Origin of the sequence: Lysinibacter sp. HNR (assembly GCF_029760935.1) — a bacterium.
In the GTDB taxonomy this organism is placed as follows: domain Bacteria; phylum Actinomycetota; class Actinomycetes; order Actinomycetales; family Microbacteriaceae; genus HNR.
The window spans coordinates 1,728,351-2,189,723 of the sequence record NZ_CP121684.1; the positions used below are offsets into that span (position 1 = coordinate 1,728,351).

The 461,373-nt window shown below is 56.2% G+C and carries 420 protein-coding genes, 3 tRNA genes, 3 rRNA genes, 1 other RNA gene, 1 pseudogene and 2 riboswitches (2 of these 430 running past the window's edge); of the genes and pseudogenes, 132 read left to right on the forward strand and 296 right to left on the reverse strand.

The window, feature by feature from the left end; all coding sequences use genetic code 11:
- A protein-coding gene (locus FrondiHNR_RS07800; protein ID WP_279352220.1) for an ATP-dependent DNA helicase crosses the window boundary here: on the reverse strand, window positions 1-2,054 show its 5' portion. 1,258 nt of this gene lie to the left of the window's left edge; only the first 2,054 of its 3,312 coding nucleotides appear in the window; its start codon is at window positions 2,052-2,054; its stop codon lies off the left edge, out of view.
- Complete coding sequence (locus FrondiHNR_RS07805) at window positions 2,051-5,506, reverse strand: UrvD/REP family ATP-dependent DNA helicase (protein ID WP_279352221.1); 3,456 nt, start codon at window positions 5,504-5,506, stop codon at window positions 2,051-2,053. The genes FrondiHNR_RS07800 and FrondiHNR_RS07805 overlap by 4 nt, the downstream gene beginning before the upstream one ends.
- A 54-nt stretch (window positions 5,507-5,560) precedes the next feature.
- On the opposite strand from FrondiHNR_RS07805, the gene FrondiHNR_RS07810 reads away from it, so the two are divergent.
- A complete protein-coding gene (locus FrondiHNR_RS07810; protein ID WP_279352222.1) occupies window positions 5,561-5,785 on the forward strand; it encodes a DUF3107 domain-containing protein in 225 nt (74 codons plus the stop codon).
- Between the two features lie 3 nt (window positions 5,786-5,788).
- The gene (locus FrondiHNR_RS07815) at window positions 5,789-6,079 is read left to right on the forward strand and encodes a hypothetical protein (RefSeq protein WP_279352223.1); all 291 of its coding nucleotides are present in this window, start codon (window positions 5,789-5,791) and stop codon (window positions 6,077-6,079) included.
- Window positions 6,080-6,114: 35 nt separating this feature from the next.
- On the opposite strand, the gene FrondiHNR_RS07820 is transcribed toward FrondiHNR_RS07815, so the two are convergent.
- Window positions 6,115-6,834, reverse strand: a complete 720-nt coding sequence (locus tag FrondiHNR_RS07820; RefSeq protein ID WP_279352224.1) for a ferritin-like fold-containing protein — start codon at window positions 6,832-6,834, stop codon at window positions 6,115-6,117.
- A 132-nt stretch (window positions 6,835-6,966) separates the two neighbouring features.
- Here FrondiHNR_RS07820 and FrondiHNR_RS07825 point away from each other — a divergent pair, with 132 nt between their 5' ends.
- Both FrondiHNR_RS07825 and FrondiHNR_RS07830 read left to right on the forward strand, forming a co-directional pair.
- Window positions 6,967-8,427, forward strand: coding sequence for a DEAD/DEAH box helicase (locus FrondiHNR_RS07825; RefSeq protein ID WP_279352225.1), 1,461 nt, complete (start codon window positions 6,967-6,969; stop codon window positions 8,425-8,427).
- 146 nt (window positions 8,428-8,573) lie between these two features.
- Complete coding sequence (locus FrondiHNR_RS07830) at window positions 8,574-9,449, forward strand: DUF6882 domain-containing protein (RefSeq protein WP_279352226.1); 876 nt, start codon at window positions 8,574-8,576, stop codon at window positions 9,447-9,449.
- Between the two features lie 2 nt (window positions 9,450-9,451).
- Here FrondiHNR_RS07830 and FrondiHNR_RS07835 read toward each other — a convergent pair whose 3' ends face one another.
- From FrondiHNR_RS07835 to FrondiHNR_RS07865, 7 genes are all read right to left on the reverse strand, one after another.
- The gene (locus tag FrondiHNR_RS07835) at window positions 9,452-10,339 is read right to left on the reverse strand and encodes a PHP domain-containing protein (protein ID WP_279352227.1); all 888 of its coding nucleotides are present in this window, start codon (window positions 10,337-10,339) and stop codon (window positions 9,452-9,454) included.
- A 39-nt stretch (window positions 10,340-10,378) separates the two neighbouring features.
- On the reverse strand, window positions 10,379-12,145 hold the full coding sequence (leuA, locus tag FrondiHNR_RS07840) for a 2-isopropylmalate synthase (RefSeq protein ID WP_279352228.1): 1,767 nt from the start codon (window positions 12,143-12,145) through the stop codon (window positions 10,379-10,381).
- 174 nt (window positions 12,146-12,319) lie between these two features.
- Window positions 12,320-13,231 carry a GTPase Era gene (gene era, locus FrondiHNR_RS07845; RefSeq protein WP_279354503.1) on the reverse strand — a complete coding sequence of 304 codons (912 nt, stop codon included), beginning with the start codon at window positions 13,229-13,231 and terminating at the stop codon, window positions 12,320-12,322.
- 86 nt (window positions 13,232-13,317) lie between these two features.
- Window positions 13,318-14,661 carry a hemolysin family protein gene (locus FrondiHNR_RS07850; RefSeq protein ID WP_279352229.1) on the reverse strand — a complete coding sequence of 448 codons (1,344 nt, stop codon included), beginning with the start codon at window positions 14,659-14,661 and terminating at the stop codon, window positions 13,318-13,320.
- On the reverse strand, window positions 14,662-15,120 hold the full coding sequence (gene ybeY / locus FrondiHNR_RS07855; protein WP_279352230.1) for an rRNA maturation RNase YbeY: 459 nt from the start codon (window positions 15,118-15,120) through the stop codon (window positions 14,662-14,664).
- Complete coding sequence (locus FrondiHNR_RS07860) at window positions 15,117-16,154, reverse strand: PhoH family protein (RefSeq protein ID WP_279352231.1); 1,038 nt, start codon at window positions 16,152-16,154, stop codon at window positions 15,117-15,119. Before FrondiHNR_RS07860 ends, ybeY begins: the two co-directional genes overlap by 4 nt.
- Window positions 16,147-16,497: an HIT domain-containing protein gene (locus tag FrondiHNR_RS07865; protein WP_279352232.1), complete on the reverse strand. Its 351-nt coding sequence runs from the start codon at window positions 16,495-16,497 to the stop codon at window positions 16,147-16,149. The genes FrondiHNR_RS07860 and FrondiHNR_RS07865 overlap by 8 nt, the downstream gene beginning before the upstream one ends.
- A gap of 146 nt (window positions 16,498-16,643) precedes the next feature.
- On the opposite strand from FrondiHNR_RS07865, the gene FrondiHNR_RS07870 reads away from it, so the two are divergent.
- Complete coding sequence (locus tag FrondiHNR_RS07870; RefSeq protein ID WP_279352233.1) at window positions 16,644-18,146, forward strand: UDP-N-acetylmuramoyl-L-alanyl-D-glutamate--2,6-diaminopimelate ligase; 1,503 nt, start codon at window positions 16,644-16,646, stop codon at window positions 18,144-18,146.
- Here FrondiHNR_RS07870 and FrondiHNR_RS07875 read toward each other — a convergent pair whose 3' ends face one another.
- The 7 genes from FrondiHNR_RS07875 to FrondiHNR_RS07905 all read right to left on the reverse strand — a co-directional run bounded on the left by FrondiHNR_RS07875 (window position 18,147) and on the right by FrondiHNR_RS07905 (window position 25,576).
- On the reverse strand, window positions 18,147-18,902 hold the full coding sequence (locus FrondiHNR_RS07875; protein WP_279352234.1) for a 16S rRNA (uracil(1498)-N(3))-methyltransferase: 756 nt from the start codon (window positions 18,900-18,902) through the stop codon (window positions 18,147-18,149).
- Window positions 18,903-18,913: 11 nt separating this feature from the next.
- Window positions 18,914-20,011, reverse strand: coding sequence for a molecular chaperone DnaJ (gene dnaJ / locus FrondiHNR_RS07880; RefSeq protein ID WP_279352235.1), 1,098 nt, complete (start codon window positions 20,009-20,011; stop codon window positions 18,914-18,916).
- A 54-nt stretch (window positions 20,012-20,065) separates the two neighbouring features.
- Window positions 20,066-21,136 carry a heat-inducible transcriptional repressor HrcA gene (hrcA, locus tag FrondiHNR_RS07885; RefSeq protein WP_279352236.1) on the reverse strand — a complete coding sequence of 357 codons (1,071 nt, stop codon included), beginning with the start codon at window positions 21,134-21,136 and terminating at the stop codon, window positions 20,066-20,068.
- Between the two features lie 187 nt (window positions 21,137-21,323).
- A complete protein-coding gene (gene hemW, locus FrondiHNR_RS07890; protein WP_279352237.1) occupies window positions 21,324-22,556 on the reverse strand; it encodes a radical SAM family heme chaperone HemW in 1,233 nt (410 codons plus the stop codon).
- Window positions 22,557-22,561: 5 nt separating this feature from the next.
- Window positions 22,562-23,224, reverse strand: coding sequence for a DUF1990 family protein (locus FrondiHNR_RS07895; protein ID WP_279352238.1), 663 nt, complete (start codon window positions 23,222-23,224; stop codon window positions 22,562-22,564).
- A complete protein-coding gene (gene lepA / locus FrondiHNR_RS07900; protein ID WP_279352239.1) occupies window positions 23,221-25,071 on the reverse strand; it encodes a translation elongation factor 4 in 1,851 nt (616 codons plus the stop codon). The genes FrondiHNR_RS07895 and lepA overlap by 4 nt, the downstream gene beginning before the upstream one ends.
- 34 nt (window positions 25,072-25,105) lie before the next feature.
- Window positions 25,106-25,576, reverse strand: coding sequence for a YchJ family metal-binding protein (locus tag FrondiHNR_RS07905; RefSeq protein ID WP_347567092.1), 471 nt, complete (start codon window positions 25,574-25,576; stop codon window positions 25,106-25,108).
- Here FrondiHNR_RS07905 and FrondiHNR_RS07910 point away from each other — a divergent pair.
- Window positions 25,552-26,223: a phosphatase PAP2 family protein gene (locus FrondiHNR_RS07910; RefSeq protein ID WP_279352240.1), complete on the forward strand. Its 672-nt coding sequence runs from the start codon at window positions 25,552-25,554 to the stop codon at window positions 26,221-26,223. The genes FrondiHNR_RS07905 and FrondiHNR_RS07910 overlap by 25 nt on opposite strands.
- Before the next feature lie 116 nt (window positions 26,224-26,339).
- A complete protein-coding gene (gene rpsT, locus FrondiHNR_RS07915) occupies window positions 26,340-26,600 on the forward strand; it encodes a 30S ribosomal protein S20 (protein WP_279352241.1) in 261 nt (86 codons plus the stop codon).
- Window positions 26,601-26,721: 121 nt separating this feature from the next.
- Here rpsT and holA read toward each other — a convergent pair whose 3' ends face one another.
- Together holA and FrondiHNR_RS07925 are read right to left on the reverse strand one after the other, a co-directional pair.
- Complete coding sequence (gene holA, locus FrondiHNR_RS07920) at window positions 26,722-27,765, reverse strand: DNA polymerase III subunit delta (RefSeq protein ID WP_279352242.1); 1,044 nt, start codon at window positions 27,763-27,765, stop codon at window positions 26,722-26,724.
- Window positions 27,766-27,847: 82 nt separating this feature from the next.
- Entirely contained in the window at window positions 27,848-28,444 is a 597-nt protein-coding gene (locus FrondiHNR_RS07925; RefSeq protein WP_279352243.1) for a hypothetical protein, read from the reverse strand.
- A gap of 482 nt (window positions 28,445-28,926) precedes the next feature.
- On the opposite strand from FrondiHNR_RS07925, the gene idi reads away from it, so the two are divergent.
- From idi to FrondiHNR_RS07955, 6 genes are read left to right on the forward strand one after another with little or no spacing between them, the layout of a single operon-like run.
- Entirely contained in the window at window positions 28,927-29,466 is a 540-nt protein-coding gene (idi, locus tag FrondiHNR_RS07930; protein WP_279352244.1) for an isopentenyl-diphosphate Delta-isomerase, read from the forward strand.
- A complete protein-coding gene (locus FrondiHNR_RS07935; RefSeq protein WP_279352245.1) occupies window positions 29,463-30,590 on the forward strand; it encodes a polyprenyl synthetase family protein in 1,128 nt (375 codons plus the stop codon). The genes idi and FrondiHNR_RS07935 overlap by 4 nt, the downstream gene beginning before the upstream one ends.
- Window positions 30,587-31,480: a squalene/phytoene synthase family protein gene (locus FrondiHNR_RS07940; protein ID WP_279352246.1), complete on the forward strand. Its 894-nt coding sequence runs from the start codon at window positions 30,587-30,589 to the stop codon at window positions 31,478-31,480. Before FrondiHNR_RS07935 ends, FrondiHNR_RS07940 begins: the two co-directional genes overlap by 4 nt.
- Window positions 31,477-33,087 (forward strand): phytoene desaturase family protein, encoded by a 1,611-nt coding sequence (gene crtI, locus FrondiHNR_RS07945; RefSeq protein ID WP_279352247.1) that lies wholly within the window; start codon window positions 31,477-31,479, stop codon window positions 33,085-33,087. The genes FrondiHNR_RS07940 and crtI overlap by 4 nt, the downstream gene beginning before the upstream one ends.
- On the forward strand, window positions 33,087-33,416 hold the full coding sequence (locus FrondiHNR_RS07950; protein ID WP_279352248.1) for a lycopene cyclase domain-containing protein: 330 nt from the start codon (window positions 33,087-33,089) through the stop codon (window positions 33,414-33,416). Before crtI ends, FrondiHNR_RS07950 begins: the two co-directional genes overlap by 1 nt.
- Window positions 33,413-34,618: a prenyltransferase gene (locus FrondiHNR_RS07955; protein ID WP_279352249.1), complete on the forward strand. Its 1,206-nt coding sequence runs from the start codon at window positions 33,413-33,415 to the stop codon at window positions 34,616-34,618. Before FrondiHNR_RS07950 ends, FrondiHNR_RS07955 begins: the two co-directional genes overlap by 4 nt.
- 429 nt (window positions 34,619-35,047) lie before the next feature.
- On the opposite strand, the gene FrondiHNR_RS07960 is transcribed toward FrondiHNR_RS07955, so the two are convergent.
- The 3 genes from FrondiHNR_RS07960 to leuS all read right to left on the reverse strand — a co-directional run bounded on the left by FrondiHNR_RS07960 (window position 35,048) and on the right by leuS (window position 41,214).
- Window positions 35,048-37,666: a ComEC/Rec2 family competence protein gene (locus FrondiHNR_RS07960; protein ID WP_279352250.1), complete on the reverse strand. Its 2,619-nt coding sequence runs from the start codon at window positions 37,664-37,666 to the stop codon at window positions 35,048-35,050.
- Window positions 37,650-38,540, reverse strand: coding sequence for a helix-hairpin-helix domain-containing protein (locus FrondiHNR_RS07965; RefSeq protein WP_279352251.1), 891 nt, complete (start codon window positions 38,538-38,540; stop codon window positions 37,650-37,652). The genes FrondiHNR_RS07960 and FrondiHNR_RS07965 overlap by 17 nt, the downstream gene beginning before the upstream one ends.
- 100 nt (window positions 38,541-38,640) lie before the next feature.
- Window positions 38,641-41,214, reverse strand: a complete 2,574-nt coding sequence (gene leuS, locus FrondiHNR_RS07970) for a leucine--tRNA ligase (protein WP_279352252.1) — start codon at window positions 41,212-41,214, stop codon at window positions 38,641-38,643.
- A gap of 238 nt (window positions 41,215-41,452) precedes the next feature.
- On the opposite strand from leuS, the gene FrondiHNR_RS07975 reads away from it, so the two are divergent.
- Entirely contained in the window at window positions 41,453-42,337 is an 885-nt protein-coding gene (locus FrondiHNR_RS07975) for an aminotransferase class IV (RefSeq protein ID WP_279352254.1), read from the forward strand.
- Window positions 42,338-42,372: 35 nt separating this feature from the next.
- Here FrondiHNR_RS07975 and cydC read toward each other — a convergent pair whose 3' ends face one another.
- The 4 genes from cydC to FrondiHNR_RS07995 form a co-directional block, all read right to left on the reverse strand.
- Window positions 42,373-44,064: a thiol reductant ABC exporter subunit CydC gene (cydC, locus tag FrondiHNR_RS07980; RefSeq protein ID WP_279352255.1), complete on the reverse strand. Its 1,692-nt coding sequence runs from the start codon at window positions 44,062-44,064 to the stop codon at window positions 42,373-42,375.
- Window positions 44,051-45,769 carry a thiol reductant ABC exporter subunit CydD gene (gene cydD / locus FrondiHNR_RS07985; protein ID WP_279352256.1) on the reverse strand — a complete coding sequence of 573 codons (1,719 nt, stop codon included), beginning with the start codon at window positions 45,767-45,769 and terminating at the stop codon, window positions 44,051-44,053. The genes cydC and cydD overlap by 14 nt, the downstream gene beginning before the upstream one ends.
- A 217-nt stretch (window positions 45,770-45,986) precedes the next feature.
- Window positions 45,987-47,018, reverse strand: coding sequence for a cytochrome d ubiquinol oxidase subunit II (gene cydB, locus FrondiHNR_RS07990; RefSeq protein WP_279352257.1), 1,032 nt, complete (start codon window positions 47,016-47,018; stop codon window positions 45,987-45,989).
- 15 nt (window positions 47,019-47,033) lie between these two features.
- The gene (locus tag FrondiHNR_RS07995) at window positions 47,034-48,482 is read right to left on the reverse strand and encodes a cytochrome ubiquinol oxidase subunit I (RefSeq protein WP_279352258.1); all 1,449 of its coding nucleotides are present in this window, start codon (window positions 48,480-48,482) and stop codon (window positions 47,034-47,036) included.
- 268 nt (window positions 48,483-48,750) lie between these two features.
- Between FrondiHNR_RS07995 and FrondiHNR_RS08000 the strand changes: the two genes are divergently transcribed.
- Together FrondiHNR_RS08000 and FrondiHNR_RS08005 are read left to right on the forward strand one after the other, a co-directional pair.
- Complete coding sequence (locus FrondiHNR_RS08000; RefSeq protein ID WP_347567093.1) at window positions 48,751-49,824, forward strand: phosphatase domain-containing protein; 1,074 nt, start codon at window positions 48,751-48,753, stop codon at window positions 49,822-49,824.
- 62 nt (window positions 49,825-49,886) lie between these two features.
- A complete protein-coding gene (locus FrondiHNR_RS08005) occupies window positions 49,887-50,969 on the forward strand; it encodes an FUSC family protein (RefSeq protein WP_279352259.1) in 1,083 nt (360 codons plus the stop codon).
- Between the two features lie 154 nt (window positions 50,970-51,123).
- Here FrondiHNR_RS08005 and FrondiHNR_RS08010 read toward each other — a convergent pair whose 3' ends face one another.
- The 5 genes from FrondiHNR_RS08010 to FrondiHNR_RS08030 form a co-directional block, all read right to left on the reverse strand.
- Window positions 51,124-51,684: a YceI family protein gene (locus FrondiHNR_RS08010; protein WP_279352260.1), complete on the reverse strand. Its 561-nt coding sequence runs from the start codon at window positions 51,682-51,684 to the stop codon at window positions 51,124-51,126.
- A 115-nt stretch (window positions 51,685-51,799) separates the two neighbouring features.
- On the reverse strand, window positions 51,800-52,861 hold the full coding sequence (locus FrondiHNR_RS08015; protein ID WP_279352261.1) for a DNA glycosylase: 1,062 nt from the start codon (window positions 52,859-52,861) through the stop codon (window positions 51,800-51,802).
- Window positions 52,862-52,963: 102 nt separating this feature from the next.
- Window positions 52,964-53,461: a ribose-5-phosphate isomerase gene (locus tag FrondiHNR_RS08020; protein ID WP_279352262.1), complete on the reverse strand. Its 498-nt coding sequence runs from the start codon at window positions 53,459-53,461 to the stop codon at window positions 52,964-52,966.
- Between the two features lie 83 nt (window positions 53,462-53,544).
- Window positions 53,545-54,144, reverse strand: coding sequence for a DsbA family protein (locus FrondiHNR_RS08025; RefSeq protein ID WP_279352263.1), 600 nt, complete (start codon window positions 54,142-54,144; stop codon window positions 53,545-53,547).
- Between the two features lie 81 nt (window positions 54,145-54,225).
- Window positions 54,226-55,191, reverse strand: a complete 966-nt coding sequence (locus FrondiHNR_RS08030) for an aldo/keto reductase (protein ID WP_279352264.1) — start codon at window positions 55,189-55,191, stop codon at window positions 54,226-54,228.
- Window positions 55,192-55,337: 146 nt separating this feature from the next.
- Between FrondiHNR_RS08030 and pepN the strand changes: the two genes are divergently transcribed.
- The 9 genes from pepN (at window position 55,338) to FrondiHNR_RS08075 (ending at window position 65,406) form a co-directional block, all read left to right on the forward strand.
- Window positions 55,338-57,881 carry an aminopeptidase N gene (gene pepN, locus FrondiHNR_RS08035; RefSeq protein ID WP_279352265.1) on the forward strand — a complete coding sequence of 848 codons (2,544 nt, stop codon included), beginning with the start codon at window positions 55,338-55,340 and terminating at the stop codon, window positions 57,879-57,881.
- Window positions 57,882-57,883: 2 nt separating this feature from the next.
- On the forward strand, window positions 57,884-58,873 hold the full coding sequence (locus FrondiHNR_RS08040; RefSeq protein WP_279352266.1) for a mechanosensitive ion channel family protein: 990 nt from the start codon (window positions 57,884-57,886) through the stop codon (window positions 58,871-58,873).
- A complete protein-coding gene (locus FrondiHNR_RS08045; protein WP_279352267.1) occupies window positions 58,870-59,328 on the forward strand; it encodes a globin in 459 nt (152 codons plus the stop codon). Before FrondiHNR_RS08040 ends, FrondiHNR_RS08045 begins: the two co-directional genes overlap by 4 nt.
- An 88-nt stretch (window positions 59,329-59,416) precedes the next feature.
- On the forward strand, window positions 59,417-59,710 hold the full coding sequence (locus FrondiHNR_RS08050) for a WXG100 family type VII secretion target (protein ID WP_279352268.1): 294 nt from the start codon (window positions 59,417-59,419) through the stop codon (window positions 59,708-59,710).
- Window positions 59,711-59,723: 13 nt separating this feature from the next.
- Window positions 59,724-61,319 (forward strand): hypothetical protein, encoded by a 1,596-nt coding sequence (locus FrondiHNR_RS08055; RefSeq protein ID WP_279352269.1) that lies wholly within the window; start codon window positions 59,724-59,726, stop codon window positions 61,317-61,319.
- A complete protein-coding gene (locus tag FrondiHNR_RS08060; protein WP_279352270.1) occupies window positions 61,316-61,867 on the forward strand; it encodes a hypothetical protein in 552 nt (183 codons plus the stop codon). Before FrondiHNR_RS08055 ends, FrondiHNR_RS08060 begins: the two co-directional genes overlap by 4 nt.
- Before the next feature lie 193 nt (window positions 61,868-62,060).
- Window positions 62,061-62,582, forward strand: coding sequence for a hypothetical protein (locus FrondiHNR_RS08065; protein WP_279352271.1), 522 nt, complete (start codon window positions 62,061-62,063; stop codon window positions 62,580-62,582).
- 156 nt (window positions 62,583-62,738) lie between these two features.
- A complete protein-coding gene (locus FrondiHNR_RS08070) occupies window positions 62,739-64,106 on the forward strand; it encodes a CoA transferase (protein ID WP_279352272.1) in 1,368 nt (455 codons plus the stop codon).
- A gap of 238 nt (window positions 64,107-64,344) precedes the next feature.
- Entirely contained in the window at window positions 64,345-65,406 is a 1,062-nt protein-coding gene (locus tag FrondiHNR_RS08075; protein WP_279352273.1) for a hypothetical protein, read from the forward strand.
- An 84-nt stretch (window positions 65,407-65,490) separates the two neighbouring features.
- Here the strand turns inward: FrondiHNR_RS08075 and FrondiHNR_RS08080 are convergent, their stop codons facing one another.
- On the reverse strand, window positions 65,491-66,204 hold the full coding sequence (locus FrondiHNR_RS08080) for a hypothetical protein (protein ID WP_279352274.1): 714 nt from the start codon (window positions 66,202-66,204) through the stop codon (window positions 65,491-65,493).
- A gap of 41 nt (window positions 66,205-66,245) precedes the next feature.
- Between FrondiHNR_RS08080 and FrondiHNR_RS08085 the strand changes: the two genes are divergently transcribed.
- A complete protein-coding gene (locus tag FrondiHNR_RS08085) occupies window positions 66,246-67,892 on the forward strand; it encodes an FAD-binding dehydrogenase (RefSeq protein ID WP_279352275.1) in 1,647 nt (548 codons plus the stop codon).
- Between the two features lie 52 nt (window positions 67,893-67,944).
- On the forward strand, window positions 67,945-68,829 hold the full coding sequence (locus FrondiHNR_RS08090; RefSeq protein ID WP_279352276.1) for an acyl-CoA thioesterase II: 885 nt from the start codon (window positions 67,945-67,947) through the stop codon (window positions 68,827-68,829).
- Window positions 68,830-68,889: 60 nt separating this feature from the next.
- On the opposite strand, the gene FrondiHNR_RS08095 is transcribed toward FrondiHNR_RS08090, so the two are convergent.
- The 5 genes from FrondiHNR_RS08095 to msrA all read right to left on the reverse strand — a co-directional run bounded on the left by FrondiHNR_RS08095 (window position 68,890) and on the right by msrA (window position 73,048).
- Complete coding sequence (locus FrondiHNR_RS08095; protein WP_279352277.1) at window positions 68,890-69,363, reverse strand: thioesterase family protein; 474 nt, start codon at window positions 69,361-69,363, stop codon at window positions 68,890-68,892.
- A 2-nt stretch (window positions 69,364-69,365) separates the two neighbouring features.
- Window positions 69,366-71,048 (reverse strand): energy-dependent translational throttle protein EttA, encoded by a 1,683-nt coding sequence (gene ettA / locus FrondiHNR_RS08100; protein WP_279352278.1) that lies wholly within the window; start codon window positions 71,046-71,048, stop codon window positions 69,366-69,368.
- A gap of 4 nt (window positions 71,049-71,052) precedes the next feature.
- A complete protein-coding gene (locus FrondiHNR_RS08105; protein WP_279352279.1) occupies window positions 71,053-71,535 on the reverse strand; it encodes a hypothetical protein in 483 nt (160 codons plus the stop codon).
- Window positions 71,536-71,757: 222 nt separating this feature from the next.
- Window positions 71,758-72,312: a single-stranded DNA-binding protein gene (locus FrondiHNR_RS08110; RefSeq protein ID WP_279352280.1), complete on the reverse strand. Its 555-nt coding sequence runs from the start codon at window positions 72,310-72,312 to the stop codon at window positions 71,758-71,760.
- Window positions 72,313-72,526: 214 nt separating this feature from the next.
- Window positions 72,527-73,048, reverse strand: coding sequence for a peptide-methionine (S)-S-oxide reductase MsrA (gene msrA / locus FrondiHNR_RS08115; protein ID WP_279352281.1), 522 nt, complete (start codon window positions 73,046-73,048; stop codon window positions 72,527-72,529).
- A gap of 98 nt (window positions 73,049-73,146) precedes the next feature.
- Here msrA and FrondiHNR_RS08120 point away from each other — a divergent pair, with 98 nt between their 5' ends.
- Window positions 73,147-73,497: a hypothetical protein gene (locus FrondiHNR_RS08120; protein ID WP_279352282.1), complete on the forward strand. Its 351-nt coding sequence runs from the start codon at window positions 73,147-73,149 to the stop codon at window positions 73,495-73,497.
- A 10-nt stretch (window positions 73,498-73,507) separates the two neighbouring features.
- Here FrondiHNR_RS08120 and nadE read toward each other — a convergent pair whose 3' ends face one another.
- The 3 genes from nadE to thiE form a co-directional block, all read right to left on the reverse strand.
- The gene (gene nadE, locus FrondiHNR_RS08125) at window positions 73,508-74,335 is read right to left on the reverse strand and encodes an ammonia-dependent NAD(+) synthetase (protein ID WP_279352283.1); all 828 of its coding nucleotides are present in this window, start codon (window positions 74,333-74,335) and stop codon (window positions 73,508-73,510) included.
- 119 nt (window positions 74,336-74,454) lie between these two features.
- Window positions 74,455-75,444, reverse strand: a complete 990-nt coding sequence (locus FrondiHNR_RS08130; protein WP_279352284.1) for an alpha/beta hydrolase — start codon at window positions 75,442-75,444, stop codon at window positions 74,455-74,457.
- Window positions 75,434-76,168, reverse strand: a complete 735-nt coding sequence (thiE, locus tag FrondiHNR_RS08135) for a thiamine phosphate synthase (protein WP_279352285.1) — start codon at window positions 76,166-76,168, stop codon at window positions 75,434-75,436. The genes FrondiHNR_RS08130 and thiE overlap by 11 nt, the downstream gene beginning before the upstream one ends.
- A 753-nt stretch (window positions 76,169-76,921) precedes the next feature.
- On the opposite strand from thiE, the gene FrondiHNR_RS08140 reads away from it, so the two are divergent.
- The 4 genes from FrondiHNR_RS08140 (at window position 76,922) to FrondiHNR_RS08155 (ending at window position 84,935) form a co-directional block, all read left to right on the forward strand.
- Window positions 76,922-79,333 (forward strand): LuxR C-terminal-related transcriptional regulator, encoded by a 2,412-nt coding sequence (locus tag FrondiHNR_RS08140; protein ID WP_279352286.1) that lies wholly within the window; start codon window positions 76,922-76,924, stop codon window positions 79,331-79,333.
- A 991-nt stretch (window positions 79,334-80,324) separates the two neighbouring features.
- Window positions 80,325-82,529, forward strand: coding sequence for an invasin domain 3-containing protein (locus FrondiHNR_RS08145; RefSeq protein WP_279352287.1), 2,205 nt, complete (start codon window positions 80,325-80,327; stop codon window positions 82,527-82,529).
- Between the two features lie 157 nt (window positions 82,530-82,686).
- Window positions 82,687-82,778: riboswitch (TPP riboswitch) on the forward strand.
- Between the two features lie 52 nt (window positions 82,779-82,830).
- Entirely contained in the window at window positions 82,831-83,670 is an 840-nt protein-coding gene (gene thiD, locus FrondiHNR_RS08150) for a bifunctional hydroxymethylpyrimidine kinase/phosphomethylpyrimidine kinase (RefSeq protein ID WP_347567095.1), read from the forward strand.
- On the forward strand, window positions 83,670-84,935 hold the full coding sequence (locus tag FrondiHNR_RS08155) for a ThiF family adenylyltransferase (protein WP_279352288.1): 1,266 nt from the start codon (window positions 83,670-83,672) through the stop codon (window positions 84,933-84,935). Before thiD ends, FrondiHNR_RS08155 begins: the two co-directional genes overlap by 1 nt.
- A gap of 76 nt (window positions 84,936-85,011) precedes the next feature.
- Here FrondiHNR_RS08155 and FrondiHNR_RS08160 read toward each other — a convergent pair whose 3' ends face one another.
- From FrondiHNR_RS08160 to FrondiHNR_RS08170, 3 genes are read right to left on the reverse strand one after another with little or no spacing between them, the layout of a single operon-like run.
- Window positions 85,012-85,839 carry a thiazole synthase gene (locus tag FrondiHNR_RS08160; protein WP_279354506.1) on the reverse strand — a complete coding sequence of 276 codons (828 nt, stop codon included), beginning with the start codon at window positions 85,837-85,839 and terminating at the stop codon, window positions 85,012-85,014.
- Window positions 85,840-85,879: 40 nt separating this feature from the next.
- The gene (gene thiS, locus FrondiHNR_RS08165; protein ID WP_279352289.1) at window positions 85,880-86,116 is read right to left on the reverse strand and encodes a sulfur carrier protein ThiS; all 237 of its coding nucleotides are present in this window, start codon (window positions 86,114-86,116) and stop codon (window positions 85,880-85,882) included.
- A 19-nt stretch (window positions 86,117-86,135) separates the two neighbouring features.
- Window positions 86,136-87,392: an FAD-dependent oxidoreductase gene (locus tag FrondiHNR_RS08170; protein ID WP_279352290.1), complete on the reverse strand. Its 1,257-nt coding sequence runs from the start codon at window positions 87,390-87,392 to the stop codon at window positions 86,136-86,138.
- A 124-nt stretch (window positions 87,393-87,516) separates the two neighbouring features.
- A riboswitch (TPP riboswitch) is annotated at window positions 87,517-87,618 on the forward strand.
- On the opposite strand from FrondiHNR_RS08170, the gene FrondiHNR_RS08175 reads away from it, so the two are divergent.
- From FrondiHNR_RS08175 to FrondiHNR_RS08195, 5 genes are all read left to right on the forward strand, one after another.
- Complete coding sequence (locus FrondiHNR_RS08175; RefSeq protein ID WP_279352291.1) at window positions 87,612-88,382, forward strand: TenA family protein; 771 nt, start codon at window positions 87,612-87,614, stop codon at window positions 88,380-88,382. It overlaps the preceding riboswitch by 7 nt.
- Window positions 88,379-89,413 (forward strand): ABC transporter substrate-binding protein, encoded by a 1,035-nt coding sequence (locus FrondiHNR_RS08180; RefSeq protein ID WP_279352292.1) that lies wholly within the window; start codon window positions 88,379-88,381, stop codon window positions 89,411-89,413. Before FrondiHNR_RS08175 ends, FrondiHNR_RS08180 begins: the two co-directional genes overlap by 4 nt.
- On the forward strand, window positions 89,410-90,192 hold the full coding sequence (locus FrondiHNR_RS08185; RefSeq protein WP_279352293.1) for an ABC transporter permease: 783 nt from the start codon (window positions 89,410-89,412) through the stop codon (window positions 90,190-90,192). The genes FrondiHNR_RS08180 and FrondiHNR_RS08185 overlap by 4 nt, the downstream gene beginning before the upstream one ends.
- A complete protein-coding gene (locus FrondiHNR_RS08190) occupies window positions 90,189-90,995 on the forward strand; it encodes an ABC transporter ATP-binding protein (protein WP_279352294.1) in 807 nt (268 codons plus the stop codon). The genes FrondiHNR_RS08185 and FrondiHNR_RS08190 overlap by 4 nt, the downstream gene beginning before the upstream one ends.
- A 191-nt stretch (window positions 90,996-91,186) precedes the next feature.
- Entirely contained in the window at window positions 91,187-91,576 is a 390-nt protein-coding gene (locus FrondiHNR_RS08195) for a VOC family protein (RefSeq protein WP_279352295.1), read from the forward strand.
- A gap of 151 nt (window positions 91,577-91,727) precedes the next feature.
- On the opposite strand, the gene FrondiHNR_RS08200 is transcribed toward FrondiHNR_RS08195, so the two are convergent.
- From FrondiHNR_RS08200 to FrondiHNR_RS08300, 21 genes are all read right to left on the reverse strand, one after another.
- Window positions 91,728-92,408, reverse strand: a complete 681-nt coding sequence (locus FrondiHNR_RS08200) for an AraC family transcriptional regulator (RefSeq protein ID WP_279352296.1) — start codon at window positions 92,406-92,408, stop codon at window positions 91,728-91,730.
- A 167-nt stretch (window positions 92,409-92,575) separates the two neighbouring features.
- Window positions 92,576-96,088, reverse strand: a complete 3,513-nt coding sequence (gene dnaE, locus FrondiHNR_RS08205; RefSeq protein ID WP_279352297.1) for a DNA polymerase III subunit alpha — start codon at window positions 96,086-96,088, stop codon at window positions 92,576-92,578.
- A gap of 66 nt (window positions 96,089-96,154) precedes the next feature.
- Complete coding sequence (locus FrondiHNR_RS08210; RefSeq protein ID WP_279352298.1) at window positions 96,155-97,075, reverse strand: RluA family pseudouridine synthase; 921 nt, start codon at window positions 97,073-97,075, stop codon at window positions 96,155-96,157.
- Window positions 97,065-97,613 carry a signal peptidase II gene (lspA, locus tag FrondiHNR_RS08215; RefSeq protein ID WP_279352299.1) on the reverse strand — a complete coding sequence of 183 codons (549 nt, stop codon included), beginning with the start codon at window positions 97,611-97,613 and terminating at the stop codon, window positions 97,065-97,067. The genes FrondiHNR_RS08210 and lspA overlap by 11 nt, the downstream gene beginning before the upstream one ends.
- A gap of 99 nt (window positions 97,614-97,712) precedes the next feature.
- Window positions 97,713-98,381, reverse strand: coding sequence for a DivIVA domain-containing protein (locus FrondiHNR_RS08220; protein ID WP_279352300.1), 669 nt, complete (start codon window positions 98,379-98,381; stop codon window positions 97,713-97,715).
- 114 nt (window positions 98,382-98,495) lie between these two features.
- Entirely contained in the window at window positions 98,496-98,810 is a 315-nt protein-coding gene (locus tag FrondiHNR_RS08225; protein ID WP_347567097.1) for a YggT family protein, read from the reverse strand.
- Window positions 98,811-98,827: 17 nt separating this feature from the next.
- Window positions 98,828-99,313 (reverse strand): cell division protein SepF, encoded by a 486-nt coding sequence (gene sepF, locus FrondiHNR_RS08230; RefSeq protein ID WP_279352302.1) that lies wholly within the window; start codon window positions 99,311-99,313, stop codon window positions 98,828-98,830.
- A 34-nt stretch (window positions 99,314-99,347) separates the two neighbouring features.
- On the reverse strand, window positions 99,348-100,031 hold the full coding sequence (locus tag FrondiHNR_RS08235; RefSeq protein ID WP_279352303.1) for a YggS family pyridoxal phosphate-dependent enzyme: 684 nt from the start codon (window positions 100,029-100,031) through the stop codon (window positions 99,348-99,350).
- A gap of 3 nt (window positions 100,032-100,034) precedes the next feature.
- Complete coding sequence (gene ftsZ, locus FrondiHNR_RS08240; protein WP_279352304.1) at window positions 100,035-101,183, reverse strand: cell division protein FtsZ; 1,149 nt, start codon at window positions 101,181-101,183, stop codon at window positions 100,035-100,037.
- Between the two features lie 268 nt (window positions 101,184-101,451).
- Window positions 101,452-102,594 carry an FtsQ-type POTRA domain-containing protein gene (locus FrondiHNR_RS08245; RefSeq protein ID WP_279352305.1) on the reverse strand — a complete coding sequence of 381 codons (1,143 nt, stop codon included), beginning with the start codon at window positions 102,592-102,594 and terminating at the stop codon, window positions 101,452-101,454.
- A gap of 13 nt (window positions 102,595-102,607) precedes the next feature.
- The gene (gene murC, locus FrondiHNR_RS08250) at window positions 102,608-104,008 is read right to left on the reverse strand and encodes a UDP-N-acetylmuramate--L-alanine ligase (RefSeq protein WP_279352306.1); all 1,401 of its coding nucleotides are present in this window, start codon (window positions 104,006-104,008) and stop codon (window positions 102,608-102,610) included.
- 197 nt (window positions 104,009-104,205) lie between these two features.
- Complete coding sequence (locus FrondiHNR_RS08255) at window positions 104,206-105,282, reverse strand: UDP-N-acetylglucosamine--N-acetylmuramyl-(pentapeptide) pyrophosphoryl-undecaprenol N-acetylglucosamine transferase (protein ID WP_279352307.1); 1,077 nt, start codon at window positions 105,280-105,282, stop codon at window positions 104,206-104,208.
- 13 nt (window positions 105,283-105,295) lie between these two features.
- On the reverse strand, window positions 105,296-106,576 hold the full coding sequence (gene ftsW / locus FrondiHNR_RS08260; RefSeq protein WP_279352308.1) for a putative lipid II flippase FtsW: 1,281 nt from the start codon (window positions 106,574-106,576) through the stop codon (window positions 105,296-105,298).
- Window positions 106,554-108,056: a UDP-N-acetylmuramoyl-L-alanine--D-glutamate ligase gene (murD, locus tag FrondiHNR_RS08265; protein ID WP_279352309.1), complete on the reverse strand. Its 1,503-nt coding sequence runs from the start codon at window positions 108,054-108,056 to the stop codon at window positions 106,554-106,556. Before murD ends, ftsW begins: the two co-directional genes overlap by 23 nt.
- On the reverse strand, window positions 108,049-109,134 hold the full coding sequence (mraY, locus tag FrondiHNR_RS08270) for a phospho-N-acetylmuramoyl-pentapeptide-transferase (protein ID WP_279352310.1): 1,086 nt from the start codon (window positions 109,132-109,134) through the stop codon (window positions 108,049-108,051). The genes murD and mraY overlap by 8 nt, the downstream gene beginning before the upstream one ends.
- Window positions 109,131-110,543 carry a UDP-N-acetylmuramoyl-tripeptide--D-alanyl-D-alanine ligase gene (murF, locus tag FrondiHNR_RS08275; RefSeq protein ID WP_279352311.1) on the reverse strand — a complete coding sequence of 471 codons (1,413 nt, stop codon included), beginning with the start codon at window positions 110,541-110,543 and terminating at the stop codon, window positions 109,131-109,133. Before murF ends, mraY begins: the two co-directional genes overlap by 4 nt.
- Before the next feature lie 99 nt (window positions 110,544-110,642).
- Window positions 110,643-112,436 (reverse strand): penicillin-binding protein 2, encoded by a 1,794-nt coding sequence (locus FrondiHNR_RS08280; RefSeq protein ID WP_279352312.1) that lies wholly within the window; start codon window positions 112,434-112,436, stop codon window positions 110,643-110,645.
- A gap of 82 nt (window positions 112,437-112,518) precedes the next feature.
- Window positions 112,519-113,301: a hypothetical protein gene (locus FrondiHNR_RS08285; RefSeq protein WP_279352313.1), complete on the reverse strand. Its 783-nt coding sequence runs from the start codon at window positions 113,299-113,301 to the stop codon at window positions 112,519-112,521.
- Window positions 113,298-114,371: a 16S rRNA (cytosine(1402)-N(4))-methyltransferase RsmH gene (gene rsmH, locus FrondiHNR_RS08290; protein ID WP_279352314.1), complete on the reverse strand. Its 1,074-nt coding sequence runs from the start codon at window positions 114,369-114,371 to the stop codon at window positions 113,298-113,300. The genes FrondiHNR_RS08285 and rsmH overlap by 4 nt, the downstream gene beginning before the upstream one ends.
- 81 nt (window positions 114,372-114,452) lie before the next feature.
- On the reverse strand, window positions 114,453-114,884 hold the full coding sequence (gene mraZ / locus FrondiHNR_RS08295) for a division/cell wall cluster transcriptional repressor MraZ (RefSeq protein WP_279352315.1): 432 nt from the start codon (window positions 114,882-114,884) through the stop codon (window positions 114,453-114,455).
- 270 nt (window positions 114,885-115,154) lie between these two features.
- On the reverse strand, window positions 115,155-115,553 hold the full coding sequence (locus FrondiHNR_RS08300) for a DUF3040 domain-containing protein (protein ID WP_279352316.1): 399 nt from the start codon (window positions 115,551-115,553) through the stop codon (window positions 115,155-115,157).
- A gap of 70 nt (window positions 115,554-115,623) precedes the next feature.
- Between FrondiHNR_RS08300 and FrondiHNR_RS08305 the strand changes: the two genes are divergently transcribed.
- The gene (locus FrondiHNR_RS08305; protein WP_279352317.1) at window positions 115,624-116,790 is read left to right on the forward strand and encodes a polyprenyl synthetase family protein; all 1,167 of its coding nucleotides are present in this window, start codon (window positions 115,624-115,626) and stop codon (window positions 116,788-116,790) included.
- Window positions 116,791-116,856: 66 nt separating this feature from the next.
- Here the strand turns inward: FrondiHNR_RS08305 and FrondiHNR_RS08310 are convergent, their stop codons facing one another.
- Window positions 116,857-117,201 carry an Rv2175c family DNA-binding protein gene (locus tag FrondiHNR_RS08310; protein WP_279352318.1) on the reverse strand — a complete coding sequence of 115 codons (345 nt, stop codon included), beginning with the start codon at window positions 117,199-117,201 and terminating at the stop codon, window positions 116,857-116,859.
- A gap of 163 nt (window positions 117,202-117,364) precedes the next feature.
- On the opposite strand from FrondiHNR_RS08310, the gene pknB reads away from it, so the two are divergent.
- Window positions 117,365-119,344, forward strand: coding sequence for a Stk1 family PASTA domain-containing Ser/Thr kinase (gene pknB / locus FrondiHNR_RS08315; protein WP_279352319.1), 1,980 nt, complete (start codon window positions 117,365-117,367; stop codon window positions 119,342-119,344).
- Between the two features lie 107 nt (window positions 119,345-119,451).
- Here the strand turns inward: pknB and FrondiHNR_RS08320 are convergent, their stop codons facing one another.
- The gene (locus FrondiHNR_RS08320; RefSeq protein WP_279354507.1) at window positions 119,452-120,786 is read right to left on the reverse strand and encodes a 3-deoxy-7-phosphoheptulonate synthase class II; all 1,335 of its coding nucleotides are present in this window, start codon (window positions 120,784-120,786) and stop codon (window positions 119,452-119,454) included.
- A gap of 115 nt (window positions 120,787-120,901) precedes the next feature.
- Window positions 120,902-121,585, reverse strand: coding sequence for a lysophospholipid acyltransferase family protein (locus FrondiHNR_RS08325; RefSeq protein ID WP_279352320.1), 684 nt, complete (start codon window positions 121,583-121,585; stop codon window positions 120,902-120,904).
- Window positions 121,586-121,890: 305 nt separating this feature from the next.
- On the opposite strand from FrondiHNR_RS08325, the gene FrondiHNR_RS08330 reads away from it, so the two are divergent.
- Window positions 121,891-123,720 (forward strand): long-chain fatty acid--CoA ligase, encoded by a 1,830-nt coding sequence (locus FrondiHNR_RS08330; RefSeq protein WP_279352321.1) that lies wholly within the window; start codon window positions 121,891-121,893, stop codon window positions 123,718-123,720.
- Window positions 123,721-123,731: 11 nt separating this feature from the next.
- On the opposite strand, the gene FrondiHNR_RS08335 is transcribed toward FrondiHNR_RS08330, so the two are convergent.
- Window positions 123,732-124,223 (reverse strand): peptide deformylase, encoded by a 492-nt coding sequence (locus tag FrondiHNR_RS08335; RefSeq protein WP_279352322.1) that lies wholly within the window; start codon window positions 124,221-124,223, stop codon window positions 123,732-123,734.
- Window positions 124,224-124,270: 47 nt separating this feature from the next.
- Window positions 124,271-127,669, reverse strand: a complete 3,399-nt coding sequence (locus tag FrondiHNR_RS08340) for a pyruvate carboxylase (RefSeq protein WP_279354508.1) — start codon at window positions 127,667-127,669, stop codon at window positions 124,271-124,273.
- 187 nt (window positions 127,670-127,856) lie between these two features.
- Here FrondiHNR_RS08340 and FrondiHNR_RS08345 point away from each other — a divergent pair, with 187 nt between their 5' ends.
- Window positions 127,857-128,756 carry a ParA family protein gene (locus FrondiHNR_RS08345; protein WP_279352323.1) on the forward strand — a complete coding sequence of 300 codons (900 nt, stop codon included), beginning with the start codon at window positions 127,857-127,859 and terminating at the stop codon, window positions 128,754-128,756.
- 84 nt (window positions 128,757-128,840) lie between these two features.
- Here the strand turns inward: FrondiHNR_RS08345 and FrondiHNR_RS08350 are convergent, their stop codons facing one another.
- From FrondiHNR_RS08350 to FrondiHNR_RS08360, 3 genes are all read right to left on the reverse strand, one after another.
- Window positions 128,841-129,389 (reverse strand): MerR family transcriptional regulator, encoded by a 549-nt coding sequence (locus FrondiHNR_RS08350; RefSeq protein WP_279352324.1) that lies wholly within the window; start codon window positions 129,387-129,389, stop codon window positions 128,841-128,843.
- Between the two features lie 145 nt (window positions 129,390-129,534).
- Entirely contained in the window at window positions 129,535-130,248 is a 714-nt protein-coding gene (locus FrondiHNR_RS08355) for a MerR family transcriptional regulator (RefSeq protein ID WP_279354509.1), read from the reverse strand.
- Window positions 130,249-130,253: 5 nt separating this feature from the next.
- Complete coding sequence (locus FrondiHNR_RS08360) at window positions 130,254-130,709, reverse strand: FHA domain-containing protein (protein WP_279352325.1); 456 nt, start codon at window positions 130,707-130,709, stop codon at window positions 130,254-130,256.
- A 223-nt stretch (window positions 130,710-130,932) separates the two neighbouring features.
- Here FrondiHNR_RS08360 and FrondiHNR_RS08365 point away from each other — a divergent pair, with 223 nt between their 5' ends.
- Both FrondiHNR_RS08365 and FrondiHNR_RS08370 read left to right on the forward strand, forming a co-directional pair.
- Entirely contained in the window at window positions 130,933-132,597 is a 1,665-nt protein-coding gene (locus tag FrondiHNR_RS08365) for a DUF885 domain-containing protein (protein ID WP_279352326.1), read from the forward strand.
- Window positions 132,594-133,889 (forward strand): MFS transporter, encoded by a 1,296-nt coding sequence (locus tag FrondiHNR_RS08370; RefSeq protein WP_279352327.1) that lies wholly within the window; start codon window positions 132,594-132,596, stop codon window positions 133,887-133,889. Before FrondiHNR_RS08365 ends, FrondiHNR_RS08370 begins: the two co-directional genes overlap by 4 nt.
- A gap of 47 nt (window positions 133,890-133,936) precedes the next feature.
- On the opposite strand, the gene FrondiHNR_RS08375 is transcribed toward FrondiHNR_RS08370, so the two are convergent.
- On the reverse strand, window positions 133,937-135,745 hold the full coding sequence (locus FrondiHNR_RS08375) for an SLC13 family permease (protein ID WP_279352328.1): 1,809 nt from the start codon (window positions 135,743-135,745) through the stop codon (window positions 133,937-133,939).
- Window positions 135,746-135,874: 129 nt separating this feature from the next.
- Between FrondiHNR_RS08375 and FrondiHNR_RS08380 the strand changes: the two genes are divergently transcribed.
- The 3 genes from FrondiHNR_RS08380 (at window position 135,875) to FrondiHNR_RS08390 (ending at window position 138,870) form a co-directional block, all read left to right on the forward strand.
- Window positions 135,875-137,254: a M20/M25/M40 family metallo-hydrolase gene (locus tag FrondiHNR_RS08380; RefSeq protein WP_279352329.1), complete on the forward strand. Its 1,380-nt coding sequence runs from the start codon at window positions 135,875-135,877 to the stop codon at window positions 137,252-137,254.
- 156 nt (window positions 137,255-137,410) lie between these two features.
- Entirely contained in the window at window positions 137,411-138,241 is an 831-nt protein-coding gene (locus FrondiHNR_RS08385; RefSeq protein WP_279352330.1) for a hypothetical protein, read from the forward strand.
- Window positions 138,238-138,870 carry a PadR family transcriptional regulator gene (locus tag FrondiHNR_RS08390; RefSeq protein ID WP_279352331.1) on the forward strand — a complete coding sequence of 211 codons (633 nt, stop codon included), beginning with the start codon at window positions 138,238-138,240 and terminating at the stop codon, window positions 138,868-138,870. The genes FrondiHNR_RS08385 and FrondiHNR_RS08390 overlap by 4 nt, the downstream gene beginning before the upstream one ends.
- Before the next feature lie 24 nt (window positions 138,871-138,894).
- On the opposite strand, the gene deoC is transcribed toward FrondiHNR_RS08390, so the two are convergent.
- The 5 genes from deoC to FrondiHNR_RS08415 all read right to left on the reverse strand — a co-directional run bounded on the left by deoC (window position 138,895) and on the right by FrondiHNR_RS08415 (window position 143,288).
- Window positions 138,895-139,617, reverse strand: coding sequence for a deoxyribose-phosphate aldolase (deoC, locus tag FrondiHNR_RS08395; protein WP_279352332.1), 723 nt, complete (start codon window positions 139,615-139,617; stop codon window positions 138,895-138,897).
- A gap of 93 nt (window positions 139,618-139,710) precedes the next feature.
- A complete protein-coding gene (locus tag FrondiHNR_RS08400) occupies window positions 139,711-141,180 on the reverse strand; it encodes a PTS ascorbate transporter subunit IIC (RefSeq protein WP_279352333.1) in 1,470 nt (489 codons plus the stop codon).
- A 59-nt stretch (window positions 141,181-141,239) separates the two neighbouring features.
- Window positions 141,240-141,515 carry a PTS sugar transporter subunit IIB gene (locus tag FrondiHNR_RS08405; RefSeq protein ID WP_279352334.1) on the reverse strand — a complete coding sequence of 92 codons (276 nt, stop codon included), beginning with the start codon at window positions 141,513-141,515 and terminating at the stop codon, window positions 141,240-141,242.
- A gap of 79 nt (window positions 141,516-141,594) precedes the next feature.
- On the reverse strand, window positions 141,595-142,062 hold the full coding sequence (locus FrondiHNR_RS08410; RefSeq protein WP_279352335.1) for a PTS sugar transporter subunit IIA: 468 nt from the start codon (window positions 142,060-142,062) through the stop codon (window positions 141,595-141,597).
- A 50-nt stretch (window positions 142,063-142,112) separates the two neighbouring features.
- On the reverse strand, window positions 142,113-143,288 hold the full coding sequence (locus FrondiHNR_RS08415; protein ID WP_279352336.1) for an ROK family protein: 1,176 nt from the start codon (window positions 143,286-143,288) through the stop codon (window positions 142,113-142,115).
- A gap of 93 nt (window positions 143,289-143,381) precedes the next feature.
- Here FrondiHNR_RS08415 and tkt point away from each other — a divergent pair, with 93 nt between their 5' ends.
- The 3 genes from tkt to FrondiHNR_RS08430 all read left to right on the forward strand — a co-directional run bounded on the left by tkt (window position 143,382) and on the right by FrondiHNR_RS08430 (window position 148,818).
- Window positions 143,382-145,469, forward strand: a complete 2,088-nt coding sequence (gene tkt, locus FrondiHNR_RS08420; RefSeq protein WP_279352337.1) for a transketolase — start codon at window positions 143,382-143,384, stop codon at window positions 145,467-145,469.
- Between the two features lie 95 nt (window positions 145,470-145,564).
- Window positions 145,565-146,332, forward strand: coding sequence for an HAD-IA family hydrolase (locus FrondiHNR_RS08425; RefSeq protein ID WP_279352338.1), 768 nt, complete (start codon window positions 145,565-145,567; stop codon window positions 146,330-146,332).
- Window positions 146,329-148,818: a glycosyl hydrolase family 65 protein gene (locus FrondiHNR_RS08430; RefSeq protein WP_279352339.1), complete on the forward strand. Its 2,490-nt coding sequence runs from the start codon at window positions 146,329-146,331 to the stop codon at window positions 148,816-148,818. Before FrondiHNR_RS08425 ends, FrondiHNR_RS08430 begins: the two co-directional genes overlap by 4 nt.
- Window positions 148,819-149,051: 233 nt before the next feature.
- On the opposite strand, the gene FrondiHNR_RS08435 is transcribed toward FrondiHNR_RS08430, so the two are convergent.
- Window positions 149,052-149,243 carry a hypothetical protein gene (locus FrondiHNR_RS08435; RefSeq protein WP_279352340.1) on the reverse strand — a complete coding sequence of 64 codons (192 nt, stop codon included), beginning with the start codon at window positions 149,241-149,243 and terminating at the stop codon, window positions 149,052-149,054.
- Between the two features lie 670 nt (window positions 149,244-149,913).
- On the opposite strand from FrondiHNR_RS08435, the gene FrondiHNR_RS08440 reads away from it, so the two are divergent.
- From FrondiHNR_RS08440 to FrondiHNR_RS08455, 4 genes are all read left to right on the forward strand, one after another.
- On the forward strand, window positions 149,914-150,117 hold the full coding sequence (locus FrondiHNR_RS08440) for a cold-shock protein (RefSeq protein WP_279352341.1): 204 nt from the start codon (window positions 149,914-149,916) through the stop codon (window positions 150,115-150,117).
- A gap of 238 nt (window positions 150,118-150,355) precedes the next feature.
- On the forward strand, window positions 150,356-151,918 hold the full coding sequence (locus tag FrondiHNR_RS08445; protein WP_279352342.1) for a multicopper oxidase domain-containing protein: 1,563 nt from the start codon (window positions 150,356-150,358) through the stop codon (window positions 151,916-151,918).
- 121 nt (window positions 151,919-152,039) lie between these two features.
- Complete coding sequence (locus FrondiHNR_RS08450) at window positions 152,040-152,564, forward strand: methylated-DNA--[protein]-cysteine S-methyltransferase (RefSeq protein ID WP_279352344.1); 525 nt, start codon at window positions 152,040-152,042, stop codon at window positions 152,562-152,564.
- A 335-nt stretch (window positions 152,565-152,899) separates the two neighbouring features.
- On the forward strand, window positions 152,900-153,496 hold the full coding sequence (locus tag FrondiHNR_RS08455) for a DNA-3-methyladenine glycosylase I (protein ID WP_279354510.1): 597 nt from the start codon (window positions 152,900-152,902) through the stop codon (window positions 153,494-153,496).
- Window positions 153,497-153,554: 58 nt separating this feature from the next.
- Here the strand turns inward: FrondiHNR_RS08455 and FrondiHNR_RS08460 are convergent, their stop codons facing one another.
- The 4 genes from FrondiHNR_RS08460 to FrondiHNR_RS08475 all read right to left on the reverse strand — a co-directional run bounded on the left by FrondiHNR_RS08460 (window position 153,555) and on the right by FrondiHNR_RS08475 (window position 158,770).
- Window positions 153,555-154,568, reverse strand: a complete 1,014-nt coding sequence (locus FrondiHNR_RS08460) for an Rv2578c family radical SAM protein (protein ID WP_279352345.1) — start codon at window positions 154,566-154,568, stop codon at window positions 153,555-153,557.
- A gap of 59 nt (window positions 154,569-154,627) precedes the next feature.
- A complete protein-coding gene (locus tag FrondiHNR_RS08465) occupies window positions 154,628-155,278 on the reverse strand; it encodes a DNA-3-methyladenine glycosylase (RefSeq protein WP_279352346.1) in 651 nt (216 codons plus the stop codon).
- Between the two features lie 100 nt (window positions 155,279-155,378).
- Window positions 155,379-156,182, reverse strand: coding sequence for an alpha/beta hydrolase (locus FrondiHNR_RS08470; RefSeq protein ID WP_279352347.1), 804 nt, complete (start codon window positions 156,180-156,182; stop codon window positions 155,379-155,381).
- Window positions 156,179-158,770: a DEAD/DEAH box helicase gene (locus FrondiHNR_RS08475; RefSeq protein ID WP_279352348.1), complete on the reverse strand. Its 2,592-nt coding sequence runs from the start codon at window positions 158,768-158,770 to the stop codon at window positions 156,179-156,181. Before FrondiHNR_RS08475 ends, FrondiHNR_RS08470 begins: the two co-directional genes overlap by 4 nt.
- A 146-nt stretch (window positions 158,771-158,916) precedes the next feature.
- Between FrondiHNR_RS08475 and FrondiHNR_RS08480 the strand changes: the two genes are divergently transcribed.
- The 3 genes from FrondiHNR_RS08480 to FrondiHNR_RS08490 all read left to right on the forward strand — a co-directional run bounded on the left by FrondiHNR_RS08480 (window position 158,917) and on the right by FrondiHNR_RS08490 (window position 166,308).
- Window positions 158,917-159,870 carry an aldo/keto reductase gene (locus FrondiHNR_RS08480; RefSeq protein ID WP_279352349.1) on the forward strand — a complete coding sequence of 318 codons (954 nt, stop codon included), beginning with the start codon at window positions 158,917-158,919 and terminating at the stop codon, window positions 159,868-159,870.
- Complete coding sequence (gene glsA, locus FrondiHNR_RS08485; protein WP_279352350.1) at window positions 159,863-160,906, forward strand: glutaminase A; 1,044 nt, start codon at window positions 159,863-159,865, stop codon at window positions 160,904-160,906. The genes FrondiHNR_RS08480 and glsA overlap by 8 nt, the downstream gene beginning before the upstream one ends.
- A gap of 248 nt (window positions 160,907-161,154) precedes the next feature.
- A complete protein-coding gene (locus FrondiHNR_RS08490; protein WP_279352351.1) occupies window positions 161,155-166,308 on the forward strand; it encodes an ExeM/NucH family extracellular endonuclease in 5,154 nt (1,717 codons plus the stop codon).
- Between the two features lie 51 nt (window positions 166,309-166,359).
- On the opposite strand, the gene FrondiHNR_RS08495 is transcribed toward FrondiHNR_RS08490, so the two are convergent.
- Window positions 166,360-167,124, reverse strand: coding sequence for an SGNH/GDSL hydrolase family protein (locus FrondiHNR_RS08495; protein WP_279354511.1), 765 nt, complete (start codon window positions 167,122-167,124; stop codon window positions 166,360-166,362).
- A gap of 119 nt (window positions 167,125-167,243) precedes the next feature.
- Here FrondiHNR_RS08495 and FrondiHNR_RS08500 point away from each other — a divergent pair, with 119 nt between their 5' ends.
- Entirely contained in the window at window positions 167,244-167,780 is a 537-nt protein-coding gene (locus FrondiHNR_RS08500) for a YbhB/YbcL family Raf kinase inhibitor-like protein (RefSeq protein ID WP_279352352.1), read from the forward strand.
- Between the two features lie 72 nt (window positions 167,781-167,852).
- Here FrondiHNR_RS08500 and FrondiHNR_RS08505 read toward each other — a convergent pair whose 3' ends face one another.
- The 6 genes from FrondiHNR_RS08505 to FrondiHNR_RS08530 all read right to left on the reverse strand — a co-directional run bounded on the left by FrondiHNR_RS08505 (window position 167,853) and on the right by FrondiHNR_RS08530 (window position 172,174).
- Window positions 167,853-167,993 (reverse strand): hypothetical protein, encoded by a 141-nt coding sequence (locus FrondiHNR_RS08505; protein ID WP_279352353.1) that lies wholly within the window; start codon window positions 167,991-167,993, stop codon window positions 167,853-167,855.
- A 164-nt stretch (window positions 167,994-168,157) separates the two neighbouring features.
- Window positions 168,158-168,355 carry a hypothetical protein gene (locus tag FrondiHNR_RS08510; RefSeq protein ID WP_279352354.1) on the reverse strand — a complete coding sequence of 66 codons (198 nt, stop codon included), beginning with the start codon at window positions 168,353-168,355 and terminating at the stop codon, window positions 168,158-168,160.
- 102 nt (window positions 168,356-168,457) lie between these two features.
- On the reverse strand, window positions 168,458-168,691 hold the full coding sequence (locus tag FrondiHNR_RS08515) for a hypothetical protein (RefSeq protein ID WP_279352355.1): 234 nt from the start codon (window positions 168,689-168,691) through the stop codon (window positions 168,458-168,460).
- Between the two features lie 142 nt (window positions 168,692-168,833).
- Window positions 168,834-169,955 (reverse strand): hypothetical protein, encoded by a 1,122-nt coding sequence (locus FrondiHNR_RS08520; RefSeq protein WP_279352356.1) that lies wholly within the window; start codon window positions 169,953-169,955, stop codon window positions 168,834-168,836.
- Between the two features lie 224 nt (window positions 169,956-170,179).
- Window positions 170,180-171,298 carry a DNA alkylation repair protein gene (locus FrondiHNR_RS08525; protein ID WP_279352357.1) on the reverse strand — a complete coding sequence of 373 codons (1,119 nt, stop codon included), beginning with the start codon at window positions 171,296-171,298 and terminating at the stop codon, window positions 170,180-170,182.
- 141 nt (window positions 171,299-171,439) lie between these two features.
- On the reverse strand, window positions 171,440-172,174 hold the full coding sequence (locus FrondiHNR_RS08530; RefSeq protein ID WP_279352358.1) for a Pr6Pr family membrane protein: 735 nt from the start codon (window positions 172,172-172,174) through the stop codon (window positions 171,440-171,442).
- A gap of 193 nt (window positions 172,175-172,367) precedes the next feature.
- Between FrondiHNR_RS08530 and FrondiHNR_RS08535 the strand changes: the two genes are divergently transcribed.
- From FrondiHNR_RS08535 to FrondiHNR_RS08545, 3 genes are all read left to right on the forward strand, one after another.
- A complete protein-coding gene (locus tag FrondiHNR_RS08535) occupies window positions 172,368-174,332 on the forward strand; it encodes a sugar phosphate isomerase/epimerase and 4-hydroxyphenylpyruvate domain-containing protein (protein ID WP_279352359.1) in 1,965 nt (654 codons plus the stop codon).
- A gap of 177 nt (window positions 174,333-174,509) precedes the next feature.
- Complete coding sequence (locus FrondiHNR_RS08540) at window positions 174,510-175,547, forward strand: ABC transporter ATP-binding protein (protein WP_279352360.1); 1,038 nt, start codon at window positions 174,510-174,512, stop codon at window positions 175,545-175,547.
- A complete protein-coding gene (locus FrondiHNR_RS08545) occupies window positions 175,544-176,350 on the forward strand; it encodes an ABC transporter permease subunit (RefSeq protein WP_279352361.1) in 807 nt (268 codons plus the stop codon). The genes FrondiHNR_RS08540 and FrondiHNR_RS08545 overlap by 4 nt, the downstream gene beginning before the upstream one ends.
- Before the next feature lie 52 nt (window positions 176,351-176,402).
- Here the strand turns inward: FrondiHNR_RS08545 and FrondiHNR_RS08550 are convergent, their stop codons facing one another.
- Window positions 176,403-177,023 (reverse strand): asparagine synthase, encoded by a 621-nt coding sequence (locus FrondiHNR_RS08550; RefSeq protein ID WP_279352362.1) that lies wholly within the window; start codon window positions 177,021-177,023, stop codon window positions 176,403-176,405.
- 210 nt (window positions 177,024-177,233) lie between these two features.
- On the opposite strand from FrondiHNR_RS08550, the gene FrondiHNR_RS08555 reads away from it, so the two are divergent.
- The 4 genes from FrondiHNR_RS08555 to FrondiHNR_RS08570 all read left to right on the forward strand — a co-directional run bounded on the left by FrondiHNR_RS08555 (window position 177,234) and on the right by FrondiHNR_RS08570 (window position 179,830).
- A tRNA-Pro gene (locus FrondiHNR_RS08555) sits at window positions 177,234-177,307 on the forward strand.
- Between the two features lie 209 nt (window positions 177,308-177,516).
- Window positions 177,517-178,269, forward strand: a complete 753-nt coding sequence (locus tag FrondiHNR_RS08560) for an arginine deiminase family protein (RefSeq protein WP_279352363.1) — start codon at window positions 177,517-177,519, stop codon at window positions 178,267-178,269.
- 290 nt (window positions 178,270-178,559) lie between these two features.
- The gene (locus FrondiHNR_RS08565; RefSeq protein WP_279352364.1) at window positions 178,560-179,501 is read left to right on the forward strand and encodes an MFS transporter; all 942 of its coding nucleotides are present in this window, start codon (window positions 178,560-178,562) and stop codon (window positions 179,499-179,501) included.
- On the forward strand, window positions 179,477-179,830 hold the full coding sequence (locus FrondiHNR_RS08570; RefSeq protein WP_279352365.1) for a hypothetical protein: 354 nt from the start codon (window positions 179,477-179,479) through the stop codon (window positions 179,828-179,830). The genes FrondiHNR_RS08565 and FrondiHNR_RS08570 overlap by 25 nt, the downstream gene beginning before the upstream one ends.
- 10 nt (window positions 179,831-179,840) lie before the next feature.
- On the opposite strand, the gene FrondiHNR_RS08575 is transcribed toward FrondiHNR_RS08570, so the two are convergent.
- From FrondiHNR_RS08575 to FrondiHNR_RS08605, 7 genes are all read right to left on the reverse strand, one after another.
- Complete coding sequence (locus FrondiHNR_RS08575; RefSeq protein WP_279354512.1) at window positions 179,841-181,379, reverse strand: MFS transporter; 1,539 nt, start codon at window positions 181,377-181,379, stop codon at window positions 179,841-179,843.
- A gap of 107 nt (window positions 181,380-181,486) precedes the next feature.
- Window positions 181,487-182,365: an AraC family transcriptional regulator gene (locus FrondiHNR_RS08580; RefSeq protein ID WP_279352366.1), complete on the reverse strand. Its 879-nt coding sequence runs from the start codon at window positions 182,363-182,365 to the stop codon at window positions 181,487-181,489.
- A gap of 98 nt (window positions 182,366-182,463) precedes the next feature.
- Window positions 182,464-182,907 carry an effector binding domain-containing protein gene (locus FrondiHNR_RS08585; protein ID WP_279352367.1) on the reverse strand — a complete coding sequence of 148 codons (444 nt, stop codon included), beginning with the start codon at window positions 182,905-182,907 and terminating at the stop codon, window positions 182,464-182,466.
- 83 nt (window positions 182,908-182,990) lie between these two features.
- Window positions 182,991-185,105, reverse strand: a complete 2,115-nt coding sequence (locus FrondiHNR_RS08590; RefSeq protein WP_279352368.1) for a hypothetical protein — start codon at window positions 185,103-185,105, stop codon at window positions 182,991-182,993.
- A 243-nt stretch (window positions 185,106-185,348) separates the two neighbouring features.
- Window positions 185,349-186,017: an SUMF1/EgtB/PvdO family nonheme iron enzyme gene (locus FrondiHNR_RS08595; protein ID WP_279352369.1), complete on the reverse strand. Its 669-nt coding sequence runs from the start codon at window positions 186,015-186,017 to the stop codon at window positions 185,349-185,351.
- A gap of 199 nt (window positions 186,018-186,216) precedes the next feature.
- The gene (gene arcA, locus FrondiHNR_RS08600) at window positions 186,217-187,473 is read right to left on the reverse strand and encodes an arginine deiminase (RefSeq protein ID WP_279352370.1); all 1,257 of its coding nucleotides are present in this window, start codon (window positions 187,471-187,473) and stop codon (window positions 186,217-186,219) included.
- 38 nt (window positions 187,474-187,511) lie between these two features.
- The gene (locus tag FrondiHNR_RS08605; RefSeq protein WP_279352371.1) at window positions 187,512-188,957 is read right to left on the reverse strand and encodes a basic amino acid/polyamine antiporter; all 1,446 of its coding nucleotides are present in this window, start codon (window positions 188,955-188,957) and stop codon (window positions 187,512-187,514) included.
- A 574-nt stretch (window positions 188,958-189,531) separates the two neighbouring features.
- Between FrondiHNR_RS08605 and FrondiHNR_RS08610 the strand changes: the two genes are divergently transcribed.
- Entirely contained in the window at window positions 189,532-190,155 is a 624-nt protein-coding gene (locus tag FrondiHNR_RS08610; protein ID WP_279352372.1) for an NUDIX hydrolase, read from the forward strand.
- Here the strand turns inward: FrondiHNR_RS08610 and FrondiHNR_RS08615 are convergent.
- The 7 genes from FrondiHNR_RS08615 to FrondiHNR_RS08645 form a co-directional block, all read right to left on the reverse strand.
- Window positions 190,058-191,341 (reverse strand): MFS transporter, encoded by a 1,284-nt coding sequence (locus tag FrondiHNR_RS08615; RefSeq protein WP_279352373.1) that lies wholly within the window; start codon window positions 191,339-191,341, stop codon window positions 190,058-190,060. The genes FrondiHNR_RS08610 and FrondiHNR_RS08615 overlap by 98 nt on opposite strands.
- 392 nt (window positions 191,342-191,733) lie before the next feature.
- The gene (locus tag FrondiHNR_RS08620; RefSeq protein ID WP_279352374.1) at window positions 191,734-192,165 is read right to left on the reverse strand and encodes a GNAT family N-acetyltransferase; all 432 of its coding nucleotides are present in this window, start codon (window positions 192,163-192,165) and stop codon (window positions 191,734-191,736) included.
- A 394-nt stretch (window positions 192,166-192,559) separates the two neighbouring features.
- Window positions 192,560-193,432 carry a crosslink repair DNA glycosylase YcaQ family protein gene (locus tag FrondiHNR_RS08625; RefSeq protein WP_279352375.1) on the reverse strand — a complete coding sequence of 291 codons (873 nt, stop codon included), beginning with the start codon at window positions 193,430-193,432 and terminating at the stop codon, window positions 192,560-192,562.
- Entirely contained in the window at window positions 193,354-193,704 is a 351-nt protein-coding gene (locus FrondiHNR_RS08630; RefSeq protein WP_279352376.1) for a hypothetical protein, read from the reverse strand. The genes FrondiHNR_RS08625 and FrondiHNR_RS08630 overlap by 79 nt, the downstream gene beginning before the upstream one ends.
- Before the next feature lie 31 nt (window positions 193,705-193,735).
- On the reverse strand, window positions 193,736-194,638 hold the full coding sequence (locus FrondiHNR_RS08635) for a VOC family protein (protein WP_279352377.1): 903 nt from the start codon (window positions 194,636-194,638) through the stop codon (window positions 193,736-193,738).
- Between the two features lie 213 nt (window positions 194,639-194,851).
- Window positions 194,852-195,121, reverse strand: a complete 270-nt coding sequence (locus tag FrondiHNR_RS08640; RefSeq protein WP_347567136.1) for a GNAT family N-acetyltransferase — start codon at window positions 195,119-195,121, stop codon at window positions 194,852-194,854.
- Complete coding sequence (locus FrondiHNR_RS08645) at window positions 195,122-195,286, reverse strand: hypothetical protein (protein WP_279352378.1); 165 nt, start codon at window positions 195,284-195,286, stop codon at window positions 195,122-195,124.
- A gap of 94 nt (window positions 195,287-195,380) precedes the next feature.
- Between FrondiHNR_RS08645 and FrondiHNR_RS08650 the strand changes: the two genes are divergently transcribed.
- Window positions 195,381-196,217: an AlkA N-terminal domain-containing protein gene (locus FrondiHNR_RS08650; RefSeq protein ID WP_279352379.1), complete on the forward strand. Its 837-nt coding sequence runs from the start codon at window positions 195,381-195,383 to the stop codon at window positions 196,215-196,217.
- Between the two features lie 22 nt (window positions 196,218-196,239).
- Here FrondiHNR_RS08650 and FrondiHNR_RS08655 read toward each other — a convergent pair whose 3' ends face one another.
- Entirely contained in the window at window positions 196,240-196,431 is a 192-nt protein-coding gene (locus tag FrondiHNR_RS08655; RefSeq protein WP_279354514.1) for a hypothetical protein, read from the reverse strand.
- Between the two features lie 132 nt (window positions 196,432-196,563).
- Complete coding sequence (locus FrondiHNR_RS08660; protein ID WP_279352380.1) at window positions 196,564-196,998, reverse strand: VOC family protein; 435 nt, start codon at window positions 196,996-196,998, stop codon at window positions 196,564-196,566.
- A gap of 409 nt (window positions 196,999-197,407) precedes the next feature.
- On the opposite strand from FrondiHNR_RS08660, the gene FrondiHNR_RS08665 reads away from it, so the two are divergent.
- The 3 genes from FrondiHNR_RS08665 to FrondiHNR_RS08675 all read left to right on the forward strand — a co-directional run bounded on the left by FrondiHNR_RS08665 (window position 197,408) and on the right by FrondiHNR_RS08675 (window position 201,051).
- On the forward strand, window positions 197,408-198,016 hold the full coding sequence (locus tag FrondiHNR_RS08665) for a hypothetical protein (protein WP_279352381.1): 609 nt from the start codon (window positions 197,408-197,410) through the stop codon (window positions 198,014-198,016).
- Window positions 198,017-198,081: 65 nt separating this feature from the next.
- Window positions 198,082-199,824, forward strand: coding sequence for an RCC1 domain-containing protein (locus FrondiHNR_RS08670; protein WP_279352382.1), 1,743 nt, complete (start codon window positions 198,082-198,084; stop codon window positions 199,822-199,824).
- Between the two features lie 177 nt (window positions 199,825-200,001).
- On the forward strand, window positions 200,002-201,051 hold the full coding sequence (locus tag FrondiHNR_RS08675; protein WP_279352383.1) for an IS30 family transposase: 1,050 nt from the start codon (window positions 200,002-200,004) through the stop codon (window positions 201,049-201,051).
- A gap of 461 nt (window positions 201,052-201,512) precedes the next feature.
- Here FrondiHNR_RS08675 and FrondiHNR_RS08680 read toward each other — a convergent pair whose 3' ends face one another.
- The 6 genes from FrondiHNR_RS08680 to FrondiHNR_RS08705 form a co-directional block, all read right to left on the reverse strand.
- On the reverse strand, window positions 201,513-202,946 hold the full coding sequence (locus FrondiHNR_RS08680) for an aspartate aminotransferase family protein (protein ID WP_279352384.1): 1,434 nt from the start codon (window positions 202,944-202,946) through the stop codon (window positions 201,513-201,515).
- A 144-nt stretch (window positions 202,947-203,090) separates the two neighbouring features.
- Window positions 203,091-204,581: an aldehyde dehydrogenase family protein gene (locus FrondiHNR_RS08685; protein WP_279352385.1), complete on the reverse strand. Its 1,491-nt coding sequence runs from the start codon at window positions 204,579-204,581 to the stop codon at window positions 203,091-203,093.
- Window positions 204,571-205,980, reverse strand: a complete 1,410-nt coding sequence (locus FrondiHNR_RS08690) for an MFS transporter (protein ID WP_279352386.1) — start codon at window positions 205,978-205,980, stop codon at window positions 204,571-204,573. The genes FrondiHNR_RS08685 and FrondiHNR_RS08690 overlap by 11 nt, the downstream gene beginning before the upstream one ends.
- 12 nt (window positions 205,981-205,992) lie before the next feature.
- Entirely contained in the window at window positions 205,993-207,150 is a 1,158-nt protein-coding gene (locus FrondiHNR_RS08695; protein ID WP_279354515.1) for a M20 family metallopeptidase, read from the reverse strand.
- Window positions 207,143-207,823, reverse strand: coding sequence for a DUF1028 domain-containing protein (locus tag FrondiHNR_RS08700; RefSeq protein WP_279352387.1), 681 nt, complete (start codon window positions 207,821-207,823; stop codon window positions 207,143-207,145). The genes FrondiHNR_RS08695 and FrondiHNR_RS08700 overlap by 8 nt, the downstream gene beginning before the upstream one ends.
- On the reverse strand, window positions 207,820-208,251 hold the full coding sequence (locus FrondiHNR_RS08705) for a RidA family protein (RefSeq protein WP_279354516.1): 432 nt from the start codon (window positions 208,249-208,251) through the stop codon (window positions 207,820-207,822). The genes FrondiHNR_RS08700 and FrondiHNR_RS08705 overlap by 4 nt, the downstream gene beginning before the upstream one ends.
- Before the next feature lie 172 nt (window positions 208,252-208,423).
- Here FrondiHNR_RS08705 and FrondiHNR_RS08710 point away from each other — a divergent pair, with 172 nt between their 5' ends.
- Entirely contained in the window at window positions 208,424-209,344 is a 921-nt protein-coding gene (locus FrondiHNR_RS08710) for a LysR family transcriptional regulator (RefSeq protein WP_279354517.1), read from the forward strand.
- Between the two features lie 270 nt (window positions 209,345-209,614).
- Window positions 209,615-210,961 carry an NAD(P)/FAD-dependent oxidoreductase gene (locus tag FrondiHNR_RS08715; RefSeq protein WP_279352388.1) on the forward strand — a complete coding sequence of 449 codons (1,347 nt, stop codon included), beginning with the start codon at window positions 209,615-209,617 and terminating at the stop codon, window positions 210,959-210,961.
- A gap of 114 nt (window positions 210,962-211,075) precedes the next feature.
- On the opposite strand, the gene FrondiHNR_RS08720 is transcribed toward FrondiHNR_RS08715, so the two are convergent.
- From FrondiHNR_RS08720 to FrondiHNR_RS08780, 13 genes are all read right to left on the reverse strand, one after another.
- Window positions 211,076-211,630, reverse strand: a complete 555-nt coding sequence (locus FrondiHNR_RS08720) for a GNAT family N-acetyltransferase (RefSeq protein ID WP_279352389.1) — start codon at window positions 211,628-211,630, stop codon at window positions 211,076-211,078.
- Between the two features lie 147 nt (window positions 211,631-211,777).
- Window positions 211,778-213,763, reverse strand: coding sequence for a hypothetical protein (locus FrondiHNR_RS08725; RefSeq protein WP_279352390.1), 1,986 nt, complete (start codon window positions 213,761-213,763; stop codon window positions 211,778-211,780).
- A gap of 246 nt (window positions 213,764-214,009) precedes the next feature.
- On the reverse strand, window positions 214,010-215,914 hold the full coding sequence (iolD, locus tag FrondiHNR_RS08730) for a 3D-(3,5/4)-trihydroxycyclohexane-1,2-dione acylhydrolase (decyclizing) (protein WP_279352391.1): 1,905 nt from the start codon (window positions 215,912-215,914) through the stop codon (window positions 214,010-214,012).
- A 25-nt stretch (window positions 215,915-215,939) separates the two neighbouring features.
- Window positions 215,940-216,968: a 5-deoxy-glucuronate isomerase gene (locus FrondiHNR_RS08735; protein ID WP_279352392.1), complete on the reverse strand. Its 1,029-nt coding sequence runs from the start codon at window positions 216,966-216,968 to the stop codon at window positions 215,940-215,942.
- A gap of 35 nt (window positions 216,969-217,003) precedes the next feature.
- Entirely contained in the window at window positions 217,004-217,927 is a 924-nt protein-coding gene (locus FrondiHNR_RS08740) for a deoxyribose-phosphate aldolase (RefSeq protein WP_279352393.1), read from the reverse strand.
- Window positions 217,924-218,889 carry a 5-dehydro-2-deoxygluconokinase gene (iolC, locus tag FrondiHNR_RS08745; protein WP_279352394.1) on the reverse strand — a complete coding sequence of 322 codons (966 nt, stop codon included), beginning with the start codon at window positions 218,887-218,889 and terminating at the stop codon, window positions 217,924-217,926. The genes FrondiHNR_RS08740 and iolC overlap by 4 nt, the downstream gene beginning before the upstream one ends.
- 915 nt (window positions 218,890-219,804) lie before the next feature.
- Complete coding sequence (locus FrondiHNR_RS08750; protein ID WP_279352395.1) at window positions 219,805-221,265, reverse strand: alanine/glycine:cation symporter family protein; 1,461 nt, start codon at window positions 221,263-221,265, stop codon at window positions 219,805-219,807.
- A gap of 715 nt (window positions 221,266-221,980) precedes the next feature.
- A tRNA-Asn gene (locus tag FrondiHNR_RS08755) sits at window positions 221,981-222,053 on the reverse strand.
- Window positions 222,054-222,132: 79 nt separating this feature from the next.
- Window positions 222,133-222,978, reverse strand: coding sequence for an ATP-binding cassette domain-containing protein (locus tag FrondiHNR_RS08760; protein ID WP_279352396.1), 846 nt, complete (start codon window positions 222,976-222,978; stop codon window positions 222,133-222,135).
- A 230-nt stretch (window positions 222,979-223,208) separates the two neighbouring features.
- Window positions 223,209-225,131 (reverse strand): DNA primase, encoded by a 1,923-nt coding sequence (gene dnaG / locus FrondiHNR_RS08765; protein ID WP_279352397.1) that lies wholly within the window; start codon window positions 225,129-225,131, stop codon window positions 223,209-223,211.
- A gap of 144 nt (window positions 225,132-225,275) precedes the next feature.
- Window positions 225,276-226,571 (reverse strand): deoxyguanosinetriphosphate triphosphohydrolase, encoded by a 1,296-nt coding sequence (locus FrondiHNR_RS08770; RefSeq protein WP_279352398.1) that lies wholly within the window; start codon window positions 226,569-226,571, stop codon window positions 225,276-225,278.
- Window positions 226,564-227,748, reverse strand: a complete 1,185-nt coding sequence (gene dusB / locus FrondiHNR_RS08775; RefSeq protein ID WP_279352399.1) for a tRNA dihydrouridine synthase DusB — start codon at window positions 227,746-227,748, stop codon at window positions 226,564-226,566. Before dusB ends, FrondiHNR_RS08770 begins: the two co-directional genes overlap by 8 nt.
- A gap of 4 nt (window positions 227,749-227,752) precedes the next feature.
- Window positions 227,753-228,532, reverse strand: a complete 780-nt coding sequence (locus FrondiHNR_RS08780; protein ID WP_279354518.1) for an isoprenyl transferase — start codon at window positions 228,530-228,532, stop codon at window positions 227,753-227,755.
- A 358-nt stretch (window positions 228,533-228,890) separates the two neighbouring features.
- Between FrondiHNR_RS08780 and FrondiHNR_RS08785 the strand changes: the two genes are divergently transcribed.
- Both FrondiHNR_RS08785 and fmdA read left to right on the forward strand, forming a co-directional pair.
- Window positions 228,891-229,196, forward strand: coding sequence for an FmdB family zinc ribbon protein (locus FrondiHNR_RS08785; RefSeq protein WP_279352401.1), 306 nt, complete (start codon window positions 228,891-228,893; stop codon window positions 229,194-229,196).
- Window positions 229,197-229,355: 159 nt separating this feature from the next.
- Window positions 229,356-230,618, forward strand: a complete 1,263-nt coding sequence (fmdA, locus tag FrondiHNR_RS08790) for a formamidase (RefSeq protein ID WP_279352402.1) — start codon at window positions 229,356-229,358, stop codon at window positions 230,616-230,618.
- 112 nt (window positions 230,619-230,730) lie between these two features.
- Here fmdA and FrondiHNR_RS08795 read toward each other — a convergent pair whose 3' ends face one another.
- The 4 genes from FrondiHNR_RS08795 to modA form a co-directional block, all read right to left on the reverse strand.
- A complete protein-coding gene (locus FrondiHNR_RS08795) occupies window positions 230,731-233,055 on the reverse strand; it encodes an FdhF/YdeP family oxidoreductase (RefSeq protein ID WP_279352403.1) in 2,325 nt (774 codons plus the stop codon).
- Entirely contained in the window at window positions 233,052-234,020 is a 969-nt protein-coding gene (fdhD, locus tag FrondiHNR_RS08800) for a formate dehydrogenase accessory sulfurtransferase FdhD (RefSeq protein WP_279352404.1), read from the reverse strand. Before fdhD ends, FrondiHNR_RS08795 begins: the two co-directional genes overlap by 4 nt.
- Window positions 234,021-234,290: 270 nt before the next feature.
- The gene (locus tag FrondiHNR_RS08805) at window positions 234,291-236,549 is read right to left on the reverse strand and encodes an ABC transporter permease (protein ID WP_347567098.1); all 2,259 of its coding nucleotides are present in this window, start codon (window positions 236,547-236,549) and stop codon (window positions 234,291-234,293) included.
- Window positions 236,546-237,382 carry a molybdate ABC transporter substrate-binding protein gene (modA, locus tag FrondiHNR_RS08815; protein ID WP_279352405.1) on the reverse strand — a complete coding sequence of 279 codons (837 nt, stop codon included), beginning with the start codon at window positions 237,380-237,382 and terminating at the stop codon, window positions 236,546-236,548. The genes FrondiHNR_RS08805 and modA overlap by 4 nt, the downstream gene beginning before the upstream one ends.
- 197 nt (window positions 237,383-237,579) lie before the next feature.
- Here modA and glp point away from each other — a divergent pair, with 197 nt between their 5' ends.
- From glp to FrondiHNR_RS08840, 5 genes are read left to right on the forward strand one after another with little or no spacing between them, the layout of a single operon-like run.
- The gene (gene glp, locus FrondiHNR_RS08820; RefSeq protein ID WP_279352406.1) at window positions 237,580-238,869 is read left to right on the forward strand and encodes a gephyrin-like molybdotransferase Glp; all 1,290 of its coding nucleotides are present in this window, start codon (window positions 237,580-237,582) and stop codon (window positions 238,867-238,869) included.
- A complete protein-coding gene (moaC, locus tag FrondiHNR_RS08825) occupies window positions 238,866-239,378 on the forward strand; it encodes a cyclic pyranopterin monophosphate synthase MoaC (protein ID WP_279352407.1) in 513 nt (170 codons plus the stop codon). The genes glp and moaC overlap by 4 nt, the downstream gene beginning before the upstream one ends.
- A gap of 12 nt (window positions 239,379-239,390) precedes the next feature.
- A complete protein-coding gene (locus FrondiHNR_RS08830) occupies window positions 239,391-240,212 on the forward strand; it encodes an NTP transferase domain-containing protein (protein ID WP_279352409.1) in 822 nt (273 codons plus the stop codon).
- Entirely contained in the window at window positions 240,205-240,531 is a 327-nt protein-coding gene (locus tag FrondiHNR_RS08835) for a DUF6457 domain-containing protein (RefSeq protein WP_279352410.1), read from the forward strand. The genes FrondiHNR_RS08830 and FrondiHNR_RS08835 overlap by 8 nt, the downstream gene beginning before the upstream one ends.
- Before the next feature lie 2 nt (window positions 240,532-240,533).
- Complete coding sequence (locus tag FrondiHNR_RS08840) at window positions 240,534-240,773, forward strand: MoaD/ThiS family protein (protein ID WP_279352411.1); 240 nt, start codon at window positions 240,534-240,536, stop codon at window positions 240,771-240,773.
- Between the two features lie 90 nt (window positions 240,774-240,863).
- Here FrondiHNR_RS08840 and moaA read toward each other — a convergent pair whose 3' ends face one another.
- The 3 genes from moaA to FrondiHNR_RS08855 are packed head-to-tail and all read right to left on the reverse strand — an operon-like array spanning window position 240,864 to window position 243,027.
- A complete protein-coding gene (gene moaA / locus FrondiHNR_RS08845; protein WP_279352412.1) occupies window positions 240,864-241,997 on the reverse strand; it encodes a GTP 3',8-cyclase MoaA in 1,134 nt (377 codons plus the stop codon).
- Window positions 241,994-242,407 (reverse strand): molybdenum cofactor biosynthesis protein MoaE, encoded by a 414-nt coding sequence (locus tag FrondiHNR_RS08850; RefSeq protein ID WP_279352413.1) that lies wholly within the window; start codon window positions 242,405-242,407, stop codon window positions 241,994-241,996. Before FrondiHNR_RS08850 ends, moaA begins: the two co-directional genes overlap by 4 nt.
- A 2-nt stretch (window positions 242,408-242,409) precedes the next feature.
- The gene (locus FrondiHNR_RS08855; protein ID WP_279352414.1) at window positions 242,410-243,027 is read right to left on the reverse strand and encodes a MogA/MoaB family molybdenum cofactor biosynthesis protein; all 618 of its coding nucleotides are present in this window, start codon (window positions 243,025-243,027) and stop codon (window positions 242,410-242,412) included.
- Between the two features lie 203 nt (window positions 243,028-243,230).
- Between FrondiHNR_RS08855 and fdhA the strand changes: the two genes are divergently transcribed.
- Window positions 243,231-244,451, forward strand: a complete 1,221-nt coding sequence (fdhA, locus tag FrondiHNR_RS08860) for a formaldehyde dehydrogenase, glutathione-independent (protein ID WP_279352415.1) — start codon at window positions 243,231-243,233, stop codon at window positions 244,449-244,451.
- 40 nt (window positions 244,452-244,491) lie between these two features.
- On the opposite strand, the gene recO is transcribed toward fdhA, so the two are convergent.
- Window positions 244,492-245,232: a DNA repair protein RecO gene (gene recO / locus FrondiHNR_RS08865; protein ID WP_279352416.1), complete on the reverse strand. Its 741-nt coding sequence runs from the start codon at window positions 245,230-245,232 to the stop codon at window positions 244,492-244,494.
- A gap of 37 nt (window positions 245,233-245,269) precedes the next feature.
- Here recO and FrondiHNR_RS08870 point away from each other — a divergent pair, with 37 nt between their 5' ends.
- The 4 genes from FrondiHNR_RS08870 to FrondiHNR_RS08885 all read left to right on the forward strand — a co-directional run bounded on the left by FrondiHNR_RS08870 (window position 245,270) and on the right by FrondiHNR_RS08885 (window position 248,234).
- A complete protein-coding gene (locus FrondiHNR_RS08870) occupies window positions 245,270-246,175 on the forward strand; it encodes a TRIC cation channel family protein (protein ID WP_279352417.1) in 906 nt (301 codons plus the stop codon).
- A 269-nt stretch (window positions 246,176-246,444) separates the two neighbouring features.
- Complete coding sequence (locus tag FrondiHNR_RS08875) at window positions 246,445-246,720, forward strand: hypothetical protein (RefSeq protein ID WP_279352418.1); 276 nt, start codon at window positions 246,445-246,447, stop codon at window positions 246,718-246,720.
- A 212-nt stretch (window positions 246,721-246,932) separates the two neighbouring features.
- Complete coding sequence (locus FrondiHNR_RS08880) at window positions 246,933-247,586, forward strand: DUF3105 domain-containing protein (RefSeq protein ID WP_279352419.1); 654 nt, start codon at window positions 246,933-246,935, stop codon at window positions 247,584-247,586.
- Window positions 247,587-247,589: 3 nt separating this feature from the next.
- Window positions 247,590-248,234, forward strand: a complete 645-nt coding sequence (locus tag FrondiHNR_RS08885) for a DUF305 domain-containing protein (protein WP_279352420.1) — start codon at window positions 247,590-247,592, stop codon at window positions 248,232-248,234.
- 12 nt (window positions 248,235-248,246) lie between these two features.
- Here the strand turns inward: FrondiHNR_RS08885 and FrondiHNR_RS08890 are convergent, their stop codons facing one another.
- Window positions 248,247-248,792 carry a gamma carbonic anhydrase family protein gene (locus FrondiHNR_RS08890; RefSeq protein WP_279352421.1) on the reverse strand — a complete coding sequence of 182 codons (546 nt, stop codon included), beginning with the start codon at window positions 248,790-248,792 and terminating at the stop codon, window positions 248,247-248,249.
- A gap of 159 nt (window positions 248,793-248,951) precedes the next feature.
- On the opposite strand from FrondiHNR_RS08890, the gene FrondiHNR_RS08895 reads away from it, so the two are divergent.
- Window positions 248,952-250,766 carry an MDR family MFS transporter gene (locus tag FrondiHNR_RS08895; RefSeq protein WP_279352422.1) on the forward strand — a complete coding sequence of 605 codons (1,815 nt, stop codon included), beginning with the start codon at window positions 248,952-248,954 and terminating at the stop codon, window positions 250,764-250,766.
- Between the two features lie 54 nt (window positions 250,767-250,820).
- On the opposite strand, the gene FrondiHNR_RS08900 is transcribed toward FrondiHNR_RS08895, so the two are convergent.
- The gene (locus FrondiHNR_RS08900; RefSeq protein WP_279352423.1) at window positions 250,821-252,542 is read right to left on the reverse strand and encodes an amidase; all 1,722 of its coding nucleotides are present in this window, start codon (window positions 252,540-252,542) and stop codon (window positions 250,821-250,823) included.
- A 277-nt stretch (window positions 252,543-252,819) separates the two neighbouring features.
- On the opposite strand from FrondiHNR_RS08900, the gene FrondiHNR_RS08905 reads away from it, so the two are divergent.
- Window positions 252,820-253,311 (forward strand): hypothetical protein, encoded by a 492-nt coding sequence (locus tag FrondiHNR_RS08905; protein ID WP_279352424.1) that lies wholly within the window; start codon window positions 252,820-252,822, stop codon window positions 253,309-253,311.
- A 63-nt stretch (window positions 253,312-253,374) separates the two neighbouring features.
- Here FrondiHNR_RS08905 and FrondiHNR_RS08910 read toward each other — a convergent pair whose 3' ends face one another.
- Window positions 253,375-253,623 (reverse strand): hypothetical protein, encoded by a 249-nt coding sequence (locus FrondiHNR_RS08910; RefSeq protein WP_279352425.1) that lies wholly within the window; start codon window positions 253,621-253,623, stop codon window positions 253,375-253,377.
- Between the two features lie 161 nt (window positions 253,624-253,784).
- Window positions 253,785-254,312 (reverse strand): phosphoribosyltransferase, encoded by a 528-nt coding sequence (locus FrondiHNR_RS08915; RefSeq protein ID WP_279352426.1) that lies wholly within the window; start codon window positions 254,310-254,312, stop codon window positions 253,785-253,787.
- Window positions 254,313-254,508: 196 nt separating this feature from the next.
- Between FrondiHNR_RS08915 and FrondiHNR_RS08920 the strand changes: the two genes are divergently transcribed.
- From FrondiHNR_RS08920 to FrondiHNR_RS08930, 3 genes are all read left to right on the forward strand, one after another.
- Entirely contained in the window at window positions 254,509-255,102 is a 594-nt protein-coding gene (locus FrondiHNR_RS08920; RefSeq protein ID WP_279352427.1) for a nitroreductase family protein, read from the forward strand.
- 214 nt (window positions 255,103-255,316) lie between these two features.
- Window positions 255,317-256,807 carry an MDR family MFS transporter gene (locus FrondiHNR_RS08925; protein WP_279352428.1) on the forward strand — a complete coding sequence of 497 codons (1,491 nt, stop codon included), beginning with the start codon at window positions 255,317-255,319 and terminating at the stop codon, window positions 256,805-256,807.
- A 127-nt stretch (window positions 256,808-256,934) separates the two neighbouring features.
- A complete protein-coding gene (locus FrondiHNR_RS08930) occupies window positions 256,935-257,387 on the forward strand; it encodes an Lrp/AsnC family transcriptional regulator (RefSeq protein ID WP_279352429.1) in 453 nt (150 codons plus the stop codon).
- Between the two features lie 438 nt (window positions 257,388-257,825).
- Here the strand turns inward: FrondiHNR_RS08930 and der are convergent, their stop codons facing one another.
- Genes der through FrondiHNR_RS08965 form a run of 7 tightly spaced genes read right to left on the reverse strand, consistent with a single transcriptional unit; the run spans window position 257,826 to window position 264,343 of the window.
- Window positions 257,826-259,361 (reverse strand): ribosome biogenesis GTPase Der, encoded by a 1,536-nt coding sequence (gene der / locus FrondiHNR_RS08935; protein ID WP_279352430.1) that lies wholly within the window; start codon window positions 259,359-259,361, stop codon window positions 257,826-257,828.
- Window positions 259,358-260,083 carry a (d)CMP kinase gene (cmk, locus tag FrondiHNR_RS08940; protein WP_279352431.1) on the reverse strand — a complete coding sequence of 242 codons (726 nt, stop codon included), beginning with the start codon at window positions 260,081-260,083 and terminating at the stop codon, window positions 259,358-259,360. Before cmk ends, der begins: the two co-directional genes overlap by 4 nt.
- Complete coding sequence (locus FrondiHNR_RS08945) at window positions 260,080-261,192, reverse strand: prephenate dehydrogenase (RefSeq protein ID WP_279352432.1); 1,113 nt, start codon at window positions 261,190-261,192, stop codon at window positions 260,080-260,082. The genes cmk and FrondiHNR_RS08945 overlap by 4 nt, the downstream gene beginning before the upstream one ends.
- A gap of 57 nt (window positions 261,193-261,249) precedes the next feature.
- Window positions 261,250-262,041 (reverse strand): pseudouridine synthase, encoded by a 792-nt coding sequence (locus FrondiHNR_RS08950; RefSeq protein ID WP_279354520.1) that lies wholly within the window; start codon window positions 262,039-262,041, stop codon window positions 261,250-261,252.
- A 19-nt stretch (window positions 262,042-262,060) separates the two neighbouring features.
- Window positions 262,061-262,621, reverse strand: a complete 561-nt coding sequence (gene scpB, locus FrondiHNR_RS08955) for an SMC-Scp complex subunit ScpB (RefSeq protein ID WP_279352433.1) — start codon at window positions 262,619-262,621, stop codon at window positions 262,061-262,063.
- Window positions 262,611-263,450, reverse strand: coding sequence for a ScpA family protein (locus tag FrondiHNR_RS08960; RefSeq protein WP_279352434.1), 840 nt, complete (start codon window positions 263,448-263,450; stop codon window positions 262,611-262,613). The genes scpB and FrondiHNR_RS08960 overlap by 11 nt, the downstream gene beginning before the upstream one ends.
- 23 nt (window positions 263,451-263,473) lie before the next feature.
- A complete protein-coding gene (locus FrondiHNR_RS08965) occupies window positions 263,474-264,343 on the reverse strand; it encodes an AAA family ATPase (protein WP_279352435.1) in 870 nt (289 codons plus the stop codon).
- A 162-nt stretch (window positions 264,344-264,505) separates the two neighbouring features.
- On the opposite strand from FrondiHNR_RS08965, the gene FrondiHNR_RS08970 reads away from it, so the two are divergent.
- Entirely contained in the window at window positions 264,506-265,453 is a 948-nt protein-coding gene (locus tag FrondiHNR_RS08970; RefSeq protein ID WP_279352436.1) for a cation transporter, read from the forward strand.
- Window positions 265,454-265,473: 20 nt separating this feature from the next.
- Here FrondiHNR_RS08970 and xerD read toward each other — a convergent pair whose 3' ends face one another.
- The 14 genes from xerD to FrondiHNR_RS09040 form a co-directional block, all read right to left on the reverse strand.
- Window positions 265,474-266,430 carry a site-specific tyrosine recombinase XerD gene (gene xerD, locus FrondiHNR_RS08975; protein ID WP_279354521.1) on the reverse strand — a complete coding sequence of 319 codons (957 nt, stop codon included), beginning with the start codon at window positions 266,428-266,430 and terminating at the stop codon, window positions 265,474-265,476.
- A 5-nt stretch (window positions 266,431-266,435) separates the two neighbouring features.
- A complete protein-coding gene (locus tag FrondiHNR_RS08980; RefSeq protein WP_279352437.1) occupies window positions 266,436-267,131 on the reverse strand; it encodes an NUDIX hydrolase in 696 nt (231 codons plus the stop codon).
- The gene (locus tag FrondiHNR_RS08985) at window positions 267,124-268,818 is read right to left on the reverse strand and encodes a CTP synthase (RefSeq protein WP_279352438.1); all 1,695 of its coding nucleotides are present in this window, start codon (window positions 268,816-268,818) and stop codon (window positions 267,124-267,126) included. The genes FrondiHNR_RS08980 and FrondiHNR_RS08985 overlap by 8 nt, the downstream gene beginning before the upstream one ends.
- Window positions 268,819-268,910: 92 nt before the next feature.
- Window positions 268,911-270,140: an AI-2E family transporter gene (locus FrondiHNR_RS08990; RefSeq protein WP_279352439.1), complete on the reverse strand. Its 1,230-nt coding sequence runs from the start codon at window positions 270,138-270,140 to the stop codon at window positions 268,911-268,913.
- Between the two features lie 87 nt (window positions 270,141-270,227).
- Complete coding sequence (recN, locus tag FrondiHNR_RS08995) at window positions 270,228-271,922, reverse strand: DNA repair protein RecN (RefSeq protein WP_279352440.1); 1,695 nt, start codon at window positions 271,920-271,922, stop codon at window positions 270,228-270,230.
- Window positions 271,915-272,811 carry an NAD kinase gene (locus FrondiHNR_RS09000; protein WP_279354522.1) on the reverse strand — a complete coding sequence of 299 codons (897 nt, stop codon included), beginning with the start codon at window positions 272,809-272,811 and terminating at the stop codon, window positions 271,915-271,917. Before FrondiHNR_RS09000 ends, recN begins: the two co-directional genes overlap by 8 nt.
- A gap of 49 nt (window positions 272,812-272,860) precedes the next feature.
- Window positions 272,861-273,676, reverse strand: coding sequence for a TlyA family RNA methyltransferase (locus FrondiHNR_RS09005; RefSeq protein WP_279352441.1), 816 nt, complete (start codon window positions 273,674-273,676; stop codon window positions 272,861-272,863).
- A 1-nt stretch (window position 273,677) separates the two neighbouring features.
- Window positions 273,678-273,860 (reverse strand): hypothetical protein, encoded by a 183-nt coding sequence (locus tag FrondiHNR_RS09010; RefSeq protein WP_279352442.1) that lies wholly within the window; start codon window positions 273,858-273,860, stop codon window positions 273,678-273,680.
- A 102-nt stretch (window positions 273,861-273,962) separates the two neighbouring features.
- Window positions 273,963-275,006 carry an HAD-IIA family hydrolase gene (locus tag FrondiHNR_RS09015; RefSeq protein WP_279352443.1) on the reverse strand — a complete coding sequence of 348 codons (1,044 nt, stop codon included), beginning with the start codon at window positions 275,004-275,006 and terminating at the stop codon, window positions 273,963-273,965.
- Complete coding sequence (locus tag FrondiHNR_RS09020; RefSeq protein ID WP_279352444.1) at window positions 274,975-275,943, reverse strand: hypothetical protein; 969 nt, start codon at window positions 275,941-275,943, stop codon at window positions 274,975-274,977. Before FrondiHNR_RS09020 ends, FrondiHNR_RS09015 begins: the two co-directional genes overlap by 32 nt.
- A gap of 35 nt (window positions 275,944-275,978) precedes the next feature.
- Window positions 275,979-276,740 carry a hypothetical protein gene (locus FrondiHNR_RS09025; protein ID WP_279352445.1) on the reverse strand — a complete coding sequence of 254 codons (762 nt, stop codon included), beginning with the start codon at window positions 276,738-276,740 and terminating at the stop codon, window positions 275,979-275,981.
- A 346-nt stretch (window positions 276,741-277,086) separates the two neighbouring features.
- Window positions 277,087-277,203, reverse strand: a 5S ribosomal RNA gene (gene rrf / locus FrondiHNR_RS09030).
- A gap of 216 nt (window positions 277,204-277,419) precedes the next feature.
- Window positions 277,420-280,560 (reverse strand): 23S ribosomal RNA (locus tag FrondiHNR_RS09035).
- Window positions 280,561-281,120: 560 nt separating this feature from the next.
- A 16S ribosomal RNA gene (locus FrondiHNR_RS09040) occupies window positions 281,121-282,643 on the reverse strand.
- Together the 16S, 23S and 5S rRNA genes form the textbook arrangement of a ribosomal RNA operon.
- 874 nt (window positions 282,644-283,517) lie before the next feature.
- Between FrondiHNR_RS09040 and FrondiHNR_RS09045 the strand changes: the two genes are divergently transcribed.
- Window positions 283,518-284,324: a carbonic anhydrase family protein gene (locus FrondiHNR_RS09045; protein WP_279352446.1), complete on the forward strand. Its 807-nt coding sequence runs from the start codon at window positions 283,518-283,520 to the stop codon at window positions 284,322-284,324.
- 107 nt (window positions 284,325-284,431) lie between these two features.
- On the opposite strand, the gene FrondiHNR_RS09050 is transcribed toward FrondiHNR_RS09045, so the two are convergent.
- The 15 genes from FrondiHNR_RS09050 to prmC form a co-directional block, all read right to left on the reverse strand.
- A complete protein-coding gene (locus FrondiHNR_RS09050; protein WP_279352447.1) occupies window positions 284,432-285,256 on the reverse strand; it encodes a protein phosphatase 2C domain-containing protein in 825 nt (274 codons plus the stop codon).
- Window positions 285,257-285,376: 120 nt separating this feature from the next.
- Complete coding sequence (locus FrondiHNR_RS09055) at window positions 285,377-285,889, reverse strand: DUF5684 domain-containing protein (RefSeq protein ID WP_279352448.1); 513 nt, start codon at window positions 285,887-285,889, stop codon at window positions 285,377-285,379.
- A 160-nt stretch (window positions 285,890-286,049) separates the two neighbouring features.
- Complete coding sequence (gene yaaA / locus FrondiHNR_RS09060) at window positions 286,050-286,808, reverse strand: peroxide stress protein YaaA (protein ID WP_279352449.1); 759 nt, start codon at window positions 286,806-286,808, stop codon at window positions 286,050-286,052.
- Between the two features lie 61 nt (window positions 286,809-286,869).
- Window positions 286,870-287,136 (reverse strand): F0F1 ATP synthase subunit epsilon, encoded by a 267-nt coding sequence (locus tag FrondiHNR_RS09065; RefSeq protein ID WP_279352450.1) that lies wholly within the window; start codon window positions 287,134-287,136, stop codon window positions 286,870-286,872.
- Window positions 287,137-287,138: 2 nt separating this feature from the next.
- Window positions 287,139-288,608: a F0F1 ATP synthase subunit beta gene (gene atpD, locus FrondiHNR_RS09070; RefSeq protein ID WP_279352451.1), complete on the reverse strand. Its 1,470-nt coding sequence runs from the start codon at window positions 288,606-288,608 to the stop codon at window positions 287,139-287,141.
- A gap of 28 nt (window positions 288,609-288,636) precedes the next feature.
- A complete protein-coding gene (locus tag FrondiHNR_RS09075) occupies window positions 288,637-289,527 on the reverse strand; it encodes a F0F1 ATP synthase subunit gamma (RefSeq protein WP_279352452.1) in 891 nt (296 codons plus the stop codon).
- A gap of 103 nt (window positions 289,528-289,630) precedes the next feature.
- Complete coding sequence (atpA, locus tag FrondiHNR_RS09080; RefSeq protein WP_279352453.1) at window positions 289,631-291,259, reverse strand: F0F1 ATP synthase subunit alpha; 1,629 nt, start codon at window positions 291,257-291,259, stop codon at window positions 289,631-289,633.
- An 87-nt stretch (window positions 291,260-291,346) separates the two neighbouring features.
- A complete protein-coding gene (locus tag FrondiHNR_RS09085) occupies window positions 291,347-292,144 on the reverse strand; it encodes a F0F1 ATP synthase subunit delta (protein ID WP_279352454.1) in 798 nt (265 codons plus the stop codon).
- Complete coding sequence (locus FrondiHNR_RS09090; RefSeq protein WP_279352455.1) at window positions 292,145-292,702, reverse strand: F0F1 ATP synthase subunit B; 558 nt, start codon at window positions 292,700-292,702, stop codon at window positions 292,145-292,147.
- A 30-nt stretch (window positions 292,703-292,732) separates the two neighbouring features.
- Complete coding sequence (atpE, locus tag FrondiHNR_RS09095; RefSeq protein ID WP_279352456.1) at window positions 292,733-292,960, reverse strand: ATP synthase F0 subunit C; 228 nt, start codon at window positions 292,958-292,960, stop codon at window positions 292,733-292,735.
- A 49-nt stretch (window positions 292,961-293,009) separates the two neighbouring features.
- Entirely contained in the window at window positions 293,010-293,831 is an 822-nt protein-coding gene (atpB, locus tag FrondiHNR_RS09100; protein WP_279354523.1) for a F0F1 ATP synthase subunit A, read from the reverse strand.
- Window positions 293,832-294,045: 214 nt separating this feature from the next.
- Window positions 294,046-294,579, reverse strand: a complete 534-nt coding sequence (locus FrondiHNR_RS09105; protein WP_279352457.1) for a hypothetical protein — start codon at window positions 294,577-294,579, stop codon at window positions 294,046-294,048.
- A 62-nt stretch (window positions 294,580-294,641) separates the two neighbouring features.
- Complete coding sequence (locus FrondiHNR_RS09110; RefSeq protein ID WP_279352458.1) at window positions 294,642-295,865, reverse strand: MraY family glycosyltransferase; 1,224 nt, start codon at window positions 295,863-295,865, stop codon at window positions 294,642-294,644.
- Window positions 295,865-296,527: an L-threonylcarbamoyladenylate synthase gene (locus FrondiHNR_RS09115; RefSeq protein ID WP_279352459.1), complete on the reverse strand. Its 663-nt coding sequence runs from the start codon at window positions 296,525-296,527 to the stop codon at window positions 295,865-295,867. The genes FrondiHNR_RS09110 and FrondiHNR_RS09115 overlap by 1 nt, the downstream gene beginning before the upstream one ends.
- 74 nt (window positions 296,528-296,601) lie before the next feature.
- Window positions 296,602-297,456 (reverse strand): peptide chain release factor N(5)-glutamine methyltransferase, encoded by an 855-nt coding sequence (gene prmC / locus FrondiHNR_RS09120; RefSeq protein WP_279354524.1) that lies wholly within the window; start codon window positions 297,454-297,456, stop codon window positions 296,602-296,604.
- Between the two features lie 192 nt (window positions 297,457-297,648).
- On the opposite strand from prmC, the gene cysK reads away from it, so the two are divergent.
- Both cysK and epsC read left to right on the forward strand, forming a co-directional pair.
- Complete coding sequence (cysK, locus tag FrondiHNR_RS09125) at window positions 297,649-298,587, forward strand: cysteine synthase A (protein WP_279352460.1); 939 nt, start codon at window positions 297,649-297,651, stop codon at window positions 298,585-298,587.
- On the forward strand, window positions 298,580-299,218 hold the full coding sequence (gene epsC / locus FrondiHNR_RS09130; RefSeq protein ID WP_279352461.1) for a serine O-acetyltransferase EpsC: 639 nt from the start codon (window positions 298,580-298,582) through the stop codon (window positions 299,216-299,218). The genes cysK and epsC overlap by 8 nt, the downstream gene beginning before the upstream one ends.
- 131 nt (window positions 299,219-299,349) lie before the next feature.
- Here epsC and FrondiHNR_RS09135 read toward each other — a convergent pair whose 3' ends face one another.
- From FrondiHNR_RS09135 to lysA, 7 genes are all read right to left on the reverse strand, one after another.
- A complete protein-coding gene (locus tag FrondiHNR_RS09135; protein WP_279352462.1) occupies window positions 299,350-299,913 on the reverse strand; it encodes a DUF4870 domain-containing protein in 564 nt (187 codons plus the stop codon).
- 192 nt (window positions 299,914-300,105) lie between these two features.
- Window positions 300,106-301,185: a peptide chain release factor 1 gene (gene prfA / locus FrondiHNR_RS09140; RefSeq protein ID WP_279352463.1), complete on the reverse strand. Its 1,080-nt coding sequence runs from the start codon at window positions 301,183-301,185 to the stop codon at window positions 300,106-300,108.
- A gap of 4 nt (window positions 301,186-301,189) precedes the next feature.
- Entirely contained in the window at window positions 301,190-303,469 is a 2,280-nt protein-coding gene (rho, locus tag FrondiHNR_RS09145; RefSeq protein ID WP_279352464.1) for a transcription termination factor Rho, read from the reverse strand.
- Window positions 303,470-303,739: 270 nt separating this feature from the next.
- On the reverse strand, window positions 303,740-304,660 hold the full coding sequence (gene thrB, locus FrondiHNR_RS09150; protein ID WP_279352466.1) for a homoserine kinase: 921 nt from the start codon (window positions 304,658-304,660) through the stop codon (window positions 303,740-303,742).
- Window positions 304,657-305,745, reverse strand: a complete 1,089-nt coding sequence (gene thrC, locus FrondiHNR_RS09155; protein WP_279352467.1) for a threonine synthase — start codon at window positions 305,743-305,745, stop codon at window positions 304,657-304,659. The genes thrB and thrC overlap by 4 nt, the downstream gene beginning before the upstream one ends.
- A complete protein-coding gene (locus FrondiHNR_RS09160; RefSeq protein ID WP_279352468.1) occupies window positions 305,742-307,061 on the reverse strand; it encodes a homoserine dehydrogenase in 1,320 nt (439 codons plus the stop codon). The genes thrC and FrondiHNR_RS09160 overlap by 4 nt, the downstream gene beginning before the upstream one ends.
- Before the next feature lie 60 nt (window positions 307,062-307,121).
- Entirely contained in the window at window positions 307,122-308,477 is a 1,356-nt protein-coding gene (gene lysA, locus FrondiHNR_RS09165) for a diaminopimelate decarboxylase (protein WP_279352469.1), read from the reverse strand.
- Between the two features lie 78 nt (window positions 308,478-308,555).
- On the opposite strand from lysA, the gene FrondiHNR_RS09170 reads away from it, so the two are divergent.
- The gene (locus FrondiHNR_RS09170; RefSeq protein WP_279352470.1) at window positions 308,556-309,110 is read left to right on the forward strand and encodes a hypothetical protein; all 555 of its coding nucleotides are present in this window, start codon (window positions 308,556-308,558) and stop codon (window positions 309,108-309,110) included.
- On the opposite strand, the gene FrondiHNR_RS09175 is transcribed toward FrondiHNR_RS09170, so the two are convergent.
- Together FrondiHNR_RS09175 and FrondiHNR_RS09180 are read right to left on the reverse strand one after the other, a co-directional pair.
- A complete protein-coding gene (locus FrondiHNR_RS09175) occupies window positions 309,105-309,944 on the reverse strand; it encodes an aldo/keto reductase (protein WP_279352471.1) in 840 nt (279 codons plus the stop codon). The genes FrondiHNR_RS09170 and FrondiHNR_RS09175 overlap by 6 nt on opposite strands.
- A gap of 4 nt (window positions 309,945-309,948) precedes the next feature.
- A complete protein-coding gene (locus FrondiHNR_RS09180) occupies window positions 309,949-310,428 on the reverse strand; it encodes an 8-oxo-dGTP diphosphatase (RefSeq protein ID WP_279352472.1) in 480 nt (159 codons plus the stop codon).
- Window positions 310,429-310,488: 60 nt separating this feature from the next.
- On the opposite strand from FrondiHNR_RS09180, the gene FrondiHNR_RS09185 reads away from it, so the two are divergent.
- Complete coding sequence (locus FrondiHNR_RS09185; RefSeq protein ID WP_279352473.1) at window positions 310,489-312,606, forward strand: S9 family peptidase; 2,118 nt, start codon at window positions 310,489-310,491, stop codon at window positions 312,604-312,606.
- A 56-nt stretch (window positions 312,607-312,662) separates the two neighbouring features.
- A complete protein-coding gene (locus FrondiHNR_RS09190; protein WP_279352474.1) occupies window positions 312,663-312,923 on the forward strand; it encodes a mycoredoxin in 261 nt (86 codons plus the stop codon).
- 25 nt (window positions 312,924-312,948) lie between these two features.
- Here the strand turns inward: FrondiHNR_RS09190 and FrondiHNR_RS09195 are convergent, their stop codons facing one another.
- Both FrondiHNR_RS09195 and FrondiHNR_RS09200 read right to left on the reverse strand, forming a co-directional pair.
- The gene (locus tag FrondiHNR_RS09195; protein ID WP_279352475.1) at window positions 312,949-313,977 is read right to left on the reverse strand and encodes a 6-phosphofructokinase; all 1,029 of its coding nucleotides are present in this window, start codon (window positions 313,975-313,977) and stop codon (window positions 312,949-312,951) included.
- Between the two features lie 93 nt (window positions 313,978-314,070).
- Window positions 314,071-316,230, reverse strand: coding sequence for a DEAD/DEAH box helicase (locus tag FrondiHNR_RS09200; RefSeq protein WP_279352476.1), 2,160 nt, complete (start codon window positions 316,228-316,230; stop codon window positions 314,071-314,073).
- Window positions 316,231-316,715: 485 nt separating this feature from the next.
- Here FrondiHNR_RS09200 and FrondiHNR_RS09205 point away from each other — a divergent pair, with 485 nt between their 5' ends.
- The gene (locus FrondiHNR_RS09205; RefSeq protein ID WP_279352477.1) at window positions 316,716-317,330 is read left to right on the forward strand and encodes a histidine phosphatase family protein; all 615 of its coding nucleotides are present in this window, start codon (window positions 316,716-316,718) and stop codon (window positions 317,328-317,330) included.
- A gap of 5 nt (window positions 317,331-317,335) precedes the next feature.
- On the opposite strand, the gene FrondiHNR_RS09210 is transcribed toward FrondiHNR_RS09205, so the two are convergent.
- The 12 genes from FrondiHNR_RS09210 to FrondiHNR_RS09265 all read right to left on the reverse strand — a co-directional run bounded on the left by FrondiHNR_RS09210 (window position 317,336) and on the right by FrondiHNR_RS09265 (window position 330,653).
- On the reverse strand, window positions 317,336-318,115 hold the full coding sequence (locus tag FrondiHNR_RS09210; RefSeq protein WP_279352478.1) for an amino acid ABC transporter ATP-binding protein: 780 nt from the start codon (window positions 318,113-318,115) through the stop codon (window positions 317,336-317,338).
- Window positions 318,112-318,903 carry an amino acid ABC transporter permease gene (locus FrondiHNR_RS09215; RefSeq protein WP_279352479.1) on the reverse strand — a complete coding sequence of 264 codons (792 nt, stop codon included), beginning with the start codon at window positions 318,901-318,903 and terminating at the stop codon, window positions 318,112-318,114. The genes FrondiHNR_RS09210 and FrondiHNR_RS09215 overlap by 4 nt, the downstream gene beginning before the upstream one ends.
- Before the next feature lie 35 nt (window positions 318,904-318,938).
- A complete protein-coding gene (locus FrondiHNR_RS09220; RefSeq protein ID WP_279352480.1) occupies window positions 318,939-319,718 on the reverse strand; it encodes a transporter substrate-binding domain-containing protein in 780 nt (259 codons plus the stop codon).
- Between the two features lie 119 nt (window positions 319,719-319,837).
- A complete protein-coding gene (locus tag FrondiHNR_RS09225; RefSeq protein ID WP_279352481.1) occupies window positions 319,838-322,108 on the reverse strand; it encodes a heavy metal translocating P-type ATPase in 2,271 nt (756 codons plus the stop codon).
- A gap of 245 nt (window positions 322,109-322,353) precedes the next feature.
- Window positions 322,354-323,229 (reverse strand): M48 family metallopeptidase, encoded by an 876-nt coding sequence (locus tag FrondiHNR_RS09230; protein WP_279352482.1) that lies wholly within the window; start codon window positions 323,227-323,229, stop codon window positions 322,354-322,356.
- A 4-nt stretch (window positions 323,230-323,233) separates the two neighbouring features.
- Window positions 323,234-323,803 (reverse strand): LemA family protein, encoded by a 570-nt coding sequence (locus FrondiHNR_RS09235; protein ID WP_279352483.1) that lies wholly within the window; start codon window positions 323,801-323,803, stop codon window positions 323,234-323,236.
- A 137-nt stretch (window positions 323,804-323,940) separates the two neighbouring features.
- Window positions 323,941-325,317, reverse strand: coding sequence for an NAD-dependent succinate-semialdehyde dehydrogenase (locus tag FrondiHNR_RS09240; protein WP_279352484.1), 1,377 nt, complete (start codon window positions 325,315-325,317; stop codon window positions 323,941-323,943).
- Between the two features lie 186 nt (window positions 325,318-325,503).
- Window positions 325,504-326,643: an NAD(P)/FAD-dependent oxidoreductase gene (locus FrondiHNR_RS09245; RefSeq protein ID WP_279352485.1), complete on the reverse strand. Its 1,140-nt coding sequence runs from the start codon at window positions 326,641-326,643 to the stop codon at window positions 325,504-325,506.
- A complete protein-coding gene (locus FrondiHNR_RS09250) occupies window positions 326,636-327,361 on the reverse strand; it encodes a methyltransferase domain-containing protein (protein WP_279352486.1) in 726 nt (241 codons plus the stop codon). Before FrondiHNR_RS09250 ends, FrondiHNR_RS09245 begins: the two co-directional genes overlap by 8 nt.
- Entirely contained in the window at window positions 327,358-328,494 is a 1,137-nt protein-coding gene (locus tag FrondiHNR_RS09255) for a type III polyketide synthase (protein ID WP_279352487.1), read from the reverse strand. The genes FrondiHNR_RS09250 and FrondiHNR_RS09255 overlap by 4 nt, the downstream gene beginning before the upstream one ends.
- A gap of 614 nt (window positions 328,495-329,108) precedes the next feature.
- Window positions 329,109-329,747: a hypothetical protein gene (locus FrondiHNR_RS09260; protein ID WP_279352488.1), complete on the reverse strand. Its 639-nt coding sequence runs from the start codon at window positions 329,745-329,747 to the stop codon at window positions 329,109-329,111.
- Between the two features lie 675 nt (window positions 329,748-330,422).
- Window positions 330,423-330,653, reverse strand: a complete 231-nt coding sequence (locus tag FrondiHNR_RS09265) for a helix-turn-helix transcriptional regulator (protein WP_279352489.1) — start codon at window positions 330,651-330,653, stop codon at window positions 330,423-330,425.
- A gap of 128 nt (window positions 330,654-330,781) precedes the next feature.
- On the opposite strand from FrondiHNR_RS09265, the gene FrondiHNR_RS09270 reads away from it, so the two are divergent.
- Both FrondiHNR_RS09270 and FrondiHNR_RS09275 read left to right on the forward strand, forming a co-directional pair.
- The gene (locus FrondiHNR_RS09270) at window positions 330,782-331,264 is read left to right on the forward strand and encodes a helix-turn-helix transcriptional regulator (protein WP_279352490.1); all 483 of its coding nucleotides are present in this window, start codon (window positions 330,782-330,784) and stop codon (window positions 331,262-331,264) included.
- Between the two features lie 19 nt (window positions 331,265-331,283).
- Window positions 331,284-331,724 (forward strand): ImmA/IrrE family metallo-endopeptidase, encoded by a 441-nt coding sequence (locus FrondiHNR_RS09275; RefSeq protein WP_279352491.1) that lies wholly within the window; start codon window positions 331,284-331,286, stop codon window positions 331,722-331,724.
- Between the two features lie 547 nt (window positions 331,725-332,271).
- Here the strand turns inward: FrondiHNR_RS09275 and FrondiHNR_RS09280 are convergent.
- The 4 genes and pseudogenes from FrondiHNR_RS09280 to FrondiHNR_RS09295 all read right to left on the reverse strand — a co-directional run bounded on the left by FrondiHNR_RS09280 (window position 332,272) and on the right by FrondiHNR_RS09295 (window position 333,961).
- The gene (locus FrondiHNR_RS09280; protein WP_279352492.1) at window positions 332,272-332,505 is read right to left on the reverse strand and encodes a transposase; all 234 of its coding nucleotides are present in this window, start codon (window positions 332,503-332,505) and stop codon (window positions 332,272-332,274) included.
- Window positions 332,496-332,840, reverse strand: a complete 345-nt coding sequence (locus FrondiHNR_RS09285; RefSeq protein ID WP_279352493.1) for a hypothetical protein — start codon at window positions 332,838-332,840, stop codon at window positions 332,496-332,498. Before FrondiHNR_RS09285 ends, FrondiHNR_RS09280 begins: the two co-directional genes overlap by 10 nt.
- Window positions 332,841-332,851: 11 nt before the next feature.
- The gene (locus tag FrondiHNR_RS09290) at window positions 332,852-333,064 is read right to left on the reverse strand and encodes a hypothetical protein (protein WP_279352494.1); all 213 of its coding nucleotides are present in this window, start codon (window positions 333,062-333,064) and stop codon (window positions 332,852-332,854) included.
- 38 nt (window positions 333,065-333,102) lie between these two features.
- Window positions 333,103-333,961 (reverse strand): annotated as a pseudogene (locus FrondiHNR_RS09295) (transposase).
- 492 nt (window positions 333,962-334,453) lie between these two features.
- Between FrondiHNR_RS09295 and FrondiHNR_RS09300 the strand changes: the two are divergent.
- Window positions 334,454-336,133 carry a leucine-rich repeat domain-containing protein gene (locus FrondiHNR_RS09300; RefSeq protein WP_279352496.1) on the forward strand — a complete coding sequence of 560 codons (1,680 nt, stop codon included), beginning with the start codon at window positions 334,454-334,456 and terminating at the stop codon, window positions 336,131-336,133.
- Window positions 336,134-336,467: 334 nt separating this feature from the next.
- Here the strand turns inward: FrondiHNR_RS09300 and FrondiHNR_RS09305 are convergent, their stop codons facing one another.
- The 5 genes from FrondiHNR_RS09305 to FrondiHNR_RS09325 all read right to left on the reverse strand — a co-directional run bounded on the left by FrondiHNR_RS09305 (window position 336,468) and on the right by FrondiHNR_RS09325 (window position 339,144).
- Window positions 336,468-336,629, reverse strand: coding sequence for a hypothetical protein (locus FrondiHNR_RS09305; RefSeq protein ID WP_279352497.1), 162 nt, complete (start codon window positions 336,627-336,629; stop codon window positions 336,468-336,470).
- Window positions 336,630-336,961: 332 nt separating this feature from the next.
- On the reverse strand, window positions 336,962-337,396 hold the full coding sequence (locus tag FrondiHNR_RS09310; protein WP_279352498.1) for a DDE-type integrase/transposase/recombinase: 435 nt from the start codon (window positions 337,394-337,396) through the stop codon (window positions 336,962-336,964).
- A gap of 412 nt (window positions 337,397-337,808) precedes the next feature.
- Window positions 337,809-337,985, reverse strand: a complete 177-nt coding sequence (locus FrondiHNR_RS09315; RefSeq protein ID WP_279352499.1) for a hypothetical protein — start codon at window positions 337,983-337,985, stop codon at window positions 337,809-337,811.
- Window positions 337,986-338,798: 813 nt separating this feature from the next.
- A tRNA-Lys gene (locus FrondiHNR_RS09320) sits at window positions 338,799-338,874 on the reverse strand.
- 111 nt (window positions 338,875-338,985) lie between these two features.
- Complete coding sequence (locus FrondiHNR_RS09325; RefSeq protein ID WP_279352500.1) at window positions 338,986-339,144, reverse strand: hypothetical protein; 159 nt, start codon at window positions 339,142-339,144, stop codon at window positions 338,986-338,988.
- A 90-nt stretch (window positions 339,145-339,234) separates the two neighbouring features.
- Here FrondiHNR_RS09325 and FrondiHNR_RS09330 point away from each other — a divergent pair, with 90 nt between their 5' ends.
- Window positions 339,235-340,056 (forward strand): inositol monophosphatase family protein, encoded by an 822-nt coding sequence (locus tag FrondiHNR_RS09330; protein ID WP_279352501.1) that lies wholly within the window; start codon window positions 339,235-339,237, stop codon window positions 340,054-340,056.
- Window positions 340,057-340,072: 16 nt separating this feature from the next.
- On the opposite strand, the gene FrondiHNR_RS09335 is transcribed toward FrondiHNR_RS09330, so the two are convergent.
- Complete coding sequence (locus FrondiHNR_RS09335; protein ID WP_279352502.1) at window positions 340,073-340,579, reverse strand: MarR family transcriptional regulator; 507 nt, start codon at window positions 340,577-340,579, stop codon at window positions 340,073-340,075.
- Window positions 340,580-340,710: 131 nt separating this feature from the next.
- On the opposite strand from FrondiHNR_RS09335, the gene FrondiHNR_RS09340 reads away from it, so the two are divergent.
- A complete protein-coding gene (locus FrondiHNR_RS09340; RefSeq protein ID WP_279352503.1) occupies window positions 340,711-341,565 on the forward strand; it encodes an SDR family oxidoreductase in 855 nt (284 codons plus the stop codon).
- On the opposite strand, the gene FrondiHNR_RS09345 is transcribed toward FrondiHNR_RS09340, so the two are convergent.
- Window positions 341,562-342,875 carry a D-arabinono-1,4-lactone oxidase gene (locus FrondiHNR_RS09345; RefSeq protein ID WP_279352504.1) on the reverse strand — a complete coding sequence of 438 codons (1,314 nt, stop codon included), beginning with the start codon at window positions 342,873-342,875 and terminating at the stop codon, window positions 341,562-341,564. The two genes, FrondiHNR_RS09340 and FrondiHNR_RS09345, sit on opposite strands and share 4 nt — an antisense overlap.
- On the reverse strand, window positions 342,872-344,131 hold the full coding sequence (locus tag FrondiHNR_RS09350; protein WP_279354525.1) for an amino acid deaminase/aldolase: 1,260 nt from the start codon (window positions 344,129-344,131) through the stop codon (window positions 342,872-342,874). Before FrondiHNR_RS09350 ends, FrondiHNR_RS09345 begins: the two co-directional genes overlap by 4 nt.
- A gap of 302 nt (window positions 344,132-344,433) precedes the next feature.
- On the opposite strand from FrondiHNR_RS09350, the gene ssrA reads away from it, so the two are divergent.
- Window positions 344,434-344,805: a transfer-messenger RNA gene (gene ssrA, locus FrondiHNR_RS09355) on the forward strand.
- Between the two features lie 80 nt (window positions 344,806-344,885).
- Here the strand turns inward: ssrA and FrondiHNR_RS09360 are convergent.
- Complete coding sequence (locus FrondiHNR_RS09360) at window positions 344,886-345,779, reverse strand: ankyrin repeat domain-containing protein (RefSeq protein WP_279352505.1); 894 nt, start codon at window positions 345,777-345,779, stop codon at window positions 344,886-344,888.
- A gap of 287 nt (window positions 345,780-346,066) precedes the next feature.
- On the opposite strand from FrondiHNR_RS09360, the gene FrondiHNR_RS09365 reads away from it, so the two are divergent.
- Both FrondiHNR_RS09365 and FrondiHNR_RS09370 read left to right on the forward strand, forming a co-directional pair.
- Entirely contained in the window at window positions 346,067-346,417 is a 351-nt protein-coding gene (locus FrondiHNR_RS09365; RefSeq protein ID WP_279352506.1) for a hypothetical protein, read from the forward strand.
- Between the two features lie 184 nt (window positions 346,418-346,601).
- Window positions 346,602-346,886 carry a DUF1049 domain-containing protein gene (locus FrondiHNR_RS09370; protein ID WP_279352507.1) on the forward strand — a complete coding sequence of 95 codons (285 nt, stop codon included), beginning with the start codon at window positions 346,602-346,604 and terminating at the stop codon, window positions 346,884-346,886.
- A gap of 38 nt (window positions 346,887-346,924) precedes the next feature.
- On the opposite strand, the gene smpB is transcribed toward FrondiHNR_RS09370, so the two are convergent.
- The 5 genes from smpB to FrondiHNR_RS09395 all read right to left on the reverse strand — a co-directional run bounded on the left by smpB (window position 346,925) and on the right by FrondiHNR_RS09395 (window position 352,146).
- Complete coding sequence (gene smpB / locus FrondiHNR_RS09375) at window positions 346,925-347,401, reverse strand: SsrA-binding protein SmpB (RefSeq protein WP_279352508.1); 477 nt, start codon at window positions 347,399-347,401, stop codon at window positions 346,925-346,927.
- A gap of 100 nt (window positions 347,402-347,501) precedes the next feature.
- Window positions 347,502-348,416: a permease-like cell division protein FtsX gene (gene ftsX, locus FrondiHNR_RS09380; protein WP_279352509.1), complete on the reverse strand. Its 915-nt coding sequence runs from the start codon at window positions 348,414-348,416 to the stop codon at window positions 347,502-347,504.
- On the reverse strand, window positions 348,413-349,384 hold the full coding sequence (gene ftsE, locus FrondiHNR_RS09385) for a cell division ATP-binding protein FtsE (RefSeq protein ID WP_279352510.1): 972 nt from the start codon (window positions 349,382-349,384) through the stop codon (window positions 348,413-348,415). Before ftsE ends, ftsX begins: the two co-directional genes overlap by 4 nt.
- A 76-nt stretch (window positions 349,385-349,460) precedes the next feature.
- Window positions 349,461-350,582, reverse strand: a complete 1,122-nt coding sequence (gene prfB, locus FrondiHNR_RS09390) for a peptide chain release factor 2 (protein ID WP_279352511.1) — start codon at window positions 350,580-350,582, stop codon at window positions 349,461-349,463.
- Between the two features lie 127 nt (window positions 350,583-350,709).
- Window positions 350,710-352,146, reverse strand: a complete 1,437-nt coding sequence (locus FrondiHNR_RS09395; protein ID WP_279352512.1) for a gamma-aminobutyraldehyde dehydrogenase — start codon at window positions 352,144-352,146, stop codon at window positions 350,710-350,712.
- A 120-nt stretch (window positions 352,147-352,266) separates the two neighbouring features.
- Between FrondiHNR_RS09395 and FrondiHNR_RS09400 the strand changes: the two genes are divergently transcribed.
- Window positions 352,267-352,734 carry an Lrp/AsnC family transcriptional regulator gene (locus FrondiHNR_RS09400; protein ID WP_279352513.1) on the forward strand — a complete coding sequence of 156 codons (468 nt, stop codon included), beginning with the start codon at window positions 352,267-352,269 and terminating at the stop codon, window positions 352,732-352,734.
- A gap of 2 nt (window positions 352,735-352,736) precedes the next feature.
- Window positions 352,737-354,125: an aspartate aminotransferase family protein gene (locus FrondiHNR_RS09405; RefSeq protein WP_279352514.1), complete on the forward strand. Its 1,389-nt coding sequence runs from the start codon at window positions 352,737-352,739 to the stop codon at window positions 354,123-354,125.
- Window positions 354,126-354,329: 204 nt separating this feature from the next.
- Here FrondiHNR_RS09405 and FrondiHNR_RS09410 read toward each other — a convergent pair whose 3' ends face one another.
- The 6 genes from FrondiHNR_RS09410 to FrondiHNR_RS09435 form a co-directional block, all read right to left on the reverse strand.
- Entirely contained in the window at window positions 354,330-355,379 is a 1,050-nt protein-coding gene (locus FrondiHNR_RS09410) for an agmatine deiminase family protein (RefSeq protein WP_279352515.1), read from the reverse strand.
- 172 nt (window positions 355,380-355,551) lie between these two features.
- Window positions 355,552-357,030, reverse strand: a complete 1,479-nt coding sequence (locus FrondiHNR_RS09415) for an NCS2 family permease (RefSeq protein ID WP_279352516.1) — start codon at window positions 357,028-357,030, stop codon at window positions 355,552-355,554.
- Between the two features lie 27 nt (window positions 357,031-357,057).
- Window positions 357,058-358,578, reverse strand: a complete 1,521-nt coding sequence (locus FrondiHNR_RS09420) for an IS1634 family transposase (protein ID WP_279352517.1) — start codon at window positions 358,576-358,578, stop codon at window positions 357,058-357,060.
- 374 nt (window positions 358,579-358,952) lie between these two features.
- Entirely contained in the window at window positions 358,953-359,222 is a 270-nt protein-coding gene (gene rpsO, locus FrondiHNR_RS09425; RefSeq protein ID WP_279352518.1) for a 30S ribosomal protein S15, read from the reverse strand.
- Between the two features lie 176 nt (window positions 359,223-359,398).
- Window positions 359,399-360,859: an FtsX-like permease family protein gene (locus tag FrondiHNR_RS09430; RefSeq protein ID WP_279352519.1), complete on the reverse strand. Its 1,461-nt coding sequence runs from the start codon at window positions 360,857-360,859 to the stop codon at window positions 359,399-359,401.
- A gap of 2 nt (window positions 360,860-360,861) precedes the next feature.
- Window positions 360,862-361,590, reverse strand: coding sequence for an ABC transporter ATP-binding protein (locus FrondiHNR_RS09435; protein ID WP_279352520.1), 729 nt, complete (start codon window positions 361,588-361,590; stop codon window positions 360,862-360,864).
- Between the two features lie 130 nt (window positions 361,591-361,720).
- Here FrondiHNR_RS09435 and FrondiHNR_RS09440 point away from each other — a divergent pair, with 130 nt between their 5' ends.
- Window positions 361,721-362,122 (forward strand): DUF1304 domain-containing protein, encoded by a 402-nt coding sequence (locus FrondiHNR_RS09440; protein WP_279352521.1) that lies wholly within the window; start codon window positions 361,721-361,723, stop codon window positions 362,120-362,122.
- 1 nt (window position 362,123) lies between these two features.
- The gene (locus tag FrondiHNR_RS09445) at window positions 362,124-363,014 is read left to right on the forward strand and encodes an inositol monophosphatase family protein (protein WP_279352522.1); all 891 of its coding nucleotides are present in this window, start codon (window positions 362,124-362,126) and stop codon (window positions 363,012-363,014) included.
- Here FrondiHNR_RS09445 and FrondiHNR_RS09450 read toward each other — a convergent pair.
- The 3 genes from FrondiHNR_RS09450 to gdhA all read right to left on the reverse strand — a co-directional run bounded on the left by FrondiHNR_RS09450 (window position 362,994) and on the right by gdhA (window position 365,905).
- Window positions 362,994-364,043, reverse strand: a complete 1,050-nt coding sequence (locus FrondiHNR_RS09450) for an LLM class flavin-dependent oxidoreductase (RefSeq protein ID WP_279352523.1) — start codon at window positions 364,041-364,043, stop codon at window positions 362,994-362,996. The two genes, FrondiHNR_RS09445 and FrondiHNR_RS09450, sit on opposite strands and share 21 nt — an antisense overlap.
- A 24-nt stretch (window positions 364,044-364,067) precedes the next feature.
- Window positions 364,068-364,442 (reverse strand): FKBP-type peptidyl-prolyl cis-trans isomerase, encoded by a 375-nt coding sequence (locus FrondiHNR_RS09455; protein ID WP_279352524.1) that lies wholly within the window; start codon window positions 364,440-364,442, stop codon window positions 364,068-364,070.
- A 101-nt stretch (window positions 364,443-364,543) separates the two neighbouring features.
- Complete coding sequence (gene gdhA / locus FrondiHNR_RS09460) at window positions 364,544-365,905, reverse strand: NADP-specific glutamate dehydrogenase (protein ID WP_279352525.1); 1,362 nt, start codon at window positions 365,903-365,905, stop codon at window positions 364,544-364,546.
- Between the two features lie 226 nt (window positions 365,906-366,131).
- On the opposite strand from gdhA, the gene FrondiHNR_RS09465 reads away from it, so the two are divergent.
- Window positions 366,132-367,022: a fumarylacetoacetate hydrolase family protein gene (locus FrondiHNR_RS09465; RefSeq protein WP_279352527.1), complete on the forward strand. Its 891-nt coding sequence runs from the start codon at window positions 366,132-366,134 to the stop codon at window positions 367,020-367,022.
- A gap of 101 nt (window positions 367,023-367,123) precedes the next feature.
- Here the strand turns inward: FrondiHNR_RS09465 and FrondiHNR_RS09470 are convergent, their stop codons facing one another.
- Window positions 367,124-368,569 (reverse strand): aspartate ammonia-lyase, encoded by a 1,446-nt coding sequence (locus tag FrondiHNR_RS09470; protein WP_279352528.1) that lies wholly within the window; start codon window positions 368,567-368,569, stop codon window positions 367,124-367,126.
- A 276-nt stretch (window positions 368,570-368,845) separates the two neighbouring features.
- Window positions 368,846-370,822, reverse strand: coding sequence for a glycoside hydrolase (locus tag FrondiHNR_RS09475; protein ID WP_279352529.1), 1,977 nt, complete (start codon window positions 370,820-370,822; stop codon window positions 368,846-368,848).
- A gap of 224 nt (window positions 370,823-371,046) precedes the next feature.
- Between FrondiHNR_RS09475 and FrondiHNR_RS09480 the strand changes: the two genes are divergently transcribed.
- The 5 genes from FrondiHNR_RS09480 to FrondiHNR_RS09500 all read left to right on the forward strand — a co-directional run bounded on the left by FrondiHNR_RS09480 (window position 371,047) and on the right by FrondiHNR_RS09500 (window position 374,854).
- Complete coding sequence (locus FrondiHNR_RS09480; RefSeq protein ID WP_279352530.1) at window positions 371,047-371,634, forward strand: GNAT family protein; 588 nt, start codon at window positions 371,047-371,049, stop codon at window positions 371,632-371,634.
- A gap of 23 nt (window positions 371,635-371,657) precedes the next feature.
- Window positions 371,658-372,623 (forward strand): ROK family protein, encoded by a 966-nt coding sequence (locus tag FrondiHNR_RS09485; RefSeq protein ID WP_279352531.1) that lies wholly within the window; start codon window positions 371,658-371,660, stop codon window positions 372,621-372,623.
- A gap of 217 nt (window positions 372,624-372,840) precedes the next feature.
- Window positions 372,841-373,197 (forward strand): GntR family transcriptional regulator, encoded by a 357-nt coding sequence (locus tag FrondiHNR_RS09490; protein WP_279352532.1) that lies wholly within the window; start codon window positions 372,841-372,843, stop codon window positions 373,195-373,197.
- Window positions 373,194-374,147, forward strand: coding sequence for an ABC transporter ATP-binding protein (locus FrondiHNR_RS09495; RefSeq protein WP_279352533.1), 954 nt, complete (start codon window positions 373,194-373,196; stop codon window positions 374,145-374,147). Before FrondiHNR_RS09490 ends, FrondiHNR_RS09495 begins: the two co-directional genes overlap by 4 nt.
- Window positions 374,144-374,854, forward strand: a complete 711-nt coding sequence (locus FrondiHNR_RS09500; RefSeq protein WP_279352534.1) for a hypothetical protein — start codon at window positions 374,144-374,146, stop codon at window positions 374,852-374,854. Before FrondiHNR_RS09495 ends, FrondiHNR_RS09500 begins: the two co-directional genes overlap by 4 nt.
- A gap of 42 nt (window positions 374,855-374,896) precedes the next feature.
- Here FrondiHNR_RS09500 and FrondiHNR_RS09505 read toward each other — a convergent pair whose 3' ends face one another.
- From FrondiHNR_RS09505 to FrondiHNR_RS09530, 6 genes are read right to left on the reverse strand one after another with little or no spacing between them, the layout of a single operon-like run.
- Window positions 374,897-376,171: an MFS transporter gene (locus FrondiHNR_RS09505; protein ID WP_279352535.1), complete on the reverse strand. Its 1,275-nt coding sequence runs from the start codon at window positions 376,169-376,171 to the stop codon at window positions 374,897-374,899.
- Between the two features lie 5 nt (window positions 376,172-376,176).
- On the reverse strand, window positions 376,177-377,172 hold the full coding sequence (locus FrondiHNR_RS09510) for a bifunctional riboflavin kinase/FAD synthetase (RefSeq protein ID WP_279352536.1): 996 nt from the start codon (window positions 377,170-377,172) through the stop codon (window positions 376,177-376,179).
- A gap of 4 nt (window positions 377,173-377,176) precedes the next feature.
- Window positions 377,177-377,599: a hypothetical protein gene (locus FrondiHNR_RS09515; protein ID WP_279352537.1), complete on the reverse strand. Its 423-nt coding sequence runs from the start codon at window positions 377,597-377,599 to the stop codon at window positions 377,177-377,179.
- Between the two features lie 48 nt (window positions 377,600-377,647).
- Window positions 377,648-378,016, reverse strand: a complete 369-nt coding sequence (locus tag FrondiHNR_RS09520) for a hypothetical protein (RefSeq protein ID WP_279352538.1) — start codon at window positions 378,014-378,016, stop codon at window positions 377,648-377,650.
- The gene (gene truB, locus FrondiHNR_RS09525; protein WP_279352539.1) at window positions 378,013-378,960 is read right to left on the reverse strand and encodes a tRNA pseudouridine(55) synthase TruB; all 948 of its coding nucleotides are present in this window, start codon (window positions 378,958-378,960) and stop codon (window positions 378,013-378,015) included. Before truB ends, FrondiHNR_RS09520 begins: the two co-directional genes overlap by 4 nt.
- Window positions 378,961-378,968: 8 nt before the next feature.
- Complete coding sequence (locus tag FrondiHNR_RS09530) at window positions 378,969-379,604, reverse strand: hypothetical protein (protein WP_279352540.1); 636 nt, start codon at window positions 379,602-379,604, stop codon at window positions 378,969-378,971.
- Between the two features lie 42 nt (window positions 379,605-379,646).
- Here FrondiHNR_RS09530 and FrondiHNR_RS09535 point away from each other — a divergent pair, with 42 nt between their 5' ends.
- A complete protein-coding gene (locus FrondiHNR_RS09535) occupies window positions 379,647-380,519 on the forward strand; it encodes an A/G-specific adenine glycosylase (protein WP_279352541.1) in 873 nt (290 codons plus the stop codon).
- Here FrondiHNR_RS09535 and guaB read toward each other — a convergent pair.
- The 3 genes from guaB to groES form a co-directional block, all read right to left on the reverse strand.
- Window positions 380,503-382,005, reverse strand: coding sequence for an IMP dehydrogenase (guaB, locus tag FrondiHNR_RS09540; RefSeq protein WP_279352542.1), 1,503 nt, complete (start codon window positions 382,003-382,005; stop codon window positions 380,503-380,505). The two genes, FrondiHNR_RS09535 and guaB, sit on opposite strands and share 17 nt — an antisense overlap.
- Before the next feature lie 141 nt (window positions 382,006-382,146).
- Window positions 382,147-383,031 carry an EamA family transporter RarD gene (gene rarD, locus FrondiHNR_RS09545; protein ID WP_279352543.1) on the reverse strand — a complete coding sequence of 295 codons (885 nt, stop codon included), beginning with the start codon at window positions 383,029-383,031 and terminating at the stop codon, window positions 382,147-382,149.
- A gap of 195 nt (window positions 383,032-383,226) precedes the next feature.
- Window positions 383,227-383,523 carry a co-chaperone GroES gene (gene groES, locus FrondiHNR_RS09550; protein WP_279352544.1) on the reverse strand — a complete coding sequence of 99 codons (297 nt, stop codon included), beginning with the start codon at window positions 383,521-383,523 and terminating at the stop codon, window positions 383,227-383,229.
- Window positions 383,524-383,672: 149 nt separating this feature from the next.
- Here groES and FrondiHNR_RS09555 point away from each other — a divergent pair, with 149 nt between their 5' ends.
- The gene (locus tag FrondiHNR_RS09555; RefSeq protein ID WP_279352545.1) at window positions 383,673-384,911 is read left to right on the forward strand and encodes a class I SAM-dependent methyltransferase; all 1,239 of its coding nucleotides are present in this window, start codon (window positions 383,673-383,675) and stop codon (window positions 384,909-384,911) included.
- 34 nt (window positions 384,912-384,945) lie between these two features.
- Here FrondiHNR_RS09555 and tsaD read toward each other — a convergent pair whose 3' ends face one another.
- The 7 genes from tsaD to glmS all read right to left on the reverse strand — a co-directional run bounded on the left by tsaD (window position 384,946) and on the right by glmS (window position 391,092).
- Window positions 384,946-386,010, reverse strand: coding sequence for a tRNA (adenosine(37)-N6)-threonylcarbamoyltransferase complex transferase subunit TsaD (gene tsaD, locus FrondiHNR_RS09560; protein ID WP_279352546.1), 1,065 nt, complete (start codon window positions 386,008-386,010; stop codon window positions 384,946-384,948).
- Window positions 386,007-386,510: a ribosomal protein S18-alanine N-acetyltransferase gene (rimI, locus tag FrondiHNR_RS09565; RefSeq protein ID WP_279354526.1), complete on the reverse strand. Its 504-nt coding sequence runs from the start codon at window positions 386,508-386,510 to the stop codon at window positions 386,007-386,009. Before rimI ends, tsaD begins: the two co-directional genes overlap by 4 nt.
- Before the next feature lie 2 nt (window positions 386,511-386,512).
- Window positions 386,513-387,142, reverse strand: a complete 630-nt coding sequence (gene tsaB, locus FrondiHNR_RS09570) for a tRNA (adenosine(37)-N6)-threonylcarbamoyltransferase complex dimerization subunit type 1 TsaB (protein WP_279352547.1) — start codon at window positions 387,140-387,142, stop codon at window positions 386,513-386,515.
- Between the two features lie 12 nt (window positions 387,143-387,154).
- Window positions 387,155-387,634, reverse strand: coding sequence for a tRNA (adenosine(37)-N6)-threonylcarbamoyltransferase complex ATPase subunit type 1 TsaE (gene tsaE, locus FrondiHNR_RS09575; protein ID WP_279352548.1), 480 nt, complete (start codon window positions 387,632-387,634; stop codon window positions 387,155-387,157).
- 3 nt (window positions 387,635-387,637) lie between these two features.
- A complete protein-coding gene (alr, locus tag FrondiHNR_RS09580; protein ID WP_279352549.1) occupies window positions 387,638-388,762 on the reverse strand; it encodes an alanine racemase in 1,125 nt (374 codons plus the stop codon).
- Window positions 388,759-389,118, reverse strand: coding sequence for a holo-ACP synthase (locus FrondiHNR_RS09585; protein WP_279352550.1), 360 nt, complete (start codon window positions 389,116-389,118; stop codon window positions 388,759-388,761). Before FrondiHNR_RS09585 ends, alr begins: the two co-directional genes overlap by 4 nt.
- A 123-nt stretch (window positions 389,119-389,241) precedes the next feature.
- Window positions 389,242-391,092, reverse strand: a complete 1,851-nt coding sequence (glmS, locus tag FrondiHNR_RS09590) for a glutamine--fructose-6-phosphate transaminase (isomerizing) (RefSeq protein ID WP_279352551.1) — start codon at window positions 391,090-391,092, stop codon at window positions 389,242-389,244.
- A 33-nt stretch (window positions 391,093-391,125) separates the two neighbouring features.
- On the opposite strand from glmS, the gene coaA reads away from it, so the two are divergent.
- Window positions 391,126-392,079 (forward strand): type I pantothenate kinase, encoded by a 954-nt coding sequence (gene coaA, locus FrondiHNR_RS09595; RefSeq protein WP_279352552.1) that lies wholly within the window; start codon window positions 391,126-391,128, stop codon window positions 392,077-392,079.
- A 185-nt stretch (window positions 392,080-392,264) separates the two neighbouring features.
- Complete coding sequence (locus FrondiHNR_RS09600) at window positions 392,265-392,840, forward strand: hypothetical protein (RefSeq protein WP_279352553.1); 576 nt, start codon at window positions 392,265-392,267, stop codon at window positions 392,838-392,840.
- A 22-nt stretch (window positions 392,841-392,862) separates the two neighbouring features.
- On the opposite strand, the gene glmM is transcribed toward FrondiHNR_RS09600, so the two are convergent.
- The 8 genes from glmM to FrondiHNR_RS09640 form a co-directional block, all read right to left on the reverse strand.
- Window positions 392,863-394,209 (reverse strand): phosphoglucosamine mutase, encoded by a 1,347-nt coding sequence (gene glmM, locus FrondiHNR_RS09605; protein ID WP_279352554.1) that lies wholly within the window; start codon window positions 394,207-394,209, stop codon window positions 392,863-392,865.
- Window positions 394,210-394,233: 24 nt separating this feature from the next.
- Complete coding sequence (rpsI, locus tag FrondiHNR_RS09610) at window positions 394,234-394,719, reverse strand: 30S ribosomal protein S9 (RefSeq protein WP_279352555.1); 486 nt, start codon at window positions 394,717-394,719, stop codon at window positions 394,234-394,236.
- Between the two features lie 46 nt (window positions 394,720-394,765).
- Window positions 394,766-395,212: a 50S ribosomal protein L13 gene (rplM, locus tag FrondiHNR_RS09615; protein WP_279352556.1), complete on the reverse strand. Its 447-nt coding sequence runs from the start codon at window positions 395,210-395,212 to the stop codon at window positions 394,766-394,768.
- 160 nt (window positions 395,213-395,372) lie between these two features.
- Window positions 395,373-396,131, reverse strand: a complete 759-nt coding sequence (locus FrondiHNR_RS09620) for an ATP-binding cassette domain-containing protein (protein WP_279352557.1) — start codon at window positions 396,129-396,131, stop codon at window positions 395,373-395,375.
- On the reverse strand, window positions 396,128-397,102 hold the full coding sequence (locus FrondiHNR_RS09625) for an iron chelate uptake ABC transporter family permease subunit (RefSeq protein ID WP_279352558.1): 975 nt from the start codon (window positions 397,100-397,102) through the stop codon (window positions 396,128-396,130). The genes FrondiHNR_RS09620 and FrondiHNR_RS09625 overlap by 4 nt, the downstream gene beginning before the upstream one ends.
- Window position 397,103: 1 nt before the next feature.
- Window positions 397,104-398,138 carry an iron chelate uptake ABC transporter family permease subunit gene (locus FrondiHNR_RS09630; RefSeq protein ID WP_279352559.1) on the reverse strand — a complete coding sequence of 345 codons (1,035 nt, stop codon included), beginning with the start codon at window positions 398,136-398,138 and terminating at the stop codon, window positions 397,104-397,106.
- Window positions 398,139-398,215: 77 nt separating this feature from the next.
- Window positions 398,216-399,184, reverse strand: a complete 969-nt coding sequence (locus FrondiHNR_RS09635) for an ABC transporter substrate-binding protein (protein ID WP_279352560.1) — start codon at window positions 399,182-399,184, stop codon at window positions 398,216-398,218.
- 126 nt (window positions 399,185-399,310) lie between these two features.
- Window positions 399,311-400,192 (reverse strand): tRNA pseudouridine synthase A, encoded by an 882-nt coding sequence (locus FrondiHNR_RS09640; protein ID WP_279352561.1) that lies wholly within the window; start codon window positions 400,190-400,192, stop codon window positions 399,311-399,313.
- A gap of 144 nt (window positions 400,193-400,336) precedes the next feature.
- Between FrondiHNR_RS09640 and FrondiHNR_RS09645 the strand changes: the two genes are divergently transcribed.
- Window positions 400,337-402,361, forward strand: a complete 2,025-nt coding sequence (locus FrondiHNR_RS09645) for an acyltransferase family protein (protein ID WP_279354527.1) — start codon at window positions 400,337-400,339, stop codon at window positions 402,359-402,361.
- A 148-nt stretch (window positions 402,362-402,509) separates the two neighbouring features.
- Here FrondiHNR_RS09645 and rplQ read toward each other — a convergent pair whose 3' ends face one another.
- From rplQ to FrondiHNR_RS09705, 12 genes are all read right to left on the reverse strand, one after another.
- Complete coding sequence (gene rplQ, locus FrondiHNR_RS09650) at window positions 402,510-403,049, reverse strand: 50S ribosomal protein L17 (protein ID WP_279352562.1); 540 nt, start codon at window positions 403,047-403,049, stop codon at window positions 402,510-402,512.
- A 42-nt stretch (window positions 403,050-403,091) separates the two neighbouring features.
- On the reverse strand, window positions 403,092-404,078 hold the full coding sequence (locus FrondiHNR_RS09655) for a DNA-directed RNA polymerase subunit alpha (protein WP_279352563.1): 987 nt from the start codon (window positions 404,076-404,078) through the stop codon (window positions 403,092-403,094).
- A 129-nt stretch (window positions 404,079-404,207) separates the two neighbouring features.
- A complete protein-coding gene (gene rpsK / locus FrondiHNR_RS09660) occupies window positions 404,208-404,606 on the reverse strand; it encodes a 30S ribosomal protein S11 (protein ID WP_279352564.1) in 399 nt (132 codons plus the stop codon).
- A gap of 41 nt (window positions 404,607-404,647) precedes the next feature.
- Window positions 404,648-405,016: a 30S ribosomal protein S13 gene (gene rpsM, locus FrondiHNR_RS09665; protein WP_279352565.1), complete on the reverse strand. Its 369-nt coding sequence runs from the start codon at window positions 405,014-405,016 to the stop codon at window positions 404,648-404,650.
- A 157-nt stretch (window positions 405,017-405,173) separates the two neighbouring features.
- Window positions 405,174-405,287, reverse strand: coding sequence for a 50S ribosomal protein L36 (gene rpmJ, locus FrondiHNR_RS09670; RefSeq protein WP_090712353.1), 114 nt, complete (start codon window positions 405,285-405,287; stop codon window positions 405,174-405,176).
- Between the two features lie 89 nt (window positions 405,288-405,376).
- Window positions 405,377-405,598 carry a translation initiation factor IF-1 gene (infA, locus tag FrondiHNR_RS09675; RefSeq protein ID WP_279352566.1) on the reverse strand — a complete coding sequence of 74 codons (222 nt, stop codon included), beginning with the start codon at window positions 405,596-405,598 and terminating at the stop codon, window positions 405,377-405,379.
- Between the two features lie 138 nt (window positions 405,599-405,736).
- Entirely contained in the window at window positions 405,737-406,900 is a 1,164-nt protein-coding gene (locus FrondiHNR_RS09680) for a mannitol-1-phosphate 5-dehydrogenase (RefSeq protein WP_279352567.1), read from the reverse strand.
- Complete coding sequence (locus FrondiHNR_RS09685) at window positions 406,897-407,334, reverse strand: PTS sugar transporter subunit IIA (protein WP_279352568.1); 438 nt, start codon at window positions 407,332-407,334, stop codon at window positions 406,897-406,899. The genes FrondiHNR_RS09680 and FrondiHNR_RS09685 overlap by 4 nt, the downstream gene beginning before the upstream one ends.
- 11 nt (window positions 407,335-407,345) lie before the next feature.
- Window positions 407,346-408,857: a PTS mannitol transporter subunit IICB gene (locus FrondiHNR_RS09690; RefSeq protein WP_279352569.1), complete on the reverse strand. Its 1,512-nt coding sequence runs from the start codon at window positions 408,855-408,857 to the stop codon at window positions 407,346-407,348.
- A complete protein-coding gene (gene ptsP / locus FrondiHNR_RS09695; RefSeq protein ID WP_279352570.1) occupies window positions 408,857-410,539 on the reverse strand; it encodes a phosphoenolpyruvate--protein phosphotransferase in 1,683 nt (560 codons plus the stop codon). The genes FrondiHNR_RS09690 and ptsP overlap by 1 nt, the downstream gene beginning before the upstream one ends.
- 2 nt (window positions 410,540-410,541) lie before the next feature.
- The gene (locus FrondiHNR_RS09700) at window positions 410,542-410,808 is read right to left on the reverse strand and encodes an HPr family phosphocarrier protein (protein WP_279352571.1); all 267 of its coding nucleotides are present in this window, start codon (window positions 410,806-410,808) and stop codon (window positions 410,542-410,544) included.
- Between the two features lie 46 nt (window positions 410,809-410,854).
- On the reverse strand, window positions 410,855-411,160 hold the full coding sequence (locus tag FrondiHNR_RS09705; RefSeq protein WP_279352572.1) for a hypothetical protein: 306 nt from the start codon (window positions 411,158-411,160) through the stop codon (window positions 410,855-410,857).
- A 161-nt stretch (window positions 411,161-411,321) separates the two neighbouring features.
- Here FrondiHNR_RS09705 and FrondiHNR_RS09710 point away from each other — a divergent pair, with 161 nt between their 5' ends.
- Window positions 411,322-413,409: a PTS sugar transporter subunit IIA gene (locus FrondiHNR_RS09710; protein WP_279352573.1), complete on the forward strand. Its 2,088-nt coding sequence runs from the start codon at window positions 411,322-411,324 to the stop codon at window positions 413,407-413,409.
- A 6-nt stretch (window positions 413,410-413,415) separates the two neighbouring features.
- Here the strand turns inward: FrondiHNR_RS09710 and FrondiHNR_RS09715 are convergent, their stop codons facing one another.
- The 24 genes from FrondiHNR_RS09715 to rpsJ all read right to left on the reverse strand — a co-directional run bounded on the left by FrondiHNR_RS09715 (window position 413,416) and on the right by rpsJ (window position 426,917).
- Window positions 413,416-414,102: a thioredoxin domain-containing protein gene (locus FrondiHNR_RS09715; protein WP_279352574.1), complete on the reverse strand. Its 687-nt coding sequence runs from the start codon at window positions 414,100-414,102 to the stop codon at window positions 413,416-413,418.
- A gap of 39 nt (window positions 414,103-414,141) precedes the next feature.
- Window positions 414,142-414,969 carry a type I methionyl aminopeptidase gene (gene map, locus FrondiHNR_RS09720; protein ID WP_279354528.1) on the reverse strand — a complete coding sequence of 276 codons (828 nt, stop codon included), beginning with the start codon at window positions 414,967-414,969 and terminating at the stop codon, window positions 414,142-414,144.
- Window positions 414,970-414,993: 24 nt separating this feature from the next.
- Window positions 414,994-415,578 (reverse strand): adenylate kinase, encoded by a 585-nt coding sequence (locus tag FrondiHNR_RS09725; protein ID WP_279352575.1) that lies wholly within the window; start codon window positions 415,576-415,578, stop codon window positions 414,994-414,996.
- Complete coding sequence (gene secY, locus FrondiHNR_RS09730; protein WP_279352576.1) at window positions 415,579-416,901, reverse strand: preprotein translocase subunit SecY; 1,323 nt, start codon at window positions 416,899-416,901, stop codon at window positions 415,579-415,581.
- 178 nt (window positions 416,902-417,079) lie between these two features.
- Complete coding sequence (rplO, locus tag FrondiHNR_RS09735; RefSeq protein WP_279354529.1) at window positions 417,080-417,712, reverse strand: 50S ribosomal protein L15; 633 nt, start codon at window positions 417,710-417,712, stop codon at window positions 417,080-417,082.
- Between the two features lie 77 nt (window positions 417,713-417,789).
- Entirely contained in the window at window positions 417,790-417,975 is a 186-nt protein-coding gene (gene rpmD / locus FrondiHNR_RS09740) for a 50S ribosomal protein L30 (RefSeq protein ID WP_279352577.1), read from the reverse strand.
- A gap of 2 nt (window positions 417,976-417,977) precedes the next feature.
- A complete protein-coding gene (rpsE, locus tag FrondiHNR_RS09745; protein WP_279352578.1) occupies window positions 417,978-418,730 on the reverse strand; it encodes a 30S ribosomal protein S5 in 753 nt (250 codons plus the stop codon).
- The gene (gene rplR / locus FrondiHNR_RS09750) at window positions 418,727-419,098 is read right to left on the reverse strand and encodes a 50S ribosomal protein L18 (protein ID WP_279352579.1); all 372 of its coding nucleotides are present in this window, start codon (window positions 419,096-419,098) and stop codon (window positions 418,727-418,729) included. Before rplR ends, rpsE begins: the two co-directional genes overlap by 4 nt.
- A 2-nt stretch (window positions 419,099-419,100) precedes the next feature.
- Window positions 419,101-419,637, reverse strand: coding sequence for a 50S ribosomal protein L6 (rplF, locus tag FrondiHNR_RS09755; protein ID WP_279352580.1), 537 nt, complete (start codon window positions 419,635-419,637; stop codon window positions 419,101-419,103).
- A gap of 6 nt (window positions 419,638-419,643) precedes the next feature.
- Window positions 419,644-420,042, reverse strand: a complete 399-nt coding sequence (rpsH, locus tag FrondiHNR_RS09760) for a 30S ribosomal protein S8 (RefSeq protein WP_279352581.1) — start codon at window positions 420,040-420,042, stop codon at window positions 419,644-419,646.
- A gap of 184 nt (window positions 420,043-420,226) precedes the next feature.
- Window positions 420,227-420,823, reverse strand: coding sequence for a 50S ribosomal protein L5 (rplE, locus tag FrondiHNR_RS09765; RefSeq protein ID WP_279352582.1), 597 nt, complete (start codon window positions 420,821-420,823; stop codon window positions 420,227-420,229).
- Entirely contained in the window at window positions 420,823-421,182 is a 360-nt protein-coding gene (rplX, locus tag FrondiHNR_RS09770; protein ID WP_279352583.1) for a 50S ribosomal protein L24, read from the reverse strand. The genes rplE and rplX overlap by 1 nt, the downstream gene beginning before the upstream one ends.
- A gap of 2 nt (window positions 421,183-421,184) precedes the next feature.
- Window positions 421,185-421,553, reverse strand: a complete 369-nt coding sequence (gene rplN / locus FrondiHNR_RS09775; RefSeq protein WP_279352584.1) for a 50S ribosomal protein L14 — start codon at window positions 421,551-421,553, stop codon at window positions 421,185-421,187.
- A gap of 31 nt (window positions 421,554-421,584) precedes the next feature.
- Complete coding sequence (gene rpsQ, locus FrondiHNR_RS09780; RefSeq protein WP_279352585.1) at window positions 421,585-421,902, reverse strand: 30S ribosomal protein S17; 318 nt, start codon at window positions 421,900-421,902, stop codon at window positions 421,585-421,587.
- Window positions 421,903-421,904: 2 nt separating this feature from the next.
- The gene (rpmC, locus tag FrondiHNR_RS09785) at window positions 421,905-422,225 is read right to left on the reverse strand and encodes a 50S ribosomal protein L29 (protein ID WP_279352586.1); all 321 of its coding nucleotides are present in this window, start codon (window positions 422,223-422,225) and stop codon (window positions 421,905-421,907) included.
- Window positions 422,225-422,644 carry a 50S ribosomal protein L16 gene (gene rplP / locus FrondiHNR_RS09790; RefSeq protein ID WP_279352587.1) on the reverse strand — a complete coding sequence of 140 codons (420 nt, stop codon included), beginning with the start codon at window positions 422,642-422,644 and terminating at the stop codon, window positions 422,225-422,227. The genes rpmC and rplP overlap by 1 nt, the downstream gene beginning before the upstream one ends.
- Before the next feature lie 3 nt (window positions 422,645-422,647).
- Window positions 422,648-423,412 (reverse strand): 30S ribosomal protein S3, encoded by a 765-nt coding sequence (gene rpsC, locus FrondiHNR_RS09795; protein ID WP_279352588.1) that lies wholly within the window; start codon window positions 423,410-423,412, stop codon window positions 422,648-422,650.
- 1 nt (window position 423,413) lies between these two features.
- On the reverse strand, window positions 423,414-423,797 hold the full coding sequence (gene rplV / locus FrondiHNR_RS09800) for a 50S ribosomal protein L22 (RefSeq protein WP_279352589.1): 384 nt from the start codon (window positions 423,795-423,797) through the stop codon (window positions 423,414-423,416).
- A gap of 25 nt (window positions 423,798-423,822) precedes the next feature.
- Window positions 423,823-424,104, reverse strand: coding sequence for a 30S ribosomal protein S19 (gene rpsS, locus FrondiHNR_RS09805; protein WP_279352590.1), 282 nt, complete (start codon window positions 424,102-424,104; stop codon window positions 423,823-423,825).
- Between the two features lie 15 nt (window positions 424,105-424,119).
- Entirely contained in the window at window positions 424,120-424,956 is an 837-nt protein-coding gene (gene rplB / locus FrondiHNR_RS09810; protein WP_279352591.1) for a 50S ribosomal protein L2, read from the reverse strand.
- A 26-nt stretch (window positions 424,957-424,982) separates the two neighbouring features.
- Complete coding sequence (rplW, locus tag FrondiHNR_RS09815; RefSeq protein WP_279352592.1) at window positions 424,983-425,282, reverse strand: 50S ribosomal protein L23; 300 nt, start codon at window positions 425,280-425,282, stop codon at window positions 424,983-424,985.
- Entirely contained in the window at window positions 425,279-425,941 is a 663-nt protein-coding gene (gene rplD, locus FrondiHNR_RS09820) for a 50S ribosomal protein L4 (RefSeq protein ID WP_279352593.1), read from the reverse strand. Before rplD ends, rplW begins: the two co-directional genes overlap by 4 nt.
- A 3-nt stretch (window positions 425,942-425,944) precedes the next feature.
- On the reverse strand, window positions 425,945-426,601 hold the full coding sequence (gene rplC, locus FrondiHNR_RS09825; protein ID WP_279352594.1) for a 50S ribosomal protein L3: 657 nt from the start codon (window positions 426,599-426,601) through the stop codon (window positions 425,945-425,947).
- A gap of 7 nt (window positions 426,602-426,608) precedes the next feature.
- Entirely contained in the window at window positions 426,609-426,917 is a 309-nt protein-coding gene (gene rpsJ / locus FrondiHNR_RS09830) for a 30S ribosomal protein S10 (RefSeq protein WP_141915681.1), read from the reverse strand.
- Window positions 426,918-427,462: 545 nt separating this feature from the next.
- Here rpsJ and FrondiHNR_RS09835 point away from each other — a divergent pair.
- The gene (locus tag FrondiHNR_RS09835; protein ID WP_279352595.1) at window positions 427,463-428,017 is read left to right on the forward strand and encodes a hypothetical protein; all 555 of its coding nucleotides are present in this window, start codon (window positions 427,463-427,465) and stop codon (window positions 428,015-428,017) included.
- A 5-nt stretch (window positions 428,018-428,022) separates the two neighbouring features.
- On the opposite strand, the gene FrondiHNR_RS09840 is transcribed toward FrondiHNR_RS09835, so the two are convergent.
- A complete protein-coding gene (locus FrondiHNR_RS09840; protein ID WP_279352596.1) occupies window positions 428,023-432,822 on the reverse strand; it encodes an FtsK/SpoIIIE domain-containing protein in 4,800 nt (1,599 codons plus the stop codon).
- A 188-nt stretch (window positions 432,823-433,010) separates the two neighbouring features.
- Here FrondiHNR_RS09840 and FrondiHNR_RS09845 point away from each other — a divergent pair, with 188 nt between their 5' ends.
- On the forward strand, window positions 433,011-433,811 hold the full coding sequence (locus FrondiHNR_RS09845; RefSeq protein WP_279352597.1) for a hydroxymethylpyrimidine/phosphomethylpyrimidine kinase: 801 nt from the start codon (window positions 433,011-433,013) through the stop codon (window positions 433,809-433,811).
- A gap of 34 nt (window positions 433,812-433,845) precedes the next feature.
- On the opposite strand, the gene FrondiHNR_RS09850 is transcribed toward FrondiHNR_RS09845, so the two are convergent.
- The 6 genes from FrondiHNR_RS09850 to FrondiHNR_RS09875 all read right to left on the reverse strand — a co-directional run bounded on the left by FrondiHNR_RS09850 (window position 433,846) and on the right by FrondiHNR_RS09875 (window position 441,218).
- Complete coding sequence (locus tag FrondiHNR_RS09850) at window positions 433,846-435,693, reverse strand: hypothetical protein (protein ID WP_279352598.1); 1,848 nt, start codon at window positions 435,691-435,693, stop codon at window positions 433,846-433,848.
- 129 nt (window positions 435,694-435,822) lie between these two features.
- The gene (tuf, locus tag FrondiHNR_RS09855) at window positions 435,823-437,016 is read right to left on the reverse strand and encodes an elongation factor Tu (RefSeq protein WP_279352599.1); all 1,194 of its coding nucleotides are present in this window, start codon (window positions 437,014-437,016) and stop codon (window positions 435,823-435,825) included.
- Window positions 437,017-437,141: 125 nt separating this feature from the next.
- Window positions 437,142-439,262: an elongation factor G gene (gene fusA, locus FrondiHNR_RS09860; RefSeq protein WP_279352600.1), complete on the reverse strand. Its 2,121-nt coding sequence runs from the start codon at window positions 439,260-439,262 to the stop codon at window positions 437,142-437,144.
- Window positions 439,263-439,385: 123 nt separating this feature from the next.
- Entirely contained in the window at window positions 439,386-439,856 is a 471-nt protein-coding gene (gene rpsG, locus FrondiHNR_RS09865) for a 30S ribosomal protein S7 (RefSeq protein WP_279352601.1), read from the reverse strand.
- A complete protein-coding gene (gene rpsL, locus FrondiHNR_RS09870) occupies window positions 439,856-440,230 on the reverse strand; it encodes a 30S ribosomal protein S12 (RefSeq protein ID WP_279352602.1) in 375 nt (124 codons plus the stop codon). The genes rpsG and rpsL overlap by 1 nt, the downstream gene beginning before the upstream one ends.
- Window positions 440,231-440,546: 316 nt before the next feature.
- Complete coding sequence (locus FrondiHNR_RS09875; RefSeq protein ID WP_279352603.1) at window positions 440,547-441,218, reverse strand: spermidine/putrescine ABC transporter substrate-binding protein; 672 nt, start codon at window positions 441,216-441,218, stop codon at window positions 440,547-440,549.
- Between the two features lie 167 nt (window positions 441,219-441,385).
- Here FrondiHNR_RS09875 and FrondiHNR_RS09880 point away from each other — a divergent pair, with 167 nt between their 5' ends.
- The 4 genes from FrondiHNR_RS09880 to FrondiHNR_RS09895 all read left to right on the forward strand — a co-directional run bounded on the left by FrondiHNR_RS09880 (window position 441,386) and on the right by FrondiHNR_RS09895 (window position 444,896).
- Window positions 441,386-442,357 carry a hypothetical protein gene (locus tag FrondiHNR_RS09880; RefSeq protein WP_279352604.1) on the forward strand — a complete coding sequence of 324 codons (972 nt, stop codon included), beginning with the start codon at window positions 441,386-441,388 and terminating at the stop codon, window positions 442,355-442,357.
- Window positions 442,358-442,366: 9 nt separating this feature from the next.
- On the forward strand, window positions 442,367-442,846 hold the full coding sequence (locus FrondiHNR_RS09885; RefSeq protein ID WP_279352606.1) for a hypothetical protein: 480 nt from the start codon (window positions 442,367-442,369) through the stop codon (window positions 442,844-442,846).
- 18 nt (window positions 442,847-442,864) lie between these two features.
- Entirely contained in the window at window positions 442,865-443,890 is a 1,026-nt protein-coding gene (locus FrondiHNR_RS09890) for an exopolyphosphatase (protein WP_279352608.1), read from the forward strand.
- A 163-nt stretch (window positions 443,891-444,053) separates the two neighbouring features.
- On the forward strand, window positions 444,054-444,896 hold the full coding sequence (locus FrondiHNR_RS09895; RefSeq protein ID WP_279352609.1) for a hypothetical protein: 843 nt from the start codon (window positions 444,054-444,056) through the stop codon (window positions 444,894-444,896).
- A 63-nt stretch (window positions 444,897-444,959) separates the two neighbouring features.
- On the opposite strand, the gene rpoC is transcribed toward FrondiHNR_RS09895, so the two are convergent.
- Both rpoC and rpoB read right to left on the reverse strand, forming a co-directional pair.
- Window positions 444,960-448,865: a DNA-directed RNA polymerase subunit beta' gene (gene rpoC / locus FrondiHNR_RS09900; protein ID WP_279352610.1), complete on the reverse strand. Its 3,906-nt coding sequence runs from the start codon at window positions 448,863-448,865 to the stop codon at window positions 444,960-444,962.
- A gap of 42 nt (window positions 448,866-448,907) precedes the next feature.
- On the reverse strand, window positions 448,908-452,399 hold the full coding sequence (gene rpoB, locus FrondiHNR_RS09905) for a DNA-directed RNA polymerase subunit beta (RefSeq protein ID WP_279352611.1): 3,492 nt from the start codon (window positions 452,397-452,399) through the stop codon (window positions 448,908-448,910).
- 291 nt (window positions 452,400-452,690) lie between these two features.
- On the opposite strand from rpoB, the gene FrondiHNR_RS09910 reads away from it, so the two are divergent.
- Window positions 452,691-453,542, forward strand: coding sequence for a fused MFS/spermidine synthase (locus FrondiHNR_RS09910; RefSeq protein ID WP_279352612.1), 852 nt, complete (start codon window positions 452,691-452,693; stop codon window positions 453,540-453,542).
- Window positions 453,543-453,598: 56 nt separating this feature from the next.
- On the opposite strand, the gene FrondiHNR_RS09915 is transcribed toward FrondiHNR_RS09910, so the two are convergent.
- A complete protein-coding gene (locus FrondiHNR_RS09915) occupies window positions 453,599-454,231 on the reverse strand; it encodes a TetR/AcrR family transcriptional regulator (protein WP_279352613.1) in 633 nt (210 codons plus the stop codon).
- Between the two features lie 256 nt (window positions 454,232-454,487).
- On the opposite strand from FrondiHNR_RS09915, the gene FrondiHNR_RS09920 reads away from it, so the two are divergent.
- From FrondiHNR_RS09920 to FrondiHNR_RS09940, 5 genes are all read left to right on the forward strand, one after another.
- The gene (locus FrondiHNR_RS09920; RefSeq protein WP_279352614.1) at window positions 454,488-455,882 is read left to right on the forward strand and encodes an MFS transporter; all 1,395 of its coding nucleotides are present in this window, start codon (window positions 454,488-454,490) and stop codon (window positions 455,880-455,882) included.
- A gap of 3 nt (window positions 455,883-455,885) precedes the next feature.
- Window positions 455,886-458,333 (forward strand): glycoside hydrolase family 3 C-terminal domain-containing protein, encoded by a 2,448-nt coding sequence (locus FrondiHNR_RS09925; protein ID WP_279352615.1) that lies wholly within the window; start codon window positions 455,886-455,888, stop codon window positions 458,331-458,333.
- A gap of 61 nt (window positions 458,334-458,394) precedes the next feature.
- Window positions 458,395-458,859 carry a SprT-like domain-containing protein gene (locus FrondiHNR_RS09930; RefSeq protein ID WP_279352616.1) on the forward strand — a complete coding sequence of 155 codons (465 nt, stop codon included), beginning with the start codon at window positions 458,395-458,397 and terminating at the stop codon, window positions 458,857-458,859.
- 238 nt (window positions 458,860-459,097) lie between these two features.
- A complete protein-coding gene (locus FrondiHNR_RS09935) occupies window positions 459,098-460,462 on the forward strand; it encodes a DEAD/DEAH box helicase (protein ID WP_279352617.1) in 1,365 nt (454 codons plus the stop codon).
- Window positions 460,463-460,503: 41 nt separating this feature from the next.
- Window positions 460,504-461,373: the 5' portion of an NADH:flavin oxidoreductase/NADH oxidase gene (locus tag FrondiHNR_RS09940; RefSeq protein WP_279352618.1), read on the forward strand. Its footprint extends 222 nt past the window's final position; only the first 870 of its 1,092 coding nucleotides appear in the window; its start codon is at window positions 460,504-460,506; its stop codon lies beyond the right edge, outside the window.

Here is a 461,373-nt window from a genome sequence, read left to right on the forward strand (position 1 = left end):
AGGCGCGGAACCGCCACAACATCCCACTCGAGCCCTTTTGCACCGTGAGCAGTGATCAGTTGCACCGCGTTGGGGTCGGGAGCTTCCGGTCTGGCCGCAAAGCTGTCCTGCCGTTCTGCGTGATCCAACCAAGACAAAAAACTCGGCAGGGTGCTGTCTTCATTAGTAGCCACAAAGTTGGCAATAACATCGTAGAGGGCATCCAGATTGCGACGCGCGTGCTTCTGCGCTTCCTTAACATCCACCCCCGTGGCCCCCACATGACCGGTTACCGCCATAACCTCGGTGTCCAAACGCAATTCAACTTCAACGATGCGCACCAGGTCTGCGATGCTGAGGGAGGTTCGTGACCGAATGGTGGCGATGACCTCTCCCGCCTCCCGTATCCGACGAAGCCCTTCCCGGCTAAAACCACGAAGCATCTCGTGCTTATCATCAGTTGCAGCAGCCACCGCATCAAGCGCATCAATAAGGGATGCGCTGTCTTCTGGTGCGAGTGACTCCCGCCTGATCCGCTGCTGCTCCGCGCTGAGCGGAGTAAGCTTCCAATCGTGCGCAACAAGCCACCGCGCGGCGGAGTGCAGAGCGGCCAGATCGCTCACACCAATTCTCCAGCGAGGACCGCTCAGGGTTCTGATCAGGGCGGAGTTTGCATCCGTAAACCACACAGTGCGAAGCATCGAAACGATATCTACCACCTCGGGGCTACTCAGAAGCCCCCCGAGCCCCAGGATACGATTGGGTACCCCTTCGCGCGTAAGTGCATCTGAAAACTGGGACATAATGGAGCGGTTGCGGCAGATAACCGCTCCAGACACCGGGGATTGCGGGGTGGCCCGGGCGATTTGATCCGCCATCCAGCGAGCCACTGCAGTGGCTTCATCCTCGATAGTTTCGGGATACACCGTCTGAACCAATCCGGCGGGGGCCTCCGGTCGCGCGGAGAGAGTTTCAACCGGGACACGAGACTTCTGTGTGAGCGGTGTAACCAGGTGATTTGCCACGTCAAGAACAGCGCGGGAGTTCCGCCAGCTAGTTGACAGGCTCAGAATCCGAGAGTTCCCGCGCGCAAACTGGGTACTAAAGGTGTTGAGGTTGTCTGAGCTTGCTCCTCTCCAACCGTAAATGGACTGGTGCGGGTCTCCCACCGCCATGACCCCGTGGTTTGCAAAGAGTTCTGCCAACAACCAGGTCTGAACCACCGAGGTATCCTGGTACTCATCAAGCAGAATCACCCGATGCCTGGCCCGGTAGTCGGAAACGGTTGCCTTCGAACGGCGGCACACCTCAAGCGCCAGCGCGACTTGATCGGAAAACTCCAAGAAACCGCGCCGTCGTTTCTCCTCCGTATAGCGTTCGGCAAGCGCCACCAGAGGGTGTAGAGCCGACACCTCACCAACGGCGGTTACCACCGAGGCGTAGGGGGTTTTCTTAGAACCGGTTTCACTGATGGGGAGGTCGAGCAACCGCTCAAATTCGGTTGCAATGTCAAGAATTTGCTCTGCAGTACACAGGTTCTCACGCATCGCTCTTTCCAGGTGAAGAACGGCGTCTGTAATACGTCCCACGCTCCGATCGAGCGATACCAAACGGGTATCCTCACTTGCGACAACAGTCTGGCGAGCAAGACGCCAGGCGGTAGACTCATCAATCACCGTGGAGTCTGGCTCACGCCCCACCAAAAGACTGCGCTCGCTCACAATGGAACTAGCAAAAGAGTTATAGGTGGAGACGGTGGGCTGATCGAGGAGGTCGTCGCCGCGCGCGGACGCCAGGCCGTGGGCAACAAGCTGATCAAGCCGCTTGGTGATGCGCTCGTCAAGCTCGCCTGCCGCCTTGCGAGTGAACGTGAGGCCCAGAACCTCTGACGGCTGCACCAGTTTATTCGCTACAAGCCACAAAACCCGATTGGCCATGGTTTCGGTTTTACCGCTTCCGGCACCGGCAATCACAAGCGTGGGCGTACGAGGATCGGACTCAATCACGCGCACCTGCTGAGGGGTGGGCCTGGGCAGGCCCAGAGCATCCGCAATCTCGTGGGCGTTCACCGTCATCGAAAGCTCACCGCCCTCACGGTGTGAAGGGTACAGAGACCGAAATTATGCGGATTGCTACAGTGGCGGGCGATATTGGCGTGAAAAGATGCTCCCGCCATGCGCTCGGCCGCGGATGCCAGCCGTCCGCGAAACGCACTGAGCTCTTGCGGGCTAAGCGGGGCCTGTTCAACGGACTTATACGTTGCCAAATCGGGCGACACCACGATGAGCTTTGCCCCACCAGAGGTTGCCTGTGCGGGGATTCCCTCCAGGGCTCCCGACTCCAGCGCCAACTGATACGCAGAGAGCTGCGCGTTCTCCCCCACCGTCTTGGCGGTGACCCCCGGATTTCCCGTTTTAAGGTCAACAATCACAACTCTTCCGGAGAACATATCTGATTCTTCCTGTGGGTCAGGGGGGTAGATTTCAATCCTGTCGATGGCACCGCTAAGCCGCACCCGCTCCGAGATAACACGAAAAGACTGTTCCGCGGTGAGGAGTCGCCCGTGTGCCCGCTCAAACGCTCCCAGGTATTCAACAAGACGAACCACCATCTGACGCGCCCGCTCGTGCATACGCCGTTCTTCCCACTCGGCATCAAACGAAAGAGCGTTCCAACCCGCATCGACCTGAACCATAAGCGCCGAAACATTGGGGGTCTGCTCATGCTCCAGTGCTCGATGTACAAGCGTGCCCAATCCGGCAACAGCACTGGTGTCACCTCCTCCAAGGAACCCGATAGCCCAGTCGAGCTCACAGTTTTCTAGGGTCTCCAAACGGGACGGGCTCACCGACACAACACTGCTCTCGTCGGTGAGGTCTACAAGCGGTGTGTTGCTGCTCGGAGGAAGAATTCCGTACCACTCTTCCGGGTGTGCACCCGCAATGCCGTGGCGGGAGAGCAGTGCGAGCGCGGCCGCGGAGACCTGAAAATCGCGAGACTCTGCCTCTCCTGAGACATCCTGGGACCCGGCCATTTCTGAGTCCTTACGGGAGTTCACTAGCTGAGCCTCAAGGTTGCTGCGCAGAGTGCCCACCATTCCCCGAAGGCTCAGGGTACCGCTGGGAAGCTGCTGTGGGCCTTCTCCGGGAACCAGATTGAAAAATCGCGAGGGAAAGGAGTCTTCGTTATCGACCGCAACGATGACCACTCGTGAGGTTGCGCGAGAAAGCGCCTGGTTAAACATCCTGAGCTCATCGTGCAGAACCGTTCGCCTGTTGTGAGTGTCGGTGCTCGTGGCGTCGACAACGGGAACGGATCCGTTGCCCGTCGGAGAGTGCCCCGTACCGGTGACCCCCCGCTCACACAGCTCAATGAGGGAGGTGACCGCCAGGAGAGATCCGCGCAGTCGCAGATTGGGCCACACCCCCTCCTGCACCCCCGACACGATAACCAGGTCAAAGCTACGACCGATCACACCGTTGGGCGTGGTGACCGTCACACAGTCCTGCCTGGCCCTCGGGGCGAGGGTGTCCTCGGGAAGATCGCTCGACATAAGGAGCGTAATAAACGCACGCGGATCACTCCCGGGAGAACGCTCCTCGTAGCGCTGAGCTGCAAAAAAGAGGGCCACAACAGCATCTAACGAACGATTTGCCTCGTCCGCAACAATTCCCGTGGAGCCCAGTGCCTGTTTCTCCCACACACGGGAAAGCTGAGAGGCATCCCAGGCCGCCCAGAGAATCTCTTCTATGCTGCCCTCGTGCGCAACTAAACGCGTTGCTCTCATAATCTTCTGTAGTTTTTCTGCGCGTCGGGCGGCTTCGGTATCGATGGTCAGAAAGCCCTGCGGGTCGAGAAATGCCTCCAACAGGAGCTCGTCGGCGGAGCGGATCTGCGCGGTAAAGACCCGCTCCCGCCGTGCGTCCTCTTCGCGTGAGGACACCGGCGATTCCGCGCCTTCTGCCGGCTCGACGGAGGGTGCGTCCTCTTCGTGTGGAGACACCTTTTGCTGCATGCGTTCTTCGTGCAGGAGCGCCGCTCGCAAACGACGCAGGGCAATGTGGTCAAGACCGCACAGGGGCCCGCGCAATAAACGCGCCAGTGACTCTGAGTCCAGCTTAGTTTCTCCCAGGGCAATGGAGGATACAAAGACCAGGTCGCGCACAATGGTGTGGTCTCGCAAAACTGTACCACCCGCCGTAACGGAGGTGGGAACATCAAGTGCCACGAGCGCTTCGGCCAACGCAGCGGCCTGACCTCGGCTTCGGCAGATTACCGCCATCTTTGACCACTCAAGAGGCTCTGGGTTCTCAGGGAGCGAACCCGCTCCCAGGTGCTGTTCTCTCAGTAATCGGGCTATGGCCGCGGCTTCCTGGGAACCTGAAGGCACGGTTCCCAGGAGCACACTGTTGTTTTCTTGGGACTCTTCACGAACCGCAGGAGCAGCTCGCTGAATGCCCCATCCGGCCGCGCCGATGGCTCCGCTTACCCGTTGAATAAGCTCCCGAATCGTGGAACCGTGCCGGTAGACACTCATCAGTTCAAACGTATGCACTCTCTGATCCGCAACAAAGTTTTTCATCTGTGCAAGGAATTCGGGCTCGGCTCCCTGGAAAGCCCCCGTGGTGATGTCGGGGTCTCCCGCCGCAACAATGCTAACGCCGCGTCTGGCAAAAGCCGCAAGAAGCTCAATGGATGATCGGGTGAGTTCGTGCGCATCATCAATAAATATGGTTTGCAGTCTGGCTGCCTCACCCAGGATGCTGGCACGATCCACGCCCGTCGTGACGGAATCAAGCAGGTCGGCGGCGGCTCGGTGAAACTGACTCAGGTCAAGCTCACCGGGGTGTCGTTCCGCCGCAGCCTCCCAGTAGAGAGGCATCAATTGTGCACACGCCACCCACTCGGGGCGGTTATGCGCGTTGCCGAGAGCTAAGAGTTCTTGCGTTGTAATGCGGTAGTCAACACACACACGAATCAACTCACGCAATTGGTTACGAAATCCGCGTAGCGCCCTCACATCGGGGGTAAGCTCTCCGGGCCAGGGAAGTGCCAGAACCTGCTCTGTTGCCAACAGGCTCTCGATGAGCTGATCTTGGCTGGCACCGGTGAGTAACCGAGGGGGTTTTTGCCCAGCAAGAGAGCGCGCGGTGGTGACCATTTGTACCGCAAGAGAGGTGGAAGTTCGTGCTCGGGCCCCAGTGCTCGGCTGCTTTAAACGTGCATCAAGAGTGGCACGGAGGTGTGTAGCGCTGAGCCGAGTGGGAGAGAGCACTGTGATCTGGTCGGGAGAGAGACCATCACGCAATACGCGGTCAGCGTAAAGCCTCAGCAGTATCTCGGTTTTGCCCGAGCCCGGAGCCCCGACTATCACCCCGTGCTGCCCATTTTGCAGGCCCAGAGCCGCCTGTTGGGAGACATCCCACTCAGACGGTTCTTCGCTTCTTTCGGCCATGCTCTCAATGCTACCCATCACAACCTCCGCAACGTATTTAGCTTGACGGTGATTGTCGCGTACCCTAGTCATAGGCACAGCGCTTCATCATCTGTGTCACTGCGTACACGCTACGAAAGGCATCCCGTGGAAATCCGTATTGGCATCATTAACACTCCTCGTGAAATCTCCTTCGAGACAGACGAGTCCGCCGAAAGTTTTGAGGCAACCATCAATACTGCCCTGGAGGCGGGCAAACCCGTAGTTCGACTCACAGATTCCAAGGGGCGTATCTACCTGGTTCACACCGGCTCAATCGCCTATGTCGAGATCGGTAATGATACCGCCCGCAGGGTCGGGTTTGTGGGGTAACCCGTGGAACTCATCTTTATCGTTGTCATCGGTCTTGTTATCGGGTTAGCGGCTCGTTACTTTATTCCCGGACGCCACACCTATGGGGTAGGGGCGCAACTGGGACTTGGTGCAGCCGTCGCATCAGCGGTCTGGGTTCTTCTCACCGTTGCAGGAATGCCCTGGGACGGGTTCTGGATCTGGGCCATCACCCCGGTGATCACGGCAGGAGCCTGCACCGCCTACGGAATTGTTGTTCCGCGGCTGCGCCTTGCCCACGACGAAACGCGCCACCTGGAACTCTCAAGGGCTTAATAGTAGTACTGTGACATTGGATGCCCGGGTAGCATCTACGCGGTGAGGCCCAGGGCATCCATTCTTTTAATGTGGGTTGAGATAAGTTCGGTAAATACCGGTTCGATCTTCTTCTCGTCGTCATCCGAATTGTCACTCAATACAAGCGTTGAACGGGCCACCAGGAGCGAGTCCCCCACGAGCCTCCGCCCCCACAGGGCTAAGCGATCACCATTCTTGGGGTTATCGCGAATTGCACGCTCCAGAAGCATCGCCACCTCAGACCTTCCGGAATCGGAACTAAGAATCTCCGCCGCGCTGTCACCGTATTTATCATCGAGTCCTCGCGCCAATTGCGAAAAGAAATCCTCAAAAAATCCACCGCACAGATAAACAAGCAGTAAAAGCTCATTCCAATTTGCAGGACTGACCCGATCAGTGTAGCGATTAATTGAGTGCGAGTACGGCTCCATAACCGTAGCCGGGTCTCTTTGCCGCCGACGAAGCTCCGCAGCAAACTCCTTGTATTTATTGAGCGAAAGGCCCGCAGCGTTGCTTAAAACCTCCTTGGCAACCAGATCGGGGGCATCAGCCACGGCACGCGACGCTGCCTCGTAGATCTCCAATTGCAGGTAGGAAACTAGCCCAAGGTACGGGATAATTCCTGGGGCTAATTCAGCGAGATCGACCTTCGCAGCAGCACTAATTTCGTCGCGAGACCGCAAGCGATGAGCTGCGGTGGGCGTCGAACGCCGCTTACGAAACCAAGAAAACACCTTCTCAGTTTACCGGCTCTCACAGGAAGGGAGAACTACACTGGAAAGGAATGTGTACCGCCGATGGAGCGACCACTCTACGCCCGAGACAAAAACGGCGTAGCCAAAAAATAATCGAATAGGCATTTTAGAGTGACTACTTTCTCAGAACTTGGCATTGAGCAGGACATTGTTGCTGCCCTCGCCAGCACAGGTATCGTTGATGCTTTCCCCATCCAAGAACAAACAATTCCGTTAGCCCTTGCTGGTCAAGACATTATTGGCGAGGCAAAAACCGGAACCGGTAAAACGTTTGCCTTTGGCCTCCCCCTGTTCCAGCGCATCGGTGCAACACCCGAACCCGGAGTGCGGGCCCTCGTGGTGGTTCCCACCCGCGAATTGGCCATGCAGGTGACAGAGGATCTAATTCTCGCCGCCTCCAACCGCCAGGTTGCCATTGCGTCAATTTATGGTGGAAAAGCCTACGAGGGCCAGGTTGAACAGCTCAAAGCCGGCGCACAGATTGTTGTGGGTACACCGGGTCGACTGCTTGACCTGGTGGGTCAGCGGCTACTTAACCTGAGCGGTGTGCGCGAAATGGTTCTCGACGAGGCCGATAAAATGCTTGATCTCGGCTTCCTTCCCGATATTGAAAAATTATTCTCCCAGGTCCCGGCGGATCGCCGCCACACAATGCTTTTCTCTGCCACCATGCCCGGACCGATCATCGCGCTGGCCCGTCGCTTCATGTCTAAACCGGTTCATATCCGGGCAACCAACCCCGAGGAGGGGCTCACCCAAGCCAATATTCAGCACCTTGTCTATCGCGCCCACCAGCTCGATAAGGACGAGGTCATTGCTCGCATCCTTATGGCTGAGGGACGGGGTAAAACAGTCGTCTTCACCCGCACCAAACGGGCGGCAGCCAAGCTTGTTGACGAGCTTAACGACCGAGGGTTTAACGCGGCAGCCGTGCACGGTGATCTCAATCAAGAACAGCGTGAGCGCGCAATGCAGGCGTTTAAATCGGGTAAGAAAGACGTTCTTATCGCCACCGACGTCGCCGCTCGCGGAATCGACGTAGACGACGTTACCCATGTGATCAATCACACTATTCCCGAGGATGAGAAAACCTATCTCCACCGGGTCGGACGCACCGGACGTGCTGGACGCACCGGAATCGCCGTAACCTTTGTGGATTGGGAAGATCTTCACAAGTGGGCGCTCATTAATAAGGCACTCGAGTTCAACCAGCCGGAGCCCGTTGAAACCTACTCTTCGTCGCCTCACCTCTACAGCGATCTCAATATTCCCGAAAGCGCTACCGGACGACTCAAGCCGCCCGCCTCGCAGGAACCTGCGCCGCGCGAAAACTCACGTCGCCGCAGCGGATTACAGCGCACGAATCCCAAACAAGGCGAATCGAGAGGCACCTCCAGAGACCCGAAAAACTCGGGAACCAACCGTTCACGCACACAGAAGAGCGAACCCTCGCAGGGGTCTAACTCAGCATCACAAGACGATCCAGCGACCACAGCTCAGCAACCTCGTGTACGCCGTCGCCGTCGCCGACACCACGGCACGGCAGAGGGCTCTGCATCCCCCGCCGAATAAGCTCCCCGTCGTGGGTGCGTTCCCCGAGGCCCAGGCGATACACAAGCAAATGTAATCTTCACTCCAGCGCCCCTCCCTGCTGCTAACCTGATCAAATATGTACCATCAGAGGTTCCCCTAAAACCTCTCCTCGTAAGGCGGTTTGCATGACCAATACACCCACATCACTGAACGATCTAGTTGATGACGCAATCTTTCTCTCAGCAGAAACCCAATTGCTCGTTCAGAATCGCTGGGGTGGATTAAGCTGGAGTGTAGACACGCACACGCCATCATTTGTCTTCGAGGGAACACCTCCCACGGTCTTCCGCCCACACATTCTGGGATTTTCAACCGTCACGCCTCAACGCTGGGCATGGGGCTGGGATAGCAGCGATTTCTCCGAGGATACAATCTCTCTCGTCAAAAGCCTCCGCGAAAAGATACTCTCGCTTGATATCCCCGAGTTATCCACACAAGACGAGTCTGAATGGGACAGTCTTCCCCTCCGAATTACAATCGCAATCAAGGCTCTCACCGGCCACGCTATACACGTTGCGGCCAAAATAGGCGACAACAATACTCACGTATGGATGCTCCTCGAAGATCCAAAATTCGCACTGCCCGATCCCACTGCAGCTACGATTGCCCAAGCCATTCGTGAGGGAAGCACAGGATCATACGTTACCGATATTCAACGCGCCCTCACCGCGTATGCCACACAGCGTAGGCTCCCTCTTCGCTGGGACACCCCGTCACCGCTCATCACGGTGGCTACTCTTACCATCTCCGAGAGCGCTGCTGTCCGTGTGGAGATCAACGAGCACGGCCGTGTTTCACGAGTCTCAGATCTGCCGACCACCCAGAACAGCGCTGCAAAGAGTGGGGAAGCTGCAGCCCCGCAACAGCTTAGCAACGCTCAACACACACCCGACCCGCAAGACGACACTCCGCAACAGCGAGCCGATGCCCCCCAGCGTACCCCCGATCCGCAGGACAGGCAGCAACGAGGGTTCTTTGGTCGTCTCTTTGGTGGGCGTTAAAACTAGCGTTTTTTCCCAGCATCCGTCGCCATTTTACGGACTATAGACGCATCGGTTGCGCAATCGCCCAGGCGATTTTCTTTGCCCGCACCGTGATAATCGCTCGATCCGGTCACCATCAAACCTAACCGCTCCGAGGCGCTCCTCAGTGGGGGAAGCCACTCGCGACGATTCTCCGGATGGTCAAGCTCAATGCCGTACAGACCGGCATCGACCAGAGCCTCAAGCGCGGGAATGGGGATGGGTGCCCTCTGCCGGCTGGCCGCAGGGTGAGCCAGCACGGGCAATCCACCAGCCAGCCGAACCAGACGCACCGCCTCGAGGGTTTCCACCGCATAGTTGGGCACGTAATACTTACTCCCGGGGTGCAATACGTCGTTAAAAGCGGCACCCCGATCAGGATAAAACCCAAGACTGACCAGGGCATCCGCGATGTGGGGCCGCCCTATTGTGGCCCCGTCCGATACCAGGCTTTCAACATCCGCCCAGCTGAGCGCAATATCCTGCGAAATAAGCGCCACCATATCGCGGGCTCGCCGATCCCGATCCCTGCGCACTCGCTCCATAACCTCGTACAGCGCGGCATCCTGCGGGTCAATAAAATACGCCAGGAGATGAACCACAAATCCGGTGTGTGTTTTTGTGGTGAGCTCCACCCCGGGCACAAAAGAAAGGCCGTGCTCCCTCGCTGCCTCCTCCGCCTCCGCCCACCCGGCCATCGTGTCGTGGTCGGTAAGAGCTATTCCGCCCAAGCCAAGGTCCGCTGCCTCACGCACAATCTGGGAGGGGGTCAGGGTGCCGTCCGACGCTATGGAGTGTGTGTGCAGATCGTATCGACCCTCGGTCCACGCAACCTGTGACCACTGTTTCAGCAATCCGCTGTGGTTCATCCCTCCATGCTATCCCGGAAAGCACCCCGTACCAGTCAGCTAGGCTCCCGCGTGCACCTGATCTTTCTGTTTTGCGCGGACAGCGCGGTTCACAGAGCTCACAATTGCCTTAAGCGTGGCCGTGGTGATGTCGGGGTCGATACCCACACCCCAGAGACGAGTCCCGTCAACAGCAAGATCAACATAAGCGGCTGCGACGGCATCGCCGCCCTCGCTCATCGCATGCTCAACATAGTCGTACAGGGTAATCTCATGGCCCTGTTGCTGCATGGCCGAGATAAAGGCGTCGACAGGCCCGTTACCCACCGACTCTACAGTGGTCTCCTCGCGATCCACCCGCAGCCCTACCATCAGGTCGGTGGTACCGTTGGGTTCGTTTGAACTTTGAGTGCGGATGATCTCGTAACGACCCCATTTGGCAAACGAATCTTCTATTGTGGATGGAAGATATTCATCCTGGAAGAGAGACCAAATTTGCTCGCTCGTGTATTCTCCGCCCTCGGCATCGGTCCTCTTTTGCACTACGGAGCTAAACTCCACCTGCAAGCGGCGTGGCAGGTCAAGGGAGTGATCGGTTTTGAGTAGGTAGGCAACTCCGCCCTTGCCCGATTGTGAGTTCACCCGGATAACCGCCTCATAGGTTCGACCCACGTCACGCGGGTCAATGGGCAGATACGGAACGGCCCAGGGAATATCGTCGGTGGTCACGCCTGCTTTGGACGCGTCTGCGGCCATGTGCTCAAAGCCTTTTTTGATGGCGTCCTGGTGGGAACCGCTAAAGGCCGTGTAGACCAGGTCTCCGGCCCACGGACTGCGTTCGTGAACCCGTAGCTGCGTGCAGTATTCGGCTGTGCGCCTTATCTCGTCCAGGTTGCTGAAGTTAATCTGCGGGTCAATCCCCTGCGTGAGGAGGTTGAGACCCAGCGCGACCAGATCAACGTTTCCGGTGCGCTCACCGTTGCCAAAGAGACAGCCCTCGATGCGGTCGGCACCGGCTAGGTATCCCAGTTCCGCCGCCGCAATACCCGTTCCACGATCATTGTGGGGATGGAGAGAGATAATGACATTCTCACGATGGTTAAGGTGACGACCCATCCATTCAATTGAGTCGGCATACACGTTGGGAGTAGTCATCTCAACGGTTGAGGGCAGGTTGAGAATCACCTTGCGATCCGGTGTGGGTTTAAACACCTCAAGCACCGCGTTACACACCTCAACAGCAACCTCTAGCTCGGTTCCGGTGTAGCTTTCGGGCGAATACTCGTAGTAGATATCCGTCCCGGCGGCGATGCTCTCCGAGGCGACACAGAGCCTGGCACCGTCGACCGCGATTTTTTTGACCCCGGCAACGTCGGTGCGGAAGACAACGTCTCGCTGAAGCACACTTGTGGAGTTATAGAGATGCACGATGGCTCGTTTTGCGCCCACAAGCGACTCATAGGTGCGCTTAATCAGGTGCTCTCGCGCCTGGGTAAGAACCTGAATGGTCACGTCATCGGGGATGGCGTTTTCCTCAATCAAGGAGCGCACAAAATCGAAGTCGGTCTGACTCGCGCTCGGAAAACCAACCTCGATCTCCTTATAGCCCATCTGCACAAGTAGATCAAACATGATGCGCTTGCGTTCCGGGGTCATTGGGTCTACAAGAGCCTGATTGCCGTCGCGAAGATCGACCGCACACCAGCGGGGAGCTTGGGTAATACGATTATCGGGCCAGGTGCGATCCGGCAGGCTTACCGTGATCTGTTTGTGAAAGGGAACGTATTTGTGAATCGGCATTCCCGAAGATTTTTGCGTGTTTTGCACTGCTCTGTAATTCCTTCTATGAGCTACTTACTGTACGGATGAGCCAACAACAAAACTCCGCAACGAGGAGGCCCGAAATCTAGGACTCGTCGCGGCAGCTAAGAAGGAGCGCAAGGTAAGACACACTCCAACGTTAGCACCAAGTGCCACAAACACAAACAGTAAAAACCGACATTAAAAGCCTAATCGTCTCAACATCTTGGGGTCGCGCTGCCACTCTTTTGCCACCTTGACCCGGAGCGAGAGATACACTTTTTTGCCCACGAGAGGTTCAATCTGTGCCCGAGCCACCCTGCCAACGTTGCGAAGCCTCGAGCCCTGATGACCGATGATGATGCCCTTCTGGCTATCCCGCTCAACATAAATATTGGCGTAGATCTCAAGGAGCGGTTTGTCTTCACGCTCAATGGTCTCCTCAATCGAAACCGCTATCGAGTGGGGCAACTCGTCGCGCACCCCCTCAAGGGCCGCCTCGCGAATAAACTCCGCGATGCGGTCATCCGTAAGCTCATCGGTGACGCTCTCGTCCGGATACAATTGCGGCGAAACGGGCATCAATTTTACCAACTCAGCGGCCAAAATATCTATCTGCTCACCCGTGACGGCAGAGAGCGGAATCACTGCATCCCACTCGCGCATCTCACCAACCGCAGCCAGCTGTGTAATGGCCTGCGTACGACTTGCTACATCCATCTTGGTCACGATGGCCACCTTCTTGGCCCGAGGGAAGAGACTCAGTTCATCGTTAATAAAACGATCTCCGGGGCCAAGCTTTTCATTGGCGGGCACACAGAAACCGATAACATCCACATCACCGAGAATCGATTTTACGAGGGCGTTTAAGCGCTCCCCCAGCAGGGTTCGAGGCCTGTGTATTCCCGGAGTATCCACCACGATAATCTGCCCGTCTTGACGATGGACAATACCCCGAATCGCGCGGCGGGTTGTCTGAGGTTTGTCGCTAGTGATCGCGATCTTCTCACCCACCAGCGCGTTGGTTAGAGTTGACTTTCCAACGTTTGGTCGCCCAATGAAGGACACAAATCCCGCCCGGTACTGTGGGTCGGCGACACCATCGTCCGACACCTGGAAACTCGACTCGGGTACTGGTCCACGAGAGTTTAACCCGGATTCTGAGTTCTGGGGGCCTGGCTCGGGCACTGAATTCTGAGTCACGCGTTCCCCTCCTCCCCGCTCTTTTTTCCTTGAGACGTGTCTGGCGGATAAACAGAATCCTGCACTATCGCAGGGGTATCGTCAGCATAAGCAATAACGGTGAGAAGCATTTTTGCTCGCCCACCAATACGCTCGGCAACAAGGACGAGGCCGTTCACCCGAACCTCGTCCCCCGCAACGGGAAGACGCCCGTGGATCTTGGAGAAGTACCCACCCACAGAATCCACCTCGTCGTCGTCCAGTTGAACACCAAAAAGTTGACCTAGATCCTCAAGCGGCACACGAGCACCCACCCGGTATTTTCCCTCATCCAGGTTTTCAATGGGAACGTCTTCTCGATCGTACTCGTCAAGAATCTCCCCCACCAATTCTTCTATGAGGTCTTCAAGCGTTACCAGACCCGCAATCCCGCCGTACTCGTCAACAACAAGCGCCAGGTGGCTTGATTCCACCTGCATCTGTTTGAGTAGGGTATCGGTTTTCTGAGCTTCCGGCACAAAAACAGCGGGTTTCATAATCTGGGTGACCGCGGTTGTTGCAAAATCTTCCGGGTGGCGAAAAAGCGCCTTAGTCACGTCACGCAGATAGAGAACCCCCTCGATATTGTCTACCTCGTCACGCTCAACGGGAACTCGAGAGTGCCCCGACTGCATCAGAATGTCCATAGCCTCGGGCAGGGTCGCGGTGGCGGGAACCGTTACCATGTGCGTCCGAGGAACCATAACCTCGCGCACATACGTCTCGTTGAACTCAAAAATAGAGTGGATGAGCTCACGGTCGTCGTCCTCAAGCAGATCGTGCTCCGCAGCCTGGTCAACCATGCTGAGTAGCTGCTGACCGTTATTCACGCTCACGGAGTGAGGCCTCCCGGGTGTGACCCTATCGCCCAGACGCACCAAAACGTTTGCAAGGGGCCCCAACACTACACGGACGCCTCGGACCAGAGGAGCCACAATGGCAAGCAGCACTACAGCGTGTCGGCGCCCCACGCTCCGGGGGCTTGACCCCACCAAAACAAAGGAAACCGCCGTCATCACAAGCGCCGAAATAACCAGCGTGAGCCACAGCTTATTCAACGTAAAAGCCAGGGTGAGGGTTACCAGAACCGCCGAAGTCGTCTCCGCAATAACACGAAAAAAGTTGATGGCGTTGGTGTGTGCGTCCGTGTCAAGGGCGATTGCACGCAGAGCCTTTTGTGATCGGGGGCTCCTATCTGCGACCTCCTCGATCTCTGCACGCGAGAGGGAGCTTATTGCAGAGTCTGACGCGGCCAAAAGACCCCCCAGAGCGACCAGGGCAACTGCACTCACAATAAGAATCGCAACTACAATGGGAGTCATTTAGCGCTGCTCACCTGCGGCAAAACTCACAAGAATGTCGCGCTGAAGACCGAACATTTCCTTTTCCTCGTGGGGCTCCGCATGGTCAAAGCCCAGGAGGTGCAGAATTCCGTGGGTGAGGAGCAGCCGAATCTCATCCATCACACTGTGGTCTGCAGACTCAGCCTGAACTTGGGCAACCTGCGGACAGATCACCACGTCACCCAGAAGACCGGGGGGCGTAATCGCGTCTGCGCTTCCGGGGCGAAGCTCATCCATGGGAAAGCTCAGCACATCGGTGGGGCCGGACTCGTCCATCCACTGAACGTGAAGCTGCTCCATCGCCCCCTCATCAACAAGGACAATGGCGAGGTCAGCATCGGGATGAACCTTCATGAAGTTGAGGGTAAAAGCCGCCAGCCTCTGAAGAGAGGCCTCATCAACCTCCTCTGAAGACTCATTGTTAATCTCGATGCTCATGCTTCATTCCTCAACTGTCTCGCTTTTTTCTCTTCGCTTCGGCGATGTTTTTCCGCCTGCTGGGCCTCGTCGTAGGCGGTATAGGCGTCGATAATACGCCCGACAAGGGTGTGTCGCACAACATCATCGCTTGTGAGCCGCGCAAAATAAATATCGTCGATGTTGTCCAGCACCGTGGTCACCAAACGAAGCCCGCTTGTTGCAAGGGGAAGATCCACCTGGGTGATGTCGCCCGTGACCACCATGCGGGAGCCAAACCCTAGACGGGTGAGGAACATCTTCATCTGCTCGGGGGTGGTGTTTTGTGCTTCATCAAGCACAACAAAAGAATCGTTGAGGGTACGGCCACGCATATAGGCAAGGGGGGCCACCTCGATGGTTCCGCTCTCGATCAGGCGAGGAACTGTATCCGCATCTATCATTTCGCTGAGGGCGTCGAAGAGCGGCCGCAAATAGGGATCAATTTTGTCTTCCAGCGTCCCCGGAAGATAACCAAGATTTTCCCCAGCCTCCACTGCCGGACGGGTAAGAATAATCTTGCTGACCTCCTGCCGTTGCAGGGCCTGCACCGCCTTTGCCATAGCCAGATAGGTTTTACCGGTACCCGCCGGGCCTATTCCAAAAACAATGGTATGGTCATCGATAGCGTCAACGTAATCGCGCTGCCCCTCAGTTTTTGGCCGGATTATCTTTCCACGCGCATTAAGAATGACCTCCCCCAACACCTCTGAGGCTCTCTTCTGCGAACCGGAATCCACCATCTTGCTGCTCTGCTGCACGTCAAGACGCGTCATTTGGGCTCCTCCCCGGGCAAGTGTCAAAAGCTCCCCCACCACCTCTGCACTTGCGGCCACCGCGTCCAGGGGCCCGCTTAGGGTGAGGACGTCACCCCGCACATGAACGGAAACGTTCGGATGACTCTTCTCTAACTCGTGAAGCAGACCATCACCCGGCCCCAGAAAAGAAACCAGATCAACCCCTGTGAGCTGAACCGTCTGGGTTATGGACGGCACCTGCGGTTGTTCTTTAGGCACCTAGGGTGTGCTCCTCTAGTCCGCCCGCTAAAAGGTGCGCATGCACGTGAAAAACGGTTTGGCCGGCGGCGGCTCCGTTATTAAACACAAGACGATAGTCACCGTCTGCTAGCCGTGTCGCCAAATCTTTAGCCACGGATACAATCTCTGCGAGTAACCCCGGGTCTCCGGCGGCAAGCTCGGTGACATCACGATAGGTTGTTTCCTTGGGAATAATCAGAATGTGTATGGGAGCCTGCGGTGCAATATCGGCAAAGGCAAGAACCCGTTCGGTTTCGGCAAGCACCTCAACGGGGATCTCACCGGATACGATCCGGCCAAAAACGGTGGGTTCATCAGACATAAAAAACATTCTACCGATCTGATCGGAACAAGACGAGCTTCGCTATTTTTCTTGCGGGCTACCCGCCCCAAAAAGCCACCACACCAACCCCGTTCGGGTACAAGATCTTCACAGTCAAATAGAATAAAACTCATGAGGTTTTTTGCATGAGATCAGCGCCCGAGTACCGCCTCCACCTCGAAACTTACGATTCACGCCATGCTGGCACTACACTGGCCGGACTGCGCCTCGTGCAAAACAGTCGTGATGTTCAGCCCGGCGATATCTTTGTGGCGGTGGGCAGCACGGGAGCCGACGGCAGCGCCTTCATCGGGCACGGTTTCGCCCAGGGAGCCTCGTACGCCCTCTATGACGCGTCGGTTGATATCTCCACGCTCAATCTCTCACCCAGCGCACACGCCACAGCTTTTCCCATCGCCCGACTCCACCAGCAATTAGGAACAATAGCGGATGACTTCTACGGGCATCCATCACGCGACCTCACCCTGGTGGGAGTTACCGGAACCAACGGTAAAACCTCTGTGGTTCAGCTCCTCAATCAGGCGTGGAACCTGCTCGGGATCCGCTCGGCGAGCATGGGAACCCTCGGCGCGGGAGTCTACGGGTCTCCCAATATCACCACCGGATTGACAACCCCACCGGTAACCCAGGTACACGAGTTCCTCGCGAACTTTCGAGAGGAGGGTGCCACTCGGGTTGCCCTCGAGGTAAGTTCCCACGCGCTCCAGCAGGGTCGGGTAGCGGGTGCTCGCTTTAGCACGGCAGCGTTCACCAATCTCACGCGGGATCACCTGGACTACCACCGCACCATGGAGCGTTACGCGGCAGAAAAAGCCAAGATCTTTTCGCTCCCGGAAGTTACCGGAGCCGTGATCAATCTGGACGATGTCCAGGGAGAAAGATTTTTTGAACACCAAGCCTCCCACCTCAGGCGCGTGGGCGTAAGTTCCCAGGGACACCCCGCGGCGCTGCTTGCAGCGCACAATGTTCAGCTCTCGCCCGACGGCATCCAGGCAACCCTACGCTACGGCAAAGAAGAGTATCCTTTTGCCACCACGCTGCTGGGGCGCTTCAACATAGACAATCTGCTTATTTGTGCGGGTGTACTGCTTCTTGAGGGAGTAGAGCCCGCGGTTGTGTTTAACATTCTCGGGCAGCTTCAACCCGTTTTTGGTCGCATGAATCGAATTCAGCCCGACCCCTCGCTACCGCTCGTCATTGTTGATTACGCCCACTCGCCCGATGCGCTCAGCCAATCCCTTGCGGCTCTTAAGGAGCACACTCGCGGGCGCATCGTCACCGTCTTCGGCTGTACCGGAGACCGCGACCGTGGTAAACGTCCCGAAATGGCTCGCATCGCCGAAGAAGCCTCAGACCTGGTTGTGGTCACAGACGACGACGTCCATTTTGAAGACGGCGATCAGATACTCGACGATATTCGGCGGGGTTTTAAGCACCCCGAGCGTGTTGTTGAACAGCGGGATCGCGGTCTTGCTATCGAACACGCCATTGACCACGCCGTAGCCGGAGACATCGTACTGATCGCGGGCAAGGGGCACGAGAGTGCCATGATTGTGGGTGACGAGCTCGTGCACTTTAGCGACACTGAACACACCCTGGCACTGCTTACCGCGCGCCTAGCCCGATAACTACCAGCGTCCCAGGGCCACGTTCACTAGTACGAGGGCTGCGGGACCCGCCGTTGAGGTACGCAAAACATTTTGTCCTAAGCGAACGGCTAGGGCACCGGAGGTTGTGAGAACCTCAAGCTCACGATCGGTGAGACCACCCTCTGGCCCCACGAGGACGAGGACGTCACCGCGCGGGTCTGCGGGAACAATATCGTGACAGCTCAATCCCGAGAGGGAGCGTTCGGCACGGGGGTCCAACACCAGGAGTCGGCTGAATTGCGTATGCCGCACCAACCCGGCCGTTGATTCGGGCTGACGTACCTGAGGAATCCAGGCCCTCAGAGACTGTTTAGAGGCCTCACGAACGACTTTGCTCCAGCGGGCAACACCCTTCTCAATTTTTTCTCCAGACCATCGAGAAACCGAACGTTCCGCCTGCCAGGGCACAATCGCGTCCGCCCCGACCTCCACCGCAGCCTGAACCGCGCGCTCGTCCCGATCACCCTTTGCGAGGGCCTGAGCAAGAACAATCCGATGCTCCTCCCGTGGCCGATGCTCCAGGCTACGCACCCGAAGCTCCACCTCACGCGGGGTGGCGCGAAGCACCTCACACTCGGCAAGTACCCCGGCTCCGTTTCCCAAAAGGATAGATTCACCCGCCCGGAGTCGACTCACGGTAGCTGCGTGTCGGGCCTCCTCCCCGGTGAGAAGCACCGAGGACCCCACCGCCATCTTCTCAGCGGTCAGCGACTCGTCAAGGTACAGATTGCTCACGCTAGGCTCCCCTACCCGCGAAAGAATCGATCACGAAGTTTACTAAACATGCCCTGTTGGAAGTGACTGAGCGTGGGTGCCGGGGGCTTTGAGGACTCCGCGAGCTTACGCACCAGCTCTTTTTCTTTGTGATTGAGCCGGGAGGGGGTGAGCACCTGCACCGCGATTTTCAGATCACCACGATTGTTTCCGCGCAATTTAGTGATGCCTCGATCTTTGATCGTAATGATGTCGGCACCCTGGGTTCCCGCCTTGATCTCAACCGGAACCTCACCGTCTAGGCTCTGAATAGTGGTTTCCGCCCCAAGAATGGCATCTGTCATTGACACCTCGAGGGTGCAGAGCAGGTCATCACCGTCACGGCTAAACACATCGTGATGCAGAACACGGAACTCGATAAAGAGATCGCCATTGGGGCCTCCCGCAGGGCCGGCCTCTCCCCCACCCCTCAATTGCATACGGGCACCAGAATCGATGCCGGAGGGAATATCGATAGTGATGTCACGCTTTGCCCGGATTCGACCGTTGCCGCTGCACTCGGTGCAGGGGCTCTCAATAACAGTTCCATACCCCTGACAGGCGTTACACGGCTGGTTGGTAACAACATTGCCAAAGAGGGAACGCACCTGGCGCTGAACCATTCCCTGTCCACCACACACCGTGCAGGTGGTAGGAGAGGTTCCGGGTTGGCAGCAGGAGCCGTGACAGGTGGTGCACGTGACGGCGGTATCGATTGTTATCTCGCGCGAGGTACCAAAAACGATGTCGTCGAGCGCCACATCGATGCGAATCAGCGCGTCCTGTCCCCGCTCGGCACGTTCGCGCGGGCCGGAGCCTCCCCCAAAGCCTCCCCCAAAGAAGGTCTCGAAGATATCCCCAAAGCCGCCAAATGCCTGGCCACCCTGGCCGCCCATATCGTATTGTTGGCGCTGTTGTGGGTCGCTTAACACGTCGTAGGCGTGAGTGACCGCTTTGAACTTCTCGGGAGCCTCGGGACTCGGGTTCACATCGGGATGAAGCTCACGCGCCAAACGACGATACGCTTTTTTAATTTCTTCCGAGGTTGCGTCACGTGAGACACCCAGCACCTCGTAGTGGTCAGCCGCCAAGGGCCACTCCTTACTCTCTTTATTTACTATGATTCGCAGCGTGAGGCCGCAGTTTTATTCCTCGCTAAACAGCCTGCTCAGGTAGCGAGCAACCGCCCGCACCGCCGCAATGTTTGCGGAGTAATCCATCCGTGTGGGTCCTAGAACCGCCAGGCGGGAAACCGAGTGCGCAGAAGATTCGTAGTCGGTTGAGAGAACCGAGGTTTCTTCCAACCCAAAAGCCTCGTTTTCACGTCCGATACTGATTGCCATGCCGGTTTGGTCAAGCCGCAACTCGGCAAATAGCTTGAGGAGGATGACCTGTTCTTCAATGGCGTCAAGAAGCGGCGGAAGGCTCTTATTAAAATCTATTTCGGTGCGCACCAGGTTGGCCGTTCCCGCCAGAACCATTCGATCACTGCGGTTTATCGTGATCTGTTCAATGATCACGTCGAGCACTGTAAGCTGTTGCGCTTCGATACCGGAGAGATTTTCTCTCGACTGTACCCGTCGCGCAATAGTATCCCGAATCTCCCGAGTTTTATGTGCGGCAGCGGCCATATCGAGATCGCGAACAGCAGCAAGAAGCTGATCCCGTAGCTCAGGGAGCCAGAGGCCGGTACCGTGAAGACCCACGGCATCGGTGTAGGGAGCTATATCGATATTTCGTTGCTCCACCACTCCGTTATCGGTGATAAGCACCGATACGATACGCAGGGGGCTGAGTTCGACAAGCTCTATGTGCCGTACGCAATTTTTTGCCAGGGAAGGATACTGTACAACAGCCACCTGGTTGGTGAGCTGAGAGAGCAGGCGTGCCGTGCGAACCAGGGCATCATCTAGATCGGCCGACTCAGAGAGAAACCGTTTGATGGCCACCTTCTGAGCCGCCCTCAGCGGGCGATGATCGGCTAGCTTGTCAACAAAAACCCGATACCCCTTATCCGTGGGAATTCTCCCCGATGAGGTGTGGGGAGCAACAATAAGCTCTTCTTCTTCGAGGTGGGCCATATCGTTACGGATAGTGGCGGCAGAGACCCCAAAAGAGTGCCTATCAACAATGGATTTTGACCCGACGGGTTCTCGTGTTTGCACATAGTCGGTGACAATCACACGCAGAACGTCAAGACCACGCTCAGAAACCACGCCGCACCTCCCATACTCAATTAATTGTTTTTACACGCCTCTGACATGCTCATGCCCTATCTCAAGATATTGGCACTCGTCCAGTCCAAGTGCCAATTCTACCCCGAGCTACTGATAACTTGCGCACAATCTATCACCCTTGCAAACGAGCGGTTCGCAACCCGATCATCACAAACTGGTTTTATCACTACGGGTCGGCGTCAAGCAGGCGATGCACAACGGCATCTGCCAGTAGTCGCCCACGCAGTGTCAGCACAATGCGACCGGAAAAAGCGGCGGCAGGCTCAACCAGCTCGTCTGCAAGGAGACCCGCGATCGCCCGCTTCCCAGGGTCCGTCAATTCGCTCACGGGCAGTCCCTCAGCAAGCCTCACCCGCAGCATAACGTTTTCGATTCGCCGAGTCTCTTCATCAAGGTTTTCGCGTCCTGCCGAGGGAGAAACCTCTCCCACAATACGATCCGCATAGGGTGAGGGATGTTTAACATTCCAAAAGCGCGTACCACCGATATGGCTGTGCGCCCCCGGACCCACACCCCACCAATCCTCTCCCTTCCAGTAGGAGCGATTGTGCGCGGACTCGTATTCGGGCTGTCGCGCCCAATTACTAATCTCGTACCAGGAGTAACCGGCCGCACTCAGCCGTTCATCCACCATCTCGTACATGTCGGCGTGGAGATCATCATCGGGCTGGGGATAAACACCTCGGCGAATCTGCCCGGCTAGTTTTGTCCCCTCCTCCACGATCAGAGCGTAGGCCGAGAGGTGATCCGGCGCACACTCAAGAGCCATCTCGACCGAGGCCCGCCAATCCTCCAGTGATTCTCCGGGTGTTCCATAGATAAGGTCAAGGCTCACCTGCAAACCGGCCGCACGGGCCCATTCAACAACACGAGGCACTCGCTCCGGGTCGTGGGTTCGATCCAGCGTTTTAAGCACGTGGGGAACCGCCGATTGCATACCAAAACTCACCCTGCTAAATCCACCGTCACGAAGGCGTTCCAGGTAGTCGCGATCAACCGAATCGGGGTTGGCCTCGGTTGTTATCTCGGCCCCGTCCCGGATTCCCCAGCGATCACGAATCGACTGAAGGATGCCGATAAGGTCGTTTGCGGGCAGCAGGGTTGGGGTTCCTCCTCCAAAAAATACGGTGCTCACCGAACGGTCACGCACACCGGAGGCCCGCAGCACGTCCCCCGCAAAATCTATTTCTGCCCGTGCGAGGGAGGCATAATCGCTCCGTTTTGCCCCGCGCAACTCCTCCGCGGTGTAGGTATTAAAGTCGCAGTAACCGCAGCGAACCAGGCAAAACGGAACGTGGACGTACACTCCGAAGTTACGGGTTTCATCACCTCGGGATGCCGCGGGAGGGAGCAAACCATCCGGCGGAGCAGGAAGGCCAAGAGGTAGCGGGGCGGGCATGTACGCTACTCAACTCGACGGGCTGCGGAAACTACCGTCTGCGTTGGCAAAAGCGCACGCAATTGCTCACGGGCACGATCCTGGACAGACCGAATCTCCGCCGCTCTGAGAGGTTTCTTCCAGCGCGACTGAACGACCTCGTGAAACCCACGGTACACGGCCCACACGGTATCGTTCTCTCGCTGCTCCACCATGTAAAATTCTTCCCCCACGGGACCTCGCGCATCAAGTGTTCCGTAGGCAAAGCCCACGCGATTTGTCTCGTTGACGACAAAAACAACACGCACCTCACGCGAGACAGACCCGCGAACAAGAGTCGCCGATATCCCGGGGGTGATAAATTCTTCGCCCTCTTCCGAAAAGAGCTGTTCATCCCCATGATAATCCGCAAAGGGAATGCCGTTCTCATCGAACTCAAGTCCCGTGTAGTGACTTCCTGTTCCCTCGTGGATACTGTGGACGTCAAACCCGGCACCGCGCTGCGCCCCCCACGTCATCAGCCGGGCGCTGGCCAGGCGGAAACGTTCGGTGCCGCTACCCAGTTTTACGGCAAATTCGCTCGGAGTGCTTCCCCTGGGAGGGAAACGCATGAGGTTGGGGTCACGCGACGCCCCAATTGCACCGTAGCTAATGGGTGGCTCGTCGGGTGTCGACTGCCTTTTGATCACTTCTTATCTTTCGTTTCTGTCTCACCGGAGAGCGCGGCGATGAAGGCTTCCTGTGGAACCTCTACTCGTCCCACCATCTTCATGCGCTTCTTACCTTCTTTCTGCTTCTCGAGCAGCTTGCGCTTACGTGATATATCACCACCGTAACACTTAGCGAGAACATCTTTGCGGATTGCCCGGATATTTTCGCGCGCGATAATACGCGCACCGATAGCGGCCTGGATGGGAACCTCAAATTGCTGACGCGGTATGAGACCCTTCAATCGTTCCGTCATCAGCACACCGTATGCGTACGCCTTGTCTCGGTGAACGATCGCACTAAACGCGTCAACCTGCTCACCCTGCAAGAGAATATCAACCTTTACCAGGTCGGAGGTTTGATCCCCGGCGGGCTCGTAGTCGAGGCTTGCATATCCCTGGGTACGACTCTTCAGGTGATCGAAGAAATCAAAAACGATCTCGCCCAGCGGTATGTTGTATCGAAGCTCCACACGCTCCTCACCAAAGTACTCCATGCCGAGAAGAGAACCCCGTCGACTCTGACACAGCTCCATAATCGCACCCACATAGTCTTTGGGTGCCAGGATAGCCGCCCGCACGATGGGTTCACTCACGCTGAGAATTTTTCCGCTGGGAAACTCGCTCGGATTGGTTACGATCGTGACCTCTTTGTCATCGGTTGTCACCTCGTAGGTCACAGAGGGGGCGGTGGCAATCAGGTCAAGATCAAACTCGCGTCGCAAACGCTCCGTCACAATTTCCAGGTGGAGCAGCCCCAGGAAGCCCACACGGAAACCAAAACCCAGGGCAACCGAGGTCTCTGGTTCGTAGTTGAGTGCGGCATCCGAAAGTTTGAGCTTATCGAGCGCGTCACGCAGGATCGGATAGTCGCTCCCGTCAATGGGATATAGCCCGGAAAACACCATAGGCTTGGGATCGGTATATCCGGGCAGCGCCTCGGTTGCAGGCTTTTGGTTTCCTGTTACCGTATCCCCAACCTTGGACTGGCGAACGTCTTTTACACCGGTGATGAGATATCCCACCTCACCCACGGAGAGACCTTGAGACGGCTTGGGTTCGGGAGAACTCACACCGATCTCGAGAAGTTCGTGAACCGCACGAGTAGACATCATCTCGATCTTTTCACGAGGCTTCAGGCGCCCGTCCACCATACGCACGTAGGTGACCACCCCGCGATACGGGTCGTACACGGAGTCAAAGATCATTGCCCGTGCGGGAGCGTCTTTATCACCGACGGGAGCGGGCACTCGGGTTGCTACTCGGTCGAGCAACTCCTCCACCCCCGCACCGGTCTTACCCGACACACGAAGAACATCCTCCGGTTTTCCTCCGATAAGGTTGGCAATTTCCTGAGCATATTTATCCGGATCAGCCGCGGGAAGATCAATCTTATTCAAAACGGGGATGATCTCAAGGTCGTTCTCTATTGCCAGGTAGAGGTTTGCAAGCGTCTGCGCCTCAATACCCTGCGCCGCATCAACAAGAAGTAGGGCTCCCTCGCAGGCGGCAAGCGATCGGGACACCTCATAGGTAAAGTCAACGTGCCCGGGGGTATCAATCATGTTCAGGGCGTAGTCGGTGCCACCCACGTTCCACGGCATACGAACAGCCTGGCTCTTAATGGTGATTCCGCGCTCGCGTTCGATGTCCATGCGATCAAGGTATTGGGCCCGCATGTCCCGTTCCTGCACGACACCGGTAATCTGTAGCATCCTGTCGGCCAGGGTTGATTTGCCGTGGTCAATGTGTGCAATAATACAAAAATTACGGATGATCGCTGGATCGGTCTCAGCGGGAACCGGTGCGTTTATAGATCGTGGAGACATCGCGGACAATTCTCCCACATTAGACGGTTAACCGCTAAAGCAAATCGGATATACCGTCCACATACAGCCAGCGGCCATCAACTCGGCTAAATCTGCTCACCTCGTGTATTTCTCCGCGCTGGCTCTGCTCACCCGATGCGGGGAGCGTGCGATAGTACGCTCGAAACTCCACGGTTCCCTCGGTATCAAACATCCTGCCGGCGTGTGTCGTCACGATATCGAGTCGCACCCAGCGGATAGTTTCATCCGGGTGAAGTTCATGCGGACGCGTATCGGGATGCCAAGAGTCTAAAAGGTATGCGCTATCACCACAGAAAAATGCGGAGTAACGGGATCTCATCAGCTGTTCTGCGGTTGTGGCTTTTCTGTGACCCTGGTGAATAGGCTCACAGCACGCACCGTATTGCTCCCCGCTGAGACAGGGGCAACGCTCCTCACTATTCAGCACTCTTACATGATACTGAATGAGAAAATAGAGGGATGACCACAGACGAAAACTCAGCACGCCGCTTGAGAAACTGGACCCTTTTTGCGGGGTGCATCGCCCTGTTACTGATGGCTCTACTCAGCGCGGTGGTTTATTTTTCTCCCGATAAACAACCGTTTCCATTTGATAGGTGGTGGATGAGTGCCGTGCTGGAGGGGCACACGGAAGTTTTCACCGCGATTAGCCACGTGCTTAACACGGTAGGAGGAGGGGTCATCGCAATCTTTATTATCCCCGTGGGGGTCACGGCCTTTCTTCTGCTTTGTAAGCGACCGTGGGGGGCATTTTATTTTTTGCTCACCTCCGCCGCAGTCGCCGCTATCGTGCAGGTTCTGAAGCGATTGATTGAGCGTTCTCGCCCAGAAGAAATTATGATTCACTCGGATTTTGGGTCGTTTCCCTCGGGACACAGCGCCAATGCTGCACTCATTGCGGTGGCACTGGGGCTTATTTTCCCGCGGGTGTGGGTGTGGGCCGTTGGGTCCGCCTACGTCATTCTTATGGTTTTTTCGCGAACCTACCTGGGGGCACACTGGGCAAGTGATACCTTTGCCGGTGTTCTTATCGGTGCGGGGTGTGCCCTCGTTATCTTTGCTCTCTTCTCCTCGCGTATTTCCGCGGAACCCCGACAAAATAGACGCGTTGCTACTGGAACATCCGCTTAAAAACTGGTAGTGTTGCTTGTTGGCTTGCGTGTGGATTTCCGCACGAACCCGATGGGCGCCTCTCACGCTCAGCGGACAATTCATTACTCATAAACATTAAACGAAAGAACATATACGTGGCAAACATCAAGTCGCAGATCAAGCGCATTCGCACCAACAAGAAGGCCCAGGAGCGCAACAAAGCCGTAAAGAGCGAGCTCAAGACGGCCGTTCGCGCAACCCGCGAGGCAATCACCGCCGGTGACAAAGACAAAGCCGTTTCGGCTCTGGCCCACGCTTCCAAAAAGCTGGACAAGGCAGTCAGCAAGGGAGTAATCCACAAGCACCAGAGCGCAAACCGCAAGTCGGCCCTCGCTAAAAAGGTTGCGGCTCTCTAGATTCACGAGTCAGACTCTACAAATTAGCCCCGCTTGTCGGGGCTTTTTTGTGTTCACGGCTCTTCTTTCGAACCATAGCTTCGCTGAACGAGGAGTGCCCTGCGCGGGAAGCCTCTAGCCTCTAGCTAAAGGATCGTCCTTTCCGGGAGACTAGGAGAATCATTTTTTCTAGCGCGTATACGGGATCTCTTCCGCCTCCCTTAAGCTGGGCGTCGGTATCTGCAATCGCACGAATACACTCCGCCAGACCGGCCTCTGTCCACCCATCGAGGTCTCGGCGAGCTCGATCAACCTGCCAGGGGGCCATCCCATGGGCACTGGCTAACTGTCCAGAGCTTCCACGAACCCCATAGATTCTTCCCATCGTCCTCAGCTTGTTTGCAAATGCTGCAAGTAGGGGAATAGGCTCGGCTCCGCTAATGAGAGAGTGGCGGAGAAGAACTAGCGCCTCCCCGGGGCGCCCCGCGATGGCCGCGTCTGCCACGCGAAAAGCGTTGGTTTCAACCCGCCCGCCGTAGTACTTGTTAACAGTATCCTCAGTAATCTCATCGGCACTATCCGACATTAATTGGGAGCAGGCCGAAGCTAACTCGCCAATATCATCGGCAAACGCGGTGACAAGCGTCCGGAGGGCTCCCGGGGTAATCTTCACCCGAGCTCGCTGAAACTCGGCCTGCGCAAACGCGTAACGTTCCGTATCCTTGGTGATTTCTGCACAGACAATCTCAATACCGTTTCCCTCGCCCCGACGAACCGCGTCGAGGAGGGCTTTGCCTCGCACGCCTCCACCGTGCCGAAGCACCAGATAGGTGTCCTCTGCTGGCTCTTTCAGATATTTTTGTGCGTCCAGGAGGAATGCGTCGGTGCATTTTTCCACCCCAAACACCCGAATTAACCGGGGCTCAGCAAACAGGGAGGGACTCGCTAGCGTGGCGAGTTCTCCCGCGGCGTAGGAATCAGCGTTAATATCGCTGATCTCGATATCGGGATCTTCCACCTTAAGCATGTCACGCAGGAGCCTCAGGGAACGATCAGCTAAAAAAGGCTGTGTTCCCGAGACAAGTACCACGGGTTCGGGACGGATGCCACTCCAGTCTAATTGGGGAATTGCCACAACCGTTTTACCGCGCGCTTTGGTCGTTCCCTTGGTCGCTTTTTTTGCCACTGCCACACCCTCTATTCTAGGGGCGTCTCCTCTGTCTATATCCCGTGAAGATAAGTGAGGAACTCATATTCCTCGGGTGTTGTTATCCATCTTTTTGTGAGCACTCGGGCAGGTAACGAAAAGCGTTAACGATGGCTTCCGGTGTTTTGCGAGGCGCATCCGCCACCTCGCTCAGTGCCCTGCTGCGCCCATCGGTGGTGACAACGACAAGAGGAATGCTTAACACATCACCGGGTGAGACCACCCGCACCGCAATTGACTGCCCCACGTTTAACTCGACGGCTGAATTGACGGTAGGAATCTCTGGCGTGTTAATACGCGACCAATAAAAGTCTCCCCCGCTAGCTCCGCTGTCAAAAACCTCAACGATTGTGATCGGTAAACGCCCTGTGTTTGTGATTACAGCGTCTTGAATCACAGAGGGGGCAATTCGAGCGCCGCCAAGTTCGATACAGGCCGTGGCACTGCTGCCGAACGTTGAGGTGAGTTCGTATCTCGAAGACGCGTCAAGGGCAACGTAGAGGCTCCAAGCCGCAATGGCGAGTGCAGTGATGGAGGCGGAAAGGGTTCCCCACCCCTGAACAAGGCGCTGCCTTCGTTCTCTTGTACTGTACCACCCCGTTCGGTTCTGTAGAGCAGGGCTGTTTTCTTCGGTGTTTTTATCAGTCGAGTTCTCCATCGTGGAGAATCCTTTCTTGCCTGTCAGCCGCGTAATATTCCCGCCCAACCTGACGGTGATCTAGCGCAGTCAACACCGTTTTGCGGTTGAGTCAGTGCATCGGGAAGATAGCTGTGAAGCCCGATTGCTCATGCCGATTTTACGACGTGGCTCGCATCTACACAGTAGTGTAAATGTTCCTCAAACACCTGAAGAAATCATCCCACCGTCGACCTCTCGAGAGTCATTTCACCCGGGGCATCGTGTGCAGCAATTGTATTAAGTCTAGGAATAGACCCCCTACCGTGCCACGCCCGGACGTTCGATAACTTCGATCTCGGATCACTACCGTCCGGTATAGAGAGGCTGGCTGAGGCAGAAACCTCAACGCTCTCGGGAGATTGACGCACTAAGGACTACCACAATAGAGATTTCGCGCTTCCTAGATTGATAACGAAGATAGTAATCTGGGTAAGCCCACATAAGCACTTAGGAGGTAGTCGGTGGAACGAGTTGTCCTGCTTGGTCACCACGGCGAGGTAGTCGGAACTGCAGATAAGTCCACAGTACATAGCAAAAACACACCCCTCCACCTTGCTTTCTCCTGCTATGTGCTCGATCGAGAGGGGCATTTGTTGGTGACACGTCGGGCGCTTGTGAAGCCCACCTGGCCAGGTGTGTGGACGAATAGTTTCTGCGGCCACCCCGCTCCAGGCGAATCATTCGAGTCCGCAATCTTTCGCAGAGCAGCCGATGAGCTCGGTGCAGAACTTGAAGGATTATCGGTTGAGCTACCAGAATTCCGTTATCGCGCCGTCGACGCGAATGGAATAGTCGAGAACGAACTCTGCCCTGTTTACACTGCCACCTTGAGGGGTCAGATCCGCCCCAATGCTACTGAAGTGGCCGAATGGGCATGGGTCTCGCCGCGATCTCTTACAGAGGCAGTCAGACTCGCACCATTCGCCTTTAGCCCTTGGCTTGTGATGCAACTCCCTCTGCTACTTGAAACGCTGGATTCATACAGAGGAGTAGCCACATGAAGGCTGCTGCCACCGATAATCTGGCCCGTGAGAAACTACGTGGAACGATTAAACATGAGCTCGCGGAAATCTTCGCCCGGCAGAGCGCTGCAGCACAGGCGTATGGGAGTGAATTCTCGAAGCTTTGGTCAATTGCCACACAACACGTACTGGGCGGAAAGCTAGTCCGCCCAGTACTGATGATGGAGACATATGACGCACTGGTGGAGGACAACCCTTCTCAGCAAGCTACCGATCGTTCGACAGTACTACGCATCGCTACCGCAATCGAAATACTGCACTACTCGTTTCTCCTGCATGATGATGTGATTGACGGGGATCTCTTCCGACGTGGTCGCCGCAACCTTATCGGAACGCTCCTAGACGACGGTGTTAACCGTCTCTATGGCGAGGTCTCTCAGAAAGGAAGAGAGGATACCGCGCTTCACTGGGCTCGTACCGGTGGAATCCTGATGGGTGATCTGCTATTAGCGGCCACTCACCAGTTGTTCGCCAGGGCGGAAGTGCCGCAAAAAATGCGTCTAAAACTGCTGGATCTGCTTGAACACAGCATTACTGAGTCGGTGGCGGGTGAGCAGTTAGATGTCGGGCTCAGCGACGGGCTAATCATGCCCGACCTCAGCACGGTGCTCGCAATGTCCACACATAAAACTGCAACCTACACGTTTGAGTTACCTCTGCGAACAGCCGCGATCATCGCCGGCACTACCCAAGAGCTTGAGAACAGCCTTGCGATGGCGGGTCGTTATCTCGGACTCGCCTTCCAGCTCCAAGATGACCTAATCTCCACGTTTGGCGACTCCGAGGTTCACGGGAAGGACGCATTCTCTGATCTTCGTGAGAGAAAACAGACAACCATCATCTCGTATGCCAGGACGACCAGCACATGGCCCTCAATCGAAGCCAATTTTGAGAATCCAAAGATCACCGTGGAAGTTGCCGAGCGAATACGAAGTCTACTCGACGAGTGCGGGGCAAAGAAATTTGTGCGGAGCCTAATCGAAGAACAGACCTCAGCCCTGTACGAAGTGTTGGTAAATGCGCATAGTGCGCACTCTATTCCTCCAGGAGCGCGACGCCTCCTCCTTTCATATGCCTCTGAGCTTAAGGGGCGTGCAGCATGACAAGCAACGATTCAGCGCTCCATCAATTCACACGAACAGCAGAGCTCGCAGCAGACGAGGTTATCACTGCATACTCCACCTCGTTCGGGTTGGCAACAAAACTCCTGGGTCGTCGCCACCGACAACACGTACGCAATATCTACGCGTTAGTGCGTATTGCAGATGAAATCGTCGATGGTGTTGCTTCAGAGGCGGGCCTGGGTGTACCCGAGCAGCAGCGTGTCCTCGACCGCTACGTCGAGGACACCTACTGCGCTATGCGAACAGGTTACTCGTGTGACCTAGTGATTCATGCATTCGCCTCTACCGCCCGCGCTGCTAGCATTGACGAGGCACTCGTGCGCCCCTTCTTCGAGTCCATGTACCAGGACCTCTCGGGAGACCTGCACGCGCCGCTGGTCTTTGACGAGCAGGCTCACTCGCGCTATATCTACGGCTCCGCCGAGGTTGTAGGACTTATGTGCCTACGCGTCTTCGTCCGAGACCGCAGGCTCGACGAGAGTCAGTGGCAGCAACTCGAATACGGTGCTCGCCAGCTCGGAGCGGCCTTCCAGAACATAAACTTTCTGCGCGACCTCGCCGACGATACAGATCGCCTTGGCCGCAGCTACCTGAGTAAAAACCCGCATCTCACAGATGAGGATCGTCTTCTATGGGTTCGCACCGTGCGATCCCAGTTAAAGAACGCGAGAGCCACTATAGCGCTGCTCCCCAAGGATTCTCGGGCGGCAGTGCGCAGTGCACTGGCGCTTTTTTCCGCTCTCACCGACCGTGTCGAGCGCACACCCGTGGAGGAACTCTACCGATCCCGGGTGCGCGTTCCCGACCTGCTGAAAGCTGCACTCGCAGCACGTGCGCTGCTCACTACCTGGCTGGAGCGGGACTCATGACTCGAACGATTGTCATCGGGGCCGGGGTTGCCGGACTAGCCACCGCTGCGCTTCTGGCGCAGGAAGGACACGAGGTGAAACTGCTCGAGAAGAACTGTCGCGTTGGAGGGCGGGCAGGAGTACTTGAGCGCGATGGATTCCGATTCGACACCGGACCATCCTGGTATCTGATGCCCAGGGTGTTCGATCGCTTCTTTGAGCTACTAGGTACGAACACGGCTGAACAGCTCGAACTTTCCTACCTCCAGCCCGGCTACCGTGTCTTCTCAGAACCCGGCGCTGACGGTCGACCTTCCGAGGCCGTCACGATCCCTTACGGAGCGAAGGCAGTGCTGGACGCCTTCGAGCGAATCGAGCCGGGAAGCGCTTGGAAGCTCAACGCCTACCTTAATTCAGCCCGCCACGCCACCAATATGGCCGAGAAATATTTCCTCTACAACCCCTTCACACGACCAAGCTCTCTCCTGCACGGCGAGGTTCTCAGGGCGACACCGAAGCTGATAGGTCTGCTCTCGAGATCTCTTGAGTCCTATGTAGCAAAAAGATTCAAGCACCCCGTGTTGCGCCAAGTACTGGGCTATCCTGCTGTTTTCCTGGGAACCACCCCGGCTGATGCTCCAGCGATGTATCACCTCATGAGCGCGCTCGACCTCGACGAGGGAGTCCAATATCCGATGGGTGGCTTCTGGCGTATCATCGAACGATTGGAAGCTCTCGCGCACGAAGCGGGGGTTCAGATAACAACTGGAGCAGAAGCAGTACGGATCACCACTCGCGAATCACAGAACAAAAGGACGCGCAAGCGACACCGCGAGGTCACCGGTGTTGTGTGGCGCGACCTTTCTGGTTCCGAACACTACGCGTCGGCTGACATCGTGGTGTCCGGGGCCGACCTGCACCACACTGAGACGAGCCTGCTCTCCGAATCCGATCGCAGCTACCCGGAGTCATGGTGGCAAAAACGTACCAGTGGTCCTGGCGCGGTCATCGTGATGCTCGGGGTCCGAGGCGAGTTGCCCGAGTTGCCCCACCACTCACTCTTTTTCGCTGAGGATTGGCAGGCGAACTTTGACGCAATCTTCGGCTCTTCACCCCGCATCCCTTCACCCGCGTCACTGTATGTTTGCAAGCCCAGCGCCACGGATCCGAACGCTGCGCCGGTAGGTCACGAGAACCTTTTCTTATTGATCCCTATTCCAGCAGATGCCAGTCTCGGAAGGGGGGGCAGCGACAGAATCGGAGACGATTTAATTGAGCGCACCGCCGACGCGGCGATCGATCAGGTCGCGTCCTGGGCCGGCATCGAGAACCTACCAGAGCGCATTGTCGTACGCGAAACCCTTGGACCGACGGACTTCTCCCGTGAGTACAATTCCTGGCGGGGTGGCATGCTCGGGCCGGCCCATACTCTCAGCCAAAGCGCGATGTTCCGCGCACAGAACGCTTCAAAAAAGGTGTCAGGTTTGTACTACGGCGGAGCGACAACAGCACCCGGAGTCGGCGTACCCATGTGCCTCATCAGCGCCGAACTCGTACTTAAGCGCATTCGCAATGATCACAGTCCAGGGCCACTCCTCAGGCCGATGCGAACGAAGGAGGCAGTCTGATGGGAGTGCTTTATCTCGCATCGCTGCTCACGGGGATTGGATGTATGCTCATCCTTGATCGCCGTTTCCGTCTGTTCTTCTGGCACGACCCGTTGGCTGCGATGATCATCACATCGTTGGGAACTGTTCTATTCCTGTTCTGGGACCTAGCAGGCATAGCCACGGGAATCTTCCTGCGAGGCGACAGCATAATTGCAACCGGCATAGTACTCGCACCAGAGATGCCGATCGAAGAGCCTGTGTTCTTGATTTTCCTGGTGCTGTGCATCATGGTCGTCTACACGAGTGCGGTGCGGCTTCTCGGCCTGCGTACGAGGGACCGCGCATGAGCTACCCTGCGCTCGCGCTCCTCGGCAGCGGACTCACACTGGTTTTGTCGCTGATAATCTTGGCTGTTGCAAAGCATCGCCGCAATCCGACGCTGACCAATCCGGGGAGCTTACGGCGTCACTGGAGCGCAATTGGCTTGACCGTGCTGGTGTTGTTCACACTCACCGCAATATTCGACAACCTCATGATTGGATCGGGCCTCTTTACCTACGCTCCCGAATACGTGGGGGGATTGATGATTGGTCTTGTCCCCATCGAGGATTTCGCCTACCCACTCGCTGGCACGTTACTCTTGCCCTCACTCTGGATACTGTTACAACACGGCGGCGTGGCGCGGCGGCGCGGCTTCGCTCAGCTGATTCTCTCCTCTCGACCGGTGAGCTGGGTGAACACAGCTTTTCCTTTCGGGGCCGCCTATCTACTTACAACCCATAATTTCGACTGGGTCTTCCTCGTGGGGAGTCTGTATTTCCTCATTCCCTACAATCTCGCTATGTACGGGATCAACGATGTTTTCGACTATGAGTCTGACCTCCGCAACCCTCGCAAGGGCGGCATAGAAGGAGCTCTGCTAGACCCACAGCTCCATCGCCCGATTCTCTGGACCGCCGCGATCATCAACCTACCCTTCCTAGCGCTGCTCGCTGCGGCCGGAGGCCCAAACACCTGGCTTGCACTCGGAGTGAGCGTCTTCGCGGTGATTGCATACTCTGTGAAGGGACTGCGCTTCAAAGAACGTCCGGTGCTCGACTCAATCACGTCCAGCACTCACTTTGTAAGCCCCGCACTGGTCGGGCTCACACTCGGAGGAGCAGATTTTAGCTCGCCTATCCTGCTCGTCCTAGGCGCTTTCTTCCTGTGGGGCATGGCTGCACACGCGTTCGGCGCGATCCAGGACATCGCCCCAGACCGCGATGCCGGCATTCACTCGATAGCCACCGTCTTCGGCGCGCGCAGGACCGCTCGCTTCGCATTCGTGCTCTGGGTACTAGCCGGAACAACGATGCTCCTGACACCGTGGCCAGGACCGCTCGCCGGACTCATCGCAGTCCCCTACCTGCTGAACTGCGCCCCCTGGTTGAACCTCAGCGACGCTGACGCGCACCGCACGCATGCGGCCTGGCGTCGCTTCATTTTCCTCAATTTCTTTTCCGGCTTTCTGGCGACACTCATCCTGATCATAGAGTGGAATATATCCTGACGATGAGACCCTGTTCCACAGCAGGTGCGCTCCTGGATCCAGACAATTACTAAGAACCTAATTCTGGACGCGTAGATGCTCATATAGCCTTACCACGAGGAGAACAAACAGGCCCCCTTGGCAGTAATCACTTCTTCCGCCCTCTAGAGATTTGTCCAGTAATAGCTGACTTCACAAGCATCAACCAGGAAGTTGTACGCTGGCTTGTGCGAGCGGCCCCACCGCGGAGGCGTTCGTGCGGATATCCAGCTACCCGGATCGTGATGAGCACAGCGCAAAATATGGGCCAGTACCTCAGCACGTCACGATAAGACCCAAATTACTCGCAGGAATTTTACGATTCTCCCGGCATGACCACCAGTCATAAAAGCTTCCAAGCGCCTGAAAAATAATCCCGTGTGTGCTCTCTGGCAGAAGGGTACAACGACTTTACTCGCTCGGAGGAACACCCCGCTGCCACACGTCCCACACTCCCCGTTGTCCCTGAGACATACCGGATGTGTCTGTAGATCTTTTGTTCGACGGTGGCGTGAGAGCAACCGTTCCCATAGTGTCACTACGAAAGACTCGAGTCCCGCTTTGCCGCAGAGTTTCGAGAATGCTTTTTGCCGGATGTCCATAACTATTTTCGGCTCCCACAGACACAAGCGCAAACCGCGCGGAAATCTTTTGATAGAGCGCATCATATTGGTCGCCCGAACCGTGGTGCGCCACCTTGACAACATCGATGGAAGACAACTCTCCCTCCACCCGAGCGAGAAGTTTTTGCTGCGCCCTCTCCCCCAGGTCACCTAAGAACACGGCCCGGCTTTGTTGCCTTCCCGGCGGCGACAGAGTGATCTCCAGGATCACGCTTCGATCATTTGTGTTGATGCCCCGTTCTTCTCGTGTGTCTGGCTCGTGTGGACCCAGAATGCTCCACTGCGCATTTCCAATGCTGCCGCTCATACCGGCAAGACCTCGAGTGGTTTTTATACCCGCAGACTCAAGCTTCGTAAAAATTGCTTGCTCCCGGGCTTCGCGCGGAGGAGAAACGATCGCGGTTTGCACCCTGCTCATGACACCGTTTAACCCTCCGACATGGTCAAGATCCGAGTGGGTGAGCACCAGGAGGTCTATCCGATCAACACCCAGAAGGTGCAGGCACTCCGTCGCAGCAGCGGGGTCGGGCCCCACATCAATCATGATGGTGTGTTCTTCGGATCGAACGAGAAACCCATCTCCCTGCCCAACGTCACACATTGCGTATGCCCACTCGGAGGGGCGAGTGGCCAGGTCAATCCAATCAGAAACGTTAACCGCACCGATTGAAAAACCGGATATCACACCGCTCAACACAAACATCACCGCGGCAACAGTTCGGTGGGAAAGCTCTTTTATCGCTCCACCGATCCGAGGTGCTTTCTTAGCTCTCTGTGCCGGATGGCGCGAAAGAATCAGGAGCCCGCAGAGCGCCCCGATGATCGCAAGCGCCGCTAGCGCGGCCCCCCACGCTCCATCAACCCAAGCTATTCTTGCTGCGGGCAGTTCGGAAGAGACTCGGGCAACATGCCCAATCCACGCGGATGGCCACCACGCCACCCAACCAATCATCTGTCCTAGCCACCCGACCACAGGAAGAAGAAGGCAGGCTACCAACCCGAGTACAGTGGCAGCCGGTGCTGCGGGAGCGGCAACAATATTCGCTACCACACCAATCAACGAAATTTCGGGCTGAAGCAAGATAAGAATCGGCTGGCACGCCAATTGGGCAGCAACCGGAACAGCAACAGCAAGTGCACACCAGCCGGGCACCGCCCGCGCCAATCGCTCAGCTAGAGCGGGCGCAAGCAAGAGAATACCCCCGGTCGCAAAAACCGAGAGTGCAAAGCCGTAGTTTCTACTCATCCACGGATCGGCCACGAGCAGAACAATCACTGCGCAGGAAAGCGCCGCAATTCCTCGTCCGGGTCGTCCCGAAAGCATGCTCGCCATTACCACAAGCGACATACACGCAGCACGCAGCACGCTGGGATCAGGAGTAACCAGCACAACAAAGAGGACAAGACCCCCGGTGGCAATAAGAGAGCGGCCTCGCCGGAGGAATCCCACACGAGAACTCAACGCCACCAGAATTCCGGTGACCACGGCACAGTTCGAACCCGACACGGCGGTCAGGTGGCTGAGCGATGATTCTTTCATCTGCCGATTCAGTTCTTCCGAGACAAGGCCGGTCTGACCGATTGCAAGACCGGGTAGCAATTCTCCTCCCACCCCGGGCAATGTCTCGGCAAAATCGCTCAATCCATCTCTGAGGGTATTCATTGTGCCCAGAAACGGAGAAGCTGGAAGGTGTCGCGGGGCCTGAGCACCAAGCGTTGCAATGAAGGCACGCTGTTCACCACTTTCGGTCGCACGAAGTGTGACCTGCGCAACCATTCGAGAACCGATGTGTGCTGGAGAGAGATCTTCCCTCTCCCCCAGGACAACAACCGGTGACCGCATCGAGATTACGGTTTTTGTGTCTAGCGTCTTGTCCCGCCCTGTTGTTCCTGGCGCTGAGGGAGCCAAAATCGCAGAGGTCATCACGGCAAAAACTCTCTGTTCCTCTCCAAAACCCGTTTGGGTCGTGGTGGGATCCGACGTAACCTCAAGCATGGCCAGCACGGTCTGCCGCGTCTGGGCCGCATCAAGAAGCGCCTCGGGAACACGTAAATCGGATTCTCCTCCGATCCGAAACGCAACCAGCGCCACCACGGTGAGGCTCAGCACCGCCTGTGGGACACCACTCAGGCGTCCGCGATATCCGGGCCATCCCCTCGACGACCTACTTACCACCGTGAAGAGAAGAATCAACAGAAAAGCACAGAGGAAGCACCCCACTGCCACAAACCCGGCGTATCTGGGTTGGGTGATCAGAATAAACCCAGCGACCCAGACACATGCCGCAGGAATAGCCAAGCGCAGATCCAGCTCACCGCGAGCACCCACCGCTCCGCGTGGATGCAGCTCACCCGTGTGCTTCACCTCGTTCTGAGGTTTTGATGCTTGTTTATCGAACAGAAACAAGATCGCGTAACCCTTCAAAGGTTTTCTCGCCTATGCCGCTAATGTTGAGCAAATCTTCTACCGCGGAGAAGGGACCCGAGTTCTGACGCCACTCCAGAATGCGCTGAGCCATTGTCGGCCCCACGCGTGGAAGCGTCTCTAGCTCGGCCTGAGTTGCCACGTTGAGGTTGACCAGGCCGGTAGTTGCCCCGGAAGATCCCCCACTCGGTGTCCCCTGTGGGACCACCTGCTGTACCTCACCCAGCGCCGGAACGTAGACCTGCTCACCGTCGGATATTACGCGTGCCAGGTTCACTGCCGCCGAGTCCGCCTCCGCGGTGAGGCCTCCGGCTACAGCAACCGCGTCTACCAGCCGCACCCCCTCCGTCATAACGTATAGCCCGGGGTTCACAACCTGACCAAGAACGTGAACATAGACCTGCTGCCCACTCCCTGCAGCACGAGGTTCGCTCGGAGTGGAACCCTGGGCGTTTGAAGCTGTCGAGGAGACAGAGTTCTCTAGTTCCTCTGGTGTAGAGTCTGACGCCGCCTCGTCGGATTGCAACCATTCACCCACAACACCCCAACCCACAACAGCGGCAAGCGCCAACACAAAAGCTAGACAGGCAGCAAGCAGAGTGACTCGGAGAGGGTTACGTGCGACGGGGGCCACCGTGGCCTCAGTGCCGGCCGTTAACCCTGCATCTGGCGTCGACACGAACCGGCCTGTCGCCCCCGCATCGGCCGCCAACCCCGGGTCAGCCCCCACCCCGGAATCGACCCCCGCCCCGGTGCCGGAAATCGGCCCTGAGGCAGCGCCCGGTGAGCCAGCCGTTTTAACGGGCCCACGTTCGGGGTCTGATCTGAGATTCCAATGAGACGGAGCAAGTACCATGCGTCCACGCTAGGCCAGGCAGTACCCTAGCGTGGACGGAATACTCAATCAGTGGATAACTTGTCAGTGGCAGATAGCTGTGGTGGGGAACGGCAAGAAGCTATTGCGCCCGGGTAGCGATATTTACAATCTTTGGCGCACGAACAATAACGTTCACGATTTCCCGACCTTCGAGAGAACGCGCCACCGCTTCGCTTCCACGAGCAAGAGCCTCCAGATCATCAGCGGAAATTTGAGGTGAGACCTCCACACGATCACGCAGCTTGCCATCAACCTGAATAACCGCCGTTACCTGATCCTCCACAAGAAGCTCAGGCAAAGCCTTACGCCACACGACGGTGGAAACACTCGCGGGGTATCCAAGTTTGTTCCACATATCCTCGGCAGTGTAGGGCGCAAAAAGATTGAGCGCAACCGTAATAACCTCTGCCGCCTCACGAACGGCGGGGTCCGCCGGACCCACCGCACCGTCGATAGCCTTGCGTGTGACGTTAGTGAGTTCCATCAGGCGAGCGATAACAACGTTAAACTTAAACGACTCGGCCAATCCTGGAACCTCCGCAAGAAAACGGTGGGTGTGCCTTCGCAGTTTTCGATCACCACCGCTCCAATCGACACCGGTTTCACTCGCAACATCCTGCGCCACACGCCACGCCCGGGCAAGGAACTTCGCGGATCCCTGTACCGAAACATCCGCCCAATCGATATCGTCCTCGGGAGGCCCGGCAAACGCAAGGGTGAGGCGCAGGGCATCCGCACCGTGAGCTTTAAGCTCGTCGTCAAACTCAACCAGATTTCCCTTGCTCTTGCTCATCTTGGAACCGTCAAGCAGAACCATCCCCTGGTTCAGGAGAGCGTGGAAGGGCTCTGTGAAGCTCACATACCCCATGTCGTGAAGAACCTTGGTGACAAACCGGGCGTAGAGCAGATGAAGAATCGCGTGCTCCACACCCCCCACGTACTGATCAACCGGAGCCCAGGCATCCGCCATTTCAGGATCAAACGCCCGCGTATCATCGTTGGGGCTCAAGAAACGCAGAAAATACCACGAACTATCCACAAACGTGTCCATGGTATCGGGGTCACGGCGCAGGGTGCGCCCAGTTTGAGGGTCAACAACGGTAGCCCACTCGTCTGCCGCCCCCAGGGGAGACGTTCCCTTGGGCTTGAGATCAAGGCCCTCGCTGGAGGGGAGCCTCACCGGTAGCTGATCCTGCTCGACGGGGATAAGTTCTCCGTCTTCGCCGTGCAAAATCGGGATGGGGGTTCCCCAGTACCGCTGCCTTGAAATCAGCCAGTCGCGCAGACGGTAGGTCTTTGCGGCGCGCCCCGCTCCCATCTCCTCAAGAAGCTCAACGGAACGATTGATAGCGTTGGTCTTGCTCAGACCGTTCAACGGGCCGGAGTTAATAAGACGACCATCGCCCGCCAGCGCCTCCCCTGTGACGGCAGGGTTAATCTGATCAAGCGTTGGGGGCGCAACCACAATATCGTCCTCGTCACGAGCCACAGCGGGCACCACACCCGTCACGGCCGCGGTTGTATCAATCACGACCCGAATCGGCAGCTCAAATTTGCGGGCAAAGTCTAGATCGCGCTGATCGTGGGCGGGCACAGCCATCACCGCGCCGTGCCCGTAGTCCGCCAGAACGTAATCTGCGGTCCAGATGGGGAGGCGCTCTCCGTTGACCGGGTTGGTGGCGTACTTCCCCAGGAAGATGCCCGTCTTCTCACGATCCGCATTCTGTCGATCAACATCGCTGCTCTTGTGAACTGCGGTGAGGTATTCATCAAACGCGACTTGAATCTCGGGAGTAGACTCGGCAGCCAACTCGGCCGCCAGATCGGAGTCCGGAGCAACAACCATAAAGGTCGCGCCAAAGAGCGTGTCGGGCCGAGTGGTGAAGACGGAGATTTTTTCTTCGCGCCCCTCCACCTCAAAGTCAACCTCAGCCCCCTTCGAGCGACCGATCCAGTTGCGCTGCATACTCAGAACCTTGGCGGGCCAGGTGCCCTCAAGCTGGTCGAGATCATCAAGGAGTCTGTCTGCATAGTCGGTGATCTTGAAGTACCACTGGGTCAGCTTTTTCTTAACCACGACGGCACCCGAGCGTTCGGAAGTTCCGTCTTCAAGCACCTGCTCGTTGGCAAGAACCGTCTGATCTACCGGATCCCAGTTAACCCAGCTAGCTTTACGATAGGCCAGGCCCCTTTCGTACATCTTGAGAAACAACCACTGATTCCACTTGTAGTATTCGGGATCGCTTGTGTGAACCACACGGTCCCAGTCAAACGAGGGAGCATAAACACGGAAACTCTTTTTTTGCTGATCAATATTGGCGTAGGTCCACTCCCGCGGATCAACACCCCGTTTGATGGCTGCGTTTTCAGCGGGCAAACCAAAAGAGTCCCATCCGATCGGGTGGAGCACGCTAAAACCCTGCCCGCGCCAGTAGCGCGCCACGGCATCGCCAAAGCAAAAGGCCTCGGCATGCCCCATGTGCAGATCGCCGGAGGGATAAGGAAACATATCAAGAACGTATTTGCGCGGGAGGGAATCAGGCTCCTGCCCGATCTGGAACGGTTTCAACTCCTCCCACACGGGAAGCCATCGATCCTGAATTGCCTGAAAGTCGTATACCTCGTGGGCGGAAGCGCCGTTTTTGTTGCTCAATCGATCCTCTATCGCACGTCTCAATCACTTAGGTCGCAGGGTTGTGACAGACCCACATATAAGAATAGCGCGAACCCGGCTGAGGTATGCGTGGGATTCACCTCGGGGTGGCGGAGCCCGATCAAAGCACCGTATGGTTACTCAAGAAGCCGAGTACACCCCTAACATAGGATTAATAGTTCTATCCCTCAGGGCCTTGCCCGCTTTGCAGCACCACACCCACCCCACAAGGAGCCGAGTGTCACACCACCCGATCGCCACCGAGCGTCTTTTCCTCTGGCGGAGCGAGGGAAAACTGCACGAAATTGCCCCCGACACGGAACGTTCCCTCTTGGCGGCTGACTCTCATCGAGTGTCACACGGACAGGTCGTGGCACTTCATCAGCATCACAAGCGTTTCCGCGATTTCTCTCGAGGCATCGATGCCTCTCTCACAGAGCAGTTGGATGCCTACTACAGGGCCGCGGGATCACTCCTCGGCGACGGGGAGGAATGGTTTCCGCGCTACGAAATACTTGCACCAAACGACACACTCTTCAGTAGTGTTGAGCCACAACAGAAAAAGGGCCCAATTCTCGCCCTCCTGATTCGCCCCGCACCACTCATCACACCGCTGGTTTCGGCGGTGAGTACACTGCGGGACCCCCGACACTCCCCCACCATCAAGGGTCCAGATATCCCGGCTCTTGCCTGCCTTAATAGCTCCACCCGCACAGAGGATATATACGCGCACAATAACTTGGAAGTTTGGCACGAGACCATCATGTGCACTCCCGGCGGAGGACCCGTCGAGGGGACAACGACAAGCCTTCTGTTCTGGCGAGGAGAAACACTTTTTCACATCGACGACACCGCTCAACGCATCTCCAGTATCACCGAAGGAATAGTACGCAGGGTGGCAAAGCAAGAGGGGTCCGCTATCCGCCCTGAAACGGCTCCTCTCGAACGCATCATCGAGGAGGCCTCCGCAGGAGAGTGTGAAGTGTGGGCGGTAAACGCACTCCACGGTATACGTGCGGTGATAGCTATCAATAACACTGTGCTGGCAGCGCCAAAAGCGGAGCGTTTAGAGCGGTTCTCACTGCAACGATCACACGCAAAAGAATCTCTCAGCGTGCAATAAATTCTCCAGAGAACAACACCGCGGCTTCGGGCCCCTCACTTCACCAGCACTCTCCCACCGCTGAGCCGCAGAGTTGCGGTAAGCCCCTCAGAGGGAACCGGGGTGTGCGAAATAATAATGACAGCCCGCCCGCTCTCCCGGGCAAGCCCGAGAATATCGGAGACTAGCCGATCCGCCCGATCGGGATCAACGTTTGCGGTGGGTTCGTCAAAAACGATCACGGGGAATCCCGCCAAAAGGGCGCGAGCAAGTGCTATTCTCTGCGCCTGGCCACCGGAGACAAGCGCACCGCTTTCCCCCACCCGAGCAGCCAGCCCACCTCGTTCCGCTGCCCACTCGGCCAGACCCACACGCTCAAGCACGTCAAGTAGCTCGTCTTCGGTGGCGTCGGGCTTGGCAAAGAGAAGGTTCTGACGAATGTCGTTGTCAAAAAGGTGTGGTTGCTGTTCACACAGGCCCACAACCCCGCGGACAGCCGACTGCGCTAGATGTTGAGCCTCCACCCCGCGTACCCGATACGAACCTTTATAATCCACAAAGCGAACCAGCACCTGAGCCAGGGTGCTCTTACCCGCCCCGCTCGCCCCTTCGATAAGGATACGATCACCCGCCATCACGGAGAAGGTCACGTCACGCAAAACCGGCGTGTCCTCGCCCGGGTGATGCGCGGACACCCCCTGTAGCTCCAGCAGGCTATCCGTGAGGGGAAGCTGAGGAAGCGTCTCGGTTGAGGTGTCCGCGGGAATGCCCTCCGGTATTCTCTCGGGCACGGCCGTAGCCAAGCGGTGAGCGCTAGCCTGAACCTCACGACGAGACGCCAGAGCCACGGGAACGGCACCAAAAACCTCAAACACCGCGGCGGGAACCAACACCGCGGCGGCAAAGAGCGGGGCGTTTAGCACACCCGCAGCCACGGAATCCGCGGTCACCAAAACCGCACCAACCGTGGCGAGCCCGGCAAGCAGGGACACTATGGCGGCGGCCACGCCCGCGCCAACCGCTCTACGCCGCTCGGCGGCTCGCAGCTCGGCATCGGCCTGAGAAACCAGCGCCAACCGCTCCTCCAGCGCCCCAAAAACGGTCAGCACGCTCAGAGCAGCCAGGGTGTCGAGAATAATGTCCGCCAGTCTTCCTCGCAGTCGTGAAATTTCTTTCTCGGCCCGGGCCGATACCGCCCGATTAGCTCCGAGGGCCAAAACGCTCGATACCGCTAAGCAGACCGCAAGCACCAGACCCGCGGGAAGGGAAATAAAGCACACAAGAACAACGCTCAGCGTCAGAACTGTTCCCGACATGATCAGCGGTTGCAGCACCCGCAGAGGATAGTTTTGCAGCTCATCCACATCGCGCACCACCCGACTCATGAGGTCTCCGCGACCGGTTTTTTGTAACCCCGCCGGTGCAATCGGTAAAAGCCGTTCGTAAAACGAAACTCGTAGCTTCGAGAGCTGTCGAAAGGCGGCGTCATGACTGGTAAGACGCTCTCCATAGCGGAATGCCGCACGGCCTATCGCAAAGGCACGCACCCCCACAACGGCAAAGGTGAGGTACAGGATTGGAGGTTGTTCCGACGAACGGACGATCAGCCACATGCTCACTCCGAGCAGCGCAACCGCTGAAAAGTCACCCAGTACCCCGAGCAACGCACTGAGGGAAAAGTTTTTCCGCGGTGGTACCGCGTTCGCGATAATCTCGCGCTCAAGACTTTCCGAGCTATGCTGCGACACGGTCTGTCATCCTTACGATCGTGTGGGCCCGATCGATCACGGAAGCTCGGTGACTCACAATAACAATGGCAATTCCCGTTGCCGCAAGCTTTTCAAGCGCGTCCATGATGGATGATTCGGTCACCGAGTCCACCGCCGAGGTTGGCTCATCCAAGAGTAAAACACGAGAGCCTCTGCTACGCAATCGATAAACGGCCCGGGCAATGGCAACTCTCTGGGCCTGTCCTCCCGACAGACCCTCACCCGCGGAACCGAGTCTCAGCCCTGGATCGATTTCCAACGCGGCGGCGGTCTCAAGCGCGGCGACAACGGCTGCACCGTCGGGAACACCCGAACCGAGGGCGATGTTCTCTGCCACTGTTCCCGCAACCAGACCGGGCTGCTGGCCGGCCCACGACAGCCAGGTGCGCACGCCCGCGGCCTGCGAGTCCACGGGACTACCCGATACCAGCACACTCCCCGCGTGGGGAACAAGCCCCGTGATACTCCCCAACACGCTGCTTTTTCCCACACCACTCGGCCCCACCAGCGCCACGATCTCCCCGCCTGAGGCCCGAAGATTTAGCTCACTCACCGCCGTGTGTTCTCCGTAACTCACAGAAACGTCTCTGAGCTCGAGCAGCGGGCTCTTCCCCGCGTACTTCACCACAGGAGTGTTCGCTTCGTTCCCATCACGACCCGTCACGTTCCCATCACGACCCGTCATGTTCCCATCACGACCCGTCTCGACCCGATCGGTAACGCGAGCAGCCTGCTCCCCCTCAAGAATCTCAAAAATATCCTCCACCGCGGTCAGCCCCTCTGCGGCAGCGTGAAAGCTTGCCCCCACCTGCCTGATCGGGAGAAAAACCTCGGGCACCAGTAAAAGAACAAACAGGCCAACCGAGAGCAGCATAGTGCCCTCAACCAGCCGAAGACCAATCGCCACGGCAACAAAAGCCACCGATAGCGTTCCGGCCAGGTCAAGAACAAAACCGCTCAGGAAGGTAATCCGCAAAACCTTCATGGTTCGCTTTCGATAATCTTCGGTAACGCTCTCAATACGCGCAGCCTGCCGCTCAGCCCTCCCAAAAATCTTGAGAGTAGATATCCCCTTCACCACGTCAAGAAAGCTGCTGGCCAGCGAACCGAGAGCCTCCCATTGTTTTTTCTGCACCGACTGGGTTGCCAACCCGATAAGAATCATAAAAATCGGGATGACGGGATATGCCACAAGAATCACCACGGCGCTTGTCCAATCTTGCACCCAAATAATGATCACAAGAATAGGGGTGGCCAAGGCCGTCATAATGAGCTGCGGGAGATACTTTGCAAAGTACTCATCCAGAGCATCTAACCCTTGAGTGAGAGAAGTTGTGACGGAGGCGGAGGAACGTCCGGCCAACCAAGAAGGCCCCAAACGGTGAACCGCCTCCAGGCTCGCACGACGCAATTCACTTTTTACCTCTGACGCACCGCGGGCAGAATTTGCCTCGCTCAACCACACAGTGAGCGCACGAATCGCCACCGCTCCCGCAAGGCCCGCCAGATTGAGCGCAAGGGAATCCCAGTCGGTGCCTGAGACAACCCCTACAACAACCTGGGCGGTAAACCAGGCAAAACCCACAAGAGAGGCAACCCGTAACAACCCGATCAGCACGCTACGAGCAAGAACCCAGCGAATTGATCGTGCGTAACTGAGGAGTCTCACGTCAAATGGCTTCACACTTCTTATTCTCCCAAATTCTGAACCACAACACCGTATCCCCGCCGTCCACGTGTCGAGCCGCGTAGGCGATCAGGCCTCATTAATTATTTAAGTAGTACCTAGCTTTTCGCTTAACCCATGTCATACAGCCTGATCCACAATCTCACAGCAGAAGGTGACTGGCAGCGGCACAGAGGGGGGGAGAAGTGCACCGCTGCCAGATCTATTCCTGCACCTAGTGTTTTGGTGCAGCCATGATGGTTTTGCGCGAGATCCGCTTGCGGAACACCCAGTAGGTCCACGCCTGATAGCCCAGCACAAGCGGGAGCGTTGCAATCGCAACCCACGTCATAAACTCAAGCGTCATCTGCGAGCTAGAAGCCCCCGTGATACTCATGGAATACGCGGGGTCTGTGCTCGAAATAATAACGTTGGGAAACAGCGCCATAAAGATGGTGAGCAGAGCAAAGGCCATTGTGAAAACATGGAAGGTGAAGGAAATTCCCTCGCGCCCCTTCAGGTTGGCAAACCAGGCACCGATGAGAGCCACAGCGGCGAGCACAGCAAAGGCTACAACAAAACCGATGGTTTCAGAGTCCAGGTGCTCAATAATAGTCCAGACCAAGAAAGCGGCTGCCAACACAATGGTGATAAGCCCCATCCGTACGGCAAGCGCGCGCGAGCGCTCGCGAACCTCTCCCTCGGTTTTCAAGGCGATAAAGGCCAACCCGTGAACGAAGCAGAGCATCATCACGGTTACTCCGCCCAACAGGCTATACGCGTTGAGGAGTGTGAAGAGGTTACCCGTAAAGATCCATCCGCCCGTCTCAAGCGGTTCAATTGGCACCCCATGAATGAGGTTAGCAAAGGCGGTTCCCCACAGGAGCGGAGGTAGCACCGAGCCGATGAAGATAAAAGAGTCAAACCACTTCTTCCATCTCTCGCTCTTCCCCTGGTGCCGGTATTCAAAAGAGACACCCCTGAGTATGAGCGCGGCAAGTATCAGAAGGAGCGCCAGGTAAAAGCCGCTGAACATGGTGGCATACCACTCGGGGAAGGCCGCAAAAAGACAGGCCCCGGCGACGATCAGCCAGGTTTCGTTCAGGTCCCAGACCGGACCGATGGTGTTGATCACAACACGGCGATCAACATCGTCACGGGAAACAAAGGGAAGGCTGATTCCGACACCAAAATCGAACCCGTCAAGTACCAGGTACCCCACGAGGAGTATCCCAACAATAAAGAACCAAATGTATTGAAGTTCCATCAGCTATTTCTTCTCCTAGTAGACCGCGGCGAAGGTCTTGTGGTCAACGTCTGAGCCGTCTTCGGGCTCTTCAATCTTGGGTGGACCCTCTTTCGCTGCCCTCAGGATAAGCGCAAGCTCAACAACGGCAAGCCCACCGTATATGAGGGTAAAGACGATAAGTGAGATCAGGACGGTTACCCCCGTGACCCCGGGAGAGACCCCGCTCTCGGTAGTCATGAGGCCAAACACTATCCAGGGCTGGCGGCCCATCTCCGTAAAGATCCATCCGACGAGTGAAGCCAGCAGAGGAAGCGGGGCACTCCAGATAGCGAGCCTCCATACCCAGGGCTTAACCTCGCGGTTCTTACGAGTGAACCAGAGAACAACCACGGAGATCAGAGCGGCAAGTGCCCCAAGACCAATCATCCAGCGGAAAGCCCAGTAGGTAACCCAAATGATGGGGGTGAAGTCTCCATTCGCGGGACAGGTCAGTGCTGAGTCTGCCCCACAGAACATCTCGGTGTATTGGGCTTGAAGGTCGTTGATACCCTCGACGGTGCCGTCAAAAGTGTGTGTGGAGAGGAATGACAGCAGGTAGGGAATACGAATTGAGAAGAGTTCCTGCACCCCGTCTGGTGTCCCAATAGTCAGTAGGGAGAAGGAGGCGTCCGCCCCGGTGGCAGTCTGATAGAGACCCTCCGCAGCCGCCATTTTCATGGGCTGTGCCTCGACCATGGCCAAGCCGAGTTGATCACCGCTCAAAAAGACCCCGACAAAGCCGACGATGTTGGTCCAGAGACCGAAGCGGAGGGCGGTGCGCATTGTTTCAACGTGCTGTTTACGTAAGAGGTGCCATGCGGCGACCGCAGCAATCACACACGCGGCGAACATAATCGAGGCAAAGATGGTGTGGGGGAACTGCGTAAGCGCTACCGGGTTAGTAAGTATGGCTCCCATATCGGTGAGCTCCGCGCGCTGAGTCTCCATGTTGAGCTCAAACCCTTGTGGATTTTGCATGAAGGCGTTTGCCGCCAGGATGAAATACGCAGACAGGATTGATGCGAGTGAAACCATCCAGATGGATGCAAGATGGAGGCCCTTGGGCAGCCTGTTCCAACCGAATATCCACAAGCCGATGAACGTGGCCTCCAGGAAGAAGGCGAGCAATCCTTCAATAGCGAGAGGAGCCCCAAAAACGTCACCAACAAACCGTGAGTAGTCGGACCAGTTCATTCCAAACTGGAACTCCTGCACAATTCCGGTGACTACCCCCATCGCAAAGTTAATCAGGAAGATCTTTCCAAACAGCCTGGTGAGCTGAAGGTATTTAACCTTTCCCGTACGAACCCAGGCAGTTTGCAAAATAGCGACCAGCAGGGCCATACCTATGGTAAGCGGCACAAATAAGAAGTGATACAGCGTGGTGAGCCCAAACTGCCATCGGGCAAGCAAGAGCGGGTCTAGTTCAAAGACTACGTTCAATTCGCACTCCAAAGAGTCGGATTCTTCCCGGCTTAAGGGAGAATTCCTGAGAAAGAATCTAAGGGGATGGTCATTCCCGTGATCCTGCTGGCGGTAGTGCTCAGCCACCTACTATTTTACGCTTGTCAGTACTTTCACAGCTCCATTTAGTTGCAATAGGGTTGCATATTTAGACGTCAAGATATATTAAAAGCGAAAGCCGTGCTCGTAGCGAACTAAAGTCGCCACCTGTTTCTCCATCACACCCGCTACCTTCTAGACTAGATTGGTGGACTCACCCTCTAGCGCAATCACCCCCACTCCCGATGAGCCCATCCGACCCGTTCTCCTGGCCCGGCTAGAGGACTGGATACACATTGGTCGTTCCCGTCGAGCCGTCAAACGCGGAAAAGTTCCCACTGTTATTCCCTACATTGGTTATGGCCGCCCTCACTGGATCCGTGTGCTGGGCAGAGTGCTCTACCTCAACCCAAAACAAAACCACGTCACGGGTGTTCGTATTGATGAGCAGCAGGCTTCTCGCGTGCGCGGATGGCGCAGCTTTACGAGCGTCCACGTACCCTTCACTCCCGTCACGGTTGAAGTTGATGGCGTTATTCACGGCGAGGTGATGTCTGATCGTGGCGGAGTTATCGACAGTATCGTGCCGGTTTCCCTCACTCCCGGCTGGCACAGCATAAAACTCAGTGTGGATGGGCAGGGCGGAAGCGAGTCTCCCGTTTACGTGGTTGATCCCAACACCCACTTTGGAGTCATCTCGGATGTTGACGATACCGTAATGATCACGAAGCTTCCCAAACCTTTTGTCGCGGCCTGGAACTCGTTTGTTCGCCACGAGCAGGCGCGGGTACCCACCCCCGGAATGTCGGTTTTTATCGACCGGCAGGTATCGAATCATCCCGGTACCCCCGTCATCTACCTTTCCACGGGCGCATGGAACGTCGCCCCGACCCTCACCCGGTTTCTCTCGCGTAATCTCTACCCGATGGGTCCGCTCCTCCTTACCGATTGGGGTCCGACACCCGACCGATGGTTCCGTAGCGGCAGGGAGCATAAGGAACGAGAACTGCGCCGTATCGCACTTGAGTTCCCCGAGATTAAGTGGCTTCTGATCGGCGACGACGGCCAACACGATGAGGCTCTGTACCACGAGTTTTCGCTGCAGCACCCCGACAATGTTTCCACCGTTGCAATTCGTCAACTCACAACGGGTGAAGCGGTCCTTGCGGGCGGGCGAAGCAAGGCAACGCTGCACACCCAAGTGAGTGGGGTGCCTTGGATTTACGGCCCCGATGGCGCCACCCTCTCCAGCGAAATGGAGAAGATCCAGCGGGAGCCATAATGCCCTCAGGTCTCGGTTCGTGAGAGCATTTCCACATCCACACACGGCAGTAATCTAGAGGTATGGCAACCGTAAGTTTCCGAGCATCTCGGCGAGAACCGGCCGTGCAGGCCGCTAAGACCATGATTGCAATGCTCACAGCCTGGTTTGTCTGTGGGGCCATAATCCCCGATCAGGCACCCATATTTGGGGCTATTGCGGCCCTGCTCTGCGTGCAACCCAACGTGGCCCAGTCCCTCACCAAGGGGGTGGAGCGTGTGAGCGGTGTTGTGCTCGGCGTTGCTGTAGCCTATGTGGTTGTCTTGCTCTTTGGAACCCCCGACTGGCTCTTTATCCTCGCTATTGTTCTCTCGGTTACTGCGGGGTGGGCTCTGCGGATGAGCACGACCTCCGCCAACCAGGTTGCCATCACCGCGATACTCGTTCTTGCGTTGGGCGGACAGAACGCCGACTATGCGCTGGGACGAATTTTTGAGACCCTTCTGGGTGCCGCCATCGGAATCACGATCAATGCGCTCATCGCTGCTCCGATCAAAATCACCCCCGCACACATTGGAATTCGCACTCTCGGCTACGACGCCTCGCTGTGCCTAGATCGCCTCTCAGAAGCACTGTCTGAGCCGCGAGATGATGAGTGGCTGAGCACCATGCTTGAGGAAACCCGCAAAATAGTTGATCGCCGTGAGAAGGTTCGCGATCTGGTTGGTTCTGCACGCGAGAGTCTCGCCCTTAATCCAAGAAGCAGTCGGCACCGCAATCAGCTCGAAGAGGACGCCGAGCTGATGCGGCGGCTCAGCCCCATCATCACCCAGGTTTCAGGGATGACACGGGCTCTTCACGATAACTACTCACCCGCGCTCATTGACGATCCCACCGTACACGGACTCGCCGAAGAGTGTCGGCGCGCCGCCCACGATCTACGGCGGATATCGCAGATCAGAGAGGATCTTCACACAGAAGACACCCCGATCACCTCACAGCTTCCCGCGCTAACCTCGCCACTATCCGTGGTACGCCCCAACCCGCACCACTGGATCCTTATCGGCTCTCTTCTGGAAGATTTGCGCCGAGTACGCGAGGGAATAGTAGAGGTGAGCGAACAGCTCAAAGAAGCTGAACCTCAGAGAAAGCAAAAGCCTGAGTGACCCTCCCCCCGGTGGATCACTCAGGCTTTAACTAGACTAATGTATCTCGCGACCATGTTCCAGTTGCCCATATGTTTCCTCAGAAACATTCAGGCTTTACACAGCAAAATCTGCGTAAAAACCAGAGCTTCCCAACCGTAGAGAACGCGTCTATTTAGGCGTTAAGCGCAGCCTGAATATCCAGCGTAATAGTAACGTCTGCACCCAGCAAAAAGCCACCGGCCTCAAGCGGCGCGTTCCAGGTAAGACCGAAACTTTCGCGCTTAACCACGGTCGTGGCAGTGAATCCTGCCTTGTAATTACCGTAGGGGTCGGTTCCAAAACCACCAAAGTCGAAGTCGAAAGTTACCGGGAGGGTAGTTCCCTTGATGGTGAGTTCACCATCAACCTTGAACTCTCCACCTTCGTGACGTGCTCCGGTGGACGTAAAAGTGATGTGCGGGAACTGTTCAGCGTCGAAGAAATCTCCTGTGCGCAGGTGCCCATCACGATTGGACTCGTTGGTGTTAATGGATACTACCTCGGCAGAGGCGGTCACGGTGGATTCCAAGGGGTTTTCGGCAGTCACGAAAGTAGCGTCAAAGTTTTCAAACTTTCCCTTTACCTTGCTGATGGCGAGGTGGCGGATGCTGAAGCTAATTTCGCTGTGGGTGGGGTCGATACTCCACGTTCCAGCCTTGTAGCCGGGAATAGAAGATGCAAGGGCGGCACTCATAAAAGTCTCCTAGATAAAAAAGTTGAACCTTGTACTAAAGAGAGTCTAGCAACTACTTGTAATTTCAAGTCAAATTTATTTCAATATTTAACAAAATCTTTTAACCGGGCCGCAATTATTTCTGACACTCTACGCACCAGTACAACTTTCGAGTCGCCATCTCTTCAAGGACAATGTTGGTCCCACACCTGCGACAGGGCAGCCCCTCACGCTTATACACCCAGTGCCTATCGTCACGGTTAGCCATGGCAAGCGTATAGCTCTCCGGATCAAGATCGTCCATAGTCATCATCTGCCCCAAGCGCACTCCCACCGATAACAGATGCACCCAGTCAACCCACAGGTCATGAAGCTGCTCATGAGTCAGATTTTTTGCGGGCGTGTGCGGGTTAATACCGGCCCGAAACAAGATTTCAGCGCGATATACGTTACCAATACCGCTCACTACCGCCTGATCCATCAAAACAGCCCCGATAGGCCGTGAGGTCTTAGACACCCTCTCAATAAAGGTACGCTCCGCACCCTGCGAGCTATCGTTCTCCGGGTCTGGTCCCAGCCGATCGATAACGGCCTGGATCTCTGCGGGCGTTGCCAATTCACACACCGTTGGCCCCCGGAGATCAGCCACAGTCTTCTCCGTAAGTATCCGAACCCGTACCGCACCCACCGGTGGTGGCGGAAAGGCCACCTCTGATTGCGAAACGGTATCGTATTCGGCCATGCGCATCCGGGCGATAGTGACCGAGGCACCGCTCACACGCGAGCGACGCGGAGCACCAATACTCGATACGGAATCTTCGGCCGCACTATCGGCGGCATCTCCTCCCGCCGGGGTGAGAGGTACCCCACCCCGATCGGCGGCAGCGCCCGCAACAGTACCAGCCTGGTTAGTCTGACCCATTCGACCCGCAGCGCTGGCAATAGTGTCATCCACCAGAATCTCGCCCGCAAAATCCCACGCACCGTAAATGCCCAGGTGAACTCGCAGCCACCGATCACTCTCGAATTCAAGAAACATCTGCTTACCCACGGCTTTTGCCTCCACCATGCGCAACCCATCAAGCTGAGCCGCACCCTGTGCAAAACGTCCCTGCGGGGAGGATACCCGACAGATCTGACCCACAAAGTTACGCCGAAACTGACGCGCAATACGGTGTACGGAATGGCCCTCTGGCATGTGAACTAGCCCTCAATTATTAAAAATACTGCCGCAGTTACTGATTTATCGACCACTACGGCTGGCCGAACGCCAACCGTTAGTGAATGCTCAACCGGGAGGTTACTCATCACCGGAGTCAATGTATTTACCGGAGATAGCACCGGTTGTTTCATACTCTGCCAACTGTGCGATTCGTCGCACGTGACGCTCATCATGTGAAAACGGCTCCGCAATAAAGGCATCAATAAAGGAAACAGCCTCCTCCACCGTGTGCTGCCTGGCACCGATCGAAATAACGTTTGCATCGTTGTGCTCCCGGGCAAGACGCGCCGTACTCAGATTCCACACAAGGGCGGCGCGGGCACCACGAACCTTGTTTGCCGCAATCTGTTCGCCATTACCCGAACCGCCAAAGACAACACCCAGAGCCTCTACTCCCCGTGTCTGATCTGCCACGGTAGCCCTGGCCGCGTTGATGCAAAACGACGGATAGTCGTCAAGCGGATCGTATGCGGTCGGCCCGTGGTCGATAACCTCGTGGCCTGCATCCGCGAGATGTCGCTGCAAAAACTCGCTGAACTCAAGGCCCGCGTGATCGGTGGCAATATGAATACGCATCAAGTAATCCTTCTACTTCGTGAAAATATGCGGTACTGACGAGGTTCTGTAATAATCGTGAGGCACGGCTATCAGGACTTCATTTAAAAGATCGGGTCTGCCGTGCGGGTCCGCTTAATCTCAAAGAAACCCTCATAGTCGGCCACGGCAACAACACCGTCCCAAAGCTTGAGAGCCTCTTCACCCGTGGGGGCGGGAGAGATAACCGGACCAAAAAAGGCGGTGCCGTTCACCGAGATAACCGGGGTTCCTACGTCTTCGCCCACACGATTGATGCCGTCAAAGTGGCTTTCTCGTAATTGGAAATCGTAGTCCTCGGTATCAGCTAACCGCGCAGCCTCCTCCTGCAGTCCGGCCTCCACTACCGATTCGACAATAATCGCGTTCCAATCCTTGCGCGATTGGGGGTGGATACGCGTGCCCAGCGCATCGTAGAGTGGCTTCACGTAGGCGCTGCCATACTCCTCTTTGACCCCCGCGACAAGGCGAGTAAGGCGCATTGCTCGGGGGAAGAAAGCACGATACTCCGGCGATACCTCTTTATCCTCGTTCAGAATAGCCAGGCTCATTATCTTCCAGCTAACGTCAAGATCACGCTGAGCTGCCACGGTATCGACCCAACGGCTTGCCATCCAAGCCCAGGGACAGGAAGGATCAAACCAAAATTCAACGCGGGTTGTCATGCACTCAAGCTTAGACGAAAAATACCGTGAATCGGCCTCCGGCGGATAATCGCGTGCTGCCGGGTGGCCCCGTCTCAACGTCTAGCTCTGCGACGGGGGAAAGAGGGCATCAATCTGCGCCACTTGGGTGGCATCCGGTCGCCAGGAGTTACCCACAACAGCATTCTCTTGAACCTGTTCGGGAGTTGTCGCCCCGGCAATCACGCTGCTGAGCACACCGCGAGAAAGCAACCAGCCAAACGTGGCGGCCAACATCGTTACCCCCCACTCGTCACAGAGTCGCTGATAATCCTCGATCGCATCCCACGGGGCATTTTTAAGAAGGTGAGGCCGCTGAATCATAATACGACTCTCGGCGGGTCCGCCGTCCCGCGTGAACTTGCCGGTGAACAGCCCGTTGTACAGCGGAAAGAAGGGAAGAAAACCAATTCCGTAGTGTTCAAGAGCCGGTAAGAGTTCGTGCTCAGCGTCACGAACCAGAAGGCTATATTCATTCTGCGCCGAGATAAAACGTGGATGTCCCCCCAGCTGCGCCCGATACTCCGCGTCTGCAGCCTGCCAGGCAGCAAAGTTAGAGTGACCAATGTAGCGAATCTTGCCCTCCTGGATGAGCTCATCGAGGGCTGCAAGCGTTTCTTCAACAGGAGTGAGGGGGTCGGGGGTGTGTAGCTGGTATAGATCAATCCACTCGGTTTCCAGACGCCTGAGAGACTGCTCCACAGCCAGGCGAACATAGCGGCGCGATCCCTTAGCGTCCCAAGACTCAATGTCGGAGGGGTAATCTCGATGCCCAAATTTTGTTGCCAGCACAATCTTGTCACGCTGACCGGCCAGGGCCTTTCCCATAAACGTTTCGCTGCGCCCGTATTGGTACCCGTAGATATCCGCCGTGTCGAAGAGGGTAATGCCGGCGTCAAGAGCGGCGTGAATAACGGCGGTACTTCCCTCCTGCCCCTCCGTACGGGAACCGGGCCGACCAAAATTATTACATCCCAGCCCCACAGCAGATACGCGCAGTCCGGAACGACCGAGTGAGCGATATTCCATCAACAATTCCTCCGTATCACACGATGAACTTAAAAATGCTGTGCACAAGCTGAGCATCCAGCGGTTTCATTACGAGTCTAAACGCGTAGGCTTATAAGAGACATACCGTTCTAAACCGACAACACCTAAACATTTTAAGGAAAAAAGTGCCAGGAGAAAATCTCACCCGTACCGAAGCCCGCGACCGCGCACACATCGTCAGTGTTGACAGCTACGCAATTCTCCTCGACCTCACCACAGGTTCGGAGACTTTCCGCAGCAAAACCACGGTTCGATTCTCTGCCACACCCGGCGCATCCACCTTCATCGACGCCATCACCCGGACCGTTCACTCCGTCCATCTCAACGGGGTTGCGCTGGACCCCGCTGTTGTGAGCGATAACGTTCGTATTCAACTCGATAATCTGGCCGAGTCAAACGAACTTATTGTTGTCGCAGACGCCGAATACACCAACACAGGCGAGGGACTACACCGCTTTGTTGACCCCTCCGACAATCAGGTTTACCTCTATACCCAGTTTGAGGTTCCCGATTCCCGCCGGGTATTTGCCGTGTTTGAACAGCCCGATCTTAAAGCTACCTTCCAGTTCACCGTAACCGCACCCTCTTCCTGGAAGGTTGTGAGTAACTCCCCCACCCCAGAGCCCGTTCCCTCGGGCAACGACACGGCGGTGTGGACGTTTGCCCCCACCCCCGTTATCTCCAGCTACATCACAGCCCTCATCGCTGGTCCCTACGTGGAGCAGCGCAGCGAACTCACCAGCAGCGACGGCAGGGTCATCCCCCTGGGAGTCTTCGGTCGGGCTTCGCTTGCGGAGTACCTCGACGCCGAATACATTTTCGAGAAGACCCGCCAGGGCTTTGCCTTCTTCGAGGAGAAGTTTGGGCACGCCTACCCCTTTGAGAAGTACGATCAGCTCTTTGTCCCGGAGTTTAACGCCGGGGCCATGGAGAATGCTGGGGCCGTCACCTTTACCGAAACCTACGTTTTCCGTTCGAAGGTAACGGATGCTGTCCGCGAACGCCGAGTGGTAACCGTCTTGCACGAGCTTGCCCACATGTGGTTTGGTGACCTCGTGACCATGCGCTGGTGGAACGACCTGTGGCTTAACGAGTCGTTTGCCGAGTACATGTCCACGCTCGCCACGGCCGAGGCCACCGAGTGGCGCGAAGCCTGGACCACCTTTGCGTCGCTCGAAAAGGGCTGGGCTTACCGCCAGGATCAGCTGCCCTCAACACACCCCATCGTTGCCACCATCAATGATCTGGAAGATGTCCAGGTCAACTTCGACGGCATCACCTACGCCAAGGGGGCCTCCGTCCTCAAACAGCTTGTTGCCTGGGTGGGGCAGGACGCGTTTATGGCCGGCGTTAACCGCTACTTCACCAAACACGCGTATAAAAACACCGAACTCACAGATCTGATGGTCGAGCTGGAGGCCACCAGCGGTCGAGACCTGAGCGATTGGTCAACAAAGTGGCTTGAAACTGCCGGGGTCAACACGCTCCGACCCGCGATTGAGACGCACGCAACCGGAACGATCAAAAGCTTTATTATCGAACAGAGCGCGCATCCCGATTACCCCACCATTCGCCCGCACCGCCTCGCGGTGGGCTTTTACAATGCGGTAGATGGCGACCTCGTCCGCACGCACCGTGTGGAGCTTGATGTGGATGGCACAACCACCGAGGTTGCTGAACTGGTGGGGATGCAGCGTCCCGACCTCATCCTAGTAAACGACGAGGACTTGGCCTATACCAAGATTCGACTCGATGAGGACTCCGAGGCGATGGCTAGGGCGTCACTCTCCCGGGTAACAGACCCCCTCGCCCGGGCACTGCTCTGGGGATCATTCTGGGATGCAACACGAGACGCCGAGGCGGCCCCCAGCGACTTTATTGATCTTGTTCTTGATCACGTTGCGTCCGAAACAGAGTCCACCACGCTGCGCACGGTTCTGGGCCAGGTTATTCTTGCGGCAAATTCCTATGTTGCACCGGAAAACCGCGCGGGTGCCCGTGCTCGGGTTGCCGACGCACTGTGGAGTATGACGCTGAAGGCCGCCCCCGGCTCCGACGAGCAATTTCAATTTGTCCGCTTCTTTGCCCAGGTCGCTCACACCCCTGACCACCTCGACACGATCCTTTCCCTGCTCGAAGAAAAAATAGATCTACCGGGCCTCGATATCGACACCGATCTTGGGTGGGAGTTGCTTATTGCGCTGGCCGCGGGTGGTCGTGTTACCGAGGCGGAAATCGATGCGGCGCTCGCCGACGATAACACCTCAACCGGGGCTCAATCCGCCGCACATGCCCGCGCGGCACTCCCCACCGCCGAGGCGAAGCGTGCGGCTTGGGCATCAATTGTGACCGACGATACCGCCTCCAACACAATAGTGCACGCAACGGGTCTCGGTTTCCTCCGCGTGAACGATCTCAACCTGCTGGAGCCGTTTGTCGCGGAGTACTTTGCCGCTATAGAAAACCTCTGGAAGAGCCGCAGCTACGCCATTAGCAGCACCCTCGTTTCGGGCCTCTACCCCTCCCCATTTGTCTCCGAAGAACTCGTAATGGCCACCCAGGCCTGGCTTGACGCTCACCCAGAGCCCGCGGCTCTGCGTCGTCTGGTCATCGAGGAATTGGCCGGGGTAGAGCGTGCTCTTGCCGCTCAGAAAGCAGACAGGACGTAAGTATGGAAACTCCCGAACCCGACCTGGTCACAGGAACAGCAACAACATTTTGGGCACAGCTCATGAGCTTTTACCAGACGTATGAGCGTCCCATCAATATCGTTGTTATCGTCCTGCTTGCCATAGTCATCCGCTTTCTCGCGATAAAAACTATACACAAGGTCGTCGCGCAGATTGTAACGGGAGCTAAAAAGAGTCAGAATGTAGACGACACCCAGGCCATCATCGGTTCACCGCTCCTAGCTGCGCGCCTGGTGCAACGCACGCGCACGCTCGGGAGTGTGTCCAATAACCTGATCACAATCATCGTCAGTGCCGTAGCGATCGTTCTGGCTATGCAACAGCTTGATGTCAACCTCACGGCAATTTTGGCATCGGCCGGTATCGTCGCTGCCGGACTTGCCTTCGGCGCACAAAATATTGTGAGAGATGTTCTCAACGGCATCTTTATGGTGTTTGAGGATCAACTCGGCGTGGGCGATATTGTCGAGATCAACGAGGTGTCAGGCCGGGTCGAGGCTGTGGGAATCCGAATCACCCAGGTGCGTGACGTTAACGGAACGCTCTGGTTCATTCGCAACGGCGAAATCGCTCGTGTGGGCAACCGCTCACACGAGTGGTCTCGCGCCATACTCGACCTGGCAATCAACAGTGATGCCGACCTGGACAACGCCAAAGAAATCATCCAGCACGCGGCTGAGGTGGTTGTAAAACAACCCCTCGTTGCTACCCGGATACTCGAACCGCCACAGGTATGGGGTGTGGAATATGTCACGGGCGAGCAGGCGATTATCCGCCTGGTGGTCAAGACCCGCTCCGGTTCGCAGTGGGATATCGCGCGTATCCTGCGCGAAGAACTCAAGAAAGAACTGGATGATGCGGGCATCACCCTCTCTCCTGCGCCCCCCGCTAACCCCATAAATTTCAGCGGGGTAGACGGCCCCCTCACCACCCCTCCCACACGCAGACCTCGAAGAAAGAAAACACTGTGACCGACACCCCCAAACCCCTCCCACGGCTCACACTACGCGCAAACGAAACCGGACCTGCGGTCACCGAAACCTTCTACGACCAGGTGGGGGGCCACGAAACATTTGTGAAGCTTGTGGCCGAGTTCTACCGCGAGATTCCCGCAGACCCTGTCCTCGGCCCGATGTACCCGGAGGCAGACTTTGCCGCTGCCGAGCAGCGCCTACTGCTCTTCCTCGAGCAGTACTGGGGCGGCCCCAGCACCTACAGCGAGCAGCGCGGACACCCTCGCCTGCGCATGCGTCACACCCCGTTTCGCGTAAATCCGAATGCACGAGATCGCTGGCTCGCTCACATGCGGCGGGCCGTAGACTCGCTAGATCTCTCTCCCCTGCACCGAGAAACCCTGTGGGACTACTTGGAACGCGCGGCACACGCCATGGTGAACTCCTTCGAGGAATCAGCTCCTCCACAATAACTTTCTATCCACAGCTCTAACGTTTGCTGTACAACAGAGTGGGCCTCACACTAGCATCAGATAAACCCCTCTCCCCCCGAAGGAACACATGTCAAACGTTAGAGTGTCATACCAAGAGATAGAAACTGCGGCGCACACCCTGCGCACGGGCCAGAGCGAAATTCTCGATAAGCTCCGAGCCATGCACCAGCACATCCAAAATCTCGTCAGTTCCGGTTTTGTCACGGACAAGGCCTCCGGCGCCTATCGAGACAGCTTCGAGAAATTCACGGGTGGCGCACAGCAAACGCTCGAGGCGCTCAACGAACTCGCCCAATTCCTTCAGGGCACCTCGGCGGCGCTGCAAGAACTCGACACCCAGCTTGCCTCGCGGCTGCGCTAACCCGTCTATTCCCATGACCACGCGCACCACACTCTCCTACCCCGAGATTACCCAGCTCAACCAACTCCTCCACCGCATCACCGCCCACACCCATCACATCCAGCAGCACCTTGCCCAGCTCCAAGGAAATCCCAACCTTCCCCACACCACGCCCCTCTCCCCCTCCACTGCACATCACACCCAACACGCCCTCACCGCAGCCCGCCACACCGCGAACAGACACGCCCAAGAAGCCGCCCACCTCCTCACCACAACCACTACGATCATCCCCACCTATCAACACGCCGATACCACCCTCGCCCGCCAAGCCCACACCCTCACCACGGCCACCACAGCCATTGTTAGCTCTTCCACACCCGCAGCACTCACCCCTCCCACAGCCCCACAAGATGCCAACCAGCTCACACCCAACGCACCAAAACCCTTCCCTCCCAGTCTCACAGACCTCACCGCCGCTGCCACCCTCACGTTTGATGCCGCCATCATAGCCAACCTCCTTCAAATCTCGCTCCTTCACGGCTTCACCCAAGAAGCCCTCCACTCCGCCATCACAGCCGCCCACAAGACCACCCAGTACACCCACCCCCTCGACACCCTCCTCAAAACCACCACCGCCTACGGACCGCTGTCTTTCCTCCTCAACGCCCTCTCCGAGTTCAACCCCAACCGTGCTCTCGAGAACACCTACAACGCCCTCGAAACCCACACCGCCCTCCTCACCGAGCCCGGCTACACTCTCCTCGTCACCTCCATTATCAACAGCATCCAACAACTCGGTGGCTTCCAACCTGGTAACACCCAACCCTGGCACGATCCCAATTGGTCCATCACCGACAACGTCTCAGTGCTCTCCGAGGATGATCGTATTGAACGTTTAGATGCTTACAAAGCTGCAATAACTGAAAAACTTGAGTACAACTACGATGATTCCTCACCCATCCTTGACGTTAAAAACCTTTTACTCAAGGCTGGTGAGCTTGATGCCCTCGGCAGACAAAACGAAGCCCAAATCGAAACCATCCTCTCGCCCGGCCCTCCAACACACATTACGGTCATCATCCCCAGTACACAGGAATGGAAACCCTGGGGCAGCAACGTCCCCAACGACCTCATCGGGAATCTTCTCACCATGCAAGGAGCCACCAGCGACCTTCAAGCCCTCACCCACAAAGCAATCGACGACCAACTCGCCAAACTCACCCCCGAACAACGAGACAACGCACAAATCATGACCGTCGGGTTCAGCCAAGGCGGCATAGTCGCCGCAGCCATCGCCGCCACCGGCAAATACAACATCACCCACGTCATCACCGCAGGATCCCCCATTGCAAAAATCCTTAATTCTCTCCCCGACAACAACGAGCTCACCGTCCTCGCCCTCGAACAATACGGCGACCCTGTTCCCAGGCTCGATGCAGCGCCTAACCCCACCAGGCCCGGTATCACCACCCTCACCACACTCCCAGAAGAAGAAAGCACTCTTCTTTCCCACAACATCCTGCGCTACGCATACAACGCACAAAATCTCGACCCACAACACACCACCGGCATCACAGGCTTCTTCTCACCCCACCAAAAAACCCAACGATACTACGGGCACAGACAATGAAACCGACACTCCACAAGACACACTTCAAGACCCTGTACGCAATCCTTGTCACAACCCTGCTACTGGGTTTCACAGGATGCGCCCCCAGCACCTCCCAAGGGCAAACAATAGAACAAGCAAACACACAACTCACCCAACTCGACGGTGTAGCCCCCGCCTCCCGGGCAAACACGGGATCAATGTGGCAAGGATTCGAACGCATCAAAGATTCAACAGTGTTACTCCGTATCAAAGACGGTTACGAAATCGCTGATACTCAAGCTCTCACCGACTGGCTCATACGCACCACATGGTCACTCAACGATCAGAAGCCCAACAGCAACACGCTCGTTATTGTGATGTTCGACCAAGAACCCACGGAACGAGAATGGGGCGGTGCTACTGCTGCTGAAGCACTCGGGTTTCAGGTGATTTCTTCTCCAGAACGAGTCCGATCATTTTCCATCTCAATTGAATCCCTCGAGGAAAAACTTGGACCTTGGCCAGGCGACGTTCCTAAACTACCCGTGGGGGCACTGGTTGAGACTTTCGACACACCGAAAGAATAGTCAACTCCCCTTACCCCAAGAACAAAAAGAAGCCTCCCTAGACTCCCTCAAGAAGTTCACACACCGCATTTTAAAACCAGGATCCCGATCATGGAACATGATCGGCTTCCTTCCAACGGTAAACGTACCAATCCGCAAGAAAACTCTGCCGAACCGCACTGAATGAATGACAAGATAGCATCAGGAAAAATTCATGACAACCGACCAAGAGCAGCAAAAGCCTCAACTAAAGGTTCCTTTAAAATGGGCTCGAATACGTTTTTTGGTTGGTTGTCTTCTTGGCTATCAATCAATACTCTTACCGATACTCGCCTCGCGACCAGATATCTTTACCGTTGCATACACGTCATTTGTTATCGCCGTCGGTTCCTTGATCATTGCGCTCTTTGCCTCACTACTCATGACCTGGCCTTTCCGTTGGATCAATAGCTTTCACCTTGTTATCCAACCCTTCTTTTTTGGGCTTATTGGAGGAAGTTTTTTCCTGCTCGCCCTCGGAACTCTGTCTTACTTTCTTGAGGGTGCTAGCTCAGCTTCTGTCACGGTGTATCTTTTGTTTTATCCCAGCCTCACATTCTTTGTGGGTGGCATATTCTGCTCTCTCTTCACCCGGTTTCGTCCGATCTTTGTTGTAGCGGTTATTCTGGTGAGCGCTGTATTTATAACCAGCCTGAGCCTGTGGATTATCCTGACCACCGTCTTCCATCAGACCTAAGAAACAAAACCCACGACAATCTTGTCTGCCCGGGCCCCTGAACTACACGGGCACTCCAACGCATTATGGGATGCTTAGAGAAGCACTACCCACCACTCACACCCCGTTTTACCCGCTTTATCTCTCCCCGGAGAGAACAAAGAACAGGTTCAAGAGATGTTCACTGCACTGACAACCAATTTTGAGCCAGACAAGCTATTGTCCCCCCTTACAGCTGTACCGCGGCGGGGGCCACGGCGCTGGTGGGGTGGCCCGCTAGATGTTGAAGGTTTAGCCCTCGCCTCGGTCAGCACCGCGGCAGCCACCATTAATCGCCTCATGGGCCAACCCGTTATAACAAACGTTGATGCAGGCAGAGTCGCTTCGTCTTTTAACTCATTAGAATTGCTCCGTATTGCAGGTACCCGCCCACAAGGATTTGCAGAGTTATCGGGGTTTTTCGAGACGGCTGACGGCTGGATTCGCACCCACGCTAACTACCCCCACCACGCACAACGCCTCTGCAGCGCCCTCAATGCAACAACAAAAAATTCAATCGCAGCCAAACTATTACAGATGCCCTCCGCCGAAGCAGAAGAACACATCACCTCCCGTGACGGAGTTGCCGCAGCTGTGCGCACACGAGCCGCCTGGCAGTCCTCCCCCATGGCGTCTCTTGCCACAGCACCCACCTGGATACAACTCGTCCCCTCTGCCACACCACACTCACAACAGGAAAAAGTATGGACCCCGAACGAAACTGCGGCGTTGCCCCTCATCGGGCTTCGCGTGCTTGATCTGACCCGTACGATTGCGGGACCGATAGCCTCCCGCTCGTTAGCCGCTCTGGGGGCGGATGTTCTTCGTGTTGATCCACCCGACCTGCCCGAACTATTAGAGCAGCACATCGATACCGGCGGCGGCAAAAGAACCGCCACCGCGAATCTTGAAGACCCGAGAGCACTCGCAAAATTTCATGGGCTTCTCCAATCGGCACACATCCTTTTAGTGGGATACCGCCCCGGCAGCCTGGATCGCTTTGACCTTTCCGTCACCGATCTACAAACCCGCTACCCTCGCCTCATTATCGTCACCCTCAACGCCTGGGGGAACAACAGTTCATGGGGGCAGAAACGCGGCTTTGACAGCATCGTACAATCGGCGGTCGGTATTGCGGACGTTTACCGCACCCCCGACGGCAAACCGGGAAGTCTCCCTGTCCAAGCTCTGGATCATGCTACCGGCTATGGGATACTCGCAGCCGCAGCCACCCTCCTCACCATTCAAACCCACCACGGTCACGCGGGTCACGCTCAACTCTCCCTTGCCCACACCGCAGACCTACTCTGGGAAACACCCGTCCCCCATGACCCCATCCAGGAGCTAGCGGAACCTCCGTATGCTACCCGCATGAGTAATTATGGAGAACTCAAATATGTTTTCCCACCCTTCGACCTCGGAGAGAAACCGGTTGACTACCCCAGCCCACCCCATCGCTACGGTTCCGATACCCTCACCTGGCTCCCTAAGGAACCATCACTTTAAACATTCAGAGAGTCCCAAATTTCTGAAAGGCTCCCGAGACTTTGACGGATAAACCAACTCCAAAACCATTCCCTCCCAAACGAAGCTACCAACGCACACCCGTCACACCAACCACAACGGCGTAATACACCCCCATTCCCTTACCAATGCAATTGCTTATATTTGCGCTGAAAAAACGAGGAAGTTAGTCACTCTCTGTTTACCAGAAAGCATAAACAACGCCGATATTGTTTGTCCCATGACAAAATATTCTCCCCGAACCCATTCTCGATTTCTCAACACAGCCGCGCTCGTACTCACGCTCAGCTTCTCCACCGTCGCTCCTGCCTTTGCCACCCAGCAATATCAACCAGGGGCGGGAACTCAGACATATAATCCGACCACAGCACCCCTTTTTGACGCCCCTATTGACAGCGGGGGCGTCGCGGCAGACCTTGAAACCGGTGAGGTAATCCCCGAAAAGCAGGTTTCAAGATCCGACCTGGGGTACAACCATTACGACGGAATCCGCTACACCAATGGTGACTACACGCTCAAACTCATAGCCTCACCACAGATCGAGCAGCTCCGTCCCTCAATCGCCGCAGCGGTGACGGATTTTAACAAAACCGGAACGGTAAACATCACGATCGCAAACGAGACAATACCGGCAAAACCCAGACCCGCTATTCGCGGTGAGATCTACATGGAAGTTTCTACCGTCAGCATTTGCGAAGGTTCATCCTGGGCGGGTTGCGGCGGACCGCTCATTATCAACGAAGACGGTGTGGGCAAGGCAGTTGCTGGGCAAACCTGGATTCACCCAATGGTTCTCAACTTCACCTCGAACCAACGTCAGCACGTGATAGCCCACGAACTAGGCCATGCCCTTTCTCTCCTCCACTACGATAAGAAGTTTGCTGGAAAATACCAGCTCATGCACAGCAGCTCTTATGACTCAACCGTTCTCGCGGCCGGCGATCTTGCGGGAGTCAACTATCTCGAACACCCCAAACCTTTTGGCAATTTTGAGGAAGCACTTGGCGGAACAGGAACATTCACCGTGAGGGGATGGGCGCTGGACGGCCTTAACAACGGGGCGATTAGTGTTCAGATTATGATCGACGACGCCTACCGGACAACCACACAGGCTAACGCCTACCGCCCCGATGTCGAATCCTTCTACCGCAGAGGCGGTAACCACGGATTCTCGGCCACTGTCGTGTCACCTCCCGGTGAACACCGAATCTGTCTCTACGCAAAGCACAACAAAACGACGATGTCAACGCAGCTCGCCTGCCGATACGTAAAAGTACGCTAACAAACACCTCGCTCTCTTCGCCCCTGGGAAACCAACAACAATGGTTTCCCAGGGAGCGATAAAGCACCGACACAGAACGTGCCCCTAACGGACACGAACGAGGAGATGTCCCCTCCGCAGTGAAACCCTCTGCCAAGTTTCCGATTTAAAAACGGGGACCTCCTCGGCATCACGCGCCGCCCGCACAGCGGCGGACACGCTTCGCACCGGCGCATCCGAGATAAATCCCAGCGCGGTTGCGGCAAAACCTGCCCCCGCCGGGAGGCTAGAGCCCTCCGCAAGGGGCCGCCCCCACACCTCACTTCGCACCTTACGGATAAGCTGCTCGCCGGTGCCGCTGGGCACAACCTCTGCAACCTCCGCGATACCGGCCTGCGCAGCCGCACCCAGTTCGCTTGAGGTGATGCTCCCCACACGTTCCCAACCACCACGCGGCGGCGTAATCCCCGCCCAGCTCACAGCCGTTGTCATCGGAGGGATTGGAACCCGAACGGGTTTCGACGCCTCCGACTCAGTCGGGTCGGGAACAGCGATGTGGGCAAGACGATCGAGAATGCTCCGAACAGGCACAACCGCATCACAAGATTCTCCCTCGGCGATTCGCCACGTGCGAAGCCCCAAAACGGTTGGGGTGGAGTCGAGAAGACCCACGGGAAAGAGAACACCCACATAAACGGCTAAGACCCCGTTATTGGCAACAAGACGGGTAGCCGTATCATCCACCCGCGCCGCCCGTTCAAGGAACACTCGCAGGTCAGAAAATGCGAGGGTATCGTCGAGGGTGAGTGTGATAGCCATGTTCCCTCTAAGCTATCAATAACAGGATGAAGGAGTCTGAGATGTCGCTCACAGCGGATGTAATCGTTATTGGGTCGGGCCTATCGGGTTTAGTCGCCGTCAACGAGCTAGTGAGGGCTCGAAAAAGCGTGCTGCTCCTCGAACAGGAACCAGAAAGCGGTGTGGGAGGGCAGGCCTGGTGGTCGTTTGGAGGGCTCTTTCTGGTTGACTCCCCCGAGCAGAGACGGCTGGGAATTCGCGACAGCATTGAGCTAGCCAGGCAGGACTGGCTGGGTACCGCAGGGTTCGATCGACCGGAGGATAACTGGCCGAGGCAGTGGGCCGAGGACTACCTGCATTTTGCTCATACCGAAAAACGTCCGTGGCTGAAGTCGCTCGGTATTAAGTTTTTTCCCGTTGTGGGGTGGGCGGAGCGCGGTGGTTACGGGGCAGTAGGGCATGGCAACTCTGTCCCGCGCTTCCACATTACCTGGGGTACCGGACCGGGGCTCGTCGCCCCCTTCGAGGCGGGTATGCGACGAGGTCAGGCCCAGGGACTCGTCACGCTCAAGACCCGTCACCGGGTGACCGAGCTCCTCGTTGAGAATGGGGCGGTGGTGGGGGTACGGGGTGATGTACTTGCTCCCAGCAGCGCGGGGCGCGGTGTAGCAAGCAACAGGGAGGTTGTGGCAGACTTTGAGGCTCGCGCGGGAGCAGTTATTGTGGCGAGCGGAGGAATAGGGGGAAATCACGACCTGGTTCGTGCCCAGTGGCCCGAACGTTTGGGTACCCCTCCCGAGCACATGCTCTCGGGGGTACCCGCCCATGTTGACGGTTTAATGCTGGGGATAGCGGAGCGCGCGGGCGCTCACCTGATCAACGGCGATAGGATGTGGCACTATGTCGAGGGCATCGATAATTGGAACCCAATCTGGCAAAAACACGGAATTCGTATCCTACCGGGACCCTCTTCGCTCTGGTTTGACGCAACCGGAAAAAGACTTCCCGTTCCGCTCTTTCCCGGGTTTGACACCCTCGGTACCCTGGAGCACCTTCGGTCCACGGGACACGATCACTCGTGGTTTGTCCTCACCCAAAAAATCATTGAAAAAGAGTTTGCTCTTTCGGGCAGTGAGCAAAATCCGGATCTCACCAATAAAGACCTCAGCTTGCTCCTGAAAAGAATCGGCAGCGGTGCTCCCGGTCCCGTGGAGGCTTTCAAAGCGCACGGAGCAGGTTTTGTGGTTGCCGATACCCTCTCAGAGCTGCTCGAGGGCATGCAAAAAATTAGCAATGTTCCCATCGATCAAGACAGTGTTATACGAGAGACTACGGCCCGGGACAGGGAGATCGCAAACCCGTTTAGCAAGGATCTTCAGGTGATGGCAATTCGCGGTGCTCGCAATTATCTTGGTGACAAGCTCATCCGCGTGGCGTCGCCGCACCGGATACAAAGCAAAAAATCTGGTCCCCTCATTGCGGTAAAGCTACACGTTCTCACACGCAAGAGCCTGGGCGGGATCAAGACAAACCTGCAAGCACAGGCCCTGGATCATGCAGACTCACCCGTTCCCGGTCTCTATGCAACGGGAGAGGTCAGCGGATTTGGTGGCGGCGGGGTGCACGGATATCGGGCACTAGAGGGGACCTTCTTGGGCGGCTGTCTATTCAGCGGGCGTATAGCGGGACAATCAGCAGCTAACGTCTAGATTTCTTCGCCATAATAGAGAGGAGAATCGCCCAATCTTAAAAGGAGTCTCCATGACGGATCCCCGCAATAATATCGCTCAATTCCTCCGTCTGGACGATACCGACGCGCGAACCGATGAGGATATTTTTTTGGGTCAGCCCATGCACACTCCTTATGGGCGAGCCTTCGGCGGTCAGGTGCTTGCGCAGGCAATCATGGCAGCAGCCCGCACCGTACAGGCAGACAGGTTAATCCACTCGATGCACGGCTACTTTCTGCGCCCCGGCGATCTTAACACCTCCATGACCTTTGCCGTGGATCGCATCTACGACGGACGCTCTTTCTCCACGAGACGCACACAGGCCTATCAGGCGGGTAATCCAATGCTCTCGCTCATCGCTTCTTTTCAGAGTGAGGATTCAGGTATTGAACATCATGTCCCCCTCGACATCGCCCGGTTTCCAGAGCCGGAATCACTGCCCACCCTGGAACAGCGATACGGTCAGATAGAGGATAATCCTTTTGCTGACTGGGTGGTGCAGCGCCCTTTTGATATTCGCCACACGGAGTCCCCTATCTTTCTCTCGGTTGAGGGTGAACATGTCGCACACCAGGCCGAGTGGGTGCGGAGCATTAGTCCGCTGCCGGATGACCCCACCTTCCACCGGGCGGCGCTTGCCTATGTGAGTGACTATTCCATTCTGGAGCCTATCTACCGAAGGCACGGTATTAGCTGGATTACCACGGGGCTACGCACGGCGAGCCTCGACCATGCGATGTGGTTTCATCGACCCTTCCGCCTGGATGAGTGGCTACTCTTTGTCACGGAATCCCCAACCGCCCAGGGCGGCCGCGGGTTGTCTACCGGCAAGGTGTACACACGCGATGGGCTCCACGTGGCTTCCCTCGCACAGGAGGGAATGGTACGGGTTCCCACCGTTCCATCGGGGACCTAAGCATTGGTACACCCCTCAACCCGGCAGAGAACGGTTGAGGATTGTACGTAATCGGTGGGGTTACCGAGAACGTCCGATGGCGATGGGCTCTTCGCGGAGAGATTGCAGCGCGTCACGCTCATTTTCGCGCAGACGTCGCGGCTTTTGTGTGGCTGCGTCAATAACCACAAGCGTTGACATTGCGCGCGCGTAGAGAACACTCTGCTCGGGAGTTTCTGGGGTTCCATAAACTTCGTAGTAGATATCAACGCTTGACCCGCCTAGCCTTCCCACCCACACGTTGATGTCAAGAGGAGTTTCTAGGTAAGGTAAAACGTTCTTGTATTCGATGTGCTGCTGAGCTACGACGGTGAGGGAATCGGCGCCCGCTTCGGCATCAAAAATCCGAGTTTTATCCGCAGGGTGTCCTCCGGCGGGTAGCCACATGAGCCGGATGCGCGCCTCCTCCAGGAGGCGCAGCATCACGGAGTTGTTTACGTGCCCGTAGGCATCAAGATCTGCCCAGCGCAGATAGAGCGGGACATGGACCCTCATCGTTAGTCCCGGGTGAGCTTACGGTAGCTAGAACGGGAGACCCTGTTTGCGTCCGGTCCCAGACGTGCGATCTTGTTTTCCTCGTAGGCTTCGAAGTTTCCTTCAAACCAGTGCCAATTTGCCGGGTTTTCATCGGTCCCCTCGTAGGCCAGGATGTGGGTGGCAATTCGGTCAAGGAACCAGCGGTCGTGCGTGATAACCACGGCACAACCGGGAAACTCAAGAAGCGCATTCTCTAAGCTTCCGAGAGTTTCGACATCGAGATCGTTTGTGGGCTCGTCAAGTAACAGGAGGTTCCCTCCCTGTTTGAGGGTGAGCGCCAGGTTAAGCCGGTTTCGCTCTCCCCCCGAAAGAACCCCTGCCGGTTTCTGCTGATCGGGTCCTTTAAACCCAAACGTTGAGACGTAGGCGCGCGAGGGAATCTCAGTGTTTCCCACCTGTATGTAGTCGAGCCCGTCGGAAACAACTTCCCAGAGGGTTTTCTTGGGGTCGATTCCACCACGGCTCTGATCAACATACGAGAGCTTCACGGTCTCACCGATCTTGAGTTCTCCGCCGTCAAGCTCTTCAAGGCCAACAATCGTTTTAAAGAGGGTGGTTTTTCCCACACCGTTGGGCCCAATAACACCGACGATTCCGTTACGAGGAAGGGTAAAGGAGAGGTTGTCGACCAATACTCGGTCACCAAATCCTTTTTTGAGACTTTTCGCCTCGAGCACAACCTGCCCCAGACGGGGACCCGCTGGAATTTGAATTTCTTCAAAATCGAGCTTTTTGCTGCGCTCCGCCTCAGCAGCCATTTCTTCATAGCGGGCAAGTCGCGCCTTCGACTTTGCCTGGCGTCCCTTAGCGTTTGAGCGAACCCACTCAAGCTCATCAGCAAGGCGCTTGGCAAGCTTTGCGTCCTTTTTCCCCTGAACCTGAAGACGCTCTTGCTTTTTCTCCAGGTAGGTTGAGTAGTTACCCTCGTAAGGGTAGAGGCGACCCCGATCAACCTCAGCAATCCACTCGGCAACATGGTCGAGGAAATACCTATCGTGTGTTACCGCAAGAACCGCACCGGGATATTTAGCTAGGTGCTGTTCCAACCACAAAACGCTCTCTGCATCCAGGTGGTTTGTGGGCTCGTCAAGGAGTAACAGGTCTGGCTTTTGAAGCAGCAACTTACACAGTGCAACACGACGCTTCTCGCCACCGGAGAGATTTTTCACGATCGCGTCGGCGGGAGGACAGCGCAGGGCATCCATTGCCTGTTCCAGCTGAGAGTCAAGATCCCAGGCATCAAGGGCGTCGATTTCTTCTTGTAGGGTGCCCATCTCAGGGAGGAGGACATCATAGTCGGCCTCGGGGTTTGCCATTTCGGCAGAGATCTCATTAAACCGATCCAGCTTTGCCTTAGTTGCCGCCACTCCAGCCTCGACGTTGGCAAGAACCGTTGCGTCTTCGTCAAGCTCGGGTTCTTGGAGGAGGATGCCTACAGTGTAGCCGGGAGTGAGGTGAGCCTCACCGTTACTGGGGGTATCCAGTCCCGCCATGATCTTGAGAATCGTTGATTTTCCAGCCCCGTTCGGCCCCACCACGCCAATTTTAGCCCCGGGGAAAAACGACATCGAAACATCATCAAGGATTACTTTGTCACCGTGCGCCTTGCGGGCACGCACCATTTGGTAAATGTATTCAGCCATATTGCTACCAGTCTATTGGTCGAGTGCTGCCAATGAGGCAGACACTCTCATCCGGCCCAACAACCGGTTCTACAGCACCCACAACGGTGCGATCCTCAGTCGTGAGCTGTCCGATCAAACACTCGGATCCGATACGCACCGACACAAAAATACTGTCAGCGGTGAGCCCCTGAGTGGTTTGATCCAGAGAAACCTGCATCGCTTGTTTGTCAAAACCTCCCGCTACCAGGGCATTTACCACGTTCTGGCCGTTAATGGCCGCCCCTCCCTGCGCGGTCTGCAGGTTGACGAAGTTGAAGAAATCTAGGTTCTCTTCGGCGCTTCCTCCCGGTACAAACTCAGGACCGGGACTATCGGGATTCATCGTTGGTATGTTTGTTGATCTGACCTCGGGGGATTGCCCGGTTAGCGCATTAAAAGCAGCGCAGCCGCTCAGCATCAGTGCGATACCCACAAGAGCAGCCCCGGAGCGTAGGTTACGTTTCATCACTCTCCGAGTGTAACCGTGAATATTGTTTCAAGGCTGAAGATCACCGGTAAAAATACTACCGTGACATTTGCCTGGTGAAGCGGAATACGGAACCTCACCTTTTATCAATTCATCGCTCCTTACCTTTTGTTTCAGAGAGAACTAAACCGAACCTCAATAAATACATACAACAGGTTTTATAAGAACACACCTTCCAAAACAATCGGGGCAAGGCTGCCCCTAGAATGGCACAGAAAGCGCGCTCTCCCCCTCGGAATCGAGGGCCTCTTGTGGGATAGGCAGATCGGCGAATTCTTGCTGCCCTTGTAACTCGGTTATTTTCCCTTGAGTATTCACACCGGTTACCTCGCGTTGATCATTGCGCTTGGTGAGGTCGCGTTCATTTATCGTTTCTGGAGCGCCCACGGTGGAAGCGGAGGAAACGCCCCTGGTATAGGTGGCGGTGCCCCAGGAAAGATCATGACCTATTGAATCCGCCTCAACCTCGACGCTTGTGCCAGAGCGATCGTCTTTCTGCCACGAGCGAATACGCAACCGTCCGGAGACCATCAGGCGTTCACCCTTTTTAACCGAGAGCGCAACGTTGGCAGCCAATTGTCGAAAAGCGGTTACGGTGTACCAATTGGTATCGCCGTCGCTCCACAAGCCCGTTACTCGATCGTATTTTCTCTGTTGGGATGCTAGACGAAACGAGGTGATGGGTAGCCCCTGAGCGGTGGTAACGTGACGCGGCTCCGTCGCTACAATCCCAGAAATGGTGAGTGAATCAATCATAGTTTTGTCTCCCGGTGAGTGCATAAGCATTGATTATTCAAAGAATTTTCTTTGATGAGCGCCACACTAAAACTCGTGCCCACGTGTTTGTGTAGCGCCCACAATCATTTTGTCTGGAACGACAATAACGCACTCGAAAAAAACAAAGTTGTGAGTAAAAATCCGCGAGTAACCGCCTGTGGAGGAGGTAGAGCGCGGGGCGGCACCACCGCGGCTAGCGCATATACTCCGTGAAAGAAGCGCGAATCTTATTCACCTTAGGAACCGCGACAGCCAGGCAATATCCCTGATTCGGGTTCTTCTCAAAGAAGTTCTGATGATATTCTTCTGCACGATAAAATTCGCCCAGAGGAACAAGCTGGGTTACGATCTCTCCGGGCCACCACTCAGCTGCTCGGTCACGCGCGGCCTCCATCATCTCCCGCTGCTCCTCAGAAGCGTAAAACATCGCTGAGCGATATTGCGTACCCACGTCGGCACCCTGGCGGTTGAGCTGTGTGGGGTCGTGCAGGGTAAAAAATACGTTAAGAATGACCTCGGCCGGAATAACCTCGGGGTCAAAGTCGACCCTCACCGCTTCGGCGTGACCGGTTGTACCAAGGCTCACCTGCTCGTACGTGGGGTTGTGCGTTGCGCCTCCGGTATAACCCGATTCCACCTCACGCACTCCCCGGAGCGTACGGTATACCGCATCAAGGCACCAAAAACATCCGCCAGCTACCACGAGAGAAGTCATACCCACAATAATACTCCTGCCTACCTGAGAGTCTAGCCACCGAGGCCAGCGTCAGTGGCTGCTCCTAACCTGGGTACAACGTTCGAGAAAGGAACACTATGAGCCCCCTCAACTCCACCTCAGGAACAACACGGCTTCCCCCGCACAAAGGCAGCAATAGCGACCCGAGAAACAACTCGGGCAACAACTCAAGCAACAGCAACTCGGGCAACACCCCCTCAACCCGGCGCCATGACTGCGTCACCCTTCTCACTACCACGCTACGCACGGGAATCATCCGTATCACCCTCCCCAGCGGAGAAATACACGGTTATGTTTTTCCTAAAAATGACGCAATCGGGCCGTACTTCCAGGCTGCTTTACACACCGCAGGAACGTCAAGCAATCGTCACATTGGTGATTTTTCTCGCTATGAGGATGCCGTTGAGAGCCTGACCCGCTCCCTCTAGCTCCTACTGTTTACCCTCGCCACCACTGATCACCGGGCACAACGGGCATGCGGCGTTTGTGCTCCGAAGCAGCGTAGTAGCGTTCGATAGCCTCAGCTGCCTGATCGGGTACGCTCTCTCCCCGCAAATACGCGTCAATAACCTCATACCCCAGCCCCAGGTTTTCCTCATCGGTCTGCCCCGGTGCATCATCGAGCAGATCCGCAGTAGGCTCCTTCACATAAAGCTGCTCCGGAGCATTCAGGTACCGCAAAATTTCACGTCCCTGACCTTTTGTAAGACCGCTGAGCGGGAGCACATCCGCCCCGCCATCGCCAAACTTCGTATAAAATCCTGTCACCGCTTCGGCAGCATGATCCGTTCCAACCACAAGCGCACGATACTGCCCCGCGATGGCATACTGGGCCACCATTCGTACCCGGGCCTTCACATTCCCCTTATTAAAATCGCTCAGGGACTCCCCGCACGCGCGATCGAATTCGGAACCAACACCGGCAACGGCGTCCCAGATGTTAAAAGCAATCGAGCGGTCAGGTCGAATAAAATCGAGTGCCAATTGGGCATCACTTTCATCAGCCTGCACACCGTAGGGTAACCGGACCGCATAAAAGGTAGCAGCCCCTGCTCGTTCTCGCACCCGCTCAACGGCCATTTGGCACAGCCGTCCAGCCAGGGTAGAGTCTTGCCCACCGCTAATGCCCAGTACAAGCCCCTGTGAGCCGGGAACCGATATCAGGTACTCAACAAGAAATGACACCCGAGACTCAACCTCGGCTGCTGCATCAATCTGAGGGGATACCCCGAGCGTGGAAATAATTTCAGACTGGTGAAAACGCATGCTTTTACGATACCGGTTCGCATCCGCTGATTACCCTTATCGCAGCAGGTTAGTCCGAAAAATAGGTTATTCTCGACCTGAAAGCACAGCGTTTCAGTCACACGTACGACACCACTGGGTTATAGGTACGACCTGATCCATCGATCCAGCTGTTGATACGCGTGATCACGAACCAACTTTTCCGAGAGAAAAACATCGTGCAGCGCTCCCGTTAGGCGCACCAGGGTGACGCACTCGCCCACATCTTTTGCACGATTGGCCACTCCCTCGACGCTCAGAACAGTATCGGAGTGCCGCATCGACTCGTCCCACGTAGTGCGAAACACACTACGTTTTGAAAGCATAATGAGAACTGGGATCGTGAGCCCAAGTCCGCGTGCGACACTCTGGTGTCCCCGAATAATCGCGTTGAGCCACCCCGGATAAATCGCAAACGACTGCTCCGGCTTCCATTCCATATCGTATTCCCATTCACCACCAAAATGTTTGTGCAGAGATCTTGTATACATCCCCTTGTCAATTTGAGGATAGGCCGTTTTCCTTCCCAGGCGAACCAGCGTCGTGTTCATCGGGGCAAACGCGATACGACCAATTTCACGGGTTTGAAGCTCCAACCACGGGCTATTAAGAATAAGAGAGCTTGCGCGATTGGGATGACGAGCCGCCCACAGGGTCAGCACCAGACCGCCCGTCGAGTGCCCCATGAGCACAAGCTTGCGTGATGTTTTCTGCCCGGCTCCGTGGCCAATAGCGGCGAGCGCAGCCTCGATATCTGCGTCGTAAACCGTTAAATCCTCAATGTAACCGGGGGTCTGACCTTCCCGGAGACTTCGACCGTATTTACGTAAGTCAACGGCATAAAAGCGCGCGCCCCGCTCTCGCCAAAAGTCGGCCAATTCCTTTTGGAAAAAGTAGTCGGACCATCCGTGAACGTACACAACGTCGGTAAGGCGCGCCGTTCCGCGCAGCCGAGGCCACGGCGCGGGGGCCGCTGCACGCACCAGAGTGGTAACAACCTGACCCTCGTCGTCCTGATCCAGATGAAGGGTTCTTTGCTGATATCCCCCACCCAGCACATCGGGAACCCAGCCCTGAAGACTATCTACCATCCCGTGCCTCCCCTGCCACTCTCCCCCCATTCTCAGGGTATTTTGCACCCTCCTCCGTCATGATCCGCTTAAGTTCCCGAGCAGAGTTCAGGACGTGAGACGACTCGGTGAGCGCGCGAACCACTACCACCCGTGTAGCACCAGCATCAATCACCTGACCCACACTATCGAGATTGACATTGCCGATAGCAAACCAGGGTTTGTCCGGATGCGTTTCTGCCACCCTACTCAGAAGCCCCGGCCCCACGGCGGCTCGACCCGGCTTTGTGGGTGTCTCCCACACCGGACCCACACAAAAATAGTCAACACCGGGATCCTCAGAGGCCACAAGGGCTCTCTCCAGAGTGTTTGTTGAACGACCCAAAATAACGTCGGGGCCGAGCAGGCGGCGGCTATCCGCGACAGAGAGGTCTCCCTGACCGGTATGAAAGATATCAGCCCCCACTAAAAGAGCCAGATCCGCACGATCATTAACAGAGAGAAGGGCACCGTGTGCGTGGCAGATCTCGCGAACGACATCCAACGCAGCCCTCTCAGCCGCGGCCTCAAGTTTTTTGTCGCGCAGCTGGACAATATCAACACCGCCGCGAACCGCATCCGTCACAAATTCAACCAGATCACCCTGTGCCACACGGGCGTCAGTGCACAGATAAACATAGGCATTTCTGAGGCGCTCACGCACCGCATGCGGGTCGATTTTTATTGCAGCAGTATGGTTTGTCATCTTCACGCCTTTCATTCGGCATCTAATTTACTATTCTGACACCTTGTGAACGGTCTCATAGAACCCGAATGAGTTGAGAATTAGTGTCAAGGTCAGAGAAAGCAAAACGTGAGGGTGAGTGTAAAGTCCTTCCGCGACCCTCATAAATATTCCACGAGAGAAAAGTAGCTGATAGGTCGTTTCCGCTCGCTGATGACCATCGTGGCACATACGTGAAATAGCTGTGTGGATCCTCTACCACCCGCTCCAGAGACAGGCACTCGCGCTGCCCGGCTCGCTTCGAGCAGGCCGGGCAACTCGAACAATCATTCGCCTTACACCGATGTGGGAAAAGTATCAGCACAGATAGCGATTATTCCAACTCGCCTCAACACAGCCGTCTACTAAACTACGTAGTCACTGAAGAACAAATACTCATTCTTACGAAGTATTACCGCAACTATGCCTAGCTATCTGCGATATAGAGGCAATATACGTATACGATTTTGATTCAGTTACCTAACCAGAGCAGCAAAGTCGCAGGAACAAAACGGGGTGAAAGCTCTTGCACGACCATATGGGTACACGAGAAGTTTAGATTACATCACGAGACCGCATTGAAAAGTTTAACCGGTAGGGACAATGGACACATTTGATAGAGCAATAGTGGGCCCAATAATCAAGTCGTTAAACCAGGGGGTAAATGTCGAAGTATCGGGTCTTCCCGGGTCGGGGCGGACAAGAGTTCTGCAAATAGTCAGTGAGTGTTTGAGCTTGGAAGACATCAATGTTGTCAGGATATCGGGCATCGATATGCCGGTGGCGGTCCCCCTTGCACCCTTCATCTCAAACAGAGCAAACGCAGGGACAAACGCGGATGAGCTTCGTAGCGCGGTGCATATCCTGGTTAAGAAACTTCAACATCCGCGGTCGGTCTTGGTGATTGATGATGCCGACAAGCTTGACGAAACATCGATTCAGACGATTCTTCTCGTCCGACACCAGACACGGGTACCCATCCTCATCGCTACCTGGTCCCACAACAGCGGCGGGACGCAGCACTTACCGTTGTCTGCCTATCTGACCCCGATCCTCTGCGCACCGATGCGTTCCATGCGTTACGATCACGTGGATCGTATTTTGCGGGATCAACTTCAACTTACTCTCGAGCCTTCCTCTCTCGGTTTAATTACGAGTATTTGTGGTGGTCTTCCGGGGTTAGCACTATCGATAACAGAGACACTGCAACGCTGCAACGCTCTATCACGATCTGGAACGGCGTGGAGGGTGCAGGACTGCTTGTGGAAGTCTGAATTCACAGCACTCGCACAACAGTATCTTTTTCCCCTGTCCGAAAAAGAGGTGCTAGCCCTACACACACTTGCGGTGGCACGAGTAATGACAATAGAGCAAGCTAAATCTTCATCCCTGTGGGAACAGATACGATCGCTTGAACAGCTTGGCCTGATCCACGTCCTGGAGGTCAGAGGAGAACAAGAAATTGCGGTGTACCCGCCACTATTGATCGATTACTTTGAACACGAAGGGGGTTCTCTCACGCGATACGAGATCTGTCAGAATTTGAGCAGAACTGAGCAAAAGTCTCTTCGTCCGACCCGAAAAGACGCTGATCGCGTAACGGGTTCTCAGACCGCGCTGCTGAGCTATCGGACTCGCTCTTTCTGGGAGAACGAAGTTACCGGAAGAAGGACGGCTTGGCTAGCGGACCCCTCACCGTGGACCGCGTTACGTTACCTTATTGCGCTCAGTCATGTCTCAGCAGATACGGCGGAGCATGACAGGGTTATCGTCTTCACCCCGGAGGAAGGACCCGCTATGGCGTTGGTTCTATTCTGGAGCTGGTGGGCCTGCCACGTGGCGATTATGCAGAACATGCCCGAGGAAGGAATTTCTCTTGTACGGCGTGGCCGCCTCAAACACCCCGCATTTGACGGCGCGCTCAGAGCTATTGAGGCATACATTATTTTGAATACCGGCGGCATCCCCGATAGTTATCTTCTGGATTCTCCAGCACTAAATGAACACGCACTATCGGAAGAACTCTTGGGAGCCGTACGGGTTGAACTTTTTATTGCACAGGGTTTACTGCAACAGGCCTTTCAACAGCTTGATGCCACAATCGATGGGGAAACGGGCATCCAAACTTCAAAGAAAGTGGCACGCGGGATGATCATGTTCCTCGACGGCAATATTGGAGGTGCTGCTGAGTGGGCCCTCGAACACTACGAAGTCTCTCGAATAGAGTTTGACTTCTCCTGGGCGGAGGGACACGCATATGTCGCTGCACTGAGCCTAGCCATGGCGGGGCGGCTAGACGCTCTCGATACCCATCTAGCGACACTAGCCCCAACAGCTAGCACCAAAAACATCAACACACGCTTTCTTGCAAGCACGTTTGCGTTTGCCTCTATGGTGGCTTCCGAGCGTGGCCAGGTTAACGCGTCTATCACCTACGCTAAACAGGCTCTTAGCTTTGGATTCTCGGATGAGGTGTGCATGCAGTTTCCCGCTCACCTAGCCCACCTTATTGCCACACAAACCGGTGAGGGCATTTCACGCGCTGCGTGGGAAGCCACCGAACAACGCATCGCAGCAGGGCACATTACCAGTGCCGTTCAGGTCGGCATGATTGCTCTGGAGTACGATGCCGATCCGGCACACGCACAACGTATTAGCGATCTTGCCCAGAATACGGAGAGCCCACTATTGAATAGCCTCGCAACCTACGCTGAGGCGCTGATTGAACCATCTGCGGAAAATCTGTCTAGGGTGAGAATTAAGCTAGCTGATGCTGGCTTGATACTACCCGCAGTTCGCGCGGGTGTTCGCGCGGTTCGAATGCATCGAGCCGGTGGAGATCATGAGAGAGCGCTCCTCGAGGCTGAGGCGCTGTGGGGATCACTATGTCTTGATGATGCGGGCCTAGCCCATATGTTATTTCCGCTGGTGCAAGAGATCGGGCTCACTGATCGTGAGCTAGAGATTGTTTCCATGCTCGCCGATAGGTCCACCTCCCAGCAGATTGCCGACGCGCTTGTTCTCTCAGTGCGCACGGTGGAACAGCACGTCTTACGTGCCTGCAGGAAGGTTGGCGTGTCGCGCCGTGGTGATTTGGCAGATGCCGCGGGCACCTGGCTCTCCCCGTTTTTAAGGCCGCGTTTTTAAGAGGATTTGGTATAGACCCTTATTTCCAGCTCTCAGCACCGCCTCAATCCACAATCACGACGCTCAGGGCATGGATCATGCATGAGCCAGGGATGAAAGAGGGGTCTGGTGCGGGCCCGGTTGACTCGGAGTGTCTTTGCCTATCCCACTGTTTGCGGTCACGCACATTTTTCCATGACAACTATCGACTGTGTGTCCGCGATGGTTGACTGAGACGACCTGACACAGACCCCCTACTCGTCGTTTGCTGCGTCTTTACCCTCGAACGTTGCGATCATTAACGAACGCTCGATCCCACCTTCGGAATCGCCTTCATGCGCCTCCCCCAACTGCTCTATGAGAGTTTCCTCTTCCCCCTCACTAACAAAAGCAGACGAATCAACTCACGGATCTACGACGTCAGAAACTGTTGCCGCACCCGGGACAGTGGCTCATGGGGTTGAGGAAATTACCGATCGGAAAATTCTTGGTCACAGTTTCCGGGTATCACGGATAAAAAATGCAGACCATGGAAACAGACTACGAATCTTCATTATGGACTAACGCAGTCTCGCCCTATTTGCTACGCAACCTGGCGAATAGGGTCAGCTACCTTCGATAGCAACTTTTATTCTTTTGGAACAACAACTTAGTGAGCTTGAGGATGTCAAATGACATTGGGGCGCTTACAAATGGCAATCCGTTTATGTGTAGACCACAGAATACCCAGGTACGAGACACTCCCAACAAGAGTTGAGAGGGATCCTTCGCTTGAAATGCTGAGCCTTCACTAAACGGCACGTCCTCATCGCCTCATAATCCTTGCCACTAGCGATATGAAAGGTATAAATCTAAATTGAGATACTCAATATGGCCCACCGCACGGGTGCTGACCAGAAGCGAGAGAGTCAAGTTGCGCTCGCGAAAAGTTCACGATCGAGGCAAAGGTGAGTTTACCGGTCGTCGCACACCAACAAAGAGTGATAATAGTGCTGTTCTAAAGCCCCTGGTCATGATAATCGCGAGTGCGATGGTGTTGGGAGCAGCGATTGTTACCCCGGGATCTTCTGCCTCAGCCGCAACAACGGGCCTAGAGTTTGATACCCGAATCGCAATGGGGGAAGAACTGCCTCAGGCAGCAACCGTCGTAGCTCGGGGCAATGACAACTGGCTGGCCACCGACGGGAAAACCCTCAGGTTGTTCAATAATGACGGTACACCAAATACTGTTTTTAACAGCAACGTTGGTAATGGAGTTGAAGAACAGGGAAGCATCCTAAGCATCGCTTCAGATAACGACGGTTGGATGATTGCGGGCCGCTTCGGAACTCTTAATGACGAATGGCAGCTTGGCACTGGTCAGATAAATAACTTACTGCGGCTTCATGGCGACGGCACGATAGACCACAGCTTTATTCCCAATATAAACGGCACTTTTGACGGTGCTATTCGTAAGGTTGTTCGCGATCGAGACGGGTGGTTGGTGGGTGGCGATTTTCGACAGAATGATCGCATCCGAGCATCCCTCATACGGCTTACTAACCAGGGATTTGTCGACTACCAGACATTTAATGCTCCCTCTGAGATTGGGCCGGTGTCTAATATTGCGGTTAATGAGCGGGGAAGTCGTCTAATAGTGCACTCGACGCAAGGATCACAGCACATGACGGGGCTACGGCCTGACGGAAATAGAGGGTTCACTCGAGCTACGGGAGGTGAAGTTAGGGCCGTTGCAACTATAGGAGATTATTGGCTAATCGGCGGCGCCTTTAGCAGCCTTTCAGGTTCAGGGGGCAGAGGACTGGTAGCTCTCGGGGAAAATGGGGGCATAACGGGATACGACCTCAATATTGATGGGTGGGCTAACTCTATAATTCCTGACGGTAATGGTGGGGTATTTGTCGGAGGTAACTTTAAATCATTCTCACTCCAGTCCCAACCAGCTCACGGCCTGATACAGTTGACGCCTCAGGGAACATTACACCGAACACTCGACGTCCAAGACGGAAACGGTTTTGATACGGATGTTCGTACCGTTGCCTACGACGACTCCGCGGACAGAATACTAGTGGGTGGGTCTTTCCGTAACCCACAACAGCACCTAGCCTTAATCACCCCCGCGAGCATTGAGCTAGACACTATCAACACTCAGGAAAACGTGATTGGTGACACGGTGGAGGTATCACTATCGGCCGCAACAAGAACGATAACAGGGGACTCATTACCGGTAAGTTATTCTGCAACAGGGCTACCCCAGGGTTTGAGATTGGATTCTGCATCCGGCAAGATTTCAGGAACCGTTGAAACCCTTGGATCGTCAACCGTTCACATTACGGCAACTTCCCATCTGCTCTCCGCCTCCAGAGCTTTTTCCTGGGAAGTACTTTCGCTCGTGACCCTTCCTGTCAGTCCTCACACCGGCGTCGCGGGTATACCCTATTACTATAATTTCGTAACGGATCCGAACCTGGCACCGAGAGTATCGCTTATCGACGGTGACCTTCCTCCCGGGTTGACCCTGTCTGCTACCGGAATACTATCTGGGACACCCACCCGATCTGGAAATTATGACTTCCTCCTTCGTATGACGCCCAATACAAACCTTTCAGTTTCGATGGAGGTAACCCCCGGCACCGTGAACTTGAACGACTCCTCTATTGATGCAGACCCGCTCTCAATTGTGGCCGATGGGATCTCGACCTCAACAATTACCGTAACGCTTGTTGATAATTGGGGAAACACAATTGCCGATCGAGAAGTCGCTATCCAGTCGACCGGCGGAAGCATAGGGTCTACCACTAATAACGATGACGGGACCTATTCAGCAGCCCTGAGGTCAGGCTCCACTGAAGGGATTGCAATAGTGAGCTTTACCGTAAATGGAGTGGCTGCTCCTCGAAGTGTGAACGTGAGATTCACCGGCGAGACTACGCCTCCGGTGGACCCGGACGGACCCACACCCCCGGTGAACCCGGACGGACCCACACCCCCGGTGAACCCGGACGGACCCACACCCCCGGTGAACCCGGACGGACCCACACCCCCCAGCGGATCCACACCCCCCGGCGATAGCGACCCTAAGCACCCCACCGCAGACGCTAAGAAACTAGCACACACCGGAGCAAACGGAGGAAATCAGATGTTACTCCTCGCCCTAAGCTTGGCCGCTGGTGTCACAGGCACCTCCCTCATAGTAAAAACTCGCCGCCGACACTAGGAGGTAATTTAAGCGAGTAAGATCGATTGCCCTGGAGATCTCCACCCGTTGGAGAATTCCAGGGCAATCTCCTTACACTCCATTACTTTCCTCACCTCTTCAAGGCTCAAGCGGAGAGACAATGCGTGGGGAGGAAACACACACCGGTAGACTGGGACTCAGTGACACGGGGTGCCCACCGGGCTGAGACCAAACCCGTTGAACCTGCTCTAGCTCGTACTAGCGAAGGGAATGTCTATTGACCGGGTCTGTAACATCTCAATCCACACTAAATCCACCGCGCAGAATCGGACCTCCCCGCGTGCTGAGTATCGCCGGCACAGACCCCTCGGGAGGGGCGGGAATCCAAGCCGACCTCAAAAGCATTGCGGCTCTCGGAGGATACGGCATGGCCGCGGTTACCGCTCTGGTCGCCCAGAATACCCAGGGGGTTCGCTCCGTTCACACCCCTCCGCCCTCGTTTCTTATGGAACAGCTCAGGGCGGTCAGCGATGATGTGACCATTGACGCGGTCAAGATTGGGATGCTCGGCTCCTCCCTCATCGCTCAGACGGTTGGCGAGTGGTTGGCAGAGGTTACGCCCCCCATCGTGGTGATCGACCCCGTGATGATCGCCACAAGCGGCGATCGCCTGCTAGACACGGATGCCGAAAAAGCTCTCCGCTCCCTGCTTCCACAGGCGTCTCTCATCACACCCAATATCCCCGAGCTTGCGGTTCTCCTTAACGAACCGGTTGCCTCCTCGTGGGATGAGGCTCTTGCCCAGGGAAAACGGGCCTCCACACGCTTCAACACCACCATCCTGGTGAAGGGCGGCCACCTCTCCGGTGAGAGGTGCCCCGACGCGCTCGTGAATGTTCATAGGCTCCCGTCGGGCCATGAGACGTTTCAGGTGTCGGGCCCCCGCATCCACACTAAGAACACCCACGGAACGGGCTGCTCGCTCTCCTCCGCGATGGCAACTCTGCAATCGCGCACGAACAACTGGGAAGACTCCCTCGTTGCGGCCACCGAGTGGCTGCGAGACGCCATTGCCCACTCAGATGAACTCCGGGTGGGTTCGGGCAGCGGCCCGGTCCATCACTTCCATCATCTGTGGTCTCTAGCACCACACCCAGCACAGCGAAACGAGAATAATTAATGGCCCGCTCAACCCCACACCCACGCATACTCCCTCCTCTGGTAGAACCGGGCGATGAACTTACCCCGGAACAGGTCACCAGATTTTCACGGCACATCGTTATTCCCGATTTTGGACAGGAGGCTCAGAGGCGTTTGCTCGCGGCAAAAGTTGCGGTGATCGGGGCGGGGGGTCTGGGCAGTCCCATCCTCTTGTACCTCGCGGCGGCCGGTGTGGGCACTGTTGGAATCATCGATGATGACTCAGTGGAATCATCAAACCTTCAGCGGCAAGTAATTCACGGAACGCAAGATATCGGACGTCCCAAGGGTGAATCGGCGCGAGACTCCATCCTTGAGCGCAATCCCGATGCTACCGTGCGGCTGCATCCCGTTCGGCTCACCAGCAAAAACGCCATCAAGATTCTTGGAGACTACGATCTGGTCATCGACGGTTCCGATAATTTTTCCACCCGATATCTCGCGAGCGACGCGGCGGAAATCCTGGGCATTCCCTGCGTGTGGGGCTCAATTCTGCGCTACTCCGGTCAGGCTTCCACCTTCTGGGCCGCGCCCAACGACGGACTACCGGGGGTGACCTATCGTGATCTCTTCGCTCAGCCACCAGCCCCGGGTACGGTGCCCAGTTGCGCGGAGGGTGGTGTTCTTGGGGTGCTCTGCTCGATGATCGGAACGATTATGGCCACGGACACGATCAAGCTCATCACGGGTATCGGCAGCACCCTGCTGGGACGGATCGTTAACTATGATGCCCAGCTCATGAGCTGGCGCGAGATCACCATCGGGCCAGACCCCGAGCGGACTCCCGTAACCCAGCTTGACGATTATGACGCGCTCTGCGGAATAACTCCGCGAGCACAGAATCATTCCTCGCGGGAACACACTGACTCAGAGGGTTTCCCCGAGACACACGAATCCGTGGAATGGAGCAGCTCGTTTCTTGCCGCGGCTCTTACGGAGCGCGCCTCGGGCACGCGGAAGTTCCGACTGATCGATATCCGTGAGAGTCACGAGCGTGAACTCGCCGTGATCCAAAACTCAGAGCACATTCCGCTGAATGACCTGCTCCACCAACTACACAACACAACCTCGTTACAGCATGCGCTTCACCCGGACGAAGAAATCGTGCTCTACTGCCACCACGGCTCCAGATCCGACTACGCACGGCAAATGCTCAATGCCGCGGGCTACACCCGAGTTCGTCATCTTCAGGGCGGGATCGACAGGTGGAGCCTCGACGTAGATCCCTCTATCCCCCGGTACTAACGGGCACCGCCGGTCGCCAGCAACCAACCTCTGGTGCCCGTCACACGAACTTGACAGGGCGCGGACTCAAACAGGGTTAGAGCGCCAAATCAAGATTTGCCCGACCGTCCAGCGGCGAGGAAGCGAGCGCCTCCCTGCGGCGAGGGATTCGCCCCGCGTTTGCCGCAAGACGTCCGGCCTCCACAGCGTAACGCATTGCATAGGCCATCCGCACGGGATCGGCCGCACGGGTCACGGCCGTGGCCAAAAGCACACCAGCGCATCCCAGTTCCATGGCGAGGGCCGCGTCCGAGGCCGTGCCGATACCCGCGTCAAGGATAATCGGCACCCGGGAGTGCGCCGCAATCGCCTCAATATTATGGGGGTTGAGGATGCCGAGACCCGAGCCGATCGGGGCACCCAGCGGCATAACGGCGGCGCAGCCCACATCGGCAAGCTTTCGGGCCAGAATCGGGTCATCGTTGGTGTATGGTAGCACCACAAATCCCTCGTTCACCAACTTTTCCGCTGCGAGAAGAAGCTCAACCGGATCGGGAAGCAGGGTGACATCATCTGCTACAACCTCAAGCTTCACCCAGTTGGTCTCACAGGCCTCACGTGCAAGCCGTGCGGTGAGCACCGCCTCCGAGGCGGTAAAACAGCCAGCCGTATTGGGCAGCGCCCGGATGCCATTGCGCTGCAGAAGCGACCACACCGATCCCTCCCCACCGGTTTGCACCCGACGCATCGCAACCGTTGTGAGTTCGGTGGCCGACGCCACCAGGGCCTCTTCGAGGGCCAAAAGGCTCGGTGCCCCACCCGTTCCCATCACCAATCGGGACGAAAATTCTTGCTCCGCGATGATCAGCGGATCGTCTGCGCCCAGATAACCTGTCCTCGGCGCTGAGCTGTCTGACGCTAACATTGATGCGGCCTGCTCTCCCCCGCGTAATGTGTCACCCATTTTAACCTCCCTGTACGGCCCCAAGAACTTCAATACGATCCCCCGCATTGATGGAGTGTTTTCCCCATCCGCTCCGCGGCACAACGGCATCGTTAATTGCGGCAGCAACCCCACCCGGTAGCTCTTCGGTCGCCGCCAGGTCAAGAAGCGTGCGCACAACCGATTCAAGCGAGAGGGGGGCGATGAGGAGCTGGTCTTCCCCGTTTATTGTAAAAATTTGATCACTGGAAAAATTCATCTATAAAGCCTCAATCGAACTATTCAACGGATAACGGATAACGAGCGTCCGGATCTTCGAGTTGAGTGAATCGGGACGGGGAACATGACTCCGCGTAATCGGGAAGCTTTTCCCCGCGCAGCATGCACTGAATCAGATGAGAGGTGACCGCGGCTAACAATATTCCGTGACGGTAATGTCCCGTTGCAACCATCAGCGTGCCGTCCGCCACACTCCCGATAAGGGGCAGGTTATCGGGAGAACCGGGACGAGCCCTCGCCGTTACCTCGGTGATCTCGGCCTCATCCAAGCCAGGGATCACGGCACGGGCATCACGTAACAGCGTAAAAATCCCACCGGCGGTTGCTTGGCGGTCGTCTTCCCGTTCATACGTCGTGGCCCCCACAACAATCTCTCCATCGCTGCGGGGAACAATATAGATGGGACGTCCCTGCACCAACCCCCGCACGGTAAACTCTGTGTCCAGCCAGGGAACGGAATTATAGTTGAGACGCACCACCTCACCTTTAACCGGCCTGGTGGGAATGTCGATCCCGCTCAGGTCGGCGACAAGAGAGGATGACTGCCAACCCGCCGCAATCAGGACCCGATCCGCGTGGATTGAAACCCCTCCCTCAAGAATAACGCCCTCAACCCGCTGACGTTTCCCCTCAACCCGCTGATCTTCTTCTCCAACCTGATGGTTATTCACCCCCGCCTGCTCGCTGTTTTCATCTGTCACGAGCAGGGCCGCAACCCGCTTCTTCTCCACATGAGTCCCGTGGCGAGCTATTGCCCCGATGAGTGCCAGGCTCACCTCGCGAGGGTTGATTTGGTGGTCATTTTCTGCCCACAACCCGCCGGAAACATGCGCTCCGGCTAGGGGAAGACGCTCACGCACCTCGGCGGCACTCAGCATCTCTGAGTCAAGATTCCACTCGCGGTGAAGAGCGTGCAATCTCCTAGCCTCTTCAAGATCGCCGCTGTCAAAGGCTACCGTGAGGCTGCCCGCCCGCCGAAAGCCGATATCCACCCGCGTCTCATGCTCGAGTTCTTTCACGAGGGTTGGCCACAACCTGGCTGACTCAACGTTAAGTCTCATCAGATCGTGTTCCCCAAAAGCCGCCTCGAAGGTAGGAGCTATCATTCCCGCAGCGGCATATGTTGCCCCGTTTGCGGGATCGGGGTCGTACCATCGCACGGTCAAGCCGTCCTGTAGTGCGCGCCACACGGCAAGCGCCCCGATGATTCCAGCGCCAACCACCACCAGGTCTATCCGGTGTGTTGCAGGTTCCATATTTGCCTCTCACTCGCGCAGCGGGGTCTTGGCCCGTCGCAGTGGGACCTCATCCACCACAGTAGACCTCCCACGCACCACAATACTAACCACAGGGGATGTGTGTTACGGTAAGTAGAGAAAACTTACAGACACGGGGTGCCGCTCATTATTCTGCCGCGGCTGAGATAACACCCGACGAACCTGTTCAGGTAATTCTGACGAAGGGATGTCCACGCCATGGATGGCACGCCACAAACACTAAGCGATGCTGCGCTCACACCGCAAAAAGATTCCTCGGTGTCCCCGCGCTTCACCGATCGACTCTGGGAGTCAACCGCGGATCTCCGCGGGGAAATTGATTCGTTAGAGTTCTTGCAGCGCCTGGGGGACGGTACCCTCGCGCTGGACGACTTTTATTTTTACATGCATCAGGACGCGATCTACTTGGCCGGGTACAGCAGGGCGCTTGCCCTGCTCGCAGCCAAGGCTCCGGACCCTCACACGGCCGCGTTCTGGGCGCAGTCCTCTCACGATGCGGCGGTGGTGGAGGCGAGCCTGCACGAGGATATTCTCGCAACGAACAACGCCGCAGAGGCCCGAGTAGACAAGCATACTGAAGCTTCCCCCACCTGCCTGGGGTATGTTTCATATCTCATCGCTACGGCGGCAACCGCACCCTACGCGGTGGGTTGCGCCGCGGTGCTTCCGTGCTTTTGGCTCTACGCCGATGTGTCTTCACGCTTGGCCGCCTCGGCGGCGGATGTGCTCGCTCGGGATCCAGAACACCCGTTTGCCCAGTGGGTAGCGGCCTACGACGGAGAAGAATTCCAGTCCTCCGTTCGGCGGGCCCGCGAAGTTGTTGATGGCGTTTACACCCGTGCCAGCGAGGAAGAGACCGCAGCCATGTTTGAGGCTCACCGGATCGCCACCCGATACGAGCTACTCTTCTGGGACACCGCGCTCAACCGGCAGCCGTGGCCACGCTCAACGCGAACGGGTGCCTTGTGAATAAGATAACCACAGGCTTTGTCGCGCTCCTGGCGACTGCTGCACTCCTGCTTACCGGATGCGCGGGGGCTACTTCTGTATCCGATAATAGCTCTCGAACCGTTCGCTTTGCCCTGGATTGGACCCCCAACACCAACCACACCGGACTCTACGTTGCACAAGAAAAAGGATACTTCGCGGCGGAGGGCATCAAGGTTGAACTCATCGATTACAACAGCGTGCTTCCCGACACTCTGATCGATGCCGGTCACGCCGATGCGGGAATCAGTTTTCACGACGCCTCCGTCATGGCGCAGGCCTCGGGAGCTCAGGTGGTGGCGATCATGTCGGTGCTACAGGACTGGGCCAGCGCCATTGCGATCCGCGCCGACGACCCGTCTATTACCCGCCCGGCAGACCTGGACGGAAAAACCTATGCCGGCTTTGGAGAACCCGCTGAGCTCCCCCTGCTCACGCAGGTGATTCGCAATGACGGTGGAACCGGTTCGTTTGAGAACGTAGTGCTCGGCACCTCCGCCTACGAGGCTCTGTACTCCGGCAATGCTGATTTTACAATCCCTTTCTTTGCATGGGAGGGGGTTGAAGCCGAGCGGAGTGGTAATCCTCTCCGGCTTTTCCACTACACTGACTACGGGTTCCCCCAGCAATACGCGGTAGTAATTGACGCCGGCCGCGAGTGGCTCTCGCAAGCGCCCGAAGACGCCGCCGCTTTTGTTCGGGCATTGAATAAGGGTTACCAATTTGCGGCGGAGAATCCCGACGAGGCGGCAGATATTCTTATCGCCGCAAATCCCGGGTTCTTTGATGACGAGGAGATGGTTCACGAGAGCCAGCGCATCCTGTCACGGGAACTGCTCCGCGATGCAAACAACCAGATTGGTACGCTCGAAAAGGAGCACTGGGAAGGGTATGCCCGTTTCCTCTTCGAGAACGGCCTCCTCAGCGATGACACGGGTAAAGTACTCACCGAAGAACCCGATTGGTCCACCTACTACACCACTGAGTATTTGCCACCCCGCGACGCCTCATGAAGCGGTCACGCACGCTAATAGGTGCTGTCTGGCCAGCACTCATCCTTGCTACCCTTCTAATCGCCGTGTGGGAGGTCGCGGTACAGTTCAGCGGTGTTCGTCCGCAAATTTTGCCGGCTCCCTCCAGGGTTCTTGAACAGGGGATCGCTCACCGCGATGACCTTGTGCTGCACGCTTCAGCAACGCTGGGTGTAACACTCGTTGGTTTTGCCGTCTCGCTACTTGTGAGTTGGGCAATCGCTATCGCGGTAGATTTTGTGCCCGGGCTGAGGCGGGCGCTCACCCCCTTTCTTGTTGCCTCGCAGACCTTGCCAATCATTGCGATTGCCCCCCTCATGATCATCTGGTTTGGGTTTGGGGCACTGCCCAAAATTCTGGTTATACTACTCGTCACGTTTTTCCCCGTAGCGCTCGGCTTGATCGAGGGATTTCGAAGCGCGAGCCCCAGCGCCACCGCCCTGCTCCGCAGCATGGGGGCGTCCCGGTGGCAGATTTTCTATCGATTGCGTCTCCCCCAGGCGCTCCCCCGATTCTTTACAGCGCTGCGCATAGGAATCACCTACGCCGTGGTGGGGGCAATTTTTGCCGAGTATGTGGGTGCCAAATCTGGGCTCGGAATTTATATGAGCGTCCAGAAAAACTCTTTTAGAACGGATCTGGTGTTGGCCGCGGTTGTTGTTACCGCGCTCATGAGCGTGACCCTCTTTCTCCTCACCTATCTCGTGCAGAGGATCGTGGCTCCCTGGACACTCTCGTCCCCGAAGGAGAGCCACTCATGAGCTCACTCCCACCCACCGCGATTTCACTCTCCCACATCACAAAAAGCTTTACGACAAAACGCGGCCCGTTATCCGTGATTCGCGATCTCAGCCTGGAGGTAGATTCCGGCGCCTTCCTGTCCCTGATCGGTCCGAGCGGGTGCGGGAAAAGCACCCTTTTTACCATCTTGGCCGGCCTCACCGGGCCGGATAGCGGGCGGGTCACGCTGAACGGATCAACAATCACCGACCATCGCGATTCCGCAAAGCACTGCGCCTATATGCCCCAGGATGACGTTCTCTTTCCGTGGCGCAGCGTGATTGATAACGCCATCATCGGCCTGCAAATTCAGGGGGTTTCGCGACGCGAGGCCCGCGCACGCGCAATAGAGCTGCTTCCCACCTTTGGCCTCACCGATTTTGCCGAGGCCAAACCCGAGCACCTCTCCGGTGGTATGCGGCAACGCGTGTCACTTCTTCGTACCGTGCTACAGGGAAAAAAGATTCTTCTGCTCGACGAGCCGTTTGCCGCCCTGGATTCCCTCACCCGAAGCGACATGCAGCAGTGGCTCAGCGATGTGTGTCGGCAATTAGGAGTCACGGTGTTACTCATCACCCACGATATCCGCGAGGCCGTATACCTCTCGAACCGAGTTGTTGCGCTCGCCCCACGACCAACCAGTATTGTGGCAGACATCATTTTTGATGATATTAAGCAGGGGCAGCCAATCAATCTGCGCGCTCGTGCCAAAGACCCCGACGTCATGGCCGCCGAGCACAGACTCTTTGACCTGCTCCACAGCACACAGCCCGATCTAGGCTAAAAAGGTTACCCACCCTTATAAAGTCTGCACCTCACTCGTGCATATTCTCACAGCCGTGGGGAACCGCCTCTCACTGGGGAAGCACCTCTCATACAGCGTTGTGATTTTTCCTCTCGCCGCGTTGTATGTTCAGGGGTGTCCTGTCCGAAACGTTCAAGACGAGGAAGTTTCTACTGGGCTACCGTAAAGACATGCAAACACAACTTGGATTCATCGGTATTGTTACACGCGATATGGGAGAGTCTCTCCGGTTTTATCGGGCGCTTGGCCTTAATATTCCGGAGGGCCTTGAGGATCAACCACACGTAGACATTGAATTGAACGCGGGGGTTCGTCTTGCCTGGGACACCGTTCAGACTATTCAAACTTTTGACCCGCACTATGAGTTCCCCAGCGGAAAACACCGCGTGGCCCTCGCTTTTAATCTGGGTACAGCCGATGCGGTCAACGACAAATTTGCCGCGCTTGAAGCCCTAGGATATCCGGGTCACACAGCCCCCTGGGATGCTTTCTGGGGCCAACGTTACGCAACAATCTTTGACCCCGACGGTAACTCGATTGATCTCTACGCAGACCTGTAACCCGTGTAGCCCGATACGGGCCCACGCTGCTCGATAGTCCCACGTAGACCCGTCATCCGGTATGCCCCGGTGAAAAGCTCAGCAGGCTCCGCGCAGATCCGCATCGAGTACAAAGACGACCCAGACCTCGATAAGAGGCCCAGATGAGCGTCTACGATCGAAGCGCACGGGGCGATACCCCGCTGAGTCTACCCACCTCTCGTGATAGGTGGGCCTGATCGGAGTACCCACTGCTCATAGCGACCTCGGCGAGGGCTCTCCCTCGTCGAATCTGTTGATACGCATTCTGGAAACGCAATATTCGTTTAAGGGTCTGCATCCCATAACCAAAATACATCAGGCATTCCCGGTGCAGTTGTCGTTCTGACACGTACATTATACGGGCGGCATCTGCCACGGTAATGCCTGACCGAGCAGCAGAGCGAAGCTGAGCAGCCCTTGCAAGCCGCCGAGAACTCACACGCTCTGCCTGTAGTGCTAAAGCTTGGGGCAGCGACGACTCCACCGAATCAGGGGTAATCTTGGCTAACGGAAAAATCGTGAGATAGTGAGGCAGCACGTCCGCGAGATCAACACGCATATCCACAATCTCGTGGGCGTCAAGTCCCAGCAGCGCGGGAGCAATTCCGGGTGCCAGACGAACTCCCACCAGGCTTTCTCCCCCGGTTGACCGCGACACAAACGGGCGCGTGGTGGGACCAGCCAGGCTGAGCATATTGCGGTGCCACAGCACATCAATGCATCCATCAGGCACAATTGTTTCCCGCACGGATGATCGTGAGGCCCACACGATAGCTCCGAGGAAAGAAGCCCGGCTCTCTCGATAGGTCATCGCCTTTTCCCGCCGATGCTCACCCTTACAACATTACGCACGCCGCACCGTACTGATCGCACCACTCCGTACATGCTCCAGCACGCTCCCAACAACTTATTCACCGTCGCCCCGCTTCCGTGACAACCTCCACATCAGGGCCGTCGTGTTTGCAGCAAGAGGTGTGCTCACTGCAGGCAGCGGGGACCCAAAAGCCCCTTTATGTCTCCGAAGAAACTTGAGTTGACCGAGACCGGGTAGGGAAGCTCAAAGATACGAACGGAGGTGGAGGTGAGCAGCCTGAGCCGTACTTCGTTTTGTCCAGAATGACGCTCCAGCAACTCTTTAAGCTCCCTCATCGTCTTGGGGGTGGCACGCTTATCTTGCAGGGTTATCGATATGGGTGCCCCCACCTCAGACTGCTCTACCTCGGGAAGGGACACACCATAGGCGTGCATCGACATGCCGTCGTCGCGGGCATTCACCTTTCCACGAACCGAGGCGATCGAGTCGCTCTGCAGCATCGGGCCAAACTCCAGATAGGACTTGCCCATCAGAAGCACCTGTATCTCCCCGGTAAAGTCCTCCACCGTGATCATTCCGTATTGGTTGCCCGACTTTGCAACCCTGTGCTGAACGCTCGTGATGAGACCGGCGATCGTCACAATTTCACCATCAAGGTTGGCATCCGGATTGTTAATGTCGTTAACGGTGGTGCTGGCGTGTTTTGCTAGGGCAATCTCGAGACCCGCGAGCGGATGATCGGAAACGTAGAGCCCAAGCATCTCCCGCTCGAACGCAAGCTTGTCTTTTTTGCCCCACTCGGGACGCTCGGGTACCTGGTCCTCCGCCTGCGCGGGATCGTCAAAGAGACTATCAAAATCGAACCCAAAATTTCCGTTTGCCTCTTCGCGCTTGGCCTTGGACGCGGCATCGACGGCATCTTCGTGAATCTCGACAAGCGCGCGACGAACCGGAGATATCGAGTCAAACGCTCCCGCTTTAATGAGGGATTCTACGGTGCGCTTGTTGAGTACGGTAAGCGGAACCTTATTGAGGAAGTCATGAAACGAGGTGAAACGCCCTTTTTCTTCGCGCGCCTCACGAATATTTTCGACCACCTGCGCACCAACGTTACGGATGGCTCCCAGGCCAAAGCGGATGTCGGTACCCACCGCGGAGAAGTGTACAAGAGACTCGTTCACGTCGGGCGCCAGCACCTGGATTCCCATGTGGCGGCACTCATTAAGGTACATACCCAATTTATCTTTAGAGTCGCCCACACTCGTGAGTAGCGCGGCCATAAACTCCGCCGGAAAATTGGCTTTTAGGTAGGCCGTCCAGTAACTCAAGACGCCATAGGCCGCCGAGTGAGCCTTATTAAAAGCGTAGTCGGAAAATGGGAGCAGAATATCCCAGAGGGTTTGAACAGCGGCGTCTGAGTACCCGTTATCCCGCATACCCTGTGAGAAGGTCTCAAACTGTTTGTCCAGCTCTGACTTTTTCTTCTTGCCCATGGCCCGACGCAAAAGATCGGCCTGGGCCAGTGTAAAGCCAGCCAGTTTTTGGGCGATTGACATCACCTGTTCCTGGTAAACGATCAAACCAAACGTTCCGCCCAGCACCTCGCTGAGAGGTTCTTCGAGCTCCGGATGAATAGGAATGATCTCCTGGGCAGCATTCTTACGCAGAGCATAATTGGTGTGAGAGTTTGCACCCATGGGACCGGGCCGGTAGAGAGCAAGAACGGCCGAGATATCTTCAAAGTTATCGGGCTTCATGAGCCGCAGCAGGCCACGCATTGGGCCACCATCAAGCTGAAACACCCCGAGGGTGTCTCCGCGTGCAATCAACTCATACGTTGCCTGATCGTCCAGATCAAGATCTTCGAGAATGATGTTCTCGTTGCGGTTGGCCCGGATATTATCGAGGGCATCATCCAGGATTGTGAGGTTGCGCAGGCCCAGAAAATCCATCTTAATGAGCCCAAGGGTTTCACAGGCCGGATAGTCAAACTGGGTAACGATCTGGCCGTCTTGCTCGCGCCTCATGATGGGGATGATATCGATCAGCGGGTCGCTCGACATGATTACACCGGCCGCGTGAACACCCCACTGCCGCTTGAGATTTTCGATACCGCGGGCGGTTTGAAAAACCGTTTGCGCGTCGGAGTCTACCTCAAGAATCGCCCGAAAATCGGCAGCCTCTTTGTAACGAGGATGTGCCGTATCCATGATTCCCTCGAGTGGGATGTCTTTACCCATCACGGCAGGCGGCATGGCCTTGGTGAGCTTTTCACCCATGCCATAGGGAAAACCGAGCACCCGGGAGGAATCTTTAATAGCCTGCTTGGCCTTAATAGTTCCGTACGTGACGATCTGCGCCACACGCTCGTCACCGTATTTTTCGGTGACATATTTAATGACCTCACCGCGACGACGCTCGTCGAAATCTACGTCAAAGTCTGGCATCGACACGCGATCCGGGTTAAGAAAACGCTCAAAAATGAGACCGTGCTGCAGGGGATCAAGGTCGGTAATTTTCATGGCGTACGCCGCCATTGATCCGGCACCCGAACCCCGACCGGGACCCACTCGAATACCGTTCTTTTTAGACCAGTTGATGAAGTCGGCAACCACAAGAAAGTATCCGGGGAAACCCATCTGGAGGATAACCTCCACCTCGTAGTCGGCCTGTTTGCGAACGTTATCAGGAATACCACCCGGGTAGCGCTCGTGTAGGCCGGTCTCGACCTCCTTGATAAACCAGCTCTCCTCGTTTTCACCGGGAGGGCAGGGAAAACGAGGCATATAGTTTGCGCGGGTATCGAAGGCCGTTTCACAGCGCTCAGCGATCAGCAGGGTGTTGTCGCAGGCCTCGGGATAGTCTCGAAAAACCTGACGCATCTCGGCCGGGGTCTTAAGATAAAACTCGTTAGCGTCAAATTTAAATCGGTTGGGGTCGTCGAGTCGCGATCCGGATTGCACACAGAGCAGGGCCGCGTGCGATTCGGCGTCCGCCGCATGGGTGTAGTGCAGATCGTTTGTGGCGACCAAGGGCAGTCCCAGGTCTTTGGCCAGCTTAATGAGATCCGACATCACACGTCTCTCAATATCGATGCCGTGATCCATAATCTCGCAAAAGAAATTTTCTTTACCAAAGATGTCACGAAACTCGGCGGCTGCAGCCCGGGCCTGCTCATATTGACCCAGGCGAAGGCGGGTCTGCACCTCACCGCTGGGACAGCCCGTCGTGGCGATAAGGCCCTCGGAGTACTGATTGAGCAGCTCACGATCCATTCGGGGTTTAAAGTAGTATCCCTCAATGGAGGCACGGCTCGACAGCCGAAAAAGATTGTGCATTCCCGTCTGAGAGGCAGAGAGCAGGGTCATGTGGGTATAGGCACCTGCTCCCGAAACATCGTCTCCCCCGCCGCTTCCCCATTTAACCCGGGTGCGATCACCGCGGTGGGTTCCCGGCGTGAGGTAGGCCTCCGTACCAATAATCGGCTTGATTCCCGCGTTTGTTGCGGTGTTCCAAAAATCAAACGCACCAAACATGTTGCCGTGGTCGGTAACGGCGATGGCGGGCATTCCCTGCCGAACGGCCTCTTCGATCAGCGGTTTAACCCGCGCAGCACCGTCGAGCATTGAGTACTCGCTGTGAACGTGCAAGTGAACAAAAGAATCAGTCTGTGACACACCATCTCCCAAAGTCGCCGGGCAGGCCTTAATTCTACCCCGCTCCGGTGACAGTAGTATCAGTCTTTAAAGATTCTGAAGAACCTCATAGGCGTGCTGCAGGTCAGCAGGGTATCCACTCTTGTAGGTGACCCACTCGTTTGTGCCGGGATGCGTGAAAGATAGCTCCGTGGCGTGTAACCACTGCCGCTCAAGCCCCAGTTTCTGAGAGAGCGTGGGATCGGCCCCATACATGCTGTCACCGACACAGGGGTGGCGTTGAGCGGCCATGTGTACCCGAATCTGGTGGGTGCGCCCCGTTTCAAGATGAATCTCTAGAAGTGTTGCGTAGGGGAAAGCCTCGAGCGTCTCGTAGTGGGTAACCGAGTGACGTCCCTCACTCGTCACCGCAAACTTCCATTCAGAGCCGGGATGTCTCCCGATAGGGGCGTCAATCGTCCCGGCAAACGGGTCGGGATGCCCCTGCACAATCGCGTGATATACCTTGTCAACCGTACGATCACGAAACGCTCGCTTTAGGAGGCTGTATGCTTTTTCGCTCTTAGCCACCACCATCAAACCGCTCGTACCCACATCGAGGCGCTGAACGATTCCCGCTCGTTCCTGCGCTCCCGATGTTGCTATGGTGTATCCCGCAGCCGCGAGTGCACCAAGCACGGTAGGACCTTCCCAGCCGACAGCGGGATGGGCCGCAATCCCCACTGGCTTATCAACCACCACCAGATCATCGTCGTCGTGAACGATTGTGAAATCCTCCACCTCGGTGGGAATCACACGCGGGCCCTCTTTGGGATTCCATGTCACGTCCAGGTAGGAACCGGGATGCAAACGATCCGATTTACTCGCCACCTTGCCGTCAACCAGCACGCCTCCCTCCGCAAGAACCGATACCGCAAAGCTTCGAGAGAAACCCAAAAGTTTAGCCAACGCAGTGTCAATGCGTTCTCCTCCCAGTCCTTCCGGGACAAAGAGACTCCTACTCTCCACCAACCGCGGTACCTTTCGTAGGCACGTTTTTGCTCTGGTTCTTACGTGAAGATCGGGGCTCACGGGTTCCATCAATCTTTATCCCACGGAAGGTAAGAATCACAAAGACGCCCATCGCGGAGACGATAGCGATATCTGCCACATTGTAAATCGCCGGGAGCATCCAGGGGGTCGAAATAAAATCGACAACGTGACCGCGCCCGAATCCCGGTTCGCGAAAAAGACGATCGTTGAGATTGCCCAGCACACCACCCAGGAGCAACCCTAAAAATATTGCCCACCCCAGGGAGCGAAGCTTCGCGGAATACCAGATGATAAAAACGACAACAGCGGCTGCGAGTATCGAGAAAATCCAGGTACTCCCACTCGCCAAAGAAAACGCGGCCCCGGGGTTTCGTACAAAGTAAAATTGCAAGAAATCGCCGATGACGGGGATTGCGACACCGTATTCAAGGTTGTCCACAACCCACACCTTTGTCAGCTGGTCAATCCCGTACACACCGATCGCCAAGCCGGCAAGCACAAGGAAAACACTCAACCGGCGGCTACCCGAAGCCGAGGGTTTATCCGGAGTTGTCCCCTCCTGCACTTCAGAAGGGGACAGGTCAGACGGGTCAGAGGAGTGACGCACCCGATTTTATTCGAGTCCGGAGGGGGCACCCTCGGGCTCCGGAGAGCCGTCGAGCCCACGCAGCTGACCCTGAATGTAGCTGCGAAGCGTGGAACGGTACTCACCCTCAAACTCACGCAGGTCTTTAATCTTGGTCTGCAATTGAGCACGCTCGGTGTTAAGACGTGCAAGCTCGTCTGCGCGCTGCTTCTGTGCGTCAGAGACAAGCTCGCGAGCGGTGCTCTCACCCTCACGGATAAGCGCGTCGCGCTTCTCTTCACCATCACGCACATGCTTATCGTGCAGTTCAAGAGCAAGCTGTAGCATTCCGCTGCTCTTGGAAGCCTCGTTGGTGGACTCCGCCTCAACTACGGTAACGGCAGGAGCAGGAACTACAACGGGCTCCTGAGCCGGAGGGGTAGTGATGACTGTTTCTTCGCTGTCCTCGTCCTGGGCAGGCTCAGATGGTGCGGCAACAGCGGAGCGAGGCTCAGCAAACTGGCCTGCTTCGAAACCTTGAACACGATCACGAAGTTCCTCGTTCTCCTGTTTCAGGGCGGAAGCCTCGTCCTGGAGTCGTCGAAGTTCACGACCAACCTCATCGAGAAAGTCGTCAACCTGATCCAGGTCATATCCATCACGAAACTTTGTAATCGTAAACCGCTTGTTTACGATATCTTCAGGTGTCAAAGCCATTACTGGTCTCTTTCGCTTAAGTCTCGCCACACTCGCGGCGTCAAGACAACGCTACCAAACGCAAGGCGTAAATATGTAACACTACGCGCTCAAAAATCAATTAAAACACATGATTCAGAGAAAAATCGCGATAATACCGGGGATAATCGCCAGTAATATCCAGCACACAATCATCGTTATGAGCCAGCCAAAATCAAGTGCAACGGGCCCTAAACGCAGTGGAGGCAACAGTTTTCGAATAAATTTAATGGGCGGGTCAGTGAGCGTGAAGACTAACTCCACAAGAACCACCAGGAACCCTTTCGGATACCATCTCGGGTTGAGTACACGAACCCAGTCAAGGATGAGTCGTGCCCACAAAATAGCTATATAAATCCTAATGATTAGTTGCAGGCTAAACCCAATAATCAGTGCCAAATTGCTTACCAAGGTAGTTAAAAGCCGTCCTAAGAGTTCACAAAGAAGGAGGCTTCAGCATCCCCGGAGTCGTTAACCGCATCCTGCTCACCGCTCAGAGCGATGTGGGAAGGAGAGAGCAAAAACACCTTGTTTGTGACGCGCTCGATTTTTCCGTAGAGCCCCTGTGAGAGTCCACTAGCAAAGTCAATCAGGCGCTTTGCCTCAGCATCATCCATTTGCGAGAGGTTGATAATGACGGGCACTCCGTCCCGAAAGTTCTCTGCAATAATTTGCGCATCCCGGTACTGTTTAGGGTGCACGGTAAGAATCTCGTTCAGGGTTGAGGGCGAGGGAGCGCGCGTTGCCGCGCGACGCAGGGGGGTAACAGGGGCGCGGACGCCTTCTGCCGCAGGTGTGGCCGCAGCTGTCTGAGGCTGCTGCTTAGCCTGGGTCCCCTGCATGGTTTCTTCGTTCTCAAGCTCTTCATCAGCGAGCCCGAGGTAAACCATGGTTTTTTTCAGCGGGTTGCTCATTGTACTACCTCCATAGCAATTGTCTACTTTGAGACTAGACTGTTTCCGGTCGTTTTCCCGTGATTGCTGTGCCAATTCGGAGGTGTGTCGCACCCTCCGCGATAGCTTCCACGTAGTCGTGTGTCATACCCGCAGAGATTGCGGTTGCTCTCGGGGCGAGTTGTTGAACAGCATCGGAATACCCCCGCAATCGCGCAAAGGCTCGACGCGGCTCCTCTTCAAGTGGCGCCACAGCCATCACACCCCTCAGATCATAAGCTGGGTTCGCAAGAACACGCTCCACCAAAGGTAAGAGTTGATCTGGCGCAACCCCACCGCGGTCCTCCTCTTCTGTGAGGTTCACCTGCACAAAGCAAGCAAGGGGATGATCCTGCTCACCAAGAGCATCCACCAGTCGAACCCGATCAAGTGAGTGCACAACATCCGCATATTCGGCAATCTGACGAAATTTTTTACCCTGGATTTGTCCAATAAAATGCAGGGTAAGGTCCAGGTCGGTAAGCTTAGACGCCTTTTCCCGAGCCTCCTGATGACGGTTTTCGCCAAAGTCACGTACACCTAGTCGATAGAGCTCGCGAATCAGGCTTTCCGGATGAAACTTAGTGACCACAACTGTCGTGATCTCTGATACCGGCCGGCCAGCCTCCGCGGCAGCATCTGCTACGCCTCTCCGCACGCTCTCCAGACGTTCGCTCAGTATGGGATCAAAACCAGACACGATCTACCTGAGGAACTCGGGAACATCAAGATCATCGTCATCCGCAAACGATTCGTCCGCAAGGACGGCCTCAACAGGAGGAGACACTATAGCCTCACCAAACTCCGTGGCGTTTGAGGCCTCATCGCCCAAAACTTTTTCTTCCGCAGGAGGGGTGAATGTTTGGCGCTTACTCGCTTCTATGTGCATATTCTTTGAGGCAGGCTCGTGGGAGTCAAATCCCGCGGCAATGACCGTGACTCGCACCTCATCCCCCAGCGCATCGTTGATGACGGTCCCAAAAATAATGTTTGCCTCGGGGTGAACAACGTCTTGAACCAGCGAGGACGCATCGTTGATTTCATGAAGGCTCAGGTTAGAGCCACCCTGAATACTCAGCAGTACGCCGTGCGCACCCTCGATACTTGCCTCAAGAAGAGGCGAGGCAACAGCCAACTCGGCGGCTTTAATAGCGCGATCCGCGCCTCGCGCCGAGCCGATACCCATGAGGGCAGAACCGGCTCCCTCCATGACGGACTTCACGTCGGCAAAATCAAGGTTGATAAGCCCAGGGGTCGTAATAAGGTCGGTAATTCCCTGAACGCCAGCAAGGAGAACCTGGTCGGCGAGCGAGAATGCCTCAAGCATGCTAATCCCGGGATCACTGATCTCCAATAGGCGATCGTTAGGAACAACAATCAGGGTATCAACCTCTTCACGAAGGGTATGAATCCCAGAGTCAGCCTGGGCCGCTCGACGCTTGCCCTCAAAATTAAACGGACGCGTCACAACACCAATCGTGAGCGCTCCCACAGATTTTGCAATACGTGCCACAATCGGGGCCGCACCGGTGCCGGTACCACCGCCCTCACCCGCGGTGACAAAAACCATGTCGGCTCCCGCAAGAGCCTCCTCAATCTCTTCCGCATGGTCCTCGGCCGCACGACGACCCACCTCAGGATCCGCTCCAGCGCCGAGCCCACGAGTAAGAACACGCCCGATATCAAGTTTTACGTCAGCATCGCTCAACAGAAGCGCCTGCGCATCCGTGTTAACCGCGATAAATTCCACACCCCGGAGACCGAGTTCGATCATACGATTGACCGCGTTGACACCACCACCGCCAACACCGACAACTTTGATGACCGCGAGGTAATTTTGATTATTTGACACGTCGGACCTCCGCTAAACCTTAAACCTCAACTAGAGAATTAAAGTTATTCTCAGTATACAATTCCTGGACACAAGGCTATGGGCTGAGCCACTCCCGGTACCGCTGGGCTTCCCGCGTGTCGAAAATTACCTCTAAATATCCCCCACAAGTATCTCTCCGGAACAATCAAAAATCTCATACGCTCGACCGGCACGGAGATAACCACAAAACCAGCCTGTCAAGTAGCAGAAAATTTAAACTGGGCGGTTGCACCAACGGTCGGGATCTCTAGGAAAAAACTATATTCTCTGGTGAAGCCACGTTAATACTGGTCACGTTCCGATCAGCTAAGCCCGCAAGCGCGCCCCTCAAAACCGCACCCTTACGAGGGGACTCTTTAGAACTCCCCCACACAACGGTAATCCCGGAATCTCGTAGCTGAAACGAAACCTCATTTTCGGTACCTGCGGTAACGGTATCAATGAGCGCCATCACATCGGGCGGCAAAGTGCGAACCGCCTCGGTGGTGGCTTGGAAAACTCTCGAATCGGCATCAACTGGGACATTCACCACCAGGGGAAATCCCGCGGGACGCTCAGCCGCTGTTTCAACCGTCACTCCAGCGGAGTCAATCAGAGAAAAGCCCGTTTCGGTGTGAACCGACATGACCGGATTACGCTCAATAATTCGAACCACCATCGTGTGTGGCGGCCTCAACTCCAGCGAGTAACTCTGAATTATTGAGAATTGCTCAAGATCTGACTGCACCCTCCCCCGGTCGATCAGGGAGAGCGGAACCCCCTGATGTCCGTCTAGGGCCTCCACAACAGCCGCCGCATCCAGCCGCTCAGCACCCACCACCTCAATGGTGCGGAGCCCCATGAGGGGGCTGAAGACCCCCACCAGGACAAAAAGAACCAGAGCGGCTAAAGCCCCTGCAACAACCGTGAGGGTACGCCGTCTCCGACGAGACTCTACCGTAAAACGTTTCACCTCACGGCGCTCAGCCCGACGACGCTCCGCAACCGCCCTGCGAACGGCCTGCGCGGTCGATTGTGCGATACCGCGGGGAGACCACGGGTCACGCTTCCGAGAAGAATCTACGCGCTTTGCGGAAGACTTCTTCGCCGCATTGGGAAGAATCCCCGAGGCCTCCCCGCTTTCTACGGTTTTCTGCCGTTGTCGCGTGCGCACCTCGCCCAGGTCAATAGTGGGAGAAGTAAAATCCCAGTCCTGTTCCAGCGCTGGCGACCCATTCGCAGCTGGATACTTATCATTGACCGTCTTCGATGCAGATCTTTGAGGAGCCTGCGTCTTTCGGGTAATTCTTATTCGAGGAGAAACCGACTCTTTATCGGGCTGAACCTGTGTCTCGGACTGCTGCGATGGCGGGTTACCCTCCCCCGAGCTAAAACCGCTGGGGCGTTTCATCCAAACACCCGAATCACGGCCGGCGTCCCTCAAGAGACTCACGAAGCTGGGGAATAATGCGGTAGACGTCCCCACACCCCATGGTGATGACGTAGTCGCCAGGCTGTGAAATTTGGGCCACGTAATCGGCGGCAGCCTGCCACTCGTCAATATAGGCAACCTTTGTAGGATCCTTAAATTTTTCCGAGACCAATTCTCCCGTCACGCCGGGCTCCGGATCCTCGCGGGCACCGCAGACCGCAAGAACCACCGTGTGATCAGCATGAGATTCAAGCACCTCGGCAAACTCGCGAGAGAAAAGCCGTGTACGGCTATAGAGGTGCGGTTGATGAACCGCAATGACCCGCCCACCACCGACCACCGTACGGGCAGAGGTGAGAAGGGCTTCCACCTCGGTTGGGTGGTGAGCGTAATCATCGTATACTCGCACCCCACCGATCTCTGCGTGCAGCTCAAAGCGACGCTTAGTCCCACCAAACTCGGCTACCGCAGCAAGAGAGGCCTGTGGGTCGTTACCCAATCCGATCAGAACAGCAGCCGCACCGGCAGCGTTAATCGCGTTGTGATGACCCGGAACGCTCAGCTGTGCAGAGAAATCTTCGCCCCTGTAACGAATGCTAAAGGAAACCGGTCCCTGGGTAACGATCGAGTGCACACGAACATCAGCGGATTCCGATTCTCCAAAGGTGAGAACCTTCTGCTGATCATCCAGCTGTCCCAAAACCTCTTGAGCACCGGCATCATCGGCAGAAATGACCACGAGTTCGGAAGCATTACGCACAAAGGTAACAAAAGCCTCCATAAACTTTTCACGCGAACCGTAGTAGTCCAGGTGCTCCGGATCCACATTGGTGATCAGAGCTATCGCGGTGTTGTAAATCAGGAAAGAACCGTCGGACTCATCAGCCTCAACCACGAAAAGGGGATCTTGTCCGTCTGCCGAACTCACTCCGAGGGCCTCAATAACCCCACCGTTCACAAAGCTCGGATCCTGGTCCAATCCCAGTAGGCCGGTAGCAATCATTCCGGTCGAGGTTGTCTTGCCGTGTGCCCCGGCAACAGCGACTAGGCGCTGATCACCGATCAGCCAGGACAGCGCCTGGGAGCGATGAAGCACCGGAAGACCTTTTTTCTGGGCGCGCACGTACTCCGGATTGTCCGGCCACAGAGCGCCCGTCACCACCACGGTGTCTGCGTTCCCCAGGTTCCGGGCGTCGTGTCCAATATCGACGCGCACACCCCGCTCACGCAGCGCGATGGTATTAGCGTTTTCGGTTGCGTCTGAACCCGTCACGACATACCCGGCGTTGACAAAGAGGTGTGCGATCCCGCTCATCCCAGATCCCCCCACGCCGATAAAATGCACTATACCCACCTGTACGGGTAGCTCAAGGCTGAGGTCGGGGTAGATCATGTGTGGCCTTTCTAACGGGCACCTAAGTGCGCACTCAAGCGTAACGTTTAAGCCTGAAAAGTTGTTGTTACCCCACCGAGTCAACAAAAATCGGTGATGATCAGGCAGGGGTGAAGCGTGAGAAAAGCGCAAACTTAGAGATCACGGTGCGATCCCCCCGCACCACCGAAGTGTTCCGCACCACTCACACGACACGGCTAGGAAAGGCCAATTGCCTCGTGTATCAGGGCCAGTGTCCGCTGAGTTCCATCAAGAACCCCGTGCTGAGCTGCGCGTTCAGCCATGCTATTAAGCTTACTCACATCACCGAGGAGGGGAACCAGATTGTTCTCAACCCACTCGGGTGTGAAATTGGCGTCGTCCACCAGCATGGCCCCACCAACCGCAACAAGACCCGCCACGTTATATCGTTGTTCACCGTTTCCCACCGGGTAGGGAACGTATACGGTGGGAATCCCGAGCCCGGTCAGCTCGCTCACGGTGGCGGATCCTGCGCGCGAGACAGCAGCGTCCGCCACCGACAGGGCTAGGTCCATTCGATCGGAATAGGCAATGATTGAGTAGTGATCAATTCCAGGATCCGCAATCTCAGTCCGCTCTCCCCAGACATGCAGGATCTGAAAGCCATGATCCACAATTTTTTGAGCGGCTCCCGCAATCCCATTATTTATCTGCCGCGCCCCCTGGGAGCCCCCGGTCACCAAGAGGGTTTTTCTGCTGGGGTCAAGGCCGAAGTGGGCGTGGGCTTCGGACCCCGCCGTTTCTGTCCGAAGCGCAGCAATTTCTTTACGCAGGGGCATCCCCACAAAACGCGAGTGAGGAAGGGGAGTTCCCTCAAAGGCTACGCCAACAAACTTAGTGCGGCGAGCACCAACGACGTTTGCCAGTCCAGGCTTTGCGTTGGCCTCGTGAATAACAAACGGTGTTGAGGTCTTCTGCGCCGCACGGTACACCGGCGCGGACACATACCCTCCAAAACCCACAACCACATCTACAGAATGACGGTTGATGATCCCCGCGACCTGCCTTACCGCACTCAAATATTTGGGCACAAAGGTGAGAGCTGCCCTGTTTGGTCTGCGGGGAAAGGGCACCCTGGGAATGGTGAGCAAGTCGTATCCGCGAGCGGGAACCAGCCGGGATTCAAGACCCTCTGTGGTTCCCAAAATCACTATCTGAGCACGGGGCTCGGTTTCCCGAATTTCGTCCGCGACGGCTAGGAGAGGGTTCACGTGGCCAGCGGTCCCGCCGCCTGCGAGCAGGTATGTGGTCATAATGTCCTTTATTCTATGCGGGAACCCTGGGTGCCCAACTTCGCGCCCCCAAGGTATCGTTGAGCGCGTCATCTTCGGGTTTGTGGTTGGAATCTCTTGCTATCGAAAGCACAACACCGATTCCAAGTAGACACGAAACTAATGCGGTCCCTCCCGATGACAGCAGGGGAAGGGGAACACCCAACACCGGGAGCAAGCCAATCACAACACCAATATTAACAAATGCTTGTCCAACAATCCACACAAGAATACTTCCGGTCACAACAGTTCCGAAAAGATCTCGGGCATTACGCATCACTCGGATCAGGGCAAAGGTGAGCACCAAATAAAGCAAGATCACAACAATAGCTCCGACCATTCCCAACTCTTCGCCGATAATTGCAAAGATATAGTCGTTCTCGGCGGCGGGAAGCCATAACCACTTGGCCTTGGAATTTCCCAAACCAACACCAAGAACTCCACCGTTTGCGATGGCCCACAGGCCGTGGAGAGGCTGCCAACACAGCCCGCTAATATCGGTTGAGGCGTCGCAGCTATCACCCGCAAAATTGAGAATACGCGCCACACGATTGGGGCTGAGAACCGTCATTGCCGCAACCGCAAGCGCTCCAAAAATCAGCGGAATCGCAAGAATTCTCATCCGCACATTCGCAAAATAAAGAGCGGACATAAAAATCGCAAACATGATTATACCCGTGCCCAGGTCAGCACCAAGCACCACCAAACCAATTGCCAAGACAGCGGCCGGAAAGACCGGGATGAGAGCGTGCTTCCAATCACGAAGCCGATCCTGCTTACGCCACAGAATAAACCCCATCCACACGATAAGACCCAATTTAAGAAACTCAGAGGGCTGCCCGGTTAATGGTCCCAATCGAATCCAGTTCTGATTCCCATAGCTTGAAATACCGATACCGGGAACAAACACCAGCAATTGCAAAAGAATGCCGGCACCCAAAAAATGCCAGGCCCACTTCTTCCAGAAAGATATCGGGAATCTACTGATAACAAGCATGAGGGGAACACCGATCAACGCGAACGTTCCCTGTCTTAAAAATGCTCCAAAAAACCCTGAATCCCCCGACGCAAACGATGTAATCGCTGACGAAGAAAGAACCATCACCAGACCAATCGCCACCAAGAAGAGCGTGGTACCCAGCACAAGAAAGTAAGTTCCACTCTCCCGACGCCGAGTTTTACCCAGAAACATCCGAGCTTGAAAAGCTGCTAATCGTGAACCGTCTTCGCGTGGTGTAGAGGCCTGATCGTCGCTAGCGGGAGGCGGAATCGCCATCCGCCTCACCTCCTAAATACTCCTGTACGGCCCGGGTAAACCTTATGCCGCGGTCTTCATAACTCTCAAATTGATCCTGGGATGCAGCCGCCGGTGCCAGAAGAACGGTATCTCCCGGCTGAGCGATCTCCGAAGCTCGGGTAACGGCTGCTACCATTATGTCCTCAGTTTCGCGCGGAGAGACCTCGAAGAGCGGCACATCGGGGGCGTGTCGCTTGAACGCGGCAAGAAGATCACCGCGCTCCAGTCCGATAATAATTGCCCCTCGAAGTCGCCCGGAGTGCTCAGCCACCAGGGAGTTCACATCCACTCCCTTCAACACTCCCCCGAGTATCCACACCACGCTTGAAAAAGAACGGAGCGCCGCGGATGCCGCGTGCGGATTTGTCGCTTTGGAATCATTAATCCAGAGCACGCCGCGAGACAAAGCAATGCGTTCCAAGCGATGCGCGCCCAGTGTAAAATTTTCCAAGGCTGCGGCAATCTGCTCAGGAGTCACCCCATAGGAGCGAGCGAGCGCCGCTGCCGCAAGAATATTCTGAACGGTATGGGGGGCGTCAAGACCCAGCTCACGCAACCGTCCAATCGTGGTAATTTCTAACGCCTGTGAGCGACGCTCCGCCAAAAAAGCACGGTCACACAGAACACCGTCCACAATTCCTATCCCACTCGGTTGTGGGGTGTCCAGACCGAAGCTAATAGCCCGGGCCCCCTCCACCACATCCGCGTTCTCTACCATACGCTCGGTAACCGGATCGGCCCGATTATAGACACAAGCGTGGAGGGTGTTCTCATACACGATTGCCTTGTGAGCGATGTACTGTTCTAGCGAGCCGTGCCAGTCAAGATGGTCCGGAGCAATATTAAGACAGACACTCGAGTAGGGCTCGATATGTCCCAGCCGGGAAAGCTGGAAACTTGACAACTCCACAACCAGCACATCAAAACCCCCTGGATCCCGCAGGGCATCAAGAACCGGAGTGCCAATATTACCCACAGGGGCTACCCGCAGCCCGGCGGTTCTAAGCATGTGGGCAGTAAGCCCCGTTGTTGTGGTTTTACCGTTGGTACCCGTTATGACAATCCAGTCGGCGGGTGTTCCCACCTTGTCACGAAGCCGCCATGAGAGCTGGATATCACCCCACACGGTAATGCCCTGCGAGGAAGCCCATTCGGGGAGCGGATGCTCAAGACGATACCCGGGAGACACAATAACCAGGTCGGGGTTTATCTCTTGCAATTGTAAAAGCTGAGCTTCGTCGCTCGGGTCTGCCACAAAAGAGACACCGATAACGGAGAGGAGGCGTTCACGATCAGGGTCACCGTGCGCCGCGATAACCGTTACAGTACAACCCAGCTCAGCCAGGGTATCCGCTACCGAAAATCCGGTGACCCCCAAGCCAAGCACCGCCACCCGCAACCCACTCCAGTCCTGGTGCCAGCTGGTCAAGGAGGAGACTCGTGCGGCTGTATCAGACACGACTGATCCACTCCGTATAGAACATTCCGATGCCCACAATCACAAAGAAACCGGCGATCAACCAGAACCGAACCACAACCGTGACCTCGGCCCACCCTTTAAGCTCAAAATGGTGATGAATCGGGCTCATCAGGAAGATACGTTTGCCCTTGGTGACTTTGAAATATAGCCTCTGCAGAATAACCGAACCAGTCTCCATCACAAAAAGTCCACCGATGACGATGAGTAGAAGTTCCGTGCGGCTCAAAATAGCAAGGGCAACCAGGGCGCCGCCTATTCCCAAGGAGCCCGTGTCACCCATGTAGATTTGCGCGGGACTCGTATTCCACCAGAGAAAACCAACCAGCCCACCCACTATGGCAGCGGCTATGACCGCAAGATCCATGGGGTCACGAGTGTCATAACAACTCATAACGTTCTGGGTGTTGCCGCAGGCCTGATTCGCTTGCCAGAACCCAATAAAAACATAGGAACCAATTGCAAGAATGGAGGCCCCAGTCGCCAAGCCGTCTAAGCCGTCGGTCACGTTTACCGCGTTGGAGGCAGAGGTCACAAGAACAATAATCCACAGCACGAATAGGAGAAGTCCAGCAACAAGTCCCAGAGACATGAAGTCGAACGGAAGATCCCGGAATAGCGAGATGTGTGTTGAGGCCGGAGTGATACCGCGTGCGTTTGCAAACTGCAGAGAGAGCAGGGCAAAAATGACGGCTACAATGACCTGGCCCGTAATTTTGGCCCAGCCTCCAAGGCCAAGGCTCTGCTGTTTACGGGTCTTGAGAAAATCATCAAGAAATCCCACGCAGCCGAGCCCCAACATCATAAAAATCACCAGTAGGGCGGAAGGGCTAACAATTCGGTCCGTCATAAGCTTCGCAGCAAAGTAGCTCAAGACCGATCCTGAGAGGAAAATAATTCCTCCCATAGTGGGTGTTCCGCGCTTTGCATAGTGTGACTTTGGTCCGTCTTCGCGAATAAATTGGCCCCATTTGAGCCGGTTAAATCCTCGAACAAAAACGGGGGTAAGAAGAAGGGAATAGAGCATCGACAGGGTTGCTGCAAGCATCAGAGCAATCATGAGAAAAACTCTCCCAATCGATCGCCCAAAAAGCGAAGACCCGCAGAGTTAGAGGATTTCACCAGCGCAATATCGCCCTCGCGAAGTTCAGTTATGAGGTAGTCATAAGCCTCATCCTGACCACTAAAAAACACGCTTTCTCCGTCCCACGATCCCTCGTTAATTGCGGTAATGTGCATTCGACGCGCGCCATCGCCGACCACAACAATTCGCGAAATGTTATAGCGAACCGCTTGTAAGCCTATGCGATCATGTTCATCGCCGGAAAATTCACCCAACTCACTCATCTCTCCAAGAACGGCAAAAGTGCGCTGTGCGGGGCTGCTGATGAGAGCAAGCGTTTTGAGGGCGGCCGTCATAGAGTCGGGGCTGGCATTATAGGCATCGTTAATAATGGTGATGTTATTGCGTCCCCCCATAACCTCCATTCTCCAGCGTTCGGCACGGGTCACAGATTCAAGAGACGCAACCGTATCTCGCAGCGGAACACCACACTCCTCGGCCACGGCAATTGCAGCTAGAGCGTTTGAAACGTGATGTTCTCCCAGTATTTTAAAATCAATCTGGCGCTCTTCCCCACTTTTTGTCACCACCCTAAAACGGGTTCCCGTCGCAGCAGCATGAACATCTGTTGCCCGGACATCGCAGTCAGCGGTAGTCCCAAACCAGATAGTGTGAGCTTTCGTCAGGTCAGACATCTTTGTCACCCACGTATCATCACGGTTGAGCACCGCTATACCGGAGCTTCCCAGGGAGCTAACCATTTCGGATTTAGCACGAAAAGTTGCTTCAATGCCACCAAAGCCACCAGCGTGAGCCAGACCCACTTTAAGCACCACACCGATATCTGGCTGGGCGATAGAGGCGAGGCGAGCGATGTCCCCCTCGGCATTGGCGCCCATTTCCGAGATGAGAAAGTCGGTCTCCTCGGTAATACGAAGCATGGTCAGCGGAGCACCCACCTCATTATTAAACGAGTTGGTTGGGGCAACCGTCTCTCCCCGGGTCTGCAAAATATCCAGAAGAAGGTTTTTTGTGGTGGTTTTTCCGTTCGACCCCGTGATGCCGATGACTCTCATGCGGCCCAGCCGCTTTACTCGGGAAACCACTTCGCGCGCCAGATCCGCCAGAGCGATAACAGAGTCTTTTACGACAATCTGTGCGATTCTATCGTCAATCTCTTCTTCAACAATGGCTAGGTGAGCACCCCGCTCGTACGCAACACCCACAAAGCGATGTCCATCGGTGGTTTCTCCACGCTTGGCAAAAAAAATCTGTCCGGGAAGGACAAGCCGGGAATCTGTTTGTGCGTCACCAGATACTCTATCTGTGGGTAGCCGGCCCGAGGAGCCCACAACAAGAGTCCCGCTCATTATCTGAGCGATATCATCCAGAGTAATTGAGATCATGTATGGAAGTTTACCTTTCAACGTGCGAACCCTCGCCACACTCCGTGGCTGGAGAAAACAAAGACCACTGCGCACACAGCAAACTGCGTGCGCAGCACACTAGTATCTTTTGGGGAGAGGCACGGCCGGAACCGTTGAGGGGGGAACCGCATACGTTTTAATTGCCGCCTGAGCAACATCACGGAAACCGGTAACGGAGTCACGGGCACCAACAGAGTTGGGCGGGTATCCCAGCGTGAAAACCACAACGTATTGCGGATCCTCAGCAGGAAAATACCCTGCAAAAGAATACACGTATATGTCACGATACGCACCCGTGTTTGGGTCGGTCTGCTGCGCCGTTCCCGTTTTTCCGGCAATGCGGTAACCGGGAATGTCAACATAACTGCCCAGAGAGGACTCTGACGAAAACATTTCAAGCATGTCGGTCATCGTCTTAGCCGACTCGGGCTTTACAACCTGCACCGGATCACCGGACATAAACTCTGTTACTGTTCCATCTGATGCTGTGCAGCTCTCTACAACACTCGCTGGGATACGAGTACCACCGTTAGCAAACGCCTGGTAGGCACTCGTGGTCTGGATGATAGTCGACGCTAGACCCTGCCCAAACATGGTGGTATATCCGGTCTGATTATCCCAGGCGGTCCAGTCTCGCATAATTCCGCGACTCTCGGAAGCACCCATACCCGTATTGGTGGGTTCTCCGATACCAAATTTTTTGAAGTAATCATAACGCTGCTGATTGGAAAGCTGTTCGGCCAGCATTGATAGACCCACGTTGGAAGAGTCGATCATAATCCCAGTCAGGGTGTAGGGGGTGGGTCCGTGGGGCCATGAATCGCGAAAATTGGCGCCGTTGGGTGTAACCCGTTCCCCGGGAACCATAACTCGTGTCCCCGGATTAGCAAGGCCCTGATCGATCAGAGCGGCAGCCGTGAGCGTTTTAAAGGTTGATCCGGGCTCATAGGAGTTGAGGAAAGCTCTGGAGGTACGCTTGTCCTCATCAGAGGCTGCAAAGTTGTTGGGATCCACAGAACCGTCTTCGGCAACGGCACGGAGTTTTCCAGTTTTCGCCTCCATCACAGTGGCGTATGCGTACTCAGCACCACTGACCTCTTTCTGACGATCAACTATCTGCTGCACCTGCCACTGAAGGTCTGTATTCAGGGTGAGCTTCACCGTGCCGCCGTCAACCTTGTCCTGGACCACCACCGCACTCCCCGGAAGCGCTACGCCGTCGGCGCCACGCTCGTAGGTCTCCATACCGTCCGTCGCGACCAAACAGCTCTCCTGCGAGACTTCTATACCCGCGAGTGGAGTGTTATCCCTGCCCACAAATCCGACAACGTTGCCCCCCACTGCACCATTGGGGTAGGTTCGACTGGCGTTCGGGGCGTAGGTGAGCCAGGGAACTTGGAGATCTTTAACGGCCTCCATCGTTTGGAGGTTCACAGACCTTTTTACATAGGCAAAATCAGATTTTGGATCTTTCGCAAGAGCTTCATCAACAATCTTTTGGATTTCTTCACCCGATTGGCCGGTGAGTGCGCCTATCTCCGCCAACGCTTGTTCAGATGACACATCTTCGCGCTCAGAACTACCCTCACCCATATTTTTAACACGGACAAAATCACTGACATTCCGCGGGGACATTTGCACGTCATAACGCAGCTCGGTGGTCGCTAAAATGCTGCCTTCCTCGTCGACGATATTGCCTCGGGTTCCGTAGAGCTTAAGGGGAACCGACCTCTTGTCAAGGGACGCCTCGTTGAGTTCGTCAGCCCGAACCACCTGAATATCAGCGAGTCGAAAAATAAACACCCCGATAAAAGACAAAATTACCAGGAGGGTAAGAGATGAACGCAGCCGCCCTATCCGTTGTCTCTTCACAATAATCAGCTTCCTCTACAACTGTGGTAAACCACCCATAATTTAGTTACTCTCGTGTCAACCATCTGGGAAATCATTCGATCTACCGTGTAACGGGCGCGGGCAACGATCCCTTCAAAGGTACAGCCTGCGACGGAGTTTGAGCTGGAGGCGAAACCGGAGAGCCGCCATTTCCTCTTTCCCCCGGAGATGATGACGCGGCGCCCTGACTCGGCGCCTCAGTCTGGGGAACAACTGCGTGACCGGGTTCACCCGCGGCCTGCGCCGCAGCGGCAGCCTCTTGTGCAGCTTGCTCACGAGTCGCCTGTTCCGCGGCCGCTTGTGCCGCAGCCGCCTCCGCAGCCTGTGCCGCAGCCACAGACACCTGTCCCTCAGCCCCCGCCAACGGGGTATCCGCGAGAAGGGAGTTTGCAATCCTGTTTATATCTGGCTGCGCGGTGCTTCCCCCTAGAGTTCCCAATATTGCGGAATCGCTCAGGCGTAAATATGCGGGGTGAGCGTTGACCACCATACCCAGAGCAGCCGCGTTCTCTGAAAGGTGCTGTGGTGAGGAGAGCTTCTCAACCTCTTGAGCCGCAACAAGACCGGCACGACCAAGATCACGCTCCTGCACCTGCAGCGCGGAGATTTGGTAGGCACCATCAGCCTGCGCAATACTCAAAAGGAGCTGTACCCCAAGGATTACCCCGAGGGTCGTCAGGCTGACCAGGGCGTACAAAACACTCGATCGAGCTTTGGAGCGTGTCGCCGGCACGAGCTTGAGCGGATTCTCGGTATCACGATCAACTGACGGCGTTTCGCGTGGAAGCGCGGAGTCAAAAGCCCAAAACTCCATGGGATCTATGGGTGCAGTGTTGTTGTTCATGCGATATCCCTATTTTTTATAGCGGCAATTCTCATAGCAGCACGAAGACGCACTGACTGCGAACGGGGGTTGAGGCGGCGTTCTTCCTCGCTGGCCTGTTCAGCACCGCGAGTGAGAAGTTTGAGCTCGGGTAAGTGCTCCGGAAGCTCAACGGGTAGATCCGGTGGGGCGGTTGAGGTTGCCTGAGCCAGGAGATCGTGTTTAATCATTCGATCTTCCAGCGAGTGATAGGACATCACCACAAGGCGACCACCCACGGCAAGGGTGTTAATAGCCGCTGGAATTGCTCGTTCAAGAACGACCAGCTCCTGATTAACCTCAATTCTCAGGGCCTGGAAAACTTTCTTTGCCGGGTGCCTGAGCTGACGGACAGCAGCGGGAGTTGCATCGGCCAGTATCTGAACTAGCTGCTCTGAACGGGTAATGGGAGCCACCTGACGGGCAGTTATGATGGCACGGGCGTAACGTCCCGCCAGCTTTTCTTCACCATAGCGTTCAAATATGCGCCGCAGGTTGCCCTCGCTGTAGGTGGCAAGAATTTCCTCTGCTCGAGTACCCTCAGTCTGGTTCATCCGCATATCAAGCGGAGCATCCTGGGAGTAGGAGAATCCACGCTCCGTCTCGTCCAATTGAAGAGACGAAACCCCCAGGTCGAAAAGGATTCCCTCAACCGCCGAAAGCCCCAGAGAGCGGACGGCGTCGGAGATTCGATCGTAGACGGTGTGGATCAGGTGCACACGGTTGCCAAAACGGGAAAGTCGCTGTCCCGCCAGATGCAGAGCCTCAGTGTCACGATCAAGACCAACAAGCGTCAGGTCGGGAAACCGCTCAAGCATCACGGCGGAGTGCCCACCCAGTCCAAGCGTGGCATCAACCACCGTGGCACCGGGCTTACTTATCGCAGGCTCAAGGAGTTCGATGCACCGCTCAAGCATCACGGGAATATGGATATCCTCCGTATCTCGCTCGAATGCTTGATCGGGCTTTTTCAGACCGTCCGAGTTGTCAGGGAAGCCGTCTGTTGTGAAGGAAGTACTCATAGAGTTTTCGATCTGGTCAGATTTTCTCATCCCAGATCCCCGTCCATCCAACTGACACCGGGGAAGGTGAGTCAGTGGTGATGGCTGAGGGTCTGGAGCGAGAAAAATCCGCTAAAACAGACCGGGAATCACCTCCTCCTCGATATTTGCGAACTCGGCTTCCTGAGCATTCAGGTAGTTGTTCCAGGCTTCAGCGTTCCAAATTTCTGCACGGCTTCCCGCCCCAATAACAACAAGCTCTTTGTCCAGACCGGCGTAGCTGCGAAGTGTTGCCGGGATGTTCACGCGGTGCTGCTTATCCGGGGTTTCGGAGTGTGCCCCGGAAAGAAACACTCGCAAATAGTCACGAGCCTGTTTGCTTGTCACCGGCGCCTGTCGAATCTTCTCGTGCATGGATTCAAATTCACGCGTGCTGAAAACGTACAGACATCTCTCCTGACCTCGAGTAATCACGACCCCGCCCTCAAGCTCGTCACGAAATTTTGCGGGGAGTATAACGCGCCCTTTTTCGTCCAGCTTCGGAGAAAACGTGCCAAGAAACACGGTTACGTTCTCCCTTCAGTCAGATCGATCGCTGATCAGGCGCCTCACTCGAACCATTTTCCCCCACTTTACTCCACTTCAAACCACAAATCTTGAAAAACTCCGAAAAAAAACAAAATAACCCCTTAAAAAGACTGTAATTACAAGCTTTTAAACAGTGGAGGAAAAATCAAAATTATTTCATTTTTTAAACAAAAAAAGGGGCCGGGCTTCAGCCCGACCCCTTACGGAAAGGAATCATTCAAAAAAACTAAAATTTATATAGATGCCCTAGAGTTCACCGTCTTGGCGTTTTTCCCAGCGGTCGGACATACGCTCCGAGAGTGAACGCTTGGGCTGCGCATTGGCGGCAGAACGAGGCGTTTTATGGGAGCTGCCAACCTTTGCATCGTGCTGCGGATTCCCGGAGGACTTGCGCGGTGTAATCGCATACAAGACCCCGCCGAGCATAGCGACAAAACCAATCACTCCAAGCCAGGCCAGCGAGGTAACCACTCCGGCTAACAGAACAATAATCCCCGCGATCGCCAATAGTATCCCCACAACCAAAGACCGGTAACTAGGGCGCAACTTAGCCGCGTTTGACGTGTTCACCACGTCGGACTCACTGTTATAGAGATTACGTTCCATCTCCTCCAGAAGCCGTTGCTCCCTCTCGGATAGAGCCATCTCACACCTCACAATTTCGATACAACCGTTTAGTTCATTCTATTCCTGTGTGCCGTACTAGGCTAGACACGTGTCACACAGCGCCAGACTTCTCAGCCAATTACAGGGTTGTCTTGATGACTTCCTCAACACCCGCTCCTCTATTCTGACCGATATCAGTCCAGACGCCGCCCCCCTCCTAGAACGATCACAAAACTTCCTCAGCGGCGGCAAACGATTCCGCGCCCTTTTCACCTACTGGGCCTGGCGCGGCCTTGTTGAGAACCGCGAGTCCGATCCTTTTGTGAGCACACCGCAGGGAGAAGCACTAAACGATCCCGACTCCCTGGAGGCTTCACCTCAGGCCTCCCGAGACCACTCAACAGTTATTCGGGTGGCAAGCGCACTGGAACTTTTTCACGCGGCAGCGCTTGTCCACGACGATGTCATCGACAACTCAGACACGCGCCGCGGCGCCCTCGCCGCACACAAGCAGTTTGAACACGCCCATCTCAACGGCGAATGGCGCGGCAGCGCGGCAGCGTTTGGTGTGGCCGGAGCGATCCTCCTCGGTGACCTACTTCAGTTCTGGAGCGATGAGCTTTTTAACGATGGAACGTCGGCTCTCGCAGACCAGGTATCCGCCCGAGCCGCACGTGCGCACTTCAACCGGATGCGATCCGAGGTTGCCGCGGGTCAGTACCTCGATGTGCTCGAAGAGCAGGTCTGGGGAAACGCCTCCGACGCGGAGCAGCTCGAACGCTCCACCCGTGTCCTCATCTACAAGTCAGCAAAATACACCGTGGAAGCCCCCCTCCTCATAGGTGCCGCCCTCGCCGGAGCAACCCCGGAACAGGAAGCTCTCCTCAGCGATTTTGGTCTTCCCCTGGGCATCGCCTACCAGCTACGCGACGATGTGCTCGGAGTTTTTGGTGATTCCTCAATCACGGGAAAACCCTCCGGCGACGATCTCCGAGAGGGTAAACAAACGGTTCTCATTGCGCTCACGCGGCGCGCGCTCCCCGGTAATCAGCGTCGACTCTTTGACGAACTTGTGGGTGACCCCACTCTGGACAGCGCACAGATCACCCTGTTACAAAACACCATCACCGATACGGGTGCCCTGGCGCAGGTGGAAAAAATGATCACAGAGAATGTGCAGCGCTCTCAGAGTGCCCTCGACGATGCCCCCGTCGGACCGGTAACCCGCCATCAATTACGAACCCTTGCTAACAGAGTTGCCAATCGGGTCGCCTAGAAGCATTACCCTGTTCAGCTACCCCGTAAAAGTATTACAGTAAGACCCAGGGGCTCGGGCTACCGATTAGAACGCCAGGGCTAGAGCGACCCGTCGAACTTCGGTTTTTCTACCGTTACGCAGAGCCTCGATCGGGGTGGTCCCCAGGGTATCGTTATCACTCAAAAGCCAGCTCACCGCTTCTTCGTTACTAAAGCCGGCATCCTCCAGCACCATAAGCGTTCCCTTCAGGAACGAGAGAGGTTCATCGTTGAGAACGAACGCGGAAGGAACCTTCAGAATACCCTCAACCCGGATAGCCGCAAGGTCACGCTGCTCAATAAGGCGGTGAATTCGTCCCGGCCCCACATCAAACATCTCAACTAAATCGGGAATCGTGTAGTAATCATTGTCGTGTGTCGCATGTGTCACAACAACAGAATGCCACGCCTCGGCCCGTGTACCAAGAGGACAGGGCACGTTTATACAATTTTCTTTCGGTTTAATCGCATTGTTATGGTCATTTACTATGATTTACACCGGCACACCGGAGCACTAAGCGGCTTCTCAGGTGCTTTCTACATAAAATTTTGGGGTGACTACTGCACACGTAGACCCGTTGATTGGTCGAGTACTCGATGGTCGATACGTCGTGCGCTCTCGCATAGCCCGGGGCGGAATGGCCACCGTCTACGTGGCAACAGACCAGCGCCTTGAACGCCGTGTAGCAATCAAGGTGATGCACGGTCACCTGGCCGATGATAACGCTTTTAAACGACGTTTCGATCAAGAGGCAAGATCCGCCGCCCGACTTGCCCACCCCAACGTCGTTAATGTCTACGATCAGGGTCAAGACTCTGAATTTGCCTACCTGGTGATGGAATACCTTCCGGGAATTACGCTGCGCGATCTCCTCAAAACGGAGGGCGCGCTCACCGCCGATCAGACGCTAGAGATCAGCGAGGCTGTTCTCAGTGGCCTAGCCGCTGCGCACCACGAGAAAATCGTGCACCGGGATATGAAGCCCGAAAATATTTTGTTGGCCGACGACGGCCGAATCAAGCTGGGTGATTTTGGTCTTGCACGCGCAGCCAGCGCAAACACAACAACCGGACAGGCTCTTCTGGGAACCATCGCCTATCTCTCCCCCGAGCTTGTCACCAAGGGTGTTGCTGACGAACGCAGTGACATCTACGCGTTTGGCATTGTTCTCTACGAGATGATCACTGGAGTCCAGCCGTTCACCGGCGAACAGCCGATGCAAATTGCCTACCAGCACGCCAACGATGAGGTTCCCCCTCCCAGCCTGGCTTCATCAAACTCCACACCGGAACTCGACGCCCTGGTACGCTGGGCCACCCAACGCGATCCTCAAAATCGCCCGGCAGATGCACAGGCGCTTCTGGCAGAGGTTCATCGAATACGCGCAGGCCTAGCCGATGGGATCGACCCCGCCCACACCACCGTTATGCCTCCCGGAGGCCTCCCCACTCAGGCCACCACGATATTTCCTCACACCCCCACCTCCGAGGCGACCTCCGCACTCACCTCGACGCTCCGAGATACTGCCTCGCATCCTCATAACACCCCAACCGTTACAAGCGCGAGCGAATCCTCGGAAAGCAGTATTCACGCGCTACACAGCTCCACTGTACGTCGCAGAAAACGCGGGGCGATCATCTTCCCACTTGTGCTTCTTCTTGCCGTCACTCTAGGAACGGGCGGATGGTGGTTTGGCGGTGGCCCGGGCTCTCTCATAACCGTTCCAGATGTTGTCTCCCTTCCCCTTGCCGAAGCGCAGCAAATCCTCAACGAACAGGATTTTAGGGTTCAGGTTAACCAGTGCTCGAGCGTTGATGTTCCCGCCGGTGACGTGGTCAACACAAAACCCACCGCGGGGACACGTCTTGCACGGGATACGGAGATTGTTCTGTGCGAGTCGACCGGCCCGCGCATACTGAGTGTTCCTCCCCTGAGCGGGGTACCACTGGATGAGGCGCTCCAGGCTATAACCGCTGCGGGCTTTAAGGCCGGTAGCGTTGTTGAACAACAGTTTGATACTGACCTCCCCGCGGGTACAGTGATCGTGGCGGTCACCGAAGACGGTCGGGGAGTTCCCGCAGAACTCAACGAACAGACGCTCATCAACCTCATCACCTCGGCGGGCGCACGACCACGAGTTTACGGACTTACCAGCGCCAAAGCATCCGAAGCTATCACCGCTGCGGGACTGGTGCACGATCCAAAACTCGATATTCAGAGCTTTAGCACGGAAGTTGATAAAGCTCGAGTCATCGCCCTCACTAACGTCCCGGAAACTCTGCGTGTGGGAGACTCAGTGGGGATAGAAATCTCTCAGGGACCAGAGCTTTTTGAAATTCCCAACGTATCGGGACAGACCATTCGTGAAGCAATGAACGCCCTCACCTCAGCGGGATTTGTTCCCAGCACAAGCGTAGCCGAGAAATTTGCCGGGATCGACGTGTGGGCTACAGCGCGGGTGCTCCGAACCTCTCCCGCCGCCGGTACGAGGGTAGAGAAGGGCACCACCGTCGATATTGCAGCGACCGAGTAACACGGCTACTGCCACACCACACGGAACACAAAAAACCCATAACAAAAGATCCGTGCGAACCCGTCACATATGTCAACGGGCTCGCACGAACCAGGTTTCCGCAGCAGTTAGCGAGTGAGCTCTTCTGTTACCTGAAAGGCCAATTCGAGAGACTGCATATGGTTGAGGCGCGGATCGCAGAGGGACTCGTAGCGCGTCGCCAAGCTCGCCTCATCAATGTTTTCTGAACCGCCCAGGCACTCGGTGACATCGTCACCCGTAAGCTCAACGTGGATTCCTCCAGGGAATGTTCCTACCTCTCGGTGAGCGGCAAAAAACCCCTTGAGTTCGTCCATGACGTCGTCAAAACGACGCGTCTTGTACCCTGTGGGGGTGGTGATCCCGTTCCCGTGCATGGGATCGGTAACCCACAGGGGTGTAGCGCCACTATCATGGACGGCTTTCAAAACGGGAGGCAGCGCATCCCGAATCTTGTCAGCACCCATGCGAGTAATAAAGGTGAGACGACCCGGCTCCCGGTCGGGATCAAGTTTATCGATCAGACGCAAAGCGTCGTCACCCGTAGTGGTGGGCCCCAGTTTGACACCAATGGGGTTGCGCACTCGGGAGAGAAAATCCACGTGTGCGCCATCAAGATCACGCGTACGCTCGCCGACCCACAAGAAGTGCGAGGAGGTGTTGTAAGCGGTTCCGGTGCGCGAGTCGATTCTAGTCATCGGACGTTCGTAATCCATCAGAAGTGCCTCGTGGCTCACAAAGAACTCGGTGCGCGTCATCTCCCCCAGGTCTGCACCACAGGCAATCATAAAGTGAACCGCGCGGTCAATCTCTTTTGCTAGCCGATTGTAGCGCGCATTCGCGGGATTCTCCGTGAAACCCTTGTTCCACTCGTGCACCTGACGCAGGTCGGCAAAGCCGCCCTGCGTGAAAGCCCGGATGAGGTTGAGGGTACTTGACGCTGTGTGGTACCCCTGAACGAGACGTCGCGGATTTGCCTCACGTGATTCGGGCGTGAAGTCGTAGCCGTTAACGATATCCCCACGGTAGGCGGGTAGAGTCACACCGTTACGAGTCTCGAAGTCGTTGGAGCGCGGCTTGGCAAACTGACCGGCCATGCGTCCAACCTTAATAACAGGCATGGAGGCACCGTAGGTGAGCACAACGGCCATCTGTAAGACCGTTTTAACCCTGTTACGAATCTGCTCAGCGGTTGCACCGGCAAAAGTTTCTGCACAGTCCCCACCCATCAAGAGAAATGCCTCTCCTCGAGCGGCTGCGGCTAAACGGTCACGCAGCTGATCAACCTCGCCCGCAAACACCAGGGGCGGAAACGAAGCAAGCTCGGCAGATGCTTCGCGCACCGCCGCCATATCCGGCCAGGAAGGCTGTTGCTTGGCCTCGAGATTACGCCAATAATCGAGTCCCGCCAAAACGTCCTCTATTACGGGGGTGGGGGTGTTTGACTGCTCGGACACTATTCTTCTTTCTCACGTTGAGACGGGGAAAGCCTAGGGCTCACACCGACTGGGTTAACAGGTACATCCTACCCCGCAAAACTTATGATGCAGGAATCCGGTTACGCACTGTCGACGCATAGATGTCAACGTATTCTTGTCCACTCAATTTTTGCAGTTCGTACATCAGCTCATCTGTGATGGAACGAAGTATAAAACGGTCCCCGTCCATGCCTTGAAAACGGGAGAAGTCGAGCGGCTCACCGATAACGGTGCCGATACGACGAATCTTGGGAAGCTTACTTCCGATGGGCATGGCCTTATCGGTGTCGACCATGGCAACCGGGACAACCGGCACCCCCGATTCTAAGATCATACGAGCAACACCGGTGCGCCCACGGTACATCTTTCCCGTAGGACTGCGTGTACCCTCTGGATAAATTCCCAGGAGATGACCGTTCCCTAAAACCTCAAGACCCGTATTAAGCGAGGCCTCAGAAGCTTTACCCCCGGAACGGTCAATTGGTTTCTGTCCGGTGGCAAGCATAAAGTTCTTGGTGATCCAACCGGAGAAGCCACGGCCCGTAAAGTAATCGCTCTTTGCTAGGAAGGACACGGGCCGATCAATCATTATCGGCAAAAAAACCGAGTCAATCACAGAAAGATGATTGCTGGCAAGAATCACCCCACCCTCTTTAGGGATGTTTTCTGCCCCCGTTACCCAGGGCCGATAAATCGTCTTCAAAAGCGGGCCCGCTATCAGGTGCTTCATAATCCAGTAGAACACGCTTCTCTTCTCTCCACGCTATAAACGGTTGGCGCAGGGTAGGGATCTGTCTTCGCTACACTAACCGGTTTTCATAGCGCGTATGAACCGTTAATGCTGCTCAATCCTAACAAGTTCACAGGGAGCAATTTGCAATAGTAGGGAAATACCAAAGACTTTGAACCTACAAGTATTGGCAACAGTAGGATTCATGAGGAATTAGTTTCAAAAAGGGTCCTATCCGATAGAATAGAGACACATGAACATGACAAATGACACCGGCCCCACAATGGCAGGCGTTCATAACCGGTGTCAAAGGAGCTACCGTGAAACAGGTAAACACACCCGCAATTGTAAAAGCTCAACCATCCCACAACACAACCGACCTGCTCATTGATCGAGTAAAGGCCACACCCCACCAGGTACTTTTTGCAATTCCTGCGGGCGAAGGATGGAGCGATATAACCGCTCAACAATTTCTCACCGCAGTCACACAACTAGCAAAAGGCTTTGTGGCGGCAGATATCCAGCCGGGGGACAAAGTCGGTTTCATCTGTAAAACCAAATATGAGTGGACCCTCGTAGACTTTGCACTCTGGTTCGCCGGAGCCGTTATGGTCCCCATCTACGACACCTCATCCCCGTCACAGATCCAATGGATACTTGAAGACTCAGAGGCCGTCGCGCTTATCACTGAAACAGAAACACACTTTGCACGTTTTGATGAGGTTGGCCACGACCTTCCTCGAATAAAAACTGTGCTGCGGTTAGATGAGGGAGCCCTCTCCACCGCAGCTAAAGCCGGGGTTGATATTCCCGACGAGGAGATCGAACGTCGCCGCAACCTCGCTCAGGGGTCGGATATAGCGACCCTCATCTATACATCGGGTTCGACAGGCCGTCCCAAGGGTGTGGTTCTTACCCACTCCAACTTTGTCGAGACCTCACGAAACTCTGTTGAGGCTCTGTCCATTATGCTGGTTGGCGGGGCCTCCACCCTCCTCTTCATCACGCTGGCGCACGTCTTTGCCCGTTTCATCTCGGTGCTCTGCATCGACGGTGGAATCCGTGTGGGGCACCAGGCAGATACAACACAGCTTCTCCCCGCACTTAAGTCATTTCGCCCCTCCTTCTTACTCGCTGTGCCCCGGGTGTTTGAGAAGGTGTATAACGCCTCCGAGCAGAAAGCGGAGGGTGAGGGCAAAGGAAAGATCTTCCGCGCCGCGGTCAAGGTCGCGGTAGAGCACTCACGAGCGGTTGAGAGGGGCAGCGTTCCTCTTGGCCTTCGCATTAAGTTCCGCATCTTCGATCTGCTTGTTTTCAGCAAGCTCAGGGAGGCTCTGGGCGGACAGGTCAAGTACGCTGTATCCGGTTCTGCTCCCCTCGGTGAGACACTGGGGCATTTCTACCACAGCCTCGGCATCAAGATTCTTGAGGGTTACGGCCTCACCGAAACAACCGCACCCCTCACGGTTAATCTGCCTCAGAACTTTAAAATCGGCACTGTTGGCCCACCCCTGCCCGGTGTAAGCATCCGCATTGCCGAGGACGGCGAAATCCTCGCTCAGGGTGTGGATATTTTTGATCGCTATTGGAACAACGAAGAGGCCACAAAAGAGGCTTTTACCGAGGACGGATACTTCAAAACCGGTGATGTGGGTAGCTTCGACAGTGAGGGACGCCTGATAATCACCGGGCGCAAGAAAGAGATTATTGTCACCGCCGGAGGTAAAAACGTTGCCCCCGCTTTCCTTGAGGATCCGATTCGAGCCAACCCCATCATTTCTCAGGTAACGGTTGTTGGAGACCAAAAGCCCTTTATCTCGGCCCTCATCACCCTGGACATGGAGATGCTACCCACCTGGCTCAAAAACAAAGGGCTCAATCCCGACATGTCACTCGGCCAGGCGTCAAAAGACCCAACCGTTCTGGCAGAGATCCAAAAAGCCGTCGATGCTGCAAACACGCGCGTGTCACGGGCTGAATCGATCCGCAAGTTCACCGTACTTCCGGTCGAGTACACCGAGGAGAGCGGCCACCTCACCCCCAAGATGAGCACCAAGAGAAACATTATCCTCCGCGATTTTGCGTCAGATATTGAGGCTCTCTACGCGGGTACAGCCCCACACACAGAGGGAATGTCAATCCAACACTGACACCACAAGGCCTAAAACCACGGTGCTTCTCGGATATCCCGGTACGCCTTGCCGCGATTTTCACGGTCTAGACGATCGAGATAAAGCTTGCCATCGAGGTGATCGGTCTCGTGCTGCAGAACCTGAGCCAGAAGCCCCTCCCCCTCAAGCACAACCGGCTTTCCATCCAGGTCAACGCCCTCAACCCGCGCAAATGGGTAGCGCTCGACGGGATACCACAGGTCTGGAACGGAAAGACACCCCTCACCGATGTGCTCGGGCTCCCCCCACACCTTCACCAGCACGGGATTGAGGACATAACCGACCTCCCCATCAGCGTTATAGCTGAAAGCGCGCAGATCAACACCTATTTGGTTTGCCGCGACCCCGGCCCGACCCGGCAGTTTGACACTGTCGAGCAGATCAGTTACCAGCCCGCGAACACCCGGATCACCCAGGTCTACCGGCCTGCACACCGATTTGAGCACGGGGTCACCAAATATTCGAATTACGCGTTCAGCCATTACTCAACGATACAGCCTGGAAGTGATGTCAAAGAGCCATCCAGCTCCTACCTGATAACGCAGAGAAGATCCCCAGCTTCTACCTGACGAGTACCGCTAAAAGCCAGGCGCTCAACAGCACCGCCCGTGGAGGCAGTAATCGCCGCCTCCATTTTCATCGCCTCAATACTGGCCACGGGCTGCCCGCTCTCAACCCGATCCCCCACAGCGACCTTAATGGTTACCGCCCCTGAGAACGGAGCAGCAATGTGAGCAGGATTGTCCCGATCTGCCTTTTCAGTGGCAATAGTGTCCACCGCAATGCTCCTGTCCCGCACGAACACGGGCCGCAGTTGACCGTTCATGATTGCCATAACGGTACGGATGCCCCTGTCGTCTGCCTCACCGATGGCCTCGAGCCCCAGGTAAAGCCGCACCCCCTTTGCGATGTCAACGGCGTGTTCCTCACCCGGCACAAGCCCGTAGAGATACCCGCTGGTCTCCAGCACGGAGAGATCGCCGTACTCATCACGCGTTGCCTCGTAGTGAGCAGTTGGCGCGGGGAAGAGAAGTCGATTGAGGGTCTTTCTGCGATTTTCGCTGTCAGCTACGAGAAGCGCCAGGTCTTCCGGTGCAACCCGCGTGATACCCGTCTTTACCTCGCGACCGGCAAGAACCTTGCTGCGAAACGGCTCAGGCCATCCGCCCGGAAGATCTCCGAGCTCACCCGCCATAAACCTTACGACAGAGTCGGGAATATCGTAGTTTTGAGGATTCTCCTCGAAATCTTTTGGATCAGCACGAACCGCAGCCAGGTGAAGAGCCAGGTCACCCACCACCTTGGAAGACGGTGTGACCTTGGGAACACGCCCGAGAATCCTATCGGCCTCCCTGTACATATCCTCTATCAATTCGAAATCGTCAGCCAGCCCCAATGCTATGGCCTGCTGGCGGAGGTTGGAGAGCTGACCACCCGGAATCTCATGCTGATAGACCCGACCGGTAGGGCCGGGCAACCCGGATTCAAAAGGCCGATAGATGTGACGCACGGCATCCCAATAGGGTTCAAGATCAAGAACATTATCCAGATTGATGCCGGTGTCTCGCTCGGTATCCGCCAGGGCTGCAACAAGCGAGGAGAGCGAGGGCTGACTCGTAGTACCGGCCATCGGCGCGCTTGCTGCATCCACTGCGTCAACCCCCGCATTTGCCGCGGCGAGAAGCGTAGCTAATTGCCCTCCTGCCGTGTCGTGCGTGTGCAGGTGAACAGGAACGTCAAAGCGCTCCCGAAAAGCCCTCACAAGCCGGGCTGCGGCCTCTGGGCGCAATAGTCCGGCCATGTCCTTGATCGCAAGAACATGTGCCCCGCTCTCCACTATCTGTTCCGCCAGGCGCAGATAGTAATCGAGCGTGTAGAGATCTTCGGCCGGGTCGAGCAGATTACCGGTGTAACAGACCGCCACCTCAGCCACAGAGGTTCCTGTGTTAAGCACGGCATCTATGGCCGGTCTCATCTGATCAACGTCGTTGAGGGCATCAAATATGCGGAAAATGTCAACCCCCGTGTCTGCAGCCTCGCGCACAAACGCATCCGTCACCTCTGTGGGGTAGGGCGTATAGCCAACCGTGTTACGCCCGCGCAGCAGCATCTGGATTGGAATGTTCGGCATCGCCTCGCGAAGCTGTGCAAGGCGGTTCCACGGGTCTTCTCCAAGAAATCTCAGGGCGACATCGTAGGTGGCTCCACCCCACGCTTCAACAGAAAGAAGCTCGGGGGTGAGACGAGACACATAGGGCGCCACAGCAAGCAAATCCTTGGTACGCACGCGGGTAGCAAGCAGGGACTGGTGTGCGTCGCGGAAGGTTGTTTCCGTAACTGCCAGCCTCGTTTGTGCTCTCAGATCAGCCGCAAATTTTGCGGGGCCAACCGCGAGAAGATGGTCTCGTGTACCGCGAGGAATCTCTAAGTGAAGCCCACGAGCCGGCAGCTTCTCGGAGGGGTTTGTCCGAGAAGGACGAGGACCGTGAGGTTGATTCACCGTGACATCGGCAAGCCAGCTCAGAACCTTTGTTCCCCGATCTTTGGAGCGATGCGTATCGAGCAGTTCGGGCCTCTCCTCGATGAAGCTTGTGCTCACATCCCCGAGACGAAATTGGGAATCTTCCAGAACTGCCTGCAGGAACGGAATATTGGTGGCAACACCCCGGATACGAAACTCTGCCAACGCTCTCTGAGCCCGGGTCACAGCGGCCGAAAAATCTCGACCCCGGCAGGTGAGCTTTGCCAGCATTGAATCAAAGTGAGGGCTGATCTGCGCCCCAGGATTAATAGTTCCACCGTCAAGACGAACGCCCCCACCGCCGGGGGAACGATAAGTTGTGATTTTTCCGGTATCTGGCCGGAACCCCTGTGAGGGATCCTCCGTCGTAATCCGGCACTGCAGTGCCGCTCCACGCAGGTGAATATTGTTTTGTTCCAACCCCATCTGGGACAGGGAAGCCCCGGCAGCAATCTGCACCTGAGCCTGCACCAGATCAACATCGGTGACCTCTTCAGTAACGGTGTGTTCAACCTGAATACGAGGGTTCATCTCGATAAACACATGCTCCCCGGCGCGTTCCCCCGCCGTATCCACAAGGAACTCAACGGTTCCAGCGTTTTCGTATCCAATAGACCGAGCAAACGCAACAGCATCCCGATAGAGAGCCCGTCGAGTCTCCTCGTCCAGGTTCGGGGCGGGCGCAATCTCAACCACCTTCTGGTGACGCCTCTGCACCGAACAGTCACGCTCAAAAAGGTGAACAGTCTCGCCGTTCTTGTCCGCAAGAATCTGCACCTCAATGTGGCGCGGACGCAAAACAGCCTGCTCTACAAACATGGTGGCGTCACCAAAAGCGCTTTCAGCCTCGCGCATAGCGGCCTCGAGTGCGGCGCGTAGGTCTTCTCTCCTTTCGACACGGCGCATCCCCCGGCCACCACCCCCGGCAACAGCCTTAGCAAAAACAGGAAAACCTATCTCATCGGCACCCGTAATAAGCTCATCGATGTCCTGCGTCGGCGGGGTTGATTTGAGAACGGGAACACCCGCAGCAATTGCGTGCTCCTTAGCCGTGACCTTATTGCCCGCCATTTCAAGCACCCGAGAGGATGGACCAACAAAGGTGATACCCACAGCGGCAGCAGCAGCGGCCAACTCGGGGTTCTCAGAGAGAAAGCCATACCCCGGATAGATAGCATCCGCACCAGACTCCTGTGCCACACGAATAATTTCTGAGACACTCAAATAGGCGCGAACCGGATGCCCGGGCTCGCCAATTTGGTAGGCCTCATCGGCCTTCAATCGATGAAGTGAGTTTCTATCCTCGTAGGGAAAAACCGCAACCGTTTGAGCCCCCAACTCGTACGCGGCACGAAACGCCCGTATTGCAATCTCTCCTCGATTTGCAACAAGAATCTTTGTAAACATCACAACCCTTCTACTATGAACCCAAGGAATCTGGGGGCATAGATAAACGCATGCTTATGACTCTAGAGTATGAAGCGATCTGAACAAGAAATTACGCGCAAAATACTGCAAAACGCAGGCACCTCCTGCACCCCTAAATTTAAATCTATTAGTACTTGATCAGGTTAGGGCGCTACGCTTAGTACTTGTGCATGTTTTGAGTATAAGTTCCCTTAAAGGCGGAGTTGGCAAAACCACGGTCACTCTTGGATTAGCATCGGCTGCATTTTCGCGAGGGTTACGCACCCTCGTGGTGGATCTGGACCCACAATCCGATGTCTCAACCGGCATGGACATAGACATCACGGGTCACGGAAACATCGCAGACGTACTTGAAGATCCCCGTGAAAAAAATGTTCGTGATGCCATCGCACCCAGCGGTTGGATCAAACACCACGAAGGCACAATAGATGTTCTGATCGGCAGCCCGGCAGCGATTAACTTTGACGGCCCCCACCCCAGCATCCGCGATATCTGGAAGCTGGAAGAGGCTCTTGCCAATATTGAGTCCGAATACGACCTGGTGCTGGTTGATTGCGCACCGTCGCTTAACGCACTCACCCGTACTGCCTGGGCCGCCAGTGATCGTGTACTCATTGTTACGGAGCCGGGACTCTTTTCTGTGGCCGCCGCGGACCGAGCGCTACGAGCCATCGAAGAAATCCGTCGGGGCTTAAGCCCACGGCTTCAGCCCCTCGGCATTGTGGTCAATCGAGCCCGTCCACAATCAATGGAGCACCAATTCCGTATTCGTGAAATGCGGGAGATGTTTGGCCCGCTCGTGCTGAACCCTCAGCTTCCCGAACGCACCTCCCTGCAGCAGGCTCAGGGAGCCGCCAAGCCTGTTCACGTATGGCCCGGTGAAAATGCTCAAGAAATGGCAGGGTATTTCGATCAAATCCTTGATCGGGTACTGCGCAGTGCCGATATGTCCGAGAGCAGAAACACCCCTCGTGCCAGTGCCACAACGGTTGTAGCTGCGGAGAGCGACAGCGGCGGTAACGAAGTTGACGAGGATACACCGGCACAGGAGACCTCCACGCGATAGGTGTAGCAGCAGGCATCGCTCACACGATTTTGGAGTAAGAGGCCACCCTGTACAAATTTTGGTGCTCTCGGAAGCTGTGGCTTTTTAAGAAATCTTACGTGCGGCGCGGCGAACGGAGAGCTCGTCCATTGGATCTTCTTTATGCTCGTTAAGATCAACCAGGCTGGTTTCAACCTCACGAAGCACTTTTCCAACGGCAATACCAAACACTCCCTGTCCCCTGCTTACCAGGTCGATGACTTCGTCGTTGGAGGTGCAGAGATAAACACTGGCACCGTCGCTCATCAGGGTAGTTTGGGCAAGGTCGTGAACCCCCGCCTCGTGAAGCTGCTCCACCGCAGTGCGGATTTGCTGCAGTGAGATTCCCGTATCGAGAAGACGCTTCACAAGTTTGAGGACAAGGATGTCGCGAAACCCGTAGAGTCGCTGGGTTCCTGAACCCGTGGCATTCCGCACGGTTGGTTGAACAAGCTCGGTTCGAGCCCAGTAGTCGAGTTGACGGTAGCTAATTCCCGCCGCACGAGCAGCGACCGAACCGCGGTACCCGCCGTTGTCATCCGGATCGGGAAGGCCATCAGTAAAGAGAAAACCGGTGTCGTAACGAGGCGCCCCCTCAGGCGTATTATCACTCATTGCGTACATCCTCTCACTGATCGTTTTATCTTCATCCGATGCGCTCTAGCGGCCCGGATGAGTAGCTACGATCTAACGCTATCGACCTCTCTGTCCGGTAGCAACGACATCCGCAATATCTTTTCGGCGTGTCGTCTCTAAAGTTTCACGTTAACCTTGAAACTCGCGTTTTGTCTTGAAGCGTCGTACGCATAATACTACCGCGCACCACCTCAAGATAGGAGACGATTTCTGTTGCCATGTCCGAAGCTCGCGCCCGACTCACCCCATCGTCCTGTTTGGTCACGGGAAGCAAAGCAGACTCAATCAGATCAGCCTCTCGCTCAGCAGCCGCACGAATCGAACGCAAGTGCCTAGGCTCGATGCCTAATCGCTGCAGAGAGACAAGGGCTCTCAGAACCTCGAGAGAGTCTTCTTTGTACGACTCCGCTGCGGGCAAAAGGCCAGCGCTCACCGCATCACTGAGGAGCATGGGGGTTGCTCCCGCCTCCCGCAGTAACAACTCGCGAGTGAGCACACGACGTACCGGGAGAATAGAGACGGCGATCGTTCCCACCCCACCCGGAAGCGTGGGCTCACGACCGGCGTCAATATCGCTCAAATACGCGTAAATCACCTTGAGCGGAAGATAGTGATCTCGTTGCATCGTTAAAATAAGACGTAATCGCTCAACATCGCTGTCTGAGAACTTGCGATATCCAGATTTGGTACGTGCCGGCGTGATAAGTCCCTGCTCCTCCAGAAAACGGAGCTTTGACGGGGTCAAGTCGGGAAAGTCAGGATTGAGGTGCGTAAGCACCTGCCCAATGCCCAATAAACGTCGCGTACGATTTTCCGACTGACGGGCTGAAACCGGCACCACGTCTATTTACCCTCACTTTCACGAACAAGATCGTGGCGTGAAGGATAAAACGTGAGTTTAAACTTACCGATCTGAACCTCTGAGCTGTCTTTGAGCAGAGTGGGCTCGCTAATTCGAACACCATTGCAGAAGGTTCCGTTAAGCGAGTTGAGGTCGGTAACAGAGAAAGAAATGCCCTCCCGAGTAAAAACCGCGTGTCTACGAGAGACCGTCACGTCATCAAGAAAAATATTAACCTCTGGGTGTCGACCGGCCACCGTTGAATCGCTGGCAAGCAAAAAACGCGCACCCGTATCTGGCCCTCTACGAACAATCAGAAGCGCTGAACCCGAGGGCAAAGCTTTAACCGCTTCCTGCTCCTCTGCACTCAACTCAGCGTTCAAAGCGTCTACAAGCGAACTCAATTCACTGTTAAACCTTGCCGTTGAGTCGGTACCCTTATCGGGTGATTCATTCATCACTGATCTTCCTGTCTTCTGTAGTTTTGACGCTCCGCGAATATGACCAGATACCTCCGCGAACACCTACTACGCTACCGCAGATCGGGACTCCGTGTAGAGCCAATTTACCTGGGAGATTCTTATGTATCTACTGTGCTGGTAAATTCAGAAAAACCGCGGACCGTGGACTCCCTCCAAGACAGAGATTCCGACACCCAACCATTGGGGTATTGTCTGTGATATGAACTCTGCTCGCTCCGCCACCGCCATTGATGCTCTCGCCAACGACTGGCTTGACACTCTGGTCTCCCTCAACCCTTCCCTGGGTGTTTTTCTCGGGTTACCGGACCCCTCCACAGGATACGGCGACTACTCTCCGTCGGGAAACCAGGCCCTGGTTCAAGCGGCTACCGCAGCTGCAGCCCGACTTGCAACGCTGACACCGATTGATGCGGTTGATACCGTTACCGCCGCGGAGCTCTCACAGACGTGGAAAAGCATTATCGAGTCGGCCACAATTGGACGAGAACTGCGCGATGTCAATAACATCGCTTCTCCCGTGCAAAGCGTGCGTGATGTTTTTGACCTCATGCCCGACACCACTGTTTCTGATTGGGAAGACATCTCCGAGAGACTCAGCCGAGTACCCGCCGCCCTCGCGGGCTACACCACAACGCTGCGTCTCGGAATCACCAAAAACACGACACCCGCGCGTCGTCAGATCAGCTTTGCAGCGGAGCAGGCCGCCGAGTGGTCGGCTCCAAAAGGATTCTTCCGCTCCCTACTGACGCGAGCGGCCTCTGTTCACAACATCCCCGCGGCGCTCCTGAAGGATATCGACCGACACTCCGACCAAGCAGCCAACGCGTACGCTCAACTCTCTGATTTTTTTACCACCGAGTTGACCCCAGCGGGTACAGAAGCTGACGGGGTCGGACGCGAACACTACACAATCGCATCTCACGATTTCCTCGGTGCCAAACTTGATCTGGATGAAACCTACGAGTGGGGCCTTGAGGAGCTATCCCACATCATTCGCGAGCAACACACCGTGGCAGAAGAAATAGTCTCCGGCGCCAGCCTCGCAGAGGCAATAGATCATCTCAACAATGACCCATCGCGGATAATCCACGGAACGGCTGCGCTACGCGAGTGGATGCAAGAAATGTCTGACCAAGCCGTAGCGGAACTGGGTGAGAAGCACTTCACCATTCCTCCCGAGATGCGTACCCTCGAGTGCATGATCGCCCCGACCCAAACCGGCGGCATCTATTACACCAGACCCAGCACAGACCTGAGCCGTCCGGGTCGTATGTGGTGGTCGGTGGCTCCGGGCGTAACGGACTTTACAACCTGGCGCGAACTCACAACCGTCTACCACGAGGGAGTTCCTGGACACCACCTGCAGGTTGCCCACAGCATGATGAACTCCGACCTGAACAATTGGCGCAGAGATGGCCACTGGGTGAGCGGCCACGGCGAAGGGTGGGCGCTCTACGCCGAACGGCTCATGGCCGAGCTAGGCTACCTTGATGACCCGGGTGACCGCCTGGGAATGCTGGGCGAGCAGCGCATGCGTGCGGCGCGCGTTGTGCTCGACGTTGGCACCCACCTGGGTAAAAAGCGTCCCGACGGTAACGGCGTCTGGGACTACGAGTACGCGCTACGATTTATGCGCGCTAACTCAAACATGGATGAGGAGCAATTACGATTTGAGGTAAACCGCTATCTCGGATGGCCGGGACAGGCTCCCTCCTATTCGGTGGGCCAGCGCATCTGGGAACAGCTCCGAGACGACTATCTCAGCAGCCACGGGGGCACAAAAACACTGCGTGACTTCCACAGCGAGGCTCTATCCTTCGGAAGTATAGGGATTGAAACCCTGCGCTCCGCGCTTTCCCGATGACCACCAATATCCCCATCCTGTCCCCCCTCGCGCGATCGTGGCGCCCCTGGGTTGTGTGGGGCTCCGCAACGTTTTGCTATGTGGTGGCAATCTTCTCCCGCACCTCCCTCTCAGCCACGGGCATAAGTGCGGCAGAACGTTTCCACGTCGACTCCGCCGTGCTGGCAAGCTTTGCTGTTTTACAATTGATCGTCTATGCGGGCATGCAGGTACCGGTGGGGATACTCATTGATCGTTTTGGGGCACGCACACTCATTATTACGGGCGCTCTTGTCATGACCGTTGGCCAAGTCCTCCTGGCCCTAGCTTCCCTCACGGGTGTGGCAATCCTGGCTCGGGCACTGGTGGGGGCGGGAGACGCCATGACATTTATTAGCGTTATCCGGTTGATTCCCTCGTGGTTCCCTCCCCGGCGTATCCCCATTCTCACCCAGATTACCGGAATGACAGGTCAGCTCGGGCAGATCGCAAGCGTTATCCCGCTGGTCGCCGTCATGAGTGCTCACGGCTGGACCGCCGCATTCCTCGGAGTTGCAGGCGTTACAGGGCTCTCAGCCCTTCTCTCATTCATGCTCGTCTTTAACGCGCCCTATCGACCCGAACGCATGGCTCCCTCTATCAGCTTCCGCAGTGCGCTGGCAGGGATCCCAGAAAGCTGGAAACACCCCGGTACACGGTTGGGATTCTGGTCCCACTTTGTCACCCCGTTTGCCGGGGCAAGCTTCACTCTGCTCTGGGGGTATCCTTTTCTCCTCTCGGGCGAGGGGGTGACTCAGGAGACGGCCGCATCACTATACGTGCTACTCGTTGTGCTGAGTGCGGTGTTCAGCCTGATCATGGCCCAGCTTGTGATCCGATTCCCCCTGCACCGTTCCCGAGTAGTGCTCAGTATTGTTGGTTTCCAGGTGCTAGTTTGGACGGGAATAATGCTCTTCCCCGGCCCCGCTCCCCTGTGGCTCATCGTGCTTCTCTTTGTCACGTTTGCGATTGGTGGGCCCGGGTCGCTCATCGGCTTTGATATTGCCCAGCAGTTTACCCCCGCTCACCGGCAGGGTGGTGCCTCTGGCTTGGTTAACTCTGCCGGGTTTATGGCGGCCGTTGTTGCCCTCTTTGCTTACGGATATGCGCTCGACCTTCTGGGAGCGGGAACCCCCGAGACATACACACGCGAGGCCTTCCGAACAGCAATGTTAGTTTACTACCCGCTGTGGGCGGTGGGGGTCACCGGAGTCCTCATCTCTCGGCGCCAGATCAGACGATGGGCGGCGCAGCAGGGCGACTCCAACAACTAACGAACCTGCAGGAATTGTGAGATAGCAGGCTCAATAAAACTCACGCCTCACAAAGGCCAGACAACGGGAACAAGCAGAACCGCAACCACACCGTAGAAAGTAATGAGCGGCAGCCCTAACTTCCAGTAGTCCCCAAAACGATAACCTCCGGGTTGCATAACCATCAGGTTGGCGGGAGTCGCGATGGGGGTCAAGAAGCTTGCAGAGGCCGCAATACACACCGTCATCAGGAGAGGCAGGGGCGAAAGAGAAAGCTCGGTCGCAACCGAGATTGCGATGGGAATCAGCACCAGGGAGGTAGCCGTATTACTGATCAGCTGGCCGAGCAAAGCGGTGAGGAGAAAAAGACTCAGCAGAACGATGTGGGGCCCTAACCCACCAACAGTCTCAATAACTTGGTGGGCGATGAGGGCGGCCGCCCCGGTTGCGCTAATCGCGGTAGAGAGTGGAATCATTCCGGCGATAAGGATGAGCATGGTCCAGGAGATTGAGCGGTGTGCCTTCTCCACGGTCACAACGCGGAACAGAACCATGGCAATTGCGGCAAGAAGCGTCACAACCGCAGGAACCATAAGACCCGTGGCTAAAAGAGCGATCATGGCCGCGGTGATGATGAGCGCAGTGCGGGCCGATTTTCCCATTGGCGCGGATTGGCGACGGATCAGATCAGGCTCGTCAACCAGCAATACGTTCTTATCTTCCGTCTGTTCGGCAAGCGCCGACCACGTCCCCTGGAGGAGCAGGGCATCGCCCGATGCTAGCGTAATCGGTCCGGTGTCGCGAGAAACACTCGGTAGATCATTCTCAGCCCGCTGCACCGCAAGAACGACAAGCTCTCCACTATCCGTTACCATTCCGGGGAAAACAGACTCTCCCACCAGGTTGGAGCGCGGAGCAACAATAACCTCGGCAACACCGTAAGTGGAGGTCACCAGGCCGCTCTCCTCGGGAAGTCTCCGCAGCTGTCCCCACTCAGAAAAACTTGTCAGGTCTTCAACCGAACCCCGCATGGTAATAATTTGTCCAGACTCGATCGTCGCTTCTCGAACAGGGTATCCCTCCCCATCCTTCACAGCCATTACCGAGACCCCGGGATGCTTCTCCAGCGTCAGGCCCCTAATTTCACGACCGATGAGAGGAGACCCCTCCGACACGATAAACCGCCACACCTCATCCGCGTCAAGATATTGATTGAGCAGATCACGAGAGTGCTTACTCAGATCACGCGGAAGCTGCCGCGCAGTGCGGTTGGGGAGAAGCTTTTCGCCAAAGAGAACGACGATCATCACACTGCCCACCAGGAGGGGAATACCCACCAGAGAAAATTCGAAGAAACCAATCGCACGCCCGCCCGGTGCCTCGGCCGCAGCCTCCGAGATAAGCACGTTAACCGGTGACCCGGTGAGTGTCAGCATAGAACCCGCATGCGCACCAAAGGCTAGCGGCATGAGCAATTGCGACGGTGGTCGGCCCAGTCGAACAGCCACCACAACAACCATGGGCAGGAGCGCAGCAACGGCACCGTTAAGACTGATCAGAGCGGCCAAAAGAGCAACAGCTGACATCATCAAAATGATCAGTTTGGTTCGCGATGTACCCGCACGGCTGACAACTTGCTGACCCGCCCAGGCAGTGAGCCCACTCGAATCGAGCCCCTCGCTCACCACAAAGAGTGCCGCGATCAGGACAATTGTGGGATCAGAGAAACCGGCAAAGGCCTCCCCCAGGTTAAGAACGCCGGTAAAGTACAGGGCGAGAGAAACAGCCAGGGCAACGATGCCAACGGGGAATTTGTTCCAGACGAAAACAACGACTGAGAGCACGAGTATAAGGAGGGTTATTGATACGTCGCTCATGGTGATTGTGACTATATCCTATCATTCAATAGAAAGAAGAATTATTTCTCAGCGTCATGATATTGTGCAACACACAGGCAGCGCTCAGCCCAAGATCAAGAAGCGATAATAAGAACTGAGAGTCATTGAATGTCCCACTCCACGCCACACCCCTCACACGTTAAAAGTGTTCGCGACCACGTGCAGGAGCTCATGCCCCAGCTAACGCAAGATCTTGCCAATTACGTGGCCATTCCCGGGGTAGCGTTCCCCGGCTATCCACCCGAGGCAATCCAGGAGGCTCACGATTTTGTGGTTTCCCTGCTGCGCGCAGAGGGTGTGACGGACATCCAGAAAATCGAGTTACCGAACACCTCCCCCGCTGTTTTTGCGACAATTCCGGGGCCGGAGGGCGCCCCCACGGTACTCCTATATACCCACTACGATGTGGTTCCCGAGGGGAATACGGCGGAGTGGAAAACCCCCGCGTTCACCGCTACCCCAAAAGACGGGGTTATCTATGGTCGGGGTACCGCAGATTCCAAGGGTAATTTTCTCCTGCACCTGGGAGCTCTGCGCTATTTTGGTGGCAAACCTCCGGTCACGCTCAAAATTGTTGTTGAGGGCCAGGAAGAATTTGGAAGCGCGTTTGATGCCTACCCTCCCCTCGCCCCCGAGCTCTTTGCCGCCGACGCCATGATTATTGCGGACGTGGGGAACATCCGCCCGGGTGTACCCACCGTTACGGTTGCCCTGCGAGGAGCCGCAACGGTCGATGTTGAGGTTAACACGCTCGCAAATCCTAAACACAGCGGCATGTTTGGCGGAGCAGCACCGGACTCCGTTCTTGTCCTCCTCCACGCCCTCGCCGCCCTCCACAACAAAAACGGTGACGTGGCGGTTCCCGGGCTACGGCGTAACGAGTGGCAGGGCACCACCTACACCGCAGAAGAGTTTCGTGAGCTGGCCGAAATTCTCCCGGGAGTGCCGGAGTTCGGGACCGGTGATCTGGGTCAGCGCATCTGGTCGGGACCCGCGATCAGCGTTATCGGAATTGATATTCCCTCGGTTGACCGGTCGCTCAATGCCGTCTCGGCGCACACACGGGCTCGACTTAACCTCCGCGTGCACCCCGAACAAGATGTTCACGAGGCGCAGCAAGCGCTCGTAAGCTTCCTGGAGGACCTTACTCCGCTGGGTGTTCCGCTCACCGTTATACCGGGCGAGGCGGGTAACGGTTACGCGGCCCGCACGGACGGGACAGCTTTTAAGCTACTGAGCGGCGCTATGACGGATGCCTGGGAGGCAGAAGCTACCACCGCGGCGGCGGGAGGCTCCATACCTCTGGTGAACTCCCTGCAGGAGGCGGTTCCGGGAGCGGAAATTCTGCTCTTTGGCGTTGCCGATGGGTTTAGCGCGATCCACGCCCCGAACGAGCGTGTGGTCATCACGGAGATCGAAAACTCGCTGCTCGCGGAGATTCTTTTTCTGGAACGCCTAGCCGAGACCTCCGCGGCTTCCAACTCCTGATGCAGCCTCCAATCTCTGGCGCAACCTCCAACCTCTCAGGGAAAACCCTGATTTTTCCTTCCCGGTCTTGCCTACTTTCAAAACGCGATATATCTTGATATTAACAACGCGATATATCGCGTCTTTTCTGAAGGCCCCTACTCGTAAGGAATTATCATGGACACTCAAAACTGGATCATCCAACCGGGTGATACACAAACAATCACGATTGACCGAGTAGCCTCGCTCAAGCTCGGACTCCTCGGTGGACAGGTCGACGTGATTGCTCACGATGAGCCTGGCGCTCGAATCGAGGTGCACAGCGTCACCGGTAAAGCGCTCAACATCAAGGCGATCGGTGAATCGCTCGAGGTCGATCACCCTCAGATCCGGTGGGACAACTTCCTCGAAGTTTTTGGCTCTTTTCCCGGCCGAGCCAGGGTTGACATGAGCATTCTCGTGCCCCGATCTCTCGCCCTCACCATGGGAACGGTCTCCGCTAGCGGGCTTGTCTCGGGAGTGAGAAGCAACGCAAGAATCTCAACAGTCTCGGGAGAACTCATCCTCGACGGCCTTACGGGAGCACTAACTATCGAGAGTGTCTCCGGGAACGTCAGCATCAGAAACCACGAGGGACAGATCACAGCCGAATCGGTGACCGGAGAGGTTCTCTGCACAGGACGCCTCTCCTCCTTCAGCGCCGAGAGCGTCTCCGGCGGTGTCTTCCTCGATCTCGCGGGAACACCCGACTCCATCACAACAAATACGGTCAGCGGAAACACGACGGTGCGTCTTGATGAGGGGGTAAGCGCACGGCTTCACATCAATTCCGTTTCCGGGAAGGTTCAATACGGTGATCAACTTGTCACCGGTGTGCGCGGGGTTGGACACAGCGCACACTTAGGCCCTGCCGGTAGCTCACCAACCAGCATCACGGTCAATTCGGTCTCAGGAGGGGTTTCTATTATGCATCGAACCTCGGCACAAAAACAGGAATTTGCGCCGTGAAACAGGCACTCTTTAGCCACGGTTCCCTGAGGCTCTACCTCCTCAGCCTGCTCGCGCAAAACCCCATGCACGGTTACGAACTCATTCAGGCTCTGACCGAAAAATTCGGTGGAACCTATGTTCCAAGCGCAGGAACCATCTATCCCAGACTCGCGAAGCTGAACGAAGAGGGTTTTATCAGTAAGGAAAGCCACGGCAGAAAGACCATCTACTCCATAACCCAGACGGGCCTAGAAGAACTCAACAAACGCCAAAGCGAGCTGGACACGATTGAGGATGACATGGAGGCGTCGGCGCGGAGGCGTGCGGAGGCAATGCGCAACGAGGTTTCCCAGGCAATGAAGAGCGTCCGAGCAGAGCTTGCCGCGGCTGCCCAGAGCGCACGCAGGGAAGCCAGAAAGACGGGTTCTCCGCCGGAGCCCACAGTCACCACGGTCTCCACCGACCCGCGAGCATCCTCACGCCAAAAGCTCAAGGAAATCGATGCTCTACTCGCCGCCTTTCACCAAGAGGTTCGTGCGGATCTACGATCTCGAAGCGCAAAAAACGGCCTTCCAGATCACATAGTGGATACACTACGCAACCAACTAGCACACGTGAAGAAATCACTCAAAGAGGGAGCCGTATAGCGCCGAGCCCCCAAAGAAAGAAGCCTAGTATTCGGAACCCTCTGCATCTGCTCGTGTCTCGGCGACAGGCCCATCCCACTCGGCCAGAATGGCGGCAGATCCGGACAACCCTAGGCGAGTTGCACCGGCGCCAATCATCTCCCGCGCCTGCGCCAGCGTGCGGATCCCCCCGGAGGCTTTAACTCCCAGACGAGCACCCACGGTCTGCGCCATGAGCCGAACGGCGTGAACGGTTGCCCCTCCCGCCGGATGAAAACCCGTGGAAGTTTTCACAAAATCGGCACCGGCGGCCTCGGCGGCACGGCACGTCGCAACAATCTCCTCGTCACTCAGGGCCGCGGACTCGATAATGACCTTGAGAATGACGCTCGCAGGAGTAGCCTCACGCACCGCCCGGATCTCGCTCTCAACCAGATCAAAACGAGCGGCTTTAGCATGGCCCAGGTCGATCACCATATCAACCTCGTCAGCGCCACGCTCTGCCGCCAGGGCAGCCTCGCGAGCTTTAATCTCTGCCTCGTGCTTTCCCGAGGGGAAACCACACACGGTTGCAACTTTAAGCTCCGAGTCCTCGGGAACGCTCACCGGAAGCATCGACGGGGAGACGCACACGGAAAAAACGCCGAGTCCAAGCGCCTCTACGACTAGAGCCTCCACATCGGCCGGGGTCGCTTCCGGCTTAAGCAGGGTGTGATCGATATAGGTGGCGAGTTCTGCGGCCGAGCTGGGTTGTGTTGGAGCGGTCATGGTTATCTTTCTCTTTCAGGCACAGGTCTTTATAAGCAAGGGAGACGAGTGGTCAGCTACTTCTATGAATATTTTTGAGCGTAGTGGCCATTTCTACATTTTAGTAGCCGCTTTTTCCTCAGCCAGAGCACGGTCTCTCTTGGCTCCGGGGAGCCATCCTTTATTAACCACTCGCACCTGCCAGATGATGGCAGCCACAACCAGGAGGATCGCAACAACAGCGATGAGCACAACGCTGAGTGCGTTATTCTCGCCGCCCACAATGGTTCCGATCAGCGTTCCGTACCAGCCAAAATCCGTGTCGCCAAAGGTGCTGTTTGACAGGCCCAGATTTCCCAGAACGTTCAGCAGAACAGCGGGGAGGAACGAGATGAGCACACCGTTAACAAACCCACCCACTATGGCTCCACGTCGTCCACCGGTGGCATTTCCAAATACTCCAGCCCCACCACCCGTGAAGAAGTGAGGCACCATACCGGGCAAGATCAGCGCCAGACCAAAAACAGGCCCCAGCCAGGTGGCCAGGATAGCGAGGCTCACGAGTCCACCGGCAAACGACGCCAAAAATCCGATCAAAACGGCGTTGGCGGCAAAGGGGAAGACAAGCGGAATATCCAGTGCGGGCTTTGCACCGGGAACAACCTTGCGGGCGATCCCCTCAAACGCGGGCACGAGCTCACCGAGTATGGTGCGCACACCGTAGAGGATAATCGCAACACCCACCCCAAACTGCAGTGCCTGCGCAAAGGCCGCCATGATAAAGGCTCCGGCATCCTCAGAACCAAAAATGGGCAGCACATCCTCCAGGGGAAGAGCGATCAGACCCCAAATAGCAAAGACCAGATAGATGAGAACCATCGAGAGGGCGGTGGCTACCATCGAATCGCGCAGGAAGCGAAGCCCGTCAGGAAATTTAATCTCCTCGGTAGAGCGGCTTTTACCACCGAGAGCCTGACCCGACGCACCCGCGGCGACATAACCGAGGGTGCCAAAGTGTCCGATCGCAATCGAATCGTTGCCCGTAATCTTATTGACCCACGGCTGTGCAAAAGCGGGCATTGCAACCATGATAATTCCGAGAAGAACCGCGCCCACAACAACAACCAGCCAGTCGCTGCCCGCACCAAACCCCACCGAGAGAACCACCGCCAACAACGTCGACATAAACACCATGTGGTGCCCCGTGAGGAAGACGTATTTGAGCGGTGTGAAACGTGCAAGTAGCAGCATCACAACAAAGCCGAGAAAGAGAACGTAGGCGGAAATCGCGCCGTACCTTTCGGCGGCCACCGCAGTGATAACCTCGTTGGTCGGCACAACACCCTGCGCGCCCGTCACCGTAAGTATCAGGCTCCCCAGAGGATCGAGGGCCGCAACCACAACACCGGCACCCGCACCGAGAATGAGAAACCCGAGGGTAGCCTTGAGGGCTCCCCCAATAACAACCCCCACCGATTTACGAAGGGCGATAAGCCCCACCGCAGTAATAATTCCCACCAGATAGGCGGGAACGTTGAGAATCTGCTGCCCGATGAACTCGAGAACAACAACAAGCCATTCCATTGGTCTTGCCTCACTTCGCTGTAGATAATTAGTGTGTTTTGATCGGCTTTTTGGGGTAATTAACCGGCGACGACGGCACGCAGTTTTTCGGTGATCTCGTCCATATCAAAGAAGTTATTGATCACAATGACCTTCGAAGGGACCTCTCCGATTTCGGGGGCTAGATCCTCGGAGGTCAAAACGATGTCGGCGGTGCGGGCCATTCCTCGGGCAACACCGATATCGGATGCCTCAACGTCACCAGAAACACCCAGCGCTTCGAGAGCTTTCTCTGCGTTCATCTTGAGCAGGACGGAGGTACCGATACCCATTCCGCAGACGCATACAATTTTCATATTTATAATCCTTTACTCTCGTGGATAACAATCAATTTGACTGACATAACATGATGGACATTTCCCCGGCAAGCCTAGACTAAGCCGCCTCACCCGCCAGCTTCTCTAGAAGGTCGTGTAGGTGCTGGGGACTCTCTGCCGCCCGCAGCTCAGCCAGGGAATTCGGGTCCATGAGGAGGGTTGCCAGAGAAGACATGAGTCCAAGATGACTATCATGATCCATTGCGGCGAGTCCGATGATGAGGTCTACCGGATCGTTCTGGGTGTGGCCAAACACCACCGGCTCCGCGAGAGTGACCCAGGACAATCCTGTGCGTAGTACCGCGGGTGATGGTCGCGAATGGGCCAGCGCTATACCCGGAGCGATCACAATATAGGGCCCAAGAGTATTCACCGCGGTGATCATCTCGCTGGTGTATTCGGCGGTTGTGATGCCTACGTTAACAAGTAGCCAACCGGCCAGACCCAGAGCCTCCTGCCAAGAGGAAGCAGAGGCTTGAATAGCAATGGCCTCAAGCGGAAGCTCATGAGCAAAGTCAACGGTCATGCCCCTATTATTACTTATGTCTATAGATTTGCAAAAGTTTTCGCGAAAGTTTACACCAGAATCCGGGTAATCCGGCTCACCCTATCGGGATCAAGAACCGCATCCTGGGCCAAAATCGACGCCCCCATGGTTCCCGCTCGACGATCAAGACGACTCGGCGCCAGAACAAAGCGATCAATAAGATACGAGGGGATTCTCTCCATCACCGCCGCTTTGAGCGGGTTTAACACGAGATCCCCGAGGGTTGCAAGATTACCCCCAATGGCAACCACTCCGGGGTTATAAAGACCAACAATGTCCGCAATTGAGTGCCCCACCTGCGTGCACATATCGGCCAGCAACCGCAGCGCGTCCTCGTTTCCCTCCCTCGCAAGAGCCACAATATCCCTGCTCGTATTCACGGAGTACCCCAAACTCTTGAGCTCGCGCCGTATCGCCCACCCACTCGCGGTCGCTTCAAGACATCCCCTGCTGCCGCAGCGACAAAGCTCCGATCCTCCGTGACGAATATGCCCGAGGTCACCCGCCGCCCCCAGTTCACCGTGCGCCGCATTACCGCTCAGAATAAGAGCCGAGCCCACCCCCAAGCCCAGCTTGACAAGTGCAAACGTATCCACCTCGGGCCAGGCAAAACGCTGCTCTCCAAGAGCCATGATATTTACGTCACGATCAACCGCGACAACCGCGTCGGGGTATCGTTCACGAAAGTAATCAGCCACCAAAACACCGTCCCACCCCGGCATAATGGGTGGATTCATCAGACGCCCGGTTCCCGGATCAACCGGCCCGGGAACACCCACGCCAATCCCCACCACCTCGGAGGCCTTTCGTTCGAGCGTTCTTAACAGGTGCCCGTAAACCTCGTGCGCCCAGGTGAGCACCCGATCTAGTCCCGTAGCAATATCGATATCAACCTCGGCCTCCACCAGGATGTTTGACGAAAGGTCGCTGACCCCTACGCGGCTGTGCGAACCGCCAATATCCGCAGAGAGCAGCAGACCCGCGTTCCGGTTCAGCTCAAAGACCTCGGCTCTGCGACCTCCCGTTGAGTCCCGCTGCCCGGTAGTCACGATGAGGTTTGCGTCGAGCAATTCGTCGAGTCGTTTACTCACCGTAACCCGAGACCACCCCAGGCGAGTAACCAGGTCGGTTCGGGTCTGCGCACTGCCACTTCGGATCATCCCGAGCATAACGCCCGACCCCGTCACGATTCGGGGAACAACCACAAGCCACTCCTTTGCCTAGAACAACCTCTGACCGAACGAGTCTAACCGGTACAGCTTCTTGACTTTTGTATATTTCTATACGAAAGTTATCACATGAGCAGCCCGCAAAACCAGACTTTCACCGAGACCGATATCGCCGCAATCAACGCCGCGCGGCTCATTCCCATCCAGGTTGTGCAGGATAAAGGGCACGGTCACGCGGGAACCGCCGCCGCCCTAGCACCGCTCTCATACGTACTCTTCCAGCGAATACTTCGCCATAGCCCCGCCCACCCCGAGTGGCTGGGACGCGACCGTTTTGTGCTCTCCGCCGGACACGCCAGCCTCCTGTTTTATACCCAAAACTATCTCAGCGGATACGGACTCACGCTGGCCGATATCGCCGCCGCCCGCAGCTTTCACTCACGCACCCCGGGGCATCCCGAAATCGAAATGACCCCCGGGGTAGAGATGAGCACGGGACCCCTGGGCCAGGGCGTTGCCTCCGCGGTGGGCATGGCAATGGCCGCATCCCGCAAACGCGCGCTGCTCCCCTCAAGCGGGGACCTCTACGATCACACGGTGTGGGTGCTCGCGGGGGACGGCTGCCTACAGGAGGGGGTATCCGCCGAGGCCTCAAGTCTGGCCGGAACGCTGGGCCTGGATAACCTAGTGCTTATCTGGGACGACAATAACATCACCATCGATAGTACAAACGCCGAAACATTCTCGGAAGACGTACGAGCGCGCTACCGATCCTACGGCTGGCGAGTGCTCGAGATCGATGACGCCAACGATCTCGAAAACCTCGAAACCACCCTCACCAAGGCCCGCGAAAGAACGGGCGCACCCACCCTGGTCGCCCTCAAAAGCATTATCGGGTACCCTTCCAAGGCTGTTGGAGGAACCTCCGCTGCACACGCGGGGGCATTTGGTGAAGAAGATCTGGCACATATTAAGCGCACGCTCGGTTTTGACCCGGCCGCCACCCTGCTCGATCTGGTGCCGAAAGACGTTCTCCTCCACACTCGTCAGGCGCTCGAACGCGGCCGAGCCGCGGAGGAGTCCTGGACTAAGCAGCACGCCATCTGGGCTTCGCGCAATCCGCACGAAGCAGAGCTTGCGAATCACCTCGAAGCCCCCGGTGCCTCGGTAGGGGCCTGGCAGGAACTGCTCCGTCCCCTCCTGGGAGACCTTCCCCCGGAGGGAACCCCGATTGCGACCCGCAAAACAAACAACACCGTCATCAGGGCGCTGCACAACACCCCCGGAGCCCCTTCAGGAAGCGTAATCTGGGGCGGATCCGCTGACCTGGCCGGCTCAACCAGCGTTGCCATCGAGGGCAAGGCCTACGGGAGGACCTTCCCACAGGGAAACTTCATCCGCTACGGAATTCGTGAGCACGCGATGGCTGCCATAATGAACGGCATAGCCCTGCACTCACCGTGGAGAGCGTACGGATCAACCTATCTGGTGTTCAGCGACTACCTACGCCCGGCACTCCGGCTCAGCGCGCTCATGCGGCTCCCCCATATTTTTGTATTCAGCCACGACTCCGTGGCCGTGGGCGAAGACGGCCCAACACACCAGCCGGTGGAACAACTTGCCTCGCTCCGCGCCCTCCCCGGGCTTGATGTCGTTCGACCCGCCGACGCCCGTGAAACCATTGCAGCCTGGCACCGCATTGCCGCAACGAGCAACCACCCCACAGCCCTGGTCGTGTCCCGACAGGACCTCCCCGTTCTCCCGGAACCCCCCGACATCATTGCCGAGGTTTCTCGCGGAGGCTATATCGTATGGCAGTCCGGCTCGGGCCTTGACCTTGCGCTCATCGCAACCGGCTCTGAGGTGTCCGTCGCCCTCGAGGCCGCACGCACCCTCACCGCAGAGGGGCACGACGTCCGGGTGATCTCAATGCCCTGTACACAGTGGTTCGATGAACAACCTGTGGAGTATCGCGACTCAGTACTTCCACGTTCCCTCGCCGCCCGCGTCACGGTTGAGGCAGGTAGCACCGACGGATGGTGGAAATACACAGGGCTCTCGGGAAGCGTTATCGGCATTGACCGTTTTGGAGTGTCGGGAAGCGGAGCTGAGGTCATGTCTTCCCTAGGAATTACAGCGGAAAACATTACAAACCACGCGCGCCTTCTTCTCTCTCCTCAGGAAAAGTGGTCATCGCAATCAAAAGGCCAAGGATAATAGTGAGGAAGGAAAAACGCAGATAACGATCACACAGATCGTTTTTACAGAACTTTGAGGGGGTTTCCCCCGCATCAACACCTATTATTAAAGCAATGATTGATCTCACACGGTTTCACACCATACTCTTTGACCTAGACGGCGTACTTACCCCCACCGCAGAGGTGCATAGAAGAGCCTGGCAAACGCTCTTCACACGCTATTTTGAACGGAAAAATATACCGGATCCCTATCAGGACAGTGATTATTTTTCCTACCTTGATGGCAAGCCCCGCTACGAGGGTGTAGAGAGTCTCCTCGAGTCACGCTCAATCACGCTGCCGTGGGGAACCCCGTCCGACTCTCCCGACGCAGAAACCGTGTGCGGCCTGGGCAACCGCAAAAACGTAGAGTTCTCACACATTCTGGCCACAGATGGAGTCAACGCCTATCCCGGTTCACTGCGCTTCCTCAACGCACTGGCCCACACACCACTTAGACTCGGAGTGGTCTCAAGCTCAAAAAATGCGGAAGCCGTGCTCGGTGCTGCCGGTCTGCGTGAAAGGTTTCCCGTTGTCATCGACGGTGTGGTCTCCGAGACCAAAGACCTCCCGGGGAAACCGCAACCCGACACATTTGAGTTTGCGGCAAGACTGTTAGACAGCACTCCGCAGCGATCCGTCGTTGTTGAAGACGCAATCTCAGGAATCCAAGCGGGGCGTACCGGAGACTTTGGACTGGTTATCGGGGTAGACCGAGGAGTTGGACACACAGCTCTTCTTCAAGCCGGAGCAGATATCGTAGTCTCCGATCTCGACGACCTAGTCCCGTCAGTTCCCCCAGCTCACACCTTCGAAAAACCCGCAGAAAGAAACCCCCTGTGAACGTTACTCCTCTGACTTCCCCTCTCTCTCCCGAGGCCTTCCTGGATCGCACCCGCTATCCCGTTGACGAGTGGGAAATAAGCGAAAAACAATTTGATGAGTCCGACCTCGGACGTAGCGAATCAATTTTTACAACCGGTAACGGATACCTGGGCATGCGTGGCAACCACGAGGAGGGGCATGAGCACCAGGAACACGGGACGTTTATTAACGGCCTACACGAGACTTTCCCCATCCTGCACGCGGAGCAAGCTTATGGTTTTGCCCAGGTGGGACAGACAATCGTCAACGCCCCCGACGCCAAGACTATCCGGCTCTACGTTGATGATGAGCCGCTGAGCCTGCGCGACTCCGAGCTTCTTCACTACGACCGCACGCTTAATTTCACGGAGGGAACACTTAAACGCTCGCTCATCTGGATGACCCCCTCAGGCAAGAAGGTTCTTGTCCAATCAGAGCGAATGGTGTCTTTTGCCGAGCGCCACCTGGCAGTACTCACCTTCACGGTGACCATGCTCGAGGGCAACGCCCCCATTGCTATTTCATGCCAGCTACTCAACCGCCAGGACGGCAAAGACGAGTACGGCGTTTTTAACAAAAAAGACGACCTCGAATTTGACCCCCGCAAAACAAATAGTTTCACTGATCGGGTGCTTCAGCCACAAATCTTTTGGCAGGATGGCCCCCGCTCCATGCTGAGCTACCGAGTCGCCCGCTCGGGTATGACGGTAGCGGTTGGTGCCGACCACTATGTTGAGTCGGAGGCCGACGTTGTGGAGAGAAGCTCCATCGACGGTGACATCGCTAAGCACGTCTTTCGCCTACAGGCCACCGAGGGACAATCTGTCACCGTCACCAAAGTGGTGAGCTATCACTCCTCACCGAGCGTCCCAGCGCGCGAACTTGTTGACCGCTGCCGCAGAACCCTTGATCGAGTAGAAACCGAGGGCGTTTCGCTTCAGTTCGATAAGCAACGCGAGTGGCTCTCAGAGTATTGGGAGCGCTCCGACGTCACGGTTGAGGGTAACCCCGCGGTACAGCAGGCAATCCGATGGAACCTTTTCCAGCTCGCTCAGGCATCAGCCCGCGCCGAGGGGCACGGAATACCTGCCAAGGGCCTCACCGGAAGCGGTTATAGCGGACACTACTTCTGGGACACAGAAATCTACGTGCTCCCGTACCTCACCTACACCTCACCGCGTTTTGCCCGCAACGCCCTACGCTTCCGCTATAACATGCTCCCCGCGGCCCGGAGACGGGCTGTCGATCTTAACGAACGCGGAGCTCTTTTCCCCTGGCGCACCATCAGCGGAGAAGAGGCCTCCGCCTACTACGCCGCCGGAACGGCACAGTTCCATATCGATGCGGATATCACCTACGCGCTCGCAAAATATGTCTCTGCCACAAATGACGACGAATTTCTTGCCCGGGAGGGCGTTGATGTTGTTGTAGAGACCGCACGAATGTGGACCGATCTGGGGTTTTGGCGCCACAGCGGGGATGAAACATTCCATATTCACGGCGTTACAGGACCAGACGAGTACACCACAGTGGTAAACGACAACCTCTTTACCAATGTAATGGCCCGCTTTAACCTTGAGTACGCCGTTAACACTGTGCGTCGCCTCGCCGCCACCCGGCCCGAGGAATACGCACAGATGGCAAATCGCCTCAACCTGGACGAAAACGAGGTGTTGGAGTGGAGCCACGCGGCACGATCAATGAATATTCCCTTTGATGAGCACCTCGGCATTCACCCCCAGGACGCTCATTTTCTTGAGCGCGAGGTGTGGGACCTAGAAAATACACCAGCCTCTATGCGCCCGTTACTTCTGCACTATCACCCCCTGGTCATCTACCGCTTCCAGGTGCTTAAGCAGGCCGACGTTGTTCTTGCCATGCTTCTGCAGGGTGAATACTTCACGGAAGAACAGAAGCTGGCGAACTTCGAGTACTACGACCCGATCACCACCGGAGACTCCACACTCTCCGCGGTAGTTCAGTCAATCATTGCGGCCGAGGTTGGGTACCACGAACTCGCCCTGCACTATTTTCACAACGCGCTCTTTGTTGATCTCGCGGATCTCCACAACAATACGTCGGACGGTGTCCACGTTGCCTCAACCGGTGGAACGTGGAGTGCTCTCGTCTTTGGATTTGGAGGAATGAAGGATCACCGCGGACACATCTCGTTTGACCCCCGCCTACCGAAGAGCTGGACGAAGCTCTCGTTTAAAATGACGATTCGCGGAACACGGCTGCGCATCACTGTCACTCAGGACAGCATCGAGTTTGAGGTCGAAGACGGTGATAGCGTGAGCGTGAGCGTACGCGGACAAAGCGTTACCCTCACATCGGCGGCCCCGGTAACCGTCGCGCTTGATGGGCAGGGACCGCGTCGATCTGGTGCCCCCAGCGCACGGGACCTGCGTGACAATCGCCGCGCAGACGGTACGCTCATTACCCAATCGGTTCCTCATCTTTAGGGTTTCTTTGCTAGCGTGGCGCTCAGCCCACAGTAGACCCTCGCCCCGTTGGAACTTCGAATCCACTATTAGAAAACAGCAATAAAAAACCGGCCCGCCCGATATCTCCCCGTCACGCAGACACCACGACTGGATAGACTAGGAAATTTTCGGATGGGCCGGTGTGCTATTCGATTCGTGTGGCCCGCTACCCCGCAGGCCACACACACGAAACTGTTTAGCTTGATTGATGGTTAGGCACGGACGGCGACAAAGGCCTTGCCCGTGTACTCACGGTAGAGCTCACATACACGCTGGAACCCACCGATAGCACGCTGGTACTGGGCGATCGAGGCTTCCGCATTTAGAAACGCCTGCTTCACCAGTACCAAATACTCTTCGGCTTCATTGCATTTGCGATGAATCTCTAACTCCATTGCATTCATAACCCCAACACTACGTAAATTTTCAGCAAGATAACCTCAAACTCTCACGAAGACTTAGGAAGATTTGAGATTTTGTTAAATACCGGGATTTTTATAGCTTTTAACCCCACATATTGATCTACGTAGCCCGAAAACAGCCTCGTTGAACTACAAACCCATTAATAAACACCCACGCGCGAGAAGCACTTTCACCTGTTATCAGAGGTGTCAGGGCATGCCCAGACCGCGAATACATCGAATACAAAAAAACCTCTGTAGGTTTGGAGTTCAGCGTGCTACGCTTGCGTAAGATGATAGACCAGTTTCGCCTCGCGGCTCCGAATTGAATGTGTGTGGTCATGGACAACACGCCGCTTCTAGGCTTTTCCCACAGCAACACACAAATCCCCTCGTGTGCGCTCAAGCACACAGTAGTTATCGAAGGTCTATTACACACTCCGGTTACCTCGGCGCTCACCGCCCAAAACCCCACTAGCTCGCTGTTTGTGCGAAGCAGGCCAGGTCTCAGTACCAAACCTACTATTCGCCCGAACGGTGATGCCGTGATTCCCCCGTCTCACGATCGACACCTATTTTCTTTGCGCGTCACGCAAAGAAAAGTCGCTTGTAAGATCATCGCGGCAACCCGTCTCGAAGACCGAGTCGGAAAACACAGAGAAAAGAGAAACACATGCCTACAGGCACCGTGAAATGGTTCGACTCAGAAAAAGGCTTCGGCTTTATTGCACCAGACGACGGAACCCCCGACGTCTTTGCGCACTATTCTGCCATTGCAACAAACGGTTATCGCACACTCGATGAGAACCAAAAAGTTGAGTTCGACACCGCCCGTGGACCCAAGGGACCCCAGGCTGAGAACATCCGTCCCCTCTAAGCGGGATCGGGCGTTAAGCGACATAAAATCGCGCTCATTCCTGTTTCCATAACGGGAATCTCACGGTTGGGTCGCGGGGTATAACTCTACCCCGCGACCCAATTTTATGCGTTTGCAGGGAGGTTTCTGGATACCGCATCTCCTCACGCAACTCACACACGCGACACGCAACAGCGTTGCAACCCTGTGGGGTGTTTCCTGAGATACAGCCTCACTCACCCGTAATAAAGTTAACAGCGTGAATCAACCCATCTCGCGTCGTTCCCTGCTTATCGGTGCAACTACCGTCCTTGCAGCAGCTACCCCCCTCGCGCTGGCCGGATGCTCCACGGTAGCCTCGCGTGATCCTGAATCCACCCGGGGAGAGATCAACTTTAACAATGAGTTGACAATACCTCCCCTCGCTGAATCCTCACAAACACCCGACGGGCACCGATCGTTTAACCTCACACCCCGGAGCTCAAAAACCGAGTTTATACCGGGGCGCGATACTACTACCTTTGGATATAACGGTTCCTACCTCGGCCCCACGATCAGGGCACAGCGCGGTGAGACGGTTGCCATCCACGTGCAAAACGATCTCTCCGAGGCCACGACGGTTCATTGGCACGGCATGAAGCTCCCCGCAGCTATGGACGGCGGCCCCCATCAAACCATACACCCGGGAGACTCCTGGACAGCCACCTGGACCATCAATCAGCCCGCCGCAACGGCCTGGTACCATCCGCATCCGCACGGACGCACGGAGGCCCAGGTAAACATGGGTTTGGCTGGAATCTTTATCATTGACGATGACACAGAGACCGGAACTCGGCTCCCCCACAACTACGGCGTGGATGATATCCCCGTTGTGGTACAGGATCGTATGTTTTCCTCTTCCGGAGAATTCACCACCAGGGAGCGGGCAGTGACCGGTTACGTGGGAGACACCATTTTGGTGAACGGAACGCTCGCACCCTACTTCACCGCCACAACCGAAACTCTCCGGCTGCGACTCCTCAATGGCTCAAGCGCCCGCACCTATAACTTTGCGTTTTCGGACGGCCGCGAATTTTCTCTTGTTGCGACGGATAGTGGATACGTTGCGGGTGCAATTCAACTCTCAAGCATTATTCTTTCCCCCGGGGAACGGGCCGAAATCATTGTCCGTCTCAGCCCCTCCGACTCCTGCGTTTTACAGTCTCTACCTTACGATTCCCGCATGAGCTTCACCCACGCAAACGCAGCCGGAGCAAACGACTCTCTCGATATCCTTCAGATCCGCGCTGCCGATCATCTGCTGCCCGGAAGCACCCTTCCGTCTCTCCTGGCCGCTGCAGAGGACGCCCTACTCACAGATGCTAACAGCGCGACAGCCCGAAAAAGATTTGAGCTGAGCGGTCACCTCATCAACGCCAAGTCGATGGATATGACACGAATTGATGAGGTGGTGGCTGCCGGAGCGGTAGAGCTGTGGGAGATTCGTAACATTCATGTCCAGGCGCATAATTTTCACGTTCACAACGCGCGCTTTACCGTCCTCAGCGTTGATAACGAGCCTCCCCCACCCCATCTCGCGGGATGGAAAGACACGGTTTTTCTCCCCGCAGGAACATCGGTACGTTGCCTGATCACGTTTGGCCCCTATCCCGATCCCTACCTGCCCTATATGTACCACTGCCACCTGCTCTGGCACGAGGACATGGGCATGATGGGCCAGTACACCGTGGTAGCTCCCGACGAGGTCAGCTCCGCCCCGCGCAAGATCACCGCCCCACCCGGCGCGGGAGCAACGGGACACCATCCCGGGATGTCCCACTGACGAGGGTCTTTGCCCGCATCATCTAGTTTTTGATGCTAATCTCACGTTTAGCGCTGTCTGCACGTTTATAGGGTAGAAAAAGATTTCCCCTGCGGGAACAGCCGCAAACAAAGGAGAAAACGTGCAAGACACAACAGGGATAGTCCACGCTATCGCACCTACTCCGCTCGGCGACCTCACCTTCGTCGCAGACGGGAAGGCACTCCGCGCGATTTATTTCCCCGGCCACTGGACGAACCCCAACGATGAGGCCCGGGGGGAAGCTGTCGATTGGGATTCAGAACCAATCTTTGCGCTTGCACTGCAACAGATCAAAGAGTATCTCGACACCACGAGAAAAGAATTCTCTGTCCCCACGGCACCGGTCGGAAACGAGTTTCAACTCAGGGTGTGGGATATTCTGCGCGCCATCCCCTACGGGAGCACCCGAACCTACGGTGACATCGCCCACGAGCTGGGCTCCCCCTCACTGGCTCGACGTGTGGGCGGGGCCGTGGGAAGCAACCCGCTCAGTATCATCATCCCCTGTCACCGGGTAGTGGGAAGCGACGGCTCTCTTACCGGATATGCAGGAGGGCTCGAACGCAAACGGTTACTACTGCAGCTGGAAGAACCACCACTCGAGGAAAGCGGCAAACTATTTTAGGAAAAGGCTCATGGCTCGGATTCTCCTTCACAGGCGACCTTGAACATCAATTATCCAGAGGTCTCCAACTCAGCGCTCTGAGCGCGCCAAGAACGATAGGCTACGGGCATACAAAGCTATATCGAGGCTACCGCACGATCTCCTACAACCCGTGCCGCCCAAACGGTGCCACAGGTTGTGCAACCAACCCGACCCTTCTTGTGCCCTTTGGCTAATCACCGAGCACCAACCACAGCAAGAAATCGAGACCCACAATGAGCAATAATTCCGGTTCAATCGCCACCGAAACAGACGCGGCCACTGCCGGTACGACTGGAGCCGACATCAGCACGAAGATAAAAACAGATACGGTCATCATTGGTGAAGATGGACTCACCCGACCCGCCTGGGCTCACGCAAACCCCCTCATGCGCGCATACTACGACACCGAGTGGGGAATGCCCGTACGCGAGGAGCAGGGTCTACTCGAACGCATCTGCCTTGAGGGTTTCCAGTCGGGTCTCTCATGGAATACAATCCTGCACAAACGAGAGGCGTTCAGAGAAGTGTTTGCAGATTTCCACCCCGAAACAGTCGCCGCCTACGGAGACAAAGACGTTGACCAGCTGATGGCCGATCCCCGCATCGTCAGAAATCGAGCCAAGATTCTTGCAACAATCAAAAATGCTCGGGCAACCATCACGCTCCGAAATGAGGGCGGTCTGGTAAAATTTGTGTGGTCTTTTCAGCCAGAGACAACCCCGGCACCACAAACACCCGCAGACATTCCCACACAGTCTCCCGAGTCTCGGGCCCTCTCGACCGCCCTGCGCAAACGAGGTTTCTCCTTTGTGGGACCCGTGACGATGTACGCTCTCATGGAGGCCATAGGCATGGTGGACACACACCTGGTAAATAGCCACAGGCGAGGTAGTTCGGGAGTGTGGGGCTAGGCGACGAGAAACTTCCAAAGCCACGTAGACGGACCTTGACACTCAAGGATACTCTGCACTAAAAGAGCCTTGGCTGTTCTATGGGAGAAAAAGATGGCGTGGCAATGCTACGCTCACGACTCTGCTCAAGTCCGTGATCCCTCATCAGAGGGCGTATCCGACCCGCCAATTGTTCTCGATATTCTCGAGGCACGTAGGCTGATGCCTTCGAGTACAGCATGTTGTACCGATCCACAAGCTCCGGATGGGTCTCTTCCAACCACCGCATAAACCAGGCTTTAACACCCGGCCGAAGATGAAGCGGAGCATAGAGAACACGGGTTGCCCCAGACTCAGCGATGAGCTGCAGGGCCCGATCCAGGTGCTCCCTGCTATCCGTCAGATAGGGCAGAATAGGCATCATAAAGACGGAACAGCTTAAACCCCCCTCCACCGCCGCGCGCACCGTGGACAGGCGTGCGGCGGTGGAGGGGGTTCCAGGCTCAATCGATTGCTGCAGCTCATCATCAAAAATTGCGATGGATACCGCCACGTCTACGGAAACACTGGCGGCAGCGTCCACCAGCACAGGTAGGTCACGCCGCAAGAGTGTGCCCTTAGTGAGGACTGAAAGCGAGGTTCCCGAGTTTGCGAGTGCACCAATAATCCCCGGCATCAGGGAGTACCGCCCCTCGGCACGCTGATAGGGGTCTGTATTTGTACCGAGCGCCACGGGGTGTCGCGCCCACGAGGGTTTGGATAGTTCCCGAGTAAGAACCTCCACAACGTTTACCTTCACGATAACTTGTGAGTCAAAATCTTCTCGCTCGTTCAAATCGAGGTATGTGTGGCTCGTGCGCGCAAAACAGTACACACAGGCGTGCGTGCATCCGCGATAGGGGTTTATCGTCCACCCAAACGGCATGGTTGACCGACTATGAACACGGTTCAACGCGCTCTTCGCAAGAACCTCATGAAACGTGATCCCCTTGAATTCCGGAGCACGCACTGTTTTTACCAGGCCGTCTAGCCGAGTCAGCCCAGGAAGGGTGCCTTGTTCTTGAGCGGTAACTTTCTGGGCATTCCATCGCATCGATACATTCGAACATATATTCGAATATTGTGCAAGTGCGCCCGTCCTTGCCGGTTGGCCTAGCGACGCTGAGCCCTGCGGTACGGAGAAACAGTTGGGTCGCCCTGCAGCCAAAAACGCCACGGAAAGAGCTCGGAACCGCCCTCCCCACCCACACCCGTTCGGGGGCCTCGAGAAAAATTGGGGAGGGGATACCTGAGTACCCTCACCAGGGCGATGCCCGGCGGGGACTCCGTCAGAGCGTCAATCCCATTGTGCTCGGGATACCTCAACCCCACAGCCCGAGCAAACCGCCCGGGACCCCGCGCCAAATCCAGATCCGTTTTACTTGTGGGTCTTCTTTGGCGAGCGATATCCCTCCCGTCAACAACCTCACCGGCACGAAAGAGTACAGCTGACGGCAACCCGACGGGCGAACAAACGAGGTTTACCGCGCTATGCATTCCATAGTTAAAGTACACGTAGAGCCCGCCCGCTACACCAAACATCACCTCGTTGCGCGGAGTCATCCCCATACGGGCGTGAGAACCCGGATCGGCTATCCGACCGGTTCCCTTCCCGTGATATGCTTCAACCTCGGTAAGACGAACGGTGACAGTCCCCTCCGGCAAGCGAGTAGTAAAAAGGGCACCCAGGAGTTCCGGAGCCACTTCTAGCGCATCCCGCTCAAAAAAGGCTCGGGTGGGGACAAGAAAATCGGTGTTACTCACGGCCACTGTGAGACCCCTACGGTCGTGACGGATCGCTCCGCACCCGCTCGTACCATTTTACAGCAGATCACGCTCGGCCCCGGTCGGGCTACTTCCTCGGTCACAACAAAGCACCCGTAAAGGCAAGAATCTCTCGAACAACCGGCTCTGCGGGAAAGAGCGTGGTGCCGTGATTTCTCCCGGGCAGGGGAACAAAGAGTCCCCCCATTACCTCTGCGGCCCGCTGCGACTGCGCATAGCGGGGATTATCTTCAGTTCCCGCCATCCACAGGGTGGGCACCGCAACGTGTACCAGAACCTCCTCGGGAATCCCCCGCTCGGTCTCAACCCGTTCAAAGTACGCGGCGAGCGCATGTGGATCGTTTCGCTCAAAAACACCGCGGGTCGAGGAGTCGACTCGGCCGCCCGCTCGTTCCTCCCATCCCTCGATAAAGGCGGACATCCCCCCGATGCGAAGAGCCTCCAGGTAATCGGGAAAGAAAAGGCGCGCCACCTGACCTGCCGATCCGGCGGGTGTACCGCCCAGCATGCTTGCGCTTGTTATGCGTTCGGGGTGGGTCACCGCCATCTCCAGGGAGAGCCGGGCCCCGATGGAGTATCCCACAAAGTGGGCGGAACCGGCCCCCACCTCATCGAGAACGGCAATCAGATCCAGGAGAAACAGATCGCGCGAGTAGGAATCTGCGAAGTGGGGTTTATCGCTCAGACCGTGCCCGCGCAGGTCAACCGTTACAACACGAAACGCCTCTCGAAACCCACGAACATAGCCGAGGCCACGCCAGCTGGCCCGGGAGAGGCCTGAGCCGTGGATCAGAAGGATGACGGGACGCTCTGCATTGTTATCATCCACCTCATAGGAAATTCGCACCCCGTCTGCAGGATTGTAAGCCTCCCCACGAATCATCGTTGCCCGCCCTCGTGCAGGGGCGCTGTCGCGGTTGCGTCACTGAGCGGACCCACGTTGGTGATCCGGATAACAGCCTCGCCGGCCGTGACCGATTCGGCCAGGTCAACCTCAGCACTCATGCCCCAGTCGTGGTCACCCTCGGGGTCATCAAATATCTGCCGAACCAACCAGACTCCGCGACTCTTTTCGGGGGTCTCATCCACAGTGATCAGGTGCGGGCCTCGTGCCTGGGGTCCAATGCCTAAGGATTCATACTCGGCAAAATAGGCGTCAAGAGCATCCGCCCAACGTTCGGAGTCCCAGCCCGAGGTCCCATCAATCTCTCCCAGTTCTTCAACCCTATCCAGGGCAGCCAGTTGCACCCGGCGAAACATTTCGTTTCTGATGAGCACCAGAAAGGCCCGGCGATTACTCAAAATGTTTCGCGGGGTGGGCGGGAGGGAGCGGGCCACCTGTTCGTGCTGGGCCGGATCGGGATGAGCCAACTCTTCCCACTCGTCCAGCAGGCTTGAGTCTACCTGGCGCACCAACTCGCCAAGCCACTCGATAATATCGAGCAGCTCCTCGCTCTTCTTCTCGTCGGGCACCGTCTGACTGATCGCCCGATAGGCATCCGAGAGATACCGAAGAACCAGACCTTCAGAGCGCGCAACCTTGTAAAACGATACGTACTCGGTAAACGTCATTGCCCGCTCGTACATGTCGCGCACAACAGATTTGGGAGACAGCTCAAAGTCGCGGGCCCAGGGGCGTTCGGCAGCGTACAGTTCAAAAGCTGCGTCCAGAAGCTCTTTCAGGGGCTTGGGATGGGTGACGTCATCAAGCAGTTCCATACGCTCGTCGTATTCGATGCCCTCCTGCTTCATCGCCGCCACGGCCTCACCCCGCGCGAGGAATTGCTGTGCGTTGGTGATGGGTCGGGGGTCTTCGAGCGTGGACTCGATCACCGAGATCACGTCAAGAGAGTGGGTAGGAATATCCTCATCGAGAAGTTCCAACGCAGCAATAGCAAACGGCGAGAGCGGCTGGTTGAGAGCAAAGTTGGCTTGAAGATCAACCGTGAGCCTGAAGCGTGTGCGCTCCTTCTCGTCCGTGTACTGCTCAACTATTCCAGCGGAACGCAGTGTACGGTAAATCTCTATCGCCCGCAGGGCCAGTTCGTATTGACGGGCTCGAGGCTCATGATTATCGAAGACTAGAGTTTTGACCGTTTCAAAAGCGTCGCGTCCCTGGGCTATCACGTTGAGCATCATTGAATGGGTAATCACCATGCTGCTCGCCATCTTTTCCGGTTCCGCCGCAATGATCCGCTCAAAGCTGGGCTCACCCCAGGAGACAAAGCCCTGCGGGGCTTTTTTGCGGATAATCTTACGTTTTTTCTTGGGATCATCTCCCGCTTTCTGGACCATTTTGAGGTTATCAATCTCGTGCTCGGGAGCCTGCAAGACAACGTCACCGGCGGTATCGTAACCGGCTCGACCCGCTCGGCCCGCGATCTGATGAAACTCGCGGGCGTTGAGCTGGCGCATCCTCACCCCGTCGTATTTGGTCAGTCCGCTCAGGAGAACCGTTCGGATGGGGACGTTGATGCCCACACCGAGGGTGTCGGTACCGCAAATGACCTTCAAGAGTCCACGCTGAGCCAGCTGCTCTACCAACCGCCGGTAGCGCGGCAGCATACCCGCGTGATGCACCCCGATACCCGCCCGAACCAGGCGCGAGAGAGTTTTACCGAAGCCCGTTGTGAACCTGAACTCTCCGATAGCCTCTGCGATTTCGTCACGCTGCTCGCGTGTGATCACCCGGATGCTCGTGAGCGATTGCGCCCGTTCGGCAGCGGCGGCCTGAGCAAAATGCACCACGTAAATAGGTGCCTGACCACCCTGCATGAGTTCCTCAATGGTCTCCTGAACCGAGGTGGTCACGTAGGTGTAGCTCAGGGGTACGGGCCTACTGCTTCCCGTGACCTCAGCGGTGGGGCGGCCCGTGCGGCGGGTAAGATCCGCCGCAAGGTCCGTGATATCCCCGAGAGTGGCAGACATGAGGATGAATTGGGTGTGTTTCATGAGGAGCAGGGGAACCTGCCAGGCCCAGCCTCTCTCGGGGTCTGAGTAATAGTGAAACTCGTCCATAACCACCTGACCGATATCCGCCTCGTCTCCGTAGCGAAGAGCCTGATTGGCAAGAATCTCGGCGGTGCAGCAGATGATGGGAGCGTCGGGGTTAACGGCAGAATCGCCAGTGACCATCCCCACGCTCTCGGCACCAAAAATCGCAACCAGGGAAAAAAACTTCTCGCTGACCAGAGCTTTAATCGGGGCCGTATAGTAGGTGCGGAGACCGGTAGCCAGAGCGGTAAAGTGCGCCCCCGTTGCCACAAGTGACTTTCCCGTCCCGGTGGGTGTTGACAGGATGACATTGGAACCAGAAACGATCTCCATCAACGCTTCCTCCTGCGCCGGATAGAGACTAATCCCCGTGGACTCCGCCCACCCGGTAAACGCCAAAAAAATAGCATCGGGGTCGGCCTCACCCGTTTCTTGCAGGGTAGCCAGCGCCGTGGGAAGTCCGGTTTTTTCACTCACCCCTCTATCCTCCCATTTTGCGGGCTGTGACGGGAGCTGTGGACCGACTTAAAACCTCAGCTGGGCAGACCATCGGCAACCAGCTAACCTAATTACAGTACGTGTGTCTGTGTACTCGACAACATCAATTTTTAAAGGAGAATCCCATGACCCATATCTCTGGCTCTCGCTATCGCGCAGTTGGTTCCTCCGACCTGATGGTTTCTCCCCTGGGACTCGGGGGCAATGTCTTTGGGTGGACCGCCGACAGGACATCCTCATTTGACGTTCTTGATGCATTCTTTGATAAGGGTGGCAATTTTGTCGATACTGCCGATGGCTACTCACACTGGGCTCCCGGTAACACCGGTGGCGAAAGCGAAGAAACAATCGGAGCGTGGATGGACTCTCGCGGTAACCGTGATGAGGTCATCGTTGCCACCAAGGTGAGCACCCACCCAAAGTACGAGGGACTCGCGGGGGCAAACATCCGAGCGGCTGCTGACGCATCCCTACGCCGACTAAACACCGATTACATCGATCTTTACTATGCACACTTCGATGATCCACAGGTTCCACTTGAAGAGACACTCACCGCGTTTAACTCCCTCATCGAAGCGGGGAAGGTACGATTCATTGGAATCTCCAACTACTCGGCAACGCGTATCGACGAATGGATGTCTCTCACGGAAGAAAATTCCTTCTATCGCCCCGTGGCCCTGCAACCACACTACAACCTCATGGAGCGCGATTTTGAGTCAGAGCTACGGATCAGAGCTCAAAAATATAATCTCGGGGTGTTCCCCTATTTTTCGCTCGCCAAGGGATTCCTCACCGGAAAATACCGGGGTGAAACGGTAAACAGCCCTCGCTCCTCAGAGGCTCATAAGTACCTAAACACCCGAGGAGAACGGGTGCTTGATTCCCTGGACGCCATTGCTTACCGCCAGGGTGTCGGCGTGGCTAGCGTGGCTCTAGCCTGGCTCCGCGAACAGCCAACCGTGGTCGCCCCCTTGGCTAGCGCTCGCGACCTGGAACAGGTTAAAGCCTTGATTACGTCCATGAGTCTTGACCTCAGTCCTGAAGAACTCGCCGCGCTATCGGCCGCCTCAGATGTCTAAACGCAAGACGAGAAGCCACACCCAGGGCACGGGTTTTCTTATTCATCACGGCACCAAGCCCGAGCCAAACCCACTGGTGTCAACGGGATTCCTTCCTCCTCCCGAAACGGTTAGCCAGATTATTACCGAGGCCTACTCCACTTTTCTGCATGTTCAAGACGGTAGAGTTGCGAACTACATTCCCAGTCTTGCGAGTACCTCACCCCACCTTTTTGGTATTTCCCTGGCCGATATGAACGGTAATCTCTACTCCGTGGGCGACAGCACACACAGCTTTTCAATGCAGAGTGTGTCAAAGCCGTTTGTATTCGCCCTAATCCTAGAAATCATCGGCGCCCACGAGGCCCAAGAAAAAATTGGTGTTAATAACACCGGACTCCCGTTTAACTCGGTTCTTGCCCTGGAGATGCAGGAGGGAAGAACGTCGAACCCCATGGTTAATGCGGGGGCAATAGCCACCACCAGCCTTGCTCCCGGTGACACCGCGGAGGAGAGATGGCGATTCATTCACGACGGGCTTAACCATTTTGCCGGTCGGGAACTTACCCTAGATCACGATGCGTATCACTCAGAATCCGCCACGAATCAGCGCAATAGGGGCATCGCACAGCTACTCGAAGGCTATGGAAAGATTTATTCCAACCCGGAGGAGGCCACCGATAACTACACCAAGCAGTGCTCTCTGCGGGTCACCACCGAAGACTTAGCCGTGATGGGGGCAACCCTTGCTGATGGGGGGCTCAATCCCCTTACCAAGCAGCAGGTTGTCAGCCCTGAAACGTGCAAGCGGGTGTTGGCGGTACTGGCCTCGTCCGGTCTTTATGAACGCTCCGGCGAGTGGCTTTACAATATCGGCCTACCCGCAAAGAGTGGGGTGAGCGGTGGTCTCGTAACGATTTCCCCGGGTAAGGGTGGAGTTGCTTCGTTCTCCCCACCGCTGGACTCTGCGGGCAGTAGCGTGCGTGGAACTCTTTCCGCTTCTTTCCTTTCGGAAAGGCTAGGTCTTAATCTTTTTGCGTCCAAGCCGATACAGTAATCACCAATATCAGCTAATCGCCGGTTTGTATATGCGCAACAACACTTTCAGAGGAAGTCCATAAGCAAGCCGGGGAAAACCGATAATTTTGCCAGGAGCTAACAAAACGTTCTAGTCTATTTACTATCGCGCAATGTCGGGTGACCGAGTGGACACCTGGTTCCCAGTATTGATAACGCACCGTTACCTCGTAATATGTACAATTTTGAACGTCCAACACCTAACCGGTAATACCCACAAGGCACTTCATGTCACACTCTGAAAAGAATCGCGCTCAGCAGCTTCATCCGAATTACACCGCCCCGCTGTCGAAGCACAAAGGAAAGCTTCGCAGCATTCTCATCTCTCGGCCTGCCCTTGCCGTCACGCTCATCCTCGGCCTCCTCGCAGCACCCTTCACAGTGTCATCGGGGGCAACAACTGCCCACGCAAACACCGATGGGACCGGCGTCATCATCAACGAAGTGTACCTCAAGGGTGGCAGCGCCAACGCCGTCTACAACCAGAAGTTCATCGAACTTTATAACCCCACCCAGACAGAGGTCTCTCTCGGCGGATGGTCGCTCCAATACCGCGCAGGAACCAACACCGCACCGGTGACAAGTAACAACGTTGCAGCCCTCAGCGGCACCATACCCGCCGAAGGCTATTTTCTTGTGGCCATGAGCGGAAACGGTAGTGTCGGAGCTGACCTACCCACCCCCGATCTTTCTATCGGACTCAACCCGAGCGGGACGCTGGGCCAACTCTTTCTTTCATCAAGTACCGAGCCGCTAACCGTAGGCGCGGGATCCCTCACAGGCTTACCCGCTATTCAAGACTTTCTGGGGTATGGCGCTAACGCAGCAGCTTTTGAGGGATCGCCTGCTCTTGTGACCGGCGCAAACAGCGTGCCTAATTCCCTTGCCCGCACCAATTTTGTCGACACCGATAATAATCAGGCAGACTTCACTCATCCCTCCACGATCACCCCCCAGAGTGCTACCAACACTGACCCCGAAGATCCAACGACTCCACCCATTGTGGGCCCTCCTGTGCCTCCGCCAGCAGAAAAACTCACCATCGCGCAGGTTCGAGGTACAGGGGCCCTCTCTCCCTACCAGGGCAAAAAAATTACCACCTCGGGCGTTGTCACTGCGACGTACCCCACCGGCGGATACAGCGGCTACTACATCCAAACCCCGGGAACAGGTGGAGACCTGAATCCGGTCACACACACCGTATCGGACGCAATTTTTGTCTTTTCTGGCGCTACCGTTGGGCACGTTGCTATCGGCGATCACGTTGAGATTACTGGCACTGTTGGCAGCTATCAGGGGCTCGCCCAGGTGACGGTAAGCAACACTTCCGACCTGGTAAAAACTTCTGAATCAGTCGTGGACCCCGTTCCGGCCCGAGTTTCTTTGCCCGCAACCGAAGCGCAGAGAAAAGCGTTTGAGGGAATGCTTATGGAGCCACAGGGCGACTTCACGGTGACAAACACCCACACCACCAACCAGTACGCAGAGATAGGTTTGGCCGCAGGAGCAACACCACTCATCACCCCCACAGAGATCGCCCGCCCAGGTAGCGCCGAGTATGCTCAAGTGGTCGCTGACAACGCTGCCCGGTCGGTTACCCTGGATGATGGTTCCTCCACCAACTTTCTTACCACCTCCAAGGACACCCCCCTTCCGTATCTATCAAGCTCCGAACCTGTGAGCGTGGGATCCTCCGTAACCTTCAACTCGGCCGTTATCTTTGACTACAGAAATGGTCGTTGGAAGTTCCAGCCGACCACGCAGCTCACGGCAGAAAACGCTGCGAGCACACAACCGGTAAAATTCTCCAATGTACGCACCCCCGAGCCCAATCAGGTCGGTGGCACGATAAAACTCTCCAGTTTCAACGTGCTCAACTACTTCACTACCACGGGAGACAGTATCCCCGGCTGTTCCTTCTACAACGACCGGCAGGGCAATAAAATAACCGTTCGATCTGGTTGCGACGCGCGGGGAGCCGCAGATGCACAGAATCTCTCACGGCAGCAAGAGAAAATCGTCACCGCCATCAATACCCTCGACGCAGACGTGGTTGCTCTGGAAGAGATCGAAAACTCCGCAAAGTTTGGTAAAGATCGGGATAACGCTCTCAGCACGCTCACTGCCGCTCTCAACAGCGCAACCACAGGCAACCCCTGGGCTTACGTTCCCTCCCCCAGTACGCTTCCTCCTCTCAACAAGGAAGACGTGATTCGCACGGCGTTCATCTACAAAGAGGATGTGGTCGCTCCCGTAGGAGAGTCACGCATCCTCACAGAGGGAACCGCGTTTAATAACGCTCGCAAGCCTCTTGCCCAACAATTTGCGGCTAAAGGTGACGAAGGCGGCGAAACCTTTATTGCCATCGCAAACCATTTCAAGTCAAAGGGCTCCGGCAGCGGAGCGGACGCAGACACGGGTGACGGACAGGGGGCTTCCAATCACTCACGAGTGGCACAGGCCAACGCCCTGATTGACTTTTCGGAAAAACTACAGCAATCACAGAACACCAACAAGGTGTTTCTCCTGGGCGATTTTAACGCGTATAGCCAAGAAGACCCTCTGATCACACTCGCAGATGCGGGTTATACCGACCTCGGTGCGGCAACGGGTAAGTACACCTACTCGTTTGACGGTGCGAGCGGTTCCCTCGACCACATATTGGCCTCTGAGGGGGCGGCTCCACACGTTGCCGGAGCGGACATCTGGAACATTAATGCGGGCGAGTCAATAGCCCTCGAGTACAGCCGCTACAACTACAACGCAACCAACTTTTACGACACCAGCCCCTATCGATCGAGTGACCATGACCCGATCATCGTGGGCATTGATCTGAACACCACGTTCTTGCCAGATGTTCCGATTAACCTGCTCAGCATTAATGATTTCCACGGACGTATCGACTCGAACACGGTAAAATTTGCGGGAACCGTTGAGCAGTTACGACAGCAGCACGGCGATGCCAACACCCTGATGCTCTCCGCCGGGGACAACATCGGTGCCTCACTCTTTGCCTCCTCAATCCAGCAGGATCAGCCCACCATTGATGTGCTCAACGCACTCGACCTACGGGCAACGGCGGTGGGCAACCACGAGTTTGATACCGGTTTCACCGATCTGGTCGATCGGGTGATCGGTCCCGAGAATAATCCCAACGCCCTCTTTAGCCATCTTGGTGCCAACGTTTACGCTCGCGGCACCACAGATCCGGTTCTCGACGAGTACGCGCTCTTTGATGTAGAGGGCATCACGGTGGGAGTCATTGGGGCCGTCACCGAGGAAACCCCCACCCTGGTGTCTCCGGGTGGAATCACCGATCTCAGCTTTGGTGATCCGGTTGATGCGGTCAACCGCGTTGCGGAAAAACTGACCGATGGAAACCCCGAGAACGGGCAGGCCGATGTTCTTATCGCGGTTTATCACGAGGGTGCCGGTGCCGGCACCCCCGACGGAGCAACCCTTGAACAGGAGGTTGCCGCAGGTGGTGCCTTTGCAAAGATTGTGACCGAAACAACAAACAGTGTGGGTGCCATCTTTACCGGACACAGCCACAAACAATACGCGTGGGATGCCCCAATCCCGGGGAAAGACGGGCAGACTCGTCCCATACTTCAGACGGGAAACTACGGCGAGAATGTGGGACAGGTTGTTCTCTCAGTGAGTCCCGACAGTAAAGAAATCACAGATTACACCGCTAACAATGTCCCCCGCACCACCACAAATGACGTCGATTTGATCACTAGTTATCCGCGAGTTGCAGAGGTAAAAAGCATTGTGGATGCAGCGCTCAGCGAGGCCGCAGTCATCGGTAACCAACCCGTCGGAACAATATCGTCGGACATCACAACGGCGTTTAGCGGAGGAAGCTACGTAAACGGTGTCTACACGGGAGGAGACCGTGATAATCGAGCTGCGGAGTCTGCCCTGGGCAATCTGGTAGCCGACTCTCTCGTGTCCAGCCTCTCATCTGAGGAACGGGGCGGCGCCACAATCGGCGTGGTTAATCCGGGGGGCCTTCGAGCAGACCTTCGCTACGGGGCTGATGGCGTGATCACGTACGCGCAGGCAAACGCTGTTTTGCCCTTCGTAAACAACCTGTGGACCACCAGTCTGACGGGTGCTCAGTTTAAAGCCGCCCTCGAGCAGCAATGGCAAACAGACGCGCAGGGTAATGTCCCGTCCTCTCGCCCCTTCCTCAAGCTTGGTCTTTCACAAAACGTGCAGTACACGTTCGACGAGAGCAGGGCACAGGGTGACCGGGTAACCGGCATCTGGATTGACCACAAGCCCATCGACGCCACCGCCAGTTACCGAATCGGATCGTTTAGCTTCCTCCTGCAGGGAGGAGACAACTTTCGTGTGTTCACTCAGGGAACCAACACCAGAGACTCCGGGCTGGTCGACCGCGACGCCTGGATCGATTATCTTCGAACTAATCCCGGTGTGGGTCCGTCGTTTGCTGCCCGCTCGGTTGCGGTGACTGAAGCACCCACCACACCCCTCAACCATGGGGATAGCGCCGCAGTGACTCTCTCCGGCGTTAACCTGACCTCCCTGGGAAGCCCCGAACACACAACACTCGTGACTCACTGGGAGTGGCCCGGCGGATTTACCGTCCCCCTCGTCAGCGATGTTCCGGTGTCTAACGGCACAGCCTCTTTTGCGGTCCCAATTCCCGGCCTCTCACCTGCTCCTTTTAGCGGTGCGTCCACGTTGACGAGCACCGCCGCCCTCACCAAAATTGGTGCTGAACGCTTTACCCGCACCGCCGCCCTCACCACAGTAGACACTACTGCCAGAACGGCTAACTTTACCTCCGGTGAGATTGTTGTCACGCTAGAGGAGTCCGGTACTACCGTGCGTATTCCCGTGGAGTTGACGAGCAACCAAATAATCACTCCTCCCAACGATAAACCCACGAGAAACCCCTCTCCCACCACCGATGACCAGCTCACGGAGCACAATAAAAACCTCATATCGGTATCACCCGATGTGGTCTCTCCCGGCGACACCATCACCGCCTATCTCGGTGGGTGGCGCGGCGGGGGATTTGATGACGGCTGGCGCGGAGGATGGACAAGCGTGTGGATGCACTCCTCCCCCACGATAATCAGCGACGGGTGGGTTCAGGTTTCCAGTGCGGGAACAGTGTCTGCTCGCATTCCCCTTGATACCGAACACGGAAAACACCGGATCGTGGTGCTTGACTCCGAAGATCAGGTGATCGGCTGGGATGAGATTACTGTAGTTGCTGGCAAGGAGAAGGGAAGGCTCTCCCAAACAGGTTCGGAGTTCGGCGCGTGGACTCTCGGAGCTCTTGTCCTCCTTGCCGTGGGCACGACGCTTATTGTTCGCCGACGCAAAGACAACCTCACCCACTAGTCAAGATACTTTGCGAGGTCTCCTCACCGTCACGGTTAGCGGTGAGGAGACCTACCGAGCCCCGGAGATGCGCTTCCACTCCGCAATCTTGGCCTGTCGTCCGTCCCCCGATGACTTACCGGTGAGCCTACGCTGCACCCAGGGCACAACGTGATCTCGGTAATACACCGCGTTCTCACGAAATCCGGGACGGGGGTTGGGCCGCTCCGCCCTGACCTGCCAGTCACTCGGAGCCGGGTAGTGCAGGGCCTGTAACACTCTGCTCGCCACCCGGTGATGCCCTACCGAATTGAGGTGCAGACGATCGGGGGACCAGTACTGCGCGGCAGATAGTTCGTGATCTGTCCAATTATCGACAAAAGGAATCGCGTTCTTTGCCGCAATGCGGCGCACCTCGTTATTAAGAAGATCACCCTTACGCTCGATTGAGCCCCCCAGGGGGAGCCCTCGCGTGGGATTTCCGCCGCTCAGAAGAACAAGCTGAGCCCCACTTTCAGAGACCCGCTCTATAACCGTTTGAAAGAGCGCAATGAGTTCAGCAGCATGGGTGCGAGGACGAAGCATGTCATTACCACCACCGTTAAAGGTGACGAGGGTCGGGGAGAGTGCAAGAGCCCGATCCAACTGCTCATCAATAATCACGCGAAGCAGTTTTCCGCGAATCGCTAGATTTGCGTAGTACACAGCCTCAGAGGAGGCTTGGGCAAAGCCCTCCGCTACCAGATCCGCCCATCCACGAACGTAACCGTTCGACAGCTCGTCGCCAACTCCCTCGGTGAAACTATCACCCAGGGCCACGTATTTAATCTCCTGCATCATCACAGCATATTCCAACAAGACAGAATCTTTGAGAGAGGGTCGCGCAGAACGCCACTCACCGACTACGGTCAAAGAGAACGAAGTTTTTCGCAGTTCCACCACATAAGGAGACCTGAATGTTTGACTACGACCCCTATAAAGTACTTGCCCCGGTTCCTTCCTTCACGCTGATGAGTGACGAGATTCAGGATGGTCGATTAATGCCCGCGGCCCAGTACTCACAGTCCGTGGGAGGAAGCGATGCCTCTCCACACCTTTCGTGGAGTGGTTTTGCTCCCGAAACAAAAAGCTTTGCTCTCACCTGCTTTGACCCGGATGCCCCGACGGCTTCCGGGTTTTGGCACTGGGCTGTTTTTAATATTCCGGCTGAGGTCACCACCCTGGAGAGCAACGCCGGCGCCCCCTCCAGCCCGTTACTTCCCTCCGCGGCTGTAACGCTTCCCAATGAGATGCGACTCAGCCACTTTATCGGAGCCGCACCGCCCCAGGGAACGGGTGTCCACCGCTACTTTTTTGTTGTGCATGCTTTAGACGTTGAATCACTCGACATCGACCCGAGGGCAACACCGGCTGTTCTCGGGTTTAACCTTCACTTCCACACGCTCGGACGGGCGATCCTCACTGGCCTGGGAGAGTTTGGTGCCCCTGCCTAGGGATAGTGAGATTCAACCCAGGGCCAACTGACCTCCGCGCTCAGGAAGGGGAACATGGATGGTTTATCAACCTCAACGATGATCCATCCGTCGAAGGGTTCTGACAGCTGAGACAAGAGGAATGCTTCCAAGACCCGGCTCATAGAAGAAGTTGTCGCTCATAACCTGATAGTAGGACTCCCCCAGCTCTCGGCTTTGCTGTGCCCTTTTCACGTCAATGTCCTTTATGTGCAGATCAGCGATGCGGTCCCCGTATTTCTTCATAAGCGCGGTAAAGTCTGCCCCACCCACGCAAGGTGGCCTATGTCGAATCCCGCCGCGAGCAGATTCTTTGGTATGTGGTCGAGGACATACTCGGTTTCGTACTGGGTCTCGACCTAGGTTCCTACGCGGTTGTGGAGGGACGATTTTACACCCTCCGCTACCAGAATATCTGCAGCATCCGCCAGGAGCTCGGTTACACGGTCAAGCCTGTCCTGGTCGAAATTATGCCCGATGGCTGCGGCCGTCTCAAGACGACTTCTATGACCAGCAACGTCCATATCCATCGCAAGAAAAACTCGATCAATACCCATGAAGTTTGATTCTTCAGCGCGGCGACGTAGCGGATCAAACCAGCGAAAATACTCAGCACTGTGACGCCTCAGTGAGAGGCCCTGATCCTCGGGGAGTCCAATCTAAACATAACCGGGGGCAACACGTAGTCCAGAATCGTCGATGACACGCCTGTATGGTTGCAGGGTTTGTGCGGGGAGAACCTCCAGCATGACCGCGCCAAACCCCGAGTCTTTGACCTCACGCAGCACTCGTGGCTGCTTGGTGAGAAAAGCGGGCTTGGTGTATTCCCACTCGACGCTGACATCAATCCATTGAAGGGCGTTGAGGGCAAACTGGTTATGAGAGAGCGTCATGGGGGACTCTTGGGCTAGTGAGAGTGGTTATGATCGCATAATTGCAGAGAGGAAAGGTGAGTAATAGCGCGTAAAATTGTTGGCCTTGTATACAGAAACGGGGGTGAGAGATATATACCCCACCCCCGCATTCAGCACAGAGCTAAACAGGAAAACGAACACTTGCGGCTACCGCACCGCCACCGGGCATATCGGGTTCTCTGACCGCAAAAATACTGGCCTGTGAGAGTAACGCCCGGCGTAGTATTTCGTCAACCACGCCGTAGTTTCGAGCGTCGTCGGACGGAGCCAGCGTTATTGCACCGGACTCCTCGTCAATGATCCCGGGTATGTTCCGATCGATATCTACAAAGAGGGTCTCAACCGCGCCGAAAGTGGCGGCCCTGGCCACATCGCTGAGGTCGGTGATGGCCTTTCCGTGTGCTCCCCTGCTCGCCATGACGTCTTTAAGCTCTTTGAGCTCGGCTGCGTATAGATCATCGAGGATTTTGCGGGCTTCGGACGCGAGATCGGCGTCTGTTGTCTCTTCGGGATTTCCCTGAATACTGGCTTCTGCCAGATTAGGGTAGGTATTCACCGATCGGAATATACCCAGCATAGGTTCGGTACCCGCGAGTATGAGAGGAAGGTTGATTCCCGTGAAAGCCGGACGTAGAGCCTGGTTGATCGCCCGGGCATACTGCCGCAGACGCACTTTATGACCCTCGGAACCCTGTATGCGTCGGTCGGGAGAGCGACCGTTAATTGATTCAAGGCCTACAGCATCAGCAGCGTCTTCTGGCATTCCGGGAATCTCCACAACAACGGGTGGAGCGTCCGCAGAAATTTCGATGAGGCGAACCGAATTGACCGCAAGGGCGAGAACAAAAGCGGCCTGTGGAAAGGTGACGGCGCGCAGCAGAGGCTTAACGTAGAAGCGATCCGCTACCTCAACCGTGGACTCTAGAACATTGGGTAACCGGAAGGTTTGAATTGACTGGGGGGTAACAAACAGTGCCAGACTGCGAGAAAGATAACGCCAAAAGGAGCTGTCTTCGATCAGACCTTCGAGCTGCTCTTGGACAGATTCAATATCTGCCTTATGCGCTCCCACCGCTCGCAGCTGCTCAACCGCAGAGGCGGTGAGGTTTTTGAGTTCGATTCTTGAGATCTCTGTTTCCGAGGGAATCGGGTTCGTCTGCAGGTAAATAGAAACAGAAACCGGTTCCCGCTCGTTCACAAGCTGCTCAATATCGGCTCGTGTCGGAATGTCAATATAAAGCATGACATCAACCCCTTCGTAGTCTCTCAATAAGCGGATTGGGCGGTTGATTTCTCTACCGCTCAACACTGTACGTTTAGCTTATCGCCGCAGATACCCAAAATCATATACCCGGCAAAAACTTAACGAACAACTTTTGATTTACCTCACTGACCGGGCGTTAACGCTCCACGCTGTTCGTATCCTCGGGCGTAAAATTACACTCCCTAGGGACCATACGCAGCATCCTAAACGGTGAGCATGAAGGAGGTCTTACCCAGGGGTACCCCATTCACCTGAGCCTCGATAGAGTGTTCACCCGGGTGGTAGGTGCGGGTGGAGAGGGGAGCGAAGGAGTGTTTCCTCTGAAACTCGATGCGTTCGCCGGGAGCCACCGTTTTTGTGGCCAGCTTAAACACCTTTGCGCTCTGTGTCCCATTGGCTTTTTGGTGGTGAATAACGTAGTCGACCATCACCGACACTGCATATTTTCCATTGTTTTTAACGGCCAGACTAAAGGGCAGAGAACCTCCCACGGATACAGTTTCGGTCGCAATGAACGGACCCTCTGTCACCACATCATCAGAAGCCTCAAAGCCCATGAGGCTCAGGGCACCCTGATCACCGCGCTTGATCAGGGTTCGCAACGCGTGCCTCACAACCCGCACGGTGTGTTTGTCGGGTTCTGCCAACCACATGGCCGCTGTTTCCAGCACAATATCGGCGTTGTTGCGGCTGAGGTCGTTCAGGTGGTTTGCGACCGAGCGCCTCACCATATCACTGGGGTCACGGTAAAGGGCGTTGAGAATCGGCAGGGTAATCCGAGGCTGGCGAGTCAACTCGGGAACCCTCCTCCCCCACGGAAGAAACATGCGGGTTCCCTCGCTCGCAAGGCGACGCACGTGCTCGTCGGGGTGCATTGTCCACTCACGAATAATGGGTAGTGCGCGCTCCAGGTTGGCGTTGAGCATCGGCCGGATCGCAAACTCACAGGTTAGCCGCGACGTGAGATCAGCAAGCAGATACATACCCTGGTCAAAACCTTCGGGAGTGGCATCCTCTAGTGAAGCGGCACTCACCGCTTCGCTCACAGGCCAGATCATCCACCCGTGAAAATCGTCACGCGTAAGTGCCTGACGAATAACAGCGGCGCGATATGAAAAAGAACCGACAAGGTCCGACAGGACAGCAGCGGCGATGTTGTCGACCCTCTGCTTGAGTGGGGTATCCGCGAGTTGGTCGCCGATCCCAAGCAGGGCCGAAGCTTCCCCAATGCCTCGACCCGGCACCTCTGCAGAAGACGCCCGAAGAATTTTGCGTAGCTCACCCACCTGTTCGATACCAAGCAATTCATCAGCAGTGGGCATAGGGCACCGTTCCTTTTGGATTACAAACCACAAATATCGAACATATATTCGAATAGACCCTTGCGATGCTAGCACACCTTCTCGACTCGACGGACGCTCCACACTATTCCGCAGGCTAAGGCTCTGCAAACAAAACGACCGCTAATGCCTATCGATTTCAGGTTCAGCCACCACGCTCCCCCGCGTAGAGAGTGCAATCCGCAGATGGCTTATCCAAATCATCAGAGACCCCACGAGGATTATCGCCGCCGCTATCGCAACAACATACACGGCAACCCCCGCGTATCCGTTATCGAAGTTTGCCGGATTCAGGAAGGGGTAGGGATACCAGTGTTCCCCGGTTCTTGCGTCAATCGAAAAGCTGCCGCGGAGGAGCGTATAGGTAACCCATACGAGGGGGAAGGAGATTATCCACCACAGCGAGCGCCACGCAATTCTGACGGGATCGGGACCCCAGATCCAATCGACCAGAATGTAGATGCAGGCAAACACATGGAAAACCTCGTTTGACCAGCCGAGCGTGGACCCCTGCGGCAATGGGATCCCTCGCAAAAGCAAGTTGTAAACCAGGCCGGTAATCACCATATACGTCACGATTGACACACGAATAATTGAGAACCAGGTGGGGTGGGCCCGGTTGCGGTATCCCAGCCAGGCCAGCACAACCAACATGATGGCCGAAAAAATGTTGGATTCGATGGTGAAAAAGCTAAAAAATCCCACCAGAAGGAAAGGAATGTCACTCAGAGGGTTTTTCTGCCAGAAATTTATGCTCACCGTGAGCTGCCCAATAACAGCAGCCACTATGAGGGCGCTCATGAGCAAGCGAATAAGCGCCCAGATAAGCACTGTTCTTCTCTTCGTCACAACGGTCATCTTACGCTCCTGTACCAACATCACTGTCAGGTCTGATTGTCACGGCCTGCCCTCAGACTGACCATCGATATCTCGGATCATTTCAGAGGCTATCTGTATTTCACCGGGAAGATTCAAAAGTCAGTACTATGAGCATATATGTCATGATTCAAATATTGAATAGCGCCTCAGGATTTGTCTCAAGGAGATATCTATGAAAAAATCACTGGCTACAGTCTGTCTCAGCGGAACAATAGCCAGCAAACTCCGCGCCGCGGCAGAGGCCGGTTTTGACGGGGTCGAACTCTTTGAACCCGACCTGATTGTGTCTCCCGAGACCCCTCAAGAGATTCGTAAGAGGGCCACCGACCTTGGGCTTACTCTCTATCTTTACCAACCGTTCCGTGATTTAGAGGGTGTTACAGAGGAGCGGTTCAGAGCAAATCTCCGTCAGGCGGAGGCCAAGTTTCAACTCATGGATGAGCTCGGCATCAATACCCTGCTGCTGTGCAGCAACGTAGCAACCGCCGTCATTGACGATGATGCACTTGCCGCAAGCCAGCTGTACAGACTGGGCGAGATTGCCGAGCGCTACGGTATCCGGGTTGCTTATGAGGCCCTAGCCTGGGGCCGTTTTGTCAACGGTTACGAGCACTCGTATCGCATCGTTGAAGCGGCCTCCCATCCCAATATTGGGGTCTGCCTTGACAGCTTTCATATCCTCTCCCGGCAGCACGACCCTTTAGGAATCGAAGGGATTCCCGGCGATAAAATTTTCTTTGTTCAATTGGCGGACGCCCTACCCCTCACCATGGACGTGCTCTCGTGGAGTCGCCACCACAGAAATTTCCCAGGTGAGGGAACGTTTCAGCTCGGCAGCTTCATGTCTCACGTGATTCGAGCCGGATATTCGGGGCCTCTCTCCCTAGAAGTTTTTAACGATGTCTTTCGACAGGTCGACAGCACAAGAACCGCGCTCGACGCGATGCGCTCCCTGGTCTGGCTAGAGGATCAAACCCTGGCGGAACTGTCCCGCCTGGATAACGCACACACGCTCGGTACGTCCGAATACTCGAGTGGCCGACTCCGGGTACCGGGCACGCCTTCCGCAGCGAGGGATGCGGGTTCTATTCGGGCCTCGGGAACTCTACAAGCCCTTCCTTTGGTTACGGAACCACTGGGAATGAACTTTATTGAGGTGAACACGGCACATCCACACACGATCAAAAAATTGCTGCATGAACTCGACTTCACCCTGATTGGCACTCGCCCAGAACCCCCCGCACAGCTGTGGGCACAGGGTGAGGCGCGCATTATTGTAAGGACCCCGGTAGAGCAATCTAACGACCCTGCGATTGTTGCCGTGGGATTTACGGTGGCAGACCCCGGGGTCTCCGAGGAGAGAGCGATACGGCTTCGCGCGCACCCCTCTGCGCAGAGCAGCCGGGCGATTCAAGCTCCCGACGGCACCGATGTGTTCCTGTGCGATGCCAGCGTAAAAAACCTTTCGTGGACAACAGCATTCTCTGCGAGTTCAACTTCTACAGTTGGGGTTGTCGGAGAGCCGCCTACTGTGTCTGAGAATGCGCCCACCGGATCCGGAAGATCAACCAACGCATCCGGGGCCCCACCCCTGATCGAACGTATCGATCACATCAATCTCACCCACTCGTGGCAGCACTTTGACGAGGCCGTTCTGTTTTATAGCAGTGTTCTCTCGCTGCACCCCCAGGCCACGGAGGATGTAGCTGGGCTTATCGGGTTGGTGCGTAGCCAGTCCGTGAGTTCTGAGAACGGTGCGGTGCGGCTCCTGTTTAGCCTCATACCGCCACTCGCAGAGATCAAGCAGCCATCGGATCACCCAATACACATCGCTTTTACTACCGGTGATGTGGTATCGGTGGCACGGCGAGCGCGCGATCGGGGGATGCGATTTTTGCCCGTTCCCGAAAACTATTACGCGGATGTTCAGGCCCGCTACGACTTGCCTTTGCAGACGCTCGACACTATGCGCGAGTTTAATCTGCTCTATGACCGGGATGAGCGGGGCGAATATCTCCACTTCTACACAGCAACGGTTGACAATCTGTTTTTTGAGGTGGTGGAGCGTCGCAACGGTTATGCGGGTTATGGTGCCGCCAACGCTCCTGTGCGTTTGGCCGCCCAGCACACAACATAGCCAGTCTGTTGTCGAATATTCTCAACATCCCCTTGCAGCCCCATAAACAAATGTTTAGCATATGAACATGTATTCAATCTTTCATTGGATCCTTAGCACCCCCCGCGTGCGCTTCTCCCAACCCTCAAAGCATCCGGACGCCCTCACCAGCGCATTGCCTCGTTTTCGGGAGAACTCATGAGTGCCGCGGTAGAGACGCAGGGCCTCACTAAAAAGTTTGGGTCACGTCTTGCTCTTCGCGGGGTAAATCTCAATATTCCGCGCGGCGGGGTGTTTGGTGTTATTGGCCCCAACGGTGCGGGTAAGACTACCACCATGCGTATTCTGCTCGACGTCATGCGCCCCACTTCGGGAAGAGTGAGGGTACTGGGCGAGTCCCCGCGTGGCGGCGGGATAAGTCTCCGCCGCAGGATCGGCTACCTTCCAGGGGAGCTCATTCTTGAGGGTCGCGTAACGGGGCACGCACTCCTAGAGCACTACACGCGCATCAGCGGTACTGTGCGACCCGGCATGATCGCGTCGCTTACAGAACGCCTCAACCTAGACTTGAACGTGCCGGTGCGCAGCCTCAGCAAGGGTAATAAACAAAAACTGGGCATCATCCAAGCTTTTATGCATCAACCGGAGCTGTTGGTACTTGATGAGCCCACCAGCGGTCTCGACCCCCTGGTGCAGCAGATTTTTCTTGACCTGGTTCGCGAAGCTAGGGATGCTGGACAGACCGTTTTTCTTTCGTCTCATGTGCTGAGCGAGATTGAGCAGGTAGCCGACGAGGTTGCGATACTTCGTGCGGGGCATGTGGTAGCCACGAGCACCGTTGAGCGTCTCCGAGCCGTGGCTCGGAGACGCATCCGAGCGCTGGTCGCTATAGCCCCGGAGCCGCAGGGTGTGGATGTCCTGGAGCACATCCACACCCTGTTTAGCTCGCTACCCGAGCTACGCGATCTACAGGTGAGCAGAGAGCCCGTCAGCTCTCTCACGCCCGCCACCTCCCCCGACTCCACCGATTCCGCAGGCTCTGCGGATTCCCCCGGCCTACTCTCGATAACGGGCTCTCTCGCGGGTGATCCCGACACCTTCCTCAAGACCATTGCAAGACTACATGTGCACGATATCAGCATCGAAACGCCTAATCTTGAAGATGCTGTTCTCACACTGTATAGCGAGTCGGATGCCGAGATCACTAGTTCTCTCACGAAGGAGACCGGATCATGAGCGCCACCACAAGGCTACCTCTGCTGCGTCGCTCGTTGCACGAGTCCTGGCGTTCTCTGATCGGCTGGTCGGTTGGTTTGGTTGCGGCCCTCTCGCTGTATCTGCCCCTTTTTCCCTCCCTCGGGGGCAGCTCCGGAATGCAGCAACTCATTCATCAGCTTCCGTCAGAACTCGTGAACACGCTCGGCTACAACAATATCTTTACCGGCTCGGGTTATGCACAGACCACCTTTTTTGGTTTGATGGGATTTTTGTTGTTTTCGATTGCGGGTATCGGTTGGGGAACAGCCTCGATTGCGGGTGACGAGGAGCGGGGAACCCTTGAGCTTACTCTCGCGCACGGTGTGAGCCGCACACAGCTTGTGCTAGAACGTGTGGCCTCCATTGTGGTCAGGATCGGGGCGTTGGGCCTGGTTACTCTCGCAACCGTCTTGATCCTGAACGGCCCCTCCAACCTCAAACTTTCCGCAGGCAACGTACTGTCGGGGGTTATTGCCCTGTGCGGGGTGGCGCTGCTCTTCGCGTGCGCGTCGTTAGCGGTTGGTGCAACCAGTGGACGTCGTACCTGGGCCCTGCTGGGAGGCACTTTTGTGGCCGTTGTGGGATACGTTTTTAATGCCGTAGGCAACCAGACACAAAGTGTGGAGTGGCTGAAGAGTTTCTCACCGTATTCGTGGGCGTTTCGCAACCAACCGCTCACCAACGGGTGGGACCTCGGCGGACTTGCGTTAATTTATGGCGGTGGGATACTGCTCGTTCTGGTAGCGGTTATTACGTTTAACAGACGGGATGTGGGCAGGTAGCACAAAAACACCACCACCTTATCCGCTCCGGTTTTACTCGGGCGGCAACTTTTTACTCAGGTGTCGACCGTCGACCCTGACGTTTAGCAAGTTTTGCCAGGTCTTTTTCTATCAGATATTTGATGCGGGCATCACGTTTTTTCCAGTATTCGGCGTCTCTCACTAGCCTGGTCTTTTCGGTGGTGAGCATAATTTCAAACGAACGGCTCACCTCACGCCAGGCATCTTGACGAGCCTTTTCAGCGGTTTCGCGAACGTAGTCATCGTCGTCGTAGAGCCTCTCGAGCTCTTCTGCGAGCATTTGATAAGACTGCTGCCGACGAGCCAGCTGGCTCATCTCTTCGGCGGCGTGGTTCTGGTGCCTCACCCACTGCGAAACTGAACCCTCGCGCTGAATACGCACCTCAGCGATACGCAGAGCATCGGCATGTTTCTCAATTGCAAGAGCCTCAAGCTCATCACGGACCGTCTCCATAACAACTTCTTCGTTATATGCCGATTGGTCGCCCATAGCGTTGATGATGATGAAGTTTTTGGTAGCCATACGCACGGCAACCTCGGCAATCATCATTCCCTGACTGACCACCTCTTCTATAGAGGCAACCTCGGCGGGAACACCAACATACGGTCTATCAGCTAAACGCTTACGCTTATGCTTACGAAATAAAGCCATCGCTCACCGCTACCTCCCATCGACATTACGAGACACAGATCCGCGCTACTCACACAAAATGGGCACCACCGGCACGATAGCGGATATAAGTCGAGCCTACTGGAAGCCACAGACATTGGGGCTGCGTAACAATAAAAATTTTGATACCCCCATAAATTAGCATCCAGCCCTCTTTTATGGATAAGATAACTAAGTTGCCTTTGGCAATAACGGGATGTGGCGCAGCTTGGTAGCGCACTTGACTGGGGGTCAAGGGGTCGCAGGTTCAAATCCTGTCATCCCGACTAAAGGGCCGAAGTTATAACTTCGGCCCTGCTGACCGTCCCTTCTGCTTTCGAGGTTTTTGAAACCGTCTTAACCTCACTGTTTTCTGTCAGTGCCATGTTGGGGGGGCTTCGGATTGTGGCGGGGGCTTCATCGCACGACGATCGAGCCGAGGAGTCTCCAGTTCGGTTTCCCCGCATACAACAACGCCCGGATCCATCGAGTTGCGGTGCCAAACCATTCAATAGCGAAGCTCCAGCACGCCGCCTTCATCCAGGTGCTTCGCGACTTCGGTACTAAAGTACACGTTCTTAAGAACCTGCCCGATGTCTCGATACAGCTATACCCACGGGACATTGCGTTCGCTATCGATGACACACTATTCCTCGCCCGATCCCGCGATCCGATTCGACAAAAAGAGCAGCGCGCGCTGGAATCGATGCTCTCGAGCTTCTCTCGGGTAGAGCGTCTTGAGAACGGGCTTATTGAAGGCGGCGACGTGATCGTGAGTGACAGCGTAGTTTTCGTAGGACTGAGCGAGGCCTCCAATAGGGAAGGGGTAACAGCGTTGCGACAGGCAATGAAACAGGCGGGCATCAAACGTGAAATCATTCCAATCGAGTTCTCCGGACGTGGAGTGGTGCACCTAGACACGAAATTCACCCTGGTAGGCCCGGGCCTCGCATATGTACACTCCGCCGCATTGACACCACATTCTCGAGCAGAACTCGCCGCACGATTCGAGATCATCGAGGCAACCGACGATGACGCTCGCTCACTTCGAGTCAATACCGTCGCGCTTGCGCCGAATCGCATCATCATCGATCGAAAAGCACAAGCCCTTGAGCAAGCCCTCCACTCACACGGGGTCGAAACCGTGGTTATCGATTTCTCAGAGGTCACCAAGTTCCCAGGCGGGTTCCGTTGCGCCACGCTTCCATTACGCCGCGGAAAAGCATCGGAGACAGACGCGCCACCCTAAAGATCGGGCACAAATCAATACATGAGATTTTCAAATAAGTAAGATTTGATTCGGCCTACTTTGTGCGAGTGAGAGTCCAAGCATTCCCAGGGCTCCGATCAGGTAACATTGAACCTTCAGTTCATCGTTCTGATCAGAAAAGGCGCCAATGTTGATACACCTTTTAAAGCCCCTGTGATAACTCGCCACAAACAGCAACGTGTAGCACATACGGGGCACCCCACCGCTCTCCCGCGTGACCCGGATCGAGAAAACGTCACGATAGTCATCCCCTCACTCGACGTAAGAGTATGAGTTCCCCGATGCACCGGCAACCAGCATCTCAAGAAAAATCAACAAAAAGACTGCAACTGCCCGGGGCTTTCCGGCTGGTGCTCGCGGGGGAATCTTTCTCCCTCTTTGGTACTCAAATCGCTTCGATCATGATACCCCTCATCGCTGTTCTCACACTGCACTCGGGCGAGTTCATGATCGGCGTGCTCAGCGCGGTCGGATGGTTACCCATCATCGTCTTTGGCCTACTAGCCGGAACGATCACAGATCACACCAGTCGCTGGAAGATCATGGTGATCTGTAACGCGCTACGTGCACTCCTGATTACCATGATCCCCGTCCTCGCCCTCATGGGACACCTCACGATTCCTTTCCTGATCATTATTGCTTTCCTGGTGGGAATCTGTAACGTATTTTTCGACATTGCCTATCAGACCTATGTTCCAGACCTAGTATCCATAGACCTGCTCGGCCTCGCAAATAGCCGCCTGGAACTCATCCGTTCCATTGCGCAGCTCGCGGGTCCGCTTCTTGGAGGAACACTCGCCACTGTATACAAACCCGAGTATCTCGTCTCAATAAACTCGGCCACCTTTCTTATTGCCCTCATCGCACTGCTTCTCCTGCCCGGGCGCTACAGACCACTCCCCCGCACCCCCGGTGAGCATAACTCGTCCAAGCCAAAGATTTTCGAAGACCTGCTCTCCGGACTGAAACTCGTCTGGCGATCACACCAGATTCGACTGGTTGTATCGTCCGGAGCATTTCTAAACATTTTTGTGGCTGGAGTAGGCGCACTCTTCATTCTTTTTGTTACTCGTACGCTAGGCTATGACCCCGTAATATTTGGCATAAGCGTCGCGCTTGCCGGCGCTGGTGCTCTCGGTGGGGCTATAACCTACCCGTACTGGGCCCGAAGGTTTCATGAGGGCCAATGCGTTGGTCTTGGGTTACCGTAACGACACTGGGAACGCTCCTGCTTGCACTCTCGATCTGGACCAGTATTCCACTGGCCCTCGTCCTCATCGCACAGATTTTAATTGGCTATGGAACCCCGATCATCAACATTGCACTTGTAACTCTTCGACAAAAGCTCACGCCCCCGGGCTCCCTCGGGAAAGTCAATGCAAGCGCTCGGGTTGCAATAATGAGCAGCCTACCTCTCGGTGCCCTGATCGTCTCTTTTATCGGCGAGAATCTTGGTATTCCAACAGCACTGTGGGTTGCTGCGATTGGAGAACTTGCGATTCTCTGCATTCTCGGACCGGCACTTCTACGCGTGCGGTAACCCTGTAGCATCACCGCTCAAAAGAGCCAGTATCGGTGCGGCTACGGAGTTTTTTCCAGGCCATAAACGATGCAATCACCATCAGCAGGGCTCCAATAGTTGCGGTTATGGTGACACCACTCTCAAACGCTTCCACCGCAGAGGCCATGAGCCTACTGCCCAGCTCGCCTCCGATCTGCTCCGACATATTATAGGCACCGGCAAGCGTTTCCCGGGCGGCCGCTCCATCTTCTGGGGCTAATTCCTCCGGCAAGACCAGAGACATACGATAGTTCGCCGTGAGGATTCCCCCCAGCAGGGCCGTTCCCAAAACGGCGCCCATCTCATAGGCCGTCTCCGACACCGCTGCGGCTGCACCTGCCTTATTGGGCGGCACCGCGTTCAGGATGAGGTCGTTTGAAACTGTTTGGGCGGCACCTATTCCCACTCCAAGCAGAATAACCGCAATAAGAACCACTTCCCTGCTCGGATGGTCGGGACCTATCGCCAGTAGAAGGTACGCGGCCGCTGCAAAAAGCAGCGCGATGGCTACCACTATATGTGGCGAAACTTTACTCGCTAACGGAACAACAACAATCCCCACCACAACCAAGACCATCAACCCCGGAAGGAGGGTGAGACCTGCCGTAACGGGGTCGAATCCGAGCACAGTTTGAAGGTGCTGCGACACGAAGAAGAGAAATCCCACCAGTGCAATCGTAATGAGAAGGTTAACCAAAATAGCACCGCTGAACAGCGAATTCTTAAACAGTCTCACGTCGAGTAAAGGTATCGGACGCCGTAACTGTCGACGCACAAAGAGATAACCAAACGTACCGCCCACCAGGAGAGATATCACACCGACTACATCAAATCCTTCACTGGCAAAATGCTTGATCGCATAGACGACACCAACCATTGCCACCAGCGAGAGCAGGATACTCAGGAGGTCAAGCGGCCCGGGGTTCGGATCACGCGATTCCCGCACCAGGAGGGGCACGCCAATGAGAAGAGGAATCAAAATTGGAACCGCAATCAAGAAGACAGAACCCCAATGGAAGTGCGCAAGCAAGACTCCACCGACGAGTGGGCCCAGGGCAGCTCCCGCAGCAAAGCTGGTGGCCCAAATCGCAACAGCAAGTCGACGCTGTTCACGATCAACAAAAATACTGCGAAGCAATGAAAGTGTGGAGGGCATAAGCATCGCCCCAAAAAAGCCGAGGGCCGCGCGTGCGGCGATAAGCTGGCCCGCACTGGCAGAGAAGGCAGCAAACACTGAGACCAGAGCAAAGCCGGTTGCCCCAATCAGGAGGACTCGACGTCGGCCAATACGGTCACCCAGACTTCCCATACTGACGAGCAATCCTGCCAGCACCAGAGGGTAGCTATCGATAATCCATAGCTGCCCAGCTGCGGTAGGCTCCAGCGCTTCTGCAATCTGAGGCAAAGCAAAACTCAACACCGTGTTGTCAACCGCGATGAGCAACACCGAAAGGGTCAATACCCCCAGGGCAAGCCACTCTTTGACACCGGCACGTTGAGGAGGCTGGTTTTCAAGCGCACGAGGCATGGTCACCTAATTTCTAAAATAGAGTATCGCTACGGAATAAAATAACTATACCGTCTACCCGGTACAGTAAAAAGTATATTGATAAGTTCTCCCCAGCACAAAGAGACTTAGCGATCCTGGAGCGGCAACCACATCTCTGTTTCAAGAGAGGCCGGCGCGGTATCCTTAGGCTTGTTCAGGTAGTCTTCCACAAGGGGGCGATTGGCCAACGCATAACCGGACGACATTACCCAGCATCCGAATAGCCACTCGTAGACCGAACGCATGTCAGCGTAGGGTCCCCGATATCGCAGCACCGCGTACGTGCCACCCTCGATCGTGAGCTCACGCACCACGGCAGCATCGGGAGCGACGGGAACAGGAGCACCCACGAGAGTCTGGGGTCGCACAAAACACGCGTGCGAGATCAGATCGCTTTCCTTCTTGGCCGTCGGGTCGTCGCCATAAACTCCCAGATAACGCTGAGCATCTGGGTCAAGTCCGTGCGAGGAGTACCAAACAGCCAGATCGGTAAAAGCCTGCCCTATTGTCAGGTAGGGACCCTTCTGGCTCACCGAGAGGCAGTCAATAGACGCAATTTCCCTAATATCAACACTAAAAGAATTAGGATCAAATTGCGCACGGGCACGTCGGAATTCAGAGTGTGAGCCCTCATTCCTGTAACGAGCGGGTGGCATTCCGTAGGTGGCGCTGAACGCCCGTGTAAACGACTGCACACTGGGGTATCCACACTCCACCGCGATGCGAGAAACCGCAATCGAGCTGTTAGCCAGCAGATGAGAAGCTTTCTGCATCCTCAAGCGTTTCACCAGAGCAACAATAGACTCTCCAAATGCCGAGGTAAAGACACGATGCCAGTGCTGGGCAGAAAGCCCGACAACATCGGCCAGACTCGGAAGATCAAGCGGACGGTGCAGATTATCGTAAATATGGGACACCACAACATCGAATCGTTCTTCATAGTCGACCCACTGGGACGGCCTCACCGCATTTTCCTCTCTCAAGCGTTACCAGACATGTCTGGGGTAATAGCGTCGTAGTGGCCAGGACGTGTCTCGCCTGCCCCAGCCACTATAGGAAAATCCTAACGCACGCCTATGTTTACGGTAATCTCGCCGTTTGCGGCGTAGAGTTCGTACTCACACAGATAGGTCTTCGCCAGATCAGTACGCGCCCAAACTTCCTGCCACGCTTCAACAACGTTGTGCCGGTCATTATCTCGAACGGAGAATACCTCGCGAACGGATGCTGGAATCACGGCGAGGGTCATCCCGTCCGGAACGGGAGTATCAGATTTCACTGCCGCACCAATGATGAGTGAGTAAAAGCCGTTATTGTCCTGCCCCGCGTTTTCAAAGTTGCTATACAGGGCATAGGTATCCTCCGAGAGCCGCCCGGGGATACTCGCAAGTATTCCCGAACCGCTCACCTCATCCCAAAACGGGGGGATGGTCGCGGCAGAGTCCGCATTGGTCGTGCGAAGCTCAACACCGATAATCGTAACTGGGTCATTTACAAAAGTTGTCATACCCCACACGCTACCCGGGGAGGGCTTTACAATTTGTGCTGTCCTGAAAAAATTGCCCCTATTCACAACAAAATTGAACGCGGCTAGATGCGGCGTCGAGTCCTCAAAACCAAAAGAAGATTCCCGAACACCACAATAACGACCCCCATAGCGAGGAGAAAAAGGGGCTCAAAATCCTGTCCGGTGCGGGCAAGCTTGTCAGCTTTCTCCAAGCCGGCACTATTTTTACCCTCCCCGTCCTGCACAATAGTTGTATCTCCTCGCTCGCGATCTTCCGGTCTGAAGTCGGACAAGAAACCCACCTCGTGAACTGTTGTGCGGGTCTCGGGGCTCACGTCTTCGGTGATTGAATCCGCTACGGCCTCTGAACGCAGCGTCTGCTCGGAAGAGGGCGAGTCGATGGTGGTCACCGCAAAAACACCCGTCCAGGTCTCCCCGGCAGGAAGGTCTCCGATCTCGCAGAAAGAGAGATTATCCTGAGGAACACAGTCTGCGAACAAGACAGTATTGACAGGTTCCTCGTCCGAGGATGGTACGTAAGAAATGGTGGCCGCGACGGGAACCTCAAAGACCAGAGTCACCTCCTTCGCGCCACCCCCGTAGTTTGCCACCGACACGGTGTAGTCGTGGGTGAGACCGGGCTGAACCGCATCATCCGGCCCCTCAATCGACACAACCAAATCCGTTTTTCCGGATGGGGCAGAACCAATGTAGACAAATCCTCCCGGGTACTCAAAAGTAGGTCCGCTCGTTCCGTCTCCGCGAGTCGTTTTTACATTTACATCCACCGGTCCGGCTGCGTGGGCCGGGGTGATCACCGTAGCCTGGTTTTGCCCCACCATCGTCGTTTCAGTACCGGAAATTCCGCCAAAAAGGACCTCCGACACCGTGAGCGTCAGTGTGGGAAGCTCCACCCGAACCGGTGTATTCCTCAGGTTGACACCGGTGATGGCCCCCAATTGCAGCCGAGTATTTTCTCCCCAACCCTGGAGAGCACCGTTTGAGTCCTGTGCAAAGGAGGAGGTTCCTCCCCCGTCCACGCGGGTGAGCGTCCCCGCAAGAAGACCAACCGCTTGAGTGGGAAGCACCTGGTCGTTACTCCGGGTTCCGTCACCAAGCTGGCCAGAGCCGTTGTACCCCCAGGTCCACACGGTGTTATTGGTGTCGAGAGCAATCGAGTGGTAGAGGCCGCTGTTAATATCCATGATCTTCTGCCCGCTCAGCGCGGCGACCCGCGTGGGGGTGGGATTATCCGTTTTTGTTCCGTCACCAAGCTGCCCAAAAATATTCAGGCCCCACGTCCAGACTGCACCCTCCGAGTCCAACGCCAGCAGATGTATGCCACCCGTTACTTTTGTGATTCTATGCCCGTCCAGAGCCATGATCTGCTCGGGAATAGAGCGGTCTCCCGTTCTCTCATCGCCAAGCTGGCCGCTATTATTACCCCACGACCACAGGGTGCCGTCCCCCATCAGGGCGAAGGTACCAGCTCCCGTTCCCGATGCCATCTGCACAACCGTGTGACCGTCCAATCCAATAACGGGCGTAACGTGCATTTGCGGATCGCCTGCGGAGGGGTCGATGGTTCCGTTACCTAAATCACCGCGAAAATTACTCCCCCATCCCCACAGTGTTCCGTCTTCGGTCAACGCAAAGGAGGAGCCTCCTCGTGCAAATACCCGGGTTGCGGCACGACCCTCAAGCACGGTGACCTGCACCGGAGTGGTTCGATTGACCCGGGTGCCATCACCAAGCGACGCGTTCCGGTTGAGCCCCCAGGCCCACACGGTTCCGTCCGCAGCCAACGCCAGGGTATGTTCCTGACCAACCGATATCTCTACTATCGTGCGGTCACCCCAACCGGTTACCTGCACGGGCAGCTCATACTGTGGCACACGACCCGTCTCAACGCCCACCTGACCGTTTTCGTTATGGCCCCAGGCCCACACGGTTCCATCGGCACCCAACGCTACCGAGTGCATCGACCCGCTATCGGTAGACACGTACCCACCAGGGACTTCCACATTAACCCGTGTGCCTCCCGAGGTAGGACCGCTTGACGGGGTAGGCCAGGCAAGCTCAGACGATGGTGCCGTTACAGCCGAGGCCGAACCGGCAACAATAAAACTTGAAACGATAACGGCAAAAAACGTTGCACAGACAATAGAGTATTTAACTCGAATGAGATGCGAAATCACAGTTCCCCTCAGTGACTATCGGCGTAAAAAATTACGAACTTAGGAAGACTACAGGATAGAAAACCTCAAAGAAAAGTAATTTTCCAAAGTTAATCCTTCGAATTCACTGAACGCTTTATCACAAATGCCGTACCCGCGACCAGATAGCCCTTCACGTTTTTACTGACGGGTAGGCATCAACCGGAGCGTCGTTGGTCTGGATCAAGAGAATCTGTGGGCAATACACGTACAGTTACGAAACCCCTACTCCAACCGCAGAGGCGTCCACCCAAAGGGAATAAAACCGCTCACACGAGACCGCTCGACATCCACCAGATGCGACCAGCCCTGTGCAGCAGCCACACCCGCAACACCCACCCCACCACGCGCCACCCGGAATCCAAGGTCGTCATTAAAATCGGCTTCTGGCATACTGCCCCGACGCACCGAAGCCCGCACGCTCCACGGCTTATCCAGCCAGCCTCCCCCGCGAAATACTCGGTAGTTGCCGTAGCGTGCGGGATCTACATAATCCCAGCACCATTCCCAGACATTGCCGAGCATGTCGTAGAGGCCGAAGTCGTTGGGGGTCTTTTGTGCCACGGGTTGCGCACTCTCCACGGAGTCGGTACTCGTCCAAGCGATCTTCTCGAGCTCACCGTAGTGCGCGGCCGTGGTGTTTGCCCGGCAAGCCCACTCCCACTCGGCTTCTGTCGGGAGCCGATAACCCGGGGAGGTTACTTCCCAGTTCACCGCATCCTGTTTTATGGAGTAGGCGGGTGCTAGACCAGAGGCAGCCGAGAGGACGTTGCACCACACGATCGCTCCCAGCCACGAGACGGAGTGAACGGGTGATTCTTCGCTTACCCAATCGGGGCGGCGCTTCTCCGCTGGTCGAGGAACATTGCGCCCAGGTGATCGGGGTTCGCGCAAGTGAGAACCCCTCAAGTTCTACCGACCGTGTGCTCCGTGATCGTGCATCCACCAGATCGATTGATCCCGCCGGGATTGTCGCCATCTCTATGGAGTCAGGGAACATGATCAACATCTTATCCCGGAGCACCACCGAATGTATAAGTTGAGACTGCTTTATGACGCTACAGAGTCGAGCACAATCCGATTAGGTGCGACCCTAGTCGAGCGGGTCGCGCGCGATGGGGCAGGTCATGCAGTGCCCGCCGCCACGACCGCGGCCAAGCTCGGAGCCAACAATAGTGATGACCTCAACGCCGGCCCGACGCAGAGCGGCATTGGTGAGGGTGTTGCGGTCGTAGGTAAAAACAACGCCCGGCTCGACGGCAACGGCGTTGTTTCCCGAGTCCCACTGTTGCCGCTCGGATGCGTACGCATCCCCCGCTGTTTCTACCACGCGGAGCCGCGGCAGTCCGAGCGAGCGAGCTACCACATCAACAAACGGGGTATCCCCCTCGTCGGTGATCTCCACCCCCGGCTCGCGGTCTGATGGCCGCAGTGTAAACGCATGAATGCCATCAACAATTGCCGGATGAACGGTGACCAGGTCGCGGTCGGCAAAGGTGAACACCGTGTCGAGGTGCATTGCGGCTCGCAATTTGGGCATCCCGGCAACAACAACCTGTTCGGCAGCACCGGCCTCAAACAGAGACTTGGCCAGCAGTGTGATCGCCTGGCGAGATGTGCGCTCACTCATTCCCACAAGCACCACACCATTCCCGACGGGCATGACGTCACCGCCCTCAAGCGTTGCCCGATCCCACTCTAACTCGGGGTCGCCCCACCACACGGTTGAGTACCGATACTCCGGGTGAAATGTGTAGATCGCTTTCATCAGGAGGGTTTCCTCCTGGCGTGCGGGCCAGTACAGGGGGTTGAGTGTGAGTCCGCCGTAGATCCAGCACGTGGTGTCGCGCGTGTACAGCGTGTTGGGCAGCGGCGGCAGGAGATACTCTCGATTGCCGGTAGACTCCCGAGCCAGGCTCACGTAGTCCGTGCGGTAATCGGTGGGCAAGTCCATCGTTGCTAATCCGCCGATAACAAATCGCGATAGGTCACGCTCCGACAAAGAGTCCAGGTAGGCCCGGGTTCCCTCCACGAGCCCCAGACCAACCCTGTTGGAGGTGACCACACGATCCAGAAACCACTCTCGAGCAGCGGGCATAGCAAAGGTTTGGGCGAGCAGGTCGTGTAGTTCCACAACCTCCACTCCACGATTGGTCAGCTTGTTGACAAAGTCGAGATGGTCGCGCTGGGCGTTCTCGACCCACATAACATCGTCAAAGAGTAGCTCATCGGAATTAGTGGGGGTGAGCCGCTCGTGTGCAAGACCTGGCGAACACACCAGTACTTTCCGTAGACGACCCACCTCCGAGTAAACGCCGTGTTTGATGGAGGTAGAAGCTTGTTCAGTCATGGTCTGAACTCCTTTCGATCGGTGTTAAGTGTGTCCGGCTACAGTGTGATCCATCCGGTCACGAGACCGATAACGGCCACAATTGCGATGACCGTAACCACCACAAACAGCACCAGTTCACCCGGGCTAAAGACGCGTCGTTTCTGTTCACGACGGGTCATAACAAACAAAATTGTTGCCGGAGTGTAAAAGATGAAGGAGATCAGCACTAGGCTTACCCCGGCCGCAAAGACCAGGAATCCCGTGTAGAGCGTGGCAAGAATTCCGATGAGGAGATCTCCTCGGAGCGTTGAGGGCTTAGCCCCGTCGTAGGTTTCGCGAGTGAGTCGGAGCTTTACAGCGTATAGTGCGGCGAGTAGAAACGGGATCAGCGTCATCACGGCGGCCATATCGAGCGCAAAGTCGAACGCGTCTTCAGAAAAATAGGTCACCACCAGCACCACCTGCGAGAGCAGGGTGCTTAGCAGCAGTGCGTTCACGGGCACATCCCGATCTGTCTGTCGCGCCAGGAACCGTGGCATGTCACGATCCTTAGCGGCAACAAACAGCACCTCCGCCGCCATGAGTGTCCAGGCCAGGTAGGCACCGAGCACAGAAATAATCAACCCCACCGCAACAAAGACACTGCCCCACGGCCCCACGGCCGCTTCGAGCACACCGGCCATAGAGGGCTGGCGCAACTCCGCGATTTCGGCCATCGGCATAATGCCGTAGGACACGATCGTGACGGACGCAAAGATCGCGAGCACACTCGCAAACCCAAGGATTGTGGCACGCCCAACGTGCTCGCGACGTTTGGCGTGCCGGGAGTAAACGCTTGCACCCTCAACCCCGAGAAACACAAAAACCGTGATCAGCATCGTGCCGCGAACCTGATCAAAGAGGTTTCCAGCGTAGTCGGCCCCACCCCAGTTGGCCGCAAATGCCGCCGGATCAAAAACAAAAAGTGCCAGCAGCACAAAAACGATGATCGGAACGATCTTGGCAATCGTCACAATAAGGTTGATCGCCGTAGCCTCTTTGATTCCTCTTCGCACCAGAATAAAAAACAGCCATAACCCCACCGACGAGAGCAACATGGCCAAGATCGTATCGCCCGCACCAAGCCCTGGAAACCACTGCCCCAGCGTCGACATGATGAGCACCCAATAGGTAACGTTACCCACACACACGCTAGCCCAGTAGCCTGCTGCTGAGAAGAAGCCCGTATACTCACCAAAACCCGCCTTGGCGTATGCGTAGACACCCGCATCAAGATCGGGCTTGCGGATCGCAAGGCGCTGAAACACAAACGCGAGCATTAGCATACCCGCACCAGCCACCGCCCACGCGATCAAGGCTCCGGCGACACCGGTCTCCTGCGCAAATCGACGCGGAAGCGAGAATACCCCCGCGCCAACCATCGACCCCACAACCATTGCGGTCAGGGCAAGCAGGCTAACCTTTGTTACGACACTACCGGTTGTACGAGAATCATCACTCATGAGAATGCCCTAACAGCTAATAACAAAGACCTCAGTTTCCGTCTCCAAACAACGAACCTGGCGGGCATCAACCGCAGCGTCTTCCCTCGACCGGACAGGTTCCAGCTTTCACGCAGACTAACCGCGGACGCCAATGGAAGAACGAAGAATAATAACGGGGTCGTGCTCAGCCACAAATAGTCCCTGAAGCTCATTCACCCGTCTCCCTTGTCACGTCATCACATCAATTCAGAAAGACACAAAACCAATCTGCACTTTAATAATTCTTAAATATATTAAATGCACATATCTTTAAGAAATCTTGATACAAACAATAGCGCTGAAAGCGGTTGCAGAGCAAGCTCTCTCAGGCAGTTTCATACTCAATATCTTGAGGACCAAGGTCGTTACTCTATCTCGGGCCGCCCGGTGAAGCTCCCCTCGTGGAGCCGCTCCCAGCGCTTCGCCTCAGGTCGCTCCTGTGTTTACTCGTGCGAGGCTGCAACATAAACACGCATCCCCTTCCCGACCAAAGAAGCTACTCTATTCCACGTAACGTCGTCTTCCCGGCACCCCCTCGCTAAGCTTCCGTAGCATGGCAACCTCTTCCTACACTGATATAGACAACCAGTTGGCCTGGAGCATCAACTCAAGCAAGTACGTGATTCGAGACAGCTGGATATCTCTTCGAGCAGACACTTGCCAAACCCCAGATGGCGTATCCGTAAGCCCCTACTACATCCTTGAATACCCAGACTGGGTATCCATCTTTGCTATCGATACCAACAACAACCTCCTCCTGACCCGGGAGTACCATCACGGCGCCGGCCTGGTGGCCCTCGGATTACCCGGTGGCGCGCAGGAAGAGCGCGACAGTGACGCGACAGCCGGCGCAATCCGTGAGCTACGTGAAGAAACGGGCTTCAAGCCCGGACAGCTCATCAACCTCGGTTGGGTGTGGACCAATTGGGGCAACCACACCAACCGCATCTACAGTTTTCTCGCCACCAACTGCACGCCCTCTGACCCGCAAAAGCTTGATCCGAGTGAAGCCATCCGTGTCAAGCAGGTGCCGTTAAACACCTTCCGGTCGGAGCATCTGGAGCAGGGGTATCACCGGCTTAACGCGATGATGGCTCTTGAGTATCTGCAAAGGGAGCGGGAAGCAAACGCGCCGGTACAAGCCAAGCGCCACAGAGGATCACCGGAACCGCTATGAGCACGCCCACAGCGACCCCGCCCGTAGCCAGGTCGGTTGCCGCTAAGAGCGCGGGAGCCACAAGCACCCCGACTACTCCCAACGAGTCGGTGAGCGGTATGAACGAGGCGTAGAAGAGTCCCGTGATCCTCTCCGGTAAGCGACGCTGAACCTCGGAAAAGTAGACAACCGTTGCCACTGATTCCATGACACCCGCAATGATCATTACCCCCAGAAACAAGGAGAAATTTTCGATCCAGGGCAGAGACATCCACACCGCCGCCTCCAAGAGATTACTGAAAAAATAGAGTCTTCCCGGATGGAAACGTCCCAGCATCCCGCTTAAAAGCGCACCAACAACACCCCCAAAACCCATCGCCGCGACAATCCAACCACTTGCCCCGGGTATATCGGCAAAGATTTCTCGAGCTAAAGCCACCACAAAAATTTCCCCACAGGCAACAGCGGCAACATAGCTCAGCGAGGTCAACACGATCATCCGTAACATTTTGTCCCTGTAGACGACCTGCAGCAGAGCTTTTGGCCCGGAGACGACCATCTGATAGAGCTCACCCTGAGGGATTTCCCGCGGTGATGAAGAGCTTGTCCAATCCCTTTTCTTCATGCCGATCATCAGCAACGCTCCGATTACGCTGAGCACTCCGGGGATGAAAAAACTATTCTGTATTCCCAGCGCGGCAATGAGAACACCCGCCGCCGCCGGCCCAAGAACTGAGCTCAGTCTCTCCGCCGTGATGATCCAGGAATTGCCAGCGGTTTCACTTCCCACGGGAATCACCATGGGACGCAGGGCCATCCTCGCGGGGAAACCAAACATATACACTACCCCCTCAAGCAGCAGGAGTATTTGCAAGTGCGAGAGAGAGCCCATAAACGGAACGAGCACGATCATTATTGATTGGAGCAACCCCGTCACCAATGCCACCGTACGAGGTTCCCACTTATCAACACAATAACCCACAACCACGCCCAGAAGAACGTTCGGAACGAGCCGCATCGCAAGCGCAATTCCCGTTGCGAGGCTGAAGCCAAAATATGTGATAGCCCAAAAGGGCAGGGCGACACCCAGCATTGCACCGGCCGATCGGTAAAAGAAGACCGAGACGGTTAGCCGCAGTAGCGCGTCATTTCGAGGGGCTTTGGGGGACGTTTCCGGATTATTAGATATAAAAGGTGCGTTATTCACTACTCGTTCTCGCTGATCAATTGGGGTTGTCGTGACCAAACCAGCATCAAACTTCCGCGATTGCGTTTTATTCGCGCACAACAAATCGATTCTCTCGCTGCAAGAAAGGTTCCCGGACTCAACCCAAACAATCAGCCGAGACAAATATTGGGTTGTCAACACGAGAGAGCATTTGAGTTATCCACGCTGGAAAGCATCTTGAGTGGCCCACGCGGAAGAACACGCTACACTCACTTCTTACTTTTTTACGTAGCAAAATTACAGACACGGAGAAGTTCCGGCCGTATCGATTGTGGTCTTAGTCACCTGTTGTTTTACGCGAGATGCATCACTGCAATAGTCCTGTCACGGTAAGTGCTTCGAATAGCTTTCACCAAGTATCACACAGACGGCTAGACCGGCGCACTAAAGTGAAACGAGTTAATCCGGTAACCGTTTTGAAAGTACAGTCGGTGCGCATCCTGCCGCTCGGGTTGGGTTCCCGAGTCAAGATGAACCTGTGAGGCCCCCTCCGCCTTCGCTAAATCGTGAACCCAGCGAAGCAGGCCCGTGCCGTACCCTCTCCCCCGCGCCTCCGGCAGGGTCGCGAGGTCGTCAATGTAGCAGTGATAACCCCACGCCAGGCTTGTGGTAAACCTGAATCCAGCCACCGCACGGGCATGTTCAGCGTCCTCGTCAAAAACACCCGCAAGTCGATACCCTTTATTCCGCTGGGTACCGACCTGCACAACAAAGCTCTCCTCATCGCTGAGGTGAGGACGCAGGGACCGCATTACCACGTAGGCCAGAGCGGTTTCACCCTGCGCTAGTTCTCGAATGATCATCTAAACCTCCACGTTTACAGAATCGAGCACTCGAGACTTGCCTGTCTTCTACTACAAAACAACCTCATCACAACCCTACATCCCACACCGATTAGCAGATCGTTCATTGAGAAAACATCTTCTCGTTCACCCGGCTCCCAGTGGTCTGCTTAACACGAGTTTTATAGAAGCCCTGTTGATTTCCTACTATGGGCGTGGTGCACGTTTCTCGGAGCGCAACTGCCACAAAACAGCAGGCGCGTCAGCAAGCGGGTAGAGAATCAGAAGAGTTGTCAGCAGTGGACCCGTGCTCATCGCGATGGAGGATAACAGCACTGCCCAGACAATAGCAAAAACAAAACGGAGAAGGTAAAGGCTTCACAGAGTTCCATTACATAACAGCGCGGAGTTCACCTCACAAGTAATCGTGATGTTTTTCTTTCTTATGGCGGGCGGTGCTTAAGGAGATCTCAGAGCAGCCCGACCACTCGAGCAGAGTGCCCAGTAGTTGTTCATAGTCCACAGTTGCCACAGGATTGTCAAGTTCCTGTGCTTCAATGAGCAATTTTTGAGCGTTTCTTCGTACCGCTATCCGGCCTATTATCTGTTCCCCCTGCAAGAGGGGCATCCCGTAGTAACCAAACTCTCTTTTGTCTGCTGGTTTATAGCTTTCGAGACGATAGTCTTTCCCAAAGATTTCTTGCTGCCGAGGGCGGGTCCACACCAGAGAGTCAAAAGGTGAGAGTGCCGTGATGATCGAGGTATCCCGCGGGACCGAGGTGTCGAGGGAGTCGTGGCCGTACCAGATCTCCGCTGATTTTTCGATTCTCAGCCTGCGATACGACGAATCACCAAGAACCTGACTGACAGCCCTCTTGGGCAACCGAAGATAGTCTGCGATGCTGGACACGGTTGCCACCCCTAAAGCCTTCAGGCTGATGTCAATAAGCCGCCGAAAACACTCCTCCTCATCCAGATCCTGACTCCGCAGGGGCTCGGGAATCACCGCGGCGCTGAGTGAGTACACTCGCCGCCATCGGGAATCACGCTGCACACACGCCAGTTCTCCGACGCTCAGCATCCACTCGCACGCCCATCGACCCGGCGATTGCCTTTCCCAACCGCTCCCCCTCGCGCTGTCCAGGTCACTCAGCGTTTTGGGACCCTCGGCGGTGATAAGGTCTCTGACCCTCGCGAGAGACTCGCGTTTTACTTTGGGGCCGCGCCACCCTCCCTGACGAATGCGCCTGCGACGCCACTCAAGGAGGGGCCAGAGTTCCAGCCCCATGATGGAGTGCGCGTGTCCCCCGACTCAAAGGTAAGCGTTTGGTCACGCGGCAGCATCAGAGAGTCGACGTCGGTAATCGTGACGCCACGCACTAAAAGGGCCAGTTCGTGAGCACGTCTTGGTGCCCACATCGAATCTATCTGCACGCATCCTAAAGAATCGATAGTGTCGGATACTTCGGGAGCCGACTCCGAGCACACGGCAAGCCCTTGGGCGTTAACGGCGGCCCTGCGAACCTCGTTGAGCGAGAGAGAATCTACTTTTTCAACCACAACACCACTCTCTCAGAAGTATTCGGGTTCACTAGATATCGGCAATAACGATCTTTTTCATCTCCATCAAGTGTTCAAAAGCATTTGGATGATCCATGAGTTCCTTCATGTTGGCGGGAACAATCTGCCAGCTCACCCCAAAGCGATCCGCTAACCAACCACACTGTTCTGCCTCGGGGACGGCGGAGAGGGCATCCCACAGCCGATCAATTTCGTGCTGATCCGCGCAGCTTACCTCAAGCGATACGCCACAGGTGAAGGAGAAGTCCTGCTCAACACCGGAGTCCATCGCGCCGAACCACTGCTCCCCTATCCGAAATTCGCTAAACATCAGGGCGTCCGGCGTAGCAGGACCGGTCTGCTGACCGTAGGGGAAGCGGTTTCCGATAGCGGCATCCTCAAACACCGCGGTGTATAGATCGAGGGCCTCAGCCGCACGGTTTTGTGCCGCGCCCCCAAACATCAGCGCGGGGATGATGAAGGGTCTCGGGTCACCCTCGGGGTTTGTAAGCATGAGCTGCCAACTCACCCCGTAACGGTCCTGCACCCAGCCGTATCGAGGACTAAAAGGATATTCCCCAATCGGCATAAGCTCCGTTCCACCGTCGGAGAGCGCACCCCAGATGCTGTTCATCTGGGCAATCGCCACCTCGGCATCGCCACCAAACATGAGCGGATCAAAGTTCAGGACGAGGGAGATCGAGGGGTTTGGGTGGAACTCGTCACCCGCGTTAATGAGAACAAGCCGCGTGCCCTCGATCTCAACGTTAACGGTGAGCGGCTCACCCGCAAAGTCACGTTGAAAATCGAGAAGCCCCTCGCTGGGGTAACGCGATTCAACCCGGGATGTTGCGCCCGGGAACACAGAAGCGTAGAAAACACCGGCCTCCTCCGCGTTTCGATTGCACCATATGTTGGGAACGATCTTTTGCATGAACACTTCTTCCGGTGTCAGAGCGCACCCTAACAGGGCACTGCAATCACTGTGATCTTCACCAACGATATCACGGCACACTCATCTATCAACATAAAAACATAATTTATAAAACAATACGCCCGACGTAACAGCTAGAGTTATCAAGGCAGTCCACCGTTCAACCCTCTCTGCGGGTCGGACAGGGCCAATTTTACTTCTTGTATATAGCTGTCAACCCACCTGAACTGACGCGCGATTCCGCAAGAGTTGCATAATTCCATCGGGTGATTGGAAGCTTTCAAACCCAACCCTCGAATAAAGATCACGTGCCACCGAGGTCGACAGCAAGATTCGGCCGACGTTCATCCCCTGAAGCGTCTCAACCACCGTCCTTGCAAGTTCAAGACCAAAACCGTTACCGCGTGCAGAGGGCGCGATATAAACATCACACAACCAGGCAAAGACCGCGTAGTCGGTAATCACACGGGCGTATCCGATCAGCTACTTATCTCCGCTCAGCACGCCAAAGTTAAGAGACGATTGAGCCGCCCGTTCAACAGTCTCACGTGAACGCCCCTTTGCCCAATGAGTGTCGGTGGATAGCCACTCGTGGACAGTATCGAGGTTGATCTCATCAAGATTGGTCGTAATATTTATGCTCGTCACACCCCGATGTTACCGTAGCCCAGGGTTACATTTACCCTGACACAAGCCGATCAGTGCAAACGTACTATCCGTGTAGTATTCAGGATATTACCCCATGAAAATCGAACGATTCATGCAAAAGCTACACTCTGAAAAAATATCTCCCACGAGCGGTATCCGCCTCAATGCCGCCCAACCATTCCACCACAACACAGCCTTTGCAGTGCTCCAGGCACACGCCATTCCCGGAGCGGAACGCACCGATCATGATATCTTGACGCACACCAGGGTCTTCCGCACCGCAAACGGGCCATCAGTCGTAACAATCGCCTTCGATACTGAGGGAGTGCGTGTCCACCTAGATACCCGTGATCAGGCGACCACTGAGATACTACAAAGAGTACAAGCCTGGCTCGGCCTCAATACCGACACCACACAGATTGACCAGGCCCTCAGCAGGGACACCCTTCTCGCACCGCTTGTGACTCAACGCCCGGGAATACGCCTCATCGGTTATCCTGAAGAGTTTGAGGCGGTGGCCACAACAGTCATCGGTCAGCAAGTTTCCCTCGCCGCCGTGCTCGCTCAACAGGATGTCAACGAACTTCAGCAGTGCACGGGACTCACCCGGGCACGCACAAAAACGCTCCACACCGTTGCGACACACTGGGCAGACGGCGATCTACTCACGGGGCTTGCACCGGAAGAAGCCCGCCGGATGCTCCTCGCTATTCCCGGCATTGGGCCGTGGACGACAGACTATCTCCTCGTACGCGCCCTGCAGCACCCCGACACCTTTGCACTCGGAGACCTCGTTGCCCGCCGTGCACTCGGCCTTAATCACAGGGAGGCTGAGCGGCGCTCACACGATTGGGCGCCGTATCGTTCCTACGCGCTCCTCCACCTCTGGGCAGAGGCGGCGTATTTTCCAGCCCCGCGAGACACGCCCTAACCACCTCACGGGTCCTGCCGCCTCATAGCAGGGATTTTTGCATCCCGTAGTTGATCAGTGTCACACCCTGCCGCACCGGACTCTGCTCTGCCTCGACAATAAAACCCTGTCGCGCAAAAAATGGTCGAGCCGCGAAGCTCACATCGGCCACGAGCGCGGATACCCCGCGATTGCGCGCACTGGCCTCTACGTGATTAAGAAGGTGCTGTGCTATTCCGTGTAATCAGCGGAGGCTATCTCGCTCACGGCGGCAATAAAAACGGCAAGAGTGTCTGCGGCATCCGAACGCTCGTAGGGTCGGATGTGAAGTTCAATCACGATGCTATTCTCACACAGCACCCGAGTGTTACGCCGCGGAAGTCTCCATCACGTTGGTGCCGTCGGAGAGCACCGGCGAGATCATGCCAAAAACGTTACCGTCGGGGTCAAGCAGGTAGGCGAGCCTACCCACACCGGGCATATCGTCCGGTGCTAAAGCTTCCGTACCACCGAGCTTTAATCCGAGGGCAAAGAGAGCGTCAACATCACCAACACCCACAACAAAGTTCGCTCCGTTGACCGGCGCCCCGGCCTCGGGGCGTGGCCCGCGCCGCTTGGCGAGGCCACCGTTAATGCCGCGACCCGGGGTGTTCATCCCGATCGAATCCTCGCCGGTATCGATGGCCCAGTAGTCCATCTCGCCAAAGCGGGTAAATCTCCAGGCAAAAAGCTCCGAATAAAACGTGACCAGCGCCTCGGGGTCGGTTGCGTGAATCTCAAAATGAACAACCAGGTTTGACATGATCGCTACTCCTTGGTCGGCGCCGCAGCGCAGTGGATGACAATGCTTTAAGCCTGCCATAAATACCGAAGATGCTGTATACCTTTCTGAGACGCCCTTGCGATACCAACGGCCTCCACGCTATTCATACGGGGTGCCCCTCGAGGACACATACCCAGCGAGCAACGACAGCCATCACAGGATTCTCGCAACGCGTAAAGACACAAAGACGACAAACCGATCAGACCTCTTGCCAGCTGAGTGATTACCTTGCTACACCCTAGAGCATGCCAGCGTCGGCTTATAGCAAGACCCCCTACCCTTCTCTCCTCAGGGCGTTGTTCCCGATCTACCCACCCCACTCACCGAAAACGGCACCCTCGATTACCACGGTCTCACAACCCTCATCGAACGGGCTCTGGGCGCGGGGGTGAAAGACTCCAACAGTGATCTTGAGTATCTACAACAGGTGATTGCGATAGGGGAAGGGCTAAAATCCGCTTGGCAGGTCTACGTCGGAACCGACTCTCTTCTCCTCCCGGCGATGCTCCTGGGGGCGGCGGTTGGAGGATCTACGCTGGTCTTCCCTACCCAAACGCAACCTGGTGGAGTCGCGGAACGGTCATCCCCCACTGCTCGCTATCACTTTCAGTTGAACCCCATTGGGACGACTCGGGATCTGCGCGTCATTGATCCCGGCGGTCCTGAACAGAGCTTCGACGACACTTGGAGCTGCGAGGGTTGGTTGACGGACACCCTGATCCGCCGCGATACGTCTCGCAGTGTCTTCGGATGGGATGCTCTCTTTGGCGTCCCCTGGGCGTCACTCAGCGCACCCGGTCCAATTGACGCTAAAGAGTCCTGGTTTGTCGGAGCGGTTCGCTTGGAGTGGAACCCTGGTGTCATGAGCACCCTGGTTGCAGCGGGAAACGTTGACGCGCATAACCGCGCCTTCCTCACTCCCGATCGAGGTGTGTCCACTGGGGCAATTCACAGAGTATTGCGCCTTAACCATAGGACACAAGAAGACAGACCGTGATAAAGTTAAGACTTATTCTTGTTAGGGGATACTGTGGGGGGTCTCTTTTGCGCAAAAAATTTCGTTTGGTAGCTATTAGTGCCACCTTCAGTATTATTGTGGGTGTTCTTGGGGTTATTCCTGCGGGGGCGCTATGGAGCACCCGGGGTAATGTTGAGGCTTCAGTTCAGAGCGACCAGTTGGTGGCTCCTCCTGGGGGAAGTGTGGCTATAAACGGGGGAAACTCGTTAACGTTTGATATGAGCACGGGTGGGCAAAAAAGCCAGACCCTTCCCACCCGGTATACCCTAGAGCGTTCAGCAACAGAAGATTTCGGTGACCCCGTTGTGGTCTCAAGTGGAGAAGCGGAGCGGGTGACGGATACCGGGGGACCTTTGTCTGAGGAGTTTCGAGAGGTTCAATTCGATACTATAGCTACCGGGTCGGAAGCGGCATGTGGGCTGCGCGAGGGAACCGCCTGGTGCTGGGGTAACAATCTAGCTGGTCAGTTAGGCCAGGGAACACGGGCGGGAAACTCTGCCACTCCGATACCGGTAAAAACCTCAGCAGAGTCTGCATCATCGGCTCTTCCAGTGAACGCAAAATTGACATTGTTAGATGCCGGATACGAGTTTGTTTGCACTAGTGACGGGACATCCGTGTGGTGCTGGGGAACAGGTTATGGTCCGCAACTGGGCGTCGAGGCATCGCAGAGGCGTACGCACCTTTTTCCCACCCGCGTAGAGGGAATTCCAGCGGGAGAGATCATAGATTTAAGCGTCGGCTCACGCCAGGCCTGTTTTGTCGTAAAAGATGATAATGCATACTGCTGGGGGCTCAGCCTGCTTGGTATGCTCGGTAACGGGACATCACTGAACTCCACTGTACCTGTGCCTGTTTTTCGGGGAGAGCCGCTTTCTCAATTGCCGAGAGAGGCGACAATAACTCGGGTTGCCGCTGGTATACGAACAACCTGTTTAATAGCCTCGGGCGCAGCCTATTGTTCGGGTAGCAACAACGGCAGCCAGCCGGGAGGGTACTTAGGGGACGGCACGACCGTTTCACATTCACTCTATATGCGGAAGGTTGTACAGGGCTCGCCGAGTCAAATTCCGGCAGGTGCAACCATCACCGACATCTCGGCTGGATCTGTGGACGGCAATAGTGGGGCTTCATCTGGGTACGTCGGAGGGACATGTGTTATCGCCAATGATCGCCCGTATTGCTGGGGTTCCGGAGAGTTCGGCGCACTGGGCAACGGCGGAAATCTCCCCTATTCAAATACCGCTCGGGCTGTGTCAAACATACCGACGGGAGCGCTAAAAGGAATCTCTGTAGGAACACTAACCGGATGTGTCGTGCATAGCAACGGTAATTCTTACTGTTGGGGCGCAAATGCAAGTGGGCAACTAGGTGTTGGGAACCTCACCTCAGCTCTTTCTGCGGTTGCGGTTCCTAACCCAGCGGGAAAAACTGTTGCGTCGATCTCTAGTAGCGGATACCTAGCAACTTCTACTACCTACAGTCCTGGTGCGGGGCTTCGCTGCTGGCTATACACCGACGGTACTGCCGGGTGTGCGGGGCTGGGCACTAATGGCGCATTGGGCGAAGGAAACACCGGTCGCATGGGCGCGACCAACTCTACGATTGGTAACGTATTGATGCCCAAGGTTGCGGTGTGTGTGGCGGGTGCAGTGTCCGTTGGAACACAGTGCGTGTTGGCTCCCGGTACGAATTACTTCTATCGTTTGTCCTACAGTATTGGCCAGTGGCAAAGCCCACTATCCGAAGTTTTCCGAGTAGAGACCGCGGCCTCGGTGAGACCATAAACAAAAACTGTCTCTCCAGCAAACATCATGATGAGGTTGCCCGAGTTTGAGGCTTTTCAAGAGTTATCCTTGACGTGAATCGCCGGGTGTTGCACTGCACCCCGGGTTCTAAACGGAAGCGCAACACCCTCTAGGTTGTGAGTTACCACACTTACGACCGAAAGGTATTGCGCTTCCTTGTCCACACAATACAGTCACCTGACCCTTGAGGACCGAGTCCAGATCGAGCTCTTCCTCGAACAGGGATATTCTCAAGCCGAGATCGCTCGAAGAATCGGGGTGAATCGATCAACGATCTGCAGAGAACTACACCGAAATTCCTGGCAACCCGAGTCAGACCACACGAATCTCCGCCCGTACCTCAGGAACAAACTGGATTCTCGAGACCCGCACGAACGAATCTATCTCGCAGGACAAGCTCACCTCCACGCGGAGCGTCGCGCGACCCGCTCACACCAGCCCTACCAAATGCGCCATGACCAGCTCGCTGACTGGGTGATCACACATTTACGACGGGGCTGGACCCCGGAAGAGATCAGCGGCAGGCTAACTGCCGAGTTCTCTGACGATCACCGGATGAGGGTGAGCGTGGAAACGCTCTATGAATGGATCTACGCACCAGCGCAGCGGCATCGTGAGTTGTGGCAGTATCTTGCCCGTGGGCAGAAGAAACGCCGACGCAAAAAGGGCAGAAGCGTGCAGACAGAACGGATCAAGTACCGCACCTCAATACATGATCGCCCCAAAGCGATCGAGACACGAGAAGAGTTCGGGCACTGGGAATCAGACAGCGTCCTCGGTGCGCGTGGTACTGGCAGCATCCACACCACAGTCGAGCGAGTCAGCCGCTACTACGTCGGAGTGAAGATCCCTGCGGTAGCAGCTGACCTAACCGTTCAGGCGCAGCTTGGGGTGTATCGGGGCTTGCCAGTGCACGCGGTTCGCTCGATCACCACCGATAACGGGAGCGAGTTCGCACATCACTACAAACTCGCTGACGCGATCGGGGTGCCGACGTATTTCTGTGACCCCTACTCGGCGTACCAGCGGGGCACGAACGAGCACTTCAACGGGCGGCTACGTCGTTATCTTCCAAAAGGCACCAGCTTTGACGATCTGACCCAAGCCGAGCTTGATGAGTACGTGTGGGAGATCAATAACCGGCCGCGGAAAGTACTTGGGTGGGCGACTCCCGCCGAAGTACTTCACGAGCTATGCTCTGGGTAACTCACATCATGTTGCACTCCGAACCAGAACCCGGGGCTTTTTCGAAAGCAATATGTCTGTGAATGACCTCAACGAGCAGACCTTGATCGGAGGGAGAGGGAAGCGTGCGGCAGTTATTGGATCAGCTCTTCCCACTATCACCATAGGTACTCATCCTCCCTTTTGAACTCGCTCGTCGCAGGGCGGACACGGTGCCTACTGATCCATGACACCCTTCTACCCACAACCAGCTAACTGTTGCTTCCCTCTGACTCCCACACATAAATTGAATTTTATGGACTGAGTCGCCGTATTTCGGGCATCCTGTCAATTGGAAACCACCCGACTCCGTCAAGCTTCACGGGCTCACCAATCACGGGTTCGCCGACCAAGCCTCATAGCACTCAAAGAAAAAATCAATATAGGGTAGCCCACGCTAGAGCTCAAACCACAAAGCGAGGGTGCGACGACGTGGCTGGCTGTTAGAGCCCGGCCTCACGTGTTGCCGTGGCAAACGCCCGATCGAGCAGATCTGCCAGCTCGTCGATGTCGTCCCGCGTCATCACAAGCGGGGGTGAGACCTGAACAAGCGGGTTGCCCTCGGCGTCGATCGCCACGCGGCAGAGCAGACCCACCTCGGCAAGAGCCGGGTTAAGGTGCTTACCCACAAAATCCGCCGCGCTAATGGGATCTGTCTCCCACCGCTTTGCCTCGTGGTTGGTGACCAACTCGAAGCTGCGGTGAAAACCGTCGCCGCGCAGGTCACCCACAATCTTTTTGTGTTTGTCTCGCACCTCACCCAGCTTTTCGGCCAGATAGGGAGTGAGCTGTGCCACGTTCTCAACAACACCCTCGCGCTCCATGATCTCAATGTTTTTGAGCGCGGCCGCGCAGGCAACCGGGTGGCCTCCGTAGGTGAGGGCGTGGTTAAACATGCCGACCGGACCGTCTAGAACCGTCTCAATAATGTGGTCGCTTGCAATAACGCCTCCGAGCGGAACATAGGCGGACGCGATTCCCTTGGCAAAGGTGATCATATCGGGCTGGAACCCGTAGTGTGTCGAACCAAACCAGCTACCGAGTCGCCCATAGCCGGTGATAACCTCATCCGCAATCATGAGAATGCCGTACTTATCGCAGAGAGCCCTTACCCCCTGAAAGTATCCGGTTGGAGGAGTCAGGCTGCCACCCGCGTTTTGCAGGGGTTCCATAATGATGGCGGCGATGGTGTCGGGACCCTCCTGCACAATGAGAGATTCGAGTTCGCCCAGCAGGAAATCGGTGAATTGCTGCTCGGTCTCCCCCTCGGGACGACGATACCGCTTAGTGTTGTGAGCGTGGCGCACACCGTTCATCAGCGGCTCGAACATCTTGCGCACATCGGTCATGCCGTTGAGTGACATGGCACCAAAACTCGTGCCGTGGTAAGCAACCCGGCGCGCAATGAACTTGTATCGGGTGTGGTGACCCTTCGTGATGTGATACTGACGGGCAAGCTTGATTGCCGCCTCGTTTGACTCGCCACCTCCCGACGCAAAGAAAACCCGGTTGAGATCACCCGGGGCAAGCTGCGCAAGCTTGTGAGCCAGCTTGGCGGCGGGCGGGTGAGTGACACTCCAGGTTGTCTGGAAAGGTAGGGTGGCTAGCTGCTCTCGCACGGCCTCCCCCACCTCTGCACCGTGAGTGTATCCGAGCTGCACGCAGAACAGGCCGGCCAACCCGTCAAAGAAACGACGCCCGTTCTCGTCAAAAACCGAGCAGTGCTCACCGCGCACAAACACCGGAAGTTCGTCGTCGCGATACTTACTCGCGGGGGTGAAGTTCATCACCAGATGACGCTTGGCAGCTTCTGCCAGGTGGCTCTTGGCGTCTGTTGCGGCTTCCGTCAGGGTAACCGGCTCTTGTTGCAGGGTCATGATTATTAGTGTCCTCTCAGTCCACTCTGACTGGACGGGGGGGGAATCCGTCGCTCTCCCCATCGTCTCATCGTCAGTACAATCTGTGAAATAGTTATTTTGTCTTGTCTACATCGCCCAAATGGATGCAGATCTGATTGATCTTTAGCCCCACTGCATCCAGGTGGTCTTGTAGTCGGTGTAGTTGTCAAGCGCGTGAATTGAAAGGTCACGACCAAACCCCGATTGTTTAAAGCCACCAAAGGGGGTGGTGAAGCTGAGGGCATCCACCGTGTTCACGGAGACGGTACCCGCCACCAGGCGCTCCGACACGCGATGTGCCCGAGAAAGACTGCCAGTCCACAGCGAAGCTGCAAGACCGTAGGGAGTTTCGTTTGCTCTCACGATTGCCTCCTCCTCCGTGTCAAAGGGAGTGACCACGGCAACGGGTCCAAAGATCTCCCGCGTGTGCACCTCGTGATCCAAGGGAACGTCGGTGACGATGGTCGGCTCGATAAAGGCGCGGGAGCCGTTAATCTCGGGCCGGCTTCCCCCCGCAACGATAGTGCCGTCGCGCCGCGCACTCTCAATGGTGGCCCATACTCCGTCGGCGTGTGCCTCCGACACGAGCGATCCAATGCCGCTCTTGGGGTCAAGCGGATCACCCGGGGCATAGGCGCGCGCGGCCTGCTTGTAGAGCTCAAGGAACTTCTCATAGACCGGGCGCTCGACAAAAATACGCGAGTTTGCCGAGCAGATTTCTCCCTGATTATAGAAACTCCCAAAGGCCGCCTTCTCTGCTGCGAGCTTCAGATCGTCGCAATCGGCGAAGATCAGGTTGGAGCTCTTACCTCCGGCCTCCAGTGCAAGACGCTTCATATTGGATTCTCCCGCGTACCGCTGCAACTGCTTTGCCACCTCGGTAGAGCCCGTGAAGGCAAGCATGTCAACGTCGTTGTGTCGCGCGAGCGCGCTGCCCGCGACCGACCCGCGGCCCGTGACAACGTTGAGGATGCCCGCGGGAATTCCCGCCTCAATCGCCAGCTCCGCCAACAGCAGCGCCGAGTGCGGCGCCTCAACCGGTGGCTTCAGCACGACCGCATTTCCCGTGGCAAGCGCGGGCGCAACCTTCCAGGTGGCAATCTCCAACGGATAGTTCCAGGCGACAATAACACCCACAACGCCGAGTGGTTCCCGGGTAACCAGAGCGGTTGCACCCGGCGGTGTTGCGGGAATCAGATCCTCATGCTTGTCTATTGCCTCGCCATAAAAGCGGTAGAGGGCCGCGGAGCCGGGGGCATCGATGGTAGATGACTCCCTGATGGGCTTGCCCATGTTAAGCGTGTCGTAGAGCGCAAACTCGTCGGAGCGCTCGTCAATCAGCCGCGCGAGTTCAAGCAGTCGCTCGCGACGAAACGCCGCACCGGCCCGGGACCAGCTTCCCTCCTCGTAGGCGGCACGTGCTGAGCTCACCGCCACGTCAACATCTTCCTCGTTGCAGGCGTGAATCTGCGAGATCACCGCGCCCGTGGCAGGGTTTACCTTGTCGATTGTCTTTCCCGAGCGGGACGCAACCCGGACTCCCCCGATGACGGGTCGACCGTCAAACGTGAGAGCCTCGGCTGCTGCCTTCCACTCTGCGTGGCTACGTGCCATGATTTCCTCTTTCGTGTGTTGTTGAGTTCTTTGTATCCGCGGCCCGGAGAGCCGGAGGGATTGTGACGGTTGCCGTTTCTAGATCTTGAGCCTTAATAAGCGAGATTCCCCGTGTTTCCGGGAGCGTGAGCACGGTCACCACACCGATCAGCCCCACCACAATGAGAAAGAAACCGGGAGTGAGGGTGTTGCCCGTGGTGTCGATGAGCCAGGTCAGCACATAGGGTGAGGTACCCGCAAAGAGCGCTGCGGTGAGGGCATAGGCGATGGAGAGGCCCGTCTGCCGGGTTCTGGTGGGGAAAAGCTCCACCACTGTAGCCGCGTGGGTACCCAGGATAATCGCGAGAATGAGGGCCAATCCCAGTGTGGACAGGAACGCCGACCACTCCTCGCCCTGTCCCATCAGGATAAAGAGCGGGACCGACAGCGTCGTGAGCGAAATCGCCGAAATCAGCAGCACGGGTTTACGTCCAAAACGATCCGAGGCAATCCCGGCAAACGGTACAACGATCAGGCCGAGTGCCGACGCCAGGGTTGAGAGAAGCGCGGCCCGACCCGGGTCAAAGCCCAGGTAAAACTCCTGATAGGTGAACAGATAGACCAGTACTACGTAAAACGTGACGTTCATAAAGGTTTCCATGCCGCAGGTCTGCAGGAATTCTCTCCAGTTTCGCGAGAACATCTCCTTCACCGGGGCGTGGGATACCGTTTCGAGTTGACGTAGCTGTTCAAACTCGGGGGTGTCCTCAATCTTGCGACGTATGTAAAGCCCAATGAACCCGAGGGGAACCGTCATGAGAAACGGAATTCTCCAGGCCCAGGCGATAATCTCTTCACCGCTAAAAATTTGGTTGAGCAGGAAAACGACAAAGGAGGCGAGCAAAAATCCGAGCAGGCTACCAAATTCAAGCCAGCTCACACCAAACCCGCGACGCTTTGGCGGAGAAAACTCGCCCAGAAAAGCGGCGGCACTTCCAAACTCTCCCCCGGCGGCAAGCCCCTGAACGATACGCGTCAGGATGAGCAGGATCGGTGCCAGCACACCGATAGAGTCGTATCCGGGAAGAAGTCCCAAGACCAAGGTGGCCACCGCCATCGACAGAATAACAATCGAGAGGGTCTGCTTGCGTCCGAGACGGTCACCGAGCCGCCCAAAGAGGATAGCTCCGAGCGGGCGCACAAAAAACGACACCGCAAACACGGCAAACGCGGCGAGCAATCCGTTGGTGCCGTTGGAATCCGGGAAGAACACAATGGCGAGGGTGGCGGCCAGATAGGCGTACACGGCCCAGTCAAACCAGTGCACAAAAACGCCGATGGATCCCGCCACCACACTTTTGCGCAGGCTTTTTTGATCCACCAGATCGCTGGGGTGCAGCCCCGATGATGCACGTGACATGGGGGGTCCTCTCTAGCTTGCGTCCGCTCTGGATCGGGCCTCGGCTACGTCAAGTGCGGTCCAGGCAAGGGCCACGGCACCGTCGCGAAGGGTCTGTTCAGCCCGGGGACCCACACATGCCTCGGCAAAGCCCGGCTGGTGATTGCTCGCCTCACCGCCCACACCAATATAGGGGTGGATCGCGTTGACCACCTGCGAAACGTTTCCCATGTCGGTGGAGGCCCGGTTCATGGTTGCCGCAAGCGGATCAACGTCAAAGTTACGACCCACCCGAACGGCATTGCGGCGGTACAGTTCAAGCGCCTCCTCATCGGTTCGCATCTCGGAGTAGCGCTTACTCTCGGGGGTGACGGTGAGCTTCGCTCCGGTGGCGAGCGCGCCGGCCTCAAAGCACTTGAGCACTCGCTCCTCAAGCTCGATGAGCTGCGCGGTGGTTTCCGCGCGCACGTACCAGCGCCCCTCGGTGCGTTCGGGAATCGCGTTGGGGGCCTCTCCCCCGCGGGTCTGCACCCCGTGTACTCGCACCCCCGTAGGAAGCTGTTGCCGCAGCAGGGAGATACTGATCTGGGCTATGAGGAAGGCGTCGTTGGCGTTGATTCCTCGCTCGGGGTACGCGGCGGCGTGGGCGGCCTGACCGTCGTACTGCACGTGCCAGTGGGTCACCGCAAAGGGCCGCGCCTCCGCAACGTCAACGGGTGCGGGGTGTGCCATGAGCGCAAAGTCTAACTGCTGGAAGGCACCGCGTTCCAACAGTTCGATCTTGCCTCCGCCGCCCTCCTCCGCGGGCGTGCCGATCACCTCCACGCGGATTCCCGCCTCCCGCGCCACCTCGGCGAGGGCGATGGCCCCGCCAAGCGACATGGCCGAGATGAGGTTGTGCCCGCAGGCGTGCCCCAGGCCGGGAAGAGCATCGTACTCCGCGAGAAAACCCACGGTAAAAGCGTCCTGCGCGTCGGAACCGCTCACCGCTCGGAACGCGGTGTCCAGACCTAGGTAGGGGTGTTCCACCGTAAAACCGTGATCGGTGAGAAGGTGCGCGAGGAGTGCCGAGGAGCGGTGCTCCTGCCATCCGACCTCGGGATCGTTGTGCAATTGGTTGGAGAGGGCCACCAGTTCGTCGTAGACCGTGAGCAGGCGGGCCTCAATTCTTTCCTTATTCACATCACTCATCGCCCGGGACACCGTACGAGGGGGCTGCCGCGGGATTAGTGCCGCGGCTGGTGTAGTCGTCACGCTGCGGCAGCCACAGGTCGAGCAGTCGCCCAAGGGTCCCAATGGGGTCGTTGTCGTCCCAGTCAACGCGCAGATCGGTGATTCGCCACCCGGCGTTTCCCACCACGGAGATACCCGCGGAGTGCACGGGCCCTTCCTCGCCACCGGCGGCGATTGCGGCCTGAAGCGCCGCGTAGAGTCGCTCCTCAATGCGTCCCGGTGCTGCCGAGGCCGTGTCTACGAGAGCATCAAGAACATCGAGGCTCGCCAGCATATTGCCTCCGGCCACGGCGTTTTCACGGATTGCTGCTCCGTAGGTGCCCAGAGCCCGATCACCCGAGTGGACGGCGGAACGACCCGTGCTGTCCAGCACGAGCAACTGTCGGTAGCCGATAGTCTCCGGGTCGGCCGCGGCAACCACCGTGTCGAGCGCCTGCTGCGCCGAAGCGCCTCCTCGCAATTGCTCAATGAGCTTCACACCCAGGCGCGGGTCGGTGACGTTTTGCGAGTGTGCACCACCCACACCATCGACCAAATTTACGCAGCGCGCCGCCACGGCCGGGGAGGAAGAAGAAATTGCGGAACCAAATTCTCCGCTCTCGGGGTCCCTGAGGATGAGTGAAAAAGTCATTCTGCGGGCCTCTCGCTGATAACCGCCGTGGCATCGATCTCAACCAGCCACTCGGGGCGAGCGAGCGCCTGCACAACAATACCCGTTGAAACGGGGAAGACACCCTTGAGCCATTTTCCCACCGTGCGGTAAACATCCTCGCGGTAGCGCGGATCGATAATGTAGATGGTGACCTTCACAATGTCTTCGAGTCGGCTTCCCGCCTCCTCCAGCAGCATCTTAATGTTGGCCATTGCCTTTTCGGTTTGTGCGGTCACGTCACCGATACCAACCGACTCGCGGGTTTCGAGATCCTGTCCGATCTGGCCTCGCAGGTACACAACCCCGTTGGCCACAACGGCCTGGCAAAGATCGTTATCGAGATCCTGCTCGGGGTAGGTTTCTTTGGTGTTGAACTTCCTGAGCCGCACGTGAGTCGTTTCTGCCACGCTGCCCTCCTCGTCGAGTAGTGGGTAATTCTGGTAATCCTTCAGAACTATTGTGGACACACCCGTTGCATCTGTAAAATAGTCAAAAGTTAGACAGTAAATCTAAAAATATGATCCAATGGTTCGCGGGAACAAAATCAAACCCAAAACAGCGCAAGGGAGCCTCCAATTGGTGCAGCGATTCTCCATCACCCTCACCCAACTCACCTACTTTGTCGAGTGTGCAAAAACCCTCAACATGACCGAGGCCAGTCAGGTGCTACACGTGGCACAATCAGCGGTATCCACGGCTATTTCTCATCTCGAAACTTCACTGGGGACCACCCTTTTCATCCGAAAGCACGCCCGCGGGCTGGTACTCACCCCGGCGGGAGAGAGCCTCCTTCGCGATAGCCACAGAATCTTTGAGCTTCTCAACAACACCATTGAGAGCATCCGGACGGATCAAAACGATATTCGAGGATCGATCAGAATCGCCTGCTTTAGCACCCTCGCGCCGTTCCTGCTCCCCCGGCTCCTGGGCGAACTCAAACAGGAGCATCCCGAGCTGATCATCGAGGTCATTGAGGGCGATCACGAAGACAACCTGACCGCTCTGCGCAGCGGGCGCGCAGAACTCGCCGTCAACTACAATCTCACCAACGGGGAGGGCATCACCCACGAGATCGTGGGGGAAATTCGCCCCCACATTATCGTTCACAGCGGGCACCCGCTCGCCAAGAGAAAAAGCGTCACCCTCACCGACCTCGCCGACGACCCCTTTGTGCTGCTCGACTTGCCCGATAGCAGCGAGTATTTTCTGAGCATCCTCCGCCAGGCGGGGATCACACCAAAGCTCAAATACCGCAGTTCCAACTACGAGACGGTTCGCACGATGGTGGCCACGGGCCTCGGATATTCAATTCTCAACCAGAAGCCAATGATCGACCAGACCTACACGGGAGCCCACACCGTTTCCATCGAAATCAAAGACTCGGTTCCCAGCCTGGGCATTGCCGTCTCCGCCCTCACCCAGCTCGAACAATCCGCCCGAGCGCGCGTGGTTGCCGACACAATCCGGGGCATTCTTGCGGACTCAACACCGCGGGCCTAGCACGGGCCGACTTTTTAGGGCTCGCTTGCAACAACCCTCTTTCGTAATACATTTTTCTGATGCACTCTCGACAATAAATCAGAAAAACAGATGAAATGAACCGTGAACGTGTATTGGCCAAAATAATGCCGAATGCGGTTGGCTAGATTCCACCGGGAAAGCCGGAATTAAAAATCTTGTCCGCAACAAGCCTCGACAAGCACACAGGTGTGCGTCAAGCAACGCTGCGACAACCCTCTTCAATGTATCCCGTCCGAAAGGAGAACAAGAATGTCGAGCCAAGACACAGAAGTCCTCGTCGTGGGGGCCGGCCAGGCCGGAGTAGCAATGAGCGAACACCTGAGCGCAAACAGCATACCTCACCTTGTGCTGGAGCGTGACCGAATCGCGGAGCGGTGGCGCTCTGAGCGCTGGGACTCCCTGGTGGCAAATGGACCGGCCTGGCACGACCGCTTCCCCCACCTAGAGTTTTCAGACCTCAACCCGGATGCGTTTGCGCCAAAGGAACGCGTTGCCGACTATTTTGTTGCCTACGCTCAAAAATTTAACGCCCCCATCAAAAGCGGCGTGGAGGTCACCTCCGTAGAAAAAAATGAGGGCGGAGCCGGTTTTCGTGTGCAAACAACAGACGGCACCATTAACGCCCGCTACGTTGTGGCCGCGACGGGACCGTTTCAAAAGCCCATCATCCCCCCGCTGATCCCTCAGGATTCACAACTCCAGCAGATGCACTCCAGCTCCTACCGCAACCCGCAGCAGCTTCCCGAGGGAGCCGTCCTGGTGGTGGGAGCGGGATCCTCGGGCGTTCAGATCGCCGACGAACTACAAAAATCGGGACACCAAGTCTACCTAGCCGTTGGCCCGCACGACCGCCCACCGCGGAAATACCGTGATCGTGACTTTGTGTGGTGGCTCGGTGTCCTCGGCTTGTGGGAAGCCGCCGCCCCTCCCGTGGGAGCAGAGCACGTCACCATTGCCGTGACCGGAGCCCACGGCGGACACACGGTTGACTTCCGCAATCTGGCCGCCAGCGGCATTACGCTCCTCGGCCGCGCCAACTCATTCGACAACGGGACCGTACACTTCGCCCCGGACCTCGCAACCAACATCGCCAATGGAGACGCCAACTACCTCTCCCTACTCGATGAAGCGGATGCCTACATCGCGCGCAACGGCCTCGACCTCCCCGAGGAGCCGGAAGCCCGCACCCTGGGGCCCGACCCGGAGTCCGTCACCAACCCCATCCTCGAACTCAACCTGGCCGATGCAGGAATCACCTCCGTAATCTGGGCCACCGGCTTCGGTGTCGACTACGAGTGGCTGAAGGTAAACGCTTTTGACTCGGACGGCAAACCCAAACACCATCGCGGAGTGTCCACAGAGCCCGGCGTCTACTTCTTGGGTCTCCCCTGGCAATCACACCGCGGCTCAAGCTTCATCTGGGGGGTGTGGCACGATGCCAAGTACCTCACCGACCACATCAGGATCCAGCGCGGGTACCTCACCTACGAGACCGAGGACGCTGTTCTGAACCAGGCGGCGGGTACCCCGGGAACCTCGCCGAGTTCCGAGCAGGCGGCTCCCGCCCCGCAGAACGTTGATGCGCTTCGAGGTTAGGTTACACCTCGCCAAACCTACCCGCTATCTCACCATCCTGACACTGCGACCTCCGTGCTATTCCCAGTGTTTTCGTGAGATAGCGGGTGAGACTCTATCGGACACACTGCCCGATCAGCGATCCTCCGCCAACAGGGCATACATCTCCGCATCGAACACTCCCTTGTGGGTCAGAGTCCTCTGCCGCAGGGTTCCCTCGTAGCGGAAACCGCTCTTAATCATGACCCTTCCCGAACCGGGATTCTGCGGAACGTGTGTAGCCTCTATGCGGTTAATTCCCACCCGCTCAATAAAGAAAGCGGTCAAGGCCTGCAGGGCCTCCGTGACGATTCCCTGATTCCACCACGGTTTCCCGATGCAGTACCCGATCTCCACGAGCCTGAGATCATCATCCGTCCTCACGGCACCGATGCTTCCGATTGGCTCGTCAAGCCCGACCAGCTCAATCGCCCACGTGTAGTAGGAGTCTCGCTCATAGGATTCAACCCAGTCACTCAGAACACCCCGGCTGACCCCCTCGTCACGGTGCGTCGGCCACGCCAGGTACTCGGTGACCGCGTCGTCTGATGCCCAGTTGCGGAACATCGCTTGTGCATCATCCACGGTAAATCGACGCAAAATGAGCCGCTCTGTCTCTAAGCGCTGGGTACCCAAGTGTAGAAGCTCCATTTGCTGACCTTACCATGTCGATCCTGGCAGCCTGAACACAATAACATTAACCCTTACTTCCACAACAAACTCAACACAAAAGCTCAACGAACACCTGGCAGGCCAAGCGCCCGGAGCAGAAGGCCCGAGTGCGTCAGCTACAATCCCCTAGGCCTTACCAAACCCTCTTCGCAGGTGTTGTGTCATAAGAATCCCGGCCCCGGCGATAAGGAGGAGCGCACCAGAGACGAGAGAGTCAATCGGAGTCCTACCACCGGTATCCGCAAGAATCTTTGGGTCGCCGTTCGCTCCACCCTGGGTGACTGTCAGCGTTGCGGGCAAACTCGTCACGCTCTGGTTGGCATCTGTCGCAACGGCCCGGTATTGGTAGCCATTACGCTCAAGCGGAACCCGCGTAAGAGTAAGCGTAAGACCATCGGCAGAGGTCGTGGCGTGTGGGTCAGCAGAGATATTCTCCCACACAATATCTCCCACGGGCAGCACTTGCCACTGTACGTCCACACCACTACTGTCTGTGCCGCCTATAACAACGGCAAACAGCGCGTACTCCCCGGCGGCGATAGTGACATCGGCCGGATCAGACACCGTAAGAAGGGGAGCGATATAGGTGAAACCACCGGGGATAACAATATCTGGTTGCGAGAGGCTATTACGACTCCACTGCACCCGCACGTCAACCGGCCCCGGCGCATGCGGTGGAGTAACCACGCTCCAGGTGCCACCCCCTACCGACAGATCTGTGCCCGGCACCCCGCCAAAAGTTACCCCCATTACAGAAACCTCGCCGATTACCTGTGCCGGTATGGAGCTGTTTGTAGTGGTACCATTACCAAGCTGTCTGAGAAGGTTGTTGCCCCAGGCATAGAGATTGCCGTCACTGGCAAGGGCTAAAGCGTGGGACGTACCAACACCCACCTGAAGGTAACTCACACCAGCTTGAGCTGCCACGCCCGCCCGCGCGGAGCTTGCTCCCGGCGGGGTTTGCACCCGCACCGGCGTGGAACTGTTTATGGTACTGCCATTACCGAGCTGTCCGAACCCGTTTGAGCCCCAGCCATAGAGGTTACCATCATTACCAAAAGCAAAAGCCTGGGTTCCGCCAGCAACTACTCGGTCGTATTCCACCCCCGGTGGCGTTTCTGCCCGTACCGGTTGGAAGCTGTCTGTGGTCGTGCCATCACCAAGCTGTCCGAGCAGGTTATTACCCCAGGCATAGAGGTTGCCCGCATCATCAAGGGCCAGAGCAAAAAGTTCTCCAGCAGCCAGTTGGGTGTAGGTTATACTCGGTGGGGTTTGCACCTGCACCGGTTCGGCGCTGTCTATATTTGTGCCATTACCGAGCTGTCCCGTCCAGTTCGAACCCCAGGCATAGAGATTACCGTCGCTGCCGAGAGCCAGAGAAAAAAATCCACCCGCAACAACCTGGGTGTAGCTCACTCCCGGTGGGGTTTGTACCGGTACCGGGCTGGACCGGTCTGTGGTGGTGCCATCACCAAGCTGCCCAAACCCGTTTTCACCCCAGGCATAGAGGTTGCCGTCATCGCCGAAGGCGAGAGAGTGACGATCACCCGCAACAACCTGGGTGTAGGTGACTCCCGGTGGGTTTATCACCTGCACCGGTGTGGAACTATTTGTATTGGTGCCGTTACCGAGCTGTCCGAACCCGTTTGTGCCCCAACCATAGAGGTTGCCGTCAGAGCCAAAAGCAAGAGAAAAGGCTCCACCAGCGGCACCTACCCGAGTGTAGGTGACTCCCGGTGGGGTTTGTACCGGTACCGGGCTGGACCGGTCTGTGGTGGTGCCGTCACCGAGTTGCCCCATCCAGTTTCCGCCCCAGCCATAGAGGTTGCTATCAGAGCCAAAAGCAATACTGTGCAATCCCCCCGGGGATATTTCTGTGAATACGGGTGGGGCTGAGTTTGTAACGGTGGTGCCGCCCGTAACGGAACCGGAATTTGGGATAGGCGCAGCATAGGTTTTTCCATATCCCGCGACGGAGAGTCCAATTACGATCCCAGCTATCATCAGCGTTCGAATAACATTGCGAGGCACACGACCTATTACCTGATTGCTGAGAAGCCGAGTTTTTGACACGGGGTGACGGGGCGTGCGTGATAAATGAAGTTGACTCATGTAAATCTAGGGATTCCCTCAGCCTCAACAAAATGCGGTTGTGCAACCAAAACAGATCGCTGAAAAACTTCCGAACGGGAGAAGAACCAGTCACTTCTTGCGGCACAACACCTTACTTTAAGGATATCTGACCCGCAAAGACTTTGCAAATATTGTTTTCTTATAGATCATTTTTGCATCTAAGTGATTTAAATTGCGTGGTATAGCGGCGAGCCGGGCAAACCCAAGAGATACGCTAAGTAGCAGCTATCCGAGAAACGGCTTCTGCTCACCCCGATGTGCACGATAGGCCTCACGCGCATCCCGCGTGGACTCCATCGCTGACACCTCAGCCACCGGCACGTCCCACCATCCCTCCCCGTCGGGCGCAAAGATGAGTGGATCGGAGTTAATGTGAATAAGGGTTGAGCCGGTCGACTCCTTGGCCCTCGCAACCGCGGCACGCAATTGTTCTATAGCGTCTTCAGCTGGTTCAACCTCAATGACATCAAGCCCGTAACCGCGGGCATTAGCCGCCAGATCAACCGGCAAGATACGCTCCCCGTCAAACGAGTGAGCCTCCACGGTCGATTCAAGATAGCGATACTTGGTACCAAATCGCTGCGACCCCACGTCTTCCGAGAGGTGACCGATCGATGCGTATCCGTGGTTTTGGATGAGCACCACAATCACTTTGATTCCCTCGGCTACCGCTGTGACAAGCTCGGTATTAAGCATGAGGTAGGAGCCGTCACCCACCATCACGATCACGTCGCGCTCGGGCGCGGCGCGGCGAACCCCGATTCCTCCGGCAATCTCGTATCCCATGCAGGAGAACGCGTACTCCACGTGATAGCCGAGGGCGTCGCGTGTGCGCCACAGCTTGTGCAGGTCTCCCGGAAGCGATCCCGCGGCACACACAACAACGTCGGTCGGATCGCTCGCCCCGAGCACGGCACCGATAATCTCGGGCTGACCAGGTATGGGTAGTCCGCTCGGTCCAAAGGAGGCAGAAACCGTGTTGTTCCAGGCATCCTTTTCGCGAGCGCTGGTTGCAGCGTAGTTGGGATCGACCCGGTAACCGCCGAGTTCTTCCAGCAGTGCGGCAAGCGCCTCGCGAGCATCCGCAATAATTGGAAGCTGGGTGCCGTGCTTGTACGCGTCAAAAGACGCAACGTTGATGTTAATAAACACCACATTGGGGTTTTGGAACGCCGTGCGGCTGGCGGTGGTGAAGTCGCTGTAGCGGGTTCCCACCCCGATGATCACGTCGGCCTCCGCCGCAAGACGGTTGGATGCGGTGCTTCCCGTGGCACCAATAGCCCCCAGGTTCTGTGGATGTTCCCAGTGCAGCGATCCCCCGCCCGCCTGCGTGGTTCCCACGGGTATCCCGGTTTTCTCGGCCAGCTCGCTGAGAATCTTTTCCGCGCCGGAGTAGATTACTCCGCCCCCGGCCACGATGAGGGGTCTGCGGGCCCGGCGAATAGCGGCGATGGCACGCTCCAGCGGTGCGCGTTCAGGAAGCGGGCGGCGGATATGCCACTCACGATCCTGCAAAAATTCGACGGGCACGTCCAGCGCTTCGGCCTGCACGTCCTCCGGGAGGGAGATGGTCACGGCTCCCGTCTCAACCGGGTCGAGCAGCACGCGCATGGCGGAGAGCGCGGTCGAGAACAGTTTTTCGGGGCGGTCGACCCGGTCAAAAAAGCGTGAGAGCGGGCGAAAAGCGTCGTTGACGGTGATTGAGGTGTCGTGTGGAAGCTCAAGCTGCTGCAGAACGGGGTCGCTCACCCGCGTGGCAAAAGTATCGCTCGGAAGGAGCAGCGCGGGGAGACGATTGGTGGTGGCCAGGGCGGCACCCGTGAGCATATTGGTGGCACCGGGACCCACCGAGGCGGCGCTGGCATAGGTGGCTCGGCGACGGCGCATGCGCGCATAACCCACGGATTGGTGCACCATAGCCTGCTCATTGCGGGCCTGATGGTACGGCATTGCGTGGGGGTCGACTTCCGAGTACTGTTTGAGGGCCTGACCGATACCGGCAACGTTACCGTGCCCAAAAATTCCAAAAACCCCGGGGACGGTTCGCTCCCGAATCTCACCGTCAACCGTCCACTGGTGGGCCAAAAACTCAATGAGGGCCTGGCTAACTGTCATTCGGCGTGTTGTCATTACGCGTTTCCTCTCGGTTTCGGGCTCAGGATGTGGATTGCTTTGTATAGGGAAGACGCGGGTCAAGCTCTTGTTCTTCCCAGGTTTTTCGGATCCACCCGTGCGCGGGGTCATCGGTGATGTTCCACACGCGTTCGGGATCTGGCCCCGCCATCACGTTCAGATAGTAAAGATCGTATCCCGGAGCCGCAACGGCTGGCCCGTGATAACCATAGGGAACAAGCGCAATATCTCCGGTGTGAACCCGTGCATTAATATCGATGCTTCCCGCGGGCGAGTCGTAGGTGCTAAAGAGACCAAATGGCCGCGCCTCGGGTGGTGCTTCGACACCTCGGGACACGGCGGACTCAAAGTAGTAGATCTCCTCGAGGGAGGACTCGATCCCCGGAACCGTGTGATCGTGCTTGTGCGCGGGAAAGGAGGACCAGTTTTCGGCGGGGGTTACGACCTCACACACGATAAACCTATCGGCGGCCAGGTTGTCGGGCGTGCCAAAGTTGTGGACCTGGCGGCTCGAACGCCCCGCCCCTCGAAGCTCCACCGCGACCTCGGACGCGGGCGTGTAGTGAACGGGATAGTGCCGGGTTGCGGGAGCCTCCGCCACCGCAAACCTGCCGGAGCCGGTCACCACCGCACCGGCGTGGCATCCGAGGTAGATCACATCGCTGGGGCCCTCAAAAACGGATGCCCGCCCCTCCAGGGTGTAGCTTGCGCCCGGGGTGTGGCCGCCATCCGAGACCTTGTTTCTCTCAGGGGCATCTCCCCCGCTCGGGATAGTTTCTGCGCCCGAGAGGAGTCCCCTCTCACCGTGTTTGGTGATCGTTCTCTCGACAACCTCTACACGAAACGTTCCGTTCAGGGGAACGATGATCCTCTCCACACCGGCGATGGGCATCTCCAGGGTCTCCCCGGGCGTAATTTCAGCCACGCGTAATCCCGTGTGTTTCCATCCTGGGAGAGACGATAGCTCGTGGCCCTCTCCTCCCGCAGCCACAACGCTCTCCCATCGACCCACGGCAAGCGTGCCGCGCGGAAAAAACCACCGATTATTCATACGACCTCATCCTCGTCTCTCACGACAACACTCCCTTACGATCCGTGAACCAGGGTGGCGGCGGTCTGCACTGCGACCGCAACGTCCCCGTCCCTCGGGTACAGAAGCGTCCGGCCCACAACCAACCCGTGCACGCCGGGAAGCCCCAAAGCATTTTCCCATGAGGCATACACCTTATCGGGGACAGCGCTCGGATCGCCCCCGAGCAGCAGTGTGGGGAGAGTCGTGGCTTCCATCACCCGCTCCATGTTGGGAACAACGGGGAGCTTCATCCACGAGTACGCCGAGGTGGCCCCCAGCGCCGACGCAATCGCAATTGACTCAATCACGGCATCCGTGCTGAGATCGTTGACAATAGAACCGTTGACCCAGCGACTCCGAAACGGCTCAAGCATTATTGGCAGCCGCTCCCCCGCAGCCTCGGTGACGGCCCGGGCGGTTTCTTCGAGGGTACGAACCGTGGCGGGATCTTCGTGACAGATACGTACCAAAAGCTTGGCAAAGTCTAGCCCGCCGCGGACAATCGACCGCATACTGTAGGCGGTGTAGCGATCATCCATTTCAAAGGCGGCTCCCCGAAGCCCACCGCGATTCATTGAACCAACCACAATCTTGTTGTCGAGCAGTCCGAGCAGGGCTAGGTCTTCGATGATGTCGGGAGTGCCCAATACCCCGTCAACACCGGGAGTATTAAGCGCAATCGCGAGACGCTCGAGAAGATCGTAGCGATTAGCCATCGCCATCGTGTTGGTTCCCACCCCCAGCGCGCCCCTGGCAGCGTGATCCGCCGCCACGATGAGCAGGCGTCCGTCATCTCGAAGCAACGGGCGACGCGAACGCGAGGCCAGCGTATCCGCGATTGCAGCGGGGTTTTTCGCGCGAGTCTCGCGCAGTCTCTTGGCCAACACGCTGCCGGAAAAATCGCCGCTCTGTGCCACGGCGTGCAAGAACTCCGTCATCGATTTGTTTCCTCAAGAACCTCGTTTACCTCGCTGGTGGTGGGCATTGCCGTAGCGCACTCCAGGCGAGAGGCCACTATCGCCCCCGCCACATTGGCAAAGCGCAGGATTTTTTCAAGATCCCAGCCCGCAAGCAGCCCGTGGCAGAGCGCACCGCCAAAGCTATCACCGGCACCCAACCCGTTAGTCACGCTCACCGGATACGGCGCAACCTCCACGGTCTCATCGACCGTTTTTGCGAGCACCCCGCGCGGCCCCTGCTTCACGATCGCTATTTTTACCCCGCGCTCGAGCAGGGCATCCGCTGCCCGGGAGGGGTCGGTCTCACCAACCGCAATACCGCACTCCTCAAGGTTGCCCACCACAACACTAGCTTTTTCCACCGCGCGCCCAGCCTCGCGGGATGCGCTCTCCGGCGAGTCCCAGAACATTGGACGGTAATCAAGATCAAGGATGCTGTACTCCGCTGATTCTGCCCTCGCCCGAGTCCGGGCGTCCCAGGCCGTGTGGTGTGCCTCGCGGCTCACCTCGTGACTGAGTCCCGTAACGGTTGTCCACAGGATACGGGCCTCGGCAATTGCTTCGAGGTCAAGCTCCTCGGCCCGAATGAGCAGATCGGGAGCAACGGGATCACGATAAAAATAGAGGGGAAAATCGTCCGGTGGAAATATCTCACAAAAGGTTATGGGAGTTTTAAGCCCCTCAAGGCCCACGACCCACCGATTATCTACACCCAGACGGTCAACCTCTTGCTGAACAAATACTCCAAAAGGGTCTTGTCCCGTTCGCGTGACGATGGATGCCCTGCGGCCGTGCCGAGCCGCCGCCACCGCAACGTTGGTGGCACTGCCCCCGAGGAATTTACCAAAAGAGGTGACCTCTTCAAGACCGATGCCCGTTTGAAGCGGGTAGAGATCGACACCAACTCGCCCCATACTTATAACATCGAAGGGCTGATTCATTCCCACCACGGCACTCCTTTGTATTTGCTCGCACCCTCTGTGCACTTCACATACTACACAAGTAAATTGATTTGTCCTAACATACGGACATTTCCAAAATGCGATGAGGTAAGCCTCCACAGAAACAGCACCCACGTTTTACAAGGGTTCACCACCGACGCCCAATGACTGCGTATTTAGCCACGATTTTCCCAGCCCAAAATACGCTACAACTTCCCGCACGCCCACGGGCCTGGGGTCAGTGGCTCCACAGCCAGTCAGAGCACAAAGATCGCAGGGAAGCATTTCGAGTACTCCACAATAGAACTCAGAAAAAGCGTTAAGAGCGAGCAAGGTCGGTGTTAATTTCCGCAAAAATGGTAGCAGCCATATAATCGCCTCCGCTATATCCCACGTCGTTAACAGCCAACCGGGAGTCGCGTCGATGAGCTTCTTCCAGCAAGCAGCTCTTTGACGGTAGACGCACAATACGTAGTCACCCCCAATAGGAAGTAACACCCGCCGAGCACTGACACGTGCTTGTCAACACCGGAACCCGTATTTGGACTGACCGATCCCGGATTCTCTACGACCCGGTAAGTAAATTTTTAAAACTATTATGACTCTCCTCAGAGTGAAAAAGTCACCAATGAGAATGGCCAGTCACTTGTGTGACTGGCCATTCTCACCGTCGCATTCGTATTATTTAGGAATTATTGAACAGACTTCATTACCGGTGGCAAAATCAATACAGTGCCATGAAATACGCTGCACAAAAACAAAAGCTGCTGAGCCACTCCGTCAAGCGCAACACGGGAAGGATGGGAATACAGCGTTTAGAAGGAGTCAGTCACCTACACCGTATGTTCCTTGAAGCCTGTGTTTCTTCCGCCGAGCAAGCCGACGGAAGAAAACGACAAGTCCCATTATCAGCCCTTACTTGTTCTTCTGGTGCGCAGTGGCTACTTCCCCAACAACACTGTGCTCGTCCTCCCAGCATTGAATTCCCGTTACCCCGGGGAGTCTATCTCGCGTGAAAACGGGATCACGTCCCTGTTTTCTTTGTTCTGTGTAGTCTCGCAGTAACTTGAAGGCGATTCCAGAGAGCAAACCAATCGCCGCAAGGTTGACCAGAGCCATGATTCCCATGACACCATCAGCGGCATCCCACACCGTACTCGCTGACACAATCGACGCAAAAAAGGTGCTGATCACTACGCCCACTCGGTACGCGGCGAGCAGATGCTTATTTGGCGAGATAAAATCAATGTTTGTTTCGCCATAGTAGTACAGGCCCAGGATAGAGCTGAACCCGAGGAGGAAAATAATGATAACGAGAAGAATATTGGACCATGCTCCAAAATTGTTTATGAAGGCGTCTTGAGTGAGAACGATTCCTTTTGTTGCACCCGCAAGGTCTGGGGTAGAGATCAGGATAATAAAGGCTGTCACCGAGCACATCAGGAAGGTATCGACGTAAACACCCAGAGCTTGAACCAGACCCTGCTTGACCGGGTGGGTTACGGCTGCAGTTGAACTCACGTTAGGTGCAGAGCCCAGTCCCGCTTCGTTTGAGAACATACCGCGTTTCACGCCGGTCATAATGATCATTCCCAGTGCCGCACCCACGACTTCGTTAAAACCAAACGCCTGGGTAAAAATCGAGGTAAACACCTCGGGTAACCGCTCGATATTCATCCCCACGATGATCAGCCCCACCAGTACATAGATCAGAGCCATCAGGGGAACTAGCGCTTGGGATACTTGCGCGATACGGCGAAGTCCACCAAATATAACCAGCGCGGTGAGAACGGCAAGAATAATACCGACGGCGAATGGTATCCACTCGATTTCATGACCAAAGCTTCCAGAAGCGGTTGCGCTGATTGTGTTGGCCTGAACGGAACTCACGGCAAAAGGGAAGCAAATTATGAGGATGATGGCAAAGATGATTCCCAGCCAGCGAGCTTTAAGCCCGTGTTGCATATAGTAGGCGGGGCCTCCTCGGAACCCGTCCTTGTCTCTTATTTTAAAGAGTTGGCCGAGTGAAGATTCAACGAAACTTGAGGCGCATCCGATGAAGGCCATGAGCCACATCCAGAAAATCGAGCCGGCTCCACCCACCGCGATTGCTGTTCCCACCCCCGCAATGTTACCCACACCAACGCGGGACGCCGTTGAGATAGTGAACGCTTGAAAGGCTGAAACCGACTGTGGTTTACCGTTTTCATCACGGGGTGTTTTATTGGTTAGGACACGAAACATCTCCGGGATTAACCGGAACTGCACCACACCCGAGCGTATTGTGAAATAGATTCCGAGAGGAAGAAGTATGGGCAGAACACCCCAGGTCCACAGGCCATCTCCGGCAGAAGAAATAACATCATTGAGATTCATAATCAATAAGTATGGCTTACTTTAATGATAAAAACTAGAGAGCATGTAATAGAATTTTTATTATTTAATTAGGTTAAACAGCTTTACAGGAACGCTGATTGATATAAACGTGTCGGCTTACAGCACTTCAACGGCTGTTAGACCCCCTGCAGACACCTCACTAGGGAACACTCCTACGCGAAACACCGACTTCCCAATGGGGCTTCTGGGACCCACCTACCGGGAAGAAGTGGTGCACGCATGACCTACTCTGGAAAGCCTACAATTTCCTCGTGGACTTCCGAGGCCGCGAGCACCTCGTCACGTATCTCCAAGCGGGAGGCCCCGGACGATAAGCCGACTTGAAGGCGGGGTGCACTCTGTTATCAAGCAGACACTGCGCTTACACCGGGGTGTGACAATCAATCACCAAAAACGCTCTGCTGAGTGGGTTCTTATCGAGCGTGCGGGTCTGGTACACACCACGATTGAAAAAGCACAGAAGCAATGGTCATACCTCCACAGAGACACTCACCAAAGTTCACTGAACCTGATCCAGATCCAGTGTTCTACGACAATGGGTTAGACCCGAACGAAGGTCTATGGACCTATAAAGAATGGGCCGGAAGAGGCTAAACACGCCCGACCTCAATCCACTATTTTTGTCCGATAAGCCCCAAAATCCGAAGCGCCGTTAAAACAAAAAGGCCCGGAGAGTGGTGTCTCCAGGCCTTCGCTCCCCGAGTTGGACTCGAACCAACAACCTGCCGGTTAACAGCCGGCTGCTCTGCCAATTGAGCTATCGGGGAATGTTTCTCCTCTACCCTGTCGGGATGAGAGCAACAGGTACTACTCTAGCAAAAGATTTAACCACTGCTGACCATTTTGCTAGTCCAAAGCCAATTCGTCATACGCGGTCTCCCGTAATGCTTCAGCAAGCCGCTGAACATAACTGTGTTTTGTCGCGGAAAAAACCTCATTAATGGGACCGTGACCGACCATCGAACCGTTTTGTAAAATAACTAAGTCCTCAACCAGTCGCTCCAACACGGAGATATCGTGACTCACAAGCAGCATGGTCATCCCGCGTTCCCTCTTCTGACGCTCTAGGACATCCGCGATCTTGGGCCGGTTTGCCAGATCTACGCCGAGGGTGGGCTCATCCGCCACCAAAATCTTAGGTTGAGTGACCAGCGCACGAACTAAAACAATACGCTGCCGCTGCCCTTTACTCAGCTCAGAGGGATAGCTGTGCAGCATCGTGAGGGGTAGTGCAAGCTGATCCATGAGCTCGGCGATGATAAGTCCCACTGCTTGCCGATCAAAGTCTTTGGAACGCTCCGCGATTGGCTCAAGAATGGAATCGGCAATGGTGCGATCCTGCATAAGAGTCGAACCGTCAGACTGCCCCAGATAGCCGATGTGCGCGGTAAGTTGGTTGCGCTTACGCTTCGACAATTTGGTCAGGTTGACACCAAGAACGGTTGCCTCCCCACCGTTCACAATAGGCTGGATGCCGCGCTGCGTCATCTCGTTTCCACGAGCGGCAAGAAACTGAATAAGAGTCGATTTGCCCGATCCGCTCTCCCCCAGAACACCGCACACCGCACCCCCGGCAACGGTGAAGTTTACTCCCTCAATCGCCTGGTGTGTCGCGCTCCCCCCGCGCGACGGGTAGTACACCGATAAATCGGAAACGATAATATCGTCTCCACGAGCACCGTGCTCAACCATCTTGATTCCCCATCATTATGTGACGCTATCCCGCCCATCCGCTCACAAACATACTGAATTCCATCTTAGTCGCCAGAATAAGCGAACCGCTTGTCGGTCAACAAATTGAGGCATCGCAATAAGCTTAGACATCATAACAAGTCTCGGCACCCCAACAGCTTTTGACACCCAACGGAACGTGACACCCCAACAACTTTTGGCACCCAACGGAACACGGAACCCCAGCACACCTAGGAATCACTCGGCCGCAGGCGCCGCCGAGCCGCTTCAAGTTCAACCAATTGTTGCTGAAGCCTACGATACGGTTCGCCCGTGACATCACCCAGCCGCTGCAACTGGCCCACAAGCTCCGCTTTGAAAGCGAGCATGTCGCGCTCCACCAGGCTCGCAACGATATCGTTAACGTAGCGTTCCAGTAGGATCTGAGAACGCGAGGGAATCGGGGCGACAACAAGTTCTCTCACCAGGTTTCGGAACGGCTCAGGTGTGTCGTCTATGACCCGCCCTAGCCACTGGGAGGAGGCCTCCGCCGGAAGGTGAGAGGCGATAGCATCACGCACCACGGCCAGGGCCGAGTTGGTGAAAGAAACCCGTGTTGCCTGTATCAGCAAATCGGGGGTAATAAGGGTGGGCTGCTGCAACATAGCCATGAGAGCGTCTCGCTCAATGCGTGTCATGGGATCCTTTGGAAGATCCGCCAGGTTGACCCGAGGCAGGGGAATCTGCTCAACAAAATCCCCCCGAGATTCTGTCCCCGCGGGCTCAGTCACGGGCAGAGGCGGTGCCTCAGCACGCTCGCCACTACTCCCCCGAAGATTCCGCCGCGCAGAGGACCGCTGCCCCCGTCCGGCCTGGCGCACGCTCCTCTCTACTTCACCCAGTTCTGCTCCCAGCATCCGGGCGAGTTCTCGCGTATATCCCGGCCTCAGCGAGGCATCGCGAATGTCCGCAATAATAGGAGCCGCAGCCTGCAACGCCCCCGCACGTCCCTCGACCGTATTGAGATTGTAATCGGCGATTTTTTGGCGCAGTGCAAACTCAAACATCGGTTTTTTGGTGTCGATGAGGGAACGCACCGCGTCATCCCCCCTCGCCAGCCGCAGATCACAGGGATCAAGCCCCTCGGGCGCAACAGCCACATAGGTCTGAGCGCTAAAATTCTTCTCCTCGCTAAAGGCACGCATGGCGGCTTTTTCACCCGCCTCATCCGGGTCAAAGGTAAAGATCACCGAACCGCCTCGGTTATCCCCCATAATGCGCCGAACCACCCTAATGTGGTCCACCCCAAAAGCGGTGCCACAGGTGGCCACCGCCGTTGTGACCCCGGCCAGATGGCAGGCCATCACATCGGTGTATCCCTCAACCACCACAACCTGACCCGAGCGCGATATGTCTCGCTTGGCCAGGTCAAGACCGTAGAGCACTTGCGACTTGTGGTAGACAGGGGTTTCCGGGGTATTCAGATACTTAGGTCCCTTGTCATCGTCAAGGAGTCGCCTCGCGCCAAACCCCAAGACCTGCCCGCTGGTGTCCCGGATGGGCCACACGAGACGTCCACGAAAACGATCGTATACGTCCCGGTCTCCCTGCGAGACGAGTCCGGCGGTGATCACCTCCTGCTGACTGAAACCCAGCCCCCGTAGGTGTTTCAGGAGAGAATCCCAGCTTCGCGGGGCAAAACCAACACCAAAGTGGGCTGCCGCAGCAGCATCAAAACCTCGCTCACCTAAAAATGCGCGCCCAACCCCGGCCTCCGGCCCACTCAACTGCTCGGTAAAAAACTCCGCGGCAGCCTGATTAGCCTGCAGCAATCGGGCACGATTGACCCCATCTTTGGGAGCGGTTCCCTCTTCGTAGTGCAGTTGGTAACCCACACTCGACGCGAGGCGCTCAACCGCCTCGGAGAAGGTCACGTGATCCATGCGCTGGAGGAAGGTAATGGCGTCGCCGCTCTCACCGCATCCAAAGCAGTGGTAGTACCCCGCGGAGGGGCGAACGTGAAAGCTGGGACTGCGCTCGTCATGAAAGGGACACAGCCCCTTGAGAGAGTCGACTCCGGCGGGCTTGAGGGCAACATGATTACCAATAACATCTGCCAGATTGATACGAGACTTTACCTCATCAATATCACCCTGTCGAATACGCCCAGCCATGCAGACGAGTTTAGCCGACAGAGTCTGACAGTGCGCCCTCAGGTCAGCCGTACGCCAACCTCAGGCCAGCCGAACATCGGCCGCGCACCGATCGATGCATCAGCCATACCCCACCCGCAGAGCAGCCGCATCACACCAGCCGCATCACACCAGCGGCACCGCGCACAGCCGCTCGTGCCACGCGATAGCGGATTGATCGGTGAGCGTCGCCACCTGGTCGACAATCACGCGGCGACGGGCGGCATCCCCCTCGGCGGCCTCCCAATCCACCACAAACGCCGGGTCGAGCTCGGCACCCTCGCGATCGTAAAGGGCCTCCATGAGCTCGGTCAAGAGCGTCCGCTGTTTTTTGTAAATGGGCTGGCGCTGACCGCTCGACATCACAAAGGCCGCAACAACCCCCTTGAGCACAGCGATCTCGGCCCGCACCTCGGCGGGCACCACGATATCCGCCCCAAAGCGAACCAGGCTCTGCTGCGGAAAGGCCGCGCGGGTTGCGTCGGTTGACAGGTGCGCAAACCGCCCGATCATCTGACTCGTGAAGTTTTTAAGCTGGGCGTGATCACGGCGACTTCCGCTCCAGGAGGTCAACCACAGTGAAGAGGCGGCTAACCGATCAAATGCGTCGGCTAGATCTTCTTCTCCCACCTCGTTGCCGGACCACTCGGCAACTGTGCGAATGAGCGAGTCGTGACCCACCCGCGAGCTCAGGATTGCAGGGTCGATATACTCCCCCACAATGGCGTCCTCAAAGTCGTGAACGGAGTACGCAATGTCGTCGGAGAGATCCATCACTTGAGCCTCAACACACACCCGCCCCTCGGGTGCCCCCTCACGAAGCCATGAAAAAACCGGAAGATCGTCCTCGTATACACCAAATTTCTGACGTCCGCTCGGATCGTCGACGGCTAGGCCGCGCGGCCACGGATACTTGCAACTCGCATCCACGCTCGCACGGGTCAGGTTAAGCCCATACCCCGTGCCACTCTGGCTAAAAACTTTGGGTTCCAACCGCGAAAGGATGCGTAGGGTCTGGGCGTTCCCCTCAAAACCGCCGCTGTCTTTCATCCACTCGTTGAGGGCTCTCTCACCGTTGTGTCCAAACGGGGGGTGTCCCAGATCGTGCGCCAGGCAGGCGGTGTCAACAACATCGGGGTTAAGTCCCAGAGAGGTTGCAAGCTCCCGACCCACCTGGGCCACCTCCAGGGAGTGGGTGAGCCTGTTGCGCGCGAAGTCGATGCCCGCGGTGGGGCTGAGCACCTGCGTTTTGGCGGCCAGACGCCGCAGCGCGCTTGAGTGCAACAGGCGCGCCCGATCACGCGCAAAGTCGCTACGATCGGTGTAGGGATGTTCCTCGGGCAGCCAGCGTTCTTCGTCGTGAGCGCTGTAACGGGAATCGCTCTGCGCGAAAGTCTGCACATGAGAAGGGTTACTAGCCACCGGTGGTGTCCTCTTCACCCTCGGTGAGACCGCTGCCCTCATCGCGCGACAGGGTGCGGCTGTCGAGCCACCCCTCGGGAAGAACCGTTCGCTTGGGGTGTCCCGCGCGACCCCGGGGCCCCTCGGCGTCACTCCCGGGATACGGCGCGTTCGGGTCGAGGGTCGCTAATATCTCATCCATCTGCTCGATGCTCTCCACCAGGGCCAGCCCCCGACGGATCTCCGAGCCAACGGGATACCCCTTGAGATACCACGAAACATGCTTGCGGATGTCCCGGCACGCGTGCTCTTCGCTGTCAAAGAATTCCGCGAGCAGCAGGGTATGGCGGCGCAGCGTATCCGCGACCCCGCCCAGGCTGGGCTGAATCTGCGCCTTGCGTGCTTCGTCCCCAGAAATCTCGCCGTTTCTTGCCCGAAAGGCCGCGGCCAGGTCGCCAAAGAGCCAGGGTCGGCCCAGGCAACCGCGGCCCACAACAACACCGTCGCAGCCCGTCTGATCCATCATGCTGACGGCGTCTTCGGCGGACCAAATATCGCCGTTACCCAGAACCGGGATGCTGGTGACGGTTTCTTTGAGGGTGGTGATGGCATCCCAGCGAGCCTGCCCCGAATAGTGCTGATTTGCGGTGCGGGCGTGGAGCGCAACCGCCGCGATCCCGGCACCCTCGGCGGCCCGCCCGGCCTCGAGATAGGTGAGGTGGTTGTCGTCAATGCCCATGCGCATCTTGACGGTCACGGGGATATCGCCCCCGGCCCGGGCCGCCCGCTCCACGATATCGCGGAAAAGATCCTGCTTCCAGGGAAGGGCCGCCCCGCCTCCCTTGCGGGTTACCTTGGGAACCGGGCATCCAAAGTTGAGATCGATGTGATCGGCACGGTCCTCGGCCACCAAAAAGGTAATGGCCTCCGCCACCGTGTGCGGATCAACACCGTAGAGCTGGATTGAGCGGGGGGTCTCGCTGGAGTGATGCGTAATGAGCCGCAGCGATTCCGGCGTGCGCTCCACAAGGGCGCGGCTCGTGATCATCTCCGACACGTAAAGACCCGCGCCAAACTCACGGCAGAGGCGACGAAAAGCGGTGTTTGTGATGCCTGCCATGGGGGCCAGGATAACGGGAACATCCACCCGGAGGTTCCCAATCTCCAGGGCGGGCGAGGTGTGTGTTGCTGCGGTCACTCAGCTATTCTCCCAGATTATTGGGGGAAGAAACTGGAAGATCAACGGCCCCGCCAAAACGTCGCTCGCGGTAGGCATACTGCTCGATGGCCTCCCACAGATCGGTTCGAGTGAAGTCGGGCCAGAGCCGATTCAAGAAAACCATCTCGGCGTACGCCGCCTGCCACAGCATAAAGTTACTCGTGCGCTGCTCGCCCGAACTGCGTACAAAGAGGTCCACATCGGGCAGATCGCTGAGGTAGAGCCGCTGCTTAATCGCCTTTTCGGAGACCCCGGACGCCTTGATACGTCCGGCCTCCACGTCCTCGGCAATCTTTTTTACCGCATCCGCTATCTCGGTGCGACCACCGTAGTTGACACACATGTTAAGGGTGAGGGTCGAGTTTTTTTGGGTTAGCTCCTCCGCCGCCTGGAGCTCTTTAATCACTGACCCCCACAGCTTAGGCTTGCGGCCCGACCAACGCACCCGAACCCCCCAGGCGTTAAGCTGGTCCCTGCGCCGCCGCAAAACCTCACGGTTAAACCCCATAAGAAAGCGGACCTCCTCGGGGGAACGTCGCCAATTTTCGGTGGAGAAGGCGTAAACGCTCAGGTGCCCAACCCCCACTTGAATGGCCCCGGCAACAACGTCAAGCAGGGCTGCCTCGCCCGCTTTGTGGCCCTCGATACGGGAAAGGCCACGCCGATTAGCCCAGCGGCCATTACCGTCCATCACGATGGCCACATGCTCGGGAACGCGCGGGGGAATGTTTTCGGGGCGAACCCCCGTGTAGTCAAGCTCCATAAAGGGCTGCGGATTCTTCACCGCGCGACGGGACAGTTTCTCACTCACCATCTCAGCGTAGCGTGGCCAGGCTGAGATAGTGACCCATCAATGACGCTTTGCGGATGCGCGGGGACATCCGCAGTCGCGTCAGAAGTAGTCTCCTCACGAGGGCAGAGGGGCGCGCAGGGGAGGCGCACCCGGGCGGGCACCCATTTTTACAAGTCTTGTCGTTTCGTTGACAAGTGACGGGCGGCTCAATAGCCTGTGAGAGAAAGCAAATATTGAGGGCACTCGGTCGCCTACGTCGTTGAGAACGTTCAATCGCTCGGGCAACGGGTTCGCTCAATAATCCAGGCAACGCAATGGAGGGTGGCCCATGCCTACGTATGAGTTCGGTTGCACAAACGGCGATGTTTTTGATGCCGTCTATTCAATGTCCGAGGTTCCAGGCGACACAGATTGCATACGCTGCGGTGCCCCCGCACAGCGCCGCCTCTCAGCCCCGCACCTCTCGGCCTCCGGTTCCGCAGCGTATCAACTGATCGATTCGACCCAGCGCAGCGCTCACGAACCCGAGGTTGTTACCTCGTCCTCTCCCGGACGTACCCCGCACTCGACCAGTTCTGGTCGCACCCAGCGCTACACCCACAACCCCGCCCACCGCGGGCTTCCCCGCCCCTAAAACACCCCCACCGGGTTGCGGCGCACCGATTCGGATCGTGCCATACACCGGTTGCTACGCACCCCATCCAAGTCATGACGTACACACAGGCTGCAACACATCCACCCCGGTTGTGACGCACCAATTCACCCCAAGGTATCCCCAAGAGAAAGAAGAACAATGCCAGAAGTATTATTTCCTCTCGATTCAAACAAAAAATTTGAGAGCCAAGAAAAGCTCGGCCACAACAGGTGGCATCCCGAGATCCCGCCCGTCGCCACCGTGAAGTCCGGCGACTCTTTTCGTGTGGACTGCCGCGAGTGGTTCGACGGCGCGATTGTGAACGACGACTCGGCCGAAGACATCCTGAACGCGCCGCTGCTCACCGTGCACAAGCTGAGCGGACCCTTTGCGGTCGAGGGCGCAAAGCCCGGCGACCTGCTCGTGGTCGACATCCTCGATGTAGGCCCTATTCCCCAGGAGGACTCGGGCCCCCTCGCCGGTCAGGGCTGGGGCTATACCGGCATCTTTTCGCGGGGCAACGGCGGTAGTTTCCTCACCGATCAATTTCCGGATGCCTACAAGGCAGTCTGGGACTTTAGCGGCCAGGTTGCAACCTCCAGGCACATCCCGCACGTGTCCTTCACGGGGCTCACCCACCCGGGACTCATGGGAACTGCACCCTCGGCGGCCCTGCTCGCGAAGTGGAACAAGCGCGAGGGCGATCTGATCGCCACCGACCCGCACCGGGTTCCGCCGCTCGCGCTCCCGCCCGAGGCAGAGCACGCCGTGCTCGGCGGGGTTGCGGCCGCGGAGCGGGCCCGGGTGGGAGGTGAGGCCGCGCGCACCGCACCGCCGCGTGAGAACGGCGGCAACCAGGACATTAAGAATCTCTCGAAAGGATCTCGCGTGTTCTATCCCGTCTTTGTTGACGGCGCCAATCTCTCGGTTGGCGACCTGCATTTCTCACAGGGTGACGGCGAGATCACCTTCTGCGGGGCCATTGAGATGGGTGGGTTTATCGATCTGCGCGTAGAGATTATCCCGGGTGGCATGGAGACCTACGGAGTGCACGAGCACGCCATCTTTATGCCCGGAAACGTTGAGCCGCAGTTTAGCGAGTGGCTGGCCTTCTCGGGAACGTCTGTCACGCTTGACGGGGAACAGCGCTACCTCGATTCTCACCTGTCGTATCAGCGGGCCTGCCTGCACGCCATCGATTACCTCACCAAGTTTGGTTACAGCCCCGAGCAGGCCTACCTCTTGCTGGGTGCAGCCCCCATCGAGGGAAGGCTCTCGGGAGTGGTCGATATCCCCAATTCCTGTTCGACCGTGTATATCCCCACGTCAATTTTTGATTTTGATGTGCGACCCTCGGTATCGGGTCCGTTCCAGATTGATCCGGGAATCGGTGCACCGCGGGCAGCGGATCGTAGCTCGTAGCTCGTAGCTCGTAGCTCGTAGCTCGTAGCTCGTAGCTACACGATACAAGCCGCAATTTCATCACCGCACGGGCGGGTACCCGACTCTGAGCATCTGGTGCCCGCCTTCACACCTACACGACGAGCGGACGCCCCACCGGAGCCGGTGAGAGACCCGGCTCTACGCGGATTACCACCGACTTCGACACGGGGGTGTTGCTCCTCTCTGCCGTGCTCGAAAGGGGAACAAGCACATTGGCCTCGGGAAAGTACGCTGCGGCACAGCCGCGCGCCGTGGGGAAAGACACTGTGCGGAAGCCGCGAAGCACCCGGTCGGGCTCATCCTCCCACTCGCTAAAGATGTCTACCGTCTGCCCGTCGCGAAGACCCAGTTCGACCAGATCATCCGGATTAATAAAGATAACGTTGCGACCCTTTTTAATCCCGCGATAGCGGTCGTTGAGGCTGTAGATAGTGGTGTTAAATTGGTCGTGCGAACGCAGTGTCTGCAGCAGGAGGCGTCCGGGCGGGCACTCGACATGCTCCAGCTCGTTGACCGTGATACGGGCCTTACCCGTTGCCGTGTGGAAGGTTCTGCTGTCGCGCGGACCGTTGGGGAGGACAAATCCGCCCTCCTGCCGCACCTTCTTGTTGTAGTCTTCACAGCCGGGCACCACGCGGCTGATGTGCTCTCGAATGGTGTCGTAGTTGGCCTCAAACCCGGCCCAATCGACCTTGATACGATCACCGACCACCGCGCGTCCCATGCGGGACACGATCGCCACCTCGGAGAGCAGTCCGGGGCCCACCGGCTCCACCCGTCCGTGAGACGCGTGTACCGCACACACCGAATCTTCAACCGTGACAAATTGCTCGCCGGAGGCCTGCCTATCGATCTCGGTGCGGCCCAGCGTGGGGAGGATGAGCGCCTCTTTGCCAGTGACGACGTGTGAGCGATTGAGCTTGGTGGAGATCTGAACGGTGAGCTCCGTGCCGCGCATTGCCTTCTCGACCGCTTTGGAGTCAGAGATAGCGGCCACAAAGTTTCCGCCGAGCGCGATCCACGCCCGAATCTCACCCCGCTGCATGGCTTGGATACCGTGAACGGAGTCGTAACCTTCTTCGCGGGGCGGATCAAAGTTAAACTCGTGTTGCAGGGCGTCAAGAAATTCGGGAGGCATCTTCTCCCAAATACCCATGGTGCGATCTCCCTGCACGTTGCTGTGACCGCGAATCGGGGATGCTCCGGCACCCGGTTTACCAATATTGCCGCGCAGGAGCAGGAGGTTAACGGCCTCTTTAATGGTGTCGACGGCCTTCTTGTGCTGGGTAATTCCCATGGCCCAGGTGATGATGACCCGGTCGGCGGCGATGTAGCGCTGGGCCAGTTCGTCGATCTGGGCCTCGGTGAGTCCCGTTGCCGCCAGAACCTCGCTACCGTCAAGATTTTCGAGGTGTGCGGTGAAGGCGTCAAGCCCGTCCGTGTGCTCCGCAAGAAATTCGTGGTCGAGAACCGTTCCCGGGTTTTTCTTCTCGGCCTCAAGCACCCGTTTTGACACGGCCTGGAGCAGGGCCATATCTCCGCCGAGTCGCACCTGAAGAAACTGGTCGGTGAGCTTTGTGCCGTGCCCGATCACGCCGTTAACGGTTTGTGGGTTCTTGTAGCGCATGAGACCCGCCTCGGGGAGGGGGTTGACCGTGACGATTGTGGCACCCGCTTTTTTGGCATCCTCCAGCGTGGTGAGCATGCGGGGGTGGTTGGTGCCCGGGTTTTGACCCATGATGATGATCAGGTCGGCCTTCTCAAAGTCGTTGTAGGCCACGGTGGACTTTCCGATTCCCAGGGTGTCGAGCATGGCCGTGCCCGTTGATTCGTGGCACATGTTGGAGCAGTCGGGCAGGTTGTTGGTGCCAAAGGCCCGCACAAAAAGTTGGTAGGCAAACGCGGCCTCGTTGGAGGCCCGTCCACTGGTGTAGAACGCGGCTTCGTTTGGGGAGTCGAGGCCGTTGAGCTTCTCGGCGATGATGCCAAAGGCATCGTCCCACGAGATGGGTTCGTAGTGATCTTTGTCTGCGGGCTTGTGGAGCGGTTCAACCAATCTGCCCTGCATTCCCAGCCAGTACTCCGACTTATCGAGCATGCTGGTGAGCGAGTTTTCCGCCCAGAAGCTGCGCGGGATAGTGAGGGGCGTAGCCTCCCAGGTGACGGCCTTTGCTCCGTTTTCGCAGAACTCCGCGATCTTGCGATGATCGGGATCGGGCCAGGCGCAGCTCATGCAGTCAAAACCGTGCTTCTGGTTGATCGAGGTGAGCAGCTTTGCCGAGCGGACAACACCCATGCGGCTGAGGGCCGGACCCATGGCGTGCATCACACCCGGGACACCGGCGGCCCACTCCTTCTCGTGGGTCACCTCAATGTTGTCGTCTGAAACGTCTTCGATGGGGGCCTTGGGGGTCATGAAGCGCTCACTTTCTCGGGGGTGTTCAGGGGGTGGGCGGATGAAGTTTTCGGGGCCGCGTCGGGGGTTATTCCCAGGGCTTCTTCCTGGCTTGCCGCCAGAGTTCCGCCCACAGCTTCATCAGTGGTCTCCTCTTCGACAATGCGCTCAGCACCGCTGTACACAACCATGGAGTCTCCGCGCAAAAAGCCGACCAGGGTGATTCCGGCCTCGTCTGCCAGCTCCACCGCCAAGGACGACGGTGCCGACACCGCCGCGAGCAGGGGAATGCCCGCCATCAGCGCCTTCTGGGTGAGTTCAAAACTGGCCCGGCCCGAAACCATGAGGACGGTACCTGTGAGCGGCAGCCTGTGGTTTGCCGCGGCCCAGCCAATCACCTTGTCCACGGCATTGTGCCGACCTACATCCTCACACAGCATAAGCATCTGGCTCGTTGTGGCATCAAAGAGGGCGGCCGCGTGCAGCCCGCCGGTCTTCTCAAAGACCGCCTGTCGGGAGCGCAGTATTTCGGGAAAAGTTGTGAGGGTGCGGGCACTGATCCGCATCGGGTCGGCGGCAACCGTGTAGGCGGAGGTGGTGCGCACCGCATCAATACTCGCCTTGCCGCAGAGACCGCACGAGCTGGTGGTGTAAAAGGAACGCTCGAGGCTCGGATCGGGTGCGGGAACGCCGGGCGCCAGGGTCACATCAAGAACGTTGTACTCGTTAGTGGGGCTGCCCGGGCGGGCACCCGCGCAATAGCGCACGCTGCTCACCTGCTCCCCCCGAGAGACGATGCCCTCGGAGACCAGAAATCCCACCGCCAGATCAAAGTCGTTGCCGGGCGTGCGCATGGTGATGGCGAGCGACTGACCGCCCACCCTAATCTCTAGGGGTTCCTCCGCCGCAAGCACGTCTTCTCGCCTGCGGGGCGCTGACCCCACCGTTATACGCGTAATTCGCCGTCGAACCGTTATTCTGCCCACATTTCATGTCTATCATCTCCCCGCGAGCTAGGCAAGGGGGTCGGACGAGGCTTCCCCATCATTCGTGAGAAGTCCCAACAGCATCATGTCCTGAGTGAGAGCATGATACAGCTCTTTTTGACCCGTAGACTCGTAGAGTTCACGCAGCCCGTACGAGCTGTTACTCTCACCCTCCTCGATTGCCCGAGGTTGCCTTCACCAAGGGCACAGGCCACCTTCGCCACCGCGAAGAAACATCCCTTAAGCAAGGCGTCTGCCAAAACGGTCACGTTACCGTGTATCTGTAACCAGCGCTCCACTCTCCCGCGGTCGGAGGCTATAGGTGGGATAAATTGCCACGGCTGAGGGCTCCACGCTCACCCAAACCGTCACGCCGGGCCTCAGGCCGTGGAGCGCGGCGTCCTCCATGCGAACCTCCGCCACGATCAAGGTGGGGGCCGGATTGATATCACCCGCCTGAGGAACCAGGCTCAGCCGAATCGTCAATGCTCGGGGGGTGTGCGACAGCCCCCTCACCCGGGCCCGCCACGAGTTAGTTCCGGATGCAGAATCCGCCCGATTCACGCTAATCGCAACGTCCCCCGGATGGAAAAGTACCGTAGCCGGATGCCCCGGCCGAAGTCTCGCGGCGGAGGTCCCCTCTGACCCTAGAGCTGGTGTGGTGTCAACGCCTCTTGAGGCCACGATCCGGTGCCCGCCGGGGAGAAGAACGCAGAAGGCCTCCTGCCTCAGCTTCTCAACACCCTGCACACCCTCAGCAACATCCGCAATCACCGCATCCTCCGCGCTCACCACCCCTTCCAGCCGATTGAGCCCAACCAGACGCGCGGCAAAAACGCTTCGTGGAGCAACCATAAGGGTGGGGGTTGAGGCCTCTTCCACAACACACCCCCGATCAAGAACGATGCTGCGAGAGGCAAGCGCAAACCCATCCACAATATCGTGACTCACGATAAGCGCTGTTATGTTTGTGGCGGCTAACTGCTCGCCAACAAGTTGACGAATATCATCAGCAGTTGCAACGTCGAGGGATGCGAACGGTTCGTCAAGAAGAATCACTCCGGGGCGGGCCGCAAACGTGCGGGCAAGGGCAACCCTCTGCTGTTGCCCTCCGGACAGTTCGTGCGGGTGTGCGGAACCCGCACCCGCAAGCCCCACGTCGGCGAGCCAGCGGTCTGCCAGGGCCAGAGACTCACGCCTATCTGCACCCTGCGAACGGGGGCCAAAGGCAACATTCTCTCGAATCGTGAGATGAGGAAAAAGCCCGGGGTCCTGCTCAAGAAGCCCGATTCCACGACGGTACGGCGGCACCCGCAGTGCCCGGGTATCCGTGCTGGAAATCGTGTTTTCGGCCACGCTGATTCGGCCTCGGTCTAGCGGGAGAAAACCTGCCAGCGCCGCGAGGAGGGTTGATTTGCCGGAACCGTTGGGTCCCAGCAGCGCAACCACCTCTCCTCCCTCAACACGGAGTGATGCGGATAGGTTGAAGTCGCCCCGCGAAACCTCTACGTCCGCAGCAAGACCTAAGGGTGGGTGACCCTCCGCCCGCGATATCCTCCGATCACGCACTTGCTCGTGGGCAACACCTCGATCTCCGACGCTCAGTCCGGCGGACTCCGGCTCGGCAATACCCGATTCAGCAGCGCCCGGCTCCCTGATACTCAGCCCGGCAACGCCCGCTTCCCCGGCACCCGACCCGACAATACCCGATCCCCCAGCACTCGACCCTACGGATCCGGCTCCCACGACCCCCGGACGCCACCCGCGCAGAATAATGAGCATGGTGAGCGAGACCACAAGCAGTAGCAGGGACAGGGCAACCGCGGTGTTGGTGGAGACCCCCGCGCCGTTAAACGCGGTGTAGATCGCAAGCGGCATGGTGCGGGTGACCCCGGGGGTATTTCCCGCAAAAAGGGCTGTTGCACCAAACTCGCCCAGCGCCCGCGAAAAGCTCAGCACAACTCCGGCGATAAGGGCGGGCCTTACGAGAGGGAGAGTGACTCGCCGCAGCACGGTCCAGGGCGACGCCCCCAGCGTGGCCGCCGCACGTTCATAGCGGGTTCCCACGCTGCGCAGGGCTCCCTCCACCGTAATCACAAAAAACGGCATGGCTACGAAGGTCTGCGCGATGACAACCGCCGCGGTACTGAAGGGAAGCCGGATGCCTCCCAGCAGTTGCAGGGTGTGCCCGAGCAGCCCGTTAACCCCGAAGAGGTAGAGCAGCGCGATTCCCCCCACGAGCGGGGGCATCACGAGCGGTATGGTCACGAGCGCGCGCAGCACCCCCGCTATCCGGGGTCCGCTACGCGACATGATCACGGCAAGCGGCGCGCCAAGTAGCACGCAGAGCAGGGTTGCCAGGCTTGCCGTAAGCAGGGACAGCCCCAGCGCCTGAAGGGCTTGTTCGCTGGTGATTGCCGCGGGAAGGGTGGCCCAGTCCGCCCGGGCAACCAGCCCGGCGAGGGGGAGGATAAGCAGCGCCAACCCCAGAATCGCCGGAACGTAGAGCAGGGTGGGCGCTTTTTTCATCGTGTTTCCGGCACCCCGGGAACACCAAAACCGTGAGACTCAAATATTCTGCTGGCTTCCGTGGACTCAAGAAAACGGATGAACTCGGCAGCCTCTTCCGGGTGCGAAGAGGCCGCCACCACGGAGGCCGGATACTCATTAACAACGCTCTCGGCACCAGTTATCTCAATCTGGCGGACGGTGTCACCCGCGGCGCGGGCATCCGTCACATAGACAAGTCCGGCATCGGCCTCACCCATGGCAACCTTGGTGAGCACGGCCGTCACGCTCAATTCCTGACTCACCGGGCTCACCACAACCCCCTGTCTGTCCAGAAGCGTGTTCGAGGCGCTCCCGCAGGGCACCTCGGGTGCGCAGAGCACGGTCCGCACCGTATCGCGGGAAAGATCCGCGAGCGAGGTAACACCCCCGGGGTTGTCCGGCGGAACCACAAGCGTGAGTATGTTTGTGGCAAAAACGAGGGCTTCACCGGCGGGAAGGGATCCGTTGTTCAAGAGTCCCCGATCGGACGCGTTGCTCATCGTGCGGGCATCGGCGGCAGCAAAAATATCGGCGGGTGCCCCCTCGGCAATCTGGGCGAGGAGGGCGGAGGAACCGTCAAAGGTGCTGGGGGCGAAGGTGATGTTGGGGTTATGAACGCTAAAGGCCTCGGTAAGCTCGTCAAAAACATCGCGAAGAGATGCCGCCGCAAAAACGGTGAGCTTAACGTTCTCCTCCGAGTGTGACCCCGAGTCGCTGTCCTGAGCGGCCCGCGGAGAACAGGCCGCGAGGGGAAGCACTAAAGCGGCTGCGATAATGACACGCGTGAGAATAGCCCCTGTGATTAATCGCATAGTCGGATGCTAACACCTGCCCGCAACTCACTTCTACCCGTTGCACGTCATACCCGTGCTTTTGACGCCGGGAACGGGTAGCGTGGAGGCCAAGCCGTTTACCCTCGTAAAAGTCGGGGTCGCGCCCGAACAAAACCGACACGGTTCGGTTCGGGGTCAGCAGGCTGCTGCAACAAGAGTAAGGATGCTTTTCCCGCATGATCTCCGTTGAAGAACACCTGGCCGCGGTGCTGACCCGCATCGCTGTCCTCCCCCCGTCGACCGTCCCCATCGACCGGGCTCACCGGCTCACCCTGGCGGAGAACGTACGCTCACAACACGATATTCCCCTGTGGGATAACTCTGCCATGGACGGGTACGCCGTTCGACAGGCCGATGTTGCGGGGACCTCCGCTGAGCAACCCGTAAGCCTCGAGGTGGTGGCGGATATCCCCGCGGGGTCTTCTCTCACACCGACTTTAGAGAAGGGTCAGGCCGCGCGCATTATGACGGGCGCACCCGTTCCCGCGAGCGCCGACGCGGTCGTGCCGCTTGAGCACACGGAAATCACACCCCACGACCCGGGCACGCGCACGCAAACTCCGGGCACACACACGCAAACTCCGCACACCCAAAGCCCGGGCACGCGCATCCTCGTTACCACGGAGCCTCGCCCGGGCGCCCACATTCGCCGAGCGGGTGAGGACACCCGGCGGGACGAGACGGTGGCGTCGCGCGGCGAGGTACTGACCGCCGAAAGGGTTGCCGCCATCGCATCCGCCGGTGTTGGAAGCGTATCCGTGCATCCTCGGCCCCGAGTCACCGTGATTGCAACGGGCAGCGAGCTTGTTGCCCCCGGCAAGCCGCTGGCACACGGGCAGATTCCCGACTCCAACTCTCTCTTGATCGCGGCGCTTGTGACCGCCTGCGGAGCTGAGACCGTTGCGACGCTGCGCGTCCCCGACGATGAGCGGGCGCTGCGGCTTGTCCTCGACGAGTCCGCCGCAATCTCCGATGCCGTTGTGCTCACGGGTGGCGTGAGCGTTGGTGCCTACGATGTGGTGAAAGCGGTTCTGGCCCCCACGGGCTCCGTCGACTTTGTGCGCGTGTCGATGCAGCCCGGGAAGCCCCAGGGATTTGGCACTCTCCCCGGGGGCATCCCCGTTTTTGGGCTTCCCGGTAACCCGGTGAGCGCCTGGGTGTCGTTTGAGGTTTTTGTGCGCCCGGCGCTTCTCGCCATGCAGGGACGCGAAGGCACGGATCGCGCGCCTCGGGATGCGGTGGCCGAGATGGGATGGAAGACCCCGGAGGGCCGCACCCAATACATTCCCGTGATTGCCACAACACCCGCCCGGGGACCCTGGACGGTTCGACCCGCCGCCGCGGGAGGATCGGGTTCACACCTGGTGGGTGGGCTGGGGCGCGCCAACGGCTACGCCGTGGTTCCCGCTGAGGTGTCCCGGGTGCGCGAGGGTGACACCGTGAGTGTCATACTGGTGGAATCATGAGTAGTGCACCCTTTACCCACGTAAACGCCTCCGGCGAGGCCCGCATGGTCGATGTCACGGCCAAGACTCCCACCGTTCGCAGCGCCACCGCAACGGGATTTGTGCTCTGCGGGACCACCGTTATCGCGGCGCTTCGCGACGGCACCGTTCCCAAGGGCGATGTGCTTGCGGTTGCCCGAATAGCCGGAATTCAGGGGGCAAAACGCTGCGCGGAACTGCTCCCCCTGGCCCATGTGATCGGCGTGCACGGTGCCGCCGTTGACCTCTCAATTGAGGATGCCGGGGTGCGGGTCACCGCCACCGTACGAACCGCGGATCGCACGGGAGTGGAGATGGAGGCCTTTACCGCCGTGTCGGTTGCGGCACTTGCCCTCGTGGACATGGTCAAGAGCCTCGATAAGTCGGTGAGCATCACCGATATTAAACTTCTTCGCAAGACCGGCGGAAAATCCGGTGATTGGTCACGCGAAGACGCCGGTGATTGGTCGCACCAAGACGCCTCAGGTTGAGGGAGCAGGATGATGGCGGGCAGAGAAGCCGAGGAGGACAGCACATTTTTACGCTCCCTCGATGCCATCGTTTTGACCGGTGGCCGTGGAACTCGCTTGGGTGGGGTGGCCAAGGCCGAGCTGCGCGTGGGAGGAGCCCGGCTCATCGATACGGTTCTGGGGGCCGCGTACGCATCCGGAAGCGAGCGTCTCATCGTTGTGGGGAGCCGCAAGGTCGCTCCCGCAAGCTTATCCGTGCTTCACACTCGTGAAGACCCCCCGTTTGGCGGACCGGTCGCGGCGCTTGCGGCCGGTCTCTCGCTCGCCACGGCAGAGTGGGTGCTTCTGCTCGCGGTTGATCTTCCCAGAGCGGCGGAACTGTGTGACCTTCTCTTGCAAGGAGCCACGGCCCGGCATAATGCGACCCAGTACCCCGCTAGCACGCTCGAGGCCGCAACCCAGGCAACCCCAACCCCAACCCCAACTCTAGACCAGACTCCTCCAGCCGCAGCCCAGGCTCCCTCACTCGCACGCGGAAGCATAAACCAGGAGTCCCCCACCACAACAGAGACAGCCCCCGAGGCCTACATCGTGCGCGACGCTCATGGAATGCTCCAGTGGTTAGCGGGCCTTTATCGCACGGAACCGCTCCAGCTGGCCATCGAAGCGTCGCTAGCGGATGCCGGTGGCAACCCCTCGGGACTCCCCCTGCGCTCTGTTGTATCGCGGCTTCGAATAGCGGAGGTCCTTGATCAGACCGGGGCATCCGCCGATATTGATACCGAGGACGACCTAGTTTCAGCAAGGGCTTACACCGCAACAAACCCCCGCAGCAAAGGAGAACACCGTGAGTGACACCAAACACCTTCCACCGGAAGCCCTGAACGCGTGGCTGGCCGCGCTCGCCACCGAATTGGGGCTGTCTACCGACGAGGTCTCAATCCCCGTGGTTCTTGACGTGGCGAGGGACGTCGCCCACGGCGTCGCCCGCCCTGCCGCCCCGCTCAGCACCTTCCTTATGGGGTTGGCACTGGGCCGCGCACAGAGCAGTGCGCACGGAAGCGCAACGGCAACCGCGGAATCACGCACACAGGATCTGCGAGAGATAGCCGAGACCATCACGCAGCGTGCGAAGTCTTGGACCCCAGACAACGGCACAATCAAGGGAGAATAACGATGGTACACGTCAGACTGTTTGCGGGAGCAGCGGAGAGCGTGGGCGCGGAAGCCCTCACGTTGGGCGCACAAACCCTCGGAGAACTCACCAGGCTGCTCTCGGCTGATGGCGGGCGGGAGGTTCAATCCGTGCTTGAACGCTGCAGTTTCCTGGTGAACGGCGTCAGAAAGAGCGCTCCCGAAACACCGCTCGCCGCGGGGGCGACGGTTGATGTGATGCCCCCGTTCGCGGGAGGATAAACTACCCAGCCATCGATAACGGCGTTCTTTCCTGCCTCCGCCTGCAGATCTGAGGGCGTGCACAACTCCGAGGGAGATAACCTCACAGCCTCAACCACCTATCGCGTTCATCGGTCGATCGGGCTGCAAAAATCCCGGATCGTTAATGCCGTGTCCCGGCAGTTTACCCGTGATACAGCGACGCATGAGGGCCGCGATATCCTCGTCCGTGGCCCCACCCCTCACCAGTGGAATCAGGTTGGACTCCGTGCGAGAAAAAAGACAGTTACGTAGCTGGCCGTCTGCGGTGAGGCGAACCCTGTCGCACGCGTGACAGAACGGCGCGGTGACCGAGGCGATCACACCCACGGTGCTTTCCGTGCCGTTCACGTACCAGAGCTCGGCGGGCGCCGCCCCACGCTGCGGCACCGGTGTGAGCGTGAACCTGGCGCGCAGGCTCTCCAGTATCTCCTCGCCCGACACCATCTCGACGCGTGACCACGTGTGTCCCGCGTCCAGGGGCATCTGCTCGATAAAGCGCATCTGGGCGTTATTCTCGAGGGCAAATGCCACCAAGTCGGCAAGCTCATCGTCGTTCACCCCTCGCATCGCCACCGCGTTAATCTTGAGCGGCGCAAGGCCGGATAGACGAGCAACCTCAATCCCGGCTAAAACCTCCGCGAGTTTATCCCTGCGCGTGAGTTCGTGAAACCGATCACGACGAAGCGTATCCAGGCTAATATTAACCCGCTGCAGTCCTGCCGCAACCAGGTCGTCCATCAGCGCGGGAAGCCGGATGCCGTTTGTGGTCATTGCCACACCAAGCGGCCCCGATTCCCCCTCAATGCGGGCTATTCGGCGAACAACATCAACGATGTCTTGGCGCAGCAACGGCTCGCCTCCCGTGAGCCGTATGCTCGTGATCCCCAGCGACGCGGCAACACGCACCACCCGTTCAAGCTCATCGCTGGTTAGGATGCTCGACTTGGCTAGCCAGGGAACCCCCTCCTCGGGCATACAGTAGGTGCAGCGGAGGGAACACTTATCGGTGAGGGAGATGCGCAGGTCACGATGAACCCGACCAAAACGATCAACCAGCCCGCCCTTATCCGCCGCGGCACCCGATTCTTGAACCGCTGTTTCACTCAGCCGAACGTACTCGACCGCCGAGCCCGGTCGGCGAGTAAGGGTGAGGGGAACCGGCCCGCGGGAGCCTCCAGCGCGAGGAGAGTCACAAACGGTCATGAGAGTCCCACCCAATCGTGTGTGCCGTCCGCCCGATGCTGTTTTTTCCACACGGGTAGCTCGGCTTTGATCGCCTCGATGAGTTTCCGGCTTACCTCGTAGGCTTCCGCCCGGTGAGCGCTCGACACGCACACGATGACCGCCAGGTCACCCACCTCAAGGCGTCCCACCCGATGGCTTACCGCAACGAGGATTCCGTTCGGAACGATACGCTCTACCAGGCCGCGCAACACCTCCACCGCCGAGGGGTGGGCACTGTATTCCAGCAGGGTGACCGGCCCGGTTACCGCGGGGTCGTGATCCCGCACCCGTCCGATGAAGGTCACCACCGCACCACTGTGCGGAGAATCCACAGCCTCGAGGTGACTCGCAAGATCGAGGGGGGTATCGCTGATGCGCAAAATGGTCATTATTATCCGTGGTCTCCGCCGCTGAGCTGATGGTCGAGGTGGGGAAGCAGAGGAAGCAGCACACGCAGGCCACTAGCGACGGCCTTGGGCGAGCCCGGGAGATTAACAATCACGGCGGCACCCAAAAAGTTAGCAACGCCCGAACCCTCACCGGCTCTCGAACCCTCACCAACTCTCGACCTCTCACCGAAATTCACGGAACCGTGTTCCCCTGAAACGTCGCCCGTGGGAACTCCCCTCGCAACACCGGCGATGCCACGCGAGAGCGCGGCAAATGGAGTCTGCGTAAGACCGTCAATCCGAATAGCCTCGACGATGCCGGGAAGCTCCGTGCTGAGAAAGGGGCGGGTTGCTTCAGGTGTGAGATCGCGAGGTGAGACGCCGGTTCCCCCCAGGGTGATCACAAACCGTGCCCCCTCGGCCAGCGCCTCACGCAACGCACGAGAAACGGTCTCCAGGCCGTCGCTTACCAGGCGGAGCGGCTGCACCTCATATCCCGCGTTCTCTAGGTGAGAAACAGCTAGGGGACCCGAAACGTCGTCACGAATCCCGGCCGCACCTCGATCGGACACCGCGATCACTGCAACCCTCGGTGGCTGCGGCAAAACGGTGACGTCCATGCCACTAACAATAGTCGTGAACGGTCGGCTTCTCCACGCGCAACGGGATTTATATAGCAAATATTTCACAACTATAATTGCACAAACAAAAAGAAATAATCTAATTGTTGGATTATTTTTCAACGTAACGTACACTAATCCACAATGATCATGCTCCGTTCCTATCGGTAGCGCCCACAAATTACGATCAAGGAGGATCTTCCGTGTCAAAAAATAGAGCCGTCGCTTACAAGGGTCCCGGCGAGGTTGAGGTCATTGACATCGACTACCCCACGTTTGAGCTCAAGGAGGGTCCCGGGGTAAACCCCGCCAATGTGGGCCGCAAGGTCCCACACGGTGTTATTCTCAAAACGATCGCCACAAATATCTGCGGATCGGATCAGCACATGGTTCGAGGGCGCACCACCGCCCCCATCGATCTGGTGCTTGGACACGAGATCACGGGAGAGGTTGTTGAAACCGGGCCGGACGTTGAGTTTATCAAGGTCGGCGACATCGTCTCCGTGCCCTTTAATATCTCCTGCGGACGCTGCCGCAATTGCAAGGAACGCAAGACCGGAATCTGTCTCAACGTTAATCCGGATCGCCCGGGCAGCGCCTACGGCTATGTAGACATGGGTGGCTGGGTGGGCGGACAGGCCGAGTACGTTCTGGTGCCCTACGCGGACTGGAACCTCCTCAAGTTTCCCGACCGCGACCAGGCCCTCGAAAAGATCATGGACCTCACGATGCTCTCCGATATTTTCCCCACGGGCTTCCACGGGGCCGTCACCGCCGGGGTGGGAGTGGGATCAACCGTCTACGTTGCGGGAGCCGGTCCGGTAGGACTTGCCGCGGCAACGGGAGCACAACTACTCGGCGCCGCCGTGGTTATTGTCGGGGATATGAACGAGCAGAGACTCGCCCAGGCCCGCAGCTTTGGCTGCGAGACAATCGACCTCACCAGGGGAGAACCCTCCGAGCAGATCGAGCAGATCCTGGGGATTCCCGAGGTCGACTGCGGCATCGACGCGGTGGGGTTTGAGGCGCGCGGTCATGGGCAGGGCTCGGGACAAGAAGCCCCCGCCACGGTGCTCAACTCCCTCATGGACATTACCACGGCAGGAGGCTCTGTGGGCATTCCGGGCCTCTACGTCACGGGAGACCCGGGCGGGGTAGACATCGCAGCGCAAAAGGGTTCCCTCTCGCTCAGCCTCGGCACCGGCTGGGCTAAATCACTGTCGTTTGCAACCGGCCAGTGTCCGGTAATGAAGTATCACCGCGGCCTCATGCAAATGATCCTGCACGATCGGGCCCACATCGCTAAAAACGTCAACGCTCAGGCAATCACGCTTGAGGATGCGCCCCGCGGATACGCCGAGTTTGACGCGGGTGCCGCCACCAAGTTTGTACTCAACCCCAACGGGTATCTCGACGGCAAATAACGGGTCCCCGCATCCTCAACAACACGCCGAAATCTCCTCGTTAGGCATATCCGTGCCGGAGCGAGCGGATTCCTCTCTCGATGTGAAACTGGGTGTAGGCCGCAACAAATCCGTGGGCCTGCACCCGTGTTTCCTCGCTGTGAACTTCAGCCTGCTCCCACTCTCCCGCCAGGAGGGCCGCCAATAAAGCCACCGCTTCCCCCGGGAGACGCGGCGAACCGGGTGGCGCGCATTCATCACACACGGTTCCCCCCTGCTGCACCGCCAGGGCAACGGTCCGTCCCGCACCCCGTAAAACCTCCCGACCGCAGCGCACACACTCGGCAAAATTGGGGGCCCATCCGGCAAGCGCGAGTGAGCGTAGAAGGTAGGAGTCGCGCACAAGCCCCACCGAATGCTCGCCTCGAGATAGCGAGCGCAGGGCGCCAACCAGAAGCATGTACTGCTGCCGTGCGGGTTCTCCGTCGGTGAGCTTTTCGGCGGTCTCAACCATAACGTTTGCCGCGTGATACGCGTCGTAGTCGGCGGCTATCTGAGCGCCGTATGATCCAAGGGTTTCTGCCTGGGTGACGGTGTCCAGGGTACGTCCCTCGTAAAACTGCACATCTGCGACCATAAAGGGTTCGAGCCGGGCACCAAATTTCGAGGCGGTGCGACGTACCCCCTTAGCAACGGCCCGTATCTGACCGTTATCTCGGCTGAGCATCGTAACTATTCTGTCGGACTCCCCTAGTTTATGGGTGCGCAGCACGATGACTTCATCACGATACAGCATGGGCATGTATCAATTATCCACCCAAGTACGAGAGAATTAGTGAGTGCTTAACTCCAGCTTTTCGGTCCCCCTCTGGGGCGACATGGTCGCGGTCGGAATTGGTAGCCTCCAGGGTGCCATGTTTGCCGCGGGATTTAAAAAGATAGACCTGCTGGGGATTTCTATTATTGGCGTTGCAACGGGGTTGGGCGGGGGTCTTCTGCGCGACCTGCTTCTCGGGGTCACTCCCCTGGCGTTCCAGAGCAATCTGTACCTGATCACCGCCACCCTTGCGGCCCTGGTGGGTATGCTTTTGCAGCGCATCTTTACCCGTCTGGATCCCGTGATTACGATTTTAGATGCCGTCACGATCGGCCTGTTTGCCGCCATTGGAACAACCAAGTCACTGTCCCTAGGGCTTCCCGTTGTTCCCTCGATTTTTATCGGGTGTATCGCGGCGGTTGGCGGGTCTATACTCCGGGACATCTTTATTAATCTTCCCATCGCGGTGATGCACGTGGGATCTTTCTACGCGGTGGCACCGATCGCGGGCTCCGTCATCCTGGTGGGCTGCCTCGTCATCGGACAGCCGGTAGAGATTGCAGCCCTGGTGTGTGTTGTGGTTACCACCGTGATTCGTCTGCTCGCGGTTCGCTACGGCTGGAGCCTGCCCGAACAGAAAGCGCTGAGCCTCGTCCTGCGTCGACCCCGCCAGGGAGATGGTGACGCACCAATTGTACCCAAGGGCAGCTCGCGCCCTCTCTCGCTACGCCGTCGTCGCCCCGGGGAAGCACCACACACGGGTTCCACCTCCACTCGTGCCCACACGTCCACCATCCCGGTGATCCGCCCCACCACCACAAGCATCTCGATCGTCCGTGCTAAACACGAGCAGCGGCAGCCCCACGACCAGCCGAAAGACGCTACACCCGCCAAGCGCAAGAAACCAAGAACTCCCAAAAATGACTAAATCCTGGTTATGAGCCGCAGCCCCTGCGTCGCATCCACGCCGATCATGTCATCACAACAATCGTTGGAACGTCGCTGATTGCGCGCGACACAGCTCCACAGTGTCGACCACCTCACCATTAATGAAATAAGCCTCAAACCAGTTGACAGTCGCTTATTTAGATGTTAGAATTTTTTCTTTAGTCGCCATAACTCGCATCCAATTTAATGGGGATTTGCTTGAGTTGCCACTGAGCGCGCGACACTCACATTCGTAAGAAAGGACAGCGTATGTCTGCCATAAATAACACAATAGAAAATCACTCGATACAGTTGCCCGAAATAGTGGACGAGGTAAAAAGCTTCCCCCACCACGGCGACTCCTACACGTTTACAGCGATCAGCCCCGGTGTGTGGCTCGTCTACATTGCAAGCCATCCCGAGTATAGGGGCACCCTGCTCCGGCGTGGCGATGTCTTTGACTACACGGCCAAAGACATCGTGAATGGAACCTACCATTTCCACCTCAGGGGGACGTCGCTACAAGAAATTTTGGGCTTCATCTAAACGAGCGGACCGTACCGTTTATCCTTTGCGGAGTGCCTGTTTACACCACGCTCTGAGACCTGCAAAACTCTCATTTCCTGACAGATTTCCAATACATACACAGCACCTCCACAGACTTTCCTCAGCCTTCAATTGACACGACAAGTATCCTGTTGTAGCAGCCAATTTTAATAAGGCCTGCTCAACCCCCCGACCCCCTGAGGACATAACTCGTGACGAAGAATAAAGGACAGAGCACAAAGCAGCTTCGTGAGGAACGACGCCAAGAAAAGCTGACGGAGTTCCGTAAGCAGCAGGCCCGCAGCAAACGAAACAAAAAAATCGGCGTTGGGGTTGGAATTACTGCCGGAGTGCTTGTCGCCGGACTTATTGTTGGTGTGATCGCCACCTCGCTTAACGCTCCCACTCGCGACGAAATCGCAATCGAGGGCGTTGACACCTACGCAAACCTCACGAACAACCACGTGACTGGAACCGTAAACTACGAGCAGGATCCTCCGGTTGGTGGCGACCACAACCAGTACTGGCTGAACTGTGGCGCGTACACCGAAGAGGTGCCCACAGAAAATGCCGTTCACTCGCTTGAGCACGGTGCCGTGTGGGTTACGTACAACAGGGACCTCCTATCGGAAGACGAGGTGCGAGAGTTGCGCAGCAAGCTCCCCAGCTCCTATGTCATCCTTTCGCCCCGCTCCGATCTGCCCTCCCCCATCGTCATGAGTGCCTGGGGTGCACAGCTCCAGCTCGAAGAGGCATCGGACAGCCGTATCCAGCCCTTCCTTGATAAGTTCTGGCGCTCACCCGCAGCCCCAGAGCCCGGAGCATCCTGCACCGGAGCAATCGACGGTCCCGGCAAAGACTCCTAGTCCATGTCGTCTCGCGCGCTTCGTCTTGTTATCGCAGCGTCCATCACGGTTTTTATTGTGGTGGTCGTTGCGCTAATCGTGGGTCGGGCAACCTCCCCCACGGCAAATGCAACACCCGGAAACCTGAGTGCGGATGCCGGATTCTCTCGTGACATGCAGTTTCATCACGATCAGGCCGTAGAGATGGCCCTGATTATCCGTGACAACACCGATGACGAACAGATTCGCAGGCTTGCCTACGATATTGCAACCTCGCAGGCTCAGCAATCGGGTCAGATGTTTGGCTGGCTCGCCTCGTGGGGTCTCCCCCAAAATTCCTCCCAGCCCCAAATGGAGTGGATGGCAGATTCGGGTCATAAGCACGACACAACAACCCTGGTGGGAAGAAACCCAGGTCTTATGCCGGGTATGGCCTCCGCAGCCGAAATCACCGAGCTGACCAACCTGCGCGGTGTGGAGGCAGAGCGCCTCTTTCTCGATCTGATGATTGAGCACCACCGCGCCGGAGTTGAGATGGCCGAGGCGATTCTTGAGCGCACCCAGACCGAAGTTGTTCGAAACCTGGCGCAGGCGATCGTTACCGCACAGTCCGGGGAAATCGTCTATATGAACGAACTTCTCGGCGCTCGCTCCGACGCGTCTTTCTGATCGAGATAAAGACTATTCGGTCGAGGCAAGAGCCACCCGGTGTGCTCGCGTATGCTCCAAATAGTTGGCGGAGTTCTCCCGAAGAGAGGCCTTCTCTTCGGAGGTAAGCTCTCGCCGCACCCGTCCGGGCACCCCGGCAACAAGTGTGCCCGGAGGCACAACCGTTCCAGCAAGAATAAGCGCCCCAGCGGCGATGAGCGATCCCGCTCCGATCACAGCACCGTTTAGAATAGTGGCGTTCATGCCAATGAGCGCCCCGTCTTCAACGGTTGCCCCGTGGACCACAGCATTGTGTCCGATGGATACGTCGTTTCCAATAAGTACGGGGAACCCACGATCAACATGCATCGCAACTCCGTCTTGCACGTTGCTGCGAGCACCTATACGAATATCCTCATGCTCGGCTCGTAGCGTTGCGTTGTACCACACGCTCCCCTCTGTGCCGATAAAAACTCTTCCCACCAGCACCGCACCCGGGGCCACCCACGCTCCATCCCCCACCCGGGGCGCAGCTTCTGTGGAGAGGGCAATAACTCGTGCATCTGCGTGGACACTCATTCAAACTCCTTATGATGTGGACTCTACATAATTTTTACACAGCGGAAGGGGTGTGCAAAAGGTGTACTCTCCGCATCCAGAGCACGGAAGACCAGAGGGTTTTTCCGCCGTGCCAGCCTCCATGACAGAATAAACTTTTAGCCCTAGTATGAACATACTATGGTGTCGTCACAGAAGAACCCGGCTGAGAACGTTGCCCCGGTCACCAACCCCATAATGACGCAAAAACAAATAATATTTGTTGTTATCGGGCTGATGATGGGAATGTTTCTGAGCGCGCTCGACCAAACGGTTGTGAGCACCTCCATGAGAACTATCGCAGACGATCTTGACGGCCTGAGCCTTCAGGCCTGGGTCACAACGGCCTATCTCATCACAAGCACGGTGACCACCCCTATCTACGGCAAGCTTTCGGATATATTTGGGCGCCGCATTTTCTTCATCTTGGCGATTGTTCTGTTTATTACTGGATCAATTTTGGCGTCTCTCTCGGCAAGCATGTACCAGTTGGCCATTTTTAGGGCATTTCAGGGGATTGGTGCCGGTGGTCTCATGGCCCTCCCCCTCGCGATCATGGGTGACATCATTGCCCCGCGACAGCGCGCCAAGTACCAGGGTTACTTCTTGGCAATGTACGGGGTCGCCAGCGTTATCGGTCCGATACTGGGCGGATTGTTTGCAGGAACACCGCATATTTTCGGCATTGCCGGTTGGCGCTGGGTATTTTTAATCAATGTTCCCATCGCGATTGTGGCGATCATTGTTGTTATTGCCCTCCTGCGCTACCCCTTTGTGAAACACCAGTCACGGATCGATTGGTGGGGCGCCGCAACCATCGTTATCGGCGTGGTCCCGCTTCTCCTGGTCGCCGATCAGGGGAGGCTCTGGGGGTGGGGCTCCCCGCTCTCTCTGCTGTGCTACACGATCGCAGTGCTCGGCATCACGGCGTTTATCCTGCGGGAGAAAAAAGTTGGCGAGAGCGCGCTGATTCCCCTCAAACTTTTCCGTCAGCCCACGTTTCGCATGGCAACCATCATCAGCGTACTGGCCGGGTTTATCCTGTTCGGTGCGATGCAATTGGTACCGCTTTATCTACAGATTGTTAACGGATCAACACCCACCCAGGCTGGCCTCCAGATGCTTCCCCTTATTGTGGGAATGATGGTGGCCACGATCACCACCGGCCAGATCATTGCCTACACTGGTAAATATCGGGTTTTCCCCATCCTGGGTACTGGAATGGCAAGCCTGGGTTTCGGAATCTTACTAGCCCTCACCCCCAACCGCCCCCTTCCCATCTTGTTCACAGGGATGGTGTTTGTTGGCCTCGGGCTGGGCCAGCTCATGCAAACGCTCACCATCTCCGCACAAAATTCGGTAACCGGCAAAGACATGGGGGTCGCCACGTCCTCGATAACCTTCTTCCGCCAGATGGGGGCAACCCTCGGAACCGCCGTGATCTTCTCTGTCATGTTTAGCCGTATGCCCACGACCCTGTCAGAGGCCTTTAAAAACCCCTCTCTGCAGGCCCAGGTTAAAGCGGCAATTGCCGATCCAAAAGTTACAGAGAACCCGGCCAATGCGGGCATTCTCAAGGTTCTTCGGGAGGCTGAGGAGCAGGGAGGCGGCTCTGTAAGCTCTAGTCTCGACGGTGACACCTCATTTCTTACGGGAGCAGATCATCGTCTCGCCGAACCCTTCATCGTGGGCTTTAACCAGGCGGCTCTCACCACTTTTGCCGTGGTTCTGGTTGTTGCCCTGCTTGCCTTTGTGCTCGCCTGGTTCCTCAAACCGGCTCAGCTTCGCGAGCACTCCTCACTCCAGGAGCAGGTGGATGAGGAAAGAGCAATCTGGGCGGCACAGGCCGCCGCCGCACACGCGGGCACACCCACAATCGCAGGGCAAGCATCCCCGATTCTCGAACCCGAGGGGCCGGGCAAAGCCTCTGACAAGTCTGAACAGGACAGAGCCTAACCCTCCCATTTTTCTGCCCGTATTACCTCCCGACGCTCCCCACCAGAAACGGCCTTACTCAAGCGGCGGGGTTCGCGGGGGTACCGTGCGGCGGGCGCCTGTTGCCTCAAATGCCGCCGCTATAGCAAGAAGCCGGTTATCATCGTAGGCCCGACCCGCGAAGGTCAAGCCAACCGGCATCCCGATATCCCGCATTGTCCCCAATGGAACAGTGACCGTGGGGATGCCCAGGTGCCGCGGAACCAAATTCCCATTTGCCACCCACACACCGTTTAACCAGCCGTGGTCAGCAGATTTCACGTTGACATCCATGTCTGCTCGGCCCACATCAGCCACGGCAGGAAAGACGATCGCGTGCAGTCCCAGCGTGTCCATCCACTCGTCAAGGTCTATCCTGCGGGTCTCTTCAAGACCACGAATCCCCTCCTCCAGGTGTGGCATGTCGGCAAGGGACAGAGCACCCTTTTCCCGTATGATGCGGGGATAGTGTGCTATATCGTCGCTAGAATCGAGGTAGCGATCTGGCAGCGCCCCCTCCGGGCGCGGAAAAATCGTGGCCCCATCAACATCCACCAGGCTGTGCAGGCGGGGATCGGCGTTTGCCTGCAGAAAATCTTCCCAGGACCACGCAGCTAGATCGTTCAGTTCCTGGCGGAGGTACTCGGGACTCACAAGACCCCGGGTGAGAACGGTAGGCGCCCCGGGACGGTCGCCCTCATAACGCGAGACAGCGGGAAAATCCACCGGAACGACCTCTGCCCCAGAGGCCTCGAGGTCACGCCGAGCGGCTTCCCATAGCTCAATGATTGATGCCCGCGTCTGAATGCGCGTTCCGGTCGGCCCTCCGATACCGGCATTTTGAGCGGTTCCGGCCTCCGGGTCGGCGTTGATATACATGCGGGGAACACCAATTCTTTTGCCCGCAAGATAGGCCCGAGCCGTTTCCACCGTGTCGGGGGCCAACCCCAGATAGGATTGCGGACGGATCTCGGAGGCCCGGGGGATCTTAATCCAGGGCTGGGTGCGCCAGAAATCGCCACGGGTCTGCTGATCATCGGCCACGATCACGTCTAACAGTTCGAGTAGATCACTCATTGTTCTGGTGTGCGGAACCACAACATCCATTGTGGGTACCAGCGGCCAGTTTCCGCGCACCGAAATCACCCCCCGAGAGGGTGTATAAGCGCAGAGTCCATTGTTCGAGGCCGGGGCTCGCCCGCTCGACCAGGTTTCCTCACCCAGACCAAACGCTGCAAAGCTTGCGGCCGTTGCCGTTCCCGACCCGTTGGAGGATCCCGACCCGAACGCGGCGGTAAGGTATTCCGCGTTATAGGGACTCTCAGCTCGCCCGTATAACCCACGCTGCATCCCACCATTTGCCATCGGGGGCATATTGGTGAGGCCAATCAAAATCGCTCCCGCCTCGCGCAGTCGTTCTATGGTGTACGCATCACGCTGAGCAACCAAATTTTTGAAGGCGGGGGAACCGGCAGCGGCCGTAAGTCCCCGAACGAGGTAGCTATTTTTTGCCGTGTAAGGAATGCCCTCGAGGGGGCCACGCGTTAGGCCGCTCGCACGACGCTTGTCGGAGGCACGCGCTTCGTTTAGCACGTCAGAGTTCATCACCACCAGGGAGTTCAGCCTTATTCCAGAGAAGTCGTAGGCAGCGATCCGTTTCAGATAGGCCTGAACGAGCTGTTCGCTCGTCACCACCCCCTCGTTCAGCGCCTCGCGTAGCTGCTGAATTGACGCCTCCACCACGTTAAAGTGCTTCATCTTAGTTGACCCTGTTCCTCACTGTTCATCGTTGAATCGATCCGTTCTCTGGCGGATGTATGCCTCGCTTTAAATCCTAGACGAAGACCACGCTACCTCACTTATCAATCAGAAGATGTTGAATAAACACACCGTCGCTCTTCACAAAACAAATGATGACCAGTATCCTAAACCTAGTAATTATCTATCTAATAGTTAATTTAAAAAAATATCCGTTTCAAACACCAACACAAACTGTGCCTCCTGGCACGGTTACACTACTCAAGGAAGAGACACAATGAAAAAGGTACTCACCGCTATCAGCTCTCTCGCCGCCGCTCTGGGACTTGCCCTATTACCGTCAACCCCCGTTTTGGCCCTCCCCCACATCACTTTTTCCACCACCACCCACACCGAGTCCCAGCAGGAGATCAACCGAATCATGGAAATGAACCCCGGTGGAGTTCAAACCGCCTGGAACGAGGTTTCCTGGGACAACGGCGAAATTGTACTCACACTCGCCGAGCGGAACACCCGGTCGGCCCAGTTTGGGTGCGGCTCCGGCCTCTACTGCGTGTATGCCGAACCCGCCGCTCAGGGAATGCGAATCAATTTCAGCACGTGCAAAAAGAACAACTCAGTTACCGTTTTACCGAGCGTTCGTTCCATCGTCAACGCCACCGCAAATCGGACGATAACCGCTCACAACGGAAACTCACTCCTTCTGACCGTATTTGCCGGGAGCCTCAAGAACACAACCTCAAAGGTGACAACGGTGAGTTGCTCATAAGCTTTTAAAAAACTGTGGGCGCCGTTCCCACCCGGAACGACACCCACAGAAACACAGCTGTCTCTATTTCTTGTGGCGCCAGGCACCAGCGCCTTCCCCTGAGTCGGGGTCTTTTGCGCCGTCCATCACGGGAAAGATACCGTCAACACGATTGGGAGTCTCCGGCGCGGGCTCGTTAGGATCCAAGTGCTCAGGGGTGTGCGGATGGTCAGCCGGATAGTGAATAGGTTCAACCGGAATCTCCCGCAAAACCTTTTCTCCGCGTGGTTTGGGTGCTTTCCTATCTGCACTGTGATCATGATTTTTTGTCATGATTCCCATCTCCTCTGGTTGTTTATCATTCGCCTCACCCACAGGCTCCCCCGCTACTATTGAGGAGACCCTACGTGAGCTGCAGCTAACCACAGACTATTGCCCATAGGCCGCTAAGGCAATGTTTCTGGCAAAAATCGACAGAGGCTCTTTATATCGCCCTAGGCAGCAGGCTTATTGTGAACGACCGTGCCCTTGTCCGACCAGGGAAAATCAATCCAACGATCGGTTTTACGCCACACATAGTTGGGCTGGATAATCGTTCCAGGCTTCGAATAAATCGTTACGCTGCGAACTTCTTCGCAATGAGATCGCAAAAGTTTTACCACCAAATCGAGCGTACGTCCCGAATCGGCAACATCATCCACCAGCAAAACACGCTTGCCGGCAAGAGAGCCCGTGTCTAGGAACGGAGGGAGCACCACGGGGGCAGCCAGGGTCTCCTCAATGTCCGAATAAAACTCAACATTAATTGAGCCGCAGTTTTTGGTACCGAGCGCGTAAGAAATCGCACCCGCGGGGATCAAACCACCGCGAGCAATGGCCACAACAACATCAAACTCGTACCCATCCTGGACGATATTCGTCGCAAGCTCGCGAGCGGCAAAGCCAAATTCTTCCCAGCTCAACACCTCCCGACCCTCATCGTTAACAGTGGGTGATTCAAAGCGAGTGTTATCAGAAGTCATCCCTCTAATCTACAGTCACTTCAGTACGAGAAAAACCAAAATAAAATACTTCGGAATAACCTAGCCGCAATATGGTTAAACTCTGTGGGCATTAAAATGCCGGGCACACCCGTCTTTATAAATTCAACGAATTTTTCTTCTGACACGGTGGGGGTGTGCTCCTCCCGAGATACAAAAGACAAGAGAGAAACACAACATGAACGCAGACGCCACGGCTACCCGCAACGCACAGACCAGCGCACCCATCCTGGGGGTGCTTGCAGAGCGCTGGAGCCCTCGCAGCTTTGACCCGTCCGCAACTATCGACGAGAGCGCCCTCACCTCGGTGCTTGAGGCTGCTCGTTGGTCTCCTTCCGCGTACAACAGCCAGCCCTGGCGCTACATCGTTGCCCGTCGAGGAAGCGAGACTTTTAACACCATTCTGAGCAACCTCAGCGGGTGGAACCAGAGCTGGGCGGGTAACGCCTCCGTTCTTATCGTGACAATCGCAACAACCTCCGATGCTGAGGGCACAGAGCTCCAGTGGGCAACCTACGATCTCGGACAGGCCTCAGCCCACTTCTCCGTTCAGGCACACCACGAGGGACTCCACGTTCACCAGATGGGCGGGATCATGGCTGACGAACTGCGCAGCGCTTTCAACCTCCCTAGCAACCAGACCCCCGTAACGGTTCTTGCCCTGGGAACTCTTTCCACCCCCGATAACCTGGCAAACGATGTGCTTCGCGAGCGGGAAACTGCTCCCCGCGAGCGTCTCCCCCTCTCCGAAATACTTATCGTCAACGACTAATTTCACTCATGCCCGACATCGCCGTACCTCGTATAGGTGTTACCGGGTCATAAAAACTACACTTATAAGCGGTCTGGCCGCGCCCTCGGTGAGACGGGCGCGGCCAGACCCTTTTTATCCCTACTAAAATAGCGCTTAGAACCAAATACTTTAGCTAGCCTAAAAATAGCTATATACTGTCGTTTGACCCCAAAAATCATAGAAAGAACTCTGCATGGTTCACACCGATCAACGTCCCAACACCGATATCAATGCGGACGATCGACTCTCTCCTCGGGACAGGCTTGTTATCGCCATCCTTCTCGTCTCCACTTTTGTGGTGGTCCTCAACGAGACCATTATGAACATCGCGCTCCCCCGACTCATGCAAGATCTGGGGATCACAGCAAGCTACGGACAATGGCTCACAACAGCTTTTCTTCTCACAACCGCTGTGGTGATCCCCGTCACCGGTTTAATGCTCAAAAAATTTAACACCAGGCCCGTGTTCATCACCTCAATGACCCTCTTTAGCCTAGGTACCCTCATCAGCGCCACATCGTTGGGCTTTCCCATGCTGCTCGCGGGCCGCATCGTTCAAGCCGGCGGAACCGCGATCATGATGCCCCTACTCATGACAACCGTCATGACCCTGGTTCCCCCAGCATCTCGTGGAAAGCTCATGGGAAGCATCACAATTGTCATCTCAGTGGCGCCCGCGCTCGGCCCCACCGTATCGGGAATTATCCTGAACTATCTCGGGTGGCGATGGCTCTTTTGGCTTGTTCTTCCCATCGCACTCGCAGCTCTCATTTTTGGTTCCCTGCGCATACTCAACGTGACACAAACAGAAAAAGTACCCGTCGATATCCTCTCAATCGTCCTCTCTGCGGTCGCGTTTGGCGGTCTGGTTTACGGCCTTAGCTCCTTTGGCGAATCCGCTACTGGAACATCACTGGTTGCCCCCTGGATACCGCTATCGATCGGCGCCCTCACCATGGTGGTCTTCATCATGCGGCAGCTCTCCCTGCAAAAAAAGGACAGCGCCCTGCTTGACCTACGCACGTTCAGTTCCCGTATGTTCAGCCTCTCAATTATCATGATGGCAATCAGTATGATCGCGCTGTTCGGGACGGTTATCCTTCTTCCCATCTACATGCAGAATGTGCTCGGCCTTGAACCCGTAGCCGCCGGAGCGCTCCTCCTCCCCGGTGGTCTCATCATGGGGCTACTCGGCCCCATAGTTGGGCGCATCTACGATAAAAAAGGCCCCCGAGTGTTACTGATTCCCGGTGCAAGCATCGTGAGTGCTGTGTTGTGGGGAATGACCACGCTGAACGAAACTACTCCAATCTGGTGGGTTCTCACACTGCACATAAGCCTCAGTATTGGACTCGCCCTCATGTTCACCCCGCTTTTTACCACGGGCCTCGGATCGGTAAAGCCAGCTCTCTACTCATATGGCAGTGCGATCTTTGGCACTGTACAGCAGGTTGCGGGTGCTGCAGGAACCGCGCTCTTTATCACCGTCATGACCCTACAGGCGGCAAACCTCCATGCCTCAGGATCCGAAACGGTGCACGCAACGGCCGGCGGCATTCACGCCGCCTTCATGTACGGTGGCGTACTATCACTTTTTGCTCTCGCTACAGCATTCTTTATCAGAAAACCCGATACCGTTGAAACAGAGGGAAAAGACTTAGCTGAGGAAGTACTTCCCAGCTAAAGAAAACGCCTCAACAGACGATCACGCAAATTCTATATACAATTACGGAATCTGCGATAAAAAGGGCACACACATTCCCTTGCCACAATATATACTGACCGCAACGATAAGAAAGAAACGGACCACTATGGATAACGTCGATCGCAAAATCATTTCCCTCCTTGAAAAAGACGGCCGACTGTCGAATGTAGATCTGGCCGCTCAAGTAGGTCTCACTCCAGCCCCGTGCCTGCGTCGAGTTAAAAAACTTGAGACCGACGGGGTCATCATGGGATATCACGCACAGATTAATCCCCAGGCTTCACAGCGAGGATTCGACGCCAGCGTAAACGTTACTCTCAGCACCCAAGACCGCAAAAACATGGACAAGTTCGAAGAGGCAGTTCTTGCGTTTAATGAAATCGTAGAGATTCGACGAATGTTTGGCACGCCCGACTACATCCTTCGAGTCGCGGTGGCCGATCAACAAGCATTTGAGGATTTCCTCACAAGCGACCTCATGGCGCTGCCGGGCATTGCCACTGTGGAGTCACACTTTACAATGAAAGTTATCACCCGCGGTGAAGAACGCCTCTCATAGGCTGCTCCAGGTAACAGAGTAATTATTGTGGCCGCCGAACCGATACTCTCGGACAATCTGGTAGTAAGCGTTAGGCCGTAGTGCACAAAAACGTTGATAAGGATGGGCGGGTTATTCCCACCTCTCGAACCCTTACAGGCCACAAAATTGGCATCGTGCATCCCGGACTTCAAACGGTGAACATCCCTATCACAGCGGTTCAGGAGCACAGCCTCTCTGGGAAAATCACCTGGAGCCTGCTGTGTGGAGAGCAATTCGGTAGGTCATAACCGCATCACCATCGAGACTTTGATGTCTCATTGGCCCCCGCATGGATAGAACCTGAGGGGAGAGACGCTGAGCGTCTCTCCCCTCCAACAAGATTTGACCGGGCGGGGAGGGCGGGCAAGCGAGGAGCTAAATAGGTCAACTATTGAACCCTTGTCCCGGGGCTCCGCTCTATTTTCGGATGCGCTTCTCCCTCACCCGCATGTTGAGCACAATGGGTGAACCCTCAAAACCGTAAACCTCACGCAAGCGCCGAATTATGTATCGACGATAACCGGGATCAAGAAAACCCGTGGTGAAGAGCACAAAGGTGGGTGGTCTGGATGCGGCCTGGGTGCCAAAAAGAATGCGGGGCTGCTTACCACCGCGCACGGGGTGTGGGTGGGCCTGTACAAGCTCGGCAAGAAAAGCGTTGATCTTTCCCGTGGGGATGCGTTTATCCCACGATTCCAGGGCTGTTTCCAGCGCCGGCACAAGCTTCTCTATGTGTCGGCCGGTGCGGGCCGAAATATTCACACGAGGAGCCCACGAGACATGAGCGAGATCCTGCTCAATTTCACGTTCCAGATACCTGCGACGCTCATCATCCAGCATGTCCCACTTGTTAAAAGCAAGAACAAGCGCGCGGCCAGACTCCAAAACCAAATCGATAATACGCACGTCCTGCTCGCTGATCGGCTGGGACACATCAATCAGTACAACCGCAACCTCGGCCTTTTCAAGGGCCGTACTGGTTCGAAGTGAAGCGTAGAAATCTGCACCCTGCGCCATATGGACACGGCGGCGAATTCCAGCGGTATCCACAAAGGTCCACACCTTACCCGCCAGCTCAACCTGCTCATCGACCGGGTCACGAGTGGTACCCGCCAGGTCGTTAACAACCACACGCTCCTCACCGGCGGCCTTATTCAAAAGACTTGACTTACCCACGTTGGGACGTCCCAGAATTGCTACGCGCCTCGGGCCGCCCACCTGTTGTTTGGCAACTGCGGATTGCTCAGGGAGCTTTGCCATCACCAGATCAAGAAGATCGGCAACTCCGCGTCCGTGAAGAGCTGACACCGGATGGGGCTCGCCCAGGCCAAGCGACCAGAGCGTCGCAATCTCAAGCTCCTGTTGCGCATTGTCGACCTTATTGGCGACCAAAAAAACGGGTTTGTCCGTTTTGCGTAGCATCCGCACAACGTGCTCATCCGTTGCGGTAGCCCCAACCCTCGAGTCAACAATAAAGAGCACCACGTCACACAGATCGATAGCAACCTCTGCCTGCGCGGCAACAGATGCGTCGATGCCCTTTGCGCCGGGTTCCCAACCGCCCGTGTCCACCAGGCTAAACTTACGTTCGTTCCACTGCGCCTGATACGTAACCCGATCACGGGTTACCCCGGGTACATCCTCCACAACGGCCTCACGACGGCCAAGGATACGGTTCACCAACGCCGACTTACCCACGTTGGGACGCCCCACAATCGCCACCACAGGAAGTGCGGGGAGGTAAGTGACCGTATCAACGTCCTCGTCTGCGACCGCGAGAATACTGATATCTGCGTCATCCAGATCATACTCTTGAAGCCCCGTACGCAGTGCTTCCGAGCGCTGCTCAGCTAATTCTGCGTCCAGCGCTGCGAGACGCTCATTCGCTTCACTATCCGGGTCAAGAGGATCTACAAAGCCCTCCGAATCGGGCACGGTATTATCGTTTGTCATGCTTTCTCCTTTACCGTTTGCTCCCGGATCACAGCGATCACAGCATCCACAGTCTCGTCAAAGTTGAGGGTTGTCGAATCAATCAGCACCACACCCTCAGCGGCATTCATAAAATCAACAACTCGAGAGTCCGCCCTGTCTCGAGCGTGTAGCTGCTCCGCGGTTTTCTTTGCGGAATGAGAGCCAGGGCTCTGCTCCGCAAGCTCTGCGTTGCGGCGGAGTGCGCGCACCGTCTCGTCCGCGGTCAGGAGAATACGCACCGATGCGTCGGGAAACACCACGGTTGTGATGTCCCTGCCTTCAACAATAACCCCGGGCATCCCCGAGTCGGCAACAATAACGCGAAACATTGAGTTAAAATGCTCTCGAACACGGGCAATACGAGCCACGGCGCTGACGTCCGAACTCACCTCGGGACGTCGGATCGCCATCGTTGCATCCGTGCCGTTCACCACGACGCTCGGCGTTTCAGGATCGAGCGTTGAGGCGTAATGAAAATCTTCAACCAGGGCGCAGACCGCATCCGAATCATCTTTATTGATGCCCCGCTCACCTACCAACCAGGCCAGGGCGCGATAGGCGGCTCCCGTATCAAGATAGCCGTACCCTAATTGCTGAGCAATCTTGCGGCTCACGCTCGACTTTCCGCTTCCCGCTGGACCATCAACGGCCACAACAATGGGTTCGGTCCCCGAATCAGCACTCTTATTTGTACCCGTCATAGTCCGGCTATCCTCCATCCACGAGCCACAAGATCTGTGATAGCGCGTTGCTTCACCTCTGGGACAATCGATATCTCCGCAAAACCAATCTGCGCCCCCGGCGAGTGCTCCAAGCGTAAGTCCTCCATGTTAACACCGATCTCGCCTAGGTCGGTGAGTAGGTGTCCCAGCGTACCGGGCTTATCATCCACCATCACGGTAATACTTTCAAAGCGATGATTCTGGCCGTGCTTACCGGGCAACCTCGACACACCAATATTTCCCGCAGCAATGGTGTCGGCGATCACGCGTCGCGCACCGGGAGCCGGATCAGACTCGACATCCTCGGCCTCAAGGGCCTCTATCACGGTGCCCAAATCTTCTTTGAAACTGCGTAGGATGGCCACCACCGGTTCGGAATTTGCCCTCAAAATTTGTAGCCACAGAGCGGGGTCACTCGATGCAATCCGCGTTGTGTCACGCACCCCCTGACCCGCTAACATGACGGCGGTGTCGGGAGCATCAATCAAGCGAGTCGCCAGCAGACTGGCAATAACCTGAGGAACGTGTGAGACAAGCGCCACCGATCGATCGTGCTCCTGCGGGGTCATTTCAATGGGTGTGCTCCCGAGATCAAGTGCTAGATCCTCCACCAGGCTTAAGGCCCACGCGGGTGTTTCTTCGTCGCGGCAGATGACCCACGGTCTTCCATAGAAGATATCGGCGCGGGCCGAGGTGGCCCCACCGCGCTCACGCCCGGCCAGCGGATGCGAACCAATATAGTGAGTGAGATCAACCCCTCGCGATACCAATTCGTGAAAAGGTTGTAGTTTAACACTGGCAACATCAGTCACCACCGCCCTTGGGAAGTGCTGAAGCTCTCTCTCAATGATGTCGGCAGTCACATCGGGAGGGACACACACCACAATAAGCGCGGGAACATCCGTGTCACGGTGCTTGCGACCCGCCCCGTAGTCAACCGCCAGCGCCAGCGCTGAAGGGGAGGCATCTGCAAGCGTCACGTCGATTCCTCGCCCCCTCAGGGCCAATCCGACACTCGTGCCCAAAAGTCCCGTCCCCACGATGCGCACAGGTCCGCGAAGTCGCGTTGATAGCTCTGAATCTTTCATCGCTTCTCCTTTACATACTGGTTGTGAGTGGGATCTGGGCGTGACATAAGCCAGGAACTATTGCGCGGCAGACTGCGCAGCCTGACGAACAAGAGTGAGTAGTTCTCCCTGCTCTACCTTAGTCAATTCACGCATCTGTCCCACACGTAGTGTGCCCAGGTGAAGAGGCCCAAATTGTCGCCGCACTAATTCTTCTACCGGGTGACCAACACTGTCAAGCATACGACGCACAATCCTGTTGCGCCCGGAATGAAGGGTAATCTCGATAAGGGAAAACTCTCTACTAGTACCCTTCTCGATCAACCGCGCCTTATCGGCCCGAATAGGCCCGTCTTCAAGGTCGATACCGCTTTTCAAAAGATTCACAGTCTGCGGGGTCATAACCCCCCGAACCTTAGCCACATAGGTTTTGGACACCCCAAAGGAGGGGTGCGACATCACGTGTGTTACCTCACCATCATTGGTGAGAACAAGCAGTCCTGAGGTGTCGTAATCAAGACGCCCCACGTTATGGAGGCGCTGTTCATACTGTACGGTAAACTCACGCAGGTCGCGACGCCCCGCCTCGTCTCGCAGGGTACTCACGACGCCACGTGGCTTGTTCAACATAAAGTAGCGTTTAGAAACGTCAAGCTGCACCGCCTTGCCGTCCACGGTAACACGGTCGTTCTCGAGGTTTACACGACGCCCCATCTCCTCCACGACCCTGCCGTTAACCCTGACCCGGCGCTCGGAGATCAGGATTTCTGAGGCTCGCCGCGAAGCCACACCCGCGGCAGCCAACGCTTTCTGCAGCCTTACCCCGTCGGCACGACCCTCTGCCGCGCCCCCTTCGGAAGCGCCAGACACACCTTGATCCTGATCGTTATTATCGTAGGTCACCATCAAATCCTTTTGCGCCGTCGTCGAGTAGCGGTGATATGGGAGGGAGTTCATCAAGAGAGTTAATTCCCAGGTGACTCAGAAGCAGATCCGTCGTACCGTACAGAATAGCGCCAGTCTCGCCGTCTGTGGTGACCTCTGTTATGAGACCACGCCCCAGCAGGGTTCGCACAACAGAGTCGACGTTCACCGCACGAATTGAGGCGATCATGCCCCGACTGATCGGCTGCTTATACGCAATTACGGAAAGAGTTTCCAGAGCGGCCTGGGACAGTTTGCTCGGATTATTGGTGTGGACAAACTCGTTAACCAGATCGTCATAGGCTGCCCGCACGTAAACGCGCCACCCCCCGCCAATCTCACGCAGCTCAAACCCGCGTTCAATCGCCCCCTCAGACACGCCGTCGTAATCGGCCACCAAACGCTCAATAGCTTTACGAACCGTTGCAACGGGTGTGTCCAGGGCCGTCGCAATGCTCACCGGACTCTGTGGTTCGTCCGCGACCATCAAGATGGCCTCCACGGCCCGATCGAGATCAACCGTCATAGTCTGCTCCCAGATTGGCTAGGTCATCATCCGACCAATCATTATCTGTCCAACGGAGAATGAGCTCTCCGAGCGGTTCAAGCTGTTCAAAGGTTAGGGAGGCCACTCGATAGAGTTCCAGAACCGCAAGGAAACGCGCAACAATAATACCCCGCTCCCCCACGCCCCCAATAATCTGACGAAAACTCACCGGCTCGCCCCCGCGAAGCTGACTCACAACGTATGCTGCTTGTTCCCGAATACTCACCAGGGGTGCGTGCAGGTGAGTGAGCCCTACAGTGGGAACCTCTCGCGGGGTGAATGCAAGAACAGCAAGAGCGGCAAAATCATCTGTTGTCAGTGTCCAGACAAGCTGGGGCGTGCTCTGACGGTATTTCTCTTCGAGGCGCACCGTGCGGGAGTGACGGGCAGACTCAGCAGCCAGCCTCTCCGCAAACCATTCGGCAGAAATTTTAAATGCACGATACTGAAGCAGCCGGGCAAAAAGCAGGTCTCTGGCCTCGAGAAGCGCAACCTCCTCTGCATCAACAACCTCTCCTCGCGGAAGCAGACTCGCAATTTTAAGATCAAGCAGGGTCGCAGCAACCACCAAAAACTCTGAGGCTCGATCTAATTCGTCGGGAGCGTTAAGACCTCGCAGATAGGAAATAAATTCATCTGTCACCCGGCTTAGAGCTACCTCGGTAATGTCGAGTTCGTGTTTACCGATGAGACTCAGAAGCAGATCAAAAGGTCCTTCAAAGTTACTCAAAGACACACGAAAGTTATCATCACCCGTTACGGACTCTTCGGGCACATGGAGGGTCTGCACGGGAGCGCTATCCGCCATGGCACCCCCGCAGCAATCGTTTTCTACGCAACCGAACCACGAGCGACAAGCTCCCGCGCGAGTTGAAGATAGGCCTGGGCCGCGGCGTGCTCCGGTGCAAACGTGGTGATGGGTTGAGCGGCAACACTCGCGTCGGGGAATTTCACGGTTCGCCCAATGACCGTTTCAAGAACCTGATCACCAAAGACCTCCACAACGCGCTCAAGAACCTCACGCGAGTGCAGGGTACGCGCATCGTACATCGTAGCGATGATACCGTCCATGGTGATAACAGGGTTGAGTCGATCACGAACCTTCTCTATCGTCTCGATGAGCAGGGCAACACCACGAAGCGCAAAAAATTCGCAGGCCAGCGGAATAACAACGCCGTGACTTGCGGTGAGAGCGTTCACCGTGAGAAGACCGAGCGAGGGTTGACAATCAATCAGTATGACATCGTAGTCATTACTGACCTTGCGCAGGACACCCGCCAAGATTTGTTCACGAGCAACCTCATTAATGAGGTGAACCTCTGCCGCAGAAAGATCAATATTCGCCGGAATGACATGGAGATCATTGATAGCGGTGGTCTGGATCACCTCGCGGGGGTCTTTGACGCTGCCCAGGAGCAGATCATAGATAGTGGGAACATCGTGGCTCGCAACACCAAGGCCGGCAGACAGGGCTCCCTGCGGATCAAAGTCAACCGCAAGCACCCGACGCCCATACTGAGCCAGCGCGGCCGCAAGGTTGATCGAGGTGGTAGTTTTCCCCACTCCCCCCTTCTGGTTACACAGCGAGATAATACGTGCGGGTCCGTGGCTTTGCAACGGTGCGGGAACGGGGAACTCTACTACCGGTCGGCCGGTCGGTCCCAGGGCCGTCCCCGCAACGGTGCTCTTGCTGTGTGCCACAGGCCACCCACTCCTTCATCTCGCAACCCAAAAACTTTCTTCCCTATCTTATCGTCTCACCACATTCGTCCCCTGTGCGGAGGCGTACCCCTTCGTTTAATGCTGACCGTCGTGCCCTCAAAAAGTGGTTTTAGTATCGATAGACCTGCTAGCGTTCATCGTATGGGCAGCAATTCTGAGAGGTCTTCAAGAAACCGTTCGGAGCGGGAGACAAGCCCAGCCGTCGAACGTCGGGTTCTTATTATTTCGCTCCTTGCTTCCCTGGCGATCTCCATCCTCGCCATTGTGTGGGGAATTCTTGCGGGGGCTCGCATCATTCTCTTTGATGGCGTCTACCTTCTGCTCGGACTCCTACTCACCTGGATTTCGCTGCGGGTGTCACAAGCGGTTGAAGACGGCCCCACGGCTCGTCACCCTTTTGGACGAGCAAGTCTCACCCCGTTTGCAATCTCGCTCCAAGGGTTGGCCCTTCTTGGCACACTCATCTACGCTGCGGGCGATGCCATAGTCATCGTTCTCGGGGGCGGCAGCGACGTTGCACCGCTATCTGTTGCTGTCTACGGAACGGTAACCGCGGTGATTGGCTATGCAGTCGCTTATAGGCTGCCTCGCCTTGCGGGCAGCTCCGAACTGGTGGTGGTCGAAGCCGCCCAGTGGAAAGCCGGGGCCGTTCTGAGCACCGTCATGGCTGCGGGAGCGGGCGCCGCCCTCCTCTTCTCAACCATGCCCAACCTCTCCGGGGTGGTTCTCTATCTTGACCCGGCTCTTGTTCTTATCGCGGTTGCTATTCTGCTCCCCATTCCCATCAAGCTTCTGCGCTCAGGGTTTAACGAGTTACTGGAGGGCGCACCCGCAAAAGCGGTGCAGAACTCTGTCCACGCCATCGTGCGTGAGGTTCAGCAAGAGTTCTCACTGGGAGAGCCCATTGTTCGTATGCACAAGATCGGGCGACGCCTGTACCTGGAGATTGATTTTATCGTTCTGGCGGGCGAGTGGGATGTTTCGGACGAGGATCAGGTGCGACGTGCCATCATCTCCCGGGTAGAACCGCTCGGCTACGACCTGTGGGCGAACGTTGAACTCACCACCGACCGACGCCTAGTCGAGTAGCCGTCGTCATCTATACGGCTCTAGTGAGGCTTTCCGCCACCGGCTGATCGGGCACGAGGGTGGGCGGTGACATACATATCTCGCAGGGTGTCCACCGTGACTAGGGTATAGATCTGCGTTGTTGCCACAGAAGAGTGTCCTAGCAGTTCCTGCACCGAGCGCACGTCGGCACCGCCCTGAAGCAGGTGGGTTGCAAAAGAGTGCCGAAAGGTATGCGGAGACACGGGGACGCCGATCTGAGATTTTTCAGCGGCATCCTGAATAATCAACCACACGCTCTGCCTGCTGAGGGGGGCTCCTCGAGAGCCCAAAAACAGCGAGGGCGTCCCCCTGCCTCTCGCAGCCAAGACAGGCCGCGAGCGCACAAGATAGGCACTCAGCGCATCATGTGCAAAACTTCCGTAGGGCACAATCCGCTGTTTATTACCCTTACCTGTCACCCGTATGAGGTTGTCTTCTCCCGCCAAATCGTCCACGGTGAGTCCGGTGATCTCTGACACCCTCGCACCGGTTGCATACAGCAACTCAAGCAGAGCCTTGTCACGCAGAGCAATCGGTTCATCACCCGTTATCGCCCCCAAAACGCTTGCCATCTGGTCAATGGAAATCGCTTTGGGCAGCTTTCGACCGCGTTTGGGAGGGGAAAGCTCCAGGGTCACATCCTCCTCCGCGAGCCCTTCCGCGTGCAAATAGCGATGTAATCCCCTCACGGTCGAGAGGACTCGGGCGATCGAAGAGGCGCTCAAAGGGTCCTGCCGTGTCACCAAGTGCCCTAAAAAGTCAGACACCTCGCGTTCTGTGATTTGTCCAAAGTCGGTAATACTATGCTCTGTACACCACAGAGCGTATACCTCGAGGTCACGCCTGTACGCCTCAACAGTATTGTGAGATAAACCCCGTTCGAAAGAAACATAGCGCAGAAAATTACGGATGGCCCGATCAAGGAGCTGCCCTACGTCACCCTTTCCCCGCGCCATGTCGGTCACGAGCGGTCACCCCTCACCCACTCACGCCGCTCCCAATTCTCTGACGCGTCTCCCAGCGTCAACCAGTTCTCTTCCCGCGCTGCGTGGGCCGCAAGAATACTCACGACTAAGCAGGGGTTTTGAAGGTCACGTCGCAGAACCGCGTGAAAAACATCTGTGAGTGGAAACCAGGCGTGTTCTAGGTGGGCTTCCTCGGCCACCCGCACAAACTTCTCCGCAACCGGGGCAAGACCGCGCGCCAGAAACACCCGGATGTTTTCAGTGCTACCACCGGGTGTGGTATAAAAATCGGTCAGTAACGCCCACTCGGAGGCTTGAAAGTCGGCCTCCTCCATCAACTCACGCTGAGCGGCGGCGAGAGGACTCTCTCCCACAACATCCATCAGACCGGCGGGTATTTCCCACTCATGGGCCCCCACGGGGTGCCGATACTGCTTGATGAGTAAGACCCGTTCCCCCTCATCAAGCGCAAGCACCGCAACCGCTCCCGTGTGATCCGTGTACTCACGGGTAAGGGATTCCCCTCCAAGCACAAATGTGTCGCGACGAATATCCCAGACCGCACCGTGAAAAACAACCTCGCTCTTCACAATTTGCACATCATCCGCGGGAGTATCAACAAGTTCTACTCCACCGATCTGCTCATTGATCCAACGCTCACCGGGAGCATCTTTTTCACGGTGGTTAGACATCCTCGGTTTTCACCTCGAAGAGACGGGTCGCCTGCTGACGTGTGAGCGATGCCTTGATTAAACCGGCAAAAAGCGGGTGGGGTCGTCCGGGACGCGAACGTAATTCGGGGTGGGCCTGAGTGGCAACATAAAACGGGTGTGTGCCCCGGGGAAGCTCCACAAACTCCACCAGATTGCCGTCGGGACTCAGACCGGAGAATTGGAGTCCCGCACGTTCAATATCCCCACGATAGGCGTTGTTAACCTCATAGCGGTGACGGTGGCGTTCCTGACAGGAATCAGCCTGGTAGAGCTCGGCCACGATTGAGCCGGGAGACAGTTTGGCCTCGTAGAGACCAAGGCGCATGGTACCGCCCAGGTCGCCCCCCTCGATGATGCTCACCTGCTCCGCCATGGTTGCAATAACGGGTTGTGTGGTCTCGGGGTCAAATTCGGTCGATGATGCCTCCCCCAGACCCGCCATGTTGCGAGCGTATTCAATAACCATGCACTGCAGCCCCAGGCAAATCCCCAATACGGGGATACCATTTTCTCTCGCAAACCGCAGGGCATTCAGCTTTCCTTCAATTCCACGGATACCAAAACCGCCGGGAACGCAGATACCGTCAACACCGGCGAATGCCTCCCTGACGCCCTCTTCGGTTTCGCAATCGTCCGAGGGAATCCAACAAATCGTGACCTTTGCTCCGTGAGCAAATCCTCCAGCTTTAAGAGCCTCAGTGACCGAGATGTACGCGTCAGGAAGATCAACGTATTTTCCTACCAGACCGATTGTGAGCTCGTGTTTAGGGTGATGCACGGCGTCGAGGACGGGCTGCCACTCGGACCAGTCCACCTCGTTCACACGAAGACCCAGGCGTTCGGTGATGTAGGCATCAAGTCGTTGGGAGTTCAACATCGCAGGAATATCATAGATACTCGGCACATCAACAGCGTTTACCACCGCGTCAGCATCAACATCGCACATCAGGGCAATCTTACGTTTGTTGGAATCCGTCACGGGACGGTCACTACGCAGAACGATGGCGTCCGGCTGAATCCCGATGGAGCGGAGAGCCGCTACGGAGTGCTGAGTAGGTTTTGTCTTCTGCTCTCCCGAAGCCCCCATAAAAGGTACGAGGGAAACGTGCACAAAAAACACGTTTTTACGCCCGAGTTCGTGGCGCAATTGGCGTGCAGACTCTAAAAACGGCTGCGATTCAATATCGCCCACGGTTCCACCGACCTCGGTGATAATCACGTCGGGGCGAGGATCAAGGGATGCCTGCTGGCGCATACGATACTTGATCTCATCGGTAATGTGTGGAATGACCTGCACGGTGTCGCCCAGATACTCTCCGCGACGCTCCTTTGCGATCACGCTCGAATAAATCTGGCCGGTGGTTACGTTTGCCGAGCGATCCAGGTTGATGTCGAGAAAACGTTCGTAGTGACCGATATCGAGGTCTGCCTCGCTACCGTCATCGGTGACAAAAACCTCACCGTGTTGGAACGGGTTCATCGTCCCCGGATCAACATTGAGGTAGGGGTCAAGTTTCTGCATGACAACACGCAGACCGCGTGCGGTAAGAAGGTTTCCCAGGCTGGCCGCGGTGAGTCCCTTGCCTAAAGAAGAAACGACACCACCGGTCACAAAAATATGCTTGGTGATGTCGCCCGAAGTACCCGTTTTATTGTTATCCGTCACGGGCTTCAATCCTAACACCTATTCAATTTGAGTTGTCCCCATACCCCGCAAAAACCGCAAAATTCACAGCCTCCGTGTGGGGAGTTCCCCTCTCAGCGCAAGTTCTGAGCCGGAACAACAACCTGCTTCACGATCATAAGCAACGCCGCTGTGACGGGGATTGCGATGAGGGCACCTAAAAGACCCAGAAGTGTCCCTCCCGCCAGCGCACCAATCACCACGAGTGAGCCGGGAACCGACACCACCCGATTCATGATGCGGGGTGTGAGCAGGTATGACTCCACCTGCATAAAAATTATGTAGTAGATGCCGATACCCAGAGCCGTAGCGGGAGAGTTGAAGAGGGCCACAATCACCACCAAAACGGTTGCGATAACAGAACCGATGAGGGGAATAAGCGCCAGGCAAAAGACAACAACCGCGAGTACCTCGGCGAAGGGAACCCCAAAAATTTTCATGGCGATAAAGCCCAAAATGGCATTTATGAGGGCAAGAACCACCATGCCGTTTACATAGCCACCCACCGACTTTGATACCTGCTCCGTGATATCAATCACTTTGGCTCGTTTTGAGCGGGGAATAAGAGAGTAAGCGCCCTGCTTCATCCTGCTCAGCGACGCCAAAAAATAGAGGCTCAAGATGAGCACAATGATCGTCGCGGTCACCCCGTTTGCCACGCCTATTCCAGCCTGCCAGATACCACCCGCAAGGTTGGTCCAGTTTTGCGGATTGCCGATAAAATCGGTACCCATCTGCAAGAGTCGTGACAGATCAATCGCGCTGTCAAACCGCGACGAAAGATCCCGAAACCACTCTTGATTCTGAACATCGGTGAGATAGTGAGGGTACAACCGCATCATATCCCCCACCTGCCGAGCGAGGACCGGGACGATCAGAGCAATGAGTCCAAAAACGACGAGGGCAAAGCCTCCAAAGACAACCCCGATAGACAACCCCCGACTCATGCGGCGCCTTTCGAACCAGCGCACGATGGGGTCGAGACCCAGCGCTATAAAAAGCGCCGCAACAATATAGATGATAATGGTTGAAAGTCGCTGAAGGGCAAAGCCCATGACGATTGCCGCTAAACCACCGAGGGTGACGATAAATCCGAGCGCAAACGGTGATCGCACAGACACCGTCCTCGTCCGACCACGCTCCTTTCGGGGACTAGTTTTATCTTTGGAGACGGAGTCGACCGGGGTCACCGCATCCGCATCCGCGACAGGTTCTCCCACAAGCGCGCCCGTGTCGTCCTCCCGCTCGGAAGTGCGTGTGCGATCTTCTGCCGCACCCTTATCTTTTTTACCACCAAAGATCATGGCCCGACCCTAGCGCGATTTTAATCGTTTGGGCTGGAGGCACGCTCTAGCGGGTGACGTTTCTCAAACAAATAATTTTGAACTACTTTACCGGGGCAAAGCCATGTCGAGCAGTTCTCGCGCATGACTCAATGCACTTTCGGAGTCGCTCAGCCCAGAGAGCAACCGAGCAATCTCAGCGGCTCTCTCTGGCCCCCGTAGCACCCGCACACTGCTCTCGGTATAACCACCGGAGCTGTCTTTAACAATCTGTAGGTGGTTATTGGCAAACGCCGCCACCTGAGCCAGGTGAGTGACCACGATCACTTGAGATTGCTGCGCGAGGCGCGCAAGGCGCTTGCCGATCTCAATTGCGGAGGATCCTCCCACCCCCGAGTCCACCTCGTCAAACACAAAAGTGGGGACAGGGTCCGCCCCGGCGACCACAACCTCGATGGCGAGCATTATTCTGGAGAGTTCTCCACCGGAGGCCCCCTTTGAGAGCGCACGTGGCTCGCTACCCGGATGGGGCTGGAGTAGAAGCATGACCTCGTCGTTACCGTGAAGCGCGGGTTCTGCGAGGGGCTGTATGCTCACCACAAGTTTTGCGTCGGGCATCGCCAAAGCCGTAAGTTCCTGAGATACGGCATCGGCAAGCTGGGCTCCCGCCGAGGCGCGGCGCTCCGAGAGAACGCCTGCCAGCTGTGCAAGAAGAATTTTATCCTCCTCAATAAGCTGGGAGAGTTCTTCGACCCGCTCATCGTCGCTATCAAGCTCGAAGAGGCGCTTCCCCGCGCTCTGCTCCAGGGCAATAACATCGCTCATTTCCGGCCCGTACTTGCGGATTAGTGAGGCAATCGCAGACCGTCGTTCCTGCACCTGCTCAAGCTCACGCGCACTTTCTATATCAAGTCCGGCAAGATATCCTGAGAGCTCAGTAACAACGTCGTCAAGCAAAAATCCTACGCTCGAAACGGTCTCCACGATGGGAGCTAGAGCGGGATCAAATCCGACAACCTTTTCCAGGTCTCGCCTCGCTCGGTCAACCAGTGCACGCGCGTCAAAGGCGGTGGCGTCTAAAGAGTCGCTCGAGAGGGCTTCAAGAGCACCGCCCGTTGCCTCCCGAAGAGCTTCAGCGTGTGTGAGTCGCTCAGCCTTTTCGGTGAGTTCGATGTCTTCGCCCTCCTGCGGTGCCACCGCCGCGATCTCTTCAACCGCGAGCCGCAGCTCCATTGCCTCGCGCTGTCGCTGATCTCGCTCAGCGCGAATAGTGTCATATTCGTTTTGACGTGCGGCCAAGCGCCGATACACTTCCTGATAGTCTTTCAGCGCGGAGAGTCCCGGTTCACCCGCAAAACGATCAACAACTTCTCGCTGTGCAGACGCGGAGCGAAGTCTCTGCTGATCTGACTGCCCGTGAAGCACAACAAGTTCACCAGCTAGCTCAGCAAGAACACCGGCGGGCGCTGCACCCCCGCCAACAGCGGCTCTGCTGCGCCCCTCGCTCGAAACCGTGCGACCCAGAATAAGTTCGCCGTCTTCGACACGACCTCCCGCATCGCGAACGCGTTCAGCCACCGGGCCGTCATCATCCACGGACCATACACCCTGTACCCGAGCCTGATTCGCACCCGAACGAACCGAACCCGCATCGGCTCGCGCGCCCAACAAAAGCCCCAGCGCTGTGACCACCATGGTCTTTCCCGCACCTGTTTCACCCGTGATGGCGGTAAACCCCGCTCCCAGAGGCAGGGAGGCGTTTCGGATCACGCCAAGGTCGCTAATAGAGAGTTCATCAATCACCGCGTTTTAGTCCTCTCCAGCCCTCTACCGGCAAATGAAATTTGTTAACGAGCCTATCGGTGAATGGCGCGTCCGCGATCCGAGCCAGCCGCACCGGGATCTCGGATCTCTTAACGATAACCCGAGCTCCCTGGGGAAGATCCCAGGCCCGTCGACCGTCGCACCACAGAACACCGTCTCCCTGATTTCGGTCAAGGACCTCAACAACAATTGAGGAACCAGGATCAACAACCAGGGGACGGTTAAACAGCGAGTGTGGACTCAGGGATACCACGAGTAGAGCCTCCACACTGGGCCAGACGATCGGCCCACCAGCGGAGAAAGAATACGCCGTAGAACCGGTGGGAGTTGAGATAATCACTCCGTCGCAGCCAAAGCTGGATAGTGGACGTTCATCCACTTCAATCATGACCTCAAGCATGCGCTCACGCGCGGCTTTCTCAAGGGTTGCCTCATTAAGCGCCCAGGTTTCGTAGACAATCTCATCGCGATGTTTCACCCAGACCTGCAACGACAACCGTTCTTCAACCGTGTACTCGCCCCTGAGCAGGTGAGTGGTTGCCTTGGCTAAATCGTGTTTTTCGCTCTCAGCAAGAAAACCAACGTGCCCCAGGTTCACACCGAGGATAGGCGCTGCAGCCCCCCGCAGGACCTCTGCCGCGCGCAAGATAGTGCCGTCACCACCCAACACTATGGCGCTATCAATCTCGGAAACAGAAACATCGTCATATAGTAAGGCAATGTCTAACGCGGATCCTGCAAATTCAAGTACACGCTGACGCTCCTCGGCAGCCATCACGGGAATCACTCCCGCCTCAATAAGCTGCTGGCAAACTGTGAGTGCAGCCTCCAACGCCTCAGCCCTTGCGGTGTGAGAGACAAGCAGCATATACCTCACAGACCCGTCACCTATGCCTGAAATAAGCTGTGTCACGAGGTTATTCTCCTGTCAATTGCACGATGGTCTGCTCCCATTCTCCAGGACTCTTGCCTATCTCGGCGCTCAACCACACAATATATTCATGATTACCTGAAACACCGACAATGGGAGAAGCGATAAGACCTCCGACCCCAAGCCCCAAAGAGTAAGCATTCTCTAGAACCAAGCGTATCGCCCGGGCACGGTCCGCCGGTCGCGTGACAATCCCCCCTTTCACACCACCCCGCCCCACCTCAAATTGAGGCTTCACAAGAAGCACAAAATCTGCGTGTGGGGCGCTGCTTTCGCGAAGTGCGGGCAGAACGGTGGTCAGGGAGATAAAAGACAGATCGGCAACAACCAGTTCCGGTGTTTCTGGGCTACCGGTAGCCTCACGCAACAGGGCAGGCGTCATATAGCGGGCATTAAATCCCTCCGCCAGGATGAGTCCTTCGGCCTCATGGAGGGCAGGAGCAAGCTGACCGTGACCAACCTCTATGGCAAATACACTGCGAGCACCTCGTTCCAGCAGCACCTGACTAAAACCACCGGTTGACGCCCCCACGTCCATGGCGGTGCGCCCGGCTACCGATACCCGGGGAAAGGCATCTAACCCAGCAACCAGCTTGTGAGCGGCACGGCTGACAAAACGATCTTCGGTTACGACCGCAAGAGCGTTGTCCGGGGAGACCCGGTGAGATGATTTCCTCACCACCACCCCGTCAACCTTTACATCACCGGCGGCGATGAGAGTGTTAGCGTGGCTGCGGGAACGTACCAAACCTCGAGAAGTAAGAGCAGCGTCTAGCCGCTGAACGGTCACTGCTGCGTCCACTTCAATGAGAGTCTCCGCGTTCAAGCCGATTTTGCAGCTCAGCATAAACCTGCTGGTAGGCTTCTGCGCGCCGCTCGAGAGGCTGCTCCTCAATTATGTTTAAACGCGGCAACAGTCCGTCGTCATCTCTCAAGAAGGTCTCAACCTCATCGCTTTTTTGAGTGTTGTCATCACTACTGGCCATACATCTAGGTTATCCCCGAAATAAATGTTTTATTTGAGAAAGATCAGGAATTCTCAATAAAGATGATAGTCAGGTTGGATACTCTCCAGGGTTATAGCTTTCCTAAGAAAAGGGGTCAGAATAAAGTTCTGACGGGACTCGCAACCCATAGATCGCAAGCCCAGAATTCCAGATTGCTGCACATCCCGCGCGTAACAGGTTCAGTTTGCTGCTCCCCGAACGGACAATTTCGACCAGATTATCGCGCATGCGGACTTCGGCATCGCCAACCCTAACCGAGCCGGTTTTGGGGTCAACAACGGTTTGAGGGTAGGGCTCATGTAACTGTCGCAGATCTTCGATAATGTAGTCCGGACGCATCGTCTTATCCGCTGCCACAAGTTGTTTGGGCCTATCAACACCGGTAAGCACCAGCACAGATTTAATACCGGCACGGCGCGCCCCCAAAATATCGGTGTCTAGCCGATCGCCAATCATGAGGGCGTTTCGCGACGAAAACCGCAAAAAGGCCTCTTCAAAGATCGCTGTTTCGGGTTTTCCTGCAAAAACGGGTAACCGGCTTACGGCGGTGTGCACGGCTGAGACAAGGGTTCCGTTGCCGGGGGCAAGCCCTCGAGCAACGGGGATAGTCCAGTCCGTGTTGGTTGCAACCCAGGGGATTCCCGTCTCTCCTTCGGGGGCGGCCAACGCAAAAGCGGCCTCGGCAAGAGCGGTCCATCCCACTTCGGGAGCAAACCCTTGAACAACCGCCGCCGGTCCATCATCCGCGGAACGGGTCACAACAAATCCCGCGCGTTCCACCTCTACAACTAGGCCTTCACCGCCCACAACCAGAACGGTTGAGCCCTCAGGAACTAGCTCAGATAAGAGCGTTACCGCAGCCTGTGGAGAAGTTACCACGTCGCTCGGAGCCACCGACAATCCGAGTTCCGTGAGATGTGTGGCAACCGAGGCATCGGTTCGTGAGGCGTTATTGGTTATATAGGCTATTCGAGCGGATTCGGAAGCCCGGTTAAGCGCGTGCACCGCGTGAGGAATCGGGCGAGGGCCTTTATAGACAACCCCGTCGAGGTCGGCCAGAAGCAGGTCGATACCGGTGATCGGGGCAGGCTCCTCAGGCGTGGTTTTCTGGCGAAAGAGTGCCATCCGTATCCGCCTCCTCGTCAAGCTTATTGAGGATATCAGCACCGGGTGTCTCTACATCAACCGTCCGATCCGCAACTGTATCAGCATCCGTGCTCATAGCGTCATCGGTGTTCATATCCACAACAGCATCGACACCAGCACCGCTCACAGCATCGGCGCCAGCACCCGTATCTGCATCCACCTGTACAGCAGCCTCCGTTTCCGCCCTCAGAGCGGCATCAGCGGCATCAACTTCTCGAGCTAGCTCATCATCCATCACATCGAAAATGTCGATAATCTCAGGATTACCAAATTTTTCTTGGAGGGCTTCTTCCGCTATCTTTGCTCTCTTACGCCACCCGGCGGCCTCTTCTCCACGCCCCAGGTCCTGAAGCACCTCCGCATACGCCAGGTAAAGGTCGGGGCTATAGCTAAACGCTCGGTTAGGGTCAAGCTGAGGGATTTCTAGTTCCTCGAGAGCCCGTTCCGTCTGTCCTAGGTCTAACCGCGCTCCAGAAAGTGCGATCGCTATTGAAACCTGCTCCTCGGCAGGAAATTTTTTACGGTCGACGCTTGCACCCAACTCAAGCGCACGATCTGGACGCCCCATCCCCCGCTCACAATCGATCATCATTGCGAGGTGAGTGTCAGAACCAGAGATGCGTCGATAGGTTCGAAGTTCTCGAAGGGCAAGCGCAAAGTCCCCTATCCGGTAGGCCGTGATGGCAAGGGTCTCCCGCACAATTGCGATTCGACCCGCGCGACGCGACGCTGAAATAGCGTGTTGATGCGCAAGCTCTGGGTCGCTGTCGATGAGACGCACCACCATGGCAAGATGTTTCGCGACCAGATCTGCGTTTTCCGAGGCAAGGGTTTTCAACTCGAAACGAGCCCCCTTGTTCAGTTCGTTAGGTTGCAGATCGGATGGAAGCTCAGGATCGTTGTGACGGACACGCACGCTTCTGAGGCCACGCGCAAGAATCTCTTCCTCAGTCAGCTCACGACGTTCTCCGCTAAATTGCGATCTGTTGTCATTATCTCCGTAGAGCTTACGCCCCTGCCCACCGCGCCGTGGACGGCCAGGACGATCAATCCGACCTCCCCGTTCCCGGTGATACTTCTTACGGTTTTCATCAAAACTTTCTTGGGGGTTGGAGCTATCACGAAAGTTTCGTTTCTCTCCTTGCGCACCGTCATGCGCGCTATCATTATTCCACCGTGCCCCACCTTTATCCCGAAAATCCCTATTCGGCTTACCGCGATCACGAGAATCCCTATTCGGCTTACCGCGATCACGAGAATCCCTATTCGGCTTACCGCGATCACGAGAATCCCTATTCGGCTTACCGCGATCACGAGAATCCCTATTCGGCTTACCGCGATCACGAGAATCCCTATTCGGCTTACCGCGATCACGAGAATCCCCGCCCCATCGAGGCTCACCTGCACCGCGAAATTCCTTATTCGATTTACCGCCATCATGCGCAGAGCCATCACGATCATAGGGTCTCCGGGCATTTTGCTGTGTCCCCTCGCCGTATCGTGGCCGTCCAGAACGCGCTGGTCTGCCACCCAGATAGGAGCCCTCACCCCGCGACGACCGCTCACCACGATAAGAACCCTCACCCCGCGACGACCGCTCACCACGATAGGAACCCTTGTTCCCTCGATGACTCGCATTATCAGTTTGGGAACCATACGAGCGATCTGAAGAAGAATACTTACGTGTGGTTCCGTCTCCTGATCTTTCAGCAAAGGGCTTCTTGTTACCGTTCGGGCGCTTTAACTGTCCGTACTTTTTATCAGTAGAAGAATCACGAGAGTTGCGTGAACGCTCAACTCTACCGTCCGGATCGTTCTGATCTTTTTCAGACATTATTTCTCCTCGTGCTTCTGGCACATCGCTAGCTGATACGCACCTACAATACGATGTGCAACAGTGTCATTCTTCTACTATGGACTTATAAGCGTTCAATATACACACGCCTCCTGAACGCAACATTTCAAACATGGTACTTCAGAACACTGTGGTTAAAGCAGAAGAGGGAAGATAAAGAAAAATAGCTGTCTTTCTTTATCTTCCCTCTTTTATATAGTTTTTGTTCGGCGGTGTCCTACTCTCCCACACGGTCCCCCGTGCAGTACCATCGGCGCTGTGAGCCTTAGCTTCCGGGTTCGGAATGTCACCGGGCGTTTCCCTCACGCTATAACCACCGAAACACTCGTGATACAACCAACCACCCACACCCCCACACACAAGGAAGAGGGGCGGGTTCTGGAGTAATCAACAACATGTTCCAATCACACATTATTTACTTACATCAGTTCTTGATCGTCTATCAAGAACCACAAAGTGGACGCACACAACACACAACAATAACTGTCTTACACAACCCCACCACCACCATAAAATACAGGCGGGGTGAGTAAAGAATTTTTTAAGTAATCGGCCTATTAGTACCGGTCAGCTCCACACGTCTTTAGTCCGTGCTTCCACATCCGGCCTATCAACCCAGTGATCTACTGGGAGCCTCACCCCCACAAGGGGGATAGAAATCTCATCTCGAAGCCGGCTTCCCGCTTAGATGCTTTCAGCGGTTATCCATCCCGAACGTAGCCAATCAGCAATGCACTTGGCAGCACAACTGACACACCAGAGGTTCGTCCAACCCGGTCCTCTCGTACTAGGGTCAGATCTTCTCAAATTTCTTCACGCGCGCAGCGGATAGGGACCGAACTGTCTCACGACGTTCTAAACCCAGCTCGCGTACCGCTTTAATGGGCGAACAGCCCAACCCTTGGGACCTACTCCAGCCCCAGGATGCGACGAGCCGACATCGAGGTGCCAAACCATGCCGTCGATATGGACTCTTGGGCAAGATCAGCCTGTTATCCCCGAGGTACCTTTTATCCGTTGAGCGACAGCGCTTCCACAAGCCACTGCCGGATCACTAGTCCCGACTTTCGTCCCTGCTCGACCTGTCAGTCTCACAGTCAAGCTCCCTTGTGCACTTACACTCAAAACCTGATTACCAACCAGGCTGAGGGAACCTTTGGGCGCCTCCGTTACTTTTTAGGAGGCAACCGCCCCAGTTAAACTACCCATCAGGCACTGTCCCTGAACCCGATTAGGGCCCGAAGTTAGATATTCACTATGACCAGAGTGGTATTTCACTTGTCGACTCCACACACACTAGCGTGCATGCTTCACAGTCTCCCACCTATCCTACACAAGCCACACCGAACACCAATACCAAACTATAGTAAAGGTCACGGGGTCTTTCCGTCCTGCTGCGCGTAACGAGCATCTTTACTCGTAATGCAATTTCGCCGAGTTCATGGTTGAGACAGCTGGGAAGTCGTTACGCCATTCGTGCAGGTCGGAACTTACCCGACAAGGAATTTCGCTACCTTAGGATGGTTATAGTTACCACCGCCGTTTACTGGGGCTTAAATTCACAGCGTCGAACCCAAAAGATTCTAACCGTTCCTCTTAACCTTCCAGCACCGGGCAGGCGTCAGTCCGTATACATCGACTTGCGTCTTCGCACGGACCTGTGTTTTTAGTAAACAGTCGCTTCCCACTGGTCTCTGCGGCCCTACCACGCTTCCCCCAGCAAGTGGGTTCACGTGTCAGGCCCCCCTTCTCCCGAAGTTACGGGGGCATTTTGCCGAGTTCCTTAACCATGATTCTCTCGATCTCCTTAGTATTCTCTACCTGACCACCTGAGTCGGTTTCGGGTACGGGCGGTTCAAACCTCACGTCGATGCTTTTCTTGGCAGCAGAGGATCACTGACTTCATCACTTAAGACTCCCCATCAGATCTCAGACACTTAAGAGCGGCGGATTTACCTACCACTCGTCCTACATCCTTAGCCCGGGACAACCATCGCCCGGGATCAGCTACCTTCCTGCGTCACACCTGTTAATACGCTAAACGCACTAGATAAGGGGTCGAGCGTTATCCCCACACCCACACCACCCCGAAAGGTGACACAGTATGTGGTCTTAGGACTCTTAGCACTACTAGATTGTTTCGGACGGTTTTTCACCGGTACGGGAATATCAACCCGTTATCCATCGACTACGCCTGTCGGCCTCGCCTTAGGTCCCGACTTACCCAGGGCAGATTAGCTTGACCCTGGAACCCTTAGTCTTTCGGAGGACGGGTTTCTCACCCGTCTTTCGCTACTCATGCCTGCATTCTCACTCGTGTAGTCTCCACGGCTGGGTCACCCCGCCGCTTCACAGCCCACACGACGCTCTCCTACCCATCCACACGGCTGGACCACGAAGGCCTACCCATGTATGAATGCCACAAATTCGGTGGTGTGCTTAAGCCCCGTTACATTGTCGGCGCAGAACCACTTGACCAGTGAGCTATTACGCACTCTTTCAAGGGTGGCTGCTTCTAAGCCAACCTCCTGGTTGTCTAAGCAGCTCCACATCCTTTTCCACTTAGCACACGCTTAGGGACCTTATTTGGTGATCTGGGTTGTTTCCCTCTCGACTATGAAGCTTATCCCCCACAGTCTCACTGCTACGCTCTCACTTACCGGCATTCGGAGTTTGGCTGACGTCAGTAACCCGGTAAGGCCCATCGGCCATCCAGTAGCTCTACCTCCGGCAAGAAACACGTAACGCTGCACCTAAATGCATTTCGGAGAGAACCAGCTATCACGAAGTTTGATTGGCCTTTCACCCCTATCCACAGCTCATCCCCTCAGTTTTCAACCTAAGTGGGTTCGGCCCTCCACGACGTCTTACCGTCGCTTCAGCCTGGCCATGGATAGATCACTTCGCTTCGGGTCTAGAACACGCAACTCAATCGCCCTATTCAGACTCGCTTTCGCTACGGCTACCCCACACAGGTTAACCTCGCTACGTATCACTAACTCGCAGGCTCATTCTTCAAAAGGCACGCCGTCACACCAACAAGGGTGCTCCGACGGATTGTAAGCAAACGGTTTCAGGTACTATTTCACTCCCCTCCCGGGGTACTTTTCACCTTTCCCTCACGGTACTTGTTCACTATCGGTCATCTGGGAGTATTTAGGCTTATCAGGTGGTCCTGACAGATTCACACGGGATTTCTCGGGCCCCGCGCTACTTGGGATACACTCACACGCCAAGGAACACGCATTTCGGATACCGGACTCTCACCGTCTACGGTCGACCTTTCCAAGCCATTCTCCTATACGCTCCCTGTCACGCTAGAGATCCGGCAGAATCCCTCCAAGCGTCCCACAACCCCACACATGCAACCCCTGCCGGGTATCACACACACATGGTTTAGCCTCATCCATTTTCGCTCGCCACTACTCACGGAATCACATATTGTTTTCTCTTCCTGCGGGTACTGAGATGTTTCACTTCCCCGCGTTCCCTCTACCCGCTCTATACATTCAAGCGGGAGTCACCAGATACCCCGAAAGGTCCTGGCGGGGTTTCCCCATTCGGACATCCTCGGATCACAGTTCGTTTATCAACTCCCCGAGGCTTATCGCAGATTACTACGTCCTTCTTCGGCTCCAGATGCCCAGGCATCCACCGTTCGCTCTTAACAACTTAAAAAATCACATGAATAAAGAACCAAAAAACATGAAACTCACACCCATCACCACAAAAGCAACAAGCGCAAACCATGCTTTTCAGACCAATACAATCAAAAACATTGTTTAAGATCAAAAATTATTGTATGAACACACACAACACACCAGCCCTCAATACGCCACACCCCATCAACCCTCAAACAAGAGCCAACAAAACATAACCATCAAAAACAAAAATGATGTTGCGCGCATTCACGATGCTCGCGTCCACTGTGTAGTTCTCAAAATACGATCAACACCCCCCACCACACAAAACACACGTTCCATGTCACAAGAGGCCTGATACATGAAGATACCAAACCAAACCGGTCTAGTCCCTCAGGACCCAATAGTATGCACACACCCCCACTACCAAACACACACGCCACACTTTCCCCACCACGAACCCGAAGTTTCCCTCGAACCCATGACCGTACTCACATCACGCGCACACCCAATACCAGGATAACTGTTATATGTTCCACCCAGTGCCGGCAAGAACACACTCGGCTCTTCAACCAACACCATAAATATTCTCCTTAGAAAGGAGGTGATCCAGCCGCACCTTCCGGTACGGCTACCTTGTTACGACTTAGTCCTAATCACCAATCCCACCTTAGACAGCTCCCTCCCAAAGGGTTAGGCCACTGGCGTTGGGTGTTACCGACTTTCATGACTTGACGGGCGGTGTGTACAAGGCCCGGGAACGTATTCACCGCAGCGTTGCTGATCTGCGATTACTAGCGACTCCAACTTCATGAGGTCGAGTTGCAGACCTCAATCCGAACTGAGACCGACTTTTTGGGATTCGCTCCACTTCACAGTATCGCAACCCATTGTATCGGCCATTGTAGCATGCGTGAAGCCCAAGACATAAGGGGCATGATGATTTGACGTCATCCCCACCTTCCTCCGTGTTGACCACGGCAGTATCCCATGAGTTCCCACCATCACGTGCTGGCAACATAGGACGAGGGTTGCGCTCGTTGCCGGACTTAACCGAACATCTCACGACACGAGCTGACGACAACCATGCACCACCTGTATACCGACCTTGCGGGGCCACCATCTCTGGCAGTTTCCGGTATATGTCAAGCCTTGGTAAGGTTCTTCGCGTTGCATCGAATTAATCCGCATGCTCCGCCGCTTGTGCGGGCCCCCGTCAATTCCTTTGAGTTTTAGCCTTGCGGCCGTACTCCCCAGGCGGGGAACTTAATGCGTTAGCTACGACACAGAAACCGTGGAATGGCCCCTACATCTAGTTCCCAACGTTTACGGCATGGACTACCAGGGTATCTAATCCTGTTCGCTCCCCATGCTTTCGCTCCTCAGCGTCAGTTACGGCCCAGAGATCTGCCTTCGCCATCGGTGTTCCTCCTGATATCTGCGCATTCCACCGCTACACCAGGAATTCCAATCTCCCCTACCGCACTCTAGTCTGCCCGTACCCACTGCAGGCTGGAGGTTGAGCCTCCAGTTTTCACAGCAGACGCGACAAACCGCCTACGAGCTCTTTACGCCCAATAATTCCGGACAACGCTTGCACCCTACGTATTACCGCGGCTGCTGGCACGTAGTTAGCCGGTGCTTTTTCTGCAGGTACCGTCACTTTCGCTTCTTCCCTACCAAAAGAGGTTTACAACCCGAAGGCCGTCATCCCCCACGCGGCGTTGCTGCATCAGGCTTGCGCCCATTGTGCAATATTCCCCACTGCTGCCTCCCGTAGGAGTCTGGGCCGTGTCTCAGTCCCAGTGTGGCCGGTCACCCTCTCAGGCCGGCTACCCGTCGTCGCCTTGGTAAGCCACTACCTCACCAACAAGCTGATAGGCCGCGAGTCCATCCTCAACCAAAAAATCTTTCCACTCCCAGACCATGCGGCCAGAAGTCATATCCAGTATTAGACACCGTTTCCAGCGCTTATCCCAGAGTCAAGGGCAGGTTACTCACGTGTTACTCACCCGTTCGCCACTAATCCACTAGAGCAAGCTCCAGCTTCATCGTTCGACTTGCATGTGTTAAGCACGCCGCCAGCGTTCGTCCTGAGCCAGGATCAAACTCTCCGTAAATGCATAAAAAGCAACAACCCCACCACCCACACAAGTGAACAGCACAGCTGCGCTAAACATAAAACAACACCACACACCCCCACAACAGCGAAAGCATGCAGCATCACGAGTTCAAAACTGACACACAAATCAAAAACTGACTTGCATAATCAAATAAATAAACCAAAAAGTCCCCACAACACACACCACAACCAACCACAACGATCAGCCACAGCACATGCCACAGAAACCAAAAAATTGGCATATAACATTAGTGCACACTATTGAGTTCTCAAAGACCAGACACACCACAACCAACAAGCCACCACACAAGCAACCCACCAGAAACGGCACACACCCACCAACAAAACAACCCCCACACAAGAGAGCATCCCACTAGCAAGCAAGAACCCCGTACAAGCCACAACACAACATCACGACCCCGGGGTACTTCGAATACACTACGCCCAAACCCCACCCAACACAAATCCCCACCACCCACCCACCCACCACACACCCCAAAAACCCCCAAAAAACAACACAAAACCCACCACAAACACCACCACCACAAACACACCCCGGGCGTGTCGCACACCACCACACCACCAACAACACAACACCCCAAAACACCCCAAAACACGAACGGCAAGGACCAGCACCCAATCTCTCCTGAGACCCGGCCCACCGACGAAAGAGCGCCACACAAAACGCTAGGAAACTCGTGTGAATAAGGAACAATCACCCCGATATTACCTTGTCCAATTTTCACAAAATTGATATTTTTAATTTAGTTCAATAAACATATTGACATCCCCTCTCCCCCTGAAAGTCAATAAAAATCAACTAAATCCACACACTGGGTCTCAAAAATCAACTAACGAAAGAAACGAAATTAATGAGATTAAAACTAACCCCGTTGATCGCGATTACTGCACTTTCTCTGGTCGTCAGCGGATGCACGGGCACCCCCGATTCACCGGACAGCACCCCTTCTGCAACAGACCACGCAGATGAGTGGTCCTATGTCGGAGCCACCGGACCCGATCACTGGGGGAATATCCACGGCGAATGTGCAATCACACACGACAGCACCCAATCTCCCATTGATATAACAGAAGAAAACCTTGTTGCCGGCGACTCCCTCTCCGCTCCAATATTTAACTATTCACCCAGTTCTTTTCGTGTCGAAAACAACGGACACACTATTCAAGCTGCACCTCATGATCTGAAGCAAAACTCCATCACGCTAGACGGCGACACGTTTTACCTCCAGCAATTTCACCTGCACAATCCCGGAGAGCACACACTAGACGGTGTCCAACCGGATATGGAGCTACACCTGGTGCACACAAACGCTCAAAACAAAATAGCCGTTGTTGGAGTGATGCTCAACGGGGGTGCAGAAAATGCAGCTTTGGAAGAGTTGTTTACCACTATGCCCACAAGCACAACTTCCAAGGGTGACGAAATAGAGCTTGTTCACCCGATCGATCCCAACGATCTGCTCCCCAGCGACAGACGCATCGCCCGCTACACAGGGTCACTCACCACCCCTCCGTGCACCGAGGGAATCCTGTGGAACGTCTTTAAGGCCGCTGGCGAGGTATCAGCAGAACAAATCGATGCTTTTGCAGCGATTTTCCCCGATAACCATCGCCCGGTACAGCCACTCAACGACCGTCAGGTAACCAAAGTTGAGTAGGGAATAGAAGCCAGCACCAAAAGAGCCTTAGCGCTCATAGCCGGTACGGTAAGAACTCCCCGAAAAAGGCTCCTGCCCTGGTACGCAATAACAGGGCAGGAGCCTTGCTATAGAATTATCGGTTGCGTGTAAACATCATCGTTAACATACTCAGCAGATACCACATCAATCACAACAATCGATATGTTATCGCGTCCGCTATTAGCGAGTGCCTGGTCGAGAAGGGTATTTGCTACCTCTTCGGGAGACTGATCAGCACCGAGAAAGTGTTCAATTCCGTGATCGGTAAGTTCCTTGGTAAGTCCATCCGAACAAATCAAAAGGCGCTGCCCGGCAACAAGAGCAAGCTTTATGTAATCAGGAATGGGCGCTTCGTTAAATCCAACCGCTCTCGTAATCACGTTGCTGTGCGGATGGGTTTCAGCTTCATGTAGGCTGATTGCACCCGTGTCTATCAGGTGCTGCACAACCGAGTGGTCAGTAGTGATTTGACTGAGGGCACCCTCGAAGTACTGATAAACGCGAGAGTCACCAATATTAAAACAGTCCCAGACAAGCGAATTCTCGTGCGTGGCAAGCACTACCCCGGTAACGGTGGTACCCGTTCCGAGATCGCTGTCTCCCGCGTTTATCTCGATGTCTTCCACCGCCTGTTCCAAAGCGGAATTAATCTCGTCCCGTGTAACCGTGGTTGAACCAGAGAATTCGCCCAGCCGCCGCACAACCGCTGCACTAGCGATATCACCCGCCGAGTGTCCCCCCATGCCATCCGCAACAGCAAAAACCGGGGGTACAGTGACGTAGCTATCCTCGTTGATCTCACGTCGGTGTCCCACATCAGTCACCGCGCACCAACTGAGGGTTACCTCTCGGGGGTTAAGATCGGGCGCGTCTACCTGAAAGTTAGTCTGGCCGATGCCTACCTCGGTCATAGGGTTGTCTTTCGCACATCACGAGCTTAGTCGCTTATTGTACCTAAAATCACTTTTTCGCAGGGTGTTGTCCACAAGTTGCCTGCCAGAAGGGAGAAATCACCTCTGTGAAAAGGACTCTTATCGGAACGCTAAATATCCCTGATTAGGAACCCCCGTGAATCGCACCCGATCCGCGAGTATAGAGTGAGACCAACCTGGAGCGGGCACCGCTGCTGCGTTCCAGCGGGATTTATCAACAGAAATAATAATCAGCCAAATGAAAGGTAGCAAAGCGGCCAAAATGGTAAAACCCACCGGAGACTTCCCAAGTTTAAGATTGATCCGATAGTAGCTCATGACGACGAAGACGGCCAGCACCAGGCTTCCTCCAAACGGCACAAAGCCGATAAACCACCACCACGGATTAATATCACCCAACTTGAGCATGATCATGGTGTTATAGATAGGCACCCAGGCACGCCACTTTCCATCTACACCGGCCTTGGTGAAGAGAAGCGCCGTAAAGATCGCGGTGATTATGTAGAAGGCAAAAGCCAAAATCAGGATTACCAAGAAGAAGCTTGCAAATAATGCAAATATCCCCCAGGTTTCTGCTCTTGAGAACGTTGGAGAGTCGTAGAGAGTAAACACGGCATACCTTTCGTAAACATCACAGCGATAATAAAACAGATAGGTTAATAGAGTAGCCCGAAATATTCTAACCACGAAAAGAAAAAATCAACTTTACGCGCGACCAGAAAGCCAGAATCTCACTGTTCTCCGCTGGCCACAGAATTTTCGGAAGTATCTACTACTGTCGATGAGTAATGAATTGCAGGGTATAGGGGTCGAGCAGGGACACCTCATGTCCTACACCGTTCAAGCCCGCAATCAGATCCTGCGGCTGAGAAAAAACCTCACCTAATTGGACAATAGACCGAACGATTTCGCCCTTACCCCTCTTATTAAAGTGATTAAGCGCCCGGAGTGAGCCATCAGAACCCCGCGTAACCACTGTCAGGGACAACACACCATCCCGCCGTGGGAGGGGAGCTAAAGTAGTGTAACCTCCCGAACGCAGATCCAAAATCATGCCCTCCATATCATCAAAAACTTTGGCACTTTCAGCACGCCAAAGGTTTTTTAACGGGCGTCCACGCCCGAATACGGAAGAGTTATGGGATAGACGATAAGCGGGAATATGGTCATTTGCAGTGATGATTCCAAAAAGGGCGGATTGAATAAGCACGTGAGAGTCTAGAAATTGACGCTGTTGTGGACTCAGAGTAGAGACACCGATAGCGTCAAACAGAACACCCGTATAACGCTCAATGGCTGGCATCGTGGGAGAGGTCAGCAGGTCACGATTACGCTGCACCTCACTCCCCTGTTTGGGGCCAAGCTTGAGCACCCTCAAGCTTTCAGGATGGTCTTCTGCAAGAACAGTTACAGCTTCAAGAACCTGTTTTCGGAGGTGGGTTAGGCGGGGGAAGGAAAGCTCCTCAATAGAGAGCGAACTCGCCGTCCCCCCGCTCACCTTCGTTTCAGAGGGTGGCAGAATTATTTTCATTGATTACTCAAGACAGAATAAGAATTCAGCCGGTCATACAATATGTATAGGGATAGTTGCACTAGGCGCTAATCACGGCGCGCCCCGCAACAACCTGCACAATATTGCTATCAACAGACAGAAACCCGTCAGCCGCATCGACGGTCACCAGACTTCCGTCGGCAGCTGTCACCCGAACCTCTCCACTCGCCAAGATCGCAAGTATCGGTTCGTGACCGACAAGAATGCCGATCTCTCCCTCGACTGTCTTTGCAATGATCTGACGCGCTTCACCGGTCCATACCTCACGGTCTGCCGAGACAACGCTCACGGTCAGGAGCGATGACATGTTTATCCGTTCTCTTTCTGGATCTGAGCCCACTTTTCTTCAACATCGCTAATTCCACCGACGTTAAAGAAAGCCTGCTCAGCCACGTGGTCAAAGTCACCCTTAACAATCGCGTCAAAGGATTCGATGGTTTCCTTGAGGGGAACAGTTGATCCCTCAACACCCGTAAATTTCTTGGCCATGTAGGTGTTCTGTGAAAGGAACTGTTCGATACGGCGTGCGCGGGACACAACGATCTTGTCTTCTTCAGAAAGCTCATCCACACCAAGAATCGCGATGATTTCCTGAAGCTCCTTATTCTTCTGAAGAACCTGCTTCACAGACGTGGCAACACGGTAGTGATCTTCGCCTAGGTAGCGGGGGTCCATGATACGGCTCGAGGAGCTGAGCGGGTCAATAGCGGGATAGAGGCCTCTCGAGGCAATCTCACGAGAAAGCTCGGTGGTCGCGTCCAGGTGCGCAAACGTGGTTGCGGGGGCGGGGTCTGTGTAGTCATCCGCGGGGACATAAATCGCCTGCAGCGACGTAATGGAGTGACCCCGAGTTGAGGTAATGCGCTCCTGCAGAATTCCCATCTCGTCGGCCAGGTTAGGCTGGTAGCCCACGGCAGAGGGCATACGACCCAGCAGGGTTGATACCTCAGAACCGGCCTGCGTGAAACGGAAGATGTTATCGATAAATAGAAGCACGTCCTGCTTCTGAACGTCACGGAAATACTCGGCCATGGTGAGGGCGGAGAGAGCCACCCGCAGACGCGTTCCCGGAGGTTCGTCCATCTGGCCAAAGACAAGAGCTGTCTTGTCAAAAACGCCAGCCTCTTCCATCTCGTGAATCAGGTCGTTACCCTCACGGGTACGCTCACCCACACCGGCAAAAACCGATACACCACCATGATCCTGAGCCACGCGCTGAATCATTTCCTGAATCAGAACGGTTTTTCCCACTCCGGCTCCACCAAAAAGACCAATCTTTCCACCCTGTACGTAGGGGGTAAGGAGGTCGATGGACTTAATACCGGTTTCAAAAAGCTGAGTCTTGGACTCCAACTGGTCAAAGGCCGGAGGGCGGCGGTGAATTGGCCAGCGCTCAGTAACCTCAATCTGCTCACCGGGCTCAGCGTTGAGTACCTCACCAATAACGTTAAACACTTTGCCCTTGGTGACGTCTCCCACCGGCACCGAGATCGGCTCACCCGTGTCGCGGACCTCCTGGCCACGAACGAGCCCATCCGTGGGCTTTAGCGCGATGGCACGAACCAGGTCGTCACCCAGGTGCTGGGCAACCTCAAGAGTAATTTCAAACGGCTCGCTTCCGTCACCAAAGTTAACGGTGGTTTTGAGCGCGTTGTATACCTCAGGAATGGCATCGTGCGGGAACTCGATATCGACGACGGGGCCGGTCACACGGGCGATACGGCCCACAGCCTGGACCCTGGCCTCGGTCGCTTGATTAGCGGTTGCGGTCGGTGTCATAGCTTCTCTCTCTTTTCGCAGTGTCTGCTTAGTTGGCAAGCGCGTCAGCGCCGCCCACAATTTCTGAAATCTGTTGGGTAATCTCTGCCTGGCGGGCGTTGTTCGACAGGCGGGTGTAATCGCGAATCAATCCGTCAGCGTTATCGCTGGCAGCTTTCATCGCCTTCTGTGTCGCGGCGTGTTTTGAGGCAGCCGACTGAAGCATCGCGTTAAAAATACGTGATTCGATATAAACCGGCAAGAGCCGATCAAGCACCGTCTCTGCGTCCGGCTCAAACTCGTAGAGCGGTTCCACCACCGAGGGACTTGCTGCTTTTTCTTCAACAATAACCAGGGGCAACAAGCGCACGACCTCGGGAGTCTGCACCATCATGCTGACAAAGCGGTTGTAGACCAGGTGAATCTCGTCTACCCCGCCGCTATCCGCATCCCGGCGAAAGACGTCAAGCAGAGCATCACCGATCTCTTTGGCGGTGTCGAATACCGGGTTATCGGTGCCTCCCGTCCACACTCTCTCAGCAGCTCTCTGGCGAAAGGCAAAATATCCTTGAGCTTTTCGACCCACGAGGTAGTAAACAACCTCTTTGCCCTCTTCACGAAGAATTTGGCTGAGCTGTTCCGCCTCACGCAGCACGTTTGCGTTGAAGGCTCCGGCAAGACCACGATCAGACGAGAAGATAAGGACGGCTGCTCGTCCCACCTTTTCGGGTTCAGTGGTGAGCAGGTGATCAACATTTGAGTGCGATGCAACGGCCGAAACAGCGCGTGTAACCGCCAGCGCAAAGGGGGTTGATGACGCAACCCGCGCCTGCGCCTTCTGAATCCGTGAGGCCGCAATCAGTTCCATCGCACGCGTGATCTTCTTGGTCGTCTGCGCAGATTTAATCTTCTGCCGGTAGACCCGAAGTTGCGCTCCCATATCTCTCCTGTAGTTCTTATCTATTCACTTCTCACGCCCGTTGTGTGTTTGTTTGAGGCTCTGCTGCCCAACCCTACGGAGGACCACCAGAACCCTCACACAGTTAGCGCTTTTTGACGACGATCTTTTCCTGGTTAATGATTTCGGCCTCGTCCTCATCCTCGTTGGCATCCATGAGTGGCTTGCCGTCAAAAGTAGTGAACTCAAGCTTAAATTTGTCAATCGCTTCGTCCAGGGCGGCGACGGTATCATCGTCGAGAACGTTTGTCTCACGCAGCGTCGAGAGGATGCTGGTGTGGCGACCCAGGTGGTCAAGCAGCTCACGTTCGAAACGCAGGATGTCCTCAACCGGAACCTCGTCAAGCTTGCCGTTTGTTCCAGCCCAGATGGATACAACCTGATCTTCAACAGGATACGGGGAATATTGCGGCTGCTTCAGCAACTCGGTCAGACGAGCACCCCGAGCGAGCTGACGTCGGCTAGCGGCGTCAAGGTCGGAGGCAAACATCGCAAATGCTTCGAGTGAGCGGTACTGTGCCAGTTCAAGCTTCAGCGTTCCAGAAACCTTCTTGATCGATTTCACCTGAGCGTCTCCACCCACACGGGAAACCGAGATACCCACGTCAACAGCGGGACGCTGATTGGCGTTAAAGAGGTCGGATTGGAGGAAAATCTGGCCATCAGTGATCGAGATCACGTTGGTGGGAATATAGGCCGACACGTCGTTGGCTTTAGTCTCAATGATGGGAAGACCCGTCATCGATCCGGCACCTAGCTCATCGGAAAGCTTTGCACAGCGCTCCAGCAAGCGCGAGTGTAGGTAGAAAACATCGCCGGGGTATGCTTCACGGCCCGGCGGACGACGAAGAAGAAGCGATACCGCACGGTATGCCTCGGCCTGCTTCGAGAGGTCATCAAAGATGATAAGAACGTGTTTACCGTCGTACATCCAGTGCTGTCCAATAGCTGATCCGGTGTAGGGGGCGAGGTATTTAAAGCCGGCAGGATCAGATGCGGGCGATGCCACAATGGTGGTGTACTCCATCGCGCCAGCGTCCTCAAGGGCACCCTTCACCGCGGCGATTGTGGAACCCTTTTGACCGATTGCGACATAGATGCATCGAACCTGCTTGGTGGTGTCTCCCGACTCCCAGTTCGCCTTCTGGTTGATGATGGTGTCGATCGCGATTGCGGTTTTACCGGTCTGACGGTCACCAATAATAAGCTGACGCTGCCCACGGCCAACCGGGATCATAGCGTCAATAGCTTTGATACCGGTTTGCATGGGTTCGTGCACCGATTTACGAGCCATCACACCGGGAGCCTGAAGCTCCAGGGCACGACGACCGGTGGCGGCGATTTCTCCGAGCCCATCAATCGGGTTTCCGAGCGGATCAACAACGCGACCGAGGTACCCCTCGCCCACGGGAACGGAAAGAACCTCACCCGTGCGGGTGACCTCTTGTCCCTCTTCGATGCCGGTGAACTCACCCAGAATAACAACACCGATTTGGGTCTCATCCAGGTTCTGTGCAAGCCCGAGGGTACCGTCGGCAAAACGAACCAGCTCATTCGCCATAACGCCGGGGAGCCCTTCAACGTGGGCGATGCCATCGGCGGCGTCAACAACGTACCCGATCTCGGTCGTGGATGCTTTGCCGGGCTCGTAGGATGCCGCAAAGTCTTTCAGCGCGTCGCGGATCTCATCCGGGCTGATCGATAGTTCTGCCATTTGGTTTCCTCTTGTTTGATTCTTAAACCCTGCGGTTCAAAAGCCGTGTAAATTCGGATGTGGTTGGGGGTGGTTTTATACGCTGCGCTAACCGACTAGCTGGCGGCGTAGCTCGCTCAGGCGGCTCGACACGCTCGCATCGATGACGTCGTCGCCAATTTGAATGTGTAGACCACCAATGATGGTGGGGTCAATGATCAGGTTGATTTTAACGGGACCGCCGTATGATCTGCTCAGTGATTTTTGTAACCGCTCAGAACGGGCTGCGTCCAGGCTCTGCGCCGCTCTGACGGTTGCCAGAGCAAAGCCCATCTGCTCGGCCACTATTTTGGCCGCTCCCGTCAGAAGCTCTCCGATACGGCGCCCCCGGGGCATGCTCACCAGGTGGGTAACAATCGAAAGAGTCGCGCTAGAGGCCTTGCCAGAGAGAAGACGATTGGCCAGTGCGACCTTGGCATCGGAGATACTGAGGGTACTGCCCAGCGCCAATTCCAACTCTGAGTTGGAAGAGACGGCAACGTTAATCGCAAGAATTTCTTCGTCAATAGATAATCCCGCAGGTGCGGTCACAGCAAAAACCCGAATTCCCAGGTCTTCAAGGCCGCCAACAACGTCTTCCGGGGAAGACCAGCGGCTACTCGCAACTGTTTGCAGGAGAGTGAGAGCGGGTTCTGACAGCAGATCGGAAAAAAGACGGTTAACAACCGTGATTTTCGCCTCGTCATCAGCCACCGGGTCGCCGATCACTGAACGCAGCGCAGAATTTTCGTTGAGAGAGCGAGCAACAAGAAGCAGCTGCTCCCCTGCCTCAGCGGTTAACTTCGTTGCCAGGGAGTTCAACACTCCCTGGGCCTCTACAAGAGCTTCTCTGGATGCGCTACCCATTTATTTAGCGGCCTTAGCTGATTCGGAAGTTTCGAGGTCTGCGAGGAAACGATCAACCAGCGCACCAGCCTTCTTATCGTCGCTGAGGCTTTCGCCGACCACGCCAGAGGCGAGATCAATCGCAAGCGACCCGACCTCTTTGCGCAGAGTAGTGACAGCTGTTTGGCGTTCGGCTTCGATCTGAGCCTTAGCACTGGCCGTCACACGAGCGGCCTCGGTGACTGCGTTTTCTTTTGCTTCCGCAATAATATTGGCACCGTCTGCACGGGCACTTTCGCGAATCTCTCCGGCCTCTTTACGAGCTCCAGCGAGCTGCGCAGTGTACTTCTGCAGCGCGGCTTCCGCCTGCTCCTGTGCCTCGTCGGCTTTTGCAATATTGCCTTCGATAGCAGCAGAACGCTCATCCAGCATCGTCTGCATCTTGGGAAGAATCATCTTCCAGAAGAAAAACAGAATGATTACAAAGCACACCGCAGACCAAACAATGTCGTATGTCAGGGGGAGAATTGGGTTAACCGTTTCTTCCTTAGCAGTAGCGACAAAAACTGCGTTGAGCATGTTGCCTCCTATCGAGACGGTAGAGATAATTTAGGCACCAAAGATGAAGGGGGTTGCGATAGCGATAAAGGCGAGAGCCTCTGTGAACGCGATACCGATCCACATGAGAACCTGAAGACGACCAGCAAGTTCGGGCTGCCGTGCAACACCCTCAATTGTTTTTCCTACAACGATGCCCACACCAATGGCGGGTCCGATAGCTGCAAGACCGTATCCAACGGTTGCAATGTTTCCTGAAACTTGAGCAAGAACTGACACTGTGTTTCCTTTATCTTTAGTGGTTAAGTACAGCGGATGCTGAACTCATTTAGTGCTCTTCAGCCAGCGCAAGCTGGATGTAAACAGCGGTGAGCAGGGTGAATACGTATGCCTGGAGAACCGCGACAAGAATCTCGAAAAGTGTAAACGCCAGGGAGAAGGCAAAGGTTCCCACGCCAAACAGCTTAAAAATTCCGTCGCTGTAGAGAATGAAGAAGTTAGTCGCACCGAATAGGAGCACCAGGAGCAGGTGGCCAACCAGCATATTCATCAAAAGACGAAGGGTGAGCGTGACGGGTCGGATGATGAACGTCGAGATAATCTCGATCGGAGTAACAATTATGTAGACTCCAAGCGGTACGCCCGAGGGGAAGAGCGAGTTCTTAAAGAAGTTTTTGGGACTCTTCTTGATTCCCGCGTAGATGAAGGTGACATATGAAACCACCGCAAGAACCAGCGGGAGGCCGATTGTTGAGGATGCCGCAATGTTCAACCCGGGGATAACTCCGGTGATATTAAACGCGAGAATGAGGAAAAACAGCGACGTGAGAATCGGCAAAAAGCGACGACCGTCTACCTTACCTAGGAGGTCTTCTGCGATGTTGACCCGAACAAAGTCGAGACCCATCTCAATGAGGCTCTGGCCGCGACCTGGAACCAGCCTCATCTTGCGCGTACCAAGCCAGAAAAGAAGAATGAGAACTATAACCATGAGAAAACGAATCAGAACGATCCGATTGATCTCAAAGTTTGTGCCCTCGAAGAAGATTACCGGTGGGAAGAACTCGTTAATAGTGGGCGGATGAAACTCGCCATCACTGGCGGCCACAAACGAAACTGACGAGCTCAGAACGTTAGCTAACAGCGCTATCTCCTGAATCGGGGTGTAAAAACAAGCTCACACGACGACGAACGGCGGACATCCCAACGGTGAACACAGAGATTCACATCCATAACGGGAACTGCTCTAGCTTATCAAGTTTTTCACTGCGGAACGCAAGCTGAGGCCTAAATTAGTTGACTTTTTTTGATGTGCTGGATATAGAATGTTGCGCCCGCACCCTGATCCCGTGGCAGTCGCTATCCTAAACGGCCCTCTTCCCAGAGAGATCTCCCACGTAGGGAAGGCGAGATTTTGTCACGATGATCACGTCGAGAACGAGTGAGCACACCACTCCCACAAGAAGACTTACAAAAAATAACTTCGGGTTAAGCCAGGGCTGATCTCGGAGCAGAAGAACGGCAACAATAAAAAGACCAAACTTAACTATCCAAGACCCAAGAACCGAGATAAAAAACCACACCACATACAAATCGCTCTTCACAAAGAAGTTTGAAACAAAAATACTTAAAACAGTGATACCCATAAAGACAAAGGCGCTGGCCGCTCCGAGCCCACCGCTTAACGCACCCCGACCGCCGTCAACGCCCACCCCTATGAGGGACATCACTGTGATTACCACAACCGCGACGATTCCACCGACGATAAGCGCCTTCTTCAGAACCGGCTGCGATGAGGGGGTGCCCCTCTCCACGGTAGAGGCTCCCTCATTCGGCTCTTTCTGTTTCCCCGGGGAGACGGATTTAGTCGGCGGTTGCTCGGAGTTGTGATCTATCATGGCTACTTTTCTGTTTACGATACGCGTGATCTGTCTGACAAAGTGGTTTCTATGAATTTAGGTTAGTCGTTAAGCCTGATTCGCCCCTCGGACGCTTCATCAAGCGGGTCGTATGAAGCAAGCACCTCCGAGGCCGCCGAATCGATATCGGCAGCCTGCACATCTACCTCTGTGCGTTTACGAGGGTCCAGTGGAACGAGTGTTATCACGACACACACAATAAACCCAAGGCCCATAAAAATTAGAGGAGTCAAAAAAGATTGCATCACAAAAATCAGCAGGAACCCAACCGCTATCACAGCGGTCCACGAATAAAAGATGAGAACCGCCTGCAATTGACTGTGCCCCATGTCGAGTAGACGGTGATGGAGGTGCTTGCGGTCTGCACTAAAGGGGCTCTTACCCGCGCGCACACGCCGAATAACGGCAAGCGAAAAGTCGAGAAGAGGCACCAGCATGACTGCAAACGGCAGAATTATGGGAATATATGCTGCAAGAAGCACCTTGCGGTCGTCAAGTATTCCAGGGTTCAACTGGCCCGTTACCGAAATGGTCGACACCGCCATGAGCAGCCCTATCAATAGGGCACCAGAGTCCCCCATAAACATTCGAGCCCTGTGCCAGTTAAAGGGCAAAAAGCCCACACAAACCCCAACGATGACCACCGCAATAAAGCTAGAAAGGTTAAAATAATTACTCGGGCTGGTCTGCTGAACCAGCAGATACGAGTAGACAAAGAAAACACCATTGGCAATAATCGCCACGCCCGCAACGAGACCATCAAGTCCGTCAATAAAGTTGATGGCGTTCATCACCAGGACGATCAAGAAAACGGTGAGCGCAAAATTGACAAGGGGCGAGGCAACCAACAGACTATTTCCCAGGGGAAGCGATACAATCTGAACGCTCTGCCACGCAAGAAGACCGGCGGCTAGCAACTGGGCCCCAAGCTTGATCATCCAGTCAAGATCCCACAGATCGTCGGCCACACCAACCAGCACGATGAGCAAACAAGCACCCAGAATAGCCCAGATAGGCCCTGGATTCGCAAAGACTAGCGCAAAATAAGTTACCCCAAACCTACCAAGTTGCGAGGCAATACCAAACGCAACAAGTACCCCGCAAAACATTGCTATCCCACCCAGGCGAGGAGTGGGCGTTATGTGAACGTCACGAGCACGGATAGCAGGGGCAAGTCGGTATTTTTTGCTCAGAATCAACACACCGGCTGAGACCGCAAAAGACACCAGCGCGGCGAGTAAACCGATCAGAGCGTAAGCGCGCACTAACTCACCGTCACAGTCGGGATCGCCGCCGCTAATTGCTCAGGAGTAATCCCCCCCTGGCGAAGCACCACAAGCTCGCCCCCGTCATCGGTTATCGCGCGGGCATCAATAATCGTGGAGGCGATTCCTGAAGACTCTCGTTCCCCAGCGTCCAGGTAGACGGCGACGGCGTCGGCAAGCATTCTTTCAGCCTCTGCTGCACTTGTTGCGGCTTCCTGTCCGGTGAGGTTTGCGGAAGACACCGCGAGCGGACCTGTTTCAGCAAGCAGCTCAAGAGCAATGGGATTATCCGGCATCCGAACCGCAACACTACCGTTGGTGTCGCCAAGATCCCAGCGAAGCGAAGCTTGCGCCTGAAGGATGATTGTGAGGGGCCCCGGCCAAAATGTCTCCACCAGAGTACGAACGGGCGCAGGTACAGAGTCGGTAAGGGCGGCAAGCATATCGGTGTTTGCGATGAGGACGGGGGGCGGTGATTGACGGGTGCGGCCCTTAGCGTCAAGAAGACGCTGCACCGCCACCGGTGAAAAGGCATCCGCAGCAATCCCGTAAACCGTGTCAGTGGGCAGCACAACAAGCTCGCCCCGTCCTATCGCGCCGCGCGCGTGGCGCATACCAGCCAAAAGCTCAGCACTCACTGAACAATCAAATACCGTAGCCATAACCATCCCATGATAGTTAGTAACAGTGTGAGAAAGCCCAACCACACTCAGAGCGAGCGCAAATAGTTACCTAATCAGCGTCTAGCAACCGTGGCCCGATCCCTGTCGGTAAAGTCTTTGTGCGTTGTCGGGTTCTGCCATCCGTCCGCACGAAGAATATCTCGAATATTCTCACCCTGCTGCTCCGCGTGCTCAAGGACAAGGGTTCCTCCGACAACAAGCAACCTCTGAGCGACTATGCTCACAGTACGCACGACATCAAGCCCATCTTCTCCGCCGTAAAGAGCTATCTCTGGATCAAATATTCGCACCTCGGGGTCCCGCGGAACAGCGGCAACCGGAATATAGGGCGGGTTAGAAATCACAACGCTCACCCGACCCGCAAGGTGGGGGACGGCTTCCGCGAGGTCTCCACGAATAAGCTGCGCGTTCTTGGCATCCACACTGTAAAAGTTTTTTTGGGCCCAGGAAAACGCGTCACTGCTCTTTTCTATGCCGTACACATCCGAATGGGGAACTTCGGTTGCCATGGCCAGGGCGATGGCTCCGCTCCCCGTTCCCAGATCGACTGCAATCGGTCGCTCCAGTGATGATTCTCGAAGCGCGTCAATCGCAAACTGAACCACAAACTCGGTTTCGGGGCGCGGCACAAACACCCCCGGGCCAACCGCAAGGCTCAGCCCCCGAAAGGGCGCAATCCCTGTGATGTGCTGCAGGGGAACACGGGCTGCGCGCCTCAACGCCAGTTCCTCACCCAGCTCACGCTGATCCGGAGTGAGCGTTTCTCCCAGAATCGCAAGCGACTGCACACGACCCCGTCCCTCCCCCAAGATATGACCCAGCAAGAGCTCAGCATCCACACGAGGATCCGGTACTCCAGCCTCCTCTAGCTGTGCTGTTACCCGGGCTAAAAACGTTGCAATTGACAACGGAGCTTTGCCGGACGAAGAAGAGGTAAAAACCACGGTGAACCGCTTTCAATAAGAAAGATGATGAGTATTTCATATTACAAAACATCCGTAATACTTGCGCACACGAGCTCCCCGACGCATAACATGGGGAGCAGCGGAGTAGATGCACAGTGCGCTATAACCCCGCAAGGCATACTAAAAGGAGTTCTCGTGTCACAACGTATCCACTCAAATATAACCGAAGCTTTTGGTCATACTCCCCTGGTGCAACTCAACCGGGTCACCGATAACGCGGGGGCCCGCGTACTTGCAAAACTCGAGTTCTACAACCCCGCTGCCAGCGTAAAGGACCGGCTAGGCATCGCAATTGTTGATGCCGCGGAAAAAGCGGGACAGCTTGCACCCGGCGGTACAATCGTTGAGGGGACCAGTGGCAACACCGGAATTGCACTCGCACTGGTGGGAGCGGCTCGAGGTTATCGGGTGGTTCTTACCATGCCGGAGACCATGAGCGTAGAGCGCCGAGTACTCCTGCGAGCCTATGGAGCCGAAATTGTGCTTACTCCAGGAGCGGAGGGGATGAGGGGGGCCGTTGCTCGGGCAAAAGAAATAGCCGAAAACACCCCCAACGCCATCTGGGCACAGCAGTTTTCTAACCCGGCCAATCCCGCTATTCATCGAAACACAACAGCCGAGGAAATATGGAACGATACCGCGGGTAACGTGGATATTTTTGTCGCGGGCATTGGAACCGGTGGGACAATCACCGGGGTTGGGCAGCTGTTGAAAGAGCGTAAGCCCGACACCCGGGTGGTTGCGGTAGAACCAATTGATTCACCGCTCCTGAGTGAGGGTAAGGCCGGACCCCATAAAATTCAGGGCATCGGGGCCAACTTCGTGCCCGAGGTGCTAGACACCACCGTGTACGACGAGGTTTTTGACGTGACCCTGGACGACTCTATAAGGATGGCCCGTGCACTCGCGACGGAGGAGGGAATTCTCGCAGGAATCTCTTCCGGATCCGCGGTGCACGCAGCGATCGAAGTGGCAAAAAGACCAGAAAATAAGGGTAAAACAGTGGTTGTAATCGTCCCCGATTACGGAGAGCGATACATTTCTACCGTTCTCTATGAGGATCTTCGTGACTAAAAAACGCACCCCCCGGGCACTCTTTCCACGGTTACACGAGGATATTCTCGCTGCGAAGGCCCACGACCCCGCTGCGCGTAGTTCCATCGAAGTGTTTTTTACATATTCGGGTGTTCACGCCGTATTTTGGCACCGGATTAGTCATCGCCTGTGGCGCATCGGCTTTAAATTTATAGCCCGTGTACTCGCGCAATTCACACGATGGATAACAGGTATTGAGATCCACCCCGGCGCCACCCTAGGGCACCGGGTGTTCATTGATCATGGGATGGGTGTGGTGATCGGTGAAACCGCAATTGTGGGAAACGATGTCATGCTCTACCACGGTGTCACGCTCGGAGGTACCACAAGCGTTCACTCTAAACGACACCCCACGGTGGGGAATCGTGTCATGATCGGCGCGGGAGCTAAGTTGCTGGGGAACATTACGATCGGAGAAGACAGCGTGGTGGGTGCCAACGCGGTTGTGGTGAAAGATGCCCCCGCCCGCTCTCTGCTCGTAGGCATTCCAGCCACCGTGCGTCCCCGTAAGATGTCGCCGTCACCGGCTTCTCACGGTTCCAGCGACGAAAGCAGTGACGCAAGCGCAATACCAGATCAGGACTATATCGATCCGGCGATCTTTATTTAGCCTCACGTCAAGAGGAGATACGGTAACAAGAACCTTTAGCCTGGCAGCACACAAAATAATGAGGGGCTGCTCCCGACCTCACGGAATCAGCCCCTCGTAACGGATAGCAAAGACTACACCACCGCTTATTTCTAGTGCACCATATCTAGGTTAAAGATAAACTTGTATTCTTGACCGCGCCTGGCTGCCTCTGCACTCTGAACTGCTGCAATGATGTGGAAAACAAAAAGCACAACAGCGGCTGCCCAGAGCAAAAAGATCAGAAGGCCACCGATAAAGGGCACAAACAGCAGGGGCTCACCCAAGATAAACGTGCACACAAACAAGATCAGACGAACAAGCGAGAAGTTCAGATTGTTTCGCAGATAGCTATCGTAGAGCGGACTCTGACCTTTTTGCACCAGATAAAAGATCAGCGCAGGTATCCAGGTGAAAAAAACGCTGAGCCAATAGTTAAGCTGCAGGTTACTCATCTGTGCGGGGGTCAGTCCCACCGTGGGCTGCTGTGTGTATCCCGGTTGCTGGGAATACCCGGGCTGCTGTGAGTATCCCGGTTGCTGAGAGTATCCGGGCTGCTGCGTATAGTCCGGCTGTCCCATACCCGGCTGTCCCGTACCCGGCTGCTGCACATGCGGAGGTAAATTGTTTCCGGGTTGCTCTGGGACAGGTTGACCCGGGTTCATTTCGTTTGTCATGAGAACACTCTCCTAAAATCGCTAAACGACTTGGGTGCGCAAAACATCACCGTACATTTGAGTATCCTCCTATCGGAACAAAAAGTACATGGCACAGAATAGATTTACAAGAAATTATTCGTGTTTTACGCTGGTACAGTAGTCAGTTCTTGGAGACGCAAAACATGAGTCCCAAACCCTGAATTTCACAAGCTAGCCGCTATCACCAAGCTCTGCCAACCGGGCCTCCTCATCAAATGCAATGCATGACTCGATAACGGGTCCGAGAGCACCGTCCATCACCGCGTCGAGATTGTACGCTTTATACCCCGTACGGTGATCCGCAATACGATTTTCGGGGAAATTATAGGTGCGTATACGCTCTGAGCGGTCCATCGTGCGGATCTGAGTTTTACGGTGAGCACTTGCCTCTGCTGCAATCTCTTCTTGCTGCCGGGCAAGAATACGAGCACGAAGCACACGCATAGCAGCCTCGCGGTTTTGTAGCTGGCTCTTCTCGTTCTGCATTGCAACAACGATTCCCGTGGGAAGGTGCGTCAATCGAACCGCGGAGTCGGTTGTATTAACCGATTGGCCACCGGGACCGCTCGAGCGATAGACGTCCACCTTCAGATCGTTAGGGTGAATCTCCACCTCACCGGGCTCGTCCACCTCGGGAAAAACAAGAACACCCGTTGTAGACGTGTGAATACGTCCCTGAGACTCGGTCGTGGGAACACGCTGAACGCGGTGAACCCCACCCTCATATTTGAGATGAGCCCACACCCCCTGCGAGGGGTCTGAGGCATTACCTTTAATAGCGAGCTGCACATCTTTATACCCGCCCAGGTCACTCTCGGTTCGCTCTAAGAGTTCCGTCTTCCAGCCGCGAGACTCGGCGTAGTGGATATACATGCGCAGAAGGTCAGCGGCAAAAAGCGCCGACTCTGCGCCGCCCTCGCCGCCTTTTATCTCCATAATGACATCCCGGCCATCATCCGGGTCGCGCGGGATCAGGAGGCGGCGCAGCTTCTCCTGCGCCACTACTAAGCCCTCCTCCAACTCCGGAATTTCCTCGGCGAAACTCTCATCCTCTTTTGCCAGTTCGCGAGCAGCTTCAAGATCTTGCTGCTGCTGCACCCAACTCTCATGAGCGGTCTTAATCTTGCTCAACTCAGCGTAGCGCCTGTTTACCTTTTTCGCTCGCACGGGATCGGAGTGCAGCGCGGGGTCGGCAAGTTGCTGCTGAAGGTCCTCGTGCTCCGCAAGCAGGGTGTGTACTGATTCAAACACGTGACTATTCTTTCGTTGAAGAAATTGCGCCCGACTTTTGCATCAGCATCAGGAATTCCACGTTTGACGAGGTCTCTTTCAGCTTACTCAAGACAGCCTCAAGCGCCTGCTGCTGGTCAAGGCCGCTCAGCGCTCGGCGAAGCTTCCAAGTAACTTTCACCTCGTCAGGCCCCATCAGCATTTCCTCACGGCGAGTACTTGAGGCCGTGACGTCAACGGCGGGGAAGATACGCTTATCAGCCAGGTGACGCGACAGGCGGAGTTCCATATTGCCGGTTCCCTTAAACTCTTCGAAGATAACCTCATCCATCTTGGAACCAGTTTCGACAAGAGCGGTTGCAAGAATAGTAAGTGAACCTCCGTTCTCAATATTGCGGGCGGCACCAAAAAAACGCTTGGGCGGGTAGAGCGCGGCAGCATCCACACCACCGGAGAGCACTCGACCAGAAGCCGGAGTAGACAGGTTATAGGCACGCCCCAAGCGGGTAATCGAATCGAGCAACACAACAACGTCGTGACCAAGCTCGACCAGACGCTTAGCCCGTTCAATAGCAAGCTCGGCAACCGTGGTGTGGTCTTCGGCGGGACGATCAAAGGTTGAAGCGATCACTTCGCCCTTCACGGTGCGCTGCATATCGGTGACCTCTTCAGGCCTCTCGTCAACCAGTACAACCATAAGGTGCACCTCGGGATTATTGGTTGCAATGGCGTTTGCAATCTGCTGCATCACAATGGTCTTACCCGCCTTGGGCGGCGCAACCACAAGTCCGCGCTGACCCTTACCGATGGGCGAAACCAGGTCGATGATGCGCTGTGTTAGCTTTTCAGCTGATGTTTCTAGACGCAAACGCTCCTGGGGATACAGGGGAGTGAGATCGTTAAAATCAACGCGTTTTTCGTTTTCTTCGACGCTAAGACCATTAATGGTGTCAATTTTAACGATGGCGTTGTATTTTTGTCGGCTACTGTGGTCACCCTCTTTGGGCTGACGAATAGCGCCAACAACCGCGTCTCCCTTACGCAGATTGTATTTCTTAACCTGTCCCAGAGAAACGTATACATCGTTCACTCCCGGGAGATAACCGCTCGTGCGAACAAACGCGTAGTTATCAAGCACATCGAGGATACCCGCGATCGGCAGTAATACGTCATCTTCACCGATCTCGGGCTCAAAGTCATCGTTATTTCCGCCACGACGTTTGCGATCACGCTGGCGATTCCGCGAGTTACGCGAGGTATCCTCACTTGAGTCGTTGCCACCGCGGCCGCCGTTACGACTTCCTCTGGAATTATCGTCTTGCGAGTCATCACCCTGAGTGTTTCGATTACGATTACGCCCACGATTTTGCCGCGGCTCATTATTTGAGCCGTTATCGGATGTCTCCGGAACGGCCTGGCCGGCTGCGGAGACTCCCCCGGCATCGGCACTAGCCTCCGCTGTAGTGGATGCGCCACTTTTGCTACGACTATTACGCGCACCACGACCCACGCGGGAATCAGCATCATTCGAAGTGGATTGGTTCTCATCGGAACTCGCGTCGCTTGGAGCTGCAACCGTGCCACTGGGGGATACGGACTCCTGGACGGCGCTGTCAGATGCGGCTTCAGGCAGAGCGATGGCTTCCGAGGAATCGGCTTCAGCCGCCGCAGCCTCGGCCGTCTTACGTCCACGTTTTGCACGCGTTACTTTTTTCTCCGATTTTTTCTCTGTATCAATCTCGCTCTTTTCAGCGGGAGCCGTTTGATCATTTGAGGACAAGCCGCTATCTGCAACAGTATCCGGTTCCGCTGACTCATCACTTCGGGCGGTGGAAGCGGTCTTAGAGGTGGCCCGTGTTGCACGCTTGGTCGGGAGGGCTTCGGCGGCACCATCCTCAGCAATCGTCGCCTCTTTTGCATCGCTAGCGGTAGCTTTTTTAGCACGGCTCGCACGTTTTTTAGGGGCGGCGGGCTCAGGAGCATCCGCGGCGACATCATCCGCTGGGGTTGCCGCATCGTTCTTCTTACTGGAGGCGGCAGTAGCACGGCTACGAGTAGCGCGAGTAGTTTTTTTAGCGGGAGTTTCGGAGAGGTCCGCTGATGTTTCGGCGGCTGTGACCTCCGCGGCTTCGGTGGAAGCGGTTGTTTCAGCAATCGTTGCCGATGATGCCCGACGAGGGGCACGTTTCTTGGGAGCTTCTTTGGTCTCCTCTGCAGCTGCACTAACTGTTTCTGCAGGATTGGTTGCGGCGTCAGACGGAGTGGTCAAATCGCCAGTATGAGGACCGTTGGAGGCATTCTCCACGATATGTTCCTTTCAATAAGGGGTTTGATGGCGTACCGCCCGCTAGTACGTAAGCCCGGTGAGTATCACTCGTTCTGCTCCCGTATAAATAAAGCGAGGGTGCCTCACACTCTGAAATTTTATCTAATAAAAAACTCTTTTTGCTAACTTTTAGCAAAAAGGTTTCGTATAAAATCTCCGGTGTGCATGGAATCAATCAGGCTCCTATAAGAACCGATTAAGAGTAAAAGTGCACTCAACCTCAAAGATCGCATACGCGTCTTAAATTTGTTAAGGCACAGAAACTACTGTAGCACCTTTAAAGTCAACCGCCAGTGACAGAGCCTTCCACGGGTTATCTGACACGCTATTGGCCAGTCTCACGGCAGCGGCTCGCTGAGCAGGATCACTGCATAAAACAAGGATTGAAGGCCCCGCGCCGGAAACAACCGCGGGATATCCGGCACCGCGAAGGGCCGTAATCAAATCGCGGGTCTGCGGCATAGCCTCCCCCCGATAGTTCTGGTGCAGGCGATCCTCAGTCGCTTCGAGAAGAAGCTCCGGGCTCTGAGTGAGAGCTGTTACCAGCAGAGCCGAACGTGACACGTTAAAAACAGCGTCTTCATGAGGAACAGTTTCTGGCTGAAGGCTACGGGCAACCTCCGTAGACAGCACAAATTCGGGAACAAGCACCAGCGGGTAAACACCGCGATGCACCGTGAGTTTCTTGTGTCTGGGTCCGTCAATTCCAGCCCACGCAATAGTCAGACCGCCAAAAAGAGCGGGAGCAACGTTATCCGGGTGCCCCTCCTGCTCGGTTGCAAGAGCGAGAAGCAGATTCTCGTCAAACTCAACACGCCCCTCAAGCAAACCAGACGCCGCCATAATCCCCGAGACAATGGCGGTCCCCGAAGAACCAAGACCCCTCCCCTGCGGTATAACGTTGTGGGCTACGAGATTGAGCCCGGGAAGAGGCTGTCCCACCCGTTCAAAGGTGTGGGCAAGAGAACGAAACACCAGGTTATTTTCGTCCGTCGGAATATCCCCCTCTCCCATTCCTCTCACCTCAACGGTCACACCTGGCTCGTTACGAACGGTAACCTCAAGTTCGTCGTAGAGAGCGAGGGAGAGCCCCAGAGTATCAAACCCGGGACCCAGATTTGCCGTAGTTGCGGGTACCCGGACTCGAACGCTACGTCCGGCGAGACTCATTCGGCACCTTGCGTCGGCACAAGCTTCAGCGCAGCGGCAACCTCGGCAACGTCAACCGCGACGACAGTGGGCTGCGCCTCGCCGCCCTCTTCGTTCCGAAGCGCCCACTGCGGGTCTTTGAGACCGTGCCCTGTTACTGTAATTACCACCGTAGCCCCGTTGGGAATTTCCCCCGCAGCCGCCCTCTCTAAAAGACCCGCAACACCAGCGGCAGACGCCAGCTCCGCAAAAACCCCCACCTCAGCGGAGAGCACTCGATGAGCCTCCAGAATCTTGGCGTCGCTTATCGCTCCAAAGTATCCCTTGCTATCGTCGCGCGCACTGAGTGCTAACTCCCACGATGCAGGGTTTCCAATACGAATCGCACTAGCAATAGTCTCAGGATCCTTCACCGGATACCCCAACACCATGGGAGCGCTACCCTCGGCCTGAAATCCAAACATGCGGGGAACTCGATCCGAAATACCAGATTCTGCAAACTCTTTATAACCGCGGTGATACGCCGTATAGTTACCGGCATTGCCCACGGGAATAAAGTGAAAGTCGGGGGCCTTGCCCAGCTGCTCCACAACCTCAAACGCGCCGGTTTTCTGGCCTTCAATGCGGTCGGGATTCACCGAGTTGACCAGATGAACCGGGTAGTTCGCCGAAAGCTCGCGCGCAATATCAAGGCAATCATCAAAATTTCCCTGCACCTGAAGCAGGGATGCATTGTGTGCGAGCGCCTGGCTCAATTTGCCCAGAGCAATCTTACCCTCCGGAACAAGTACAGCAGCGGTGACCCCTGCCTGAACCGCGTAGGCCGCGGCCGAGGCGGAAGTGTTTCCCGTTGAGGCACAGATCACCGCTTGGGCGCCGTGCTCCACTGCCTTGCTAATAGCCATTGTCATCCCGCGATCTTTAAAAGATCCGGTGGGGTTCATCCCCTCGTACTTAATAAAAACATTAGCCCCCGTACGCCGTGACAGCGCGGGCGCGGCGATGAGTGGCGTACCTCCCTCACCCAGGGTGACAACGGGGGTTGCATCGGTGACGTTCAAACGATCAGAATATTCGCGGATAACACCGCGCCAAAGATGGGTCATGAGATTCCTTCGATTCGTAAAACACTTTTCACGGCTGTAACAACGCTGAGAGCGGCTAGTTTCTTAACCGTGGCAGAAAGAGCAGACTCTTGTGCACTGTGGGTCCCTATGACAAGCGTAGCGGTGCGAACCCCGTTTGTGACAACAGATGCAGATTGCACCACCGTCTCTACAGACACACCGTGGGTTGCAAGCACACTCGCTACCCGGGCTAGTACACCGGGCTCATCACTCACCTCAAGAGTAAATTGATACCGGGTTTCTATGGCCCCCACGGGAACAACAGGAAGATCAGCACGGGCTTTTAAAGCGACTCCCGGTCCCCCTGCGAGGTGCCGCCGCGCCGCGGAGACAACATCTCCCAGCACTGCGGAGGCGGTCTCTACCCCTCCAGCACCCGCGCCGTAAAACATGAGACTTCCAGCCGCCTCTGCCTCCACAAAAACCGCATTTTTGCCCTCGTGAACGGTGGCAAGAGGATGGTCTCGGCTGATCAACGCCGGATACACACGCGCGGAAACGGACTCTACACCGGTTTCTGGGTCCGGTAGGCGCTCCGCAATAGCAAGGAGCTTGATTGCGTAACCGGCCTCGCGAGCCGCGTTCACCTGGTCGGCCGTCACCTCCGTTATCCCCTCACGATAAACCTGCTCCACCGGCACTGAGGTGTGAAAAGCGAGGTTTGCCAGAATAGTTACCTTCTGGGCAGCATCGTATCCCTCAACATCGAGAGTGGGGTCGGCTTCCAGAAACCCAAGCTCTAAAGCAACCCGAGCCGCATCCTCAGCACTGTCACCAAAACGATCCATGCGATCAAGAATGTAGTTGGTGCTTCCGTTCACAATGCCCATCACCCGATTAATCCGGTCACCAGCAAGGCTGTCGCGTAGCGGACGCAGGATGGGGATTGCTGCAGCAACCGAAGCCTCGTAGTAAAGTTGCGCCCCCACCTGATCAGCAATATCAAACAGTTCGTCGCCGTGCTCCGCCAGCAAGGCCTTATTCGCCGTGATAACGTCGGCACCCGAGGTTAACGCCTGAATAATATAGCTTCGTGCGGGTTCAATGCCGCCCATGAGTTCAACAACAATGTCAGCACCGTCAATCAGGGCCGCGGCATCCGTTGTGTACAGCTCGGCGGGGAGATCAGCATCACGTTTTGCGTCGAGATTACGCACCGCGATCCCCGCAAGCTCAAGGCGAGCACCCACTCGAAGCGCAAGCTCATCGGCATGGTCAAGCAGCAGGCGGGCCGTTTGAGAACCCACGGAACCGGCGCCCAGGAGGGCGACGCGCAGGTTTCGATACTCGATCATATTTCTCCTTGTGTACGCGGGGAGTATGGTGTGAAGATAGTGCCTAATTATCGGGAAAAGCTAACCGACGATCCCGCAGTCCCGCGATAGCAGTTCAGTCAGTCCCTCGCCACGGACGATCATCCGTGCTTGACCCCCGCGCACCGCAACAACGGGGGGTCGCCCCAAATAGTTATAGTTGCTTGAGAGTGACCAGCAATAGGCACCCGTTGCGGGAACCGCCACAAGATCATCCGGTGAGATGTCCGCAGGCAGGTAATCACTGTGCACAATGATATCGCCACTCTCGCAGTGTTTCCCCGCAAGACGAATCAGAATAGGATCCGCGTCGGATACCCGACTCGCTAAACGCACCGAGTAGTCAGCACCGTAGAGAGCGGGACGCGCATTGTCGCTCATACCCCCGTCAACGCTCACATAGGTGCGCACCGCACCGCCCTCAAGCGCCACCGGCTTCACAGTCCCCACTGTGTACAGGGTGAGGGTGGAACGACCTATCACAGCCCGGCCAGGCTCAAAGAGCACAATCGGCATGGGAATGGCCAGGTCATCCACGGCGCTTCGAACCGCACCCGCAATTTGATTGGCAAGCTCCGTAATTTTTGGTGGCTCATCCTCTTCCGTATAGGCAATCCCAAAACCACCGCCGAGGTTGAGCTCGGGAACGGGGCCGTCAACCAGGAGGTCGCGGTGCACCTCTAAAAGACGGCGTGCAGACTCAGCAAAGCCCTCCGACGCAAAGATCTGCGATCCAATATGACAGTGCAGGCCCAAAAATTTGAGGCTCTCCCGGGAACGAATACGTGCTACGGCATCCGGCGCCGCTGAAAGAGGAAGCCCAAACTTCTGATCTTCGTGTGATGTCGCCAAATACTCGTGTGTGTTTGCGTGAACCCCGCTGTTCACCCGCAATCGCACGTTCTGCACGACTCCGGCAGCCGCAGCGATACTCGCTATCCGCTCAATCTCGATCAGGCTGTCGATGATGATGCTTCCCACACCCGCCTCAACGGCCATGCTGATCTCGGCTACGGACTTGTTATTTCCGTGCAGACCAATTCGAGCCGGAGGAACGTCTGCGGCGAGCGCAACCGCCAATTCTCCCCCGCTGCACACGTCCACTCCCATTCCCGCCTCATCGACCCAACGGGCAACCTCCGTGCATAAGAAAGCTTTACCCGCATAGTAGGTTTTTGCCGTGGCACCAACCCGAGCAAAAGCCCCCTCAAATGCCTCACGAATCTCTACTGCCGTCTCCCGGGCATCCACCTCATCAACCACGTACAGCGGAGTGCCAAACTGCTGTGCTAGATCCGTAACGCGCACACCGGAAACCGTCACGATTCCCGAGCTATCGCGAGCTACACTGCGGGAAAAAATCGCGGGATTCAAGAGGTTGTTATCGGGTTGAGTCACCTAAACATCCTATACTCGCAGCCGCTAAACCCGCATAATAGTAACGGTTTACTACAACACGCTGGTAACGTAAGGGCCGTGAACACACCCGCGCTTCAACCGTCACCCAAGACTCCCCTGAGCGTTTCGGCCTCAATTACCGGCTGGTATTTTTTCTTTTACACAATTGTACTGGCGATGTCGTTTACACTCGCGGACGCGGGCACTCCCGGCGTTATCGCCTATTGTATTGCCGTCATCACCTCGGCACTCCTCGCCGCCGGTATGTTTATGCTCGCACGCAACCTACGTCGGGAAGCCCTGACACGCGATTACCCCGCTCGCGCCGCAACACTGTGGCGGCGACTCCTAGCGGTCATTTTTCTTACGCTCGGGATACTCGGCTCCGTCACGGGGGCACCCTATATTTTTGCCACCTTTATACTCGCCACATCTGTCACCTCGGGCGACGGCGGAATTACCGCGCTGGTCAACTACACCCTGTTTTCCCTGATCATGGTAACGGTTCTCTCGCTAGGAGCAATGTTGTGGAGGGCTGGCGGCGCCTATCCTGGGCACGGCGCAAACGGGACTACAACCGGCAACGGAAGCTCACCAGAGAATAAAACCGCACCGAGGCATAATTCCCTATAGCTCCTCGTGTCTATCGGGGTCTCCGTCAAAGAGCCGCCCGTCCGCCTTACCGAGGGCGGTAATGGCAGCAACCTCCACATCCGTCAGTTCAAAACTAAAAATATCGATGTTCTGCCCCTGCCGCTGGGGGTTCGCCGACTTGGGGATAGGAATAGTTCCAAGCTGCACGTGCCAACGGAGGATAATCTGGGCGGGGGCAACCCCGTGAGCACGCGCCGCGGCCTCGATAACAGGTTCTCCATAGGGTGCGTTTCGTTTCCCCAACGGGCTCCACGACTCCGTCTGAATACCGAGCTCCGCGTGAACCGTCCGCAGTTCTTCCTGAGGAAAGTAGGGGTGAAGCTCCACCTGATTGACGGCGGGAACCACTCCAGAATCACCGATAATCACGCGCAGGTGCTGCTCAGTAAAGTTGCTCACGCCTATGGATCGCGCCAGACCGTCTTTCTGCAGCTGAACCAGCGCCTGCCAGGCATCCGTGTACTTATTGATGCCTGGATTGGGCCAGTGGATTAGATAGAGGTCGATGTAGTCGACCCTCAGGCGCCAGAGAGTCTCGCGCGCCGAATCCACAGCGTCGTCATAGTCGTGAAACCGTCCCGGGAGCTTGGAGGCGATAAACACCTCGTTACGGTGGATACCCGAGCGTCTGATCCCCTCTCCTACGGCGGCCTCGTTATCGTAGTTCACCGCGGTATCGATCAAACGGTACCCCGCCGAAATAGCGGTCTGTACCGCGTGCGCCCCTTCATTCCCACGCAGGGGATAGGTTCCGAATCCGATCTGGGGCAGCTCAGTGTTGTCGTTGAGACGACGTGTGGGAATTGCAGTCATACGCCTAGCGTACGTCGATTGTGGCCACCGTGCTCAGGTCTTCGGCAAACGTAAAGGCTGCGCTGACACTCCCCCCTCGAAGAACCTTGGGAAGCCAGTATTGGGCATCGTCCCACATTGCGCTGTAGTCGATCTGGTCAAGAGGGTACCAGTCGAGCTCTAACTCGTCAGAGTTCACGGGGGTGCCCACCCAACTGTGTAAAACAAAAACGGTTGACTTCTGATCCCACTGAGGGTGAGAAGGAAAACTATAGTCAATTTTCCCTGCCTCACGAAGATCCTGAGGATTAACCCTCAACCCTGTTTCTTCGGCGATCTCACGAACTATTGCCTGTGCGGGGGTTTCTCCCACCTCCAGCTTGCCGCCGGGTCCCACAAGCTTTCCCACACCGATTCCGCGCTTCTTCACTCCCAAGAGCACCTCCCGAGTGTCGTCCTCTGCCGTGCGAATCAGATAACACACCGATACCTGTGAATTTGCCATGCATCCGAGCCTAGCTGAGAGGTCCACTTTTATCTGGCCATTAGTGTAGAAACTATGCCTATGTCCAAATTTCCCACAGCAAAACGTGTTCCTTTTTCTCGAACGCACCACGGTGACACTTTCGCTGATAACTATGAGTGGTTACGCGACAAGGGCTCTCCCGAAGTATCCGCCTACCTGAACGCCCAAAATGCCCACACCGATGCGCAGACAAAGCACCTCTCAAGCCTCCAGGAATCAATTTTTAACGAGATTAAAAACCGCACAAGCGAGACCGATCTTTCTGTTCCCTCCCGCCAGGGACAGTTCTGGTATTATACTCGCACAGTAGAGGGCAAGCAATACGGGATTCACTGCCGGGTCCCTGTCCTCGGGCAAGACGATTGGGCACCACCAACCTTAAAACCTCAAGAACCGGTCCCGGGCGAGCAGGTCCTCCTGGACGGCAATAAGGAGGCCGAAGGACACGAATTTTTTGATCTGGGAAACCTCGCAATAAGCGCAGACGGACTCTTCCTCGCCTACCTGGTGGATACCGTGGGCAATGAACGCTATACCTTACGTATCCGAGACCTCGCAACGGGCTCTGATACAGCAGATGTTATTGAGGATGTCGCAAGCGACATCGTCTTTTCACCAGACGGAAAATTTGTGTATTACAGCACCTATGACGACGCCTGGAGAGTGGATACCGTATGGCGACACACGCTGGGTGCTACTTCCGCTCCCGTGCAGATCTTTCACGAGCCAGATGAAAAGTTCTGGCTTGAAGTGCGCCCAACCCACAGCCGCAGATACGTTCTTATCGAGGTGGGTTCGACCACCACGAGTGAGTATCACCTACTCGATACTCACTCGACAGACCAGGAGTTTCAGGTTGTCTGGCCACGCAGGAGCGGAGTCGAATACAGCGTTGAGCACGCACTTATTCAGGGTGAAGACAGGCTTCTTGTTCTACATAACGACGAGGCCCCCGGGTTCGAGCTGGTGTCCGTTGATCCCAAAAACCCCGGTGTAGATAAGACTTCGGCTCGGGTCCTCGTGAAAAGTTCGCCCGATGTCCGTCTCACCTATGCCCTTGCGTTTGAAACCTTTCTCGCCCTGGGTTATCGTCGCAAGGGACTCACCCAGGTGGCGGTCATACCCGCCCAGAAAATCGAAGAATCTCTTGATATTCATCAGTGGGAACTCACGTTTGAGGAGCCTTTCTACACCGTACTTCCGGGCACAAATCGTGATTGGAAACAGCCCATTTTAGTATTGGAGTACTCCTCCCTTATCACGCCACGAACAATACTCTCGGTGGACAGCGTTACCGGTATACGCACCGTTCTCAAACAGCAGCAAGTTCTGGGAGGCTACGACCCATCACGCTACGAGCAACGACGCGAGTGGGCCACCGCTCCGGACGGTGCCCTAGTGCCGGTCTCGCTGGTCTATGCCAAGACGGATACCACGGACCCTCGCCCCCTGCACCTGGAGGGCTACGGTTCGTATGAGGCAAGTTTTGATCCAGAGTTTTCAACGCTGCTTCTCCCCCTTCTTGATCGCGGTGTTGTCTATGCCATTGCGCATGTTCGTGGAGGCGGTGAAATGGGCCGCCACTGGTACGACCAGGGCAAGTTATCCCACAAGAAAAATACCTTCACAGACTTTATCGCAGTGGCGGAGCACCTCGTTTCAACCGGGCAAACAACCGCAAAAAACCTTACCGCCGAAGGCGCTAGTGCCGGCGGACTGCTCATGGGAGCTATCACCAATATGGCCCCAGAGCTCTTTGCAGGTGTGTTTGCAAACGTGCCTTTTGTTGACCCGCTCACGAGTGTTCTTGACCCGTCGCTCCCCCTGACCATAAACGAGTGGGACGAGTGGGGAAACCCCCTACACAGCGCAGAGGCATACACCTACATAAAAAGTTACTCCCCATACGAAAACGTGCGCGAAGGGGTGCAGTATCCAAAGATACTAGCCGTTACCAGCCTTAACGACACCCGCGTGCTCTATGTGGAACCGGCAAAGTGGGTGGCTCGCCTGCAAGAGGTGGGTGCCCCCGCCCTCCTCAAAACCGAGATGCACGCGGGGCACGCCGGCGTAAGCGGTCGCTACAACGTGTGGCGTGAGCGCGCGTTTGAACTCGCCTGGCTCCTTGATACCCTCGGCCTCGGTGACCCCTCGTAGCGGTGCCCAGCTGTAACTATCAGCAACATTTACACCGCCAACAGTAGGATGTACCCATGAGTAACTACATCCCCGAAGAGGGCAGCGTAACCATGTTTTCTACCACGTGGTGCGGTTATTGTCAGCGCCTCAAGAAGCAACTGGACAGCGTTGGAATCGGCTACACCGAGATCAACATTGAGGAGGTTCCCGGCACCGCAGAGCTAGTAGAGTCTCTCAACGGTGGGAACCAGACGGTCCCCACCGTGCTGTACCCCGACGGATCAAGCGCCACCAACCCCTCCCTCAACGATGTTAAGGCTGTCTTGGGAGTCTAGGTTGGGGACGAGACCTGTCTCTCCCCTAGCCGAAGAGAATTGCAGCCTCATCGTAGCGGTGCTGCGGCACCGTCTTCAGCTCTCCCAGAGCTTCTTCTAGGCCGACCACCTCGACCTCGGTTCCCCGGAGAGCAACCATGTTACCCCAGCGCTCCTCCAGCACAGTATCGATGGCTGCGAGGCCCAGGCGTGTAGCGAGCACACGATCGTAAGCCGTTGGTACGCCCCCGCGCTGGATATGCCCCAGGACGGTCGCACGAGACTCAATTCCCGTTCGTTCCTCAATCATGGGGGCTAAAATCTCGGCTATTCCTCCCAACCGTGGCCGGTTAAACCCGTCGAGCCCCTTGTGCGAATGAGCGTCCTCCATGGTGGTGAGTTTAAAGCCCTCCGCAACGACCAGCAGCGGTGCCCGCCCCCGATCACGCACGCTCTCCACCCAGGTAACAATTTGTTCGATACTTACCGGCTGTTCCGGAATCAGAATCGCGTGTGCGCCGCCGGCCATCCCGGAGTGCAGGGCGATCCATCCCACATGACGACCCATGACCTCAAGCACCATGCAACGCTTGTGCGAGTCGCCGGTTGTGCGGAGACGGTCAATAGCTTCGGTCGCGATTTCTACCGCAGTGTCAAAACCGAAGGTGTAGTCGGTGGCTCCCAGATCATTATCGATGGTTTTGGGCACCCCAATGATCTTTATACCGGCATCTGCCAATCGTTTTGAAGCGGCCTGAGTACCTTCTCCACCGATAGCAACAACCGCATCAATTCCGAGACGATCGAGCGTCTTTTGAATATTCTCGGGTCCCCCGTTTGGCCCCTCATACGGGCCAAATCTGCTGGTTCCCAGAATGGTTCCGCCCTGTTTTGCGATACCCCGAACGCGGTGCCTATCGAGAGGGATAATATCCCCTTCGACCAGCCCACGCCACCCATCGCGAAAACCAACGAAATGTTGCGAGTAGACACTTGTCCCTTTGAGAACAATTGCGCGGATAACCGCGTTGAGTCCCGGGCAATCGCCACCACTCGTCAAGATTCCGATCTTCATTACACACTCCCTAATAGTTCCTGTTTCAGTGGAGGATGCGTCAGTGCATCGGTCGAGTCACTGTGACCCGCAGAGCAGACAGTGAAGTCTGCTCTAAGACGATGCTATCGCTCTTTTCAAGAGGTGGATGAGCGCTTCCAGCTGAACCGAGTCCCCATCGTTGATCGCGGCGTCGTTGCCGTCAAGGGCACGAGCTGCGAGACCCGCTTTTCCATCGATAAGTTCAGCAATTTTACTGTCGACAGTGTTTGCCGCAACGATACGCCAGGCGGTAACGGGTTCTTCCTGACCAATTCGGTGAACACGATCAATAGCTTGAGTCTGTTCCGCGTCAGTCCAGCTGAGCTCGGCCAAAACAACGTTTGATGAGGCTTGCAGGTTGACCCCCACGCCGGCCGCGGTAAGCGAGCAGACCACAACGGAAACGTCGGGATCGTTATTAAACGCGTCAATTTGTGATTGACGTAGCTCCGAGGTTTGATCCCCACGGATCGACACGGTACGAAGCCCCCGCTCTGCCAGCAGATTCTCCGCCGTGTCCATCACGTCGATATGCTTAGCGAAAAACACCACTTTACCCACGGAGCGGGCAAGCTGTGCTGCGTAGTCCGCCGCGAGTCCGGCCTTTGCCTGACCAATCTTACGAACCATGGTAAAGACGTTGGTTCCGGTCTTTGCCGGTCCTGACTCTTCGAGTTCTTGATGCGCAACCATACGAATCAACGCATCGGTAGACATCTCGGCACCCAGACGTCCGGCAAGGGCACGGTTATAGCGCGCAAGCATTTTACGCCCCAGCTCCTCCTCTGCCTCACGAATACTGCGTCCCAGATCGTCGTCAAGCTCAACGGGAAGGTCAACAACACGCTTGTCCGGAAGGTCGGCGGCAACATCAATCTTCTTGCGTCGCACAATTCCCATATCAATTACTGACTCGCGTGCTGCCGCGTAAAATCCGGGGTCGGCCGGGGTCAGACCGGTGTCTTCCAGGCGGTCCATGAGCTGGGCGGTCGGCTTAGTCTCGTCTGTCCAACCAAGAAATCGCCAGATAGCACGGAAATCATCCACATCGTTTATCAGCGGGGTTCCCGTGAGAGCTATCAAAAGGGGCCGGCCACCCGGCGTATCCTTACGAATACGATTTGCAATGGTAAGAACGTTCTTGGAGCGCTGCGATTGCAAGTTTTTAATCATATGAGCCTCGTCGACAACCATGCCGCGGAAACCCATCTTGCTAATCCAGCTGAGATGCCTATCAAGAATTTCATAGTTCACGATAAAAACATCGGCAAACGCATCGAGGTTTTCGCCGTCTCCCTGGATAACAGTTGGGCGTCGCTGAGGTGTCCAGCGCTGAACCTCACGGGCCCAGTTCATCTTTACCACGTTGGGAACAACAACAAGCAGGGGGTAGGCGTCGGCCACGGAGGCGGCTATAACCGATTGTGCGGTCTTTCCTAAGCCGGGCTCATCAGCGAGCAAAAAACTGCGGTGCCCTCGCTTAACAGACTCGACAAATCGGGCCTGATGAGGCATGAGTTCTTGATCTTTGGGAGCAAAACGGTCGATAGGTGCCGCCTCGGGAAGGGACATGCTTGCCGCTTTGCCTCCGGCACCCTGTTCAAACGATTTAAACAGAGGCCCAAGAAGCTCCCAGTTAGAGAGGCGTACAACCGGGCGTGGAGGGGCAACCGGGGTCAGATCTGGCGCGAGGAAGGGATTTGATCGCTGACGAGCGATGACGGTGGGTGGAACGACCTGCCGCTCTGCAAGTTCGGGTGGAACGATAACCTCAACCACGGGAGCCATCGGCTCCTCTTCGGGGACGTCGTGTCCAGCGGTTTCTAGAAGTTTGCGACGAAATTTACGCGCGGCCTCATTCACCGGAGCGTCTGGTTCAAGCAGCGTGATGAGGGAGGTATCCCTCGCGGCGGTTTTTGCCAAAATAGAAGCTATACCGTCAAGGCGCTTAAGCGTTTCCGCCCGATCCGCATCACTGAGTTCGGGATCCGTCTTGGCCCGTGAACGCTCATCACGCATAAGAAGCGCAATCACCTGGAACTTGGTACGGTTAAGCGGAGTTGTCTTGCCTCTCTGCGCGGAGGCCTCAACCTCGCGAACCGCGCGAGCAAGAAGAGGGATGAGTCCCTCGTTGTTGGGTTGCTTAGAGGACGCCTTGCGGCTCTGTTGCCCAGACTTTTGAGCTGCCTGCGGAAGCTCTAAGTCTATCTTTTTTATTTCTGGCTGCGCCATATCTCTCCTGATCAGAACCGGACTGGCCGGTTAAAATGTTCGAAAACTCTATCCCCACAGAAGTAATTCTCCCTCACAGGGGTAAACGAAATCATGCAGTGTAATGAATTTCTATTCCTGAGCAACGTGTTGAACGGTCAGGAGGGTGATTGAAACAACTACGCTAGCAGTATTCTATACCTTCATCCTGTGACCACGCTATTCCCGAATTTTCACCCGACCCATAGCCCGAGACAGATACCCTCCAAACAGACACACAAAACATCATCACTAAAAGACTTCCCCACTACTCAACCGATAAAATCTGTTATTGGGTTCCTAAACATCTTACCGATACCTTGACACTTATTTGTTACTCCACACACCGAGAGACTCACCCCTCTCGATAATCATCGGCTCTTAAAACAAGGGTTTTCCCCCTTCATCCTGGTGATGTATCAGCCTGTCTCATAATCTTTAGAGTCGCATAGTCCAGAATAGGAACCATGACCCACCCCACAACAATCGCCCTCGTTCGCCACGGCCAAACAGCCTGGAATGCGGAGTCCCGAATCCAGGGACGAACCGATATTCCGCTCAACCCGGTGGGAAGAAACCAAGCGCAAAGCGCAGCCGAGACTCTCACGAACGATTGGCAAGTGGTCTCGAGCTCTCCCCTCTCACGAGCCGCAGAAACCGCGGCCATCATTGCGTCTGAACTCGGACTTCGCGAACCGCTCCTCCTGGAACATCTCACCGAACGCCACTTCGGTGAGGCCGAAGGCCTTACCGCGAGCGCTGAACTTGAAAAGGTGAGAATTTCCCGCGGATTTATCGGAGCCGAGCCTGAAGATGTGGTGGCGCTGCGGGGGGTTCAGGCGATTGAGCATCTACGCAGCACCTACCCCGGACAAAAGATTATCGCGGTGAGTCACGGAGCCTTTATCCGCATCACACTGAGCAGTCTCTTCACGTTTGAGGCTCCGCGTGTCTCTAACCTGTCAATCAGTGTCATCAAGCATGATGGCACCGATTGGCTACTCGAATCTATCGAGGGCATACCCGCTCGCAAGCTCATAAAGATGGATGAGCCGGCCCTGCGCCACAGTCACAGAACCTAAATAGCTCACTCGCCCAGGTCTACCTCTGCCGGATTGAGCACACGACTCAAAAATGATTGGGTGCGAGGATTTTGAGGATTCCCGATCACCGCCGCGGCAGCTCCCTCCTCCACCACAACTCCCTCATCCATAAATACCACTTTGTCAGCCACCTCACGGGCAAAGCCCATTTCGTGAGTTACCACCAGCATGGTCATACCGGCATCAGCAAGCTCGCGCATAACCGATAAAACATCCCCCACCGTTTCAGGGTCGAGAGCCGAGGTTGGCTCGTCAAACAGCATAAGTTCCGGCTCCATGCTGAGCGCCCGCGCGATGGCAACACGCTGCTGCTGCCCCCCGGACAGCGATGCAGGCTTGGCCATTGCTTTATCGGCCAGGCCCACCCTCTCCAGGTTATGCATCGATACCTCGTGTGCTGCAGCTTTGGAGCGCCCCAGCACCCGCTGCTGCGCGATTGAACAGTTTTCTATCACCGTCAGGTGCGGGAAAAGATTAAAGTGTTGAAATACCAGGCCGACCCGACGCCGGAACTCATCAATATCACACTCCGAATCGGTCACCACGGTGTCTCCCACAACGATCTCACCCGAGTCGGGCGTCTCAAGAAGGTTGACACATCGCAGTAACGTCGACTTTCCTGAGCCGCTGGGGCCAATGAGGCACACCACCTCGCCTGGCTCCACCGAGAGAGAAATTCCCTTGAGAACGCTGTTATCGCCAAAAGACTTGGTCACGTTACTCAGTCTGATTGTGCCTGAACTTTCGCCCCGGAAATCGTTCACTTTTTCATCCTCGCTGTCTTGGCTTCAAACCGCCGCGAAAGGTAGCTCAATGGAATCGTAATAATAAGGTAAAAAGCGCCCGCGAGCACCAGGGGCGTGAGTCCAGCATTGGCAGCGGTGAGCCCCACTCGGCCAAACCTCGTGAGATCGTACTGGCTCACTGTCAACCCCAGCACGTAAATAAGCGAGGAGTCTTTGGTCAAAAGAATAACCTCGTTTGTGAGGGGAGGCAGCACGATTCTGAGCGCCTGGGGAATAATAATGGTCACCATCGCCCTCGGATGCGACATCCCCAGCGAACGTGCCGCTTCCATCTGACCCGGTGGAACCGCCTGCAGGCCAGCACGAATTGTTTCCGCAATATAGGCTGCTGACACGGTTCCCAAAGCCAGCATCGCCGTCAGATACGTATTAAGCGAAATGCTAAAGGCTGCCGGAACGCCGTAACCAAAAACGATAAAAACGAGCAGGGCGGGAAGACCCCGAAAAATCTCGATATATGTGGTGGCTATCCAGCGGTAGGGACCTACCGAAGACAGCTTCATCAGGGCAAGTAGGATGCCGCCGCTCATACCGGCTACGAGGCCAAGAGCGGTAAAAAGCAGCGTGTTTGCAAAGGCCGTGGTAATGATGCCGGGAAATTGCTCTTTTGCAACCTCGAGATTGAAAAAGGAGTTTGTGATCTTTTCCCAGTCAGCTATCAAGGCGAGGAACCCCACCACAGCGATAAGGAGTGCATACTGAATTCCACGGGATACGCGTGCCCGTTTAGCTGCCGTCATTGCCATTAAAATCTACCTTGTACGTAGTCTCGAGAAAAATTCTATTTGGTTGTGGGAACCCACTTCGTAAGTATTTCTGTCAGCGTGCCGTCCTCCTCGATACGCTGCAGGGTGCTGTTGACGCTGGTGAGCAATTCGGCGTTGCCCTTGCGTACACCTGCTCCCAGGGGTTCGCTGGCAAATCTGTCCACAACGACCAGATCAGCATTATCCTTTGCGAAAAACGCGAGAGAGGCCACATTATTGATGACCGCGTCTGCCTGTCCCCCAATGAGCTGCTGCACAGCCAGCGTGCCGTCTTCCAGAGCGACCGGGTTTAACCCTTCGGATTGTGCAAACTTTTCTCCTGTAGTTGCCTGCTGAACGGCAACTGTCTTACCCGCCAGGTCGCTCAAACCAGTGATGCCTGAACCGGCTGTGACGAGAAGGGCCAAATTATCGTCGAAGTACGGTTCAGAGAAATCAAATTTTGTAGCCCGCTCTTCGTTGATTGATATGCCTGAAATAACAATGTCGCACTGGCTAGCCTCAAGCGCCTGCCCGGACTCAATAGCTTCAAAAGCTGTGCTGATGACTTCTGTTTTAGCGTCAAGATCTGCAGCGATCTCCTCGGCAATATCCATATCGAGCCCAACGATCTCACCGTTCTGCGTAAATTCGAAGGGAGGGTAGGCGGTCTCGCTGCAGACCTGAAGCACGCCCTCACGGAGGAGAGGTCCCGATGCAGCATTATCGGTACCGCTGCACCCGCTCAAGAGCAACACACCAACTGTCCCAATGGCGGTTACCAAAAACGCGGTTTTAACACTCTGAAAAGACACAACAACCACTTTCTCGTAAAGTACTAGGGAGTCTAACGACTGGTATTTGTGTATCTCACACTACAGGCGCAATACATCCCTAACAAAGCGGGTTCCTAATTGAATAGATATCAATTTGATCACTGTATACGAGAAAAACCCTTCAACCTCAAACTGTTAAGAACTACAAAAACGCTTGAGAACGCCATCGCCGCGGCGGCAATCATGGGGTTTAACAGCCCGAAGGCGGCCAGGGGAATGGCAGCAACATTATAGGCAAAGGCCCAGAAGAGGTTACTACGAATGATACGCATAGTTGCACGCGAGAGCAGAATCGCATCTAGCACCGCCCAGATGCTAGAACGAACCAGAGTAATATCACTTGCCTCGATAGCGGCATCGGTACCCGTTCCCATCGCAATGCCCAGATCCGCCGTCGCGAGCGCTACGGAGTCGTTTACACCGTCTCCCACCATCACAATACGCTCTTTACCCTGCTGCAATCGCGATACCTCGGAAGCCTTGTCCAGCGGCTTAACCCCGGCAATAACGTGGACTATTCCCACCTGTTCCGCTACCCGCCGCGCGACGGCCTCGTTATCGCCTGTCAGCATGACGGGTTGCAGCCCTCGATTTTTAAGAGCGACTATTGCAGAGGCACTATCCGAACGTACCTTATCAGCGATCACAAACCATGCCTGTGGGATGTGCCCCCAGACCACGGCCACCACGGTTCCCTCACCCGCGGCGACGATATCTTCAAATTCCGCCTTCTGCTCGGCGCTCGCCCAGCCCTTCTGCACAATATGGGATATCCCCGCCACCGTGACCTGAGTCCCCGCAACGGTTCCACTCACCCCCGCCCCCGGCTCCGCGACAAAGTTGGTTACGGGTAAGAACTCGATGCCCTTTTCCTCGGCTGCAGCAACAAGGGCTCGCGCTATTGGATGCTCCGACCCCGCCTCAACAGAGGCCGCGAGACGCAGAGCCTCAAGCGGGTCTACCCCTGGACTGGTGCCCACTGATGTAAGAGACATTTTACCTTCGGTGATAGTTCCGGTCTTATCCAGAGCAACCATGGTAACTTTCCCGCTTGATTCAAGTGCTTCCGGGCCACGAATCAGGATGCCCATTTCCGCTCCGCGCCCGGTTCCCACCAGGATTGCTACGGGCGTTGCGAGGCCAAGGGCACACGGGCAGGCAATGATGAGAACAGCAACCGCAGCGGTAAAAGCGGCAGCAACATCCCCCATTGTCACAAGCCACAGGAAAAAGGTCATCAAGGACAGCGCAATAACAATCGGCACGAAGACGGCCGATATTCGATCGGCAAGACGCTGAACCGCAGTTTTACCCATTTGAGCGTTTTCAACCAGTGCGGCCATTTGAGCAAGCTGAGTTTCAGCACCCACCCGTGTTGCTTCCACGGTGATAAAGCCCGATGTGTTTACCGTTCCGCCAATCACCGTGTCCCCCGGTTTTACTGGAACAGGAAGAGACTCACCCGTAAGCATGCTCTCGTCGATTGCGGAATGTCCGACCAACACCACGCCGTCGGTTGCCACCTTTTCACCGGGTCGTAAGACAAAGTGCTCTCCCACACGCAGGTGGTCGATGGGGATTTCACGCTCCTTACCGCGGTGAAGCACCCGCACCCGCTTGGCTCCCAGGTGAAGCAGAGAGTTAAGCGCAGCACCCGCCGACTTTTTAGAGCGCTCCTCGATATACCGTCCAAGCAGAATAAACACCGTCACCATCGACGCAACTTCAAGATAAATGAGGCCGAGAGCATCACCAGACTGGACCACAAACGAGAATTCGTGGTGCATCCCGATTTCTCCGGCCTGACCCCACACCAGCGCGTAGATCGACCAGAGGAAGGCAGCCGTTACTCCGAGCGATATGAGGGTGTCCATGGTGGCGGCGCCCCGTTTGAGGTTTATAAGTGCGGAACGATGAAAGGGAAATGCACCCCAGGTAGCAATCGGAATAGTGAGGATCAGAGACACCCACTGCCAGCCGTTAAATTGAAACAGAGGGACCATGGCAAGCACCATCACGGGAACTGCGAGGAGAAGACTCACGACCAGTCGTGTCGTGTAACGAGAACGAACTCGGTGAGGCATAGAGGCGGGTTCGATAACCGTTTCAGCGGCGGTATCCGTAAGGACATAAGCCCCATATCCAATCTGCTCAACCGCCCGAAGAAGAAGACCCTGCTCAAGTGATGCCGGATGCCTCACCCGAGCCTTCTCGGTGGCTAGATTCACGGAGGCTTCAACCCCCGTAATTTTGCTGAGAGTACGTTCCACCCTACTCACACAGCTTGCACAGGTCATCCCCTCGATAGACAAGGTTGTGGTCTGAGAGCCAGTGTTTGTCGCCTCTATCGGGACCGATTGCTGAGCCATAAGAGCCTTCCTGAGCACACTTCGATGTTATTCGAGTGAATAACCACCTATAAATATACCCCCCAGGGGTATGTTTAGGTAGTCATTTTTGTGAGGAAATGCAGCTTGACCGATAAATTTTCCACTAGACGGCCACCAAAAATCCAGAAAGCACAGGCTTCAGGGGGCAGAAAACACACTATTGCCCACATCCAGCAAGGACGTGGGCAATAGCATGAGCCGCTTTGCAAACAGAACCAGGTGAGTTAGAACTTTCCACCCATGTCGAGCAGCCGACGAATACGATCGGGAATAGGCGGGTGGGTGGCAAAAAGATTGGAGAGGCCACCTTTTTTAAGCGGATTAGAGATCCACATGTGAGCCATACTGCTGTTCTGCCGCTGCATGGGCCGGGCGTGTTCCTCAAGTTTATGAAGAGCGCTCGCGAGGGCTTCAGGATGGCGCGTGGTGAGCGCACCCGTAGCATCGGCTAAATATTCACGTTGACGCGACACGGCAAGCTGCACCAGGGTAGCGATCAGAGGAGCAACGATCATAGCCACCAGACCAAATATGAGTAGGATCGGGCCGCCATTATTGTTACCCCGACGACTAAAGAACGCCATACGCATAAACATATCCGCAAGAATGCCAATCGCCACGACCAGCCCGTACACGATCATCGAAAGGCGAATATCATAGTTACGCACATGGCCCAGTTCGTGAGCCATTACACCCTCTAGCTCGGCGTCGGACATAATGTCGAGCAACCCCGTGGTCGCGGCGACAGCCGCGTGCTGCGGGTCACGCCCCGTGGCAAAAGCGTTTGGGGCCGGATCGTTAATAATATAAACATCCGGCATGGGGGTTCCCGTGGTGATCGAGAGATTTTCCACCACCCGGTAAAGCCTGGGGTTATCGGCCTTTGAGATTTTCTGGGCACCGCTCATGGCGATGGCCTGCTTACTCGCCATAAAGTACTGAAAAACGGCATAGAGCAGGGCAAAACCAACCGTAACGTACACGATAACGGGACTCTGGTAGACGTAGGAGGCAAGCCACCCCAGCCCACCGATGATTATGAGAAAGAGAACAATGATCACAAAGGTGTTGATCTTGTTCTTTCGAATGGCGCTGTACATTGCGTTAGAACTGTACGCGAGGCGGCTCAGAGATAGCCGCTACATCCTCAACCTCAAAGAAGTCACGGTTAGTAAAGCCGAGTCTCTTCGCAAAAACGTTATTCGGGAAAGACTGGATCTTCGTGTTCAGTTCCCGAACTCCACCATTATAGAAACGGCGTGCAGCCTGCACCTTGTCTTCTGTATCCACAAGCTCAGCCTGAAGCTGCAAGAAGTTCTGACTTGCCTGTAGCTGGGGGTAGGCCTCAGCCACCGCAAAGATGCTCTTAAGGGCAGTCTGCATGTGGTTCTCCGCCGCAGAGGCCTCTGCTGGCCCCTGGGCACTCAGCGTTTCGGCACGAGCCTGAGTCACGGCTTCGAAAACGCCCTTTTCGTGCGCAGCGTACCCCTTGACCGTCTCGATAAGATTGGGAAGCAGATCCGCTCGACGCTTAAGCTGCACCGTAATGTCGCTCCACGCCTCTTCTACGCGCACGTTGAGGCGCACCAAGGCGTTATACGTGGCCCAAAGATAGAGCCCTATAATGACCGCGAGGCCAATAACAATAAGTAGGGTAATTAACAAGGCGTCCATAGGAACATCATACGCCTTCTGAATGGAACATGGCTGACAAAACAGTAATTTTTGTTATGATCTGGAGGCTTTGTTTCCCGGCCCGACACACTGATTCTGCTATCCAAAACCGTGGCCGGGCGGGAAAACCACAACTGTTAGTGCGCGCCCTTGTTACGGATGAGCTTTTTATTGACAAACTCGTCAATACCCAGGGGTCCAAGTTCACGGCCTACACCGGAACGCTTGACTCCACCAAAGGGAAGCTCTGCCGAGTCTCCGCCGACCTCATTAATAAAGACCATCCCCACCTCAAGAGCATCGGCAACACGCAAAGCCTGCTCTTGATCAGTAGTGATAACAACCGCACCGAGTCCAAAAGGAGAATCGTTGGCAACCCTGACGGCATCCTCCTCAGAGGTCACACGATAGAGAGAGGCAACCGGACCAAAAAACTCCTCCCGATACGCATCGTTCTCGGGTGTGATGTTCGTGAGCAGAGTAGTGGGAACAAAGTTTCCGTTTCGCGCAGGTCCACCGATCTTGGCAACCGCTCCCTGAGCCAGGGCCCGTTCAATCTGTCCCTGTAGGCGCTCAGAAGCTAAATCGGATGATAGAGGGCCAAGAACCGTATCTTCATGGGTGGGATCTTCGGGAGTGACCTCGGCCAGTGCGGTCGCAAACTTATCGGCAAACTCCTCGTAAAGGTGATCCATCACAAGGATGCGTTTGGAAGCGTTACAGGCCTGGCCACTGTTTTCTAGACGACCGGCCACCGCCATTCCAACAGCCTCATCAATATTATCCGTACTCAACACGATAAGCGCGTCAGAGCCGCCCAGCTCCAGAACAATCTTCTTCAGGTGGCGACCCGCAAGTTCGGCCACCGCAGAGCCTGCACGCTCAGAACCGGTCAGAGAGACACCCTGAATACGGGGATCAGCAATGATGTCTGCGACCTGCTCATTGGTGGCAAAAATATTTACGTAGGCACCCTCAGGAAGGCCCGCGTCCTTGAATATCTGCACGATAGCGAGCGCCGATTCCGGGCACTGCGGGGCATGCTTCAGCACAATCGTGTTTCCCAGGATGAGGTTAGGGCCCGCAAATCGAGCAACCTGGTAGTAGGGAAAGTTCCACGGCATAATGCCGAGCAAAGAACCCAATGCGCTCTTTCGAATAAAGGCAGAGCCTCCACCCGCGGGTTCAATAGGTTCATCCCGTAGGAACTCCTCCGCGTTGTCAGCGTAGTATCGATAAATATCGGCAACGAAGTCAACCTCTCCCCGCGCCTGTTCAATGGGCTTACCCATTTCACGGACGATGATGGTAGCGAGAACTTCTCGACGCTCAATGTAAAGATCAGCCACACGAGAGATAATCGCCGTGCGCTGAGCAAGCGTGTGTCCTTTTTCCCAGTTTTTTTGCGCTCCGTGTGCCGCAGAGATAGCTTCTTGGATTTGAGCGTCAGTTGCAGTGGGGTATTCGGCAATTTTTTCACCCGTAGCCGGGTTGATTACGGCGTAGTTACTCACAAATCCTCCTTGATCTGATCGACCTCATCGTGATGCCGACCTTCTGATTATGGGCACCTTCGAGAATACACCAACGATAAAAGCGTACGCTGTCATACAGTGCTAACTATCAGCAACCCGACCTTCTCGAGAGCGGAAGAAATGACTCAGCATTAGCACAAGACACACACGGTTCTCCCCTCCTAGCTACCCCTGCATCGAAAAGAGGCGAGCCGCAGAATCACGTAGTGCACCCCGGGCAAGTACACCGATCACGGTGTTTCGAACGGTGCCTCGAACCCACCCAACGGGACGCCCCAATCGCATGTTAAAACCGGCCAGACGCGCTGCCCGTTGCGCCGCGACCACGCGCCCGCTGCCCGCCCGCATCAGGGCATCTTTCTCACCCGTTTCTAAAAAGTGGGCGATGCCCTCGCTCATAACCTCTGCGTCAAGCCAGCCCAGATTCATCCCCTGACCACCCATAGGGCTGATCTCGTGAGCGGCGTCACCCACAAGCACAACACGATCACCAACCGTGTGGCGCACTATCCGACACCGAGGTCGAAAACTGCTCAGCATGGTCGAACTCGACACGTCTACCGAGTAGCCAGTTCTAGAAAAGATAACCTCGGCCAGACCCTCAGCGGTACGGGGAGCATGAGTTCTACCCCAGTGTGCCACCCACCTTCTCTGGTTCTTGGGCAACGGGAAAGACTCAACAACTCCCCCATCCTCAAGAAAAATACTGGCCAAATTGCCCAGCCCGGATCCGTCCTTGAAATCACCCATCACATAGCTGTCGGGGTAATCCCGTTGAAGGGTGTGCGCGTGTGCCGCCCCACGCGTCATACCGTGCGGGCCGTCCGCTCCCACCACAAAACGAGCAGCTATATCTCTCGGACCTCCGGTGGTGTCTTCTTGTGCACAACCAAGCACGATGTGCTCTCCATACCGGGTCAGACGGGTGACACGGTGCCCCCGAAGAAGAACACCGCCCGAACGTTGCATAAAGGCACTCTCTAAAATCGATTGTGTACAAAACTGCGGGATAGAAACCACAAAGGGATAGGGCGCTCCAGGAATATCAAAAGAAAGCTCACCAAGCATCCGCCCGCGACTAAAAGCCTTCCCGTTCGAAATCTGGACGGACTGCTGAAGAACGGCCTCCAGCACCCCAGCCCGCCTCAAAACGGCTAACGCGGGAGGGTGTATCCCAATCGCGCGGGAGTGGCTGGGCGGGTCTCGTCGAGCCTCAAGAATCACGACACTGCACCCTAGATCAAGCAGCAGGGAACCCAGCAAAAGTCCCACGGGTCCGGCGCCAATAATTGCAACGTCAAACATGGCGTTTTCCCTCGTAAAGCAGAAGAAGCCTATAGGGCGTCTGTGAGCGCACCGACCAGGGTTGGGGGAATGCCTCAGCCGCCTCGGAGAGAGTAAAACTTCGACGTATCGAGGTAAGTCCATCTACCCGAATAAACGATTGTCGCTGTTTTGGAGCCATAATCAGAGGTGCCGTCAACAATGAGAAAAGCGCGTATGCCACCGCAGACCGCCTGATATCACTGTGAATTACTGCGGTGTTTGCTAATCTCTCCGAATCAACCAGCAATGCCCCCAACTCCGGGGCGCTCAGGTGGTGCAGCACGTGGTTTGACACTACAAAATCAAAAGACCTGCCCTGTTCCACCAGAGAAGAAGTGTCGGTGCATAGCCACTCAACCTCTGTGCCGTGCCGTAGAGAAGCGGGCTCTCTTGCGCTTAAAAATTGAAACGCACGCTCGTCAGGATCGATCCCGGTTACCGACAAACGCACACCGTCACGGGTGGCCCATCGACTGAGCAAACGCGCTATGTCGCCGCCTCCGGTTCCCACATCGAGCAGGGTGTGTTCCCTCGTGGTGAATCGAGGGCGAATACGGTGCTGATACGTGCGCCTCCATCCCGAAACCACCCGATTGACCAGGGCAAATTGTCGGTAGGTACGCTGCAGGGCGTCAGGATCACACTCAGGGTCTTCCATCAGCTCAACAGCAGATACATCACGCGCTCGAAAGATCACGGTACCGCCTGCGCGCCCGCTTGTTTCGTCAAAAGACCGGTCTCTACCGTGAGACCCGGACCAAACGCCATCGCGACAACACGCTCGTCGCCCTCCCCTCGGGCGGGCTGCTCAAGGATCCGCTTGAGCACAAAAAAGATGGTTGCGCTCGACATATTTCCCACTTCACGCAGGGTATCGCGCGAGGGTAAAAGCTGCGTTTTGCTCAGCCCAAGCCGTGACTCCACTCGATCAAGGATGCTCCTTCCTCCGGGATGAATCGCCCAGTGGGTCACTCCTTTGGCGGGGTCTTCTAGCAACTCGGATTCGTGGGAGAGCAAGGGGCGCAGGGCATCCTCAATATGAGTATCAATAATTTTAGGAACCGCGGCGCTTAATACCATCTCAAAACCCTCGTCACCAATGGTCCAGGCCATATCGTCCTCGCCCACAGGGGTGAGCGCGCTCGTGAACCGATCAAGTCGGAACCGCGCCCCCGGGATATCCGCCCGGGTTGAAACGATTGCGGCTCCCGCACCGTCTCCAAAAACCGAAGCGGCCACTATTTGATCGGGGTCGTTAGAGGATCGCACGTGAATCGAACACAATTCCGTACTCACCACCAGCACCACTGCGTCCGGGTTCGCTTGGCAAAACGATTCCGCGAGCCGAAACGCCGGAAAGGCCGCATAACACCCCATAAATCCGATATTGTAGCGAAGCGTGTTGCCGGGGAGTCCGAGTTCCCGCACCAATTGATAGTCGGGGCCCGGAGCATAAAACCCAGTGCAGGATACCGTGACAACGTGGGTGATGTCCGCGGCGCTCATATTCTCTGTCTGGGCTATCGCATTCTGTGCAGCCTCCAGCGTTAGCTTGCGAGCCTCCCGAATGTACAGCTCGTTACGCGTGAGTGTTGACGGATTGAGCAGAGTTCCCGACAGTCGGTCAAAAAAGGTAGGTTCCGCTTCGGGTTCCATTTCCAGGTTGAAATCTGCAATGACGCTGCGTCTGGTATCAATAGCGGACGCATCAAATGACGCCCGCACTAACCTCTGTGTCAAGCGAGTGAGGTCTGGCTGGGTAGCAAAAACTTCTTTTGCCTCAGCCTGCACAAGGACGTGCGGGGGTGTTGCCGTTGCAATGCTGTGCATAAAGATATCCATGGCTTTAGCGTAGGCTCCCCACAAAGGAAAAAGCCAGCATCAGGCTTTTAATATTCTTATCAACTATTTCCTCAACGAGGATCCTCTTGTCAAGCTTTCCGCGCAACCGTATCGGATATATGCTCCCACGACCGCAAAGGGGCATCTAGCTTAATCAGCTTCTTTTCCGTGGGAATTCCCTAGGTTTCGATCCGTCGAATGGCATATTTCAAGCCAGAACCATGATTATCCGTGTGCTCTTGATTCACTTTTTACATAAAACTGGCAACCCGGAGAGAACGTCCATTGCATGACTAAAACGTCTCACTACGGGATTGTCCTTGAAGACAAAACAATGAGAACGATCCCCACACCCACTAATAGCGGTCTAACAATGGATGGAACCTGTGCGATAGAGGCACTACCCAGACAAATTTTGCCCCTGTTGTTTGAACACACTTCACCATTCACCACGCGCCACGCGCCACGGGTCAATACCTAGGGGCGGTATCCCGCACCGTGAGTGCTCGTTCTTCAATTGGCCGTAATTCCTCGCGCGATGAGCGTTGCCACGTTGCGGCTCCGTGTATTGACCGGGGAAGGCAGGAAGTAAAATATCTCATTTAGGAAACAAGAGAATTTGCCAGCTCTTGAGCCAGTTCCAGAACAGTCCATTTTTTACCGCAGGCACGGCACTTAGCGTTCGCAGTTTCAATCGACTCATTTTCACGGTAAAAGATCGCGAGTGGCCTCTGTCTCTCCTCCTTTGACAACTCCTCGAGCCAGACCGTCGCTCCACACTCAGGGCACGGGGACGGGTGATCCATCTGCCGCGGAGGGTCCACCACACTGGTGATAACCGTTTTCCAACGACGTAGCTCGGACAGATAGAATTTCGCCGCGGGCCGCTTAACCACCCACGCAACATACCAGCGCTGAAGGCTACCACAGATATCGCCATCAATCTCTCGCTCAGCGTCAACAAGCCAGCCACGAAGCTGATCCCTAATCTGCTGAAATTCAAAGAGCGCTTGAGCATCAAGCACCGAACGCTCCGAAGCGATGGCTTGCGATCTACCAGCACCGATCCCCGACCCACGAATTGCGGTTTCCAACTGCTCCAATAGCGGATTCTGCCTGCCCACCATGACAGTGCCATCGTCACGGATAAACTTTGCACAGATGGGCTCAGTAAGCGCTTTCACCGCCTCGCGCAAATCGTTTCCATTATCTTCCTTTTTTTGCTCAATCGTTCTATCCAACTCGCCCTAAACTTCTCTCGTATCAGCACAATCGAACCAACCAGCAGCACAGTTTGCGTAGCTGGCACCTTCACACACGGAATATCTCTTCTGATTACGGGCTAACCTTCCCGATAGGAGCGTTCGCAGCAGCCCCCGTCACCTCCGCAGTCTTCGCTGTGTCCAACGTCTCCGCCGCCCTCGCAACTTCCCTAGCTTCCCCCGGACAGGGAAGTGCGCTGCTACCCCAGGGAGTACGGCAACGCCCGCAGATATGCTCGACCTCACGATCATTTCCCCGTGTCGTAGGCGGATCATAAATCGCACTGCCGGTCATAAACGATCGCACAAAATTTTTAGATCCTAACGTCACTTTGTCCTCCTTCGCCATAAAGAATGCATGCCTTTCCGCGAGTGATCGCTTCCCTCCGCACGTTCTACATCCAAACCCATCGCATTCAACCAACAGCAAGCTTGCTTATCTGCAGCGGAATATTTACTCTCCATAAAATTTCCTCTCGAATATAAACGTTTCACATCAGACACAGCACAACAGCGCTTGTCCCTCGGGAGAGTCCTCGCGGCTCACAAAACGTATTTTTAGTTTTAGAAAATTAGCTTTTCCGCACGCTCACCCGATTCGAAGAGGCAACTGGCCGATAGTCAACGCAGTGTTTATTTGAAAGCGAGCTGGCTTCACAACCGTGAGCGCTCCCCTTCGGGCGATACCCGAGCCGACACCCCCTTCCCCACAGCCAACGTCACCGCCGCGAGATATTTATCAGTAGGAAGAAACACCCCCCTCTCGACCTTGGACAGGTACGAAACCGAAGTTTTTGCCGCCTCTGCCACATCAGACAGAGTCATCCCAGCCGACAGGCGAAGCTTTCTGAGCGACTGCCCTATCGTTACTCCCCGTTCATTCATGTCTAATATATAATCACTTATTAGACACAAACGCAACCTGAAAAAGCAAAAACATCACTTTAGTTTGGTCTAAATGTCTAATTAATGCTATTCTTTTTGGTAAACCATCAAGCGAATCGAACACCTCAATGACAAAAAATAATTTTCAAAAACTCACCGGTGATGAGCGTCGCGAATTGGCTTCTCAGGTCAAGGCGCTCAGACAGAGAACCGGATTGACCAAAAAAGAAACAGCTCACCAGGCACGAATCACACGGCAAACACTGGACAACATTGAGAACGGCGTAACCGTCCCCCAGGCAGAAATCCTAGAAAGAATCTACGACACGCTCGGGGTCGAAACCAGCGATGTAATCTTCGAGAGCGGCACACAGAAATGGCTTGTCATGGCGGGCACCCTGATCGAACAGATTCCACCGCAACACCGCCAGCAGGCTACAGAATCCGCGCTTGACGTTCTTTACAGGGCCGTGCGGGATACTCCCAAACACACAGCAACCGTCACCCCTCTTTCTCCTCGTACCGCGAGTCCACAGGAACCGGCCGCAGAGGCTGCTCTCCGAGTGGAGAATTTTGAGGCCCAGCAAGAATTTATGCAAGAAGACCCATGAGGTAGTAAAGGGGATGACCATGACACTGGGGTCACTATACGAACACGCCGCAGCCATAAACGTGTGCGTAAAACACGTCATGCTGCCCACAGGTATGCAGGGGCGCTATCTGGACGATATCCGCACGATTGAATTAGCTCACCAGCTCAGCGGAGGATCCGAGATATGCACCCTGGCACACGAGCTCGGACACGCGATCCATAGACACCGCCATAGCACCGAGCAGACAGAGCGCGAGGCTGACGAAATCGCGGCGCAGTTACTCATCACAGACGAGGCCTACGCTCGTGCTGAGAAAATGGCAGAAAACCACTCCTTTATCGCACGCGAACTGGGCGTAACACCCCCGATTCTCTATGCTTATCAACGCATACTCGACCGCAGCCGTTACCACAGGCTCCGAGCGCTTCAAGTTGAGGTACGAGAATACAGCTTTACCCTCACCAAAGAAATCGCATAGCACGTTTCATTTCCGACTAAACCTAAAATCCCCGCTTTCATAACGCTACCGCAAGTTACCCACGATACTCTCACTGAGAGTGCTTCTCTTCACCAAGATCATCCCTGTATCTTCTACCCACAGATACGCCAGTAGCTCGCGAAAGGTGCTCCCCACGGCAATCTCAATACGCTGCCCCTCATTCCCCATCGAAGAACACATTCGTGGACTCAGATCCCGTGGACCAACTTTCCAGCTGTAGTTTCTATAACGTAAATACTGGGAAGTAGTAGTCTTTCTTGCCAAATTTTATGACTCTTATAACTTCTCTTCATGGCACGGAGGCTTTCGGGGCCGTAGTCAACGGCGGCGTGGCTGGGCAGGGCCGCAAGCTTCCCCTACCTCGAGACGGAGCATGCAGGAGCATGCTATCAAACACGCTTATGAACGATATGCCTCACGCTAGATCGCTAAAAGTGATAGCCCCGCAACATCGTTGATAAAGATAAAGACCCGGTTTCTCGGAGCCATAGCGTACCCCTGGGATGAAGTGCTCTGGGTATAGATGTCAAGCCGTACTAAGATCGCTTCTGAGGTCGTTGAACACCTCGCGTGCGATGAATCGTTTGAGGCAGCGCAGCACGTCTTTCTTAGAGAGGCCTTCGGTGAGTCGACGCTGCATGTAGTCGATCGTTTGGGCGTCGTACCTGAGCCTCACGACCGCAATCATGTGGAGTGCGCGATTCGCTTTCCGATCACCGCCTCGGTGGAGCCTCATGCGGTGGCTCTTCCCTAATGACACTGATGCGACCTCGCAGAGCCTCGCGAACGTCGCCTCGCTGCGTAACTGCGCAATATTCTCGTCGGCAGTGACCAACAGTTGGGCGTATGGATCATTCCGATTCCTGCCTTGGATACCAGGGTAGGTACTGTTGCGTGCACGAGAGTGGCCAGCGCACTCTCAAGCTCTTTGATCTCCGTGTCGAGGTCAGCGGCCCGGACAGCGAGGGCTCGGAGGGCGAGCTTCACTGCCTGAACGGGATCATTCAGGCGCGCCCGGTCGATGATGAACTTCCAGCAGTAGCGCACAGCTGCCAGTCCACCAGTGGGCATGTTCTCCCGCATGTCGGCAGGCACGGTAACATATCTTACAGTTGCACGATAGCCGCGGTGCGAGCTTTCACCGCAGAATCACGGGTCAGCAAGAGGAACCGTATCGATTCGATGACGCTATCGGTTCGTTTGGAGATGGCCGCTGCAACCCCTGCGAGCACTTTCCGTGCAGCAGCTTCAGCATCGATGGTGTCGTCCTTACCGACTCTCGCCTTAGTATGCGTGTGCGGGGTATTCACTTCTCGCACGGGCCTTTACCCCGAAGTATGGACACGACTTGTTAGGTTTAGGCCGCTCTTCCCAGAGTAGTACTTTCGTACTTATCCCGGGAAATCAACCCGCAATACGAATGCCGCCTCACCGTGTTATACCGGGTCACCCACCGAAACACGGACCGGCGACACCCCACCTCATCCCGGAATATCGGATTCCCAGCCAGGACCTCCCTTTTCAGAGCCGCGCTCACGGACTCCGCGAGAGCATTATCCGCGCTACTACCCACCGCTCCCATCGCCTGCGAGGCCTTTTTCCCACACGACCAGAGCGACTCGTTTATGATTCACCCGTCTATGCGCAGGTAGTCCGCCATTGAGATGCGCGGTTACCCTAGGGATCCCGTAGGCCGGGTCTCTACCTTCAAGGGGAGAGTGCGCTTGACGGATGCGCTCTGCGAGCTTCTCGTCTGCGTGTTTGCGGGCAATCCTGGCAGGGAGGCCTTTCCTCCACGCATAGAACGATGACTTCGCGATCTCAAGAACCTTACACAGCCACTTCACCTCATAGGTGTCAGAATGGTCGCAGGCAAATTGGAAGCGGCTTACCAACGTGTCTCTCCTTACGAATATTTAGCGGCCTGCCTGAGGATCTCACGTTCAGTTTCCAGCTTCGCTTTCTCCGACCGCAGTACCCGATTCTCGGTTTCGAGGTCTCGTACACGGGGATCATCACTCTCAGAAACGCTCTCTTCACCAACAGGAGCAGGCCGGTGTTGAACAGTGGTTCCGTATCGATTTTTCCAGATCGATAGCGTGCCCCGGGAAGTTCCAAGATCCTGTGCGATAGAGTTGATTGTTGCTCCGGGGGTTGTTTCGTAGAGTTCCACAGCTTGACGTTTGAACTCTTTGCGGGTAGTTCTTCAAGGCCATGTTCTTATTTTCTCGCTTTCTAACGGTTTATACCGATATCAGCGTGTCCATAAAACAGGGCAAAGGCCCCAAACGTGGAAACCAAACCATAGGGCAGGTCAGTATGATCGAATCGTTCTGGGGGGCGTATGCACACTGAGTTCTTGAATCGGAACTCCTGACGGATCAGGTTAGAGCTCGCGAACGCGATTTTCGAGTACCTCGAGGTGTTACACAACCGAAAACGCCGCCATTCCAGGCTCGGGATGCGCACGCCTGTCGAGTATGAGAAGCTGTACGAAAAAACCAGATGCTGCGATCAGGGATCTAAGTATATGACTCCATCAAAGCCAGGGCACATCAGAGCCTTTAAAAGTCCCAGGGCGCTTCAAACACAATTTGTTGCATAGATTGTGCTTCCTTTTAGAACCAGGGTTTAACGAGATTGAAGAGCAATTTGTGCTAGGATTTGCTTTATTTTATTTTTGTGGATAATGGAGAAGTCTTTTATACATGAAGTCTCACCGAGTTCTGGCAGGTTGTATTGTTGCGACCGGGGCACTTTCTTGTGTTGCGTCACCCGCACATGCTGCTGACGTGAATATTCCCGATAACAACCTGAAAGCGTGTATTAATAGGGTACTTGGTCAAAGTCCCCAGGCTCCTATTACAGACACTCAAGCGCAGAGCATAAATGTTCTTGACTGCGCCAGCCAGGGAATTGTAAGTGTTCAAGGGCTCGAATCCTTCATAAACATCGAGGGCCTGTACCTGCTCGATAACCAGATTAGTGATGTGTCTCCGCTATCAGAACTGCACCAGCTCACGGGCCTGATCCTGAGCAGGAACCAGATTAGTGATGTGTCTCCGCTATCAGAACTGGGCAACCTCACCACCCTGGGGCTGCACAGGAACCAGATTAGTGATGTGTCTCCGCTATCAGAACTGCACCAGCTCACGGGCCTAATCCTGAGCACGAACCAAATTAGTGACGTGTCTCCGCTATCAGAACTGCACCAGCTCACGACCATGGATCTAAGCACGAACCAAATTAGTGACGTGTCTCCGCTATCAGAACTGCACCAGCTCACGATCATGGATCTGAGCACGAACCAAATTAGTGACGTGTCTCCGCTATCAGAACTGGTAGGTACGATTTTGGCTGAGGGCCAAAATATTGGTTTGCCCCCAATCGCGCAGGGTAATACTCAGAATAGTCCAGTGATCGGGTTTGGTGGCACGTCTGATGTGCTGCCCGTGGTCTCAAAGACCGGCTCGGCAGAGGTTGCTTCCAATGGGTTGTCTTGGACGTATACAGCCATCGGTCGTAATACCCTGACTTGGCACTTGAGAAGCAGTAGATTTATTTTTTCCGGGACGATCACTCAGCGATCAACTTCTCAATTCGTGAATATTGTCGACAACAACCTGAGATCATGCATTAATGGGATGCTTAGCCAAGAACCCCAGGCTCCTATTACAGACGCTCAAGCGCAAAGCATAAATGTTCTTGACTGCGCCGGCCAGGGAATTGCAAGTCTTCAAGGGCTCGAATCCTTCATAAACCTCACCACCCTGAACCTGGGCGAGAACCAGATTAGTGACGTTTCTCCGCTATCAGAACTGGACAGTCTCACTACCCTACACCTGCGCGAGAACCAGATTAGTGACGTTTCTCCGCTATCAGAACTGGTAGGTGCCATTTCGGCTGAGGGCCAAAATGTTGGTTTGCCACCAATCACGCAGGGTGATACCCAGAATAGTCCAGTGATTGGGTTTAGTGGTAAGTCTGATGTATTGCCAGTGGTTTCAAAGACCGGTTCCGCAGAGGTTGCTTCTAATGGGTTGTCTTGGACGTATGCAGCAGTCGGTTCTAATACTCTGACTTGGGACTGGGAAAACGGTGACGGGTCAATTTTTTCCGGGACGATCACTCAGGAATCAATCTCGCCCCCCACTCCTCCAGTTCCCCCCGCTCCTCCAGTTCCCCACCCCAATAATCCCCTGGTACCATCCGTGGTGAATCCAGCACAGCCGCGTGGAGGTATCACGGTGAGCGGTCATAAGCACGATGGTACGCTTGCGAGCACAGGTACTTTTGATCTGTCGATGCTTAGCTTCTTCAGTGGTGTGCTCACTCTGGCCGGTGCGGTACTATACGGACGTGGTCTGAGAATACGTCGTCAAGTCTAAACTTTCATATACACCTGTGCCTTGCCTCGGCAGTAAGAGATCAGAGCGATGCTATGTGTTTTCGGCGGCGCGTCTCCCGCGCGGCTTATTTACTCCTGCGAGCACTGGGGCAAGGGTGCCGAGTATCGCCGCTACCAGGGATAACCAAAGACCGCTGTGCTCGGCGGTCAGGACACCGATCGCTGTCAGGAACGGTACGAGTACAGCTGCAGCGTCCTATATCCAGCGGCACACATTGTCTAATGTGATCCACATATTTTTTCTCCCTATCTTGTTTAGCTGAGTACGTGTGTGATGATCACACCGCCTATAGATGTAAAGATGACCATGCCTGCTACATGTATCCAGACCAGCGCTGTACGAGGGCGGAGAGGCGGCGAGTTTCCTCGTCCTGATCCGTGAGTGCCAGGCGCAGGTGATCGATATCCTCGGTATCACGAGCTTGCTCAGTGATACGGGTTTCGGGTGCCCGTATGCGGGCGCTGTGTGCGTTCATACGCTCGTCGACTCAGTCCAGAGATTCAACTGCTGCTTCTAAACGGTCGAGGCAAGGTCCGGTTTATTGGTCTTGTTTGTAGATGTTGAAGCTTTCTGGGTTTTGTTCCGTCATTGATTTTCGTTACACTCGGGTGCTCACGGGCTGATATATTTCAGGATGGTATGGTGTTTCGACCTCGACCGGGGTACGGTAGCCAAGGGCTTCATAGAGGCATTGGCTATTCCACCACCACCCATACTCGAGAGTTGCGAGTTCAACTTCCTCGACCGTTTTCCAGGACCCTTGCCTACGAATCAATTCGGCTTTGTAGAGCCCATTGACGGTCTCTGCTAGAGCGCGTTATCGTAGCTATCACCAACGCTCCCTGTTGAGGAGGGTATTGCTCCGAGTTCGAGCATTCGTTCGGTGTAGACCACAGACATGTAATTCGACCCGTGATCCGAGTGGTGCCTGACCCCACCCAAATCACCACCAGTATTCCAAGCAGCCATATCGAGTACCTGTAACGGCAGTGCTTCTGTTTTCAAGGCCGAAGAGACGCTCCAACCAACAACCTTGCGAGCGAACACGTCAGTGATGAACGTGACATACGCGAACCCAGACCATGTCGCCACATAGGTGATATCCGCAACCCACAAACACCGAGGAGCGGTCGCAGCGAAGACTCCGTTCACGAGATCACCGGGGAAGCTTTCCGCACGGTCTCTCCTGATAGTACGGGATTTCGCGTGGCGAGTGATACCCCAGACTTCCGCGAGACGCATGATTCTCGCGGTCTGATCACGACCGATAACCCACCCTCCACGTTTCAACAAGGCATGTATCTCCCGCACTCAGTAGACGCCATAGTTCACAGCGTGGAGCCGACGGATCTCGGGTACCAGCAGTTCATCGCGTAACTGCCGCGCCTACAGCACCCGCCGTTTCGCTGCCCGGTACCCCTATGAGGTAAGAAACCCACGAACTGCTGCACGCAGGATGCAGCAGAGGAACACAGGCCCCGAAACGATCACGGTATTGAGCAATAAACCGGATCATGTCGTTCGTGGCTGGCCTAGCTCCTTCGCGAAAAATATACTCACAGCTTTGAGTACTTCGTTCGCTTTCTTCAATTCCGCGTTCTCGCGTTTCACGCGCCGGTTTTCTTCAGCGACGTCGGTCGTGGTGCCAGGCTTGCTACCGGTATCGATCTGGGTTTGACGATACCACTTCCTGAGAGCGTCTGGTGAGACCCCCGCCCCGAAGCCCACCGATATGTCCACTCAATGCGTGAAGGCTAGTATGCTGAGGCATCGCCTCCACGATCATACGCAGCGCCCGCTCACGGAACGCTGCATCATATTGTTTAGTCATAGTATTCCTATCACCGGAACAAAACCCAGAACGCTTCACTCCTGAAAACCAGATTCCACACACCGGACAGACGCCGATAAGTGCTCGTATCAGCGATACAGTACGTTAACGTAAAACAGCCCGCAACCGCACCAGGGGTTGATATTGTACGCAGTATTCTCACGCAACTACGTCACTGCGACCTTTCGCCGACCAAAACGGACGCCCCCGCCACACCGACTTCTATGAGCATGCGCAGTTTATGTCCACCACGATACTGAATAATGGCGAGATTTTTGCCACAGGGTGGCGCCCAATAGAATTCGACACACGAGAAAGGAGTCCCATCCACTTTTTCAATAAAAGAACAATTGCCGTGGGAGAGAATGGCAAGCCGCATGTCCAGGACATCCACAAAAGCGAGCAGAGCAAGCGGGGGCTAGTAATCATATGCCCGAGGTTACCGCCATGCCATGAGAAAGAGCGTAAATTCCACTTCAGAATACGTATTTCCTTCTGGCGTCGGGACGTGAAAGAACCATTCGAATTAACGCAGGGGGTGGTGAGACGCACTCAGAGGCGCTGAAGTAAATCCCGAAGAACTGTCATAAAGCCGTAGATACACTTCTGGATCGGGAGGCGGACGGAATGGGGGCCCGATATCAGCTTAGGCACTCATCACAGACAATCACTACATCGAGCGAAATCGGCTAATTGAGAACCATAGCAAAACTCTGCGGGCAATGCGCACCAGAAAGTGACCGTCATTAATTCGTCAAGTAAAAGCAAAAAACTCATCCCTTAAACTAAAAACCCCCGGAAAACCGGGGGCCGTGGTGCACCCCCTGGGACTTGAACCCAGAACCCACTGATTAAGAGTCAGTTGCTCTGCCGATTGAGCTAGAGGTGCGCTTACCTTGCGGACAACAGATAAAACCCTACTACGGAATTATTGCGAGCGCAAAACGATCACTTTTCAGAAGACAGACAAAAAGCGTTCAAGACAAAAACAGGTTATTGATCACAGTGCGGCGAAGAATATGACCGCGGCCATAACAACCACTAGACCAACGGCCACCCCAGCAACCACTTGCAAAAACCCAAATAGAGGAGAACGCCTCTCCTGTTTACGAACGGGAGAAAAAGATTTTCCGGAGCTGGAAATCAAAAAGTTCGTCATACCGAAATTATACCTCGGTTTTTCCGGAATTGCACCCTCCCACGCAAGTGCAAGACCACACCTTATGACCCTGACCGCTAGGCTAAAGGGGTGACAAACCCCTTAATAACAGACGATCTCACGCTTGCTCTTACCCTCGCGGAAATTGCTGACGCCATCTCGCTCGCACGGTTTCAAGCACACGACCTGATTATCTCAATAAAACCCGATCGCTCGCAGGTAACAGACGCCGACAAAGCGGTGGAACGGGCTATCAGCGACCGGCTCCAGCAAGAACGCCCCAACGACAGTATCCTCGGAGAAGAATACGGAACGGTTGAAGCAGGTTCACACTCGGCGTCGCCCCGGGCGAGAACGGGCCACCGCCAGTGGGTTATTGATCCCATCGACGGCACAGCCAACTTCATGCGGGGAGTCCCGGGGTGGGCAACGCTCATCTCGCTTGAGGTTGATCGGGTTCCTCAGCTCGGTGTCGTGAGCGCCCCCGCCACCGATACACGGTGGTGGGCAACGCGTGGTGGTGGAGCCTGGAAAGAGGTCGCCGGCGAAGTACCCCAAAGGCTTCGAGTCTCCGCAATCGAACAGCTTGGAGACGCCTGGTTAAGCTTTCAAAGCCTTGCCCAGTGGGATCAAGCTGGCCACCTGGACACACTCGTCGAGCTGTCACGCAAAACCTGGCGGGATCGAGCGTTTGGTGATTCCTGGTCTTACATGCTTCTCGCTGAGGGTCTCATCGATATCACCGCCGAGTTTGACGTAAAACCCTACGATCTCTCAGCAGTGGTAACAATTGTTGAGGAGGCCGGCGGTCGGTTTAGCAGTATCGATGGTTCCCCCGGAGCTTGGCAGGGTAACTCTCTCGCAACAAACGGACTACTTCACAGCCAGGTACTGGAAATTTTTAATCGCTAGGGTTCACGATAGCGCGTTACTTATCTTGAGCGTCACTATTTTTGCCACGATGATACTCAGAGCGACCCTCGGGGTCAATCGATTCCAAAAGGGGGTCTAACAGACCACTCAATTGCTCAGCCTGCTTACTCGTGAGCGGATCAAACACAATCCGACGAACCTGCTCCACATGGCCGGGAGCCGTTACTCTAATCTTTTCAAACCCAGAGTCGGTCAAGAATGCATTGGTTGCCCGGCCGTCGGTGGGGCACACCGACCTGGTGACCCAACCCTGCTTTTCAAGCCTACTCACAACGTGTGAAAGTCTGGACAGAGATGAGTTTGTTCGAAACGCCAGATTACTCATGAGGAGGCTACGACCGGGAGCCTCTGAGAGCATCGCAAGAACATGATACTCAAATTGATTCAGGCCAGCCTCTCTCTTGAGTTGCGCCTCAACCGCACCGGGCATCAGCATGGATAAAGCCGTAAGTTTTAACCACAGCTCACGCTCTTTTTGATTTAGCCATCGGGTATCGCTCATATTTACAATATTACGTGAATTACTTGACGCTTCAAACCATTCAGTATACTTTTGTGGCACTAGAGAAAAATTCACTCCTCGATATAACCCTCTCTCTATCACCACGTATAGATATCTTTAAGGACACGATCATGGGATTCGCAGTCACCGGCGCAACCGGCCAGCTTGGCACTCTTGTTATTGCTGAGATCCTCGCCCGCGGGATCCCCGCATCAGAAATCATCGCGCTGGTACGAGACCCAAGGAAAGCCCTTCGCTTACAAGAGCAGGGGATCACCGTCCGTCAGGCAAACTATACGGACCCGCCCTCGCTAGTCGCAGCGCTTGCTGGAGTAGATCGACTGCTCCTCATCTCCTCTGACGGAATCGGGCAGCGCCTCGCACAGCATAAAAATGTTATTGATTCAGCTAAAACCAGTGGGGTGAAATTTATTGCCTACACCAGCATCCTGCAGGCTGATACCTCCCAACTGACCCTCGCCCCCGAACATAAAGCTACCGAGGAATACCTCGTCTCCTCAGGGGTCACTCACACCCTCCTGCGCAATGGTTGGTACACCGAGAACTACGCTGGAAATCTCAGCACAGCGCGCCAAACGGGCACTGTTGTTGGGATCACCGGAAATGGAAAAGTGTCGAGCGCATCCCGCTCCGACTACGCGGAGGCGGCAGCAATCGTCTTGACAGACGCTGTACACGATGGAGCAGTTTTCGAACTCTCGGGCGATGTCGCATGGAGCTATGAAGAACTCGCTGCTGCTCTCAGCAGCGTTATTGACCGTGAAGTAATTTACCAGCAGGTTTCAACCGAGACCTATACGCAACGCCTCATTGACGCTGGACTAGACCGGGGGGTTGCAGATTTTCTCACCCGGCTCGAGTTGGATGCGGCCCAGGGTCTCCTCTCCCTGGTCACGGGTGATCTCAGCCGTTTGATCGGGCGCCCAACAACTCCCCTGCGAGAGGGACTTGCCCAACTCGTCTAGGAACCAAGCACCCGGCGAAGATACGCGTTCTCAAAGCGGCGCTCTGGATCAAGACGGTTACGCACGGCAAGAAAGTCTTCAAAGCGCGGATAAACCTCGCGCAACGATCCGGCCTGTCGAAAGTGGACTTTCCCCCAGTGCGGACGCCCGCCGTGCGCTTTCATAATTTCCTCGGCAGCAACAAAATATTCACGCGGATTTTCGCGATAGTAACGGTGAATCGCAATGTATCCGGTCTCCTGACCATACGCGGTAGAGAGCCAGTTATCGTCAGCAGCGGCGGAGCGAACCTCCAACGGGAAGGAGATACGCCACCCTCGACGCTTGATGAGAACTTTCATCTCGTGCAGTGCTTCGGGTACTGCCTCGCGCGGTAATGCATACTCCATCTCACGAAACCGCACGGCGCGATTACTCACAAAAACGTTTGGTGAGTGATCTGTAAAACTGCGGCTTCCTGTAACCCGCTGAGCAAATCGATTAACCGGGGGCACGATGCCGGGCATCATCGCGCCCAGAGCGCAAACAGCACGATACGTTTGATTAGCTAGCAGCTCATCGTTTACCCAGCGACCAACCTTCGATAGCGGCACTCGCGCTTCCGAGAGCGGGAGCCGAGTGTTTGTTTTAGTCAACCCAATCTCGGTGTGGGGGAACCAGTAGAACTCAAAATGATCTTCATCCGCTGACCGCTCCACATAGCTCTCTACAACCTGTTGCAGAGGTTCGGGTCGCTCAACGGCCCGGAGGAGAAAAGCGGGCACACACTGAATCGTCAGATCGGTGATCACGCCCAGGGCGCCCAGAGCAACACGAGCGGCGGGGAGGAGATCCGGATTCTCGGTCTCGCTGATGCGTAACTTCTCACCGTTAGCAACCACCAGCGTGAGGGCGACAATCTGAGTGGCCAAACCACCAAAAGAACCACCCGTGCCGTGGGTGCCTGTTGAGGTGGCTCCAGCGAGGGTCTGGCGATCAATATCACCCATATTCTGTAGCGCAAGCCCATAGGGCTGCAGGAGCTTTGATAACTGATGTAGAGGCGTGCCCGCTGCAAGAGTTACCCTGCTACGCTCCGCATCCACACTAATAACACCACTCAGTCCGTCAAGACTGAGCTGTACATCCGGGGCTGCCGCAATATCGGTAAAACTGTGCCCGGAGCCGATGGCTTTGACCCGCATTCCCCGCTCAACTGCTAACACAACGGTGCGCTGCACTTCCTCGACGCTCACGGGATGCTCCACCCGGGTGGGCACAATTGATACGGTTCTCCCCCAGTTACGCCAGGTTCTATCCTTTGTCCTCATAAAAATACTTTTCCCTCACCTCGATAACTGGGCACAGCGCCCGCCACCCGCATGCCCCCAGAGGCCGCCTCTACTACCTGAAACTCGTTCACGTGTTCACTCAGCTCACCGGATTTTGTATGACGTAACCACACCCGATCTCCCATGCTCAGGGCATGCGCAGACTCGCCAACAAGCGGACTCTGAACCTCGCCAGCCATTTCTCGCGGAACCATCGAGAGGCCCACCGGCCATTCAATACGAGGAAGACGATCCACGCCGGGCGGGCCAGAAGCCACCCATCCCCCACCGAGCAGCGTTACGGTCTTGCCGTTAGGGTGACGCACCACCGAAAGCGCGAAGGACGCGGCGGGTGCCGGGGTAAATCCGCGATAGGTATCAAAGAGGTGCCCACCAAACAACCCGCTACCCGCCGCAATCTCTGTTACCGACGGATCACCACCGGTGAACTCAAGAGAACCCGTACCGCCACCGTTAACAAATTCCAGATCGATCAACTCACGAACCTCCGCCACGGCCTCCGCCCGGCGGGCCAGCAGTTCTTCGCGCGATTTTTGCTGCATCCAACGCACAACTATGCTTCTTAGCGGACGTCCTGGAGAGTTATCTCCCTGTCCCGCGATCTGAGCCTCGTATCCCATCAGCCCCACGATTTTAAAACCGGGCCGATGTATAATCTGCTCCGCCATCTCGCGCAGCCCCCGTGGCTCGTGTAGCGGCGATCGAAAAACACCGATATGGCCCAAAAGAGGAGCCTTCCACGAGGCATCAAGCTCAAGACACACTCGAATAGTTTCCCGTCGAGAGGAAGGAACGATCGAATCGATAAAATCAAGCTGGGCAAGCGAGTCGATCATGAGCGTGACACGGTCCGCGAGTTCCGCTGAGCCTGCAAGACGCTGGATTCCCTCTCGATCAGCGGTCGGATAACCCACCACCACATCTTCGATAGGAGAATGTGCTGAATCACCCTCCGCGAGCCACAGGGCCTCGGGAAGCGTATATGCAAGCACCCCTGAGTACCCGGGAAGCTCCAGTACACCGTCCAACACCGAGCGCACTCGAACAGATTTCGAGGCGACCCTGATCGGTTTCCCTCCGGCCCGCCGCAACATATCGTGAGCGTTGTGGCGCAGCGCTGGGAGATGAATAACCGCCAGCGGAGTGTCCAACCGATCGGTAGCCGCTGAGAGCTGTGGCCAGAAAATCTCTGGCGTCTTCCAAACCTCTTCGCCACCCCGGGGAGCAGGCGTCATATCAAGAGTTGTGTTCCTCACGCCCATGCGAGCCCCTTCCGCTCTGACGGGCACGAGCCTACCATCTTTTTCCTATGCCTACAGAACACATCATCAAGAAAGATTAGATATCATTCATAATGATTCCGCCTAGCTCCAGAAAAGTAATGCTTGCTCTCTAGGAACAGACCCATTTTCCCACCCTCATCTTGACGATAAGATTCGGTCGAGATATGGTTAATAGCTGCCCAGATTTTCTGGCATAACAATTCAATAGCGTGTGATTTATGACCCTTATCCCGAATACCTCGTGTATTCACTCAGGGGCTGATCGGTTTCGACGTTACCTGCGAAACTATGAGAAGCGGGTCGAGGATGCACAGTTATCTCGTTAACGATCTGTGCAAAACAATAGGTGCCAATTCTAAGCGCACCGACTTCGCTCTCGCTGCTTAAGCCAGAGTAGAAAGTCCGTCAGACCGGGTTTGCTTCCGCCCCGTGTTCTGGCGTCGTTAAGGGAGCTTGCTGGTAGATCGAGTCTCAGGATCTATCGGGACTTTTACTGAGGCTGGGCTCGTCGATCTAGGTGCCTGTGACAAAGATCGGGGCCGAGTAGAACGTTCTCACAGGCTACGCCCGTAGAAGGCCTAGAATCACAGTAGCGGACCCGGGTTCAATTCCCGGCAGCTCCACTGGGTCACTCGATCACACACCATTGAAACCCTTGCGGTGAGTAACCACACTCAGTGTGTGGTTACTCACCGCAAGAGGCTCGCTAACCACCAAGGTTCTCAATCAAACGCAAGGTTACACCGTGCGCACCCGCCGCGGCAATCTCTCGTGCGGTACGCCCCCCGGCATCGGGCTGTGTCACCGAAGCCCCAGCACGAATCGCAAGCGCAGCAAGGTTGGGGTCACCAATCTCGACAGCACGCATCAGTTCAGCCTGAGCATTTACCGAATTCACCGGCGCGGTAATAGCCCTGTTCATGAGGTTTTCCTGCACCTGCAAGCCCCGCCGTTGCGCCATCCGGAGTGGAGTTTCCCCATCCCCCACGGCAGGAATCTCAAGATTTGCCCCCGCGGCCACAAGAACCCGCGCGGTGTCCTGATAAGCTTCAACCTGCGTGGCTTTTGCAAATAGAAGAGCCTCATGAAGGGCCACCCAGCCCGGGTTGTTCACGTGGTCAAGGGAAATCCCCGCCCGAACTAAACGCCCCACAATAGCCGCGTGGCCACGCTCAGCCGCCCGAATAAGACCGGTACCGTTGTACCAGTCAAGGCTCGCCACGTCTGCACCATTGGCAAGAGTGAGGTTCAAGAAGTCTAGATAGCCCTCGCTGGTGGAAATGAGATAGGCACTCTGAACGGTGTCATCCTTTGCGTTCACATCCGCGCCCGCGATAATAAGCTGCTCTGCCTCTGCAACGTTGTTAGCCCAGGCCGCCTGGATCAGTCTTGAATTAAGCTCCTCGATTGAAAGCCCCACGAGATCCTCTCGAACAACCGGACCTGGATCAGGTTCTGGTTCGGTAACAACAGCCCGGGACGAGGGCGTCGGACTCGAGGGAGCCGACGAGGGAGCACTCAGGGGCCGCGGAACAGAGCACCCCGTCAAGGCGAAGGCGGCCACCAGGACTCCTGCAAAAAATAATGTGTAGCGGCTCATGCTTCTCTTTTCTCCGGGGCAACACGCCGATGCTCAAACTTTAACCCAGTGTGCCTCAACACCGGCCAAAAGCACATCCACCGGGCCAGGGAGTCCTCCTCCTCTACTCGACCAAAGTCTTCTCATCCCTCTGGATGACACCGCTAATAAAGGAACATCAGCAAAATTACGGCTCACTACCCAGTAGTCTTTCCCAACACAATTATCATGTAAAATTGGACGCTTCCATCCCCCACACAGGGGAACCTAATTAGCTCATTTCTCAGATATTGCGTACCATCGAGGGTATGGAGATCCTGCGTAATATTCTTGTGATTTTTCATTTCATCGGCATCGGAGCACTCCTCGGAGGCTTCCTCACCCAGATGAAACAGCTCAAATTGGGCACCGCGGTTATTAACCCCGCTATGTTCCACGGCGCTCTCACCATGCTTGTTACCGGCATCCTACTCGTGGGCGTCGCCGAGATGGGCGATGGAACGGTTAACCATGTGAAGATCGCCGTGAAGCTTGCGATTCTTATTGCCATCATGGTTCTCATCTTTGTTAACCGCAAAAAAGAGAAGGTTGCCACGGGTGTCATCGGAGCCATCGGAGCGCTCACAATCGCAAACATTGTTATTGCGGTCGTGTGGTAGGCGCAAACTCGCGGCAGACGTGCTCTCGATGACACCCAGAGTCTCGTCGAGAGCATTGAGTAGCAAGCAGCCGGTGGGACACGGCACAATCAGGCCTCAACCAACAACACAGCACTGATCCTATCGACCACAAAGGGTTAGTATTAAGGCACAGATCCCACGAATCCTCAGTGAGGAGAACACCATGAGCACGCACACCTCGCCCAATGCACAACCCACACCTCGAGGCAACCGCTTTCTCACCTGGTTGAAAAACCGCTGGCTTGGCATCGTCGTAACGGCGCTCATGGTTGTACTGCTGATCCAAAATATCGGCATTATTAATAGCATCAACATTTCACTGCTGTGGATACAGATCTCAGCGCCGGTGTGGGTTCTTCTGCTTGTCCTCTTTGCGACGGGCGCAATCGCGGGAGTGTCTTTTGCCCGCAGTCGAGAAAAAGCCCGACAGGACAGTCACAAGAAGTAACTGGAGCGCGGATACAGAAGCGATGTAACCCAGATCTCCTATTCGCCTAGTTTGCTCCGTGTAGCTATCGCGCGCTCGGCCTCACGCCTATCCTGACGCTCACGCAGGGCATGACGCTTGTCGTATTCTCTCTTACCCTTCGCTACGGCAAGTTCAACCTTGGCACGACCGTCGTTAAAGTACAGCTTGAGAGGAATAATCGTATAGCCACCCTCACGGGTTTTATGCCACAGCTTGGTTATTTCCTGTTTATGTAGAAGCAGTTTACGTTTCCGACGAGTAGCGTGGTTGGTCCAGGTCCCATTGAAGTACTCGGGGATGTGAACGTTGTCGAGCCACACCTCGTTATTGTCGATGTAGGCGTACCCGTCCACGAGCGAGGCTTTACCCTGCCGCAGCGATTTTACTTCGGTACCGAATAGAACCATACCCGCTTCGTAGGTATCCTCAATAAGATAGTCGTGGCGAGCCTTACGATTGGTCGCGACAACAATCTCGCCACGTTCCTTAGGCATGGTTATATCTCCTGTATGTGATGGTAACCCGAAACAAACGTAGCTCGGGCAGCCTATAACACTAACACAGTGCGGACCTCAGATTCTCAAAAAGGACGCTCTATACTCTCAGGTAGCGCGTAATTGCAACCTTTGCAGCCAGCCCCGAGAGCAATATACCCAATGCCACAAGTATGGGCGGGATAACCAAAGATTGAAGCGTCGAAATGTAGGAGAAGGTAGGCAGCGTCTCTACTAAGACACCCTGCACAAAGAACTCAACAATTGCAACAGTGGCTAGGCTTGCAAGAACGGCACCAATCAGTGCTGAAATAATTCCCTCGATAATGAAGGGAGTCTGGATAAAACGGTTTGATGCACCCACCAAACGCATAATACCGATCTCTCGCCTGCGTGAGAACGCGGATAGACGAATTGTTGTAGAGATCAAAAGAACCGCCGCAACCAACATCAGGCCTGCAATCGACAGTGCGGTGTAGCTGGCGGCATTCAACACGTTAAAAATTCTGTCCAGAAGACTTCTCTGGTCCGAGACGCTCTGCACCCCGGAAATATTTGAGAGAGTCTCGCTGATGACCGCCGACTGGGAGGGGTCTTTTAGTTTGATCCAAAAAGTCTCGTTCATATCCGCCGGGGAGGAAATATCAACAATTGCGTTACCCTCAAATTCCCGCGAAAAAGCCTCAAAAGCAGCATCTCTATCGAGAAAGGTAACATCCTCGATAAAGGGCGCAAGCGCGTCCGACTCCAAAATACTCCGAACGTTCTCCACCTGCTCGGGGGTGGCGTCACTCCCCGCACAAGTCTGTGAATTGTATACCTCGGTACACATGTACACGGCAACCTGGGCACGATCGTACCAGAAGCTTTTCATCTGCGATATTTGCATCTGCATCACAATCGCAGCGCCAACAAACGTGAGCGACACAAAGGTCACAAGAACAACAGACACAACCATAGAAAGGTTACGACGAAGCCCCTGTCCAACCTCTTTCAGAACAAGCGCGTATCTCATCGAACCGGCCCCACATCCTGCTGTTCGTCCCCATCCGGGTCAGCATCAAGTCGGAGTCTCTTTGCCAGCGCCGCCGTATCAGCCAAAATACCGGAATCTACAGTGGGGTCTGCCGGTTTCACGTGCGGTTGCTCCGCCTCAGTAGCACCCAGAGAAACAGACTGTGCCTCTTCGCGAGAGACGTCACCACCGGCCTGAGAGAATCCGGCCGATGGCAGGTCGGACTGCACCGGGATATGCGGTGCAGCGTTTTCTAATCCTTCTTTTATAAGTGGGACGGCGGCAGTTACACCGTATCCACCCTCGCGCTCGTCTCGCACAAGTTGTCCCCCGGAAAGCTCAATAACACGCTGTTGCATCTGATCAACAAAACCGGCCTCATGGGTTGCCATCACGATAGTGGTTCCCCTGGCATTAATGCTCTTCAGAAGATTCATAATGCCAAGACTTGTCTGCGGGTCAAGATTTCCAGTGGGCTCATCAGCCAACAAAATAGGAGGATTATTCACAAAAGCGCGAGCAATGGCAACGCGCTGCTGCTCGCCTCCAGAAAGTTCGTGCGGCATCCGTTTTGCCTTACCTCCAAGACCAACCAGCTCAAGCGTATCGGGCACTGCCTCCTGGATAAAGCCTCGAGACTTTCCGATAACCTGCAGGCTAAACGCAACATTGTCATACACCGTCTTATTGTTCAGTAGGCGAAAATCCTGAAAGACTACGCCCAGACTGCGACGAAAATACGGCACTTTTCGATTAGAGATCGAACTGAGGTTCTGGCCCAGCACGTTAATTGAACCACCCGTCACCCGCTCCTCACGGAGGATGAGCTGGAGGCAACTGGACTTACCCGAACCTGAGGCTCCCACTAAAAACACAAACTCTCCGCGATTTATACGGATGCTAATGTCTGAGAGCGCCGGCTTTGCGGTGCCCGGGTATTTCTTGGAGACGTTATCAAACCAAATCATGTCGGCACAATCCTATGCACCACTTCGCCGTTTCACGAAGCGACGCGCGGCACCACACACAATCCACAGAGAAAGGTTAGGCCTTTTGCGCTTCGAGATTTTTGAGCGAACGCCATCGAATACCCGCCTGAATGAAGTGGTCAAGATCACCATCAAAAACTGGCTGCGGGTTATTGACCTCGTACTCAGTACGGAGATCTTTCACCATTTGATATGGGGCAAGCACATAGCTACGCATCTGGTCACCCCAGCTAGCCGTGATGTTCCCCGCGAGCTCTTTCTTCTTTGCGTTCTCTTCTTCGCGCATCTGAAGCACCAAGCGCGACTGTAATACACGCAGGGCAGCGGCACGGTTTTGCAGCTGACTCTTCTCATTCTGACAGCTCACCACGATCCCGGTGGGAAGGTGAGTGATCCGCACGGCAGAGTCGGTGGTGTTCACCGATTGTCCCCCGGGTCCACTCGACCGAAAAACGTCGATGCGAATGTCATTCTCGGGAATATCAATGCTCTCAGCCTGCTCAATCAGTGGAACAACCTCCACGGCGGCAAAGCTGGTTTGACGCTTACCCGCAGAGTTAAAAGGACTCATCCGCACGAGACGGTGAGTCCCAGCCTCGACCGAAAGTTTGCCAAACGCATAGGGCTCATCCACCTCGAAGGTTGCCGATTTAATACCGGCCTCCTCCGCATAGCTGGTGTCTAGCACCCGCACCGAGTACCCGTGCTGCTCCGACCATCTAAGGTACATGCGCAAGAGCATCTCGGCAAAATCAGCAGCATCCACTCCTCCGGCGCCCGCCCTGATCGTGACCACCGCGGGGTTCGGGTCGTACTCACCGCCCAGTAGCGTCTGGATCTCGAGGTCGCTCACAACCTTTTCAATCTCACCCAGCTCATGTTGCGCCTCCTGTGCCGATGCCTCATCGTCCTCAGCTTTTGCGAGCTCAACTAAGACCTCCAGATCGTCAAGGCGTTCTACAACGGAACGGATACGCTTCAACTCGGCCTGGCGATGGCTCAGATCACTGGTTACCCGCTGAGCCTCCTCGGCGTTATCCCACAGGTCCGGCGCGGAGGCCCGTTTCTCAAGATCCGAGATCTCTTTCACAAGCCTCTCAACGCCGATCACCGCGGTGATGTCTGCAAACGTGGAGCGCAACGCACCAATCTGGGTGGAAAGATCAAAATCTAACATGGTCTGTACAGCTTACAGGTTCAGGCTCAGCACGTCCGCCCCGGGAGAACCGGAGGGTGATCACTCTTCCATCACGGCATACCCCGAGGCAAACAAAAGCCACAGCGGCACGGTTTAGCCGGCGGCGCTACTCACCGATATAGCTCATCACATGTTTGATGCGGGTGTAGTCTTCAAAACCGTACATTGACAGATCCTTGCCGTAACCCGAGTGTTTAAAACCGCCGTGTGGCATCTCAGCAACAATCGGGATATGCGTGTTAATCCACACCGCGCCAAAGTCAAGACGCTTGGCAAATCGTTGTGCCCGCCCGTGATCTCTTGTCCACACCGAAGACGCTAGTCCATAATTCACACCGTTAGCCAGTCTCAGGGCTTCGACCTCATCAGTAAACGACTGCACGGTGATCACGGGACCAAAGATTTCATTTTGGATCACATCGTCATCCTGTCGCAGCCCGGTCACCACCGTTGCCTCATAAAAATATCCCCGCGTGCCCTGACGTTTGCCACCCAGCTCCACTCTGGCGTGTGCCGGAAGGTTATCGACCACCGCGCTTACCCGCTGAAACTGACCGGCATTGTTAAGTGGGCCATAGAGTATGCCCTCTTCGTGCGGCGCACCCGTCTTAGCGTTCTGAGCCGCATAGGCCACCAGCCTGGCGACAAAGTCATCGTGGATAGACTCGTGCACGAGCAGTCGAGTTGCTGCAGTGCAGTCTTGACCCGCATTAAAGTATCCGGCGGCGGTAATACCCTCGACCGCCTGATCAAGGTCGGCATCGGGAAAAACGATTACGGGCGCTTTACCACCCAGTTCAAGATGGAGGCGTTTGAGGTCTTCGGAACCGGTCTTTGCCACCTCAATTCCCGCACGCACAGAACCGGTAATAGACACCAGCTGCGGTGTCTTATGCTCCACCATCAGGTTACCCGTGGTGCGGTCACCCAACACCACGTTGAGGACGCCGGGAGGCAGAAATTCAGCGGCAACCTCCGCGAGTAGCAGGGTCGAGAGCGGGGTGGTATCCGAGGGCTTCAGCACGGTTGTGTTTCCCGCGGCCAGGGCCGGAGCAATCTTCCACACCGCCATGTTGAGCGGATAGTTCCACGGGGTCACCTGGGCGACAACCCCGATGGGCTCGCGACGAATGCTTGAAGTATGGTCGTTCATATACTCACCGGTCGCGCGTCCCTCAAGGACGCGTGCGGCCCCCGCAAAAAAGCGAATCTGGTCAATCGACGCGATAATCTCATCTTCGATAATGGATGCCCGGGGTTTGCCCGTATCAAGCGATTCCGCGTCTGCAAATTCTTCTATGCGCGCCTCCATGGCGTCGGCTATACGAAAAAGCGCTAGCTGACGCTCGGCGGGTGTTGACTCACCCCAGGTGGAAAAAGCGGCGTCGGCAGCCCGAAAGGCAGCGTTCACGTCTTCTTCATTGGAAACGGGTGAGAGCGCTATCACCTCCTCGGTTGAGGGATCAATGACCTGAAAGGTGTCGTCTGAACGTGAGGAGACAAACTCCCCGTTAATAAAATTTTGCAATGTTTTTGAAGTCATGTCCCAATACTAAACATTTTCTAGGAAAAAACCAGATATTCCGGTCGAGATAGCCATAATCAACACGCTTAATCAACGAATTCCTTTGCAAAATTATGTTTTAAGTGCGAGAATCGCGTTATGGGTCCGAAAACAAAACCGTTAACACTTGATGAGACCTCAAAGGCGATCATCGAGCAGCTCCAGGTGGACGGTCGGCGCTCATACGCTGAGATTGGCAAAGCTGTGGGTTTAAGCGAGGCTGCTGTTCGTCAGCGCGTACAAAAACTCACTGAAGCCGGGGTGATGCAGATTGTTGCTGTCACGGACCCCCTCCAGTTGGGGTTCCATCGCCAAGCCACCATCGGTATTCGTGTGACAGGCGATACCCGGAAAGTTGCCGACCGTCTCGCGCAGATCCCTTCCGTAAGCTACCTCATACTCACGGCAGGATCGTTCGACATCATGATTGAGGTCGTCTGCGAGAACGACTCCCACCTAGTTGACCTATTAAACTCTCAAATACGGTCTCTACCGGAAGTCGTGTCCACTGAAACCTTTGTCTTTCTCGAACTCAGAAAACAACACTACGACTGGGGAACTCGATAACTATGTCATACAATCCACAACAGCCCGGCGATAACGATTCGCTGCAAAAAAAGGCAAAAGACCACCTCTGGATGCACTTTACTCGCCAATCCACGGCGGACAATAGCAACGTGCCCCTCATCGTCAAGGGCGAGGGCCACCATATCTGGGACATTAACGGCAAAAAGTACTTTGATGGACTAGCTGGACTCTTTGTTGTTAACGCGGGGCACGGACGCAAGCGTATCTCGCAGGCCGCTGCCGCACAGTCAGAACAGCTTGAGTTCATGCCGCTGTGGTCCTACGCTCACCCGGCCGCCATTGAGCTGGCTGACCGTCTTGCAGACTACGCACCCGGCGACCTCAACAAGGTTTTCTACTCCACGGGCGGAGGCGAGGCCGTTGAGACAGCATTCAAACTGGCAAAGCAGTACTGGAAGCTCATGGGAAAGCCCGGCAAGTACAAAGTCATTTCACGCCAGGTTGCCTACCACGGAACCCCACAGGGTGCCCTGGCAGTTACCGGTCTGCCCGATATCAAGGAGATGTTTGAGCCGTTAACCCCCGGAGGCGTCCGCGTTCCCAACACCAACTTCTACCGGGCACCCGAACACGGCGACGATATCGAGGCCTTTGGCCTCTGGGCGGCTAACCGTATCGAGGAGCAGATTCTCGCCGAAGGACCCAACTCGGTGGCGGCGGTGTTTCTTGAACCCGTACAGAACTCCGGTGGCTGCTTCCCACCCCCTCCCGGATACTTCAAGCGTGTACGCGAAATCTGTGACCAATACGACGTGCTGCTGGTAAGCGACGAAGTCATCTGTGCTTTTGGACGCGTTGGTGAGATATTCGCCTGCAACGCCTACGGCTATGTCCCCGACATGATCACCTGCGCAAAGGGGCTCACCAGTGGATACTCCCCTCTCGGAGCAACCATCATCTCGGATCGACTCTACGAGCCCTTTGCCAGCGGAGACGAAACCTTCTACCACGGATACACATTCGGTGGTCACCCCGTCTCCTGTGCCGCAGCTCTGGAGAATCTAGACATCTTCGAAGAGGAAAAACTGACTGATCACGTCAAGGAAAACTCTCCGCTCTTCCGCGCAGAGCTGGAAAAGCTGCTGGACCTCCCCATCGTTGGTGACGTCCGTGGCGATGGATACTTCTTTGGAATTGAGCTGGTGAAGGACAAGGCTACCAAGGAAACCTTTAACGACGACGAGGCAGAGCGACTGCTGCGCGGTTTCCTCTCGGGCGCACTCTACGATGCAGGACTCTACTGCCGCGCCGACGACCGTGGCGACCCCGTTGTGCAGCTTGCGCCGCCGCTGACCATCGGTCCCAAAGAGTTTGCAGAGATCGAGCAGATCCTCCGCGGGGTACTCACCGAGGGCTGGAGCAAAATCTAGGGCATAATCTTCACCGTCTAAAGTTGGTCAGGGTGTGGGGTAGAGACTCGTGGAAGTTTCTATCCCACACCCTGATTTACATCTGGTATCGGGCGCAAACGAACTGCCGAGGCGGCCCTACGCGCGTTATTGAGCACAAGGCCGCATCAGTGGCGTGTCTGCCCTATATATTTGTGCAGCGCAGTGAGTGTGTAGAACAGCCCTCTACACGCTGGGTTGCTGCTGCGTGATGCAGTGGATACCGCCGCCGCCCGCAAAGATTGATCGCGCATCCACCGTTACCACACGACGCCCGGGGTATGCCTGCGCAAGAATCTCCGCAGCCCGATCATCGTTCGAATCGTTAAAGGAGCACGCGACAACTCCCCCGTTAACCACCAGATGATTAATATAGCTGTAGTCCACCCACCCCCTGTCATCACGCAGAGTGGCCGGAGCGGGAACACGCACAATCTCTAGTTCGCGACCCGCCGCATCCGTTTGCTCCTGTAAAAGATCAACGGTTTGTTGACTCACCCCATAGTCTGGGTGTTCGGGATTCTCCTGATCGTGCACCAATACCACTCCCGGACGAGCAAAAGTAGCAACAATATCTACGTGACCGCGGGTACCAAACTCCTGGTAGTCACGGGTGAGACCACGCGGCAACCAAATCACCTTAGAGACGCCAAGTGTGCGTCTCAGCTCCGCCTCGATATCACCGTGAGTTTTACCGGGATTACGCCCGGGGTCAAGCTGCACCGTCTCCGTAACAAGCACGGTTCCCTCACCATCAACATGAATTCCACCGCCCTCGTTCACAATGGGCGAGTCGATGAGTTCGGCTCCCGCCCACCCCGCAACCGTAGCGGCCACCTTTTCGTCTTTGTCCCACTCGGCCCATTCCTGAGCACCCCAACCGTTAAATATCCAGTTCACAGCGCCCAAACGACGCTTACCGGCGGCATCGGGTTGGCTCACAACAAAGGTGGGCCCCATATCGCGAACCCAGGCGTCATTAAGCGGAGTAACCTTGAGGGTAATTCCCTCGTCGAGGTAGGGGGCCGCAACCTCTACGTCGCGGGGATCAACGATAACCGTCACGGGTTCAAACTCCGCCACCGCATTGGCTACAGCGGCCCAGGCACGCCGAACCGATTCGATTTCCTCTGAACTTTCACCGAGTGAGTACCCGTCTGTTGGCCAGGCCACCCAGGTGCGCTCGTGAGGGACTCCCTCCCAGGGCATAACCCACGGCATCACGGATCGATTCATGTGCAGACTCCTTATAACTTTTATACCGTCAACGTTCTAGAATCCTTGTAACTAGTTAAAACTAGACTATCCCTGCAACCTTACGTCCGATAGTGCCGCCACACCCCTTATAACGCTTAAGGGAAAGCAGAAAATCGCCTGAGCACAACGTGAACGTCAACAGCGTCTGTCGCTAAAATAGCGCTTCAATGGGACCACGCGCAAAATACAATGAGAACCCTGCCGCTACAACCCAGAGCAGTGGACTCACCGTTCGTATGCGCCCGGAAAACGCGTGGATAAGAACCCAGCTGATAAATCCCACACCAATTCCATTGGCAATCGAATAGGTGAGCGGCATCACAATAATGGTGAGAAAGGCGGGCAATGCAATCGCAAAATCACTAAAGTTGATGTCGCGGATCTGAACAACCATGAGGGCTCCCACCACGACAAGCGCAGCCGCAGCGGCTTCCAGGGGAACGGCAAGCGTGAGGGGGGTAAAGAACATGGCGGCCAGGAAGAGCAAACCTGTAATGACATTGGCAAACCCGGTACGGGCCCCCTCACCAACACCCGCCGCCGAGTCCACAAATATGGTATTTGACGACACCGAAGCTGCGCCACCGGCAACAGCCCCCACTCCCTCAACAACAAGTGCGGATTTCAGACGGGGGAAGTTGCCCCTCTCGTCAGCAAGCCCGGCTGCCTTGCTGAGGCCGGTGAGGGTGCCCATAGCGTCAAAGAAATTTGTAAAGACCAGGGTAAAAACAAGCATGCTGGCGGCAAGCACACCGATACGTTCAAAGGCCCCAAAGCTAAAATGACCCAGAAGTCCCAGGTCGGGCATCGCGATTAACTGCCCAGGAATCTCTGGAACGTTGAGGTTCCATCCCCCCGCACTCACATAGCTGGGACCCAGTTTAAAAATAGCTTCCACCACAATCGCCAATATGGTTGTTCCCAGGATTCCAATAAGCAGAGCCCCGCGAATCTTGCGAGCGGTCAGCACCCCCATCACAACCAGTCCGATGACAAACACGAGGGTGGGAAGAGTAGCGATAGAGCCCTCCTCCCCCAGCTGAACCGGTGGAGAAGGATTACCACTCGATCGCACAAAGCCGGAATTGACAAAACCGATAAAAGCAATGAAGAGTCCGATACCCACCGTGATCGCCGTCTTCAACTGCGCGGGAACCGCATTAAAGATAAGGGTGCGAAGTCCTGTTGACGCCAGGAGGACGATAAGAAGGCCGTTAATAACCACAAGCCCCATGGCTTCGGCCCAGGTCACCTGGCCCACAACGCTCACCGCAAGAAACGAGTTAATCCCGAGGCCCGCGGCAATACCGTAGGGTAGGTTGGCAACAAGCCCCAGCAGAATGGTAAGTACACCGGCGGTGAGTGAGGTGGCCGCACCAACCTGAGCGGCGTCCAACCACCCACCCTGCACGTCCAGGGTGGCGGCCTCTCTGCTGTGTCCACCCAAGATGAGGGGGTTGAGCACAACGATGTAGGCCATCGTTACAAAAGTAACGAGCCCTCCCCTCACCTCCCTACCCAGGTTAGAACCGCGCTCCGTGATACGAAAGAACTTGTCAACTAAGTGTTTAAAACCTGACGGATACTGCTGGCCAGAGACGCTTGAAGAGGGGTTTTGAGGTTCTTGCACTACAACATAGTACCTGAGTTGACCGGTTTAGTGCCCCGCGCCCGAGTCACCGAGCCGGGTCAATAGCTCACGTACTTCTGCCGGTATCGCGGCTGGAACAATATGCTCCACACCCTCGATCCTGATCACCCCGTCTTGTACCCGGGCAAGTTGCTGCACGAACTTCTTCACCGATACCCCGGTTGCTTCTTGAATATGCCGTGAGACCGCGATCGCGCAGAACACAACCGTGAGATGCGCCTCGATCTTCTCCCGATGCCGGTGATAGATCGGCCTGGCTTTGAGGTCAGTCTTCGCCATCCGAAATGACGCCTCAACATTGAAGAGCTGATGGTATGCATCAATCACCCTCAGCGCGCTCACCGTTAAGACAGGTAGATTCGTGACATACCCCTTGATCCCCGCCCGCTGCCTAGCCGATTCCACCAAAACCTGATCAATGCTCTTGGCTGCGCCACTGATCTTCACGAACCGACTCTTTTTCACAGGCGTGGTCCCGGCAACGACCTTTTTCGCTTTCTCGAGTTGTTTCTCGATATTACGCAGATCCAGACGGGCACGTTTCTCACGGTACTGATACACCACCCGCCGTTCACGCCGCCTTTCACCTTGACCAAACCACTGTCGACACTCAAATACCTGCCCGTCACAGAGTTCAGAACCATCGTGTTGATACTCGGTAACCTCAGGTGGAGTCTTCGCGATCCGGGACCCCACAATGAACGAGTAACCAGCCGTCTCTAACGCGAGAAGATTCGCTGCGGAGAGCATACCTGCGTCACACACAACACTCACCGTCACCTCGGGATGCTGCGCCCGAAACCTGTCGAGCACGGGCACGAGAGTGAGCGTTTCAGCTGTGTTCCCCTCGAACGAATGTAACTGCAGCGGGAACCCGTGTTCGTCAACGAGAAGCCCCAGCACGATCTGGGGTTCGAGCCTGCGTTCTTTGGAGAGACCAGGCTTGCGATACTCATCCTCTTGCTCGACGTAGAAGAACAGTGTGGTGACGTCGTAGAGCACCAACGTGAGGTGCTCAGTCCCCCGGAACGCGACGCAGGCAGCAGAGAACTTATCACGATAGTTGCCCTTCGCGGCCTGGTTCAATGACCGGTGAATGCCACTATACGAGGGCGCTTTGAGTCCGAGATTATCAAGGATACGGATCGTATCGAGTTTGGAAGAGGGCTCGATGATACGCGCGATCACGAGGTCACGAAATACCCGATCGTTCACAGCATCAGTGAAACCAAGCCGGTCGTAAACGCTGACGAGAGTGTCGTAGAGCACACGCGAGTAAGAGTGCTGCATCGTGATACGCGGCCCGGCAGGATCGGCTGGGGTATCGATCTGGAGTTCTGTCTGACCGGTAGCCTGAGCGCGTTCCCTGATGCGAGTTTTCGCGGTCTGGACCATGAACTCGAGTTCCAGATCAGTGTGCGCGGAACCGATATGTTCAATAATGCTGCGCACCCCGCGCGTTTTCGACACGATCTGCACCGCGGTCGCACCTGACCCGGTTTTCACACGGCGTACGTATTCACCCATGAAACCAGGGTACAGACACCCCCCTTAGTGCCCCGACCGTGCTGCTACTCTCGCGTAAACAAGCCATTCCCCGAGCCAAAATAGGCAAGACCACCAAAAAACGGTCAACTCAGGAGAACCGCGCTCCGTGATACGAAAGAACTTGTCAACTAAGTGTTTAAAACCTGACGGATACTGCTGGCCAGAGACGCTTGAAGAGGGGTTTTGAGGTTCTTGCACTACAACATAGTAGCGTGCCGGGGAAACCACTTAGAGCTTCCCACGAAAAGATCAAACCAAAAAACGAGCCCCCGCTGCCGTAGGGCAACGAGGGACTCGTGGAATTTTCCAACATCACGGGGGCCGGAAACGACCACCCCGTGAATGGGACGCAATTAGCGACGCAGCCCCAGGCGCTCGATCAACGAGCGGTAACGGGTGATGTCAACCTGCTGAAGGTAACCCAGCAGGCGGCGACGCTGGCCCACGAGCAAAAGTAGTCCACGACGTGAATGGTGGTCGTGCTTGTGCTCCTTGAGATGCTCGGTGAGATCTTTGATCCGCTGAGTCATAATGGCCGCCTGAACCTCAGGGGAACCTGTGTCACCCGGGTGGGTTGCGTACTCTTCGATGATGGCTTTCTTAACACTGGCTTCAAGTGCCATAGTGATTCCCTTCTCCTTCGCTGCGCGGCGCCCTGGGCAGGATACCCGAGCTCTCTTTATCCGCGGCCGTTCAAACGGCAACCGATTTATAATAGCAGATTCTAGACGTTGTTACCCGCTTCCTATTGGAGCCTCCGGTCGGCACTCTCCTGTTTATCACGCGGAGAACTCGGGGGTCATGGTCGATACGCCGATACGGATCGTAATAGCGGACGAGTTGACAAGAGCCCACACCCCACCAGGACAGCTCCCAGGGCAAGAGCCCCACCAACCGTCATCAGGTTTGTGGGCGCAATGATAATCGAGATTCCCACCAGGGGAAAGACCAGGATACCGCCCACCGTTACAGAGACAAACATCACCCAGCGAAGCGGCGCAAGGACAGCCGTACGGCGAGCCCGATCCACCCGCTGTGGGGAGAGGCCCAACACGCTGAGGCTCTGATACAGGTCGGAGCGATCATATACGGACGCCGCCTGGCTCACTCCCACCGAACAGGTCACCATAATAAAAGATATCGCTATCGTCAGGTAGATTCCGGTGGCAATATCCCCCACCATGATGCGGGCTTCATCGTCCAGGTCATTACCCGTCCCCTGCATAAGGGCGAGCCCACTGCCCGCAATAATCGCCACAAAACTGGTAACGGCAATACCTCCAACCTGCCGCCACACCGCTTTAGGAGACTCCAGGATAAAGCGCATCGCCATCAAGCGCTCCGCTGTCCTGGCCTTTTTGACCTGACGCCGCGCTATCGCAGCGATAACAAGTGGCCCCAGAAGATTAAGCAGCAGAATTGCTCCGACAAATAAACCGAGAAGCATCAGGAGGAACACGGCAACCGAACCGGCACCACCCACCGCTTGTGACACACCAAAAAGCACCACAATACTGATGGCGGCGACGAGGAAGAGCCACCTCTTGAGCGGAGGGGCGTCCGTTCTCATGCGAACGCCAAGGGGTGAGAGAACAACACCCCGGATACCCATCACAGCGCTCAACACGGCGATGAGCGTCATAACCACAACCACAACCATCACGCTCACGGGAGGCAACATCAGTGAAGCTGAGCCAATCGCTTGACCACCAAAATGGATAAGCCCTACCAGAGGAGCGCCCAAAAGATAGAAAACAATCCCCAGAAGAGAACCGGTAAAAGCAATAGCGGCCGATTCCAGCACGGTCATGGTTGACACCGTTGAACTGGTGGCTCCCAGGAGTCGCAGGGTGGAGAGCCGATCGTCTCTGCGACGCGCGGAAAGTCTAGCCGCCGCCCCGCCCAGGCTCAAAAGGGGAACGATCAAAACTGCCGCCGCAAGAAGAGCGCATACAGTATAGACCTCTCCGAGAGATTGCATCCCTGGGGGAGGCGACCACAGAAACATATTGACCCCGCCCAAGACGGTGAGGGCAAGCGCAGTGGCCGCGGCAAAAGCAACAAGAGGCAAAACAACAACCGCGCGAGACACTGATGCCTGTTGCCCGCCACGGCGCATCAGATACCAGACAAGCGTCAGCGGCAGCCTCATCCTCCCTGCGAAACCCGGACGAGATACCGCAGTATGCTCCCCCAGAGCGTATATCGGGTTGGGCTGTCCTGGCGGGCGGCCTCCCGGACGAATATCAATGCCGCTCATGATTAGCTACCTCCGTTCGAGACGCTACTGACAAATTCAGTATTCACCAGGGCTCCATCACGAAGACGCAGGATCCGGTGACAGCGTGCCGCCACGCCCTCGTCGTGGGTAACAACAATGAGGGCGCCGTCACGGTTCAGGGTCGTGTCTCGTAAAATCGTCATGACGTCCTCGGACGTGGTGGAGTCGAGAGCTCCAGTGGGCTCATCGGCAAAAACAACGTCCGGCGCGGTCACCTGAGCGCGTGCGATAGCCACCCGCTGCGCCTGTCCGCCGGAAAGCTGGCCGGTGCGGTTATTCTCCAAACCGGCAAGCCCGAGAGCGGTGAGCCACTCGCCCGCCCTAATCTCGGCATCACGTCGTGAAAAGCCCCCCAGCATCAGGGGCAGGGCGGTGTTCTCGAGGGCTGTGAGCTCCGGGATCAGCAGGCCCTGCTGAAACACAAAGCCAAACCGCTCAAGCCTCAGTAGTGAACGTTGAGCGTCACTCATCTGGCTCAGGATACTTCCGCTGGCTTGCAATGAGCCCCCCACACTCAGCAGGCGTACCTCCCCCGCATCGGGGGTGATGATACCCGCGAGACAGTGCAGCAGAGTGGTCTTTCCAGAGCCTGAGGGACCCATGATCGCTACGGCTTCACCCCGGTTAACAGTAAGACTCACTCCGCGCAAAGCAGTTGTAGTACCAAATTTTTTGGTCAGGTTTTGTGCAATAACAACGGGTTTTTCCATAAGAACAAGTCAACCCGAACCGCACTATTATCACATCAATACAGGGTATTAACTTCTCACTCTGCCCTCCTACCCCAGTACCACACCCGAACACTATCGCACACCGTCTTCTCGGGGATAAAATCGGATTATGATCGTACTCGTTACCATCGCCACCACCCTCGCGGCGGTTTTGCACATCCTAATTTTTTATATGGAGAGCATTGCCTGGCTACGACCCAGCGTGTGGAGACGCTTTGGGCTAGAGTCGCAAGAAGAAGCACAAACCACGCAAAAACTAGCCTATAACCAGGGCTTCTACAATCTATTTCTCGCGATTGGTGCACTGCTTGGTGCAATTCTCTACGGCAGTGGAGCAAATAGCATAGGGCTCACCCTCACATTTTTCTCCCTCGGAAGCATGGTTGCGGCCGCAATCGTTTTAATCACTACGGGAAAGCGGTTTATCCGCTCAGCAGCTATACAGGGGGCGCTTCCGCTCCTTGCCCTCATACTCTTGATCATTAACCTGAGCGGAACGGGAGCAAACTAGCATGCAAGATCACACGGAAAAAGACCACGGTAACGTGATCGCTCACGACCAGGACAACGCTTTAGGCGCTCAGCTACGAGATATAGCGCAGGCAATTGCGATGGAGGCGGGAGGTCTCATTACCCGGCTGCGGAGTGCGGGTGTCACTGTGGCGGCGAGTAAATCATCCGAGGTTGATATTGTGACCGAGGCGGATCGCGCGGCAGAAGAACTCATCGTCAAGCGACTTCAAGAGGTACGCCCTCACGACTCTATTCTGGGCGAGGAGGGCGGCAAAACGGTTACGGGAACGTCCGAAATCACCTGGGTGGTGGACCCAATCGATGGAACGGTGAACTACCTCTACAATATATCCGCATTTGCGGTAAGCATTGCCGCCACCGTCGAGGATAACAACGGCCCGGATGGGAGAACGTCCATTGCTGGCTGCGTATTCGACCCTGTTGCAGGCGAGAGCTTCAGTGCGGTTAGGGGTGGAGGCGCCCACCTGCTCACGGTAACAAAGCAGCGGGTACAGGCCACGGACCGGGCGGAACAGATGCTCAGAGTAAACTCTCCACGATCCCTCAGCCTCTCACTCGTTGGAACGGGTTTTGGCTACACCCCAGAAAAGAGAAGATCACAGGCAGAAACTCTCCTCACCCTCCTTCCGTGGGTGAGGGACATCCGTCGCGCGGGCTCCGCGGCACTTGACCTCTGCTCGGTTGCGGCAGGCCGCCTGGACGCCTACTACGAGAGCGGATTGCAGCCCTGGGACTACGCTGCGGGACTCCTCATCGCGCAGGAGTCCGGGGCTACCGTCTGGGGCCGTGATAAAAGCTCTCCCGGGACAGACCTGCTTATAGCGTCGGCCCCGAGCATCATCGAGCCGCTACACGCGATCGTGTCTTAACTTCTGTTCGACAAGCAACTCTAGGGTGCGTTCTCGCGCGGGTGACCGATCGGGCGGATCCGCCTGCAGCGACCCCGCGCTTGGAGAGATCATCACTTCGTCGAGCCCGTGCTCGGCGCTGAGAGAGGCAATCCGCTGCCAAGCAGCAACAGGTTCGTCAACGACCCACGAGGTGAGCAGCTTATCAATGAGCACACGTTCCTCGTCTGCCAATTGTGCTTCACTAATGTCGTCAGCCCGGGGAACGGCCTCAAGCTTACGTCCCAGCCGCAGCCGCGCAAACTGAAGCAATTGGGGCAGGGCACTGTGGCGCGCCTGCTCGGCTGTCTCGGCGACGGCCGCATTAACCACCAAAAATGACGCGGGCTTGTCGGAGTAGATCGATGCTCTAAAGGTTGAGCGATAAAGATCAAGGGCTCGGGCAAGTCCCGCACCCGCAAAGTGGTGCGCAAAGACATACGGCAGCCCCATCTCCCCCGCAAGCCGGGCTGAGTAGTCTGAAGACCCCAGCAGCCACACCGCGGGGATATTCGTAGCCGCAGGGGTGCCGTGTAGAGCGTAATCGGGGCCGCTCGGCAACCGCACCCGGGTTCCCTGGGGGCTCATGATTGACACGGTATCCATAATCTGTTGGGGGAACCGGTCAACACTTGTTGTTGTTCCCGATTGCCCCAACAGAGCGGTGATCACAGGGTCGCTTCCCGGAGCGCGACCGATACCCAGGTCGATGCGCCCGGGATGTGCTGCTTCAAGCAGTGCAAACTGCTCAGCAATGATCAATGACGAGTGATTGGGCAACATCACACCGCCACTGCCCACCCGAATACGGGACGTGTGGGCAGCGGCCATGGCGATAAGAACGGGCGGATTTGTTGACGCAACCGAGGGCATATTGTGATGCTCGGCAAGCCAAAACCGTTCAAAGCCGAGAGAGTCCGCCGTTTTTGCCAGCGAGACCATTGCGGCAAGAGCCTGTGTTGTACTCTGTCCCGTGCGGACGGGAACCAGGTCAAGCACAGAGAGTTTCATGAGTGATCTTACCCCGCAAACGACCTAGCTGACGCCCAGAAGATCGATAACAAAGATCAGGGTTTTGCCACTGAGCGGATGCCCGGAACCGGCCTGACCGTAGGCCTGCGCGGGAGGCACAACCAGCTTACGACGTCCTCCCACCTTCATTCCGGGGATTCCCTCCTGCCATCCCCTGATCAAGCTGCCCAACGGAAAGTTAATGGACTCGTCGCGGCTCCAGGAAGAGTCAAACTCTTCACCGGTGTCGAACTCGACCCCCACGTAGTGTACGTTTACCGTTGACCCGGCAGCGGCCTCGGGACCCTCTCCCACGATGAGATCGGTGATCTCTAGGGATTCGGGGGCGCTACCCTCGGGAAAATCAATTTCGGGCTTCTCACGTGCTATATCAGTCATACCTACAATCATGCCATGCCCGCACGGCACTAGGTTGAGCCTCTCCCCTCTGCAAGTCTTTGATTGACCGTGGTGTATACGTACGCAGGGGAAGGCGCAACCTAGATTACGCCCAGGGCAATCATGGCATCTGCCACCCGGGTAAATCCGGCAATATTGGCGCCGAGAACGTAGTCCCCCGGTCGTCCGTACTCCTCGGCTGTTTCGGCACAGCGATCATGGATAGAACGCATGATCAAGGCTAGGCGCTCCTCCGTGTGCTCAAAGGTCCAAGAGTCACGCGAAGCATTCTGCTGCATCTCTAAGGCGGAGGTTGCAACACCACCGGCGTTTGCGGCTTTACCCGGCGCAAACAGAACTCCCGCCTGACGGAATTGACGGATCGCGTCGGGAGTGGAGGGCATGTTAGCTCCTTCAGCCACCGCAATAACCCCCGAGCGAATCAGGGTGCGCGCATCGTCTGCCATAAGCTCGTTCTGGGTGGCGCAGGGAAGAGCCACATCGACGCGGGTCTCCGCCGCAATGTCCCAGACGCGAGCCGCGTCGCGATACTCGCTCCGGGAGCCGCGCGCACGCGCGTAATCAGAAAGGCGTCCCCTCTGCTCGTTCTTTGTGTGAATGAGAAGCTCAATATCGAGACCCTCGCTGTCATACACCACACCGCTGGAGTCACTACACGCCACTACGGTTCCACCCAGCTGCGCCACCTTCTCCATCGCAAACAGCGCAACGTTTCCCGAACCGGACACAATGACCTTTTTGCCCTCCAGACCCTTCCCCGCGGATCTCAGCATTTCTTCGGCAAAGAACACGGTTCCAAATCCGGTCGCTTCCGTACGCACGAGCGACCCGCCCCAAGTCAGACCCTTGCCCGTAAGAACGCCCGACTCATAGCTGTTGGTAATACGTTTGTACTGGCCAAAGAGATAACCAATCTCGCGCTGTCCCACACCAATATCACCAGCGGGAACATCCGTATACTGACCGATATGTCCGGCAAGCTCCGTCATGAAAGACTGGCAAAAACGCATGATTTCGGCGTTAGATTTGCCCTTGGGATCAAAGTCGCTACCGCCCTTTGCACCCCCAATGGGCATTCCCGTAAGGGAATTTTTAAAAATCTGTTCAAACCCAAGAAATTTTATGGTGCCAAGCGTCACAGAGGGGTGAAAACGTAAACCACCCTTATAAGGTCCCAGCGCCGAATTAAACTGAACCCGAAAACCTCGGTTAATCTGGGTGCGTCCGGCATCATCAACCCACGGCACCCGAAAGATAATTTGCCGTTCAGGCTCACAGATCCTCTCCAAAATTGAGTTATCAGCGTAGTGCGGATGTTTCTCAATCGCCAGTGATACGGACTCAAACACCTCCCGCATGGCCTGGTGAAACTCTGGTTCCCCCGAGTTTCGGCGCAGATTATTTTCGAAAATGGGACGGACAAGCGGAGAAAGTTGAGTCACTTCGATAAACAGTCTTTCTGAGGGAGGGATAGTAAAGGCACCCCTAAGCAACATAATTGCGTAATTATCGGGTGTACCGTATATAACGAGATTAGTGGTAGATCTCCATAAAATACAGCCAAGATCGTTTCTTCCTATGCCAACCGCCCCTGCAAGACACCATTTTGAGCCTCCAACAAACCCGCGAGACAGTGTGGACTCCGCAAAATTCGATACGCTAGTGGGTGTGAGATTTGCGCATGTGGGAGAAACCGAGTCCGCCGCTACCCGTCTAGCCGTTGTTGTCGACGACAGAGCAGCCTTTGTTGACGACCTGATCCCCAACCCTCCCCGAGATCTACAAGACCTTATCTCTCGCGGATCAGAAGTATCGGCCGCCGTACAGGCCGAGATTCACGCAGCGCTCACCGAGGCGACTCACAGCTCACACACCCCCGCCGTTCCGCTGACCGATCTCCACTTTGGCTCCGCTGTTCAACGACCACCCATCGTGCTCGCGGTGGGACTTAACTACTCTGAGCACGCAAGCGAGCTCAGCATAGACAACACGTCTGGCCCCGTACTCTTTTCCCTCTTCCCCAACTCCCTCACCGGGCACAAGCGCACCGTTCCACTCCCAACCAGACTGAGCGAGGAGGTCGATTACGAGGCAGAACTCGGGGTAATCATCGGGAAAAAAGCCAAAAACGTTTCGGTAGAGAACGCCCTCGATTATGTTTTTGGATACACCGTTGTGAACGATATCACGGCCCGCAACCTGCAGTTCCAGGAGCCGCAGTGGTCTCGCTGTAAGTCTTTTGATGGGTTCACCCCAACCGGCCCGGTAGTGGTGACCGCCGACGAAATTCCCGACCCCCAAAAGACCCGGATCAAAACGGTTGTGAACGGCGTAACGGTGCAGGACTCCTCCGCGGATAAGATGATTCGCTCGGTCGCACAGCTCATCTCTTCTCTCTCGCAAGAAACGACCCTGCTGCCGGGAACGCTCATCTCAACGGGCTCTCCCGGAGGCGCGGGACGCTCGCGCAAACCTCCGCTCTACCTGCACGACGGCACAGTGGTAACGGTGTCCGTTGACGCGATCGGAGAACTCACCTCGTACTGCGCCGCGATCTAAACCGCGACGACTCACGTCGCAAACAGCGTCTAAACATCGGGACGCACCACCACGAGGATCAAGACGCGCGCCACACCACCGGGCGACGCGCGCCACCCGAGCTATTGATTAGCGCGAATAATACTGATCGATGACGTAGCGGGAGTGACACCAGAAAGACGATCAGGTTCAAAGAGGTGGTCAACCTCCTCACGAGTGAGCAACCCGCTCTCCACCACCAGATCCGCAACGTTGGCATTTGCGGCGAGCGCTGTGTGCGCCAAAGAGGCCGCCTCCTGGTACCCGATGTAGGGAGTCAGGGCTGTAATAACAACCACGGAACGCGCAACCATATCGGCCAGGCGATCTTCGTTAGCGGTTATTCCGTCTACACAGTTGACACGCAGAGTCGCAATAGCCCGCTCCAGCCAGGTGATGCTCTGAAAAAGCGAGTGCGCGATAACGGGTTCAAACGCGTTGAGTTGCAATTGGCCGGCCTCAACCGCCATCGTTACGGTCATGTCCGCCCCGACAACAGAGTATGCAACCTGGCTCACGGCCTCGGGAATAACGGGGTTCACCTTTCCGGGCATAATGCTCGAACCGGCTTGACGCGGAGGGAGATTTATCTCACCCAAACCGGCCTGCGGCCCCGAGGAGAGCAGGCGCAGATCGTTGCAGATCTTGCTGAGCTTCACCGCACTCCGCTTAAGCGCCCCGGAGAAGGTGACAAACGCCCCCGTATCGCTGGTGGACTCCACCAGGTCACTCGCCGTCACCAGGTTGAGTCCCGTTATCTCGCGCAAATGACGCACCACGGTTTCCTTATATCCCTTGGGGGCAGTGATACCGGTACCGATCGCGGTTGCCCCCATATTAATCTCACGCAGAAGAGCCTTAGCATCTTCGAGACGCTCGATATCTTCGGCTATGGTCGTTGCAAAACCGTGGAACTCCTGACCGAGCGTCATGGGAACCGCATCCTGCATCTGGGTGCGCCCGATTTTGAGCACCTGCGAAAATTCGGATGATTTATTCAAGAAGGAAACGCGCAAAAGATCGATCTCATTGAGGAGGTTGCGCAGTGAGAACGCCAGGGCAATTTTGATGGCGGTGGGATAGGTGTCGTTAGTGCTCTGGCTACGGTTGGTGTGATCAATCGGATTGATAAATGCGTAGTCACCGCGCGGACGGCCCGCAATTTCGAGAGCACGGTTGGTAATAACCTCGTTGACGTTCATGTTACTGGAGGTTCCAGCGCCGCCCTGGATAACCCCCACCACAAACTGATCAAGGAGCATACCGTTTTTGACATCTTCGCACGCGCGGTCGATGTAGTCCGCTTTTTCCTGACTCAGGACACCGATTTCGGCGTTGGCACGCGCCGCCGCTTGCTTAACACACGCGTAGGCCCGGATGAACTCGGGATACACGGAGATCGGACGCTTTGCGATAGGAAAGTTTTCGTGGGCCCTAGCCGTGTGGATGCCCCAATAAGCATCTGCGGGTATCTCTAACGTTCCCAGGGAGTCTTTTTCAACACGGATGGGGGACGAGGTATTGTTCATGACTGTTTAGACGCTCCAGATTGTCTCGGCGTTGAGTGTTCGTATCGAGGTTTTCCTCACCAATCAAGCCTACTCGTCAGATGACGGTTTCAGTAGCCAGAAAACCGTAAAAGAACGCATTTCTTATGATTCGATTAAAGAAACTGAGATTTTTGGAGGCCTACTAAAAATCGTGATCCTAGGAAAAACCGGTTGGGAAGGGAGTCAAAGTCCATCCCCAACCAGCGTGACTCATGCGATATAACGGGTTCCCGCCGGATTACCGCGCATCACCAACTACGGTGTGCAGTAGGTTATTGTTTTTGCACCGGGAAGAGCCGCGCTAATACACCCTGCGTCCACGCCGCCACTGAGGGAATCACCAAAGTTAGCGGTTAGGGTCAGAACACCATCACCAAAAACAGTTTGCTGCACCCGCTTCGTATCGTCCAAAAATTCAAACGAGGTAAGCGGTTCAAGACCCGCCACGTCCTGAATCTCCATAAAGAACTTCTGAATACGAGCAATTTCTTCCCCGTGCGCTTCAAGCTCCCGGGTATCGAGAGCCAGATTGATTGGTTCGTTATACAGAAGACTCAGCAGTGTGCGCTTACCGCTCAGCTGAGGAAGCTTGTACAAACCCAGCTCCCAGCGGTCAGTTGAAATAACAGAGTCGTGCAATACCGTTTGATAAAGGGGAACCCTGTACTCGGGCGCAAACATCTTGGTTGCTAGGTCGTCGGGTAGATCAGCCTCTTTGAAAAATATTCCTGGTCTCCCCAGGGGATAGTAACCACCCCACACGGCGGTGTTTTTTTGAAAGCTGAAGAAAGAACCCGGCACCGGTGTAGAACTACCGTGAGAGTAGCTAATGGCGCTGTTAGCCCAGTCTGCAGCGGCTTCGGATCCCGTTACCAAGGGGCTGTTCTGAGAAAACTCTCCCAGGGCAAGGGCCTTCATTCGCTCAAGACGAATTTTTCGGTCCTCCGCCTCCGTAGCCGGGCGAAGTGGATTGTAGTCGCGAAAAAGCTGTCCCACCGCGTCCACGTCAAGGAAATAGCTCTGGACACCGTTCTCTGTAAAGCTCTTTACTCGCTCGGTCAGAACGTTGGAATCTTTCTGCGCCTGTCGCAGTGCAGCGCTGCTCAGGTAACATCCGCGTCCTCCAAAACCCGTCACCGGTGTTCCGTCCTTATTCATCACACACCCGTCCGGCCACAGCGGAGAGGGCCACAGGGCCGCGGGAGTGTCAGACTTCTCGGGGTCTTGCGCGTTAGCCCAGGTATCGTAGGGGGCAACCAGAAACCCGGAGTCCTGTGCCAGGCTAACCGTGTAGGGAGATGGCGGGCTTCCATCGGCATCGTATCCAATCCACATGCGGTTAATGCCCAACGCATTGAGCTTATGCACAAGTTCAGGATCGCGCCCGTCACCCCAGACGTAAGCGTGCGGGGCTCCGATGAGCGACTCAACATTGGGGTTTTGCTCTATTTTTTCCCGGAGAGTGACGATGCCCGAGGTCTTGTGAAGATAGTCACGGTAGTCGAGAGCTGCGTCAACCGCTCCACCGGTTGTGGGGGTAAAGATAACTTCGTACGTGGAAGTTTGACGATCAGCGCTGAACTCGTGCGCGGCCTGCGCATAGATCCTCTCGTCTTTTTTCTTAAACTCAAGGGTGGTACCTATATCGGTTGGCACAATAACGTTCAAACCTTGAGTATCATAGGTGGTCCCCCAAAAGGGCATAGATAGATCACCCGCCAATTGCGCCGGCTCATCAAACAGGTCTTCTCCCGCTGCAAGCCAGAATGGATCGGCAACAGGAATAGTTTGTCCGCTACCTCGTGTGAACTCAATGGAGGTGGTATGGGAATCCTGTCCGGTAGCGGGCCACTCCAAAGAGACATCTCGGTCGGACTCCAGGATGATGTGTAGTCTACCCTCCACCTGGCTGGCAGAGGCACTCAGCCCGATGCCTGAGTAGTCCCACAGGGCGGTATCGTCGGTGTTGACAAAACCGTCAACCTTACCGTCGAGGATGGCGGGCTCTGCCCACCGCACCCTCTCGCCGTTATCCTTCTCGAAGTCAATCTGAAGCGAGGTCAGGTCAATCTCGGCGTTCGCGTTACCTAACGGAACGATCAATTTTGTACCCTCATTCGTCACGGGGGCAGCGCTCGCACTGTAGAGCGGTACAAAATAGCCCGTTGTGAGCATCACAACGGTTCCCAGGGCTGTGGCAACAGCCCAGAGTCGCCCGGTAGTTTTTCTCATTCGAAGCATCTTCTTCCCTTCTTTTTAGAAACATTAGGGGGAAGATAAAGTTATAAAACTTTATGAGCCGGAGTCCTACTAGCGCTAACCTCGGCCGTAAAGAAAATAGTACTTAAGGGTCGGAAAGCCTCCCTGCAAAAGCCCTGCGCAAAAACCGCAAGTTCGCCTGAAGGGCAAGACCTTCCACAGAGAGTTCCGCGCTCACCCGCACCTCCTATACTGAAATGGTGCACCCATACAGCCTGTCAGAACCCCTCGTCACCCCTCGACTATCTCTCAGGCTAATGACTCTCGATGACACCGAAGCCATACTCACGTACCAGGCAGACGAAGAGGTTACCCGCTATCTTCCTTATCCTCCGCGGGATCGTGATACCGTCATCAAAAAAATTCAAGAACACTCGATCAGGGACTCACTCGCACAGGACGGAGACTACATGATGCTCCTCGCGGAGCGTCGCAGCGACGGTGCCACGATAGGGGAGATGTATTTCAAGCTTGATAGCGTAGAGCACTCACGCGCCGAAATAGGCTGGGTATTGCATCCACAGTTTCACGGTCATGGCTACGCCTCCGAGGCCGCTCAAGCCCTACTGGATGTGGCGTTTTACACCATGAAACTACACAGGGTTTTTGCTCTTCTCGATCCCCGCAACGACGCTTCCGTGTCGCTGTGCCTTCGGCTGGGAATGCAGAAGGAGGCCCACCTGCGTCACGACGAATTCTTTAAAGGTGAGTGGGCAGATACGGGTATTTACGGAATACTCAGCGACGAGTGGGAGGAACGCGCGGGGCGGGTGACAAAAGACTAGATCACACGCCATAGACTGTGGCTATGGAACACGATGCCTACACGCTCGCCGTTGATCTCGGCGGAACCAAAGTTGATGCGGCCCTCGTTAGTCGGGGCAGCATAGTCGCGGGGAGCAGGCACAGACAGCCGACAGGATCGCAAGCAACGCGAGAGGAGCTGGCCGCGTCTGTGAGCAGCGCACTCCAGCAATCAATCGCTTCGCTCCCCCCTCACACTTCCATAGACAGGGTGGGAATTGCCACGGCCGGCCCCATTGACACCGGTGAGGGGACAACAACCCCCGTAAACCTCCCGGCGTGGAAAGAGTATCCCCTCCGTGACCTGGTAGCCTCCGCGGTTCTCCCGCTGTTTCCCGACGCACACATTGCTTTTGGTCTTGACGGCACAGCGATAGCCCTGGCCGAGCACCACTACGGTTCGGGACGAGGGGTCACAAACTTTATGAGCATGGTGGTATCCACCGGTATTGGTGGCGGAGTGATTACCGACGGTTCCCTACTCAGAGGCGCCTCGGGTAACGCGGGTCACATTGGCCAAACCTATGTGAGCGGCTTTAGCCAGGCCCTGACGAGCACCCCAGAACCCCGCGGTCCTCGTGCCGGGTTTATTGGTGATTCGCTTACTGTGGAGGAGGTTGCCTCCGGCCCGGCCAGTATCGCCTGGGCGCGCTCCTACGGATGGAACGGCAACGACGGTCACGATCTCGCTCGCGACTACAGCGCCGGAAACGAGATCGCTATTGCCGCGGTAGAGCGTTCCGCGGCGGCCACCGGGCAGGCTATAGCGGGCGCCTCGGCACTCCTCAATCTTGAGCTGGTTGCGATTGGTGGGGGCTTCTCCCGAGTTACGCACGACTACGCTCGGCTGGTGCAGAAAGCCGTGACTCAGCATCCTCTGGCCTACGCGCGTAAAACCCGGGTTGTGGCAAGCGAACTTGGTGATGACGGCCCCCTGCTGGGTGCCGCTCTGCTGGCCAAACAGGGATAGCAGGTCCGGACGGAGTCCTCTTCCGCGGTTCGGCCGCGATGGATTCGCCCGGGCCCGACGCGTTGCTATCCCCTAAGGCACAAAGAGCTCTTCCCGCCAAGGCTCGAGATCGTGTCTCCTCCAAGGCTCAGATGTGTTCTGTGCTTGACTTTGTCACGCCATGCACATAGGTTAGCTAGTGGAGTAACTAACCAATTAAGACCAGTCTGAGGTGTTAATGTTCACGGATGATCAACCCATCTTCCAGCAACTCGCCGCCATGATCGCCGATGAGATCGTCAACGGCGTCTATCCAGAGGAATCTGCTGTGCCCTCCACCAATGAGTACGCAGCTTTTTACCGCATTAATCCGGCCACCGCCGGTAAGGGCGTTAATCTTCTGGTCGAGCAGGGCATTCTCTACAAGAAACGAGGGGTTGGAATGTTTGTAGCCACTGGAGCTCAGGCCATTCTTCGTGCACAGCGACGAGCCGAGTTTCACACCCAATTTATTGAACCGCTCCTTCGCGAGGCACGGATACTCGGGATTGAGCCGACAGAATTATCACAGATAATAGAGGAGAGTCAGCGATGACACACACTGTTGAACTTCGTAACGTCACCAAATCCTTCCGCAAGAATACCGCGCTAGACCGAGTGAGCTTCACCGTTGCGGCAGGATCGGTCTGCGGGTTGCTCGGCCGCAACGGGGCGGGAAAAACCACCCTCATGTCGCTCCTCTCGGGGCAGGACCGTCCCACCTCTGGAACGGTGACGATAAACGGACAGACCCCCTACGAAAACGCAGATACTCTGGCTCAGATCAGTTATATTCGCGACAACCAGCGCTACCCCGACGACTATTACCTGCGGCATGTGCTCCGCATCGCGCCGGCTTTTGCGCAGCGCTGGGATGCAGACCTCGCGGCCGAACTGGCCGACGGCTTCCAGATCCCCGGGAAAACAAAGATCAAGAAACTCTCGCGCGGACAGCTCTCCGCAATCGCGATCATACTGGGGCTGGCCTCCCGAGCCCCCCTCACACTTTTTGACGAACCCTACCTCGGCCTTGACGTGGGAGCCCGCCACTTTTTCTACGATATCCTCCTCCGCGAGATCACCACTACCCCACGAACCGTTCTCTTCTCAACCCACCTGGTAGAGGAAGCGGAGCCCCTTTTTGACCACGTACTACTACTCAATGAGGGGCGTATTGTTATGGATGGCGCCCCCGACGAAATCCGCAAAACCGCCTACATCGCCTCCGGGGCGGGAGAAAGAATCACAAGCTTTCTCTCCAACAAGCGCGTGCTCAATCAGCAAAACACCGGTTCCCTGCGATCGGCCGTTGTCGATGGAGAACTCACCGACGCTGTTGCGTCGGAGGCGCTCGCAAGCGGAGTCCAGGTCACAACAGCAACGCTGCAAGACCTGATGCTGGCCCAGGGTAACCCCGCACAACCGATATCTCCCGATCACCTCTCCCCCGCCTCAGCGTCTCCTGTGGCGTCCTCCATGCCCCCTCCCCCCAAGGATTTCTCATGAACACCGTTATTCCCACCCTCAAACTGCACACTAATAGGCGCCTGTTCTCGTTCTACATACCCCTCATCATCCTGGCGATTGTCGCCCTCGTTTCTGTTGTGATTTCGCTGCTTTTCTGGCGCTCCGGTTCCCAACCCGGATCACCCGACTGGATCATGGGAAGCCAAAGCAATCCCGGGTTGCTCTACTCGTACGCCGGATTTTTTGGTGCCCTCGGCGTAACCACGGTCTCTACCACGTTTCCCTTTGCGCTGTCGCTCGGGGCAACACGGCGAGGATTCACGGGAGGAACCTTCATCTGGCAAATCCTGATTTCCGCTTACCTGACGGTTATGCTCGGTGTGCTCATGCTCCTTGAAGTTGCCACTGGGCACTGGTTCAGCAACTTCTACATTTTTGACATCACCATCCTGGGCGCAGGGAACCTCGCCCAGCTCATTCCCAACGTGTTCCTCGGCACCCTCACGATACTTGCGATCAGCAGCTTCTTTGGGGCTTCCTGGCTACGCCTGGGCTCGCGTGGGCCCCAACTCGTTGCCCTGGGGTTTGTTCTTATCGTGCTGGTGGCACTGATAATATTCATCCCCTCTGCATCCGAGATCTTTAAGGCGTTTCAGCTCTGGTGGCTGGGAGCACTCTCCCTCGCAACAATCCTTCTGTGCTCCGTAGGCACCTGGTTGTTTCTCCGCCCGGTAACGGTGCGGTAGTTCACGGCAAGAACGCGCGGGCGGTCAGCGGCGATTCCCAGATCAGCGACGGCCCCCCGCAGCCCAATCGTCCTCAACCGGGCGGGGAACACGCAGCACAAACGCAGACCAGATTGCCCCCAGATAAAGAACGGTCAGCACCCCGATCGGCACGGTCCACCCTCCCGTGAGGTCGTGTAAAAAACCGATACCGAGCGGTCCTACCGTGCCCAGGGTGTACCCCACCGACTGCACAAAACCGCTTAGCGCGATGGCGCTGTGGTGACTGCGTGTGCGGCGATTGATAAGAAGAAGGGCAATGGGAAAGAGCGCGGGCCCAATCCCCGCCAAAACGACCCAGAGCCAGGTGAGCGTCTCAGGAAAAAGAAGCAGCCCCGCGTAGCCCAGAATTCCACACCCGATAAAGAGGTAGATCAGGGGACTCACGCTTCCCAGGCGATTGGCAAGCCACGGTACCAGGAGGGACGCGGGAAGCCCCATGAGAGCAAAAACACCCAACAGGCTTCCGGCCTCGGCCGTGGTGACACCCGCCGTTTCCGTGAGGATACTGGGCAGCCACGAAAACATGCTGTAGGCGTTCATACTGGAGAGCGTAAAAACCAGGGTAACGGCCCAGGCAACCGGTGAATGACGCATCTTCCCGGTGATAACGGGACCGGTCACGGGAGGGTTACCGGATCGTGCGGTGTCGTTCGGTGCCCCCGCACCCTGATTGTGCAGCGTAGACATTCGGCGATGTGCCCCGATAACAATCGCTACCCAGGGAACCAGCACAACTACGCCAAGAGCCGCCCACACCGCAAAGGAAGCACGCCACCCCGCCTCCGCAGCTATCGGGACCGCAAGAAATGCCGGAGCAAAGGTCCCCACCGCGATTAACGTTGTGTAAGCCGTTGTCATCAAAGCAATGTTCTGGGAAAAGTTTTTCTTTACCAGAGGCGGGAGGAGAACGTTCCCCATCCCTATTCCGGCAAAAATCAGAATACTTCCCACAATAAGCCACACGCTCGAGGGAGAAACGGTGCGAACGATTAGCCCAAAAGCTTGGATCGCTAGTGCAAGAACCGTGACGGACTCCAGAGATGCCCGGCGCACAATTGACGGTGTCAGGGCACCGCAGATCGCAAAGAGAACGGGAGGAAGCATCCCGATAATCGCCATGTCCGAAACACTCAACTGCATATCCTGCGCAATATACACAAAGACCGGTGAGGCGGCAGCAACCGCGCTGCGCAGGTTAAGGGCCATGAGAAAGATAGCAACCAGCACCAAAATCTTTCCCGAGAAGGAGCCAAAGAGAGACGAAGAACCCTTCACAAAAATCACGTCCCCAGAATCCGACGCGTCTCCGCAACATCGTTGGTGATCTGATCAATAAGAAGGTCAAGCGATTTGAAAGCTACCATTCCCCTGATTCTCGAGACAAATTCAACCGTAATGGTGCGCCCATAGAGATCGAGTGTTCGATCAATAACGTAGGCTTCGACTTGGCTCTGGGCAACATCACCAAAGGTAGGGTTCACCCCCACAGAAATCGCGGCGGGGAGTCTCTCGACCGTACCCGCGGCATCGTCCGTGCCCAGGAGCACCCATCCCGCGTAAACCCCATCAGCCGGAACCATCCCCTCCGGCTCTGGGCTCAAATTTGCCGTGGGAAAGCCCAACTCGCGTCCTCGCTGTGCTCCGTGCACCACCTCACCGCGTACGGAGTGTGGCTTCCCCAGCAACTCAGCGGCACGCTCCACCTCACCGTGTTTGAGCGCGGAACGAATCATAGTGGCCGAGACCCGAAGATGTTCTTTTTTGTTTGTGAGCGAGTCGGACGTGTGAATCTTCTCGTCGGGAACAACCACGTTCTCCACCAGCTCAACGGTAAAACCTAGTCGCTCCCCAGCTCTCATCAGGGTGTCGGTATTCCCCGAGCCTCCCTGTCCGTATCGAAAATCGGGCCCCACAAGAACGTGTTTTGCAGATAGTTTTCCCGCCAGAATATCTCTCGCAAAATCGTCGGGCGTGGTCGCGGCAAAGTCGGCGTCAAAGGGGATGTTCACCACAGTGTCGATATTTTCCTGATCCAGGAGTTCCAACTTCTGCGCCTGGCTGAGTAGCGGTTCGGGGCAGGCCTCGGGGGCAACCACACTGAGCGGATTATTACTGAAGGTAAACACGACAGTCGCAAGACCCCGCTCATCCGCCACAGAACGCAATCGACGGAGGATCTGCGTGTGCCCCACATGGATCGCGTCAAACTTGCCCACGGCAACAACAGACCCCGGAAGGTCGGAGGGAATCGTCTCAAGTGAAGAAAAAACACGCATAAGTTTAAACTGTCCGATACGAGTCACGGCGCTTGAGCCAAAGGATACCAAGCACAGGAAGAACAAGAGGAATAAAAATATAACCGCGGCCAAAACCAGACCACACAGTATCGTGAGGGAAAAGATCACCCATCGCCAGGCTCAGCACGCCCACAACCAACACGCCACACATCTCAAAGATAACGGCCGCCCAGGCGATAGTGCGCCACCCCCGACCGGGACGCAGCAGTGCAACCGCGGCAACGCAATACACCACACCCGCGACAGCGGAGAGAAGATATGCCACGGGAGCCTCTTCAAACTTGGTAGCAATTTGATACACCGAACGAGCGACGGCGGCCAAGGCTAAAATACCGTACACCACAACAAGCACCCGGCCCAGACCAATACTTTTTTGCCGCTCAGACTCTCTACTCACCTCAGACATAACAGGCTAAGTTTACTCGTAAATAACGAGGTTCAGTGGCACTCGGCATCACGCGCCCTGCACCGTCCAGATCTGAAGCATACGAAACACCATCACAGCGACGGTTCCTCCCACAACCGCCAGGATGAGATTACTCCACTTGGTGCGATCGCTGAGTGCCCAAAACCCCGCGACAGCGGGAATCGCAAGGGCGCAGATCAGGTACAGCGCAAACTCCAGACCGTCTCCGGTGGGCTGGTTCCCCGCCATCGGCGCAATAATCGCTATGATCGCCTGCGCGATGAGCAACACCTCAACCAGCAGTACAGATCCCAGCGTATAGTCGTTCGGGCCACGCCGAGCCAGGAAAAATCCGAGACAAATAACCGCGGCGATGCACGCGACCCACACCTGTAACCAGGCAAACCACTCAATCATGCGTGCACCACCGGGAAGTTCACAATCACCCGCGTTTCTCCCCGAGTAACGCTCACGAGACCCACCAGACGACCGTCAGGCGCAAGTGCCGCAACAATTGGTGCATGCCAGGCGTGCCCGGCGCCCTCTGTCTGCCCAACACGCACCCGTTTACCCTGCTCAAGCGCCAGGGTCTGTTCCGCGCTCAAGGAGAGTGTGGGAAACAGGTGTGAGGCAACGGAGGCGGCCCCCCGAAGCTGATCGGCCAGGTTGTCGGCATCAAGATCAACAGCGTCCTTGATATCAAACGGACCCACCCGAGTGCGTCGGAGCGCGGTCAAGTGCCCACCCACTCCAAGAGCGTCTCCCAGATCACGCGCGAGGGCCCGAATATAGGTGCCCGATGAGCACACCACCCGCACATCGCAGTCGAGCGCGGTCAGTGTTTTGTCGGTGTAAACCGGACGCGGAACGTCCACAATCACAAACTCGCTCACCGTCACGGGCCGGGCCGGTAGATCAACACTCTCACCGGATCTCACCCGATCGTATGCTCTCTTTCCAGCCACCTTAATCGCGCTTACCGCGCTCGGACGCTGTTTAATATCCCCCGTAAGATCACGAATACCCAGACTCAGCCGCTCCGGGGTAATAGCCCGAATCGCCTCCTCAGGGGCGGTTTTGAGAGTTTCTCCCTCTCGATCGTCGGTCACCGTTGTTGAACCCAACCGTATGGTGGCCACATATTCCTTATCCGCACCCACCAAAAACGTGAGCAGACGGGTGGAACTTCCCACCCCCGCAACAAGCATCCCCGTTGCCATCGGATCAAGGGTCCCCGCGTGACCCACCTTTTTGAGGCCCAACTTCTTACGGATTCGCGACACCACATCGTGACTAGTCATGCCCTCGGGCTTATCGATCAGCAGAATACCCGTGGGAACCGTCCCGTCAGCAAGAGACACAAAACGTCCTAACAAAAATCGTGGAACACGCGAACCGGATGATCGGAATCACTGAGATCCACGGCAGCCGCCGCATACGAAATGGGCCGCACCCGCTGTCGGTACAGAGTATCGGCGGCGGCGTTACGAATAGCAGACGGTGAATCACCCACCGAAACCCTATCCGAAAAAAGCCACAGAGATTGATTCCACACTCCGCGAAGCGTGGGTCGATTCAAAAACGGACCGTCCACGATCAGAACCGCATCCGCGGGCGCGGTTATCCAGCGGGACTCATACGGTTGGTCACGCTGTTTATCAAATCCCTCACACACAAAGCCGGTACTACCACCGAGTTTGAACGGGCCGATAAGCACTCTGCGGAGGAGAGACTCGTCATACGCGTACTCGTAGTATCCACGACTGGAGTCACGCCCCATCAGATAGCGGATAGCGGCCGGGGCAAAAAAGTCCTCCAGGCTGGCACGAAAAACCGCGACACTCCTGTGGGTAAACTCCTGGGCGAGATCATCGGCAAAGGCACCACCCGCAGCACCATAAGCCGTATCGCAGCCCAGTATGGTGCGACCACGCGGATAGAGCGCCAGATAGTCGTCGATCAGTTGGGCGATGACCTTCTTCTTTGCGCTACTCCACCTGAACATGCCCCCAGTCTACGGTGCTCCCGCTGCGATACGCTTGTGGTCATGGAAAAATGGCGGCTTATCAACTCGTGGTTTGCCGCGAACCGCCGCGAACTACCGTGGCGCGGGCAGGAAACCTCGGCATGGGCCGTACTCGTCAGCGAATTTATGCTGCAACAGACCCCCGTCATCCGGGTCATCCCCCGTTTTTTGGAGTGGATGGAACGCTGGCCCACACCCGCAGCGCTCGCCGCTGAGCCCGCAGGCGAGGCTCTACGGGCATGGCACAGCCTTGGCTATCCTCGTCGGGCACTGTGGTTACACCGCGCGGCCACAATCATCACCGAGCAGCATGGCGGGGTGGTTCCACGAGACGTGGACACGCTCCTCACCCTCACCGGGGTGGGTGATTACACCGCGCGCGCCGTCGCCGTCTTTGCCCACGGTGACAGACACCCCGTTGTTGATACCAACACCCGTCGCGTTATCGCGCGCGCGGTCAAGGGGCAGGCGGAAGCCGCACCCCCAAGCACCGCATCCGATCTGCGAGACATGACAGAGCTTATGCCCGAGGATGATGCGGAAGCGGCTACCTTTAACGCCGCCATCATGGAACTGGGTGCCCTGGTGTGCACCGCAAGAAACCCGCTCTGCGACACGTGCCCGCTTGCCGCAGACTGCGCCTGGAAGCAAACGGGCTACCCCGAATACACCGGCCCCAAAAAACCGGTGCAGAAGAAATATGAGGGTTCCGACCGTCAAGTTCGTGGTCTCATTATGGCGGAGGCCCGTACCAGCACCGGGCCCGTCGCCCCCGAGCGTGTTGAGCTGCTCTGGGACGACGTGATCCAGCGCGATCGTGCCCTCGCGGGACTCCTCAAAGACGGCCTTCTTGTGGAACGCCCGAACGGCTACACGCTCAGCGACGGTAGTTAGGAGCCTCTACCACCATCTGCACATCGTGCGGGTGCGACTCCTTGAGGCCCGCCGCAGTAATCCGCACGAACTTACCGCGAGCCTTAAGCTCCTCGATCGTGCGGGCACCCACGTAGAACATGGATTGGCGCAGACCGCCGATAAGTTGGAAGGCAACGGCAGACACCGGTCCGCGATAGGGAACCTGACCCTCAATACCCTCAGGAATCAGTTTCTCATCACTCGGTACATCCGCCTGGAAATAGCGATCCTTGGAGTAGGAGGTACGCTCGCCCCGGGTTTGCAGGGCCCCAAGAGAACCCATTCCGCGATAATTTTTATACTGTTTTCCGCCCACAAATACCAGGTCTCCGGGGCTCTCATCGGTTCCCGCCAGCAGCGAACCCACCATAACCGCGTCCGCTCCCGCAACCAAAGCCTTTGCAATGTCACCGGAGTACTGCAAACCGCCGTCGGCGATCACGGGCACACCGGCCTCGCGCGCCACACGGGAGGCTTCATACACCGCGGTCACCTGAGGAACACCCACGCCGGCAATAATACGAGTGGTGCAGATCGACCCCGGCCCAACGCCAACCTTCACGGCGTCCGCCCCCGCATCAACCAGCGCCTGAGCACCCGACCGAGTCGCCACGTTCCCACCCATGATGTCGATATTCGCAAAAGAGGGGTCACGCTTGAGCTTTGCAATAATTTCAAGAACCCCGCGGCTATCACCGTTTGCGGTGTCAACAACCAGGAGGTCCACCCCCACATCGCGCAACGCCTCGGCACGCTGCCAGGCGTCTCCAAAGAAACCGATAGCCGCCCCCACTCGAAGGCGTCCGGAGTCGTCCTTAGTGGCGTGCGGGTATTTCTCGCGCTTATCAAAGTCCTTCACCGTCATGAGGCCTCGAAGCTTTCCCTCGGCATCAACCAGTGGAAGCTTTTCGATTTTGTGCTCTCCTAGCAGAGCAAATGCCTCTTCCGGCGTGGTGCCCACAGCGGCGGTGATCAGCGGGGTTGGAGTCATCACGTCGCGCACACGGGTGGTGTTCTTTGTCACAGGATCAACAAAACGCATGTCCCGATTGGTGATGATTCCCACCAGGATTCCCCGATTATCCACAACGGGAAGCCCACTCACCCGGTACTCGCCACACAGGGCATCAACCTCAGAGACCGTCGCCTCCGGGTTTGTTGTGACCGGATTGGTAATCATCCCGGACTCATTCAGCTTGACCTGTCTAACCTGCTCAACCTGATCCTGGATTGACAGATTACGGTGCAGTATTCCAATTCCACCCTGCCTCGCCATTGATATAGCCATGCGAGCCTCAGTCACGGTATCCATCGCGGCGGATATCAGTGGCACTGCCACCCTAATTCTCTTGCTAATACGCGAGGAGGTGTCAGCCTCACTCGGAATGACGTCCGTGTGCGCCGGCAAAAGCAGCACATCGTCGTAGGTTAGTCCGGTAAATCCAAAAGGATCGTGCTGATCCATAACACCCTCTTGTGGTTAAAGTTGCAACGGAGTCGGCGCTCACGTGAAGTGCCATCTAACAATCGTAAACGACTTTACGTGCGGATATGCTCCTTACTCACTTTACCGGGCGGTAGGAACGGGTTTCACCCTCACCGTCCCTCACTTCCCCCTGCGACCCCCGCGAATTGTGCCCCACACGACGATAAGTATCGCGACCCACACCAGGGAGAACCCCAGCCATCTCTCCGAGGGCATATTCTCCCCCAGAACAAAGACTCCGAAGAGAAACTGTAGGATCGGGGCCAAGAATTGAGTGAGCCCCAGCTGTGTCAGGGTGCTGCGGCGGGCACCCGCCGCAAAAAGCAACAGGGGAACCGCGGTGATAACTCCCAGACCACACAGCAACAGGGTGTGGGTGAGAGAAACCCCGATGAAGCTCAGGGCAACAAACTGTGAGACGACCACTAGCTGCACGATGGCAATCGGTGCTAATAAAACGGTTTCTACGGTCAGCCCGGCAACCGCCCCAACAATTACCCCCATCTTCTTTTTCACCAGTCCATACAGACCAAAAGACATCGCAAGAACAAGCGCAGCCCACGGTAGACGCCCGTAATTCAGGGTGAGGATCAGAACCGCTATAAAAGCCACACCGAGGGCGACCCACTGCGTGAGAGCCAATTTCTCACGCAGAAACAAGACCCCGAGCAGAACGGTCACGAGGGGGTTAATAAAGTAACCGAGACTAGCCTCGACCACGTTGTTGTCGAGTATCAGCAGAACAAAGAGCTGCCAATTGATGTAGATGAGAACACCCGCAACCATAAGAAATCCGATGGTTCTGGGAGATTTGAAGAGGATGCGTAACTGTCCCCAGCCACGCATCGCGGTGAGTAAAATCGCGCAAAAGGCCAACGAAAATAAAATCCGCCAGGGCACAATTTCAAAAACATTCGCGGACCCGACCAAGAGGAAGTACGCGGGGGCAATGCCCCACAGAAGGTAGGCCCCAACCGCATAGATCAGACCGGAGCGCGTATTCACTTCTCTATCCTAGTCCCCCTGCAAAACGGGGCTCTTAGAGGTGGGGTCAACCCCATAGGCTCAAGAAAAATCAAAACCTAAACTGCTGTTCCTATAGCGAGAGACAGAGCATAGATGTCAACCGGATGCCTATACGGGGTTAAAAAAGTTGTGGGTCCGGGAAAGATACCCGAACCCACAACTCACAAATTTTTTCTAGCGAACCACCACGGCAAGCACATCACGCGCAGAGAGCACAAGATAGTCTTGACCGTCGTACTTAACCTCGGTTCCACCGTACTTGGAGTAGATGACCTTGTCACCCACGGCGATGTCGAGCGGAACGCGGTTTCCATTGTCGTCGATACGGCCGGGGCCTACCGACACAACCTCGCCCTCCTGGGGCTTTTCCTTAGCAGTATCGGGGATGACTAGACCAGACGCGGTTGTCTGCTCTGCCTCAACCTGCTTGATAACAATCCGATCTTCGAGCGGCTTAATGGAGACCGACACGTTTGACCTCTTTCTTAGTAACTAAAAGACGTGAGTTAGCAGCCTCTATAGGAGAGTGCTAACTAGAAGTTTAGAGCGCGATTGGCACTCACGCAAGGCGAGTGCCAACACACTGCCCTCCAATACTGTACTTTTGAAGGGTGTCGACCGTGAACCATGACGGTGTGGATTTTCTTCTCAGCCGCGAGGGCCTGGCCATCCTGGCTCGTGAAGCAGATTCCGCCCCCACAGACCCTCTTCGGGAAGTGAGCAGACTTCGCGCAGAAGGACTTGCCCCCTGGCAGGTGTCCGCGCTCCTGGGCCAGGCAGCGCTGCGGCGACGCGCAATCCAAAAGTTTGGAGCGCTCGCGTCGCGTCTCCTCTTCACAGAGGCAGGCCTCGAGCAGGCTACCCGAAGCATCGTCGCCGACCATCATGCCACCCGCTACGCTGACGCGGGGCTGAACCGAGTCGCAGATCTCGGTTGCGGCATCGGGGCAAACTCACTCGCGCTCCAGCGCGCGAACCGAGAGGTTACTGCGGTAGAACTCGATCCACTCACCGCAAAGATAGCCGCACACAATCTCACGGTACAGGGCGCGGAGCTATTCTCCGGCACGGTCGTTCCCACCGCCACGGTTATCACGGGTGATGCCGAATCGTTCCCCCTCGACGGTGTAGACGGCGTTTTTCTCGACCCCGCCCGCCGCACCGCGGGGCACTCCAACACCCGCCGGATCACAGACCCCGACGACTACTCACCCAGCCTTCACTTCGCCCACAATCTAGCGCTGCGACTCCCCACCGGCATTAAGCTAGGTCCCGGCCTGGATCGTGACCTCATTCCCGAGGGGGTTGAGGCACAGTGGGTTTCGGTCGACAACCAGGTAGTTGAAATGGGGCTCTGGTCGGGGCCCCTGGCCCGTCCCGGAGTGGGACGCTCAGCGCTTCTCCTCGCCACAAAGGGCGAGAATCGGTGCTATGAGCTCAGTGCGGCGCAGGACTCCGAGGATGCCGCGGTGACCGGGCTCGGAGAGTACCTCTATGAGCCCGACGGTGCCGTCATCCGGGCCCGTCTTATCGGCCTGCTTGCGCGACAGATTGGCGCGGGAATGCTGAGCGAGGGAATCGCGTATCTCTCCTCAGAGACGCTCACTCCCACACCATTTGCCTCGGCCTTTAGGATTGTTGAGGTATTCCCCTTTCAGGAGCGCCGCCTCAAACAGGCAATGCGCGCCCGCGGGATCGGCAGCCTTGAGATCAAAAAACGTGGCGCGGATACCGACCCGGCACTCCTGCGCAAGAGGCTACAGTTACGCGGCCCACACCACGCCACCCTCATTATCACGCGCCACGGCCACAAACACGTTGCCCTGCTTGCAGAGAGGCTCCCCGCGTTTTCTTCCTGACTCGGAAATATCACGACGCCGCACGCTTCCACGCTTAACGAACGTGAATCTCCGTCACGGGCAGTGTTGAGTCGGCCCCAAAACCCAGCGTAGAGGGTTCGTGTCCCGCCATAATAAGTTGGGCACCCAGGGCGGCGATCATCGCACCGTTGTCGGTGCAGAGGCTCAGCGGCGGAATCCTCAGCTCAACCCCGGCGGAGGCAGCTCTCTTGGCGGCCAGGTCACGCACACGAGCGTTTGCCGACACCCCACCACCCAGTAGGAGTCGGGGCACCCCCAGATCGTTACAGGCCGCGAGCGCCTTGGCCGTCAGGACGTCGGCAACCGCCTCACGGAAGCTCGCCGCAACGTCGGCGGTGGGAACTGCCTGTCCCGCATCCTGAAGCTTCTCCACGTAGCGCGCCACGGCGGTTTTAAGCCCGGAAAAAGAAAAATCGTAGCGGTGCTTCACCAGATCTTTGGGCAGGCTGAGGCCCCTCGGAAACCGGATAGCCCGGGGGTTACCCTGTGTAGCGACCCGATCAATGTGTGGGCCTCCCGGATAGGGTAACCCTAAGATTCGTGCAACCTTATCAAAAGCTTCTCCCGCCGCATCGTCAATTGTCTCACCGAGCAGTTCCACATCACCCACCAGATCACGCACCAAAAGCAACGAGGTGTGCCCCCCGGAAACCAGCAGGGCCACGGTGGGAAATTGTAGCGGCTGCTCGCTGTCAGGGCCGCGCAAAACATCGGCACCCACGTGACCCACCAGGTGGTTTACCGCGTAAAGGGGTTTATCGGTGGCCAGCGCGAGCGCCTTAGCGGCCCCCACACCCACCATGAGTGCTCCCGAAAGACCCGGGCCACTCGTGACCGCAATCGCATCCAAATCCTCATACGAGACGTTGGCTTCCCGCAGCGCACCCTCAAGGGTAGGTCGCAGCGCCGAGACATGCGCACGGGCGGCAACTTCCGGCACCACACCTCCGTAGCGGGCATGCTCATCCATGCTGGAGGCTATCACATTAGCCAGGAGCGTTGTTCCCCGTACAATCCCAATGCCCGTCTCGTCGCAACTGGTCTCAATCCCCAGCACAAGTGGTTCCTGTCGATTCATTGGGCCTCTTCCTCCTCACGAGGTTGTCCAGGCTTCCAGCCGCTCAGTGCGAGCCGCATGACCACGGCGTCCATCCCGTCCGGCTGGTAGTAGCCGCGACGGATGCCAATACGTTCAAACCCCAAGCTCTGATAAAGGCCCTCCGCTACCGGATTGTCTTTTCGGACCTCGAGAAAAATCTCACGTGCCCCCCTGCTTTGAGCCTCGCCCAGTAGCATCTCGAGCATACGCCGGGCAAGTCCCCGGCCTCGCCACTCGGGAAGCACAGCGATCGTCTGGATGTCGCCCTCCCCGGCACCGCGGGAAGCCAGGAGTCCCGCGTATCCCACGACGGCACCGTCTCGGGTGAGCGCCACCAGGTAGCGTCGATCAGCCGCGAGCAATTCTCCGCGCATGGAGTTCACCGACCAGGCGTCACGGTTAAAGGTCTGGTTTTCAATCACCATAATGGCGTCAAGATGAGCCACGGTGGCATCCCGCACAACGATCTCTTCGACCATACTCACGCCGTCACCCGCTTGGGTCCCCGCGACAGGGTCACGTCCGGCGAGCGCAGGTAGAGAGCCTCTCCCGTTTCAAACGCACTCCCGCGTGTTCGCATCAGATCGGCACGCTCAATCAGGGAGGTAGCCCGGAGTCCCACCCTGTTACCGTCAACCGTGGGAATGCCTGACGGTACCTGATCCGGTTTTGTCACGACGGGCCCGTCTTTTCGTTCCCAGAAAGCCGCCATGCCCCCCTCTGTCACAGCCGTATAGCGCGACCAGTAGACTTCCCTGCGACGAGCATCCGTAACTACGACCAGGTCTTCCCCAAGCGTCACTGGCTGATCCCAGGCTATCGCGTCGTGGCTCACGATCGATTCAAGAGGCACTCCTCGGCCGGCGGCAAACGCCTGCGCCGCGGCGATGCCCACCCGGAGCCCCGTGTAGGGGCCGGGGCCAACACCATTAATCACACCGGTAATCTGCGCGGGATGAACCCCCGCATCGTTCAGCACCCGACGGATAAGATCGCCAATGGCTTCGGCATGCGAAAAAGCGTCCTCCGAAACCGCGTCGTAAAGATCACCGGAGCCTGTTTTCACGCCGACGCTGGTTCCCAGCGACGTATCAATAGCAAGAAGCACCATACAAGAGTACCGCTAGAGGCTGAGGCCTCCGGCCCAGCGCGGTCCCAGGGCAGTGAGGGTTACCCGGCGCGGCTCAATGATTTCCTCGGGTTCGTCATCGCCTCCCGCGCTATTCGGCCTCTCAATAACCACGCGCAGAAGCGATTCGGATATCCCCTCAAGCATGCCCGCGCCCCACTCCACGATCACAACCGAGCGGGCAAAGTCGATGTCCAGGTCGTCAAGCTCCACCGCGTTCGAGAGCCGATAGGCGTCCACATGCACAAGGGGTGGCCCGCCCACGAGCGAGGGGTGGGTGCGAGCAAGAACAAAAGTTGGACTCGTAACGGGTCCCCGAATCCCTAAGCCTTCACCGATTCCCCGGGTGAGGGTTGTCTTGCCAGCCCCCAGCGGTCCGGTCAGTTCCAGGAGGTCTCCCACGCGCAGAAGCGCTCCCAGTTTCAGCCCGAGATGATGCATCTGTTCGGGGTCACTCACGGTAATAACGCTCATGGGTTATGTGTAGATCCGTTCAACTCGACGACCGAGCCGGGTTATTATTTCGTAGTTGATGGTGCCGCTGGCCTCAGCAAAATCTTCTACACTGGGAATCTGTGCGAGCGGATCTCCAAAAAGAATCACGGGGTCCCCCACGGAGACGTTTGTGTCACCTACATCAACAACAAATTGATCCATCGCTACGCGGCCTGAGATACGGAAGTTTTTACCCCCAAGAGACACGCAGGCAGAGTTTGAAGCTGACCGCGGAATCCCGTCGGCATAGCCCATCCCGACAAGCACCAGGGTGGTCTCCTGAGACGTCGTGTAGGTGTAGTCGTAGGATACCCCGGAACCACCGGGCACTCGACGCACACTCAAAACGGTGCTCTCCAGCCTCATCGCGGGTTTTAATCCGATGTCAGCCGGGGTGAACTCGGGCAGCGGAGAGAGGCCATAAATCATCAGGCCGATGCGAACCATGCTAAAGGGAAGTTCCGGGTACCTGAGGGTGGCTGCCGATGCCGCTATGTGGGTGAGCCGGGGTGCAACACCGTGCTGAGCCGCGAGTTCAACGATGAGTGCAAGCTTGTCGATGGCTTCCCTGTCCTCTCGACGGGAAGCGTTAGAGAGATGACTAAACAGACCCCGAATCCTGATGTCGCCGTCAGCTTCCAGCTCGCGGGCTCGGACAATACCCGCGAGCGCATCACCCGGGGCAAAGCCGTTTCTTCCGAGTCCCGTGTCAAACTTCAGGTGAACCCCCAGAGGAGCCAGGTTATCCGCACGACCCCGAGACGCCTCAGCAATCGTTTCAAGCTGCGCGAGAGAGCTCACACCCAGATCGATTTTGTGTGTTAACGCAACAGAAAAATCGGTGTAAGGTCCGTGTATCCAGCAGAGAATTGGTTCCTGTATGCCGGCCTCACGGAGTTCCATAGCCTCGTCGACATCGGCTACCCCCAACCAGGTAGCGCCCCCGTCAACGGCGGCGCGAGCGCTCTCGATGGCACCGTGACCATAAGCGTCGGCCTTCACGACTGCCATTACCTCGCGGCCCGGGATTATACTCCGCAGGGTGGCAACGTTATGACGGATCGCGTCACGGCTAATAATCGCACGACGCAGGCTCGTGGAACTCATCCATTGCCTCCCTCAAGCACAACAAAGGCCGTGGCCACTCCCGCGTCGTGGGTGAGGGAGAGATGCACCCGGGTAATAGATAGGTGAGCAAGAATCCGTTCCAGCGCGGCTGTTCTCTCAAATTCGGGACGACTCTCGTTAGTTTTTGGGACAATCAGATCGCGCCACGAAAGATCCCTGTCTCCCCCCAGGGCCTTTATCAGAGCCTCTTTTGCCGCAAAGCGAGCGGCACGGGAGGCGGGCGGGAGGCCTCTTTCTCCCTCGCTAAAAAGACGGTTCAGGAGCGCCGGAGTACGCGCAAGTGAACGCTCAAAGCGTTCGATCTCCACGGTGTCCACCCCGATGCCTACGATCATTCTTCTCCACACTACAGGGTGCGCTCTCGCGCAGCCGCCCATACAAAACTACTTCATGACGCAAGACTACTGTACGAGAGAACTCACACCGCGTCTTCAGCCAAGAGGCCCTACCAATCGTTTCTACTCAACCGTTACTGATTTTGCCAGATTGCGGGGTTGATCAACATCCAGGCCCTTGGCCGTCGAGAGTTCCAGAGCAAAGAGTTGCAGTGGGACAACCGACAGTAGCGGCTGGATCAATGGCTCAGCAAGGGGAACGGGAATAACCTCGTCGGCAAACGGTAGAACCGCCGCATCACCCTTCTCTGCAATCGCGATGACTCGGGCACCGCGCGCACGAATCTCCTGGATGTTCGACACCACCTTCGAGTGCATCGTTGAGTCATCCCTCGGGCTTGGGACGAGCACAAACACGGGCTGTCCCGGCTCAATTAACGCTATCGGACCGTGCTTAAGCTCACCGGCGGCAAATCCCTCCGCGTGAATGTACGAGATTTCCTTGAGCTTTAGCGCACCCTCGAGGGCTATGGGGTATCCCACGTGACGCCCCAGGAAGAGCACGGAACGGGTATCCGCCATCCAGTGGGCCAGGTTGTGGATACTCCCTCCCACCTCAAGCACCTCGGAGAGTTTCTCCGGCACCTCGGACAGCTGGGTGGTGATGTTTGCAAGCTCCGCGGTGGACAGCGAGCTGCGAACACGAGCCAGATGCAGTCCAAAGAGATAAAGCGCTACGATCTGGGCCACAAAAGCCTTGGTTGAGGCAACCGCAACCTCCGGCCCCGCATGAGTGTAGATAACACCGTCTGATTCTCGAGGAATGGTCGCGCTCTGGGTGTTGCACACCGAAAGCGTTTTTACGCCGCGCTCACGAGCATATTTAACCGCCATGAGAGTGTCCATGGTCTCGCCCGATTGGCTCACCGAAATCAGCAGGGTACGCTCGCTCAGCACAGGGTTCATGTAGCGAAACTCGTGACTGAGCTCAACCGCCACGGGTATCCGTGACCACTGCTCAATCGCGTATTTAGCCACGGATGCCGCATAGGCAGCCGTTCCACACGCCACAATAACGATCCGGTCGATGGCGCGCAGGGCTTCATCCCCCAGGCCCTCCAGCTCGGGGATACTCACGGTTCCATCGCCGATACGACCGCGAAGCGTGTTGGCGATTGCCTCCGGCTGGTCAGCGATTTCCTTGGCCATAAAGCTTGACCAACCGCCTTTGTCGGCCGACGCGGCGTCCCACTCAACCTCAAAGGGTTGAACGTTAGCGGGCTCCCCGTTGAAATCTGTGACCACAACCGAGTCTGACGTGATTACTGCGATATTGTTCTCGTTAATGGCCACCGCTCGCCTGGTGTACTCAACAAAAGCGGCAACATCGGAGCCTAGAAAGTTTTCCCCGTTACCCAACCCGATAACCAGAGGAGAATTGTGTCTCGCAGCAACAATCACCCCCGGCTCCTCGCTGTGCACGGCGAGGAGCGTGAATGTTCCTTCGAGCCGCCCCACCACCCGACGAAACGCCTCGCGCAGATCTCCCACTTCACGGTACACTCGACCCAGCGTCGCGGCCACCACCTCGGTGTCGGTCTCGCTCTCGAGCGTGTATCCGGCGGTAAGCAATTCGTTTCGCAGTTCTACAAAGTTTTCGACAATCCCATTGTGGATCAGGGCCAACCTACCCTCATCGGCCAGGTGGGGGTGAGCGTTTGCATCGGTGGGACCACCGTGGGTGGCCCAGCGTGTGTGGCCGATTCCCGTGTTACCCGCGGCGAGAGGTTCAGCCTCAAGGTTTTCTGCAAGAACAGCCAGCTTCCCTGCGCGCTTGCGCGAGTCGATAGCTCCCCCGTCGGTCACCACGGCAACACCCGCAGAGTCGTAACCACGATACTCAAGTCTCTTGAGACCGCCCATAAGCACGTCGAGAGTGTTGTTTGATCCTACATATCCCACAATTCCACACATAGCTTCCTATTTTAGTGGCACTATTAATTACCTATGACTGATTTAATACGCGGAACACGGGCAGATCTGGCCAATCCCTTTACCGAAATTGACCGCCGCAAGTGGGCAGTTCTCGCACCCTCAACCCCCCTCCCCCTCACAGAAACCGAGATTGTTCAGCTGCGTGGACTGGGCGATCCCCTTGATATTACTGAGGTTAACGAGGTCTACCGCCCCCTGAGCCGTCTGATCAATATCTTTGCCGCTGGTAATCGCCAACTCACGAGTAGGGCAAACAGTTTTTTGGGGGAAAATTCTCAGCCTTCCCCCTTTGTTATCGGCATTGCGGGCTCCGTTGCGGTGGGGAAATCCACCATCGCCCGTCTGCTTCGAGAGCTTCTCGCCCGCTGGGAAGACACCCCTCGCGTGGAACTCATCACCACCGACGGTTTCCTCTACACCAACGCAGAACTTGAACGTCGCGGAATCGCTCATCGCAAAGGTTTCCCCGAATCGTATAATCGCCGGGCACTCCTCACCTTTGTCAGCCAGGTGAAAAGCGGTGCCGCGGAGGTTCATGCCCCCTTCTACTCACATCTCACCTATGACATCGTGCCAAACGCCCAGATAACGGTGCGTCGGCCCGACATCCTCATTGTGGAGGGGCTCAATGTGCTTCAGCCCGCAACCACTGACCATCCCCTCGCGGTGAGTGACCTCTTTGACTTCTCGATCTATGTGGATGCCCGCACAAGCGATATAGCCAGCTGGTACGAAGAACGCTTTCTTGCCCTCCAAAAAGGCGCTTTCACCGATCCCCACTCGTATTTCCGACGCTTTGCCGACCTCACGGAAGACCAGGCCCGCGCGCTGGCCATGGAGTACTGGAAAAACATTAACGAACCCAACCTCATTGAAAACGTAAGGACCACCCGCCAGAGGGCCACGCTTGTGCTTCGCAAAGACAGAGACCACACCGTGCAGAAGGTCTTGCTGCGCAAGCTCTAGCACACAATCGCAAAGCCTCGGGTGGTTTAGAGGATGGGCTCGCGAGCCCAGAAATAGAACAGGTGCAACCGGTTGCGTCGGATACGGCAATCAAAACTCAAAAACCACAGCGCCTCAATTTTTGCGAGGATAATGTTTTGCCGATATCCTTACACAGTTAAGCCTTTTTGAAACGGAGTCCCCTCATGCCTCGGCTTCCTCGCGTCAAGTCACGCCAACTTATCCTGATACCCGCTCTCATAGCCGCACTATCGCTGAGTGCATGCAGCGTCGTAGCGCTGCCCAACAGCACCGACGAACGCGATGATCGCGGAGGTACTACCATGGAGGGCGAGACAGATGTTTTTGATCTGCGGGAAGGCGACTGCTTTAACGACAACAACGCACCCCTGAGCGAAGACTCCGATTCTATTGACGACACCATCACCTCCGCAGGGTACTACGACAGCAACGAGGACGACGAGGTAACCAGCGTCTACACAGTACCCTGCGAACAGCTACACGACTACGAAGTGTACAAAAACATTATTCTCGAGGGTTCTCGCTATCCCGGTGACGATGAGATCGATACTCAGGCTGATGAGGCGTGCTGGGCCGAGTTTGAATCTTTTGTAGAATTCCCCTACGCGGATTCAGAGTTCTGGTACACCTACTACACCCCCACCGCGGAGGGATGGAGAATCCTGCAGGACCGAACCATATCGTGCATCATATTTGCGGACGAGCCAACCACGGGCACCCTTGCAGGCGCGGCACGCTAGGCACCACAACCACACAAAACGCTTAAAGAGCGGTGCGCGCACGAACCACGTCGGCCAGGTCGTCAGCCAGTTGGGCGGCGGTGTGTTGCTCCCGCGCCTCAACCATCACACGTACCACAGGCTCGGTCCCGGAGGGGCGCAGAAGCACGCGTCCGTTCTCCCCGAGAGCAAGCTCCGCCTGTGTCACGGCCTGAGCGATAACCTCATCGTTCAATGCCCGAGAACGATCAACGCCTCGCACGTTCACAAGAACCTGCGGATAGACCGTCATAGCCGAGGCAAGCTCTTTAAGTGTTTTACCCGTGCGCACCATTTCTGCAACGATCTGGAGACCGGTGAGTATTCCATCACCGGTTGTTGCGTGGTCACTGATGATAACGTGGCCCGATTGCTCACCGCCCAGCGAATAGTTTCCCGCGTTTAACGCCTCAAGAACATAACGATCACCAACACCGGTCTCAACCACCGAGATCCCGTGGTTGTCCATCGCGATGCGAAGCCCCAGGTTACTCATCACCGTGGTCACGAGGGTGTGATCTTTGAGCAGGTTGCGCTGTGACATCGAAATAGCCAGGATGACCATGATCATGTCACCGTCGATAACATTGCCCTCGTGATCAATCGCCAGGCAGCGGTCGGCGTCTCCGTCGTGGGCGATTCCCAAGTCTGCACCGTGCTCACGCACAGCGACGGAAAGCTGTTCAAGGTGGGTTGAGCCAACACTGTCGTTGATATTAAAACCATCGGGGCTATTGCCGATAACCGTGACCCGAGCACCCGCATCGCGAAAAACATCCGGTGAGATTCCGGCGGCCGCACCGTGGGCGCAGTCCAACACCACGTGAACTCCATCGAGACGTTCAGAAAGCGTTCCCAAGAGGTGAACAACGTAACGATCCTCAGCGTCCGCAAAACGACGAATCCTGCCCACCTCACGTCCGGTTGGGCTCAGCTTTGGTTCCGTTAGCGCGGCCTCAATCAGATCCTCAACCTCGTCGGGGAGCTTCTTCCCGCCACGGGCAAAAAACTTGATGCCGTTATCGGGGGCCGGGTTGTGTGACGCAGAAACCATCACGCCAAAGTCTGCCCGCGCATTGGCCACAAGGAACGCAGCGGCTGGCGTGGGAATAACCCCGGCATCGAGCACATCAACACCGGAACTGGCGAGACCCGCCGCAACGGCGGCAGCAATAAACTCACCGGATACCCGGGGGTCCCGAGCAATTACGGCTATCGGCCGACGGCTCTCCTCACGGGCTGAGCGACCCAGCACCCGAGCTGCTGCCTGAGCAAGCCCGAGCGCTAGGTCGGCCGTAACGTCAATTCCGGCGAGGCCTCGAACCCCGTCCGTGCCAAAGAGGCGACGCATGTGTACCTGTGGTCCGACTCGAGGCTAGCGCTTCGAGTACTGTGGAGCCTTGCGGGCCTTCTTAAGACCGGCCTTCTTACGTTCCTTGATACGAGCATCTCGACTCAGGAATCCTGCCTTCTTGAGTGCAGGACGGTTGTTCTCCTGGTCGATCTCGTTGAGGGCACGGGCGATTCCGAGGCGAAGCGCACCCGCCTGGCCCGAGGGCCCCCCTCCTCCGATACGAGCAATAACGTCGTATCCACCCACAAGCTCAAGCAGGGTGAAGGGATCATTAATCAATTGCTGGTGTAGCTTATTGGGAAAGTAGTCTTCGAGTTCACGCCCGTTAACCGTGATCTTTCCGGTTCCGGGGATGAGACGCACACGAGCAATGGCCCGCTTACGACGTCCCACAGCCGCACCGGGCACGCTGAGCGCGGGGCGGGCGGCCCGGGGGGCCTCCTCCGCGGGAGTTTCGGTAGTAAAGCTCTCGGCCGCTTCCTCAAGCTGTTCTGCAATAGTAGCCACGATATCTAGTCCTTAAAATTCTTGTGAGTGTTTTCTAGTTTCGCGACTACTGCGCGACCTGCGTAAAGGTGAATGCCTGAGGCTGCTGCGCCTGGTGAGGATGTTCCGCACCGGCATAAACCTTAAGCTTGCGGAACTGATCCGCACCAAGAGAGTTCTTGGGGAGCATACCGCGAACGGCTTTCTCAACCGCGCGCTCGGGGTTCTTGGCCAGGAGTTCCGTGTAGGAAACCGAACGGAGACCACCCGGGTATCCCGAGTGACGGTAGGCGCGCTTTTTCTCAGCTTTGTTGCGAGTGAGAACGACCTTGTCGGCGTTAATAATAATGACGTAGTCACCCATGTCCATGTGGGGGGCAAAGGTGGGCTTGTGCTTGCCACGCAGGAGCGCTGCGGCGTGTGTCGCGAGGCGACCCAGCACCACATCGGTGGCGTCGATTATGATCCACTCAGGTTTTTGATCTGAGGGTTTAGGAGAAAATGTGCGAGTCACTACCGTGCTGCTTTCTGTGTCGAAATGAGATGTTCGTGAATCCCGCTCCTATCGCAGTTTTTACATCGCGGATGCGTGTAAAAACCGGCCATCGGAGGGCTCAACTTCGGGGCAGCGCGATAAAACCGGCTGACACCAAGAAACCATCCTATCACATACACTAGCGCGCGTACACCGCTGTTCGTTGTCCATCAAGATCGTGGACCCGCACGGGCGTGTCAAAAACATCACTAAGGATATCGTCGCACATAATTTCCGCCACAGATCCCACGTGTGCAATGCTTCCCTCACGCAGCGCGATAATACGATCCGAGTACGCAGCCGCAAAATTCACATCGTGAATCACCAAAACAATGGTTTTTCCGAGTTCATCCGCCGCTCGTCGCAGGTGCCTCATCATGAGAACAGCGTGCTTCATGTCCAGGTTGTTCAGCGGCTCATCTAATAAAAGATACTTGGTGTCCTGCGCCAGAACCATCGCGACAAAAGCACGCTGACGCTGCCCCCCGGAGAGCTGATCGATGAAACGATCCGCGAGGGAGGTGAGATTAACAAAGTCGAGCGCAGTCTCAACACGCTCGCGATCTTCGGCGGTGAGGCGGCCCTGCGAGTGCGGAAATCTCCCGAAAGTTACCAGTTCACGCACCCGAAGCCGAGCCGTAATATGGTTCTCCTGACGCAGAATTGACAGCTGCTTAGCAAGCTCCCGTGATTTTGCGACGTGTACATCATGAGAGCCCACGGTGACCCGGCCGCTCGTTGGCTCGAGCAAACGCCCGATAATGGTCATCAGCGTGGACTTTCCGGCACCGTTTGGGCCGATCAGCGAGGTAATCCCACCCTCCTCAATGGTGCCGGAAACGGGGCCCAGAACCGCCGTTTCAACATACTTTTTCGTGAGGTTGGAAAAGGTAATCACAGATGCCCTTTCTTTCTTAAGAGGAGGACAAGGAACAGTATTCCCCCCACAAATTCAATGAGTATCGTAAAAAGACCGCCAGCATAGAAGATATGCTGCATAACAAATTGCCCGGCAACCAGGGTGATAAACCCGAGTAGAAACGCCATGGGCATCACGTATTGATGCCGGTAATCACCGGCACACTGGTAGGCCAGTGTCGCAACGATAAAACCAAAAAATGTCATGGGTCCTGCGAGCGCCGTCGAGAAGGCGATCAAGACCGCTACAAGAATAAGCATGAGAGTGAGTTCACCCCTGTGGTTCACCCCCACGTTTGTCGCCTGCTCCCGACCCAGGAGGATCACATCGAGGTGTCGCCTCCGGAGCCAAAGAAAGATTGCCACAACCCCACAAACGGCAAAAGCCAGAGGGAGGTACTCGGCCTTTACCGTACTGAGTCGCCCAAAAAGCTTCACCGAGAGCAGGTCATACTCGGTGGGAGAGAGCAGCCTCTGTAAGAAAACCGCCACGCTGCTAAAGGATATGCCCAGCACAACACCCACCAGCAGAAGCAGATAGAGGCTGCCAAACTTTCCCGAGAACAACCAGCGGTACAGAATAACCGCAAAAGACACCATCATTACCGTCTGCACAACGAGCTTAGGGATACCCTCTGTCTGCGCAATGATGGTTCCTCCGAAGAGAAACACTGCAAGCGTCTGCATGAGGACGTAAAGCGAGTCAAATCCGATGATGGAGGGTGTGAGGATACGGTTATGCGTCACCGTATGAAAAATGACCGTTCCCACCCCCTGCGCAAAGGCCGCGATCGTGATGGCCCCCAGCAGGGTGAAGCGGCGGGGCATCGCAAAGCTCCAGGACCCCCGCACAAATAGCAACAAAAAGCAGAGCGCCAGAACAATCGCAACCAGCGCAAAAATAGCGAGCCTGAGCTTTGGTCGCGGAAGCGCACGCTTCACCGTATCCACACTATGCACTGAGATACTTTCTCTGACGCAAAACCAGGGCGATAAAAAGCACGGCGCCCACAGCACCCAGGATAACCGACACGGGTATCTCCATCGGCGCTACCACTACGCGGCCGATGAGGTCGCACACCAGCATGAGACCAATACTCACCACTGCCACCCAGGGCAGGTTGCGGCGCATATCGTCGCCCAGCACAACAGACACCGCGTTGGGAACGATCAGTCCCAGGAAAGGAATAAATCCCACCACCACCGAGGTGACCCCGGTGGCAAGCGCCACCATGCTTACACCAATAAGAACGGTGAGCTCGTAGTTCATCCCCAGGTTGGTTGACAGGGCCTTACCCAGGCCAGCCGCGGTGAAGCGATTGGCAAGAATATACGCGAGCACTGCAATCACCACAACCGCCCAGAGCGGTTCATAAAACCCACGGACAACACCCGAGAAGCCGCCAGAGCTCCAGGCAGACATTGATTGCAGAAGCTGTGTTTCGCTCGCGATAAAGGTCATTGCTGCCCCCACCACGGCCCCCAGCATAATTCCCACGAGGGGGATCAATATGGACCCCTGCCCGACGCCCTTTGCCGCCACCCGCCGCAGCAAAAATATGAACACGAGCGTTCCGCAAAAGGCAAAAGCCGTGGCGATAATCATCTTAAACAGAGGGGTGGCTCCGGGCACGAACAGAAGAGCCACCAGCACGCCAAGCCCCGCCCACTGACTCGTCCCAGCGGTGGTTGGTTCAACAAAACGATTCTGGGTGATCAGCTGCATGATCACCCCGGAAACACTCATTGCCACAGCGGCAAAGATAATCGCGAGTGTCCGTGGCACACGAGAGATAAAAAACATTTCTCGGGCCTCGGGGTTGTGAAGTAACTGAGAAACGGTGATATCGTAACCACCCACAAAGAGCGAAACCACGACCAGGGCCACCACAACAACAAGCGTGATCCCGAGGACGACCCTTCGGTTACCCCGCGTGACAATGCTGTGCCGTGGCCGACCCTGATCAGTATAGGGGCTAGCAGCCATAGTTAAATTTTCTGGTCATTCAGGTGGGGAGATTGAACCATAAAGTTGCAAAACTCTACCTGGGTTAGTTGCGAATCCTAGCTGTTATTAAAGGCATCCGTAATTTGCTGATAAACCTGCGTGTAGGCCTGTATTCCCTCACGAGTATAGAAATACGGATCCAGATAGATGATGTGATCCTCCGTCATGAAGGTGGTATTTCTCAAGGCTTCCTGCGCGGCAAACACCTGCTCGGCGGGGAGTACACCGCTCTCCCCAACAGCCGCATCACGATCAAGAACGATCACCCAATCGGGATTGGCCTGTGCGATGGTTTCCGGCGCGAGTCCCGAATCACCATGAATATCTCCCCCCTCGCCGGCAAAAACATCCTGAAGCGTCAGGGGCTCAATAATGCGACCAATTCGCTGCGAGCCATTGTCAATTTTTCCACCGCTCACAACGGCAAAAAAGACGGTTTGATCTCCGGTTGCGGCGCTTGCATCTTTCTCGGCGTCCTCTAGCGCTCGCACAGTTTTGTCGGCCTCGCTCTCTTTGTTAAAAATCGTACCGAGGGTCTCGGTCTGAGCTTTAAGCGACTCAATCCAACCGCCCGAGTAGTCTTCGCTAGCCGCTATATCAATAGTGAGACCGATGCTACTCAGATCATCCTGATACTCGGAAAAACGATAACCCCCCAGGATAAGGTCGGGTTGCGCCTCGCTCACGAGCTCCAATTGCGGCTCGCGATGAGTACCGATGTCCAAAATGTTTTCGTCTGTTACCCAGTCTTCAAACCCCTCACCCGGGAGCAGTCCCTTCGGAACCGCCACGGGGGTTATTCCCCAGTCACGAAGCGTCTCAAAAGAGGTGTTATCGAGGGCAACCACCCGTTTGGGTTCAACCGGAACCGCTACAGGACCGTTGGCAGTCTCAACGGTTACTGAGTTGACGCTCTGAGCGGCGGAAGTGGTGGGCTCACTGGAGGTTGCACAACCTGCAACAGAGACAGCAAACCCAGCAAGCAAGATTACGGCAGCAAAACGAATATTTTTACGGATAAGCATCAGTGTACTTTCGTATAGGACCAAAGAGAGCTGCTCCTATCGGCAACCCCTTGCAACAATAGGGTAGGCTTGCCTAAGTGTGCAAGCAATCTGCGTATATTTCATCTCGCCGTTGCACAATTGATACTATTCTTCCACGAAATCGCGACGGGCTCGGGTGGTCTCCGCGCGCAAAGCCCACTCCTCTGGAGCCGGATAAGCCACCTCCTGCAGAGACAATCCCTTTGCCGGGCTCACCACAAAGCGACTCCCCCGTTTTGCCTCCTCCAGTACCTCAATGAGCTCAGAAAGGCCAAGTTTTCCCTCACCGACAGCAACACAGGCTCCCGTGAGCGAACGAACCATCGAGTGACAAAAGGCGTCAGCCCTCACCAGGGCCGCCAGAACTCCGTCAGCCTCACGTCGCCAAGAAAAGTCAAGGAGGGTACGGGTTGTTGTGGCTCCCGGGCGCGGCCTGCAAAACGAGGCAAAATCGTGCAGACCGACCAGAACCCCCGCCGCCGCATTCATCCGTTCCACATCGAGCTCACGATCTATCCACAGGGTATATTGACGGTGCAGCGGATTCTTAAAGGCAAGATCATCGGCAATGCGATACTCGTATCGCCGCCACAGCGCGGAAAATCTGGCATCAAAATCCGCAGAAACCTCGGTAACCTCACCGACCCGAACGTCCATACCGCTCACGCCCAAGACCCCGTTCAGGCGGGAGCGCAGGTGCTGGGCGGGAGTAGTATGGGCATCATCCTTTCGGCGATCCCTGAGCGACTCAACGTGGGCTTCCGCAAGATCAACGTGAGCCACCTGCCCGCGCGCATGGACTCCAGCATCTGTTCTTCCCGCAACGGTAAGGGTGGGGGGATCCAACGGATGCCTCGTAATAATCCCCAGACCGTTTTCGAGCATTCCTTGAACAGTGCGGAGTCCCGGTTGCTTTGCCCACCCCATAAAATCTGTTCCGTCGTACGAGAGAGGCAGCGCAAAACGGCGCCGGGATGAGGTCAGCATGAGAAAGATTTTATCGCACTCACCGGGTGGGATATTTTGCTCACGGGCGGTATTCTATAAGAACCCAAAACCCGCAACGATGAGCCTCACAGTGTCATCTATAGATCGTATTTACAGCATTAAACCAGGAAGAAGTCTTTTCGTATCCTTGCCAAGAACAGTTTAGAAAGCGATTTTCCCGCTAACACCACTGCGACCAATGCCACGACCCCTCAGACTCCCCCTCTAAATTCTCCGCAGCAACGCTTTAGTGGCCTAGACGGACTACGGGCAATCGCGGTTATTTTTGTGCTTGTTTACCATCTCACACCGGGATTTTTGCGCGGGGGATTCATCGGAGTCGACATCTTCTTTGTCATCAGCGGCTTTCTTATCACCAGTCTTCTCCTGCGCGAAAAAGCAAAAAAAGGGAAAATCTTTCTTTTCAATTTCTGGCAGCGGCGAGCAAGGCGTCTCCTCCCCGCACTCGCCCTGGTTGTACTGGTGTGCAGTGCGATCGCTTTTTTGGTGGGCGGTGACACCCTGGTTAATCTGGGGCCCCAAATCGTAGGAGCGGCGACGTTTAGTAGCAACTGGATCTACATCGCTCACGGCGGAAGCTACTTCACACAAGACACCCCCGAGCTTTTTCGAAACCTCTGGTCACTTGCCGTCGAGGAACAGTTCTATATCATCTGGCCTCTTGCCCTCATACTGCTTCTGCTCCTCCGTAAACACCGAGCAAGAATTATCATTGTGGCGCTGCTGGGAATAACATCCGCGCTCCTGATGGCTCTAAACTACACCTCGGATCTCGACCCCACCCGCGTATATTTTGGCTCCGACACCCACAGTTTTGGCCTTTTTATTGGTGCTGGACTCGCGCTCATTCTCAGCCCCTACCACGGCAACACAGCCTCAGCTCATCTCTCCCCAACAGAGATTCGTACTGCCTCACCCCTACTCGTCTGGGGGATGGCCCTCCTGAGTGGTTCTGTGCTTATTGCCAGCGCCGTGTGGCTACAAGAAGAGGGAGGATTCACCTACGAGGGTGGGCTCCTCATTGTCAGCCTGGCTAGCGCAGGCCTTATCTGGGCCGCGGTCAACCCCGTTACTTCACTCGGACGGATGCTTGATGTTGCACCGCTACGATACGTGGGGGAAAGATCCTACGGACTCTATCTCTGGCACTGGCCGCTGTTTGTGCTCATTAACGCTATGCTGCAGCCCCGCGGAACAAACCCCTGGATCATCGGTATTCTCACGCTTATCCTCACGGTTATTCTTGCGCACCTTTCCTATCGATTCCTTGAGCAACCCGCACGTCGCCTCGGACTGCGCGGGAGCCTCCGGGCCGCACTCAACTCTGTCTCCCAGAGCAGAATGCGCTTTCTCACAAGCACCATACTAGCCACCGTGTTTCTCGCAGGCATCGTGGGGAGCACAGCAGCAATCACGGTGAGCAGCAGCACAAACTCAGCCACAGCAAACATTCTTCGAGGCGAAAAAGTCCTGAAAGAATCAGGCCCGACCCACAAAGAGGGTGTCCCCCCGAAGGAAAGCCCCACCCCCGAGGGAACGGCCCCCTCCTCCTCTGACGCCCCCGGTGCCCCTCAACACCCGCAACACCCGCAACAAACCACTCCCCCCTCCATTGCAAAGCCCAATCCTCTCCCCCCGGGGACACAAATCACAGCCATCGGTGATTCGGTAATGCTCGCAAGCGCTCCCGAATTACAGAGCATGTTTCCCGGGATCACAATCGATGCAACGGTTTCCCGAGGCCTCGACGCCGGAGTGAGCATCGCTCAAACACTGGCGGAATCTGGCCAGCTACGTGAGGTTGTGGTTATTGGTCTCGGGACGAACGGCCCCATTAAAGACTCTTCCCTGGAAGAGCTCCACTCGATAGCGGCGGGTAGGCTCATCATTCTCATGACCGCCTACGCTCCACGACAGTGGATTCCCGGGGTTAACGACGCTCTCGCCGCGTTTACTACCCGCTACAATAACGTCGAGCTCGGTCAGTGGCACAATATCATTGCCGCGCACACCAATACGCTTGCGGGGGATCAAATACATCCGGGACAGGAGGGCGGAGAGTTATACGCCGGCGCGGTAAGACTCGCGCTGCAGAAGCTGGTGGATAGGCAGGAATCTCCCCCGGATAATCCCTTTGGGATACGCTGAGCCTCTGAACTCGTTGAATACCCCAAACAGGACGCACCGGGGCCGTAGAGCAAAGTCTCCGCCATAAAATCCGAGCGTTAAACAGCAATTGCCCCGAACCACACTCGGCGATTCGGGGCAATTACACGACCACGATGGGGTCAATACACTACTTGGCTTCGTTTGCCTCGTTAGTCTGTGCCTCTTCAGCGGCTGCAGACTCCCCAGCGGGAGCAGCTTCCTCAGCGGCGGTCTCCTCGGCTGGAGCCTCATCAGCTACAGGCTCCTCAACTACCTGAGCTTCCTCAACCTTTTCAGCTGCTGGCTTGGACTTCTTGGGTTTGGCATTAACCGGCTCAAGAACGAGCTCGATAACCGCCATAGAAGCATTATCACCCTTGCGGAAACGGGTTTTAATAACTCGTGTGTAACCACCCTCACGTTCCGCCATCTGCGGTGCGATCTCGGTAAAGAGTTCGTGAACAACGCCTCTATCTGTAATCGTACGCAGAACACGACGGCGTGCGTGTAGATCCCCACGCTTTGCGAAGGTAATAAGACGCTCAGCGTAGGGCTTCAGGCGCTTAGCCTTGGTCTCAGTGGTTTCGATGCTCTTGTGGGTGAATAGTGCGGTAGCAAGATTCGCAAGCATCAAGCGCTCGTGCGCTGGTCCACCACCGAGGCGGGGTCCCTTTGTTGGTCTAGGCATTTTAGTTTCTCTCTGGGATAAAAGGGGTAAAAGTTATTAGAACTAGTTGGACTCTTCGTCGTAGCTATAGAACTGTGCACCGTCAAAACCGGGTACCGCATCTTTGAGCGACAGCCCAAGGTCAACCAGCTTATCGCGAACCTCAAACACCGACTTTTGACCAAAGTTACGAATGTTCATGAGCTGCGCCTCGGAGAGGGCAACCAATTCGCTGACCGTATTAATACCCTCGCGCTTGAGGCAGTTGTAGCTACGAACAGAAAGATCAAGATCTTCAATCGGAATTGCCAACTCGTTGCTGAGAACCGCGTCAACCGGCGCGGGACCAATCTCAACACCTTCTGCGGCGGTGTTCAGCTCGCGGGCGAGACCGAACAACTCAACCAGGGTGCTACCGGCAGACGCGATGGCGTCGCGAGGGGTAATAGCTGGTTTCGTCTCGACATCAACAACTAGACGATCGAAGTCAGTACGCTCACCGGCACGGGTTGCCTCCACACGGTAGGTAACTTTAAGCACTGGCGAGTAGATCGAGTCGATCGGGATTCGACCAACCTCGGCCTCCTCGTTACGGTTTTGAGTCGCCGAAACGTAGCCACGACCACGCTCAATGGTGAGCTCGAGTTCGAACTGAGCCTTGTCGTTCAAAGTTGCAATAACAAGCTCAGGGTTGTGCACCTCAACACCCGCGGGGGCTGAGATGTCGGCCGCAGTTACCTCACCGGCTCCGGTTTTACGGAGATATGCGGTGATGGGCTCATCGTGTTCACTAGACACGACCAGGCCTTTAATATTGAGGATTATCTCGGTCACATCCTCCGCGACACCGGGGATGGTGGTGAACTCGTGGGAGACACCTTCAAAACGGACGCTAGTGGCCGCTGCACCGGGAATCGATGACAGCAGTGTGCGACGGAGAGAGTTCCCCAGGGTGTAACCAAAACCAGGCTCAAGGGGTTCGATCACAAAACGTGAGCGGAACTCCGAAATGTTATCTTCAGTCAGAGTGGGTCGCTGTGCAATGAGCACTGTTATGTCCTTTCGGCCAGGAGTCCGCTATATGACTCCTGCGTTAGCGTTGATGTTAAGTTATGTAGTGCGCCGAATCCACAACTCGGGTTCGGCGCACAAACGTAGTGAGGTATAAGAGCGACTCTTTTAGACTCGGCGACGCTTAGGCGGGCGGCAACCGTTGTGTGCCTGCGGGGTGACATCGGTGATTGAACCAACCTCAAGACCCGCCGCCTGCAACGAACGAATCGCGGTTTCACGGCCCGAACCGGGACCCTTAACAAAAACGTCAACCTTCTTCATGCCGTGTTCCTGAGCCTGGCGAGCTGCGGACTCCGCTGCGAGCTGAGCGGCAAAAGGAGTCGACTTACGCGACCCTTTAAAACCAACTCCGCCCGAGGAGGCCCAACTCACCACCGCACCGTTTGTGTCGGTAATTGAAACAATGGTGTTGTTGAAGGTGGACTTAATGTGAGCCTGTCCGGCTGCAATGTTCTTTTTGTCTTTGCGACGCGGCTTACGAGTAGCCGCCTGTGGTGTTGCCATGTTTTCTCCTAAAACTTATTGGCTTTTAGCCCGCTGGCTAACTACTTCTTCTTACCGGCTACCGTACGCTTTGGTCCCTTACGGGTGCGTGCGTTGGTTTTGGTGCGTTGTCCGCGAACGGGCAAACCACGACGGTGACGAAGTCCCTCGTAGCTACCGATCTCGACCTTACGGCGGATGTCCGCTGCAACTTCACGACGCAGGTCACCTTCAACCTTGAAGTGACTCTCAATGTAGTCACGGAGGGCAACAAGCTGCTCATCGGTTAGGTCTTTAACGCGAGTGTCTTTGTCGATTTTGGTGTCGGCAAGGGTTTTGAGAGCGCTTGCGCGCCCTACCCCGTACACGTAAGTGAGTGCAATTTCCACGCGTTTTTCGCGCGGAATGTCAACGCCTGCTAGACGTGCCATAGTGGCTTCTCCTCAATAGTGAGTGGAGGTATGTCACAACACCTGTGCCCCAGCCTCCAACCGAGGGTGTCCCCCGCACACACAAGAGCGGGTTCTGATGTTGCTTGGTTTTCTCTATTCAATTGTGGGATGTGTGAACAGGTTCACACTCCGTTTGCTAGCCCTGGCGCTGTTTGTGGCGAGGGTTATCACAGATAACCATGACACGTCCGTTACGACGGATCACCTTACATTTGTCACAAATTTTCTTGACGCTGGGATTAACCTTCATTTTTTATCCTTGTTTCGCTGTCCTCGTGCCCGCGGAATGCCACGGGCCGTTACTTACAGCATTCTTACTTTAGCTTGAGTTGCGTGTGTCTACTTGTATCGATAAACGATACGACCACGGCTGAGATCGTACGGGGTCAACTCTACAATCACCCGATCCTCGGGGAGAATACGGATGTAGTGCTGACGCATTTTGCCCGAAATATGCGCGAGTATGGTGTGCCCGTTCGTAAGTTCAACACGGAACGTGGCGTTGGGCAGAGCCTCAACAACCTGGCCCTCCATCTCGATGACGCCCTCTTTTTTGGCCATAGCCTCACTGTCGCTCAAGTTAATGATGAATACTGGTCATGCGTATGGTGCCCCCACCTAAATAGACAAAGCACCAACGAGCTATCTTACCCCGTAAGACTCCGCCTTGTCTACTTTTGCGAGGGCCCCCTTGGGCCTCTATCCGGCCGCTACCGCCGCAACCCGATCACGAACCGCGGCAAATAGCGGATGATTTGACGCAAGCCCCGTGATTTGTTCGGTTACCTCATCGGCACCGCGTCCGTCCCGGACCGAATCGAGGAGCGCCCGTAATTCAACACTCTCGGGATCGTCCGCAACGTCAAAACGAAGCAGTGCTCCCACGGCATCCACAAGCGATTCGGTCGCAATCCCACGTTCAGCAAGCTCCGCAGCGGGGCCGATAAAGCGTTCGTGACGTGAGACCTTACGCAGCGGCTGACGCCCCACACGCCCCACGGTATCCACCAGGTGCGGGTTCGCAAAACGCGTGAGAATCTTTTGTAGATACTCCTCCTGCACCGCAGGATCAAAATCGTGTTTTGCGACAATAAGGGCCTTGGTCTCCTGCAGTACAGAGTAAACACGGGCCCGGATCTCCGGGTCGAGCAGAGCCTCGGCAAGTCCCGAGTATCCCGCGACAAAGCCGTAGTATGCGGTGGTTGCGTGGCCGGTGTTAACCGTAAAGAGCTTACGCTCAATATAGGGTTTCAGGTCGGGCACCCAGGTCACACCTGGAATCTCCAGGGTATCACCTTGGAACGGCGCGGCCTCAATCGCCCACTCAAAATAAGATTCCACCGTCACGTCAAGACCGGCATCGACTGCCTGTCCCGGAACGATACGATCCACTGCCGTGTTGGCAAAAATCGCACGCGCAGACAATTCCTGCCACTCCTCGGGGGTGGAGATATCGCGAAGGTGATCACGCAGAATGTCCGTTGCCCCAATTGCATTTTCACAGGCCATTACAACGAGTGGTGAAGCATCCACCGCTCGCCTCTGAAGACCGGCTTTGATGGTTGGAGCCACAAAACGCAAGATGTTCGGCCCCACCGCAGTTGTCACCACGTCGGAGTGAGCGATCGCATCCGCAACCTCTGCCTCATGAGTGGCGCTGTTGAGGGCGTGAAACCCGGTGATCTCATGCGTCTGCGAGTTTTCGCCCACCTCGTGAACCGTGTAACCCGTGGCGTTAGCAAGCTGATCGATCAACTCGGCATTCACATCGGCAAACGTCAGCTCATAACCGGCGCGGCTCAGAAGGAAACCAACAAAGCCGCGCCCGATATTTCCCGCACCAAAGTGGAGAGCTTGTTTCACTCGTTCACATCCTCAAGGAGTGCAAAAATCTCTGCGCTGTCGGCGGCATCAATAAGTTTTTGCACATCGGTCTCGTCCGAGAAGACGATAGCGATCTTCGAGAGAATCTCGAGATGCTCATCGCCGATCCCGGCGATACCAACCACAAACCGAACCTCGTGGCCGTCCCAGTCGATCGGTTTTTCATACCGAATAACAGAGAGTCCCGAACGAACAATAGTTTCTTTTGCCTCGTTTGTTCCGTGTGGAATGGCGAGGAAGTTACCCATATAGGTCGAGACCGAAGCCTCTCTGTCGAACATGGCGTCCACATAGGCCGGAAGTACCGCGCCTGATTCCACCAAAATGTTACCGACCTCACGAATGGCCTCATCTCGTGTTGTCGCCGTTCCCGGCACACGGATGACACGCGTATTAAGAATATCCGAAGACACTATTTACTCCTCTATTCTCCCGTTGGGCGTGACTCTTGCTGAGAGACTATCTCAGCAATGATCTCGTCGTACCGGGGGCTGGCCATAAAGTTCTCAACCGAAATGTGACGGGTGAGGGGCGCCTGTCCCTGCGCACGCGGCGTGAGATCCTGCTGCGTAATAATGACGTCCGTCTCGCCCTCAACCAGGTTAGCAATCGCCTTATTTGTCACAGTGATGTTTGTCACACCGGCTTTTTTGAGCTTGTTCCGAAGGACAGAAGCACCCATAGCGCTCGACCCCATGCCCGCATCGCAGGCAAAGATGACACTCGAGATGGGGGTAACGGTGGCGGTCGCAACCGCCACCGGGGCCGCTTCTGCTTCCACAGTGCCCTCTCCAAGCAGCGAACCAACCCGGCTTCCGCCAACCTTATTCTCGGCATTCTGCTGCACAGCATCCGCCAACTTGTTTTCACCAGCAGCCTCTGCGGCCAGGTCGCGAGCACGGCTCGCGCGAAGGATAACGGCGGCCACCAGGAACGAGACGGTTGCGGACAGTATCACCGAGAGAATCACCCCGAGGTAGCTATCGCTTGCGGTTTGCACCAGGATTGCAAAGATGCTTCCAGGGGCCGCAGGAGCGCGCAGTCCGGCGTCAAAGATCATGTTGGTGGCCACACCGGTGGCGCCACCGGCAATAGCGGCCAGCAGCAGCATGGGCTTCATCAGCACGTAGGGGAAATAAATCTCGTGAATTCCACCAAAGAACTGGATGATGATCGCACCGGGCGCGCTCGCCCGAGCCAGTCCCACGCCAAAGATGGCAAACGCGAGAAGGATTCCCACACCGGGACCGGGGTTTGCTTCCAGGAGGAAGAGGATCGACTTACCGGCTTCACTTGCCTGCTCCGTACCCAGGGGGGTGAGTACACCGTGGTTAATCGCGTTGTTCAGGAAGAACACCTTTGCCGGTTCGATCAGGATGCTGGTCACGGGAAGAAGCCCCGTCTCAATCAGCCAGTTCACCCCGCCACCCAGCACACTGGTAATCCAGGTCACAGCCGGACCGATCCCGTAGTACCCGCCGATGGCAAGAATGAACCCGGTGATTCCCGCCGAGAACATGTTCACCAGCATCTCGAAGCCGGGCTTAATCTTGCCATCCCAAAGGGCGTCAAGTTTCTTCATGATCCATCCGGCAAGCGGACCCAGGATCATCGCTCCAATAAACATGTGGTTATCGGGGGCCGCCACGATCGCACCCATAAGCGCGATTGACGCAACAACACCACCGCGTACCCCGTGCACCATGTTTCCACCGGTGTTGGCGATCAGCAGGGGCAAGAGGTAGTGAATGGTCGGCCCTACGATCTGGGCAAGATCCGCGTTGGGGGTCCACCCAACCGGGATGAAAAAGGCCGTGATGAGACCCCACGCAATAAACGCGGGGATATTTGGCATCACCATTCCGCTAAGGAAGGTACCAAACTTTTGTATCCCTACACGAGCTCCACCGCGGGTGGTTTCCGCAGATGTCGTCATTATGATTCCTGTGCTTTCTTCTGTGTCTCCGCAACAACAGCCGCTCGCGCGGTCTGTGCATCTTCTGCGTCGAGTGCTATCAAGGCCAGACGCTGGGCCTCGTTAAGAGTGTGTTGTAACAGCTCGGCCCGAACATCGGCGAGCGCAGCGGGTGACATGGAGAGGCTTGTTGCCCCGAGCCCCGCCAAAACAACAGCTAGTAGTGGGTCAGCCGCGGCCTCGCCGCAGATTCCCACAGGTTTCCCCGCTTCTTTTCCGGCTTCCGCCACCGTTTTCACCAGCTGTAAAACAGCCGGGTGCCACGGATCCTGTAGCGCGGCAACGCTTCCAAGCATCCGATCCGCCGCCATGGTGTATTGCGTCAGATCGTTGGTGCCGATCGAGACAAAGGCGGCATCACGAAGAATGTGCTTGGCAGTAATTGCCGCTGCCGGAACCTCCACCATCACACCGACGGTAGAGAGCCCCAATTCGTGAGCGAGTTCTGTAAAATAGCGGGTCTCCTCCACCGTGGAGATCATGGGCGCCATTACCCAGAGATCCGCTTCGGTGGCGGCGTCCGCCTCCGCGAGAGCAGTAAGCTGCTCCCGCAGGATGTCTTCGTTGGTGCGCAGCGCGCGAAACCCTCTGAGCCCTAGGGCCGGGTTTTCTTCACGCTCGGGGTTCAAAAAGGAGAGGGGCTTATCCGCTCCCGCATCGAGCAGACGCACAACTACTTTCTGTCCAGGGAAGGCCGCAAGAAGTTCCTGATATTTCTCGCGCTGCTCCTGAATAGTGGGGGCGCTGACGGCATCGAGAAAAAGAAATTCGGTGCGAAACAGCCCCACACCCTCCGCGCCGGCCTCAAGTGCGGCGGGGATTGCTCCGGCCGACCCAAGATTTGCAAGTAGGGGGATAAGAGTACCATCGGCAAGAGCACCGGGGGTACTGGGGGCCGTTGCAGCCTCACGCCTCCGATCGCGCTCCTCGCGAGCGGCTTGCTGCTCAGCTTCTTCCGGATCCACGGTGATGGTTCCCGTTGCCGCATCAACAATCACGGTGGTTCCATCGCTCAGGTCGAGCGCACCCTCGGCGCCAACAACGGCGACTATCGCCTTCTCACGCGCCAGGATGGCGGTGTGCGCGGTGGGTCCGCCGTCACTCGTAACCAGCGCAAGCACCTTGGTGAGGTCAAGCAGGGCGGTGTCTGCGGGAGCCAGATCACGAGCCACCAGAACGAATGGTTCGTCAGACACGGGCACTCCCGGTGCGGGCAGGCCCCGAAGGTGGGCAATGGTGCGACCCGACACGTCGTTCAGGTCGGCTGCGCGCTCGGCCATGTAACCGCCCAACCCGATGAGCATGTCTCTGAACGTTCCAAACGCTGTCCAGACCGCTGTTTCAGCGGTCTTTCCCAGCGACAATAGATCGTCAATTGAGGTCATGAGGCTGGGATCCTGCGCCATAAGCGCCTGCGCTTCGAGGATCTCCCGGGCAGATCCACCCGCCTTCGCGCCGCGAACATTCAGCTCGGCAGCAACAAATGCCAGCGATTCCGAGGCACGCTTATGTTCCTGCTCCACGGTAAGTTCGCTGATGGTGTCGATCGGAGCGGGCATCGGATCGGGCATTCGCAGCACGTTTCCCACCGCGAGATGACGGCCTATTCCAATGCCGTGAAGATAACTTGTGGTTGCGGTCATGATTATGCGTCGTGATCCGTCTCAAGAAAGGTCACCAGGTCGGTCAACACGGCATCACTATTGTCACCCGTAACCGTCACTATAACCTCGTCGCCGTGGCTCAGCCCCAGCGCAATAATGCTGAGAATGCTGGCCGCGTTAACCGGGTTTCCACCGGGCTTAGCTATTGTTACCTCGGCACCGCTGGCAACGACCGCCTGGGTAAAGAGAGAAGCAGGACGTGCGTGCAGGCCTTCTTTTGACAAAATAGTTACGGTTTTTTCCGCCATGATCTCAGCTTTCGTAGTCTTAATATATTTGCGGTCAGATTATGTGTTAATCGTTGAGGACGGAGAGCACCAGGTCAAGCGCGGCATTCCCGTCACGCTCACGAACAACTCTCTCGGAGAGGATAACCACACGGGCCAGAGGATATTCCCGAGCCACAATATCTCGCTGATTTGCGAGGTGTGAACCCAGAAGAATGATGTCCCCCGGACCGTGATCCCTCAGCAACAAGATGGTTGATGCGGAGAGCACGTATTCCGATTTGGGCATACGCGAGCGCATGGCCTCGGTCATGCTCTGCACCAAGAAAGTACTTGACACACCCGCACCGCACACCACGGTTACCCTAGACACGTCTTCTCCTGTCAATCCCCATTTGTTTCCCCAGCTTTTCATTATCCCTCTCCCATACGAGGGCTTCCAGTAGAGGATTTTCCTCACATTAGGAAACTTCCACCCGATAAACTTTCCGCCCCGTCCCCGTGCTTTTCAGAAACAAAGCATAAACTGTTTTCGTGTCCATCGAGAGAGCCCACAAGCTTGTTGCCTATCTGGCTGCCGCTGAGAGCTGGGTTACCGCCGATGAGCTTGCCAATTCCCTCGGTGTCACCACCCGTTCCGTGCGCAACTATGCGGCCACCGTCCGCGAACTCTACGCACCCTTTGAGGTTGTCGAGGCGAGCAGCCGGGGGTACCGAATCGCGCGGGACGACTACCAGCAATTCCTCAAGGCCCACGATGCCTCTTCCGCCATCGAACCACAGATTGCAGAACGTCCCAGTGATCGCCAGGCTTCGCTCATCACACGTCTCCTAAACGAGCGTCAACCTATGGATGTTCACACGATAGCTTCCGAATACTTTGTCAGCGAGTCTACGATTGAGGCGGATCTTCGCCGCATCCGCCCCGCACTCGAAAGCTCACACCTCTCACTCAAGCGCTCCGGCTCCGACGTGAGCATCATGGGAACCGAACTGGACAAACGACGCGTCCTGGCTTCCCTCTATCTCAAGGAGCTCACCAACAATGTGATAGACCTCGCTCACGTGCAATCGCACTTTGCCACACCACCTCTCGGTCCGCTCAAAACTCGGGTTATCGAGCTGCTACAACGGGACGGCCTCAGCGCTAACGATTTTGGCCTGAGCAGTGTACTTCTGAGCGCTGCGATCGCGGGCGCCCGCGTGCGTTCGGGGTTTTTACTTCCCGAAAGTGCCAGCGGTTACGTGGTTACCCCACCACCCGTTGTTTCTCCCGCGGTTATCGAGATGGCGCACACCATCTTTGGCGCAGTCGCCGAACCTCCGGAAAGCACAGGGCTCAGCGGATCTGAATCGAGCCGGTCATTCCTCGACAGGCCTCAGCCAAATACCCCCCGATCAAACGAGCTTCAGGCAGGCGTACCCCTGCCCGGTTGGCCTCCGTGCAGCGAGACCCAACACATCGCACACCTCTTTGAAGCTCAGGTGGTCCGTCGTCCCGGCCAGGCACCAGAACACCTCGGCTCCCTCCTCAATAGCGAGGCAGATTCAGGACCCCTCCCAGCCTCGTCCTCAATCAGACCGCAGGTTGCAGAAATCGTTCACAACGCCAGCTCCCACTTCACTCTCGACCTCTCGGACGACGCTTTCATTGACAGACTTACCGAACACGTTACGCACGTCATCGAGCGGGCAAAAGGACGCCTCTCCTCCCCCAACCCCATGACCCAGTCGCTTAAAGAAAGCTATCCCACCGTATACGAGGTCGCGGTGTTCCTCGCGGATAAGATAGGTCGCAGCTTTAACGCGACACTTGATGAAAATGAAATTGCGTTTTTAGCACTGCACGTCGGCTCACACCTAGAGCGAGTCTCTCCCCGTACCAAACGTCTGAGCTGTGTTTTTGTCTGTCCCGACTACTACGGGATGCACCTTTTTCTTCGCAATCGCATCGAACAGGAGCTTCACGACGTCCTAGAAATCACCTCGGTCATCACTCGCACCGACGTCGACTGGGCTCGCATCGATGCCGATATCGTGCTCTCAACAATCCCGGTGCCTCCGGCCCTCCCGGATGTTTTACACATTCAACCTTTTTTGACGGAGGAGGACAAGGAGCGTATTCGCTACCGTGCTTCTCGAATCCATCGACGCGATAAACGTCACGAGCTCAAAAAACGACTACTGCGCTATCTCTCACCCAACCTCTTCACCACTGAGCTTGCCGCACAGGACGCAACAGAGGCTATCCGCGCCCTAGGAAACCTCCTCATTAAGCAGGGAGTTGTCGAAGAGTCCTATGTGAACGACGCACTCGAGCGGGAGCGGATGTCTTCCACCGCTTTTGGCGAACTCATCGCCGTTCCCCACGCAATGAACATGACCGCACACAGAACCGCAATAGCGATCTCTGTGTCAAAAACGGCAATTCCGTGGGGAGAAAGCCGCGTTCAAATAGTGGCCTTTGTGGCTTTCTCAGCGGATGACCGCGAAGACTTCCAAACGGTTTTTGATCAACTGGTTAAAGTGTTCAGCGCTCGCAGCGAAACACAGCAGATCATCCGCTCGTCAGACTCCTTTGAAACGTTCCTGGAGGCGCTCAGCGGTGTTATGGGCGAGTAGCGACCCTTACGCTCTTTTTACAGACTCAAAAAAGGCCACAAAAGCACTGTTATCGCTGGGAGGTCCGCTATAGACCGAGCCGTTCACAATGATGGTGGGGGTTCCTCGAACCGCGTTAATCTCGGTTGTTGCCGCGAGTGGTCCGGACAGAGCTTTTTCTTGCTGTTCGGTGAGCCATCCCGTGAATGTTCCATCTTGAATACAGCTATCAACACCGTGAATATCCAGACTCTGAGCTTCTTGCTGAAGTTTTGCGATGTCCCAAGAACCCGGGTCAAGAGCAAACACAGCCTGGTTGAACTCAAGCATTGCATCCGGCTGGTGGTCAGCCACACACACCAGGGCGTTTGCCGCGCTCAGTGATGCTTGACTTTGGCCCCGATCTAGAAAGTAAAGGGGGTGCAACCGAACGGTAGCGGTATTGGTTTCGACCAGGCTCTGCAAAAAACTGCCGTTTGTCTTTTCGAAATCGAGGCAGTGTCCACACTGAAAATCTAACCAGACATCGATCTCGTTGGGCCCCGACCCCGCAACCAATCCACCGTCCTGTGTGTTGGCGGGAGCAACCACCGTGGAAGAGGGGGTGCTCGCGGTGGTCTCTGTTTCTCCACCGTATCCCGCACACGCGCTCACGGCCAATAGCACGAGGATAGAGCCAGCGGCACCTGTAGTTAGTCGAAATAATCTAGGCACAATGTTCCTTTCAGGAAGCATTCAATAGTCTTATAACTACTAGCTTATGGGAACAGGCCGAACTCCTAAAGGTTTTAGTGCAGATTCACCACCATCTGGGGCGGTTAACACCCAAATACCAGCTTTGTGGACGGCAACACTGTGCTCCCAATGTGCCGCGGAGAGTCCATCTACCGTGGCTACAGTCCACTCATCGTCCCGAACAAACGTATCGGTAGAACCCACCACCACCATGGGTTCAATCGCAACCACAAGGCCGGGCTTTACCTCGGGTCCACGCCTATGAACCCGATAGTTGTAAACGGGAGGCTCTTCATGCATGGATCGGCCAATCCCGTGTCCAATATAGTCGGTCAGTATTCCGTAGTTGCCCTGCGACTCAATGTAGTCCTGGATCGCCTCCCCCACCTCATTGAGGTGTTTTGCGCGAGCAAGACGAGCGATTCCTCTCCACAGTGACTGTTCGGTCACCTCGGAAAGACGCTGGCGTTCGGCAACAAGTTCTGGACGAGTTGGGTCGGGAAGAACAACGGTGAACGCTGAATCACCGTTCCACCCGCCAATCTCCGCCCCACTATCAATCGACACAATGTCTCCGGGTTGAAGCACACGATCGTTAGGGATGCCGTGAACCACGTCCTCGTTCACCGAGGCACATATTGTGTGGCGGTATCCCGGAACCTGCTTAAAATTAGATCGCGCGCGCCTCTCGGCCAAGGCGGCCTCTGCCGCCGCGTTTACACTCAGAGTTGTTGCACCCGGCACAATCGCCATGCGGGCTGCCTCAAGCGAGGCTGCTGTTGCAAGCCCGGGAGCAACCATCTGCCGCAGCTGCTCGGGGGTCTTATAGATTGACTTACGAAAAATACTCACACCAACACAGCACTTTTGCTAGGCAACCGCGGCAAGTCCAAGCACAGCCGTAATGCGTGCAAAAACCTCGTCAACCGTTCCAATGCCGTCCACCCGAACCACGAGCTTACGCTCGTCATAGGTCTTAATAAGGGGTTCGGTCTGGGCCGCGTACACGTCCTGACGGTGCCTAATGATCTCTTCCGTATCGTCAGAGCGCCCCTGCTCCTGCGCACGCTTCAGCAAACGCGCAACAACAGCATCGGTATCGGCCTCAAGCAACACGACCACATCTAATTGATGACCGGAGGCTGCAAGAATGCGATCCAACTCCACGACCTGTTCGGGGGTACGGGGATAACCGTCAAGCAAAAAACCACCGAGCGCGTCATGCCAGGCGAGACGATCGGCCACAATCTTGTTGGTGAGCTCATCCGGAACGTATGATCCGCTATCAACAATCGCTTTAACCTGAACGCCAAGCTCAGTTTTTTCCCTAATATTTTCGCGGAAAATATCTCCGGTAGAGATAGCGGGAACTCCTAGACGTTTGGCAAGAAGGGCCGCTTGAGTTCCCTTACCAGCACCGGGCGGGCCGATGATAAGAAGACGATACACACTCATTTATTTAAGAAGTCCCTCATAGTGACGCTGCTGCAACTGCGCGTCAATCTGCTTCACGGTCTCAAGACCGACACCCACGATAATAAGAATCGAGGCTCCACCGAAGGGGAAGTTTTGGTTAGCCTGCACCAGCGAGAGGGCGATCAGCGGGATCAGAGCGACGATACCCAGGTAGAGAGAGCCGGGGAAGGTGATGCGTGTAAGAACGTAATCCAGGTACTCAGCAGTGGGGCGTCCCGCGCGAATACCGGGGATGAAGCCACCGTATTTCTTCATATTCTCGGCGACCTCTTCGGGGTTAAACGTGATCGCGACGTAGAAGAAAGTAAAGCCAACGATGAGGATGAAGTAAAGAAGCATGTAGAGCGGATGGTCACCCTGGGTGAGGTAGTTAGAAATCCACACGACCCACTCTGCGGGCTCTTCACCCGCCTGCGGCTGGTTAAACTGCGCGATAAGGGCCGGCAGATAAAGCAGCGAAGAGGCGAAGATAACGGGAACAACACCGGCCATATTCACTTTAATGGGGATATAGGTGTTGTTTCCACCGTAGGTACGGCGGCCCACCACACGTTTGGCATACTGCACAGGGATACGGCGTTGTGACTGTTCCACAAACACAACCAACCCGATGATGACGATACCCACCGCGATAACAAGCAGGAAGACCTCAAAGCCCTGTGACTGCTGAATAGCCCAGAGAGAGCTGGGAAACTGTGCAGAGATCGAGGTGAAGATCAGGAGGGACATTCCGTTACCAACACCGCGCTCCGTGATGAGCTCGCCCATCCACATGATGAGACCCGTTCCCGCAGTCATGGTCACAACCATGAGCAGAACAGCGTACCACGAGTTATTTGTGAGTAGGTTTGCACATTCGGTCTGCGTGTTCGCTCCAAAGAGAAGACCGCTACGGGCAACCGTAATGAGCGTTGTGGACTGAAGAACGGCCAGAGCAATGGTGAGGTAGCGCGTGTACTGGGTGAGGCGGCTCTGACCCGCCTGCCCTTCTTTGTGAAGCGCCTCAAAGTGAGGAATCACCACACGAAGTAGCTGGGTAATAATCGAGGCCGTGATGTACGGCATGATTCCCAGCGCAAAAATTGAAAGTTGTAGAAGCGCTCCACCGCTGAAGAGGTTAACCAGCTCGTAGAGCCCGGAGGTGTTCTGGTTCACGGCAAGACACGATTGCACATTTCCAAAATCGACAAATGGCGCGGGTATGAACGACCCCAGGCGGAAAATCGCGATGATTCCCAGGGTGAACCCAATCTTGCGTCGCAGATCTGGTGTTCGGAAAATTCGACCGATAGCGCTGAACAAAAAAGCCTCCTGCTTTTGTTTACCGTTTCTCCCAACGGCGGGGTGAGCTAACCAATTACTGAGCCTACACGTATTCTGCAGGCCTGTTAATGGCTAATGCGGGGCAATACTCAACACACCTGTAAAACCACAGTGTTTTGTGGCCCGAGTTTGTTGGTATTGCCCCACATACATGTATTTAGTTTACGGAACCGCCGGCAGCAACGATTTTCTGCTCAGCCGAACCGGAGACTTTGTCTACCGAAACGTTAAGCTTCACCGAAATATCGCCATCGCCAAGAACTTTGACCCGCTCGTTTTTACGAACAGCGCCCTTGGCAACCAGGTCACCAACGGTCACGTCACCACCCTGGGGGTATAGCTCTGCGAGCTTGTTCAGGTTAACAACCTGGAACTCGACACGGAAAGGGTTCTTAAACCCGCGCAATTTGGGGGTGCGCATGTGCAGCGGCATCTGCCCACCCTCGAAACCGGCGCGAACCTGGTAACGAGCCTTGGTTCCTTTGGTTCCACGACCCGCTGTTTTACCCTTGGAGGCCTCACCGCGACCCACACGGGTACGTTCTTTTTTTGCACCGGGTGCGGGGCGAAGGTGATGCATCTTCAGGACCTGCTCACGCGGCTCAGCGCTTTCGGCAGCTTTCTTAGCCTGAGCAGCCTTCTTAGCGGGTGCCTTCTTAGCCGGAGCCTCAGTGGTATCAGCCACAGCCTTCTTGGCCGAAGCTTCCTTGGCTGAGGTCTCCTTGGCCGGAGCCTTTTTAGCGGGAGCCTTCTTTGCCGCGGTAGCGGAAGACTCAGCAGTATCAGCCACAGCCTTCTTAGCGGGAGCCTTTTTTGCGGGGGCCTCTACGGACTCCACTTTTTTGGCTTCTTTCTTTTCCTCGGCCACTAGTCGACCTCCTCAACCTTGACCAGGTGAGCAACAGTCTTGACGTAGCCACGGTTCACCGGGTTGTCTTCGCGGACGACCGTCTGGCCGATCTTGCGAAGCCCCAGGCTACGAAGCGTGTCTCGTTGATTCTGACGCTCACTGATTTTGGACTTAATCTGCGTGATTTTTAGGCTCTTAGCCATTGTTAGGCACCTGCCTTTGCCGCTGCGGCTTCAGCCGCAGCTTCTGCCTCTGCACGCACAAGACGCTGCGGCGCAACCTGATCAAACTCAAGGCCGCGACGCGCCGCAACCGCGCGCGGCTCTTCGAGCTGCTTCAACGCTGTTACAGTGGCGTGCACGATATTGATGGTGTTGGACGATCCCAGCGACTTGCTGAGTACGTCGTGGATACCGGCGCACTCGAGCACGGCGCGGACGGGTCCACCGGCGATAACACCGGTACCTGCAGCAGCGGGCCTGAGGAGAACTACTCCGGCCGCGGTCTCACCCTGAACGGGATGCGGAATGGTCTTGCGAACGCGGGGAACGCGGAAGAAGTTTTTCTTTGCCTCTTCGACGCCCTTCGAAATGGCGAGGGGTACCTCTTTTGCCTTTCCGTACCCAACGCCAACCATACCGTTTCCGTCACCCACTACCACGAGGGCAGTAAAGCTGAAACGACGTCCACCCTTGACCACCTTGGATACGCGGTTAATCGTGACAACACGCTCCAGGAATTGGTTCTTGTCGCTATTGTCGCGGCTACCGCGGTCTCCGCGATTAGGGTTGCGTTCCCGACTTCCACGACGAGCCTCACGAGGCTCATTACGGTTGTCCGCTGCGGCTTCCTGAGCGGCTGCCGTCTCGGTAGCCGAGACATCGCTGGCCGTAGCTGCGGTGGGCTCGGTGGTTGCTGCTTCTGCAGACACCTCTTGCTCCTTCTTATCGTTGCTCACAGGCTCAATCCTGCCTCTCGAGCGCCGTCGGCAACAGCAGCAACGCGTCCCGCGTACTGGCTACCACCACGGTCAAATACAACGGCCTCAATACCGGCCAACTTTGCGCGCTCAGCAACCAACTCGCCAACCCTACGTGACTTTGCGGTCTTGTCACCGTCAAACGCACGAAGATCGGCTTCCATAGTTGATGCTGAAGCCAGGGTGTGTCCCTGTGAATCGTCTATTACCTGCACAAACACGTGACGTGCCGAGCGAGTAACAACCAGGCGGGGACGTACAGCTGTGCCCTGGATCTTCTTGCGAAGACGGACATGGCGGCGGGTACGTGCCGCGCTGCGGCTCTTGCCTCTCTTGATTGTGGCCATGGTTACTTACCAGCCTTTCCAGCCTTGCGGCGAACAACTTCACCCGCGTACCGTATGCCCTTACCCTTGTAGGGTTCCGGCTTACGAATCTTGCGGATGTTTGCGGCTGCTTCACCAACAGCCTGCTTATCAATTCCGCGCACGGTGAGCTTGTTGCTGCCTTCTATTTCAAAAGTAATTCCGGCTGGCGGCTCAACAACAACGGGGTGCGAGAAGCCCAGGGCAAATTCAGCGCCCGAGCCCTTTGCCTGAACACGGTAACCGGTACCCACAACCTCAAGGGCTTTAGAGTACCCTTCGGTGACACCAACAATTTGGTTCTGGATCAGGGTGCGGGTGAGTCCGTGCAGAGAACGTGAGTTGCGCTCGTCGTTCGGGCGGGTTACAAGAACCTGTCCCTCTTCGATTGCAACCGCGATGGGCTCTGAAACGGTGAGCTTTAACTCGCCCTTCGGCCCCTTAACGGCAACATCCTGGCCATCGATCTTCACGTCGACACCGGCGGGGATGCTAATAGGAAGTCTTCCAATACGTGACATGGGTGTCTACCATACGTAGGCGAGAACTTCCCCGCCTACACCCTTCTTCTCGGCCTCGCGGTCTGTCAGAAGACCGGAGGAGGTGGACAGAATTGCGACACCAAGACCACCAAGAACGGTGGGAATCTCCGTCGACTTTGCGTAAACACGCAAACCGGGCTTTGAAACGCGCTTGATGCCTACGATTGAGCGCTCACGGTTGGGACCATATTTAAGCGACAGGGTGAGGTTAGTCCCCACACGGGCGTCCTCAACCTTCCAATCTGCAATGTATCCCTCTTTTTTAAGGATTTCTGCGATGTGTGACTTCAGCTTACTGCCGGGCAGCGTCACCTCATCATGGTACGCCGAGTTGGCGTTGCGCAGTCTGGTCAGCAAGTCTGCGACCGGATCTGTCATTGTCATGTGTTACTACTTTCTCGTCTGGTTTCCTCAGCCGTTACACGACATGGGGACCTGTGATGGTTGATACATATTCACTTATGGTTGATCGGGTGACTCTCGCTAGGCAAAAAGTCACCCGATCAACTTTACTTGATCTCCAACACTTTTCTCGAAACGTTCTCAGAAATGAAGGAAATCAAATTCTTTAGCCCTCGGCTTTAAAGGGGAATCCCAGCGCACGAAGCAGGGCGCGGCCCTCGTCGTCCGTCTTGGCGGTGGTCACAACCGTGATATCAAAGCCCCGAACCCGATCAATCTTGTCCTGATCAATTTCGTGGAAGACGCTCTGCTCGGTCAGACCAAACGTGTAGTTACCGTTACCGTCAAATTGCCGCGAGCTGAGTCCTCGAAAATCGCGAATACGGGGAAGGGCGAGTGTGAGCAGGCGATCGAGAAATTCCCAGGCGCGGTCGCCTCGAAGGGTTACGTGGGCACCAATCGCCTGTCCCTCGCGCAGCTTAAACTGCGCGACAGACTTGCGAGCCTTTGTGACCATGGGCTTCTGACCCGTGATGTTAGTGAGATCCGCGATTGCACCGTCAATAACTTTGCCGTCGCGAGCCGCCTCACCCACACCCGTGTTAACAACAATTTTCACAAGTCCGGGAACCTGATGAACGTTGGTGTAACCCAGTTCGGAGGTGAGCTGTGGAATAATCTCGTTCTTGTACTTCTGCTTCAGACGCGGCTGGGGCCGTGCATCCAACACAGCGCCAGTCGCAGCAGCCTCGGTCGTTGCCATTAGATGTCCTTACCTGACTTCTTTGCGTAGCGAACACGAACCGTCTTCTTGACGCCGTCTTTCTCTACTTCTTCAACGCGGAACCCCACGCGTGTGGGCTTCTTTGTCTGGGGATCAATGAGAGCAACGTTTGACACGTGGATGGGAGCCTCGTGGGTTTCAATGCCACCCTCTTTGGACCCGCGGTTGCTCTGGCTGACGCGCACGTGCTTCTTGACGTAGTTAACGCCCTCGACAATAACGCGGTTTTTGTCGGTGAGAACCTCGAGCACACGTCCCTGCTTACCGCGATAACCACCGCGATCCTGCTTGGGACCCGAGATAACCTCTACCAGATCGCCTTTTTTGATTTTAGCCATGATTAAATTACCTCCGGCGCCAGGGAGACGATCTTCATGAACTTCTTGTCACGAAGTTCACGGCCAACCGGCCCAAAGATACGGGTACCGCGGGGGTCCCCGTCTGTCTTCAGAATAACGGCGGCGTTCTCGTCGAACCTAATGTAGGAGCCGTCTGGGCGACGGGTTCCCTTCTTCGTACGAACGATGACGGCCTTAACGATGTCACCCTTCTTAATGTTTCCACCGGGTATGGCGTCCTTCACGGTTGCCACAATGGTGTCACCCAATCCTGCGTAACGACGACCCGAGCCGCCGAGAACGCGGATGGTAAGCAGCTCCTTGGCACCGGTGTTATCGGCAACCTTGACTCTGGATTCCTGTTGAATCACTTCTTACTCCTTCTTAAGCAGGCCTCGCGGCTTACTTAGCCTTCTCGAGAATCTCGACCAGGCGCCAGCGCTTAGTGGCGCTTAGGGGGCGGGTCTCGTTGATGAGCACGAGGTCACCAATACCGGCACTGTTGTTTTCGTCGTGTGCCTTCACCTTGGAGGTTCGGCGAATAACCTTGCCGTAGAGGGGGTGCTTTACGCGGTCCTCAACCTCCACCACAATGGTCTTGTCCATCTTGTCACTCGTGACAAGACCACGACGAGCCTTACGATAACCACGCTCAGTCTTGTCGCGAACGTCGCTTGCGGCCGATGCGTGGCCGTCGGTCTTATCTTCGACCTTTGCCATGACTAGGCCTCCTTCGTTTCTGAAGCGTCAGCGGCGGCATCAGCTTTCTTGGTCTTCTTCGTGGCGGTCTTCTTATCAGACGGCGAGACTAGGGGGGCGGGAGTTGCCCGAATGCCCAGCTCGCGCTCGCGAATGATCGTATAAATACGAGCAATGTCGCGTTTTACCTGACGAACTCGTCCATGGCTCTCCAGTTGGCCGGTGGCCGACTGGAAACGCAGGTTGAACAGTTCTGCCTTTGCCTTGCGAAGCTCTTCGACGAGGCGTTCATCCTCAAATGTGTCGAGCTCGGCGGGAGTCAATTCTTTTGATCCGATAGCCATTACGCGTCGCCCTCCTCTCGCTTGATAATGCGGGCCTTAAGCGGAAGCTTGTGAATTGCGCGGGTGAGCGCCTCACGAGCAAGCTCTTCATTTACACCGGCGACCTCAAAGAGAACACGACCCGGCTTGACATTTGCAACCCACCACTCCGGCGAACCCTTACCCGAACCCATACGGGTTTCGGCGGGTTTTTTGGTGAGGGGACGGTCGGGGTAAATGTTAATCCAGACCTTTCCACCACGCTTGATGTGACGCGTCATGGCAATACGAGCTGCCTCGATCTGACGGTTGGTCACGTAGGCGGGGGTGAGCGCCTGAATACCAAATTCACCGAAGCTCACCGTGGTGCCACCCTTTGCCTGGCCGCTACGACCCGGGTGGTGTTGCTTGCGGTACTTGACTCGACGTGGAATCAGCATGCTTTACTTCTCCGCTCCTGCTACAGCTGGTGCCTCTGTCTGCGCGTTGTTGTTACGCGGCGCACGACGGCGGTCACCACGCTCGGGGCGAGACGACTTTTGAGCCGCCTGCTCACGAGCAAGTTCTTTATTGGTGATGTCACCCTTGTAGATCCAGACTTTGACACCGATACGACCAAAAGTGGTCTTTGCCTCGTAGAAGCCGTAGTCAATGTTTGCACGAAGGGTGTGCAGCGGCACACGTCCCTCGCGGTAGAACTCTGAACGGCTCATCTCGGCACCGCCCAGACGACCGGACACCTGGATACGAACACCCTTGGCACCGGCGCGCTGCGCACCCTGCAGACCCTTGCGCATCGCGCGACGGAAGGCCACACGGGCGGTGAGCTGCTCGGCAATGCCCTGTGCTACCAGTTGAGCCTCAGCCTCGGGGTTTTTAACCTCGAGGATGTTGAGCTGAATCTGCTTGCCCGTGAGCTTTTCGAGGTCTGCACGGATACGCTCCGCTTCAGCACCACGACGACCGATAACGATACCGGGGCGGGCGGTATGGATGTCCACACGCACGCGATCCCGAGTGCGCTCAATCTCAATGCGAGCAACACCCGCACGGTCAAGAGTCTTGGCGAGCAGCTGACGGATCTTGATGTCCTCTGCAAGATAGTCTGCGTAACGCTGACCCGGCTTGGTGCTGTCGGAGAACCAACGCGATACATGATCGGTGGTGATTCCCAGACGGAAGCCGTAGGGGTTTACTTTCTGGCCCATATTATTTGGCTCCCTTCTTCCCGTCCGTGACCTCATCCGGTGTCGAAAGGACAACCGTGATGTGGCTGGTGCGCTTGTTAATGCGGAATGCGCGTCCCTGTGCTCGCGGGCGGAAACGCTTAAGGGTGGTACCCTCATCAACGTATGCCTTTGAGATGAATAGATCCTGCTCATCCAGGAACGTATTTGTCGCGTCTGCCTTCACCCTGGCGTTGGCAATTGCCGAGGTGACCAGTTTGAATACCGGCTCGCTCGCACCCTGGGGGGCGAACTTGAGGATAGCAAGAGCCTCCTCAGCCTGCTTGCCGCGGATCAGGTTAACGACGCGGCGAGCCTTCATGGGGGTTACGCGGATGTGACGAACGCGTGCGATCGACTCAACCATTCTTTCTCCTCCTTCACGTCGCCGCTTAGCGGCGACGGCCCTTCTTGTCGTCCTTCACGTGTCCACGGAAGGTGCGGGTGGGAGCAAACTCTCCGAGCTTGTGCCCAACCATGGTTTCGGTAATAAACACGGGAATGTGCTTACGTCCATCGTGTACCGCGATGGTGTGTCCCAGCATTGCCGGGATGATCATGGAACGGCGCGACCAGGTTTTGATCACATTTTTTGTATTGGCCTCGTTCTGGGCAACAACCTTACTGAGCAGGTGGTTGTCAACGAAGGGGCCCTTCTTAAGACTGCGTGGCATCTTCTAAAACTCCTACTAGCGCTTCTTGCCGACGGTGCGACGACGAACGATGAGCTTGTCACTCTCTTTGTTGGGACGGCGTGTGCGGCCTTCCTTCTGACCCCAGGGGCTGACGGGGTGACGACCACCGGACGTCTTACCCTCTCCACCACCGTGGGGGTGATCAACAGGGTTCATGGCAACACCACGAACGGTGGGACGAACGCCCTTCCAGCGCATACGTCCGGCCTTACCCCAGTTGATGTTGGACTGCTCAGCGTTGCCAACCTCGCCGACCGTGGCCCGGCAGCGAGCGTCTACGTTGCGGATTTCTCCCGAGGGCAGGCGAAGCTGCGCGTAGGGACCGTCCTTAGCAACAAGACGCACCGAGGTTCCCGCGCTACGTGCCAGCTTGGCTCCCCCGCCCGGCTTCAGCTCGATGGCGTGAATAACGGTACCCGTGGGGATGTTACGCAGCGGGAGGTTGTTACCCGGCTTGATATCGGCTCCGGCACCCGACTCAACGATGTCGCCCTGCGACAGCTTGTTGGGGGCGATGATGTAGCGCTTGGTCCCGTCCACGTAGTGGAGCAGGGCGATACGTGCCGTGCGGTTGGGGTCGTATTCAATGTGGGCGACCTTAGCGTTTACACCGTCTTTGTCGTGACGACGGAAGTCGATCACGCGGTACTGACGCTTGTGTCCACCACCGATGTGACGGGTCGTGATGCGACCCGAGCTGTTACGACCACCGGTTTTAGGGAGCGGGCGGAGAAGCGACTTCTCCGGGGTCGAGCGCGTGATCTCAGCGAAGTCAGCAACACTCGAACCGCGACGACCGGGCGTCGTGGGCTTGTACTTACGAATAGCCATGTGTGTATTCCTCTTGACTTCCTGGCCTAGCTAACGACCGTGAAGATGTCGATGGAGCCAGACTTGAGCGTCACAATGGCACGCTTGGTGTCTTTGCGCTTGCCCACTCCAAATTTTGTGCGACGCGTCTTACCCTTGCGGTTCAGCGTGTTGATCGACGCTACCTTGACGTTAAAGACCTTTTCAATAGCAAGCTTGATCTCGGTCTTGTTGGAATCGGGGTGTACCTCAAAGGTGTACTGCCCGTTGGTGTCGATCAGCGAGTAGCTCTTCTCAGAGACAACCGGAGCGATGATGACGTCGTGTGGATTCTTGTTCAGGCTCATGCCGAAACCTCCTTCTTAGCACCGCTCGTCTTTGCCTCGACAAAGCCATCGAATGCCGCCTTGGTGAAGACGATGTCGTCGCTCACGATCACGTCGTACGCGTTGAGCTGATCCCAGCTGATCACGTGGAGGTCTTCGATGTTGCGAACACTCTTCTGTGTGAGGTCGTCGCTGCGGTCGAGCACCATGAGTACTCGGCGTCCGGGCGCGACCTGCGACAGCAGGGCAATAGCGGTTTTGGTTGACGGTACGTCTTCAATTCCCAGGGACTCAACAACGTGGATACGCTCGCCGCGTGCGCGGTCTGACAGCGATCCGCGGAGGGCCGCGGCAATCATTTTCTTGGGTGTCCGCTGCGAGTAGTCGCGAGGCGTCGGCCCGTGAACAATTCCACCGCCCGTCATCTGAGGGGCACGGATTGAGCCCTGACGGGCACGGCCGGTTCCCTTCTGCTTAAACGGCTTGCGACCCGCACCGGATACCTCACCACGACCCTTGGTCTTGTGGGTTCCCTGGCGAGCTGCCGCACGCTGAGCGGTAACAACCTGGTGGATAAGCGGAACGTTGGTCTCAACGTCAAAAATAGAAGCGGGCAACTCTACCGTGCCGGTCTTCTTTCCCTGCGCGTTGATGAGATCAATCGTGGTTGCGTTAGCCATGAACTACGCCCCCTTCACAGCGTTGCGAACGAATACAAGACGGCCACGAGCACCGGGAACGGCGCCCTTGACCAGAATGACGTTCTTCTCGGTATCAATGGAGTGAACCGTGAGGTTCTGAACCGTCACTCGGTCTCCACCCATGCGACCCGCCATGCGCTGTCCTTTAAAGACACGACCGGGGGTTGCTGAAGCACCGATAGAACCGGGCTTACGGTGGTTGCGATGTGCACCGTGTGATGCACTCACACCCTTGAAGTTGTGACGCTTCATTGTTCCGGCAAAGCCTTTGCCCTTGCTCGTGCCCACAACGTCAACCAGCTGACCCGCCTCGAAGGTGGTGTCGATGGTGAGTTCCTGACCGGCCGAGTAGTCGGATGCGTCCGGAGTACGGATTTCGGTGAGGTGGCGACGCGGCGTAACACCGGCCTTGTCGAAGTGGCCCTGAGCGGGTTTGTTCACCTTGCGGGGGTCAATTTGACCGGCGGCAATCTGAACCGCACTGTATCCGTCAATTTCGGGAGTGCGAACCTGGGTTACCACGTTCGGAGTGATTTCGATAACGGTCACGGGTACGAGTTTGTTGTTCTCGTCCCACACCTGGGTCATGCCAAGCTTGGTGCCCAGCAGACCCTTGTAGGTCTTTGCAGCAGTAGACATGATTCCCCTAGAGCTTGATCTCGATGTTAACATCGGCGGGCAGGTCAAGACGCATCAGTGAATCGACAGCCTTGGGTGTCGGATCCACGATATCGATGAGACGCTTGTGAGTGCGCTTTTCAAAGTGCTCGCGACTGTCTTTGTACTTGTGAGGGGAACGGATAACTGCGATCACGTTCTTTTCTGTGGGAAGCGGCACCGGACCGATGACGGTGGCACCCGCGCGGGTTACCGTGTCAACAATCTTGCGTGCCGAGGTGTCGAGACCGGCGTGGTCATACGACTTAAGTCGAATGCGGATCTTCTGTCCCGCCATGTGTGACTCTCTCTTTCTGGTTGCGTCGTATGGTTTTCACCACATTGGACGACTTGCGGACTATAACGTGGAACACTCTCATGTCACACCGCTGTTCTTATATCAAGACTCACGCTCTCACCTCACAACGGCACAGGAGTATGTTCGTTGAGCGAGATGGGATTATGAGCAGTGTTCTGCTACCCGCGGCCTAGCTGTTCTTTTGAGTAGTCTCAATCAAGCTATGCACTGCCTGGCAGTGATTCGCGAGCACGAGGCATCACGAAATACTGAACTACGTAATTCTGCCATAGAAATAGATCATTATGCAACCCGGGCGTGTCGCTTCTTAAGCCAGTCCCGCTCAAAGCCCGCCAAGCAACAGACGGGGGATCTGTACCCGGTTACGCTCCGGAGACTCACAGAGGGGTTCACGCGGGAACCTATCCACAGTTGTACACAGGAACGATGTACACATAGGCACCCCCGTGACGTGGATATTAGCGTAGGTTACACAGCTCCAACTGGTCTCTCGTTTCGTTTGTTCTTGAGAAAGGCTAACCGCCGTGTATGGCACAGAAGATGCGCTCCTCAAACAGGCTGCTTTTCTCAATCAGCAGATGGCTCAGGCCCGGGATCTACACGACCAGTTAGAGAGGTTTCTAACACACACAACGTGGAATGCTTCATCCGCAACGGCCTTTTGCACACGCGCCCGTTCGCTTAACACGCTGCTCTTGGCCCTGGTTGGTCGGTGTGAAGAGGCCCTACACAGCCTCAATCGACACGTATCCGAGGTGAAACGTGTCAAAGGCCTTATATCGGCAGCGGAGGCACACGTTCAACAGCGCGTGGCTGCAGCCCGCGCTCTCGTAGAACGAGCTCAGCGAGCTATCAGAGACCTTCCCGCAGATCAGGTTTCTCTCGGCGACAGGTTGCTCATTTTCCCAACTGCTGAGACTCATAACCTAGCAACAGTATCGGTGCTTGAGTTTGAGGGCAAGCGGGTGACAACCGATAGCTTTTTACAAGCTACCCGCATTGCCTCGTTGCGGCAGCCCCAACCCGGTTCCCTTGAGTGGCTTGAATTGAAACAGCTGTTTGACTCACGGGGATGGTAGGGCTGCTATCGAGGCAGGGCCACCTGAATCAGGCTGCTCTGACCGCTTTCTACCAGATACCCTCGTCCCGGCGGAAAATCTGAGCGTTTTATCCTGTTGGTCTGAATTCGCAGTGGGTTGGGGGCGTCATCCTCGTCTGGCTGCAAGAAAACCCCATTACGAACACTCTTTAGTTGAGCGTGAACACCCCACGATTGAGAGACGGTATTGGGATCACACATAATCACGGTGTGGGCACCGGAGCTTCGGGCAACCTTAAGTAGCTGAGACACGGCCCCGTCGGCGGGCGTTCCCTCAAGCTCTGCAACGTCATCAATGACGATAAATATCTGACTACTGTTCTGCAGGTTCTCAGAGACACTGTTTTTGCCGGACACCCGTTCTCTTTTTTCGCCGGGCCTCTGCTCACTATTGTCACCAGATGCCCACGTGTTGTTCTCGGATCCCTGCGCGTTACTCTCGGACTGGCGGGGAGGCTGCAGCGCAGAGCCAAAAATAGTGTCCCCCTCGTACAGACCAACACCTGCACCGTGAGCGGCAGGCCCTCCGCTAAGCCTCGTAACCAGCTTATGGGCAAGGTTTTCCACGCCGTTGATGCTCCTACATTCTTCTGTCCAGGGTAAGTTATGCAGGCGAGTTGACCGAGTGGAGAGCAGAAAGGTATTTGCCTGTGGATTTTTCACGCACCGATTGAGATATATGGTCTCAATCGCTGTGCTTCGCCCTGACCCCTGCTGCCCCATCACTGTAAAAAGTCCCGTATCGGAGATGCTCGCGGGCTGAAGAGTGAGGTCATCTAGACCAACCACCAAACGCCCGTCGTGTGTGGTGGGCAACTCGGTACGGACAACAGAAGTGGGAAGCGTCATAATCTCCGGAACCGGGGTCACGCCCCGAGCCACAAGCCTCTCCCCTAATTCTTCAATACGAGTGGATTGCGCAAGAAGAGACTCCGTACCGCCGTATATAGCAAGCTGCACCTCGTGCATCTCCGAGCCTTCACTCCTTTTACGCACGAGGGCCCGCCCCTGGGACATTCCCTTGGGAGCACCGAGAGTTCTTTTGACCGCACCGCTATCACTGTCAACACCGGCCCGGAGAATAATCTGCTGTTGAATATTTGCGTTCAGCGCCCTGTCGATGTCTTCAAGACGATCCAGGGTAAAGAAACAGTGAATACCCACCTGACGTCCCTCTGCCAAGAGGGCAGCAAAAGAACGGTAGGGATTATCGCCAGCCACAAGTTCATAACGCTGACGCATCGCACCCAGGCCATCAATCAGCAACACTATTCTGTGTTCGTGTTCCTCCTCCGAATGAGAACGATACTCTGTGAGAGTACCCGCCCGCAGCCGAGAGTATCTGTGCTGTCTTTGCCGAAGTTGCGCTATTAACTCCCGGAATAAGCGTCGGAGCCGGGCATCATCCCTGCCCGGTATAACGGAGCCGACCGTGGGAAGGGTGGTGAGCGAATCGAGCGCACCTCCTTCATAATCAAGAATATAAATATCCGTTGGGTCGTCACGAACCGTCCGCGTAATCGCAATTGCCATGGTACGTAACGCTGTGCTCTTGCCACTACCCCCGCCACCCACGATCGCAACACCACCAACAGTGTCCAAATCTATACTGTAGGGATTTTGCCGCTGGCGCTGCGGTTCGTCGGCCATTCCGATCACGATCCCGCGCTCCGGGATGCTGGGCAGCCTCTCCAAAGCCACCATACTCGGGAGCGGCTCTAGCCACGGCCTGCGCGGTGGCGTAAGCGAGGCCTTCGTGTAGGCACACAGAATATTCTCTAAGAGCTTCTCAATATCGCGCTGCGCACTAACCCGCTCCAGGGCGCCGCCGGGGCTGGAGGGTTTTAACGAGGTTTTCCATGCCTTTGTCGCCCCAAACCCAAGGTTTTCTATGCGTATTGCTGGGCGAGTTGATGCCCGACCCGAGCGGGAGCCGAGGTATCCGGTTTGGAAATGAATGAGCTGCCCCGGGCCAATCCTCACCGCTCCACGTCCTGGAGTATCGAGATTAAAAAGAGCGGCGTCTTCCGTTCCGACGATATCAGCACTATCCGCCCGATCCGCAACGCGTAAAGCAATACGAAGGTTTGTGTTTGCCCGCAGACTGTCGGAAATCACATCGGCGGGACGCTGCGTTGCCATCACCAAGTGTACCCCCAATGATCGCCCGCGCTGAGCAACATCAACAATCCCACTAATAAACTCAGGCATTTCAGCGACAAGAGCGGCTAGCTCATCGATAACTATCATCAGAATCGGCGGGGTCATCACATCACCTCGCGTTTCCAGAGCAGCCAGGTCTTTAGCGCCCCTGCTGTTAAGCAGCCGTTCCCTGTGTACTAGCTCGGCCCGCAACGACGTGAGCGCCCTACGCACTAGGTGTTGATTCAGGTCGGTAACAAGACCAACCGTGTGCGGAAGCTTAACACACTCCGCGAAGGCCGCCCCACCCTTGTAATCAATAAGCAAAAAAGTGAGCCGATCGGGGCTGTGATGAGCGGCCAGGCTCATGATCCAGGTTTGTAAAAACTCAGACTTACCCGAGCCCGTGGTTCCACCTACGAGGGCGTGGGGCCCGTGCGCCCGGAGATCGAGGCTTATCGGTCCCTCGGCTGCTAAACCTACAACCGCCGTTAACGCCTGCGCAGCGCGCTCTTCTCCCGGCACCCAGCGTGATACCAAGCTGTCGCTCGCAAGCCAAGACATCATCACGTGGGAGGAACCGGCAAGAACATCGTGTTCAACCAGGTCACGATAGTTGACGGCATTGGGAAGATCACTCTCATCAAGCAGTTGACTCCCCACATCGCTCACGGAGGACAAACGGATCGCGGTCAAGCTTGCCTCAAGAACCTCCACCGTATCAACTCGTTCTAACGCAACAACCTCGCCCGTGCGAACATACCCCACATGCCCACCCTGCTCTTCAATATGAACATAGGTTCGACACTGTGCGGGTAGTTGTTCTAAGCGTTCCGCCACCCAGATAAAGTAAATGCCAAAGTCTGCTCCAGCGTCTATAAGCGCCGTTAGACGCCCCAGCTCGAGAGATTTTGCGGCTTCTCCTACCCCCTGAGAGAAAAGAACGAGCACAACGACCACCGGTGTGGCGGGTAACTCTGAGACGGAATCCTCACGAAAATGCGCAGCCCCAATACTCGCGTTGAGGTGAGAACGAACCGTTCTTGGGGTTCCCGAATGCGTCCGACGTGTCTCCAGAAGCTCTTCAAGATCAGCCAATAACTGCTGCGCGGATTGAACGTCATTGCTCGGGTGAAACTCACCCCGCCGGGGCTCCCCCTCTTCAGGGGCGACACAAGACGTATTGTCTAATCGGATGTTTTTGCTGCGAGTATTACGCAACGGACTGTATGGAGAATCGACGTGCGGAAGCCACGATAACCACTCCCAATCAACCGCGGCTCTCCTTCCGCTTAGTCCGTTTAAGCAGGTGATGACCATATCGGCGGGCGAGTGTAACCCTGCGAGCTGGAGCACAATGGATCGAGCACACCCCCACGAGCGCAGACCCTCACCCGCAACCCCCAGCGCTCCACACACACTGAGCCGTTCAACAACTGGAACCGTTGCAATCCGGGAGTATTTATCGACTATCCGCTCAATCTCTGACCAGTGCTCAGGCTCAACTAGCTCACCGTTACGCTTTGGTGGCTGAACCCTCATGCGGCTTGGTTGCATACCCAGACCCAACCTCACTTCACAAAACGCTCTGTGCTCAGGCCGTCGAGTCCATAACAATTGGTTCCGTTTGACAACGGCGGTCATCACCTCGCTGCTCGATTGTGTCTCGGTACTTCTTATCTGAGCTTCTTGAGCTCGGAGTTGTTCTAATCGCTGCTCAACACGATCGATCGCTTCGTAAAATTGCTGAGCCTGCGCTCGGTTCTTACGCCTCAGGATAACTCGCGTGTCAATGTAACTGCCCACCAGGAAAAGCGGCGAAAGAATCACAAATAGAAGGCTCATCGGATTGCCCGTTGCAAGGTACAGCGTCACACCCATGATGAGCGGCACGATTAGTGCAATAAAGGAAAACTTTGAGGGTTCGGGTAGTTGCGGCGGATGCGGAAGGTGGATCTCGCCCCTCTCGAACCTGGGCTCGATGCGCGGTGATCGCATGTGCCCACCGTCCTGCAGCACAGACGAGTAGACGGGGGTAGCAGCATCATAGTGTGGCATCACAAAAATTGTGACCCGGGTGCTACCCAAAAGAATCCGATGCTGTCCTTGAAGTGGAGCACTGCTAGCTATCTTGTGGTTATCAACGATGACCCCGTTAGCAGACTGGTGATCAACGATAGTAACCGTATCGGTGATCATGACGGTGGCATGACGACGAGAAACGCTAGAATCGTGAAGATAAATTCGAGCCTGGGGATCTCGTCCAATGGTGTTTTCTCCCCGCACAAGAGAAAAGGTGATGCCGCTCTGGATCCCGTTTTCTACGGTTAGCGTGGCAACAATCGGGTCGACCCTAATATCGTTAGCCAGTTTCTGATTGTCAGGCTGGGGCTGGACCCAACAGCCAGAACGCAGACCGCTCCGCCCTATGGGTGCGCCGGGATCTAGCACATAGGTGTTATTATCCCCGGGATATCTCACCCGAAGAGCTAGGGGAGCCAGCTGAGCGATTGCCTGGCGCGCGTTCACATAGGACTCTGGACTGTTTTGAACAAGGCACACCGCAACATCGCTAATTGTATTGGTGACGCTTGCGCTGAGAAGAACGTTCTGTGCCCGAAGCCGCGGATGTTCAACCCTCATCTTGATTCTCACGCCGCTGCCCTCCATCCTGATCCACTCGTTTCTGGTAAACCTCAGCGTTTTACAATCATCACCCGTCAGTGTTTGTTCCCACCATAGGGAACAAACAGTTGGGGATAAGAGACGCTATAGGAACGTATCTGGAGGAGAATGCACGGCAGGAGAGGCACAGGGCATAGGATTACTTCATGCCACATATCGTTCTCACCATCGCAGGCTCTGAGGCCACCGGAGGCGCCGGAGCTCAGGCCGATCTCAAAACCTTCCAGGCCCGCAATGTTTTTGGCATTGCCGCCCTCACCTGCATCGTCTCTTTCGACCCGAAAGACAACTGGAACCACCGCTTTGTTCCCATTGAACCCGAGGTTATCGCGGATCAGCTTGAGGCCGCGCTAACGGCGTACGGCCCCGACCAGCTCAACACCGTCAAAATTGGCATGCTCGGTTCCCCCGCCACCATCGCGGTCGTGTCCGATGTTCTCAGCACCCGTAATTTTAACCGTGTTGTTCTCGACCCCGTGTTGATCTGTAAAGGGCAGGAGCCGGGGCACGCACTTGATACCGACCGGGCTCTCAAGCAACAGATTCTCCCCCTCGCATCTTTTGTCACCCCCAACCATTTCGAAGCCATCCAGTTATCCGGCATGAAGGATATCAACTCGGTCTCAGACCTCACCGAGGCGGCACAGCGCATCCACGATAGCAGCGGCTCAACCGTACTGGCCAAGGGGGGCGTTCGTCTCGCGGGTTCCGAAGCGGTTGATGTTTTTTATGACGGAACAACTCTGGAAATTCTCACCGCCCCCAAGGTAGGCGAGGTCGCGGTAAGCGGCGCCGGCTGCTCACTCGCCGCAGCCTTCGCAGCGGAAATCGCAAAGGGCGTGACCCCTCTCGAGGCCGCCCACAGTGCCAAAGAGTTTGTCCACAAGAGCATCACCCATCGCGTATCCTCTCACGCCCCCTTCGACGCCGTCTGGCAGGGAAACTAGTCCGAAAAACTATGCTCGGGGGGCGTGCATCCCCCTAAACAGCCAACGGCTTCTCATCGTGGGCCTCTCCACCGCGCACAGGAACTAATCCGCTATAAGCCGCAGACCAGTCGACCTGAAGCTCACTGATCACACCGTATCGATGCCCAAAGAACACCTTCGGGTGGCGGATAATTCGGGGGCCACGGAAAGTACCGGTTTCCCAGGGAAGCGCACCCCAGGGAACCGGAGAGTGTGTAAGCAACGCCTGCCGCATCGTATCGCTTCCGTAAAAATGAGCACCCGTGTACAGAGCGGTAATGATCGCACTCTGGTCAAGCTGACCGAGCATACCGTTTAGCAGCAACACATAGCGGCACGCAGCATCCGCAATCGTCGTTTCAGAAGAAGAACCCGCAAGTGGAATTTCGATCTCGGCAATACTGTCGCGGTCAAATCGTCCCTCCGCCCAATCCGAATGCAACGCCCTCTGATGCTCTATCTCGGCTGCGTTCAGGCTAATCTGCGCGATAAAGCACACCGAGGCACCAAGAACTCCCTCATGCGCATTATCCGCACCGGAGTCAACCGGTTTGTGTTGGGCGTTTGAGGCAAAAACTGCAACCGGAGAGACCTGGTTGGGATCCAGGGTAAACCCAAACTCCTCTCGGACCTCTCGAAGAACAGAGTTTAACGGTGATGGTGACCCAAAGATATCCCCATCACCTTTCTCACCGTGCCTTGAGTGCTCGAAGGTGTGCTCAGCGGTAACCGACAGCGTGTCATCAACAAGTGCGGAGGGGTTTGTGCGTTTTGCCAGCAAAAGATGAACCCCACGTTCTGTGTGCGAGACAAACGACACACAGGTATTAAGCTGCGTCAGAGGGCGCTCCTCAGGACAGACAAAAGCGTTAGCCCCGTCCACTTCAAAAACTGACGCGCTTGCGGCCGCTGAGAGATCAGAACCAAGATTGCGGGAACGATAACGCGGATGCTGCTCGCTCAATACCGTACATGATTCATGAGTTTCCAACTCGACAACCAATTTTCCCGTTACCTCGTCCACCATCTGACGTGCAGCTTTGAGACTAAAGATTCGTCCATCGTGGTCTCCCGGTTCGATTCCGCTACTCACCACCTCACGCTGCACGTTCAGTCGGCTCACATCATATCCACGGTGTCTGACATCAAAACGGGAGGGTGCTCGCAAGAGTTCCGCATGCCTATTTGTTCTTCCCCGCAGGGCGGGCAGGGTGTGCTCATCCGCTGGGGGATGCGGTAGTTCTGGGCCATCCCACGCATCACGGTGGTTAACAAAAACGCGTGTGAGCGCACCCAGACGGCTAGCCATCCCGTCCACCAAAACGTTTGCACCCACAAACAGAGAAACAGTATCCGCAAAAACTCGCTGTGAGGCCTCTATAGGAACCGGGATTTTTGCAATGTAGTCACGATCGAGATAGTCACTGACTAGGCGCAACTCATGTCTTACCGCGTCAACATTGTCAGCCCACAAAACGCGGGCTACGGCGCTCTGCCTCTCGGGTGCAATAGCAAGTTGAAGAAGCAGGTGAAGCTGTCCGAGGAGATCATCATATTGTGTACGATCTTTATCCTTAATCAGCCAGGAGACCAGGTCCGCAGGGGTCAGTTCCTCCCCCTTGAGCTTTGGCAACAGGTAACGAAAAACCAGAGTTGTTTGTAATGCTTTAATCGTTTTCTTATCGGAGGTCGGAATACTTCTGTGGAGTACCTTCCGTGCCCGACGAACGGCAGCAAAGAGAAAGAAACGCTCAACCCCGGATATCTTCACACCAATCGCCGCAACGAGAATAATCGCGACGGGGGCAAGAACGGCAATCAGTGAATCAAGAAACCCCAGAAGGGTGAGGAAGTCATCCATGTTGCACTCTCCAATAAGCAAGCCCTACAAGCATCCTATTGTTGATTCCCCGGGAACAAAACTCCGCCTATTAAAAGCAAACCGACCCCGGGTAAATACCCGAGGTCGGTTTGTAAGCAGTAAAATCTACTACTTGATAATCTTTGTTACGGTTCCGGCACCAACGGTACGGCCACCCTCACGGATAGCAAAACCGAGGCCCTCTTCCATAGCGATTGGCTGAATGAGCTCAACCGTCATGTCGGTGGTGTCACCGGGCATAACCATCTCTGTTCCCTCGGGGAGAGTGATCACACCGGTTACGTCCGTTGTACGGAAGTAGAACTGGGGACGGTACTTGGTGAAGAAGGGGTTGTGACGACCGCCCTCTTCCTTGTTCAAGATGTAGGCGGTTCCCTCAAAGTCGGTGTGAGGGGTAACCGAACCGGGCTGCACGATAACCTGACCACGCTCTACTTCTTCGCGCTTGGTACCGCGAAGAAGAAGACCACAGTTCTCACCGGCCCAGGCCTCGTCAAGCTGCTTGTGGAACATTTCGATTCCGGTCACAGTTGTCTTCTGGGTGGGACGGATTCCAACGATCTCAACCTCAGAGTTGATCTTCAAGGTTCCACGCTCTGCACGACCGGTTACAACGGTTCCACGACCGGTGATCGTGAAGACGTCCTCAACGGGCATCAGGAACGGCTTGTCCTTGTCGCGCACGGGGTCTGGAACGTTCTCGTCTACAGCCTCCATGAGCTCGAGAACAGAGTTAACCCACTTCTCGTCGCCCTCAAGAGCCTTCAGACCCGAAACACGGACAACGGGAGCGTCATCGCCGGGGAAGCCCTGGCTGGAGAGAAGCTCACGAACCTCAAGCTCAACGAGCTCCAGGATCTCTTCGTCATCGACCATGTCGGACTTGTTGAGTGCAACCAGCAGGTAGGGAACACCAACCTGGCGGGCAAGCAGAACGTGCTCGCGAGTCTGAGCCATGGGGCCATCGGTGGCGGCAACCACGAGGATTGCGCCGTCCATCTGGGCGGCACCGGTGATCATGTTCTTGATGTAGTCGGCGTGACCGGGAGCGTCTACGTGTGCGTAGTGACGCTTCGGGGTCTCGTACTCTACGTGCGAGATGTTAATAGTGATACCACGCTGACGCTCCTCGGGAGCGGAGTCGATGGTAGCGAAGTCACGCTGCACGTTGGTGTCTGACGGGTACTTGTCAGCAAGCACCTTTGAGATGGCCGCAGTAAGAGTTGTCTTACCGTGGTCAACGTGACCGATCGTTCCGATGTTTACGTGCGGCTTAGTCCGCTCGAACTTGGCCTTCGCCACTGTGGTCCTCCTCAGGACTTTCGTGTAAACACCCGGGCCGACAAGTGCCGACCCGGACGCTTACGGGGTTTATGTGTTTATGTTACTTGGTTAGCCGAAATTTTTCGACCGGCCTCGGTGCGAAACTATTCGCCCTTAGTTTTCTGAACGATTTCGTCAGCCACGGCCTTGGGAACCTCAGCATAAGAATCGAACACCATCGAGAACACTGCGCGACCCGAGGTCTTCGACCGTAGATCACCAATGTAACCGAACATTTCTGAAAGCGGAACCAGGGCGCGAACGACCTTAACCCCGCTCACATCCTCCATCGACTGGATCTGCCCACGACGCGAGTTCAGATCGCCAATGACGTCACCCATGTATTCTTCAGGGGTACGGACTTCAACGGCCATCATAGGCTCCATCAGAACAGCCTTCACCTGCTTGAGCCGAAGAGCATCACGCGTACCCACCGAACCGGCAATTTTAAAGGCCATTTCGGACGAGTCGACATCGTGGTACTGGCCATCAAGCAGAGTGACCTTGACTCCCACAACGGGGAACCCGGCAACGGGTCCGGAGTGCATGGCATCCTGGGCACCGGCGTCAACCGAGGGAATGTATTCACGAGGAATACGTCCACCAGTCACCTTGCTTTCAAACTCGTAGATCTTGTCGCTATCGGCCTCAAGCGGGCTGAGCGAGATCTGGATTTTAGCAAATTGACCAGAACCACCCGTCTGCTTCTTGTGGGTGTACTCGAACTTGTCTACCGTGCCACGGATGGTCTCGCGGTAAGCAACCTGAGGCTTTCCAACGTTGGCCTCAACGTTGAACTCGCGACGCATACGGTCGACCAGGATGTCGAGGTGAAGTTCACCCATACCCGCAATAACGGTCTGACCTGTTTCTGCGTTCTGTTCGGTACGGAACGTGGGGTCTTCCTCTGCAAGCTTCTGGATTGCGGTTCCCAGCTTCTCCTGATCGGCCTTGGTCTTTGGTTCGATTGCCACCTCGATAACTGGCTCGGGGAAGGTCATCGATTCCAAAACCACCGGCTCGTTCGGATCTGAAAGGGTGTCACCCGTGGTGGTGTCCTTCAGCCCGATCACGGCGTAAATATTTCCAGCAGTGAGAGAATCAACCGGGTTCTCTTTGTTGGCGTGCATCTGGAAGATCTTTCCAATGCGCTCCTTCTTACCCTTGGTGGAGTTAACTACCTGGGTTCCGCTGTCGAGGCTTCCCGAGTAAACGCGAACATAGGTAAGACGCCCAAAGAAGGGGTGAACGGCAACCTTAAAAGCAAGAGCCGAGAAGGGGTCATTAGCATCTGCACGACGGAGAATAATCTTCTCTTCGTCACGCGGATCGTGTGCTTCGATCGCAGGAACGTCAAGAGGCGAGGGCAGATAGTCAACAACCGCGTCAAGCATCGGCTGAACACCACGGTTCTTAAAGGCAGAGCCACAGAGAACCGGGTAAATCTGGCTGCTCACGGTGAGCTTACGGATGGCAGCCTTGATCTCGGCAACCGTGATCTCCTCGCCACCAAAGTATTTTTCCATGAGCGCGTCGTCGGTCTCGGCAACGGTCTCGAGAAGCGCGGTACGGTATTCCTGGGCCTTATCGGCCAGGTCTGCCGGAATTTCCTCGACGGTGTAGTTAGCGCCAAGGGTCACATCACCCTTTGCGTCTCCACGCCAGGTGAGCGCGCGCATCTCTACGAGGTCAACAACCCCTTCAAAGCCAGACTCCTGACCGATCGGAAGCTGCAGAACAAGAGGCTTAGCGCCCAAACGGCTGACAATGGTGCTTACGGTGTAGTAGAAGTCAGCGCCCAGTTTGTCCATTTTATTGACAAAGCAGATACGGGGTACATCGTACTTGTCAGCCTGACGCCATACCGTTTCTGATTGAGGCTCAACACCCTCTTTACCGTCAAAAACGGCAACTGCACCGTCGAGGATACGAAGCGAACGCTCCACCTCAACTGTAAAATCAACGTGTCCCGGGGTGTCAATGATGTTGATTTGGTTTTTGTTCCAAAAACAGGTGACCGCGGCGCTGGTAATGGTGATACCGCGCTCTTTTTCCTGCTCCATCCAGTCGGTGGTTGAGGCACCATCGTGTGTCTCACCCAGTTTGTGGTTCACGCCCGTGTAGAACAGGATGCGCTCAGTTGTTGTGGTTTTTCCGGCATCAATATGGGCCATGATGCCGATGTTACGGACCTTGTTCAGGTCGGTGAGCACGTCCTGTGCCACGGGTTCCTCCGAAAATTTTGGGATGTTTGGGTGAATGTTACTGGGGCAGCTTTTAAAAACGCTACCCCAGCGTTTTTGTTCTGGCCACAGTATCGCACGCGAACCTGGCCAGAACGTGCAGCTTTACCAGCGGTAGTGAGCAAACGCCCTGTTTGACTCGGCCATCTTATGTGTGTCTTCACGACGCTTTACTGCGGCACCAAGACCGTTAGAGGCATCAAGAATCTCGTTGGTGAGACGCTCGGTCATGGTCTTCTCACGACGAGCCTTTGCGTAGCTGGTGAGCCAGCGCAGAGCCAAAGTATTAGCTCGATGCGGCTTAACCTCAACGGGCACCTGATAGGTCGAACCACCAACACGACGTGAACGAACCTCAAGCGTAGGACGGACGTTATCAAGAGCCTTCTTCAGGGTGACAACGGCATCTCCACCGTTTTTAGCGGCAACGCCCTCAAGAGCATCGTAAACGATACGCTCAGCCAGGCCTTTTTTGCCGTCTTTAAGAATTTTGTTCACAAGCTGGCTCACAACGGGAGAACCGTATACCGGATCGGCAACCGTGGGGCGCTTAGGAGCTGGTCCCTTACGAGGCATTACTTCTTCTCCTTCTTCGCTCCGTAGCGGCTACGCGCCTGCTGACGGTCTTTCACTGACTGCGTATCAAGAGCGCCACGAACAATCTTGTAGCGAACACCGGGAAGATCTTTTACACGACCTCCACGCACAAGAACCATCGAGTGCTCCTGCAGGTTGTGGCCCTCACCAGGGATGTAAGCGGTAACCTCGGTACCGTTTGAAAGCTTGACACGAGCGACCTTACGCATTGCCGAGTTGGGCTTCTTGGGTGTGGTGGTGTACACACGGGTACACACCCCGCGCTGCTGCGGGTTTGCCTTCAGGGCCGGTGCCTTGGTCTTCGAGACCTTAGGCTTACGCCCCTTCCGGACCAACTGCTGAATAGTTGGCACTTCTTCTCCTTATATAAATGCTGCACGGTGACAGCTCTGCACTAAGCGGTTTGCATTCGCCACACTCGAGAGTGCTTAATCAATAAAGATTTTGGCGAGTTCATCTGGATCCATCGATACCGCAGAATTGCGGCATCTGAGATGATGGATATGCCGTGGGGGTCCCGCCTCGTAGAGACCAAGACCCTGAGGATTTCGACGCCAGCTCCCACACCATACCCCTGAGGGTGCAGCACAAAAGCGAACAAAGAGCACCAAGCGAAAATTCTACCCTGTATTTGGCACTTGACGCAAGAACAAAGAGCACCCAGAGGCTTTAGGGAGACTCGAGAGAGTGCGAAAGCTCGCTCAGCACCGCCCGAACCTGAGGTTCAACGCAGGTGGTAATCGCGTGTTTTATACGGGGAGCGTGTTCCCGCAGGGCCTCGCACACCCTCTGGCCTGTGATCCGGGCACACTCATCGGCAAGCGCCACCTCAGAGCGGAGTACAGCCTTCTGCTCATCAGAGAGGGGCGCAGGTGGTGGAGAAGAACGCTCCGGCCGCTTCTCCGCCAGGCTCTCCAGGGTAAAAAGAAAGGACTGTCCTGGATCAGGAATCGGGTCAAGCTCAATACCCTCATACTCGGGGTCGAGTCCCTCGTGTGGGTGATATCCGTTTGAAGGGGGCGCCGGGGAGTCACTCGCGATTTCCCGCCACAGGTTGGGGAGGCTCGCCTCGGTAAACTCTTCAACGGAGCGATCAATGATCTTCTGCATCCGGCTCACCAGGGCGTGACGAACCTGATGAGGAACATCCTGATCGAGCCCCGCGGCCCGCGCTATGGGGGAGTTAAAACACCGGCGACAGATTCGCGCCCGGGTACGGTAGCTTCCGATCTTCCACCCGGGAACCCAACGAGTCCACAGCTCCACCTCGGTGGTTACTCGTGTGGGAAGATCTGGGTCAGCCATACTCACTACGGTACCCAAGACAAGCCGGTCAGCCAAGCCAAAATCCCCCGCGTGGCACCCTGCGGTATGTCTCCTTCCCCTGTGATCGGCAAGGGAGTAGGCGCCCAGCTGATCACATGCCGCCCTCAATCCACGCTGATAACCCCGGGAATTGCTAAAGTGACCCCAAAGAAACACCCGTTGCGATTCGAGGAGAACAAGCAATGACCGAAGCAAACCGGCAGGATCCCGCAGAGGGCAGTCCCGCCTCGGAGTCCCCCGCAACAAACGACCAACTCAAAGCAGCTCTTGATCGCTCACGCACGGAAACCCCGCTCGCTGCCACAAACCCCGAACACGGCTCACAAGAATCCGTGAATAGCGAATCTGACCATTTTGAGGCAACGGACATGTCAGACCCGTCGTTTCACCCCGGGGCGCTGGATGAGGTTGCCGCGGGTGTTGACCCCTCCGTCATTTCCGCCCGGCCAATCGTTTCCCCGCGAGCAACAGCCGAGGCACCTCCCGTAGCCTCCCCCGAGACTCCGCAACCTACACCTGACGCACACGCTTCCACCGGCAACCCGGATGTCCTCACCGTCAGCACGGATCATCCGATGGCTCCCCTCTATATTCAGGCTCCACTCCTACCCGAGATCCGAGGAAACCGAGTTGCCGGTCTTTGGATAACAATCGTGGCAACACTCGGCTTTGCTCTTCTCTACGCCGGTATTATCGCGGCGATCATCGCCCCCATCACAGCTCCCAGCCAGTTTCTCGACGCGCTCGTGGATCACCTTCTCACCCCCATGTACCCGGCATCAATTGCCGCTTTCTTCGTGGGGTTACTGGTTCTTGTGATGATTGCAAATCGCGCAAACTGGTGGGCCTACGTTCTCTTCGGATTCCTTGTGGGTGCTTTTGTCTATTGCGCTGCCGTTATTGGCCTACTCTACTCCGGCTCACTCACGGACCTCACTCCCGATGAGTCATGGGGACGTTTAGAAGAGTTCGTTCTCTCTCCCTTCACAATTCTTGCCGGCGTGGCCGGACGCGAGGTGTCCGTCTGGTTCGGGGCGTGGATCGCGGCCAGGGCTCGCAAAGTCAAACTGGCCAATGCCGAAGAAATCAGCGAGTACGAGAACCGTCTCGCAGCCTCACCCATAGCAACCCAACCTCTGACGCCAAACGTTTAGGAGAACATCGTGGAACCGCAACCGAGCAGACCAAATCAGAGTCTCTACTGCACGGTAGCGGCCCTCATGCTCACCGTCCTCGCCGGAGCACTCACCATCGCCACCTGGGGTTTTATTGCGCTGTTTACAGCGTCTGACCCCATCGAGACGGCAGATATTTCCCTTGTGGTGGGACCCCTTTCAATAGTGCTCGCCCTCGTTGTCATGTTCTTAAGCATGTTTCGTATCGGAAAGAGTCTCCAACACGGCCACTCCCGCCTTCCCTGGAGCCTCATACTCCTCGCGGGGATCGGCGCCTATCTCGTGGCTGCAATCGTCTTTTTTGCGGTGGGACTACCCCCGCACGAATCGTTCTACAGTGCCTTTCTACTCGCTCTTCTTCCTATCGGCTGGTTGTGTGCTCTGTGCTACTGGGCCATGGTGGCTCGGCGCATCTATACGGACCGGGGACGACCACGCTGGCCCTGGGAAAACCCGGAAGACGTGTAACTGCGGCATAGTGGTTGTATGACAGTAGTTGCAGCTATCGACTGCGGAACAAACTCCATCCGTTTACTCATCGCCGAACTCCACAGGTCGGAAAGCTCCGAAGCGGAACCACGATCGAACTTCCTTGACTCTGATCCCCAGAAACCCGAGTCTCCACCCGTCAAACAGGTCACGGCGCGACTGAGAGACATTGTTCGTCACACTCGGATAGTTCGACTCGGGTACGGTGTTGATCGCACGGGTGAGTTCAACTCAGAAGCACTGGCGAAAACTTTAGAGGCCGTTCGCGACTACTCCGCGCTCATTCGCGCACACGAATGCTCAAAGATTCGTTTTGTTGCGACCTCGGCCACGCGAGACGCCCGGAATCGCGAACACTTCATCAGCGGAGTACAGGATCTGCTCGGGGTTTCCCCGGAAGTAATCAGCGGTGACGAGGAGGCTCGTCTTTCATTCTCCGGAGCGACCAGGGGCACCGCTCTACACACACCGTCACCCTACCTGGTCACTGACCTCGGGGGAGGCTCCACCGAGCTGGTAGCAGGCCTTCGGGAACCTCAGGAAACATTTTCCATGGACATCGGTAGCGTGCGCCTCACCGAGCGTTACCAATCCTTCACAGACCCCGTGGCACGCAACGCCGCCATCATCGCCAACATAGATGAGGCACTCACCAGTGCGGAGGAACGGGTCACCCTGAAAACAACGGGAACCCTCATCGGCGTTGCCGGAACAATAACAACGGTCACTGCTCACGCGCTCGGTCTCAGCAGCTATGACCGTGACGCCATTAACGGGGCACGACTGCACCCCTCTACCCTGTTAGAAGCGTGCAACGATCTTGCCACCATGCCGCGCGAAAAACTTGCCACTCTTCCTTATCTACACCCCGGACGTGCGGATATCATCGGTGTTGGTGCCACAATTTGGGCGCGCATCATTCTCCGCGTACAGGAGCGAGTGACTCAGTCGGGACGACCTTTTCCCGACGTGATGACAAGTGAACACGACATACTGGATGGCATTGCGCTCAGCCTCCTCTGAGTCGATACCGCACAGTCATAACCAAACAGTGGCGATGCGCAATAATAGCTTTCACCCCGAAAGCATAAGACTAAAATCAAAAAGCAACGTAAAACTCCAAAGACTGCGCTTTCTCACAGAGTACAAGCCGGGGGTGATCAGCCTATCTTGTTAGGATCGCAGGGTGTGTGCTGTCAAACTTCAAAAAGCTCAAAAACAACGACTCCTAACGCTTCTGGCCATTGTCGGGGTTATGGGCATTGTTGCCGTCGTTGCAAATCTGATAACCGTTAGCTCGGTATCACACACCTCAACGGAACCAACGGGTGTTTTTAATCCTGAAGAAATCATTAGCGACGCAAAATTCTTTGATTCTGAAACTATGACGGCGGCACAGATTCAAGAATTTTTGAACTCACAGGTGGTGTCCTGTGAGACCGATTCATACTGCCTTCGTAACTATCATCAACAAACCGATTCCCTCGCCGCCGGCCCCTACTGCGGAAAATACTCGGGTTCCAAGCGGGAATCTGCCGCAAATATTATTTATAAAGTTTCGCGCGCATGCGGAATCAACCCGCAGGTCATCCTCGTTATGCTCCAAAAAGAACAGGGATTAATCACCAATCACAACCCCACGGAGCGCAATATTCGCGTTGCCATGGGCTATAGCTGCCCGGACAGCGCCCCCTGCAACGAGCAATATTATGGTTTTTTGAACCAGGTTTATCAAGGAGCTCAGGCTTTTAACCGTTACGCTGCAAACCCAAGCATATACAGCTATCGAGCGCACACCACAAACAATATTCAGTATCATCCCAACCACGAGTGCGGCTTTTCCCCCATCTACATTAAAAATCAGGCAACCGCGGGGCTCTACATTTACACTCCTTACCAGCCCAACCAAGCGGCACTCGACGCAGGCTTAGAAGCTGGTGATGGGTGCAGTTCTTACGGTAATCGTAATTTTTATTATTACTTCACCCAGTGGTTCGGCTCCCCTACCGCCCCTAACTCAAACTTTTAGCTCAACACAAAAACCCCGCCCGAGTCCGGTGGTGAGACTGGGCGGGGTTTTCGCTTTGCCTAACTAGTTGTAGGTTCCCGGATTAAAATCGTCCGAGGTGAAGCTCTCGAAGTCAACAAATGACAGGTCAGCCTCATCAAAATTGGCATCGTCAACAAAGATACGGTTCGGGTAACGCTCCGCCTTTGCCTCCTCGGTCGCCTCAACCGTCATATTACGGTAGCGATCCAAACCAGTTCCAGCCGGGATCAACTTACCGATAATAACGTTTTCCTTGAGCCCGATCAGAGGATCGCGGCGACCCTCCATAGCGGCTTGAGTGAGCACACGGGTGGTCTCCTGGAACGATGCAGCGGATAGCCACGATTCAGTTGCTAGAGAGGCCTTGGTGATACCCATAACCTCAGGACGAGCCGTGGCAGCCTTCTTGCCCGCCATCACGGCCTCGCGGTTCAGACGGGTGTAGTGCGAGCGATCAACCAGCTCACCCGGCAGCAGCTCGGTCTGGCCGTGATCAACCACGGTTACTTTACGGAGCATCTGACGGACGATAACCTCAATGTGCTTATCGTGGATAGGCACACCCTGTGAACGATAGACTCCCTGCACGCCCTCAACCAGGTATTTCTGTACGGCACGCTCACCGGGGATGTGCTTGCCATTCTCAGTAGTACCCACCTGCAGAACATCCTTGGGATCGAGGGTTCCCGCGATAAAGGGCTGTCCGATTTCAACGTGATCACCATCGCTAACAACCAGGGTTGCACGCTTGAGAACGGGGTATGCCTTTTCTTCGCTTCCGTCGTCGGGGGTGAGGATAACCTTACGCCCCTTGTCGCTGTCCTCGATTACCACACGACCGGCAGCCTCCGCGATCGGCGAGGCGCCCTTGGGGGTACGAGCCTCAAAGAGCTCCTGCACACGCGGGAGACCCTGCGTGATGTCGTCAGCTGAGGCCGAACCACCCGTGTGGAAGGTACGCATCGTGAGCTGGGTTCCGGGTTCACCAATCGACTGAGCCGCGATAATGCCCACGGCCTCACCAATGTCTACACGCTTACCCGTTGCAAGCGAACGACCGTAGCAGGTTGCGCACACTCCAACAGCCGACTCACAGGTGAGAACCGAGCGAACCTTGATGTGTGTTACACCAGCCGCAATGAGCTTGTCGATCAAAACGTCACCAACGTCCTCACTGGACTTGGCGATAACCGTGCCCGAGGAATCAACGGCGTCCGCGGACAGTGTGCGTCCGTAGACCGAGTTCTCAACGTTGGGGTCACGCGTGAGCGTGCCGTCAAGCTCAACCGCAATGGGGAGTTCCAGTCCTCGTCCGGTATCACAGTCTTCCTCGCGGATAATGATGTCCTGCGCGACGTCAACAAGACGACGCGTGAGATATCCCGAGTCGGCGGTACGCAGGGCGGTGTCGGCCAGACCTTTACGCGCACCGTGCGTTGCAATAAAGTACTCGGCAACCGAAAGACCCTCACGGTATGACGAGATAATCGGACGGGGGATAATCTCACCCTTCGGGTTATTTACGAGACCACGCATACCGGCAATGTTGCGGATCTGTAGCCAGTTACCACGAGCCCCGGAGGAGACCATCCTGTTGATGGTGTTGTCCTCGGGGAAAGCCTCGCGCATGGCATCCGAAACCTCGTCGGTTGCTTTTGTCCAGATATCAACCAGTTCGCGACGACGTTCAACGTCGGTCATCAGACCCTTGTCGAACTGTGACTGAACCTTAGCAGCCTGCCCCTCGTACTTGGCCACGATCTCCTTTTTACTGGAGGGCGTTATCACATCGGAGATCGCCACCGTGACCCCCGAACGGGTAGCCCAGTAGAAGCCGGCGTCTTTAATCTGGTCAAGCGTTGCTGCAACCTCAACCTTGGAATAGCGCTCAGCCAGGTCGTTGACCAGTTGAGACAGCGCGGTCTTACCCGCAACCTCTTCGAAGTAGGGGTAATCAGCGGGAAGCATCTCGTTAAAGAGGGCGCGACCCAGAGTTGTGTCAACAATAACTGGAGAGCCCGCAACATAGTTTTGAGGCGCCTTACCCTCGGCAAAGACCACATCCGTCATGCGAATGCGAACCGGCGCATTGATGTTGAGTGTTCCCTGATCCATGGCCAGGATTGCCTCGGCAATAGAGGAAAACGCACGTCCCTCCCCCGCGGCACCGGGCATCACCGTGGTGAGGTGATGCAATCCGATAATCATGTCCTGCGTGGGCAGGGTAACGGGACGGCCATCTGACGGCTTGAGGATGTTATTCGAGGCAAGCATGAGAATGCGGGCCTCGGCCTGCGCCTCCACCGATAGGGGCAAATGCACGGCCATTTGGTCACCGTCAAAGTCGGCGTTAAACGCGGCACACACCAGGGGGTGCAGCTGGATGGCCTTACCCTCAACCAGCTGGGGCTCAAACGCCTGGATTCCGAGACGGTGCAGAGTGGGTGCGCGGTTCAGAAGAACCGGACGTTCACGGATGATCTCTTCAAGAACATCCCACACCTGGGGACGGCTACGCTCAACCATACGCTTTGCAGCCTTGATGTTCTGAGCGTGGCTCAGGTCGATCAGACGCTTGATCACAAAAGGCTTAAAGAGTTCGAGTGCCATCTGCTTCGGAAGACCACACTGGTGCAGCTTGAGCTGAGGACCAACAATAATCACCGAACGGCCCGAGTAGTCAACACGTTTACCCAGAAGGTTCTGACGGAAACGACCCTGCTTACCCTTCAGCATGTCACTGAGTGACTTGAGGGCACGGTTTCCGGTACCCGTAACCGGGCGACCGCGACGACCATTGTCAAATAGCGCGTCAACAGCCTCCTGCAGCATCCGCTTTTCGTTGTTCACGATGATCTCGGGGGCACCGAGATCAAGCAGACGACGCAGACGGTTGTTGCGGTTGATCACACGACGGTACAGGTCGTTAAGGTCGGAGGTGGCAAAGCGTCCACCGTCGAGCTGCACCATGGGGCGAAGCTCCGGCGGAATAACCGGGACAACGTCAAGAACCATGGAGGCGGGGCTTCCGCCGGTCTGCAGGAAGGAGCTCACAACCTTGAGCCGCTTAATAGCGCGGATCTTCTTCTGGCCTTTGCCCTCGGCAATCTGATTGCGAAGTTCTTCGGCCTCGGTGGCTAGATCGAAGTCTTCAAGACGTCGCTTGATAGCCTCGGCACCCATGAAGGCTTCAAAGTAGCTACCAAAGCGGTCGACCAACTCGTTGAATACAGCATCTTCCGGCTTGAGGTCGCCAACCTTGAGGTTGCGGAACTCCTCCCACACCCGCTCAAGGCGAGCAATGTCCTCGTCGTAACTTTTACGAATCGAGGCCATTTCTTTATCGGCCGCGTCACGGGCGCGACGCTTCTGGTCGGACTTTGCACCATCGGCTTCAAGCGCGGCCAGGTCATTCTCTGCCCGCTGCTGACGCTCGTTGATGGCGGCATCACGCTGATCGCCCAGGGTCTTGATCTCGAGACGCAGCTCGTTCTCAAGGCCGGGCATATCCTCGTGACGGCCTTCTTCATCGATATCGATAACCATGTAGGCAGCAAAGTAGATGACCTTTTCGAGGTCTTTGGGCGCCATATCAAGCAGGTATCCCAGGCGTGAGGGAACACCCTTGAAGTACCAGATGTGTGTAACGGGGGCGGCGAGCTCGATGTGGCCCATGCGCTCACGACGGACAGAGGACTTAGTGACCTCAACGCCACAGCGCTCACACACGATACCCTTAAAGCGCACACGCTTGTACTTACCACAGGAACATTCCCAGTCGCGGCTGGGTCCGAAAATCTGCTCACCGAAGAGGCCGTCCTTCTCAGGTTTGAGCGTACGATAGTTAATCGTTTCGGGCTTTTTCACCTCGCCGTATGACCAATTACGGATGTGCTCCGACGTAGCCAGGCCAATCCGAAGCCCGTCTAAAGTTGTTGCGTCGATCAATGTTTCTCCTTGAAAGAAAATCTTTAGTATCTGGGTTCGGGCTTAGATCTCGTCGACTGTCGACGATTCGAAGCGACTAGAGAGGTTAATGCCGAGCTCTTCCGCAGTGCGATGGGCCTCGTCGTCGTTATCACGCAGGTTCACAGCGGTACCGTCAGCGCCCAACACCTCAACATTCAGGCAGAGGGACTGCATCTCTTTCATCAGCACTCGGAATGACTCGGGGACACCGGGTTCAGGAATATTTTCTCCCTTAACGATGGCCTCGTAGACCTTCACACGACCCAGGATGTCGTCGGACTTCACCGTGAGCAGTTCTTGCAGAGCGTAGGCCGCACCGTATGCTTCGAGTGCCCACACCTCCATCTCTCCAAACCGCTGTCCACCAAACTGCGCCTTACCACCCAGCGGCTGCTGTGTGATCATCGAGTAGGGTCCGGTTGAACGGGCGTGAATCTTGTCATCTACCAGGTGGTGGAGCTTCAAGATGTACATGTACCCAACCGAGATAGGCATGGGGTAGGGTTCACCCGACCGGCCGTCAAAGAGCTGAGTTTTACCGGAGGCACCAATCAGGCGTTCTCCGTCACGCGTGGGGTATGTCGACTCGAGCAGGCCCGCGATCTCTTCTTCGGTTGCACCGTCAAATACGGGGGTTGCAACCTTGGTACCGGGGTCGGCGCTCAACGCCTCCGGCGGAAGGTTTCTCGCCCACTCCTGTGCGCCCTCAACCTTCCATCCCTGCTGCGCAATCCACCCGAGATGGATCTCAAGAACCTGTCCGAAGTTCATTCGTCCGGGGATACCGAGCGGGTTCAGAATAACGTCAACCGGGGTTCCATCCGCCAGGAATGGCATGTCTTCAACAGGGAGAATCTTGGAGATAACACCCTTGTTTCCATGGCGTCCGGCGAGCTTATCACCCTCGGTGATCTTACGCTTCTGAGCAATGTACACCACAACACGCTGGTTGACGCCCGAGCCAAGCTCGTCGTCCTGCTCAGCATCAAACACCTTTACGGCGATAATGGTTCCCGAGACACCGTGCGGCACCTTCAGGCTCGTGTCACGGACCTCGCGGCTCTTTTCGTTAAAGATGGCACGCAGGAGGCGCTCCTCGGCGCTCAACTCGGTCTCACCCTTGGGGGTAACCTTACCCACAAGAATGTCTCCGGGCCGAACCTCAGCACCAATACGGATAATACCGCGCTCGTCGAGATCCTTGAGGGACTCTACCGAGGCGTTGGGAAGATCACGGGTGATCTCCTCTTTACCCAGCTTGGTGTCGCGTGCGTCAACATCGTATTCCTCAATGTGAATCGAGGAGAGGGTGTCATCTCGCACGAGGCTCTGGCTCAGGATGATGGCATCCTCAAAGTTGTGTCCCTCCCAGGACATAAAGGCAACGAGCAGGTTCTTTCCGAGCGCAAGCTCACCGTTCTCGGTAGCGGGGCCGTCGGCGATAACTTCGCCAGCCTCAACCCTCTCACCGGCCTTAACAATGACGCGGTGATTGTAGCTTGTTCCCTGGTTAGAGCGGTCAAACTTGCGCAGGTAGTAGCTCTGGCTGCCACCCTCGTCAAGCTGCAGAGTAACAACATCGGCTGAAACCTCAGCAACAACACCGGCTTTCTCAGCGATGACCACGTCACCGGCGTCGATAGCGGCAAACCCTTCCATACCGGTTCCCACAACGGGACTCTCGGAACGAACAAGAGGCACAGCCTGGCGCTGCATGTTGGCACCCATAAGGGCACGGTTAGCGTCGTCGTGCTCCAGGAACGGAATCAGGGAGGTTGCAACCGATACCATCTGGCGCGGTGACACATCCATGTAGTCGACGCGGTCGGCGTCAACCAGCACAACTTCAGAACCCTGCGGACGGGCCAGAACCTGCTTCTCGGCAAAGCGGCCCTCCTCAGTGAGAGGAGCGTTTGCCTGTGCAACCAGGTATTCGTCTTCCTCGTGGGCGGTGAGATAGTCGATGTGATCCGTAACCACACCGTCAACAACACGACGGTACGGAGTCTCGATAAAACCAAAAGAGTTAATACGAGCAAAGGTGGCCAGCGAGCCAATCAGACCAATGTTGGGACCCTCGGGGGTCTCGATGGGGCACATACGACCGTAGTGGCTGGGGTGCACGTCACGAACCTCAACACCCGCGCGCTCACGCGAGAGACCACCGGGGCCCAGCGCCGAAAGGCGACGCTTGTGAGTGAGACCCGCAAGCGGGTTGTTCTGGTCCATAAACTGCGAGAGCTGGCTGGTTCCGAAGAACTCCTTAATAGCTGCCAGAACCGGTCGCGTGTTGATCAGGGTATTGGGAGTAATAGCCTCAATGTCCTGCGTGGTCATACGCTCGCGCACCACACGCTCCATGCGGCTGAGTCCGGTACGAACCTGGTTCTGGATCAGCTCACCCACGGCGCGGATGCGGCGATTACCAAAGTGATCGATATCGTCAGTGTCCAGACGGATATCAACACTCTTACCCTCACGAACACCGGGCAGGGTAGCCTCGCCAGCGTGCAGCGCAACCAGGTATTTGATTGTGGCCACGATGTCTTCAAGCGAGAGAACCGAATCGGCAAGAGGAGCGTCTAGTCCAAGCTTGCGGTTGATCTTGTAACGACCAACCTTGGCAAGGTCGTAGCGCTTCGCATTGAAGTAGGAGTTGTCAAGCAGCGAGCGTGCCGCTTCGATGGCAACCTGCTCACCCGGACGCTGCTTACGATAGATATCTTTAAGCGCTTCTTCCTGGGTGAGGATGCTGTCTTTCTCGAGGGTGAGCTCCATCGATGCAAAGCCCTTGTACTCTTCAAGGATTTCATCTGAGGTCATTCCCAGAGCCTTGAGGAAGACGGTGACAGATTGCTTACGCTTGCGGTCGATACGAACACCAACCTGATCGCGCTTGTCAATTTCAAACTCAAGCCAGGCGCCGCGGCTGGGAATGATCCGAGCGGTGAAGACGTCTTTATCGCTCGTCTTCTCCTGAATACGCTCAAAGTACACTCCGGGGCTACGCACCAGCTGCGAAACAACAACACGCTCAGTTCCGTTGATGATAAACGTACCGCGCTCCGTCATAAGCGGAAAGTCGCCCATGTATACGGTCTGGTTTTTAAAAACCTGGGTTTCTTTGTGGAAGAACTCTGCCTCTACATAGAGAGGAGCAGAGTAGGTCTTGCCTCGCTCTTTACACTCGTCAATTGAGTATTTTTGCTCGTCAAGAAAGGGATCTTTAAATGACAGCTGCATGGTGCCGCCGTTGTCTTCGATGGGGGATATCTCTTCAAAGATCTCTTCGAGACCGTTACGGGTCGCAAGATCATCGCGTCCCGCAGCCGTGGCCGCAGCCAGGCGCTCCTTCCATAGGTCGTTACCGACAAGCCAGTCGAAGCTCTCAGTCTGCAGGGCAAGCAGATCGGGAGCGGTGAGCGTGTCGCTAATTTTGGCGAACGAAAGTCGCTGGTGAAGGCGACCGTTCTTGGGCGTGTTACTGGTGGATGCGTTGCGCGCAGCAGCCAAGGAAATAACCTCCGTGGGCCCCGTCGGGCCGGTACACTGGTGTAATTATTGGGAAAGCTCGCCAGACGATATGCGTGATTTCGCTTAGTGGGGCGAAAACGAAGGCCGACCGCAATATGAAGGCAAAAGCGTCTGAGAGCGCAAATACCTACTATAGTGCGACACACGCACGCCTGTCTACCCCTCCGAGTTACTTCACCTCCCCGTTCAGGATGAAGAAATCGGCAAGAAACCGTATTCTGAAAATTTCCTGTTTAACTCTGCGCAACAGAAGACGGTTAGAGTCGAGGAGTGAACAATCCTCGCCAGCAACGCCTCAGCGTGAGTGGATACATTGCCACTATCGAAAAAGACCGCCACGTACCCGGGGCCTACGAACTGGTGGTTGATGGTACTCCCCAGTCCCATGTTAATATGGCAAACCCCAAAGAACTCTTCTTTGAATACGTCCAGCGCATGGGGCACGTTATCGACCTGGTCGGGGCAAAGAAAGAACCCCTCACCGCACTGCATCTGGGGGGTGGGGCTTTTACACTGCCCCGCTATATCGAGGCGACACGTCCGGGTTCCCGCCAGCAAATCGTTGAACTAGAGAGCGATCTGGTTGACTTTGTCCGCCGAGAGCTTCCTCTTCCCAAGCGCGCACCCATTCGCATTCGCCACGGGGATGCGCGTGAGGTGATAACCAAGCTGCCGGGCGGGCTCACGGGCAATGTGGACATTATTGTGGTTGACATCTTTTCCGGTGCCCAGACTCCCGCTCACGTAACCAGCCAGGAGTTTTACGCAACACTGCGCCCCCTGCTCTCTTCCCGCGGAGTCCTACTTGTCAACGTTGCGGACGGCCCAGGGCTCGCTTTTGCGCGGTCGCAGGTGGCCACCGTGGGCTCTATCTTTTCTCATGTGAGCGCGCTGGCCGAGGCGCAGGTACTGAAGGGGCGCCGCTTTGGCAACGTTGTACTGATGGCTTCGCAACGAGAGTTCGGAGCCCAGTGGATCCCACGCCTCATGGCAGGCGGCCCACACCCGGCACGGGTTATCACGGGAACCGAACTCGCAAATTTTGCCGCCTCGGGTCACATCGTGACAGATAATACGTCACTGCCCTCTCCCCCACCCGCGCGCAGCATCTTCCAGGTTTAGGGGAATCGCTCTATATCTGTACCTATCTGCGGTGCGCCAGAAAATCGTAATCGTGACTACCTGTTTACCAGCCAGTCAAGCAGACGGTCGAGATACCCCTCCAGGCGGGCCAGATAAGCTTGATCATCACCGGAAAGAAGCCACTGAATCTGCAGTCCATCCATAACGGCTATCACCTCTGCGGCGATTTCTCCCGCGTTAAAGTCGCCGCTAATTTGTCCCTCGTGGACGGCCTCGGCAAGGGCAACCCGAAGCTGCTCTTCAAGATCGTGGTAACGTTGCCGAAACCAATCGGTGACGGGACTATCAAGAGCAACGGATTCTCCTAGAAGAACAGCAAAGGCCCGAGTGATGGTGGGGTGCGCAATATCATTTGCGGCAACGTCACGAAAACTATCGATGGTCTCGAGCGGAAGCGCCTCCTGGTCGAACTCCCAGGCGTTATGTTCGTCCCGCTCGGCAAGCAGCGTATCAAGGAGTTCACGCTTGCTCCGAAAATGGTAGAGAAGACCCGCCTTCGAAATCCCCGCACGTGAGGCAATCTCGTCAAGCGATGTACCGTTATATCCGGCCCGCGCAAAAGAGTGCGCTGCAGAATTCAAAATACGTTCGCGAGTTACGTGAGATGACGGACGCTTAGACGCCACTTCCACAGCGGTGAGTCCAGCGGCACTATCGTATTCAGGCATAGCTCAACCTTACCTGCCTTATTGATCACGTTTAACAATGTATTTTTGCAGACACTGACCTTAGAACCACCGTTTTATCCTGCACGGGGTACGGGATCAGGCCTGAAATACAAACGCTAAAAATCTCTTGTGGCGAACAGCAGCAACACGAGGTTGTTGAAGCAACAAATCTGTGCTTATAATGTGATACCCTCACAAACCTACCGACTGGTTGGAAAGTGAGATTTTCACAAATAGCGGCCCAAAGGAGAGGCGCATGTCCAGCGCACAACAAAACACAGCCAATACGTCTTCCGAAATTTCAGAGCACGAGTCAGAAACACTCAACCCTAAAAGACGTTTCATCATCCTCTATGTGCTCGCCTACGGAGGTGGATTCATTGGTATTTTTGGGCCGGCTATACTTTCGCTCTACACCCGACTCACCGATGTCTTCCCCTCGGAGGTCGACGGACTACTCAGCCCCGTATCCGCACTGGCGATCGTCTCGGGAATCGGCGCCATAGCTGCAGCCCTGGCAAACCCCTTCATTGGACGTCTCAGCGACCGCACCACTTCACGGTGGGGAATGCGTCGCCCCTGGTTGGCCATTAGTTCCCTCATATTCACCGCCGGAATTCTGCTGGTGGCGTTTGGCCCCGGGCACATTGTGACTCTCACCCTGGGGTGGGTTCTCGCCCAGGGCGGTTTTAACGGAATGCTCGCGATCTACACCGCAATACTCCCCGACCAGATTCCCGAACGGCTTCGAGGCAGAGTCGCGGCCTCGCTCGGAATCGCACAAAACGTTGCCAGCCTGGCGGCTGTCTGGCTCATCGGTCTGTTTGCTGCCGGAACCATAGAGTTCAGTGACCTGGGGGTCATCACGGGAGGAAACCCCTCCAGCCCACTGCGCTTTCTCGTGCCTCTCGCGATCGCGCTGATCACGGCTTTTGCCCTCTTTGTTGTGCTGGCTCCCCTGGATCGCAGGCTTGACCGTTCCCAGGTCCCCACCTACTCGGCCGGGGAATTCTTTGGCTCGTTTGTCTTCAACCCTAAGAAGAACCCCGACTTTAGCTGGGCCTGGATCAGCCGTTTCTTCTTCATGCTGGGAATCGCCTACCTGCTTGTGTACCAAGCTCCCTACTCTGAGATACACCTTGGCTTTACCGGTTCTGAGCTTGACGATGTTGTTCTCTGGGGTACCATCGCAACCGTGAGTGGAGTTGTCATCACGGGATATCTCGCGGGTAAGCTCTCGGATATCTTCCATCGTAGGAAAATCTTTGTGATCTTCTCTGCCCTCCTCTACGCCATCAGCCTTCTTTTCCTCACGTTTGCCACCCCCGACCACTCCGGACTTCCCATTGCACTCATCGGCCTGTTCATCGGAGGACTCGCACAGGGAATCTACTTTGGCATCGACCTCGCCCTGGTTACCGACGTACTCCCCGACAAAAAAGCGGATGCGGCAAAAGACCTGGGTGTGTTCAATATCGCCTCGGCGGGCCCCCAGTTTATGGCCCCCTTTATTGCCCCCCTATTCCTGGGCATGACCCTTTTCAACGGATCGGGAACCTCACAGGACAACTTCAGCGCCCTGTTCTTCTTTGCCGCAATATTCTCAACGATTGGAGCGCTCCTGGTGCTCCCCATCAAGAAGGTGAAATAAATCGTGGAGCACTCATCATACGAAGCCGAACTGCTTGACATACTCAAACAGCTCACGCTCGAAGAAAAGGTATCACTGGTTTCGGGAGCGACGTTCTGGTCAACAACCGAAATCGAGCGTGTGGGCCTCCGATCCCTGATGCTCTCGGACGGACCGGCGGGAGTGAGGGGACCGACCTGGTCAGAGAAGCACCCGTCAGCGTCTCTGCCCAACCCCACTGCACTGGCAGCAACATTTAATCCCGAACTCGCAAAACGAGCGGGGCAGTTGATCGGTTCAGAGGCACGGAGGAAAAACGTAGACATTGTGCTCGGACCGACCGTAAATCTACACCGCTCCCCCCTGGCCGGGAGGAATTTCGAGGCATTTAGCGAGGACCCAGTCCTCACGGCCGAAACCGCCGTTGCACTGGTGCAGGGGATTCAGTCCCAGGGAGTAGCTGCAACAGCAAAACACTTCATTGGCAACGATGCGGAGACCGACCGATTCACCGCAAACTCGGTGATCGACGAGCACACACTGCGCACCGTCTACGCCCTTCCTTTTGAGGAGATGGTGACGGAGGCCGGGGTCTGGGCCGTGATGAGCAGCTACAACAGCATCAACGGAACCACCGGAACAGAATCGCCCCTACTCAGGGATATGCTACGGGGCGAATGGGGATTTGACGGCTTGATCATCTCGGATTGGGACGCCGTTCGTAGTGTTGAGGGCAGTGGAAAGACTGAAACTACCCTCGCGATGCCCGGCCCCAAAACAGCCTGGAACAAAGGCCTCCTGCAGGCGGTGAAGGACAACCGTGTTCCAGAAGCAGATCTGGATAAAAAGGTGATCCACCTGCTACGAACCGCAGCCCGGGTGGGGGCTCTCAGGGGATTCACTCCCGCCGTAGACCCCAACACCCTTGAAGTTCCACCACAGCCCACAGACGCCGAGGTTCGCAGTTTTCTCACCGACCTAGCGATACAGGGAAGCGTTTTACTACGTAACCAAGATGAAGCGCTCCCGATACAGCCGGAAAGCGTGAAGCGTATAGCGGTTATCGGCCCGGCAGCGGAGCGTGTTCGTTCCGGCGGAGGCGGAAGCGCCACGGTAGTACCGCCCCACCTCATCACTCCCCTCGAAGGAATCCGTACCCAATTCCCGCAGGCAGAGATTCGCTACACCCTCGGAGCAGACACACACGAGCTACTCAAACCAATAGGCTCAGCGGGACGCGCAGCAAGTGGCACCCCCGGCGTTGACGTGCAGTTTTTTGCCTCGGACGGCACCCTCCTAGGCTCGGAGGAGCGCGATGGCAACGATGTTGTCTACGGCATGGGATACCCGAATGGGATTGATGGTGATCGAGTACACCGCATTCGCCTGAGCACCACCCTCGGTGCAGAGCATCACGGCACGCGTCGAATCTCCGTTGCGGGGGTGGGTCGTATCACGCTGAGCTTAGGCAATCAGGTTTTATCTGAGGAACACCTTGCGCTCGGCTCGGTCGACCCCATAGGGGGCCTCTCTTTCCCACCGCAGCGTGTGCACGACGTGGAGCTGGCTGCATCACCGCAGGTGGTCACTGTGGACTTTATCCCAGACCCTGACACCCTCGTAAATCTGCGTCTCGGTTACGCAGGTCCGCAACGCACCGCGGCACAATTACTAGCCGAAGCGGAAGAGCTGGCAGCGTGGGCCGAGGTGGCCCTGGTGTTTGTGGGGTCAACCGAAGCCGATGAGTCAGAAGGGTTCGATCGAACGACGCTCAGTCTCGGCTCCGCGACCAATGCCCTGGTCGAAACGGTTGCGACAGCCAACCCACAGACGGTAGTCGTACTTAACGTGGGATCCCCCGTCGCTCTCCCCTGGCGGGAACGGGTTGCAGCTATTTTGCTGAGCCATTTCCCCGGACAAGAAGGGGGAACCGCAATCGCACGGGTGCTCTCGGGGGAAGCCGAGCCGGGTGGTCGTCTCCCCAACAGCTGGCCCGAGTCAGACAATACAAAGATTCCCCTCACCTCACCGATAAATGGGGAGGTCGTTTATTCCGAGGGCAGCTCCGTGGGGTATCGAAACGCAAACACACGGTTTTCCTACGGCTTCGGCCACGGTCTAGGCTATAGCTCGTGGAGTAGAGAATCGGTGCGAGTACAGTGGCAACATAATGGGGCCCTCACGATTTCTGTTTCCGTAGGCAACACCGGTAAACGCATCGGCCAGCAGACGGTAATGGCATTTGCATCTTCCCCCGAACAAAACGACTCTCCACCTTTTTATATAGGAAGTGCGCAGGTCACGGCAGGGCCGGGAGAAGCAACAACCGCCACCATCACGGTTCCCCCCGCCAGGATCAGCAGGGTTTTTGGTTACAGCAGAGGGCTCACAGATCTTAAAGAACTCAGTATCTCGGCAGGCTTTGCAAGTTCCGATCGAAGCGCACCGATCACCATTACCCGACCCGCATAGAAGTCGAAGTCACCCAGTAATCAGGAGGTCATAGCTCAAGTGATAGTGATAGGGTGCGGCAATGGCTGAACTCTCGCAGGTTAAAAAGTGGGCGGAGGCGCTTATCGCGCTGCACCTGAACCCGCTCGAGTGGTCGTTTGCGTTTGACCACGCAAAAAGACGTGCCGGGGCATGCCACTACACCCAGAAAAAAATCACGGTCTCCCGCTACCTCGCCGCGAAATATAGCGACGACGAAATCCACCAGATCTTGCTGCACGAGATTGCTCACGCCCTAGCCGGACATGCCGCGGCTCACGGCCCCGTCTGGAAAAAAATAGCGGAAAACATTGGTTACGATGGCGAACGACTTCACGATGGGGAATCCGCGCATGAACTCGCCCCCTACGTCGGTCACTGCGCCGCGGGGCACACTCACTACCGCTACCGCGCTCCCACTCGAGAACTCTCCTGTGGGAGCTGCGGAAGCGGTTTTGATGTGCGCTATCTGATTACGTGGGAGACTCGCAGACCCGGTGCGGCTTGAGTCACAGGGTTTGCAACGAATACAGGCACAGCTGTCTTACGTCTACATTCAGGAAAATACGATACTGTGTAGGAGAAGAAGTTTCTCTATCTAGTGAGTACTTAATCGTTTTTACGGTGCGGTAATCGCACCACAATCACCACACACTGCGCAATAGCCTGGTTTCAGTGACGCATTTGTTTGTGTGATTCACTCACGTTTCCAAACAGACAGCCCAGAAAACAGGACACATACAATAATGACCACCACTTTTGCTGAGCTGGGATTGCCCACTCCTCTCGTCGCCATTCTTCGCGATGAGGGAAAAACCGAGGCTTTTCCCATTCAACAAGACACTCTTCCCGACACGCTAGCAGGACGTGACGTCTTGGGGCGAGGTAAAACAGGGTCGGGAAAAACGATCGCGTTTGCGCTCCCCCTGGTTGCCCGTATCGGTGAAAAACACGCGGGACAAAAGCCTCGGCCGGGACGTCCCCGTGGGCTTGTTCTTGCACCCACTCGTGAACTTGCAACACAGATCGCCGCAACCATCTCACCCCTGGCAGAGGCGTACGGCCTCACTACCACTACCGTTTTTGGTGGGGTGCGCCAAACTTCCCAGGTAAACGCATTGCGGCGCGGCGTAGATATTGTGGTTGCCTGCCCCGGAAGGTTAGAAGATCTGATGAAACAGGGTCAGGTGACGCTCGACGCGGTAGAAATCACGGTTCTCGACGAGGCAGATCATATGGCCGATCTGGGGTTTTTGCCCGGTGTAACCCGTATTTTAGAAGCAACCCCGCGTGAAGGCCAGCGCTTACTATTTTCTGCAACACTTGATAACGGGGTGGATCGCCTCGTCAAAAAGTTCCTTACAAACGCCAAACTTCACTCGGTGGACGAGGCTCACTCACCCGTTGCCGCTATGACACACAGCATCTACGAGGTCGCCTCGGTCGAGATCAAAAAAGAACTCGTCAAGAAGCTGGCGTCAGGTCAGGGGCGTCGTATCCTCTTCACTCGTACCAAGCACGCCGCTAAAAAATTGGCAAAACAGCTTACCAACGGTGGTATCCCCGCCGTTGACCTACACGGTAACCTCTCACAGAACCAGAGGGATCGAAATCTCGCACGCTTTGCTTCGGGTGAGGCCCGAGTGCTTGTTGCCACCGATGTTGCTGCCCGCGGGGTTCACGTTGACAATGTTGAGCTTGTTGTTCATGTCGACCCGCCGGCGGAGCACAAGGCCTATCTCCACCGCTCGGGTCGCACCGCTCGTGCCGGCAGCGAGGGTCAGGTTGTGACCATCTGTCTTCCCGAACAGCGCCGTGATCTCCTGCAATTGCTGCGCAAGGCAGCCATCACAGCTACCCCGACTACAGTGACCGCTCAATCAGAGAGCGTTGTACAACTCGTGGGACCAGCAGCAGAATACGTTGCTCCCGCTCCCGTAGTGCAGCAGAAAAAGGGTGGGGGAGCCTCGACCGGCGCCAATGCCAAACGCAAGCGTGCTCTGCGTAGCACGGGCGGATCCTCGCGCACCCCATCTCGCGAAAACCGCAGGGGTGGCACTGGAGGAAACGGCAGAAAGAGTGCCTCTCGATCGCCCCATCCTTCACGCTAATCCGTTCGGGATGTTCTGATCCGCTGCTAGGCTTTTACACCATGTCTCCCACAAAACTATTTAGCCCGATAACGCTTCGCAGCACCACATTTCGCAACAGGCTGTGGGCGGCACCCATGTGCCAGTACTCGGTGAACACAGAAGACGGCGTAGCAAACGATTGGCATCTTGTGCATTTGGGCTCCCTCGCCCGGGGCGGAGCAGGGGCAGTTATTGTAGAGGCAACCGCTGTGACGCCCGAGGGGAGAATCTCTCCACAGGATCTTGGTCTGTGGAACGATGACCAGCAAAACGCACTGGCTCGAATGGTGTCGACCATCCATTCAAGCGGCACCGCTGCGATGATTCAGCTCGCGCACGCGGGCCGTAAAGCCTCAGTGTATCGACCGTGGTCAGCCCAAAGCGGCTCAATACCCCTGACCGAGGGAGGGTGGAAAACGGTCGCCCCCAGCGCCATCGCTTTTAACGGCCACGACCGGCCACAAGAACTTACAATAACCGAGATCGACCTGGTGGTTAATTCTTTTGTGAGCGCAGCCCGTCGTTCTGTCGCAGCAGGATTCGACGCGATCGAAATACACGCAGCACACGGATATTTGATCCACCAGTTTTTATCGCCGCTCAGCAATACTCGCAGCGATCACTATGGTGGGAGCGCCGAGAATCGAGCACGGATGCTCCTCAACATCATTCGCACAATTCGTTCTGAACACACAAACCTCCCCCTCCTGGTGCGTTTCTCCGCCGATGACTACGTTCCGGGTGGCCTAGATGCGGCACAGGTTGCGCTCTTTTCTCAGTGGGCCGAGCAGGCGGGGGCAGACCTCATCGATGTTTCTAGTGGAGGACTCATCGCTGATGCGCAAATCCCTGTCTTTCCCGGTTACCAGGTAGAGTACGCCGCGACCATC

Excerpts from the sequence above, each read along its gene's own strand:
- ybeY (WP_279352230.1), bottom strand. The coding sequence starts at position 15,120 with ATGAGCATCGAGATTAACAATGAGTCTTCAGAGGAGGTTGATGAGGCC.
- FrondiHNR_RS09430 (WP_279352519.1), bottom strand. The coding sequence starts at position 360,859 with ATGAGCGGCATTGATATTCGTCCGGGAGGCCGCCCGCCAGGACAGCCC.
- lepA (WP_279352239.1), bottom strand. The coding sequence starts at position 25,071 with ATGTCTCCACGATCTATAAACGCACCGGTTCCCGCTGAGACCGATCCA.
- FrondiHNR_RS08170 (WP_279352290.1), bottom strand. The coding sequence starts at position 87,392 with ATGGAACCTGCAACACACCGGATAGACCTGGTGGTGGTTGGCGCTGGA.
- FrondiHNR_RS09450 (WP_279352523.1), bottom strand. The coding sequence starts at position 364,043 with ATGAAACTCTCTGTGCTTGACCTGGTTCCCGTCCGCACGGGACAGAGT.
- FrondiHNR_RS08495 (WP_279354511.1), bottom strand. The coding sequence starts at position 167,124 with ATGCAGGAGATTAAATACGTGGCCCTGGGTGATAGTTTCACCGAGGGA.
- FrondiHNR_RS08175 (WP_279352291.1), top strand. The coding sequence starts at position 87,612 with ATGGATGGCACGCCACAAACACTAAGCGATGCTGCGCTCACACCGCAA.
- rplD (WP_279352593.1), bottom strand. The coding sequence starts at position 425,941 with ATGGCTAACGCAACCACGATTGATCTCATCAACGCGCAGGGAAAGAAG.
- FrondiHNR_RS09410 (WP_279352515.1), bottom strand. The coding sequence starts at position 355,379 with ATGAATCGATCCGTGATGCCGTGGGTTATGCCCTGGGAGGGAGTCCCT.
- FrondiHNR_RS08480 (WP_279352349.1), top strand. The coding sequence starts at position 158,917 with ATGACCCATATCTCTGGCTCTCGCTATCGCGCAGTTGGTTCCTCCGAC.
- FrondiHNR_RS09255 (WP_279352487.1), bottom strand. The coding sequence starts at position 328,494 with ATGCACAGCATTGCAACGGCAACACCCCCGCACGTCCTTGTGCAGGCT.
- FrondiHNR_RS08980 (WP_279352437.1), bottom strand. The coding sequence starts at position 267,131 with ATGTCTAACCACCGTGAAAAAGATGCTCCCGGTGAGCGTTGGATCAAT.
- FrondiHNR_RS09480 (WP_279352530.1), top strand. The coding sequence starts at position 371,047 with ATGGTGCACCCATACAGCCTGTCAGAACCCCTCGTCACCCCTCGACTA.
- FrondiHNR_RS09350 (WP_279354525.1), bottom strand. The coding sequence starts at position 344,131 with ATGACGCCTGCTCCCCGGGGTGGCGAAGAGGTTTGGAAGACGCCAGAG.
- FrondiHNR_RS08715 (WP_279352388.1), top strand. The coding sequence starts at position 209,615 with ATGTCGAGCCAAGACACAGAAGTCCTCGTCGTGGGGGCCGGCCAGGCC.
- FrondiHNR_RS07955 (WP_279352249.1), top strand. The coding sequence starts at position 33,413 with ATGAGCTACCCTGCGCTCGCGCTCCTCGGCAGCGGACTCACACTGGTT.
- FrondiHNR_RS08970 (WP_279352436.1), top strand. The coding sequence starts at position 264,506 with ATGGGCAGCAATTCTGAGAGGTCTTCAAGAAACCGTTCGGAGCGGGAG.
- FrondiHNR_RS09215 (WP_279352479.1), bottom strand. The coding sequence starts at position 318,903 with ATGGCAATGACGGCAGCTAAACGGGCACGCGTATCCCGTGGAATTCAG.
- ftsW (WP_279352308.1), bottom strand. The coding sequence starts at position 106,576 with ATGGCGATTCCGCCTCCCGCTAGCGACGATCAGGCCTCTACACCACGC.
- FrondiHNR_RS07805 (WP_279352221.1), bottom strand. The coding sequence starts at position 5,506 with ATGACTAGGGTACGCGACAATCACCGTCAAGCTAAATACGTTGCGGAG.
- FrondiHNR_RS08795 (WP_279352403.1), bottom strand. The coding sequence starts at position 233,055 with ATGACCCCCAAGGCCCCCATCGAAGACGTTTCAGACGACAACATTGAG.
- FrondiHNR_RS08900 (WP_279352423.1), bottom strand. The coding sequence starts at position 252,542 with ATGAAGCACTTTAACGTGGTGGAGGCGTCAATTCAGCAGCTACGCGAG.
- arcA (WP_279352370.1), bottom strand. The coding sequence starts at position 187,473 with ATGACTGAACAAGCTTCTACCTCCATCAAACACGGCGTTTACTCGGAG.
- FrondiHNR_RS08080 (WP_279352274.1), bottom strand. The coding sequence starts at position 66,204 with ATGGCTATCACACTCACCCTCGACGATACCCTCGCATTTTCTGACCTG.
- FrondiHNR_RS09500 (WP_279352534.1), top strand. The coding sequence starts at position 374,144 with ATGAACACCGTTATTCCCACCCTCAAACTGCACACTAATAGGCGCCTG.
- FrondiHNR_RS08890 (WP_279352421.1), bottom strand. The coding sequence starts at position 248,792 with ATGAGTGTCCACGCAGATGCACGAGTTATTGCCCTCTCCACAGAAGCT.
- FrondiHNR_RS09600 (WP_279352553.1), top strand. The coding sequence starts at position 392,265 with ATGCCTCGGCTTCCTCGCGTCAAGTCACGCCAACTTATCCTGATACCC.
- FrondiHNR_RS09160 (WP_279352468.1), bottom strand. The coding sequence starts at position 307,061 with ATGATCGAGTATCGAAACCTGCGCGTCGCCCTCCTGGGCGCCGGTTCC.
- FrondiHNR_RS08185 (WP_279352293.1), top strand. The coding sequence starts at position 89,410 with ATGAAGCGGTCACGCACGCTAATAGGTGCTGTCTGGCCAGCACTCATC.
- FrondiHNR_RS09845 (WP_279352597.1), top strand. The coding sequence starts at position 433,011 with ATGCCACATATCGTTCTCACCATCGCAGGCTCTGAGGCCACCGGAGGC.
- deoC (WP_279352332.1), bottom strand. The coding sequence starts at position 139,617 with ATGACCGCTCCAACACAACCCAGCTCGGCCGCAGAACTCGCCACCTAT.
- FrondiHNR_RS08400 (WP_279352333.1), bottom strand. The coding sequence starts at position 141,180 with ATGGAATGGCTTGTTGTTGTTCTCGAGTTCATCGGGCAGCAGATTCTC.
- recO (WP_279352416.1), bottom strand. The coding sequence starts at position 245,232 with ATGCCCATGCTGTATCGTGATGAAGTCATCGTGCTGCGCACCCATAAA.
- FrondiHNR_RS08120 (WP_279352282.1), top strand. The coding sequence starts at position 73,147 with ATGAGCCCCCTCAACTCCACCTCAGGAACAACACGGCTTCCCCCGCAC.
- glmM (WP_279352554.1), bottom strand. The coding sequence starts at position 394,209 with ATGCGTCGCCTCTTTGGCACGGACGGGGTTCGAGGCCTCGCCGGAATT.
- rplW (WP_279352592.1), bottom strand. The coding sequence starts at position 425,282 with ATGAGCCTGAACAAGAATCCACACGACGTCATCATCGCTCCGGTTGTC.
- FrondiHNR_RS09365 (WP_279352506.1), top strand. The coding sequence starts at position 346,067 with ATGGAGATCCTGCGTAATATTCTTGTGATTTTTCATTTCATCGGCATC.
- FrondiHNR_RS08055 (WP_279352269.1), top strand. The coding sequence starts at position 59,724 with ATGACCACGCGCACCACACTCTCCTACCCCGAGATTACCCAGCTCAAC.
- FrondiHNR_RS08425 (WP_279352338.1), top strand. The coding sequence starts at position 145,565 with ATGATTGATCTCACACGGTTTCACACCATACTCTTTGACCTAGACGGC.
- FrondiHNR_RS09015 (WP_279352443.1), bottom strand. The coding sequence starts at position 275,006 with ATGGCACTCTTTCGCCAGAAAACCACGCCTGAGGAGCCTGCCCCGATC.
- FrondiHNR_RS08690 (WP_279352386.1), bottom strand. The coding sequence starts at position 205,980 with ATGTCACGTGCATCATCGGGGCTGCACCCCAGCGATCTGGTGGATCAA.
- yaaA (WP_279352449.1), bottom strand. The coding sequence starts at position 286,808 with ATGAAAATAATTCTGCCACCCTCTGAAACGAAGGTGAGCGGGGGGACG.
- FrondiHNR_RS09850 (WP_279352598.1), bottom strand. The coding sequence starts at position 435,693 with ATGGATGACTTCCTCACCCTTCTGGGGTTTCTTGATTCACTGATTGCC.
- FrondiHNR_RS09185 (WP_279352473.1), top strand. The coding sequence starts at position 310,489 with ATGTCCAAATTTCCCACAGCAAAACGTGTTCCTTTTTCTCGAACGCAC.
- FrondiHNR_RS09180 (WP_279352472.1), bottom strand. The coding sequence starts at position 310,428 with ATGGCAAATTCACAGGTATCGGTGTGTTATCTGATTCGCACGGCAGAG.
- FrondiHNR_RS08585 (WP_279352367.1), bottom strand. The coding sequence starts at position 182,907 with ATGACAACTTTTGTAAATGACCCAGTTACGATTATCGGTGTTGAGCTT.
- FrondiHNR_RS09205 (WP_279352477.1), top strand. The coding sequence starts at position 316,716 with ATGACCCACCCCACAACAATCGCCCTCGTTCGCCACGGCCAAACAGCC.
- FrondiHNR_RS09490 (WP_279352532.1), top strand. The coding sequence starts at position 372,841 with ATGTTCACGGATGATCAACCCATCTTCCAGCAACTCGCCGCCATGATC.
- FrondiHNR_RS08105 (WP_279352279.1), bottom strand. The coding sequence starts at position 71,535 with ATGAAACGTAACCTACGCTCCGGGGCTGCTCTTGTGGGTATCGCACTG.
- FrondiHNR_RS09535 (WP_279352541.1), top strand. The coding sequence starts at position 379,647 with ATGGAAAAATGGCGGCTTATCAACTCGTGGTTTGCCGCGAACCGCCGC.
- FrondiHNR_RS08365 (WP_279352326.1), top strand. The coding sequence starts at position 130,933 with ATGAACTCTGCTCGCTCCGCCACCGCCATTGATGCTCTCGCCAACGAC.
- FrondiHNR_RS07950 (WP_279352248.1), top strand. The coding sequence starts at position 33,087 with ATGGGAGTGCTTTATCTCGCATCGCTGCTCACGGGGATTGGATGTATG.
- FrondiHNR_RS08530 (WP_279352358.1), bottom strand. The coding sequence starts at position 172,174 with ATGACCGTTGTGACGAAGAGAAGAACAGTGCTTATCTGGGCGCTTATT.
- rpsK (WP_279352564.1), bottom strand. The coding sequence starts at position 404,606 with ATGGCAACACCACAGGCGGCTACTCGTAAGCCGCGTCGCAAAGACAAA.
- FrondiHNR_RS08925 (WP_279352428.1), top strand. The coding sequence starts at position 255,317 with ATGGTTCACACCGATCAACGTCCCAACACCGATATCAATGCGGACGAT.
- FrondiHNR_RS09090 (WP_279352455.1), bottom strand. The coding sequence starts at position 292,702 with ATGCTCAACGCAGTTTTTGTCGCTACTGCTAAGGAAGAAACGGTTAAC.
- FrondiHNR_RS09265 (WP_279352489.1), bottom strand. The coding sequence starts at position 330,653 with ATGAATGAACGGGGAGTAACGATAGGGCAGTCGCTCAGAAAGCTTCGC.
- FrondiHNR_RS08535 (WP_279352359.1), top strand. The coding sequence starts at position 172,368 with ATGAAAAAATCACTGGCTACAGTCTGTCTCAGCGGAACAATAGCCAGC.
- FrondiHNR_RS08145 (WP_279352287.1), top strand. The coding sequence starts at position 80,325 with ATGATAATCGCGAGTGCGATGGTGTTGGGAGCAGCGATTGTTACCCCG.
- rpsG (WP_279352601.1), bottom strand. The coding sequence starts at position 439,856 with ATGCCTCGTAAGGGACCAGCTCCTAAGCGCCCCACGGTTGCCGATCCG.
- mraY (WP_279352310.1), bottom strand. The coding sequence starts at position 109,134 with ATGATTGCTCTGATGCTTGCAGCAACCCTGTCGATGCTCTATTCCCTT.
- FrondiHNR_RS08435 (WP_279352340.1), bottom strand. The coding sequence starts at position 149,243 with ATGAATGCAATGGAGTTAGAGATTCATCGCAAATGCAATGAAGCCGAA.
- FrondiHNR_RS09245 (WP_279352485.1), bottom strand. The coding sequence starts at position 326,643 with ATGTTTGACGTTGCAATTATTGGCGCCGGACCCGTGGGACTTTTGCTG.
- iolC (WP_279352394.1), bottom strand. The coding sequence starts at position 218,889 with ATGAATCAGCCCTTCGATGTTATAAGTATGGGGCGAGTTGGTGTCGAT.
- modA (WP_279352405.1), bottom strand. The coding sequence starts at position 237,382 with ATGCGATTAATCACAGGGGCTATTCTCACGCGTGTCATTATCGCAGCC.
- FrondiHNR_RS09630 (WP_279352559.1), bottom strand. The coding sequence starts at position 398,138 with ATGGCTGCTAGCCCCTATACTGATCAGGGTCGGCCACGGCACAGCATT.
- nadE (WP_279352283.1), bottom strand. The coding sequence starts at position 74,335 with ATGCGTTTTCACCAGTCTGAAATTATTTCCACGCTCGGGGTATCCCCT.
- FrondiHNR_RS08650 (WP_279352379.1), top strand. The coding sequence starts at position 195,381 with ATGAAAATCGAACGATTCATGCAAAAGCTACACTCTGAAAAAATATCT.
- FrondiHNR_RS09930 (WP_279352616.1), top strand. The coding sequence starts at position 458,395 with ATGGCTGAACTCTCGCAGGTTAAAAAGTGGGCGGAGGCGCTTATCGCG.
- FrondiHNR_RS08570 (WP_279352365.1), top strand. The coding sequence starts at position 179,477 with ATGCGTTGGTCTTGGGTTACCGTAACGACACTGGGAACGCTCCTGCTT.
- FrondiHNR_RS08680 (WP_279352384.1), bottom strand. The coding sequence starts at position 202,946 with ATGACCCTGCAACAAGAGCCGGTTACCCTGACGGAAGCCGCAACAGAC.
- FrondiHNR_RS09440 (WP_279352521.1), top strand. The coding sequence starts at position 361,721 with ATGATCGTACTCGTTACCATCGCCACCACCCTCGCGGCGGTTTTGCAC.
- FrondiHNR_RS09225 (WP_279352481.1), bottom strand. The coding sequence starts at position 322,108 with ATGGCTCAGCAATCGGTCCCGATAGAGGCGACAAACACTGGCTCTCAG.
- FrondiHNR_RS09935 (WP_279352617.1), top strand. The coding sequence starts at position 459,098 with ATGACCACCACTTTTGCTGAGCTGGGATTGCCCACTCCTCTCGTCGCC.
- FrondiHNR_RS09085 (WP_279352454.1), bottom strand. The coding sequence starts at position 292,144 with ATGGGTAGCGCATCCAGAGAAGCTCTTGTAGAGGCCCAGGGAGTGTTG.
- FrondiHNR_RS08830 (WP_279352409.1), top strand. The coding sequence starts at position 239,391 with ATGGCGGGCAGAGAAGCCGAGGAGGACAGCACATTTTTACGCTCCCTC.
- FrondiHNR_RS09200 (WP_279352476.1), bottom strand. The coding sequence starts at position 316,230 with ATGGCGCAGCCAGAAATAAAAAAGATAGACTTAGAGCTTCCGCAGGCA.
- FrondiHNR_RS08780 (WP_279354518.1), bottom strand. The coding sequence starts at position 228,532 with ATGGAGCTTGACTACACGGGGGTTCGCCCCGAAAACATTCCCCCGCGC.
- FrondiHNR_RS09315 (WP_279352499.1), bottom strand. The coding sequence starts at position 337,985 with ATGACTAAACAATATGATGCAGCGTTCCGTGAGCGGGCGCTGCGTATG.
- murC (WP_279352306.1), bottom strand. The coding sequence starts at position 104,008 with ATGATCTACCCCGACCTCAGCCTTGAGCTACCCGTACAGGTGGGTATA.
- FrondiHNR_RS08625 (WP_279352375.1), bottom strand. The coding sequence starts at position 193,432 with ATGGGGCTGGAACTCTGGCCCCTCCTTGAGTGGCGTCGCAGGCGCATT.
- FrondiHNR_RS08285 (WP_279352313.1), bottom strand. The coding sequence starts at position 113,301 with ATGAACAACAACACTGCACCCATAGATCCCATGGAGTTTTGGGCTTTT.
- FrondiHNR_RS08855 (WP_279352414.1), bottom strand. The coding sequence starts at position 243,027 with ATGGACGTCACCGTTTTGCCGCAGCCACCGAGGGTTGCAGTGATCGCG.
- guaB (WP_279352542.1), bottom strand. The coding sequence starts at position 382,005 with ATGGATCAGCACGATCCTTTTGGATTTACCGGACTAACCTACGACGAT.
- FrondiHNR_RS08540 (WP_279352360.1), top strand. The coding sequence starts at position 174,510 with ATGAGTGCCGCGGTAGAGACGCAGGGCCTCACTAAAAAGTTTGGGTCA.
- FrondiHNR_RS08895 (WP_279352422.1), top strand. The coding sequence starts at position 248,952 with ATGGTGTCGTCACAGAAGAACCCGGCTGAGAACGTTGCCCCGGTCACC.
- rpsQ (WP_279352585.1), bottom strand. The coding sequence starts at position 421,902 with ATGGCAAAGGTCGAAGATAAGACCGACGGCCACGCATCGGCCGCAAGC.
- FrondiHNR_RS08945 (WP_279352432.1), bottom strand. The coding sequence starts at position 261,192 with ATGAAAGATTCAGAGCTATCAACGCGACTTCGCGGACCTGTGCGCATC.
- thiS (WP_279352289.1), bottom strand. The coding sequence starts at position 86,116 with ATGAATTTTTCCAGTGATCAAATTTTTACAATAAACGGGGAAGACCAG.
- rplR (WP_279352579.1), bottom strand. The coding sequence starts at position 419,098 with ATGGCCACAATCAAGAGAGGCAAGAGCCGCAGCGCGGCACGTACCCGC.
- FrondiHNR_RS08750 (WP_279352395.1), bottom strand. The coding sequence starts at position 221,265 with ATGAATCTCAATGATGTTATTTCTTCTGCCGGAGATGGCCTGTGGACC.
- FrondiHNR_RS09000 (WP_279354522.1), bottom strand. The coding sequence starts at position 272,811 with ATGCTGCTTGTCTCTCACACCGCAAGGGCTGAGGCGTTGGAGGCTGCA.
- hemW (WP_279352237.1), bottom strand. The coding sequence starts at position 22,556 with ATGCCCGCCCCGCTACCTCTTGGCCTTCCTGCTCCGCCGGATGGTTTG.
- FrondiHNR_RS09115 (WP_279352459.1), bottom strand. The coding sequence starts at position 296,527 with ATGGCTACGGTATTTGATTGTTCAGTGAGTGCTGAGCTTTTGGCTGGT.
- FrondiHNR_RS07910 (WP_279352240.1), top strand. The coding sequence starts at position 25,552 with ATGACCACAGACGAAAACTCAGCACGCCGCTTGAGAAACTGGACCCTT.
- smpB (WP_279352508.1), bottom strand. The coding sequence starts at position 347,401 with ATGCCTAAGGAACGTGGCGAGATTGTTGTCGCGACCAATCGTAAGGCT.
- scpB (WP_279352433.1), bottom strand. The coding sequence starts at position 262,621 with ATGACGGTTGATCTCGATCGGGCCGTGGAGGCCATCTTGATGGTCGCG.
- FrondiHNR_RS09325 (WP_279352500.1), bottom strand. The coding sequence starts at position 339,144 with ATGACGAACTTTTTGATTTCCAGCTCCGGAAAATCTTTTTCTCCCGTT.
- dnaG (WP_279352397.1), bottom strand. The coding sequence starts at position 225,131 with ATGGCTGGGCGTATTCGACAGGGTGATATTGATGAGGTAAAGTCTCGT.
- FrondiHNR_RS08050 (WP_279352268.1), top strand. The coding sequence starts at position 59,417 with ATGTCAAACGTTAGAGTGTCATACCAAGAGATAGAAACTGCGGCGCAC.
- crtI (WP_279352247.1), top strand. The coding sequence starts at position 31,477 with ATGACTCGAACGATTGTCATCGGGGCCGGGGTTGCCGGACTAGCCACC.
- FrondiHNR_RS08805 (WP_347567098.1), bottom strand. The coding sequence starts at position 236,549 with ATGAAAAAAGCGCCCACCCTGCTCTACGTTCCGGCGATTCTGGGGTTG.
- FrondiHNR_RS08685 (WP_279352385.1), bottom strand. The coding sequence starts at position 204,581 with ATGGCACGTAGCCACGCAGAGTGGAAGGCAGCAGCCGAGGCTCTCACG.
- FrondiHNR_RS09105 (WP_279352457.1), bottom strand. The coding sequence starts at position 294,579 with ATGATAGATCACAACTCCGAGCAACCGCCGACTAAATCCGTCTCCCCG.
- FrondiHNR_RS09370 (WP_279352507.1), top strand. The coding sequence starts at position 346,602 with ATGAGCACGCACACCTCGCCCAATGCACAACCCACACCTCGAGGCAAC.
- FrondiHNR_RS08015 (WP_279352261.1), bottom strand. The coding sequence starts at position 52,861 with ATGCCAGAGGGCCATTCCGTACACCGTATTGCGCGTCAGTTTCGGCGT.
- FrondiHNR_RS07925 (WP_279352243.1), bottom strand. The coding sequence starts at position 28,444 with ATGGAGAACTCGACTGATAAAAACACCGAAGAAAACAGCCCTGCTCTA.
- FrondiHNR_RS08565 (WP_279352364.1), top strand. The coding sequence starts at position 178,560 with ATGAGTTCCCCGATGCACCGGCAACCAGCATCTCAAGAAAAATCAACA.
- FrondiHNR_RS08190 (WP_279352294.1), top strand. The coding sequence starts at position 90,189 with ATGAGCTCACTCCCACCCACCGCGATTTCACTCTCCCACATCACAAAA.
- FrondiHNR_RS08030 (WP_279352264.1), bottom strand. The coding sequence starts at position 55,191 with ATGGAATATCGCTCACTCGGTCGTTCCGGACTGCGCGTATCTGCTGTG.
- FrondiHNR_RS08885 (WP_279352420.1), top strand. The coding sequence starts at position 247,590 with ATGTCGTCTCGCGCGCTTCGTCTTGTTATCGCAGCGTCCATCACGGTT.
- FrondiHNR_RS07935 (WP_279352245.1), top strand. The coding sequence starts at position 29,463 with ATGAAGGCTGCTGCCACCGATAATCTGGCCCGTGAGAAACTACGTGGA.
- FrondiHNR_RS08850 (WP_279352413.1), bottom strand. The coding sequence starts at position 242,407 with ATGACCATTTTGCGCATCAGCGATACCCCCCTCGATCTTGCGAGTCAC.
- rplP (WP_279352587.1), bottom strand. The coding sequence starts at position 422,644 with ATGCTGATTCCACGTCGAGTCAAGTACCGCAAGCAACACCACCCGGGT.
- FrondiHNR_RS08370 (WP_279352327.1), top strand. The coding sequence starts at position 132,594 with ATGACCACCAATATCCCCATCCTGTCCCCCCTCGCGCGATCGTGGCGC.
- FrondiHNR_RS08440 (WP_279352341.1), top strand. The coding sequence starts at position 149,914 with ATGCCTACAGGCACCGTGAAATGGTTCGACTCAGAAAAAGGCTTCGGC.
- FrondiHNR_RS08720 (WP_279352389.1), bottom strand. The coding sequence starts at position 211,630 with ATGGAGCTTCTACACTTGGGTACCCAGCGCTTAGAGACAGAGCGGCTC.
- rplE (WP_279352582.1), bottom strand. The coding sequence starts at position 420,823 with ATGGCAACGACCGAGGCTGCTGCGACTGGCGCTGTGTTGGATGCACGG.
- FrondiHNR_RS08550 (WP_279352362.1), bottom strand. The coding sequence starts at position 177,023 with ATGGCTTTATTTCGTAAGCATAAGCGTAAGCGTTTAGCTGATAGACCG.
- FrondiHNR_RS09520 (WP_279352538.1), bottom strand. The coding sequence starts at position 378,016 with ATGATTGAGTGGTTTGCCTGGTTACAGGTGTGGGTCGCGTGCATCGCC.
- cydB (WP_279352257.1), bottom strand. The coding sequence starts at position 47,018 with ATGGAACTTCAATACATTTGGTTCTTTATTGTTGGGATACTCCTCGTG.
- FrondiHNR_RS08905 (WP_279352424.1), top strand. The coding sequence starts at position 252,820 with ATGAAAAAGGTACTCACCGCTATCAGCTCTCTCGCCGCCGCTCTGGGA.
- rplB (WP_279352591.1), bottom strand. The coding sequence starts at position 424,956 with ATGGCTATTCGTAAGTACAAGCCCACGACGCCCGGTCGTCGCGGTTCG.
- cmk (WP_279352431.1), bottom strand. The coding sequence starts at position 260,083 with ATGACGGGTACAAATAAGAGTGCTGATTCGGGGACCGAACCCATTGTT.
- FrondiHNR_RS09890 (WP_279352608.1), top strand. The coding sequence starts at position 442,865 with ATGACAGTAGTTGCAGCTATCGACTGCGGAACAAACTCCATCCGTTTA.
- murF (WP_279352311.1), bottom strand. The coding sequence starts at position 110,543 with ATGATCTCAATTACTCTGGATGATATCGCTCAGATAATGAGCGGGACT.
- FrondiHNR_RS08840 (WP_279352411.1), top strand. The coding sequence starts at position 240,534 with ATGGTACACGTCAGACTGTTTGCGGGAGCAGCGGAGAGCGTGGGCGCG.
- FrondiHNR_RS09135 (WP_279352462.1), bottom strand. The coding sequence starts at position 299,913 with ATGACAAACGAAATGAACCCGGGTCAACCTGTCCCAGAGCAACCCGGA.
- FrondiHNR_RS07830 (WP_279352226.1), top strand. The coding sequence starts at position 8,574 with ATGACCAATACACCCACATCACTGAACGATCTAGTTGATGACGCAATC.
- ftsX (WP_279352509.1), bottom strand. The coding sequence starts at position 348,416 with ATGAGATACGCGCTTGTTCTGAAAGAGGTTGGACAGGGGCTTCGTCGT.
- FrondiHNR_RS09400 (WP_279352513.1), top strand. The coding sequence starts at position 352,267 with ATGGGTCCGAAAACAAAACCGTTAACACTTGATGAGACCTCAAAGGCG.
- rsmH (WP_279352314.1), bottom strand. The coding sequence starts at position 114,371 with ATGAGAAAATCTGACCAGATCGAAAACTCTATGAGTACTTCCTTCACA.
- FrondiHNR_RS07940 (WP_279352246.1), top strand. The coding sequence starts at position 30,587 with ATGACAAGCAACGATTCAGCGCTCCATCAATTCACACGAACAGCAGAG.
- FrondiHNR_RS08110 (WP_279352280.1), bottom strand. The coding sequence starts at position 72,312 with ATGATTGATTCACTCACCATTTCTGGGATTGTAGCGACGGAGCCGCGT.
- FrondiHNR_RS09065 (WP_279352450.1), bottom strand. The coding sequence starts at position 287,136 with ATGTCATCGCTCCTGACCGTGAGCGTTGTCTCGGCAGACCGTGAGGTA.
- FrondiHNR_RS08875 (WP_279352418.1), top strand. The coding sequence starts at position 246,445 with ATGTCTGCCATAAATAACACAATAGAAAATCACTCGATACAGTTGCCC.
- msrA (WP_279352281.1), bottom strand. The coding sequence starts at position 73,048 with ATGACTTCTCTCGTGGTAGCTGGCGGATGTTTTTGGTGCCTTGATGCG.
- FrondiHNR_RS08510 (WP_279352354.1), bottom strand. The coding sequence starts at position 168,355 with ATGGGTATTGATCGAGTTTTTCTTGCGATGGATATGGACGTTGCTGGT.
- FrondiHNR_RS09585 (WP_279352550.1), bottom strand. The coding sequence starts at position 389,118 with ATGATCGTAGGCATCGGGGTGGACACCGTGGAGATCGAACGCTTTGAG.
- FrondiHNR_RS08195 (WP_279352295.1), top strand. The coding sequence starts at position 91,187 with ATGCAAACACAACTTGGATTCATCGGTATTGTTACACGCGATATGGGA.
- FrondiHNR_RS08060 (WP_279352270.1), top strand. The coding sequence starts at position 61,316 with ATGAAACCGACACTCCACAAGACACACTTCAAGACCCTGTACGCAATC.
- FrondiHNR_RS08040 (WP_279352266.1), top strand. The coding sequence starts at position 57,884 with ATGGAAACTCCCGAACCCGACCTGGTCACAGGAACAGCAACAACATTT.
- FrondiHNR_RS08020 (WP_279352262.1), bottom strand. The coding sequence starts at position 53,461 with ATGCGTATTCATATTGCCACCGATCACGCGGGCCTTGAGTTCAGCGAG.
- glsA (WP_279352350.1), top strand. The coding sequence starts at position 159,863 with ATGTCTAAACGCAAGACGAGAAGCCACACCCAGGGCACGGGTTTTCTT.
- FrondiHNR_RS08605 (WP_279352371.1), bottom strand. The coding sequence starts at position 188,957 with ATGAGTGATGATTCTCGTACAACCGGTAGTGTCGTAACAAAGGTTAGC.
- rpsO (WP_279352518.1), bottom strand. The coding sequence starts at position 359,222 with ATGGCACTTGAAGCCAGTGTTAAGAAAGCCATCATCGAAGAGTACGCA.
- rpmD (WP_279352577.1), bottom strand. The coding sequence starts at position 417,975 with ATGGCTAAGAGCCTAAAAATCACGCAGATTAAGTCCAAAATCAGTGAG.
- moaC (WP_279352407.1), top strand. The coding sequence starts at position 238,866 with ATGAGTAGTGCACCCTTTACCCACGTAAACGCCTCCGGCGAGGCCCGC.
- FrondiHNR_RS09235 (WP_279352483.1), bottom strand. The coding sequence starts at position 323,803 with ATGGACGCCTTGTTAATTACCCTACTTATTGTTATTGGCCTCGCGGTC.
- FrondiHNR_RS08500 (WP_279352352.1), top strand. The coding sequence starts at position 167,244 with ATGTTTGACTACGACCCCTATAAAGTACTTGCCCCGGTTCCTTCCTTC.
- ettA (WP_279352278.1), bottom strand. The coding sequence starts at position 71,048 with ATGGCTGAATACATTTACCAAATGGTGCGTGCCCGCAAGGCGCACGGT.
- FrondiHNR_RS08610 (WP_279352372.1), top strand. The coding sequence starts at position 189,532 with ATGGCAACCTCTTCCTACACTGATATAGACAACCAGTTGGCCTGGAGC.
- FrondiHNR_RS08360 (WP_279352325.1), bottom strand. The coding sequence starts at position 130,709 with ATGAATGAATCACCCGATAAGGGTACCGACTCAACGGCAAGGTTTAAC.
- FrondiHNR_RS09700 (WP_279352571.1), bottom strand. The coding sequence starts at position 410,808 with ATGGCGGAAAAAACCGTAACTATTTTGTCAAAAGAAGGCCTGCACGCA.
- ftsE (WP_279352510.1), bottom strand. The coding sequence starts at position 349,384 with ATGATTTGGTTTGATAACGTCTCCAAGAAATACCCGGGCACCGCAAAG.
- FrondiHNR_RS08460 (WP_279352345.1), bottom strand. The coding sequence starts at position 154,568 with ATGCGATGGAATGCCCAGAAAGTTACCGCTCAAGAACAAGGCACCCTT.
- FrondiHNR_RS09045 (WP_279352446.1), top strand. The coding sequence starts at position 283,518 with ATGAGATTAAAACTAACCCCGTTGATCGCGATTACTGCACTTTCTCTG.
- rplC (WP_279352594.1), bottom strand. The coding sequence starts at position 426,601 with ATGTCTACTGCTGCAAAGACCTACAAGGGTCTGCTGGGCACCAAGCTT.
- FrondiHNR_RS08930 (WP_279352429.1), top strand. The coding sequence starts at position 256,935 with ATGGATAACGTCGATCGCAAAATCATTTCCCTCCTTGAAAAAGACGGC.
- FrondiHNR_RS08515 (WP_279352355.1), bottom strand. The coding sequence starts at position 168,691 with ATGACGCTCTCTCATAACCAGTTTGCCCTCAACGCCCTTCAATGGATT.
- FrondiHNR_RS08085 (WP_279352275.1), top strand. The coding sequence starts at position 66,246 with ATGTCGCTCACAGCGGATGTAATCGTTATTGGGTCGGGCCTATCGGGT.
- FrondiHNR_RS09635 (WP_279352560.1), bottom strand. The coding sequence starts at position 399,184 with ATGCTTATCCGTAAAAATATTCGTTTTGCTGCCGTAATCTTGCTTGCT.
- FrondiHNR_RS09300 (WP_279352496.1), top strand. The coding sequence starts at position 334,454 with ATGAAGTCTCACCGAGTTCTGGCAGGTTGTATTGTTGCGACCGGGGCA.
- FrondiHNR_RS08910 (WP_279352425.1), bottom strand. The coding sequence starts at position 253,623 with ATGACAAAAAATCATGATCACAGTGCAGATAGGAAAGCACCCAAACCA.
- FrondiHNR_RS09195 (WP_279352475.1), bottom strand. The coding sequence starts at position 313,977 with ATGAAGATCGGAATCTTGACGAGTGGTGGCGATTGCCCGGGACTCAAC.
- FrondiHNR_RS08470 (WP_279352347.1), bottom strand. The coding sequence starts at position 156,182 with ATGATTCGTGGGGAGGCTTACAATCCTGCAGACGGGGTGCGAATTTCC.
- rpsH (WP_279352581.1), bottom strand. The coding sequence starts at position 420,042 with ATGACAATGACAGATCCGGTCGCAGACTTGCTGACCAGACTGCGCAAC.
- FrondiHNR_RS09395 (WP_279352512.1), bottom strand. The coding sequence starts at position 352,146 with ATGACTTCAAAAACATTGCAAAATTTTATTAACGGGGAGTTTGTCTCC.
- FrondiHNR_RS08660 (WP_279352380.1), bottom strand. The coding sequence starts at position 196,998 with ATGTCAAACCTGGTTGTTCATTTTGAGATTCACGCAACCGACCCCGAG.
- FrondiHNR_RS08220 (WP_279352300.1), bottom strand. The coding sequence starts at position 98,381 with ATGGCTTTGACACCTGAAGATATCGTAAACAAGCGGTTTACGATTACA.
- FrondiHNR_RS08785 (WP_279352401.1), top strand. The coding sequence starts at position 228,891 with ATGCCTACGTATGAGTTCGGTTGCACAAACGGCGATGTTTTTGATGCC.
- FrondiHNR_RS08010 (WP_279352260.1), bottom strand. The coding sequence starts at position 51,684 with ATGAGTGCCGCCCTTGCATCTTCTATTCCCGGCTACAAGGCTGGAACG.
- FrondiHNR_RS08695 (WP_279354515.1), bottom strand. The coding sequence starts at position 207,150 with ATGAGTGATGTGAATAAGGAAAGAATTGAGGCCCGCCTGCTCACGGTC.
- FrondiHNR_RS09530 (WP_279352540.1), bottom strand. The coding sequence starts at position 379,604 with ATGTTCAGGTGGAGTAGCGCAAAGAAGAAGGTCATCGCCCAACTGATC.
- FrondiHNR_RS09880 (WP_279352604.1), top strand. The coding sequence starts at position 441,386 with ATGACCGAAGCAAACCGGCAGGATCCCGCAGAGGGCAGTCCCGCCTCG.
- FrondiHNR_RS09275 (WP_279352491.1), top strand. The coding sequence starts at position 331,284 with ATGACACTGGGGTCACTATACGAACACGCCGCAGCCATAAACGTGTGC.
- rplX (WP_279352583.1), bottom strand. The coding sequence starts at position 421,182 with ATGGCTAAAATCAAAAAAGGCGATCTGGTAGAGGTTATCTCGGGTCCC.
- prfB (WP_279352511.1), bottom strand. The coding sequence starts at position 350,582 with ATGTTAGATTTTGATCTTTCCACCCAGATTGGTGCGTTGCGCTCCACG.
- FrondiHNR_RS08300 (WP_279352316.1), bottom strand. The coding sequence starts at position 115,553 with ATGGCTCTATCCGAGAGGGAGCAACGGCTTCTGGAGGAGATGGAACGT.
- FrondiHNR_RS09515 (WP_279352537.1), bottom strand. The coding sequence starts at position 377,599 with ATGTCTGAGGTGAGTAGAGAGTCTGAGCGGCAAAAAAGTATTGGTCTG.
- rpmJ (WP_090712353.1), bottom strand. The coding sequence starts at position 405,287 with ATGAAGGTTAATCCCAGCGTCAAGAAAATTTGTGACAAATGTAAGGTG.
- FrondiHNR_RS08160 (WP_279354506.1), bottom strand. The coding sequence starts at position 85,839 with ATGTTAGCGTCAGACAGCTCAGCGCCGAGGACAGGTTATCTGGGCGCA.
- FrondiHNR_RS09445 (WP_279352522.1), top strand. The coding sequence starts at position 362,124 with ATGCAAGATCACACGGAAAAAGACCACGGTAACGTGATCGCTCACGAC.
- coaA (WP_279352552.1), top strand. The coding sequence starts at position 391,126 with ATGACTGATTTAATACGCGGAACACGGGCAGATCTGGCCAATCCCTTT.
- rpsS (WP_279352590.1), bottom strand. The coding sequence starts at position 424,104 with ATGCCACGCAGTCTTAAGAAGGGCCCCTTCGTTGACAACCACCTGCTC.
- FrondiHNR_RS08525 (WP_279352357.1), bottom strand. The coding sequence starts at position 171,298 with ATGCCCACTGCTGATGAATTGCTTGGTATCGAACAGGTGGGTGAGCTA.
- FrondiHNR_RS09405 (WP_279352514.1), top strand. The coding sequence starts at position 352,737 with ATGTCATACAATCCACAACAGCCCGGCGATAACGATTCGCTGCAAAAA.
- rplF (WP_279352580.1), bottom strand. The coding sequence starts at position 419,637 with ATGTCACGTATTGGAAGACTTCCTATTAGCATCCCCGCCGGTGTCGAC.
- moaA (WP_279352412.1), bottom strand. The coding sequence starts at position 241,997 with ATGACCGTTTGTGACTCTCCTCGCGCTGGAGGCTCCCGCGGGCCGGTT.
- thrC (WP_279352467.1), bottom strand. The coding sequence starts at position 305,745 with ATGACCCATCTTTGGCGCGGTGTTATCCGCGAATATTCTGATCGTTTG.
- rplV (WP_279352589.1), bottom strand. The coding sequence starts at position 423,797 with ATGGTTGAGTCGATCGCACGCGTTCGTCACATCCGCGTAACCCCCATG.
- FrondiHNR_RS09435 (WP_279352520.1), bottom strand. The coding sequence starts at position 361,590 with ATGGAAAAACCCGTTGTTATTGCACAAAACCTGACCAAAAAATTTGGT.
- FrondiHNR_RS08380 (WP_279352329.1), top strand. The coding sequence starts at position 135,875 with ATGTCCCACTCCACGCCACACCCCTCACACGTTAAAAGTGTTCGCGAC.
- FrondiHNR_RS09340 (WP_279352503.1), top strand. The coding sequence starts at position 340,711 with ATGGGATTCGCAGTCACCGGCGCAACCGGCCAGCTTGGCACTCTTGTT.
- FrondiHNR_RS08620 (WP_279352374.1), bottom strand. The coding sequence starts at position 192,165 with ATGATCATTCGAGAACTAGCGCAGGGTGAAACCGCTCTGGCCTACGTG.
- FrondiHNR_RS08740 (WP_279352393.1), bottom strand. The coding sequence starts at position 217,927 with ATGACGGAGTTCTTGCACGCCGTGGCACAGAGCGGCGATTTTTCCGGC.
- FrondiHNR_RS08005 (WP_279352259.1), top strand. The coding sequence starts at position 49,887 with ATGGCAACCGTAAGTTTCCGAGCATCTCGGCGAGAACCGGCCGTGCAG.
- FrondiHNR_RS08335 (WP_279352322.1), bottom strand. The coding sequence starts at position 124,223 with ATGGCTGAACGCGTAATTCGAATATTTGGTGACCCCGTGCTCAAATCG.
- rplQ (WP_279352562.1), bottom strand. The coding sequence starts at position 403,049 with ATGCCTAGACCAACAAAGGGACCCCGCCTCGGTGGTGGACCAGCGCAC.
- FrondiHNR_RS07835 (WP_279352227.1), bottom strand. The coding sequence starts at position 10,339 with ATGAACCACAGCGGATTGCTGAAACAGTGGTCACAGGTTGCGTGGACC.
- rimI (WP_279354526.1), bottom strand. The coding sequence starts at position 386,510 with ATGGTCGAAGAGATCGTTGTGCGGGATGCCACCGTGGCTCATCTTGAC.
- FrondiHNR_RS09640 (WP_279352561.1), bottom strand. The coding sequence starts at position 400,192 with ATGCTGACCTCATCCCGGCGCCGTTTTGCGCTGCCTCTCTCGTACGAC.
- FrondiHNR_RS08350 (WP_279352324.1), bottom strand. The coding sequence starts at position 129,389 with ATGAGTGATAATACGCCTGAGGGGGCGCCTCGTTACGACACCGGTTTT.
- FrondiHNR_RS09455 (WP_279352524.1), bottom strand. The coding sequence starts at position 364,442 with ATGACTGATATAGCACGTGAGAAGCCCGAAATTGATTTTCCCGAGGGT.
- FrondiHNR_RS08070 (WP_279352272.1), top strand. The coding sequence starts at position 62,739 with ATGTTCACTGCACTGACAACCAATTTTGAGCCAGACAAGCTATTGTCC.
- atpA (WP_279352453.1), bottom strand. The coding sequence starts at position 291,259 with ATGGCAGAACTATCGATCAGCCCGGATGAGATCCGCGACGCGCTGAAA.
- FrondiHNR_RS08155 (WP_279352288.1), top strand. The coding sequence starts at position 83,670 with ATGGCCCGCTCAACCCCACACCCACGCATACTCCCTCCTCTGGTAGAA.
- FrondiHNR_RS08520 (WP_279352356.1), bottom strand. The coding sequence starts at position 169,955 with ATGCTTTATATTGACATTCCGACACGAGCCGATATTGAGCAGCTTGTG.
- FrondiHNR_RS08410 (WP_279352335.1), bottom strand. The coding sequence starts at position 142,062 with ATGACCGTTGACTTTGCTCATGAGCTTCCGCTTGAGGCCATTGCTATT.
- thiE (WP_279352285.1), bottom strand. The coding sequence starts at position 76,168 with ATGACAAACCATACTGCTGCAATAAAAATCGACCCGCATGCGGTGCGT.
- tsaE (WP_279352548.1), bottom strand. The coding sequence starts at position 387,634 with ATGAGCGTTATTACCGTGAGTGACCCCGAACAGATGCATCATCTCGGG.
- sepF (WP_279352302.1), bottom strand. The coding sequence starts at position 99,313 with ATGAGCAACCCGCTGAAAAAAACCATGGTTTACCTCGGGCTCGCTGAT.
- FrondiHNR_RS08065 (WP_279352271.1), top strand. The coding sequence starts at position 62,061 with ATGACAACCGACCAAGAGCAGCAAAAGCCTCAACTAAAGGTTCCTTTA.
- FrondiHNR_RS09690 (WP_279352569.1), bottom strand. The coding sequence starts at position 408,857 with ATGACGACATCTGCGGAAACCACCCGCGGTGGAGCTCGTGTAGGGATA.
- FrondiHNR_RS08635 (WP_279352377.1), bottom strand. The coding sequence starts at position 194,638 with ATGCAAAAGATCGTTCCCAACATATGGTGCAATCGAAACGCGGAGGAG.
- FrondiHNR_RS08575 (WP_279354512.1), bottom strand. The coding sequence starts at position 181,379 with ATGCCTCGTGCGCTTGAAAACCAGCCTCCTCAACGTGCCGGTGTCAAA.
- rpsM (WP_279352565.1), bottom strand. The coding sequence starts at position 405,016 with ATGGCACGTCTAGCAGGCGTTGACATTCCGCGCGAAAAACGCGTGGAA.
- rpsJ (WP_141915681.1), bottom strand. The coding sequence starts at position 426,917 with ATGGCGGGACAGAAGATCCGCATTCGACTTAAGTCGTATGACCACGCC.
- FrondiHNR_RS09495 (WP_279352533.1), top strand. The coding sequence starts at position 373,194 with ATGACACACACTGTTGAACTTCGTAACGTCACCAAATCCTTCCGCAAG.
- FrondiHNR_RS09470 (WP_279352528.1), bottom strand. The coding sequence starts at position 368,569 with ATGAACAATACCTCGTCCCCCATCCGTGTTGAAAAAGACTCCCTGGGA.
- FrondiHNR_RS08075 (WP_279352273.1), top strand. The coding sequence starts at position 64,345 with ATGACAAAATATTCTCCCCGAACCCATTCTCGATTTCTCAACACAGCC.
- FrondiHNR_RS09360 (WP_279352505.1), bottom strand. The coding sequence starts at position 345,779 with ATGAGCCGCTACACATTATTTTTTGCAGGAGTCCTGGTGGCCGCCTTC.
- FrondiHNR_RS09190 (WP_279352474.1), top strand. The coding sequence starts at position 312,663 with ATGAGTAACTACATCCCCGAAGAGGGCAGCGTAACCATGTTTTCTACC.
- FrondiHNR_RS08095 (WP_279352277.1), bottom strand. The coding sequence starts at position 69,363 with ATGAGGGTCCATGTCCCGCTCTATCTGCGCTGGGCAGATCTTGATGCC.
- FrondiHNR_RS07865 (WP_279352232.1), bottom strand. The coding sequence starts at position 16,497 with ATGTCTGATGAACCCACCGTTTTTGGCCGGATCGTATCCGGTGAGATC.
- FrondiHNR_RS09050 (WP_279352447.1), bottom strand. The coding sequence starts at position 285,256 with ATGACCGAGGTAGGCATCGGCCAGACTAACTTTCAGGTAGACGCGCCC.
- tsaB (WP_279352547.1), bottom strand. The coding sequence starts at position 387,142 with ATGGTGCTTCTTGCTATTGATACGTCGCTGGGAACCAGCGTCGGCGTG.
- FrondiHNR_RS09075 (WP_279352452.1), bottom strand. The coding sequence starts at position 289,527 with ATGGGAGCGCAACTTCGGGTCTACCGGCAGAAGATTAAATCTGCGCAG.
- glp (WP_279352406.1), top strand. The coding sequence starts at position 237,580 with ATGATCTCCGTTGAAGAACACCTGGCCGCGGTGCTGACCCGCATCGCT.
- FrondiHNR_RS09010 (WP_279352442.1), bottom strand. The coding sequence starts at position 273,860 with ATGGCCAGTAGTGATGACAACACTCAAAAAAGCGATGAGGTTGAGACC.
- FrondiHNR_RS09510 (WP_279352536.1), bottom strand. The coding sequence starts at position 377,172 with ATGCGTGTTTTTTCTTCACTTGAGACGATTCCCTCCGACCTTCCGGGG.
- FrondiHNR_RS08200 (WP_279352296.1), bottom strand. The coding sequence starts at position 92,408 with ATGACCTATCGAGAGAGCCGGGCTTCTTTCCTCGGAGCTATCGTGTGG.
- FrondiHNR_RS08760 (WP_279352396.1), bottom strand. The coding sequence starts at position 222,978 with ATGGTTGAGCACGGTGCTCGTGGAGACGATATTATCGTTTCCGATTTA.
- xerD (WP_279354521.1), bottom strand. The coding sequence starts at position 266,430 with ATGGCGCGGGGAAAGGGTGACGTAGGGCAGCTCCTTGATCGGGCCATC.
- der (WP_279352430.1), bottom strand. The coding sequence starts at position 259,361 with ATGACAAACGATAATACCGTGCCCGATTCGGAGGGCTTTGTAGATCCT.
- FrondiHNR_RS08385 (WP_279352330.1), top strand. The coding sequence starts at position 137,411 with ATGGACACTCAAAACTGGATCATCCAACCGGGTGATACACAAACAATC.
- FrondiHNR_RS08130 (WP_279352284.1), bottom strand. The coding sequence starts at position 75,444 with ATGGTAGATAGTCTTCAGGGCTGGGTTCCCGATGTGCTGGGTGGGGGA.
- fmdA (WP_279352402.1), top strand. The coding sequence starts at position 229,356 with ATGCCAGAAGTATTATTTCCTCTCGATTCAAACAAAAAATTTGAGAGC.
- FrondiHNR_RS09345 (WP_279352504.1), bottom strand. The coding sequence starts at position 342,875 with ATGAGGACAAAGGATAGAACCTGGCGTAACTGGGGGAGAACCGTATCA.
- tkt (WP_279352337.1), top strand. The coding sequence starts at position 143,382 with ATGAGCAGCCCGCAAAACCAGACTTTCACCGAGACCGATATCGCCGCA.
- ptsP (WP_279352570.1), bottom strand. The coding sequence starts at position 410,539 with ATGACCGCAACCACAAGTTATCTTCACGGCATTGGAATAGGCCGTCAT.
- alr (WP_279352549.1), bottom strand. The coding sequence starts at position 388,762 with ATGAGTTCCACGAGCCTGCGTCGTGCGATTATTAGCCGTGACGCGATC.
- FrondiHNR_RS09230 (WP_279352482.1), bottom strand. The coding sequence starts at position 323,229 with ATGTACAGCGCCATTCGAAAGAACAAGATCAACACCTTTGTGATCATT.
- FrondiHNR_RS08960 (WP_279352434.1), bottom strand. The coding sequence starts at position 263,450 with ATGGCGGATAGCGCTCCCGTGCAGACCCTCCATGTGCCCGAAGAGTCC.
- FrondiHNR_RS08990 (WP_279352439.1), bottom strand. The coding sequence starts at position 270,140 with ATGATCTTTGGTGGTAAAAAAGATAAGGGTGCGGCAGAAGATCGCACA.
- rpsC (WP_279352588.1), bottom strand. The coding sequence starts at position 423,412 with ATGGGCCAGAAAGTAAACCCCTACGGCTTCCGTCTGGGAATCACCACC.
- FrondiHNR_RS07965 (WP_279352251.1), bottom strand. The coding sequence starts at position 38,540 with ATGGTACTTGCTCCGTCTCATTGGAATCTCAGATCAGACCCCGAACGT.
- iolD (WP_279352391.1), bottom strand. The coding sequence starts at position 215,914 with ATGACAACACGCCGAATGACAGTTAGCCAGGCCCTCATTGAGTTTTTG.
- FrondiHNR_RS09840 (WP_279352596.1), bottom strand. The coding sequence starts at position 432,822 with ATGAGGGTTGAACATCCGCGGCTTCGGGCACAGAACGTTCTTCTCAGC.
- FrondiHNR_RS08090 (WP_279352276.1), top strand. The coding sequence starts at position 67,945 with ATGACGGATCCCCGCAATAATATCGCTCAATTCCTCCGTCTGGACGAT.
- FrondiHNR_RS09725 (WP_279352575.1), bottom strand. The coding sequence starts at position 415,578 with ATGAGTGTGTATCGTCTTCTTATCATCGGCCCGCCCGGTGCTGGTAAG.
- glmS (WP_279352551.1), bottom strand. The coding sequence starts at position 391,092 with ATGTGTGGAATTGTGGGATATGTAGGATCAAACAACACTCTCGACGTG.
- FrondiHNR_RS09305 (WP_279352497.1), bottom strand. The coding sequence starts at position 336,629 with ATGAACGCACACAGCGCCCGCATACGGGCACCCGAAACCCGTATCACT.
- FrondiHNR_RS09485 (WP_279352531.1), top strand. The coding sequence starts at position 371,658 with ATGGAACACGATGCCTACACGCTCGCCGTTGATCTCGGCGGAACCAAA.
- FrondiHNR_RS09335 (WP_279352502.1), bottom strand. The coding sequence starts at position 340,579 with ATGAGCGATACCCGATGGCTAAATCAAAAAGAGCGTGAGCTGTGGTTA.
- FrondiHNR_RS08025 (WP_279352263.1), bottom strand. The coding sequence starts at position 54,144 with ATGACAACCCGCGTTGAATTTTGGTTTGATCCTTCCTGTCCCTGGGCT.
- FrondiHNR_RS08490 (WP_279352351.1), top strand. The coding sequence starts at position 161,155 with ATGTCACACTCTGAAAAGAATCGCGCTCAGCAGCTTCATCCGAATTAC.
- FrondiHNR_RS08725 (WP_279352390.1), bottom strand. The coding sequence starts at position 213,763 with ATGAGTCAACTTCATTTATCACGCACGCCCCGTCACCCCGTGTCAAAA.
- FrondiHNR_RS08735 (WP_279352392.1), bottom strand. The coding sequence starts at position 216,968 with ATGAATAATCGGTGGTTTTTTCCGCGCGGCACGCTTGCCGTGGGTCGA.
- FrondiHNR_RS09270 (WP_279352490.1), top strand. The coding sequence starts at position 330,782 with ATGACAAAAAATAATTTTCAAAAACTCACCGGTGATGAGCGTCGCGAA.
- FrondiHNR_RS09310 (WP_279352498.1), bottom strand. The coding sequence starts at position 337,396 with ATGCGTCTCGCGGAAGTCTGGGGTATCACTCGCCACGCGAAATCCCGT.
- FrondiHNR_RS08700 (WP_279352387.1), bottom strand. The coding sequence starts at position 207,823 with ATGACTTTTTCACTCATCCTCAGGGACCCCGAGAGCGGAGAATTTGGT.
- FrondiHNR_RS09420 (WP_279352517.1), bottom strand. The coding sequence starts at position 358,578 with ATGGGTGAATACGTACGCCGTGTGAAAACCGGGTCAGGTGCGACCGCG.
- FrondiHNR_RS08915 (WP_279352426.1), bottom strand. The coding sequence starts at position 254,312 with ATGACTTCTGATAACACTCGCTTTGAATCACCCACTGTTAACGATGAG.
- tsaD (WP_279352546.1), bottom strand. The coding sequence starts at position 386,010 with ATGAATCGACAGGAACCACTTGTGCTGGGGATTGAGACCAGTTGCGAC.
- FrondiHNR_RS08245 (WP_279352305.1), bottom strand. The coding sequence starts at position 102,594 with ATGAAACGCCCCAGCGGTTTTAGCTCGGGGGAGGGTAACCCGCCATCG.
- FrondiHNR_RS09475 (WP_279352529.1), bottom strand. The coding sequence starts at position 370,822 with ATGAGAAAAACTACCGGGCGACTCTGGGCTGTTGCCACAGCCCTGGGA.
- FrondiHNR_RS09915 (WP_279352613.1), bottom strand. The coding sequence starts at position 454,231 with ATGCCTGAATACGATAGTGCCGCTGGACTCACCGCTGTGGAAGTGGCG.
- FrondiHNR_RS08375 (WP_279352328.1), bottom strand. The coding sequence starts at position 135,745 with ATGAGCGACGTATCAATAACCCTCCTTATACTCGTGCTCTCAGTCGTT.
- FrondiHNR_RS08545 (WP_279352361.1), top strand. The coding sequence starts at position 175,544 with ATGAGCGCCACCACAAGGCTACCTCTGCTGCGTCGCTCGTTGCACGAG.
- FrondiHNR_RS07870 (WP_279352233.1), top strand. The coding sequence starts at position 16,644 with ATGAGATCAGCGCCCGAGTACCGCCTCCACCTCGAAACTTACGATTCA.
- FrondiHNR_RS09920 (WP_279352614.1), top strand. The coding sequence starts at position 454,488 with ATGTCCAGCGCACAACAAAACACAGCCAATACGTCTTCCGAAATTTCA.
- FrondiHNR_RS09175 (WP_279352471.1), bottom strand. The coding sequence starts at position 309,944 with ATGACTGCAATTCCCACACGTCGTCTCAACGACAACACTGAGCTGCCC.
- infA (WP_279352566.1), bottom strand. The coding sequence starts at position 405,598 with ATGGCCAAAAAAGAGGGCGTCATCGAGATGGAGGGCCAGGTTGTTGAG.
- FrondiHNR_RS08255 (WP_279352307.1), bottom strand. The coding sequence starts at position 105,282 with ATGACCACATACCTGCTCGCAGGCGGCGGGACCGCTGGCCACGTGAAC.
- FrondiHNR_RS08405 (WP_279352334.1), bottom strand. The coding sequence starts at position 141,515 with ATGAAAATTGTATGCGTCTGCGGAATGGGTATCGGTACCTCCGTCCTG.
- FrondiHNR_RS07850 (WP_279352229.1), bottom strand. The coding sequence starts at position 14,661 with ATGACTCCCATTGTAGTTGCGATTCTTATTGTGAGTGCAGTTGCCCTG.
- thrB (WP_279352466.1), bottom strand. The coding sequence starts at position 304,660 with ATGAGTCTCGCCGGACGTAGCGTTCGAGTCCGGGTACCCGCAACTACG.
- rpmC (WP_279352586.1), bottom strand. The coding sequence starts at position 422,225 with ATGGCTATCGGATCAAAAGAATTGACTCCCGCCGAGCTCGACACATTT.
- FrondiHNR_RS08340 (WP_279354508.1), bottom strand. The coding sequence starts at position 127,669 with ATGTTTACAAAGATTCTTGTTGCAAATCGAGGAGAGATTGCAATACGG.
- FrondiHNR_RS08920 (WP_279352427.1), top strand. The coding sequence starts at position 254,509 with ATGAACGCAGACGCCACGGCTACCCGCAACGCACAGACCAGCGCACCC.
- atpD (WP_279352451.1), bottom strand. The coding sequence starts at position 288,608 with ATGACACCGACCGCAACCGCTAATCAAGCGACCGAGGCCAGGGTCCAG.